Consider the following 449488-nt stretch of genomic DNA (forward strand, 5'->3'; position numbering starts at 1 on the left):
CGGGGAGGTGCCCGCGCCGCACCTCAACCTCGCGGTGCGGCTGGGGGTGCCGGGCGGGCATGGCACCGAATATGGCTGGGGCAGCTTCTTCACCCTGACCGCGACCACGCCGCGCGCGGCGCATGTCGCGATGCGCACCGCGCTCGCCTATCGCCCCGACGTCGTCAAGGTGTTCGCCGACGGCTGGCGCTATGGCCGCTCGCCCGATCTGGCGAGCATGAACGTGGGGACGCTGTCCGCCATCGTTGCCGACGCCCATGCGGCGGGGGTGCCGGTCATCACCCATACGGTGACGCTGGCGGGGGCGAAGATCGCCGCCGCCGCCGGGGTCGATGCGCTGGGGCACGGCATCGGCGATGCGCCGGTGGACGAGGAACTGATCGCGCTGATGCGGGCGAAGGGCGTCGCCTATATCCCGACGCTGGTCGTCTATGAGCCGCAGCAGGACCGGACCTTCCTGCCGCTCGAAACCGCGCATCAGGCGTTGGCGGAGCAGGCGGTCGAGGCGTCGCGGCGACCCGCCCCGATCCCGCAGGCGGAGGCGCGGCGCTGGGCCATCCTGCAGGCGAACGTCCGCGCGCTGCATGCGGCGGGCATCCGCATCGGGGTCGGCACCGATGCCGGGATCGGCGGCGTCTATCACGGGTCGAGCGCGGTGCGCGAGACGCGCTGGCTCGCGCGGCTGGGGCTGACCCCGGCGGAGGCGCTGGTCGCGGCGACGAGCGGTGCGGCAGCGATCCTGCGGCAATCGGATCATGGCCGCATCGCAGCGGGGCAACGCGCCGACCTGATCCTCACCGGGGGGCGGCCCGACATCGCCATCGACGACCTGCACGACCTGCGCCGCGTGTTCGTGGCCGGGCGCGAGGTCGCACTGGACGCGTTGCGCCGGCGGGTCGATTCGCCGGAGATGACGCCGTGGCCGGTACGGGTGATGCCCGGCCCGATCGACACCGGCGCGCGCGGCGACGGGCGCACCGATCTCGACACGCTGCCGGTGGAAAGCACCGAGCCGGGGACCGATCACAGTCGTCTCGACATGGTCCGCCCCGGCCCCCGCCTGTTCGCGGTCGCGCGGCTGGGCGCGGCGGAGCGGCCCTATGCCGCGATCGTGCTGCCGCTGACGCAAGGGGCGATCACCCTTGCCGACGCGCGCGACTTCACCGGCATCGCCTTCGACGCGCGCGGGGCGGGGGACTATGGCGTCACGCTCGACAGCTACGGGTTGCAGGGCGGGCAGGCGTTCCGCGCGCGCTTCGCCGCCGGGGCGACCCCCGCCGAAGTCCGCCTGCCCTTCAGCGCCTTTGCCAGCAGCGATCCCGACGCGCGGCTCGCGCTCGACCGGTTGCGCAGCGTCAGCGTGCGGCTGACGGGGGAGCCGGGGGGGCGGGCGTGGCTGGAACTGGCGCGGGTGCGCTTCTATCGCTGAGATAGGCGGCACGGTCGAAGCCGCCTTCCTGCCGCGCAACCGTCAGCGCCACCGCAAGGTTCGCGCTGGCCGAGGGCACCGTGCGCGTCATGTCGAGCAGCCGGTCGAACGGCAGCACCAGCCCCACGACCAGCGCGGTCCCCTCCGCGGGCACCCCCACCGCCGACAGCACGGCGGCAAGCATGAACAGCGAGGCGGAGGGCACCGGCGCGGTCCCGAATGCGGCCAGCGCACCGGTCAGCAGCACGGTCGCCAGCACCGGCAGCGTCAGCGCGACGCCGAACGCCTGGAGCGCGAAGATGGCGAGCAGCCCGACATACATCGCCGTCCCGTCCTTGCCGATGCTGGCGCCCAGCGGCAGCACCGTCGAATAGATCGGCCGCGCGATCCCCAGCTTCTCGCCCGCGATCCGCATCGCCACCGGCAGCGTGGCGGAGGAGGAGGCGGTGGAGAAGGCGACGAGCAGCGCCTCGCCGATCTTCGCGTAGAAATGGCGCACCGGCACGCGCGCCACGAAGCGCAGCAGCAGCGCATGAACCAGTCCCAGCTGCACCAGCGAGCCGAGCAGCACCGCCAGCGCCAGCCAGCCGACATGGACGAACACCGCCGCCCCGCCGCTCGCCACCGCATTGGCGATCAGCGCGAACACGCCGAACGGCGTCGCCTCCATCACCAGCGCGACGATTCGCAGCAGCACCGCCGACAGCGATTGCAGCAGCGTGGCGAACGGGCGGCCCGCCTCAACCGACAGCACCGTGCCGACCCCGGTCAGGATCGCGACGAAGATGAGGGCGAGCATGTCGCCCCTGGCCAGGGCATCGACGATGTTGAGCGGCACGATGCCGACCAGTTGCTGATACGGCGTGACGCCCGCCCCCAGCGCATGCGGCACCGCGCCGTCCAAGCCGATGCCGACGCCGGGCCGTACCAGCAGCGCGACCGCGATCCCCACCGACACCGCGACGAAGGTGGTCAGCGCGAACAGCGCGATCGTCCGCCCGCCGAGACTCCCCAGCCGTTTCGGATCGGCCAGCGAGGTGATGCCCGCGGCGATCGTCACCAGCACGATCGGGGCGACCAGCATGCGGATCGCGCGGACGAACAACTCGCCCAGCACCGCGACCGCCGGTGCCGCCTGCGGCCAGAGGAGTCCCAGCAGCAGCCCCAGCACCAGCCCGCCCAGCACCCGCCGCCACAGCGGGATCGCGAACCAGCGGCTCACCGACATCCGCCAGTGGGCGCATGCGGCAGGGCGCGCCCGGCGGCGACGCCGGTCGCGCGCCCGTCCGCCACCGCGACGCGCCCGTTGACCAGCACCGCGCGCACGCCGCTCGCCAGCCGGGTCGGTGCGCTGTAGGTCGCCTGCGCCGCATAGGTCGCGGGATCGAACACCACGACATCGGCATAGCGCCCGACGCCGATCCGCCCGCGATCAGTCAGGCCGAAGGTGTCGGCGGCGAGCGTCGCGCTGCGATCGACGAACTGGCGGAGCGTCAGCACATGATCGGCGCGGACGTATCTGGCGTATTTCCGCGCGAAGCTGCCATAGACGCGCGGATGGCCGGGCGAGGCGTCGGAACCGGTCATCACCCAGGGCTGGGCCATGAAGGTGGCGATATCGTCGGCACGCTGGTTGAACGACGCGACTGCCGGGTCCGCCACGCGGATCACCGCGATCGCGGCGGCGACCGGATCGCCGCCTCCCGCGACGGCGGCGAGCGTGCGGTCCTTGTGCGGCCCCTCCGTTATCAGCAGCTTGTCCGCGCCGCCGCGCTTGCGCAGGTTCTCGGCCATGTCGGCATGCAGCCGCGCCGCCAGCGCCGGATCGGCGAACCGCGCGAGCAATGCCTGCCGCCCGCCGTCCTGCGCCCAGAGCGGTACGAGCGACGCGACGAGGCTGGTGCCCGATGCGTCCCATGGATACTGGTCCGCCGTCACCCGCTGTCCCGCGGCGCGGGCGGCGGCGACCTTTGCGACGATCGCCGGGGCCTGTCCCTGCACATCGACGCCCAGCGCCTTGATATGGCTGATCTGCACCGGCACCCGCGCCTGCCGCCCGATCGCCAGCGCCTCGTCGATCGCCGCCGACAGCCCGACCGTATAGGAGGATTCGTCGCGGATATGGCTGTCGTAATGGCCGCCGCGCGTCCCCGCCTCGCGCGCCAGCGCCACCACCTCGTCGGTCGTGGCGAAGCTCTGCGGGGCGTAGAACAGCCCGGTCGACAGACCCAGCGCGCCCTCGCACATCGCGCGCGCGACGATCGCCCGCATCCGCGCCAGTTCGTCCGGGGTCGGCGCACGCCGCGCCATGCCGATCACCTGCTGCCGCACCGCGCCGAAGCCGACATAGGCGGCATAGTTGATCCCGACCGGACGCGCCCGCGCGCTGCCGAGTACCTTGCCCACCTCCGGATCGCCGCCGCCGTCGTTGCCGATGAACGTCGTCGTCACCCCCTGCATCAGGAACGGCAGCACGAGGCGGGCCTGCGCATCCGCGCCGGTCAGCATGTCGCCGACATGGGCGTGCGGATCGATGAAGCCGGGGGCGACGATCATGCCCTTCGCCTCGATCGTCCGCGCCGCGCGCATCCTGAGGCGGGGGCCGACCGCGACGATCCGGTCGCCGCGTATCGCGACATCGCCGGTGAACGGCTTCGCGCCGCCGGGATAGACGATGCCGCCCCGGATCAGCACGTCGACCGGCGCGGGCGCGGCCCCCAGCAGCAGCAATGCGGCGAGTGCGCCCAGTCTCATCCCCAGAACCCCCTGTCCGGCGCGCGCAGCCACCCGCCCTCGTCGCGCACGCCCCCGGCGCGATCCTGCGCCAGCCAGAGCGGCCCGTCGAGATCGACGAAATCGCTCAGCCCGGCGATGCGCAGCGCCGGGGCGATGCCGAGCGACGAGGCGACCATGCACCCGGTCATCACCCCCAGCCCCCGTGCCCGCGCCGCCGCCACGAGGCCGAGCGCGGCGGTGAGGCCGCCCGCCTTGTCGAGCTTCACGTTGACCACGGCATAGCGCCCGACGACCCGGTCGAGGTCGCCCGCGACATGCACCGATTCGTCCGCGCACAGCGGCACCCCGGCGTCGAACCCGGCAAGCGCGGCATCGTCGGTGGCGGGCAGCGGCTGTTCGATCAGCGCCACCCGCTGTTCCACCAGCACGTCGCGCATATGGCTAAGCAGGTCGAGGCTCCACCCCTCGTTCGGATCGACGATCAGCGCGGGCGAAGGCGCGGCGGCGCGCACCGCCGCGATCTGCGCTGCGGGATCGGTCGCGTCGACCTTGACCTTGAGCAGCGGGACATGGGCATGGGCCCGCGCGGCGGCGTGCATCGCCTGCGCCGTGTCGAGGACGACGGTGATCGCGCTCGCGACCTTCGCCGGTGCGGGCGGTGCCCCGGCCAAATCCCACAGCGCGCAGTCGATCGCGTTGCGCGCCGCGCCCGGCGGCAACAGGTCCTGCAGGGCATCGCGGTCGGCGCCCGCGTCGATCGCACCGGCGACCCCGGCGATCTGCGCCAATACGCTCTCGACGCTTTCGCCATAGCGGGCATAGGGCACGGCCTCGCCGCGTCCGATGCGTGTCCCCTCGGCGATCGTCGCGACCACCACGTCGGCGGCGGTCTTGACCCCGCGCGAGATGCGGAACGGGGTGTGCAGCGGCAGCCGCTCGTGCGCGGCGGACAAGCGGCGCATCACAGCATGTCGACGATCGTCGCCACCCCGAAGCGGAACGGATCGGTGCACGGCAGCCCCAGCTCCGCCGCGGTCTCCTCGCACAGCCGCCGCGCCGCGCCCTCGTCCAGCGCCGAGGTGTTGAGGCAGATGCCGACGCCGCGCACGTCCGGGCTGGTCAGCCGCGCCAGTTGCAGGTTCAGCGCCAGCGTCTCGGCAAGGCCCGGCACGCGCTGTCCGGGCAGGCCGCGCATGTGCGTGCGGCCCGGTTCGTGGCACAGCACGATCGCTCCCGGCTGGCTCCCGTGCAGCAGCCCCAGCGAGACCCCTGCGAAACTGGGATGGAGCAGCGATCCCTGCCCCTCGATCACGTCCCAGCCGGTGTCGCGCGGCGGGGTGAGCATCTCGATCGCGCCCGAGATGAAGTCGGCGACCACCGCGTCGACGGCCACGCCGCCGCCCGCGATCAGGATGCCGGTCTGGCCGGTCGCGCGGAAATCGGCGGCGACCCCGCGCGCCTGCAATTCGCGGGTGATCGCCAGCGTCGCATACATCTTGCCGACCGAACAGTCGGTGCCGACGGTCAGCAACCGGTTGCCCGGGCGGGGCCTGCCGTTGCCGACGACGAGGCGCGCGGGCGGATCGCGCACGTCGAACAGCTGCACCCCCGCCGCCCGTGCCGCCGCGACGAGGCGCGGTTCGTCGCGCAGCCGCTGGTGCAACCCCGATGCGACATGCATGCCGCAGGCGATGGCGGCCAGCGCATCCTCGACCAGTGCCTCCTCCAGCACGCCGCCCGCATTGGCGATGCCGAGCACCAGCGTCCTCGCGCCGCGTGCCGCGCCCTCGGCCATGGTCAGCCGCTCCAGCCCCAGCGTCAGCACGCAATCGTCATGCGCGAACTCGCCGACGCACGCCTCGGGGCGGAACACGGCGAGCCCGCGCGAGGTCTTGATCCCGATGCGGTCGTTGCAATGGCCGAGGTAGAGCAGGAACGGCGACGGGATCATGCGGGCCTCGTGGATGGCGTGTGTCGGCGCGATGCTATGCCGCCGCCGCGCCCGACGCCACCCTTGCCATGCGCAGCGCGAAGCCGAGCACCACCGCGAACGCCAGCGCCGGGATCAGCATCGCATGCCGGACGTCGATCAGCCCCATCAGCGGCGGGAATACCGCGCCGCCGATGATCGCCATCACGATCAGCGGCGCGCCCAGCGTCGCGCGCGGCCCCAGATCGCGCACCCCCAGCGAAAAGATCGTCGGGAACATGATCGACATGAACAGGCCGGTGAGCAGCAACGCCCCGATCGCAAGGGTCCCTCCGGCAAAGGCGGCGATCACCGTCAGCGCGACATTGGCGGCGGCGAAGGCCGCCAGCAGCCGCGTCGCCGCGATCCGCTGCATCAGCGCCGCGCCCGCCAGCCGCCCGAGCATGAACAGCAGCAGGCTGACCGACAGCAGATAGGCCGCCTGCCGCTCCGGCGTCGCCGGGCTCGCCGCCTTCACATAATCGACGAAGAAGCTCCACACGCCGACCTGCGCCCCGACATAGAAGAACTGCGCGACCACCGCGCCGCGTAGCGTCGCCACCCGCCAGACCGAGGCGATGCCGCCGCCCGCCCCCTCCGGCGCGGCATGCGGCACGGCGGGCAGGCGCACCGCCATGACGACGATCGCGATCACCGTGACCAGCGCGGCGAGCGCGAGATAGGGCAGTTGCACCATCTGCGCCTCGCTCACGCGATAGGCGTCGAGCGCGGCGGGGGTCATGGCGTCGAGCGTGGCGCGATCATGCTCGACGCCGGAGAAGATGAACAGCGCGCCGAGGCTGGGGGCGAGCGATCCGCCGAGGCCGTTGAACGCCTGTGCCAGGTTCAGCCGCTGCTCGGCACGCGCCGGATCGCCGAACGCGACGATATAGGGGTTGGCGGCGGTTTCGAGGAACGCCGCACCGGTCGCGATGACGAACAACGCGCCGAGGAACGCGCCATAGACGCGGGTCTCCGCCGCCGGATAGAACAGCAGCGCCCCCACCGCATAGCAGCCGAGCCCCGCGAGGATTCCCGCGCGATAGCCATGGCGCCGCATCACCAGCCCGGCGGGCAGCGCCATGACGAAATAGCCGAGGTAGAAGACGAACTGGACGAACCCGGCCTCCGCCCGGCTGAGCGCCAGCGCCTTCTGAAACTGGCGGATCAATATGTCGTTGAAGTTGTTGGCGATCGCCCAGAGGAAGAACAGGCTGACCACCACCGCGAACCCGGTCGCATAGCCCGGCGTGATGAACGGCGCGCGCCGGTCGCGCGGGCCGGGCGGCGGTGGAGCGGCGGTGATGGTCCGAATCGGCATGGCATCCTCTCGACCCGGCGGTGTCCGGGTTCCTGTCTGTCATCGCTGCGGCGCGCCGTCGATCCCGCCACGGGCCGTTCCCGCCCGGCGCATCGGGCGGGGCGGGGTGCGATCAAGCGTGGTCGGCGAGGGTGAAGACGGGGGTCATCGGCGTCCAGCGGCTGCCCGCCGGTGCCTGCGGCAGTGCGCGCTGGAACTCTCCCATCCGCGCCTCCCATGCGACGACCGCCGGATCGGCGGCATCGGCGGCGGCCTTGGCGGCGGGATCGAAGCCGGGTGCCGTCTCGATCAGCATCACCAGCCGGTTGCCGGTCCGGTGGATTTCCATCGCGGTGATCCCCGCCGCCCGGATCGACGCCAGCACCGGCGGCGGCACGTTGCCGGGGGCGTGCCAGCGTTCATATTCGGCGATCGCCGCCGCATCGTCGACCAGATCGAGCGTCAGCAGCGCCCGCGTCATGCGTTGGACCAGCCGCCGTCGATCACATGCACCGCGCCGGTGGTGTAGGACGACGCGTCCGACGCGAGATACAGCGCCAGTTCGGCGATCTCCTCCGCGCGGCCCAGCCGCCCCATCGGCTGGCGCGCGGTGAAGGACGCACGGGCGGCCTCGGCATCGCCGGTCGCGGCCATGCGTTCCTCCAGCGACGGCGACTGCACCGTGCCGGGGCAGATCGCGTTGCAGCGGATGCCCTGCGCCACATGGTCGACCGCCACCGCCTTGGTCAGGCCGATCACCGCTGCCTTGGACGCGGTGTAGACGAAGCGGTTGGGCACCGCGATCACATGGCTGGCGACCGACGACATGTTGACGATCGACCCGCCGCCCTGCGCGATCATCGCGGGCAGCAGCGCGCGGATCAGCCGGTATTGCGCGCGGACGTTGAGGTCGAACGAGAAGTCCCAGTCGGCTTCCCCGGTCGTCAGGATCGTGCCCGCATGGACGAAGCCCGCGCAGTTGAACAGGATGTCGACCGCGCCGACCCTGTCCGCGAACGCGCGGATCGCCTGCGCGTCGAGCAGGTCGACGACATGCCCCTCGCATCCCGCCAGCGTCGCCAGCGCGTCGGCATTGATGTCGACCGCCAGCACCCGCGCGCCTTCGCGGGCGAACAGTTCGGCGGCGGCGCGGCCGATCCCCTGACCCGCGGCGGTAACGATGGCGGTCTTGTTCGCAAGGCGGGTCATGGCTGCTCCCCGTCGGGAAGACGGCGGGCGTCCTGCACCGGCCCATGGCGGGATCCTAGCTTCAGCAGCGTCATGCGCCTTCCTCTCCCCGCTTATATCCGCAAAGAAAATTCACCTGTCAAAAGGGAAGTGCGGATCAGAGCGGACAGGTGGCGCACAGCTTGTTCCCCGCCGGATCGCGCAGATAGGCGAGGTAGAGGGTGCGCCCGCCGGTTGCATTGCGCGGGCCGGGCGGATCCTCGATCGCGGTGCCGCCGTGCGCGACGCCCGCCGCCGCCCACGCCGCCACCGCGTCGGGTGACGGCGCGAGGAAGCCGATCGTGCCGCCGTTGGCGCCATGCGCGGGCGCGCCGTCGATCGGGACGACCACGCCGAACCGCCCGCCGCGATGCTGGTAGAACAGCCGCCCGCGCTCGTCGATCCGCCCCTGCGCAATGCCGAGCGTGCCCAGCACCGCATCGTAGAAGCGCTTGGCAACCGCGATGTCGTCGGTGCCGACCACGACATGGCTGAACATCAGTACACGACAACCGACCGGATGCTCTCGCCCGCGTGCATCAGGTCGAAGCCCTTGTTGATCTCGTCGAGCGAGAGGACATGGGTGATCATCGGGTCGATCTCGATCTTGCCGTTCATGTACCAGTCGACGATCTTGGGCACGTCGGTCCGCCCCTTGGCCCCGCCGAACGCGGTGCCGCGCCAGTTGCGCCCCGTCACCAGCTGGAACGGGCGGGTCGTGATCTCCTTGCCCGCCTCCGCCACGCCGATGATGATGCTGGTGCCCCAGCCGCGATGGCATGCCTCCAGCGCCTGGCGCATGACGTGGGTGTTGCCGGTGCAGTCGAAGGTATAGTCCGCCCCGCCGTCGGTCAGGGCGACGAGGTGCTGGACGAGGTCGCCGTCGACGTCCTTCGGGTTGACGAAATGGGTCATGCCGAAGCGGCGGCCCCATTCCTCGCGCGCGGGATTGATGTCGACGCCGACGATCATGTTCGCGCCCGCCATCTTCGCGCCCTGCAGCACGTTGAGGCCGATGCCGCCGAGGCCGAACACGATGATATTGTCGCCGGGGGCCACCTTGGCGGTGTTCACCACGGCACCCACGCCGGTGGTGACGCCGCAGCCGACATAGCAGCTCGTCTGGAACGGCGCGTCCTCGCGGATCTTCGCCACCGCGATCTCCGGCAGGACGGTGAAGTTCGAGAAGGTCGAGCAGCCCATATAGTGATAGATCGGCTGGCCCTTGTAGCTGAAGCGGGTGGTGCCGTCGGGCATCAGCCCCTTGCCCTGGGTCGCGCGGATCGCGGTGCACAGGTTGGTCTTGCCCGACAGGCACGATTTGCACTGGCGGCATTCGGGGGTGTAGAGCGGGATGACGTGATCGCCGACGGCGACGCTGGTCACGCCCGCGCCGACCTCGCGCACGATCCCTGCGCCCTCGTGGCCGAGCACGCTGGGGAACAGCCCCTCGCTGTCGAGTCCGTCGAGCGTATAGGCATCGGTATGGCAGATGCCGGTGGCCATGATCTCGACGAGCACCTCGCCGGGCTTCGGCCCTTCCAGGTCGAGTTCGACGATTTCGAGCGGGCGCTTCGCTTCAAATGCCACGGCGGCACGGGTCTTCATGGGGCTTCTCCTTGGTTGGCGCATGGCGTAGCGGTGACGGGCGGGGATCGGCAAGCGGAATGCAATCGATTAGGGTGTGGCCCATGTTCTCGCGTATCCTGTCCGCCGTTCCCGCGCTGCTGCTCGCCGCCTGTGCCGGGGGTTCCTATCGCCCGGTCGGCGACGATGTGGTGAAGATCGGCGCGCCCTATGTCGTGCGGGGGCAGGCCTATGTGCCTGCCGCCGATCCGACCTATGACATGCTGGGGCTGGCGAGCTGGTACGGGCACGAGTCGGGGAAGCGCACCGCCAACGGCGAACGCTTCCGCGCGAAATGGGTGACGGCGGCGCATGCCACCCTGCCGCTGCCGAGCTATGTCGAGGTGACCGCGCTCGACACCGGGCGGCGGATCGTCGTGCGGGTCAACGATCGCGGGCCGTTCACGGGCAAGGGGCGCATCCTCGACCTGTCGCGCGGCGCGGCCGAGGCGCTGGGCGCGCGCGGCGCGGGGGTGGTACCGGTGCGCGTGCGGATCGTGTCGCCGGACGAGCGCGACCGCGCGCGGCTGCGCAAGGGCAAGGCCGCGCGGGAACTGCCGCCGGTGGACGCGGCGACGCGCGCGAACCTGCGGGCGCAGTTGCGGGCGGCGGGGTGGTAGCCGGGAGGCAAAGTTTACAAACTTTACACTCGTGACGTTGTTGTTGCGCAGCGTTCGCAACAGCGGCGTTGGCTGGAAAGGGGGCGGACGGGGTCAAGAAGCTGGCGGGCGCGGGGCCGCCGGATCGGGAGCATGACGGATCGTTTGCGTGTAGGACACCGGTTTCGGCGGGGTGCGGATACGAAAAGGGCGGCCCCGGATGGGACCGCCCTTTTGCTGTTCCTGCCAGCGCCGCGGACGAAGCCCGCGTCGTCGGTCGGGGCTTTTCGCCCCGCCGGCCGGTCGCGCTGAGGCTTTGCCTCGGTCCGGCTTCGCCGGACCTTGGCCCGGCGCGACTTAGCGCGAGTAGAACTCGACCACGAGGTTCGGTTCCATCTTCACCGGATAGGGCACTTCGTCCAGCGTCGGCACGCGGGTGAAGGTCACCTTGGTGCCCTCGGCGCCGATGTATTCCGGAATGTCGCGCTCGGCGAGCTGCTGCGCCTCGAGGACCAGCGCCATTTCCTGCGCCTTGGTGCCCAGCGAAATCTCGTCGCCGACATAGCAGCGGCGCGACGCGATGTTGCACTTCACGCCGTTGACGCGGACGTGGCCGTGGCTGACCAGCTGGCGCGCGGCCCACACGGTCGGCGCGAACTTCGCGCGGTACACGATCATGTCGAGGCGCTGTTCGAGCAGGCCGATCAGGTTCTGGCCGGTGTCGCCCTTCATGCGCGCCGCTTCCTCATAGGTGCGCTTGAACTGCTTCTCGGTCACGTCGCCGTAATAGCCCTTGAGCTTCTGCTTGGCGCGCAGCTGGATGCCGAAGTCCGACATCTTGCCCTTGCGGCGCTGGCCGTGCTGGCCGGGGCCGTATTCGCGCTTGTTGACCGGGCTCTTGGGGCGACCCCAGATATTCTCGCCAAGGCGGCGATCGAGCTTGTACTTGGCGCTGGAGCGCTTCGACATCGTAGTTCCAATGCAATTGCGTGTGACGTTTGACCGTCCCGAAAGGGGCGATCGCGATTCCCGGTCTTCGCGGCCGATTGCTCGGGGCCACCGCTTCACCGGGGTGCGGGGCCGAATTGCGAAGCGGCGCGCCTAGCCCGGGCACACGCAGGAGTCAAGCTGGACAAGCCGCGCCGTCCGCGCCACAGGACGCGGCCATGACGATCCTTTCCGGCCCCGATTGCACCACCATGGCGGAGGTCCGCGCGGGCGTCGACAGCCTCGACCGCGAGCTGGTGGCGCTGCTCGCCCGCCGCTTCGCCTATATGGACGCCGCCGCGCGCATCAAGCCGGATCGCGCCGCGGTGCGCGACGAATGGCGCAAGGCGCAGGTGATCGCCAACGCGCGGGCGGCGGCGGTGGAAGCGGGGGTGCCGGACGCGGTGGTCGCGGATATCTGGGAGACGCTGGTCGAGGGATCGATCGCCTATGAACTGGCGCGGTTCGACGCGACGCGGGGGTAGTACCGCGCATCTCCGTTCGGTTCGAGCAGCTTCGAGCCTGTCGAGAAGCGTCTGTCGAGAACGCCCGCCGGGGGAGCCGCCTTCTCGACTGCGGGTCTCGACAAGCTCGACCCTGCGCTCGAAGCGAACGGAATGTACGAAGGCAGGGGAGCGCTCTCAGCGCCGCCGCTTCGCCCCGTCCAGCGCCGAGAGCACCCCGCGCATCGTCCGCACCTCCTGCGAGGTCCAGCCCGCCTTGGTCAGCAGCGTGCGCAGCGTGCGCCGCGAGGTGGCGGCGCGTTCCGGCGGGAAGAAGAAGCGCGCGGCCTCCAGCATGTCGTCCAGCTGGCCGATCATGCCCTCCAGTTCCTCCTGCGGCGCGGCCTCGCCCAGATCGACGGTCGGCGGGCTGGCCAGCCCCTCGCCCTTCGACCATTCGTAGGCGACGAGGATCACCGCCTGCGCGAGGTTGAGCGAGCCGAATTCGGGATTGATCGGCACGGTCAGGATGGTGCGGGCGAGCGCCACGTCGTCGGTTTCCAGCCCCGAGCGTTCCGGCCCGAACAGAATGGCCGAACGGCCCGGTTCGTTGCGGATGTGGCGCGCGGCGATCTCGGGCGTCACCACCGGCTTGGTGATGCCGCGCTTGCGCACCGTGGTCGCATAGACATGGGTGCAGTCGGCCACCGCCTCGGCGACCGTGTCGTACAGCCTGGCGTCGCGCAGGACGCTGTCGGCACCGCTGGCCGCCGGGCCTGCCTCCGGGTTGGGCCAGCCGTCGCGCGGGGCGACGAGGCGCATCTCGGTCAGGCCGAAGTTCAGCATGGCACGCGCCGCCTTGCCGATGTTCTGGCCGAGCTGGGGGCGGACGAGGACGATGACGGGTTGGTTGCCGCTCTCGCGGTCGGTTCGGGCAGCATCGAGCCTGTCGTTCACGTCATCCATCCCGTTCGTCCTGAGTAGGGGCTGAGCCTGTCGAAGCCCCGTATCAAAGGACTTGCGCGCATGGGCGCTGATGGCTGCCCAATCGCCTGCGATCAACGCTTCCTTCTTGGCGCGCGACCAACCCTTGATCTGCTGTTCCGCCGCGATGGCTTCCTCGCGGGTCGGGAAGGTTTCGTTCCAGGCCAGTACGACCGGGCGGCGGGTCTGGGTGAAGCCGGGGATCTCACCGGCCTGATGCAGGGCGATGCGGCGATCGAGGTCGTCGGTGTGGCCGACGTAATATCTGCCGTCGGCGCAACGGAGCAGGTAGGTCGCCAAACTCAAGGCCGGTCCTTCGATACGCGTCTTCGACTTCGCTCAGCCGCTACTCAGGACGAACGGGGGTGGGCGTTACCGCTGTCCTACTGCTCGAACCGAACGGGGGGAAGGGGGCGTGCGGGTTCTCGACGGGCGTATCTCGACAGGCTCGATACTGCTCGAGCCGAACGGATGGCAGGCGAAGGTTACCAAGGTTACACCCAACCGCTATCCCTTGGCGGCGTCGCCTACCGTCCCGGCGAATTCCTCGAAGTCCTTTGCTTCCCGGAAATCCTTATAAACGCTGGCAAATCTGATGTACGCTACCGGGTCGAGCGCCTGCAGCCCCTCCATCACCAGCTCGCCGATGCGGCCCGACGTCACCTCGCTCTCGCCGGTCGTCTCGAGCTGGCGCTGGATGCCGGAGACGAGGCGTTCGACCTGCGCCGCCACGATCGGGCGCTTGCGGCAGGCGGTCGCGACCGAGCGCAGCAGCTTCTCGCGGTCGAACGGCTGGCGGCGGTCGCCCGACTTGACCACGGTCAGGTCGCGCAGCTGGATACGCTCGAAGGTGGTGAAGCGCGCGCCGCAGCCGGTGCATTGCCTGCGCCTGCGGATCGCCGCGCCGTCGTCGCTGGGGCGGCTGTCCTTCACCTGGCTGTCGTCATGGGCGCAAAAGGGGCAGCGCATCCGGTTTCCTGCAAAGACCTGTCCGGCGCCGCCATAGCCGATCGCGCGAACTTGCGCGACCGGCGATGCGCGAGGGTCAGTAGCGCGGCTGCTTCTTCGCCTTGAAATAGGCGTAGCCCGCACCCGCCGCCGCGCCGATCAGCGGGCCGACGAAGGGCACCGGAATGGCGACGACCGCGCCCAGCGCGCCCCACTTCGCCATGCTCTTGCCGACCGACTTGTCCTTGACCATGTGTCTACTCCTGTACGAACCGGAGCGACAACGCCCGCGCCGCCGCCGGGGTCCGTGGCGGCGCGTCATCCATCGTTACAGCCCCGGATAGATCGGGAAGCGCTCGCACAGGCTGCGGACGCGGGCCTTTACGTCGGCCTCGACTTGGCGGTCGCCCGCCTCGCCCCTGGCGCGCAGGCCGTCGAGCACGTCGGCAACCATGTGGCCGATCTCGGCGAACTCGGCCTTGCCGAAGCCGCGAGTCGTGCCCGCGGGCGAGCCGACGCGGATGCCGCTGGTCTTGACCGGGGGGAGCGGATCGAACGGGATGCCGTTCTTGTTGCAGGTGATGGCGGCACGCTCCAGCGCCTCGTCGGCGTCCTTGCCGGTGACGCCCAGCGGCGTCAGGTCGATCAGCGCCAGATGGGTGTCGGTGCCGCCCGCGACGACATTGGCACCGCGGTCCTTGAGCGTGGCGGCGAGCACCTGCGCATTCTCGACCACCGCCTCGATATAGGTCCTGAACTCGGGGCGCAGCGCCTCGCCGAAGGCCACCGCCTTGGCGGCGACGACGTGCATCAGCGGGCCGCCCTGAAGCCCCGGGAACACCGCCGAGTTGATCTTCCTGGCGATGGCTTCGTCGTCGGTCATCACCATGCCGCCGCGCGGCCCACGCAGCGTCTTGTGGGTGGTGGTGGTGACGACATGGGCGTGGCCGAACGGGGTGGGGTGCAGGCCCGCCGCGACGATCCCGGCGAAATGCGCCATGTCGACCATGAACTTCGCACCCACCTCGTCGGCGATCGCGCGGAAGCGGGCGAAGTCGATGTGGCGCGGATAGGCCGAGCCGCCCGCGATGATGAGCGTCGGCCGGTGCTCCTTCGCCAGCGCCTCGACCGCGTCATAGTCGATCAGATGCGTCTCGCGGTCGACGCCGTATTGCACCGCGTTGAACCACTTGCCCGACATCGCCGCCTTGGCGCCGTGCGTCAGGTGGCCGCCCGCGTCGAGGCTCATGCCCATGATCGTGTCGCCGGGCCTGGTCAGCGCCAGCATCACCGCTCCGTTGGCCTGCGCGCCCGAATGCGGCTGGACGTTGGCGAAGCCGCAGCCGAAGAGCTGCTTCGCGCGATCGATCGCGAGTTGCTCGACCACGTCGGAGGGGTGGCAGCCCTGGTAATAGCGCTTGCCGGGATAGCCCTCGGCATATTTGTTGGTGAAGACCGAGCCCTGTGCCTCCAGCACCGCCTTCGACACGATGTTCTCGCTGGCGATCAGCTCGACCTGATAGCGTTCGCGGTCGAGTTCCTGCGCGACTCCGGCGAAGATTGCGGGATCGGCATCGGCGAGGCCGGTTTCAAAGAAACCGTCGGGGCGGATCTGGTCGGTCATGGGGCAGCGGCTCCGGGGAAGTGTTGCGCGGGGCCTTAGTCCTGCCGTCATCGAAATGCCACCCGTGGCGTGGGGTATCGATCGGGATTTGGGTTCACGCGAAGGCGCGAAGACGCGGAGGAAAGAAGAAGATGGTTTTCGCGCAGAGGCGCAGAGGCGCAGAGAGGTTGAGCGCTGGGAAAGCGATCGCATAGCGATCCGTCGAATCCCAGATTGATACCGGGTAAGCGAGTCTCGCTGGCGCGAGACGGTACCAAACGCGAACCCGCTCTGCGCCTCCGCGTCTCTGCGCGATAACAATCTTCTTCGCGTCTTCGCGCCTTCGCGTGAAACCGATTCTGCTCAGGCAGGCGGGTTGCCGAGCTTGTCCACCCGCCGCCGGTGGCGGTCCCCGCCGAAGGGGGTGGCGAGGAACGCCGACAGGCACGCCTTGGCCAGTTCGCTGCCGATGATCCGCGCGCCCATCGCGATGACGTTGGCGTCGTTGTGCTCGCGCGCCAGTGCCGCCGAGAGCGGTTCGGACACCAGCGCGCAGCGGCATGCCGCCACGCGGTTGACCGCGATCGAGATGCCGATCCCCGATCCGCACAGCGCCACGCCATAGTCCGCCGCGCCGCCCGCGATCGCGCCGGCCAGCGCATAGCCATAGTCGGGATAGTCGACGCTCGCCGCCTCGTGCGGGCCGAGATCGGATACCTCGTGCCCGGCGTCGTGCAACCAACGGGCGAGTTCTGCCTTGAGCGCAAGGGCGGCGTGGTCGGATGCGAGTGCGATACGGGCCATGGGCGCGTTCCTAGCGGGGTTGCATCGCCTGCGCTAGGCATGGATCGGATGGGCGACAAGGGAGCGACGGGCGATGCGGATGGTGGTGGCGGCGATGCTGGCGGCGACGCTGGGCGCATGCGGCGCGAACGAACGGCGCAGCGAGGGTGCCGCGACGCAGGCGGCGATCGAGAACAGCGCGGAGGCGAACCTGCCCTCGCCGCGCGCGCCCAAATCTACACCGACCCCGACTCCCACGCCCACCCCCACGCCGAGCGCTGCGGCGACGGCGGATGCCGCGCGCTATCTGGGGCGCTGGACCGGGGTGGAGGGCCTGTATCTCGTCGTGCGCAGCGGCGCGCCGGAAAGCGACGTGACGCTGGAGATGCAGTACGACCTCGACAACAAGGGGCAGTATCCCGGCACGGTCACGCCCGAGGGCATCCGCTTCCAGCGCGGCGATTCGACGCTGCTGCTGCGCCCGACCGACGGCGATGCGACCGGGCTGAAATGGCTGGCGGGCAGGAAGAACTGCCTGACCGTGCAGGAAGGCGAGGGATACTGCCGTGACTGATCCGGTGGCTACCACCCGTCCGCCGGCGTCGGCGCTGCTGCTCGGCTATGCCGGACTGCTGCCGCCCATGATCGCCGTCGTATGGCGGCTGGTCGATCCGGCAGGGGGCGCGATGCTGCTGGCGCTGTCGCTGCTGTACTGCGCGCTGATCCTGAGTTTTCTGGGCGGCATGTGGTGGGGCGTGGCGGTTGCCCGTGTCGGCGGCGCGGCGCTGGGGCTGTGGCTCGGAATCGCGGTGCTGCCGAGCCTGATCGCGCTGGCGGCAGGCGCGGTGCTGTTCGCATCGGTCGTGTCGGCGGCGGCGATCGTCGCGGCGGGGCTGCTCGGGTCGCTGCTGGTCGATATGGCGCTGGTGCGCGCGGGGCATGTGCCTGTGTGGTGGATGAAGCTGCGCGTGCCGCTGTCGGTCGGGCTGGCGGTGCTGACGCTGGTCGCGGGGCTGCTGGCGGCGGGGCGGTAGGAAGAAATTCGGTTCACGCGGAGGCGCGGAGGCGCGGAGGAATCGCGCGGACGGCAGCGTCTTGCGTCAGCAAGACCTCCAGCACTTTCCGCAGCGGAAGATGACGTAGATCGCTGCGCGATCCGCTTCTACCCGCGCAACGCCTCCGCGTCTCCGCGCCTTCGCGTGAAAACGACCTTCTCTACGCCGCCTTGCGCAGTTCCAGTCGGCCCCAGATCTCGACCAGCGCGGCGGTGAGGTCCGCCATCATCGCGCCGTCGTGCGCCGGACCCGGCGTGAAGCGCAACCGTTCGGTGCCGCGCGGGACGGTCGGATAGTTGATCGGCTGGACGTACACGCCGTATTCGCGCAGCAATATGTCGCTGATCCGCTTGGCCTTCACCGGATCGCCGACCATCAGCGGCACGATGTGGGTGGTGGTGTCCATCACCGGCAGCCCGGCCTCGGCGAACATCGCCTTGAGCTGCGCCGCTGCTGCCTGCTGCCCCTCGCGCTCGGTCGAGGAGGCCTTCAGGTGGCGCACGCTGGCAAGGGCACCCGCGACCAGCACCGGCGAGAGCGAGGTCGTGAAGATGAAGCCGGGCGCATAGCTGCGGATCACGTCGATCACGGTGCGGTCGGCGGCGATATAGCCGCCCATCACCCCGAACGCCTTGCCCAGCGTCCCCTCGACGATGGTCAGCCGGTGCGCCACGTCGTCACGCTCCGAAATGCCGCCGCCGCGCCGTCCGTACATGCCGACCGCGTGCACCTCGTCGAGATAGGTCAGTGCGTTGTACTTGTCCGCCAGGTCGCAGATCGCGTGGATCGGGGCCACGTCGCCGTCCATCGAATAGACGCTCTCGAACGCGATCAGCTTGGGCACCGCCGGGTCTTCGGCGGCGAGCAGTTCCTCGAGGTGATGGAGGTCGTTGTGGCGGAACACCCGCTTCTCGCACCCCGAATGGCGGATGCCGGCGATCATCGAGGCGTGGTTGAGTTCGTCCGAGAAGATCACGCAGCCGGGCAGCACGCGGGCGAGCGTGGAGAGCGTCGCCTCGTTCGAGACATAGCCCGAGGTGAACAGCAGCGCCGCTTCCTTGCCGTGCAGGTCGGCGAGCTCATGCTCGAGATCGATGTGATAATGGGTGTTGCCGCCGATGTTGCGCGTGCCGCCCGATCCTGCACCGACGTCGTGGAGCGCCTCCTCCATCGCGGCGATGACCGCGGGGTGCTGGCCCATCGCGAGATAGTCGTTCGAGCACCAGACGGTGATCGGCTTCGGCCCGTTATGCCCGGCGAAGCAGCGCGCGTTGGGGAATTGCCCCTTGTTGCGCAATATGTCGATGAAGACGCGGTAGCGGCCTTCCTCATGCAGGCGGTCGATCGCCTGGGCGAATACGCGGTTGTAGTCGACCGAGCGGGCCGGACTTGCGTCGATGCTCATGGGGCGCGGGTGTACGCCTTTGGGCGGGGGCTTGCCAGCGGATAAAAGCGGTTATGGTGATCGGCGGGCTTGGACATTTTGTCCCAGCTTCGGGGGGTAGGGATTCGGTTTCACGCGAAGGCGCGGAGGCGCGGAGCGTTTCCCGTGCGGCGCCGTCTCGCGTCAGCGAGACAGTTCGTCGAAGTCGCAGCCGGCGATGCAGGGATTGCTGCGCAATCGGCTTCGCGAAGCGTTTCTCCCTGCGCCTTCGCGCCTCCGCGTGAACCGAATCCTACAGCGCCTCGACCGAATCGAACCCCCACGAACGCAGCGCCGCGCCCAGTGCCGCCTCGCGCTCGCCGAGTCGGGTGAAGACCAGCCGTCCGGGCGCGGCTTCGGCGGGAAACGCCTGCCCCTCGGTCAGTACGGCAATGCGCCGGGCGATGCCGGGGCCGCCGTCGACGAAGGCGACGTGCGGCGCGACCGCCTGCATCGCGTCCACCAGCAGCGGGAAATGGGTGCAGGCGTTGACGATCACGTCGATCCGCTGCCCGCCCGGCTGGTCGAACAGCCCGGCGAGTTCGGCGGCGACGGCGTCACGCGGCGGCGGCGTGCCCGCCAGCGCCGCCTCCGCCAGTTCGACCAGCGCCGCCGATCCGTGGCGCAGCACGGTGCAGTCGGCGGCGAAGCGGGCGGTCAGATCGTCGACATAGGGCTGGCGCACCGTCGCACGGGTGCCGAGCACGCCGATCGTGCGGGTGGTGCTCAGCAACGCGGCGGGCCGGATCGCGGGCACGGTGCCGACCACGGGCACGTCGAGCGCCGCGCGCACCGCCGCCAGCGCGATCGTCGAGGCGGTGTTGCACGCGATGACGACGAGGCGCGGGCGATAGCGCTCGACCAGCCGCCCGAGCAGCGCGGGCACGCGCGCCGCGATCTCGCCCTCGCTGCGGGTGCCATAGGGAAAGCCCGCCGAGTCGGCGGCATAGACGATCGGCGCGGTCGGCAGCAGCGCCCGCGCGGGCGCCACGACCGACAGCCCGCCGACGCCCGAATCGAAGAACAGGATCGGTCGTTGCGCATCCGTCATGATCGCGTCCGTACCCTTTCGCGGGGTGTGCGTTGCAAGGAATCGGCGAACCCCTTACCCTGCCCTTCGTGGACGGCAAGCGTTAGGGGGCTCCTCTGCCGAGCGAAATCATCTGGTGGCCGCCGGTCGCGGCGCTGCTGATCGGCTATCTGCTGGGGTCGATCCCGTGGGGCATATTGCTCACCCGCATCGCCGGGGCGGGCGACCTGCGCAGCATCGGTTCGGGCAATATCGGCGCGACCAACGTGCTGCGCACCGGGCGCAAGGGGCTGGCGGCGGCGACGCTGCTGCTCGACCTGCTGAAGGGCGCGGCGGCGGTGTGGATCGTCGCGAGGCTGCTTCCGGGCGAGGAACTGGTGGCAGGCGCGGCGGCGTTTATCGGCCATTGCTATCCGCTGTGGCTGCGCTTTCGCGGGGGCAAGGGCGTGGCGACGATGATGGGCGTCGTGGTGGCGCTCAGCCCGTTGAGCGGCCTCGTCTATGCCGTGCTGTGGCTGGGATTGCTGGCCGTCGTGCGCATCTCGTCGGTTGCGGGCATGGTGGCGGCGGTCGGCGCGCCGCTGGCGGCGGCGTGGCTCGGGCGGTTCGACCTCGTGCTGCTGTTCCTCGGCCTCGCCGCGATCGTGCTGTGGAAGCACCGCGCCAATATCGAGCGGCTGGTGGCGGGCACCGAGCCGAGGATCGGCCGCAAGCGTGACTGACACTCTTCCGGCAACGGTACCGGCCCGCTCCCCCTCCCGGCCACCCACGCAAGTATCCTGATGGGTGGCCGGGAGGGGGAGCGGGCCGGTACCGTGGAACAGCACGCCCGGCGCTTCGCGGCGCTGCGGCTGATCCGGTCGGCCAATATCGGGCCGGTGACGTTCCGCGCGCTGATCGAGCGCTATGGCGATGCGGTGGCGGCGATCGCCGCGATCCCCGGTCTGGCCGAGCGTGGCGGCGGGCGTGCCCCGGCGCTGGCCGACGAGGGCGCGGTCCGGCGCGAGATCGCCCGCGTGAAGGCGCTGGGCGGGCGATACCTGCTGCTCGGCGATTCCGATTATCCGCCGCTCCTGGCCGAGACGGAGACGGCACCCCCGGCGCTGATCGTGCGCGGCGATGCGGGCCTGCTGGCGCGGCCCTGCGTCGCGCTGGTGGGGGCGCGCAACGCCTCGGCGGCGGCGGTGCGGTTCGCACGGGGGCTGGCCGGGGAACTGGGTTCGGCGGGCTATGTCGTCGTCTCGGGCCTTGCGCGCGGGATCGATACCGCCGCGCACGGCGGGTCGATCGGGCACGGCACCATCGGGGTCATCGCCAGCGGCATCGACGTGGTGTTCCCGCCGGAGAATGCCGCCTTGCAGGAAGCGGTGGCGACCCGCGGGCTGCTGGTCGCCGAACAGCCGCCGGGCACGCAGCCGCTGGCGCGGCATTTCCCGTCGCGCAACCGGATCATCGCCGGGTTGTCGCTGGGCACGGTGGTCGTGGAGGCCGCGCCGAAATCGGGCTCGCTCATCACCGCAAGGCTTGCCGGGGAGGCGGGGCGCGAGGTGATGGCGGTGCCCGGATCGCCGCTCGATCCGCGCGCGCAGGGGTGCAACCTGCTGATCCGCGAGGGCGCGACGCTGGTGCAGTCGGCGGCGGACGTGGCGGAGATGCTGCGCCCGATCGACCCGCGCAGCGTCCGTGCGCCGCGCGGGCGGTTCGTGGGCGAGGCCGCGCCGGGCGAGGCGAGCGACGCCGACCGCGCGCGGATCACCGCACTGCTCGGGCCGGTGCCGGTCGCGGTCGACGAACTGGTGCGCCAGTCGGGCGCGGGCACGGCGGCGGTGCAGACGGTGCTGCTGGAACTGGAACTCGCCGGGCGGCTGGCGCGGCACGCCGGGGGGCGGGTGAGCTGGGGGTGAACGAAGGGGTGGGCGGGACGGCGACGGCGGTACGACCGGCCAGACCTGTACCCGAACCCTCGCTGGGAGGATTGCTCTGCGAAAGTCCTTTCCCGTACCCCCGCGCAGGCGGGGGTCCAGGAGCCACGGACGCAAGCCGTCATTTACTTGGCTCTGGACCCCCGCCTGCGCGGGGGCACGGCAGGCTCAAGCGCTGACCTTGGACTTCCGCAAAGGAATGCTTCACCGGGGAGGCGAGAAGCGACCGGAGATCATCCCGGCGCGGCTGCCGATCCGGCAAGCAGGCCGCCGTCGATGCTGATCTCGGTGCCGGTGACATAGGTCGCCTCGTCCGAGGCGAGCATCGCCGCGACCGCCGCGACTTCCTCGACCAGCCCGAAGCGTCGGAGCGGGGTGTCGGCGACCAGCGCCGCCATCCGCGCTTCGCGATCGGGGCCGTCGCCCAGCATCGCCTCCCACATCGGCGTCAGGATCGCCGCGGGGTGGAGCGAGTTGCAGCGGATGCGCCACCCCTGCTGCGCGCAATAGAGCGCGACCGACTTGCTGTGGTTGCGGACCGCAGCCTTGGACGAGGCATAGGCGGCGGCTCCGGGAATGCCGACCAGCCCGGAGCGTGACGACAGGTTGATGATCGATCCGGTGCCCTTCGCCTTCATCGCACCGATCGCATAGCGGCAGCCGAGGAACGTCCCGTCGAGATTGACCCGGTGGACCGCATGCCAGTCGGCCAGCGACGCATGTTCGGGATCGTGCGCGACGATGCCGCCCTCGAACCCGGTGATACCGGCGTTGTTGACGACCGCATCGGCGGTGGGGACGGCTTCGGCGAGGCGCGCCCACTGCGCCTCGTCGCCCACGTCGAGTTCGAGGAAGCGGCAGCCGATCGCTTCGGCGGTGGCGGTACCGCCCGCGCGGTCGATATCGGTGGCGATGACGGTCGCCCCCTCGGCATGGAAGCGTTCGGCGATGGCGCGGCCGATGCCGCGGCCCGCGCCGGTGACGACGCAGATCTTGTCTTGCAGACGTTGCATATTCGAGTGAGTCCCGATCCGACAGGGTCGTTCGACGGGCGAGGCCCGTCGGCGATGCTGGGGTCCGCTGGTCAGCGGTCGCGCTGGATCATTTCGTCTGCTCCCGAAGTGCGCGAAGGATAGCAGGACCGGGGGTGACGGGCAATCGCACGCCGTCAAAGGGTGACAGGCGGAAGCGATGGAGGCTCGCCCCGACTTGACGCCGCCCCCCGCCGCTCCCCACTCTCGCGTACGTACGCACAAGGACCGACCGTCACATCATGCAGCTCGTCATCGTCGAATCGCCTGCCAAGGCCAAGACCATCGAACAATATCTGGGGTCCGACTACCGCGTCCTCGCCTCCTACGGCCATGTCCGCGACCTGCCGCCCAAGGACGGGTCGGTAAAGCCCGACGAGGGCTTTGCGATGGATTGGGAGACATACGCCGACAAGACCAGGCAGCTGAAGGCGATCACCGATCTGGCGAAGCAGGCCGACCGCCTGATCCTCGCGACCGACCCCGACCGCGAGGGCGAGGCGATCAGCTGGCATGTGCAGGAGGTGCTGAAGAAGCGCCGCGCGCTGCCGAGGGAGGTCGAGCGCGTCACCTTCAACGCGATCACCAAGCCCGCGATCCTTGCCGCGATGAAGGCGCCGCGCGACCTCGATACCGACCTGATCGATGCGTATCGGGCGCGACGGGCGCTCGACTATCTGGTCGGTTTCACCCTGTCGCCGGTGCTGTGGCGCAAGCTGCCCGGTGCCAAGTCGGCAGGCCGGGTGCAGTCGGTGGCGCTCAGGCTGCTGGTCGAGCGCGAGCGCGAGATCGAGCAGTTCGTCGCGCAGGAATACTGGTCGGTCATCGCGAAGATGGAGGCCGACGGCACGCCGTTCGACGCGCGGCTGGTGAAGCTCAAGGGCGAGAAGCTCGACCGCCTGTCGCTGGGCGATGCCGGTTCGGCGGAGGTCGCGAAGGCGGCGGTGCAGGACGGGCGCTTTACGGTCGTGCAGGTCGAGACCAAGCCCGCCACGCGCAACCCGCCGCCGCCGTTCACCACCTCGACGTTGCAGCAGGAAGCGGCGCGCAAGCTCGGCTTCTCGGCCAGCCACACGATGCGGATCGCGCAGAGCCTCTACGAGGACGGCGCGATCACCTATATGCGCACCGACGGCGTGCAGATGGACGGATCGGCGATCGATGCCGCGCGCGGGGCGATCGCCAGGCGCTATGACGGGTCGTACGTCCCCGACAAACCGCGCCAGTATCAGACCAAGGCCAAGAACGCGCAGGAAGCGCATGAGGCGATCCGCCCGACCGACTTTACCAAGGACCGCGCCGGATCGGGCGACCACGCGCGCCTCTACGAGCTGATCTGGAAGCGGGCGCTCGCCAGCCAGATGGCGTCGGCGCGGCTCGAGCGCACCGCCGCGGTGCTGGAGGACCAGACCGGGCAGACCGCGCTGCGCGCGACCGGGCAGGTGGTGCTCTTCCCCGGCTATCTGGCGCTCTATGAGGAAGGCCGCGACGATGCGGCGGACGAGGATTCTCGCCGCCTGCCGCTGCTGCGCGAGGGCGACGCCCCGGCCAAGAAGGACGTCGTCGCCGAACAGCATTTCACCCAGCCGCCGCCGCGATTCTCCGAGGCGTCGCTGGTCAAGCGGCTGGAGGAACTGGGCATCGGGCGTCCGTCGACCTATGCCTCGATCATCCAGGTGCTGAAGGATCGCGGATACGTCCGCGTCGAGAAGAACCGCTTCTTCGCCGAGGAGACGGGGCGGCTGCTCACCGCCTTCCTCGAACGCTTCTTCGAGAAATATGTCGGCTACGACTTCACCGCCGGGCTGGAGGAGGAGCTGGACGACGTGTCGGGCGGGCGCGCCGAATGGCAGGCGGTGCTGGAAGCCTTCTGGCGCGACTTCAAGCCGCGCACCTCCGAGGTGATGGAGCAGCAGCCGAGCGCGATCACCGCCGAACTGGACCAGTTTCTGGGCAGCTATCTGTTTCCCGAGAAGGCCGACGGGTCCGATCCGCGGCTGTGCCCGAATTGCGGCGAGGGTCGGCTGGCGCTGCGCGGCGGCAAGTTCGGGGCGTTCGTCGCCTGCTCGAACTATCCCGAGTGCAAATACACCCGCCGCTTCGCCCAGCCGGGCGGCGACGACGGCGGCGATGCCGGGCCGGAGGGGCTGGGCAAGGACCCGGCGACGGGGCTGGAGGTCGAGCGCAAGTCGGGGCGCTTCGGCCCGTATATCCAGCTGGGCGAGGGCAAGGACGCGAGGCGCGCGTCGATCCCCAAGGATATCGGCGAGCTGACGCTGGAATGGGCGCTCAAGCTGCTGAGCCTGCCGCGCGTGATCGGCAACCACCCGGAGACGGGCGAGCCGATCGAGGCGGCGATCGGACGCTATGGCCCGTATCTGAAGCATGCGGGCAAATATGCCCGGCTGCAATCGACGGCGGACGTGTTCGAGACGGGCATGAACGCGGCGGTGGTCAAGCTGGCCGAGGCGGCGGCGGGCGGCGGACGCGCGGCGCGCGGTGCCGCGAAGGAGCCGCTCAAGGTGCTCGGCAAGCATCCGCGCACCGAGGCGGAACTGAGGCTGATGGAGGGGCGCTACGGCCCGTACGTCACCGACGGCACGACCAACGCGACGCTGCCCAAGTCGATCGCGCCGGACGCGCTGACACTGGAGGAAGCCGCGCAACTGATCGACGACCGCGCGGCGGCGGCGCCTGCCAAGGGGAAGAAGAAGGCCCCGGCGAAGAAGGCGGCGCCCAAGAAGGCGGATGCGGCGGCGAAGAAGGCGCCTGCCAAGAAGGCTGCGGCGAAGAAGGCGGCGAAGGCGAAGGCCGAGTAGCGGTAATGCAGCGGAACCGTTCGTGCTGAGTAGGGACTGAGCCCGTCGAAGGCCCGTATCGAAGCACCTGCCGCAGGTCCTTCGATACGCCGCTTCGACAAGCTCAGCGGCTACTCAGGACGAACGGTAGCGGGGTTCGAATCCCCCTCCCCCGGCAGCAGCGCGCGGATCTCCGCCACGAAGCGCACCACCGAGATCGGCTTGGTCACATAGGCGTCGGCCCCGGCGGCGCGCACCCGTTCCTCGTCGTCGCGGCCCGAATAGGCGGTGACGGCCATGATCGGCACGTGGCGCAGCCGGGGATCGGCCTTCAGCTGCGCGATCAGTTCGATGCCGGTCATGTGCGGCAGCTGGATGTCGCTGACGATCAGGTCGGGCAGGAAGGCGCGCGCCCGGCCCACCGCCTCGCGCCCGTCGCGCACCTGTTCGGTCGCAAAGCCATGGGCGCGCAGCAGGTCGCAGAACAGCTTCAGGTTGAGTTCGTTGTCCTCGACAACGAGTACCCTTTTTGCCACGCGCTTGGTTCCCCACGGTTTGAGCGAGGTTTTTCCTAGGCGATGCGCGCACGAGAGACAAACGAAGACGCCGCCACGCTGGCGCTGGGCGCGCTGTCATGGACGCTGGGGGACGAGCGCCGGGCCGAGCGGTTCCTGGCGCTGACCGGCATCGATCCCGCCGACCTGCGTGCGCGGGCGGGCGATCCGGCGCTGCTGGCGCAGGTGCTGGGGTTCATCGAGGGGCATGAGCCCGACCTGATCGCCTGCGCCGACGCGCTCGGCACCAGCCCGCAGGCGCTGGTCGCCGCGCATCGGGAGCTGGAGGCATGAAGCCGCTGCTCATCACCGACTGCGACGAGGTGCTGCTGCACATGGTCCGTCATTTCGGGACATGGCTGGGCGAGACGCAGGACATCACCTTCCGCATGCAGGGCGGCAGCTTCGCCGATTCGATGACCCGCGCCGACGGCAGCGTGCTCGAGCCGATCGAGATGTGGGCGAAGCTCGACGGTTTCTTTCCCGCCGAGATGGCGCGCCAGACGCTGGTGCCGCATGCGCGCGAGGCGCTGGCGGCGCTCGCGACCCGGGCGGACATCGTGGTGCTGACCAACCTGCAGGACCATTGCCGCAGCCACCGCATCGACCAGCTGGCCGGGCACGGCATCGTCCACCGGGTGGAATGCAACCAGGGCGGCAAGGGGCCGCCGGTGGCGAGGCTGGTCGCGGAATATGGCGCCAGCGTCACCGTGTTCGTCGACGATCTGGCGGTGCATCACCAGTCGGTCGCGGAGACCGCCCCGGCGGTCCACCGACTGCACATGGTGTCCGAACCCGACCTTGCGGTGCATGTCCCGCCCGCACCCCATGCCCATGCCCGGATCGACGACTGGCAGGACGCGCGGGCGTGGATCGAGGCGCGCTTCGCCGCCGGGTTGCCCGCCGCCGCTTGACCCGACACCGATATTTCACGAGGAACCGACCCCATGGCATATGACATTCCTGCAAAGCTGGCCGAGCGCGGCCTGACCCTTCCCGTCGCGGCGGCCCCCGTCGCGGCCTATGTCCCCGCGGTCGAGGCGGGCGGGCTGCTCCACCTGTCCGGGCAGCTGCCGTTCGACGACGGCGCGCTGATGACCGGCCGCGCGGGCGACGACCGCGACCTCGCCTATGCCACCCGCGCCGCCGAGCGTTGCGCGCTGATGGTGCTGGCGCAGGCCGAAAAGGCGCTGGGCAGCCTCGACCGCATCGAGCGGGTCGTGAAGCTGGGCGTGTTCGTCAATTCGGCGGCGACCTTCACCGACCAGCCCAAGGTCGCCAACGGCGCGTCGGAACTGATGGTCGCGCTGTTCGGCGACGCGGGCACGCATGCGCGCAGCGCGGTGGGCGTGCCCGTCCTGCCGCTGGGCGCCGTCGTGGAGATCGACGCGATCCTCGCCGTGCGCGCCTGATCGCCCGCATTCCCGCCGCATGACCGACGCCCGCTGTTGCGACCGCGCAACAGCGGGCGTTTCTGTGTCGGCTTCCAAGCAATTATGATTGTGCGTCGCGGCATTTCGCGACATGTTCCGCGCATCGACGGACAGACCGCACGGACCGACAAGGTCCACCCACATCGCGGCGCCCGTCAACGCAGGAGAATCACCCCGTAACCAGAAAGGGTTTACGATGCGATTCTCGACCTTCCTCCCGGCGGCCATCCTGGCAGCCACCATCGCGGCTCCGGCCATGGCGCAGGAAACCGCGCCGCCCGAGCCGATCACCGTCAGCGGCAGCGTGGCCGTGGCGTCCGACTATCGCTTCCGCGGCGTGTCGCAGTCCGACAAGAACGTGGCGATCCAGGGCGGCATCACCATCGCGCACGAGAGCGGCGTCTATATCGGCACCTGGGGTTCCAACCTCGCGGGCTGGGGCACGTTCGGCGGCGCGAACATCGAACTCGACCTGATCGCGGGCTACAAGCACACTTTCGACACCGCGACCGTCGATGCGGGCGTCACCTGGTACACCTATCCGGGCGGCGCGGACGAGACCGACGTGGTCGAATTCTACGGCAAGCTGTCGGGCACCGCCGGTCCCGCCACGCTGACCGCGGGCGTGGCCTATGCGCCCAAGCAGACCTCGCTCGGCCTGTTCACCCGCTCGCTCACCCCCTTCGTGCCGGGCCCCGGCACCCGCGAGGACAATCTCTATCTGTCGGGCGACGCGGCGGCGGGCATTCCGGAGACGCCGGTGACGCTCAAGGCGCATATCGGCTATTCGGACGGCAACCCCGGCCTCGGCCCGAACGGCACCAGCCTCGCCCCGACCGGCAAATACTGGGACTGGTCGCTGGGTACCGACTTCACCTGGAAGAATCTGACGCTGGGCGTCGCCTATGTCGATACCGACATCTCGGAATCGGAAGCGGCCTATATCACGCCGAACTTCAGCAAGACGACCAACGGCAGCCCGATCGCGGCGAGCACGGTGGTGGTGTCGCTGACCGCGGCGTTCTGATCCGGCGCTGATCCCGATCGGTCGGGCGCGGTCCGGCCATGCGCTCCACCGGCGACGGTGGGGGCATGGCCGGACTTTCGCGTTGGGCCGCAACGATTTCCGGTAGGCGCGGCCCCCGCTTTGCCCGATGAGGGCGGGACCATAGGGGGAACCGATGTCCGCGCCCGATTTCTCGCTGCTCGCCAAGCGCCGCTACGGCCCGTTGTTCGTCGTCCAGTTCCTGGGGGCGATGAACGACAATCTGCTGAAGTTCGCGCTGCTGTTCCTCGCCAACTTCACCCTCTATCGCGCGGACCCGACGCGGGCCGCATCGCTCGCGACGATCGCGACGGGGCTGTTCATCCTGCCCTATTTCCTGTTCTCGGGCCTTGCCGGGCAATTGGCGGACGCGCGGGACAAGGCGCTGCTGATGCGCTGGGTCAAGGGTGCGGAGATCGCGATCATGGCCGTCGCCGTGGCGGGATTCCATTTCCGTTCGGTGGAGGTGCTGCTCGGCTGCCTGTTCGCGATGGGAATGCACAGCTGCGTGTTCGGCCCGGCCAAATACGCGATCCTGCCGCAGCATCTGCACGGCCACGAACTGATGGGCGGCACCGGGCTGGTCGAGGCGGGAACGTTCGTCGCGATCCTCGTCGGGCAGTTGCTGGGCGGCGTCGTCGCGCCGCTCACCGGTGGCGTGATGGCGCTGGGGTTCGCGGTGGCGGGCTTTGCCGCGTCGCTGGCGATCCCGCCCGCGCCGCCCGCCGCACCGGGGCTGCGGATCGATTTCAACCCGTTGCGCAGTACCGCCGCGATCCTGCGCGCGGCGCACGGGCCGCGCGGCATCTGGGTCGCGATCCTCGGCATCAGCTGGTTCTTTGCGGTCGGCGCGGTCGTGCTGTCGCAGTTCGCGCCGCTGGTATCGGGGACGTTGCACGCCGGGCCGGGGCTGGTGACGCTGTTCCTCGCGCTGTTCAGCCTGTGCGTCGCGGCGGGATCGCTGCTGGTCAACCGGCTGCTGAAGGGAGAGGTGTCGGCGCGCACCGTGCCGCTCTCCACCGCCGGGTTGGGGCTGTGCCTGATCGATCTGTGGTGGACGACGTCGCATCACGCGCCGGTCGCGGCGAATGTCGGCGTCGCGGCGTTCGCCGCCGATCCGCGCAACTGGCACCTGCTGGCGGGGCTGGGCGGCATCGCATTGTTCGGCGGCATGTTCGTGGTGCCGCTCTATGCCATCCTCCAGACGCGCAGCCCGCCCGACAAGCGGTCGCAGGTGATCGCCGCGAACAATATCGTCAACGGGCTGGTGACGGTGATGCTGGTCGTCGCGGTAGGGGCGATCCTCGGGACGGGCATGGGCATCCCCGCCACCTTCGCGCTGATGGGGGTGGCGACGCTGCCGGTGGCATGGGTGCTCGACCGGCTGAACGCGCCGGGGTGAGGCGAACCGGCCCGGTCCTATTCGTGGCGCAGCGCGTCGATCGGGTTGAGCGAGGCGGCGCGGCGCGCGGGGAAATAGCCGAACACCACCCCGATCAGCGCCGATACCCCGAAGGCGAGCAGATTGACCTGCGGCACGAACAGGAACGGCAGTTCGGTGAGGCGCGACAGCACCACGATCGCCACCTGCGCCACCGCCAGCCCGATCAGCCCGCCGAGGCACGACAGCGCCACCGCCTCGACGAGGAACTGCATCAGCACTTCCGAGGCGACCGCGCCGATCGCGAGGCGGATGCCGATCTCGCGGGTGCGTTCCGTCACCGACACGAGCATGATGTTCATGATGCCGATCCCGCCGACCAGCAGGCTGATCCCCGCCACCGCCGACACGATCGTCGCGAGCAGGGTGGTGGTGCTGGTGACGGTCGCGGTGATCTGCGCGGTGTCGAAGATGTTGAAATCATCCTCCTTGCCCCCGGAGATGTTGCGCCGTTCGCGCAGCAGCTGGCTCAGCGACGCCTGCACCGCCGCGCCGTCATAGGTCGGATTGACCCCCACCAGCATCAGGCGGATGTCGCGGTTGCCGGTGAAGCGGCGCTGCACCGTCTTGATCGGCATGATGACCACATCGTCCTGATCGCCGCCGAACCCGGCCTGCCCGCGCGTGGAGAGCGTGCCGACCACGTCGCAGCTGACGTTGCCGATGCGGAAGCGCGACCCTACTGCTTCGCCGCCGGCGAACAGGTTGGTGCGCACGGTATTGCCGATGATGCACACCGCCTTGCCCGCCGCTTCCTCGGCCGGGGTGAAGGTGCGCCCCGATACCAGCGGCCATGGCTGGACCTGGAAATAGGCGTTGGTGGTGCCGTTGATCGTCGTCGACCAGTTCGCCCCGTTGTAGATGGCGGTCGCGGCTGCCTGTGCCTGCGGGGCGACGGCGGTGACGCCCGCGATCTGGTCGCGGATCGCGTCCACGTCCGCTTCCTTGAAATCGGGCGGGCGCGGGCCGCCGCCGCCGCGCCCGAAGCCCTGGCCGGGGCGGATCTGAAGGATGTTGCTGCCGAGGCTGGCGATGTTCGACTGCACCGCGCTGGTCGTCGCCTGTCCCAGCGTCGAGATGGTCACGACCGCCGCCACGCCGATGATGATGCCGAGCGTGGTCAGGAACGAGCGCAGCTTGTGGCGCAGGATCGAGCGGATCGCGAGGAGGAAGGTGGTGCCTAGCATGGGATGCTGCTTCCCTCACATCCGTTCGGTTCGAGCCTGTCGAGAACGGGGTTCCGCGGGGGCGCGTTCTCGATACGCGCTCTCGACTGCGCTCGATCGCTACTCGAACCGAACGGTTGATGTTTGGGGTGGGGGAGGAGCGGGAAGCTCATGCCACCGCCTCGCCCTGCGCATGGTGCCGTTCGATCCGTTCGACCAGCCCGTCCTTGAAATGCACCACCGTCCGGGCGAACGCCGCCATTTCGGGTTCGTGCGTCACCATCAGCACGGTGATGCCGCTGGTGCGGTTGAGGTCGGTCAGCAACCGCATGATCTCGACCGAGCGTTCGGAATCGAGGTTGCCGGTCGGCTCGTCGGCGAGCAGCACGTCGGGGTTGGTCACGATCGCGCGGGCGATCGCCACCCGCTGCTGCTGCCCGCCGGACAGTTCGGCGGGGGTATGGTCCCACCAGCGATCGAGCCCGACCTTCTCCAGCGCGGCCATCGACGCGCGCCGCCGCTCGGCCTTGGCATCGCCGCGATAGAGCAGGGGGAGTTCGACATTTTCCAGCGCGGTCGTGCGGCTGAGCAGGTTGAACCCCTGAAACACGAAGCCGAGATAGTTGCGCCGGAGCAGCGCGCGCTGGTCGCGGTCGAGCCGTTCGACATGATGGCCGCGGAACAGGAAGGTGCCGCCCGAGGGTACGTCGAGGCAGCCGAGGATGTTCATCGTGGTCGACTTGCCCGACCCCGACGGGCCCATGACGGCGACGAAATCCCCGGCGGCGATGTCGAGGTCGATCCCCTTCAGCGCCTGGAACTGGGTCGCGCCCTCGCCATAGGTCTTGGTGACGCCGCGCAGCTGGATGAGGGCAGGGTCAGTTGCCACGCTGGCCGCCCCCGCCGCCCCTGGGTGCACCGCCCTTGCTCGCGCCGCGCTTGCTGTTCTCATCGGCGAGCTGGGCGGTGATGACCTTCATGCCGGGCTTGAGGCCGCCGCCGGTTACTTCGGTCATCGCGCCGTTGGTGTTGCCGGTGGTGATCGTCACCGGCTGCGGCTTGCCGTCGTCGCCGACGATATAGACGGTCTGCTGCGATCCGCGGCCGATGCTCGCCGCCTTGTCCGCGCCGCCGCCGCGCCGCCGCCGGGGCGGGCCGAACGCGCTCGCCAGGCCGCCGCCGCCCTGCGACGCGCTCGCGTCCTGCGGACGGAAACGTAGCGCGGCATTGGGGATCAGCAGCGCGCGGGCGCGTTCCAGCGTCACGATCTCGGCAGTGGCGGTCATGCCGGGGCGCAGCTTGAGGTTGGGGTTCGCGACCGAAAGCGTCGCGGCATAGGACACGACCTGCCCGGTGGTGCTGGCGGCACTGGTCGTCGTCGTGCTGGACGCCGCCTGCGCCGACAGGTTGGAGCCGAGGTCGACCCGCGTAATCTTCGCCGGGAAGGTTTCGCCCGGAAAGGCATCGACGGTGAAGTCGGCGCGCTGGCCGTTCTGCACCTGGCCCACATCGGCCTCGTCGATCGCGACCTCCAGCTTCATGGCGGACAGATCCTCGGCGATGACGAACAGCGTCGGGGTGTTGAACGAGGCGGCGACCGTCTGCCCCGGCTCGACCTGCCGCGCCAGCACCACGCCGTTGACCGGCGAGCGGATGATCGCGCGATAGCGCTGTGTCTGGCTGCTGTTCAGCTGGGCGCGCGACGCCTCGACGGTCGCCTGCGCCGCCCGCACCCCCGCGACCGCGCGCTGGACGGCGGCCTGCTGCGTCTGGAGTTCGGTGGCCGAGGGTACGCGCCCGCCCGACAGGCGGCGCACGTCCTCCAGCCGCTGCAACTGCGCGCGCGCTTCGGACAGCGTCGCCTGCGCGGTGGCGACCTGCGCCAGATTGGCGTTCACCTGCGCCTGACCCTGACGGATCGCATCGTCGAGCTGTTCGGGATCGATCAGCGCCAGCGGCTGGCCCTTGACCACCTTGTCGTTCACATCGGCCACGACCTGCGTGACGAGGCCGGAGAGCTGCGAGCCGACCTCGACCTGATTGGTGGGTGCCAGCTTGCCGGTGGCGGAGACGGTGACGGTCAGCGGTGCCTGCCGCACTTCCTCCGACACATATTGCGGATCGCCGCTGCCCTTCACGCAGCTGCGCACGGCAAGGGCGAGCAGCACGACGCCCAGCACGATCAGCGCCCATTTCAGCCATTTGCGCCAGCGGGGCTGCTGCTTCACGCGCAGGAACTGGTCGAGATCGGGTTGCGTCGGCTCGGCCATCAGCGGTCCTTGGTATATGGGGCGCGGTCGGGGGTAGGCAGCGCGGCGGGGCCGGGGAGGCTGTCCTCGCTCCACCCGCCGCCCAGCGCGGTCATCAGCTGGACGAGCGCGCTCGCCCGGTCGGCGCGGGCCTGCACCACGCCGTTCTGCGCCGACAGCAGCGCGGATTCCGCCTGTGCCAGCGTGGTGAAGTCGGTCAGGCCCGAGCGGTATTGCAGCCGCGACAGCAGCGCGAAGTTGCGCGCGGCATCGGCGGCGACGGTGAACTCGCGCTCGCGTGTCGTCGCGGTGTCGAGCGCGACGATCGCGTTCTCGACATCCTCGAGCGCGGTCAGCACCGTCTGCTTGTACGCAAGGAAGGCGGCGTCGGCGGCGGCGCGCTGGCCCCGCACCTGCGCGCGCAGCCGTCCGCCGTCGAAGATGGTCTGCGCGATCGAGGCGAACAGCCGTCCGTTGACGATGTCGGTCAGCGCGGTGAACGAGGTGGCGTTGGTGTCGATCGACCCGCCGAGGTTGAGCGCCGGGTAGAGCTGCGCGGTCGCCACGCCGATCTGCGCCACGGCGGCGGCGAGGTTGCGTTCGGCGGCGCGCACGTCGGGGCGCAGCCGCAGCGTGTCGGCGGGAATGCCGGTGCCGATCCGCGCGTCGCCGGTCGGGATCGGGGCGGGGGCGGCAAGCTGCTGGCGGAGCGCACCGGGGGCCTGGCCGGTCAGCACGCCCAGCCGGGCGACGGCGGCGGCATAGCTCGCCTCGATCGTCGGCAGCTGCGCGGCGGTCTGCGCACGGGCGGTGCGCGCCTGTTCGGCATCGAGCGAGGAGACTAGGCCCGCCTGCACGCGGAAGCCCGCGATCTCCAGATTGTCGTCCTGCAACGCGATCGAGGCGCGGGCGTTGGCCAGCTGCGCCTGCGCCAGCCGCGCGGTCAGGTAATTGCGCGCGATCTCCGACTGGACCGACAGCAGCACGGTCGCGACGTCGAACCGGCTGGCGTCGAGCTGCGCGCGCGAGGCGGCGATGCCGCTGGCGATGCCGCCGAACAGGTCCGCCTGATAGCGGGCATCCCCGCCGACCGAGAAGCTGTCCGATGCGCCGACGTTGCGCTGGACGATGGTGCCGTCGGGCAGGGTGGTGGTGCCGCCGCCGCCGCGCAGCACCTCGAGCCGGGAATAGCTGCCCGAGGCGGAGAGTTGCGGAAACAGCGACGAGCGGCTGACGACCAACTGCTCGCGCGCCTGCGCCAGCCGGGCGAGCGCCTGCCCCACGTCGAGATTGGTCGTCGCCGCCGATTCGACGAGGCGCACGAGCAGCGGATCGTCGAACCGTTGCCACCAGCGGGTCAGGTCGGTCCGCGGCGTCGGCGGTGCCACCGAAAAGGCGGGCGGCACCCCCAAGGCGGCCCCTTCGGGCGTGCGATACGCCGGGCCGGTGGTGCAGGCGGTGGCCGACAGGACGGCCCCAAGCAGGACGGATCGACGGAGCATCGATAAACGATATGTCGACCGATGCCTGCCGTCCAGCGGGAAACTGTCGCAGAATGTCGCGGGCGTGCCGTCCGGTCGCTTGGCGGCGGGGGCCGGAGCGGATAGGCTGCCCGCCGGGCAGGGGGAAGATGATGCAACGAAACTATATGCGCGGGCTGGTGCTGGCGGCGGCGGGCGTGTCGGCCGTGGGGGGCGCGCAGCCCGTGACGCCCCTCGATCCGGCAAAGGCATTCGGCGCGCGCGAGCGGATCGGCGACGTCGCGCTGTCGCCGGACGGGGAGCGGGTGGCGATGGTGATGGCCGCGGGCACCCGCGCGCAGGTCGTCAGCGTGTTCGACGTCGCGGGCAATACGCAGAAGCTGATACTGCGCAGCGACGGCACCACCGACCGCATCGCCGGTTGCCACTGGTCGGCGGTGCGGCGGCTGGTCTGCACGCTGGTGCTGCAATCCGATCCCGGCAGCGGATCGATGACCTTCACCCGCATGGTCGCGGTCGATGCCGACGGCGGCAACGTCAAGCTGCTGAGCGCGCGCAGCAGCGCCAATGCGCTCGGCACGATGCAGGACGGCGGGGTGGTGATCGACTGGCTCGCGGACCCGGCGGGCGACACCGCCGGCGGCAATGTGCTGATGACCCGGCAGATCGTGCCGGAAAAGACCACCGGCACGCATCTCGCCGAGACCCGGTCGGGGCTGGGGGTCGAACGGGTCGATACGATCACGCTGAAGCGCGTGCTGGTCGAACAGCCGCGCGCGCAGGCCAGCGAGTATATCACCGACGGGCACGGCACGGTGCGCGTGTCCGGCATGCAGCCGCGCGGCGGGACCGGATACAATGCCGACCGCATCGTCTATTCCTATCGCAAGGCGGACAGCCGCGAATGGCTGCCGCTGTCCACGTTGACGCTGAACGCGGGCGGGGCGAGCGGTTTCAATCCCTATGCCGTCGATCGCGACCTGAACGTCGTCTATGGCTTCGACCAGCAGGACGGGCGGCAGGCGCTGTTCCGCATCGCGCTCGACGGGTCGCTGCGGCGCGAACTGGTGCATGCCGATCCCCGCGTCGATGTCGACGGGCTGGTCCGCATCGGCCGCCAGAACCGCGTCGTCGGCGTCAGCTTCGCCACCGACCGGCGGCAGACGGTGTTCTTCGATCCCGAACTGCGCAAGCTCGGCCAGTCGCTGGCGAAGGCGCTGCCCAAATTGCCGCTCATCAGCTTCGTCGATGCGAGCACCGACGAGCGCAAGCTGGTGCTGTTCGCCGGGTCGGACGTCGATCCGGGGCGCTATTACCTGTACGACAAGGACAGCCGCAAGCTGAGCGAGCTCCTGCCGCTGCGCCCCGAACTGGCGGATGTCGCGCTCGCGCCGGTGCGGGCGATCACCTATCCCGCGAAGGACGGGACGCAGGTGCCCGGCTATCTGACGCTGCCGCCGGGGAGCGACGGCAAGGGGCTGCCTGCGATCGTCATGCCGCACGGCGGGCCTGGCGCGCGCGACGAATGGGGGTTCGACTGGCTGGCGCAATATTTCGCGCATCGCGGCTATGCCGTGCTGCAACCCAATTTCCGCGGCTCGACCGGCTATGGCGATGCTTGGTTCCAGAAGAACGGGTTCCAGTCGTGGACCACGGCGGTCGGCGACGTGAACGACGGCGGGCGCTGGCTGGCGGCGCAGGGCATCGCCGCCAGCGGCAAGCTGGCGATCTTCGGCTGGTCCTACGGCGGCTATGCCGCGCTGCAATCGCCGGTGCTCGATCCCGACCTGTTCAAGGCGATCGTCGCGGTGGCGCCCGTGACCGACCTCGAGACGCTGCGCGAGGAGCATCGCGATTTCGTTGATTTCCCGCAGGTCGACGCCTTCATCGGACGCGGCCCCCATGTCCGCGCCGGATCGCCCGCGCAGAACGTCGCCGCGATCCGCGCGCCGGTGCTGATGTTCCACGGCGACCGCGACACCAATGTCGGCGTCGGCGAATCGCGGCTGATGGCATCGCGGCTGCGCGCGGCGGGCAAGCCGGTGGAATATGTCGAACTGCGCGGGCTCGACCACCAGTTGCGCGACGATGCGGTGCGCGCGGACATGCTGGCGAAGTCCGACACGTTCCTGCGCCGCGCGCTGGGGCTGTAGCGGCTCAGGCCGCGGCGGCGGCGCGGAGGTCCTCGACGAAGCGCGCGAACTCGACCTCCGCCGCCGCCGGGTCGGGCAGGCGCAGCAGGTAGCTGGGGTGCACGGTGATCCAGCCCCTGCCGCCGTCGGGCAGGTCGATCGCCTTCGATCGTGCCTCGCCGATCTTTATGGGCTTGCCGAGCAGCGATCGGGCGGCGGTCGCGCCCATCGCGATCGTCATCCGCGGGCGGACGATGGCGCGTTCCTGTTCGATCCACCAGCGGCAGGCGTCGATCTCGCCCACGCCCGGCTTGGCATGGATGCGCCGCTTGCCTCTTGCCTCGAACTTGAAATGCTTGACTGCGTTGGTGAGGTAGACGCGGGCGCGGTCGATCCCCGCCGCCGCCATCGCCCGGTCGAACAGCTGCCCGGCGGGGCCGACGAAGGGATGCCCGGCCAGATCCTCCTGATCGCCCGGCTGTTCGCCGACGATCATCAGCCCGGCATCGACCGGCCCCTCGCCGAACACCGTCTGAGTCGCGGGCTGCCACAACGGGCAGCGGCGGCAGGCGGCGGCCTCGTCGCGCAGGGCCTCCCATGCGGGCAGGCTGTTGCCCGTGGGGGCGGAGCGGGCGGTTTCGATCATGGCGGCTTCCCGTGCCTGCGCGCCCGCGATCAGCGCCGGGACCAGCGCGGTTTCGGGCATGTTCTTCCAGTATTTGCGCGGCATCTCCTTCAGCATCGCGCCGGTCTTCAGCCGGGCGGGATTGAAGATCGATGCGTAATAGGTCTTCCACACTTCCTCGACCGGATCGCCGTCGGGGGCGTCGGCCTTCGTCGCCGCCGGGCCTTCGCGTAACGTCTCCCCGTCCCAGTGCAGCGACAGTTCGGGCGTCAAAATCGACCAGCGCATCGCGGCGAAGCGGTCGAGGAAGAAGCGGGCGTTGTGGCGGACGATGTGATGTTCCGGCTCGAACCATGCGACGAAGCGGGGGCCGTCGTCATCAGCGACTTCGCGGAAACGCAGGAAGGCGCGCATCTTGTGGATGTCGCGCCGCACCGCCTTGGCCATTTCCTCCAGCCGCCGGAGCGCGGGGTCGGCACGGTCGTCGATCAGGCGCGGCTCGGCGATCAGGCGCAGCAGCATCGCATGAAGGAGGGCGAACCGCTCCGGATCGGCATGGAGGATGGCGGTCTTCGCCAGATCGATGAAGGATCGCGGCACGCGGAACGCGGCAGGTTCGGCGAGGATCGCCTCGTCGCCGAACAGGTCGGTCGGCGTGTCGCCCACCTGCCACACGACCTCCGACGGCGGCACCCGCTCGGTCACGAGGCGACGGGCGGCATCGCGCCACCCGTCGAAATCGTCCGCACCGGCCAGCGCCGCGATCCGCATCAGTCGCGCCGCCTCATTCGCGGTCGTCGCCTGCTTCCGCGTGTCCGGCCATTTCCTTCTCGATCGGCTTGCGCTCCTCGAACACCCGGGCGATGCGCGCCTCCTCCGCGTCGTCCAGCTCCTTGGCAGCGGCGGGGAACATCTCTTCCTCTTCCTCGTCGATGTGATGCTCGTAGCGATGGCGCATCTCGGCGAAGCGCTCGTTCCAGGCGTTGCTCGCCGGATCGAGCTTGGCGATCTCGCCCAGATAGTCGTCGATCTCCTTGTGCTCGGACACCGAATGGCGGGCCTCGTCGCGAAGGTCCGGGTTGGCGAGCATCGTGGCGTAGAGCGCCTCCTCCTCGGCGGCGGCATGGGCGGTCACTTCCACCCGGAACGCCTCGAACAGTTCGGCGCGTTCGTCGCCGGATGCCTTGTCGATACGGGCCAGCAGGTCGCGGTGGCGGTCGTGATCGGCCTTGAGATCGGCGTAGATGCGGGCGTCGGCCATGGCACGGTCCTTTGTCGGTCGGGAGAGCAGGGCCAACGGGCGGGCGGGGGCGAGGTTTCTCTTGCGAGGAATTTGCAGGATTTCGTCACCCCGGGCGAAGGCCGGGATCCATGGTCACGGGCGGTATCGATGGCGCCGTGACGGCCCGTATCCATGGATTCCGGCCTTCGCCGGAATGGCGGGCCGGGCAGGGTTACCCCCCGAACAGCTCCAGCTGCTCGCGCTTCGGGGCCACGACCGGGCGCAGTTCGGCGCGGTCCGACAGCACCACCGGGCGCCAGTCGTCGGTGACGATGAACGGGCGCAGCTTCGTCACCGATACGGTCAGCCGCGCGACATCGGCCAGCGCGAGGCGCCGCCAGCGCCGCGCCGACAGGATCGACGCCACCGCCTTCACCCCCAGCCCCGGCACGCGCAGCAGCATCTCGCGCGGTGCGCGGTTCACGTCGACCGGGAAGCGATCGCGGAACTTCAGCGCCCATGCGAGCTTGGGATCGATATCGAGCGGCAGCATCCCCGTCGCATCGTCCGCCGCCGCACGCACCTCGTCGGGGCGATAGTCGTAGAAGCGCATCAGCCAGTCGGACTGGTACAGCCGGTGCTCGCGCATCAGCGGCGGGCGTTGCAGCGGCAGCACCGCCGACGCCTGCGGGATCGGGCTGAACGCCGAATAATAGACGCGGCGCAGGGCGAAGCGGTCGTACAACGTCGACGCCCTCGTCACGATATCGCGGTCGGTCGCGGCATCGGCGCCGACGATCATCTGCGTCGACTGACCTGCCGGGGCCATTTTCGGCGCGGAGCGATAGCGTTTGCGCGCGTCGCGCCCGTCCTCGATCTGGTGGGCGACATGGCCCATCGCCGCCTCGATCCGCTCGCCGGATTTCTCGGGGGCAAGGCGCTTCAGCCCGCCCGCCGTCGGCAGTTCGACGTTGATCGACACCCGGTCGGCATGAACCCCGGCGAGGCGCACCAGCTCGGGGTCGGCGTCGGGAATCGTCTTGAGGTGGATATAGCCGCGGAAGTCGTGATCCTCGCGCAGCGACCGCGCGACCTCGACGATCTGCTCCATCGTATAGTTCGACGATCCGATGATCCCCGACGACAGGAACAGCCCCTCGATATAGTTGCGGCGATAGAAGCTGAGCGTCAGCGCGACGACTTCCTGCGCGGTGAAGCGCGCGCGGCGGACGTTCGACGACTTGCGGTTGATGCAGTAATGGCAGTCGAAGATGCAGCTGTTGGTCAGCAGAATCTTGAGCAGCGAGATGCAGCGCCCGTCGGGGGCATAGGCATGGCAGATGCCCATCCCCTCGGTCGAACCGATCCCCTTGCCGTCGCGCGAATGGCGCTTGGCGGTGCCCGACGACGCGCAGGACGCATCATATTTGGCGGCGTCGGCCAGGATCGCCAGTTTCTCGCGGGTGTCGAGTTGCGCCATCCGTTCGATATATGTTCGCGCGGGGCGTGGGGCAACCGCCGGTTATTCCACCTGATCGAGATAGGCGCCGTAGCCCTCGGCCTCCATCGCATCGCGAGGGACGAAGCGCAGCGCCGCCGAATTGATGCAGTAGCGCAGGCCGCCGCGGTCGCGCGGCCCGTCGGGAAAGACATGGCCCAAGTGGCTGTCGCCGCCTGCCGAGCGGACCTCGGTACGGACCATGCCGTGGCTGACGTCGCGCAGTTCGGCGACGTTGGCAGGCTCGATCGGCTTGGTGAAGCTCGGCCAGCCGCAATGCGAATCGAACTTGTCGGCAGAGGCGAACAGCGGTTCGCCCGACACGATGTCGACATAGATGCCGGGGCGCTTCTCGTGCAGATATTCGCCTGTGCCGGGGCGTTCGGTGCCGCTCTGCTGCGTGACGTAATATTGCTCGGGCGTCAGCTTCGCGATCGCCTCGTCGGTCTTGCGATAGTCGGTCATGGGTGCTCCATCGGCGGATTGCGCCCGATATGGGAACGGCCCCGGATCGCTCCAAGGCCGTATCCCCGCACGGTCACGCCAGCGTCAGGCCGACATCGACGTTGCCGCGCGTCGCGTTGGAATAGGGGCAGATGGTGTGCGCGGTATCGACCAGCCGCTGCGCGTCGTCGCGATCGACACCGGGCAGGGCGACCGTCAGATCGGCGGTGATGCCGAAGCCGCCCGCCGCGCGCGGACCGATGCCGACCGTCGCCGTCACCTGCACATCGTCGGGCACTTTCACCTTCAGCTGCTGTCCGGCGACCTTCAGCGCACCGATGAAGCAGGCGGAATAGCCCGCCGCGAACAGCTGTTCGGGATTGGTGCCGTCACCGCCCGCACCGCCCAGTTCGCGCGGCGTCGAGAGCTTCGCCGAGAACCGACCGTCCTCGCTGGCGGCGGACCCTTCGCGCCCGCCGGTCGCGGTGGCGGTAGTGCGATATTTGACGTCGACGGACATGCCATTACCTTTCGCAACAATGATTATCGCGATATATATAATCGCGGCGAGATGTCCAGTGCAGTTGGGCCGCCCGCCCCGACCGTGTAGGATCGTGCCATGACCGACGCCGTGCCCCTCGACGCCCAGCTCTGCTTCTCGCTCTATGGTGCGTCGATGGCGATGACGCGGCTGTACAAGCCGATGCTGGACGCGATGGGGATCACCTATCCGCAATATCTGGTACTCAGCACGCTGTGGGAACGCGACGGGCTGAGCATCGGCGCGATCGCCGAGCGGCTGGCGCTCGAATCGAGCACGGTGACGCCGCTGGTCAAGCGGCTGGCAGGGGCCGGGCTGGTGACGCGCGAACGGGCGCCCGACGACGAGCGGCAGGTGCATGTGCGGCTGACCGATGCGGGCCGCGCGTTGCAGGCCCGGTCGCTCTGCCTCGCCGAGGCGGTATTCGCGCGGACCGGCATGTCGCACGACGCGCTGGCCGCGCTGGCACGGGACGTGCAGGCGCTGCGCCGCGCGCTGGCGGGCGAGGATCAGGACGGAGCGAGGTTCGGCACCACGACTGACCTATCGGCTCCCTGAACGGAATCCGCTGCGAAAGTCGCGCGCCTGGCCCGAACCTGTCCGTACCCCGGCGAAGGCCGGGGTCCAGTCGGAAAAGGCTTTTCCGTACCATGCCGACGTCCCCCAACTGGGCCCCGGCCTTCGCCGGGGTACGACAGGGGGCTCTTTCGCAGAGGAATCCTGGAAGGGAGGGGAGCAGGTCACTCTCCCCCCAAACGCGAAACCGCCGCCCGGTTGCCCGGACGGCGGTTTCTGTCACGTCACGCGGACCCGAACGATCAGTCGTTCAGATACTCGCCCGCATCGGCATCGGTGCCGGTGCCCGAAGGGACGACATCGGCCAGCGGATCCTTCGCACCCTGACCGTCGCGGGCCGAGCGGGCCAGTTCGGCGGCATGTTCTTCCTCCGCCGAATTGGGCGCGACGAACCCGGCCAGCGCGCGCTGCTGCGCCCGCAGTGCCGCGTCGCGCGACGAGGCCGCCACGCGCAGGCGGTTCATGCCCGCACCCGTGCCCGCCGGGATGAGCCGCCCGACGATGACGTTCTCCTTCAGGCCGTTCAGGCTGTCGATCTTGCCCTGTACCGATGCCTCGGTGAGGACGCGGGTCGTTTCCTGGAACGATGCGGCCGAGATGAACGAGCGCGTCTGGAGCGAGGCCTTGGTGATGCCGAGCAGCACCGGCTTGCCCTGTGCGGGCTGCTGGCCCGGCTCCAGCTTGGCGTTGGCCTCGTCCATCTCGTCGCGGTCGAGCTGTTCGCCGGCCAGCAGCGTGGTGTCGCCGCCGTCGGTGATCTCGACCTTCTGCAGCATCTGACGGACGATCGTCTCGATGTGCTTGTCGTTGATCTTCACGCCCTGGAGTCGATAGACGCCCTGGATTTCGCTGACGAGATATTCGGCCAGCGGCTCGATGCCGAGCGTTTCCAGAATGTCGTGCGGGTTGGGCGAGCCGCCGATCAGGTTGTCGCCACGCTTGACGTAGTCGCCTTCCTGAACGTCGATCACCTTCGACTTGGGGATCAGATACTCGACGACCTCGCCGCCGTCCTCGGGCTGGATGCCGATCTTGCGCTTCGCCTTGTAATCCTTGCCGAACACGACGCGGCCCGAGACCTTGGCGATGATCGCCGCCTCCTTCGGGATGCGCGCCTCGAACAGCTCGGCGACGCGCGGCAGACCGCCGGTGATGTCGCGGGTCTTGGCCGATTCGCGGGCGACACGGGCGAGCACGTCGCCCGCCTGCACCTGCGCCCCGTCCTCGACCGAGAGCACCGCGCCCGGCGCCAGCATGTAGCGCGCGGCCTCGCCCGAGTTCGCATCGAGCAGGGTCATGCGCGGACGCAGATCCTCCTTCGACTTGGACGTCGCGCGATATTCGATGATCTCGCGCTGGGCGATGCCGGTCGCCTCGTCGACGCGCTCGGTAACGGTCTTGTTCTCGATCAGGTCGATGAACTTCACCGTACCGCCGGTTTCGGTGATGACCGGCGCGGTGAACGGGTCCCACTCCGCCATGCGGTCGCCCTGCGAAACGATGTGGCCATCGTCGAACAGCACATACGCACCATAGGGGATGCGGTGGACCGACAGGTCGCGCCCGTCCATGTCGACGATCGCGATCTCGCCCGAACGGCTGAGCACCACGCGGCGGCCGCGCTGGTCCTCGATCAGGCGCAGGTCGCGGAACTCGACGGTGCCGTCGACCGGCGCCTCGAGGTTCGACTGCTCGTTCAGCTGCGCCGCGCCGCCGATGTGGAAGGTACGCATCGTCAGCTGCGTCCCCGGCTCGCCGATCGACTGCGCCGCGATGACGCCGACCGCCTCGCCGATGTTCACCGGCGTACCGCGCGCAAGGTCACGGCCATAGCAGGTGCCGCAGACGCCGACCTTGGCTTCGCAGACCAGCGGGCTGCGGATCTTCATCGCCTGAAGCCCCAGCCCCTCGATCCGCGCGACCATCGCCTCGTCGAGCAGCGTGCCCGTCGGGAACACGACCTCGCCGGTCTTGGGATCGACCACGTCCTCGGCAGTGGTGCGGCCGAGGATGCGCTCGCCCAGCGACGCGATCGTCGCGCCGCCTTCGATGATCGACCGCATCTCCAGCGCGCGCTGGGTGCCGCAGTCGTCCATGATGACCACGCAGTCCTGCGACACGTCGACCAGACGGCGGGTCAGGTATCCCGAGTTCGCCGTCTTGAGCGCGGTGTCGGCCAGACCCTTGCGGGCGCCGTGGGTCGAGTTGAAGTACTCAAGGACGGTCAGGCCTTCCTTGAAGTTCGAGATGATCGGCGTCTCGATGATCTCGCCCGACGGCTTGGCCATGAGGCCGCGCATGCCCGCCAGCTGCTTGATCTGCGCCTGCGAACCACGGGCACCCGAGTGCGCCATCATGTAGATCGAGTTGATCGGCTTCTCGCGACCCTTCATCGGGCCGTCCTCGAAGCGGCGGACCGCCTTGATCTCGTCCATCATGCTGGTCGCCACCTGGTCGCCGCACCGGCTCCAGGCGTCGATCACCTTGTTGTACTTCTCCTGCTGGGTAATCAGGCCGTCCTGATACTGCTGCTCGAAGTCCTTCACCTGATCGCGCGTCTCGTCGACCAGCTTGTCCTTGTCCGGCGCGATCAGCATGTCGTCCTTGCCGAACGAGATGCCCGCGCGGAAGGCGTGCCGGAAGCCGAGCGCCATGATCGCGTCGGCGAACAGCACGGTCTCCTTCTGACCGGTGTGGCGATACACCTCGTCGATGACGTCGCCGACGTCCTTCTTGGTCAGCAGGCGGTTGACTGTCTCGAACGGCACCTTGTGGCTCTTGGGCAGCGTTTCGCCCAGCAGCATGCGGCCCGGGGTCGTCTCATAGCGCTTGAGATACTGGTTCCCGTTCTCGTCGGTCTGCGGCACGCGGCTGACGATCCTGGTGTGCAGCGTCACCGCCCCGGCGTGGAGCGCCTGATGCACCTCGGCCATGTCGCCCAGCAGCATGCCTTCGCCCGGCTCGCCGGTCTTTTCCATCGAGAGATAGTAGAGACCCAGCACCATGTCCTGCGACGGCACGATGATCGGCTTGCCGTTGGCGGGCGACAGGATGTTGTTCGTCGACATCATCAGGACGCGCGCTTCCAGCTGCGCTTCGAGCGACAGCGGAACGTGGACGGCCATCTGGTCGCCGTCGAAGTCGGCGTTGAACGCCGAGCAGACCAGCGGGTGGAGCTGGATCGCCTTGCCCTCGATCAGCACCGGCTCGAACGCCTGGATGCCGAGGCGGTGGAGCGTCGGCGCGCGGTTCAGCATGACCGGGTGCTCGCGAATGACTTCGTCGAGGATGTCCCAGACTTCCTTGCGCTCCTTCTCGACCCACTTCTTGGCCTGTTTGAGGGTCATCGACAGACCCTTGGCGTCGAGGCGCGCGTAGATGAACGGCTTGAACAGCTCGAGCGCCATCTTCTTCGGCAGGCCGCACTGGTGCAGCTTGAGTTCCGGACCGGTCACGATGACCGAACGACCCGAATAGTCGACGCGCTTGCCGAGCAGGTTCTGACGGAAGCGGCCCTGCTTGCCCTTGAGCATGTCGGACAGCGACTTCAGCGGACGCTTGTTGGCGCCGGTGATCGTGCGGCCGCGGCGACCGTTGTCGAACAGCGCGTCGACCGCTTCCTGCAGCATGCGCTTTTCGTTGCGGACGATGATGTCCGGCGCGCGCAGTTCCATCAGCCGCTTCAGGCGGTTGTTGCGGTTGATGACGCGGCGATACAGGTCGTTGAGGTCCGACGTCGCGAAGCGGCCGCCGTCCAGCGGCACCAGCGGACGCAGTTCGGGCGGAATGACCGGCACGACGTCGAGGATCATCCATTCGGGACGGTTGCCCGACTCAAGGAACGATTCGACGACCTTCAGCCGCTTGATGATCTTCTTGGGCTTCAGTTCCGACTTGGTGACGGCCAGCTCTTCCAAGAGGTCGCGCTTCTCGCCCTCGAGGTCGAGGTCGATCAGCATCTGCTTGACCGCTTCCGCGCCGATGCCCGCCGAGAAGGCGTCCTCGCCATACTGGTCCTGCGCGTCGAGCAGCTCGTCCTCGGTGAGGAGCTGATACTTCTCGAGCGCGGTCAGGCCCGGCTCGATCACGATATAGCTCTCGAAATACAGCACGCGCTCGAGCTGCTTGAGCTGCATGTCGAGCAGCAGGCCGATGCGGCTGGGCAGCGACTTCAGGAACCAGATGTGCGCGACCGGGGCGGCCAGTTCGATATGGCCCATCCGCTCACGGCGGACCTTCGACACCGTGACCTCGACACCGCACTTTTCGCAGACGATGCCCTTGTACTTCATGCGCTTGTACTTGCCGCACAGGCACTCGTAATCCTTGATCGGACCGAAGATGCGCGCGCAGAACAGGCCGTCACGTTCCGGCTTGAACGTGCGATAGTTGATCGTCTCGGGCTTCTTGATCTCGCCGAACGACCATGAGCGGATACGCTCCGGCGAGGCGATGCCGATCTGGATCTGGTCGAAGGTCTCCGGCTTGGCCACCGGGTTCGCGAAATTGGTCAGTTCGTTCATGATCTTACCTCATAGCCCTCTCCCCTTCAGGGGAGAGGGTTGGGAGAGGGGAAGTGCGGAGAGGGCCGTGGGACTGCCCCTCTCCCCGACCCTCTCCCCTGAAGGGGAGAGGGAGTAGAAGTCTTACTCCGCCGCCTCGGCCAGGCCGTCGCTGTCCTCCAGGCTGCTCAACTCGATGTTGAGGCCCAGCGAGCGCATTTCCTTGACCAGCACGTTGAAGCTCTCGGGGATGCCCGCCTCGAAGGTGTCGTCGCCCTTGACGATCGCCTCATAGACCTTGGTGCGGCCGACCACGTCGTCGGACTTCACCGTCAGCATTTCCTGGAGCGTATAGGCGGCGCCGTACGCTTGGAGCGCCCACACTTCCATTTCCCCGAAGCGCTGGCCACCGAACTGCGCCTTGCCGCCCAGCGGCTGCTGGGTGACGAGGCTGTACGGCCCGATCGAACGCGCGTGGATCTTGTCGTCGACCAGGTGGTGGAGCTTGAGCATGTAGATGATGCCCACCGTCACCTTGCGGTCGAACGCATCGCCGGTGCGCCCGTCGAACAGCACTGACTGGCCCGAGGTGTCGAGCCCCGCAAGCTCCAGCATCGCCGACACGTCGCTCTCGCGCGCGCCGTCGAACACCGGGGTGCCCATCGGCACGCCCGTGCTGATGTTCTGGATCAGCTCGGCCACCTGCTCGTTCGAGCGGGCGTCGATGTCGTCGGCATAGTGATCGCCGTAGATCTCCTTGAGGCGATCCTTGACCGCCGCGGGCATCTCGCCCGCGACCGCATCGGGGTTCGCCTCGCGCCAGTCGCGCAGCGACCGGGCGACCTGCATGCCGAGGTTGCGCGCGGCCCACCCCAGATGCGTCTCGAAGATCTGCCCGACGTTCATGCGCGACGGCACGCCCAGCGGGTTGAGCACCAGATCCACCGGAGTCCCGTCCTCGAGGAACGGCATGTCCTCCTGCGGCAGGATGCGCGAGATGACGCCCTTGTTGCCGTGACGGCCCGCCATCTTGTCACCCGGTTGCAGCTTGCGCTTCACCGCGACGAAGACCTTGACCATCTTGAGCACGCCCGGCGGCAACTCGTCGCCGCGCTCCAGCTTCTCGCGGCGGTCGTGGAACTTGTCGGTGATGCGCTTCACCGCCTCGTCATACTGCGCCTTGATCGCTTCGAGGTTCGACTGCGCGGTGTCGTCGGCGACGGCGAAGCGCCACCATTCGTGCTTGTCGATCTGGTCGAGCAGGTCGCGGTCGATGACCACGCCCTTCTTGACGCCCTTGGGCGCGGCGGTAGCGGTCTGCCCCTCGAGCATCTCGCGCAGGCGCGACCAGGTGGCACGGTTGAGAATGCCGCGCTCGTCGTCCGAGTCCTTCTTCAGGCGCTCGATCTCCTCGCGCTCGATCGCCATCGCGCGCTCGTCCTTGTCGATGCCGTGACGGTTGAAGACGCGCACGTCGACGACCGTCCCCGACACGCCCGGCGGCAGGCGCAGCGAGGTGTCGCGCACGTCGCTCGCCTTTTCGCCAAAGATCGCGCGCAGGAGCTTTTCCTCCGGCGTCATCGGCGATTCGCCCTTGGGCGTGATCTTGCCCGCGAGGATGTCGCCCGGTTCGACCTCGGCACCGATGTAGACGATGCCCGCCTCGTCGAGGTTGCGCAGCGCCTCTTCACCCACGTTCGGAATGTCGCGGGTGATGTCCTCCGGCCCGAGCTTGGTGTCGCGGGCCATCACCTCGAACTCGTCGATGTGGATCGACGTGAACACGTCGTCCTTCACGATGCGTTCGGAGATGAGGATCGAATCCTCGTAGTTGTAGCCGTTCCACGGCATGAACGCGACGAGCGCGTTGCGGCCCAGCGCCAGCTCGCCGAATTCGGTCGAGGGACCGTCGGCGATCACCTCGCCCGCCTTCACCACGTCGCCCACCTTCACCAGCGGACGCTGGTTGATGCAGGTCGACTGGTTCGAGCGCTGGAACTTCATGAGGGTGTAGATGTCGACGCCGCTCTCGGCGGCATCGACGTCACCCGTCGCGCGGATCACGATGCGCGCGGCATCGACCTGATCCACCACGCCCGCGCGCTTGGCCGAGATCGCCGCGCCCGAATCGCGCGCGACCGTCTCTTCCATGCCGGTGCCGACGAACGGCGCTTCCGCCTTCACCAGCGGCACCGCCTGGCGCTGCATGTTCGAGCCCATCAGCGCGCGGTTGGCGTCGTCGTTCTCGAGGAACGGAATGAGCGACGCCGCGACCGAGACGAGCTGCTTGGGGCTGACGTCCATCAGCGTGACGTTCTCGGGCAGCGCCATCAGGAACTCGCCCGCCTGCCGCGCCGACACCAGCTCCTCGGCGAAGCTGCCGTCCGGATTCAGCTCGGCCGACGCCTGCGCGACGGTGTGCTTCTGCTCCTCCATCGCCGAGAGGTACACGACCTCGTCCGACACCTTGCCGTCGATGATGCGGCGATAGGGCGTCTCGATGAAGCCGTACTTGTTCACCCGGCTGAACGTCGCCAGCGAGTTGATGAGGCCGATGTTCGGGCCTTCCGGCGTCTCGATCGGGCAGATGCGGCCATAGTGCGTCGGGTGGACGTCGCGGACCTCGAAGCCCGCGCGCTCGCGGGTCAGACCGCCCGGCCCGAGCGCCGAGACACGGCGCTTGTGCGTCACTTCGGACAGCGGGTTGGTCTGGTCCATGAACTGCGACAGCTGCGACGAGCCGAAGAACTCGCGCACCGCGGCGACCGCGGGCTTCGCGTTGATGAGGTCGTTCGGCATCACGGTCGAGACGTCGACCGACGACATGCGCTCCTTGACCGCGCGCTCCATGCGCAGCAGCCCGACGCGATACTGGTTCTCCAGCAGCTCGCCGACCGAACGGACGCGGCGGTTGCCGAGGTTGTCGATATCGTCGACCTCGCCCTTGCCGTCCTTCAGGTCGACCAGCGTCTTGACCACGGCGAGGATATCCTCGCTGCGCAGCGTCGTCACCGTGTCCGGCGTGTCGAGGTCGAGGCGCATGTTGAGCTTCACGCGGCCCACCGCCGACAGGTCGTAGCGCTCGGGATCGAAGAACAGCCCGGCGAACAGCGATTCGGCGGTTTCCAGCGTCGGCGGCTCGCCCGGGCGCATCACGCGGTAGATGTCGGCCAGCGCCTGCTCGCGCTCCTCGGCCTTGTCGACGTTCAGCGTGTTGCGGATCCACGGGCCGGTCGACACGTGATCGATGTCGAGCAGCTCGATCCGCTCGATCCCCGCCTTGTCGAGCAGTTCGAGGTTGTCGGCGGTGACTTCGTCGCCCGCCTCGATATAGATCTGGCCGGTGTCCTCGTTGATGAGGTCATAGGCGCTGTAGCGGCCGAAGATTTCCTCGGTCGGGATCAGCAGGTCGGTCAGGCCGTCCTTGCCCGCCTTGTTGGCGAGGCGCGGCGAAATCTTGGTGCCCGCCGGGAACACGACCTCGCCGGTGTTGGCGTCGACGATGTCGAACGACGGCTTCTGCCCGCGCCAGTTCTCGGGCGCATAGGGGATGCGCCAGCCGCCCTCGCCGCGGACGAAGGTCACGCGGTTGTAGAAGTGGTTGAGGATGTCCTCGCCGGTCATGCCCAGCGCATAGAGCAGCGACGTCACCGGCAGCTTGCGCTTGCGGTCGATGCGGACGTTGACGATGTCCTTCGCGTCGAACTCGAAATCGAGCCACGAGCCGCGATAGGGGATGACGCGCGCCGCGAAGAGATACTTGCCCGACGCATGCGTCTTGCCGCGGTCATGGTCGAACAGGACGCCCGGCGAACGGTGCATCTGCGACACGATCACGCGCTCGGTGCCGTTGATGAAGAAGGTGCCGTTCTCGGTCATGAGCGGCATGTCGCCCATGTACACGTCCTGCTCCTTGATATCGAGCACGCTGCGCGCCTCGGTATCCTGGTCCACCTCGAACACGATCAGGCGCAGGGTGACGCGCATCGGCGCGGCATAGGTGATGCCGCGCTGACGGCATTCCTCGACGTCGAACTTGGGGTCTTCCAGCTCGTAGGTCACGAAGTCGAGCTCGGCGGTGCCCGCGAAGTCGCGGATCGGGAACACCGACCGCAGCGTCTTCTCGAGGCCCGAGACATAGCCGATCGACGGGTCCGAACGCAGGAACTGTTCGTAGCTCTCGCGCTGCACCTCGATCAGGTTCGGCATCTGCACCACTTCGTGGATGTCGCCGAACACCTTGCGGATGCGGCGCTTGTGCGTGCCGCTCGTGCTTGCCTTGGTCGCCATGGAGTCGTTGGCCTCGTACTGTTAATTTCGGTGCCCGGTGCCGGCCGGGCAGGCGTGCGAAACGGACGACGAAAGCCGCGTCACCCCGCATGGGGCCGCAGCTTTTCGGGCGTCCTGCAATGGCTTATGGGTCCATACCTGCAATGCGCCCGCGCGACGACGCATTCTTTCCCGGACCTGAAGCAGGGCACGCATATAGAAGCGGCGTCGCGGGCTGTCAACGCGGAGCGCCGTGCGCCCGGTTCGTCGCTTGCGCGGCTCGCTTCGTCGCAAGCAGGCGCGCGGGAGGATGCGCCGGGGGCAAAACCCCGGTTGAGGACGCGGCATGAATCCTGCCCCCTCGATCCTCGCCCCCGCGATCCTCGGCATCGCCCTGTTGTCCGCCACCGGTGCGGCGGCGCAGACGCAGACCCCGCCCGCCGGCGGGGACATCCCGATCTATGACATCACCCCGCCGGTCGTGGCGACGCCGAGCCCGGTGCAGACCCCGCGCGCAAGCGCCACGCCGCGCGCCGTGGAGACGCCCGCACCGCGCGCCACGGCGACGCCGCGCCCCACGCCGCGCGCGACTCCGGCACCGGAACCCACGCCGACTCCGCGCGCCGCAGCCGCGCCGGTCGCCCGGCCCGAACCCGAGCCCGAACCGGCACCCGAACCGGCACCGACCACGATCGCCGAACCGGCCGCGGCACCTGCGCCGACCCCGGTCCTGACACCGGATGCGAACGTGCCCGCCCCCGCGCCCGACACGCTGACCCCGGCCGACGGCGGCACGCTGCCGTGGTGGCTGTGGTTCCTGGCGGGCGTCGCGCTGGCGGCGGGCATCGGCTGGGTGGTCGGCCGCGTCCGGCGCGGGCGGGCGGTGGTCGAGGCCGAGCCGCAGGCCCCGGTCACGCTGCCGCCGGTGCCCGGTGCGCCGCCCCCGCCGCCGGTGCCCGCCCCCGTTCCGGCTGCGCCCCGTCCCGCCCCCGTGCCTGCCGCGCCCGTGCCGCCCCTGCCGCCGGTGGTGCCCGCGTCGCCGCCCGCGCCGCGCTTCCTCGAATTCCAGCTCGCCCCGCTGCGCGTCGGGACCGATGCCGACAATGCGCTGCTCGATTTCGACCTGACGATCGGCAATCCGAGTTCGGTGGCGGCGGAGGAGGTGCGGATCGCCACGTTGCTGCTGACCGCCAATCCGCGGCAGGAGGAACAGCTGGCGGCGTTCTTCGCCAATCCGGCGCAGCGCGGGCTGGACCCGTTCGCGCTGCCCGGCGGCCAGCGGCGGCATCTGGAGGCGATGATGTCGCTGCCGCGCCACGTGCTGCACGTCGTGACGCGCGACCGGCCGTTCTTCGTGCCGATGATGGCGATCGACGCGCGCTATCGCTGGGCTGACGGGCGGGAGTCGCGCACCACCGCCGCCTTCCTGATCGGACAGGCGCAGCCGGGCGGCAAGATCGCGCCGGTGTTCCTCGACGAAGGCGACCGGATGATCGACCGGCTGGAGGCGCGCCTGCACGGCGAGGTGCGGCGGACCTGAAACCCTTGCCGGTAATCGATGCGCCCTCTAGCATCGCACCACGCTCGGGGGGAGACACGATGGCACGGCGCGATCGGATATTGCGGTTCACCATCGTCCTGCTGCGCCTGTTGCTCGCCCTCAACATCGTGTTCGCAGGCGTCTTTTTGCTGGGCGCGGTCGCCAGCGTGCCGCTGCACGACCTGCTCGCCGAGCGAATCGTCGCCAAATATCCCGCTGCCGATGTGGCGCGGGTGGTGAGCGGGGTCCGCCTGCTGCTGCTGCTGGGCGTCGTCGCGGCGGTGCCTGCGCATGTCATCTTCTCGCGCCTGTCCGCCGTCATCGGCACGGTGCGGATCGGCGAGACCTTCGCCGCGCCGAACGCGCGCCGGGTGCGGCAGGTCGGCTGGGCGCTGCTCGCGATCCAGCTGCTCGATTTCCCGCTGATGCTGATCGTGCGCCGCTTCGACGGGCTGGGCATCGATACCGCCGGATCGTCGGTGTCGATCGGCGGCTGGCTGTCGGTGCTGGTCGCCTTCGTCCTCGCCCGCGTGTTCGCCGAAGGGGCGGCGCTGCGCGAAGACCTTGAGGGCACGGTCTGATGGCGGTGCTCGTCCGCCTCGACGAAGTGCTGCTGGCGCGGCGGATGACGCTGACCGAACTGGCGCAGGCGGTGGACATCACCCTCGCCAATCTCTCGATCCTCAAGACCGGCAAGGCGCGCGCGATCCGCTTCACCACGCTGGATGCGATCTGCCGCGTGCTCGACTGCCAGCCGGGCGACATCCTCGTCCACGATGCCGGGGCGGCATCGGCGGAGGAAGACCACGACTGAACCACCACAGGGGGGATGACATGAAGCGAACGATCAAGGCGGCGTTGCTGGGGGCGGCACTTGCGCTGCCCATGGCGGGGGCGGCGGCACAGGGCGCGGCACCGGCGAAGGCCGCCCCGGCGCGGCTCGCGATCGACATGCGCTATCTGACGCTGCCCAACGGCCTCAAGGTCGTGCTGTCGCGCGATACGCTGGCCCCGACGGTCACGGTCGGCGTCTATTACGGCATCGGCTTCCGCGTCGAACCGCGCGAGCGCACCGGCTTCGCGCACCTGTTCGAGCATCTGATGTTCCAGGGGTCGCAGAACGCGCCCAAGGGCGTGTTCATCAACACCATCAGCAACGCGGGCGGCGTGCTGAACGGATCGACCCGGTTCGACTTCACCAATTATTTCGAGATCGCGCCGTCGAACGCGCTGGAGCGCATCCTGTGGCTGGAGGCCGACCGCATGGCCCGCCCTGTCATCAACGACACGGTGCTGAAGAACCAGCAGGGCGTCGTCGGCAACGAGGTGAAGGTCAACGTCCTCAACCAGCCCTATGGCAGCTGGCCGTGGATCGACCTGCCGATGCTGGCCAACGTCAACTGGCACAACAGCCACAATTTCTACGGCGACCTGAAGGAGATCGAGGCGGCGACCGTCGCCGATGCGACGCAGTTCTTCAGCAGCTATTACCGCCCGAACAACGCCGTGCTCGTGGTCGCGGGCGACATCGACTATGCACAGGCCGAGGCGATGGTGCGCAAATATTTCGGCCCGTTGCAGCGCGGCGCGCCGGTGGTGCTGCCCGACCTGACCGAACTGCGCCAGACGGCGGAGAAGACCCGCAGCCGCGTCGATGCGCTGGCGCCGAAGCCGGGCTTCGCGGTCGGCTATCACATGCCGCCGCGCGGAACGCCCGAATGGTATGCCATGGGGCTGATCGACCAGATTCTGCTGCAGGGCGACGACAGCCGCCTCGCGCGCAAGCTGAAGGCGGAGACGGGGATCACCGGCGATCTGGGCGGCGGGATCAACGCCTATCTCGGCAACATGTACAATTATAACGGGCCGATGCTGTGGGCGTTCAACTTCACCCATGACCCGCAGTACGGCGATGCGCAGATCCGCGCCGCGATCGATCCGGTGATCGAGAACCTGCGTACGACCCCGGTCAGCGCCGCCGAACTCGACCGGGCGCGCACCAAGCTGCGCTCCGATCTCTATTCCTCGGTCGACGGCGGTGCGCGCATCGGGCTGATCGACCTGCTCGCGGTCTATGCCTTGTTCGACAATGATCCGCAGGCGGTGAACCGCATCGAGGAAGGGTTCGCCAGGGTCACGCCCGCGCTGATCCGGAAGACCGCGCAGGAATATCTGCGCCCGACCAACCGCTCGATCTACACCATCGTCGCCGGTGCCGGTGCCGCACAGGGAGCCAAGTGAGATGAAGCCGCTGTTCCTCCTCGCCGCCGCGACCCTCGCCGCGCCGCTGGCCGCCCAGACGCTCACGCCGCCGCCGGCGCTCCCCGCGCCGCCGATCGGTGCGCCTAAGGCGTACAAGGTGCCCGCCAGCGAAACCTATACGCTGGCGAACGGCATGCAGGTGACGCTGGTCCCGTACGGCAATGTGCCCAAGGTCGCGGTGTCGCTGCGCGTCTATGCGGGCAATCTGAACGAAGGGCGCGATCCGTGGCTCGCCGATCTGGCGGGCGACATGCTGAAGGAAGGGGCGGGCAGCCGCGATTCCGCCGCGCTCGCCACCGCCGCCGCCGCGATGGGCGGCAATCTGGGCGTCGGCGTGTCGAACAGCGGCACGTCGATCAACATGAGCGCGCTCAGCGACTTCGCCCCCGATGCGGTCGCGCTGGTCGGCGACGTCGCCCGCCGCCCGACCTTTCCCGAGAGCGAGTTCGCGCGGGTGAAGGCGAATATGGGCCGCACCCTCGCCCAGTCGTTCGCGCAGCCCGGCATGGTCGCCGACTATGCACTGGCCCGCGCGACCTATGGCGACCATCCCTATGCCCGCATCCTGCCGACCCCGGCGCAGCTGAACGGCTATACGCTGGCGCAGGCGAAGGGCTTCTACGCCGCCAATTTCGGCGCGCGCCGGGCGCATCTCTATGTCGCCGGGCGGTTCGATGCGGCGGCGGTCAAGGCGGCGGTGGCGAAGGCGTTCGGCGACTGGGCGCCGGGGCCGCAGCGGCTGTCGCTGGTGCCGACCCAGACCGGCGGGCCGCGCGTGGTGCTGGTCGACCGGCCCGGCGCGCCGCAGTCGACCATCCGCCTCGCATGGCCGGTGCCGGTGGCGGGCAGCGCGAACGACATTCCGCTCCAGGTCAGCAACGCGCTGCTCGGCGGCAGCTTCTCGTCGCGGATCACCCGCAACATCCGCGAGGACAAGGGCTATACCTATTCGCCCGGCTCCTCGACGGTCCAGCGTCCGGGCGACTCCCAATGGAGCTTCGATGCCGATGTGACCACGGCGGTCACCGGCGCGTCGCTCAAGGAAGTGTTCAAGGAAATCCGCACGCTCCAGACGACGCCGCCCAGCCCGGAAGAGGCGGCGGGGATGCGCAGCTACAATGCCGGGCTGTTCGTGCTGCGCAATTCGGACAGCGCCTCGCTGATCGGACAGCTGGCGACGCGCGACACGCTGGGCCTGCCCGCCGACTGGCTCGACCGCTATGTGCCCGCGACGATGGCGGTCAGCGACGCGCAGTTCAGCAGCGTGGCGGCGAGCGCGTTCCCGCTCGACAAGTTCACGCTGGTCGTGGTCGGCGATCTGGCGAGCGTGAAGCCGCAGCTCGACACCGTGCCAGAGCTGAAGGGCGTGCCGGTGGAGACGGTGACGGTGCCGTGAGGTGAGGGAGCCAGGGCCAGGGTGCTCCGGTCTTCCTGTTCGGTGCGACCACCCCGTTCGTCCCGAGCGAAGTCCAGGGACGGGCCGCTGGCGGTTCGCACTGTGTCTCGACTGCGCTCGACACGAACGGGGGGCGGGGCGGCAAGGGTAACAAAAAAGGGGGCGTACCGCGAAGGTACGCCCCCTTTTTTCGACCAGGCCGTCATGGGAGCAAGTCCCATGACGTCGGACGGGCCGTTCGGCCCGCCGGCCGGCCTTGTGGGAGGTGGCGGAGCCTTGGCTCCGCCGCCCCCACTGCGGCTTACTTGACTTCGACGGTCGCGCCGGCGGCTTCGAGCTGCGCCTTGATCTTGGCGGCTTCGTCCTTCGACACGCCTTCCTTGACGGCCTTCGGCGCGCCTTCGACCAGCGCCTTGGCTTCGGTCAGGCCGAGCGAGGTGATCGCGCGGACTTCCTTGATGACGTTGATCTTCTTGCCGCCGTCGCCGGTCAGGATGACGTCGAATTCGGTCTGCTCTTCGGCAGCCGGGGCAGCGGCGCCACCGCCGGCGGCGGGAGCGGCGGCAACGGCAGCGGCGGCCGAGACGCCCCACTTCTCTTCGAGCAGCTTCGAGAGCTCGGCGGCTTCGAGGACGGTCAGCTCGCTCAGCTGGTCGACGATCGCGTTCAGGTCAGCCATGATATTCTCCGTAAATCAGAATGGTTTGTGTGTGGGGACGGGCGTGGATTACGCCGCGTCCTTCTCCGCATAAGCCGACAGGACCCGGGCGATCTGTGCCGCGGGAGCCTGGGTGATGGTCGCCAGCTTCGTTGCCGGGGCAACGATGAGGCCGACGATCTTGGCGCGCAGTTCGTCGAGCGAGGGCAGCGAGGCGAGCGCCTTGATGCCTTCCGCGTCGAGGAGCTGGCCGCCCATCGCGCCGCCGACGATCTCGATCTTGTCGTTGGTCTTGGCGAAGTCGTTGATGACCCGCGCCGCGGCAACGGGATCGGTCGACGTGGCCAGCGCCGTCGGGCCGGTCAGCAGGTCGGCGATCACCGCGTACGGCGTGCCTTCGGCTGCGATCCGGGCAAGACGGTTCTTCGAGACCTTGTAGCTCGCGCCGGCGTCGCGCATCTTGTTGCGCAGGCCCGTCGATTGCGCGACGGTCATGCCGAGGTTGCGGGTGACGACCACCACGCCGACCTCGTTGAAGGTGCGGTTCAGCTCGGCGACGGCTTCACTCTTCTGAGTGCGATCCATGCCGTTCTCCTTGCATTGGGGCGTGCCCACGAATGGGATGCGCCCGCGAACGATCCGCCCGCCGCGGATGCGACGAACGGGGCGAAAGTCCGTGAAGGGGCATGGTCGCCACGGCACGAATGCCATAGGGCTGACCCGCGCGGAGGCCGCGCAGGTATTGGAAACACATTCCCCGCCTCGGCAGGACATTAAGCGGGCAATCCCGCACCTGCTGTCTCGGACGGACGACGCGACCGGACGAATCCGGATGTGTCGCTTGGGGGCGCCGCATAGGCCGGGGCGGCACGCGAGTCAAGGCGACGGCGGGGGGTTGACCTGCGCCCCAACCGCTTCATTAGTCATACAAACGGATGGGCGAGGGGCCGGTGGCGACCATATTGGAAATCTGCGTCGATACGCTCGGCGGATGCGAGGCGGCGATCGCGGGGGGCGCGCGGCGGATCGAGTTGTGTTCGGCGCTGTCGGTCGGGGGGCTGACCCCTTCTTCGGGCCTGACGCGGGAAGTGGTGGCGCGCGCCCATGCCGCCGGGGTGCGGGTGCATGCGATGGTCCGGCCGCGCGCGGGCGACTTCGCCTATGGTGCCGCCGACGTGGCCATGGCCCATGCCGAGAGCGCGGCGCTGATCGCGGACGGCATCGACGGGCTGGTGTTCGGCGCGGTGCGTGACAGCGCGCTCGACCATGAGGTGCTGCGCGACTGGACGGCGGCGATGCGGTGGCAGCGCCAGGACATCGACCTGACGCTGCACCGCGCGGTCGACCTGCTCGACGATCCGGTCGCGGCGGTCGAACCGGCGATCGCGCTGGGGTTCGATCGCATTCTCACCTCGGGCGGCGCGGTGCGTGCGGCGGACGGGGCAGGCGTGATCGCGGCGATGGTGCGCGCGGCGGCGGGGCGGATCGCGGTGATGCCGGGGTCGGGCGTCCGCCCGGCCAACGCCGCCCGGTTGCTCGCCACCACCGGCGCACAGGAAATCCATGCTTCGGCCAGTGTGCCGGTCGCGACGGCCGGGGGTCGCGTGCGCGCGCTGGGGTTCGACGGACCGGCGCGGGGCGAAACCGACCGGGCAACCGTCCGCGCGCTGGCCGAGGCGGTGACACGATATGACAGGGGAGAGGGCGCATGACCTTGATGAACCGCCGCACGCTGCTGACCGGTACGGCGGGCACGATCGCCGGGATGAGCCTGCCGCTGCCCGCGCCCGCCGCGCCCCGGGCGACGACCGGCCTGCCGCACGGCCTTGCCCCGGTGGCGGGGGTGCCCGGCCGCCTGCCGGTGGTCGATCCGTCGCGGGTGCTGCTGAACCGCGGCTGGCTGTTCCACGACGGGGATATCCCCACCCCGCCGCCGACCGATCACGAAGGCACCTATCTCAACGCCAAGGCGGGCAATGCGCGCGGCGCGGCGGCGATGGAATATGACGACAGCGAATGGGCGGCCGTCACCCTGCCGCACGACTGGGCGTCGGCGCAGCCGTTCGTCGAGAGCGCCAATGTCTCGCAAGGGTATCGCCCGCGCGGGATCGGCTGGTACCGCCGCACGCTCCGCCTCGATCCCGCCGACCGGGGCAAGAAACTCGAACTGCACTTCGGCGCGATCGCCACGGCGTCCACGATCTGGGTCAACGGCAGCGTCGCGGCGCGCAACTTCTCCGGATACAATGCGGTCGGCGTCGATCTCACGCCCTTCGCCCGGTTCGGCGACGAGCTGAACGTCATCGTCGTGCGCGTCGACGCCACGCAGATGGAAGGCTGGTGGTACGAAGGGGCGGGCATCTACCGCGACGTCTGGCTGGCGAAGCGGTCGCCGGTGTCGATCGCGACCGATGGCGTGCACTGCGACCCCCGCAAAGGCGAGGGCGGCTGGCAGGTGCCGGTGGCGGTGACGCTGGAGAGCATCGCCCGCGAGGCCGCCGCCGCCACCGTCACCGCCGACCTGATCGATCCGGCAGGCCGCGTCGTCACCTCCGCGCGGGGCCAGGCGCAGGTGCCGCCGCTCGGCACCGCAGCGGTCGCGCTGTCGCTGCCGATCGCCGATCCCAAGCGCTGGTCGATCGAGTCGCCGACGCTCTACACCGTCCGCGTGCGCAGCAGCGCGCCGGGCGGCGATGACGAACGGCGCGTGCCGGTGGGTTTCCGCACCATCCGCTTCGATGCGAACGAGGGCTTCTTCCTCAACGACACGCCGGTCAAGCTGAAGGGCGTCTGCCTGCATCAGGATCATGCCGGGGTCGGCGTGGCGGTGCCCGAGGCGCTGCTGGCGTGGCGGCTCCGGCGGATGAAGGACACCGGGGTCAACGCCATCCGCTGTTCGCACAACGCACAGGCCGATGCCTTCTACCATCTGTGCGACCGGATGGGCTTCGTCGTGATGGACGAGAACCGGGTCTTCAACCCCGCGCCCGAGAATATGGGCCAGCTCGAATGGCTGGTGCGCGCGCATCGCAACCATCCCAGCATCATCCTGTGGTCGGTGTTCAACGAGGAACCGATGCAGGGCACCGAGGCGGGGGTCGAGATGGTGCGGCGGATGGCGGCGCGCGTCCATGCGCTGGACGGCAGCCGTCCGGTGACGGCGGCGATGAACGGGTCGTTCTATGACCCGCAGAACGTCTCCAGCGTCGTCGACGTCATGGGGTTCAATTATTATCAGGCCGATTACGACAAGTTCCACGCGCTGAACCCGGCCAGGCCCAGCACCTCGTCCGAGGATACCAGCGCGTTCATGACGCGCGGCGCCTATGCGACCGACAGGGCGCGCCACGTGATGTCGTCGATGGATACCGAGGCCGCGCCATGGGGCGCGACGCATCGGGGCGCGTGGGCGGAAATCGCCAAGCGACGCTTCGTCGCGGGCGGGTTCGTGTGGACCGGCTTCGACTATCATGGCGAGCCGACGCCGTTCACCTGGCCGACGATCGCCAGCTTCTTCGGCATCCTCGACCTGTGCGGCTTTCCCAAGACGGCGTACGACATCCACCGCGCGCACTGGATCGACGATGCGGCCGTCGTCGGCATCGCCCCGCACTGGACCTGGCCGGGACGCGAGGGGCAGCCGATCGAACTGCTGGTCACGAGCAATGCCGAGGCAGTGCGGGTGGTGCGGAACGGCCGGACGATCGGCGAGCAGCGCGTCGACCGGATCATGGGCAACGCCTTCACCGTCCCCTATGCGCCGGGGCGGCTCGAGGCGATCGCGCTGCGCGGCGGACGCGAGGTGGCGCGTGCGGTGCACGAGACGGCAGGCCCGGCGGTGGCGCTGCGCCTGACGCCCGCACGCACGACGATGCTGGGCGACGGCGAGGATGTCGTGCCGGTCACGATCGATGCGGTCGATGCCAAGGGACGGCACGTCCCGACCGAGAACCGGATGACGCGCTTCACCGTGACCGGGGCGACGCTGATCGGCGTCGGCAACGGCGATCCCAACAGCCACGAGAGCGAGAAGGCGCCCGAGCGGTCGCTGTTCAACGGCCTTGCGCAGCTGCTGGTGCAGGCACTCGAGGGGCGCGGGCAGGTGACGATCACCGCCGGCGCGGAAGGACTGCGGCCCGCGCGGCTGACGCTCGACCGGATCGCCGCCGAACCGCGGCCTCAGGTGGCGGTGACGCCGGGCGGCGCGTTCATCACCGGCTGGCGCCGCTCGCCCCCCTTGCCGCAGGAGCCCGCACCCACGCTGGCGCCGGGCAGCGACGACAACAACAGCTGGGCGTTCAGTCGCAGCGGCGTCGCCACCTCGCCCGAACCGGCGCACAACTTCCGCCTCTATCGCGCGGCCATCCCGGTGCGGCGCAAGGTCGCGGCGGAGGGCGGCACCATCGCCTTCGCCCGGATCACCGGGCGGGCCAGGGTCTATGTCGACGACCGGCTGGTGGCGACCAAGGGCGATGCGCTGGTCGGCCCCGTCACCGCGCCGATCCCGCCCGGCGCGAAGACGGTCGCGGTGCTGGTGGAGGCGGGCGCGAACGAGCGCTCGGGGATCACCGGGCTGGTCCGGTTGCTGGCGCGGGAGTAGTGCGTAATATCTCCTCGACCCACGCGGGCACCAGCACGCCCGCCGGGCCGAGACGGCTCTCGTCGAACCGGTCCGACCCGGCCGAGCGTTCGAGGTTCAGCTCCAGCGTCGCCGCCCCCGCATGGTTCGCCAGTTCGACGAACCCGGCGGCGGGATAGACCGCGCCCGACGTGCCGATCGACACGAACAGGTCGGCGGACAGGATCGCCTGCTCGATCCGCTCCATCTGATAGGGCATCTCGCCGAAGAACACGATGTCGGGACGCAGCTTCGGCGCGCCGCACGCCGGGCAGGCGCTGCCGGGCGGCAGGTCGTGCTCGTGCGGCCCCCGCACGCCGCAGCGGGCGCACAGATACGACTTCAGCTCGCCGTGCATGTGCAGCAGCCGCTGCGCCCCTGCGCGCTCGTGCAGGTCGTCGACATTCTGGGTGACGATCAGCAGTTCCCCCGGCCACTCCCGGTCGAGCCGCGCCAGCGCGTCATGCGCCGGGTTGGGCACGACCCCGGCCAGCGCGGCGCGGCGCAGGTCGTAGAAGCGGTGGACGAGATCGGGGTCGGCACGCAGCGCCTGCGGGGTGCAGACGTCCTCGACGCGGTGCCCCTCCCACAACCCGCCGGGGCCGCGGAAGGTGGCGATGCCCGATTCGGCGGAGATGCCCGCGCCGGTGAGGATGACGATGTTGCGGATGGTCACACCGCCCGATCCGACAGCGCCTCGGGCGGCACCTCCATCCGCACCAGCTTCCAGCCGAACAGGCCGCGACGCTCGAACACGAAGGTCGGCCCGCGTCCCGGTCCGCTGTTCTTCGCCGTCACCGTCACCGCGAAGCGATCGGTGCCGCGATAGGCATAGTCATAATCGATGTCGGCGCGCGCCGGTGTGTCCCCCGATGCGCCGCGGCGTTCGAGGCGGCCGTTGCGGGCGATCGCGGCGATGCCGTCGGGGGTGACGAAGCCGCCGACCGCGCGATCGACGATCGTCGGCAGCAGCATCATGCCGAGCCCGGCGAAGGGATTGTTCCGCATCTCGGGATCGTTCCGCAGCTTCTCGGTCAGCGCGACGTTCAGCTGCGCCTTCAGGCTTTCGCGCACCGCCGGGAAATCGACCGTCGCCTCCAGCCCGTCGGTATCCCCCGCCACCGCCGCTGCGCGGAACCGGTGCGCCGCCCAGAAGGGCGAGGCGAAATAGGCCGCTCCGAATGCCAGTACGACGATGGCGATCGCGACGCCGATCCTGCTGCGCATATGCCGTCTCCCCCTTGCCCGTCACGGATGGTGACAAGGTTCCGCATTGACCGCAATGCGCAGGGTGGCTCAGCCCGCCGCGCCGCGCAGATAGCCGTCGAAATACTCGACCGTGCGCCGCAACCCCTCGCGCAGCGGCACCGCCGGTTCCCAGCCGAGCGTGCTGCGCGCCCTGGTGATGTCGGGCAGGCGCTGGCGCGGATCGTCCTGCGGCAGCGGCTCGAAGCGCAGCGTCGATTGCGAGCCGGTGATCGCCAGCACTTCCTCGGCGAGTTCGAGCATCGTCGATTCGACCGGCGTGCCGATGTTGATCGGGCCGCTCACCTCCGGCGGGGTGTTCATCATCAGGTGCATGCCGCGGATCAGGTCGTCGACATAGCAGAAGGAGCGGGTCTGCTCGCCGCTGCCGTAGATGGTGATGTCCTCACCCCGCAGCGCCTGCACGATGAAGTTGGAGACGACGCGCCCGTCGTTCGGCGCCATGCGCGGGCCATAGGTGTTGAAGATGCGCACCACCTTCACCCCCAGCCGGTGCTGGCGCTGATAGTCGAAGAACAGCGTCTCGGCGCAGCGCTTGCCCTCGTCATAGCAGGAGCGCGGGCCGTTGGGGTTGACGTTGCCCCAATATTCCTCGGGCTGCGGGTGGACGGTGGGGTCGCCGTAGACCTCGCTGGTCGATGCCTGGAGCACGGTCGCCTTCACCCGCTTGGCGAGGCCCAGCATGTTGATCGCGCCGATCACGCTGGTCTTGGTCGTCTGCACCGGATCGAACTGGTAATGCACCGGCGAGGCGGGGCAGGCGAGGTTGTAGATCTGGTCCACCTCGACATAGAGCGGGAAGGTGATGTCGTGGCGCATCAGCTCGAAGCGCGGATGCTGGAGCAGATGGGCGATGTTGCGCCGTTCGCCGGTGAAGAAATTGTCGACGCACAGGACCTCGTCCCCCGCCGCCAGCAGCGTCTCGCACAGATGCGAGCCGAGGAACCCGGCCCCGCCGGTCACGAGAACCCGGCGACCGGCGCGGGGGGATGCTTTGGGCGAAAGGGTCATCGGACGGCCTGACAGCTAGGGGGTTGGGCGCGCATCATGCGCCGGAACGCTCGCCCTGCACCATGGCGCGCAGGCGCCAGCGCAGGCCGGTCGGGAAATAGCGGAAGTACAGGAACGCGAACAGTTGCTTGGGCGTGGGGCTGCCGTGCGCATAGGCGGCGCGGCGGAGCGGCCCGAACGCCTCGCGCGCGCCGAAGGTCGCCGCCATCTGCGCGACCACCGTCAGGCAGAAGCCGGAAAAGGCGCGCTTCGTCAGCACGTCGCCCATGCCCTCCGCCCACAGGATCGACTGCCGCCAGGTATAGCTGCGGCTGAGCGAATTGCGGTTCTCGGGCACGTAATAGATCACCAGCGGATCGGGCGGGGTGACGAGGGCATAGCCGTGCTGCTTCACCGCACGGATGACCAGCTCCCATTCCTCATGCTGCTTGGTGTCGGTGAACTTCAGCACGTCGAACAGCGCGCGCGGCATCATCAGCGACGATGTCTGGAGGAAGGCGTCGCCGCCGCGGGTCCAGCTGTGCCGGTCGAACAGCCATTCGTCGATCGGCACCCGCCCGTCATAGGGCGTGGCCGGGCGGATGAAGGTGCCGTAGCGGCTGACGACGCGCGACAGGGCCATCACCACCGCGCGTCCGTCGGCAGGCACGGCGGCAAGCTGGCGTTCGAGCTTTTCGGGCAGCCATTCGTCGTCGTCGTCGAGGAAGGCGACCCAGTCGCCCGCCGCCGCTTCCGCGCCGGTGTCGCGCGCCTGGCCCGCGCCGCGTTTGCCGTCATGGCTGATCCAGCGCAGCCGGGGATCGCCGATCGTTCCCAGCGCCTCGCGCGTCGCGGGATCGTCGCCGTCGATCACGACGATGATCTCGTGATCGGCCATCGTCTGGGCCAGCACGCTGCGCACCGCGCGGCAGACGAGCTGCGGTCGCCCGAAGGTGGGAATGACGACAGTCACGGATGGCATTGCAGCGTTTCCCCCCGGTATCGCTCCTTCCTGCCGTAATCGGGCAGGACGGCGCGAGTCAATCGCATGGGACCGCCCTCGACAGCGCTTTGCCCGTGCGCGACAGGGAGGCATGGCCCGCCTGCTCCTGCTCAACAAACCCTATGGCACGCTGTCGCAGTTCACCGACCGGGGCACCGGGGGCGCGCGCGCCACCCTGTCCGATCATGTCGCGGTGGCCGGTGTGTATCCCGCCGGACGGCTCGACCGCGACAGCGAGGGGCTGCTGCTGCTGACCGACGACGGGCGCTTGCAGGCGCGGATCGCCGATCCCCGGTTCAAGCTGCCCAAGACCTACCTCGTGCAGGTGGAGGGTGCGCCCGATGCGGCGGCGCAGGCGCTGCTGGCGCAGGGGGTGGTGCTGAACGACGGGCCGACCCGCCCGGCGATCGTCCGCGCGATCGATCCGCCGGACCTGTGGGAACGGGTGCCGCCGGTGCGTTTCCGCAAGAGCGTGCCCGATCACTGGCTGTCGATCACCATCCGCGAAGGCCGCAACCGGCAGGTGCGGCGGATGACGGCGGCGGTGGGGCTGCCGACGCTGCGGCTGGTGCGCTGGTCGGTGGGGGAGTGGGACGTGGCGGGGTTGCAGCCGGGCGAGTGGCGCGAGGCGGCGGGTTAGCGGCCTAGCCAATGTGCCTGTCGTCACTCCCGCGAAGGCGGGAGTCCATACACGCTGTGGTTTCGATCCTGCACAGTCGTCGGCGTTTATGGATTCCCGCCTTCGCGGGAATGACGAACGTTCGGCGGGAATAGCGCTGGCACCCGTGCGCTCCACCCCTCACGCCGCGTTCTGGTCGATCCCCAGTTCGCCGAGTTTCCGGTACAGCGTCGAGCGGCCGATCCCCAGCCGCCGCGCGACCTCGGTCATGCGGCCGCGATAATGGCCGATGGCGAGGCGGATGACATCGGCCTCGATCTCCTCCAGCGCGCGCAGGTTGCCGTCGGGGCGGAACAGCGTGACCCCCCCGGCATCGCCGCCGCGCGGGCGGACGCCCATCAGCGCAGGCTCATGCCCGTCGGCGATCTGCGCGATCTGCGGGAAATCGGCGCGGGTCAGCGCATCGCCGTCGCACAGCACCGCCGCGCGGAACAGCGCGTTCTGCAACTGGCGGACGTTGCCCGGCCAGCCGTAGCCCGACAGCAGCGCGATCGCATCGTCGGTGATGCCCATCGGCCGCAGCCCCGGCTGCTCGGCGATGCGCGCCAGCAGGTGGCGGGCGAGCGCGGGGATATCGCCGCCGCGCTCGCGCAAGGGGGGGATCGTCACCTGCACCACGTTCAGCCGGTAATAGAGATCCTCGCGGAACCGCCCGGCCTCGACCTCGGCGGCGAGCGTCTTGTTGGTGGCGGCGATGACGCGCACGTCCACCTCGCGAGGGCTGCGCGCGCCCACCGCATGGACCTCGCCCGATTGCAGCACGCGCAGCAGCTTGACCTGCGCATCGAACGGCATCTCGCCCACCTCGTCGAGGAACAGCGTGCCGCCGTCCGCCTCCTGGAACCGCCCGGACTTGCGCTCGAACGCGCCGGTGAACGCGCCCTTCTCGTGGCCGAACAGCTCGCTTTCGACGAGGTTGGCGGGGATCGCCCCGCAATTGACCCGGACGAACGGCTTGCGCGCGCGGGGGGATGCGGCGTGGATCGCATCGGCGACCACCTCCTTGCCGACGCCGCTCTCCCCCTCGATCAGCACCGGTACGCGCGCGCGCGCCGCCTTGGCCGCGATCGCCAGCGCGGCACGGAAGCGGGGGGCGGAGCCGACGATCTCCTCGAAGCCCAGCGGCGCGGACAGTTTCTCGGTCAGCGGGCGCAGCTCGCCACGCGCCTGCGCGCCGACCGCGCCGTCGAGCGCCGCGAGCAGCCGTTCCGGCCCCAGCGGCTTGACGAGGAAGTCGCTCGCCCCGGCGCGCATCGCCGCGACGGCGGCGGCGACCGATCCGTTGGCGGTGAGCATCAGCACCGGCAGCGCCGGGCGATGCGCACGCAGCGCCGCGATCAGCGTGCCCGCATCGGCTTCGGGCGACCAGTGATCGACCAGCACCGCGTCCAGCGCCATCCCGTCGGGCGTGTCGAGCATCGCGACCGCCGACGGCGCATCGGCGGCGAACAGCGTGCGCCACCCGCGCCGCGCGGCGATGGCGGCGACGAGGCGGCGCTGCGCCGGTTCGTCGTCGATGACCATCAGCACCCGCTGTCCGCCTCGCAACATCGCCCGTTTTTCCCATCAGAATCGTGTCGTTGAGGGACGGATGGTGGCACGCCGGCGTAAAGCTGGCCTTAACGCCGAGCGTATCCGGATTGCACTTGGCGACGTGCGACCAACACGTTAAACGCCGGTGCAGAGAAGAATAAGCGAGAGAGGGCGGAAGATGGCAGGCGACGGCCGACCCCCCGCACATGCGGGCACCTACGACAGCTTCATCCGCTGGTTCACCTGGGGCACGGCGATATGCGTGCTGCTCGCCGCGTTCGTCGTCTGGCTGATCGCGTCCTGAGATGCGGATCGCGGTCCTTGCCGAACAGGCCCCCGATGAACGCCGCGTCGCCGCCACCCCCGAAACCGTCCGCAAGCTGATCCAGCTTGGCGCGACGCTGGCCGTGGAGGCGGGGGCGGGCGCAGGCGCGTCGATCGATGACGCGGCCTATGCCGCCGCGGGCGCTACCGTCGCCGACCGGGCGGCGGTGCTGGCCGATGCTGATGTCGTGCTCGGCGTGCAGGGGCCGTCCCCCGACAGCCTGTCCGGCGTGAAGCCCGGCGCATGGCTGGTCGCCGCGCTCAACCCCTCGGGCGAGCGGGCACGGGTCGACGGTTATGCGGCGCTGGGTCTGGAGGCGCTGGCGATGGAGTGGATGCCGCGCGTCACCCGCGCGCAATCGATGGACATCCTGTCGTCGCAGGCGAACCTTGCCGGATACAAGGCGGTGCTCGACGCCGCCGCCGAATATGGCCGGGCGTTCCCGATGATGATGACCGCCGCGGGCACGGTCAGCGCCGCGCGCGTCTTCGTCATGGGCGTGGGCGTGGCGGGGTTGCAGGCGATCGCGACCGCGCGGCGGCTGGGTGCGCAGGTCAGCGCCACCGACGTGCGCTCGGCGACCAGGGAACAGATTCAGTCGCTCGGCGCCAAGCCGATCTTCGTCGAGAAGGTGGCCGGGATCGAGGGCGAGGGCGCGGGCGGCTATGCGGGCGAGATGAGCGCCGAATACCAGGCGGCGCAGGCCGAACTGGTATCGGGGCATATCGCCAGGCAGGACATCGTCATCACCACCGCGCTGATCCCCGGTCGCCCCGCGCCGCGCCTCATCAGCGATGCGCAGGTCGCCAGCATGCGGCCAGGCAGCGTCATCGTCGACCTCGCGGTCGAACAGGGCGGCAACGTCGAGGGTAGTGTCGCGGGCGAGGTGGTGACGCGCCACGGCGTGACGATCGTCGGCCATCGCAACGTGCCGAGCCGCCTTGCCGCCGATGCCTCGGCGCTGTTCGCGCGCAACCTCTACAATTTCCTCGCCGCCTATTGGGACAAGGACGCCGCCCGCCCGGTGCTGCCGCCCGAGGACGAGGTGACGCAGGCGATCGTGCTGACGCGCGGCGGACAGGTGGTGAACCAGCGCCTGACCGCATGACGCGGCGGGCGGCATAAGGAGCGTGGAAGATGGGCCTGTTCAGCAGCCATGAGGTCGATCCGGCGGAAATCCGCGAGAAATACGGCCATGCGCTGATCGCGGGCGAGGAAGTGCTCGCCGCCTTCCGTTCGATCCGCGACACGGCGTTCCTGACCAATTTCCGCTTCGTGCTGGTCGACGTGCAGGGGATCACCGGGTCGAAGGTGTCGTTCCGCAGCATCCCCTATCGCTCGATCACCGGCTTCGCAGTCGAGAGCGCGGGCAGCTTCGACCTCGACAGCGACCTGAACCTGTGGGTCACGGGACAGGCGACGCCGCTGACGCTGAAGGTCAGCCGCAACGCCGATCCCGCGGCGATCCAGCGGCTGCTGGCGGAACAGGTGCTGGCCAAGCGGTGAGGGATGAGGATGCCTCTGCCGATCCTCCCCATGCGCAGCATGGGGAGGGGGACCGTCCGCAGGACGGTGGAGGGGCATCGACCGTTGCCCGCGCGCGACGCCTGCGTCGTGCCATGAGCCTGCCCGAAGTGCTGCTGTGGCAGCGGCTGCGGCGGGAGCCGAACGGATTGAAATTTCGCCGCCAGCATCCGGTCGAACCTTATGTCCTAGATTTCTACTGCGCGCGGTCGAGGCTGGCGGTCGAGATCGACGGCGAGGCGCACGACCGCAGTGACCGCCCGGCGCGTGATGCGACGCGGGACTCCGTGCTGGCGGAACGCGGCCTGACCGTCTTGCGCGTTACGGCGCGCGATGTGCTGGCCGATCCGGATGCCGCCGCCGAAGCGATCGTCGCTGCCGCACTGCCCCTCCACCCCCGGCTGCGCCGGCGGTCCCCCTCCCCAAGCGCGCTTGGGGAGGATCGGGTGGCGCTTCCCCCTCCCCGTGCCGGGGAAGATTTGAACGCCGTGGCTCCGTCGCGGCGGTCCCCCTCCCCAGGCATGCCTGGAGAGGATCAGAAGGACTAACCCCATGGACTTCCTCTCGATCCTGTCGATCTTCGTGCTGGCGTGCTTCGTCGGCTATTATGTCGTGTGGTCGGTGACGCCCGCGTTGCACACGCCGCTGATGGCGGTCACCAACGCCATCTCCTCGGTCATCATCGTCGGCGCGCTGATCGCCGCCGCCGCGGCGGGCGTGCCCGGCGCGAAATGGCTCGGGCTGCTGGGCGTCGTGCTGGCCAGCATCAACATCTTCGGCGGGTTCGCCGTCACCGAACGCATGCTCGCCATGTACAAGAAGAAGGGCTGAGGGGATGCACGCGGCAGCACCGGTCAATCCATGGGTCGCCTTCGCCTATCTGGTGGCGGGCGTCTGCTTCATCCTCGCGCTGCGCGGGCTGTCGTCGCCCGCGACCAGCCGCCGGGGCAACCGGCTCGGCATGATCGGCATGGGGATCGCGGTGCTGACCACGATCTTCACCCATCTGCCGCTGGAGGAAGTCACCGTCGTCGGCGCGACGCCCACCTATGACTATTGGGGGCAGTTCACCGCGCTGGACGGCGTCACCTTCGCCGAAATCCTCGCCGCCATCGGCATCGGCGCGGTCATCGGCCTGACCACCGCCAAACGCATCGCGATGACCGCGATGCCGCAGCTGGTCGCCGCGTTCCACTCGCTGGTGGGCTTGGCCGCCGTGCTGGTCGGGATCGCGGCCTATCTCAATCCGGGGGCGTTCGGCATTTCCTCGGTCGTCGTGCCGATGATCGGGGAGCCGTTCGCGGTCATCAATCCGGTCAGCAAGGTCGAGATGGGGCTGGGCGTCGCGATCGGCGCGATCACCTTCTCGGGATCGGTCATCGCCTTCCTGAAGCTGAACGGCAGCATGTCGGGCAAGCCGATCCTGCTGCCCGGCCGCCATGTCATCAACCTGGGTACGCTGGCGGCGATCCTGTTCCTCGTCGCGCAGTTCGCGCATACCCAGGCGGGCTGGCCGTTCTGGGCGGTGGTGGTGCTGTCGTTCGCGATCGGCTTCCTGCTCATCATTCCGATCGGCGGGGCGGACATGCCGGTCGTCGTCAGCATGCTCAACAGCTATTCGGGCTGGGCGGCGGCGGCGATGGGCTTCACGCTGGGCAACACCGCGATGATCATCACCGGCGCGCTGGTCGGATCGTCGGGCGCGATCCTCAGCTACATCATGTGCCGCGCGATGAACCGCAGCTTCATCAGCGTGATCGCGGGCGGCTTCGGCGCGACCGACAGCGGCGCCGCAGGCGGCGGCGCGGCGATCGACCGCCCATGGAAGCGCGGCAGCGCCGAGGACGCCGCCTTCCTGATGCAACAGGCCGAACAGGTCATCATCGTGCCCGGCTACGGCATGGCGGTGGCGCAGGCGCAGCACGCGCTGCGCGAGATGGGGGACAAGCTGAAGGAACACGGTGTCCGCGTGAAATATGCGATCCACCCGGTCGCCGGGCGGATGCCGGGGCATATGAACGTGCTGCTGGCCGAGGCGAACGTGCCCTATGACGACGTGTTCGAGCTGGAGGACATCAACGCCGAATTCGCGCAGACCGACGTCGCCTTCGTCATCGGCGCCAACGACGTGACCAACCCGGCGGCCAAGACCGACAAGTCGTCGCCGATCTACGGCATGCCGGTGCTCGACGTGGAAAAGGCCAAGACGGTGCTGTTCATCAAGCGGTCGATGGGCGGCGTCGGCTATGCCGGGGTCGACAACGAAGTCTTCTACCGCGACAACACCATGATGCTGCTGGCCGATGCCAAGAAGATGGTCGAGGAGATCGTGAAGGCGATCGAATAGCGCCCAAGGCTGGCGTACCCCCCGCTTTCGCGCCATAGCGGATCGGATACCGTTTTCCCGTCGAACGGCGGGCAGGCGGCAGGGTTTCGGCAACAGGGGGGCGGTACGCTTGGGCATGGGGTTCGACGGGTTCGTCAGCGAGGCGGAAGGACAGCCGCGCACGATCGTGGTCGCGGTGGATGCCGCGGCGGCGGCACCGGCGGCGGAGGCGGCGCGCCACGCGGGCGTCGCGGTGGTCGCCACGCTCGGCTTCGCCGGGCTGGCGGACGGGCTTGCCGACATCGCCCATGCCGACCTGCTGCTGGTCGAGGCGGAGGGCGTGGACGGTGCGGCACTCGACGCGGCGCTGCCGCTGCTCGCCGCGCGGGCGACGGCGGACCGGGCGCGGCTGGTCGTGGCCTTCGTCGCGGAGCAGCTCGACGCGGTGACGCTGCACCTGCTCGGCACGCCGGCGGAACTGTTGTGCGATGCGCGGATCGACGAACGGGTCGCCGCCATCGCGCTGGGCGGCGTGATCGGCGACCGGTTCCACGCGTCGGAGCGCGATGCGGAACGGCTGCGGCGGCTGAATGCCGAGGTGGCGCGCATCGCCGAGGTGCTCGCCCGGCTGGCGCGCGACGAAACCGCGCCGGGCGACAGCGCGCGCGACCGCACCAATGAATTCGTCCCCCCGCCGGGCGCGGTCGAGCCGGTGCTGTCGGCGGCGAAGGTACGCGACGTGATCCGCGCCCGGCGGCTGCGCGGGCGCTTCTTCGATCCGGCGCTGTTCGCCGATCCGGCGTGGGACATGCTGCTCGACCTGTTCGCCGCGCATCTGGAGGACCGGCGGGTATCGGTCTCCAGCCTGTGCATCGCCTCCGCCGTGCCGCCGACGACCGCGCTGCGCTGGATCACGACGCTGGTCGATGCGGGCCTGTTCGAGCGGCGCGACGACCCGACCGACCGTCGTCGCGCCTTCCTGACGCTGACCGCGCGCGGCGCGAACGGCATGACCGGCTATGCCCGGGCGGTGGCGCAGGCCGGGCTCGGCTGGGCCTGAAGCGGGAATAAGGGGGTTGCAGTCCGCCGCGCGGGCGCTATTCGGACGACCTCCCTTATGGGGGCGCTTAGCTCAGTTGGTAGAGCATCTCGTTTACACCGAGAGGGTCGGCGGTTCGAGCCCGTCAGCGCCCACCATCGCCCGCCGGTTCGGCGGGCAGCGGCAGGTCGTCGCGCGGCGCGACCACGCGGCGCGGGCGGAACAGGGTGCGGCCCCATGCCAGCGCCGGTGCCTCGACATAGCGATAGCACAGGAACGACGCGGGCAGCGTCGCCGCCATGGCGATCGCGGTCCAGCCGACCAGGGCACGCTGGCCGAGGTCGGGATCGAGCGCGATCCGCCCGCCGACCACGATCGCGAACACCGGAATGTGACAGAGATAGGTGGAATAGGAGACACGCCCGACCGCCACCGCCGCCGGATTATGCGCCACCGCCCATGCGAGCCGCGCGAACAGCGGCGAGCGGATGCGCACCACCTCCACCTCGACCGCGGCGATCAGGAAGAACAGCCCGCCCGCGACGGCGAGCGTCAGGCATTGCAGGATCACCAGCGGCGGATCGTCGCGCCGCGCGACCGCATAGACCAGCAGCCCGATGCCCGACACCAGCATCGCCTGCCACGGCAGCGGCTCACCCGCATGGCGCGCGCCGAACACCAGCCGCAACGTCATGCCGATCAGGAAGAACGGCGTCATCAGCGGCAGGAACGAATCGACCTGCCAGTGACCGATCGCCCCGGAGAAGGCGAGCGGGGTCAGCGCGAGGATCGCCAGCGTCGCCGCGATCGCCCCGGCCGACCGCCGGGTCAGCAGCAACAGCAGCAGCGGCGCGACGATATAGAATTGCCATTCGAGCGAGATGCTCCATGCCGGGGCGAGGAAGCTCAGATTGGCGTAGCGCAGGATCTCGCCCGGCAGCGCGCCGTGCAGCATGGTCAGGTGCGCGATCAGGTGCGCGGGCCATGCGGCGGCCTCCGACTGAAACCGCAGCGCGGCGGCCGCGCGTTCCGCGGCGAAGGGATTGTCGATGAAGGCCAGCGCATAGAGCGGCCGGACGAGCGCGGCCAGCGCCAGCATCACGACCATCAGCGGCAACAGCCGCCAGCCGCGGCGCAGCAGATACGGGCCATATCCCTCGCGCGCGCCGAGCAGCAGATGGGCGATCACGAAGCCGCTGACCACCATGAATACATTGACCGCCAGCCCGCCCGCGGGCAGCAGCTTGAGCGGATAGCCCGCGAACAGCGCGCCGGTGCCGCTCAGATGGATCGCATGGCCGAGCACGACCCACCATGCCATCCAGCCGCGCAGACTTTCGATCGCGACGAATTTCTTCATGGCTGCCCCCCGGTTCGCAACGCCGCCTTTGCCCGATATGTACCAAGCTATCCAGCGGAAGTCGCTCGATATTCGAGGTTGACGGGGGGATCGGCATCGCGGGGACAGGCATGAACGGCATCGCACCGCTGCTGGTGGCGCTCGGCTATGCCGCGATGCTGTTCGCGGTCGCGTGGATCGCGCGGACGCGGGCGGTGCGCGGCACGCTGCGACGGACGGTCTATACGCTGGGCCTTGCGGTCTATTGCAGCAGCTGGACCTTCTACGGCGCGGTCGGCAGCGCGGTGGTCGACGGCTGGGCCTATCTGCCGATCTATCTGGGGCCGATGCTGGTGTTCGCGCTGGCGCCGCGCCTGCTCGCACGGCTGGTCGCGGCGGTGCAGGCGGACGGGGCGACCTCGATCGCCGACTTCATCGGATCGCGCTTCTCGCGCAGCCGGGGCGTGGCGGCGCTGGTGACGCTGCTCGCGCTGCTCGGCACCGTGCCCTATGTCGCACTCCAGCTGCGGTCGGTCGGTACCACCTATGCCGCGCTGACCGGGATCGACGACGCGACCCGGCCGATGATCGTCACCGCGCTGGTGCTGGGGCTGTTCGCGATCCGCTTCGGGACGCGCGCCGACGGGCGGGGGCGGGCCGATGCGGGGCTGCTGGCGGCGGTATCGGTCGAATCGCTGGTGAAGCTGACCGCGTTCGTCGCGGTGGCGGCGTTCGCGGGCGTGCTGGTGCTGCGCGCCCCCGCCGGGGCGCAGGCCGCCGGGCTGGCGAAGCTGGCGGCCGGGTTCGCCGGGGGGCCGCGACCGCTCGACTTCCTCGTCACCACCCTGCTCGCCGCCGCCGCCGTGCTGTGCCTGCCGCGCCAGTTCCATGTCGCGGTGATCGCCGCCGAGACGCCCGCCGATCCGGTGCGCGCGCGCTGGCCGTTCGTCGCCTATCTGGCGCTGACCGCGCTCTGCGTGCTGCCGATCACGCTGGCGGGGCAGGTCTTGGGCGTCGGCGGGCGCGGCGACCTGCTGGTGATCGGCCTGCCGCTCGGGACCGGTGCGCCGGGGCTGGCGCTGGCGGGCTTCGTCGGCGGCTTTTCGGCGGCGACCGCGATGGTGGTGGTGGAGACGGTGGCGCTGGCGACGATGGTGTCGAACGACCTGATCGCGCCGCTGCTGCTGCGCCGTCGCCGCTGGGCGGCGGGGGCCAATGTGGGGCAGGTGCTGCTGTGGGTCCGGCGCGGCGTGATCGCGGGCATGCTCGCGGTGGCGCTCGGCTATGCGCTGGTGCTGCCCGCGTCGCAGGGGCTGGCGGCGATCGGCATCACCGCCTTTGCCGCGATGGTGCAGTTCGCGCCCGCGCTGCTGCTGGCGGTGGCGCGGGGCGGGCGCGATCCATGGGCGGCGATCGCGGGACTGGGCACCGGGCTGGTCGCGTGGGGCGCGCTGCTGTTCGTGCCGACGCTGGTCGGCCATGCGCTGCTGCCGCTGTCGGGCGGGGTGCTGCTGAGCCTCGCCGCCAATCTGGCGGTCCACCTGATGGTCGCGCAGTCGCGCGCGCCGCAGGTCGGCACCGAGCCGCCGGTCGCGGTCGCGGCGGTGCGCGACCTGCCCGCGCTGGTCGCGCTGGTCGCGCGCTTCGTCGGGCCGGAGCGCGCGGCCACGGCGCTGGGGGCGGGCACCCATGTCGATGCCCGCGCGGCGCGGATCGCCGAGCGGCTGATGGCGCAGGTCGTCGGCGTATCCTCGGCACGGCGGCTGGTGGCCTCGGCGCTGTCGGGCGAAGGGCTGGGGGTGGACGAGGTCGGCCGCATCCTCGGGGAAAGCGCGCAGAGCCTGCAATTCTCGCAAGGGCTGCTCGCCGCCACGCTGGAGCATATCGATCCGGGCGTCAGCGTGGTCGATGCCGACCTCAACCTCGTCGCGTGGAACCAGCGCTATATCGACCTGTTCGGCTTTCCGCCGGGCATGATCCGGGTCGGCGCGCCCGTCGCCGACGCGATCGCGTTCAACGCGCTGCGCGGCGATTGCGGCCCCGGCGAGGTCGAGGGCCATGTCGCGCGGCGGCTGGCGCATATGCGGCGCGGCACGCGGCACAGTTTCGAGCGGGTGCGGAGCGACGGGCGGGTGCTCAAGACGGTCGGCGGGCCGATGCCGGGCGGCGGCTATGTCATGTGCTTCTCCGACATCACCGCCGAGGCGCAGGCGCTGCGCGCGGTGGAGACGGCGCGCGCCGACCTCGAACGGCGGGTGGCGGCGCGTACCGCCGCGCTGTCGGAAGCGAACGCGGCGCTGGCGCGGGCGACCGCCGACAAGACGCGGTTCCTCGCGGCGGCCAGCCACGACCTGCTCCAGCCGCTCCATGCCGCGCGGCTGTTCACCGCCGCGCTGGCGCGCGGTGCCGACGCGCGGCAGCAGCCGCTGGTGACGCGGATCGACCAGTCGATCGCCGCCGCCGACCAGCTGCTGCGCGCGCTGCTCGACATATCGAAGCTCGACGCAGGCGGGATCGTGCCGGTGCCGACACGCTTTGCGGTGCGCGCGCTGCTGGCCGAGCTGATCGACAGCTTCGCCGATCAGGCGCGGGCGAAGGGGCTGCGGCTGCGCCTCGCGCCCGGCGATGCGCTGGTGGCGACCGACCGGGTGCTGCTGCGCTCGATCGTGCAGAACCTGCTGGGCAATGCGGTGCGCTATACCGCGCGCGGCGGCGTGGTGATCGGGGTGCGGCGGCGCGGGGGGCTGGCGCGGATCGAGGTGGTCGACACCGGCCCCGGCATCCCGGCGAAGGCGCAGGACCGGGTGTTCCGCGAGTTCGAGCGGCTCGCGACCGCCGAGGATGCCGGGCTGGGCCTCGGCCTCGCCATCGTTGCGCGAACGGGAGCGTTGCTGGGGGCGGCGGTGACGCTCGACAGCCGGGTCGGGCGGGGGAGTCGATTCGCGGTGGCGCTGCCGATCGCCGACGGTGCCGTCGCCGCCGCACCGGTGCGCGTGGCGGTACGGCCGGTGCGGCCGATGTCCTGTCTCGTCGTCGATGACGATGCGGGCGTACGCCACGCGATGGCGGCGCTGGCGGAGAGCCGCGGGCATGGCGTACGGTTGGCGGCGACTCCCGACGCGGCGTTGCGCCAAGTCGCCGGAGTCGCGGTGGCGTTCGTCGATCACGACCTCGGCGGGGCGATCGACGGGCTGACGCTGATCGGACGCCTGCGCACGGCGGCACCGGGGCTGCGCGCCGCGCTGGTCACGGCGGATGCCAGCCGCACGCTGGCCGAAGCGGCGCAGGCGGCGGGGGTGGCGGTGCTGCTCAAGCCGCTGTCCGGCGAGGCGTTCGACCGCTGGCTGGCGGAGGGGTGAACCGAAGTCGGCTTCCGCCAAGCGGCGATATCATCAGGAGAAAATGGTGCTGCCGGTGAGGATTGAACTCACGACCTCAGCCTTACCAAGGATGCGCTCTACCACTGAGCTACGGCAGCACTGCAAGCCGGAGAGGAACCCCCCGGCTGCGGGAGGGGCCTATGTGCAGGCATTGGCGGGGAAGTCAAGCGCGGCGTTGCCCGCGGCCCCAAGAAAAGCATAGAAAGCGCCGATGGACGATGATGAACGCAAGGCGCGGCTGGCGCAGGCGCTGCGCCAGAACCTCCGCCGCCGCAAGGCGCAGGCCCGCGGCGAGGATGCGCCGCCGGTTTCGCCCGAACCGCACCGGGCGGGCGAATGACGGTGCTCGCCCATTGACAGCGTGGGACCGAGGCGACACCCCTGCGCCCCGTTCGGTTTCCCAAGGGAGTGTGCGATGCGTCGCTGGTGGCTGCTGCTGGTCGTGATGGTGCTGGGGCAGGGGGCATGCGCGCACAACGGTGCCCCCGCGGGCACGCCGGTGGCGCTGCACGGCCGGCTGGCGGTGAAGGGCAACCGCGTGGTCGATGCGAAGGGCAAGCCCTATGCGGTGCACGGCATGTCGCTGTTCTGGAGCCAGTGGCAGCCGCGCTACTACGATCCGGCGACCGTCGCATGGCTGGTGCGCGACTGGAAGGTCGATGCGGTGCGCGCGGCGATCGGTGCCGAGCCGGGCGGATACGATACCCAGCCCGATGCGGAGACGGCGCGCGCGATCGCGGTGATCGACGCGGCGATCGCACAGGGCATCTATGTCGTGGTCGACTGGCACGCGCACCAGCCGCGCGCCGATAATGCGGTCAAGTTCTTCACCACCATCGCCACGCGCTATCGCGGCGTGCCGAACCTGATCTACGAGACGTACAACGAACCGCTGCCCGACCAGTCGTGGGCGGGGGTGCTGAAACCCTATCATGTCAAGGTGATCGGGGCGATCCGGGCGATCGATCCGAACGCCTTCGTGGTGGCGGGCACGCGCAGCTGGTCGCAGGACGTGGACGAGGCGGCGGCCGATCCGCTGCCCTTCGCCAACGTCGCATATACGCTGCATTTCTATGCCGCGACCCACAAGGCGGAGCTGCGCGCAAAGGCGGATGCGGCGCTGAAGCGCGGTGCGGCGCTGTTCGTCACCGAATATGGCACCACCGCCGCCAACGGCGACGCGCCGATCGACGCGGCGGAGACGCGGACATGGTGGGCGTGGTGCGCCCGCAACGGCGTCAGCTATCTCAACTGGTCGGTCGCCAACAAGGCGGAGGCGTCGGCGATCCTGAAGCCGCAGGTGCAGGCGATCGAGGGCTGGAGCGAGGACGACCTGACCGAGTCGGGCAAGCTGGTGCGGGGGCATCTGCGGTCGTTGCGGTAATGAGGTTTTCACGCGAAGGCGCGGAGACGCGGAGGTAGAAAGGTTTTTCGCGCAGAGGCGCAGAGGCGCAGAGGCGCAGGGGACGCAGAGGTGTTGCGTTCGCGGCGCAGCCGCTCTTTCGTCTCAAGAATGCACAGAGCCGCTATCGTGGCGGAGGAACCTTCTCCGCGCCCTCTGCGCCTCTGCGCGAAAAATCCTTCCTCGCGGCCTTCGCGCCTTCGCGTGAATCCGAATCCTTCCTGCCCGGCGCGCACCGTGGCATGGGGCACCCATGACCGACTCCCGCCCGCTCGCCTATCGCCATACCCCCGGTACCGGACCCACCATCGTTTTCCTGCCCGGCTACGCCTCCGACATGACCGGCACCAAGGCGCTGGCGATGGAGGCCTGGGCCAAGGCGCGGGGCCGGGCGTTCCTGCGCTTCGACTATGCCGGGTGCGGCGACAGCCCCGGCGATTTCGAGGAACAGACGTTGGCCGGGTGGCGCGACGATGCGCTGGCGATGATCGACTTGTGCGTAGAGGGGCCGGTGGTGCTCGTCGGATCGTCGATGGGCGGATGGATCGCGCTGCTGGCGGCTCGCGCCCGGCCCGAGCGGATCGCGGGGCTGGTCGGCATCGCGCCTGCGCCCGACTTCACCGACTGGGGCTTTACCCAGGCGGAGAAGATGACGCTGTTGACGCAGGGGCGGCTGGAGCGGCCCTCGCCCTATGCGCCCGAGCCGACCGTGTTCACCCGCGGCTTCTGGGCATCGGGCGAGGCGAACCGGCTGATGCACGGCCCGGTGCCGATCGACGTGCCGGTGCGGCTGGTGCAGGGGCAGCGCGACGCCGACGTGCCGTGGGAGCGCACCGTCCACCTCGCGTCGCTGCTGCGTTCAGCGCAGGTGCAGACATGGCTGGTCAAGGACGGGGACCACCGCCTGTCGCGCGATCAGGATATCGCCCTGATCCTGCGCGCCATCGAGGACGTGCTTTGACCCCGTTGCTGCTGTCGCTCGCCCTGCAAGCCGCCGGTCCCCCGGCCCCGACCCCGGAAGCGCGCTACGACCAGTGCGTCGATGCCGCGACGGGCGATCCGGCGGCGGGCGAGCGGATCGCCGGGCAATGGCGGCTGGCGGGCGGCGGGTTCCTCGCGCGGCAGTGCCTCGGCATGAGCTATGCCACGCGCGGGCGCTGGGCGGCGGCGGCGGATGCGTTCGAGCAGGCCGCCCGCGAGGCGGAGGTGGCGAAGGATGCCCGCGCCGCCAATTACTGGGCGCAGGCGGGCAATGCCCGGCTGGCCGAGGGCAATCTGACCGCGGCGGCAGGGGCGCTCGACGCGGCGCTGGCGGGGGCGACGCTCACCGGGCTGGCGCGCGGCGAGGTGCAGCTCGACCGGGCGCGGGTGCGGGTGGCGGCGAACGATCTGGCGGGCGCGCGCGGCGACATCGACCGCGCGCTGAAGGACGCGCCCGCCGATCCGCTGGCATGGCTGTTGTCGGCCACGCTCGCCCGGCGGATGAACGACCTGCCCCGCGCGCGCACCGACATCGCCGAGGCGCTGCGCCGCTCCGCCGACGATCCCTCGGTACAGCTCGAGGCAGGCAATATCGCGGGCCTCTCGGGCGATATGGCGGGGGCGCGTGCGGCGTTCGAGGCGGTCGGACGGCTCAGCCCCGGCAGCCCGCAGGCACAGGCGGCGGAAACCGCGCTCGCCACGCTGCCCACGGGGTGAGTTGCGGCGGGCCGCGCCCGACCCGATATGGCGCGCAACCGTTGGGAGCCGTGCCATGACCACCCGTTATCTCCACACCATGATCCGCGTCACCGATCCGGACGCGACCATCGCCTTCTTCCGCCTGCTGGGGCTGGAGGAGGTGCGCCGCATGGACAGCGAGAAGGGGCGCTTTACCCTGATCTTCCTCGCCGCGCCGGGGCAGGAGGGCGTTGCCGAGGTCGAGCTGACCCATAACTGGGACCCGGAGGACTATGCGGGCGGGCGCAATTTCGGGCATCTCGCCTTCCGCGTCGACGACATCTACGCTACCTGCCGGGCGCTGGCGGATGCGGGGGTGACGATCAACCGCCCGCCGCGCGACGGGCACATGGCGTTCGTGAAGACGCCCGACGGCATCTCGATCGAGCTGTTGCAGGCCGGATCGCTGCCGCCCGCCGAACCCTGGGCCTCGATGCCGAACACGGGGACGTGGTGATGGAGATCGTGCGGGTACCGGTGCTCGCCGACAATTATGCGTGGCTGCTGCACGATCCGCATAGCGGCGAGACGGTGGCGATCGATCCGGGCGAGGCACAGCCGCTGCTCGATGCGGCGGCGGCGCGGGGCTGGACGATCACCGGCATCTGGAACACGCACTGGCATCCGGACCATAGCGGCGGCAATGCGGTGCTGAAGGCGGCGACGGGTGCCTGCGTCACCGGGCCGGAGGCGGAGTGCGCGAAGATCGCCGACCTCGATAACGGTGTCGGCGAAGGCGCGATGGTGCACGTCGGGGATGCGACCGCACAGGTGTGGGAGGTGCCGGGGCATACCGCCGGGCACATCGCGTTCCACTTCGCGGACGAGGGCGTGATCTTCACCGGCGACACGCTGTTCGCCATGGGCTGCGGGCGGCTGTTCGAGGGCACGGCGGCGGAGATGTTCGCCAACATGCGCCGTTATGCCGGACTGCCCGACGACACGCGGGTCTGTTGCGGGCACGAATATACGCTGTCGAACGCCCGCTATGCCGCCCATGCCGAGCCGGACAATACCGCCATCGCCGAGCGGCTGGCAGCGGTGGCGGCGATGCGCGAGCGTGGCGAGGCGACGGTGCCGACGACGATCGGCGCGGAGCGGGCGACCAATCCGTTCCTGCGCGCGGCCACGGCAGACGAACTGGCGCGGCACCGTTCGGCCAAGGATGCGTTTAGAGGCTGATCCACTTGCGTGGAGGGGGCCGGTACCGCCCTGATCCGGGGGTGCCGGATCAGGCTCTGGACGACAGTCACTTGTGGGAGAGGCGACATGAAGCGACTGGCATGGACGGCGGCGGCGTTGATGGTCGGGGCATGCGCCACCCCGCAGCAACAGGCGCAGAGCGAGGCGCGGCGCGACCGCGAACTGGCGAAGGTACTGGCCGGGCGGACGGCAGGGGAGCCGCAGAACTGCATCCCCATCGGCTTCATCGACGGGCCGCAGGTGGTGGGCGATTCGCTCATCTATCGCCAGAACGGCAGGCGGCTGTGGCGGACGCAGGTGCGCGACCGCTGCCCGTTCCTGCGCGACGACCAGATCGTGGTGTCGATCCTGTACGGCACGCAGGTGTGCCGCAACGACCGGTTCCGGCTGATCGACCGGGGGTCGCGGATTCCGTCGGGCGACTGCACCTTCGGGGAGTTCGTGCCGTACGACAAGGCGGGGTGAGGAGCGCCGCCCGTTCGGTTCGAGCCGCGCCTTCCGTTCGGTTGGAGCTTGTCGAGAACGGGGTTCCGCCGGGCGGCGCGTTCTCGACGGGCGCTTCTCGACTGCGCTCGAAGCTGCTCGAACCGAACGGGGGTAAGTCGTCCGTTCGGTTCGAGCTTGTCGAGAACCCGCCCGGTTACAGCACGTACCGGCTCAGATCCGTATTCCGCGCGATCCCGGCCAGCTGCCGCTCGACATAGGCGGCGTCGATCGTCACCGCATGCCCCTTGCGGTCCTCGGCGTCGAAGCTGACTTCCTCCAGCAGCTTCTCCATCACCGTCTGCAACCGCCTCGCGCCGATGTTCTCGACCTCGGCGTTCACCTCCGCGGCGATGCGGGCGACGGCGGCGATGCCGTCGTCGGTGAAGGACACCTCCACCCCCTCGGTGCCGAGCAGCGCGCGATATTGCGCGGGCAGCGACGCCTTGGTGTCGGACAGGATCGCGATGAAATCGGCCTCGCTCAGCCCCTTCAGCTCGACCCGGATGGGGAGACGCCCCTGCAACTCCGGCAGCAGGTCGCTGGGCTTGGCGACATGGAACGCGCCGGAGGCGATGAAGAGGACATGGTCGGTCTTCATCGGGCCGTATTTGGTGGCGACGGTCGTCCCCTCGATCAGCGGCAGCAGGTCGCGCTGCACGCCCTCGCGGCTGACCGAACCGCCGCGCACGTCGCTGACCGCGATCTTGTCGATCTCGTCGAGGAAGACGATGCCGTTCGATTCGGCGTCGGCCAGCGCGGCGCGGCTGACCTCGTCCTGGTCGAGGCGCTTGTCGGCTTCCTCCTCGACCAGCTTGTCCCATGCCGCGCGGACGGTCAGCTTGCGGCGCTTCTGCTGGCCGCCGCCGAACGCCTTGCCCATCATCGCCGACAGGTCGATCATCTGCGGCGCGGCACCGGGGATGTCGAACGGCATCTGCGGCGCGGCATCGAGTTCGATCTCGACCTCCTTGTCGTCCATGTGCCCGTCGCGGAAGCGCTGGCGGAACGCCTCGCGCGTCGCCTCGCTCGCGCCCTTGCCGGTCAGCGCGTCGAGCAGGCGGGCCATCGCCGCTTCCTCGGCCTTGTCCTTGACCGCGCTGCGGCGACGTTCGCGCTCCAGCCGGATCGCCTCTTCCACCAGGTCGCGGGCGATCTGCTCGACGTCGCGGCCGACATAGCCGACCTCGGTGAACTTGGTCGCCTCCACCTTCACGAACGGCGCGTCGGCGAGGCGGGCGAGGCGACGGCTGATCTCGGTCTTGCCGCAACCGGTGGGGCCGATCATCAGGATGTTCTTCGGGGACACCTCGTCGCGCAGGTCGGGCGCGAGCTGCTGGCGGCGCCAGCGGTTGCGCAGCGCCACCGCGACCGCGCGCTTGGCGTCCTGCTGGCCGATGATATGCGCGTCCAATGCGGCGACGATCGCCTTGGGGGTGAGCTGTTCGTTCATGGGGGGTCCGGTCAGTTCGCGCTGTCGAGCGCTTCGAGGGTGACGCGATCGTTGGTGTAGACGCACAGTTCGGCGGCGATGGCCAGGGCCTTGCGCGCGACCTTTTCCGCATCGCCTTCATAATCGGACAGCGCGCGGGCGGCGGCCAATGCGAAATTGCCGCCCGAACCGATCGCGGCGATGCCGCCCTCGGGCTCCAGCACGTCGCCGTTGCCGGTGACGACCAGCGTCACGTCCTTGTCGGCGACGATCAGCATCGCTTCGAGGTTGCGCAGGAACTTGTCGGTGCGCCAGTCCTTGGCAAGCTCGACGGCGGCGCGCAGCAGCTGGCCCTGATGCCGCTCCAGCTTGGCCTCGAGCCGCTCGAACAGGGTGAAGGCGTCGGCGGTGGCCCCGGCGAAGCCGGCGATGACCTTGCCGTCCCCCAGCGGGCGGACCTTGCGCGCATTGGGTTTCATGACCGTCTGCCCGGCCGAAACCTGCCCATCCCCCGCGATCACCACGCGACCGCCGCGACGCACGGATACAATCGTGGTGCCGTGCCACACCGTCTCTTTGCTCATGGGCGCGGATATGGGGTGGGGGTTTCGCGGTGCAAGCTCCTCTCCGGCACGGGGAGGGGGACCAGCCGCAGGCTGGTGGAGGGGGGTGCCCGCATACGCCGCCGTTGCGTATGGGGAAGCCCCCCTCCACCATCGCCTTCGGCGACGGTCCCCCTCCCCGCGGAGCGGGGAGGAGCTATTTCTCCACGCCCCTGGCCTTCCCCCATGCCCGCGCCGCCGTGTAGCCGAGATAGCCGGTGCCGAAGAGCGCGTAGAGTTCCTCCGGGATGCCGCGCAGATAGGCGGTCATGCCCTTCGCGATCGCCTCGGCGAGGTTGGGCTGGATCGCCGAGAGCAGTCCCATCGGGATCGCCCACAGCAGCAGCGCATACATGACATAGAGGAACCCCGGCCTTGCGCGCGAGGTCCATGGGTCGGCGGACTGCGCCTCCGCGACGATCGCCGCGAGTTGTGCACGGGTGGCGTCCAGTTCGGCGGTCGATTCGAGGCGGAGCAGTTCGAGCTTGGCGGCATCGCGTGCCTTGGGGTCGGGGATCAGCCTGTCGAGCAGCCCCGCGATCGGGGCGATGAGGTTGGCGAGCATCTGGGTGGTTCCCTTCTGGCAAGTTGGCGAAGGTTGCGCGGAATCAGGCGACGCGCTGCGCCAGCCAGCCGTAGAGAAACGCCTCGTTCGCCGGGCGCGTCTCGGCGAGGCGCAGGTAGCGCTCGCCCTGCAAGGCGTTGATCGCCTTGATCAAAACCGCCTCCGCCGCCGGGCCGCGCGTGGCGAGCAGCGCGTCGAGCGCCGCCAGCGTCTGCGCGCCGATGTTGGCGTCGACGGCGAGGTCGGCCCAGTCGCGCTGCTGGCGGTTGAGCGCGTTGAGCACCCGCTGGAGAAAGCCGATGGCCACGCCCGGCCCCATGTTGACGCCGGTGTCGAACAGTTCGGCCGCGAGCAGCGGTGCGCGCGCGGCGACGAAATCGAAGCGCGGACGCTCCCAGTAGAGGCGGCGGTAGATGCGCACCGCCTCGGCGCGGGGAAGCTGGCGGATCGCGCCGGTGTATCCCTCGGCGCGAGCGACGGCCTGCGTGATGCCGTAGCGGGTGGGGCCGCCGCGATCGGCGGGATGGTCGACATAGCCGCCTTCGCGGTCGATCACGTCGTCGATGAGCTGGTCGATGTCCATTTCGTCCTCCTGTTGTGCGGAGAACGTAACCAGAACGGTTCGCTGTAGGAAAGTGGGCGCAACCTTGGATCGTGATACGGACCCGTTGCCGCAATCGTCGTACCCCCGCGCAGGCGGGGGTACGAGCGAAGTTATGCCGATGCGCCGATCAGCGCAGGTCGAGCATCACCACCGACCTGGGCGGGAGCGTCACGGTCAGCGTGCCGCCCTGTACCTGTGCGCCGGTGAACGCGACCGGGGTCACGGTGTTCGGTGCGTCGAAGCTGTTGTGCGCGGTGATCGTCGGCGCGGTCAGCACGCGGCCGGTGACGCTGGTGCCGGTCAGGCCGGTCAGCGCCGCCTGCACCGTGGTCGGCCGGTTGGGATCGGCGTTGCTCATCGCGACATGGACGATGCCGTCCTTGCCCCGCACCGCCGATGCCGACACCGCCGGGATCGACCAGCGGTCGCGCGAATAATAGGGGCTGTCGACGGTGATCGGCAGCACCGTGCCGTCCATGAACGGCTTGTACATCTCGAACACGTGATAGGTCGGGGTCAGGACCATCTTCGGCCCGTCGGTCAGGATCATCGCCTGCAGCACGTTCACCATCTGGGCGATGGCGGTCATCTTCACGCGATCGGCATGCTTGGCGAAGATGTCGAGGTTGATCGCGGCGACCAGCGCATCGCGCATCGTGTTCTGCTGGCGCAGGAAGCCCGGATGCGTACCGGGATCCTGCGCGTACCACGTGCCCCATTCGTCCACCGCCAGCCACACGCGCTTCTGCGGATCATATTTGTCCATCATCGCGGAATGCTTGCTGACCAGCTCGTCCATCTTCCACGTCAGCGCCAGCGTTTCCGCCCATGCCGATTCGTCGAACACCGTCGGCGAGGCGCGCGGGCTCCAGCCGCCGGGCACCGTGTAATAATGCAGCGAGACGGCATCGATCTGGCCGATCGCCTCGCGCATCATCACCTCGGTCCAGTTATAGTCGTCGTTGTTCGCGCCCGATGCGATCTTGAGGATGCGGCTGCCGCGCGGCGATTTGATGAAGGTCGCGAAGCGGCGCGTCTCGTCCGCCGCATATTCGGGGCGCATGTTGCCGCCGCAGCCCCACAGTTCGTTGCCGATGCCGAAATAGGGCACCTTCCACGGGGCCTTGCGCCCGTTCCGCGCACGCTCGTCGGCGAGGGTGCCCGCCTCCTGCGTCATATATTCGACCCACTCGGCCATTTCGCGGGGACTGCCGTTGCCGACGTTGCCCGAGATATAGGCTTCGGCGCCGACCTGTTCGGTCAGGTCCATGAATTCGTGCGTGCCCACCGCATTGTCCTCGGTCACGCCGCCCCAGTGGGTGTTGATCTTGACCGGGCGCTTGGCCTTCGGCCCGATCCCCTCGCGCCAGTGATATTCGTCCGCGAAGCAGCCGCCGGGCCAGCGGATCACCGGCACGCCCAGCCGCTTCAGCGCCGCGACCACGTCGTTGCGGAAGCCGCGGGTGTTGGGGATCGAGCGGTCGTTGCCGACCCACAGCCCGCCGTAGATGCCGTTGCCGAGATGCTCGGCGAACTGGGTGAAGATGCGCCGGTCGTAGGTCGGCCCGGCCTGATCGCCGCGGATCGTGACCCTGGCCGGTTCGCCCGGCTGCGGTGCGGGCGGCGTCTGGGCGGATGCGCTGGCGGCGGCGAGCAGCCCCGCCGTACCGAGGAACAGGGTGCGGCCAAGACGGCGCGCAAGGCTGGGTCGGGCGGTAGGCATGGGACTCCCCTGATTGTTTTACTTGTCTGACTAATGGATAGCCGATGCCCCCCGGCGGGGCAAGCGGGGATCGCAGGGGGTCGCACTTTGCGTACCGACCGGGCGCAGCGTATAGGGTGGCGTTTTCCCCCTGTCCGAAAGCGAGTCCTGCCTTTGTCCCCTTCCCAGTCGTGCGGCCTTGTCGCGGTCCTCGGTGCGCCCAATGCGGGCAAGTCGACGCTGGTCAATGCACTGGTCGGGCAGAAGGTGGCGATCACCAGCCCGAAGGCGCAGACGACGCGCACCCGGCTGATGGGCATCGCGATCGAGGGGGATACGCAACTGCTGCTGGTCGATACGCCGGGCATCTTCGAGCCGAAGCGGCGGCTCGACCGGGCGATGGTGTCGGCGGCGTGGGAGGGCACGCAGGGCGCGGACGCGATCGCGGTGGTGGTCGACGGCAAGGGCGGCATCGGGCCGAAGGTGCGCGCGATCGTCGAGCCGCTGGCCGCCCGCAAGGAGCCGAAGCTGCTGATCCTGAACAAGATCGACATCGCCGACAAGCCGCGGCTGCTGGACCATGCCGCGCGGCTGCACGAGATGGCGGCGTTCGAGGAGACGTTCTTCGTCAGCGCCACGACCGGCGACGGACTGCCGCAGATGAAGGTGGCGCTGGCGAAGCGCATGCCCGAGGGGCCGTGGCACTTCCCCGAGGACCAGGTGAGCGACGCGACCGACCGGATGCTGGCGGCGGAAGTGACGCGCGAGCAGCTGTACCACCAGCTGCACGAGGAACTGCCGTACGCGAGCGCGATCGACACCGAACGCTATCTCGAGCGCGAGGACGGATCGGTCGAGATCCACCAGCAGATCTATGTCGCGCGCGAGACGCAGCGTGCGATCGTGCTGGGCAAGGGCGGGCAGCGGATCAAGGAGATCGGGGCCACCGCGCGCAAGGAATTGCAGGAGCTGCTGGGGGTGCGGGTGCACCTGTACCTGCATGTGAAGGTCAAGCCCAACTGGGAAGAGGACCGGTCGGTCTATCGCGACATCGGGCTCGACTGGGTGGAGTGAGGTCGGCCCGAGCCCGATCGGGTGACTTGATTGTTCGTCATTCCCGCGCAGGCGGGAATCCATAGCCGCTGACGCTGCTGCCGGAATCACGATGGTGGCGTGTATGGACTCCCGCCTTCGCGGGAGTGACGAAGGGCGGACAGGGTTGGCGTGACCCGGGGGCGGCTACCGCCGCCGCTCGCGCAGCAGCACCATCGCGGCGATGCAGCCGGTGAACAGCGCGCCTTCCAGCGCGGCGGTGGCGATGCGGGTGACGGGACCGAAGCCACTCTCGCCGAACCATAGCCCCAGCGTGTCGATCCGCAGGCGCGAGGCGGGAAAGGCCGTCGCCAGCGCCGACAGGCTGCCGCCGAGCAGCCGCCCGCCGAGCAGGACGATGATCGCGCCGGTGAGGCCGCCGATCGCGGCGGCGGCGGCGATGCCGGTCTGCGGGCGGTCGCGCTCCGCCAGCGCGCGTGCCGTCAGCAGGCCCGCGCCGGTCGCGGCCCCCAGCGCCAGCCCCTCGGGCGCGCCGGTGATGGGGCCGGGGCCGTGGCCGAACAGCAGCGCGAACAGATCGCCGCCGATCAGCTTGACGATCGCGCCGGTGACGCACCCGCCCGCAGCACCGCCTGCGATCAGGGCGGCGGGTGCGGCGGCGCGCCGCGTCGCTAGCGCCATGCCGATCCCGACCCCGCCCGCGCCGAGCGTCGCGAGGATGAGCGTGACGGTGAGCAGCACCAGCACCACCGCGCTCGCCCCGGTCCCCGGCAGCAGCGGCTGCGCGGCCCCGGCGAAGCCATAGGTCAGGCCGCCGATCAGCCCGGCGAGCGCGCCCCCCGCAGTCGTGGCGAGCGCGGTTTCCCACCAGAGCGCGCCCTCGTTCGTATCGGGCGCGGTCGAGATACCATCGGCAGCGCCGGTCGCCCGTCCCTCGACTTTGCTCGGGACGAACGGGGGGATGGTAGGGATAGCATCGGGCTGCGCGGCATCGACCCGCTCGACCGGCGCGATGAAGCGATAGCCGTGGCGCGGCACCGTCTCGATATAGTGCGGGGCCTGTGCGGTATCGCCGAGCGTCCGGCGCAGGGTGCGGATGCACTGGGTCAGCGCCTCGTCGGTGACGGGGATGCCGTGCCACACCGTTTCCATGAACCGGTCCTTCGACACCAGCCGCCCGGCCTGACCCGCCAGCAGGATCAGCGCGTCGAGATAGCGGGCGTTGAGCTCCACCGCCGCCCCCCCGGCGCGGAGCGTCCGCTCGTGCGGATCGAGCGTGAAGCGACCGAAGCGCATGGGGCCGGGTTCCATGCGCGCGCTTGTCGGGGATCGCGGGCGGGTTGGCAAGGGTGGGGGGGGCGACACTCGGCCCGTTCTTGTCGGGCGCAGTCGAGACACGGTGCGCGGCGTTCGCGGCACGTCCCTCGACTTCGCTCGGGACGAACGGGGGAGGGGGGCGGTATCGCTTCCCCCACCCCCGCGTGGACCAGCCCCTACCGGAACGCGCCGATCTCCGCGACGGCGATCGCGGGCGCGGGGACGGCGGGTTCGGGGAAGGCGAAGCGCAGGTAACGTGCCGCGCGCGGGGCGGGGAAGGGCAGGCGCTGCGTCGCGCGGGCGTAGTTGATGTTCTGGAACTCGCCCGTGCCGCCCGGCGTCCATGTTCGCCTGTCGAGGCTCGTCTCGACCGTATAGCGCATCGGCGGTGCCGCCTGTGGATCGACATGGCGGGTGGGGGTGAGGGTGAAGCCCTTGACCGTTTCGCTCTTCCCCATGTCGATGGTGAGCGACGCGGGCGCGGGGCTGACCCATGCGGTGCGCGGGGACGCATCGAGCAGCGCCTCACCCCCGGGGGCACTGGCGGCGGCGACCTTCCAGCCGGTGCGATCGACGATGCTCGGATCGTCGTTGCGCGCCGGGGGCAGCGTGGCAGGGGCCACCGAGCGGAACAGCGCGAATTCGCGCAGCGCCGGGCCTGCCTCCGCCGCGACGGTGCGGAAGCGGACGCGGCGCGGGGCGATGGGCGCAGGCAGCCGGATCAGGCGCTGCGGGCCGACCATGTCCTTCTCTGCGACCGTCCGCCACACGTCGCCGCCGTCGGACACGTCGATCGCGAAGCGGGTGACGCGCAGGCCCAGCGGCAGCCATTCCTGCAACCGGATCGTATCGAAGCTGCGCCCCGGCGGCAGATCGAGCGTCAGCGTCGCGTCGCGCGCCTCGGGCGGGGCGAGCCAGAAGGTATCGAGCCGCCCGTCGTTGACGTTCTTCGCCGACGCACCGAACCAGTCGGCGCTGGCGGTCGCCACCGCGCCCGCCGCCAGATCGGTCGCGAAGGTCGCGCGGATCGCATCGCCGAACGCGGTCAGGCTGGCGACGTCGCGGTCGGCGATGCGCCCGCGCCGATCGGGCGGCAGGTTCAGGTGGAAGGTCGTGCCGTGCCCGACCGACTGGTCGTACATCTCCATGATCTTCTGCGGCGTCTTGACCTGCGCATCCTCGTCGGCGTGGTAGAACCAGCCGGGCCGGATCGAGACGTTGGTCTCGGCGGGCCACCACAGGGGCGCGCCGCGCACGCCGGTATTGCCCTCGGCCTGGTCATAGGGCTTGTTCGGCATCGTCGGCCAGCACGGGTCGGCGGCATGGCCGTCCTCGTTGCCGACCCAGCGGATGTCGGCGCCCAGCGGATCGAAGGTGCAGGCGTCGGGCTGGAGGTCGTGCACCAGCTTCACGATCGACGGCCAGTCGTAATAGGCGGGCGCATCGATCCGCCGCGTCTCGCGCGCGCCGCCGTAATAGCCGTCGCCGCCGTTCGCGCCGTCGAACCACACCTCGAACAGCTCGCCGTAGCGGGTGCACAGCTCGGTCAGCTGCGCGCGGTAATAGGTGATGTAGCCGGGCGTGCCGTAGTCGGCGCGGTTGCGATCCCATGGGCTGAGGTACACGCCGAAGGCGATGCCGCCGCGCCGGCACGCCGCCGCCAGTTCGCCGACGATATCGCCCTTGCCGCCCTTGTAGGGCGAATTGCGGATGCAATGCTCGGTCAGCAGCGTCGGCCACAGGCAGAAGCCGTCATGATGCTTGGCGGTCAGGATCAGGCCGGTCAGCGCCCCGGCCTTCGCCGCCGCGACGATCTGGTCGGGGTCGAAGTCGGTGGGGTCGAAAAGGGCCGGATCCTCGTCGCCATAGCCCCATTCCTTGTCGGTGAAGGTGTTGATCGAGAAATGGACGAAGCCGTACTGGCGGCGGTCGTGCCACTTCCGCTGGCGATCCGACGGGGTCGCCCCCCATGCGGGCGGCAGCACGCGGTGGCCGCCACCCCCGGCGGCGACCACCGGGGCCATGCGCGGCGCACAGGCGGCGGCTCCGGCGATCAGGCTGCTGCCCATCAGCATGCGGCGATTGAGGATCATGGGACTGCTCCGGTAAGCGGTTCGGGGATAAGCCAGGTCTGCGCGATCTGATGCCCGCGCCCGCCGCCGCCGATACCGGGCGGACGGTGCCATTCGAGCGTCAGCGTGCCGTCGGCGGTGAGCGCCTGCGGGATCGCGGTTTCCACCGTCTCGCGCTCGCCGGTGCGCGCGCGATAGGGGTGGAGTTCCACCCCGTCGCCGGTCAGCCGCATCGGCAGCGCATAGCCCTCACCCGCCCAGCGCGCGATCAGGCGGTAGCGGCGGTTCGGCTCGAGGGCGGTGTAGCGCAGGCGGACCGGCGTTTCGTACAGCCCCTCGGCATAGCTGAGGTCGGCCATGCGCCAGCCTTCGTTCGGCGTATGATCGGCCACGCCGTCGATCGCGCTCTCCAGCGATTGCGGGTCGGCGGCGAAGCCTGCCCCGCGCACCAGATGCGGTTCGGCGGCGGGATCGCCGAGATCGTCGTACAGCGCCATGTCGCGGGTGCGCCACGGATCGCCGATCCCGGCGAGGCGGCGGGCGGCGTCGGGCTGTGCCAGGGCGGCGGCGATGTCGGCCTCCACCGCGACCCGGTCGTTCAGGTCGATGTCGGCGCGGTCGAGGTTCGCGCCGCGTTCCCAATGGGACGCGCCGTGGCGGGGGACCGACAGCTGCATCCGCGCGCGCCGCCACAGCCGGTCGGCGATGGCGGTCAGTTCGGCGCGCAGCGGCGCGACGATCGCCGGTTCGGGCCGGGCATAGGCGAAGCGCGCGGCGGCGGCGGCAGGCTCGGCTCCGGTGGCAGGGGCCTGGCGCAGCGTCCAGCGCGCCTCGCCTTCGCGCGCACGCGCGGCGATCAGGCGGTGGCGGACCAGCGCGTCATAGACGGCGCGGTAGCGGTAGAGATCGATCCGCCAGTCGGCCCAGCCTGCGGGGCGGATGCCCTCGACCAGCGTCAGCGTCGCGTCGATCCCGGCGTTGGCGGCGGGATCGCCGCGCCAGTCGGCCTCCAGCGCATCGGGCACGGCGGCGAACGCCGGATCGCCCACGAACATGCGGGCATAGTCGGCGGCGATGGCGTCGGCGGGCGTCGCCGGGTTCCAGCCGAGGCGGAACCACTGGGTCACGTTCCAGTCGTCGTTGACGCCCTCGCTATAGGTCACGAAGCCGCGCGTGCCCGGTGCGAGATAATCGAAGATGCGGGCGGTTGCGGCGGGTCGCGGGTTCACCGGCTCGCGCCCCTGCGTCAGCGCGAAGGCGGGGTGCCAGTCGGGGATGGGGAATTGCGCGTGCATCGTGTGCGCGGTGTCGGGATAGGTCTCGATGGGGTAGGCACCGGCGATGCGGGCGCGGTGGGCGGCGATGCTGTCGCGGGTCTGCGGGCCGACGAAGACGGCGGTGAGCCAATGGGGGCGCCTCGCCAGTTGCGCGTGGAAGGCGTCCAGCCCGGCGGCGTCGAACCCCTGGGTCGAGAGCAGCACCTCCGCCCTGGGAAAGCGCGCGCGCAGGGCGGCGGCGAGGCGTTCGACCATCGGAAAGAGCAGGTCGGGCGCGGTATGCCCCGGATCGCCGCCGGGGATGTAGAGCGCGTCGAGCGCGGGCAGCTTGGCTGCCAGCGCGGCGAAATCGGCGGCTTCGGCGTCGGTGCTGCCGGGCTTCGCATAGTCGCGCAGCAGCGGGTAGAAGAGTGCGACGTCGATGCCCAGCCGACGGGTCGCGGCGGCGACGGCGATCAGCGTCTCGGTCGGCGGCAGCGGCGACAGGGGCGAGGTGGCGGCATCGTCGGACACGGGAGCGACGAACTGGATGCGGTTGCCCCCCAGCAGCGCGAAGTCCTCGATCCGGCGCCTGAGCATGGGGACGGTCCATGCGTCGTAGCTGTTGTTCTTGGCGCGATAGCCGATCTGGGTGCCGCGCACCGCCATCGCGGGGGCTTGCGCGACATGGGTCGGGGCGGTGAGGGTCAGCCCGTCGAGATGCGCGAGCAGCCAGCCCGCCGCATAGACGCGCGCGCGGGTGGTCGCGGCGCGGATCGTGATCCGGTCGGCACGGGTGTCGATGGTAAAGGCTTCGGAGGCGAGGTTCGCGCGGGCGAAGCGGATCGTTACCCGCCTCACTCCGTCATTCCGGCGGAGGCCGGAATCCATTGTGTCGGGTGCTGGCGACTCCTGTGCCGACGTGGCCGTGTCCATGGATTCCGGCCTGCGCCGGAATGACGAGCAGGTGGCACCCCGCTCCCCCAGCCGCGTGCGCAGCAGGTCCGCCGCCGGGTCCTGGCCGGTCACGCACGCCGCGCCAAGCGGCACCGTGACCGACGCGGCGGCAAGGAGCAGCGCGGCGATCACCGGCCCGGTCGATCCCCGGGCGCGCGGCCGAACGCCTTGTTCGGGGTCGCGGCCATCTCGAACGCCAGCGTGCCGCCTTTGACAAGATCGGCGTGCGCGATCCAGCTTCTGGTCCACGGGCGTCCGTTCCACGTGACGCGCCGGACATAGGGGCGGTCGGGCGCGTTGCCGCGTGCCTCGACCACCAGCCGCTTGCCCTGCCCGACCTGCACCACCGCGCGGTCGAACAACGGGCTGCCGAGTACATAGGTCGCGCTGACCGGATCGACCGGATAGAAGCCCAGCGCCGAAAGCAGATACCATGCGCTCATCTGCCCGCAGTCGTCGTTGCCGATGATGCCGTCGGGGCGGTCGTGGTACATTTCGGTCAGGAGCCGGCGGACCATCGCCTGCGTCTTCCACGGCGCGCCGCAGTAGGCATACAGGTATGCGACGTGATGGCTCGGTTCGTTGCCGTGCGCGTACTGGCCGACCAGCCCGGAGATGTCGGGCGGGGCGTCGGCGGGCAGTTCGGACGAGGCGCTGAACAGGCCGTCGAGCTTCGCCTCGAACGCGGCATCGCCGCCCATCGCCGCGATCAGCCCCGGAATGTCGTGCTGGTTGAGGAAGGTCGCCTGCCAGCCGTTGCTCTCGGTGAAATCGCGCCACTTCTTCGAGTGGCCGAGCGCATTGGGGACATAGGGTTCGGCCCATTGCCCGTTCGCCAGCCGCCCGCGCGCGAAGCCGATCCGCGCGTCGAACACGTTGCGCCAGTTGCCCGAGCGTTTGCGCAGCCGCGCCGCCCCCGCCGCATCGCCCGCCGCATCGGCGATGTGCGCGCCCGCATAATCGTCATAGGCGAATTCGAGCGTCTTCGACACGCTCTCGAAGATGCGGTCGGCGGGCGCATAGCCGAGTTCGTCATAGGCCTGCACCCCGATGCTGTTGTCGAGGTTGGGGGTCGACCAGTCGAACGCGCGTTTCTTCACCCCGGCCCAGGCGGCGGCATAGTCGCCGGGCACGCCCTTGGCGCGCGCCTCCGCGAGGACGGGGACGGCGTGCCAGCCGATCATCGTGCCGGTCTCCACGCCCTGCAGCGGCCAGACCGGCGGGCCGAACGGGCTCTGCTGCGTCTGGCGGATCAGGTCGCCGACCATCCGCCGGGTCAGTTCGGGGCGGATCAGCGTCTGCAAGGGATGGAAGGCGCGATAGGTGTCCCACAGCGAATAGGCGCTGTACGCCGCCTCGCCCTGTGGCACGCGATGCACCTGCCGGTCGAGCCCGACATAGCGCCCGTCGACATCCGAGAAGAGGGTCGGGCCGATCGAGGCGTGGTAGAGCGCGGAGGCGGCGACGGTGCGCTGTTGCGGCGTGCCGCCCTCGAAGCGCATCCGATCGAGTTCCTTCGCCCATGCCGTGGTCGCAGCGCGGACATAGCGATCGAAGTCCCAGTACCGCGCCTCAGCGGCGAGATTGGCCTTCGCCCCGGCGAGATCGACCGCCGAGATGCCGGTGCGGATCACGATCGGCGCTGCCCCGGCGTCCTTATAGTGGAGCACCGCCTTGACGCGCTTGCCCTTCACCCCGCCGTTCCCGGCGGGCGCGTCCCCGTCGCCGAAGAACTCGATCCGGTCGGGCTTGCGCGACAGCTGCATCGCGAAGAAGATCCGCCGCCCCTTGGCCCAGCGGAAGACGCGGCGGGTGCCGGTGATGCTGCCGTCCGGCTCCAGCGTCAGCGCGGCGTCGTCGATATAGGGCGACTGGTTCGGCCCCTCCATCACCAGATGCGACAGGTCGATCAGGATATGCGCGGGTCCGGCGGGGAAGCGGTGGCGCTGGATGCCGGTGCGCTCCGTCACGGTCAGTTCGGACCGCACCCCGCTTTCCAGCGTGACGGCGTAATAGCCCGGTTCGGCGACATCGTCGCGGAACCGCTGGCGATATCCCTTGTCGGGGTCGCCCAGCGGGCCGCCGTCGAGCAGCACCTGCCCGCGCGTCGGGACGACCAGCACGTCGAGCATGTCGCCGATGCCGGTGCCCGACAGGTGCGTGTGGCTGAACCCGAGGATCGAGCCGTCCCCTTGGTGATAGCCCGAACAGGTCGCCCAGCGCGCGGTGTCGGTATCGGGCGACAGTTGCACCATGCCGAACGGCATCGTCGCGCCCGGAAAGGTGTGGCCGTCGCCGCCGGTGCCGATGAACAGATCGGGCCGGTCGGGCGGGGTGATCGTCACCGCAGGCAATGCGCCTGCCACCGCCAGCCCCGCGCTGCCGCCGAGCAGGGTCCGCCGGGAGAGCATCGTCATTTGGGCAGCTCCTGCGTACCGGTGATGGTGAAGGCGATCTCCTGTCCCGGCGTGGTGCCCGGCTGGCCGCCGCCGAGGAACAGGCGATAGGCGCCGGGGCGCACCGCGCGGGTGCCGTCGAGCGCGACGGTGCTGAGCAGCCGCGGATCGAGGGTGAAGGTCACGGTCTTCGCCTCGCCCGGTTTCAGCGCGACGCGCCGGAAGTCGACGAGGCTGTGGCGCAGCACCGGATCGTTCCACTGGCCGATGCGGTTGAGGCTGTCGGGCGCGATCAGATAGGCCTGTGCGACTTCCTCGCCCGCGCGGGTGCCGGTATTGGCGACGCGGGCGGTGACGGTGAGCGGCTGGCCCGCCGCGAGCGTCGCCGGTCCCTTCCCATCGGCATAGGCGTAGGTCGTGTAGCTCCGCCCCGCGCCGAAGCTCCACAGCGGCTGGCCGTCGAAATAGCGGTAGGTGCGCCCCTTCATATTGTAATCGACGAAGGCTGGCAGGTCGCCGGTCCTCGCATAGAAGGTGACGGGCAGGCGGCCCGAAGGGTTGGTCGTGCCGTCGAGCACGTCGGCGATGGCGGTGCCGCCGACCTCGCCCGGATACCAGCCGACCAGCACCGCATCGGCATGGTCCTTCGCCCATTGCATCGCGACCGCGCTGCCCGACAGCAGCACGACGATCAGCGGCTTGCCCGTCGCCTTCACCGCTTCGAGCAGGTGCTGCTGCGTGGCGGGCAGCGCGATGTCGGTGCGGTCGCCGCCCGAGAAGCCGGGGACTTCGAGGCGCAGCGCCTCGCCCTCCACGGCGGGGGAGAGGCCGACGAAGGCGACGACGGCATCGGCGCTGCGCGCGGCGGCGACGGCCTCAGCCCGTTGCGGATCGGCAGGCGCGATCCACGTCAGGCGGATGCTGTCGTCGGTCCCGGCATGCATCAGGTCGAGGCGGAAGGGCTTCGGGCCGGTGTCGGCGAAGTCGAGCGTCGCCTCCATCCGTTCGGACTTGTCGTCGTTCGCCGCGCCGGTGGCGGCAGCGGTACCGGTGGCGGCCAGCAGCTCGCGACCGCCCACCCACAGCCGTACCGCGTCACGCCCGCTGCATTTGTCCCAGCAGCGGTTGATGTCGATGCGCAGCGTGTAGCGCCCCGGCCCCGGCGGGGTCAGCATGCCGCTCCAGCGCACGCCGTAGCGATCGACCGGCAGCCCCGCGACCGGCGCCGTGCGCCGCCAGTTGAAGTCGATCGTGCGGTCGGTGCGCGTCGCTACCGGCGCACCGGCCATCGCGGGGTCGGCGAAAAATTCGGCCTTCAGCCCCGCCCCGAACGCGGTCTGCGGCACCGGCAGCGGCACGCCGTCGGCCAGCGTCGCCCCCTGCGCATAGGCAACGGCGAAGCGGTCCGACAGGCCCGCCAGCGGCGTCACCGGATCGGCGGCGGTGCCGTTGTAGTTCGCCTCCAGCACGTCGAGGCTGTCGGCATTGGGGCCGATCACCGCGATCCGGCTCCCACGCTTCAGCGGCAGGACGCCGTTGTTCTCCAGCAGCACGATCGACTTGCGCGCCGCCTCCAGCGCCAGCGCGCGGTTGGCCGGGGTGTGCAGCGCCGACGCGGGGATCGCGTCCCAGCGGCTCTTCGCGCCGAACGCATCGCCCAGCCGCTTGCGCGCCTCGAACGTACGGGTCAGCGCGCGGTCGATCACGGCCTGCGTGGTCAGGCCGCGTTCCAGTGCTTTCGGCAGCGCGGCATAGGCGCTGCCGCAGTTCACATCCATGCCCGCATTGATCGCGGCGGCGGACCCGGCGGCGTTGTCGGGGGCGTAGCGCTGGTAATGGGCGATATTGCCGATCGCGTCGCAGTCGGACACGACCAGCCCGGTGAACCCCCAGTCGCGCCGCACCCGCCCGTTCAGCAGCCAGTCGGCGGCGCACACCGGCACGCCGTGCACGCCGTTATAGGCGCACATCACCGACTGCGCCTTCCCCTCGGTAATCGCGCGGCGGAAGGCGGGGAGGTAGGTCGCCTCCATGTCATAGGGCGCGGTCTGCACGCTGAAGGCATCGCGCCCCGCCTCCGGCCCGCTGTGCGCGACGAGGTGCTTGGGGGTAGCGATGACGCGCGGTTGCAGCGGGTCCGGCCCCTGCAATCCCCGGACATAGCCGACCGCGAGTCTGCCGGTCAGCACCGGATCCTCGCCATAGGTTTCCATGCCCCGGCCCCAGCGCGGATCGCGGAAGATGTTGATGTTGGGCGACCAGATCGTCAGCCCCTCGTACCGGCGGCGCGCCTTGCCTGGCAGCGCATTGTACTTGGCGCGCGCCTCGGTCGATACCACGGTGCCGATCCGCTCCATCAGCGGCGCGTCCCAGGTGGCGGCGAGGCCGATCGCCTGCGGAAACACCGTCGCCACGCCGTTGCGGGCGAGCCCGTGCAGCGCCTCGTTCCAATAGTCGTAGGCGGGGAGCATGTCGCCCTGCGCGGGGGCGCTGCTTTGCAGTTGCGCGGCCTTTTCCGCCGGAGTCATCGCGGCGATGGTCGCGGCGATCTGCGGGTCCGGTTCGGCGGCTCCGGCCAAGAAGGCGAGGAACAGGCTCATTTCGCGGCCCCCAGCGTTTGCAGCCTGAGCGCGCGTTTCAGCGTCGCCGCCGACGCCTTGCTGTCGATCGTCACCGTCACGCTCTCACCGGGCAGCAGGTCGAGGAAATTGTCCGATGCCTGCGCATCGAGCGTGCCGAACCCGATCCACAGCGCGCGGGCGAGGCGTTTCGGCGTCAGGGTCAGTGCGGGCTTGCCGTCCACGCTCGACCAGCGCACCGCGATCTCCGGATCGGGCAGCGCCATCGTCTTTTCGGGCAGCGCCGACACGAGGCTGCGCGAGACGGTGCGCCCGTCGACCACCAGTTCGGCGACCGCCACGCTGCGCGTGCGGTCGGCGGCGGCGAACAGGTCGGCGTCGCTGAACGTCCCGACCTGCGTCGCGGTGAGCGGGGCGAGCGTCACCGCTTGCTCGCGCCGGGCCAGTTCGCGCCCGTCGACATCGATCGTCCTGAGCGTCCAGCGCGCCGCGACGGCCTGCGTCGCGTCGGAGATCAGCGAGACGGTGGTGACGCCGTTGTCCCTGCGCGCGGCGGCGATGGCGAGCGGCGCGAAGAACCGCCGCGCGGCATAGTGCAGCGCCTTCCACCGGCCGTAATAGTCGATGCTCGACCATGACGCGCCGGGCCACACGTCGTTCAGCTGCCAGTAGAGCGATCCGGTGGTGACGGGGCGACAGGCGCGGTGGTGCAGCGCGCCCAGCTGGATGCCGTCGGCCTGCATCACCTGGCTCAGATAGACGAAATCGGCGAAGTCGCGGGGTTCGCGGTAGCGCATGCGGATATAGTCGAGCAGGCGGCCCTGCCCCTCGCCCTTCAGGAACTTCTGGTGCGCCTTCATCACCGGGGATTCGATGGCATAGTCCCCTGGGCTGGCGAACTTAGCGATCGTCGCCATGACGGGCATCGCCTGCAGCCCATATTCCGACATGAAGCGCGGGCAGCTGTCGAGATAGGCGGTGGCGGGCTTCTTGCCGCCCCACACGTCCCAATAGTGCCGGTCGCCGTCGCCGTCCTGATCGGGCTTGCCCTCGTAGTTGCTGCTGGGGGAGCCGGGCCAATAGGGCACGTCGGCGTCGCGCCGCTCCGCCGCGTCGCGCAGCACCCGGTCGAACAGGATCGCCATGCCGACGCCGACGCGCTCCTGTTCGTCCGGGCCGACGCGCTTCTTGAAGGCGGTGCGGTCGCTCCACGTCTCCCAGCCCGACAGCACCTCGTTGTTGCCCGACCACAGCACGATCGAGGGGTGCGCCTGTACCCGGTCGACCTGTTCCTCCGCCTCGATCCGCACGGTCTCGCGGAAGTCACGGTCATAGGGCGTGACGGCGCCCCCGAACATGAAGTCGGACCACAGCATCAGCCCCAGGGCGTCGGCGGCATCGAAGAAGCTGTCGGGCAGGTACATGCCGCCGCCCCAGATGCGGATCATGTTCATGTTCGCCGCCTTCGCATCGGCGAGGATGGCGCGCATCCGTTCGTCGGTCACGCGCGGGCCGAAGCTGTCGAACGGGATCAGGTTCGCGCCCTTGGCGAACACGGGCAAGCCGTTGACCTTGAGCAGGAAGCCGCGCCCCTGCGCGTCCTTTTCGCGGACCAGTTCGACGGTGCGGATGCCGGTCGAGCGTTCGGCGCGGTCGATGCGTTCGCCGTCCAGCGTCACGTCGGCGGCGACGGTGTAGAGCGGCTGCGCGCCATATCCGGCGGGATACCAGAGTTGCGGGTCGGCCACGGTCAGCGGCACGGCGACGCGGTTCTCGCCGGGCACGACGGCCACGGTGCGGCTGGCGCGAACGGGCGTGCCGTCGGGGGCAGTGACGGTGGCGGCGACCTGTACCGTCGCGGCACGGTCGGCGACGATCACCACCTCGGCGGTCAGGCGCGCCTCGGCGGGCGTCACCGCTTCCTGCTGCACGCGCAGCGTCTCGATCCGGGCGTCGTCCCATGCATCGACACGCACCGCGCCGTTGGGGCCGATATTGAGGATGCGCGGACCCCAGTCCCAGCCGTAATGATACTTCGGCTTGCGGATATAGGGCGAGGTCTGCCGCCCCTCCGGCTCATCGCCCGCCGTCGAATCATATTCGCCGGGCAGCGGGTTGGCGATGTTCGCCACCACCGGCTTCAGCACGCCGAGCGGCGAGCGGAAGGCAATGCGAATCTCGTTCGCGCCGGGCTTCAGCAGCGGCTTTGCATCCGCGCGCCAGCGGCGATGGGCATTGTCGGCGGCCAGCAGCCTGGTGCCGTTGACAGATACCTCGGCAAAGGTGTCCAGCCCGTCGAACACGAGGTCGACATGGCCGCGCGCCAGCAGCCGGGGCGTGGCGGTGAGCTGCCCGCGATAGTCCCAGTCGCTGCGCCCGACCCATTGGATCGTCGCCTCGTTCAGGCCGACGAACGGATCGGGGGTCAGCTTCGCCGCGATCAGATCGGTCTGGACATAGCCGGGCACACGGGCGGGCAGCCAGCGCGCGGCCTTGGGATGGTCCTTCGCCGCGGCGTCGCCGGGGGCGAGGCGGAGCTGCCAGCCCTTGTCCAGCACCACCGTCTCGCGCGGGGCGGCAGAGAGGACGGCGGGCACGGTGGCGAGCAGCAGGGCGATGCCGCGAAGGCGCAGGTGGGACACGGCGGACACTCTCCGATCACCCGGCCCGATTCGACCGGCACGACGCGATGTAATATGAAAACGGCCCCGGCGTCGCCGGGGCCGCAGGGTTCCGGCAGCCCCGAAGGGCCGCCGGGACCGGACGCCCCGTTTACATGCGGAACGTGGCGTTGAGCGAGAACACGCGGCCGTTCTTGTACACCGAGGTCGGCGCGCTGGGCGTGCTGCTGTACTGGTAGTAGGTCTCGTCGAGCAGGTTCGAGGCCTGGGCGGTGATCGACACGCCTTCGGTCAGCGCATAGCTGATCTGCGCGTCGAGCTGGCGATAGGCGTCGGTATAGTCCTGCGACGACTGGCGGCCGAAGCGGTAGAAATACTTCGAGCGACGGTTGTAGCTGACCCGCGCCTGGAACGCGCCGTTCTCGTAATAGGGCGAGAGCTGGAGCGTGTGGCGCGACAGGTACGGCAGGCCGGTGGCCAGCGACGCCTCCGCATCGGCGAAGGTGTAGCTGCCCTGGAAGCCGAAGCCCCAGAACAGGCTGGTGTTGCCCGACAGCGAGAAGCCGGTGACCTGCGCGTTGCCGCCGTTGACCGGGCGGGCGATCGCATAGGTCGCGTTCTGGGCGAGGCGCACGTTGAACTGCGTCTCGTTGTTGGTCTGGCTGACGGTGTAGTTGCTGATGTCGCGGTAGAAGACTTCACCGGCGAGGAAGCTGGCGGGGGCGAAATACCATTCCGCCGACAGCCCGTAGTTGGTGGCTTCGTACGGCTTGAGGAACGGGTTGCCGCCGCTGCCGGTGAACTGGTCGTCGTTGAGCGAGAGCGAACCGGCGAGGTCGCTGTAGCGCTGGCGGGCCAGCACCTTCGCCGCCGAGGCGCGCAGCACCACGTCCTCGCCCGCCTGGTAGATCAGGTTGGCCGAGGGCAGCAGGCGGTTATAGTCGTTCTTGACCGGCGTGAAGGTGTAGGTCGGGAACAGCTGCCCCGAACGGTTGCTGGCGGTGTAGAACATCGCCTCGTCGGCGGTGTGGGCGAAGCGGACGCCCACGTTGCCGCGCAGCTTGCCCAGCTCGAAATTCGCCTGGACATAGGCCGCCGCGATCTTTTCGTTCACGCCGAAATATTCGTTGAACGAGAAGCCGCGGTCGATCTGCTTGTTGCCGTACTTCGCCAGTGTCGCGATGATGCCGTCGCGGTCGAGCGTGGCATAGGGCGCGCCGTTGCCGCTGACGCCGAGGCCGTTGTACAGCCCGGTCGGCAGGACGTAATAGGGCAGGTCCGCCATCGTGAAGTTCTGGTTGGTGAAGACGGCGTTGCTGTAGGTCGTCTGGCTGTTGTCATGATTGACGTAGCGGCCGCCGAACAGGATTTCCGTCACCGGGCCGAGGCTGACCGGGTGCTTGAAGTTCGCTTCGGCGAACACTTCCTTGTCGAGCGTGAAGCCCGACTTCAGCGGAACGCCGCCGATCTGGCGACCGAAGAACTGCACGCCGCCGTTGCGCGCCAGATCCTGCGCGCCGAGGTTCGCGCCGCCCGAGGCGGTGAAGTTGCTCAGCCACATCGTCGGGTCGCTGGCGGGCTTCGCCCAGTTGACGACGGTGTCGCGGCCGTTGGCCCCGGCGGTGAAGCCCTGCTGCGTGCGGAAGTCGAGCAGATATTCGGGGTCCTTGCCGCCCGACGCCTTGGTCGCGCCGACGTTGCCGGTGATCGTCCAGTCGCCCGGCGTCCAGTCGACCAGCAGCGTGACCGAGTCGTTCTTCAGGCGGGTACGGCGATAGTTGGTGTCGAGCTGGCCGGTCGCGCCGGTCTGGCCCGCGGGGATGCCGGTGAAGGTCGCCGAGGTGACGATGCCGTTCGACGACTGCGCCGACACCAGCCGCGAGCCCTCGAAGCCGTAGGTATAGGCCGAGTTCGACACGTTGTCGTAGTTGCCGCGGATGAACAGGCCGGTTGCGGTGACGGTCATGTTGTCGGTCGGCCGCGCTTGGATCGCGCCCGAGAAGCCGATGCGCTCGCGCTCCTGCTTGAAGAATTCGCGGGCGAGGAACGAGGCGAAGCGCGCGCTGCTGAAGGTGGCGCGTTCGGCGGCGGTCAGCGCGGTGATGTTCTTGCCGTTGATCGTCGCGGTGGTCGGCGCATTGGCGAGCAGCGCGTCGCCGGTGCGGTACCAGTAGACCGCCGACCCGGCGCGGCTGAGCTGTTCCTTGTCGTAGCTGACCGAGCCGAGGAAGCCGATCGTGTCGTCGTCGTTGTGCCAGCTGTAGAGCGCCGAGCCGCGGAAGCTGCCGCGCTTCGCCCGGTCGTTGTACTCGCCGCCCGCGGTCGCGGCGATCGTGCCCGACTTCAGGTCGAGCGGCTTGCGGGTGACGACGTCGACGCTGGCGCCGATCGCGCCTTCCTGCAACCGGGCTTCCGGCGTCTTGTAGACGACCGCCTGGCTGATGATCGTGGGCGAGAGCAGCGAATAGTTGAAGGTGCGGCTGGAGCGGTCCGACGGGTTGCCGCCCCAGTCGGCCGAGGCGACGGAGTGGCCGTCGACGGTCAGACGGTTCAGCGCAGGCTCGACGCCCGCGATCGAGAGCTGCTCGCCCTCGCCGAACTGGCGGTCGACGGTGACGCCGGGCAGACGGGCGAGCGAGTCGGCGACGTTCGCGTCGGGGAACTTGCCCACGTCCTCCGCCGAGATGACGTCGACGATCGAGCCTGCCTTGCGCTTGGTATCGATCGAGTCGGCGATCGACTTGCGGATGCCGGTGACGGTGATCGTGTCATCCTCTGCGGCGGGCACCGACGCGGGTGCCGCGTCCTGCGCGACCGCGGGCGAGGCGAGCGCGACGAGCGCCGTGGATGCAAGATATGCGAAACGCGAAAAAGCCATAGACCCGATCCCCTAAATGCTCGGGCGCGGGATGCGCCCCCCCGATATCGTCGCCGCGAACGGCGGCGTGCAGTCCTGTGCGACAAGCGGCCCGGCTTCTGGTACTGTATTGGTACCATTTGGGCTCATTCTGGTCAGGTGGAGTGTGACCAATTCCAATCATAAAATCTACATAAAAATGAAAAGGAACTGCATAGGTGAGAATATTGCGATTTCTCCGACGCATAATGGGCCACCGGCGCGCCAACGGGTGCAATAATTGCAACTAAATTGCTATAAGATGGAATATAATTCCAAAAAATGCCGGATCGCCGCAGGGTCGGCTACCGTATACGAGTCGGGCGGGTAGAACTTACTACACAGTCCAATTCGTCCTTTGGGATGAGTGGGAGCGCCTCACCACGCGGGAATCCGACAGAAACGCCGTGAATCCCCGCTACGAAAACACACTTGTATAATACCAAAAACGGACCTATCCTGCGCATTGTGATTATCCAGCCCACCCCCTACGCTGACCTGCTGCGGACATCGAAGGGTCAGGGCATGGATTTCTACGAACGGGTCGGGCGGTTGCCGACCGACGGGCATGCCCCGTTGTACCTGCAGCTCCAGCAGCTCGTGCGCGGCGCGATCGAGCGCAAGGTGCTGGTGCAGGACGACGTGATCCCGCCGGAACGCGAGCTGGCCGCCGAATATGACGTGTCGCGCATCACCGTGCGCAAGGCGATCGAGGGGCTGGCGAACGAGGGGCTGGTGGTCCGCAGGCGCGGGGCGGGTACCTTCGTCGCGGCGCGGGTGGACAAGAGCTTTTCCAAGCTGTCGTCCTTTTCGGAGGACATGACGGCGCGCGGGCGCACCCCGCGCAGCGAATGGGTGTCGAAGTCCGCCGGGCTGGTCAGCCCGGAGGAATCGCTGTCGCTGGGGCTGTCGCCCGGCACGCCGGTCTATCGCTTCCAGCGGATGCGCTATGCCGACGACGTGCCGATGGCGGTCGAATATGCGACGATCGTCGGGCGCTGCCTGCCCGGTGTCGATGCGGTGGGCGATTCGCTCTATGCCGCGCTGGAGGCGACCGGGTGCCGCCCGGTGCGCGCGCTCCAGCGGCTGCGCGCGCTGGCCTTTCCCGCCGAACAGGCGCGGCGGCTGGGCGTGGAGACGGGCCATGCCGGGCTGTTCATCGAACGGCGCGGCTTCCTGCCCGACGGCGAGACGGTGGAGTTCACCCAATCCTATTACCGCGGCGACGCATACGACGTCGTCGCCGAACTGAACGCGAACTGATCCGGCGCATAGGGGCGGCGGATGCACAAGGGGGGTATATGACGTCCATTGCCGAGGCCGATCCGGCCCCGCACGCCGCCGCCGCCGATCGGACCGCGATGTTCCGCGAGGCGGCCGAGGGCGGCGCGACCGTCGCCCGCTTCCTCGCGCGCAATCGTGACGCGCTGGTGCAGCTGGGGGCGATGCTGCGCGCCGATCCGCCCGCGCTGGTCGTGACCTGTGCGCGCGGATCGTCGGACCATGCCGCGACCTATGGCAAATATCTGATCGAGACGCTGTGCGGCGTGCCGGTGGCGAGCGCCGCGCCGTCGGTCGCATCGGTCTATGCGACGCAGATGGAGCGCACCCATGCGGTGGTGATCGCGGTGTCGCAGTCGGGCCGGAGCCCCGACCTGCTGCGCACCGTCGAGAGCTACAAGGCGGCGGGCGCGCGCGTCGTGGCGCTGGTGAACGTCGAGGATTCGCCGCTGGCGGCGCTGGCCGATGTCGTGCTGCCGCTGTCGGCCGGGCCGGAGACGTCGGTGGCGGCGACCAAGTCGTTCATCGCGTCGCTGGCCGCGCTGGCGGCGGTCGCGGCATACTGGAGCGAGGACCGGGCGCTGATCGACGCGCTCGACGCTGCGCCCGCACAACTGGAGGCGGCGTTCGACCTCGACTGGCGCGCGGTCGCCGACACGCTGGTCGCGGCGCGCAACCTGTTCGTGATCGGGCGCGGCTACAGCTTCGGCGTGGCGCAGGAGGCGGCGCTGAAGATGAAGGAGACCTCGGCGCTGCATGCCGAGGCGTTCAGCAGCGCCGAGGTGCGCCACGGGCCGATGGCGATCATCGACAACGGCTTTCCGCTGCTCGCCTTCGCCACGTCGGACGAGGCGGGCGATGATGTGCGCGCGGCGGCGAAGGAATTCGCGACGCGCGGCGCGGCGGTGCATCTGGCCGATGCCGCGGACGGCGGCAGCCATCCGGGCGCGATCCGCAGCCATGCCGCGATCGAGCCGATCCTGATGATCCAGAGCTTCTATCGCATGATTGAAAGCGTGTCGCGCCGCCGCGGCCTCGACCCCGACGCGCCGCCGCACCTGCGCAAGGTCACGGAAACGCGATGAGCGGCTTCGTCTTTCGCGGCGGGCGGGTGCTCGCCGAGGCGTGCGGCGGCGACGGCTGCGCGTTTCGCGTCGAGGCCGGGCGGATCGCCGATTTCCATGCGGGCGACGATGCCGAGGTGTTCGACCTCGACGGCGGCTGGCTGGTGCCGGGGTTCGTCGATACGCAGGTCAACGGCGGCGGCGGGGTGCTGTTCAACGACACGCCGACCGTGGCGGGCATCGCCGCGATCGGCGCGGCGCATGCGCGATACGGCACCACCGCCTATCTGCCGACGCTCATCAGCGACCGGCTCGACGTGGTGGCGGCGGCGCTGGATGCGGTGGACGCGGCGATCGCGGCGGGCGTGCCCGGCGTCGTCGGCATCCATGTCGAGGGGCCGTTCCTGAACCCGGCGCGCAAGGGCATCCACGACGCGAACCATTTCCGCGCGCTGGACGATGCGGCGATCGACCTGCTCACCCGGCCCCGCCGGGGCGTGGTGATGGTGACGCTGGCGCCCGAACGCAACGGTGCCGACGCGATCGGGCGGCTGGTCGCGGCGGGCGTGATCGTCAGCATCGGCCACAGCGACGCGACCTATGAACAGGCACGCGCCGCGATCGACGCGGGCGCACGCGGCGTGACGCACCTCTACAACGCCATGTCGCCGCTCCGGCACCGCGATCCGGGCGTGGTCGGCGCGGTGCTGGACGATGCGGGCATCTATGCCGGGCTGATCGTCGACGGGGCTCATCTGCACCCTGCCGCGATCCGCATCGCGCTGAAGGCCCGGCCGCACGACCGCTTCATGCTCGTGACCGATGCGATGCCGACCGTCGGCGCCACCGACAAGACGTTCGTGCTGAACGGCCTGCCCATCCATGTCGAGAACGGCGTGTGCGTCGGCCCCGACGGGACGCTGGCGGGATGCGACCTCGACATGGCGAGCGCGGTGCGCAACCTCCATGCGCTGGGCGTCGGCTTCGAGGACGCGGTGGCGATGGCGTCGGCCAATCCCGCCGCCTTCCTGCGGCTGTCGCACCGCATCGGCAGCCTCCATGTCGGCGCACAGGCCGATTTCGTCTGGCTCGCCCCCGACCTGACCGTGCGCGGTACATGGATCGGCGGCAAGCGCATCGTCTGAACACATTCGCGACGCCCGCCATGGGGCGTCGCCTTGCCGGGGGGCATCGATGACCGCCATCCTTCTGACCGCGCCGATCGAGGGTTGGGCCTGTCCGCTCGACGACGTGCCCGACGCGGTGTTCGCCGGGCGGATGCTGGGCGACGGCATGGCGATCGATCCCACGGGCGATACGCTGCATGCGCCGTGCGACGGCGTGGTGCTGACGCTGCATGCGGGCGGCCATGCGATCACGCTGCGCAGCGACGACGGGGTCGAGCTGCTGATGCATATCGGCATCGATACGGTACAGCTGGGCGGCGTGCCGTTCACCGCGCTGGTGCAGCCGGGCGACCGGGTGGCGCGCGGGGCGCCGCTGATCCGCTACGACCTCGACGCGATCGTGTGCAGTGCGCCTGCGGTCGTCACGCCGCTGATCGTCACCAACGGCGATGCGTTCCGGATCGTCGCGCGCGAGGGCGGGCGGAGGTTGGCGGTGGGCGATCCGCTGCTGACGCTGGAGCCGGTGGCGCAACAGTCGGTTGTGATCGCGCCGGCCGGGGAACGGGTGGTCGCGACGGTGCGGGTGCCGATGGCGCACGGCCTGCACGCCCGCCCGGCGGCGCGGATCGGCGAGGTCGCGCGCGGCTTCGCGGCGGACAGCTGGCTGGCGAAGGGCGAGGCGCAGGCATCGACGCGCGGCGCGGTGGGGCTGCTGGGGCTCGGCATCGGCTTCGGCGACACGATCGAGGTGCGCGCGAGCGGGCCGGATGCGGCGACGGCGGTGGCCGCGCTGGTCGCGCTGATCGAGGGCGGGATGGGCGAGGGGCAGGCGACGTCCGCGCCCGCCGCCGCCCCGACGCCCGCCCCGGTCGCGCTGGGTGAGGGGCAGCTGGCGGGCACCACCGCCGCGCCGGGACAGGCGATCGGCGTCGCGCACCGGCTGCGCATCGCCGAGATCGCGGTGCCCGAGGACGGGCAGGGCGTGGCGCACGAGGCGCAGCGGCTGGAGACGGCGCTGGCGGCGGTGCGCGACGCGCTGGGCGCAGGCGGCGAAGGTGCGGGCGCGGCGATCCGGGCGGCGCATCTGGCGTTCCTCGATGACCCCGACCTGGTCGATGCCGCACAGGCGGCGATCCGCGACGGGCGCGACGCGGGCCATGCGTGGCGCAGCGCGACCCGGGCGCAGGCGCAGGTGCTCAAAGGGCTGGGCGATGCGCGGCTGGCCGAGCGGGCCGACGATCTGCTCGACCTCGAACGGCAGGTGCTCGGCGTGCTGACCGGCGCGGAGGCGGAGGCGATGCGCTATCCGCCGGGCACGATCCTCGTCGCCGACGACCTGCTGCCGTCGCAGGTGATGGCGCTCGACCCCGCCGAGGTGGTGGGCCTTGCGGTCGAGCGCGGCGGGCCGACCTCGCATGTCGCGATCCTTGCCGCGACGATGGGGCTGCCCGCGCTGGTCGCGATCGGCGCGCCGCTGGGGCAGGTGGCGGACGGAGCCACGCTGATCCTCGATGCCGATGCCGGGGTGCTGCACGTCGATCCCGATGCGGATACGCTGGCCGCGGCGCGCGACGCGGTCGCGCGGCGGGCCGACGAGCGTGCGGCGGCGCTGGCAGCGGCGGCGGATGCCTGCGTGACCGCCGACGGCGTGCGGATCGAGGCGTTCGCGAACCTCGGGTCGCGTGAGGATGCGGTGGTCGCGATGGCGAACGGCGCGGAAGGATCGGGGCTGCTGCGCACCGAATTCCTGTTCCTCGACCGCGACACCGCGCCCGATGTCGCGGAACAGGCCGCGCTCTATGGCGATATCGCCGCGACGCTTCAGGGACGCCCGCTGATCGTCCGCCTGCTCGACGTCGGCGGTGACAAGCCCGCGCCCTATCTGCCGATCGCGCCGGAGGAGAATCCGGCGCTGGGCCTGCGCGGCATCCGCGTCGCGCTGGCGATGCCGGAGATACTGGAGGCGCAGTTGCGCGCGATCCTGTCGGTCCGCCCGGTCGGGCAGTGCCGGATCATGATCCCGATGGTCGCGAGCGTCGCCGAGATCGTGGCGGTGCGCGGCGAGGTCGACCGGCTGCGCGCCGAGCTGGGCATCGCCGAACGGATCGAGGTCGGCATCATGGTCGAGACGCCCGCCGCCGCCGTCACCGCTGCCACGCTTGGCGCCCATGCCGATTTCCTGTCGATCGGCACCAACGACCTGACGCAATATGCGCTGGCGATGGATCGCGGCAATCCGGCGGTCGCGGGCGGCATCGACGGGCTGCACCCCGCCGTGCTGCAACTGATCGCACATACGACGGCGGGGGCGGCGCGCCACGGCCGCTGGGTCGGGGTGTGCGGTGGCCTCGCCTCCGACCGGCTGGCGGTGCCGCTGCTGATCGGGCTGGGCGTCACCGAATTGTCGGCCTCGCCGCGGTTCGTGCCCGAATTGAAGGCGCTGGTGCGGCGGTTGCGCGTGCCCGATTGCGCCGCGCTGGCCGGGGCCGCGCTGGCGGTGGAGGGGCCGCAGGCGGTGCGCGCGCTGGTCCGCGATTTCCTGAAGGAGCATGCAGCATGAAGTCGGCGATCGAGATGCTCCAGCCGATCGGTCGCGCGCTGATGCTGCCGATCGCGGTCCTGCCGGTCGCGGGGCTGCTGCTGCGGCTGGGCCAGCCCGACCTGCTCGACATCGGCCTGCTGGCGGCGGCGGGCGATGCGCTGTTCGCCAATCTGGGGCTGTTGTTCGCGATCGGCGTCGCCTGCGGTATCGCGCGCGACGGCAACGGCGCGGCGTGCCTTGCCGGGGTGGTCTGCTACCTCGTCGTGAAGAACGGCGGGCCGGTGTTCCTGACCGTGCCTGCCGAGGTGACGCAGGGCTTCGTCGATTCCGTAGCCGCGACCCTGTCGGCGGCGTGGAAGGCCAAGGCCTTCGCCAAGCTCGACGTGCCGATCGGCATCGTCGCCGGGCTGATCGGCGGCGGCTTCTACAACCGGTTCGCGACGATCAAGGTGCCGGAATATCTCGCCTTCTTCGGCGGGCGGCGGTTCGTGCCGATCGTCAGCGGCCTCATGGGCATCGCCATCGCCGCACTGGTGGGGCTGAGCTTCGGCGGGATCACCGCCGCGCTGGATGCGACCAGCCAGGGGCTGGTGGCGTCGGGCAGCGTCGGGCTGTTCGGCTTCGGCCTGCTCAACCGGCTGCTGCTGGTGACGGGGCTGCACCATATCCTCAACAACGTCGCATGGTTCGTGCTGGGCGACTTCAACGGGACGACGGGCGACCTGCGCCGCTTCTTCGCGGGTGATCCGGGCGCGGGGGCGTTCATGGCCGGATATTTCCCGGTGATGATGTTCGGCCTGCCCGCCGCGTGCCTTGCGATGTACCGCTCGGCGCTGCCCGAACGGCGCAAGGCGGTGGGCGGCATGCTGCTCAGCCTCGCGCTCACCAGCTTCCTGACCGGCGTGACCGAGCCGATCGAATTCTCGTTCATGTTCCTCGCGCCCGCGCTCTATGCGATCCATGCGGTGCTGACCGGGCTGGCGATGGTCGTCATGGACTGGCTGGGAGTGAAGCTCGGCTTCGGCTTCTCGGCGGGGCTGTTCGACTATGTGCTGAACTATGGCAAGGCGACGAAGCCGTTGCTGCTGATCCCGGTCGGGCTGGCCTATTTCGCGCTCTATTATGGGGTGTTCCGCCTATTCATCGTCCGTTTCGACCTCAAGACGCCGGGGCGCGATGCGGCGGCGGTCGCGGCACCCGGTACGGCGGGTGAGGGTACGCGGGGCGCCGCGTTCCTCGCCGCGCTGGGCGGGATGGGCAATCTCGCCAGCATCGGGGCGTGCACGACCCGGCTGCGGTTGATGGTCGCGGACCAGGCGCTGGTGGACGAGGCGGCGCTGAAGGCGCTGGGCGCGATGGGCGTGCTGCGCCCGTCGGCACGCGCGGTGCAGGTGATCGTCGGTCCGATCGCCGATCAGGTCGCCGAGGAAATCCGTGCGGCGGGCGCGGGCAGCGGCGGCGTTGCGCTCCCGGTCGCGGCGGATGCCCCCGCGCCCGAAGCGCCGGTCGCGCTGGACGCACGGGTCGTGGCGGCGCTCGGCGGGGCCGCGGCGATCCGGCAGGCGGCGGCGCTGGCCGGTCGCGTGCGGATCGAGCTGCACGCGCCGGTCGATCCGGCGGTGCTGGCGACCTTGCCCGGCGTACGTGCGGCGGTGGCGGTGGCGCCCACGGTGGTGCACCTGCTGCCCTGACCGGCGGCGTGCGCGGTGCGTCAGGCCGCGCGCAGGCTCTGCGATTGCAGGACGGCGCTGCCGATCGCATAGGTGAAGCCCGGCAGCAGCGCGAACGCGCCGACCTGCCCCCGTGCATCCATCGCGAGGAAGCCGACCTGTACCCCGTCGAGCGCGCTGCCGCGCAGCCGGGCGATATGCTCCACCGCCTCGCGGCAGGCGGCCATCGGCGACAGCCCCGCGCGCAGCGACGACACGACGCGCGCGGTGCCCGCGATGCGGGTCACTTCCTCGCCGAGGCCGGTGGCGGTGGCGGCGCCCACACCCGCCTCGACGAACAGCCCGCTGCCGACCTGCGGCGAATCGCCGACCCGCCCGTGCAGCTTGAACGCCATGCCCGAGGTGGTGCAGGCCCCGGCGAGCGACCCGTCGGGCGCGCGCGCGATCATGCCGATCGTGTCATGGTCGAGCGCGCCGCCCGGCGGCGTGCGGCGGTTCTCGCTGTTGGCGGCGGGCGCGTATTTCGAAGTCCTGAGCCAGTTGCGCCATTCGGCCTCCGCCTCGGGCGTCAGCAGCTTTTCGGGCGTGAAGCCGTTGGCGAGCGCGAACCGGCGTGCGCCGTCGCCGACGAGGAAGGTGTGCGGCGTGCGCTCCATCACCGCGCGCGCGACCGAGATGGGGTGGGCGATATCCTCCAGCGCCGCGACGGCGCCGACATGGCCCTTGTCGTCCATGATGACCGCATCCAGCGTGACGATGCCGTCGCGGTCGGGATAGCCGCCCTTGCCGACCGAATGATTGGCGAGATCCGCCTCGGGCACCTTCGCGCCCGCCTCCAGCGCGTCGATCAGGCTGCCCCCGGCGCGGAAGCGGGCGATGGCCGCTTCGTTGGCCGCTGCGCCGAAATCCCAGGTCGAGGCGATGCGCAGGCTCTGCGACACGCGCGGCTGGGCGGGCAGGGCGGCAGCGGTGGTCGCGGCGGCAAGGCCCGCAATGGCGTGGCGGCGGGTCAGGTTCGGCACGTCGGTCCCCTCATGCTGTCCGTGCGGTTGTGCGGGGGCGGGGTCGGGCGCGCAAGATATCGGAAGCGAGGGAGGTCGTTTTCACGCGGAGGCGCGGAGACGCGGAGGGGTTGCGGCCCCGATCCGATGCGCGACAGCGAAACCGTCACTCCTGCTGAAGTCAGGAACAGGAAGGCCGCTTTCGCGGCGGGACGCGGCAGCGCGTGCCCCTCCGTGCCCTGGCGTGCGAACGACCTTCCGGCTACACCGCGACCTCGCGCAGCACGGCGTCGAGCACCGGGATACCCGCCGCCGTCAGCGCCAGCCGGTCGCCGTCCAGCCGCACCAGCCCTTGTCCGGCCAGCAGCGCCACCTTGTCACGCCGCACCACCCCGTCGATCGTGCGCTCGCCCAGCCGGGCGATGCGGGCGAGATCGACCCCCTCCGCCATGCGCAGGCCCATCACCAGCGCCTCCGTCACCCGCTCCTGCGGAGTCAGCGCATCCTCCTGCTCGATGCCATGGCCGTTGCGCGCCACGGCGGCGATCCAGTTCTCGGGCTTGCGGCGGCGTTGCGTCGCCATGCCGCCGCGCCGCCCGTGCGCGCCGGGGCCGACCCCGGCATAGTCGCGGTAGCGCCAGTAGGTCAGGTTGTGGCGGCTCTCCGCGCCGGGGCGGGCATGGTTCGACACCTCGTAGAGCGGCAGCCCGGCGGCGGCGGTCATCGCCTGCGTCGTCTCGAACAGGTCGGCGGCGCGATCGGCGTCGGGAATCGTCAGTTCGCCTTTCGCGAACAACGTGGCGAAGCGCGTCCCTGGCTCGATCGTCAACTGGTAGAGCGAGAGATGCTCGGTCCCGAACGACAGCGCGCGCGCCAGTTCCGCCTCCCATGCCTTCAGCGACTGGTCGGGGCGGGCATAGATCAGGTCGAAGCTGACCCGCGCGAAATGGCGCTGCGCGACCTCGAGCGCGGCCAGCGCCTCGCCCACGTCATGCGCGCGTTCGAGGAAGGCGAGCGCCCGGTCGTCGAGCGCCTGTACCCCCAGCGACACGCGGTTGACCCCGGCGGCGGCGATCGCCGCGAATCGCGCCGCCTCGACCGACGACGGATTGGCCTCCAGCGTGATCTCGATATCGTCGTCGGCGGTCCAGTGGCGACGGGCGGCATCGATCACCGCCGCCACCGTATCGGGCGGCATCAGCGACGGCGTGCCGCCCCCGAAGAAGATCGAGCCCAGCCGCCGTCCGGGCAGCAGGGCCGCCTCATGCGCGAGGTCGGCGAGCAGCGCCGCCTTCCATGCTGCCTGGTCCACCTGTTCACGGACGTGACTGTTGAAATCGCAATAGGGACACTTGCGTACACAGAAGGGCCAATGGACGTAAAGAGCGAGGGGCGATTGGACGGTAGTCATTTCTATGCTATTAAGGTCCAAGGAGAAAAATATAATCAGGCGGGTAGAATGCGGGGCGTATCCATAGTGCTTTCAGCGCTGTTTTTCTTGGAATGCTCGGCGGTTCCGGCAGCGGCACCACCCACCCATTCCGAGCCGCGGCCATTCGGGGGGGAAGCGCCGAGGGGCGTGACATTGTTTCAGCGGGCCATGTTGCAGGGGCATAACGCCGCGCGTGCCGAAGCGGGGCTGCCGCCTTTGGCATGGGATCCGGGGTTGGCGCTACAGGCAAAACGCTATGCCAATGTGCTGGCGGCCACCGGGCAGTTCGAGCATTCCGCACAGCCGCGCGGCGAACCGGACGAGGGCGAGAATCTGTGGACCGGCACGCGCGGTGCCTATCTCTACGAAGAGATGATCAAGCATTGGGTCGATGAGAAGCACGATTACGTGCCGCGGGCGATCCCCGATGTATCGCGCACCGGGGATTTCGGCGATGTCGGCCATTATACCCAGATCATGTGGCACAGCACGCGCCGCATGGGCTGCGCCGAATCGAGCAATCGCGAGGACGACTATCTGGTCTGCCGCTATGTCCCGGCCGGCAATGTCGAGGGCGAGCGGGCGTTCTGACACGCCCGCCGCGCGCCGGTTCAGGCGCGGGCACCCGCGATCATCTTCGACGCGATATGGCGCACGGCCTCGTCGTCCTTGTCCGGGCCATGGGCAGGGTCGCCCAGCTTGTCGAGGCTGATCTCGAGCGAGTCGAGCAGGCCGGGCAGGCGGCGCTCGACATAGCGCATCGTCCAGAACAGCAGATGCTCCACCGCGATCTCGCGGTGGCGTGTCTTGATCGTCGCGTCCGACATCCGGCAGCCTCTCCTATCTACAGGAAAGGGAATGCGTGGATGCCGGACACGTTCCCTTCAGAACACCGCCGCGACGAGTTGCCGGAACGCATCGGCGCGGTGGCTGATCGCATGCTTGTGGTCGGGATCGATCTCGCCGTAGCTCCGGTCCATGCCGTCCTGAACGAACATCGGGTCATAGCCGAACCCCCGGTCGCCGCGCGGCGGCCAGACCAGCGTGCCGTCGACGCGGCCCTCGAACCATTCGACATGGCCGTCGGGCCATGCCAGCGCCAGCGCGCAGACGAAATGCGCCGCCCGGCTGTGGTCCGGCCCGGTCGCCTGCATCCGATCCTCGACCAGCCGCATCGCCGCCGAGAAGTCCTTCGACGGCCCGGCCCAGCGCGCGGAGAAGATGCCGGGATCGCCGTTCAGCGCCTCGACGCACAGCCCGCTGTCGTCGGCCAGCGCGGGCAGGCCCGAGAGGTCGGCGGCCTGCAACGCCTTCAGGTCGGCATTGGCGACGAAGGTGGTGCCGGTCTCCTCCGGTTCGGGCAGATCGAGCTCGCCCGCCGAGATCGGCGCCATGCCATAGGGGCCGAGCAGCGCCGCGATCTCGCGGATCTTGCCGGGGTTGTGGCTGGCGATGACGAGCTTGCCGGGGGCGAGCTTGCGGATCGCCTGCGGCTCCTTGCCCTCGCCGCTCATCGCCCGGTCGCCCGCAGCTGTTCGGCGAAAATCCGTCCGCAGCCGATGCGGGCGAGGCGCAGCAGGCGCAGCAGCGCTTCCTCGTCATAGCAGGCGCCCTCGGCGGTGGCCTGTACCTCGGCGATGTTGTTGTCGCTGGTCAGCACGAAATTGGCGTCGGCGTCGGCGGCGGAGTCCTCGACGTAATCGAGGTCGAGTACCGGCGTGCCCTGATGGATGCCGCAGCTGACCGCCGCGACCTGCCGGCTGATCGGATCGACCTCCAGCTTGCCCTCGCGCAGCAGCCCGTCGACCGCGAGCCGCAGCGCGACCCACGCGCCCGAGATGGACGCGGTGCGGGTGCCGCCGTCGGCCTGGATCACGTCGCAGTCGAGCGTGATCTGGCGTTCGCCCAGCGCCTTGAGGTCGACCACGGCGCGCAGCGAACGTCCGATCAGCCGCTGGATCTCCTGCGTCCGGCCCGACTGCTTGCCCTTGGCCGCCTCGCGGCTGCCGCGGGTGTGGGTGGCGCGGGGCAGCATGCCGTATTCGGCGGTGATCCAGCCCTCGCCCTTGCCGCGCAGCCACGGCGGCAGCCGCTCCTCGATCGAGGCGGTGACGAGCACCTTCGTGTCGCCGAAGCCGATCAGGCACGACCCCTCGGCATGGCGGGTATAGCCGGTCTGGATCGTGATCGCGCGCATTTCATCGGGGGTGCGGCCGGAGGGGCGCATGGGATTCTCCTGAAAATCTGTCCCCGCCCTAGCGGTCCGTTCATCCCCGCGCCAGTCGGTGCGGGGTATCGCACCCGTAACGACAACGGGAGGACGGACATGAGGATCATCGCACCGGCACTGGTGCCGCTGCTGGGCGGATGCGTGATGGCGGTCGGCAACGTCGATCGGGGCGGCACCCCCGTCGCGATCGAGCGCGAGACGATTTCCTACGAGACGGCACCGTGCTTCGGCACCTGCCCGGTCTATGCGGTGACGGTGCAGCCGGACGGCAGCGGCGTGTTCGAGGGCAAGCGCTTTACAGCGGTCGGCGGGACGCGCAGTTTCAAGGCCAGCCCGGCGCAATATCGCGCCTTCGCCGCGAAACTGCAGCCCTATCGCCCGATGCAGGGCGACCGGCTGCTGCAACCGGGCCAGCCGGGCTGCGAGAACGCCGCGACCGACATGCCCTCTGTCGAGGTGCGCTGGAACGAGGCGAGCGGCGCGGCGCAGAAGCTGACCTATTACTACGGTTGCGGCATGGCGGACGGCGGCAGGACGGGCGAGGCGTTGCGCGCGGCGATCCGGGAGCTGCCGATCGCGGATTACATCAAGGCGAACTGATCCTCCCCGACACGGGCAGGGGGACCGCCCGCGCCAGCGGGTGGTGGAGGGGGGTGTCCGCAGACGCTGCGGTTGCATGTGGGGCGATCCCCCTCCACCAGCTTCGCTGGTCCCCCTCCCCGTGCCGGGGAGGATCGGGGTTCCGTGTGCGGCGGGACCGGCATATATTCCGCCCCATGACCCCGCCGTTCCACGAACTGACCGACCGTGCGCGCGACGTGTTCCGGATCGTGGTCGACAGCTATCTGGCGACCGGCGCGCCGGTGGGATCGCGGACCATCGCGCAACTGTCCGGCCTGAACCTCTCGCCCGCATCGATCCGGGGGGTGATGCAGGACCTCGAGGAAGCGGGGCTGCTTGCCGCGCCGCATGTCAGCGCCGGGCGGATGCCGACCGAATCGGGCCTGCGCCTGTTCGTTGACGGCATGATGCATGCGATGGCCCCCTCCGCGCAGGAGCGCGCCGCGATCGAGGCGCAGGCCGACAGCAACGGCCCGGTCGAGGAGGCGCTGGCCGGTACCGCCGCCGCGCTGTCCGGCCTGTCGTCCAGCGCGGGCCTCGTCCTCGTGCCCAAGCGCGAGCCGGTGCTGAAGCAGATATCGTTCGTGCCGCTGTCCGCCGACCGCGCGCTGGCGATCCTCGTCGGGGCGGACGGATCGGTCGAGAACCGCGTGATCGAACTGCCGCCGGGCACCGGCGGCATCGCGCTGGTCGAGGCGGGCAATTACCTGACCGCGCGCCTCTCCGGCCTGACGCTTGCGCAAGCGCGCGCGCGCATCCTGCGCGAGATCGGGCAGGAGCGCGCCGAGCTGGACGCGACGGCGCGCGCGCTGGTCGAGCGCGGGCTGGTGCTGTGGAGCGAGGACGGCGGCAACCGCCCGGTGCTGATCGTGCGCGGCCAGGCGCGGCTGATCGACGAGGCGGCGTCGGGCGACCTCGACCGGGTGCGGCAGCTGCTCGACGAGCTGGAAGGCAAGGAGGAGATCGCCCGGCTGCTCGAATCGGCGCAGGGGTCGGACGCCGCGCGCATCTTCATCGGTTCGGAGAACAAGCTGTTCGCATTGACCGGATCGTCGGTCATCGCCAAGCCGGTGCGCGCGCTCGACGGGCGCGTGGTCGGCGTGGTCGGGGTGATCGGCCCTGTCCGGTTGAACTATGCGCGCGTCGTGCCCATGGTGGATTTCACCGCCGCGACCCTCTCGCGGCTGCTTGGCTGAAGACGAGAAGAGACGCATGACCGATACGCCCGCCAACGACGATACCGCCGACCTGCGCGAAGCCACCGCCGAGGCCGCGCCCGAAGTCGCCGAAGCGGACCGCGCCGCCGACCTCGAAGCGAAGCTGGCCGATGCGCAGGCCGAGGTGCTCTATGCCCGCGCCGACCTCCAGAACGTGCGCCGCCGCGCCGAAAAGGAAGTGGCGGATGCCCGCGCCTATGCCGCGACCGCCTTTTCGCGCGACATCCTGTCGGTCGCCGACAATCTGTCGCGCGCGCTGTCGGCGATCCCCGACGAGCTGCGCGGCGACGACAAGATGAAGGGCCTCGTCACCGGTCTGGAAGCGACCGGCCGCGAGCTGGAGAGCGTGTTCGCCCGCCACGGCATCACGAAGATGGTGTCGGTCGGCGAGACGCTGGACCCCAACCGGCATCAGGCGATGTTCGAGGTGCCGTCGAACGACGCCGCGCCCGGCACCGTCGTGCAGGAGATCCAGAGCGGCTACATGATCCGCGACCGGCTGTTGCGTCCGGCGCTGGTCGGCGTGGCGAAGGCACCGGAGGGCGGCGCCTGAACCTGCCCGTCCAGCCCGATCTGGCGACCCCGCCCCGGTTCGAGCGCATCCCCCGGCCCGAAGCGATCGCCGACCGCCATGCGCTGGCGGCGGCGCTCGCCGCCTTGCCCGACAGTTCCGACCGTGCGGCGCTGCGCCGCGCGGCGACCGCCGTGCTGCGCGACGCGCTGTCGCGCGGGCGCGCCGAGATCGAGCGGCGCTTTCGCGAGCGTCCGGGGCATGGGCTGGAGGCGGCGGCGGCCTATGCGTGGCTGACCGACGTGATCCTCGTCGCGCTGGCGCAGGTGATCGTCGAACGCATCCACCCCAATCCCAACCCGACCGCCGCCGAGCGGATGACGCTGATCGCCGTCGGCGGCTATGGGCGCGGCGAGATGGCGCCGCATTCCGACGTGGATATCGGCGTGCTGACCCCGTGGAAGCAGACCGCGTGGTCCGAACAGGTCATCGAGTCGCTGCTCTATGCGCTGTGGGACCTCGGGCTGAAGGTCGGCCACTCCTCCCGTTCGCTCGACGAGATGGTGCGCCAGGCGAAGGGCGACGTGACGGTGCGTACCGCGCTGGTCGAGGCGCGCTATGTCTGGGGCGACACCGCGCTCTATGCCGAGGCGGCGGCGCGGTTCAAGGCGGAGGTGCAGGAGGGCACCGCGCGCACCTTCATCGCCGAGAAGCTGGCCGAGCGCGATGCGCGGCACAAGCGGATGGGCGACACCCGCTATGTCGTCGAACCCAATGTCAAGGAGGGCAAGGGCGGGCTGCGCGACCTGCACGCGCTCTTCTGGATCGGGAAATACGCCTATAACGTGCGCCGTGCCGCCGATCTGGTGCAGGCCGGGCTGCTGAGCGCGCCCGAGCTGCGCAAGTTCAACCGGGCCGAGGATTTCCTGTGGGCGGTGCGCTGTCACCTCCACCTCATCACCGGCCGCGCCGAGGAGCGGCTGACCTTCGACGTGCAGACCGAGATCGCGACGCGGATGCGCTACAGCGACCGCGTGGGCAAGTCGCGGGTCGAACGCTTCATGCAGTTCTACTTCCTCCAGGCCAAGCGCGTCGGCGACCTGACCGGCATGTTCCTCAGCCATCTCGACGAGACCTATGCCGCGCGCGGCGGGCGGTTCGGGCTGCCGCGCCTGCGGCGGCGTCCGCGGCGGCTGCACGGCTTCGTGCTCGATCGCGGGCGGCTCGCGCTGCCGCGCGACGATTTCTTCGCGCAGGACCCGGTGCGGCTGATCGAGATGTTCGCGCTGGCCGACCTGCACGGCCTCGAAATCCATCCGCTGGCGATGCGCGCCGCGTCGCGCGATGCGCGGCTCGCGGTGCAGGTCCGCTCGCACCCGCGCGCCAACCAGCTGTTCCTCGACGTGCTGACCTCCCCGCGCGATCCCGAGCTGGTGCTGCGCTGGATGAACGAATGCGGCGTGTTCGGGCGGTTCATTCCCGATTTCGGGCGCATCGTCGCGCAGATGCAGTTCGACATGTACCACCATTATACGGTGGACGAGCATACCATCCGCATGATCGGGCTGTTGTCGCAGGTCGAGCGCGGCATCTGTCGCGAGGAGCATCCGCTGGCCACCGCGCTGTTCGGCGGGATCGTGCAGCGGCGCGCGCTGTTCGTCGCGGTGCTGTGCCATGACATCGCCAAGGGGCGCGGCGGCGACCATTCGATCCTGGGGGCGGAGGTTGCCGAGCGGCTGTGCCCGCGCCTTGGCCTCACCCCTGCCGAAACCGAGACGGTCGCATGGCTGGTGCGCCACCACCTGCTGATGTCCGCCACCGCGTTCAAGCGCGACCTGAGCGACTTCAAGACGATCCTCGACTTCACCGGCGTGGTCCAGTCGCCGCAGCGGCTGCGCATGCTGCTGGTGCTGACCGTGGTCGATATCCGCGCGGTGGGGCCGGGGACGTGGAACGGGTGGAAGCGCCAGCTGCTCACCACCCTGTTCGAGACGGCGGAGGAGGTGTTGCGCCTCGGCCACAAGCAGCGCGGGCGTGACGAGCGTATCGCCGAGAAGCAGGAGACGCTGCGCCGGTCGCTTGGGTGGGACAAGGAGACGCTGGCCGCCTATGTCCGGCACCTGCCGCCCGCCTATTGGATCGCCGAGCCCGACGACGTGATCGCCGCCAACGCGCGGATGGTCGACCAGTCGCGCGACGCACGGCTGACGATCGAGACGAGCGTCGACGAGGATCGCGGCGCGACGCTGGTGACGGTCCATGCCGCCGACCATCCGGGGCTGTTCTATCGCATCGCGGGGGCGATCCATGCGGCGGGCGGCAACATCATCGACGCGCGCATCCACACCACGCGCACCGGCATGGCGCTCGACAATTTCCTCGTGCAGAATCCGCTGGGCGGGCCGTTCGACGATGCCGGGCAGCTCGAACGGCTGAAGCGGGCGATCGGCGATGCGCTGGCCAACCGGATGAAGCTGACCGACCGGCTGGCGGCCAAGCCGCTGTCGCGCCCGCGTGCCGAGGCGTTCCCGATCGAGCCGAACGTGCTGATCGACAATGCCGCCTCCAACCGCTTCACCGTGATCGAGGTGAACGCGCGCGACCGGCCCGCGCTGCTCCATCATCTGGCGCAGGCGCTGTTCCAGTCGAAGGTCACGCTGCATTCGGCGCATGTCGCGACCTATGGCGAACGCGCGGTCGATACCTTCTATGTCACCGACCTGACCGGCGACCGGATCACCGGGCAGTTGCGGCTGAAGTCGCTCGAACGGCGGATGCTGGATGCGGCGGCGGGCAAGGAATTCGCCGGGTTCGTTTAATCCCTTGCGGTTCAGTGGGGATTAAGGCAGGATCGCGGGCATGGACCTGCCGTTCCTGCTGCTGATCGCAGTCATCGCCGTGGTGCTGGCCACCGCCTTCATCGCATCGTGGTTCCATCGCGACCGCCCGCGTCGCGCCGCCGCGGGCAGCGACGGTGGCGACTGGTTCGTCGCCGGCGGCGGCTGGAGCGACGGCGGCCATGCCGGATCGTCCGACTGCGGCGGCAGCGACGGCGGGGGCTGCGGCGGCGGCGGCGACTGATCCGCCCTATCGGCGTATCGCCCGCACGCACCCATGAAAAAACCGCCATGCCCCCATGGGACATGACGGTCTTCCATCGCGCGAACAGCGGGCCGACGCTTACTTGGGTGCGAGCACCATCAGCATCTGGCGGCCTTCCATGCGGGGATAGGCCTCGACCTTGGCGATTTCCTGCGTCGCTTCGGCAACGCGCTGCAACACCGCCATGCCGAGCTGCCCGTGGCTGAGTTCGCGACCGCGGAAGCGCATGGTGATCTTCACCTTGTCGCCCTCCTCAATGAACTCGTGGACCTTCTTCATCTTCGTATCATAATCATGATCGTCGATGTTCGGACGCATCTTGATCTCCTTGATCTCCTGCGTCTTCTGGGTCTTGCGGGCGAGGTTCGCCTTTTTCTGCGCCTCGTACTTGAACTTGCCGACGTCGAGGAACTTGGCCACCGGCGGATCGGCGTTGGGCGATACTTCGACGAGATCCAGCCCGACTTCCGCCGCCGCCTCGATCGCCGCGCGCGTGAACATCACACCCAGATTCTCGCCCTCATGGTCGATCACGCGGACCTTGGGCGACTGGATGAATTCGTTGAATCGGGGGCCGTTCATCGGCGGCGGCGCATTCGGGCGACGCATCATGGGCGGACGGATAGGTGCTGCTCCTGTAGTTGACCAAAGTCCTATATAATCAATTCGGTCCGGTTACGAAAGGTTCCGTGCGAGATCGGGCGCCAAAGACTCTTCCCGCAGCATCGCGACCAGATCGTCGAGCGCGATCACCTGCTGCCCCTGGCTGCCTAGACGGCGCAGCGCGACGGTGCGTTCCTCCGCCTCGCGCTTGCCGACGACGACCAGCGCGGGAACCTTCGCCAGCGAATGTTCGCGCACCTTGTAGTTGATCTTTTCGTTGCGCAGGTCGGTTTCGACGCGGATTCCCGCTGATTTCAGCGCGGCGGCGACCTCGTTCGCATAATCGTCGGCGTCGGACACGATCGTCGCGACCACCGCCTGCACCGGCGACAGCCACATCGGCATGCGGCCCGCATGATGCTCGATCAGGATGCCGAGGAACCGCTCGAACGTGCCGAGGATCGCGCGGTGGAGCATCACCGGGCGGTGGCGGTTGCCGTCCTCGCCGACATAGGTCGCATCGAGTCGCTCAGGGAGCACCCGATCGGACTGGATCGTGCCGACCTGCCACGTCCGCCCGATTGCGTCGGTCAGGTGGAATTCGAGCTTGGGGGCGTAGAAGGCGCCTTCGCCGGGCAGTTCCTCGAACTTCGCCTTGATGTCCTCCGACAGGTTCGACGACAGCACCGCCTCGCGCAGCTCCGCCTCGGCCTTGTCCCACATCTCGTCGGAGCCGAAGCGCTTGTCGGGGCGCAGCGCCAGCTTCACCGCATAGTCGGTGAAGCCGAGATCCTGATAGACCGAGTCGAGCAGCTCGCAGAAGTCGCGGACTTCCTCGATCAGCTGGTCCTCGCGACAGAAGATGTGCGCGTCGTCCTGCGTGAACTGGCGGACGCGCATGATGCCGTGCAGCGCGCCGTGCGGCTCGTTGCGGTGGCAGCAGCCGAACTCGGCCATGCGGATCGGCAGGTCGCGGTATGACTTGATCCCCTGACGAAAGATCAGGACGTGGGCCGGGCAGTTCATCGGCTTCAGCGCCATCATGTCGGCATCGGCGCTGACGATCGCCCCCTCGTCCTCGGTGTTCGGGATCTCGTCGGGCACCACGAACATGTTCTCGCGATACTTGCCCCAGTGGCCCGACTGTTCCCATTGCCGCGCGTCCATCAGCTGCGGCGTCTTCACTTCCTGATAGGCATGCGCGTCGAGGCGGCGGCGCATATACGCCTCCAGCTGCCGCCACATCATATAGCCCTTGGGGTGCCAGAACACCGAACCCTGCGCTTCGGACTGGAGGTGGAACAGGTCCATTTCCGCGCCCAGCTTGCGATGATCGCGCTTCGCCGCTTCCTCCAGCCGGGTGAGATGGGCATCGAGCTGCTTCTTGCTGAGCCAGCCGGTGCCGTAGATGCGGCTGAGCATCGCGTTCTTCTGGTCGCCGCGCCAGTATGCGCCCGACACGCGGGTCAGCTTGAACGCAGCCGGATCGAGCTTGGCGGTCGATTCGAGGTGCGGGCCGCGGCACATGTCGAGCCATTCGCCCTGCCGATAGATCGTCAGTTCCTCGCCCTCGGGGAGTTCTGCGGCCCATTCGGCCTTGAACGTCTCGCCCTGCGCGGTCCAGCGGTCGATCAACTGCTGGCGGGTGACGACCTCGCGCTCGAACTTCTCGCCCTTCGCGATGATCCGGCGCATTTCCGCCTCGATCAGCGGGAGATCCTCGTCGGTGAACATGCCCCGGCCGGGGGCGGGGGCGAAGTCGTAGTAGAAGCCGTCGTCGGTCGCCGGGCCGAAGGTGATCTGCGTGCCGGGATAGAGCGTCTGCACCGCTTCGGCGAGGACGTGCGCGAAATCGTGGCGGTGGAGTTCGAGCGCGTCGGCCTCGTCCTTCGCGGTCACGAGCGCGAGCGATGCGTCGCCGTCGAACGGGCGGTTCAGGTCGCGCACCTGCCCGTCGACCCGGGCGGCGATCGCCGCCTTGCGTAAGGACGGCGAGATGGCGGCGGCGATGTCCGCAGGGGTAGTGCCCGGCGTCACCTCGCGGACGGCACCGTCGGGGAGGGTGATGCGGAACATTGTGGACATGGGAACCCTGAACTGTCGGAGGATAAACGTCGCGTGGACTAGCGGCTGGGGGCGGGGAGGGCAAGGATGGGTGCACCGCACCGCCGCGCCACCTGCCCGTCATCCCGGCGCAGGCCGGAATCCATTGTGTCGGGTGCCCGCGACTCCATCGATACCGTCCGCGTCCATGGATTCCGGCCTGCGCCGGAATGACGATGGGCGCCTTACTCCACCGCCGCGCCCTTGTCGGTATAGGTGATGCGGATGCGGACCCACACGCCGATCTGCGGGCGGCCGCCGATGCGCGGGGGCAGGATGCGGAACTGCCACGCCGCCTGCCGTACCGCACCCGCAAGGCCGGAGCCGCGCGCCGACTGGCCGATCTCGCGACAGTCGGTCACCTGATTGTTCGGGATGGTGCGGCAGGCGATCTCGCCCCAGCCGGGCTGGGCATTGCGGGGAAGATAGGTCGCCAGTTCGGTATGCGTCGGGCGGCGATACCAGTCGGCGGCGTAGAGCCGCTCGCCGCCGCCGCTGCCGCCGCCCGCATCGGCCACCGCGTCGCCGTCGCCGCTGTCGCCGTCGGCCTTGCCGCTGCCCGCACCGTTGGCGGCGGTGCGGGTACCGGGCGCGATCGCCGCGCGGGAGAATTCACGGCCCGACATCGGAATGATCTGCGACCACACGTCGTCGGACCGGTCGGCGGGAACGGGCGGCGGCGGCGGCGTCTCGGGTGGCGGGGTGGTGCGATCGACCGGGGTGGCGGTGGCGGCGCTGCCCGATGCCGCCTTGCGCGCGGCCTGACGTGCGGGTTGCGCCGCCGGGGCGACCCGGTCGGCGGGGAGCATGTCGACGACCAGCGGCGACTCTTGCCCCGGCGGCGGCGACATGACGACGGGGGCGAGGCGCAGCAGCAACCACAGGATCGCGCCATGGATCGCGACCACCAGCGCGAGCGTGCCCAGCCGCCGACGCAGCGGGACCGGCGCCTTCGCCGAAAAACCGCCTGTCCTGAACTGCGTCGCCACCGTCGCGTGCCGTTCCCGTAATCAGCGCCTGTCGCCCGGCATCGCGGTCACGATGCCGGGGCACATACCGTCCCGCACGGGACGGCGGTCCGCGACCGCGTTACGGCGTGGTGGTGCGCGCGGCCTGTCCGTCGCCCGGCGGGGCGGCGACGATGTCGCGGGTGGTCGCGCCCTTGTCGACGACGTTGGTCGAGGGGTCGGCCACGCCGGAGCGGATGCCCTGATCGGCCTGCACCTCGCCCGCCTGTTGCAGCGTCAGTCGCTCGGTGGCGCTGCGCGGGGCGGGGCCGCCGAACAGCGCCTGCATCGCCTGGGTCGAGGCGGAGGTGTCCTGCGGACGCGGTGCGCCCGGCTGCGGGGGAACGAGCGAATAGTCGGGCGGGATCACCAGCGGGGCCTGACGCGCCACGGCGAACTCGTCGGGACGGGCGCGGTTCAGCCCGCCGCCCTGGCAGCCCGCGAGGAGCAGGCCGAGGCTGCCGACGACGATAAGGTTACGCATTGGCCTTCTCCACAGGAACATCGGTCTTCGCATCCCGGGCGAACAGCGCCCGCACGAGGAGGATGACGACACCGATCGTAATCGCCGCATCGGCGATGTTGAATACCAGAAACGGGCTGAACCCGCCGAAATGCAGGTCGGCATAGTCGACGACATAGCCGAAGCGTACCCGGTCGACGATATTGCCGAGCGCACCGCCGAGCACCAGCCCCAGCGCGGCCAGTTCGGCGCGCCCCGTCTCGCGGCGAATCCACACTGCGACGCCGGTCGCGATCGCGGCGGTCATCGCCACCAGCGCCCAGCGCGCGGTCTCGCTGCCCGCCTGTAGCAGCCCGAGCGACACGCCGAAATTCTGGACGAAGCGCAGCGTGAAGATCGGTAGAACGTCATGGGACGCGCCGGGGTAGGAAATGCCCATCGGCCCGGTCACGAGATATTTGACGAGCTGGTCCAGCGCGAACACCGCCACCGCCAGCCCGATTGCCGCCTTCCGCATCACGCCACCACCTTTGCGCAACGATCGCACAATGCCCCGTCCGCCGCCACCTCGGGCAGGTGCCGCCAGCAGCGTCCGCACTTGGCATAGTCGGTCCGGGCGACCGTCACCTCGCCATCGGCCTGCGTGACTTTCGCCACGATGAACAGCTCGGCCAGTTCTTGCGGATCGAGCGGCAGGTCGGGCACGGTCACTTCCGCTTCTAGGCTGGAGCGCACCGTCTTGGCGCGGCGCAGCGGCTCGATCGCCTCCGTCACCTGTTGCCGGAGCGCGCGCAGGGTCGCCCATTCGGTGCCGAGCGGCATATCGGCGGGAAGGTGCGGCAGTTCGGGCCATTCGAGCAGGTGGACCGACCCGTCCTCGCTGGGGAAGCGCGCCTGCCACACTTCCTCGGCGGTGAAGGCGAGGATCGGGGCGGCATAGCGCACCAGCGCGTGGAACAGCGTGTCGAGCACGGTGCGGTACGCGCGGCGCTTGGGATCGTCCGCCGCGTCGCAATAGAGCGAGTCCTTGCGGATATCGAAGAAGAAGGCCGACAGGTCCTCGTTCGCGAAATCGATCAGCGCGCGGGCATAGCGGTTGAACTCATAGGCTTCCGCCGCCGCCTTCAACTCGGCGTCGAGGGTGCCGAGCAGGTGCAGGACATAGCGCTCCAGCCCCGGCATGTCGGCGACCGGCACCCGCTCCGCCTCGTCGAACCCGTCCAATGCGCCGAGCAGATAGCGGAAGGTATTGCGCAGCTTGCGATAGGCGTCGCCGGTCCCGGCCAGCACTTCCTTGCCGATGCGCACATCCTCGAAATAATCGGTCTGCGCGACCCACAGCCGCAGGATGTCCGCGCCCGATTCGCCGATCACCTTGAGCGGATCGACGACGTTGCCGAGGCTCTTCGACATCTTGCGCCCGTTGCCGTCGAGCGCGAAGCCGTGGGTCAGTACCGCCTTGTACGGCGCGCGACCGCGCGTGCCGCACCCTTCCAGCAGCGACGACTGGAACCAGCCGCGATGCTGGTCCGACCCTTCGAGATACAGGTCGGCGCGGGTGCCCTCGCCGAAGCGCGCCTCGAGCGTGAACACATGGGTGCAGCCCGAATCGAACCATACGTCGAGGATGTCGGTGACGACCTCATAATCGGCGAGGTCATAGTCGGGCCCGAGCAGCGCCTGATGATCGGCGGCATACCATGCGTCCGCCCCCGATTCGCGGAAGGCGGCGAGGATACGTTCGTTCACCGCTGCGTCGCGCAGATACTCGCCGGTCTGGCGATGGACATAGAGCGCGATCGGCACGCCCCATGCGCGCTGGCGGCTGATGACCCAGTCGGGACGGCCCGACACCATCGCGGCGATGCGGTTGCGGCCCTTCTCCGGCACGAAGCGCGTGTGGTCGATCGCGTCGAGCGCGATCTCGCGGAGCGTCGGGCCGTTCGACCCCCTCTCCCCTTCAGGGGAGAGGGCCGGGGTGAGGGGGCTTGGCGAGAGGTTGGTGATCCCAAGCAGCGGATCGCCAACCCCCTCTCCCAACCCTCTCCCCATTTGGGGAGAGGGCTTGTCCATCGGGATGAACCATTGCGGGGTCGCGCGGAAGATCACCTTCGCCTTGGAGCGCCAGCTGTGCGGATAGCTGTGCGCGAAGTCGTCCGACGCCGCCAGCAACGCGCCCGCTTCGCGCAGGTCCGAACAGATCGGGCCGTCGCTGGCGGTGAACTTCTTGTTGATGACGCTGCCCTGCCCGCCGAGCCATGCCCAGTCGGCGCGGTAGCTGCCATCGCCCTGCACCGCGAACACGGGGTCGATGCCGTTCGCCTTGCACAACTCGAAATCGTCCTCGCCATGGTCGGGGGCCATATGGACGAGGCCGGTGCCCGCGTCGGTGGTGACGAACTCGCCGGGCAGGAACGGGCGGGGCTTGGCGAAGAAGCCGCCCAGCGCGTGCATCGGGTGGCGTGCGGTGGCGCCAGCCAGTTGGGTGCCTTGGATGAACTGTCCGTGTTCTTCGATGTAAGCGTCGAAGAACTCGGTTACGTCAGCGAAACCCAATCCTGCCCGGTCAGAGAACTGCTGCGCAAGTCGTTGTGCCACTAAGTATCGTTTGCCGTTCGATGGCAAGACGACATACTCGTTATCAGACCCGTACGCCAACGCCTGGTTCACCGGGATCGTCCACGGCGTCGTCGTCCAGATCACCGCATGCGCGCCGACCAGCTCCGGCGCGTTCGGCGCATCCACGATCTCGAACGCCACGTCGATCTGGGTCGAGACGATGTCCTCATATTCGACCTCCGCCTCGGCCAGCGCGGTCTTTTCGACCGGGGACCACATCACCGGCTTGGCCCCGCGATAGAGCTGGCCCGACATGGCGAACTTGAGCAACTCCTCGGCGATCGTCGCCTCGGCGTCGAACTTCATCGTCAGATAGGGATCGGCCCAGTCGCCCATCACGCCCAGCCGCTGGAACTGGCCCTTCTGCACATCGACCCATTTGGCGGCATAGGCGCGGCATTCGGCGCGGAACTCGGACGGGGGAACCTCGTCCTTGTTCCGCTTTTTGGCGCGGTACGCCTCCTCGATCTTCCATTCGATCGGCAGGCCGTGGCAGTCCCAGCCGGGGATGTAGGGCGCGTCCTTGCCGAGCAGCGACTGGGTGCGGACGACGATGTCCTTCAGCACCTTGTTCATCGCATGGCCCATATGGATGTCGCCATTGGCATAGGGCGGGCCGTCGTGGAGCAGGAAGCGTTCCCGCCCGGCACGCTCGGCGCGGAGGCGATCGTACAGGCCGATCTTTTCCCAGCGCGCGAGAATCGCCGGTTCCTTGGCGGCGAGGCCCGCCTTCATCGGGAAGTCGGTCTTCGGCAGGAAGACGGTATCGCGCCAGTCGCGCGTCGTGTCGGGCGTGTCGGTCATAGGAATGTGCGCGATTAGCCGATGCGGGGGCGCAAGCCTAGGACGGAATCGGTGTGGTCCCGTTCGTCATTCCGGCGCAGTCCGGAATCCATGGATACGGGCCGGTACGACGGGGCCGCGACGTTGCCTGTCCGTGGATCCCGGCCTGCGCCGGGATGACGGACGTCAGCCGACGAACCGCGCCGTCACCGCATCGGGCACGCGGAGCAGCCGTCCGCTCGCGCGGTCGATCAGCGCCCAGGTGGTGCGCGCCTCCACCTTCACCCGCCCGTCCCCGCCGGTGAAGCGCATCAGCCGGTCGAAGCGCGCGCCACGCGGGCCTTCGGGTGCGATCCACGTCTCCGCACTTACCGTCTCGCCCGCCGCGACATTGCCGCGATAGTCGATCTCGTGCCGGGTCACGACCCAGACATAGGCTTCCTGCTGTTCCCGCGTCGCCACCGCCATCCAGTGCGCCACCGCCACGTCCTGAATCCAGCGGACCCAGACCGCATTGTTCACATGGCCCAGCTCGTCGATGTCGGCGGCAGTGGCGGTGATCGTGGCGGTGTGGCGGGGGGCGGGGGTGGTCACTGGCCGGGGGTATCGGCGGCGAGGCGGGGTTTCAAGCCGCTGTCGGAGATGCGCCACGACCGCTGCTCCGCCGTCGCCCCATCGATATCGCCGGTGCGGTGCAGCGTCACCATGCCCTCCAGCCGGGCGGGACGGCCGTCGCGCAGGCGTGCGTCGACCGTGACCGGTATCTCGATATAGCGCTGGCCCGCCCCGGCATCGATCCGCCCCGGCGTGCCGATCGTCGCGCGATAGGCGGCGTATTTGGCGAAGCTGTCGGCAAAGGCCTGCGCGCTCATCCCCGCCGCCTGCCCGCGCCCCTGCCACAGGCGATAGGCATCGCCGTAGCGCCGGTCCGCGATCGCGGCAAAATAGGCACGCAGTACCGCCACGGCGGCGTCCGCTCCTGCCTCCGCCGCGACGGATGGCGAAGGATCGGGGACCGGTACGGGCGGATCGAGCGGCGGCGGGGCGGAAACGCCGGGGATACCCTCCCCGGCGGGCAGCGTCGTCGCGGGCGTGACCGGCGTCGGCGCACCTGCGCTCGGCACCGGTTCGGGCGCGGCGGCGGTGGTCGCGCTGTCGTTCCGCGCGGCGTCGTCGCCGCCGCCACCGCACGCGGCCAGCAGCAGCGCACCCGCGACGGCGGCGCGGCTCCTCACGGTTCGATCGCGTCGCGATCGGCGTCGTCGAGGTCGTCGTCCCCGGCGAGATTGTCGTCGTCGAAATCTTCCTGGAGTTCGTCCTCTTGCCTGTCGCCCTGGCCGGTGACGGTCACGTCCTCGTCCTCTTCGGCGAGGTCGTCGTCCTCCATCGCCAGCTCGTCCTCGTCCGCGTCGTCCGACATGCCGAGGTCGGGTTCGAGGTCGGTCAGGATCGTGCCGTCGCTGGGGCCGTCGCGGGTCGCCTCGAGGATTTCGGCGCGCTGGCTCTCGTCATAGCCGTCCTCGTCGTATCCGTCGTCGCCGGTGCCGGTGCCGTTCACCTGATGTCCGCCCATCGTGCTCACTCCGTCATGGGGATCGTGCGGCATCAAACCCGCCGGGCAGGGGAGGGGTTCCTACCCCCTTCGGAACAGGCGGCCGTGTTCGGTGCGGAACACGACGAACAATGCGATGAGGCCGAGCACGAGGAACCCGCCGTAGAGCGGCACCGTCGTCCCGTCGAACGCCTGCCCGATCAGCGCGCCGAGCACCGCGCCGCCCAGCGTCGAGACGAACCCCTGGAGCGACGAGGCGGTGCCCGCGATCCGCCCCATATTCTCCATCGCCATCGCCGAGAAGTTGGAGGTGGCGAGCCCGAAACACGCCATCATCAGCGCCTGGAGGATGATGAAGCTGACCAGCGATTCGAGGCCCGCCAGCGTGATCGCCAGATGCAGCGCGGCGACGACGATCAGCCCGGTGAGCGCCGCGTGGCTGATCAGCCGGGTGCCGAAGCGCATCACGATCTGCGAATTGAAGAAGGATGCCGCCGCCATCGTGCTGGCGACGCAGGCGAAGACGATGGTCAGCAGCTTCGGCCGGTCGAACGTCACGTCCATGATCTGCTGGATCGATCCGACGAAGCCGAACAGCCCGCCCTGCAGCAGCGCGGCGGCGAGCGTATAGCCCACCGCATAGCGATCGCGCAGCACGATGCCATAGCCTTGCGCGATGCGGCGCGGGTCGAGCGACTGGCGTTCGGATGCGGGCAGCGTCTCGGGCATGCGCGCCACGAACCATGCGAGGATCGCCACGGTCACGATCGCGATCCCGCCGAAGATCCAGCGCCACGACCCGAACATCAGCACGACTTCGCCGAAGGTGGGGGCGAGGATCGGGGCGGCCATGAAGAAGATGAAGGCGAGGCTCATCACCCGCGCCATCGCCCGCCCCGCATAGCAGTCGCGCACCAGCGCCACCGTCACTACCCGCGACGCCGCCACCGCCGCGCCCGAGGCGAAGCGCGCGGCGAGCAGCAGCACGAAGCTGCCCGCGATCGCCGCGATCAGGTTGGTGATCGCGGTGGCCACCAGCGCGAAGATCAGCACCGGGCGGCGGCCGTAGCGGTCGGCGAGCGGGCCGTAGACGAGCTGCGCGATCGAGAAGCCGAGCAGGAAGGCGGTGATGACGAACTGGCGGCTGTTCGGTTCGGCCACGTCCAGCGCGCTGCCGATCGCCGGGAGCGCGGGCAGCATCGAGTCGATGCCGAGCGCGGTCAGCGCCATCAACGCGGCGATCAGCGTGACGAATTCGCCGAAGGGCAGGGGCGAACGGTCCTGCGCCCCGGCGGGTTCGGGTTCGGGTGCGGGCGCGGCGGCGCCGTCGGCGCGGGCCGAAGGCGGGGTTTCGGGTCGGTCGAGCATTTGCGTATCCCCATGACGCAAAAGGACGCCGCCGTCACCCACAGCTTGCCCCTGTTCGTCGCGGGCCGGGCGCTCTATCTTGGTCATTTGGTGTTCCGGAGTGTTGGGAAGGTTTATGGTCGACACGGTACTTGCCGAGGTTCCGCTCGTCTCGATGGCGCAGGCGAAGGACGATCCGGACGGGTTCGCACAGGCGTTCGGACGGTCGTTCCAACGCTTCGGTTTCGCGATGGTATCCGACCATGGCGTCGACCAGCGGGTGATCGACCGCGCATGGGCAATGACCAAGGCGTTCTTCGATTTGCCCGAGGAAGAGAAGCGCGGCTATTTCGTCGCGGGCGGCGGCGGCGCGCGCGGCTATACCCCGTTCAAGACCGAGATCGCCAAGGGCGCGCAATATGTCGACTTGAAGGAATTCTGGCACGTCGGGCGCGAACTGGCCGCCGGGCACCGCTATGGCGAGGTGATGCCCGCCAACATCTGGCCCGCGCGACCGGAAGGGTTCCGCGAGGCGTTCCTCGACCTGTTCGCCGCGCTGGATGCGGCGGGCGACCGGTTGTTGTCCGCGATCGCGCGCTATCTGGGCCTTGCGCCCGACTGGTTCGATCCGGCGGTGAAGGACGGCAATTCGGTGCTGCGCCTGCTCCACTATCCCCCGGTCGCCGCCGATGCGCCCGAGGTGCGGGCGGGCGCGCATGAGGACATCAACCTCATCACCCTGCTGCTGGGTGCGGAAGAGGCGGGACTCGAACTGCTCGACCGCGACGGACGCTGGCTGCCGGTCGCGCCGCCGCCCGGTGCGATGGTGGTGAACGTGGGGGACATGCTCCAGCGGCTGACCAACCATGTCCTGCCCTCCACCACCCACCGCGTGGTCAACCCGCCGCCCGAACGCCGCGGCCATTCGCGCTATTCGATGCCGTTCTTCCTGCATCCCGCGCCCGATTTCCTGATCGAGACGCTGCCGGGCTGCGTGTCGGACGAACGCCCGGATCGCTATCCGACGCCGATCACCGCGCACGACTATCTGTACGAGCGGCTGGTGGAGATCGGGCTGATCAAGAAGTAGGGCCGCTGCCGGTCGGTTCGAGCCGTTCCTCCCCGTTCGGTTCGAGCTTGTCGAGAACGGGTGCCGGCGGGCAAGGCGTTCTCGACGGGCGCTTCTCGGCTACGCTCGAAGCTCCTCGAACCGAACGGTCAGGGTGGGTCGAACACCCTTCCCCTGCCGCACCCCAGCGACTAGAGACACGAAACCGGCCGGGGCGATGCTCCGGCCGCAATTTTGTTACGTCTGCAACCAGAGGAAGATATGACCGAACCGCTCCGCGTCGCCATCGCCGGCCTTGGAACCGTGGGCGCGGGCGTCATTCGGCTGATCGAGACCAACGGCGAACTCATCGCAAGGCGGGCAGGCCGCCCGATCGAGATCGTCGCGGTATCGGCGCGCGACCGTGCCCGCGACCGCGGCGTCGACCTGTCGCGCTACCACTGGGTCGATGACACCGCCGCGCTGGTCCACACCGGCGAGGCGCATGTCGTGGTCGAGCTGATCGGCGGATCGGACGGCCCCGCCCTTACGCTGGCGCGCGCGACGCTGGGCGCGGGCAAGAGCTTCGTCACCGCCAACAAGGCGATGATCGCGCACCACGGCCTCGAACTCGCGACTGCCGCCGAGGATCGCGGCGTCGCGCTGAAGTTCGAGGCGGCGGTCGCGGGCGGCGTGCCGGTCATCAAGGGCCTGCGCGAAGGGGCGGCGGCCAACGAGATCTCGCAGGTCTACGGCATCCTCAACGGCACCTGCAATTTCATCCTGTCGAAGATGGAGGCCGAGGGCCGCGACTTCGCCGAGGTGCTGGCGGAGGCACAGGCGCTGGGCTTTGCCGAGGCCGATCCCAGCTTCGACATCGACGGGGTCGATGCCGCGCACAAGCTGTCGATCCTCGCCAGCATCGCCTTCGGCACGCGTCCGGCGTTCGGCGAGGTGGCGGTGACCGGCATCCGCCATGTGCTGGCCGCCGATATCGCCGAAGCCGCGGCGCTCGGCTATCGCATCCGGCTGGTGGGTGTGGGCGAGGCGGGGCCGCGCGGGCTGTTCCAGCGGGTGCATCCGCATCTGGTGCCGCTCGACCATCCGCTGGCGCATGTCACCGGATCGCTCAACGCCGTGGTGGCGGAGGGCAATTTCGTCGGGCGGCTGTTCTTCCAGGGGCGCGGCGCGGGCGACGGGCCGACCGCCAGCGCGGTGGTCGCCGACCTGATCGACATCGCCCGCGGCGAATATGGCCCGCCTTATGCGATGCCCGCCGCCTCGCTCAGCGCGCCTGCCGCCGAGGCATCGGGCGAGCGGCGCGGGCGGGCCTATGTCCGCCTGACCGTCGCCGACAAGGTGGGCGTGCTGGCCGAGATCGCGGCGGCGATGCGTGACGCGGGCGTCTCGATCGAAAGCCTGATGCAGCGCGGCGCGAATGCGGACGGCAGCGTGCTGGTGGCGATCGTGACGCACGAGGGGCCGGAGCGCTGCGTGGCGCAGGCGCTGGAGAAGCTCGGCGGATCGGCCAGCGTGCTCGGCCAGCCGATGTGGATGCACGTGCTGTAGGACGCGCGCCGCCGCGCTATCCCGCGAGATAGCGCGGCAGTTCGTCCTTCGTCACATAGCGCGCCGAGTTGTAATATGCCTTGAGCTGCGCCGCGGTGTTCTGCGCCGGGTCGGTCAGCCAGCGGGTGTGCCACGTCATGAACCACAGCCAGTCGGCCTGTGGCCCCAGCGTCGCCGGATCGGGGATCGGCCCGTTCTCGTGCAGGCAGATCGGCACGCTGTCGCCGACGATCGCCTTCGTCGCGGCGAACATCGGTGCCAGATTGCCATGGTCCTCGACATAGATGTCGGACCCGGCGACATCGACATAGGCGCGCCCCGGATACCAGTGCGGATCGACATTCTGCCCCGCCCAGCCGAGCACCCAGATCAGATTGTCGAGGCGGCGTTCGTGGACGTAATAGTCGTACATCGTCCGCCACAGCGCCTTGAACGCATCCGGGCCGTGCTTGCCCCACCAGAACCAGTCGCCGCTGAATTCGTGGAACGGCCGCCACAGGATCGGCAGCTGTTGGTCGCGCAGCGCCTGTAGCAGGTCGCCGGTTTCCGCCATCTGCGCATGCATCGCGCGGTGCTGCGGCGTGCCCGGCGTCAGCGCGGCGGCGACGTCGAAGTCCTTCTTTGAGTTCTCATAGCCGGTGCCGATGTCGGGTGCGCCCCAGTGCCAGCAGATGGTGGCGATCCCGCCCGATGCGATCCACGCTGCCGCGCGGCGGTTCACGTTCGCATTGTCGCGCGGGTCGATATAGTCGAGACCGAGCAGCGCGGGCAGCTTGCCCGTCACCCGCTCGATATGACGCAGTTCGGCATCCGGCCCGCCGGTCGCGGCGAAGCCCTCCTGCTGGCCGGTCAGCGTCCGCCTGCCGTATCGCGACCAGAGATAGGCGTAGAGCGCGCGCGCCTGGCGCGATGCGGCGGGATTGCTCAGCCGCCCCCGGCGCGGTGCGGCGGCACCGGCGGGTAGGGCGAGGCCGAGTGCGCCTGCCCCCAGCAGCGTTTCGCGTCGGGTCAGCCGCATGCTCGTCTCCGCCGGACAGAAAAAGGGCGGGCGGTCTCTGTCGGAACCACCCGCCCGGTCAAGAGGTCAGAGCGTCAGGCGGACCGAGAGCGAGAAGCGCCGGTCGTTGATGAACGCCGCGCGCTTGGCCCGGACGACTTCCCCGTCCTCGTCGGCATAGAGGCCGAAGCTGGTCCGGGTGATCTCGTTCAGCATGTTCTGGACCTGCACGCCGATCTTGAACTGATCGTTGACGGTGTAGAACAGCGACCCGTCGAGCTGCCCGGTCGGTTCCGAGAACACCGGCAGGAACGGGAAGCAGCAGTCGCGCACCGAGATCAGGTACGACGAACGCCAGCTGTAGGCGAGACGGGCATAGAGGCCGTACTTGTCGTAGAAGCCCGCCACGTTGACGTTGTGCTTCGAGAGCTGCTGGAGCGGCAGCGCGCCGTACAGGCCGTCGACCTGGCCCGGCGGACGGTTGCCGTCGGCGGCATTGTTCGCCGGGGTCGGGTTCGGGAAGCTGCCGGTATCGACGAAGGTATAGGTCGCCTGCATGCCGAGACCCGACAGCGCGCCCGGCAGGAAGTCGTAGGTCTGCTGGTACGAGATTTCGGCGCCCTTGATCGTCGCCGAGCCGTCGACGTTGGCCGGACCCTGCACCAGAATCGGGAAGGTCGCGCCGTTGTTGGTGAGGTTCAGCACCGACTGGCTGTTGTCGTCGATCAGGTTGGTCAGCCGCTTCCAGAACACCGCACCCGTCAGCGAGCCGACGCGGTTGAAATACCATTCGGCGGTCAGGTCGGCCTGGGTCGCCTCGACCGGTTCGAGGAACGGGTTCTGCGATCGGGCGCTGAACACCAGCTGGCCGGTGCGGTTCGTGTCGGGATTGACGCCGATGAACGCGCGCAGGTTGCCGAAGTTCGGCCGCGAGAGCGCCCGCGATCCGGCAAGGCGGAACTGGAGCTTCTCGGTCGGCTTGAAGCGCAGGTTGATGCTCGGCAGCCAGTGATCGAAGCGGTTGCGCCCGGTGTAGGGCGTCGACGCACCGTTGGCGAAGGCGATCGCCCGCTGCTGGTCGGCCGCCGGCAACTGGCAGATGCCTGCGCGCTGCTGCCCCGGTTCCGGCGCACGGGCGCAGAATTCGGCGAGCGTGTAGGGACGACCGGTGTCGGGGTTGGTCGTCGGATTGAACACCGCATTGGCGAGCGGCGCAGTCACCGCACCGAACGAGCGTTCGAGCGTGTTGACGTAGCGGACGCCGATATTGCCGTCGAACGCCGATGTCCCGCCCAGGTCAGCCGCGAAGTCGAGGCGCGCATAGCCCGCGATCGTGGTTTCCGAATTGTCGAACACCTCGTTCGGGCAGAAGAAGCGGTTCACCTTCGCCGCATTGTTCTGGCAGGTCCGGTCCTCGAGCGGGGTGTAGCTGCCCTGACCGGCCCGGTTGATCTGGCGCAGCAGGTTCTGCGACCGGTCATAGTCGAGCAGGATGTCCGGGTTCAGATAGTTCGCGTTGGGCGGCGCGAGCGCTTCCCCGCGGAAGAAGTTCGGGAAGCCGTAGACGCCGTACAGGCTGCGATCGATCGACGCGAAGGTCTGCGCGCCGCCGCCGGTCCAGGTTTCCGAAGGCGCGCCCCAGTTGTTGTAGCCGTTGTTGCGCACGACCTGGTCACGGTCGGCATAGCGGCCGCCGACGCGGATGCGGCGCAGGAAGCCGCTGTCCGACAGGTCGTATTCGCCGTCGGCGCGGAAGGCCCATTCCTCGCCGTTGTTGTCGTTGATGTCGCTGAACGCATCGCGGAAATAGATGCTGTTCGGGTTGCTGAAATATTCGGCGGCGCTGGGGGTGCGGCCGTTATAGGCGGGCACGTCGCCGATCGAGAAGGCGACCTGCGGGATCTTGCCCGACGTGTCGAGGAAGATGTTCGACCAGGTGCCGGTATCGATGATGACGTCGGTCGCGTTCAGCTTCGACTTGACGTACTGGCCGTCGAAGTTGAAGCGCAGCCGGTCGCTCGGCGTCACCTTGAAGTTCAGCGAGTAATCGTCGGTCTGCGCCTCGTTCGACAGCGCACGGTTCGAGAAGGTGGTGAAGATGCCGCCCGACTGGAAGTTGGTGAGGCGGCCATATTGCCCGTTCGAGCCGGGGATGAAGCCTTCCTTGAAGCTGCCCGGACGGCGGATGTTGCCGCTGACGAACACGCGGTCGTCGTCGAAGGTGTAGCTGGTGCCCGGTGCCGGGAAGGTCGCGTTGACGTCCGCATACCACACGTTCGGCTCGATCGTGCGCTCGACCCAGGTGTTCTTGCCGTTGGTGCGCAGGAACTGCGCGGTGGCGATCAGCTCGTCGCCTGCGGTCGCGAACTGCGCGGCGGCCGAGATGCCGTAGCGGCGACGGTCGAAGTCCTGCGTGCGCACGCCCGCGCCGGTCGGCGCGTAGCAGCTGGTCAGTCCGTTGCCGCAGTTGAACGTGTCGGTGACGGTCGAGGCATAGGGCGTGCCCGCGTTGAAGGTGCGCGTGCCGTTGAAACGCTCGAACGGCGAGGAGACGAACGCCGAATGCGCCTGCGAATACAGCTGCGAATAGGTGCCCGACACCAGCAGGCCGACGCGCGAGCCGTTCGACAGCTCCCACTGGTTGGAGAACAGGCCGGTGAAGGTCGGCGCCGACTTCTCGATCAGGTCGGCGTAGTTCATTTCCGCCGAGAGATAGACGAGCCGCTTCTTGGAATCGAACGGCTTGCGGGTGTTGATGTTGACCGTGCCCGCGATGCCGCCCTCGATCAGGTCCGAGGTCAGGTTCTTGAACACCTCGACCGAACCGACGAGTTCGGGGGCCACGTCGTTGAAGCCGATCTCGCGCCCGCCCGAGGTCGAGAAGGTGTCGCGACCGTTGAATTCGCCGCGGACGAAGGTGAGGCCGCGGATGACGACGCCCGAACCTTCGACCGAGAAGTGGGCCGAATCGCCCGCCGCCGCGAAGCGGGTGATGGCGACGCCGGGCACGCGCTGGAGCGCTTCGTTGACCGAACGGTCGGGCAGCGCGCCGATATCCTCGGCGGTGATCGCGTCGACGACGGTCGCGCTGTCACGCTTGATGTCCTGCGCCTTGGCGAGCGAGGCGCGGATGCCGGTGACGACGATCTCGTCGCCTGCGGGCGCATCGTCCTTGGCGGGCGAGGGCTGGTCGGACGGATTGGCGGGGGCGCCGGTCGGCGTCTCGGTCGCGGTCGAGGTCTGCGATTCGGGCGCGACCGTGTCCTGCGCCTGCGCACCCTGTGCCAGGAGCGCCAGCGCCAGCGCCGAGGCGCCACCGGCCGACTTCAGAAAATGCATGTAAGACAAGCGCATGCGCTTGGTAGCCATCGACTTCCTCCCCTGCACGCCGGTCTTAGTGCCGGCTGCCACCCTGTCGCGAGCCGTCATCACAGCGCCGCGTGGTGTCTGCTTATGCTTTCTGACAGCGTGGGACAATCACGAAAGCAAAATGGATTTCGTTATTACGGATGATTGTTGTCAGCGTTGTCTTTTTGCCACAACCCGGTTCAGGAGAGGGGCGTGGAACGGGTGCCGGTCGAAGTCGTGATCGTGGGCGGTGGCACCGCCGGATGGATGGTGGCCGCGGCGCTAGCGCGTCATCTGGGCCGGTCGGCGCGCGTCCGGCTGATCGAATCGGCGGAGATCGGGATCGTCGGCGTCGGCGAGGCGACGCTGCCGCATATCCGCCAGTTCGTCACCGCGCTGGGCATCGACGAGGCGGCGTTCATGGCCGCGACCGACGCCACCTACAAGCTGGGCATCGCGTTCGAGGATTTCGGCGCGATCGGCGAGCGCTACATCCACCCCTTCGGCACCTTCGGGCGCGAACTGGCCGGGGTCGGCTTCCATCATTTCTGGCTGCGCGCGGCGGCGGGGGGGCATGCGGCACCGATCGGCGCCTATTCGCTGGGGGTGCAGGCCGCGGAAGCGCGGCGCTTCGCGATTCCGCGCGACGACGATCTCTCGCTCGCCGCCAGCTACGGCTATGCCTATCAGTTCGACGCCACGAAGTTCGGCCCGTTCCTGCGTGCCTTCGCCGAGCCGCTGGGCGTGCGCCGCACCGAGGCGAAGGTCGTGTCGGTCGAGCGCGATCCCGCCGGCGGCGATGTCGCCGCGCTGCTGCTCGACAGCGGCGAGCGGGTGACGGGCGACCTGTTCGTCGACTGTTCGGGGTTCCGCAGCCTGTTGCTGGGGCAGGCGATGGGCGAGCGTTGGGAGGACTGGTCGCGCTGGCTGCCGTGCGACCGCGCGGTCGCGGTGCCGTGCGCCTCGCCCGGGGGGGAGATCGAGCCCTATACCCGCGCGACCGCGATGGCGGCGGGGTGGCGCTGGCGCATTCCGCTGACCAGCCGGGTCGGCAACGGCTATGTCTTCTCCTCCGCGCATCTGGACGAGGACGCCGCGACGCAGGCGCTGCTGGCGGCGATCGAGGGGCGGCCGCTCGCCGATCCGCGCGTCCTGCGGTTCAGGGCGGGGCGGCGGGCGCGGAGCTGGGTCGGCAATGTCGTCGCGGTGGGGCTGGCATCGGGGTTCCTCGAACCGCTCGAATCGACCTCCATCTATCTGGTGCAGATGGCGATCGCCCGGCTGATCGAGCTGTTCCCGCTGAACGGCGTCGAGGATGCCGACCGGGCCGAATTCAACCGGCTGGTCGACATGGAATATGACCGCATCCGCGATTTCCTGATCCTCCATTACCACGCCACGCGCCGCGACGATTCGTCGTTCTGGCGCCATGTCCGCACGATGGCCGTGCCCGATACGCTGGCGGGCAAGATGGACCTGTGGCGCGCGACCGGGCGGGTCGAGCGGTACGGCGAGGGGCTGTTCCTCGAGCCGAGCTGGATCGCGGTCTATCTGGGGCAGGGGGTGGTGCCCGAGGGTTACGACCCGCGCGCCGACATTCCCGCCGACGCCGCGCTGGCGAAGGCGCTGGGCGACCTGCGCGACGAGATCGGGGCGCAGGTCGCGGCGATGCCGCCCCACGCCCGTGCGTTGGGGCGGGCGGCGTGAACGCGCGCGCGCCGCTCGGCACGATCGCGGTGGTGGGCGGCGGGCAGGTCGCGCTGCTCGCCGCCTGCGCGCTGGCCCGCACGCTGCCGGGCGCGCGGGTGCGCTTGCTGCCGGTAGCGGTGCCGCCGCATGCCATGGCCGATGCGGCGCATGGCAGCCTGCCGATGCTGGCGCGGCTGCACGCACGGATCGGGATCGAGGAGGCGGGTCTGATCCGCCGCGCCGGGGCGAGTCACCGGCTGGCGACGTGCCACAGCGGCGGCTGGCGCGCGGACGGGCGCGACTGGTGGATCGGGCACGGCGCGGTCGCCGATCCGGTCGCGCACGGCTTTGCGGGCAACTGGAGCGGACGTGCCGAACCCGCGGCGAGCGCGCCGACCGGCCCCGCCGTCGCGCTGGCGATGGCCGGGCGCTTCGCCGAGGCTGCCGACGATCCCGCATCGCCGCTGAGCGATATCGACCACGGCCTGCGCTGGTCCCCCGATGCCTGTCGCCGGTATCTGGCGGCGCTCGCCCGGCATCTGGGCGTCGCGATCGAGCCGCCGGGCGATAGCCGCCCCGCCGGTGTCGATGCCGATCTGGTGGTCGATGCGTCGGGGGTGGCGGGCAGCGACTGGATCGACTGGTCCGACGAACTGGCCGTCGACCGGGTGGCGATCGATCATGCCGCGCCGGTGCTGTCGGTGGTCGACCGCGTCGAACTGCGGGATGACCGGATCGAGCTGTTCTCGCCGGGGCGCGACGCGCTGCGGCGGGTGACGATGCGCCGGGGCGGTGACGGCACCCGCTTGCGCAGCGGGCGGCGGCGCGCGGCGTGGACCGGGCGGGTGGTGGCGCTGGGCGATGCCGCCGCGCTGCTGCCGCCGCTGGGGCAGGCGAACCTCGCGCTCGCGGCGCAGGCGATCGAACTGCTGGTCGAGCTGTTGCCCGGGCGGGACATTCATCCGCTGGAGCGCGACGAATATAATCGCCGCGCGGCGCTGGCGGCGGATGCGATGCGCGATTTCGTGGCGGCGCATCTGGTGGCGTTGCCCGCAGGGCATCCGCTGCGGGCGCGCCCGTCGCCGATGCTGGCGCTGCGCCTGTCGGAGTTCGCGCGCCGGTCGCGCCTGCCCCATGTCGAGGAAGACCCGATCCCGCGCGACCTGTGGACGCAGCTGCTCGGCGGGATCGGCATCGTGGCCGGTGTGCCCGCACACCGCGCCGCCGACGATCCGCACGCCGTCGCCGCCGCGCGGGCGGCACAGGACCGCCGCAATGCGCAGGCGGTGGCGCTGGCCGAACCCTATGCGACATGGATGGGCCGGATGACGGGGGAGCGGATATGAGCCGGGCGGCAGCGCCGATCGAATCGGTGGTGATCGTCGGCGGCGGCACGGCGGGCTGGATGGCGGCGGCGGCGGCCTCGCGCTATCTCGACGACGGGCGGCGGACGATCACGCTGGTCGAATCCGATGCGATCGGCACCGTAGGGGTGGGCGAGGCGACGATCCCGCCGATCCTGCAGTTCAACCGCCTGCTCGGCATCGACGAGGCGGAGTTCGTCGCGAAGACCGGCGCGACCTTCAAGCTCGGCATCGAATTCGCCGACTGGGGCGCCGTGGGCGAGCGCTATATCCACCCCTTCGGCACGATCGGGCGCGATTTCGAGGGGGTGGCGTTCCACCAGCACTGGCTGAAGCACCGCCGCGCGCACGGCATGGCCGATTTCGAGCGATTCTCGATGTCGGCGCAGGCCGCCGCCGCGCATCGCTTCGCGCCGCCGGTGGCCGATGCGCGCAGCCCGGCGTCGCAACTGGCCCATGCCTATCATTTCGATGCCGCCCTGTATGCGAAGTTCCTGCGCGAACGGGCGGAGGCACAGGGCGTGCGCCGGGTCGAGGGACGGATCGCGTCCGTCGAGCGGAACGGCGAAAGCGGGCATGTGACGGCAGTCGTGCTGGACGACGGCCGCCGGGTGGCGGGCGCGTTCTTCATCGACTGTTCGGGGTTCCGCTCGCTGCTGCTGGGGGAGGCGCTGGGGGTCGGCTATCGCCACTGGTCGCACTGGCTGCCGTGCGACCGGGCGATCGCGGTGCCCTCCGAGCGGGTCGGGCCGCTGCTGCCCTATACCCGCGCAACCGCGCGCGAGGGCGGCTGGCAATGGCGCATCCCGCTCCAGCACCGCACGGGCAACGGCCATGTCTATGCCAGCGGCTTCACCGACGACGCGCGCGCGCAGGAGGTGCTGCTCGCCAACCTCGACGGGGCGCCGACCGCCGAGCCGCGCAGCCTTCGCTTCACCGCCGGGGTGCGCGAGCGGTTGTGGGAGAAGAACGTCGTCGCGCTGGGCCTGTCGGGCGGGTTCCTCGAACCGCTCGAATCGACCTCGATCCACCTGATCCAGACCGGCATCTCCAAGCTGTTCTGGCTGTTCCCCGACAGCGGCCATGCCGCGGTCGAGCGGCGCGAATACAACCGGCTGATGGGCGAGCAGTTCGACTACATCCGCGACTTCATCATCCTGCACTACAAGGCGACGCGGCGGGACGACACGCCGTTCTGGCGCTACGTCCGCGATATGCCGATCCCCGACACGCTGGCGCACAAGATCGAACTGTTCCGCGAGAAGGGCCGCATCCTGCGCTACGACCATGACCTGTTCGAGGTGCCGAGCTGGGTGTCGGTGATGTTCGGGCAGGGCATCTGGCCGGTCGGCCACGACGTGGTGGCCGATTCGCTGGACGAGGCGCGGGTGGCCGACGCGATGACGCGCCTTGCCGCCGCCTATGCCGACATGGCGCAGCGCATGCCCGACCATGCCGCCTATGTCGCGCGCACCGCGCCGATGCGGGGGTAGCGGGGCGACCGTCGGGTCGAGCACCGGCGAACCATGCGATGCGCGTTCGGCACGTCCCTCGACTTCGCCCGGGACGAACGGGAGGGGGCGGGAAGCGCTATCCCAGCGCGCGGCGCAGATAGGCGCGCATCGCCTGTTCGCGCCCGGGCGAGGGCGGTCCCGCCACCCCTTGCGCATGCGGCGGCAGATGGTCGGCGCTGTGCGCGGCATCCGCGCGGAACACATATTGCTCGAACCACACCGCCCAAGCCGCGCGCTCGGGCGCGGGCAGGTCGCGGATCGAAAGCATCGCATGGAGCAGCGCGGCGAAGGGCGAACCGGCGGGCGGCTGGTTGTACCAGTAGTTGACGAGGATGTTGACCGGATCGAGCGCCTCGACCGCATGCCACCACAAGGTCGGCACGAAGATCGCGTCGCCCGGTTCGAGCACGACGCTCATCGCCTGGTCCATCGCGGCGGCGAAGCGGGGGAAGCGGGCGAGGTCGGGTGCGGCGAGGTCGACCATGCTCACCGGCTGCCCGGCGATCGTGACGTCCAAGGGACCGACATAGAGGTCGGGCGTGGCGGCAGGCGGGAACAGGGTGAAGCGCCGCCGCCCCATCGCGACCACCGCGACATTGTCCGACACGTCGTAATGTGCCGCGACCCGCGTCCGGTTGCCGACCCAGATGCGCGGCGGCACGTCCGGGTGGGCGAGCGGCATCGGATGCGCCTCGGCAAAGCCTGGCAGGTGCTGCGCGGTCGGGGCCGATCCGGCGTAGAGGCCGGGCGGGGCGGCGTCGTCCGCGCGCGCGATCAGTTCGGCCATCAGCGTGGAAAGCGGCGCGCGTTCGACCTTGAAGTTGAAGCCGCGCATCGCGTCGTCATAGAAGAACCGCCCGCCGATCTCGGGTGGTCCCCGCATCACATGGGTCGGATCGCCCCGGTCGTAGCGCGCGAGGCAGTCGGCCGCCGCCCGTGCGCCGTTCGCCCCGGCCTGCACCAGCGGCCAGTCGGCGACGAGGCCGCGCAGGACGACGGGTTGATAGGCGCTGCCGTGCGTCGCGGCGAAGTCCGCCGCATCGCTTGCCGGTACCGTCGGTACCGTCCGCTCCGGGATCCAGGTCATGGCCACGCTATCGCCGCTCGGGCAAGGGTATGGCAAGCGGGATCGGGCGGCATGCCTTGGCAGCGCGCCGCGTACCTCCCATGTCCTTTCCATGAGCCTTGCCCGCTGGATCGCGCCGCAGCCCGGCGGCATCTACCTGCCCGCGATCGATGCGTGGATCGATCCGTCGCAACCGGTTGCGCGCGCGCTGGTGACGCATGGCCATGCCGATCACGCGCGCGGCGGGCACGGGCAGGTCTGGGCTACCCCCGAGACGCTGGCGATCATGGCGGCGCGCTACGGGCCGCAGAACGGCGTGCCCGTGGCCTATGGCGAGAGCGTGACGCTGGGGCCGGTCGAGGTCGGCTTCGTGCCCGCGGGCCATGTGCTGGGGTCGGCGCAGATCGTGCTCGACCATGCGGACGAGCGGGTGGTGGTGTCGGGCGACTACAAGCGGCGGGCGGACCCGACCTGCGCGCCGTTCGTGCCGGTGCCCTGCGACGTGTTCGTGACCGAGGCGACCTTCGGCCTGCCGGTGTTCCGCCATCCCGATACGCCGGGCGAGATGGCCAAGCTGCTCCACGCGCTGGCGACCGAGCCGGAGCGCTGCGTGCTGGTCGGCGCCTATGCGCTGGGCAAGGCGCAGCGGGTGATCGCCGAGGTGCGCGCGCTGGGGCATGACGCGCCGATCTATCTCCACGGCGCGTTGCAGCGGCTGTGCGACCTGTACCGCGAATGGGGCGTCGAGCTGGGCGATCTGCGGCCCGTCGCGGGGGCGGGCAAGGCGGAGATGCAGGGGCGGATCGTGATGGCCCCGCCCTCGGCGCTGGGCGATCGCTGGTCACGGCGGCTGCCCGATCCGATCACCGCGATGGCCAGCGGCTGGATGCGGGTGCGCCAGCGTGCGCGACAGCGCGGCGTCGAGCTGCCGCTGATCCTGTCCGACCATGCCGACTGGGACGAACTGACCACCACGCTGCTGGAGATCGCGCCCAAGGAGGTGTGGGTGACGCATGGCCGCGAGGACGCGCTGGTCCATTGGTGCATGACCCGCCAGATCAAGGCGCGCGCGCTCGACCTCGTGGGGTTCGAGGACGAGGATGACTGAAGCGTCGGGCAGGCCGGGATCTCCACCGTTCGTGTCGAGCACAGTCGAGACACCGTGTGCAGCGCTCGCGGTACGTCCCCCGACTTCGCTCGGGACGAACGGGGGGCATGGCCCCTACCGCGCCGCCACGCGGTAGCTGCCGCCGGTCACGTCGCTCGACGCGATCAGGATCTGCGGATCGACCGCCAGCTTCGGCGGCTGGCCCGCCTGCCACGCCGCCAGATCGGTGCGATAGGCGTCATAGGCGCGATAGAAATCGACGAACGGCTGGTCGAGCGAGGCGAGCCCGGCATTGGCGAAGCCGTCGAGGCCGCCCGGCGGCAGGTCCGCCACCTGCGCCAGCATCGGCATCGCGGTCGCGCAGAACTGCGCGCGCACCGGCGGCTGGGCGAAATAGTTGTAGACCCGCGTCATCGCATCGTCGAACCGGTCCTGCCAGTCGCCGCCGCCGCGGCGGTATTCCGCCTCCAGCGCGTGGTGCGCGGCGGCGAGGCGGGCGGCATGGACCTTGATGAGGCGGTTGTACTGCGCGACCCCGTTCGGATCGGCGACATCGCATTGCAGCGCGGCGACGTTCAGCGCCGAGCGCAGGTGCCACAGCGTCGCATCGGTCGACAGCGCGCGATTGGGGGTCGCATAGCCGCCGTCCGGCATCGCGGCGGGAATGGTCAGGTTGGCGGCGGCCCCCTGCGGCGGCTTGGGCATGGGGCGTGCCACCACCGGCGGCGGGCCGGGCTGGGGCACGGCGGCTACCTCGGGCAGCTTCCTGGAACACCCGCCGAGCAGCGCGACGCCACCCAGGAACAGCAGAGTCAGACGTGTACGCATCGAACCGATTCCCGACTTACCCCGGTGGGCAAGCACTATCCGCATCAATGCCTTAGGGTTGGTTAACGGCTGGAGTTCGATCCATTTGCGTGGAAGCGGTACCGGCCATCAGACCCTATCGCTTCAGCAGGAACACCGCATGTTCGGCGCGGAAGTTCGCCGCCGCCGCGGTGGTCCGCTTGCCGCCCGACAGGAACCAGGCGTCGACCACCGTGATCCCGCGCTTGGCGACGAAGGCGCGGAAATCGTCGATCGTCACATGGTGGATGTTCGGCGTCTCATACCATTCCATCGGCAGCAGCTTCGTCACCGGCATCCGCCCGCCCCAGAGCAGCGACGCGCGCACCCGCCAGTGCGCGAAATTGGGGAAGGACACGAACGCCTGCGCGCCGATCCGCAGCAGATGGTCGAGCACGACATGCGGGCGCATCGCGGTCTGCAGCGTCTGGCTGAGGATCGCGTAATCGAAGCTGGCGTCGGGATAGTCGGCAAGGTCGCGGTCGGCATCGCCCTGCATCACCGACAGCCCGCGCGCCATCGCGTCGGCGACGTTGCGCGGGTCGATCTCCAGCCCCCGCGCATCGACGCCGCGTTCGTCGCGCAGTGCGGCCATCAACTGCCCGTCGCCGCAGCCGACGTCGAGCACGCGGGCACCCGGCGCGACATGCGCGGCGATGATCGCGAGGTCGGGGCGCAGCGCCGCAATCGTCGTCATGGCATCGCCTTCAGCATCGCCGCCGCTTCCGCCGACAGCCGTTCCATATAGCGCTCGGGCCGCAGCAACGGATGAAAGCCGAGCGGTGCATAGACCCCATGGGCATCGGCGGTGACGAGGCCGATGCGGCGGATGCCCGCGAGGTCGGGATGATCGACCAGCCACCGCACCATCGCCCGCCCGATCCCCTGTCCGCGCGCAGCGTCGTCGACGAACACGTCGGCGATCCACGCGAAGGTCGCCCGGTCGGTGATCGCCCGCGCGAACCCCACCTGCACCCCGTCGCGGTACGCACCGATCGGCTGCGACCCGGCGATGGCGCGCGCCACCAGATCGCGTGCGATGCCCGGCGACCAGTAGCTGGCGGCGAGCCATGCATGGATACGATCGATGTCGAGCCGGTCGCGATCGTCGGACAGCGCGATCGTCATGCCCCCGTCCCCAGAAAGCCCGCCATCACCCGGTCGAGATCGGGGGATTCGAGCAGGAACGCATCATGGCCGAACGGCGAGGACAGCTCGACGAAGCTGGCCGGTGCCCCGGCTGCGTTGAGCGCGTGCACGATGTTGCGCGATTCGCTGGTGGGATAGAGCCAGTCGGTATCGTAGCTGACGATGCAGAACCGCGCCTTCGTCGCGCGGAAGGCGTTGGCCAGCACCCCGCCATGTTCCTCCGCCAGATCGAAATAGTCGAGCGCACGGGTGATGTAGAGATAGGAATTGGCGTCGAACCGGTCGGTGAAGGCGAGGCCCTGATGCCGCAGGTAGCTCTCCACCTGAAAATCCGCGTCGAAGCCGAAGGTCTTGGTGCCTGCCTGCCCGTCGGGCCGCGCCTGGAGCTTGCGCCCGAACTTGGCGGTCAGGCCCGCTTCGGAGAGATAGGTGATGTGCGCCGCCATCCGCGCGACCGACAGTCCGGCCGAGGGCGGCGCGCCGTCGGCGTAATAGTCGCCGCCGCGCCAGTTGGGATCGGCCATGATCGCCTGTCGCCCCACTTCGTGGAACGCGATGTTCTGCGCCGAATGCCGCGCGGTGGAGGCGATCACCACCACTGCTTCCACCCGGTCGGGCAGGGTCGCGGCCCATGACAGCGCCTGCATGCCGCCCATCGATCCGCCGACCACCGCACGCAGCCGGGGGATGGCGAGATGGTCGAGCAGCATGCCTTGCGCCCGCACCATGTCGCGGATCGTCAGCACCGGGAAGCGCATGGCATAGGGGGTGCCGGTCGCCGGATCGATGCTCGCCGGGCCGCTCGATCCCATGCAACTGCCCAGCACGTTCGAGCAGATCACGAATTGCCTGTTCAGGTCGATCGGCTTGCCCGGCCCCACCATGCGCGACCACCAGCCGGGCTTGCCGGTGCGCGGATGCGCGGATGCGACATGCTGGTCGCCGGTCAGCGCGTGGCAGATCAGCACCGCATTGTCGCGCGCCGCATTGAGCGTGCCATAGGTTTCATAGGCGATGTCGATCCGGTCCAGCACCGCCCCGCCGTCGAGCGCGAGCGGGCTGGACAAAGTGACGCGCCGGTCGGGACCGAAACGGGAATCCATGGCCGCCCCGCTAGACCCCACGGGCACCCGGTTCAAGCCGCGTCGGGCGCGATCCGCCGCCCGAGCAGCGATGCCGCCGCCAGCCGCCCGGTCTGCGCCGCGCCGTTCATATATCCGGGATAGGCATCGGACAGATGCTCGCCCGCGAACACGATCCGGCCCGCGCGCGCCACCTGCGTCGCGCGGCCGTCCGCCTCTTCCAGCCACAGCAGCGAGGCGAAGTCGGTCAGCATCCCCGGCGGATAGTTTACATAGGCCCCGCCGATCAGCGGATCGCCGCCCCAGTCGCTGCGGTCGAAGCCGAAATCCTGCGCCCGCGCCGTACTGAGCGGCGGCAGCGCGGGGGCGAACAGCGCGTCGAGCGTCGGCGGGGCGGGCAGCCAGCGGTCGGACGCGAACTGCCCGGCCTGCGCGCCGCCGAAGAACCAGTTCCACACCGGCCGCTCCGCCCCGCCGCGCACCGTCGCGTCCCACCCCTGCGCAGCAGGTGCGTGGCGATCGGCGGACCACAGCTCGCCGCCTTCACCGATCGCGCCGCGCCACGGCGTCGCCGCCATCGCCCATTGCAGCTTCTCGTTGCGGCCCAGCTCCATGACGTCGAGGAACCGCCGCCAGCGCCGGGGCAGCGGAGCGGTGATCTCGATCCGCCGGGCGATGCGCGCCGGGACCGCCAGCACCACATGGTCGCACGCGACGCGCGACAGGTCGCGGAACACCACCCCCGCGCCGCGCCGGTCGGCCTCGATCCGGATCGCCTCGCGGCCTGTCACGATCCGGTCGGCATGGGCGGCGGCAAGCGCATCGATCAGCGTCGCGCTGCCGCCCGAAAGGACATAGCGTTCGTCGCTGCCGCCGAGCACCTCGACCCGCTCGCCGTCCACCACCGGCAGGTTGAACAGCAGGCCGATCGCCGAGACCTGCGCGGGCTCGACGCCATATTCGGTGCGCGCGGTCTGTTCGAGCAGGTGACGGACCCATGGGGCGGGGATCAGCGCGGCATGGGCATCGAGATACGCCGCCATCGACAGCCGGTCGAGCGCGCGGGCGGTGGCGGTGAAATCCGCCGCCAGCCGCTGCGCATCGAGGTCGATCCGCCGGGCGATCGGGCGCAGCGCCGCCGCCAGCCGCGCATCGGCGAGCGCCGCGCCGTCGCTGACCACCACGGTGCGATGCGGCGCGGCCTTGCGATCGACCAGCGCGATGCCGAAGCGGCGGGCGAGCGCGTGCATGTCGGCATGGTCGGTGTTGACCAGCTGCCCGCCGCGCTCGAACGCGGTGCCGTCCTCGCGCCGGATCGTATGCACCCGCCCGCCGAGCCGTCCGCCCGCCTCGTACAGCCGCGCATCGATCCCGGCGCGGCGCAGGTGGTGCAGCGCGCTCAGCCCGGCAAGGCCGCCGCCGATGATCGCGACCCGCCCGGCCGCCTGCGGCAGCGCGGGCAGCGGCCCCGCCGCCCCGGCCAGTCCGGTCGCCGCCAGCCCTTTCAGCAGCGTGCGGCGCGTGGCCGCGCGGCTGCCGGGCACCGGGGGATGCGCGCCGTCGTCGAGCAGGTTGGCACGCCGTGCCCCCTGCATCGCCCGCCAGAACCCGTCGCCCGCCCGCATCGTCGCCCCTGTGCCGCCCCCATGCACGAAGTTTCCCCATAGCAGGCGATGGTTGATGCGCCATAGCCAAGCGGGGGCAAGCCTTGCGTTCGCCGGACGATTGGCGCAGGTGGCGGCGCCATGAGCGCACCCGTTCCCAAGCCGTGGATCCTCGGCATCGCCCCCTATGTCCCCGGCCGGTCGAAGACCGACGACGGGCGGCAGGTGGCCAAGCTGTCGTCGAACGAGAATCCGCTGGGCACCTCGCCCCATGCCCGCGCCGCCTTCGCGACCGCCGATCGCAGCCTCGAGCGGTACCCGGACGCCGCCGCCGTCGACCTGCGGCAGGCGATCGCCGATGCGCACGGCCTCGATCCGGCGCGGGTGATCTATGGCACCGGGTCGGACGAGGTGCTGCATCTTGCCGCCGGGGCCTATGCCGGGCCGGGCGACGAGGTGATCTTCGTGCGCTACGGCTTTTCGGTCTATGAGATCGCGGCGCGGCGGGTGGGGGCGACGCCGGTGGTGGCACCCGACCGGGATCATGCGACCGATGTCAATGCGATCCTCGCCTGCGTCACCGATCGCACGCGGGTGGTGTTCGTCGCCAATCCGAACAATCCGACCGGCACCTTCGCCCCGCGCGAGGAGATCGCGCGATTGCACGCGGGGCTGCGCGGCGACATCCTGCTGGTGCTCGATCAGGCCTATGCCGAATATCTCGACGCGGCGGACGACGACCATGGTCTCGACCTCGCCCGGAGCCAGCCCAACGTGCTGGTGACGCGGACCTTCTCCAAGATCCACGGCCTTGCCGCCGAGCGGATCGGCTGGGGCTATGGCCCGGCGGAGGCGATCGATGCGATGCACCGCATCCGCGCGCCGTTCAACGTCACTACCGCGGGACAGCAGGCGGCGATCGCCGCGATCCGCGACACGGGCTTCGTCGCGGCCAGCCGCGCCCACAATCTTCAGTGGCGGACGTGGTTCGAGGGCGAGATCGCCGCGCTCGGCAATGCGGGACTGCGCGCGGTGCCGTCGAGGGCCAATTTCGTGCTGGTGCTGTTCGAGGGGCCGGTATCGGCAGGCGACGCCTATCAGGCGCTGATGGAGCGGGGCTTCATCGTCCGCTGGCTGCCGGGGCAGGGGCTGGCCAACGGCCTGCGCATCTCGATCGGGACCGAGGCAGAGGTGCGCGGGGTCGCCGCCGCGCTGCGCGAGATCGTGGGCGGCTGATGCTTCCCTTCGCGCGCGTCACGATCATCGGGCTGGGGCTGATCGGATCGTCGATCGCCCGTGCGGTGCGCGCCGACATGCCCGGCGTCCGGCTGACCGGGCATGACGCTGACCCGGCGGCGCGCGAGGCGGTGCGCGCACTCGGCATCGTCGACGACGTGACCGATACGGCGGGCGCGGCGGTGATCGATGCCGATCTCGTGATCCTGTGCGTGCCGGTCGGCGCGATCGGCGCGGTCGCCGCCGAGATCGCAGCGGACCTGCCGCCGGGCGTCGTCGTCAGCGACGTGGGGTCGAGCAAGGCGGGCATCGCCGCCGCGCTGGCGCAGGCGCTGCCGGGCGTCGCGATCGTCCCCGCGCATCCGGTGGCGGGCACCGAGCGCAGCGGGCCGGAGGCGGGGTTCGCCACGCTGTTCAAGGGCCGCTGGTGCATCCTGACCCCCGCCGCCGACGCCGATCCGCTGGCCGTCGAGCGGGTCGCCGAATTCTGGCGGCGGATCGGCGCGGAGATCGAGGTGATGGAGGCGGGGCACCATGACCTGGTGCTGGCGATCACCAGCCACCTGCCGCACCTGATCGCCTATACCATCGTCGGCACCGCCAGCGATCTGGAGGCGGTGACGCAGAGCGAGGTCATCAAATATTCCGCGGGGGGCTTCCGCGATTTCACCCGCATCGCCGCGTCCGACCCGACGATGTGGCGCGACGTGTTCCTCGCCAACAAGGATGCGGTGCTGGCGATGCTCCAGCGCTTCTCGGAGGATCTGTCGGCGCTGCAACGCGCGATCCGCTGGGACAAGGGCGACGAACTATTCGAGCTGTTCAGCCGCACCCGCGCGATCCGCCGCTCGATCGTGGAACAGGGACAGGACGACGCGCGCGAGGATTTCGGGCGGCGGCACGGATAGGGCGCGACCTTCGGCCTACACCGTTCGTGCCGAGCGAAGTCGGGGGACGTGCCGCAGGCGTTGCGCCGGGTGTCTCGACTGCGCGCGACACGAACGGGTAGGCCAAGGCCCGCCCGTCACACGCAGCGCGGATCGCGCTCCGGTGGGCCGTTCCCGCGCGTCGCCCATTCGCCGCCCGGCGTCTTGTACTTCTCGCCCGGCTTGGTCTGCTGGATCAGGTTGCAGCCCGAGACGAAGGCGAACTGCTCGACGGTCGCGCCCGACTGTGCGCCGCGGGTATAGGCGGCCTTGCGCTGGATGTTGATGTTGGCGACCAGCGCGCGGATGTCCGCCGAGGCGTTGCCTACGACGCCCAGATAGCCGTCGGGCTGCTCGCCCACCTGCCCCGCGGCGCGCGCCGCCTGGTACGCAGGGTCGCGCTGCGCCCATGCGGTGCCCGCAATGCCGCCGATCGCCACCAGCGCCGCTGCGGCAAGGCCGTACTTCACGAAAACATGCATGGTCAGAAAATCCCCGGCTGGCTCTGGATCAGCGATTTCGCTTCGCCGTCCAGACGATACACCACTTCCTGCGTGATGTTGATGTTGAGATTGATGACGATCGGCTTGTCGGGGGCGGACACGTTGACGCATCCCCCCGCCGCCAGCAGCGCGGCACCGATTGCCACAGATCGCATCGTCCTCACCGTCTCGCTCATGGCACAGTCTCGCTTTCGGATGGCTGAATGGTGGTGTCGAGCGCGGCAGGCGGCAAGCCCGCCTCGCGGCGGCGCTGTTCGGCCTGGAGTGCGGGCAAGTTGCGTTCGATCAGCCGCTTGGGGTCGTAATAATTCTGCACCGAATCGATCAGCTGGCGGAAGGGCGCCTTGATCCGCACGTTGAACACGAACGGCAGTCGCGCGAGGCGGCGGATCAGGAAGTTGCTGTAGGTGCCCTCGCCCTGGCTGACGCCCGAGAAGCGGATCGCCGTCACCATCTCGCCCGCGATCGGCCCGTCCATCTCGACGGTGAGACCGCGATAGTTCATCGATTTCAGCGCCTGGAACGCGAGATTGCCCCAGAAGCCGACATCCTTCCGGGTCACTTCGCCGACATAGGACAGGTTGCCCGGCCCGCGCGATTGCAGCCGCCCGCCCTCGATCCGCCCGCCGTTCGCATCGAAGATCATCGGCAGCACCCCGTCGAACACGCCCGAGGCATTGATGTTGTCGAACTGGAACTGTTGCAGGAACAGCCCGGCATCGACGCCGGTCACGCGGAAGGTCAGCCGCCGCTCCCGGTCCTCGGCGAAGTCGAGGATGGTGGGTTCCAGCACCATCTCGCCGCCGCCCATCGGCCAGCGTCCGCCCGCGATCTGCACCCGCTGCCCCTCGATCAGGCGATAGCGGACGACGCCGTCGGTGACGGCGATGCCGGGATTGACCTCGGCGATGGTCGCGACCTGACCGGGCGCGCTGACGAGGCCCAAGAGGTCGGTGAAGCGGATCTCGCCCGACAGGCCGGTGACGGGGCCGAAGGCGGCGGCGAGATCGGTGCCTGCGGTGCGGAAGGTGCCGGTGCTGGTGACACCCGCCGGGCTCCACGCGATGTCGCCGCGACCCGCGATGCTGCCCTTCACATCGGCGATGACGCCGAAGGTCAGCCGGGTCAGCTCGTTCGGCTGGAACTTCTCGTCGAAGGCGATGCCGGGTACGTCCAGCACCGCATTGCCGCGTCCGGTCGCGAGGTCGTGGACGATCGTCACGTCGGTGACCTTCACCCCCTTGGCCGGATGCTTCAGCGTGCCCCCGGCGCGGATCGCATTGCCCGCCAGCGTCAGCGTGAAGTCGTCGCTGCCGAGCGGCTCGAACCGCGGCGCGGCATCGGCATCGCGCACGCCGACCGCGCCGTTCAGCGTCAGCACGCCGCCCGCCAGCCGCCAGTCGCCCGCCGCCTCGCGAATCAGCAAGGGCACGTTGCCGATCTGCCCCTCGCCCCCGGCGAAGCGGCCTGCGACGGCACCGTTCGCGACCCGCCCGGTGAGCGTCGCGACATCGAGGACGCTCACCCGGTCGGGACTGCCCAGCCGGGTGCGCACCGTGCCCAGCGAGAAGCCGAGATCGGCGAGGCCGAAGCGCGCCGATGCGGCGGCGAGGGTGACGGGGGAGCCGCCGAGCGTGCCGCGCAAGGCGAGCGGTCCGCTCGCGATGCCGCCGCCGATCCGCCCGTTCGCAAGGGCGAACATGCCGCCGTCGCTCGCGCACAGCCGCAGCCGCGTCGGGTCCAGCGTCAGCGCCGACACGCGCAGCCGGTCGAACGTGACGGGCACGCAGCCGGTGTTCACGACCAGCCGCCCCGCACCGTCCCAGCGCGCGTCGACCGGCAGCGTCAGGCCGTCGACCCGCCCGCCGCTGAACGGGCCGGACAGGGTCGCGCGCGTCTCGATCCGGGTGGTGCCGCCGCCGCCGGTGCGGAAGGTGACGGGGGTCAGCGCCAGCCGGGCTTCGCCCGCCGCATAGGGCTGCACGATCGCGGTGCCGGTGAGGGGTGCGCCCGGTCCGGCATGCGCCAGCGTGACCCGCGCGGCGGGCAGGCCGCCGCCGACGAGCGCCAGCGTGCCGTTCAGCGTGACCCCCTTGCCCGACACCCAGCGTACCGGGCCGTCGCGCAGGCTCGCCCGTACCCCGCTGGCGCTGGTGAAGGCGAGGCGTTCGACCTCGGCGGCGAGCGGGCGGGCGGCGAGATCGGCGGTCACGTCGAACCGGCCCGCCGCGCGGACGGCGGCAAGCGTGGCGGCACGCGCGAGCGGGGCGAGCGGCGATCCGCCAGCGCCGTCGGCGGCGCGGGCGATGGCGGCGCGGGTCGCACCCGGCAGCGCGGCGCCGGCGGCGGATACCCGCCCCTCGAACGCGGGCACGCCGCCCAGCGCATAGCGTCCGGCGACGGCGAGCCGCGCGCCGGTCAGGTCGGGGACCGCAAAGGCGCCGGAGCGCAGGTCGATCGTACCGCGCGTGCCCTTCGCGCTGCCGTCGAAGCCGATCGTCCCGGCGAGCGAGGCGACACGGGTCTTTGGTGCCGAGATTGCGCCGGTGGCGACTCCCGCCCGCCCGCGCCAGCGATCGAACGCCTCCGACAGCAGCAGGTCGAGATCGAGCACCGGTGCGGCGACCGCCACGTCGCCGCAGCCGACCGCCGCCGCGCGGACCGGGCCGGTCACTTGCGGGCGACCGGCGGCGATCCGCACCGCGAGCAGCGTCGCCAGCCGGTCGATACGGCAGCCGTTCAGCGCGAGTCGCTCCGACACCGCCGCCAGCCGCCCGGTGAAGCCGTCGCTGAGCCGCCCCTTGCCCGTGACCTTCGCGCCGACCACACCGTACGGCGTGGTGAGGCGGATGCGCCCGTCGTTCACCGCAACGTCGAAATCGGGCAGTGCGAACGGCTTGCCCGAGGGCGGGGGCAGCAGCCGGTCGATCTGCCCGAACGAAACCGTGCCGTCGCCGCGCAGCGTCGCGCGCAGCCGGGCGTGGCCGACACGCGCGCCGGTGACGGACGCGCCGGACAGGCCGACCCGGGTGTCGACCTCGATCCAGTCGGCGATCAGGTCGGGGGCCTTCGGATCGCCGAGCACGACATCGACCAGCCGTTGCCGCCCGAAGCCGATCTCCGCAACGCGGTAGCGCGCGGCGACCCCGCGCCGTTCGAGTTCGCGGCGGACCACCTGGTCCGCGATCGGCTTGCGCTGCGTCCACAGCAGCGCGGCGAGCGCGAGGACGATCAGGCAGACGACCAGCAGCACCCGCGCGAACCGGCGGCGGATGCGGCGCGGGGGGCGCGCTGCGGTGTCGCTCGTCTCCGGGTCGCCAGCGCTCAGACCACGCACTCCACTGCCTTGCCCCGTTCGTCGCCGCTGCGCCTGCCCGGGTCAAGCGCGGCAGACCCCGGGCGGTTCCGCTATCGCAACGAAAACTTGTCCGCTCGCCTAAAGGACGGCAATCCGCTACCCCTTGCCACATGAACGCGCCCGAAACCGACGGCACCGGCCATCGCGCCCGATTGCGCGGGCGGTTGCTGGACCATGGCGGCGACGGGCTGCTCGACCATGAGCTGATCGAATATCTGCTGGCGCTGGCGATTCCCCGGCGCGACACCAAGCCGTTGGCCAAGATGCTGCTGCACGAATTCGGCGGGATCGGCGGGCTGCTCGCCGCCGAACCGCCCGCGCTGGCCAAGGTGGCGGGCATGGGCGAGGCATCGGTCGCGGCGATCCGCATCGTGCAGGCGGCGGCGACGCGGATGCTCCAGGCGCAGGTGATCGCGCGTCCGGTGCTGTCGAACTGGCAGGCGCTGCTCGACTATCTCCATGCCGACATGGCGCATCTGGCGATCGAGCGCATCCGGGTGCTGCACCTCAATTCGCGCAACCTGCTGATCCGCGACGAACTGGTGGCGGAGGGCACGATCGACGAGGCGCCGATCTATACCCGCGAGGTGATCCGCCGCGCGCTCGATCTGGGGTCGGCGGCGCTGATCCTCGTGCACAACCATCCGAGCGGCGACCACAGCCCCAGCCGTGCCGACATCGACCTGACCCGCACCATCGCCGCGGCGGGCAAGCCGCTCGGGATCACGGTGCACGACCACCTCATCATCGGTGCGAAGGGCCATACCAGCCTGCGCGCGAAGGGCATGATTTGACGACCGAAAAGCAGAAGATGATCGCGGGCGGACTGTACGACGCGAGCGACCCCGAGCTGGTCGGCGACATCGGTCGCGCGGGCGCGTGGATGGACCGGTACAATGCGACGCTGGCATGGGCTCCGGCGGACCGGCTGGCGCTGCTGCGCGAGGGGCTGGCGTCGGTCGGGCAGGGGGTCAACGTCCGCCCGCCGTTCCATATCGACTATGGCTACAATATCACGCTCGGCGACGCGGTGTTCATCAACTTCGGCTGCGTGATCCTCGACGTGTGCGCGGTGACGATCGGGGCGAAGACGCAGATCGGGCCGGGCGTGCAGATCCTCGCCGCCGACCATCCGCGCGATCCGGCGGTGCGCGCGCGGATGGTGGAGTTCGGGCGGCCGGTGACGATCGGCGCGAACGTGTGGATCGGCGGCGGCGCGATCCTGCTGCCCGGCGTCACGATCGGCGACGATGCGCTGATCGGCGCGGGCGCGGTGGTGACGCGCGACGTGCCGGCGGGGGCGACCGTGGTGGGGAATCCCGCGCGGGTGTTGTAGCAACGGCCACCCGTTCGTCCCGAGCGAAGTCGAGGGACGTGCCGTGGGCGGTACGCACGGTGTCTCGACTGCGCTCGACACGAACGGGCGGGGGCTGGAAGCCCACAAAGAAACCGCCGGGATCGCTCCCGGCGGCAGGTTCGACATCAACGGGGACTTGCGAAGTGATCAGGCGCTCTGGCTGAGGAAGCTGGTCAACTCGGCCTTGGACACCGCCTTCGACTTGTCCTTGTCGGCCTGGGCGAACGCCTGCTTGACCCATGCCTTCACCTCGGGCTTGTCGGCGGAGGCACCCGGTTCGCTCGCCGAACGCAGCGCGACCATCCATTCGCCGAACTGCGCCTCGGTCAGCTGGCCCTTGCCGTCCTTGTCGTACTTGGGAAACTCCGCCTCGACGATCTGCGCGATCTGGTCGCCGCTCGCGGGCTGACCCGCCTCGGCGGTGGTCTGTGCGGTCTGCGTCGCAGGGTCGGGCTGCGCAGTCGTCGCCGGATCGGCCGCAGTCGTCGGCGCACCCTGCGGTGCAGTCTGTGCCGTCGGGGCAGTCGTCTGCGCAGGGGCGGTCTGCTGCGCAAATGCAGTACCCGACATCAGCATGGCGCCAGCGAGAAAAGCGGTCTTCATCATCGAATTACTCCTTGCGGATTGGTTCGCATCTTCAACGCACCGTTCCGAAATGCTGTGGAACGTCTTTGCGATGACCCAACCGATCTAGTTCGTTTCGGTTTCGGTGAAACCCCCTTTCGTCACAATTCTGTCGCACGACAGGCTCGATTCACCCGCGACTTGTTGCTAGGGCGCGGCCAACCGTTCGACGCTTCGGAAAGGCCCATCGATGATCCCGCGCTACTCCCGCCCCGAAATGACCGCCCTGTGGCAACCGCAGGCGCGGTTCCGCATCTGGTTCGAGATCGAGGCGCACGCCACCGACGCGCTCGCCGAACTGGGCGTGGTGCCGAAGGAGGCCGCCGACAAGATCTGGGCGATGAACGACGCCGATTTCGATGTCGAGCGGATCGACGCGATCGAGGCGGAGACGAAGCACGACGTCATCGCCTTTCTGACGCATGTCTCGGAGCGTACCGGGCCGGAGGCGCGCTTCCTGCACCAGGGGATGACCAGCTCCGACGTGCTCGACACCTGTCTGGCGGTGCAGCTGGCGCGGGCGTCGGACATATTGCTCGCCGATCTCGACAAGCTGCTCGACGTGATCGAGCGCCGCGCGCGCGAGCACAGGCTGACCCCCACGATCGGGCGCAGCCACGGCATCCATGCCGAACCCGTCACCTTCGGGCTGAAGCTGGCGCAGGCCTATGCCGAGTTCGACCGGTGCCGCACGCGCCTGAAGAAAGCGCGCGCGGAAGTGGCGACCTGTGCGATCTCGGGCGCGGTCGGCACCTTCGCCAACATCGATCCGCGCGTCGAGGAACATGTCGCGCAGAAGATGGGCCTGACCGTCGAGCCGGTATCGACCCAGGTCATCCCGCGCGATCGCCATGCGATGTATTTCGCGACGCTGGGCGTGATCGCCGGATCGATCGAGCGGCTGGCGACCGAGATCCGCCACCTGCAGCGCACCGAGGTACTGGAGGCGGAGGAATATTTCTCGCCGGGGCAGAAGGGGTCGTCGGCGATGCCGCACAAGCGCAACCCGGTGCTGACCGAGAACCTGACCGGCCTTGCCCGCATGGTGCGCGGTTACGTGACCCCGGCGCTGGAGAATGTCGCGCTATGGCATGAGCGCGACATCTCGCACTCGTCGGTCGAGCGCTACATCGGGCCGGACGCCACGATCACCCTCGACTTCGCGCTCGCCCGGCTGACCGGGGTGGTCGACAAGCTGGTCGTCTATCCGGCGCGGATGGAGAAGAACCTCAACAAGATGGGCGGGCTCGTCCATTCGCAGCGGGTGCTGCTGGCGCTCACCCAGGCCGGGGTGAGCCGCGAGGATTCGTACCGCTGGGTCCAGCGCAACGCGATGAAGGTGTGGGAATCGGACGGCGAACTGTCGCTGCTCGAACTGCTCAAGGCCGATCCCGACGTGTCGGCGGCGCTGAGTGCCGGGGAGATCGAGGCGCGCTTCGACCTCGGCTATCACTACAAGCATGTCGACACGATCTTCGCGCGGGTGTTCGGACAGGCGTAAGGCGCGTGCCGCCGTGGCGCATCGGCCACGGCGGCACGCCCCCGGCTGATCCGTTCGTCCCGAGCGCAGTCGAGGGACGTGCCACGGGCGTTGCGCCCGGTGTCTCGACGATGCCCGACACGAACGGCTGCGTGGCAGCGGGCGCCGCTACTTCGCCGCCACCACCGGCAGCCATACGGCGCTCGGCGTATTGCCGCCGCGTTCGATCGTCACCGTCGCCTTCTTGTAGGCGTCCTTGGGTGCGGTGAAGATGTTGGGGACATAGGTCTGCGGGTTGCGGTCGTAGAGCGGGAACAGCGACGACTGCACCTGCACCATGATGCGGTGGCCCGGCTGGAACACATGGTTCACCGTCGGCAGGCGGAAGCGATAGCGCTGCGTCCTGTTCGCCGGGATCGGCGAGGGCTTGGAGAAGCTGTCGCGGTAACGCCCGCGGAAGATGTCGAGCGCGATGGGCAGCTGGTAGCCGCCCTTGGCCGGTTCGCCGGGCACCACATCGGGGTAGACGTCGATCACCTTCACCACGAAGTCGCCGTCGGTGCCGGTGGTCTTCGCAAACAGGTCGGCGATCGGCGCGCCCGATACCCGGACGGCTTCCGTCAGCACCGGCGTCTGATAGGTCATCACGTCGGTCCGCCCGTCGACATGGCGCTGGTCGCTGACCAGCCATGCCCGCCACCGGCCGTCGTCGAAATTGACCGGGCGCGACAGATGCGGCACCGGCTTGGCCGGATCGGAGACATAGCTGTCGCCCCCGGCCTGCGCCGCGGTGAAGCCGAGGCCGCCGTCCGCCCCCAGATAGATGGGCTTCAGCGGCGCGGCACAGCCCGTCTCGCACGCCAGCGGCCATTGCGGCAGCTCGTCCCAATGGTTCTCGCCGGTGTTGTAGATCAGCGCCTGCGGCGGGGTGAACGCCGGGCGACCATCGCGTAGGTACTGGTCGAAGAAGGGGAAGAGATAATTCTGCCGCCATTGCAGCGCGGTGTCGCCGTTGAACTTCAGGTCGCCCAGCGACGACCCGTCATAGTTCGCCCCGCTGTGCCGCCACGGCCCCATGACGAGGAAGTTGTTGCCGCCCTTGCCCTTGGCCTTCAGCGCCTCCCATGCGGTGATCGCGCCGTACATGTCCTCCTGGTCCCACAGCCCCTGTTCCCACATGGTGGGCACGTTGGAGGGATTGGCGGCGATCAGCTTGTCGAGCGCCTGCCCCTGCCAATAGGCGTCATAGGCGGGGTGCGCGACGAAGCGCTGCCAGAAGGGCAGTTGCGCATAGCCCGACGCCTTGGCCCAGTCGTTGGCCGAGCCGATGTTCCGGAACTGGTCGTAATCGTCATAGGTGGTCGACGGCGGCGCGGCGCCCGGCCCCTTGTACCCCGTCTGGCTGCCGATCCAGCCGATGTTCGCGAGGCGGAACGCGCCATAGTGGAACCAGTCGTCGCCCATCCAGCCGTCGATCATCGGGCTTTCGGGTGCGGCGACCTTCAGCGCCGGGTGCGGGTTCAGCAGCGCCATGACGACGGTGAACCCCTCGTACGACGATCCCAGCATGCCGACGCGGCCGTTGCTTTCGGGCAGGTTCGCCTTGTTCACCAGCCAGTCGATCGTGTCGTATGCATCGGTGACGTGATCGGTGCTGGTCGGGTTGAGGGGGCCGCGCACCGGGCGGGTGACGACATAGTCGCCCTCCGACCCGTACTTCCCGCGAATGTCCTGGAACACGCGGATATAGCCCGCGCGGGTGAACACCTCGTCGCCCTGCGGAAGTGCCGCGACATAGTCGGTGCTGTCGCTGCGCGCGACCCGGCCCGAGGCGTTGTAGGGGGTGCGGGTCAGCAGGATCGGCGCGTTCGCCGCGCCCTTGGGAATCATGATGACGGTGTGCAGCTTCACCCCGTCGCGCATCGGGATCATCACCTCGCGCTTGATGTAGTTGTACTTGTCGGTCGGCGGCACGAACTTCGCCGGAATGTCGCCGTTCCGTGGCCAGATGTCGGGGCCGGGCGCGGTCTGGGCGGTCAGCGCCGGAGCGGCGAGCGCGAGGGTGCAGGCGAGGAGGAGGGGGCGTAGACGCATCGGGACAGGCTCCACAGGGCGAGCGATGGGATGATGTCACATCGTCCGGCGCGGGTCGGTGCTTGTCAAGCGGGGCGTATGGATCGGCATGACACGAAAACGGCGCCGCACCCATGGGGTACGACGCCGCGTTCCGCGCCGGAAGTCGGCGAAGGTTACGCGCCCTGCGGCGTCGGCGACCCGAACGGCCCGCGCGGACGGCGGGTCTTGGGGATCGAGGTGCCGCCCGCCGACAACGGGGTGCTGGGCGTGTCGATGTCGCGCCCGATGTCCTCGCCCGCGATCAGCCGCTTGATCTCGTCGCCCGACAGCGTCTCATATTCGAGCAGCGCACCGGCGAGCAGGTGGAGCTGATCGACATGGTCGGTCAGCAGCTGGCGCGCGCGCGACAGGCCGCCCTCGACGATACGCTTGATCTCGCTGTCGATCAGCTCAGCGGTCTTGTTCGACATGCGTGCCGGGGCGGACGAGGAATAGCCGAGGAAGCTCTCGCCCTGCGGCTCGGCATATTCGACCGGGCCGACCGCGTCGGACATGCCCCAGCGCGTCACCATGTCGCGTGCCAGACCGGTCGCCTGCTGGATGTCGCCCGAGGCGCCCGAGGATACCTTGTCATAGCCGAAGATGATCTCCTCGGCCACGCGACCGCCCATTGCGACCGACAGGTTCGCGTACATCTTGTCGCGGTGATAGCTGTACGAATCCCGCTCCGGCAGGCGCATGACCATCCCGAGCGCGCGACCGCGCGGGATGATCGTCGCCTTGTGGATCGGGTCCGACGCGGGTTCGTGGAGCGACACGATGGCATGGCCCGCCTCGTGATAGGCGGTCATCCGCTTCTCGTCGTCGGTCATCACCATCGAGCGCCGCTCGGCACCCATCATCACCTTGTCCTTCGCTTCCTCGAACTCCTGGTTCGCGACGAGGCGCTTGCCCTTGCGCGCGGCGGTCAGCGCCGCTTCGTTGACGAGGTTGGCGAGGTCCGCGCCCGAGAAGCCCGGCGTGCCGCGCGCGATGACGCGGGCGTCGACGTCGGGGGCCAGCGGCACCTTCTTCATATGGACCTGGAGGATCTTGATCCGGCCCTCGATATCGGGGCGCGGCACCACGACCTGCCGGTCGAAGCGGCCCGGACGCAGCAGCGCGGGATCGAGCACGTCCGGCCGGTTGGTCGCGGCGACGATGATGATGCCCTCGTTCGCCTCGAACCCGTCCATCTCGACCAGCAGCTGGTTCAGCGTCTGCTCGCGCTCGTCATTGCCGTTGCCGAGCCCGGCGCCGCGGTGGCGACCGACCGCGTCGATCTCGTCGATGAAGACGATGCAGGGGGCCGACTTCTTCGCCTGCTCGAACATGTCACGTACGCGGCTGGCGCCGACGCCGACGAACATCTCGACGAAGTCCGAACCCGAGATGGTGAAGAACGGGACGCCCGCTTCCCCCGCGATCGCGCGGGCGAGCAACGTCTTGCCGGTGCCGGGCGAGCCGACCAGCAGCGCGCCCTTCGGGATCTTGCCGCCCAGACGCGCGAACTTGGTCGGGTCCTTCAGGAAGTCGACGATCTCGGTCAGCTCGGCACGCGCCTCGTCGATGCCCGCCACGTCGTCGAACGTGACCTTGCCTTCCTTCTGGGTCAGCATGCGGGCGCGCGACTTGCCGAAGCCCATCGCGCCGCCGCCGCCGCCGCCCTTCTGCATCTGGCGCAGCACGAAGAAGGCGACGCCGAGGAACAGCAGGAACGGCAGCGACTGGACGAGGATCGCCATCCAGATGCTCGGCGCCTCTTCGGCGCGGGCGTTCATCGTGACGTTCTTCGCGCGCAGCCGCTCGATCAGGTTGGGATCGTTCAGCGCGTTGGTGCGGAACTTCTCGTCATTGGTGTAGATGCCGGTGATCGTGTTCTGCGCGATGTTGACCTCGCGCACCGAACCCTCGTCCACCTTGTCGAGGAAGGTGGAATAGGGGACGACCTGCCCCTGCGTCGTGGTCGAGGGACCGTTGAACAGCGTGACGAACATGGCGAGCGATACGAGGATGCCGACCCAGATCAGCAGGCTCTTCATCCACGGGTTGCTGCCGCCGCCGCCGTTGTCGGGGCCGTTCTGCTTGTCGTTGTCGTTCATGCCGAAGTGTCACCTCTCAGTGTGACACAAGATAGGCGCATGGCGATCAATGGCAATGGAACAAAGCCGATCAGCGTGATCGACGCGGCGGGGCGGGGCGAAAGTGCCAGCGAGCGCCCTCGGCGCTGACCAATACGCCCGCCTGCGTGGCCTGGCCGCCGGCATCGAGGGCGTCGAGCAGCGATTCGACATTGGCCGAATCGGACCAGCCGCCCTCCAGCGGATGCGCCCGGCGGACCGCGCCGATCGCACGGCGGACGAGGCGGCGGCGCAGCTCGCGCGGCAGGTCGCTCATGTCGATGCGGTCGCCGGGCTGGCGGCGGGTGCGCCACAGCCAGTCGACCGTTTCGGTGAGCGCGGCATCGACCTCGCGGCAATGGGCGGCGGCGGCGGCGAGCGCCTGCGGGTCCAGATACCCCCGCGCCAGCAGCGTGCGGGCGGCGGTGCGATCGTGGCGGGGGTCGGTATTGGACGGGTCGTCGATGAAGGGCAGGGCGGCGGCGAGGGTGCGCAGTTCGGTGCGGCGCCACGTGAGCAGCGGGCGGACGACAGGGAGGGGGCAGGGCCGGTCGTACCCCCGCGAAGGCGGGGGGCCAGGGCGGATTACGCTGACGTTCGGTCTGCCGGAATCTGGACCCCCGCCTGCGCGGGGGTACGGTGGGGGCAGAGCCTGAGCCGTCCAGCGATCGGGGTCGAACGCCCAGCATGGCCGGATACCCGCCAGCCCCGCCGGTCCCGATCCGCGCGCGGCGCGCATGAGGAAGGTTTCGGCCTGATCGTCGGCATGATGGGCGGTGGCGAGTGCCCCCGCGCCCGCCGCCAGCGCCCAGTCGCCGAGCAGCGCGTAGCGGATATGACGCGCCTGTGCCTGGATGCTGGCCCCGGCGGGCGGCGTATCGGGCGCGAGCGTGGCGTGGGGGATGCCGTGGTCGCGGCACCAGCCGCCGACCATCGCGGCTTCGTCGGCGGACGCGGTGCGCAGCCGGTGATCGACGGTCGCCGCGATCACGCTTCCCGGAAAGGCGGCGGCGGCGAGCGCCAGCATCGCCATGGAGTCGGGGCCGCCCGATACCGCCAGCGCCAGCGGCCGGTCGGGGCCGGGTACCGCGACCAGCGCGGTCAGGTCGCGCGCGAAGCGTTCGACCGCGTCAGGCGGCACATCTGGCCGTGGTGCGGCCCTTTGCGATGTCCGCCTTCATCTGCGCCGAGATCCTGTCGCCATAGACATCGCTCAACTCGCCATAGACGTCGCAGGCTTCCTTGGTCTTCTTCAGCTTGATGAGCGCGTCGGCGAGGTAGAACAGGCTGTCGGGCGCGCGTTCGCCGTCGGGCATCTTCTTGTAATTGTCGTAGAAGGCGATCGAGGCGAGCGAGGGTTTGCCGTCGTCGAGATAGGAACGGCCGATCAGGTTCTGGGCATAGCTGGCACGGCGGTGCTGCGGGTATTTGTCGACCACCGGCTTCAGCGCGGCGATCGCTTCGGGATAGAGTTTCGCGCTCCACAGGCGGAAGCCGTAGAGATAGCCGTCCTCCGCCGCATCGCCCGAGGCGGGCTTCTCGATCGCGGCGATGCGCGCGGCGCGGGCGGGATCGGCGGCGGGCGTCGTCGCGGCGGGTGCCGGGCGCGGGCTGCCGAGGGTGCCGCCGCCGTTGCCCGGACCGCGCGTGGCGGGCGGCGGGGCGGTGCTGGTGTCGCCCGAGGCGGCGACGGCGCCGGGCGAGGCGGGGGTGACGCCGGCCCCGTTATTCTCCAGCGCGGTCAGCCGCTGGTCGGTCGCGCGGCGATAGGCGATGAACTGTTCTTCCAGCTGGCGCTGCTTGTACTGCGCCTGCTCGATCTGGTTGGTCAGCGTCTGCTGCTGCGATTCGAGGGCGCTCAGCCGCGCCTCCAGCGTGGCGATCGGGCCGCTGGCGGGCGTGCCAGGGATGTCGGTCGGCTGGGTCGGGGCGGTGATCTGCGGCTCGACCTGGTTGGGCGCGCCGCCGGGGAAGACCTTGCGCTGCACCGCGCGCATCTCGCGCTCCAGCTTGTTCACCCGCGCGTCGATCTGCGTCTGCTGCGCGGCGGCGGGCAGCGCGATGACAAGGGCCAGGAGCGGCAGGGCGGACAGACGACGCATGAGAACACCCCCCGGTGCAAGTGATTGGGCCATTGGCATAGGATGACGCCCCCCGCCTGTCACCAGCCTTAACCGGCCGGGGCCGGGGTGGGCGTCGCACCGCTGCCGCGCGCGCGGAGCGCATCGGCGCTGATGCCGGTGGTGATGGCGCGTTCGGCCGTGCCCAGGGGGGGGATGTTCGAGCCGTTGAGCGTGACGGTCAGCAGGTCGGGGCGGCCGGTGCGGATCTGCGGGTTCTTCGCGGTCATCGGCACGTCGAAGCGTTCGCCCGCCTTCAGTTCGCGATTGGCAAGGGTGCCGGTGTCGTCGAAGATGCGGACCCAGACCGGGCCGGTCGCGGTCAGCGTCACCTGTCCGCCGCTGCCCGCCGGGGCGCTTGCGGGGGCGGCGGGCGATGCGCCGGGCGTAGGGGTGGGCGGCAACATGCCGAGATCGGCGGCGACCGTCGCGGCGGGTGCCGTCACCGGTTCGTCGCGGCGGAACAGCGAGGTGCCGAAATAGACGCCGACGATCAGCAGCAGCACGATCGCCACCGCCGCGCCGATCGCGGTCACGCCCATCGAGGGGCCGCGCCGCACGTCGATCGGTTCGAGGTCCTGCAAGGGTTCGGGCCGCTGGTAGCTGGTGGCCAGTTCGGCGCGCAGCGCGCGGGCGACCTCGGTCTCGTCCACGCCGACCGCGCGGGCATAGGAACGCCCGAAGCCCATCGCGTACGTGACCGAAGGCAGCGCCTGGAACTTCCCGTCCTCGACCGCTTCGAGATGGCGCAGCGGAATGCGCGTGCGCTGCGCGACGTCGGACAGGGTCAGCCCCTGCGCCTCGCGCGCCTGCCGCAGCATCATGCCCGCCGTGCGCGGCGTACCCGTGCCGCTCTCGCCGTCCGTCATCGAAACTCCTTCCAACCCGGCATCGTCGCCCTGTCGATCCGTCACGCGGTTTCGGATAGGCGGCGGCGGGTGTCAACGCCGCAGCGCAGCGGACCGTCGCGCGGTCAGTTCAATTCGACACCCTGTTCGCGGCCCCATGCCTCCAGATCGGCGCGCAGCGACCGTGCGGGCCGGGCCAGCAGCGACTCGAGATGCGCGGTCGCCGCCGCGCGGTCGAGCGAGCGGATCATCGCCTTGACCGGGCCGACCGCGGCGGGCGTGATCGACAGGCGATCGATGCCGAGCGCGATCAGCGCCATGGCTTCCAGCGGACGCCCGCCCATCTCGCCGCACACCGCCACCGGCTTGCCCGCCGCCTGCGCCTCGCGCGTGACCCGGCGCAGGAAGCGCAGGATGGCAGGCGAGAGCCAGTCGTAGCGGACCGCGAGCCGGGGATCGGCGCGGTCGGCGGCGAAGAGGAACTGCGTCAGGTCGTTGGTGCCGATCGAGAGGAAGTCGAGGTTCGGCCACAGGAAATCGAGCACGTCGGCAAGTGCGGGCACCTCCAGCATCGCGCCGTAGCGGATGTCGGTCGGCGGCGTGCGGCCCCGTTCGCGCAGCCAGTCGCGCTGCGCCTCGAAGATGCCGCGCGCCTCCTCGAACTCCCAGGGTTCGGACACCATCGGGAACATGACGTTGAGCGTGCGGCCCGACGCCGCCTCGATCAGCGCGCGCGCCTGCGCCTTCATCAGGCCTTCGCGGGCGAGGGCGAGGCGCAGCGCGCGCCAGCCCATCGCCGGGTTTTCCTCGTCATGCCCCTCGGCATGGTCGAGATAGGGCAGCGCCTTGTCACCGCCGATGTCGACGGTGCGGAACACGACCGGGCGATCGCCCGCCACCTCCAGCACGTCGCGGTAGAGCCGCTGCTGGCGTTCGCGCTGCGGCAGGGTGGCGGAGACGAGAAACTGGAATTCGGTGCGGAACAGCCCGATGCCGTCCGCGCCGGTCAGGTCGAGCGCGGCCACATCGTCGCGCAGCCCGGCGTTGACCATCATCGTGATGCGGTGGCCGTCCTTCGTCACCGGCGGCTGGCCCTTCATCGCGGCGAAGGCGGCGCGGCGCTTCTGGGTCAGCGCCAGCTTCGCCTCGAACGCTTCCTCCATCGCCGGGGTCGGGCGGATGACCAGCAGGTCCTCGACCGAGTTGAGCAGCAGCCGGTCGCCTTCGGCGATGAGCCGCCGGATATCGCGCACGCGGCCGAGCACCGGCACCCCCATCGCGCGGGCGACGATCACGACATGGGCGGTGAGCGATCCCTCCTCCAGCACCACGCCCTTCAGGCGGCGGCGGTCGTATTCGAGCAGTTCGGCGGGGCCGAGGTTGCGCGCGAGCAGGATCGTGTCCTGCCGCAGGCCCATCTGCGCGGCGGTGCCGAGCTGGCCCGAGACGATGCGCAGCAGCCGGTTCGACAGATCCTCCAGATCGTGCATCCGGTCGGCGAGCAGCGGGTCCTTGATCTCGCGCATCCGCATCCGGGTGCGCTGCTGCACCCGCTCGATCGCGGCCTCGGCGGTCAGGCCGCTGTCGATCGCCTCGTTAATGCGCCGTGCCCAGCCTTCGTCATAGGCGAACATCTTGTAGGTCGCGAGCACCTCGTCATGCTCGCCGCCGACGCCGAATTCGGCCTGGTTCGACATGCGTTCGATCTGGTCGCGCATCTTGTCGAACGCGGCATAGACGCGGTGGCGCTCCGCCTCGGTATCCTCCGCCACGGTATGTTCGATGACGATGCGCGGCTGGTGGAAGACGGCGACGCCCGCCGCCATCCCTTCGACCAGCTTGAACCCGTCCACCCGCATCGCGCCGGTCGCCTGCGGGCGGATGGCGGTGCCGCCGGTGGCGTCGATCAGGTCGGCGTTGGCGATCAGTTCGGACAGCACCATCGCGACGGTCTGCAGCGCCTCGATCTCGACATCGGCATAGCGGCGCGGTTCGGCGTGCTGCACGGCGAGGACGCCGACCGCGCGTTCGCGGCGGATGATCGGGACGCCCGCGAAGCTGTGATATTCGTCCTCCCCCGTTTCGGGGCGATAGGCGAAGTCGGGATGGGTCGCCGCCTCCGCGAGGTTCAGCGTCTCGACATTGGCGACGATCGTGCCGACGAGGCCCTCGCCGGGCGCGAGCTTGGTGACGTGCACCGCTTCCTGCGCGAGGCCGACCGTCGCGAAGAGTTCGAGCAACCCCTCGCGCAGCAGGTAGATCGAGCAGACCTCGCTGTCCAGCGCGTCGGCGATGATGCGGACGACCGAGTTGAGTTTGGCCTGCGCCGGACTTCGCGACGCCATCACGTCGTGAAGGTTGGTCAGTATTTCGCGGGCGGAGGCGACGGCCGAGACGGGCATGATGCGTGGCTATCACGCCTGAACCGGGGCGTCACGACGCTTCCGCCGCCGAATCACAGCTTTCGCACCAGTTGTTCGGCGACCGCCAGCCATGGCGGCGGGGGCAGATGGGCGAGGCCCGCGCCGCCGATCGGCAGGAAGGTCAGGGCGTCGGGATCGATTCCGAGGAGCCGTCCGAAGCGGAAACTGCCCGCGGGGCCGGGGAGCAGCACGTCGCGGTTGCGCGCCGCCGCGAACTGGGCGGGGGCGAGGCGGCGGCACCACAGCGTGTCGCCCGCGCGATAGTCGCCGGTCGAGGTGTCGACGACGACCGCCACCAGATCGCCGTCGGGGCGCGGCGGCACGACGGTGGCGGCACGGCGCGGCGCGGCGATCCCGGCGGCGTCGAGGATCGCGGCGACGGCGATGTCGGCGCGGTCGGGCAGGCGGACGAGATCGGCGGCCTCCACCTCCAGCGCCAGTGCGATGCGGTTGAGCCAGCCGACCGAGACGGTGCGCGTCCCCGTCTCCAGCCGCCCGATCGTCTGGGCGGTGGTGGGTGGCACGCAGCGCAGCGCGACTTCCTCCAGCGTCAGCCGCTTGGCGCGGCGGACCTCGCGGATCGCGGTAATCATGGCGCGGCCTCTCCCCGGTATAACCTATCTGGCACTTCCGCTTTCCTACAGCCGTGCGTCCGTGGCAACCCCCCCGCGCGAGACCAAGCGGGAGAGCGGAGATGCGCGAACTGGTGGAACGGCGGCTGGACGGGGGCCGGGTGGTCGATGCGCCGGGCGGGCGGCGGGTGCAGGTGAACCTGCGCGAATCGCCGCTCGGCTGGCTGAAGGCGCGCGGGCTGGTCGACGCGCGGCAATATGACGCGGGAGAGCGGCTGCGCGAAACCTATGAAGCGACGATGCTGGGGCCGCGCGTGACAATGCGCTGGGACGCCGCGCCGCGCGGGGCGAAGGGCGGGGCGCCCGCCGATCCCTCGGGCGGGCAGCTGGCGGCGAAGGCGCGGTTCGACGCGGCGATCGCCGCGGTCGGGCCGGGGCTGTCGGATATCCTGTGGCGGACGGTGTGCGCGGGCGAGGGGCTGCCCGCCGCCGAAAAGGCGCTGGGCTGGCCCGCGCGGGCCGGGCGACTGGTGCTCACCCTCGCGCTGGATCGGCTGGCGGCGCACTATCGCCTGCCGTGACGAAGCGGCGATAGCCCCAGCCGATCGCGATGAGCGCAAGGCCGAGGCCGAGGAAGGAGAGGATGCGCCACACTCCGCCGAGCGCCGCCGCGTCGATCAGGAACACCTTGAGCGTGGCGAGGGTGAGCAGCGACAGGCCGAAGCGGCGCAGGTCGCGCGCGTCAAGGCGGGTGCCGCGCCACAGCCAGACGATGGCGAGCGCGAGCATCGCCGCCGAATAGCTCCAGTTCTCAGGGGTGCCGAGCGATCCGGTCAGCAGCGTGCCGTGCGCCCATTGCCGGAGGGTGGCGAGGACGGCGAGCAGGGTGAGCAGGGCGGCGACCAGGCTGCGGCGCGGCAGGCCGGGCAGCCGCCACGTCACGGCGGCGAACAGCACGAGGTGGAAGGTGGCGGCGTTGAGCAGCGGGAGCGGGCCGACCGCTTGCTCGACCCACAACGGGTTGAGGCCGAACAGGTCGAACCAGACCAGCCGGGCGAAGGCGAGCGCGACGAGCGCGCGGGCGATGGCGGGGCGGTGCCGCCACAGCGCCCAGCCCGCCAGCAACACAAGGTCGGTCAGCACCGCGCGTTCGGCAAAGCCCAGCGCCACGAATCGCGGCAGGGTGGCGATCGCCAGCACCTGCTTGAGCAGCACATAGCCGCCGAGGATCGCGAGCGTCGCGGCGATGGCCAGCGTCGCGCGGCGTGCGGGAGCGAACAGCCCGCCCCGCCATTCCGCGGCGGCGAGGATCGCGAGCGCGGGCAGCAGCAGGTGGCGGAGCGCGTCGCCCAGCGGGGGCAGGGCGTTGTAGGGCAGCGCCTCGAACAGCATCGCCTCCGCCAGCGCGCCGCCGAGGGGTTCCAGCGTCGGCAGGGCGAGGGCCAGCGCGACCGCTGCGGGGAGCAGTGCGAGGCGGGCGAGCGCAACGGGGTCGAGGCGGTGGGCGGCGGCGACCGCCGCCAGCGCGGCGAGCGGGGCGAGGGCGGCGAACGGCGGCGGCAGGAGCGTGCCCGGCACCAGCGCGATGCCGAGTGCGGCGGCGGCGATGCCGCCGACCAGCCCGATGTCGCCCTGCCCCTGCCGGTCCAGATGCCGCCGGGCGAGCGCGGCCCCGGCCAGTGCCAGCGCGAGGTCGATCGCTGCCCAGACGGCGGCGGCGAACTGGTCGGGGGCCAGCGCCTGTGCCGCGAGCAGCGGGCCGATGGTGCCGGTGAGCGCCACGACCGGCCAGCCGGTTGCCCGGCGCGAGAAGGCACCGCCTGCGCCGCCGAACAGCAGCAGCGCGACCGGCCAGGCGGTGGCGGTGGCGTTGTCGCCCTGCACGAGTCCGGCGGCCACCAGCAGCGTCACCAGCGCGGCGGCGGCGATCGCGCCGGGCAGCAGCCGCGCGTCGCGGTGCCCGAGGAACAGCGCGGCGGCGGACAGGGTGAGGTAGAAGCTCCACGCCAGCCGCGAGAAATCGAGCGCGGGGGCGAGCGCCAGCATCTGCACCAGCGCGACCAGCAGCGGCGCGAGGCGCAGCGCCGGGCGCGCCACCGACGTGCGGGGCAGCGCGAGCGTGCCGCCGACGCCCAGCGCGAGGACGAACGCGCCGACGCCGCCCAGCGTATCGGCGGGGAGCAGCGCGATCAGCAGTCCGCTCCAGCCGAAGGCGGCGGCGAGGGTGGTGAGCGCGAGCCACGCCCAGCCGCGCACGCTCGCCAGCGCGAGCAGCGCGGCGACGAACAGCGCGAGATAGGCGAGCAGCGGCGCGATCCCCGCCGCATCATAGCCCGCGACCAGCGGCGCGGCGAACCCGCCGACCAGTGCCATCACCGCGGTCGGCGGGCCATGCCGCAGCGCGAGGAACAGGCCGAGCGCGGTGACGGCCAGCATCAGCGCGAAGCCGGTCGGCGGGTTCACCAGATGATAGAGCGCGGCGGCGAGATAGAGGGTGGCATAGGCCGAGGCGATGCCCGCGCCCGCCAGCACCTGTCCCACGCGGCGGTCGTCGCGGGTGGCGGGCAGGCGGCGCGCGGCCTCGCTCGCCCCCAGCAGCGCGAGTGCGAAGGCGGCGGCGAGCAGCGTGCGGATCGCCGGGGTCAGCCACCCCGCCTCGATCGACAGGCGCACGAGGAAGATGCCCGCGACCACCAGCGCCAGCCCGCCGATCCAGATCGGCAGCCGCGCGCCGACCAGCTGCTCGAGATCGAGCTTCGGTCGGTCGGGCAGGCGGGCGGGCATCGGTGCCGCTTCCGGCGGTGACGTCGGTATCGGTTCGGGAACGGGTTCGGGTGGCGCTTCGGCCGGTGCGAACCGGGGAGCGGTCAGGTCCGCCAGCCGGGCTTCGAGCGCCTGCACCCGCCGCGCGACGCGGAACAGCGCGATCCCCATCGCGATCACCAGCAGGAAGAGCAGCGCGGTCACCGTCGCGCTTGTGCCATAGCCGGGCGCGCGGTGTCGCCTATATTTGACCGGGTGCCTTTCCCAGACGGGCCGCGGCACGATATGGCGCGGCGGCGTCGCCTTCGGCACGGGATTTCAATAATGCAGTTCGTATTTAAAAAGGTACATGGGAGCGGCAACGACTTCCCCCTCGTCGATGCGCGGGGGCTGGTGCTGGACGATGCGCAATGGGCGCGGGTGGCGCGGGCGATGGCGGACCGGGCGGGCGACATCGGCGGCGACGGGCTCTTGCTGCTGACCCATTCGGATGAAGCCAATATCTTCGGCATGCGGATGTTCAATCCCGACGGGTCGGAGGCGGAGACGTGCCTGAACGGGCTGCGCTGCACCGCGCGGCTGGGGTTCGAGGTGACGGGCACGCGGGCCGGGCAGGTGCGGCTGAAGACCAGCACGGCGCAGGCGCGGGTCGTGGCGGAGATCGCGCCGGGCGTCGCCACGATCGAGACGCGGGTCGGGCCGGTGTCGCTCGGCCCCGGGGACGTGGGGCTGACCGTCGGCGATGCGCCCTATGTCGATGCGGTCATCCCCGGCCTGCCGAGCGGGCGGCGCTTCACCGCCGTGGCGATGCCGAACCCGCATCTGGTCGCGTTCGTCGACGCGGTGGACGACGACGAGCTGGTCGCGCTGGGCGACTGGTGCGAGGGCGGGCCGGCGCTGATCCCGGCGCGGGCCAATGTCAGCTTCGTCGAGCTGCGCGAGGTGGGGCATGCGCCCGCGCTGTTCGTGCGGACCTATGAGCGCGGCGTCGGGCTGACCAACAGCTGCGGCAGCGCGATGGCGGCATCGACCCATGCCGCCGCGCGGACGGCGCGGATCGGCTGGGGGGTCAGCACCCGCGTCTTCAATCGCGGCGGCATGGTGCGGGCGCAGGCCGATGCCGACGGCGTGGTGACGATCGCGGGCAATGCGACCGTGCTGTGGGACGGCACGGTCGAGCTGGACCCGGACACCGGCGCGATGGGCGCGGTGACGATCACCGCGCGGCACGACGACGAGATCGCCGCGTGGGACGCGATGCTGGCGGGGCTGTAGAGCGTGTTCAGGCTGGGTAGAGGCATCGTGACGGAGCCGATCTTGGTTCAGGGCAAGCAGCGAGGAGCGGAGCGATGCTATGGCATCGTGACCGACGAGCGACGCCGCGCTGGGCCAAGATCGGCCTGTCGCTTCGCGGTTGCCCTGTCGCGCCCGCCGGCTGCGTCGGGGTGCCCCGCAAAGTATTACTTTGCGGGGGCCCGGCCGCGCGCCTTGCAGGTAGCGCCGCTACCTGCTGCACCACGCTCCTTGCCGGACGAACACGACAGGGCAATCACGATGCCTCTACCAGCCTGAACACGCTCTGGTCGCCCCGGTCAGTCGCGCGGGAGCGTCAGCGCCGCCTCGCACGCCGCCAGCCCTTCCGGGCTGGCGATGGCGAGGTCGAGCGGGCGGCCGCCGAGATCGTCGTCATGGCCGTTGAGGAACGCCATCGCCCGGTCGCGGTCGCCGAAATGGCGGAAAGCCCCGGTCGCGATGCGGCCCTGGCGGTCGGCCTGTTCGGGGGTGAGGCGTACGCTCTGGAACTTGCGGGTGAACTGCATCGAGCGCGGGCGCGGCGCGGGGGCGTCGCTCATGCGAGCACCATCGCGCCCGACGCGCCGAGCAGGTCGCGCAATTCGCTGATTCGCCGCGCATAGCACGCCGCCAGCGCACGTTGCGCGGCGGCCAGTTCGGGCAGGGGGGCATGGTCGGCGCGCATCCGCGCGACCTGGTGATCGTGTAGCAAGGCGTTGAGGTCCATGCGGCGACGCTCCGGCAGCGTAAGCGGAAGCACGAGGCGTCTCCCGGTCACAGGCGCCTACGGGACCATTGCCTGTGATGGGTCCAAGATGGGGTTGCGGCATGCGTTTCGCAAGGGCAACGATCGAGCGAACCAAATGGGAACAATCCGCTTGACAGCGCGACGCTGTTGTGGCACAAAACAGGAACGATGAGGAATTGCGGGTCGGGGCCGGGCGCGGGGGCGCTTTCCGGCCCCGACGCGCGTCTGGGGGGTGGAGATGGCGGGGGATATGAAAATCGTCGTGGCGCGGAACCGGCCGCTCCAGCGTCGGATCAAGACGCATGGCTGGACCGAGGCGCGGCGCAAGGCAATGCTGGAGGAGCTGGCCGCAAGCTGCAATGTCGAGGCATCGTGCCGGGCGATCGGCATGAGCAAGGGCAGCTTCTACAAGTTGCGGGCGCGCGACGCGGACTATTCCGAGCAATGCCGCCAGGCGATGCTGGCCGGGTATGAGCGGCTGGAAACCGAGCTGCTGCGCAAGGCGATCGCCACGGTCGAGGACGAACCGGGCGACGATGCGCCGGGCGGGGTGCTGGTCGGGCAGATGACCGTGGAGCAGGCGATGCGTCTGCTGGAACGGTTCCAGTACAATCGCAACAAGGACGCCACGCCCCGGCGTCAGGGCTGGTCCCGCGCCACGCAGGCGGAAACCGATGCGATGCTGGCGCAGCAGATCAAGGCGCTGAAGAAGCGGCACGAGAACAAGGCGTGAGCGCGCTCGATCCGGTAGTCGCCGATCTGATCGGCCTGTCCGACGCGGAGATCGACCGCGTGCTGTTGAACATCAAGCCCAGTCGCCGTCGGGAACTGGCGATGCGATGGGCATTGTGGGCGCATGAAGGGCAGACGGTGGCCGACAATGACTGGACGGTGTGGCTGATCCAGGCGGGGCGGGGCTTCGGCAAGACGCGGGCCGGTGCGGAATGGGTGTGCGCCCGCGCGGCGGAGAACGGCGACCTGCGGATCGCGCTGGTGGGTGCGACGCGGCATGATGTCGAGCGGGTGATGGTGCGCGGTACCAGCGGCCTGCTGGCGGTAGGGCGGCGCTATGACAATGTGCGCTGGCATGCGACGCGCGGCGTGGTGGCGTTCGGATCGGGGGCGGAAGCGCATGTCTATGCCGCCGAGACGCCTGATGCCCTGCGTGGGCCCGAGCATCATATCGCATGGTGCGACGAACTGGCGAAATGGCGGCGGGCGGATGCCACCTGGGACAATCTGCTGCTCGGCCTGCGCAAGGGCGACCATCCGCAGGTGCTGGTGACGACGACGCCGCGCGCGATCCCGCTGCTGCGTCGTATCCGCGCCACCAAGGGCGTGCGGATCACCACCGGGCGGACGCAGGACAATGTGCATCTGCCCGAGCGCTATGTCGCGCAGATCGAGGCGAGCTATGCGGGCACGCGGCTGGGGCGCCAGGAGATGGACGGCGAGCTGATCGAGGAGGTCGCGGGGGCGCTGTGGTCGCGCGACCTGATCGAGCGGCAGCGCTGCGAGACCCCGCCCGCCTTCGCGCGGATCGTGATCGGGGTCGATCCGCCTGCCGGGATCGGCGGCGATGCCTGCGGGATCGTCGCGGTGGCGCTGGGCGAGGACGCGCGCGCCTATGTGATCGAGGATGCGAGCGTGGTCGGCGCCTCGCCCGAAGGCTGGGCGCGGGCGGTCGCGGCCTGCGCCGCGCGCCACGGCGCGGACCGGGTGGTGGCGGAGGCGAACCAGGGCGGGGCGATGGTGGAAAGCGTGCTGCGCGCCGCCGACGCCGTGCTGCCGCTGCGCCTCGTCCATGCCTCGCGCGGCAAGGCGGCGCGGGCCGAGCCGGTGGCGCTGCTGTATCAGGGCGGACGGGCGTTCCACGCCGGGCGCTTTCCCGCGCTGGAGGACGAGCTGTGCGGGCTGATCGGCGGCGGTGGCTATGAGGGGCCGGGCCGCTCGCCCGACCGGGCGGACGCGCTGGTATGGGCGATGAGCGAGGTGATGCTGGGGGCACGGGGGCAGGCGAGCGTGCGGGTGTTGTGAGGGGCGTTGCATCGGTCGCGACGTCACGACATGACGAAGGTCATGTATGTATCGCTTCTCGAGCCGGGCCGAGGCGTTTCGGTCAACGTGTTGCGGAGCGACGACGAGTTCATCGTGCAGGTACCGATAGGCTTCGACGACGCAGCCCGTCGCGTCTACTCGCTGTTCGTGGCCATGGCGCCGCTGATGGGTTGTGCCGATATACCGGGGTACGAACTGACCTTCGAGGTGGTCGATGCGTCGATCGACAAGACGGACGTTATCGCCCATTACGACGGCACGGCGACGCGAAAGTTCCTTGCCGACCCGGAGGATCGCGCCCGGGTCCGCAACCTGCTGCTCCGCGCGACGGAGCTGTTGATTGACGAGGCGCAGCCCAATCAAGTACAGATGATGACGCACTCAGCACATCTGCCGCCGAAGGCATTGGTGAAGTTTGGCGAACTATGTGCCCTTTTTGGCAGCAAGGGCTTCATTGCCGGTAAAGCCGACTCGTACCATGGTCGTCATATCTGGATGATGACCCGATGACGAAACCAGGGCTTCCCCCGATCGTTCGAGGGGAAGCTGCAAGTGAGAAGAAGATATGAAACCGCCCCTGACCCGCGAACAGCAGATCGACCTGATGCTCGGTGCCGAAGAACGGCACAAGGCGCGGTTCGCGGCGTGGATGCAGGTGCGTGAAATCCGCGAACTCGTCTGCCGTCCCGCGCCGGGGCAGAGCGACAGTGCGGGATATGCGCATGGCGAGCGCCGGATCGCCTGTTGCTGACGATCCGCACGACATAGCGACCCTTTGACAAGGCCCCGCCATCCGCGGGGCCTTTTTCGTTTCGGGAGACAGGCATGAGATGGTTCGGACGCAAATCCGGGCGCGACGGGTCGCGTCCGGCGCTGGCGCGTGGGGGCGCGGTGGTGTGGCGCGAGGGGGGCGGGGCGTGCGGCGGCTGGGCGCAGGATTATGTCGGGCAGCTGCGGGCGGCCTATCTCGACAATCCGGTGGCGCAGCGGGCGGTCAAGACCGTGGCGGAAGGTGTGGCCGGTGCGCCGCTGTCCGGCGTGGAAGGCGCGGTGCGGCTGGTGCAGGCGCGCTCCGCCGGGCAGGAACTGCTGGAGACGGTGGCGGCGCATCTGCTGCTGCACGGCAATGCCTATGTCCAGCTGATCGAGGACGGGGCGGGCGGCATCGGCGAACTCTATGCGCTGCGCCCCGAGCGGGTGACGATCGAGGCGGACGCCAACGGCTGGCCGCTCGCCTATCGCTACCGGGTGGGGGAGCGGGTGACGGCGATCCCCGCCGAGACGGCGAACGGGCGGCCGCAGCTGGTGCATGTCCGCGCATTCCATCCGGGCGACGATCATTACGGGCTGGGGTGCCTCGGCGCGGCGGCGGGCGCGGTGGCGGTGCACAATGCCGCCGCGAAGTGGAACAAGGCGCTGCTCGACAATGCGGCGCGGCCGTCGGGGGCGCTGGTCTATGATCCGGGCGACGGGGCGGCGCTGTCGGGCGATCAGTTCGCCAAGCTGCGCGCGGAGATCGACGCGGCGTTCGCGGGGGCGGGCAATGCCGGGCGACCGATGCTGCTCGACGGCGGCCTCAAGTGGCAGGCGATGAGCCTGTCCCCCGCGGACATGGATTTCGCCGGGCTGAAGGCGCAGGCGGCGCGCGAGATCGCGCTGGCGTTCGGGGTGCCGCCGATGCTGCTCGGGCTGCCGGGTGATACCGGCTATGCCAATTACCGCGAGGCGAACCGCGCGCTGTGGCGGCAGACGATCGTGCCGATGGGCAACCGCATCCTCGGCGCGCTGGCGCAGGGGCTGGGGCCCTGGATCGGCGAGGCGGACATGGCGATCGACCTGAACCGGGTGACCGCGCTTGCCGAGGAGCGCGAGCGGCTGTGGCGGCACGTGGCGGCGGCGGCGTTCCTCAGCGATGCCGAGAAGCGGGCGATGCTGGGGGTGTAGCGACGCATTGCGGCGCGGCACCGGCCCACTCCCCCACCCGGCCACCCATCAAGGATACGCTGTGGGTGGCCGGGTGGGGGAGTGGGCCGGTGCCGCCGCACAAGCGAGCGTCGATCGGTCGAACGCCATGCCGCGTTCGGCGCAGCGATCCGCCTTCAGGATCGGCAGCGCGAACAGGAAGGCGAGGAGCGCCGCCACGAAGGCGGCGGCGACGATGCGCAGGCGGGATCGCATGGGCGCTGCGACTATCCGAGGGGGCTGAGGGAGACAAGCGATGGGCGAGGACATGCTGCTCGCGCGGTTGATGGAGCAGGCGGCGGACGAGGGCGCCGACCTCCAGACGCTGCGCGCGATCGCGGAGGCGGCGGGCGAACTGGCGGCGGGGCGGGCGATGGCCCGGATCGGGCTGTCGGATGCGGGCGCGGAGGGCGATGTGAAGGAACTGCGCGAGCTGCTGGCGGCGTGGCGCGATGCCAAGAAGTCGGCGGTGCGCGCGGTGCTGGGCTGGGTGATGCGGATGCTGCTGGCGCTGGTGCTGGTGGGGATCGCGGTCAGGACGGGGTGGGGCGAATGGGCGCGGTGAGCTTTGCGGGCTATGCCGCGATCTTCCACCATGCCGACCGCGGCGGCGACGTGGTGCTGCCCGGTGCGCTGGCCGCGGCGGGTGCGGTGCCGTTGCTGTGGCAGCATCGCGGGCGGGCGATCGGAACGGTCGAGGCGCTGGACGAGGATGCGCGGGGCCTGAGGGTCACGGGGCGGATCGCGGATGCGCGGGCGGCGGAACTGGTGCGGTCGGGCGCGCTGACCGGGCTGTCGTTCGGCTACCGTGCGCGCCGCGTGCGGCAGGGGGCGCGGCGGGTGATCGTCGCGGCGGACCTCCTCGAGATCAGCCTCGTCGCGCAGCCGATGCAGCCCTGGGCGCGGATCGATGCCGTCGCCGACGGATAGAGTCCCGGTTCGATCCGCTCACGCGGATGCGGTGCCAGCCCTGATCCGGCACTCCCGGATCAGCGAGCAACATCAACATCCACTTTTTCCAAGGGGGCCGGTCGGTCCCCTTTTTTCATGGGGAACGGACATATGACGAGCGATACGCTGGCGGTGCGGTTTTCGGGGGTGGCGCCGGGCAACCGGCCGCTGCTGGGACAGGCGGCGGGCGACGGCGGCTTCGGCGGCTTCGTGCGGCAGGGGACGGTGATCGAGACCAAGGCGGTGAGCGGCGCGACCGATGCGAGCGGCGGCACCGCCGTCCCGCGCGAGATCGATGCGATGATCGCATCGACGCTGAAGGCCGCCAGCCCGATCCGGTCGATCGCGCAGGTGGTGCAGGTGGGGAGCGCGGGATACCGCAAGCTCGTGACCAACGGCGGCACGCCCGCAGGCTGGGCGAGCGAGACGGCGCCGCGCCCCGAGACGGCGACGCCGACCTTCAACGAAATCGCGCCGCCGATGGGCGAGCTGTACGCCAATCCGGCGGCGAGCCAGGCGATGCTCGACGATGCCGCCTTCGATGTCGAGGGGTGGCTGGCAGGCGAGATCGCGACCGAGTTCGCCCGTGCCGAGGGGCAGGCGTTCGTCAGCGGCAACGGCATCGGGCGGCCCAAGGGGTTCCTGAGCTATGCCGCCACCAGTGCGGGCGATGCCACGCGGCCGTTCGGGACGCTCCAGTACCTGCCGAGCGGGGCGGCGGGCGATTTCGGCAGCGAGCCGGAGAACCGGCTGATCGACCTGGTGCACAGCCTGCGTCGTCCGTACCGGCAGGGCGCGGCATGGGTGATGAACGCGCAGACCGCCGCGCGCATCCGCAAGTTCAAGACGGCGGACGGCGCGTTCCTGTGGGTGCCGGGGCTGATCGCAGGGCAGCCCGACACGCTGCTCGGCTATCCGGTGGTGGAAGCCGAGGACATGCCCGACGTGGCGGCGGGCAACCATGCCATCGCCTTCGGCAATTTCCAGGCGGGGTACCTGATCGCCGAGCGGTCGGAGACGCAGGTGCTGCGCGATCCCTACTCGAACAAGCCGTTCGTGCATTTCTATGCCACGCGGCGCGTCGGCGGGGCGGTGATGAACAGCGAGGCGATCAAGCTGCTCAAGATCGCGGCGGCGTAGCGTCGTGATCCGCTGACGCGGATGCGGCACCGGCCCACACCCCCACCCGACCACCCACAGCATATCGTCGATGGCTGGTCGGGTGGGGGTGTGGGTCGGCACCGCGCCGGATCGGATACCGGGGCGGGCGACCCCCGCCCCTTTTCAATCGGGGGAGATGGACATGGCGGCAGCGCCCTTTCCGGCGGCGGTGGTCGCCGAGGCGTGCGCGGAGGTGCGCGCGCGGTTGCGCATGGTGGGAACGGGGGAGGATGCGCTGGTCGCGCGGGCGGTGCAGGGCGCGCTGGGACTGGCGGAGGCCTATACGCGCCAAGCGCTGGTCGTGCGCGAGCATGTGGCGGTGATGACGGCGGCCAGCGAATGGCGGGCGCTGCCGGTGGTGCCGGTGCGATCGATCGCGGGCGGGGCAGCGGTGGCGGCGATCGACATCGACGGCGACGGCACCGGATGGGTGCGGATGGCGACCAGCGGCGAGGTGCGCTTCGCGGCGGGGCTGGCGGAAGGGTGGGGCGACCTGCCGCCCGCCGTCGCGCAAGGCGTGGTGCTGCTGGCGGCGCATCTGTTCGAGACGCGCGGCGGCGAGGGCGTGCCCCCGGCGGCGGTGGGCGCGCTGTGGCGGCCGTGGCGGCGGATGCGGATCGGGAGCGCGCGGCGATGCGGCGGCTGATCGCGCGGGGGCAGGCGATCGGCGCGGCGCGTGCCGAGGCGGTGCGGGACCGGGTGGCGGCGGCGGCACGGGGCGTGCCGGGCGTATCGGCCAGCGTCGCGGGCGAGCGCGTGGTGCTGGCGGGGCGCGGACTGGTGCGGCGGACGCTGACCGATCCGGCGCTGGCCGACATGGCGGAGTGGGGCCGATGATCGCGGGCGAGGCGTTGCAGGCGATGCTGGTCGCCGAGCTGGCGGCGGCACTGGACGGGGTGGCGGTGTTCGACGCGCCGCCGGTGCGCGGCGCGCGGCCCCATGCGCTGATCGACATGCCGGTGCTGACCGACTGGGGCACCAAGGATGCCGCCGGGCGCGAGGGGCGGGTGGTGGTGCAGCTGTTCGACAGTGGCGAGCGTCCGGTGCGGCTGCGTGGGCTCGCGGCGGCGGCGGAGGCGGCGGTGCTGGCCGCGCCGGGCGCGGTGGCGGGGTGGCGGATCGTGTCGCTGGTGTTCCTGCGCAGCCGGTTGCTGCGCGAGGGCGACGGGCGGTGGATGGCGGGGATCGAGTTCCGGGTGCGGATGCTGGCGGTGGGGTGAGGGGGCGGGCGGCAGGCGGCCCGGATCGTCATTCCCGCGCAGGCGGGAATCCATAGCCGCTGCCGTTCCGGCACCTGCCCGACCGTCGGAGGTTATGGCTTCCCGCCTGCGCGGGAATGACGAAGGTGGCGAGGCGGGTCTGGGCCCAATGAGGGGGCTGCATGTGTGGCCCGTCCCTCGACTTCGCTCGGGACGAACGGGGGCGGTGGTTCGGGACGAACGGGGTGGTCCGGGCGGGCCGTGATGGGCCGCGCCTGTCCGCGTGCCCGGCCACCAGCCGACAATTTCAATCAGGAGACAGACGATGGCGGCGGAGAAGGGGAGTGCGTTCCTGCTCAAGATCGGGAACGGGGCGCAGCCGGTGGCATGGGCCACGGTGGCGGGGCTGCGCACGACGCAGCTGAGCGTCAACGGCGAGGCGGTGGCGATCACCACCAAGGATTCGGGCGGCTGGCGCGAGCTGCTGTCGGGGGCGGGGGTGCGGTCGGTCAGCGTCAGCGGCGCGGGGGTGTTCACCGGTTCGGCGGCGGAGGTGCGGATGCGCGGCAATGCCCTGTCCGGCATCATCGACGATTACCGGCTGAGCTTCGAGAGCGGCGAGACGATGACCGGGCGGTTCCTCGTCACCCGGCTGGACTATGCCGGGGATTACAACGGCGAGCGCAGCTATACCGTCGCGCTGGAATCGTCCGGTCCGGTGGTGTCGGCATGAGCGCGCCTGCGAACCCTGCGCGCGGCGAGGCGAGCGTGCGGGTCAACGGCGAGACGCTGGTGCTCAGGCCCAGCTTCGCCGCGCTGGTGGCGGCGGAGGGCGAGGTCGGGCCGTTGTTCGCGCTGGTCGAGCGGGCGGCGGCGGGGCGGCTGGCGATGGCTGAGCTGGTCGCGCTGCTGTGGCATTGCCTGCGCGATACGCCGCCCATGTCGCGCGAGGCGTTCGCCGAAGGGGTGGCGGCGGGCGGGCTGGTGGCGGTGACGCCCGCGCTCAAATCGCTGATCGCGCAGATCCTGGGCGGGCGGTGAGCTTCGCCGACCATGCCGCGCGGGCGGCGGGGCTGGCGGGGGTGGCGTTCGGGTGGACGCCCGATGCCTTCTGGCGCGCGACCCCGGCGGAACTGGCGGCGCTGGTGCGGGCGATGACCGGCGACGACGTGGCCCCGTGCGACGCGACGACGATCGAACGGCTGAAGGAGCAATTCCCCGATGGATGAGGAAATCGAACGGCTGATCGTGCGGGTGCGCGCCGATACCGCCGCCTTTGCCGGAGACGTGGCGACGATGCAGCAGGCGCTGGACGGACCGTTCGCGGGCGGGATCGAGCGGGCGGGACGCGCGGTCGAGACCACGCTCGCGCGGGCGATCCGTACCGGCAAGCTGGGGTTCGACGACCTGCGCGACATGGCGCTGAAGGTGCTGGGCGAGATCGCGGCGGCGGCGGTGCTGCCCGCGATCGGCGGCGGCGGCGGCGGGGGCGCGGGCGGGCTGCTGGGGTTGCTCGGCGGGCTGATCGGGCTGCCCGGGCGGGCGACCGGCGGGCCGGTCAGTCCGGGGCGGGCCTATCGGGTCGGCGAGCGCGGGCCGGAACTGTTCGTGCCGACCAGCAGCGGACAGGTGGTGGCGACGCCCGGCGCATCGGGGCCACGCGAGCTGCGGGTGGCGATCACGATCAACACGGGCGGCGGCGACCGGCCGGAGGCGCTGCGCCAGTCGGGGCGGCAGGTGGCGCGGGCGGTGCGCGCCGCGTTGATGGAGGCGTGACATGGGGCATTGGCTGGCGGGCGGGCGGACCGTGCAGGACGCGGGCGTCCTGACACGGTTCGATCCCATGTACTGGACGGTCGATTTCCCGCGCCCGATGATGGCGGCGGTAGTGACGACGGCGGCGGATGCGCTGCGGGTCGAGTGTGTCTTCTACCGGCATGACGACCTGGCGGGGCTGATCTGGGCGTCGGAAGACCGGCACGACCATGTGCTGCTGCGCTATGCGACGGCGCGGGACTATCGCGACTGCCGCCTGCGGTTCCGCTGGCGATCGGGCGGGGTGCGGGCGCTGGATGCGGTGCACGGGCCGGTGCTGACGATCGAGGGGCGCGATGCGTCCGGCAACCCGCGCGCATGGTATGTGCGGTTGTGGAACTATGCGAGCGGCACGTCCGAGGATGCCGAGGTGGTGCTCGACTTCGCCGCGCTCGACGGCGGGTTCCTGCTGCCGGGCGAGGCCGATCCGGTCTGGGCGGGCGATGTCGACCGGATGTTCGTGTCGCTGGTGCCGCCCGGCTATGACGGGACGGATGCGCTGCTGGATGCGCCTGCCGAGGGGTGGGTCGAGCTGTCGGACCTGCGCTGCGACGGGCCGGGGGCGGTGCTGGCGGTGGGCGACGTGGTGGTGCCCGAGCATGGGCTGCGGATGTGCGGCGGCTATGACGACAGCTATCACCTGACGCCCGCGCGGTTGCTGCACAATGCGCTGCGGCTCGGGTATCGCGGGCCGTTCGTGCAGTATGTCGGGATGAGCCATTATTTCCGGCTCGAGCGGCAGGGCGACGGGCTGTTGGTGTCGCTCGGCGGGGGGGTGCTGAACGGGCCTTGTGCGGCGTGGCATCGCGACTTTGCGGCGCGTGCCAAGGCGATGGGGTTCGAGATCGTCTGGTCGCTCAGCTACGAGCTGTTCGACCAGCATTGTTGGGGCGACTGGAAGCAGCGGGCGGCGGACGGATCGCCTGCGCTCACCGGGTGGGTGCCGCTCTCCACGCTGCTGTCGCCTGCGCATGCCGGGGCGATGGGCTATCTGCAAGCGGTGGCGCGGGCGTTCGTCGCGATCGGGGTGGCGGCGGGCGGGCCGGTGCGCTTCCAGGTGGGCGAGCCGTGGTGGTGGGTGATGCCCGACCATCGCATCTGCCTGTACGACGATGCGGCGCGCGCGGCGCTGGGTGGTGATCCGGTGGTGATCGACGATGTGCGCGGGAGCCTCGATGCGGCGAGGCGCGACCTGCTCGACCGGGCGGGGGCGCTGCTGGCGGCGTCGACGGCGGCGCTGGCCGGGGCGGCGCGGGACGCGGGGGCGGATGAGGTGCTGCTGCTCGCCTATCTGCCCGCGATCCTCGATGCCGCCAGCCCCGAGGTGAAGCGGGCGAACCTGCCGGTCGGCTGGGCACGGCCCGCGTTCGATGTGCTGCAACTGGAGGATTACGACTGGGCGGCGACCGGCAATGTCGGTGCGACCGCGCGCGGGCTGGCGGCGGCGACGCAGCGGCTGGGCTATCCGGTGGCCGAACAGCAGTATTTCGCGGGGTTCGTGCTCCGGCCCGAGGATCGCCACCAATGGGCGGCGATCGTGGCGGCGGCGGCGGCGGCGCGGGTGCGGGGGACGGCGGAGACGTTCGTCTGGGCGCTGCCGCAGGTGCTGCGCGACGGGCTGGTCTATTGGGACGGGGAGGGGGAGATGGAGGCGTTCGACGACGTGCGCTTTCCGCTGGCGCTGGGCGCGCAGGCGGAGGTGTGTCCGGAGACGATGACCGCGATCGCGGGGGCTGCCGGCGGGGCGGAGGTGCGCAACATCGGCTGGTCGGCGCCGCGCACCCGCTATGACGTGGGGCCGGGGGTGCGATCGGCGGCGGATGTGGGCGAACTGCTCGCCTTCTTCCGCGCAAGGCTGGGACCGGCGCGGGGGTTCCGGTTGCAGGACCCGTTCGATCACGCGACCGGCGATCCGGTGGGGGCGGGCGACGTGCTGCTGGGCACGGGCGACGGGATCACGACCCGCTTCGCGCTGGTCAAACGCTATGGCGAGACGGTGCGGCGGATCACCCGGCCGGTGGCGGGCAGCGTGCGCGTGAGCGTGGGCGGTACCGAGACGCAGGGCTTCGCGGTGGAGGCGGGCGGGTGGGTGTCGCTCGATGTCGCTCCGGCGGCGGGGGTGGCGGTGCGCGCAGGCTTCGCGTTCGACGTGCCCGTGCGCTTCGCCGAGGATCGGTTGCAGGTGGCGCGCACCACCCACGGCGCAGGCGAGGCGACCAGCGTGCCGCTGATCGAGGTGCGCGAGGCATGAGCGGCGATGCGGTGGTGACGCTGGCATGGTGCTGGCGGATCGAGCGGTGCGACGGGGTGGCGATCGGCCTGACCGCACATGACCGCGATCTGACGATTGACGGCATGGTCTATCGCGCCGCGCCGGGGATGACCCCCTCGGCGATCGAGCGCGACGACAGCCTCGATCCGCCCGCGCTGGAGGTGGGCGGGGCGCTGAGCCATGCCGCGATCGGCGAAGCGGACCTGCTGGCCGGGCGGTACGACGGGGCGCGGGTGGTGGTGTTCGCATGGGACTGGAGCGCAGACGGCCCTGCGGTGCCGCTGGCCGAGGGGCGGATCGGCACGATCGAGACGGCGGACGGCAGCTTTCGTGCCGAACTGCTGGGGCCGGAAGCGCGGCTGGAGGCGGCGGTGGTCGAGGCGACCTCGCCCGCGTGCCGCGCGACGCTGGGCGATGCGCGGTGCCGCGTGGTGATGGCGGGCAGGCGGCGGATCGTGCGGGTGGCGGCGGAGGACGGCGCGCGGCTGGTGCTGCCGGGCGGGGGCGCGGGGTGCGCCGCCGGGCGGGTGCGCTGGCTGACCGGCGGCAACAGCGGCCTGAGCGACATGGTGGCGGCGGGCGACGCCGACGGGGTGACGCTGGCGCAGCCGCCGCGCTTCGCCGGGGCGGGCGCGCTGGTGGAGGTGACCGAGGGGTGCGACGGGACGCTGGCGACCTGTCGCGACCGGTTCGGCAACGTCGCCAATTTCCGGGGCGAGCCGTATCTGCCGGGAATCGACCTGCTCACCCGCTATCCCGTGGCATGAGCGCGATCGTCGCGCGGGCGCGCGGGGCGATCGGGTGCCGCTTCCGGGTGCAGGGGCGGGATCCGACCAGCGGATTCGACTGCGTGGGGCTGGTCGGCTGGGCGTGTCGGGCGGCGGTGCCGGGGGATTATCCCGCGCGCTGCGGCGATGCGGCGCGGGCGGCGGGGGTGCTGCGCGCGGCGGGGTTCGTGCCGGTTGCGCAGGCGCGCGCGGGCGACGTGCTGGTGCTGCTGAGCGCGCCGGGACAGCTGCATCTGGGCCTGTGGAGCGGAACGGGACTGATCCACGCCGATGCGGCGGCACGGGCGGTGGTCGAGCGGCCGGGGGTGCCGCCATGGCCGGTGCTGGCGGTGTGGCGGCGTGAGGCGTGATCCGGCGATGCCGGATCGGCGCGGTACCGGCCCGCTCCCCCACCCGGCCACCCATCAGGATACTTGCGTGGGTGGCCGGGTGGGGGAGTGGGCCGGTACCGGCTCGACATGGATGGAGAAGCGACATGGCGACGGTGGTGCTGACGACGCTGGGGCGGGCGGTGGGCGGGCCGGTGGGATCGGCGATCGGCGGACTCGTCGGGCGGACGATCGATGGGGCGGTATTCGGCAGCCGCACGCGGCAGGGGCCGCGGCTGCGCGAACTGCAGGTGCAGACGTCGAGCTATGGCAGCGCGATCCCCAGGCTGTTCGGGACGATGCGCGTCGCGGGCACGGTGATCTGGGCGACCGACCTGCGCGAACATGCCACTACGAGCGGATCGAAGGCGACCGGGCGGACGGTGAACTACAGCTATTCCGCATCGTTCGCGGTGGCGCTGTCGGCACGGCCGATCCGCGCGGTGCGGCGCATCTGGGCCGAGGGCAAGCTGCTACGTGGGAGCGCGGGCGACTGGAAGACGCGGACCGGATTTCGGCTGTACCCGGGCGATGAGGCGCAGCTGCCCGATCCGCTGATCGCCAGCATCGTCGGGATCGACCGCGCGCCCGCGCATCGCGGGATCGCCTATGCGGTGTTCGAGGATCTGGCGCTGGCCGATTTCGGCAACCGCATCCCCTCGCTGACCTTCGAGGTGGAGGCGGATGCGGCGCCGCTGCCGGTGGGGGCGGTGGTGCGCGCGCTGGGCGACGGGGCGATCGGTGCCGCCGAGGCCGGGCCGTTGCTGGGTGGCTATGCGGCGGAGGGCGAGAGCGTGCGCGCGGCGATCGAGACGCTGGTCGCGCCGCTGGGCGGATGGTTCGCGCCCGCAGGCGACGGGCTTGCGCTGCGGCTGGGCGAGGGGGCGGCGGAACCGCTGCCGCCGCCGGTCGACGGCGGGGCGTGGAAGCGCCCGCCGGTCGCGCCTGCCGACGTGACGATCGCCTATCACGATGCGGCGCGCGACTATCAGACCGGGGTGCAGCAGCAGCGCCAAGCCGGTGCCCGGATCGTCGAGCGGATCGAACTGCCCGCCGTGCTGGATGGGGCGGTGGCGGCGGGGATCGTCGCCGATGCGGCGCGGCGGCGGGGGCTGGCGGGGAGCGTGCGGACGCTGCGGCTCGACTGGCGGGCGGTGGGCGTGATGCCGGGCGCGCGCGTGACGCTGGCGGATGCGCCGGGGCGATGGCGGGTGCGGCGCATGGCGATCGGGCAGGACGGCGTGACCGTCGAGTTGTTGCCGATCGCGCCCGCGACGCTGCCGGTCGCGGCGGCGGCGGGGGAAGCGCAGCTTGCCGCCGACCTGCTGCCGGGGGCGACGCGGCTGCTGCTGGTCGAGCTGCCGGGCGATGCGGCGGGCGGCGATGCCGTGCCGCGCATCGCGGCGGTGGCGGCGGGTACCGGGGCGGGATGGCGGCGCGCGGCGCTGCTGACCGGCGACGGTCCGACCGGCCTGCGCGACCATGGCACGACCGCCGCGCCGGGGACGATCGGGCGAACGGTGACGCTGCTGGCAGGCGGGCCGACGACGATCGTCGATGCGGATGCCAGCGTCGAGGTGGCGCTGGTCCATGATGCGATGACGCTGGCCGGGGCGGATGCGGCGGCGATCGATCGCGGGGCCAATGCCGCGCTGATCGGCGACGAGATCGTGCAGTTCGCCGCCGCGCAGCGGATTGCACCGGCGCGGTGGCGGCTGTCCGGGCTGTGGCGCGGGCGGCGCGGGACCGAATGGGCGGTGGACGGCCACCAGGTCGGCGACCCGTTCGTGCTGCTCGATCCGGCGACGTTGCAGCCGATCGACGATCCGGTGCCCGCGATCGGGCGGGAGATGCTGGCGAGTGCGGTCGGCATCGCCCCCGACGATGTGGCGACGGCGACGATCGTGCCCGACGGGCGCGGGATCGTGCCGCCCGCCCCGGTCCATGGGCAGATCGCGATCGAGGGCGGGCAGATGACGCTGCGCTGGGTGCGGCGCGGTCGCGGCGATGCCGGGTGGCGCGACGGGGTGGACGTGGCGCTGGGCGAGGAGCGCGAGGCGTGGACGATCACGCTGACCGCGCCAGACGACGATGTGCAGGTGTTCGACAGTGATGTCGCGCAACTGACGATTCCTTGCCCGCTGCACCCCGTTGCGATCGCGATCCGCCAGATCGGCACGCACGGCGCGTCGCGGCCGCTCATCCTGTTCCTTCCATCGGAGAATCCGGCATGACCGACCTGACCGCGCGGCTCGCGCTGCCGCTGCTGCACGTCTCGCAGGCGCAAAAGGAAATGACGCACAATGAAGCACTGACGCGGATCGACGCCCTGTTGCACGGCGGCGTCGAGCGCGTCGGCGAGGACACGCCCCCCGCCGGCGCGACCCCCGGACAATGCTGGATCCTGGGCGAAGCACCCACCGGTGTATGGGCGGGACGGGCGCGGCAGGTGGCGGTGATGACGGCGGGCGGATGGCGCTTCGTCGCCCCGTGCGAGGGGATGACGCTCTGGTGGATCGGCGGCGAAACGACCGCGCAGTTCCGCGGCGGTCAGTGGACGACCGGCGAGGTGCGGGCGAGCGCCCTCTACGTCGGCGGCGTGCGGGTGGTCGGCGCAAGGCAGGCGGCGATCGCTGCCCCGACCGGCGGGGAAACGCACGATTCCGAGGCACGGTCGGCACTGGCGGCGGTGCTGGAGGTGCTGCGCGAACACGGACTGATCGCGCGTTAGTTCCGTGCCTTTTGTGCAACACCGAGATTTTTGTGCGCTTGCGCGGAAACTATCGTTTCGGTACTTGGTTTGCGCTGTCCGTAGGACAACTGTGAAAGGGGACTAGAATGCGGAAGCTTGCCGTCACTTTGGCGCTCGCGACCACTGCGCTCGCAACTCCCGCCCTCGCCCGCGACAATGCGTGGTATGTGGGCGTGGAAGGCGGCGCGATGATCGTCGAAGACATCGACTATGATCTGACCGCGCCGGCCGGTGGTGTCACCACCGTCGACAGCGACTATGGCTATGACGTCGGTGGTACCGTCGGTTACGATTTCGGCGCGCTGCGCGTCGAAGCGGAAGTCGCGTACAAGAGCGCGACCGTCGATGAGATCCGGACCACCGGCACCATCGCGACCGGCCCGACCACGGCGGTTCCGGCCGGCACCTACAACGGCGGTGGCCGTACCTCGGCGCTGTCGTTCATGGTCAACGCCATGCTCGACTTCGGTGACGACGACGCCATCAGCGGCTTCGTCGGCGGCGGTGCCGGTGTCGCGCGCGTCAAGGCGCACGACTATCGCGTGAGCAACAGCTTCGCGGCGCTGGACGATTCGGACACGGTGTTCGCATGGCAGGCGATTGCGGGCATCCGCGCGCCGCTGAGCGAGAACGTCGACGTTTCGCTGAAGTATCGTTTCTTCAACGCCGACGACGTTCGCCTCGTGAACGTCCGTGGCGTGGGCTACGATGGTCGCTTCCGTTCGCACAGCCTGCTGGGCGGTCTGACCTTCAACTTCGGCGCGCCGACCCCGCCGCCGCCGCCGCCGCCGCCGGTCGAAACGCCGCCGCCGCCGCCGCCGCCGGTCGAAACGCCGCCGCCGCCGCCGGTGGTCTGCACCCCGGGGCCGTACATCGTGTTCTTCGAGTGGGACAAGTCGGACATCACGCCGGAAGCGGCCGGGATTCTCGACAACGCCATCTCGAACTACCAGCAGTGCGGCAATGCGCGCGTCATGCTCGCCGGCCACGCCGACCGTTCGGGTTCGGCCTCGTACAACGTCGGCCTGTCGCAGCGTCGTGCGGACTCGGTCCGTGCGTACATGGAAGGCCGCGGCGTGTCGGGTGGCAACATCTCGACCGAAGCGTTCGGCGAAGGCCGTCCGCGCGTCGAGACTGCCGATGGCGTCCGCGAGCTCCAGAACCGTCGTGTGGAAATCACCTACGGTCCGGGCATGTAATTCGACCTGCCGCAAGGCAAGTGGAGTTGGAGAAGGGAGGTCGGGCAACCGGCCTCCCTTTTTCGTCGTCCGGGCTACAAGGACGGGGGCGTGGTGCGCCCGCCCGGCTGGAGCGGCAATGGACGAACGCGAGACGGGCTGTGCACCGCCGACGGTGCCGGATGCGCTGGCGGGACTGGTCGCGGGCTATCGCTGGTCGCGCAATCTGGTCGGCGAAGCGGGCGGTGCGGTGTACCGGCTGCACGGCGCGGCGGGACGGACCGACCTGTATCTGAAGCACGGGCAGGGCGATATCGCCGACGATGTGCTGGCCGAAGTTGCGCGGCTGCGCTGGTTCGCCGGGCGGGTAGCGGTTCCGGCGATCACGGGATTTGTGTGGCAGGCGGACGACGCATGGCTCCTGACCGCCGCCTTGCCCGGCGAGACGGCGCGACAGCGACTGGTCGCCGCGCCCCGGCAGGCCGGAGCGATCGCCGATGCGCTGGCGGTGTTCCTTGCGCAGTTGCACGCACTGCCGGTGGAGGATTGTCCGTTCGTCGCCGACCATCTGCATCGCATGGTCGAGGCGCGGCGGCGGATCGATGCCGGGCTGGTCGATACCGACGACTTCGACCACGCCCGTGCCGGGTGGAGCGCCGAGGCGGTATGGGACGCGATGCAGGCGCTGCTGCCGCTGACGCCCGACCGGCTGGTGACGCACGGCGACTTTTCGCTCGACAATATCCTGATCGACGGCGAGCGGGTGGTCGGCTGTATCGACGTCGGTCGCGCCGGAGTGGCCGACCGCTATCAGGACCTTGCGATCCTCGCTGGTTCGCTGGAGGAATATGGCGCGGCGCTGCCTGCGCGGATGTTCGCCCGCTACGGTATCGCCATGCCGGACCCGCGTCGGCTGGCATTCCATGCGCTGCTGGACGAACTGTTCTGAGCGTCGCGTCAGGCGACCGGTGAGGCCAGCGCCGCGACTAGGGCTTGTTCAGGCTGGGTAGAGGCATCGTGATTGCCCTGTCGTGTTCGTCCGGCAAGGAGCGTGGTGCAGCAGGTAGCGGCGCTACCTGCAAGGCGCGCGGCCGGGCCCCCGCAAAGTAATACTTTGCGGGGCACCCCGACGCAGCCGGCGGGCGCGACAGGGCAACCGCGAAGCGGCGGGCCGATTTTGGCCCAGGGCGGCGTCGCTCGTCGGTCACGATGCCATAGCATCGCTCCGCTCCTCGCTTCTTGCCCTGAACCAAAATCGGCTCCGTCACGATGCCTCTACCCAGCCTGAACAAGCCCTAGCCACGCCGGGCGGAGCGCGTCGCCCAGATCGTCGACGCGGCGATGCTCGACCGCAAGGCCGAGATCGGCGTGGAGGCAGCGGGTGCGGGGCCCTGCCTCGCGCGCGGGGACGACCACCAGCCGCCGGTTCACCGTCGAGCGATAGTGCATCCGCGCGGTATTCTCCTGCCCGACATAGCAGCCCTTGGTGAAGCTCACCCCGTGCAGCTCGGCGGCGTTGCACTCCAGCCACAGCGTCTGGCCGTCGCCCAGTTCCGCGCGCCCTTCCGCCACGCCGAGCAGGAGGCGATGTTCGCGCCAGCCGGTGGCGGCTTCGCCCGGCGCGCCCAGCCAGCGGCGCCCGAGATCGGCGAGGCGGGGATCGGCGACGCCCTGCACGCCCCCGGGCGACCAATGGACGCCGAGTTCCGTCCGCTCGATCGTGACCGCGCGGCGCAGGCGGTAGAGCGTCAGCCGCTTTACCAGCGCATCGGCGGCATCGCCCTCGCAATCCACCAGCACGTCGCTGCCGTCGGCCCACAGGATGAAGTCGAACAGCGCCTTGCCCTGCGCGGTCAGCAGCGCGGCCCAGCGCGGCGCGCCGGGCGTGACGGCGGCGATGTCCTGCGTCACCAGTCCCTGCAGGAAATCGCGCGCATCGGCCCCGCCGATCCGCAGCACCGCGCGATCGGCAAGCCAGGTTCCGGGGGTGGTCATGGTCATGCGGTGGAGGTAGGACGGCGCACCCCCCGGCTACAAGAGGCGGCACGATGGCGACCTTCGATACCAAGCTCATCGGTGGCACGGTCCACCTTCCCGGCGGCCCCGCCCAAATCGACCTCGGCATCCGCGACGGCAGGATCGCTGGAATCGGCATCGCGGGCGACGCGGGCGAGACGATCGACTGCACCGGGCTCGATATCCTGCCCGGCGTGATCGACACGCAGGTCCATTTCCGCGAGCCCGGCCTCGAGCACAAGGAAGACCTCGCCACCGGATCGGTCGCCGCGGTGATGGGCGGGGTGACGGCGGTGTTCGAGATGCCGAACACCAAGCCCGCGACCGACACCGAGGAAGCGATCGCCGACAAGCTGGCGCGCGCGCGCGGGCGGATGTGGTGCGACCACGCCTTCTATGTCGGGGCGACCGCGCGCAACGCCGACCATCTGGCCGAGCTCGAGCGGCTGCCCGGCACGGCGGGGGTCAAGATCTTCATGGGAAGCTCGACCGGCGACCTGCTGGTGTCGGAGGACCCGGACCTGCTGCGCGTGCTGCGCCACGGCACGCGGCGCTGCGCGATCCATGCCGAGGACGAGATGCGGATGATCGCGCGCGAGGGCGAGCGGGTGGCGGGCGACCCGGCATCGCACCCCATATGGCGCGACGACGAGAGCGCGCTGATCGCGACGCGCCGCATCCTGCGGCTGGCGCGCGAGGCGGGGCGGCGGGTGCATGTGCTGCACGTCACGACGCCTGCCGAACTGGAACTGCTCGGCGCGAACAAGGACATCGCCTCGTGCGAGGTCACGCCGCAGCATCTGACGCTGGCGGGCGAAGAGGCCTATCCGCGCCTTGGCACCTATGCGCAGATGAACCCGCCGATCCGATCGGGCGCGCATCGCGACGGGCTGTGGCACTGGCTGACCCAGGGTGTGCCGGACGTGATCGGATCGGACCATGCGCCGCACACGATCGAGGAAAAGGCCAGGCGCTATCCCGCGACGCCGAGCGGCATGCCGGGCGTGCAGACGCTGCTGCCGCTGCTGCTGAACCATGTGGCGGAGGGACGGCTGACGCTCGCGCGGCTGATCGACCTGACCAGTGCCGGGGCGCAGCGCATCTTCGGGCTGGCGGGCAAGGGGCGGATCGCGTTCGGCTATGACGCCGACCTGACCGTCGTCGACCTGAAGGCGCGCTGGACGGTCGAGGAATCGTGGCTGGCGTCGCGCGCGGGCTGGTCGCCGTTCACCGGCGATACGCTGACCGGCAAGCCGGTGGGCACGATCATCCGCGGGCGGACCGCGATGTGGGAGGCGCAGCTGGTCGGCGAACCGCAGGGCGCGCCGGTGCGGTTCGAGTCGACGGCGTTTTAGGGGGTCGGATCCGGCCAGCGCCGCGGGCGAAGCCCGCGGCGTCGGTCGGGCGTTGCCCGCCGGCCGGGCTGGCGCGAGTCAGGCAGGTGCCTGCCGCGCTGCGCCCTAGAACGGCAGCCAGCGCTGCTTTTCGCTGAACCGCATATAGCCGACGTTCGCCCCCAGCCGCCAGCCGACGCCCAGCCGTACCGGGATCAGCACCACGTCGCCGCGCCGCAGATAGCTGGCCGAGAAGCCGCCGACGAAATAGGCGCGCCCCTCGGCGGCGGGGAAGCGGCGGTAGAGTTCCTGCGAGTCGTACAGGTTGTAGACCAGCACGAACACCTTGGTCGCATCGCCGCCGACGTCGAAGCCCACCGACGGCCCGGTCCAATAGACCTGTCGCTGGCCCTCGACCTTGTGGTTCATGATGCCCGAGCCGTAGCGCAGGCCGACGACGAAGGCGCCCGCCGCCTCGCGCCCGGCGATATAGGCGTTGGGCTTGCCCTGGTCCTTCAGGATATTCTCGATGATCCCGGCCAGCCCTTCCGCGCCGCGCCCGAACACCCCCTCCGCCGCGCCGATCAGGTCGTCGCGCTCGAACGTCTCGTTCGCTGCCGTGGTCGCGGTCGTGCTGGGCGAGGTGGTCGGCGTGGACTGGGGCGGGGCGGGGGGAAGCTGCTCCTGCATATAGGCGGGCGGGACGTCGCGCTGCGGCGTCGGGCCGGGCCGCGGGGCGGGCGCGAGGTCGCGATCGATCGCGTCGTTCGGATCGATCGTGCGCACCTGCCCTTGCGCAGGTGCGGCCAACAGCAGACACGGCAACAGCCAACCCATCGATACGCGCATCACTCGCCCCTTCCCCACGCCGGACCTTCCGTGCCGCACGATAGGCGGCAAGCGGCTGACCATGCAATGAACGCGCGGTGGGCGGCGCGCGATTTACGATCAACGTTGTGGTTGATCCGTGCCCCGTCCCTCGCTATACGCGCGCTCTCCGGGACGGAAACGCTCCCCGGGAGACGTGGGTGAGTGGCTGAAACCAGCGGTTTGCTAAACCGCCGTAGGGGGATTACTCCTACCGAGGGTTCGAATCCCTCCGTCTCCGCCAGCCATTTTTGCAAGCTGCTCCAATGGCTGGGATTTTTTGACGATCGTAGCAAACAGCCAACATATTACCCCACACCGAGCAGCCCTGTCGTAGGCTTGCGCAGTGATCCCTGTGCTGCTTCGATGCGCAAAAGAGGATTATTGTTTGAACGCGCCGCTGTCACTGATCAGGTGGGCGCCTGCCAAATTCACCCGGCGCAACATGCGCGTTGCAGGCCGGTACGGGCCGCCGCCGGGGCTTCGGCACGTCCGGCCAGGAACCGGTCGATCGCCACGTCCAGCGATAACAGGCCCGCGACGCGCGTGCTCGCCAGCGCGACATGGGCCGGACGATCCGCCTTCAACTCGAGCGCACGCCCCGGAACCGCGTCGATCATCGACGGGTCATGCCCGGTAGCTACAGCCAGACGGCGGGCGAAGGCTGCCCAGCTTACCGCATCGCTGCCCGCCAGATGGACGATCCCCTCCATTCCGTCGATCAGCAGGTCGAGTGCGGTATCAACCAGCGCGGGGACATAGGTCGGGCTGACCACCTGATCCGCCGCCGCCCGAAACGGCCGGCCCGCCGCCAGTGCATCAGTCACCGCGACCGCGAAGTTATAGCGGTCATCGGGCGAAAAGAACGCGGCGGTCCGCGCGATCAGCACCCCGGGTAAACCCGCGCAGCCGCGCTCCATCGCCGCCTTGCTGCGGCCATAGGCGTTGCGTGGGGCGGGCCGATCGCTTTCGACATAGGGTCGTTGCGCCCTCCCGTCGAACACGAGGTCGCTGGAGAAATGCAGGCTGGGCATTGCGCGCTCGGCACAAGCCTGCGCCAGGGCGATCGTACCGGTCGCGTTGACCGCGAAACAGGCGGCTTCGTCGTCCTCCGCATCGTCGACCCGGACCCGGCCGGTGGCGTTGATGACGGCCCATGGCCGCAAGTGATCGAGCGTTGCGGCGATCGTCGCCGGGCGTTCGAGGTCGATCGTGTCCCGTCCGGTGCCGATCCACGCAATGCCCCGCCGATCGCACGCCCGTGCAAAGGCCCGGCCCAGCGTCCCGCCGGCACCGCAGATCAACAACGGCGGACCTGACGGATGATGCTCCGAGGCCGGGCGCGGGGCGGGGTGCGACAGCGGCGGGTACAACAGCCGGTCGGGTCGAAGCCACCAACCGGGAAGCTTCGCCACCGGATGGCGGTCGCACCCTGTGGGCAGACCCCGCCAGAGCCGGGCCAGGGCGGTCGGGCGGGGCGTTCCGGCCGAAACGTCGAAAATTCCCGGTTCGTAGCTGCCCGGCGCGGTCAGCAGCGTGTCCCATCCGTGGCTGCCCAACAGCGACCATGCGGTCACCGCGCGGATATCGATCCCTTGCCCACGCAGCGCGACGCAATCGTCCCACGCGCCGGCGGCCCAGCGAAGCTGTTCCTCCCGCGTACAGCCATTATGCACCTCGGTCACCGCCAGCGGCGTGCCGTAGCGTTGCCATGCCTCGCGCAACGCGCCCGTCAGCCCGGCGGGCGGCGGATCGAGGACGCGGATCGCCTCGACATCGGCGAAAGCGATGCGGCCGTTGCCGCCATGGGTGGAGGGCGGATAGCGGTCGGTCCGGTGATCCAGAAACCGGTCGCTGGTCAGATAGTGGTTCACGCCGAGGACGTCCGGCGGGCAGGGATCGTCGGCGATCCGGGCGATCCGGTCCTCGAGGCCGAACCGGACGATACGCCGCCACAGCGGATGGTGCCGCGTCACCCGCCCGAACAGCAAATCCCATCCCGCCCAGCGCCGAAGATTGTCGAACGCAGCCTGTTCGGCCAGCGGCACGGTGGCATAGGTCCGCCCGAGATCGTCGGTCTGGATCAGCCTTGCCATGGGGTTCACCCGACGGATCGCGCGCATGGCGAGGCGCGTGCCGTCGACCTGGTTGACCAAGGCCCGCCAGAACGCGCCTTCGTCACGAGCATGCGGATACCAATGGCCGTATAGCGCGGAGAAGCGTGCGGTGGTCAGCGGTTCGTTGACCGGGGTCCAGTCGTCGATCCAGGGATAGCGTTCGGCGACTTGTCCGGCATAGTCGCCCAGACCGATCGCGAACCCGTCATCGAGCAGGTCGACATGCGGGGGACCGCTGCCATGATGGACGAGCCCCGCGATCGGTCGGATGCCAAGGGACCGCAACCGGTCGAGACGTGCATCGGTCCATGACCAGTCGGGTTCACCCGATCCGGTCATCGCCCGTTCCCACAAGACGGGATAGCGGATCGCCGTGAAACCCAGTTCGGCGAACAGGTCGAGATCGCCGATCCGATCGTGGTGGCCACTCGATCGTATCTGGTCGCGATAGCCGGTGCGGGTCCGGTTGACCGTGCATTCCACACCGCCCCAGCGTTGCAAGGTCTCCATCCGATCCTCCCGTACCGGGTAACGGGCGCCGGGAGGCATCGTTCCGGGAATGTTACTAATATATGTTTGTTTTCAACAATTTATGGGAACGACCGGACCGCGCGCTTTGTTTCCGATTTGTGAACAAGGTGCAGAGGAGCGTCTGTGACAGTGCAATCGTCGAACGTCGCCAGTTCCGCCGATTTTCGGGCGGGGGGGCATCACCGAGCCACCATCCTCTGCTTCAGTCACCTGCGATGGGCCTTCGTCTTCCAGCGCCCCCAGCATTTGATGACCCGTTTCGCCGAAACGCACGATATCCTGTTCTGGGAAGAGCCGGAGTATCGAGCGGGACCGTCGGAACTGGCCCGCCGGGTCTGTCCGGACAGCGGGGTTGTCATCCTGACCCCGGAGATCGACCCGGCACTACGCGGACAGGAAGATCAAGCGCTCCGCGCGTTGCTGGACGCCGCGCTGGTTGCCGTCGGCGGACCGGTGATCCGCTGGTACTACACCCCGATGATGCTGCCTTTTTCGGCGGACGTCCCGGCTGCGTGCGTCGTCTACGACTGCATGGACGAGTTGTCGGCGTTCAAGGGCGCGCCGCCGCAATTGCTCCTGCGCGAACAGGCGCTGATCGGGTGCGCCGATCTGGTCTTTACCGGCGGTACCAGCCTGTATGAAGCGAAGCGGGACCGGCATCGCAGCGTCCATGCCTTTCCCTCGAGCATCGATGCCGCGCATTTCGGCCGTGCCCGGACGGCGCCGCCCGAACCCGGGGATCAGGCCGCCCTTCCGGCACCGCGACTGGGCTTTGCCGGAGTGATCGACGAACGCATGGACCTGTCGCTGGTGGCGGCGCTGGCCGATGCGCATCCCGACTGGTCGCTGGTGATGATCGGCCCGGTGGTGAAGATCGACGAGGGTGATCTGCCGCGCCGGCCGAACATTCATTACCTCGGCGGGCGAACCTATGCCGCGCTGCCCGACTATATGGCCGGCTGGGACGTGGCGCTGATGCCGTTCGCGCTGAACGAGGCCACCCGCTTCATCAGCCCGACCAAGACGCCGGAATATCTCGCGGCGGGCCTTCCGGTCGTGTCCACCCCGATCATCGATGTGGTGCGCCACTACGGCGACCTGGAGGGGGTATTGATCGCGGAGACACCGGACGCGTTTGTCGCCGCCTGCGAAGCGGCGATGGCGCTTCGGGCGGGCGGCGCAGGCTGGCGTGATGCGGCCGATGCGCAGCTGTCGGGCGGATCGTGGGACCGCACCGCCTCGGCAATGCTGGCGCTGGTCGAGGCGCGGATCATGACGCGCACCCGGCACGAACCGATCGTATCGCCGATCCTCTGGCCGCCGGCGGACAACCGGTATGACGTGATGGTTGTCGGTGCGGGCTTTGCCGGGGCGGTCATGGCCGAACGCCTTGCCGTCGACGGAGGCAAGCGGGTGTTGGTCGTCGACCGCCGTCCGCATATCGCCGGCAACGCCTTCGACCGGCACGACGCTGCGGGGATACTGATCCACCAATATGGCCCGCATATCTTCCACACCAACTCGCGCGACATCTTCGACTATCTGTCGCGCTTCACCGAATGGCGCGCGTACGAACACCGCGTGCTGGCCGATGTCGATGGCCGCCTCGTGCCCATGCCGATCAACCGGACGACGCTGAACACGCTCTACGACCTGAATCTGTCGAGCGATGCAGCGGTCGAGGCGTTTCTGGCGGCGCGTGCCGAGCCGGTCGATCCGATCCGTACCTCGGCCGATGTCGTGGTGTCGAAGGTCGGGCGCGAACTCTACGAAACCTTCTTCCGTGGCTATACCCGCAAACAATGGGGCATGGACCCGTCGGAACTCGACAAATCGGTGACGGCGCGCGTGCCGACCCGAACCGACACGGACGACCGCTATTTCGGCGACAGCTATCAGGCGATGCCCGCCGATGGCTATACGCGGATGTTCGAGGCGATGCTGGATCATCCGAACATCGATGTGTTGCTGGACGTCGACTATGCCGATGTCCGCGATGCCTATCCCCACGACCATCTGGTGTTCACCGGACCGATCGACGAATATTACGGCTATCGCTACGGGCGGCTGCCCTATCGTTCGCTGCGGTTCGAGCATCGTACGCTCGATACGCCGCAGCATCAGCCCGCGGCGGTGGTCAACTACCCGAACGAGGACGTGCCCTACACCCGGGTCACCGAATACAAGCATCTGACCGGGCAGGTCGCGGCGCGGACCAGCGTCACCTACGAATATCCGAGCGCGACGGGTGATCCCTATTACCCGATCCCGCGCGACGAGAACCAGTCGCTCTTCAAACGCTATGAGGCATTGGCGCTCGACGAGCCGAACGTCACCTTTGTCGGGCGACTGGCGACGTATCGCTACTACAATATGGACCAGGTCGTCGGACAGGCACTGGCGACCTATCGCCGGCTCAAGCCGGTGCTGGATGCGGAGCGGGCGACGCTGGATCCGACGCTCGGGAGGGGGCGTAACGCCGCGTGACCGACGGGCAGACGATTCGATCGTCCGGTCACGTCGTTGTGATCGGCGACGAAGCATCCTTCGCCGGCGGTTATATCGCGGCAGTGCTGCGGGACCATGCGCTGTCGGTGATCGGTCCGATCAGTGCGTTGCCGCACGCCATCGAACTGGTGAAGGCACCGGAAACCCGTGTCGTGGTCTTCATAGAAGACGTCGCGGCAAACGCGGTGCCCGACCTCCTCTCCGCGTTGGCGGATCGTGGCTTGCCGTGCCTCACGCTGACGGCGGCGGGCACGCCGCCGTCAGCCAGGCGGCATGGGCCGATCCTGCCCCAACCCTTCGCCGCGTTCCAGGTCGCCCGGTGGGTGCTCGAACAATTGCCACGCTAAGGTTTCTTGCGCGGTCCCCGGCCGGAAGGCTCAGCTATTGGACCAGGCGGCGCAGGCAGCCCCTGTGCCGCCGATCGGACACGACGAACGTGCCGGGCGCGTTCAGGACTTGGTGCCGATCCAGGATCAACCTTGCCGAACGGACCGATCAGTGTCCGGTATTCGGCCTCAGGCCGTCCGTAGCCGTCGCCGGCCAGTTCCTCGCGCTCGTACCGATCGAGAATGCGAACGCGACCGCCCGCCGAGCGGCGCAACCCGCTCGCGCCGGTCGTCGACGCGCTGATGACGAATGCGATCAAGCACGCCGTTGAGGCGGTGTCGGGCAGCGGAAAGCGGCGTGCGAATGGCCGGGATGGGGTCATCGCTACCACCCTGAGCCCTTGGTATGGTGTCAAATCCTACGCAAGTATCGCACGCAGCGGCGTAGTCAGAAATTCGTGGATATCGTCGCCGTCGCCCACCACGATCCGGGCGGCGACGCGCTGTGCGGCGATCAGGCTGTCATCGGGCCATGCGATCGTGATTGCCGTCGCCAGCGCATCGGCAAGCGCGGCGCTGCCCGCAATGACGCTGACCGAACGTACGTCGTTGGCGGCGGGGCGGCCGGTACGCGGGTCGATCGAGTGGCGGCCCCGGCGATAGTCGCCCGAGGTCGCCACCGCGCACTGGTGCAACGCCACCCGGATCGGGGCGGTGGCGAGGCCGGGTGGGTTCTCCAGTTCGACCCACCATGGGTCGCCATCCGGACGTATTCCACGCCCGACGAGTTCACCGCCGATCTCGACCAGGCAATGCCTGATCCCGTGGTTGCCGAGCAGGTCGGCGACGGCATCGACGGCATACCCCTTGGCCACCCCCGACAGGTCGAGCGCCAGTCCGCCCGGCTGGACGAGGCGTCGCCCGCCGGCATCGCGTCGCAGGCGTCGCCATCCCGATATCGCGCGTACCGCCGCGATCGCCGCGTCGTCAGGGAGCGGCTGCGGTCCGGGCGGTCCGAAGCCCCACAGGTCGACCAAGCGGCCGATCGCGGGATCGAAGGCGCCACCGCTGGCATGGGCGATCCGCAACGACAGGTCGATCACTGCCGCGAAATCGTCGGGCAGATCGGCGACCGCACCGGCGGGCAACGCGTTGAAGCGCCACAACGCCGATGCCGCGTCCCAGTGGCTCATCTGCGCGACCAGATCACCGAGACGGGTATCGATCGCATGCCGCAACCGGTCCGGGTCGATGCCCGCCGGCAGCGCACAGCGTACGCTCCAGCCCGTACCCATGGTCCGGCCGGCCAGTGCGGCAACCGGCGCGGCGGGGTCGTGCGTCGCCAGCAGCGCCGCGTCCGGCGCGACCGGCAGTGCAATGCGCGGCATCCTCAGGGCGTCATCACCTCCAGCGTCGTGACATAGCCCATGCGCCGCGCCGTCGCGCGCGGTGCCGTGGGCTTCGCATCCTCGTGCGTCGCGCTCAGCCAGTACATGCCCGCCTGCGGCCAATCGACCGTCAGGACCCCGTCCGCGCCGGTGGTGAGTTCACGCGCACCCTCGGCATTGCGATAGCGCTTGCCGCCGGGCACGACCGTCACCTTCAGCCCCGGCGCGGGGCGGCCGTCGACCAGGAAGCGCAGGCGTGCCGTCTCGCCCGCGACCAGTTCGTCGGGATGGGTCACGTAATCGACCTCCAGCCCCTTGCCCACGGGCTTCAGCACGGTGCGGGTCGGTTCGCCGGCGGTCACGAAAATCTCGTTGCGGCTGCTGGTTTCGGTCAGCTTCACCTCGGTCGCATCGGCGGGGATGTCGGCGACCGTCAGCGGCGGCCGGCGTACGCCATCGGGCCCGGGCGGGCCGCCACGGCCGCCGACGCGCCGTTCCTCGCCGTTTACCTTGAAGCTGCCCATCAGCCCGGACATCTCGGTCCCGATCTTCCACGTGCCGGGCTTGTCGAGCTTTACGTCGAACACCGAACGATAGCGGCCGGTCGCGCCATTCTGTACCTGACCGGCGCTGCCGTCCGGCTGCCACACCTTGACGCCATCGATCCGGCCGGGCTGGTGATCGGCGTAGAACAGGTCGTTCGACGCCGCGAAATCGACCGTGACCCAGCTGTCGGTGCCCGAGAAGACCGTTCCCGACGGCAGCAGCCACAGGCGATGCGCGGATACGCCGGCGGGGATCGACAGGAGAACGGCGGCGGCGAGCAGGCGCCGGGCGAAACGGGGCATCGGCAATTCCTTTTGCAAGAGGTCAGCGGGCGGCGATGGTGACGGCGCCGAGTTCGTGCGATCCGCTCGCGCGGGCCGCCTTGGCGGGAACGGTCAGCGGCACCTGCACCAGTTCGCGACCGCCGGTTTCGCGCGCGGCCTCGACGTTCAGTACATAGGCGCCGGGACGCAGGTCGGCGGGCAGCGGAATGGTGTGCGTACCCGGCGCACGGGTCGCGCCGCTGACGCCATCGGCGGGCAGGCGCAGGCTGCGCCCACCCTTGCGCCACCATGCGCGCAGATCGGCGAGCCATTTGGTGCCGGGTTCCGCGCCGCTCTTGCGCACGTCGTACCACAGCGCGAGCGTGCGCGCCGCGCCGCCGCCTGCCGGTTCGATCCACACCGCCACATAAGGACGGTGATATTCGGCGACCGACAGGCGCGGGATGGTAATGGAGACGGTGCCTGCGCTCGGCGCGGGCGCGGCGGCGACGGTCGCACCACCGAGGACCGCCAGGGAAAGGATACGCATCGGAGAAATCCCCCTTGTCAATGGATCAGGAAGGCGGCGAGCACCACCGGCAGCACGATGCCGGTGACGACTAACGGCCAGGTCGACGGACGCCGCTTGGCATGGAGTTGCAGCAACAGCAGGCCCGTGATGGAAAACAGCACGCAGGCGACGGCGACGATATCGATGAACCAGAACCAGGCCGTCCCGGTGTTGCGCCCCTTGTGCAGGTCGTTGAGGTAGCTGATCCATCCCCGGTCGGTCGTCTCGGCGCGGATCGCTCCGCTCGCCCGGTCGATGCTGACCCAGCCGTCGCCGCCGGGGCGGGGCAGGGCGATATAGGCCTCGCCCTCGGACCATTCGACCGGGCGGCCTTCGACATCCAGTCCGACCTTCGTTTCCACCATCGCGGCGACCGATGGCGGCAAGCTTCCCCCGGCGCGGGCGGCGGGTTCAAGCGCGGCGGTGAGGCCGGCGGGCAGGGTCGCCGTGCGTTCCGCGACCACGGGTTCGGCGGAAATCGATCCGGCGTGGTTCAGCGTGATGCCGGTCACCGCGAACAACAGCATCGCCGCCAGCGCGACCCCGGCGCTGATCCAGTGCCATGCGATGATCTGCTTGGCCCACCACGAACGCCAGTTGCGCGGGCGCTTGCGTGCTGCCCGCCGCTTCTGCGTGTCCGATTCGGTTTGTAAACTGACGTCCGCCATCTGCCCCTCTGCCTGCTCGAATAATGCGATCCATTATCATTAGCAAGCTCGAAGCGGGGCGTGCGTGTCCGAGGCGGATTGTCACCCGGCAATGTGAAACAATGTTGCCCGCCCGTTACGTTTTTTGATCTGCCGGCAATATGGTTGGCATTCTCGCCATCCTTCCGCCAATTGCGTCGCAAATGCTAATCAGTCGCAATAGTAAGGGGGTTGGAATGACGGGACGATATCGCGCCATCGGGGCCGGGATGGGAATGGTTTGCGCGCTGGCACTGGCACCCGCCGCTGCCCAGACGCAGGCAGGAACCAGCGATACCGATACCGTCGACGCCGATATCGTCGTGACCGCTTCCGGGTACGAGCAACGCATCGTCGAGGCGCCGGCGAGCATCTCGGTGCTCGACCGTGCGAACCTCGAGGAAAAGCGCTTCGGCAGCCTGGCGGAGGCGTTGCAGGACGTGCAGGGTATCGATGTCGGCGGCGAAGCCGGCAAGACCGGCGGACTGAACATCTCGATCCGCGGCATGCCCGGCGACTATACCCTCGTCCTGCTCGACGGCCGCCGTCAGAACGCCCCGGGCGGGGTCACGCCCAACGGCTTCGGCGAAACCTCGACCAGCTTCCTGCCGCCCTTCTCGGCCATCGACCGGATCGAGGTCGTGCGCGGGCCGATGTCGACGCTGTACGGATCGGACGCGATGGGCGGGGTCATCAACATCATCACGCGCAAGGTCGGCGACCGCTGGGTCGGTACGGCGACCGCCGAAAGCACGATCCAGGGCGACGACCGGTTCGGCAACATCCAGTCGGTCAATGGTTTCGCACAGGGGCCGGTGGTGCGCGACCTGCTGGGCCTGACGCTGCGCGGCAGCCTGTTCCACCGGGAGGGATCGGACATTCCCATTCCCGGCGATCCCGCGCTCACGCTCGGCCGCAATCCGGTCCGGTCGGACGTCTACAATTATGGCGGACGCCTGTCGCTGACGCCGCACGCCGATCACGACCTGTGGATCGAGTTCGATCGCAACACCCAGTCCTACGACAACAGCGATGGCCAGCTCGGCACGCTGGGGTCGGGGGGCTATGCCCCGGAACAACGCTTCAACCGCAGCAACTATGTCGTCGCGCACAGCTGGCGCACGGCGCTCGGCACGCTTGATACGACGGTGACCCGCAACGATACCGAGACGATCGGCCGCCTCATCCCCAACGGTACGCCGGGCAAGGTGCCGGGCAGTCCGCGCACGCTGGAGGCGCGCAACGACATCGTCGATTCGCGCTTCGCCGGTCGACGAGGCCCGGTCGCCTTCACCCTCGGCGGGCAATATTGGCGGGCGCGAATGGTCGAGGGCGTCGCCCCCGAGCCGTTTGCCTTCACCCAATGGGCGGGCTTCGCCGAAGCCACGCTTACCGTGGCCGATGGGTTCAATCTTACCGGCGGGGTGCGCTACGACGATCATTCGACCTTCGGCAGCAAATGGTCGCCGCGTGCCTATGCCGTGTGGAACGTCAGCGATGCGCTGACCGTGAAAGGCGGCGTCAGTCGCGGGTTCAAGACGCCGCGCGTCGAACAGATCGCGGAAGGGATCATCGGTTTCGGCGGCCAGGGGCGCATACCGCTGCTCGGCACGCCGAACCTCGTCCCCGAAACCGGCACGAGCTACGAAGCCGGCATCTATTTCGACGGAAAAGGCATCTTCAGCGGCAACGTCACGCTGTTCAACAACGACTTCACCGACAAGATCGCCGCCGGGCCGGGCATTCCCAACTGCCGCTTCGCCGGCAATCCGAACCGGCCGAACTGCCTCGACGTCGGGCCGTTCCCCGCGGTCGACCTGTTCAGCCAGTCGATCAACATCGACAAGGCCCGTACGCGCGGGATCGAGGCCGCCGGTCGGCTGGCATTGGCGAAGGGCGTCTCGTTGGTGACGAACTATACCTATACCGAAACCGAGCAACTGAGCGGCGCCGAGCGGGGCCGCCCGCTGGTCGGCATCCCCCGGCATATGGTGAACGGCAATCTGCGCTGGACGCTATCGGAGCGGGCGAACCTGTGGGGCCGTGCCGAAGTCCGCTCGAGCCGGTATCGCGGCAACAACGATCAGCAACGCGCGCTGGGCGATTTCCGCGCGTACGAACTGTTCCATATCGGCGGGTCGTATCAGGTGACGTCCGCATTCCGCCTTTCGGCCGCGGTCTACAACATCCTCGATACCGACTACGCGATCTACGAACCCTATCGCAGCGGCGCGAACACGGTCTTTACCCCTGCGTACGCGATCAATCAGGAAGGACGGCGACTGTGGCTCTCGGCCAACGTCGACTTTTGAAAGCCGATAGTCGGCTGTACCATTCCCAATTCCATCTGATGAATAGCAAATGAATAGCAAGAGGCATTCCGTATCGGAGCCACTCGAAGATCATTCGTCGGTACCGAGCGGGTCGCGCGCCGCGGTCTGCAACAGTTCCGCGACCGTCGGATGATGCCACGGCTGATCGGCGAAGTCGGCAACGCTCATCCCGCGTTCGATCGCCAGCGTGACCAGATGCCCCGAATGGTCGCCATCGGAAGCGACGATCGAAGCGCCGAGGAGCTTGCCGCCGCGATCGGCTCGCCGACGTGCAGCATGACGCGCAGCCCTGCCGCCTGTGCCGCGCGGACCTTGGCTGCAACGAGCGCGACGTCCACGCCCGGCGCGGCGGGCTGTCCGGCGACCGTCGCCATGCATCTTCCCGTTGCCGATCAGCAGGCGCCGCTTCATCGCGGCGGGCCGAGCGTCCGGGCGACCGCGTCGCGCCATCCGGCGACCAGCGGCGCGCGGGTCGCGGGGGCGATGTTCGGCTCGAAGCAATGTTCGCGCGACCACAGCCGCTCCAGCGCGTCGAGGCCGGACCATACCCCCGTCGCCAGCCCGGCATGGAACGCCGCACCGCGCGCCGTCGTCTCGAGGTCGGCGGGGCGTTCGACCGGCGTGTCGATCAGGTCGGCAAGGAAGCGGCACAGCCAGTCGTTCGCGGCCATGCCGCCGTCGACGCGCAGGATCGCCGGGCCGTGTCCGGCATCGGCCTGCATCGCTTCGGCGAGGTCCATCGTCTGATAGGCGACCGATTCGAGCGCCGCCCGCGCCAGATGCGCCGCCGTCGTACCCAGCGTCAGGCCATAGATCGCGCCGCGCGCGTCCGGATCCCAATAGGGTGCGCCCATGCCGACGAAGGCGGGCACCATGTACACGCCGTGGCTGTCGGGCACGCGGGTCGCCATGTCGTTGGTCTGGCCGGCATAGGTGATGACGCCCAGCCCGTCGCGCAGCCACTTCACCGCCGCGCCCGCGACGAAGATCGATCCTTCGAGCGCATAGGTCGTCCTGCCGTTCAGGCGATAGGCGGGGGTGGTCAGCAGCCGGTGCTGCGACGCGACCGCATCCGTGCCGGTGTTCAGCAGCAGGAAACAGCCGGTGCCATAGGTCGACTTGGCCATGCCGGGGCGGAAACACGCCTGACCGAACAGCGCCGCCTGTTGATCGCCCACCATCCCCGCGATCGGGATCGCCGCGCCGAACAGGTCGGGCGCGGTGGTACCATAGACATGGGCGTTGCCCTGCACCGCGGGCAGCAGCGCCATCGGCACGCGCAGCAGGCGGCACAACTCCGCGTCCCATTCGCCGCGATGGATGTCGAACAGCATCGTGCGACCGGCGTTGGTCACGTCGGTCGCATGCACCGCGCCGCCGGTCAGCCGCCACAACAGGAAGCAGTCGATCGTCCCGAACGCCAGCTCGCCGCGCTCGGCCCGCGCCCGCGCACCATCGACATGGTCGAGCAGCCACGCGAGCTTGGTCGCGGAGAAATAGGGATCGATCAGCAGGCCGGTGCGCGCGCGCACCAGATCCTCGACCCCGTCGGCTTTCAACTGTCGGCACATGTCGCTGCCGCGCCGGTCCTGCCACACGATCGCGCGGTGGACCGGTTCGCCGGTGGCGCGGTCCCACACGACGACGGTCTCGCGCTGGTTGGCGATGCCGATCGCGGCGATCGCCGAAGGGGCGACGCCGCTCTGCCCGATCGCCTGTCGCGCGGTGGCCAGCGTATCGCGCCAGATATCCTCCGGATCATGTTCGACCCAGCCGGGGGCGGGATAATGCTGCGGAAACTCGGCCTGGGCGATCGCCACCCGACGGGCTGCGTCGTCGAACATGATGCTGCGCGTCGAGGTCGTACCCTGATCGATCACCAGAATGTGCGACGCCACCGCAAACTCCCCTGTTTTCGCTATCGAGCTTAAATGCTTTCGTACGAGCGTCAACGATTTCGGTTTTCCGAAACATCGTGTACCGAAGTCTCATGCGGACCGGGGACGGCATCATCGCCGAGCAGGCAGTGGAACAGGTCGACCTGCTGATCGTGGGCGGCGGCATCAACGGCGCGGGCATCGCGCGCGATGCCGCCGGGCGCGGGCTGTCGGTGCTGCTCGTCGAGCAGGACGATCTGGCCGGACATACCTCGTCCGCCTCGACCAAGCTGATCCATGGCGGGCTGCGCTACCTCGAATATGGCGAATTCCGCCTGGTGCGCGAGGCGCTGGTCGAGCGGGAGCGGCTGCTCGGCATGGCGCCGCACATTATCTGGCCGCTGTCGTTCGTCCTGCCGCAGAACCGGTCGCCGCGCCCGGCGTGGATGGTGCGGCTCGGCCTGTTCCTCTACGACCATTTGGGCGGGCGACGGACGCTGCCGGGCACGCGCACCGTGTCGCTGGCGCGCTCGCCGCTCGGCGACGGGCTTTCGCCGCGAAAGGGGCGGGCGTTCGTCTACTCGGACTGCTGGGTCGAGGACAGCCGCCTCGTCGTGCTCAACGCGATCGACGCGGCGGAGCGGGGCGCACAGATCCGGACGCGCACCCGGCTGGTCGATGCGCGGCGCGACGGCGGCGGCTGGATCGCGACGATCGAGGATGCGGCGGGCATGCAGCGCGTGCGCGCACGGGTGCTGGTCAACGCCGCCGGGCCATGGGTCGGCGACGTCATCGGGCGCGTCGGCGGCAGCAGCGCCGACCGCGGCGTGCGGTTGGTGAAGGGCAGCCATATCGTCGTGCCGAAACTCTACGCGGGCGACCATGCCTTCATGCTCCAGAACGACGACCGCCGGATCGTCTTCGCCATTCCCTATGAACGCGATTTCACGCTGGTCGGCACCACCGACGAACCCTGGACCGACGCACCGGGCCGGGCGACGATCGGTCCCGCCGAGACGCGCTACCTGCTGGAGACGATCGCGCGCTATTTCGCGAAGCCCGTCGGCGAGGCGGACATCGCGTGGAGCTATGCGGGCATCCGGCCGCTGTATGACGACAAGTCGGCCGATGCCTCGGCGGTGACGCGCGACTATGTGCTCGACGTCGATACGGCGGGCGGGGAGGGGGCGCCGGTGCTCAACATCTTCGGCGGCAAGATCACGACCTATCGCAAGCTCGCCGAGCATGCGATGCGCGAACTCGCACCCTTTTTCCCCGAAGCCGGAGCGGCGTGGACGGCGGGTGCCGTGTTGCCGGGCGGCGACATCGCCGATGCCGATTTCGACGGGTTCGTAGGCGCGCTTCAGGGCGAGTACCCCGCGATGCCGCCCGTGTTGCTGCGGCGGCTGGCGCGCGCCTATGGCACGCGCGCGCGCGTGCTGCTGGGCGATGCGGCGACGCCCGCCGATCTGGGCGAGGATCTGGGCGGCGGGCTGACCGTCGCGGAAGTCGAATATCTCGTCGCCGTCGAATGGGCGCGGACGTCGGAGGATATCCTCTATCGCCGCAGCAAGCTCGGGCTGCATGTGCCCGAGGGGACGCGCGACCGGATCGATCGCTATCTCGCCGACCGGGCGGCACGGGCGGCGTGAAGCCCGCCGCCCCGGATATCGTCGCGGCGCGCCATGCCGAGATCCTCGCGATCGCGCGGCGTACCGGCAGCGTGAGCGTGGACGGACTGGCCGGGCGGCTGGCGGTCACGCCGCAGACGATCCGCAAGGACCTGAACCTCCTCGCCCGGCAATCGATGCTGGCGCGGGTCCATGGCGGTGCGGTGGTCACGTCGGGCACCGGCAATCTCGCCTATCCCGAACGCCGCGCCGTCGCCGCGCCGGTCAAGGCGGCGATCGGTACCGCCGCCGCCCAACTGGTGCCCAACGGGGCCAGCCTGTTCATCAACATCGGCACCACGACCGAGGCGATCGCCCGTGCGCTGGCCGATCACCGCGACCTGATGGTCATCACCAACAATCTCAACGTGGTCGACATTCTTGGCGGACGCCCGTCGATCGAGGTGATCGCGGCGGGCGGGCGGGTGCGCGCCAGCGACCGTGCGGTCGTCGGCGCGCTCGCCACCGACTTCATCCGCGGGTTCAAGGTCGACATGGCGCTGATCGGTGCCTCCGCGCTCGACCCCGACGGCACGTTTCTCGACTTCGACGTGGACGAGGTGCGCGTGTCGCAGACGATCATCCGCCACGCCCGGCGGGTGCTGCTCGCCGCCGACGGATCGAAGATCGGCCGCGCCGCGCCGGTGCGGATCGGCGACATGACCGACGTCGACTATCTCGTCACCGATGCCGGGCATGCGGGCCTCGTCGCCGCCTGCGCGGCGGCAGGCACGGCGATGATCCGGCCCGCATAGCGGGTCCGGGCGAGTAGCATCCTGTCTGGACAATCTTTCATATGGATCGTAAACCTGTCTTACCAATAATGGAGAGGTAGGAATGAAGATCGTTGCAGCGAAGGTGATCGTCACCTCGCCGGGGCGCAATTTCGTGACGTTGAAGATCGTCACGGATCAGGGCATCCACGGCATCGGCGACGCGACGCTGAACGGTCGCGAGAAATCGGTCGTCGCCTATCTCGAGGATCATGTCTGCCCGCTGCTGATCGGACGCGACGCGCGCCGGATCGAGGACATCTGGCAGCTGCTGTATCGCGGTGCCTATTGGCGGCGCGGCCCCGTGACCATGCGCGCGATCGCCGCCGTCGACGTGGCGCTATGGGATATCAAGGGCAAGGCGCTGGGCACGCCGCTCTACAATCTGCTCGGCGGGCGCAGCCGCGACCGGCTGATGGTCTATGGCCACGCCAACGGGGCCGATATCGCGGAGACGGTCGATGCGGTCGGGCGCTACATCGACCAAGGCTACAAGGCGATCCGGGCGCAGACCGGCCTGCCCGGCGTCGAGAACGTCTATGGCGTGTCGCGCGACACCGCCTTCTACGAACCCGCCGATGCCGCGCTGGCGAAAGTGACCGGGTGGGACACGCGCAAGGCGCTGAACTACATCCCCAAACTGTTCGACAAGCTGCGCGAAACCTATGGCTTCGAGCCGCATCTGCTGCACGATGCGCACCATCGCTATACCCCGCAGGAAGCGGCGAACCTCGGCAAGATGCTTGAGCCGTACCAGCTGTTCTGGCTGGAGGATGCGACCCCGGCGGAAAATCAGGAGGCGTTCCGGCTGATCCGCCAGCACACCGTCACGCCGCTGGCGGTGGGCGAGATCTTCAACACGATCTGGGATGCGAAGGATCTGATCCAGAACCAGCTGATCGACTATATCCGCACCACCATCGTCGGCGCGGGCGGGGTGACGCACCTGCGCCGGATCGCCGATCTCGCCGCGCTGTACCAGATCCGCACCGGCTGCCACGGGGCGACCGACCTGTCGCCCGTCACCATGGGCACCGCGCTGCATTTCGATAGCTGGGTGCCCAATTTCGGCATTCAGGAATATATGCGCCACACGCCGGAGACCGACGCGGTGTTCCCGCACGACTATCGCTTCGCCGACGGCCATCTCTATTGCGGCGAGGCACCGGGCCATGGGGTGGACATCGACGAGGCACTGGCCGCGAAATATCCGTACGACCCCCGCCAGTTGCCGATCGCGCGGCTGGCCGACGGCACCCTGTGGAACTGGTAGCGCGGCGCCGGGCGCCTGTCTGACAGCATCGGTGCGATGGTGCTTGACCTGTCGGGTGTCACGCAGCCTATTGGCGGCATGACCATGCCGACGCCCAATTCGGATCGCCTGTACCGCGAACTGGCGCGCATACTCCTGGGGGAGTTGCGCGACGGCCTGTATCCGATCGGCACCCGCATGCCCGCCGAACGCGAGCTGGCGCAGCGTTTCGACGTCAGCCGACCGGTGGTGCGCGAGGCGCTGATCGCGCTGGAGGTGCAGGGCTTCATCGAGGTGCGGATCGGATCGGGCGCGCATGTCGTGGCGCTGCCGGGCAACGACGCGGAACCCAGTTTCAGCGTGTCGGCGCTGGAGGTGGCGGAGGCGCGGCTGATCTTCGAGGCCGAGGCGGCGGCGCTGGCCGCGCAGCAGATCACCGACGCCGAACTGGCCGAGCTTGCCGAGCTGGTCGATGCGATCGAGACGGAGAATGCGACCGTCGGCGGCAGGCACCGTGCCGACCGTGCCTTCCACACCGTGATCGCCCGCGCCACGCGCAACAACGCGATCCTCGAGACGATCGACCGGCTGTGGGAACAGCGCGAGCGATCGGCGGAGAGCGCGCTGCTCGATGCGAAGGTGCGCGCGTTCGACGTGCGCCCGATCGTCGAGCATCACGCCGCGATCCTCGACACGCTGCGCGCCCGCGATCCGCTGGCGGCGCGGGCGGCGATGCGGCGGCACCTGACCGCCGCGCTGGAAGGCCTGCTGGTCGCGAGCGAGGAACAGGCCGTCGCCGAACTGCGCCGCAGCCTGCGCGCCAAGCGCCAGCGCACCGCGCATCTCGACGTCTGAGGGTCCGGCCGGGGCCGATACCGGCGTTCCGCCCGGGGTCACGGAGATGGCGCTTCCAACCTTCGCGCGTTCCTCCGCCGGGGGGAAGATGCTGCGGGCCGGCGATCAGGTAGGATACCGACAGGCAGGCGAAGATCGGGGCGAAGCCGAAGCGGTCGGTCGCCTGCCCGATCGCCAGCGTTGATACCACGCCGCCGACCCGGCCGATCGGTCCCACGAACCCTACTGCCGTGCCGACGTCGCGCCGCGAGATGCCGGAATTCTGCGGCGGCCCGGCGGGACGCACCATGAGCGACGGCGAGACCACCGTCATGGCGGTCCGCCGCATGCGGGGTCGCGACCGACACGATCGCACCCGCGCCGCAAGGTACCCGATCGAAGACGCGCAATGCGTCGATCGTCAGAAGCTGAACCCCGCGCGCACCATGAACTGGCGCGGTGCGCCCGGCATCACCCACAGCCGCGAATAGCCGCCGGGGAAATAGGGTTCGTCGAACAGGTTGGTGACTTCGCCCTGCAACCTGACATGCCCGGTCGGCTCGATCGAGGCCATCACCCGGGTGAGGGTATAGGACGGCAGCAGGAAGAACGACCCGTCGGGGAAGCGATAGCCGGTCTCGCCCAGCCGCTCCCCGACGTAGTTGACACCGACGCCCAGCGACGCGGGCAGCGTGCCGAGCGTGAAGTCGTTGAACAGCAGCACGCTGGCGGCATGTTTCGCGATGCCGAGCAGCGGATCGCCCTCGCGCAGCGCGAAGCCGAAATTGGGATCGATCGCGTCCTGCCCGACCTCGGCATCGATATGGGCATAGTTGGCCTGGAGCCGGAAGCCGTGCGGCAGCTTGCCCGACAGTTCGGCTTCGACGCCCCGGCTGCGCGCCTTGCCGACCGCCAGCGAGAAACCCGAATTGACCGGATCGGCCGACAGCACGTTGGTCTTGTCGGCCCGGAACAGCGCGATCGTGCCGGTCAGCCGACCGTTCAGCGCGGCGAGCTTCGCACCGACCTCGTACGACGTGGTGCGTTCCGGCGTGAAGGCCTGGTTCCGGAAATCGACGCCGGTGTTGGGGCGGAAGCCGCGCCCGTAACTGGCATAGAGCGACACCGCGTCCGAAACGACATAGGCCGCGCCGACCGACGGGCTGAACGCGGTCCTGGTCTGTCCGGTGCGCATGCCGTCGATGCGGTTGTCGACGACCTGCTCGAAATCGTCGAAGCGGCCACCGAACCGGACCTTCAGCGCGCCGGTCACATCGACCTGGTCCTGGAAATAGACGCCGTAGGAGAATTGCCGCTCGCGCAGATCCTGGAACGGCCCGACCGCCGCGAGCCGGCCATATACCGGCGCGAAGATGTCGATCCGGTTGCCCGACGCGAGATTGCCCGCCGCCTGACTGGCGACCGTGGGCGGGCGATAGCGGTTCTGGCGCGTGTGCAGTTCATACTGGTTCCAGTCGGCCCCGACCAGCAGGTGGTGGGTCAGCCCGAAGGTCGCGAATTCGCCGCTCAGCTCGCCGCGGACGGTGAGATCGGTGGTGCCATAGTCGCGGTAGCGGCGCTGGCGCGACAGGGTGGTGCGGTCGATAGGGAGCCGCTGCCGCCCGGCGGCCAGTTCCGCCTCGGTCGAATAGCCCCTGAACGAGGTGTCGCGATAGCCGACGCCCAGCACCAGCGACCAGTCGGGGTCGAAGTCGTGCTGCAACTGCGCCTGATGGCCCAGCGCCGCGACCGTGACCGGCCCGTCGCCCGGTTCGCCGAGGAAGCGCGTGACCGGGATCGTGCGCAGATTGCCGTCGACCGTGGCGATGCCGCGATCGAACGGTACCGCCTGACGGATATATTCCAGTTCGTAGCTGATCGAGCTGTCGTCGCCCAGCCGGGCGAGGAACGACGGGGTGACGGTGTATTTGCTGTAGTCCAGCCCGCGGAAGCTGCCGCCCTTCTCCGCCGCGCCGGTCACGCGCATCGCTATCAACCCGCTGAGGGGCAGGTTGACATCGGCCTCGCTGCGCACCGTGCCGAAACTGCCGTAGGAGAGGACGCCCGCGACGTGGCGGGTGAACCCCGGCTTCTTGCTGATGATGTTGACGGTGCAGCCCGGCTCCCCGCGCCCGAAGATCGCCGAATTGGGGCCCTTGAGCACCTCGATCCGGTCGACGTTCGACGTGTCGCGCGCCCCGCCATAGCCGCGCGCCGCGTTGAAGCCGTTGACCAGATAGTTGCTCGCGGTGTTCTCGTCGCCTGCCAGGCCGCGGCAGGCGAAACCGTCCGACAGCCCGCCGAAGTTGTTCTGCCGCGCGATCCCCGCCGCAAAGTCGAGCGCGTTGTCCAGCCGGGTGATGCCCGCCCGCGCCAGCGTCTCGCCCGACAGGACCTGGATGCTCTGCGGCACCTCGATCGTCGGGACGAGGCTGACGTACTGGCGGCGCTGGCCGGTGACGACGACCTCGACCCCGTCTGCCTCATCGGCGGTGTTGCCCTCGGGCACGGCGGTGGCGGCAACCTGCGCCTGGACGGGTGCGGCAAGGGCGACGCCGGTCGCGGCGGCGATCAGGAGCAGGTGTCGATATGGCATGCGCATTCCCCCGGAACTGTGGTGACGGTCGCCGTCCTGCTGCCGTCCGTGCCGCGCGACATGGCGTCGGCCATCCTTTCCGGAGGCGGCGCGGTTGCGATGGGCCGGTCGCGGCAGCAGGAACGTCATGCGCCTTCGTGCGGCGCGACGACGGTCTCGGCGTGGTTGATGATGCGGCGGCGGCATCCCGCGCGGGAAATGCCGCGGCGCCCGCGGAACCCTATTCGCGCGGCAGCAGCTGCCGGGCGAGCGCGTCGAACCATGCGACGCCGATCGGCAGCAGCGCTTCGTTGAAATCGTAACGCGGCTGGTGCAGCGCGGCGGTGTGATCGTCGTCGCGCTGGCCGAGCCACAGATACGCACCGGGGCGCGCGGCGAGCATGAAGGCGAAATCCTCCGAGGCGAACGACGGATCGCCCGCCACGCCCACATCGTCGCACACCGCGCGCGCCGCCTCCAGCGCGAGGTCGGCGCAATCGGCGTCGTTGACCGTGGCGGGGTAGTAGCGGTCGTATTCCACCGCGACCTGCGTCTCGCTCGACAGCGCGACGCCTGCCGCCATCGCGCGGATCGACGCCTCGATCCGGTCCTGCACCGCGCCCGAGAAGGTGCGGACGGTGCCGACGATCTCCACGCTCGCGGGCAGGACGTTGTGGGCAAGGCCGCCATGGACCTGCGTGACCGACAGCACCGCCGATTCATGCGCGGGGACGCGGCGGGCGACGATGGTGTTGAGCTGCTGCACCAGCTCGGCGGCGGCGAGGATCGCGTCGGGCGTCTGGTGCGGCAGCGCGGCATGTCCGCCGATGCCGGTCACGGTGATGCGGAACTTGTCGGCGGAGGCCATGATCGGTCCGGGGCGCGTGCGCGCGCTGCCCAGCGGCAGGTCGGGCCAGTTGTGCAAGGCGAACACCCGGTCGCACGGGAAACGATCGAACAGCCCGTCCGCGATCATCGCGCGCGCGCCGCCCTGACCCTCTTCGGCGGGCTGGAAGATGAAGTGGATCGTGCCGGAGAAATCGCGCGTCGCCGCCAGATGCCGCGCCGCGCCGATCAGCGTCGCGGTATGTCCGTCATGGCCGCAGCCGTGGAACACGCCGGGGACGGTGCTGGCATAGGACGCGCCGGTTTCCTCCGCGAAGGGCAGCGCGTCCATATCGGCGCGAAAGCCGAGCGACGCATTGCCGCCGCCGTTGCGCAGCGTGCCGACCACCCCGGTCCCGCCGATCCCGGTCGCGACCTCCAGCCCTGCGGCACGCAGCGCATCGGCGACGATCGCCGCGGTGCGATGCTCCGCGAAGCCCAGTTCGGGATGGGCATGGATATCGCGGCGGATCGCGACCAGATCGGCGAGGAAGGCGGGATCGCGGTACATGGGTGGTTTCTCCGATGGCAGGAGCGGTGTGTGGAGGCCGCATACGCCCGCCCGTCGAACGGTGTCTCGATCGGTCACGCCGCGCGCGATGTCCTGGCGGTGACGATCCTGCGGGACCGCTGCGGCGAAGGTCGCCGGCATGTCGCCCGGCGTACCGCGCGCGCCAAGGGCGCGAATCCTGAAATCGAGGCGGTCGGGCCAGGTGCCGATGGTGCAAGCATGAGACTTTGTATCACGATTATCGGAAATCGCCAGCCCTCGTCGCCGCCGGATCGACATTGGCGGCGTGGCAGGAGATATCCGGCCACCGGCACGGCGAAGGGCGGATGCGATGCGACGGGAAACAGGACGACGGACGCCGACGCGCTATGGCGACTGGGCGCTGGTGACGGGCGCATCGGACGGCATCGGGCAGGCAGTGGCGGAGCGGCTGGCCGCCGACGGCGTCAACCTCGTGCTCGTCGCCCGCCGCGCCGACGTGCTGGATGCGTCGGCGGCGGCATGGCGCGCGCGCCATGGCGTGACCGTGCGGCCGATCGCACTCGACCTGTCGGCGCCGGACGGGGCGGATCGGCTGCTGGCGGCGACCGCGGACCTCGACATCGGCCTTGCCGTACTCGCCGCGGGGTTCGGCGGGTCGGGGGCGTTCATCGATTCGCCGATCGCGCGCGAACTGGACATGCTAAACCTCAACTGCCGGGCGGTGCTGGTGCTGACCCACGGTTTCGCGCAGCGGCTGGTCGCGCGCGGGGGCGGGGGGCTGGTGCTGTTCGGGTCGGTGCTGGGGTGGCAGGGGGTGCCGTATTCGGCGCATTATGCCGCGACCAAGGCCTATGTGCAGTCGCTGGCCGAGGGGCTGCGCCACGAACTGGCCCCGCGCGGCGTGGACGTGCTGGCGGTGGCGCCCGGCCCGGTCCACACCGGCTTCGCCGCGCGCGCGACGATGCGGATGGACGCGGCGGACACGCCCGATCGGGTCGCGGCGGCGATCCATCATGCGCTGGGGCGGTCGGGTACGGTGGTCCCCGGTCGCGTGGGCAAGGCGCTGACCTGGCCGCTGGCGCTGCTGCCCCGTGTCGCGCGGACCCGGATCGTCGGGCGGGCGATGCGGCGGATGATCGCGGAGTGAACCGGTGCGCCCCCTCCCAACCGGCGGGAAACAGCGCTACCTGACGCGCATGCTCCCGATCCATGCCGTCCTGCCCGACCTGCTCGATACGCTCCGCGCACGCAGTTCGGCGGTGCTGGTGGCTCCGCCCGGCGCGGGCAAGACCACCGCGGTCGCCCCGGCGCTGCTGAGCGAGCCATGGGTCGACGGCGAGATCCTGCTGCTCTCGCCGCGCCGCATCGCCGCGCGTGCCGCCGCCGAACGCATGGCCGCGACCGCGGGCGAGGCGGTCGGCAAGACCTTCGGCTATGCCACGCGCATGGACAGCAAACGCTCGGCGGCGACGCGGGTGACGGTGATGACCGAGGGTATCTTCGTCGCGCGCATCCAGGGCGACCCCGAACTGGCGGGGGTATCGGCGGTGCTGTTCGACGAGGTGCACGAACGCAGCCTCGACAGCGATTTCGGCCTCGCCCTCGCGCTCGATGCACAGGCGGCGCTGCGGCCCGACCTGCGCATCCTCGCCATGTCCGCCACGCTCGACGGCGAGCGGTTCGCGGCGTTGATGGACGACGCGCCGGTGATCGAGAGCGAGGGGCGCTCCTTCCCGCTCGACCTGCGCCACATCGGCCGCAATGCCGAAGCGCGGATCGAGGATGCGGTCGCCGCCGCGATCCACCGCGCGCTGGGCGAAGCCGAAGGCGGCATCCTCGCCTTCCTGCCCGGCGTCGCCGAGATCGAGCGTACCGCCGAACGGCTGCGCGTGCCCGACGGGGCGGTGCTGCACCGGCTGCACGGGACGTTGCAGCCGCACGAACAGCGTGCCGCGATCGCGCCGGACCCGGAAGGGCGGCGCAAGATCGTGCTGGCGACGAGCATCGCCGAAACCTCGCTGACGCTCGACGGCATCCGCATCGTCGTCGATTCGGGGCTGGCGCGCCGTCCGCGCTATGACCGGGCGGCGGGGATGACGCGGCTGACCACCGAGCGGGCGAGTCAGGCCGCCGTCACCCAGCGCGCGGGCCGTGCCGCGCGGCAGGGGCCGGGCGTCGCCTATCGCCTGTGGGAAACCGCCGCCACCGCCGGGCTGCCGCGCTTCGACCCGCCCGAGATACTGGAGGCGGACCTGTCGGCGCTGGTGCTCGAATGCGGCAAATGGGGGGTGGGCGATCCGACGACCCTGCGCTGGCTCGATCCGCCCAGCGACGCGGCGGTGCAGGAGGCGCGGGGGCGGCTCGCGACGATCGAGGCGATCGACGGCGACGGTCGCCCGACGCCGCACGGCCTCGCCATCGCCGCGCTGCCGCTCGCGCCGCGGCTGGCGCATATGCTGATCCGTGCGGGCGAACAGGGGCATGCCCGCGCCGCCGCCGAGGTCGCGGTGCTGCTCGGCGAACGCGGGCTGGGGGGCAGCGATGTCGATCTCGACCAGCGTCGCCGCCGCTGGCGGGCGGAGCGGGGGCAGCGGGCCGATGCCGCCCGCCGCCTTGCCGATCGCTGGTGCCGGATGGTGCCGGGCCGCGACGATCCGCCCGCCGACGCGCTCGCCCGCAGCGTCGCGCTGGCCTTCCCCGATCGCATCGCGAAGCGGCGCGACGCTGCGGGCGAGCGCTGGGCCTCGGTCGGCGGGCGCGGCTTCCGGCTGGAGGGGGCGGGGTTCGCCTCGACCGAATGGCTGGCGGTAGCCGAGACCCAGGGGCAGGCGGCGGGCGCGCGCATCCTGTCCGCCGTCGCGATCGATGTGGCGACCGTCGAGGAACTGTTCGGCGACCGGATCGAGACGCGCCGCACCGTGACCTTCGACCCCGCGACCGGCGGCATCACCGCGCTACGCGAACGGCGGCTGGGCGCGGTGCGGTTGTCGTCGGGGCCGGATGCCGCCGCCTCGCGCGAGGAGATCGCCGCCGCGCTGCTGGAGGGGGTGCGCCGCGACCTGTCGCTGCTGCCATGGCGGGAGGGGGCGGACGCGCTGCGCCGTCGTTCCGCCTATGTCGCGGCGATGCTGGGGAAGGACGATCCGCTGGGCGATGCGGCGCTGCTGGCGGCGCTCGACGACTGGTTGCCGCCGCTGCTGGCGGGCAAGCGGCGGCTCGATGCGATCGAGCCGGGCGCGCTGCACGATGCGCTGGAGGGACAGGCCGGGTGGGACTGGATGCAGCAGGTCCGTGCCCGCGCCCCCGCCCGGTTCGAGAGTCCGGCGGGATCGAGCCATGCGATCGACTATGCCGCCGAAGGGGGGCCGCGCGTCGAACTGCGGGTACAGGCGCTGTTCGGGCTGGCGGTGCACCCGACCGTCGCGGGCGTGCCGCTGACGCTCAGCCTCACCTCGCCCGCCGGACGCCCGATCCAGACGACGCGCGACCTGCCGGGCTTCTGGGCCGGGTCATGGCGCGACGTGTCGAAGGAGATGCGCGGGCGCTATCCGCGCCATCCATGGCCCGACGATCCGGCGGCGGCGTCGGCGACGCTCAGGACGAAGAAGGCGGATGCGCGGCGGGGGTAAGCCCCGTCCTTTGCCGTTTGGTTCGAGCAGCTTCGAGCCTGTCGAGAAGCGTCCGTCGAGAACGTGGCGTGCGGGGCGGGGCCTTCTCGACAGCGGTTCTCGACTTCGCTCGAACCTGCGCTCGAAGCAAACGGGGTAGGTAGGGTGCGGCGCGGGCCTTACCCCTCGCCATGCCCCGCAGCCAGATATTCCTCCGAGCGCATTTCCTCCAGCCGGCTGATCGTGCGGTCGAACTCGAACCGTCCGTCGCCGGTGGGGTAGAGGTCGCCCGGCTGCGCATCCGCCGCCGCCAGCAGCTTCACGCGATATTCGTACAGCGCATCGATCAGCGTCACGAACCGCGCCGCCTCGTTGCGGTTCTCCGGCCCGAGGATGGGGATGCCGACGAGGATCACCGTGTGGAACGTCCGCGCCACCGCCAGATAGTCGGGCGCGCCGCGCGCCTCGCGGCACAGGCGGGAAAAGCTTAACACGCCGACGCCCTTCAGCGCCTTGGGCACGTGCAGCGTGCGCCCGCCGCCGACGTCGAGGTCCAGCGACGGCACGCGCGCGCGATCCTCGACCGAACAGTCGGTCAGGCGGAAGAAGGCGGCGGACAGCGCCTTGGTCGCCTCCGGCCCGTTGGGCACCAGCCAGGTATCGACCGCGCCCAGCCGGTCGCGGCGATAATCGACCGGACCGTTCAGCGGCAGCACGTCGAGGTTCTGTTCCAGCAGTGCGATGAACGGCAGGAAGCTGGCGCGCTGCAACCCGTCCTTGTAGAGATCGACCGGCGGGCGGTTGGAGGTGGCGACGACGGTGACGCCGTGGGTCATCATCTCGGTGAACAGCCGCGACAGCACCATCGCGTCGGCGGTGTTGTTGATGACCATCTCGTCGAAGGCCAGCAGCTTCAGGTCCTTCGCCAGCGCCTCGGCGACCGGGGGCACCGGATTGCCGACCTCCTTGGCGCGCTCTGCCGCGAGGCGGGCGTGGACCTCGAGCATGAAGGCATGGAAATGGACGCGGCGCTTGGCGGGTTCGGCGACGCAGTCGTAGAACAGGTCCATCAGCATCGACTTGCCGCGCCCGACCCCGCCCCAGAGATAGACGCCGCGCGGCGAAGCGGCGTCACGCCCGGTCAGGCGTGCGAACAGCCCGCGCTTCGGCGGCGCGTCCAGTTCGGCGGCGAGGCGCGAGAGGCGCTGCGCGGCGGCGCGCTGTTCGGGGTCGGGGCGCACTTCGCCTGCGGCAACGAGGCTGTCGTAACGGGCGAGGACGGTCATGGAAGCAGCAAATCCGTTTGGTTCGAGCCTGTCGAGAACCGGGGGGTGTCACCCCGTTCTCGACGGACGCTTCTCGACTTCGCTCGAAGCTGCTCGAACCAAACGGGTATACGTAGCGCCGATCAGATCGCGCGTTCGACTTCCAGCTTCTTGATCTCGGCGATCGCCTTGGCCGGGTTCAGCCCCTTGGGGCACACGTTGGCGCAGTTCATGATCGTGTGGCAGCGATAGAGGCGGAAGGGGTCTTCCAGCTCGTCCAGCCGCTCGCCGGTCATCTCGTCGCGGCTGTCGGCCAGCCAGCGATAGGCCTGGAGCAGGATCGCGGGGCCGAGGAACTTGTCGCTGTTCCACCAGTAGCTGGGGCACGAGGTCGAGCAGCAGGCGCACAGGATGCACTCGTACAGCCCGTCGAGCTTCGCGCGGTCCTCGGGCGACTGGAGCCGCTCCTTGCCCGCGGGTTCGGGCGTCACCGTCTGGAGCCACGGCTTGATCGAGGCATATTGCGCATAGAAATGGGTGAAGTCGGGAACGAGGTCCTTGATGACTTCCATGTGCGGCAGCGGCGTGATGCGGATCTCGCCCTTGATGTCCTCGATCGCGGTGGTGCAGGCGAGGCCGTTGCGGCCGTCGATGTTCATCGCGCACGACCCGCAGATGCCCTCGCGGCACGAACGGCGGAAGGTGAGCGTCGAATCCTGTTCCGACTTCATCTTGATGAGCGCGTCGAGCACCATCGGGCCGCATTCGTCGAGATCGATCTCGAAATCGTCGTAGCGCGGGTTCTTCCCCGAATCGGGGTCGTAGCGATATACCTTGAAACGCTTGATCCGGCCCCCGGTCGGCGACTTGTGGGTCGTGCCCTTCTGGACGACGCTGTTCTTGGGCAAACGGATTTCGGCCATGATGCTCGCTCGGTCAGCTTGGGGGCGGCACGCCCGCCCGGTCTGCGGGTCAGATACATGACAGCCGGGGTTGCCGCAAATGCGAACAGGGGCTTTTGCGCAAATCCTCCCCGGCACGGGGAGGAGCTTATATCGTCGGCAACCCCTCCAGCAGCTTGTCGAGCGTCGCGGGATAGTCACGCACGCGGACCCCGGTGGCATTGTAGATCGCGTTGGTCACGGCGGCACCCGCCCCGCCGATGCCCAGTTCGCCGATGCCCTTGCCGTGCAGCGGGTTGGCGTGGACGTCGCGTTCGTCGAGGAACACGATGTCCATCGGCGGAATGTCGGCATGGACCGGCACATGATATTCGGCGAGATCGTGGTTCACGTTGCGCCCGTCGCGGTCGTCATGGACCAGTTCCTCGGTCAGCGCCGCGCCGATGCCGAACACGATGCCGCCGATGCACTGCGACCGCGCGGTCTGTTCGTTGAGGATGCGCCCGGCGGCGAAGGTCGCGTGCCAGCGGGTCACGCGCACCTCGCCGGTGACGGCATGGACCTTCACCTCGCAGAAATGCGCGCCGTAGCTTGCCTGCGTCGTCAGCTTCTCCTGCTTGCCCGGCTCGATCGATCCCTTGGCGGTGATGCCGTCCCCGACCAGATCGGCGATCGGCACCTGCCGGTTGCCCGCGATCGCCTGTCCGTCCTTCAGCGTCAGCTCGGCGGGATCGGCATCCATTGCCTTGGCCAGTTTCTTGCGCAGCGCCTCGCAGGCGAGATAGACCGACGAGCCGCTGCTCTGCGCGCCCCATGATCCGCCCGAACCGGCGCCCGGCGGCGACTTCGTATCGCCCAGATGCACGTCGATCCGCGCGAGGGGCAGGCCCAGCATCTCGCCCGCGATCTGCGCGAGGATGGTATAGGTGCCGGTGCCGATATCGGTCATGTCGGTTTCGACCAGCGCCCGCCCGTCGGGACCGATCGACACCGCCGCTTCGCTGGGCTGCAGCATATTGCTGCGCGCAGTCGACGCCATGCCGTGCCCGATCAGCCAGTCGCCGTCGCGCCGCGACCCCGGCACCATGTTGCGCTCCGCCCAGCCGAACGCCTTCGCCCCTTCGTCGAGGCAGCGGGTGAGTGCGCGCGACGAATAGGGAATGTCCTGCTGCGGATCGCGGTCGGGATCGTTGCGGCGGCGCAGCTCGACCGGATCGATGCCGACCTTCTCGGCCAGCTCGTCCATCGCGTTTTCCAGCGCCAGCAGCCCGACCGCCTCGCCCGGCGCGCGCATCGACCCAGACAGCGTGCGGTTCAGTTCGACCAGATCATGGGTGATGACCCGGTGCTTGCCGCCGTACAGGAACGAGGTCGCCTGTCCGGCAGGCTCGAAATAGCCCTCGCCCGGCAGGTTGGAGCACAGCGTCTCGTGACCGATGCCGTGGAGTACCCCCGACGCATCGGCGGCGAGGCGGAAGCGCTGCTGCGTGTTCGACCGGCGCACCGTGGCGTCGAACACCTGCTGGCGGGTCATCACCGTCTTGACCGGCCGCCCGACCGCCCTGGCGGCGATCGCGGTCGCGACGGTATCGGGCGAGATGCCGAGCTTCGAGCCGAAGCCGCCGCCGATATAGCGCGCGACGATGCGCACCTTCGACTGGCGCTCGCCCAGCGACCTGGCCAGTTGCTGCTTGTCCGACGACGGCATCTGGAGCGATCCGTAGAGCGTCAGCCCGTCATCGTCCCACACCGCGATCGAGGCGTGCGGCTCCATCGCCGCCGAATTCTGCGACGGGGTGCGCCACACATTGTCGATCACATGCGCGGCCTCGGCCATCGCGCGGTCGAGATCGCCCTGCTGGTGATAGGGCGGCATCGACCCCTGCGGCGGCTTGGCGGCGGTGCCGAGATGATCCTCGAAGGTGAAGGTGCCGTCGCCCGGTTCGTGGCGCACCACCACCAGCTGCGCCGCGTCGCGCGCGATCTCGTAGCTTTCGGCGACCACGATCGCGACCGGCTCGCCGAAATAGGCGACGTCGCGCACGCCTTGCGTCGGCGCGCTCGTCTCGCCGCCCTGTTGCGCGTTGCGGATGAAGGTCTTGAGGTCGACCACCACGTCGATCACGCCGGGCAGCGCCTTCGCCCCCTCGGCATCGATCGCGGTGATCCGCCCGACGGCAAAGGCCGCGCGGACGAGGAAGCCATAGGTGAGGTCCGGAATGTCGTATTCGGCGGTGTAGGTCGCCTTGCCCGAAACCTTCAGCGGGCCGTCGATGCGCGGCAGCCCCTTGCCGATCACCCCCTGTACGCCGTCGTCGAGCAGCGAATGTTCGACGGGCTTGTCCATGCGGAGCGCGTTGGTGCTCATGCGGTCAGCTCCTTGAGCGTCGCGATCAGCGTGCGGCGCGTGAGGGGAATCTTGAAGTCGTTGCTGCCGAAGCCGCGCGCGTCGCACAGCAGCAGGTCGGCCGCCTCGGCGAACAGTTCGTCCGACGGTGCCTTGCCGACCAGCGCCGCCTCTACGGCGGAGTCGCGCCACGGCATCGGGCCGAGCCCGCCGAAGGCGAGGCGGGCGCCGGCGATCCTGCCGTCCTCGACCGCGACGATGCCTGCGACCGACACCAGTGCGAAGGCATAGGAGGCGCGGTCACGTACCTTGCGGTACGTCTGTCGCCCTTCGGGTGCGGGTGGCAGTTCGATATGGGTGATGAGTTCGCCGGGTGTCAGCACGTTCTCGATATCGGGCCGGTCGCCGGGCAGGCGGTAGAAGTCGCCGATCGGAATCCGCCGCCGCTCGCCGTCATGGCCGAGCGTCACGATCACCGCGTCGAGCGCGCGCATCGCCACCGCCATGTCGCTCGGGTGGGTGGCGATGCAGTGGTCGGACGTGCCGAGCACGGCGAGGATGCGGTTGAACCCCTCGCGCGCGTCGCAGCCCGATCCGGGCACGCGCTTGTTGCAGCGCGCCGCCGTCTCGTAGAAATAATAGCAGCGCGTGCGTTGCAGCAGGTTGCCGCCGGTCGACGCCTTGTTGCGGAGCTGCCCCGACGCCCCGGCCAGCAGCGCGCGGCTGAGCACTTCGTAGCGTTCGCGCACCCTGGGATCGGCGGCGAGGTCGGCGTTCGGCACCAGCGCGCCGATGCGCAGGCCGCCGTCGTCCGTCTCCTCGATATCGGACAGCGGCAGGCGGCTGATGTCGACCAGCCGCGCGGGCGTCTCGACCTGCAATTTCATCAGGTCGAGCAGGTTGGTGCCCCCGGCGATGAAGCGGGTGTCGGGCTGCGCGGCTTCCTTGACGGCGGTCTCGGCGGTGTCGGCCCTGGCATAGTCGAAGATTTTCATTCCGCTGCCTCCGCCTGCTTCGCATCGGCGACTTCGCGGATCGCATCGACGATATTGGGATAGGCCGAGCAGCGGCACAGATTGCCGCTCATCCGTTCGCGGATTTCCTCGTCGGTGAAATCGGGGTCGGTCAGCGACGCGCTGACATGGCTCGGCCAGCCCTTGGCCACCTCGTCCAGCATGCCGACCGCCGAACAGATCTGCCCCGGCGTGCAATAGCCGCACTGGAAGCCGTCGTGCCGCACGAACGCGCTTTGCAGCGGATGGAGGTCGCCGGGCGTGCCCAATCCCTCGATCGTCACGATCTCGTCATCCTGATGCATCACGGCGAGCGTCAGGCAGGCGTTGATGCGGCGTCCGTTCACCAGCACGGTGCAGGCACCGCATTGGCCATGGTCGCACCCCTTCTTGCTGCCGGTGAGCGAGAGGTGTTCGCGCAGCAGGTCGAGGAGGGTGGTGCGGATGTCCACCTCCGCCTGGTGCGGCTGGCCGTTGATGGTGAAGTGCATGGGGCTGCTCCGTTGGTCGAACGGGCTAACGCCGCAGTTCCAAAGGGTTTCCTCTTGCGAAGGGATCGCAGATGATAGGCGCGGTACTGGCGATGGCGATGACGGGAGCGAGTGGCATGATCGAGGAACGTCCGTTGTCGTCGCCGCCGATCGTCATCGCGCATCGGGGGGCAAGCGGCGAGCGGCCCGAGCATACGCTGGCGTCGTACCGGCTCGCGATCGAACAGGGCGCGGACTTCATCGAACCCGATCTGGTGCTGACCAGGGACGATGTGTTCGTGGCGCGGCACGAGAACGAGATTTCGGGCACCACGGACGTCGCCGACCATCCCGAGTTCGCCGGACGCCGCACGACCAAGACGATCGACGGGCGGCAGGTGAGCGGCTGGTTCACCGAGGATTTTACCCTTGCCGAACTGCGGACGCTGCGCGCGAAGGAGCGGTTGCCGCAACTGCGCCCCGCCAACACCGCCCATGACGGGCGCGAGGTCATCCCGACGCTGGACGAGGTGATCGCGCTGGCCAAACGGGCGACGCGGGAGACGGGGCGGACGATCGGCATCTATCCCGAAACCAAGCATCCGAGCTATTTCGCGGGCATCGGCCATCCGATGGAGGCACGGCTGGTGGCGCAACTGCGCAAGGCCGGGTGGGACCGGGCCGACGCGCCGGTGTTCATCCAGTCGTTCGAGGTGAACAACCTCAAGGCATTGAAGGCCCGCACAAAGGTCCGCCTGATCCAGTTGATGGACGCGAGCGGAGGCCCCGCCGACCATGGCGTGGAAAGCTACGCCGACATGGCGACGCCCGCCGGGCTGAAGGCGGTCGCCGCCTATGCCTTCGGGATCGGGCCGAACAAGGCGATGCTGCCGGGCAGCACGCTGGTCCATGACGCGCATGTCGCCGGGCTGCGCGTCCATCCGTGGACCTATCGTGCCGAGAACCTGTTCCTGCCGCCCGCCTATCGCGCGGAGGGCGGGCCGGAAGTCCATGGCCGGGTGGGGCAGGAGATCGCCGATGCGCTGGCCGCCGGTGTCGATGGTTTCTTCACCGATTTCCCGCTAATCGGGGCACGGATACGCGACAAACCTTATTGAGGAACATGGACATGCGGGCGGGGTGGCTGGTGCTGGCGGTATTGCCGCTGAGCGGGGGGTGCGTCAGCACCGTATGGAACGTCGCCACCGCGCCGGTGCGCGCGGGGGCGCAGGTGGTCGACTGGACCACGACCAGCCAGTCGGAGGCGGACCGCAACTACGGTCGCAAGATGCGCAAGAAGGAAGCGCGCGAGGGCCGCGAGATGCGCCGCCGCGAAGCACAGCGCCGCCGCGAGGAAGCGCGCGACCGCGATTATTGACCTGCACGGTCAAAGGTGCCGGAACGACGAATATCCTCCTGTACCCCATTGGCGCATTCGGTTATGACACCGGTAGCATAATGGTGCCCGTCAACGCGATCTTCGACATGGAAGACGCCGGGAGAGGCTGGAATGACGATGCGGATGACATGGCTTGGCGCGGCGCTGATCGTGGCGACGCCGGTGGCGGCGAAGGTCATCGGGACGATGACGACCGCGCAATCGCTCGATGCGAAGCGGATCGCGACGCTGCCGGTTGCCGAGCGGGCGGCATGGACCGCCTATCTCGCACGCTCGGCGGCGCTGATGGCGGCCGACAAGGCGGCGCTCGCCGCCGAGCGGCACGGGCTGGCGCGCGTGCCGGACGGCCCGGCGCACGGCCCCTCGGGCGGGGGCGGGATGCCGATGGACCGCGCGCCCGCATGGTATGCCGGGCCGGAGGCGAAATCGGTCGCCGACACCATCGTCAGTTTCCAGACGCCGGCGGGCGGATGGGGCAAGAACATGGACCGCAGCGGCCCGCCGCGCCTGCGCGGGCAGAGCTGGGTCGTCATCGAGAACCTGCCCGCCAATGCCCGCGAGGATATCAAGGCGGAGGCGGGGTGGCGGTATGTCGGGACGATCGACAATAATGCGACGATCGACGAGATCCGCTTCCTGGCGAAGGTCGGCACCGCGCGGGGGGCGTCGGGCGAGGCGTATCGCGCCGCTGCGCTCAAGGGGCTGCGCTACCTGCTCGCCGCGCAATTTCCCAACGGCGGCTGGCCGCAGGTCTATCCGTTGCAGGGCGGCTATCACGACGCGATCACCTATAACGACGGCGCGGTGTCGCAGGTGGCGACGCTCCTGCTCGACGCGGGGGGAAGGACAGGCGACTTCGCCTTCGTGCCTGCCGGTGTCGCGACGCAGGCCGCCGCCGCCGTCGCGCGCGTCCGCGACCTGATCCTGCGCACGCAGGTGGTGATCGACGGGAGGCGCACCATCTGGGGCCAGCAGCATGACGCGCTGACCCTTGCGCCCGTCGGCGCGCGCAACTTCGAGCCTGCCGCGCTGTCGAGCGGCGAGAGTGCCGACCTGCTCGCCTTCCTGATGCGGCTGCCCGATCCGTCGCCCGCAGTGCGGCAGGCGGTCGGCGACGGGGTGGCATGGATCGCCGCGCACGGCATCCGCGACATGGAATGGACCCGTCCGGCGGGTGCCGACGGACGCCGGCTGGTGGCCAAACCCGGCGCGGGGCCGATCTGGGCGCGCTTCTACGACCTCAGGACGCAGCAGCCGATCTTCGGCGATCGCGACAAGACGATCCATGACGATGTGAACGACCTGATCCCCGAACGGCGCAACGGCTATAGCTGGTTCTCGACCGGACCGGGCAAGGTGGTGCGCGCCTATGCGAAATGGCCCGCCGCCGACGGCAACGCGGCGCGATAGGCGGCAGGCGCGTCCCGTCGCGCCGTCGCCTCCGCCACCGCGCCGACGATCAGCACGGCGGGATCGTCGGCGCTGATCGCCTCGACGAGGAAGGCGAGCGACGCCAGCCGCCCGCGGATGATCCGCTCGTCGGGGAGCGAGGCGTTGACGACCACCAGCACCGGCGTGTCCGCCGTCCGTCCGGCGGCGATCAGTTGCTGCGCGACCGTGGCGGCGGCGGCGCGGCCCATATACACCGCCAGCGTGGTGTCGGCGGCGGCCAGCGCCTGCCAGTCGAGGTCGAGCACCCCGCCCGCCTGTACATGCGCCGTCACCATCGTCAGCCGCCGGGCGCGCCCGCGCAGCGTCAGCCCGGTGCCCGCCGCCGCGACGGCGGCGCTGGCGGCGGTGATGCCGGGGCAGATGCGCACCGGCACCCCGGCGGCGGCGCAGGCGGTCACTTCCTCCGCGGTGCGCCCGAAGATCGCCGGGTCGCCGCCCTTCAGCCGGACGACGCGCCTGCCCGCCAGCGCTGCGGCGACGATCAGCGCGTCGATCGTCCCCTGATCCTTGGAATGTCGGCCCGATCGCTTGCCGACGCTGGCGCGCTCGGTGCCGGGCGGGATCAGGTCGAGCACGCCCGGTCCCACCAGCGCGTCGTGGAACACGATGTCGGCGGCGGCGATCAGCCGCGCGGCCTTGGCGGTCAGCAGGTCGGGATCGCCCGGACCCGCGCCGACCAGCCATACGCTGCCCGCGGGGAAATCGTCATGCGGCATGGGTCTTGTCCTCGTTCAGCAGGCGCGCGAGCGCGGGGCGGCACGAGCCGCAGTTGGTACCGGCACCGATCGCCGCGCCGATCGCGGCGACGTCGGTCAGTTGTTGGTCGCGGATCGCGGCGACGATGGTGGTCAGGCCGATGTCGAAACAGGCGCAGACGATCGGCCCGCGATCCACCTGAACGCCGGGCGCGCGTCCGGCGAGCACGGTGGGTGCCGCGGCATCCGCCTGCAACTGCGCGATCAGCCAGTCGCGCGGCGGCAGTTCGCCGCGTTCGGTGACGAACAGCGCGGCGACCAGCCGCCCGCCCGCCAGCACCGCCACCCGCCGCGTGCCGCGCGCGGCATCGATGGCCTCGATCCGCTCGCCCGGCGGCAGGCATTGCTCCAGCGGCAGCGCATCGCCGTCGCCCGCCAGTTCCCACAGCGCGCCGCCCGGCACCGCCACCCGGGTCGCCCACAGGCAGTCGGGGCGGCGCGGCACCGCGCCGGTCACGATCAGGAAGCCGCGCCACCGTGTCGCGACCGCCGTGATCGCGGCAGGGGTCGCCTTGAACCCCGGCTGGCCCGAGATCGGATCGGCCAGCGGCCGCGGCAGCAGCCCGGTGCGCCCGCCCGAGGACGTATGGTCGGTCCAGTGGATCGGCACGAACAGTTCGCCCGGCCGCTGCGCATCGGTGACGCGCGCGCGGTACAGGCTCTCGCCCTGCGGCGTCGCCACCCGCGCCAGCGCACCGTCGACGATCCCCAGCCGCGCGGCATCGTCCGGGTGGACCTCGACCAGCGGTTCCTCGCGGTGGCGGGCGAGTTTCGGGGCGAGGCCGGTGCGGGTCATGCTGTGCCACTGGTCGCGGTAGCGCCCGGTGTTCAGCGTCAGCGGCCATGCCTTGAGCGGCGCGGCGATCGGCTTCTGCACGACGGGGACCAGCCGGGCACGCCCGTCCGGCGTGGGGAAACGCCCGTCGGCAAAGGGGGTGCCGCCCCAGCGGAACGGGGCCATCGCATCGTACTCGGCATTGCCGCCGCCGCCCCGCCCGGCGAGCGAGAACAGCCGTGCACCGTCGTTCTGATAGGTCGAGAGGCGGACATGCTCGCGCCAGATCTCGGCGGGGCGGTCATAGGCGAAGGCGGTCTTCCACCCCATGCGTCGTGCGACGTCGCTGATGATCCACCAGTCGGGCTTCGCCTCGCCGGGCAGCGGGAAGATCGCGCGCTGGCGGCTGACGGTGCGGTCCGAATTGGTCACGGTCCCGTCCTTTTCGCCCCATGCGGCGGCGGGCAGGCGGACATGGGCGAAGGCGCCGGTATCGGTTTCGGCCATCACGTCGCTGACCACCACGAACGGACAGGCGGCGAGCGCCTCGCGCACGCGGCCCGCATCGGGCATCGACACCGCGGGATTGGTCGCCATCACCCACAGCGCCTTGATTTTCCCCGCGCCCAGTTCGCGGAACAGGTCGACCGCCTTCAGCCCCGGCTTGGCGGCGATCGTCGGCGACGCCCAGAAGCGCTGGACGCGGTTCCGGTTCTCCTCGGCGAAATCCATATGCGCCGCCAGCGTCGAGGCCAGCCCGCCGACCTCGCGCCCGCCCATCGCATTGGGCTGCCCGGTGATCGAGAAGGGCTGCGCGCCCGGCCTGCCGATCCGCCCGGTGGCGAGGTGGACGTTGAGGATCGCATTGACCTGATCGGTGCCCGACAGCGACTGGTTCACCCCCTGGCTGAACAGGGTGACGGTGCGCGGGGTGGCGGCGAACAGCTCGTAGAAGCGCTTGAGCTCGGCGACCGCCACGTCGCAGGTGCGCGCGACCGACCACAGGTCGCTGTCCTGAGCGGTGCGGGTCCAGAAATCCTCGGGCACCGCGACATGACGACCGAGGAAGGCGGCGTCGAGCACGCCCGCCTCGCGGCACCATGTCAGCAGCCCGTTCATCAGCGCCACGTCGCTGCCCGGCCGGATGGCGAGGTGCAGGTCGGCACCTTCCGCCGTCTCGGTCCGGCGGGGGTCGATCACCACCAGCTTCGCGCCGCCCTCGCACGCGCTACGGATACGCTGGTAGACGATCGGATGGCACCATGCGGTGTTCGATCCGACGAGCACGATCAGGTCGGCGGCGTCGATATCGTCATAGCTGGCAGGCACCACGTCCTCGCCGAACGCGCGGGTGTGGCCTGCCACCGCGCTCGACATGCACAGGCGGGAATTGGTGTCGATGTTCGCCGATCCGATGAAGCCCTTCATCAGCTTGTTGGCGACGTAATAATCCTCGGTGAGCAACTGGCCGGAGACGTAGAAGGCGACGCTGCCGGGGCCGTGGCGCGCGATCGTCTCGCGGAAGCGGCGGGCGACGAGGTCGAGCGCCTTGTCCCAGCTCGCCCGGCGGGTGCCGATCATCGGGTGGAGCAGGCGACCCTCCAGCCCGACCGTCTCGCCCAGATGCGTGCCCTTGGAGCACAGGCGGCCGCGGTTGGCGGGGTGGTCGGGATCGCCCTCAATCCGCACCGAACGTTCGCCGGTGACGGTCGCGCGGATGCCGCAGCCGACCCCGCAATAGGCGCAGGTGGTCTTGATCGCCCTCTCCCCTTCAGGGGAGAGGGTTGGGAGAGGGGGAGTCACGAGCACCGCGCCATGCGGATGGCCCCCTCTCCCCGACCCCCTCCCCTGAAGGGGAGAGGGAGTTTGACCCCGCTCACGCCGCCGCCGCCAGCGTCGACGCGCGGCACAGCAGCACGCGCCCGCCGCTGACCTTCACCGGCACGGTCGGGGTGCAACCCTTGTCCTCGCCCAGCGCCTCGCCGGTGCTGAGCGAGATGCGCCAGTTGTGGAGCGGACAGGCGACCGCGCCGCCGTGGACGATGCCCTGCGACAGGCGGCCATGTTTGTGCGGGCAGCGGTCGCGCAGCGCGAACACCGCGCCGTCGCCGGTGCGGAACACGGCGATGTCGTCGCCGCCGTCCACCTGCACCGTGCGGCTGCCGCGCAGCGGAATCTGTTCGACCCAGCCGATGTCGATCCATGCGCCTGCCAGAAGATCGGGGGTCATGCGATTGCTCCTGCGGGTTGGAAGCGCGCCATCGGCGCATGGTGTTCGTGGTCCGCCCCGGCGGCGCGCGCCGCCCAGGGATCGTCCTGCATGAACTGCTGCGAGAAGAAGAACCGCCGGGCCAGCTCGGCGCGGGCGTCGGCGTCGGGCAACAGCCGCGACTGGATATGGGCGAGGCCGACCCGCTCGATCCACGGCGCGGTGCGCTCCAGATAGCGCGCCTCCTCGCGATAAAGCTGGATGAAGGCGGCGCACATCTCAATCGCCTCCGCCTCGGTCGCGACCTTGCACAGCAGGTCGGTGGCGCGGACCTTGATCCCGCCGTTGCCGCCGACATGCAGCTCATAGCCCGAATCGACGCACACGATGCCGAAGTCCTTGATCGTCGCCTCGGCACAGTTGCGCGGACAGCCCGATACCGCGATCTTGAACTTGTGCGGCATCCACGACCCCCAGGTCGCGCGCTCGATCTTCACCCCCAGCCCGGTCGAATCCTGCGTGCCGAAGCGGCACCATTCGGACCCGACGCAGGTCTTCACCGTGCGCAGCGACTTGCCGTACGCATGGCCGCTGACCATCCCCGCCGCATTCAGATCGGCCCAGACGGCGGGCAGATCCTCCTTCCGGATGCCGAAGATGTCGAGCCGCTGCCCACCCGTCACCTTGACCATCGGCGCATTGAACTTCTCGACCACATCGGCGATCGCGCGCAGCTCCTTCGGCGAGGTCAGGCCGCCCCACATGCGCGGCACGACCGAATAGGTGCCGTCCTTCTGGATGTTGGCGTGCATCCGTTCGTTGACGAAGCGGCTCTGCTGGTCGTCGACATATTCGCCGGGCAGCGCGCACAGCAGATAATAGTTGAGCGCCGGGCGGCACGACGAACAGCCGTCGGGCGTCGCCCAGTGCAGCTTGTGCATCACCTCGGGGATCGAGCGCATGGCCTGCGCCACGATCTCGCGCCGCACGTCGTCATGGCCGAAGCTGGTGCATTTGCACATCGTCTTCGGCCCCGCCTCCACCCCGTCGCCGAGGCGCAGCGCCAGCAGGCTCTCGACGATGCCGGTGCATGACCCGCAGCTCGCCGACGCCTTGCACCCGCTGCGCACCGCGTCGAGGCTGGTCGCGCCGCCGTCGATGCAGGCGAGCACCCGGCCCTTGCTGACGCCGTTGCAGCCGCAGATTTCCGCATCGTCGGAAAGCGCCGCAACGGCCGCCCTAGGGTCCGCCTGCCCACCCCCGGAGGCAAAGGCCTGGCCGAAGATCAGCGCGTCGCGGATGTCGGCGATGTCGCTGCCCTGCTTCAGCAGGTCGAAATACCAGTTGCCGTCGGCGGTGTCGCCATAGAGCACCGCGCCGACGATCCGGTCGTCCTTCACCACCACGCGCTTGTAGACGCCGCGCGCGGCATCGCGCAGCACGATATCCTCCGCGCCGTCGCCGCCGGAAAAGTCGCCCGCCGAGAACACGTCCAGCCCGGCGACCTTCAGCTTGGTCGAGGTGGGGGCGGGGCGATAGCCGCTCGGGCGCTCGACCAGTCCGTCGGCCAGCGCGCGGCACATGTCCCACAGCGGCGCGACGAGGCCATAGACCTGCCCGTCATGTTCCACACATTCGCCGACCGCGAGGATCGCGGGGTCGCTCGTCACCATATGGTCGTCGACGCGGATGCCGCGCCCGACGTCCAGCCCCGCGTCCCGCGCCAGCGCCACCGCGGGGCGGATGCCGACCGCCATCACCACCAGATCGGCGGGAATCAGCGTGCCGTCCTTGAGCTGCACCCCCTCGACCCTGCCGTCGCCGAGGATGGCGGCGGTGTCCGCGCCGGTCAGGATCGTCTGCCCGCGCGCCTCCAGCGCGGTCTTGAGCAGCCAGCCCGCCGCCTCGTCCAGCTGCCGTTCCATCAGCGTCGGCATCAGGTGGAGCACCGTCACCTGCATGCCGCGCAGCGACAGGCCGTGCGCCGCCTCCAGCCCGAGCAGCCCGCCGCCGATCACCACCGCACTGCCGCCCCGCTCCGCCGCCGCCAGCATATGCTCGACATCGTGCATGTCGCGGAAGCTGATGACGCCGGGCAGTTCCCTGCCGGGCACCGGGATGATGAACGGATCGCTGCCGGTCGCGATCAGCAGCCGGTCGTACGCCAGCACCAGCCCGCTGCGGCTCGTGACCGTGCGGGCGGCGCGGTCGATCGCGACCACCGGATCGCCGCTCAGCAGGGTGATGCCGTTGTCGGCATACCAGGCGGCATCGTTCAGCACGATCTGGTCGAAGGTCTTTTCGCCCGCCAGCACCGGCGAGAGCATGATGCGGTTGTAGTTCACGCGCGGTTCGGCGCCGAAGATGGTGACGCGGTAGCGGTCGGGATCGCGCGCCAGCAGTTCCTCGACCGCGCGGCATCCGGCCATGCCGTTGCCGATGACGATCAGGTGTTCGCGGGCATCGCCCACGGGGCGGGGGATGGGTTCGTGCTTCATAGGGTCCAGTCCAGTTGGAGCCAGAGTTTGCGGGTGTCGGTCGCGAAGCGGTCCGCGTGAAAGTCGGCGTAGCGCAGCGCGGCGGTGGTCACGCCGATCCGCGCCTGTGCCAGCAGGTCGATCTCGTTGCCGTACCGGCGCGCCAGCCGGTCGCTGTCGAAGCGGTGCCATGCCGCCGAGAGCGCGACCGCCTTCAGCGCGCCGACCTGCTTCCAGCCCCACCCCGCATTGGCGTACAGGTCGCGCAGCCCGTCGGCGGGCTTGGTCGTGAACTTCTCCGCCCAGCCGTTGAACTTGAAATTGGCGGCGAGCGGCGTCTGGAAGCTGGTCAGCGCACGGCCGTCGTCCGCGCCGAACACCTCATAGCCGCCGCCGAGCTTCGGCCCGTTCAGGTCGAGCGTCGCATCGACGCTCCAGTAGCGTGCTGTATAGCGGTTCGGGTTGCGGTGATAGTCGTCCTGCCGGGCGAGGCTGGCGGCATAGGCGAGCTTCGCGCCCGCCAGCGGGCGGACCCCCGCCAGCCGCACGCCGAAGGTGCGGCTCGACAGGCGATAGCCCTGTACCGCCGCCAGATCCTGATCGATCCAGTAGCCGAAGCCGGTCAGCGTGCCGACCGGCGAGGTCCAGGCGAGATTGGCGAGGATCGTGTCGCCGCCGATCACCCCCTGGCGTGCGCCGGTGCCGTCCATGCCCCAGATGGTGTGGACCGCGCGGACATAGCTGACGTCGGCCTTCACACCCCCGACCGGCTGGAACTCGCCCCGCACCGCGTCGAACGTCTGCGCGTTCTGGCGGAAGGGGATGTTGCCGACGAAGCGTTCGTCGTCCAGCGCGATCCGCTGGCGGCCGATCGTCACCGCCTGTCCGTTCGCGGCGTAGCGCAGCTGCGCGCGGTACAGCGCGACATTCTGCGGATCGGCGACCAGCGGGCGGGTCTGCACCCCGTGCAGCCCGTCGTAATAGTCGCCGACGATGGCGAGGTTGCCCTGCGCCTCGGCCAGCGCCGACCATGCGCCGTCGCTCAGCTGCACCCCGGCGCGGACGCGCGCGGTCAGCGCATCGGCATCGGCGGGCAGGCCCTCCTGCTCGGCATGTTCGTAGCGCAGCCGGGCTTCGGCGAGCGGCTTGATACTCTGCGCGGTGGCCGGTGTCGCCGCCACCGCCGCTGCCGCCACCGCCAGGATCGGGGCGGCGCGCATCAGATCCGCACCCCTTGCGCGGTGCCCCAGCGCCGCCGCCAGCCGCCCTTGACCCGGACCAGCCCGGCGAGCGCCGCCAGCGCCAGCGTGGCGAAGATCAGGAAGCCGGGCGCGAAGCTGCCGGTCCACTGCTTGGCGAGGCCGAGCGAGGAGGCGAGGTAGAAGCCGCCGATGCCGCCCGCCATGCCGACGAGGCCGGTCATCACCCCGATCTCGGCGGCGAAGCGTTGCGGCACCAGCTGAAACACCGATCCGTTGCCGACGCCCAGCGCCAGCATGGCGACGACGAACAGCGCGAGGGCGGCGGGCAGGGTGGTGGCCAGCGCCACCCCGGCCAGCGCCGCGGCGGCGAGCGCATAGACCGCCATCAGCGTCTTCACGCCCCCGATCCGGTCGGCCAGCGCGCCGCCCATCGGGCGCACCAGCGATCCGGCGAACACGCAGGCGGCGGTCGCATAGCCCGCCTCGATCGTGGTCAGGCCGAAACGGTCGGTGAAATAGATCGGCAGGCTGGCGGCGAGTCCCACGAACCCGCCGAAGGTGACCGCGTAGAAGCCCATCAGCCACCACGCATCGGCCTGTTTCAGCGGGGTCAGATATTCGGCCAGCCGCTTGGGCGCGGGCGCGTTCGGCGCATCCTTCGCCATGACCATATAGGCGACGAAGACGAGGGTGAGCGGGATGCAGGCGAGGCCCAGCACCGCGTTCCACCCGAACATCCTGGCAAGCGCAGGCGCGAACAGCGCGGCCAGCACCGTGCCCGAATTGCCCATCCCCGCAAGGCCCATCGCCTTGCCCTGATGCTCGGGCGGATACCAGCGGCTGGCGAGCGGCAGCGCGATCGCGAACGACGCGCCCGCAAAGCCGAGCACCACGCCCAGCGCCAGCGTGCCCGCGAAGCTGGTCACGCCCAGCGCCCATGCACTGAACAGCCCGGCGATGACGATGATCTGGCTGATCGCGCCCGAGCGCTTCGGCCCGATCCGGTCGACCAGCAGCCCGTTGACGACGCGCAGCACCGCGCCCGCCAGCGTCGGCACCGCGACCATCAGCCCCTTTTGCGCCGGGGTCAGCGCCAGCGTCTTGGCGATGTCCGGCGCCAGCGGGCCGAGCAGCACCCACACCATGAAGGCGAGGTCGAAATAGAGGAAGGCGGCGGCCAGCGTCGGCGTATGCCCGCTGCTCCAGAAACCGTCGCCGCGTTGCGGTTCGCTGTCGTCCCAATATGCCGTCGTCATCGCCCGTTCCCCTGTCCGGCCGTGCCGGAAATGAAAAAAGCCGCCGGAACGGCGACCCTTTGGGGGTGCGTTCCGGCGGCTTCGTTGCCTCGTCGGATGCCGGTGGTACCGGCGTTTCCGTCAGCGGGAACCTCCCCGGCGCTGGAGAGGCGTGTCGCTGCTATCTCGTGCCCGACGCCATTGCCGGACGATTGCAAGATTGCCTGATTCGCCCGGTGACCGCAAGGGAATTTCGCAGGCGCAGCATGGGCGGGGCGTCGTACCTTCGGGCGATGCTGCTTCTGCCGGTGAGATAGCGCGCGAAACTGCTCCCGTCCCCGGAAGGGAGGGGAGCAGCGGAGACGCACCCGATCGCTACGGCAGGTCCGCCAGATACCCCGCGATATCCTCCGGATCGAACGCGCGCCCGTCGAAGAAGCGGTCGTTGCCCAGCACCAGCCGCCCCTGCGTCGATCCCGCGCCGATCGGTTCGCCGAGCGCCCCTTCGAGCTTGGACGAGGCCCCCGGCAGCACCGCGCCCGATCCGGCGAGCGCCGCGCGGTAGAGGTCGGGGCGGAAGGTCGCCGCCGCCGTCGCCGCATCGGTCGCATCGTATCCGCGCCCGTCCCAGCGGGTCATTTGCGCATAGAGCCATGCCGCCTGGCTGCGCCACGGGAAGTTCGCCGCCTCGCGATGCTGGAACATGAAATCGGGATAATGGATCGGCGTGCCGCCGGGCACCACGCGGATGCGATCGGTGATCGCGCGCAGGATCGCATCGACCGGCGCATCGAGATAGGCGGGGCGGGCGAGGATCGCCGCGCTCTGCTCCGCGGTGTCGGGCGCCACGAAATGCGCGGCGGCGGCATGGAGCGCGCGGATCAGCCGCAGCGTCGCGTCGCTCCGCTCCGCGGCGACGGTGCTGCGCATCGCCAGCACCTTTTCGACGCCGCGCCGCCAGATCTGCGCGGTCGCCAGCGCGATGCGCCCGACCCCGCGATCGACCGCGATCGAGTTCCACGGCTCGCCGACGCAGATGCCGTCGACCTCGCCCGCCGCCAGCGCGTCGGCGGCGAAGGGCGGGCTGGTGACGACGATCTCGACATCGGCGTCGGGGCGGATGCCGACGCCTGCCAGCCAGTAGCGCAGCATGTAGTTGTGGCTGGAATAGCGGTGCACCACCCCGAAGCGCAGCCGCCGTCCGGCATCGCGCCGCCGGCACGCGACCTCGCGCAATGCCGCGCCCAGCGCATGCGGATCGCCCAGCCCCTCGCCCAGCGCACAGGCCTCGCCCAGCGCCATGGAAAAGGTGATGGCATTGCCGTTCAGCCCCAGCACGAACGGCACCGTCATCGCGGTCGCGGGCCGGTCGCGGCCCAGCGCCGTCGCGATGGCGAGCGGGGCGACCATGTGCGCGGCATCGGTATGGCCATAGAGCAGCCGGTCGCGCACCGTCGCCCAGGTCACGTCGCGCACCGGCTCGATCGCCAGCCCCTCGGCCTCGGCAAAGCCCAGTTCGCGCGCGAGGATCGGCAGCGCGGCATCGACCAGCGGCACGAAGCCGATGCGCAGCGTTTCCAGGCTCACGGCAGCTCTCCCATCAGCGCGTCGCTGGTCACGATCGCCTCCGCCACTTCGGCGATGCGGCGGTTGGATCGCATGGCGTGGCCGCGCAGCAGCGCATAGGCGGCGGGTTCGTCCACCCCGCGGCGGCGCATCAATATCGCCTTGGCCTTGTCGATCGTCTGGCGATCGGCCAGCGCCGTGCGTGCCTCGGCCAGTTCGGCCTGCAACCGCGAAAATGCCTCGAACCGGCGGATGGCGACGTCGAGCACCGGCTTGATCCGCTGCTTGGCGAGGCCGTCGACGACATAGGCCGACACGCCCGCATCCACCGCCGCCAGTGCGCTTTCGGCGTCGGACTGGTCGACGAACATCGCGATCGGCCGGTCGAGCGCGCGCGACATGGCGAAGAAATCCTCCAGCAGGTCGCGGCTGGGGTTTTCGAGGTTGATGAGGATCACCTCGGGCGCGCACGCCTCCACCTGCGCGGCGAGCGGCCCTGCGGGGTCGATCACCACCTGATCGTCCAGCCCGGCCTCGCGCAGCCCCTCGGCGATGATCGCCGCGCGGGTGGTGCTGGTATCGATGATCGCGATTCTCACGGGGGTCCGGCCTACAGCGCGAATCGGGGATCGGCCAGAGGCTGTTGGCGGGCGGTTCGCACAGTTTCAGCCGTGCTCCCGCGGAGGGGGGAGCCCAGCGCCACCAACGTCGGCCTCTGCCGCCCTGGATTCCCGCCTTCGCGGGGAAACGGCCCGCATTCCATCCGGGTGGATCGAACCTACAACCGCTTGCGCAGCGACAGGGTGATACTCCGCCCGACGGGATCGAGATAGGCGCGCTGGTAGCTGATCGGGGTCGCGCCGGTGCCGTCGCGCACCTGCGGGCGGGCGTTGAACAGGTTGGTGACGCCCAGCGTCGCGCGCATCCCCTTCAGCCAGTCCGGCGTGGTCGATCCGCCGAAGCGTTCGCCAAGATTGGCGAAGACGCTGGCGTTGACCGTCGCGATCCCGGCGAAGCGCAGGTCGCCCTGCGGACTGCCGGTGCCGCCGATCGTCGTGGCGCCCTGCCAGTTGGCGTCCACCCGCGCGCCGAGGCCGCGCTTGAACACGCCGGTCTGGAACTCGATCGCGTGGCGGCGGCGACCGCCGCGGACATCCACCGCGCCGCCGTCGAGCAGATCGAGCGCGGGCAGACCGTCCCGCAGGGTGATCGAATCCTCCAGATACCAGTTGTGATACAGGCTCAGGAACCACCGGCTGGTCATGTTGGCCGCCATCCGCGCCGATGCGCTGCCCGGCTCGGCGGTCATGACGATCGCGTTCGGATGCGCGCGGCGGGCGTCGGCCTCGCTGGCGTACACCCGGGTCCGCGCGGCCTGCATGCCCGGCGGCACCGGCGCCAGCGGACGGGTGAAGTCCACGCCCCAGCGCAGCTGCCGCTGGCGCGACTGCGCGAAATTGACCGGGCGCGCGTCGATGCGGAACAGCGTTCCCGCCGCATCGCGCCCGAAGCGATCGGGCAGCGCCGCCTCGACCTGCGGCGTCGGGATCGGAAAGGCGGCGATCGGATCGTCGATCCGCGTCGCGACATAATCGATGCTCAGCGTCAGGTCGGTGCGGGGCAGGGGGCGGACGTTCGCGCCCAGCCGCACGACATGGCGGTCGTCGCTGATGAGCGCGGCATTGCCCCCGGTCACGCGGGTCACGTCGACCACCGCGCCGCGTGCCGCATCGAAAAGCCGGACGCCCGGCGTCGCCAGCAACGGCGCGCCCAACTGCTCCAGCGTCGGCGCGCCTTCCTCCTGCGTGACGGAGGCGACGAGCCCCATGCCCTCGACCGGCGACCACACCAGGCCATAGCCGAACGTCCGCAGCGTGCCGATGTCCGACAGCCGCTCGATCGCGCCATTGGCATTGAGCGACAGTTCGCCGAGCGGCGACGCCCGGCCCGCCTTGCGGCCGAGCAGCGGCACCGACAGGTCGAGTTGCGCGACGCCCCGGTTGCGCGACAGCGCGCTCCGCTCGCCGGTGCCGCTGCGTGTCGAGCGACCGGTGAAGTCGCGCAAGTCGCCGCCGCCGCGGATGCTCGCCGACACCGGCCCGGCGGGCAGTTCGGCGAGCGGCCCGGCCAGCAGCAGGTCGGCATTCGCCACGGTATCGGTGAAGCGCGCCACGTCGCGCCGATCGGTGATGTCGGTCAGCACCCGGCTGTCGGTGCGGTCGATATTGCCGGTGGCGCTCCATTGCCAGCGCCCGCTGCGTCCATTGAGCGTCGTGCCGAGATGCGCCACCTCGCGGTCGCTGTCGCGGCGCAGCGGCCCGCGTGCGCCGGGGCCGAGCAGGCTTTCGGCGTGGTTCGTCTCGAACCGGGCGTTCAGCGTGGCGCTGACGTCGGTCGCGAGCGGCAGCGCGACCACGCCGTTCACCACCCCCTGTCCGCTGCGCGGCAGCAGCGTCCGCGTGTCGCCGCGCCCTGCCGTGCCCGGCAATTGCACCAGGTCGCGCTGGCTCTCCAGCAGCGCGGCGGCGCGGGTGTAGGTGATGCCCAGCCCGACGCGGGTGTCGCCGCGCAGCATCAGGGCATCGGCGGCCACGATCCCGCTATCCCGACCGCCCCGGGTCGGCCCCAGGTAGTTGAGCTGCCCGACCCCGGAGCGGAAGTTGGGAAAGGTCACGATGTTCACGACCTTCTGGTCGGCGCGGTAGCCGTATCGGAGCGCCAGTTCCTCGGGAAACACCTCCATCCGCTCGATCGCCTCGGTCGGGATGCGCGCGATCTCGGCGAAGTCCGATACGCGCCGCCCGTTGAGCAGCGTGACCGGGCGACCGTCGCCGCGCCCGCGGTTGCTGGCGGTCTGCGGCGCGATCGCGTCGAGCAGCGCCGCGACCGTGTCCGCGCCATAGGCCCGGATGTCGAGCGGGCCGAAGCTGCGCTCGGGCGGGATCGCGCCGATCACCGCGCCGCGCGGTGGCTGGCCGGTGACGACGATATCGCCGGGGGCACCCGCGCCGCCCGGTGCGGGTCGCCGCACGAGCGGCGGCGGGTTCTTGCGGAATTGCTCCTCCAGTTCGCGCTGGACCTCCGGGGGCAGCGGCTTGCCGTCCGGCCCACGGAATTCGATGCGGGGCGGCGCGGTCGGCGCGGTCGGCGCGGGCGCCTGTTGCGCCTGTACCCCGCCTGCCGCCGCACCCGCCAGCAGCGCCGCGCTCCATCCCCGCCTGCCCATTCCCCATCGCTCCACGCCGTTGATCCGTGGCGGCGTTAGAGCGCGGCGCGGTAGCGGGGCGATGGCGTATCGGTAGCGGCGGGCGATACGCGAATGCTACACGGCTGCGCTATGGACGATCGCATGGAAGCCGCCGCCAGCAGCATGATCCTCGTCGTCGACGACGATGCCAGCATCCGCGACGCGATCGCCGAGTTCCTCGTCGCGCACGGCTATGCGGTGCGCACCGCCGCCAATGCCGCCGCCGCCGACCGCGCGCTGGCGGAGGCGAGCGCCGACCTGATCGTGCTCGACGTGATGATGCCGGGCGAGGACGGGCTGTCGCTGTGCCGACGCCTTGCCCCGGCGGGCGTGCCGATCCTGATGCTGAGCGCGCTCGACGCTGTGACCGACCGGATCGTCGGGCTGGAGGTCGGCGCATGGGATTATCTGACCAAGCCGTTCGCGCCGCGCGAGTTGCTGGCGCGGGTACGTGCGCTGCTGCGGCGGCCCGGCGTGGAGCGGGCCGATCCCGCGCCGCGCGACACCGGCGGGGTGCGGTTCGCGGGCTGGTGGCTCGACATGGACGAGCGTCGCCTGCGCGATCCGGCGGGGCGGCTCCTGTCGCTGAGCGAGGGCGAGCATGCGCTGCTCGCCGCCTTCGTCCGGCGGCCGGGGCGTATCCTCAGCCGCGACGCACTGCTCGACCTGGCGCGCGGGACCGATGCCGCCTCCTATGACCGGGCGATCGACATCGCGGTCAGCCGCCTGCGCCGCAAGCTGGCCGATGCCGACCCCGCCCCGCTGATCGAGACGGTGCGCGGCGTCGGCTATCGCTTCATGCCGCAGGTGCGCCCGGCATGAGGCGCGCGCCGAGCGCCCTCGTCGCGGTCGGCGGCTTCGGGGTGGCGGTGGCGACGCTGAGCGTGGCGACGACCGCCGCGATCGTGCTGCTGGCCCCGCAACCGCCGGTGCAGCGGATCAGCGCCGCCGAGGCGGTGGCGGCGGTGCGCGGCGACGTGCCGGGCTTCGCGCGCCGCATCGCCGCCGCGCCGCCGGAGGGGCGGCGCATGGCGATGCTGGAAGGGCTGATCGCCGCCGAGCTGCGCCGCCCGGCGGGCACCGTCCGGGTGATCTGGCCCGACAGCCCGGCACCGACCCGCGTGTCGGTCCACAAGGCGACGATCGCGGCGGTCAAGGGTAGCGGCCCCGCCCTGCCGCCGTCGTTCGTGCTCGTCGGGCGCGGGCAGGGACAGTTCGAGATGGTCCGCCCGCAATCCACGACCGCCGCGATCCGGGGGGCGCTGATCGGCCTGCCGATGACCGCCTTCGTCACCGCCGTGCGACAGGGCGACGGACGCTGGCTGCTGGTCGAGCCGAGCCGCCCGTTCCTCGGCGGATGGCAGCGCAACATCCTGATCGCGCTGGCGGTCAGCCTGTTGCTGCTGGCCCCGATCGCATGGATCTTCGCGCGGCGGCTGACCCGCCCGTTCCGCGCGCTGGCCCGCGCGATCGACGGTGATGCGGTGCTCCCGCCTGCCGCAGGCCCGCGCGAACTGCGCGAGGCGGCGGCGGCGATCGCGGCGATGCGCCGACGTCTGGGCATCGAGGCGGGCGAACGCGCGCGGATGCTGACCGCGATCGCCCACGACCTGCGCACGCCGCTGACCGGGCTGCGCCTGCGCGTCGAGGCGGTGGCCGAACCGCAGCGCAGCCGGATGGTCGCCGATGTCGAGCGGATGCAGGCGATGATCGGCGAGGTGCTGGCCTTCGCCCGCGACGCCGCCGCGCCCGCCGAGTTGCTCGATGTGCGCCCGTTGCTGGCGGGCATCGTCGCGGGGATGGCGGAGGGCGGCGCACCGCTGCGCCTGCTCGACGGGGACGACGCACGGGTCGCGGTGCCCGGGCCCGCCTTTCGCCGGGTGGTCGAGAATCTGCTGCGCAACGCGCTCGATTATGCCGGGGGCGGCACCGTCATGCTCCGGCGCGACGGGTCGAACGTCGCGATCGCGGTCGCGGACGACGGCCCGGGCATTCCGGCCATGGAGCGCGAGCGGCTGCTCCGTCCCTTCGAGCGCGGCGATACCTCGCGCAACCGTGCGACCGGGGGGGCGGGGCTGGGCCTCAGCATCGTCGGCGATTTCGCGGCGCGGCATCGCGGCAGCTTCACCCTGACCGATGCGCCGGGCGGGGGCACGCTCGCCACCCTGCGCCTGCCCGCCGCCGGATAGGGCAGGGCGGGTGCGGCCTGCATGCCGCAGGTGCGAAGGAATCGGCGGCGACACTGGTCAAGCCCCGGCTTTTCGCGCATGGGCGGACGAACGCGGCCCGGCTGGAGACGATGCGATGAACCCGATTACCCTTTCGCGCTTTTTGATCGAGCAGCAGCGCGCTTCGGAAGCGACCTGTCCCGCCGAACTGCGCCTGCTGATCGAGACGGTCGCCCGCGCGTGCAAGGCGGTCGGTCATGCGATCTCGAAGGGGGCGCTCGGCGATGTGCTCGGTGCGCTCGGCAGCGAGAATGTGCAGGGCGAGGTGCAGAAGAAGCTGGACGTGATCGCCAACGACCTGCTGCTCGACGCCAATGAATGGGGCGGGCATCTGGCGGCGATGGCGTCGGAGGAGATGGAGACGATCCATCGCATCCCCAACCGCTATCCGCGCGGCGAATATCTGTTGCTGTTCGATCCGATCGACGGGTCGAGCAACATCGACGTCGACCTCTCGGTCGGCACGATCTTCTCGGTCCTGCGCGCGCCCGAGGATTGCGCCGGGCGCGAGGTGACCGAGGCCGATTTCCTCCAGCGCGGCAGCGAACAGGTCGCGGCGGGCTATGCCATCTACGGCCCGCAGACGCTGTTGATCCTGACGCTCGGCACCGGGGTGTATGAATTCACCCTCGACCGCGAAGTGGGGTCGTGGCGGCTCACGGATGGCCCGATCCGCATCCCGGCGGGCACGCGCGAATTCGCGGTCAACCTGGCGCGCCGCCGCCAGTGGTCGCCGCACATCGCCGACTATGTCGAACAGCGCGTGCTGGGCAGCGAGGGGCCGCTCGGGCGCGACTACAACATGCGCTGGACCGCATCGATGGTCGCCGACGTGCACCGCATCCTCAAGCGCGGCGGCATCTTCCTCTATCCGGTCGACCACCGTTCGGCGGGCAAGGCACGGCTGCGCCTGCTGTACGAGGCCAATCCGATGGCGTTCCTGATCGAGCAGGCGGGCGGTGCCGCGAGCGACGGGACCACCCGCATCCTCGACATCCCGCCCGCCGGTCTGCACCAGCGCGTCGGCGTGGTGCTGGGCGATGCCGAGGAGGTGGCGCTGGCGAGCGTTGCTGCGGACTGAGCATCGGCATTAGAGCGTGATGACGTGATGTTGCCCCGTCGTGACGGAGCGGAATGTCGTTCGTGGACAGGAGCGAGGAAGGAACGGGGCTTTGCCTCCGTGACGGACGAGCGACGACGCCACGGACGACATTCCGCCCGCCGCGCCGCGGGTTGTCCCGAGCCGCCCGCCGGACGTCGTCGCGCCGCTTGCACGGGCTACCAGCCTGCGCTGCGCGCCGCTCCTCGCCGACGAACGGCTCAGGACAATCACGACGGGTTAACATCACGTCATCACGCTCTAGCGGCAGAAGCGCGTGCCGCTGCCCAGCAACAGGCAGTCGCCCGCCGCCGTCGCCTGAAGCCATTCGCCGTCGATCCCGCGCGGGAAATGGACACGTCCGTCCCGCAGCACGCCGTCATATTGCTCGCTGCCGACCGTCACGCCGTAGCGGTCGCTGCCGGTCGCGGTGACGTGCAGCCGTTGCCCGTCCGCCGCCCGCCAGGCGCCGACGAACGCATCGGGCGCAGCGGCGACCGCTTCGGGGAGCGACGGCGGCGTGGGCGGCGTCAGCAGCGGCTCGGCGATGACGGGAGGTGCTGCGGCGGGCGGCGCGGCCGTCGGGCGGACCGTCACCGAACCGGTCGGTGCCACGACCGGCGTATCCCCGGTCGTGGCGACGAACCATGTGGCGAGGCTGGCCAGCAGCAGGACCGATCCGAGGATCGGCCCGCGCCGACGCCACGGGTTCGCGGCACTCATCCCCCCGAAAGATTCGCGCCGTCCCCGAGGAAATAGCTCGTGTGCGGCGGCTGGTTGTACGCCACGTTCTGCCACGCGACGCCGAGGCGATAGACCGGATCGTGCATCAGCGTCCGCAGCCGGTAGCTGGTCGGATAGGGCGTGGCGTAGATTCGCAACGCGCTGTTGTCGGTGGTCGGCAGGATCAGTTCCTCGCGCCAGTCGCCGAGGATGTCGGCGGTCAGCGACGGATTGGCCTTGGTCCCGTTGACGCTGGTCGTGCCCGACGGGGTCAGCAGCCGCGTCGTCGTGGCCGTCGTCCAGTTCCACTTGTCGATGTTTCCGCGGTCGTGGAGTTCGCGCAGCAGGTCGCCGTCCCACCAGATGCCGAAGTTCGCCGACGGCGGCTTGGTCCCGATCACGCTGCCGGTCGCGCTGTACAGATTGTTGTTGTTCGACGCCCAGGCCTCGGCCCCGGCATGGCGCGGGTCGATGTCCATCGCGACGCCGCGTCCGGTGTCGGCGCTGGCGCTGGTCGTCCAGATGCGCGCGCCGGTCCGCGCATCGAGCATCGCCGAGCCGATTCCGCCGTTCGTCCCCACCGATTCATGCACGCCGAAGCGTTCGAGGCCGGGACGCGACGGGATCAGGTCGGACACATGCATCGCATCGCCGTGCCCCAAGCCGCTGGTCCAGAGCGCAGCCCCGTTGTCGTCGAGCACCATCGCGCCGTAGACGATCTCGTCGCGACCGTCGCCGTCGACATCGGCGACCGACAGATTGTGGTTGCCCTGTCCGCGATACTGGGACCCTGCGCTGTCGCTGTCGAAATACCAGCGCTGCGTCAGCTGGCCGCCCCGCCAGTCGACCGCCCATAGCGTGGTGCGGGTGTAATAGCCCCGCGCGAACACCGCGCTCGGCCGTCGCCCGTCGAGATAGGCGACCGCGCCGAGGAACCGGTCCACCCGGTTGCCATAGCCGTCGCCCCAGACCGTATTGAGTTGCGCCGACGTGGGCGACTGGGTGGTCGGATGGCGCGGCGGATTGTAGTTGATCGTCGCCATCGCCGCGCCGCTCTGCCCGTTGAAGACGGTCAGATATTCGGGACCGGCCAGCACATAGCCGCTGGTGTTGCGATAGTCCGCCGACGCATTGCCGATCGCGACGCCCTGTCCGTCGCGGACGCCGTCGGCGGTCTTCATCATGACCTCCGCCTTGCCGTCGCCGTCGAAGTCGAACACCATGAACTGGGTATAGTGTGCGCCCGCGCGGATGTTGCGCCCGAGGTTGATCCGCCACAGCCGGGTGCCGTTCAGCTTGTAGGCGTCGAGGATGACCGGGCCGGTATAGCCGCTCTGCGAATTGTCCTTGGCGTTGGTCGGCTCCCATTTGAGCACGATCTCATACTGGCCGTCGCCGTCGAGGTCGCCGACGCTCGCGTCGTTGGCGGCGTAGGTATAGCTTGAATCCCCGCTGGTTCCCCCGGCGGGCTGCTGGAGCGGTACCGAGAGATAGCCCGCGCTCCATACCGCCGCCGCCGCCGTGGCCGCGCCGACGCTGCCGTTGACGACGGGACGGATGGTGTAGGTCGATGCGGAGGAGCCGCCGGTATCGACGAAGTTGCTGCGATCGGTGATCGGACTGGGGTTGAGCAGCGTCGCGCCGCGATAGACGTTGAAGCCGGTCGCTGCGGTGTCGTTCGCGGTCACGCGCCAGCTGACGAGGTTGCCGCCGCCGTCGGCGGGCACCACCACCACGCCGCGATCCAGCGTCTCGATCTGGCGCTGTGCCGCCGAGGGTGCCGCAAACAGCGTTGCCGCTGCCGTTCCGGCCAGTGCGAACGCAAGCGTCCGCCTCAGGCTCGTCCACCGATCCCGCATGCTTCTCTCCTATGGTTGCGACATCTTGTGAGTCGCTATGTGGAATGATGATCCATATAGCGGAACGCTACAAGCCATGACGGGCATTGCCGAACGCACCGTCCGGCAACGCACCGTCATGGTTCGCCGCCGCTCCCGGCGGGAAGGCCCGGCGGGATCAGTCCGCCCGGTCGTCGGCGGTGCGCCGGATCGCGCCCTCGCCCCTGGCCGAGACGAGCACGTCGCCCTGTACGGTGAAGTTGTCGGCGGGCAGCGTCGCCACCCGGCGGCCGACCGCCATCGTCACCGCTTCGGCACGTCCGGCGGCGTCGCGGCGGATCTGGCGGATGCGCCCGATCGCGCGGCCCTGCGCATCGCGCACGATGCTGCCCGGTTCGAGCGCAGGGGCCGGAGCGGTGCTGCCTGCGAGCCCGAGCACGGCAGAGGCGCTGCCGCCGCCGTTCCCCGCCGAGCCGCTGCCGCTCGCCGATCCGTTCAGGCTGCCCGCGATACCGCGCGCCCGTTCGCCGGTGGCGGCGGCAGTGCCGGTCGCGCGGTCGCGGACGGTGGCGACACCCTGTCCGATCCGGTCGCGGGTGCCCCGCGCCGTGTCGCGCACCGCGTCCGTACCGATCAGTTGCGCATCGACGCCGCCCGTCGCGCTGCCCGATCCGGCCACGCTCCCGCTGCCCGAACGGCCGGGCAACCCGGCTTCGCCGTCCAGCGCTCCGCCGCCCTGCGCGCGTCCGTCGGCGCGGACCCGGCCCGAGCGCCGGTCGACGCTGCGCTCGATGGCGACATCGTCGCGGGTCCGGCGGGCGGTGGTGGCGGTGCGATCGCGCACGCGCTCGACGGTCGGTCCCATCCGGTCCGTAATCCCGCCGAGATTGCCGCCGAGGCTTCCGCCCAATCCGCCGCCGATGCTCCCGCCAAGCCCGCCGCCGCCGCCGAGCAGCTGCGCCGACGCCGGTCCGGCCAGTCCGGCGGCCACCATCATCCCGATCAGCATCATCTTCATCGCCTGTCTCCTGTTCGTCGCACCCGCGGGTGCTTCGAGACAGGAACGGATGCCGGTTTCGGTTTAATCCCGCCGCCTGCGATTTTTCGCCGCGCTACCGCACCGTCCGGCAGTCACCGCACAGCACGCCGCGTCCGGTGCGCGCGGCCCCGCGCCGCGCCTCGCGGTCGAGCGTGGCGAGGGCCGCCGTCGCGTCGCCGTTGAGCACCGCCGACAGCCGCGCGGCGACCAGCGGCGCGGCGAACGAGGTGCCGCGCACGCCGCGCGGGCGACCGTCGCTGCCGAGCGCCAGCATGTCGGCGCCGGGGGCGGCATAGTCGAGATGGGTCGCGCGGCCCGCCTCGATCAACGCCCGCCCGCGACCGTCCACCCCGGTGACGGCGATCGCCTGCGGATAGCTTGCCGGATAGGCGGGCGGCGCGGCGGGGCCGTCGTTGCCGACCGCCGCGACCACGATCGTGCCATGCGTCCGCGCCGCCGCCACGACGCGGCCGAGCAGCGGGTTGGGCGGTCCCGCAAGGCTGACGACGACCACCGGCACCCGCGCGCGCACCATCCACGCGAGCGCGCGGGCGATGGCGGTGGCGCTGCCGCCCGCCGGATCGCTGCCATAGACGTCGGCGACATGCAGCGCCGCACCGGGCGCGCTCGGGCGGATGCCGCCGCCGCCGGTCAGCAGCGATGCGATGGCGCTCGCATGGTCGCTCGCGCGCGGGGCACCGGCGGCAAAGCCCTGTTGCGCGGCCAGCCCCGGCGTGGCCGGGGCGACGCCGCCGTCGATGATGCCGATCGCGCGGCGGGATGCGGCGGGCGGCGGGGCGGGGGCAGGGGGCATCGCCGCCGACCCGCCCGACCCGCTGGCGACATGCAGCGGATCGCTGCTCACCCGCCCCGCGCCGACGATCCGCGACAGCCGCCGCACCCCGTCCGCCGCCGACAGGCCACCGGGCACGCGCAGCCGCGCGAAGCCCAGCCCCAGTTCGTCGAACCGCTCGCGCTCGAGCACGACGAACCCCGCGCCCTGCGCCAGCGCCAGCGTCGCGGGATCGGGGTCGAGCAGCGTCACCTCGCCGCGCCGCACCGGCTGCCCGCGGTCCAGCTCGATCCGGTCGGGATAGCGCCGCGCCAGATCGCGCGCCCGCGCGGTCGCGTCCTGCGCCAGCCGTTCCGCGCCGCGCAGCGCCGGTTCGACCGGCAGCGCCCGCGTCAGCCGATCGACCGCCCCGCCGACCGGTGCGGGCAGGCCGGGCAGCAGCTGTGCCGCCGCCGCACCGGGCAGTGCGGCGAGCAACATCGCCATCGCGCCATTCCATCGGATCATCGCGTCCCGCCTTTTTTGCCAGCAGTATCTTCCTGCCGGATGAAACGGATGGCCGCATCCGTTTACTGCACGAATGCGAGGGGAAGGACGGGTTGCGCTTCGAGGATGAACTGCTGGCCCATCTGCCCCGGTTGCGGCGGGTGGCGCATGCGCTGGCACACAGCCCGGCGGACGGCGACGACCTGTTGCAGGCCGGGGTCGAGCGGGCGCTGGCGCGGCGCGACCAGTGGCAGCCGGGCACCCGGATCGATGCGTGGGCGATCCGCATCCTGCGCAACCTGTGGATCGACACGGTGCGGGCGGAGACGCGGCGCGGCCAGACCTTCGTGCCGCCCGATGCGGGCGAGGCGATCGGGCAGGACGGCGGACAGGAGGCGCGGGTGGCGATGCACGACGTGGGCGCGGCGCTGGCGAAACTGCCCGCCGAACAGCGGGAGGCGGTGGTGCTGGTGACGATCGAGGGCTTCGCCTACAAGGAGGCTGCCGAGATGCTCGACATCCCGATCGGTACGCTGACCTCGCGGTTGCTGCGCGGGCGCGCGGCGCTGATGACCCTGCTGGGAGAAGCGGCATGACGATCGAACCCGAACTGCTGCTGGCCTATGCCGACGGCGAACTGGATGCGGTGTCGGCGGGGCGGGTCGAACGGGCCATCGCCGCCGATCCGACGCTGGCCGCGGAGGTCGCGGCGCAGCGCGCGCTGACCGCACGATTGCGCGGCGGGTTCGCCGGGCTGGACGCGCAGCCGCTGCCCGCCGGGGTCGTGGCGCTGTTCGGACGCGGCGACAATGTCGTCGCGTTGCCGGTCGCGGCGCGGCGGCGTGCGGCACCGCGCTGGTGGGGCGCGATCGCCGCCAGCCTCGTCGCCGGGGTGCTGCTCGGGCAACTGGTGCCGCGCGGCGGCGGCGACCTCGCGATCGAAAGCGGCACGGCGGTGGCGCAAGGGAGCCTCGCCCACGCGCTCGACACCCAGCTCGCCTCGACGCAGACGGCGGCCGATCCGGTGCGGATCGGCATCAGCTTCCGCCGGGCAGGCGGCGATCTGTGCCGGACCTTCACCCGGGGGGCCACCGACGGCATCGCCTGTGCGGGCAAGGGGTCGTGGCGGATCGAGCGGCTGTACGGCAGCGGCGGCGCGGCCACCACCGCCTATGCCCAGGCCGGATCGAGCGAGATGATGGCCGATGCGCAGGCGATGGCCACGGGCGAACCGCTCGACGCGGCGGCGGAGCGTTCCGCGCTGGCGGCACGGTAGAGGCCGATGACCGACGGGGCTGCCTGAAGCCATCCCGCTCCGGGCTCACCGCCTCATTCGGTCAGCGTGCAGCCGTGCAGGATCGTCGTCCCGCCCAGCGCCGACACCCGCGCGCATGCGACGGCGATGCGCTGTCCCTTCGCCAGCGGGGCCAGCGCCTGGCGATAGCCGTCGGGGAAGTTGACGATGACATAGTTGAACCGGCTGCGCCCCTCCAGCGACAGCGCGGGCGTCGGTCCCGGCGTGACCATCGTCGCGATGGTGCCCGATACGCGCAACGGTCCGTCATAGCGCGCGGCGGCGGAGGCCGGATCGCTGGAGAACGCCGAATCGAGCGACGCGGCGGTCGTCGCCGTGGCGGTGTCGACACCCGAGGGTATGTCGGGCGCGGCCTCCGGTCGCGCGGCGTCGTCCGCAGGCGCCGTGCGTTCCGCCGGTGCCGCCGGGTCGCCCCCGGCGATCGGCCGGGTGCCGTCGCGCTGCGACCATAGCAGGAAGGCGATCACCGCCGCCGCGATCACCACGACGATCGGCAGGATCAGCCGCGCACCGCCATCCCCACCGCCCGTTGCCGGCGGCACCGACGCGGGATCGGCACGGCGCTCCGGCCCGGCGACCGGTGGCGGCGGCGGCGGCGGCGGGGCGTCCGGAGCGGCACCGCCCGCGACGGTTGCGCCGCATGCCGGGCAGAACCGGGCTCCTTCGGGAAGTTGCGCTCCGCAGCTGCTGCAAAAGGCCATCGACGCTCTCCTTGCTCGCGCCGGTTCGACGCACGACCGGGCGGGATCGTTCCCGAACCGGTCCGAACCACGCCCGGTCAACCATCTGACATACCTCCTCAAAATAATTGAGCATCGTTCATTTTACATTAATTGAGCGATGCTTATTTCCTGTGGCGTGGCACCGGACGCCGCGAAAGGCCGCCCCGACGGGGGGTGTGCCGGATCAGGAGAACGACCATGAAGCCCACCAATTTCCTTCTCGGCGCGCTGGCCGCCGTTACCGCCGTCGCCGCGCAGCCCGCCGCGGCCTATCCGATCAAGACCACCGGGCGGACGCTCGCCAGCCCGCGCCTTGCCGCCGACGTGCTGCGGCAGATCGGTGCCTATTCCAAGGCGACCGGCGGCTGCTCGATGGTGTTTTCGGCGGAGATGCAGGTGATGCCGAAGCGCTATGTGCCGCGCCGGCCGACCGTCCCCGCCGTCGCGCGCGGCGGTCATTTCGAGCTGTGGACGGTCAATGTCTGCGCCGCCAGGCAGCGCTTCCAGGTCGCAATGTGGCCTTCGCCGCGCGGCGGCAGCGACTTCGCCGTCACGCCGCTGACCGGTCGCATGCCGCTCCACGCGCGTTGATCCACCCGCGCGCTCGAACGTTACACCCTTGCCACGAACGGGAGAAGAATCATGTCGATCTCGATCAAAGCCGCCGCCGCCCTCGGCCTCGCCACGCTGGCGACGGCCCCCGCCACGGCGGCCCCGCTGTCCAGCTGGTACGGCCGCTATGTCTGGGAAGAGAATGTCGGCCGCCACGGCGGCGATACCCCGCAGGACAGCATCGCGGCGTTCGTCACCCGCACGCTGTCGATCGGGCCGGGCAACGGCGCGACCGGGTGCACGCTGAACGGGCAGGGGTTCCAGACCAACACCCGCATCCTGTGCACCGCGACGCCGCAGGGGGATTCGGTCGTCATCAAATTCTACAAATTCGGTCCCGACAACATGTTCGGCAACTATCGCATCGGATCGACGCTGCTGACGATGACCCGCACGCCCGGCGGCATCGTCACCCGCCTCGCCGCGATGGGGCCGTCGAGCGATGCGACGCCGCGCACGGGCAAGCTGTTCCGCCGCGTCGGAGGATGACCGCCGTCGCGCCCCCGGCCGCGTGCCGGGGGCATCCTTTCCGCCAGGTCGCCGCGCCGCGCCCCCGGAGCGTGACGGCGCGGCAGGAGACGTTCCGATGCCCCCGAACCCCCGCCCGGACACCATCCCCCTCGACCGCTACACCGGCATGGCCCGGCAGTTCGAGCGCACCGGGAACGGCCATGTCTTCCGTCGCGACGGCAGCGGTCCCGCGATCCCGGTCAGCGCCGAGGAACGCCGGGGTTTCCTCCGCGCCGGGCGCTGGTCGGCGGCGCTGCACTGCGCGGCGCTGCTGCTGGTGCTCGCCGCCGCGCTGCTCGGTGCCGAACATCTCCTTCCCGCCGCGCCCGGTGTCGCGCGCGCCGCCTTCGTCGGGCTGGTGACGGCCGGTGTCGGGCTGCTGCTCTATCGATCGCACGGCTGGTATGCCGATGCCCCGGCACGGGCGCTGGCCGGACGGCCCGCCGTCGGCCCCGCCATCGACGTCGACGTCACCCGCTGGCCGACGTACCGCGCCATCGCGGGCGGCACGGTCGTCGTCATGCTGGGGATCGTCCTGCACCACCGCACCACCGCCGCTTCGTCGGTGGGGCTGGGCGTCGCGGCGGCGGTGGTCGGGCTGGCGGTGGCGGCCATGAAATGGTGGTTCGAGCGCGGCTTCACCCCCCGGCAGCAACAGGCGGCGATCGCGCGTCGTCGCGCGGAGCGCGCGGCATCGCCGGGCAGGCGGTTGTCGACAGGGCGCATCCTGCTGCTGATCCTGTTCCTGCTGGTGGAAGGGGTGCTGATGCTGGGTGCGTTCCTGACGGTGATGGTCGGCATCGTCGGCGCGAGCGGCACGAACATGGACGATCCCGCGCCGCTGCCGTTCATCGGCGGCATGATCCTGGGCTTCGTCGCGGCGGGGCTGGTGATGTGGCCGCTGGAGAGGCTGTGCCGCCGCTGGACCGGCACCACGGTCGCCGACGAGTTCGGTTTCCTGTGGGCGTGATCCGCCGCTGGGGCCGGGGCGGGCTGATCGCGGCGGCGGTGGTGCTGTCCGCCGTGATACTGCTGCGCGGGTCGGACGATGCGGTGGCGGACCAGCCGCTCCCCCCCGGTCGCTGGAGCGATGCCGAGCGCGGTGCCTGGGCGTTCCGTACCGACGGTTTCGGTGGGCTGTCGGCGGGGCCGCTCGACACCCATGCCGTCCCGTGGAAGCTGGTCGCCGCCGCGCTGGTGCTCGACGCGCGGCGGCACGATCCGGCGGTCCCGCTGGCGGCGGCGTCGCTGCGACCGATCCTGTCGCGCTACGGATTTCTGTACCCGGCGGCGGTCGGCAACTGGCCCGGCGGATTGCCCGAGCCCGGTGCATCGCCGCTGCCGCTCGGCATGACGCACGGGGTGCTGTCGCCGGTGCGCGGCCTGCCGGTCGCGATCGCGAACCTCGGCTGTGCCGCATGCCATGCGGGCGCGACCTATGATGCGACAGGCCGCGCGATGCCGGAGCGGGCGTGGCTCGGCATGCCGAACAGTTCGCTGAACCTCGAAGGCTATACGGTCGCAGTATATGACGCGCTGCGCCGCGCGCAGGCGGACCGGCCCGGCCTGCTCCGCGCGACGGCGGCGATGTTTCCCGACATGGGGGCGCGCGAACGCCTTGCGCTCGAATGGCTGGTGCTGCCGCGCGTGGCGAAGCGGATCGACGCGCTGGCCGGGGCGGGCCGCCCGCTGCCGTTCCCCAACGGCCTGCCCGGCAGCACCAACGGCGTCGCCGCGCTGAAGATGGCGCTCGGCGTGCCGCTGAGGGACGGCGGGGCGGGCGAAGTCGGTTTCGTCTCGATCCCCGATCTCGGCTATCGCGACTGGCGGCGCAGCCTGCTGGTCGACGGGGCCTATGCGGTGCCCGGCGATGCGCCGGACCGACCGAGCCGCGCGGGCGACCGGACGCCCGCCCACCGCATATCGCAGGCGGCGATCACCACCTTCTTCACCGTGCCGAGCATGGGCGTCCATCCCGACCGGTCGGGCGGCAGCATCGCGGCGGCGCGCGATACGCTGGCCTTCCTGTCCGGCACCCGCGCGCAGCCGTTTCCCGGCCCGGTCGACCGGGCGGCGGCCACGGCGGGCGGCAGGGTCTATGCCGCGCACTGCGCCGCCTGCCACGGGCGCTATGATGCGGGGTTGCCGCCGAGGCTGGTCGCATTTCCCAACTGGATCGGCGATGTCGGCACCGATCCGCTTCGCGCCGAAGTGTTCGGCGACGCGCTGGTCGATGCGGTCCGCGCCTCGCCGTATCGCGACCGTATCGCGCCGCGGCGCAGCGGCGGCTATGCGGCACCCCCGCTCGGCGGAATCTGGGCGAGCGCGCCGTATCTGCACAACGGATCGGTGCCGACGATCGCCGCGCTGCTCGATCCGGCATTGCGCCCGGTGCGGTTCCGGACGGGCGGCCACGCGCTGGACTTCGTCGCGCTCGGGCTGCGGATCGACGCGGATGGGGGCTATCCGGCGGGCGTGCGTCCGTGGTCGCAGCCGGGGTGGATCGACACGCGCCGCCCCGGCCTCGCCAACGGCGGGCATGTGTATGGCGCGGCGCTCAGCGCGACGGAGAAGCGGCAGTTGATCGAATATCTCAAGCTGCTTTGAGGAATTTCAGACGATCAGGCGATCGACCGCGATCCGCGCGCGCGGACAGGCGGCATCGGCGGGCACTGGCCCCACCCGCCACGCGCTGACCAGTTCACGACCGGCGGGCAGGTGCGCGGCGACGCTTGCCGCCGCCGCAGGGTCGTCGGCCAGCGCCGCCATGACCGCGCCGCCCAATCCCGCCGCCGCGATGCGCAGCCACGCGCGGTAGAAGGCGCGACCGCTGTCGAAGCGCGCTTCGCCGTGCGGACGGTGGAACAGCGCGATCGCGGTGGCGCTGCGGATTTTCGCCGCTTCGGCGGTCAGCGGGGCGGCAAGGCCGACCCGGTCGAGCGGGCGGAACAACGGCCCCATCACCAGCCCCGCGCCGACCGCCTCGACCCGCGACATCGCCATGGCATCGGCATTGAGGCCGTCCTTGGCCCAGCGCGGATCGCGTCGCCGCAGCCGCATCCACGACAGCAGTTCGCGCCGGAACGCATCGTCGCGAAAGAAGCGATGGCCTGCGCGATCGACCTCGACGGCGATCCGCGCGATGGCGTCCGGGGCGGAAACGACGGCGAGGTCGTCCGCCGCCAGCGCCGCCGCCGCGCGCCGCTGCGCCTCGTTCGGGGCGGCGAAGGTGCCGCGATGCGACCGGCGGTCCGCGACGTAAGGACCGAGCGGATCGGCCCCGGTCCCCGGTTCGATTCCGAACCGCCGCTGCGGCAGCAGGTCGCCCTCTGGCGCGGGCAGGTCCGTCGCGCCGCGATCGACCAGCCGCCGCCCGCTACGCGACAGCGCGATGGCGAGGCCCTCTGCCGCCGCGCCGAGACTCGTCGCCGCGTCGCGTGCCGTCGGATCCCCGGCGGGCAGGCGGCGCGTCGCGTCCTCGAACAGGATCACGCCGTCGCCCGCAAAGCGCCACCGCGCGGGCTGGACGTTGTGGACGCTGGGGGCCAGCGCCGCCTCCGCCACCAGCGCGTACTGCTCGTCCGGGGTCATGCGAGCACCTTGCGGAACAGGTGCAGCCGGTGCAGCGGGCGCGCGCCCAGCCGCGCCATCTGGCGGAGGCTGGCGGCATTCCGGTCGGCGATCCAGGTGATGCCGAGGTCGCGGTAGCCCGCCGTCCGCAAGGTTTCGACCAGCCGGTGCAACATGCCCCCCATCAGCCCGTGGCCATGCGCGTCGCGCACCACCGAATAGAAGATGATGACCGCCCGCCGCCGTCGCAGCCGGTGGCGCAGGAAGTGGAACGGCGTCCGCCATCCGATCCGCGATCCCGTCGCGGCGAGGAAGCCGTTCAGGTCGGGAATGCACACGATCACCCCGACCGGTCGCCCGTCATGGACGAGGATGCTCGACAGGCGCGGATCGAGGATCGCCGACATCTCGCCCGCCTGGAACGCGAATTCCTCGCGCGTCAGCGGCACGAACATCGGATTGTCGGCAAAGCCGTCGTTCAGCACGGCGCGCGCCTGCTCCATCCGTTCGGGGAAGTCGCGCCGCGTGATCGGCAGGAAGTCATATCCTTCGGGCACCGCGCGCAGTCCCGCGACCTGCGCCCCGGCAAGGTCGAGGGTAAAGGTGGTCATCGGGAAGAAGCGCTCGTATCCGTTTTCTTCCAGCAGGCGCGGCAGATGGGCCGGGCCGACCAGCATGTCGGTATAGGCTTGCGCGCCGAACCCGCCGGTCATCACGCCCGCCTGCTGCATCGCGGTCAGGTTGAAGTTGCCCGCCACCTCGTCGCAGCCGTGTGTCCGCGCGAACGCCTCCACTGCGCCGAGCAGCGCGCGGGCGGCTTGCGGGTCGTCGGCGACGTCGAGGAAGCCGAACTGCATCCGCCGGGTGCCGTGGCGGGCGTTCGACGGGTCGTGCCGCACCGCCACCACCCGCCCGACCGGGCGTCCGTCGCGATGCACCGTCCAGAAGCGATGCGGATTGCCCGCCGACAGCAGCGGGTTGCGCTCCGGATCGAGCATCCGCCGCACATCGCCGCGCATCGGCGAGACATAGCCGACCGACGCATCATAGACCGCGAACGGCACCGCGAAGAATGCGTCGACGTCGCCCTGCCGCAATTCGATCATGCCGCAGCACCTTCCACCATCCGCGATACCGCCGCCAGCTCCGCCGCCAGCGTATCGCCGGTCAGCCCGCCTGCCGCGACCGCGAGGAACCGCGGCGGCGCGGCGGAGAGGCGGACGAGGTGCGTCGCCGCCGTGGCGTCGAGCAGGTCGCGTGCCAGGTCGCCCGCCGCGCGCGTCGCCACCCGGCGCTCGGCAAGCGCGCCGACCAGGCCGGGCGGATAGGGGGCCAGCACCTCGCCGTCGACCGGCCGCCCCGCCGCCAGCAGCGGATGCGCCGACAGGATCGCATCAGCGCCCGCATCGTCGGGCAGCGCGGCGACCGCCGCGACGATCGAGGGATGCGTACGCGCCAGCAGCCGTGCTTCGCCGCGCCGCTGCACGATCAGCGCCAGCGCCGCGACGGCGGCACCGATCGCGGCGACCTGTACCAGCTCGGTGGTCGACGCCGCCCGCCAGATCACGCCTGCGCCCCACGCCAGCAGCGCGGCGGCGACGGCCAGCGTCGCCACGTCGATCGCCACCGCGCGCCAGCGTGCGGTGCCGCCGACGAAGCGCGCGATCACCAGCACCAGCAGCAGCACGCCGAAGGCCCCGCCGCGCACCGGCAGGTCGCTGAACGCGCGGAAATCGCTCACCCCCAGCGGCAGCGCGACCAGCAGCGCGGCAGCGAAGATCGCCGCCTGCGTCGCTTCCGGCGCGCTCACGTCGCGGCGCCCCGCGACCAGCACCGCGACCGCGCACAGCGTCGCGACCACCTGCAACGCGGCGAGCGCCAGCAGCACCGGCCCGTCCCACCACGCCCCCGCGACCAGCGAGGCGAGGGTGAAGCCCAGCCCGCCGATGAGCACCAGCCATTTCATCCACGCCCGCGCATGGCGGCGCACGATCTGTTCGGCGACCAGCAGCACCAGCAGCGGCAGCCAGCTCGCCACCAGCATCAGCGGCACGTTCGCCGCCGCCGTGCCGCTCCACGCGAGCAGCCGCGCCGCCAGCAGCAGGGCAAGGCCCGCGAGCAGCGCCAGCACGCGCCCCGCCGTCGCCGACGCCCGCCATGCCTGCGCCACCGGCACCATCGCCAGCACCGCCGCGACGAGGGCGATGGCATTGACGATCAGGTCCGGCGTCACGCTCACGCCGCCGCCATCATCCGCGCTAGGAAGCGGCGGACCAGCAACCGGCGGACCGCCGCCACCGGGGCGGGTTTGGGCCGCTCGATGCGGGCACGGTGCGGATTGAAGAAATAGCCGCGCGCATCGGTGCCGCCGGGCCGGTTCAGGAGCACCCGCACCGCTTCCTCGGCCATCATCGTGCCCGCCATCGTCACCATCGTCGAAAAGGAGAAGCGCGAACGCTTGCCCGCCGCGACTTCGGCGGCGACCGCCAGGTCGACATGCGCGTGGCTGGAGGAGTGGACGAGGACATATTCGATCTCGCGCACCAGACATTCGGCGCGCATCGCGGCGTCCACCGCGGTCCATTCGACGCCGGGCGTCGGATAGCCCAGCCGTTCCTCGGGACGCGGATCGTGCGGGCGCACCACCGTGACCGAGGGTAGCGGCGAGGCATAGGCATCGATCACCGTCCGCCCCGCCGCCTTTGCCCGGCGATAGAGGTGCACCCCGGCGGCGGCATCGTCCATGCCGTTGACGATCACGTCGGCGCTGGCGGCGATACGGTCGAGTTCGGCGGTCCACTCCGCCCCCAGCACCTCGAACCGTGCCTCCGGGTTGATCCGCGCCGCCGTGTCGCGCGCGGCCTGCGCCTTGTGCACGCCCACCGTATCGAGCGTGCAGAACAGCTGCCGGTTCAGGTTCGACACCTCGAACCCGTCGAGATCGGCGACGATGAAATTGCCGACCCCGGCGCGCAGCAGCGCCATCAGCGCCGCGCCGCCCATGCCGCCGGTGCCGGGGATGAACACGGTGGCGGCGCGCAGCCGCGCCTGTTCCGCCTCCGTCACGAAGCCGCGATTGCGGGTCGTCATCTCGGCATAGCGGAAGCCGCTCATCGCGCGGGCCTGAGCGCGCCGAGCGATCGGTCGGCGGCGAGCCACTGGACGACCGGCGCGACCACCGCCTGCGCCGCCAGCACCGCGACCTGCACCAGCAACTGCGGCAGCGCCGCGCGGGGCACGCTGCGGCGCAGGAAGCGCTGCGCCGTCGCGAAGTTCAGCTGGCCGAGTTGCAGCACATCGTCCCCCCGTACGTAATCGAGCGTGTCGCGGCAGAAGTCGTTGTAGCGCGCGTCGCGGTGCTTCGCCGCCACGTCGAAGCGCTTCTTCAGATTGTCGGACCCGCCGGTATAGGCATCGGTGATGACGCCCCGGTCCGCGTCATACCCCGCGCCTTCGCCGACACCGAAAGCGTCGCGGTGATCGCGCAGGATCTGCCGCGCGAAATAGCGGTGGGCGAAGCTCGGCACCGGTTCGCGACCGCCCGGCCAGACGCGATCGAAGGTTTCGGCGACCATGCCGACCACCGCGGGCACCTGCGTCACGCTGCTGATCCACAAGGGCCGGAAGCGCCCGCGCACGAACAGCAGGAAGCAGGTGAGGCCATAGAGGATCCACGACAGCCCGGCGCTGCGCGCACCGGGATCGACCATGACCAAGCCCAGATGCAGCACATCGACCGTCTCGGCCCCCTGCCGGACGGGGAGGAGCGGCATCGCGTTGAACGCGACCGGCGTGCCCGTGCGCGTGTCGCGCACCAGCGTGACGACCGACCGGTGCCACGCCCGACCGTCCGCCGCGAACAGCCCATAGTCGAGCTGCCGCCCGTCGAGACAGGCGGCGACGACCGTGCGGCAGGCGTGCTGCAGCCCGGCGAGCGACGACGGCGGCATCCACGCCGCAGGGCGAGCGGCGATCTCGACGGTGAACTCGTCGCTTGGTCGGAAGGAAATGTGCAGGTTTTCCCGCCACATCGCCCGCATCGCGGTCAAGCCGAACGCCAAGACCCGTCTCCCATGCCTGCGTCGCGATGATCCTACATAACGCCCGACGTGGCAAGTTTGTCCCCCTATGGCGTCACGACCACGCCGTTGCGCACCACCAGCCGCACCGCGCGGACGGCGGCAAGGTCGGCGGTCGGATCGCCCCGCACCGCGACCAGATCGGCGAGCATGCCGGGCTTCACCGCGCCCAGCCGGTCGCCCAGCCCCATCCACCGCGCATTGCCCGAGGTCGCGGCCAGCAGCACCTGTGCGGGTGGCATCCCCGCCGCCGCCATCAGCTCCATCTCGCGCGCGTTCGTCCCATGGGCATAGACACCCACGTCGCCGCCCATGCAGATCGGCACGCCCGCCGCGCGCGCCATCCGGAAGCTGTCGCGGCTGGTCCGCACGCCGGGCGGCGCGGGTTCCGCTCCGTTCCACCCGCGATAGCGCGCACTGGCATCCGCCGCCGCCAGCGTGGCGCAATAGGCGATGCCCCTGCCAGCCATCGCCGCGAAGATCGCGGGCGTGCCGCCATAGCCGTGCTCGATCGTGTCGACCCCCGCCGCGATCGCCCGGCGCATCCCCTCGGCGGTGGAGGCATGGAGCGCGACCGGACGCCCGGCGTCATGCGCCGCCGCCACCGCCGCCTGTATCTCCGCGAGGCTGAGCGTCGCTCGCGCTTCCTCGCCCGCGCGCCAGCGGTAATCGGCATAGAGCTTGATCCAGTCGGCCCCCGCCGCGATCTGCCGCCGTACCGCCGCGACCATCTGTTCGGTGCCGGACACCTCTTCCGCCCCCTGCGGAATGTCGACGCCGGGCTCGAAGCCCTTGGGGCCATAGGCGCCCAGCGCCACGATCGCCCGCGTCGCGACGTGCAGCCGCGGCCCCGCGACGATCCCCCGGTCGATCGCCTGCTTCAGGCCGACATCGGCATAGCCCGCCCCCTCGGTCCCGAGGTCGCGCAGGGTGGTGAAACCGCTACGCAGCGTCGCGCCCGCCTGCGCCACCGCCCGCGCGGTGCGCAGCGCCAGCGGCTCGTGCAGCACCTGATCGTCCCAGCTCGCCTCGTCATAGGGATGGAGGAACAGGTGGCCGTGCCCCTCGATCATTCCCGGCATCAGCGTGGTCCCCGCCAGCTCGACGACACGGGCGTCGGCGGGCACGGCGAGGTCCGGCCCGACCGCGACGATCCGGTCGCCGCGCACCAGCACCTGCCAGCCCGCATGCACCTTGCCGTCCACCCCGTCGAACACGCCCGACGGCCGGAGCAGCAGGGGCGCGGCCTCGGGCGTCGGCGGTGCCTGTGCGCCGCCGAGCAGGAGCATCGCCGCGATCGTCCACCAGCGCTTGGCCATTGGCGTTTCCCCGTTCTAGACTGGCGTCATGGATAGGCTTCTGCGCCGTGCGCGCAATCCGCTCACCCTCGCGATGCTGTTCGCCACCGCCGCCGCCGCGCCGCCCGGCGACGACGCGCGCTGGCGGGCGCAGGCGGCGCGGGTCACGATCACCCGTGACGACTGGGGCATTCCGCACATCCACGGGCTGAGCGATGCCGACGCGGTGTTCGGCATGTCCTATGCGCAGGCCGAGGACGATTTCGCGCGGGTCGAGGCGAACTACCTCACCGCGCTCGGGCGCACGGCGGAGGCCGAGGGAGAGGCGGCGATCTGGGCCGATCTGCGCCAGCGGCTGTTCGTCGATCCGGACGAACTGCGCGCGCAATATGCCGCCGGTCCGGCTTGGCTGCGCGCGCTGATGGACGCATGGGCCGACGGGCTGAACTTCTATCTGGCAACGCACCCGGAGACGAAGCCGCGCGTGCTCACCCGGTTCGAGCCGTGGATGGCACTGAGCTTCACCGAGGGCAGCATCGGCGGCGATATCGAGCGCATCTCGCTGTCCGACCTCCAGACCTTCTACGGCCGGCCGACCCCGCCGACGCCGGAGGAACGCGGCGTGGTCCCGCGCGAGCCTTCGGGATCGAACGGCATCGCCATCGCGCCGAAACTGACCCGCGACGGGCATGCGCTGCTGCTCATCAACCCCCACACCAGCTTCTACTTCCGTTCCGAGGCGCAGGTGTCGAGCGACGCGGGGTTGAACGCCTATGGCGCCAGCACCTGGGGCCAGTTCTTCGTCTATCAGGGGTTCAACGCCCATGCCGGATGGATGCACACCACCTCGACCGTCGATAACATCGACCAGTTCGCCGAGAAGGTGTCGCGCAGCGGCGAGGGCTGGACCTATCGCTATGGACGGGAACTGCGCCCGGTCACGCGGCGCGAAGTGACGATCCGCGTGCGGCAGGGCGACGGGAGCATGGCCGAGCGGCGCTTCGTCACGTGGCGGACGCATCACGGCCCGATCGTCGCGGCAAGGGACGGGCGCTGGATCGCGACCGCGCTGATGTGGCGGCCGATCCCGGCGCTGGAGCAAAGCTGGCTGCGCACGAAGGCGACCGACCTCGCAGCCTATCTGAAGGTGGCCGAGCGCAAGGCAAATTCGTCGAACGACACGCTGTTCGCCGACGACAAGGGCGAGATCGCGTTCCTGATGCCGCAGTTCATGCCGGTGCGCGACGACCGCTTCGACTATACCCGGCCCGTCGACGGCAGCGATCCCGCGACCGACTGGCGCGGGCTGCATGCCCTGTCCACGCTGCCCAGCGTCGCCAATCCGCGCGTCGGCTGGGTGCACAACACCAACGACTGGCCGTGGAGCGCGGCGGGGCCGGACAGCCCGCGCGCGGCGGACTATCCGCGCTACATGGATCAGGTCGGCGCGAATGCGCGCGGCGAGCATGCCGACCTGCTGCTGACGGGCAAGCGCGGCTGGACGGCGGAGCGGCTGCGCGATGCGGCCTATGATCCCTATCTGCCCGCCTTCGCGCGGCTGCTGCCCGGCCTGGTCGCGGCGTGGCGTGCCCTGCCGATCGCCGATCCGCGGCGGCAGGCGCTGGCCGAACCGGTCGCGACGCTGGCGCGCTGGGACCATCGCTGGGGGTATGACTCGGTTGCGACCAGCCTCGCGGTGTTCTGGGGCGACCAGCTCTGGCGCGAGGTCGGCAGTTTCGCGCAAGCCGAGCGGATGAACGTGCCCGACTATATCGCCGCCCGGGTCGATGCCGCAGCGAAGCTCGCGGCGCTGGACGCGGCGGTCGCCCGTCTGACGCGCGATTTCGGCACGTGGCGTACCCCGTGGCGGGAGATCAACCGCTTCCAGCGGCTCGACGGCGCGATCCGCCCGCAGTTCGACGATGCGCGCACCTCGACGCCGGTCCCCTTCACCTCGGCGCAATGGGGCAGCCTCGCCTCCTTCGGCGCAAGGGCGTGGCCGGGCACGAAGCGCTATTACGGCACCAGCGGCAACAGCTTCGTCGCGGTGGTCGAATTCGGCAAGCGCGTCAGGGCCAGCGCGGTGATGGCGGGCGGGCAGAGCGGCGATCCCGCCTCGCCGCATTTCGCGGACCAGATCGACCGCTATGCCGCCGGTCGGCTGCGTCCGGTCTATTTCCACGCCGATGAACTGCGCGGCCATGTCGAGCGCCGCTATCGCCCCGGCGAATGATCCCCGCGCGACGTCCATGCCGCTCCGCCGAACCGGGCGGCGCGCTGACCATGACGATCATCGACGCCCATATGCATTGCTGGTCGCCCGCGGCGCCGGGCCATGCGTGGCCGACCGCCGAACTGCCCGCGCTGCACCGCGATTTCGGCATCGACGATCTGGCCGTTGCGGCGGGCGAGGCACCGCCGGCGGGCGTGGTGCTGGTTCAGGCGCAGCCGAACGATGCCGGGACCGACTGGCTGCTGGCGCTGGCGGCGCGCGAGGCGCTGGTGCTGGGGGTCGTGGGCTGGGTCGATCTGGCCGATGCCGCCGCCCCGGGGCGGATCGCCGCCCTCGCGAATGACCCGAAGCTGCGCGGGGTGCGCCCGATGTTGCAGGGGATCGCCGATACCGACTGGCTGCTGCGCGACGATCTTGCCCCCGCCATCGCCGCGCTGATCGAGCATGGCCTGCGCCTCGATGCGCTGGTCCAGCCGCGCCACCTGCCGATGCTCGCCCGCTTCGCCGACCGCTGGCCCGAGCTGCCGGTGGTGATCGACCATGCGGCCAAGCCCGGCACGGCGCACGGCGGGCTGGACCCGTGGCGCGCCGAAATCGCCGCGCTCGCCGCGCGCGGCCTGTGGTGCAAGCTGTCGGGCCTGCGCACCGAGCAACCGCCCGGCGAGGATGCGGATGCGCTCGCGCCCTATGTCGATCATCTGGTCGCGACGTTCGGCGAACGGCTGATGTGGGGCAGCGACTGGCCGGTGCTCACCCTGTCGGGGGACGGCTACGGCCAATGGCTGGCGGTGGCGGACCGGCTGGCCGGGCTGGACGGGGCGGCGCGGGCGCGGCTGTTCGCCGGAAGCGCGAGCGAGTTCTACGGCCTGCGCGGGGCGGCATGACCGGTCCCGGCGGGCGCATGGTGATGCCGGTCGCGAACCCGTTGCCCCCGTTTCCCGACTGGTGCGTTGAGGATGCCCATGAAGGAGAGCGCCATGACCGACCCCGTTCGACCCGATCCCGACATCGACTCGCCTGCCGACCTGCCGATCCAGCCGACGGGCAACGGGGTCGTCGATATGGAGATCGCGAAACTGCAGGCCGCTGTGGCGGACGGGATCGAGGATCCGTCGATCGAAACCCCGCTGCCGCACGACGGGTCGGGCGTCACCGGCACCTGAGGCCGGAGCGGCCGTCGAGCGGGCCGACCGTTCGCTGGCCTGCGCGGTCGCCACGGGCGTGACGCGGCGTCGTTCCCGTCCGGCCGGTCGGGCGTGGAGACGCGCCGGTCGCGGCCATCGTCCGACGTCCGCAGCCCCGGCCGGTCGTCGCCGCACGGATCGATCGTGGCGAGGATCTGCCACCGCCCGCCGTCGCGCATGATCCGGCGGCGGCGCATCATTCCTCCCCCGTCGCGCTGGCGGGACGCGCCTTGTCCGGGGTGGTGCCCGCACCCGCGAACGGTGTCAGGCGGAAGGCGACGCGGGTGGGGCCGGTCCCGGTGCGATATTGCGGCAGCGGCTTGCCGAATTCGCTCCACTGGGTGTCGCCGCCGACGCCCCATTGCGCGGCATCGACCAGCAGCGTCACCTGCCCGTGCGGCACGATATCGGTCGATTTCCACGTGCCCGGCGCATGGCGATCGAGATCGGCATAGGGGAAGGCCAGCGCGTTCATCATCAGCGGCGCCGCGCCCTGCACGCGCAGGCCGCGGCCCGCGCCGGAGAGCTCCATCCAGCGCACGTCGACCTTGTTGCCGGTTTCCTGCGGGCGGATGAAGTCGTGGTTCTGATCGGCGATGTGCCCGCGCCACAGGGCGATCGGGGCCGATCCCTTGCGATCGACATAGCTTTCATGCGGCCCGCGACCATACCATTCGACCTCGGTGATGTCGGTCGGCAGCGCGAAGGCCAGCCCGACGCGGAACGGCGGCGGCAGGTCGGCCTTCAGCGGGGTCAGCGTGGCGTCGATCGCGACCGATCCGTCGGAGGCCATCGCATAGCGCGTGTCGAACCGCGCCGCGCCGTCGCCCAGCGCATGGCTGACCGTGACCGTGCCGGTGGCGCTGTCGGCGCGGATCGCGGTGACGGTGCGCGCGTCGCTCATCGCCTTCCACATCGCGAGCTGCCTGTCGGTGCCGATGCCGAGATCGTTGTCGGTCACCGCGCGCCAGAAATGCGGCGCACCGCCGGTCGCGAGGTCGCGGCCCCCGCTCGCATAGCGGCGGACCAGCCCGGTCGTGCGGTCGATCTCCAGCGTCGCCGTCCCGGCGGTCAGGACGAAAGCGTCGCCGCGCTGGCGCAGCGTCGCGACGCCCGCCGGGGCGGCGAGCGGCGCAGGCGTTCCGGCCAGCGCCAACTGCTCGAAGCCGACCAGCGTGCCGCCGGGCACGAGCGGCACCGCGCCGTCCCGCGACCGCACGTTGATCGTCACGAAATATTCCGCGTCCGCCCGGCGCGCGACGGTGGAGAGCGGCAGGGTGATCGTCTCCGCCTGCCGCGCCGCCGTGGTCAGCGGCGGCAGCGCACCGGCAGCCACGGTCACGCCGTTCTCGGTCACTTCCCAGTCGAGCGCGAAGCCCGACAGGTCGCGGAAGTCGTGCCGGTTGCGCACCGTCACCCGCCCGGTCGCGGGATCGAACCCGTCGAACTGCACCGGCGCATAGACCTTGCGCAGCTCATAGAGTTGCGGGTTGGGCGTCCGGTCGGATTGCAACAGCCCGTCGCCGAACTCGATATCGCCGCCCGGATTCGGGCCGTACTCGCCGCCGTCGCCCCAGTAGCGGCGTCCGTCCTTCGTATAGCGGTACATCGACTGATCCACCCAGTCCCATGCGAAGCCGCCTTGCAGCTTGTTCGGCCAGGCGTAGATGGTGTCCCAATATTCCTGCAGGTTGCCGCCCGACTGGCCCATCATATGCGCATATTCGCACTGGATCACCGGCTGCCGGAAATTCCAGTTCTTGGCATAGTCCGCCAGCTTCACCGCCGGATCGTACATCGGCGCATAGATGTCGGCATACCAGTTGGGCCGGTGGTCGTGGATGCCGCCCCATGTGCCCCAGCCGAGATAGCTGATGAGCCGGCCCGGATCGCGCGCCCGGGCGGCGGCGGCGGCGGCCTCGAAATTGGGGCCGATGCCCGCCTCGTTGCCCAGCGACCAGAAGAGGATCGAGGGGTGGTTCTTGTCGCGTTCGACCATGTTGGTCACGCGGCTGACATGCGCCTCGCGCCATGCCGGATCGAAGCCGATCTGCAACCGGGCGCGATCGTCCGGATGCTTGTTGGCATAGTCCATATAGGCGTGGCTCTCGATATTCGCCTCGTCCATGACGTACAGGCCATAGCGGTCGGCGAGTTCGTAGAGATACGGGTCGTTGGGATAGTGCGAGGTGCGGACCGCGTTGATGTTGTTGCGCTTCATCAACCGGATGTCGTTCTCCATCGACGCGCGGCTGACGACGTGGAAGGTCTCCGGATCATGTTCGTGGCGGTTGACGCCGCGGATCGTGATCGGCCTGCCGTTCACCGATACGAGGCCGTTCTTCATTTCGACCGTGCGGAAGCCGATGCGGCTGGCGGTCGATTGCAGCACGGTGCCGCGCGCGTCGGTCAGCTCGACGACCAGCGTGTAGAGATCGGGCGTCTCGGCGGTCCACGGTCGCACGCCCGGCACCGATCCGGTCAGCGTCACCACCCGTTCCGCGGCACCGCCGGGCACGGTCGCGCGGCCTTCGGCGACGGTTTGCGCCCCGTCGCTCAGCACATAGCGCGCGGTCGTCGCCGCCCCCGGCGTCACCGCCAGTTCGAGCGCCAGCTTGCCGTCGCGGTAGGCGGCGTCCAGCCCGGCATGGACGAAGACGTCGCGCACCCGCGTCTTCGGCGCGGCCATCAGATAGACGTCGCGCTCGATCCCCGACACGCGCCAGAAGTCCTGATCCTCCAGATAGCTGCCGTCGGACCAGCGGATGACCTGGATCGCCACCGTGTTGCGCCCTGCTCGCACGAACCGGGTGACGTCGAACTCGCTCGGCAGCTTGGAGTCCTCGGCATAGCCGACCTTCTGTCCGTTGACCCAGACGTAATAGGCCGCGCCTGCCGCGCCGATGTGCAGCACGACGTCCTGCCCGGCCCAGCCCGCGGGCAGCGTCACGTCGCGGCGATAGGAGCCGACCGGGTTGGTCGCATGCGGGATCAGCGGGCGATTGGCGGGAAAGGGATAGGTGATGTTGTTGTAGCGCGCCTGGTCATAGCCCTCGGCCTGCCACATCGCGGGCACCTTGATGCTCTTCCACCCCGACACGTCGTATTCGGGGCGCTCGAACCCGACCGGCACGTCGGTGGTGTTGGGCGAGAAGGCGAACTTCCATTCGCCGTTCAGCGACAGGAACCGGTCGGACTTCGCCCGGTCCCCCGCCAGCGCCCTGGCCCGGCTCTCGAAGGGAAAGCCGGTCGCGCGCGCGGGCAGCCGCCCGACATCGTTGACCGTGGGGTTTTCCCAGTCGGGGCGGCCGGGGTCGACCTGCACCGGATCGACGCGGGGCGCATTACTCTGCGCTGATGCGGTACCGGCGACGGCCATCGCCACGGCGGCGGCGCCGATCCTCAACATGCTACGCATCCGCTTCTTCCCCTTCCTGCGAATAGTATATCGGTCATGAATCTCACGCCCGCCCGATAGCCCCGGCGCACACAGGTGCCGATCCGGAACCGGTCGCGCCGCCCGGTGCGGACGGCATGGAATATCCAATAGCGCGAAACGGGCGACGGGGCGAACGCTTCGCCCCGTCGCCGGTCATCGAGCGCCGCGCCGCTTCCCCGGTCAGGCGGGCGCCAGATCCCAGTAGGTCGCATAGCGTTCGTGCGCGATGCGGTGGTACGGGATCAGGCGGATCGGCGCGCCGTCCGCCGCGGGGATCGTGAATTCGAGCGGCCTGCCCGTCGGTCGGACGCGCTGCGCCAGCGCCGCCGGATCGCCGGACAGGCGCGGAACGGCGAAGGGCGTGTCGTTGTACGTCCCGTACAGCCGTTCGTTGACGACGATGTCCGCGCCGGGGGCCAGCCCCTCGCGCCCGAACGCCCCCGCCAGCACCAGCGGGCCATAGGTGAAGGCGACGATATCGGCGGCTGCCGGCAGCGGTTCCGCCGCGACCGCCATGGCAAGGCGCAACTCCACCCGGTCGCCGTCCTGCCACACCCGCGTGAGATCGAGATACCGCCCCGGCGTGGTCGAGCGGACGACCTCCGCGCCGTTGACGAGGACGGTCGCGGTGCGGCTCCATCCGGGATGGCGCAGCTTGAGCGTCGCCGGGGTCGCGCGCTTCGCCTGCCAGCGCAGCGTCGTCGTCGGTGCATCCGGGAAGCTGGTCGTCTGCGTCACTACCGCGTCCTTCGCCCGCCAGCGCACGCTCGAGGGCACGAACAGGTTCACATACAGCGCGGACGCATCATGGAAATAGATCGAGTCGCGGTATTTGACATGGTTTTCCATGCCCGTGCCGGTGCAGCACCAGAAGCTGTCCTCGGGGGTGTGGTACAGCTTCATGTAGCCGGGCCGTGCCCCCTGGAAATAGGTCGCCATGCCGCTGTCGGGATCCTGCGACGCGAGGATGCCGTTGTAGAGCGTACGCTCGTAATAGTCGGCATAGCCGGCGCGGGGATCGTGCAGGAACAGCGCCCGCGTCAGCTTGAGCATATTGTGCTGGCCGCACGTCTCCGATCCCTTGGCGGAAAACACGTGGTCGCGCACGTCGGCGATCGCGAAGAAATGCTCCGCATCGCCGTGCCCGCCGGTCGCGAACGAGCGGGTCTGCACCACCGTCCGCCAGAAGAACGCCGCCGCGTCGTGATAGGCCGGATCGCCGGTCGCCTCATGCACGCGCTGGAAGCCGACGATCTTGGGCACCTGCGTATTGGCGTGCAGCCCGTCGAGGTGATCGCGCGCGCGCGCCAGCGGCAGCAGCACCGCCTTGTGCGAGAAGCGCTGCGCCAGCGTCCGGTAATCGTCGGTGCCGGTCATCAGATAGAGGTCGGCGTAGACCTCGTTCATGCCGCCGTGTTCGGTCGCCAGCATCGCCTCGAACGCATCGTCCGACAGCGGGCGGCACGCGGCCACGCCCCAGTCCGCCAGCCGCAGCAGCACCGCGCGCGCCGCCTTGCTGTCGGCCAGCAGCGTGGCGTCGCGCAGCCCGGCATAGAGTTTGTGCAGCGTGTACCACGGCACGCCGGTGATCGGTTCGCCGCGCAGATGCGCCGCGATCAGCGCCGCGCCCTTCGGAAATGCGCAGACGAGGCCGCTGTTCGCCGCCGCCTGGCATGCGGCGAGTTCGGCGGCGATGTGATCGATGCGCTGCCGGTAGCGCGCGTCGCCGGTCGCGCGACAGGCCAGCGCACATGCGGACAGATAATGGCCGAGCGTATGGCCGTGGCAGTTGATCTCGTCCCACGTCGCTTCGGATTCCCAGCCGCCATAGACGGGCGCGCGGGGCGGCAGCCCGGCGTTGACGCGGAAATTGTGCAGCATCCGGTCGGGCTGGAGCGTCAGCAGATAGGCTTCGGTCCGGCGCTGCGCGTCGAGGAACGGGCCGTCGCCCAGCGTCACGTCGCCCATGTCGAACGCCTGCAACCGGGCGACCGGGCGCGCCGCCGGTGTCGGGGCGTCGGCGGCCTGTACGGGGCGCGGCATCGCCAGCGCCCACGTCGCGGCAAGCGCACCGGTGGCGAGGATGTCGCGGCGCGAATGGCCCGTGCAGCAGCGGTCATGGGTCAAGGCATCGTCTCCCGTACGCGGCCTGTCGCCGTCGTTGTTGGGGGAGACGCTACCACCGGATCGGCGTGCGGCGCTATCCGATGCAGGGGAGCGGTACGAAAAGGGGCGCGGCGGCCCGGACCCGTGGTCCGGACGCGCCGCGCCCCCTTTGTCCCGGCGGGCGGGATCAGGTCGCCTGGTTGGCCGATACCGGCCGGGCGGTGACGTCGAAGCGGTCGGCGTTCATCACCTTGACCCATGCCTTCACGAAGTCGCGCACGAACTTTTCCTCGTGCCCGTTCTCGGCATAGACCTCGGCGGTCGCGCGCAGCTGCGAGTTGGAGCCGAAGATCAGGTCGGTCCGGGTCGCGCGCCACCGCTCCGTCCGGCCGCCGCGGTCATAGCCGATGAACTTCTCGTCGCTCGACGCATCGACCAGATCCCAGAAGGTATCGTTGTCGAGCAGGTTGACGAAGAAGTCGTTGGTCAGCTGCCCCGGACGATCGGTCAGCACGCCTTCGGGCGCATCGCCGTGGTTCGCGCCCAGCACGCGCAAGCCGCCGACCAGCACGGTCATCTCCGGCGCGGACAGCCCCAGCAGCGACGCACGGTCGAGCAGCAGCTCCTCGGTCTTCACCGGGTTGCGGGTCTTGAGGTAGTTGCGGAAGCCGTCCGCCTGCGGCTCCATCCAGTGGAAGCTCTCGACATCGGTCCAGTCCTGCGTCGCGTCGCCGCGACCGCCGAGGAACGGAACCTCCACGTCGAACCCGGCATCGCGCGCCGCCTTCTCGACCGCCGCCGATCCGGCCAGCACGATCGCGTCGGCGAGCGACATGTCGCCGCGCAACTCGTTCAGCTTGGCGAGCACCTGCCGGAGCTGTTCCGGCTCGTTGACCGCCCAGTCCTTCTGCGGGGCGAGCGCGATGCGCGCGCCGTTGGCGCCGCCGCGATGGTCCGACCGGCGATAGGTCGATGCCGAGGCCCAGGCGGTCTTGACCAGCTGCGCCACGGTCAGCCCGCTTCCCAGCACCGCGTCCTTGAACGCGGCGACCGCGGCGTCCGACGGCGCGGTGCCTTCGGGTACCGGGTCCTGCCAGATCAGCGTCTCCTGCGGCACTTCCGGGCCGAGGTAGCGGATCTTCGGCCCCATGTCGCGATGGGTCAGCTTGAACCATGCGCGGGCGAAGGCATCGTCGAGCGCCGCCTGATCGTCGCGGAAGCGCAGCGCGATCTCGCGGAACTCGGGGTCCATCTTCAGCGCCATGTCGGCGGTGGTCATCATCGTCGGCACGCGCTTGTCGGGATCGCGCGCGTCGGGGGCCATGTCCTCGGGATCGGGGTTGATCGGGGTCCACTGCTTGGCGCCCGCCGGGCTCTGCGTCAGTTCATACTCGTATTTGAACAGCAGGCGCAGATAGTCGCCGGTCCATTTCGTCGGGTTGTTCGACCACGCACCCTCGATACCGGAGGTGGTGATATGGCCCTTGCCGATCTCGTCGCTGTCGGTCAGCCAGCCCAGCCCCTGCTGGTGGATCGCTTCGGCTGCGGGGTTCTTGAAGCCCGTGGGGGGCTTGGCGCCATGCGCCTTGCCGAAGGCGTGGCCGCCCGCGGTCAGCGCCACCGTCTCCTCCGAATTCATCGCCATCCGCTGGAACGTCGCCTTCATGTCGCGCGCGGATTGCAGCGGATCGGGGTTGCCGCCCGGCCCTTCGGGATTGACGTAGATCAGGCCCATCTGGATCGCGGCGAGCGGTCCTTCCAGCTCGGGCAGTTCCTCGGTGATGCGGGTCTGCGCGCCCTCGTCGACCCACAGTTCCTCGGCACCCCAGAAGGTGTCGCCTTCCGACGCATAGACGTCCTTGCGCCCGCCCGCGAAGCCGAACACCGGCCCGCCCATGCTCTCGATCGCGACATTGCCCGCGAGGATGAACAGGTCGGCCCAGCTGATGTGCTTGCCGTATTTCTGCTTGATCGGCCACAACAGGCGACGTGCCTTGTCGAGGTTGCCGTTGTCGGGCCACGAATTGAGCGGCTCGAACCGCTGCTGCCCCGACGACGATCCGCCGCGCCCGTCGGTCACGCGATAGGTGCCCGCGGCATGCCACGCCATGCGGATCATGAACGGGCCGTAATGGCCATAGTCGGCGGGCCACCACGGCTTGCTGTCGGTCATCAGCGCGTGCAGGTCGGCCTTCAGCGCAGCGTAATCGAGCGTCTGGAAAGCCTCGGCATAGTCATAGTCCTGACCCATCGGATCGGGCGAGACGCCGTGCTGGTGCAGCATGTCGACCGGCAGCGCATCGGGCCACCAGTCGCGGTTCGTCCGCCCCAGCAGCGACCGTGCCTTCACCTCGCCGCCGCCGTTGCCCCCCATCGGGCAACCGCCGCTTCTGGGCTGTTCGTAATCGGCCATCTCGGTGTCCTCTTCCAACCGGTGTTTGCTTGGCCTGAGAAGGTGCCGCATCCCAACGAGTTCCGTCCAATCGATTATTCGGGACGAATCGATCATATTATCCGATCACCGGCACCGCGCCGGTCGCCTGCACCCGCCAGCCGCCGCCGAGCGCGCGGAACAGGTCGATCTGCCGGCGGGCGATCTGCGCATCGGCCAGCGCGAGTGCCGCTTCGGTGTCGGCCAGCGTCCGTTCGGCGTCGAGTTGCGCGAGGCTGTCGATCTGCCCCTCGCGTTGCTGCGCACGGGTGATGCGCGCGGCGAGCGCCGCCTGATCGCGCGCGGCCTGAAGCGCGGTGCGGCGATCTAGGGTGCGGGCATAGTCGGACAATGCGACCTCGGTCTCCTCGATCGCGGTCAGGACGGTGCCGTCGAACCCGGCCAGCGCGGCCTGGCTGTCGGCCTCCGCCGCGGCGATCCGTGCGCGCGCCTTCGTCGGGTTTACGTTCCAGTGCAGCAGCGGCCCGAGCAGCCAGTTGAGCGGCCCCGCGCCGAAGATATTGCCGAGCCCGGTGCCGGTCGAACCGATCGAGCCGCCAAGGCTGATCCGGGGATAGAGATCGGCGGTCGCGACCCCGATGCGCGCGGTCGCCGCCGCCAGCCGTCGTTCGGCGGCGCGCACGTCCGGACGGCGGGCGAGCAGCGCGGCACCATCCCCGACCGGGATCGGCTGCGTCAGGCGCAGCGTCTCCGTCCGTGCGGCGGCGATGCCCGGCAGCTCGGCGGGCGTCCGTCCGGTCAGCGTCGCCAGCCGGAACAATGCCGCCTGCCGCTCCGCCGCCAGCGCGGGGACGTCGGCAAGTCGCTGGTTGCGCAGGGCGGCGATCCGCGCGGTATCGAGGCCGGTGGTCAGGCCGACCCTGGCCCGCCCCTGCGTCACCCGCAGCGACCGGTCGAGCAGCGCCACGATCCGCTCGGCGACCGCCAGCCGCTCGGCGGCGGAGGCGGCATCGGCATAGGCGCGGGTGGTGTCGGCGACGACCGCGACGCGCACCGCATCGACATCGGCCTGCGCCGCGCCGACATCGCCCGCCGCCGCCTCGACATTGCGGCCGATCCGCCCGAACAGATCGACCTCATAGGCGACGTCGAGGCCGGTATCGATCGTCCAGTCCTCGCGCTGCACGCCCGGCGGACGCTGGATCGCGGACAACCGGCCATAGGTGGCGCTCGCCCCCGCCGTCGCCTGCGGCTGGCGATCGCCGCGTACCTCGCGGAGCGACGCGCGGGCGCGGGCCAGCCGCGCGACCGCGACGCGGATGTCGGTGTTGGCCGACAGCGCGTCGGCGATCAGGCCGTCCAGCACCGGGTCGTCGTAGAGTTGCCACCAGCGGTCGTCGGCGGTCGGCAGCGTGCTGACGGCGGGCGTCGTGGTCAGGAACTGGCCTGCCGCGCTCGCCGGAGTCGCGGGCGGGCGATAGTCGAGGCCGACGGCACAGGCGGCGAGGCTGAGCGCCGAGGCGGCGGCAAACATCGTGCGGATCATGGCAGGGTTCCTCATTCCGCGGGCTGGATCTGGCGCGGCGCGGCGGCGGGGCGGCGGCGCAACCGGTCGCTCAAGGTCCGGCAGACGACGTAGAAGGTGGGGGTGAAGATCAGGCCGAAGCCGGTGACGCCGAGCATGCCGAAGAACACCGCGGTCCCCAGCGCCTGGCGCAGCTCCGCGCCCGCCCCGGTCGCCACCAGCAGCGGCACCGCGCCCAGCACGAACGCGAAGCTGGTCATCAGGATCGGGCGCAGCCGGTCACCCGCCGCCCGCACCGCCGCCTCGACCGGGCTCAGGCCGTCGATCGCCTCCGCCTGTCGCGCGAACTCGACGACGAGGATCGCGTTCTTGGCGGCGAGCGCGATCAGCACGACGAGGCCGATCTGGGTCAGGACATTGTTGTCCATGCCCCGCAGGTTCACCCCGATCATCGCTGCCAGCAGGCACATCGGCACGATCAGGATGATCGACAGCGGCAGCACGAGACTTTCATACTGCGCCGCCAGCACGAGGAAGACGAACACGACGGCCAGCGCGAAGACGATCGCGGCGGTATTGCCCGCCAGCCGCTGCTGGAACGCGATGTCGGTCCATTCGGTGCTGTATCCGGCGGGCAGCGTCTCGCTTGCCAGCTTCTCCATCGTCACCAACGACTGGCCCGACGAGAAGCCGGGGGCGGTGTTGCCGTCCACCTCGACCGCGGGGAACATGTTGTAGCGCACGACGCGGTACGGGCCGGTCTTGTCCTCGAACGTCGCGACCGATCCGATCGGCACCATGCCGCCCGCGTTCGATCGCGTCTTCAGATTGGCGATATCCGCCTCGGTCGCGCGGAACGGGGCGTCGGCCTGCGCCGTCACGCGATAGGTGCGGCCGAGCAGGTTGAAGTCGTTGACGAAGGCCGAACCGAGATAGACGTTCAGCGCCTCGAACACGCGCTCGGGCGGTACGCCCAGCAGGTCGGCCTTGGCCCGGTCGATATCGGCGAACACGCGCGGGGTGGCGGTGTCGAAGAAGGTATAGGCGCCCGCGAGGCCCGGTGCCTGATTGGCCTTGGCGATCAGGCCATAGGCTTCCTTGCCGAGCGCCTGATAGCCGTGCCCGCCCTTGTCCTGTACCATCATGCGGAACCCGCCCGCAGCACCGATGCCCTGGATGACGGGCGGCGGCACGATCATCAGCCGCGCCTCGGTGATGTCGGCGGTGGCCTTCTGCGCCGCGGCCATCACGTCGTTGACATGGATGCCCTTGCGATCCTTGAAGTCCTTCAGCGGGATATAGGCCGCGGCGGCATTGGGGGCGAGCGTCTGCGACGGGCCGTCGAACCCGGCGAGCATCACCGCCCCCTTCACCCCGTCGAGCGGCAGGATGCGGCCGGCGACCTTGCGCATCACCGCATCGGTCCGCTCGACCGACGCGCCGGAGGGCAGCTGGATCACGGTCAGGAAATAGCCCTGGTCCTGCTGCGGGATGAAGCCGGTCGGCGTCGTCCACAGCATCGCGACCGTCGCGGCGATCAGACCGGCATAGGTCGCCATCACCCGTTTCGGCCGGGTGACGAGCGCCTGGGTCAACCGGCTATAGCGCGCGCTCATCGCATCGAAACCGCGGTTGAACGCATCCCCGGCGGCGCGCAGGCGGCGCATCACCAGCCCCCGGTCGCCGTGATCCTCGGCATGATCCTTCAGCAGGATCGCGGCGAGCGCGGGCGACAGGGTGAGCGAGACGAGCAGCGAGATGACCGTCGCGGTCGAGATGGTCGCGGCGAACTGCTGGTAGAAGGCACCCGAGATGCCGTTCATGAACAGCGTCGGGATGAACACCGCGCACAGCACCGCGACGATCGCGACCAGCGCGCCCGCCACCTCGTCCATCGAGGTGAAGGCGGCCTGCAGCGGCGTCAGCCCGCGCGCGAGGTTGCGCTCGACATTCTCGACCACGACGATCGCGTCGTCGACGACGATGCCGATCGCCAGCACCAGCCCGAACAGCGACAGGTTGTTGAGCGAATAGCCGACCAGCAGCAGCACCGCGAAGGTGCCGATCAGCGACACGGGGATCGCGACCACCGGGATGATCGCCGCGCGCCAGCGTTGCAGGAACACGATGATGACCAGCACGACGAGGACGATCGCCTCGACCAGCGTCTTCATCACCTCGTCGATCGACTGGGCGATGAACTCGGTCGGGTTGTAGATGACGCGATATTCGAGGCCCTTGGGAAAGGTCTTCTGCGCCGCGTCCAACTCGGCGGTGATCGCCTTGGCGGCGGCGAGCGCGTTGGAGCCGGGACGCTGGAACACGCCCAGCAGCACGGTCGGCTCGCCCGAGAGATAGGTGTTGGTCGAATAGTCGGCGGCGCCCAGCTCCACGCGCGCCACGTCGCGCACGCGGACCTGACGGCCGTCGGCATCGGTGCGCACGACGATGTCGGCGAACTGCTGCGGCTCGCTCAGCCGTCCCTGCGTCTCGACGTTCAGCTGGAAGGCGTTGCCCTGCGCATAGGGCGGCTGGCCGAGCGTGCCCGCCGCGACCTGCACGTTCTGCGCGCGCAGCGCCGCGACGATATCCCCCGCCGTCAGCCCCAGCGAGGCGGCGCGGCCCGGATCGATCCACACCCGCATCGCATAGTCGCGCGCACCGAACAGCTGCACGTCGCCGACCCCCTCGATCCGGGCGAGGCGGTCCTTGACCTGCGTCAGCGCATAGTTGGACAGATATTGCGTATCGAGCGAGCGGTCGGGCGAGACGAGGTTCACCACCATCAGGAAGTCGGGCGACGTCTTCTTGGTGACGATGCCCAGCCGCTGGACCTCCTGCGGCAGGCGCGGGGTCGCGATGGCGACGCGGTTCTGGACCAGCACCTGCGCCGCGTCGAGATCGGTGCCGGGCTTGAAGGTCACGGTGATCGTCACCCGCCCGTCGCCGGTCGATTGCGACGACTGGTAGAGCATGCCGTCGACGCCGTTGATCTCCTGCTCGATCGGTGCGGCGACGGTTTCCGCCACCGTCTCGGCGGCGGCACCCGGATAGGTCGCGGCGACCGTCACGGTCGGCGGCACGATGTCGGGATATTGCGAGACGGGCAGGCCCAGATAGGCGAGGCCGCCGACGATCGTGATGACGACCGCGATGACCGCCGCGAAGATCGGGCGGGTGATGAAGAAGCGCGACAGGCGCATGCAAGGCCTCCTCGCCCCAGGGGAGCGATGACGAGAGGAAGTTCGGAAGATGGATCGGCACCCGCCCGCAGACGGGCGCCGTTACCGGGCGCCGTTACCGGGCGCCGTTACCGGGCGAAGGTCGCTTCGCCGATCGTCGCGGCGGGCGGCGGCACGGCGGCGGCGGGCGTTGCGGCGATCGTGGTCGGGCGCACCGCGACCTTGGCCCCCGGCATCGCCAGCTGCGTGCCGCTGACGATGACGCGGTCGGTCGGCGCCACCCCGCTGCGTATGATCCGCAGCCCGTCGACCACCGGGCCGAGCGTCACCGCCCTGGCCGCCACCGTGCCGTCGCGCGCCACGGTCAGCACGGTCTTGCGCGTCTGGTCGGTCTGGATCGCGGCGTCCGGCACCAGCAATGCGCGCACCTGTCCGCCATTGGCGAGGCGCATGTTGCCGAACATGCCGGGCGTCAGGAACAGGTCCGGGTTGGCCAGCACCGCGCGGCCCCGCACCGTGCCCGAGCGCGGATCGAGTCCGTTGTCGGTGAAGTCCAGCCGACCGGTGCGGGTATAGCGTGCCTCGTCCTGCAACCGCACCTCGACCGCCGCCCCTTGCGCACCCGCCCGCTTCGACTTGAGGAACAGCCCCTCGGACGCATCGAACGCGAAATAGATCGGGTCGAGCGCGTTGATCGTGGTCAGCAACGTGCCGCCGGTGTCGCCCGCGCTCACCAGATTGCCCGGATCGATCCGCCGGTCGGAGATGCGCCCGCCGATCGGCGCGCGGACCTGCGTGAACTCGACGTCGAGCGCACGGGCACGGACCCGCGCCTGCGCCGCGACCAGTGCCGCCTGTGCCGCGCGCACCCGCGCGCCGAGTTGGTCGAGGTCGCTGCGCGACACCGCATCCTCGGCGGCGAGGCGGTTGGCGCGATCGAGATTGGCCCGCGCCAGCGCAAGGTCGCTTTCCGCACCGGCCACGCTGGCGCGCGCTTCGGCAAGGCTGGCGGCATAGGGGCGCGGGTCGATGGTGAAGAGGAGCTGGCCCTTGCGGACGATCGCGCCGTCGGTGAAGTGGACGGCGGTGATCGCGCCCGACACGCGCGGGCGCACCTCGACCGACTTCGATGCCTCGAACCGGCCGACATAGTCGTCCCATTCGGTCACGGTGCGGACCAGCGGCTGCGCGACCTCGACGGTCGGGATCGGCATCGCGGCGACCGCAGGGCCGTCGCCGTGGAATAGCGCCCATGCGCTGCCGAGCGCGACGACGGGCAGGGCGATCCAGCCGACCCGTCGCCAGCGGGCCGTGGTGGGGGGCGCCGTGTCCGCCGGAGCGTTCGACGACGCGGTGATCCGGGTAATCATGTTCATGCCCGCGCCCCCCTGTGCGCCTGCGCTGCGGCGATGCTGGTCAGCATCGTTTCATAATGGCCCGCCGAGAAACCGGCGCGGAGGAAGGCTTCGACCTCGCGCGCGGGCACGGTCACGCCGCGACGCCAGCTGAGCACGGCGATGCGGCGCAGCGCCTCCAGCCGCGGATCGGCGAGCCGCGGGTTGCGCCCGCCGACCGCGAACACCTTGCCGAGCGCCGTGGAAAGGCGACCGGGGCTTGCCAGCGACGACAGCCGGTCGCGCCGGGCGAGCGCGACGACCGACCATTCGAGCGGGCTGAACCGGGCGGGGGCAGGTGCGGCAAGCTGCGGCGCGCTCGCCGCTGCCACCACGGCGCGTTCGGGATCACCCGAGAAATCGACATAGGCCATGAGATGTCCTCCCTTCATGGTCGAAGGCACGCAGCATCACCGGCCGCGACGATGCGACCGCTGTGGCCCGTCAGGGCCGCAACGCTGGTGCGGGGGCGCAGGTCGCCGTCGCCCGCGACACGCATGTCGGGCGGGGCGGGTCTGCGAAGGTTCGGGGTACGCTTGGGTCGCGGTCCCGCCGGTTACGGAGCGAGTACCGCGGTCAGAATCCGTTCGCGCATGGCGGCATCCTTGCGAGCGCCGGGACGCCAACGGCGGCGCCCTGTTCTATACTGACTGGTATATTAACGCCGGATCGTTACGTCAACGGCTTTTGTACCGGACGGTAGGAATTTTTACCGGCCCGGCCACATCATCAGGCTGGTGTCGACCACGCGCTCCAGTTCGGCCCGGGTGGCACCCGATCCGGCCTGCACCGCCATCCCCTGAAGGATGGCGTAGAGATAGCCGGTCAGCCCGGCGATATCGATATGGTCGGGCAGGTCGCCGTCGCGCTTGGCCTGCTCGAACCGCGCGACCAGCGCCGCCTGCGACGAGGCGCGGCGCTGGATCACGTCGGCCTTGATCGATTCGGCTTCCGCACCGCAGGCCGTGGCGCTGATGACGCCGAGACATCCCTTGGGATCGCAGCTGCTCATCTGCGCGTCGATCGCGCCGCGCATGAAATGTTCCGCCACCTTGCGCGCGGTCGGCTGTTCGAGCGCGGCGCGGGTATATTCCAGCTTTTCCGACTCATAGAGGTCGAGCGCCTTGTGGAACAGCGCTTCCTTGTTGCCGAAGGCGGCATAGAGGCTGGGCTTGGAGATACCCATCGCCTCGGTCAGATCGGCCATCGACGCGCCTTCATAGCCCTTGGACCAGAAGACGCCGAGCGCCGCCGCCAGCGCACGATCGGGGCAGAACTCACGCGGACGGCCCTTGGTGGCGGGGGTGGCTTCGATTTCCATAACGCGCGGTATGTAATTCTTCCGCCCGCGGCACGCAAGGCTCCGCACGTGCACGCCTTCTGCACATCGGCTCCATGCAAGCTCCTCGCCCGCGGCACCGTCCGCGCATCGCCGCCGTCTACACCCGCTGCTCCCGGTTCAAGGAGCACGACATGCGGTTCAGTTTTCTCCTCAAGGCCGTCGTCGCGGGCGTGCTGGTCGCCGCGTTCGATCGGCTGCGCCTGGCCGGGTCGGGCGGGGCGGTCGTCGGCATCTTCGCGGCGCTGTGGTTGGCCGGGCTCATCGTCGCGCGCCGCGACGTGCGGGGCGACCGGCGGGCTTGGATCGCGCTGGGGGCGGCGACGCTGTTCGTCGCGGCACTGATCGACGACCCCGGCAGGCTGGGGTGGACGCTGTTCTGGGGTGCGCTCTCGCTCGCCGCGCTGCTGCCGCGCACCGCCCGCTTCGACGGCGCATGGCGCTGGGGCGTGCGGCTGGTGCTGCATGCGGTGAGCAGCGGCGTCAAGCCCTTCCGCGACCTGCGGCGGATCGGACGTCCGCGAGCGCAGCGGCGCGGCGTGCGCGCGATGCTGGCGATACTGGCGTTGCCGCTGATCGGCGGGGCCATGTTCCTGACCCTGTTCGCCGCGGCCAATCCGGTCATCGCCGAAGCGCTGGCGGCGATCCGGCTGCCGTCGCTGTGGCAGATCTTCTTCTGGACCACCGTCGCGCTCGGCATCTGGCCCAGCCTGCGCCCGCACGCGAGCGTGCTGCGCGTCGCCGCCCGCCTGCCCGATCCCGAGCCGGTGCTGCCCGGCACCTCGCTGCCGTCGGTGCTGATCGCGCTGGCGCTGTTCAACGCATTGTTCGCGGTGCAGAATGTGCTGGACATCGCGTTGCTGTGGGGCGGCGGGCCGCTGCCGGACGGCATGACGCAGACCGACTATGTCCATCGCGGCGCCTATCCGCTGATCGTGACCGCGCTGATCGCCGGGATCATGGCATTGGCCATGCTCCGGCCCGGCAGCGCCAGCGCGCATCATCCGTGGGCGCGGCGGATGGTGGTGCTGTGGGTCGCGCAGAACCTGATCCTCGTCGCCTCCAGCGCGTGGCGGACGATCGACTATATCGCGGCGTCGATGCTGACCGAGTGGCGGATCGCCGCGCTGGCATGGATGGCGCTGGTCGCCTTCGGGCTGGCGACGATCGGCTGGCGTATCCTGACGGGGCGCAGCGCGCGCTGGCTGGTCAATTGCAACGCGGCGGCGGCGCTGCTGGTGCTGACGCCGTGCGCCTTCGTCGATCTCGGCGCGATCGCCGCGACGTGGAACGTGCGGCACCGCGCTCCGGCGGCGATCGACCTGTGTTACCTGACGGACATCGGCGACGGCGCGCTGCTGCCGCTGATCGAACTGGAGCGCCGGGCGATGGACGCGACGACCCGTGACCGGGTGCAGCATGTCCGCGACGCGCTGCTGGCCAACCTGAGCGTCCGCCAGGGGCGATGGCAGAGCTGGACGCCGCGCGGCGCGCGCCGCCTTGTACAGGCAAGGGCGGCACTGGGACCGGCGTTCCGGCCGACCCGGGGCATCGACGGGCGGGCGTGCGACGGATCGCGCTACCAGCCCTTCCCCGAGACGCAGCCTTGACCGGAGGCTGCCGGACATGATCCTCTGCCCCATGCCGCGTACGATCCTGATCGCCGACGACGATCCGCACATCCGCCAGTTGCTGGTCTTCGCGCTGGCGAAGGCCGGGCTGGACACGATCGAGGCGGGCGACGGCGAGGCGACGCTGGCGGCGGCGCAGGCCCGCGCGCCCGACCTGATCGTGCTCGACATCAACATGCCGCGCATGGATGGCATAGAGGTCTGCCGCCGCCTGCGCGCGAGCAGCGACGTGCCGATCCTGTTCCTGTCGAGCCGCGACGACGAGATCGACCGCGTGCTCGGCATCGAGCTGGGCGCGGACGATTACGTCACCAAGCCCTTTTCCCCGCGCGAGGTGGTGGCGCGGGTGATGGCGATCCTGCGCCGCGTCGCCGCCCGGCCCCCGCTGGTGACGCAGGCCGCCGCCGGGGTACTGCGCCACGGGCAGCTGTCGCTGGAGACCGACGGCTGGCAGGCGCGCTGGGCGGGGGCGGCGGTCACGCTGACCGTCACCGAATTCGGCATCCTGCGCACGCTGGCGACGATGCCGTCCAAGGTGTTCAGCCGCGACGCGATCATCGACCGGCTGCACGGTCCCGGCTTCGCGATCACCGACCGCACGATCGACAGCCATATCCGCAACCTGCGCGCCAAGTTCGCCCGCGTCGGCGCGGAGGATGTGATCGAGACGCGCGCCGGGATCGGCTATCGCCTCGGCAGTTGCGGCGGGGCATGATCGAGCCGTTCAAGCGCGTCGTGCGGCGGCACTGGCCGCGGCTGCGATTGCGGACGATCCTGTTGCTGACCTTCACCTTCGTCGCCGCGCTGCCGGGGGTCGGCGCGCTGTTCCTGCGCGTGTACGAGAATGCGCTGGTGCGTCAGACCGAGGGCGAACTGATCGCGCAAGCCGCGGCACTTTCGGCCGGCGCCGCGCTGGCATGGGGCGGTGGGGTGGCGGTGGTGCCGCCTGCGCCCGCGCCCGCGATCGACCTGCGGCTGACCCCGATCCTGCCACCCCGGCCCGTACCGCATGGCCCCGCCCGCATGCCGGACGTGGCCACCGGCGACTGGCGCCGTCGCGTCGCGCCGACCCTGCGCCTCACCGCCGCGGCGACGGGGGCCGACATCGCGTTGCTCGACCGGCGCGGCATCCGCCTGACGGGCGCGCAGGCGGGTGGCGACGACAGCGGCCTGCCGGAGGTGCGGGCGGCGCTGCGCGGACAGTCGATGACGGCGTTGCGGCGCAACCCCGCGTACCGGCAACCGGGCGGCTGGGAATGGCTGAGCCGCGCCGCCGACCTGCGCATCGACCTCGCCATGCCGATCGTCGTCGATCGCCGGGTCGTCGGCGTGCTCCTGCTGTCGCGTCCGCCGCAGGCGCTGCTCGCCGGGCTGTATGCGGATCGCGGCAAGATCACGCTCGGCATCCTGCTGATCTTCGGCACGCTGGTGGTGCTGAGCGGGCTGCTGTCGCGCGGCATCGTCCGCCCGGTCGAGGCGCTCGGCACCGCCACCCGCGCGGTGGCGGGCGGCGGGGGCAGCGTGCCCGCTGCGCCGACCACCGCGGCGATCGAGATCCAGGCGCTCTATCGCGACTTCGGCAGCATGGCCGCCGCGATCGAGCGGCGATCGCGCTACCTGCGCGACTTCGCCCATGCGGTCAGCCACGAGTTCAAGACGCCGCTCGCCGGGATCGGCGGCGCGGTCGAGCTGTTGCAGGACCATCCCGACATGGCCGCGGCGGATCGCGACCGGTTCCTCGGCAACATCGCGAAGGATGCGGGACGACTGACGCAACTGGTCAGCCGCCTGCTCGACCTTGCCCGCGCCGACATGGAAACGGCGACGGCGGGCGTGACGACCGATCCTGCGCAGGCGGTGCGCCGCGTCGTCGACGCGCACGGCGGCTTCGTCGTCGACCTGCACCTGCCCGACGCCCTGCCACGGGTGGCGGTGCCGCAGGCCGCGCTCGAGGCGATACTGACGAGCCTGATCGAGAACAGCCGCCAGGCGGGGGCCGGTCGTGCGGCAATCACCGGCGCGGACGGCGGCGACGCGGTGGTCCTGACGGTCGCGGACGACGGCCCCGGCATTCCCGCGGGCGACCGGGACCGGGTGTTCGAGCCGTTCTTCACCAGTCGTCGCGCGGAGGGCGGCACCGGCCTCGGCCTGCCGATCGCCCGGTCGCTGCTGGAGGCGCAGGGCGGTAGCATCGTGCTGGTGCCCGACGGGAACGGCGGCGCGACCTTTCGCATCACCTTGCCGCGCGCGACCGGACCCCGGCGCTCGCCAACGGGCGGCATCTTTCCTACGGTAGCACGATGAAAGCCCTGCTCGCCCTCGCCGCCCTGCCGCTCCTCGCCGCTGCGCCTGCACCCGATCCGGTATCCCCCGCCGCGCTGTCCGCCGATGTGAAGGTGCTGGCGAGCGATGCGTTCGGCGGACGCGCGCCGGGGACGGAGGGAGAGGCGAAGACGATCGACTGGCTGGTCGCGCAGTTCAGGGCGGCAGGGCTGCAACCCGGCGGCCCGGACGGCAGCTGGACCCAGGCGGTCCCGCTGGTCCGCACCCGGATCGGGGCGGGCAGCGTCCGCGCCAACGGCGTCGAGTGGACGCCGGGCCGCGACGTCTACCTTTCGACCGTGCGCCCGGTCGCCCGCGCCGCCGTGCAGAACGCGCCGCTGGTGTTCGTCGGCTATGGCGTCGACGCGCCCGAGCGGGGCTGGGACGATTTCAAGGGCGTCGACCTCAAGGGCAAGGTGGCGGTGTTCCTCGTCAACGATCCCGATTTCGAGGCCGCCGCGACCGACGATGCGAAGGGCAGGTTCGGCGACCGGCGCATGACCTATTACGGGCGCTGGACCTACAAGTTCGAGGAGGCGGCACGTCGCGGGGCGGTCGCCGCGCTGATCGTCCACGACACGCCGGGGGCGGGATATGGCTGGGCGACCGTGACGGCGCCTGCGGGCGAGAATTACGACGTCGCCCGCCCGCCTGCGCCGCGCGTGATGCTGCAAGGCTGGATCGAGGGTGGGGCGGCGACGCGGCTGTTCGCCGCTGCGGGACTCGACCTTGCCCGGCTGCGCGCGGCGGCACGGCGCGCGGACTTCCGGCCGGTGACGCTGAAGGGCGAGGGGTTCTCCGCCGACCTGCCGGTCGAGGTGACGCGCGCGACCAGCCGCAACGTGCTGGCGAAACTGCCCGGTCGCAGCCGCCCCGACGAGGTGGTGATGTACGGCGCGCACTGGGATGCGTATGGCGAGGGCGCGCCGGATGCGCAGGGTCGCCGCATCCGCCCCGGCGCCAACGACGATGCGCTGGGAACGGCGGGCGTGCTGGCGATCGCGCGCGCCGCCGCCCGGGCGAAGCCCGCCGCCCGGACCCAGGTCTTCGCGCTGTGGACCGGCGAGGAGCGCGGGCTGCTGGGGTCGGAGACCTATGCCGCCGACCCGGTCTATCCGCTGGCGAAGACGGTCGCGAACCTGACGCTCGACATCCTCCAGACCGCAGGGCCCGCGCGCGACGTGCTGCTGGTCGGGGTGGGGCAGAATACGCTGGAGGATGCGCTGGCCGCCGCCGCCCGGACGCAGAACCGGGTGGTCACGCCCGAGGCGCTGCCCGAGCGCGGGCTGTTCTATCGCGCGGATCATTTCTCGCTGGCGCGGCGCGGCGTGCCGACGCTGCTGCTGATGGCGATCAGCGGCGCGCCCGATCTGGTCGCGGGTGGCCGGGAAGCCGGACAGGCGTGGCTTGACGGCTATATGCGCTGCTATCACCAGACATGCGATGCATGGTCCGCCGACTGGGATCTGCGCGGTGCGGCGGCGGATGTCGATCTGGTGCGGACGATCGGCTTCGGCCTTGCCGACGGCGATGCATGGCCGGTGTGGCGGGAGGGTTCGGAATTCGCCGCGATCCGCGCGAACAGCCGGTCGCGGTGACGGTGGCCGGGCGGTGCTCCCGCATGGCCGCTGCCCTGAAGCGCCGAACCCGGTCGCGGACCATGGTTCGGGGTCCGAGTCGATAGGGCCACCGTCCGTCTGCCTGCCGTGATTGCCGCGCCATGGCGGGGCATGCCGCCCGGTGCAGCGGTCCTGCTGCCGGATGCGCGGGTCGTCGCAGGCGGAACCGCTGCCGTCGCGAGTCGGCAGGTGCCGACGACCGGTATCGGCAACCTGCCGGCGTTCTCCGCAAGTGCGACCGACTTTTACTTATAAAATTACCTGCCACGTATTTCAGATGTTTGATTATTTTATTATTCCGTTTGACAGCGCTAGACAAAATGGTAGCGTTATCAGTGCCGGCAAGGACCGGCGTTGTTGAGAGAGCGGTAACGGCCGCCATCCATCGGGAGAGAATGATGAGGGGATCTTGCCTGTTGCGCAGCCTTGCCCGGTCGTCGTCGACGATCGCCATCGCCGCGCTGTTCGTCGCGCCGGGCGTTGCCGCCGCGCAGACCGCTGATACCGCAACCAATGCCCAGCCGGGCGCGACCGAGGGGACGGCAGGCAGCACCGCGCAGCCGACCGGACAGGACCCGGTGGCCGAAGGCGACGAGATCGTCGTCACCGGCATCCGCGCCAGCCTCAACCGCGCGATCGATATCAAGCGCAACTCGGCGGGCGTGGTCGACGCCATTTCGGCGGAGGATATCGGCAAGTTCCCCGACACCAACCTCGCCGAGTCGCTCCAGCGCATCACCGGCGTGTCGATCAACCGGGTGAACGGCGAAGGCTCGCAGGTGTCGGTGCGCGGTTTCTCGGGCGGGTTCAACCTCGTCACGCTGAACGGCCGCCAGCTCCCCGCCTCGAACGTCGACACCAGCGGCGCGGGCGACTTCGCGCGCGGCACCGGGCGCTCGTTCGATTTCCAGAACCTCGCCTCCGAAGGGGTGTCGGCGCTCGAGGTCTACAAGACCGGGCGGGCGGCGATCCCGTCGGGCGGCATCGGCGCGGCGATCAACGTCGTGACCCGCAAGCCGCTCGACAGCCGCGAGGGCGGGCTGACCGGATCGGTCGGGGCCAAGGCGCTGCACGACGTCACGACCACCAACGGCGAGGGCGCGCGGGTGCTGCCCGAAGTGTCCGGCCTGCTCAGCTGGCGCAACGACGCCCGCAGCTTCGGCCTGTCGGTCTTCGGCAGCTATCAGCGGCGCGACAGCACCTCGGCGCAGAGCGCGCCCAATTATTTCAACGTCGTGCGCAACGCCGATTTCTTCAACACCGCCGGCCCCTACGTCAATCCGCAGACGCAGGTCGAGAACCGCCCGGCGACGCCGTTCGTGCTGGTGCCCAACGACAGCCGCTACCAGTTCTCCGAGAACAAGCGCGAGCGGATCAACGGACAGGCGGTGGCGCAGTTCGCCCCGACCGACCGGCTGACCTTCACCGCCGACGCGCTGTTCGCGCAGAACCGGCTGGAGGAGCAGCGCAGCGAGCAGACCAACTGGTTCAACCGCCCGTTCGGCCGCGTCCGCTTCAACGGCAGCGACGTGATCGCCACCACCGACCTGCTGTCGGAAACGATCAACGGCGTGAAGGACCAGGGCTTCGAGCAGCAGTTCCGCGCGACGAAGACGCAGCTGCAATCCTATGGCCTGAACGGCAAATGGGCGTTCACCGATACGCTGACGCTGAACCTCGACGGCTATCACGCCGTCTCGCGCTCGACGCCCGATGCGCCCAACGGCACCTCGGCGACGCTCGTCTCGCTCGGCGCGCCGGTCGTCACCGGGCAGACGATCGACTACAGCAGCGGCTTTCCGCAGGTGTCGCAGACGATCAACGACGCGCTGCGCGGCAACGGTAACGGCGTGCTCGACCTCGGCGACCTCGGCACGCAGATCGGGCGCACCAACACCGCGACGCAGCGCCAGCGGATCAACGGCGGGCGGGCCGATCTCGGCTGGGATCTGGGCGGGGGCAGCCGGTTCGACGTCGGCGGCAGCTATACCGATTCGGTCATGACCAGCCAGCGGGTGCAGACCCAGCAGCAGCTCGGCGACTGGGGCATCACCGATCCGGGCATCGTCCAGCGGCTGGCGGGCAACGTCGTCAAGACCTTCTGCCTCGCCTGCAAGTTCGACACCTTCGATCCGGGCAATTCGGCGTCGATCCGCACCGCCTTTCGCGGCAACGCCGTCGTGCTGAACGACATCTTCTCGAACTTCTACCGCGCCAATCCGATCAACACGACCGCCAACGACTATGACCGGGTCGGCGAGGAGATCTGGGCGGTGTACGGCCAGTTGACGTGGAAGGGCGAGATCGCCGGGCGCAACGCCAATCTGGTGTTCGGCACCCGCTATGAGGAGACGAAGGTCAATTCGCTGGCGCTGCAGGCGGTGCCTTCGGCGATCAAATGGGATGCGGACAACGACTTCTCGCCGGTCATCTCGTCGTCGGTGCAGTCGGTGACGCAGCGCGGCAGCTATACCAACCTCCTGCCCGCGGTCGATTTCAACATCGAGGTGTTCGACAACTTCATCGCCCGCGCCTCGGCCAGCCGCACGCTGGCGCGCGCGGACTACGGCAACCTGTTCGCATCGGTTTCGGCCGGTGCCCCGCCGCGTCCGACCGCGCTCGGCGGGCGTCCGACCGGCAGTTCGGGCAATGCCGGGCTGCTGCCGCTCGTCTCCGACAATTTCGACGTGTCGGTCGAATGGTATTACAAGCCGTCGAGCTACGTCTCGCTCGGCTTCTTCGACAAGCGGGTGCGCAATTTCATCGGCACCGGCGTGTTCAACCGCAACCTGTTCGACCTGCGCGACCCGTCGTCGGGGGCGGCGGGGACGCGATCGGGGCAGGCGGCGGACCGGCTGCGCGCGCTGTCGGCGGACCTGAGCGACGTGAACCTGTTCACCTATACCGCGCTGCTGGTGCAGAACGGCGGCAACACCGCCCAGGCCGACGCCACCTTCCAGGCGAACCGGACCGCGGGCGGCGCGCTGAACCAGACGTTCGTCGACAGCATCCTCCAGGCGGTCGACATCTACGGCAATGCGCAGGACCCGCTCTACACCTTCGCCGTGTCGCAGCCGGTCAACAACCGCGACGGCCATATCTATGGCTTCGAGATCGCCGGGCAGCATTTCTTCGGCGACACCGGCTTCGGCGTGCAGGCGTCCTACACCAAGGTCTATGGCGACGTGAACGCCGACATCGCCGCCGATCCCAGCGTCAACGTGTTCGCGCTGACCGGCCTTGGCGACAGTGCCAACGGCTCGATCATCTACGACAAAAACGGCCTTTCGGCGCGCGTATCGTACAACTGGCGGGCCAGGTTCCTCGCCGCGACCAACCAGGGCGACAGCCGCAACCCGTTGTTCGTGGCGCCGTTCGGCACGCTGGATTTCAATGTCAGCTACGATCTGAACGATCGCATGGCGCTGTCGATCGAAGGCGTGAACCTGACCAGCGAGCCGCTGGTGCAATATGGCCGCGATCGCAACGCCCTCGTGTTCGCGCAGGAACTGAAGCCGCGCTTCCTCCTTGGCGCGCGCTATCGTTTCTGACGCTACTGGGGCCGCCGGGTTCCGGCGGCCCCCTTTTCTTCGGCCCGGCGTCTTCTATCGTCGGGTGCCCGTCCTGACAGGTTCCGTTCCGATGCCCAACCATGTCGCGCTCGACAACATCGCCCATCACGACCTGACCGTCGCCCCGGTGCACGGCGCGGCATATGGCGACGGCGTGAACCAGGTACTGCTGCTGCCGCCCGAGTTCGAGGCGGCGCAGCGCGACTATCCGATCCTGCTGCGCCGTGCGGTCGGCGGCGATCTCTATGCGGTCGCGCTGCTGGGGTTCGCGCAGGACGACAATCTGTTCCTTTCCGACGGCGGCTGGGACGCATCCTATGTGCCCGCCGTGCGGCGGCGCGGCCCCTTCGCAAGCGGGCCGGACGGGGTGCAGGTCGACCTCGACGATCCGCGGGTCGCGCGCGGCGGGGGCGGCGAGCCGCTGTACCGCGCGCACGGCGGGACCGCCCCCTATCTCGCCCATATCGAGGGGGTGCTGGACGTCGTCGCCACCGGGCGGCGGATCGCGCCGTCGCTCTATGCCGCATGGGATGCGGCGGGACTGCTGCGTCCGACCGCGATCGACGTGGAACTGGGCGACGGCGAGACGATGGTGATCGAGGACGTGCTGATCGTCGCCGAGGACCGGCTGGCCGCGCTGGACGGGCAGGTGCTGGCCGACCTGCATCGCAGCGGCGCGCTGCGCGCCGCCTATATGGTCGCCGCCTCGCTTGACAACATCGCCCGGCTGATCGCGCGGCATCAGCGTCGTACGGCCGCATGACCCCGGTCCGCGAGATCGCGGCGGCGCGGGCGGTCGATCTCGATCTCGCCGCATTGCTGGCCGCCGATCGCCCGCTGATCCTGCGCGGGCTCGCCGTCGACTGGCCGCTGGTCCGCGCGGGCCACGAAGGGGCGGCGGCGGCGATCGCGCTGCTCAAGCGGTTCGACGGCGGACGCCCGGTGGTCTGCTACACCGGCGATCCCGCGATCGGCGGGCGGTTCTTCTACACCGACGACGGCAGCGCGCTGAACTTCACCGGGCAGCGGGTCGCGCTGTCGGCGTGTCTCGACCGGATCGCCGCGCATCTGGACGATCCCGCCGCGCCGTCGCTCTACATCGGCTCGACCGATCTCGACGCCTATCTGCCGGGCCTGCGCGAGGCCAACGACCTGCCGCTCCCACTGCCGGAACCGGGCGAGGCACCGCCGCTCGCCAGCATCTGGATCGGCAACCGCACGACGGCGGCGACGCATTACGACCAGTCGAACAACCTCGCGGTCTGCGCGGTCGGGCGGCGGCGCTTCACGCTGTTTCCGCCGGAGCAGGTGGCGAACCTCTATCCCGGCCCGCTCGAACCGACGCCGGGCGGGCAGGTGGTGAGCATGGTCGACCTGCGCGCGCCCGACCTCGCCCGTTATCCACGGTTCGCCCGGGCGCAGGCGGCGGCGGAGGTCGCCGACCTGCTGCCGGGCGACGTGCTGTTCTATCCCGCGCTGTGGTGGCACAATGTCGAGGCGACGGCACCGTTCAACGTGCTGGTCAATTACTGGTGGAATGCCGCCCCGGCCTTTGCCGACAGCCCGATGACGACGCTGCTCCACGCGATGCTGAGTCTGCGCGAACGCCCGGCGGCGGAGCGGCGGGCATGGGCGGCGATGTTCGACCATTATATCTGGTCGGGCGGGGAGGGGGCGCGCGACCACCTGCCACCGGCGATGCAGGGCGATCTTGCCCCGCTCGACGCGATGGCCGCGCGGCGGCTGCGCGCGAAGCTGCTGCAACGGATGAATCGATGACCCCGCTCAGCATCGTCATCGCCGGGGGCGGGACCGCGGGCTGGCTGGCGGCGGCGCTGCTGACGCGGCAACTGGGGGCGCTCGTCGCGGTCACGCTGGTCGAATCGGCGGAGATCGGCACGGTCGGCGTCGGCGAGGCGACGATCCCGACGATCCGCAGCTTCCATGCGCTGCTGGGGCTGGACGAGCGGGAATGGATGGCGGCGACCGGCGCGACCTTCAAGCTCGGCATCGCGTTCGAGGGCTGGGCGCACGCGCACGACCGCTATGTCCATTCGTTCGGCGAGGTCGGGCGATCGACGTGGATGGGTGATTTCCAGCATTTCTGGCTGGAGGCACGCGCGCAAGGGCTGGCGGGGCCGATCGGCGGCTATTGCCTCGAACACGCGGCGGCGGAGGCCGGACGCTTCGTCGGCGGACCCGACGGGCCGCTCAACTATGCCTATCATTTCGATGCCGGGCGCTATGCAGCCTATCTGCGGCAGCGCGCCGAGCAGCAGGGGCTGGTGCGGATCGAGGGGCGGATCGACCGGGTCGAAACCGCCCTCGACGGCGATATCGCCGCGCTGCACCTGACCGACGGGCGGCGGGTGGCGGGCGACCTGTTCCTCGACTGCACCGGGTTTCGTGGCCTGCTGATCGGCGAGACGCTGGGCGTCGGCTTCGAGGACTGGAGCCATTGGCTGCCGACCGACCGGGCGCTGGCGGTGCAGACGGCGGCGACCGGCCCCGCGCCGCCGCTGACCCGCGCGATCGCGCATGATGCGGGCTGGCGCTGGCGAATCCCCTTGCAGCACCGCGTCGGCAACGGGCTGGTGTACAGTTCGCGTCACCTGTCCGACGATGCGGCGCACGCCCGGCTGCTCGGCGCGGTCGAGGGCGCGGTGCTGACCGAACCCCGCGTGATCGCGTTCCGCACCGGACGAAGGCAGCGGACGTGGGAGCGCAACTGCGTCGCGCTCAGCCTCGCGAGCGGCTTCGTCGAGCCGCTGGAATCGACCGCGCTGCATCTGGTGATGATCGCGCTGACCCGGCTGGTCCAGCAACTGCCCTTCGCCGGTCCGGGCGACGCCGTGCGGCAACGCTTCAACGACCAGTGCCGCCGCGAGATCGAGGCGGTGCGCGACTTCGTGCTGCTCCATTATCATCTGAACGCGCGCGACGAACCCTTCTGGCGCGAACGGCGCGAGACACCGCCGCCCGACAGCCTCGCCGAGCGGATCGCGCTGTTCCGCGAAGCGGCGCAGGCCTATCAGTCGGCGGACGACCTGTTCCGCGTCGGTTCGTGGTTGCAGGTGATGCTGGGGCAGGGGCTGGTGCCCGAGCGGCATCACCCGCTGGCCCGGCTGATGCCGCCCGGCCAGCTGGCGGCGGTGCTGGGCGACCTGCACCGCGGCATCGCGGCGACGGTCGCGCGGCTGCCGACGCATCAGGCGTTCGTCGAACGCTACTGCCCGAGCGCCGGGTAGCATGTGCCCCGTGGCGACATCGACGGACGCGACCGGGCGGGGCAGGATGCGGATATCCGGCGCGCTGGCGGCGGCGGCGCTATGTCTGGCGGTGACCGGCTGTGCGCAGGGCGGGGCGGCCCCGCGCCCCGGTGCCAACCCGATCGTCCGCGACAAGTTCACCGCCGATCCCGCCCCGCTGGTGGTAGGCGACACGCTGTACCTCTATGTCGGTCATGACGAGGCGCAGCGCGACGAAATGTTCAACATGCGCGAATGGCTGGTCTATTCGACCAGGGACATGCACCGCTGGACCGACCATGGGCCGATCCTGCGCGTCGCCGACTTCGCCTGGGCGCAGAAGGACGCATGGGCTTCGCAGGTGATCGCGAAGAACGGTCGATTCTGGTTCTATGCCGCGGTCGAGCACGACGCGACGCATCCGGGCAAGGCGATCGCGGTGGCGGTGGCGGACGCTCCCACCGGCCCGTTCCGCGACGCGAAGGGCGCGGCGCTCGTCACCAACGACATGACGCCGAAGGGCACGCACAGCTGGGAGGACATCGACCCCACCGTCTTCACCGACGACGACGGGACGACGTGGATCGCATGGGGCAACCGGCAATGCTATATCGCGCGGCTGAAGCCCGACATGATCACATTGGACGGGCCGATCACCGAGATCACCCCGCCCTTCTTCGAGGAGGGGCCGTGGCTGCACAAGCGCGGCGCGACCTATTACCTCACCTATGCCTCGCTCGACCGGCGGACGCAGCGCGACGAGCATATCTCCTATGCGACCGCCCCGTCGATCCGGGGGCCGTGGACGCCGCGCGGGTTGCTGACCGGGCCGGGGCGGTACAGCTTCACCATCCATCCCGGCATCGCCGCGTTCCGGGGCCGGTGGTACCTGTTCGCGCACAACGCGGATCTGGCGGTGGGCGACCAGAGCGGGGCGATCGGCCGCCGCGCCGTCACCGTCTATCCGCTCCATTATAATCGGGACGGCACCATGCGACCGGTCGTGCAGACACCGGCGCGCAGGCGTATCCGCTGATCGGGAGAGAAGGACATGCACTGTTGGAGGACGGCGCTCGCCGCCGCGCTGCTGCCGCTGACGGCGGGACCCGCCGCGGCACAGGACGCGCGGATGACCCCGATCGCCACGCCCGCGCAGCCCGATGCGATCCCGCTGGGGACCGGTACGTTGCCCGACGCCGCGATCGCGGAAGGCTGGCACGAACAATATGGCAGCGTGTTCGCCCGCAACGTCCGCGAAGCCACGCTCACCCCGTTCCTGCCCGATCCGGCCAAGGCGACCGGTACGGCGGTGGTGGTGGCCCCCGGCGGCGGGTTCCGCACGCTGTCGATGGAGAATGAGGGCTGGGCCGTCGCGCGTGCGCTCGCCGCGCGGGGGGTGGCGGCGTTCGTGCTGAAGTACCGCCTGCGCCAGACTCCGGCGACGATGCCCGCCTTCGAGCGATCGATGGCCGAGATGTTCTCGGCCACGGCGCGCCCGTCCCGCCAGACGCCGGAGGAGCAGATCGCGGGGCTTGCGCCGCAGATCGCCGATGCGCGCGCGGCCTTCGCGTTGATCCGGCGGCGGGCGGCGGCGTGGCGGGTCGATCCGGATCGCATCGGCATGGTCGGCTTTTCGGCAGGAGCGATGCTGACGATCGCCACGACGCTGGCCGGCGGGGACGCGAAGCCCGCGTTCGTCGCCGACATCTATGGGCCGCTGGCGGCGGTGACGGTCCCGGCGGACGCCCCGCCGCTGTTCGTGGCGCTGGCCGCCGACGATCCGTTCTTCGCCCATTCGGGCTATGGCCTGATCGACAACTGGCGCGCGGCCCGGCGGCCGGTCGAGTTCCACCTGTTCGAGCAGGGCGGCCACGGCTTCGGCATGTATCCCAAGCCGACGACCAGCACCGGCTGGTTCGATGCCTTCGTGCGCTGGCTCGACATGCACGGCTGGACGCGGCGGGCGGGCTGAGCGGAGCGGACGGCCCGGCGACCTACTTCGTCCTATAATCGATGCTGCCGCTATCGTTGGCCGCGACGTCGACCGGCAGGACCCAGCCCCGCGCACCGCGGATCGCCGCCGCTTCCACGCAACTGGATCAGGGTCCAGCAACCGCCTTTGCGTCGCGAAAGCCCGCCCGCGGTACGCCATGGCCGCCGCCGCCGGGCGTCTCGATCACGATACGATCGCCGGGCATCAGTTCGACCTGATCGACGCCGGACAGCGGGCGGATGCCGCCGTCGCCCGTCTCGACCCGCTGCGTGCCGACCGCGCCGTCGCCGCCGCCGTCGAGGCCGAACGGAGCGATCGTGCGGCGCGACGCGACGATGGTGGCGGTCATCGGCTCCAGCGCGGTGATCGCGCGGATCACCCCGTCGCCGCCCGGCCGCGCGCCGGCCCCGCCCGATCCGCGCCGGATCGCGAAGCGGTCGAGCCGCACGGGATAGCGGTGCTCGAGGATTTCGGGGTCGGTGATGCGGGTGTTGGTCATGTGGCTGTGCACGGCGGCGGTGCCCGCGAAACCGGGACCGGCGCCGGTCCCGCCGCAGATCGTCTCGTAATATTGGTAGCGGTCGTTGCCGAACAGGAAGTTGTTCATCGTCCCCTGCGCCGCCGCCGACGCGCCCAATGCGCCCAGCAGCGCATTGCACACCGCCTGGCTGACTTCGGTATTGCCCGCGACGACCGCACGGCCCGGCGGGGGGCACAGGAACGAGCCCTCCGGAATGACGATGGTGAGCGGCACGAGGCAGCCTTCGTTGAGCGGGATATCCTCCCCGACCAGACAGCGGAACGCATAGAGGACGACCGCGCGGGTGACGGCGGGCGGCGCGTTGAAATTGCCGTCGCTCGCCGCCCCGGTGCCGGTGAAGTCGATCGTCGCCGCACGCTTGGTCCGGTCGATCGTCACGCGCACCTTCAGCGGGGTGCCGTCGTCCATCGCATCGTCGAACGCGCCATCCGACAGCCGGGTCAGCACGCGGCGGATGCTTTCCTCGGCATTGGCCATGACATGGCCCATATAGGCCTGCACGACCCCCCAGCCGCCGGCGGCGACCAGCGCGTTCAGCTCGGCGATGCCGGTCGCGTTCGCGGCGAGCTGCGCCTTGATGTCGGCGACGTTGGTGTCGGGGCTGCGCGCCGGATAGCGTGCCTGCGCCAGCAGGTCGCGAAACGCCGTCTCCCGCAAGGTGCCGCCGTCGACCAGCAGGAAGTCGTCGATCACCACGCCTTCCTCCTTGAGGGTGCGCGCGTGCGGCGGGGTCGATCCGGGCGTCAGGCCGCCGATGTCGGCATGGTGGCCGCGATTGGCGACGAAGAAGCGGATGGTGCGGCCGCCTTCGTCGAATACCGGCGCGATCACCGTCACGTCGGGCAGGTGGGTGCCGCCGTTGAACGGGTTGTTCAGCGCGACGACGTCACCGGGCTTCAGCGTCGCCCCCCGGCTGGCGATGATCGTGCGGACGCTCTCGCCCATCGCCCCCAGATGCACCGGCACATGCGGCGCGTTGGCGACCAGCCGTCCCTTCGCGTCGAACAGCGCGCAGGAAAAGTCGAGCCGTTCCTTCATGTTCACGCTGCTGGCGGTATTGCGCAGCACCACGCCCATCCGCTCGGCAATCCCCATGAAGCGGGTGTTGAACAGTTCGAGCCGGACCGGATCGACCGTCATCGGATCGGGCTCGCCCCGTGCGGCGGCATGGTCGTGGCGCAGGACCAGTTCGCCGCCGTCGCCCACCGTCACGCGCCAGCCGGGCTCGACCATCGTCGTGGCGATCGCCTCGCGGATCAGCGCCGGACCGGCGATCCGGTCGCCGGGACGCAGGTCGGCACGGTCGTGCACCGGCGTGCGATGTTCGGCCCCGCCGGTCCAGACGGCGACATGGCCGACCGGTGGCGGAAGGCCACCGCCACGCGGGGGCAGTGGGACCGGCGTAACCGGTTCGCCCGCCACGATCGCCTCCACCACCACGCTTTCGACGACGATCGCACGATCCGGGCTGACGAAGCCGAACCGGGCGCGATGGGCCCCCTCGAACGCGGACCGCATCGCATCGGCATCCGCCCGATCGACGCCGAGCGCGGTATCGGTCCCGTCGTAGCGCAGCCGGACGGTCACGACCTGCCGTGCGCCCGGCCCGACCTCCCGCGCCGCTTCGGCGCCCAGCGCGGCGACGATATCGTCCAGCGGGCTGCCCAGCGGCCGCTCGACCGACTGCTGGCGGATCGCCGCCTTGTCGGCCAGTCCCATGCCGTAAGCCGACAGCACGCCCGCGAACGGGTGGATCAGGACGGTGCGCATCCCCAGCACTTCGGCGACGCGACAGGCGTGCTGCCCGCCCGCGCCGCCGAAACATTGCAGCGCGAAGGTGGCGACATCCTCCCCCTGTTCGAGTGCGACGCGCTTGATCGCCGCGGCCATCTGCGCGACCGCGACGTCGAGGAACCCCTCGGCAACCCGGCGCGGGTCGTCCATGCCGATGGTCGCGGCCAGATCGGTAAAGCCGCGCCGGGCGGCGTCCACGTCGAGCGGTTCGTCGCCGTTCGCGCCGAACACGGCCGGGAAATCGGCGGGCCGGATCTTGCCGACCAGCACATTGGCGTCGGTCACGGTCAGCGGCCCGCCCCGGCGGTAGCAGGTGGGGCCGGGTGCGGCACCGGCGCTGTTGGGGCCGACGCGGAACCGCGACCCGTCATAATGGAGGATTGACCCGCCGCCCGCCGCGACTGTCTCGATCGCCATCATCGGCACGCGCATCTCGACGCCTGCGACCGTCGCGTCGAGCACCCGCTCGAACCGCCCGGCATAGAGCGCGACGTCGGTGGAGGTGCCGCCCATGTCGAACCCGATCACCCGGTCGAAGCCCGCGGAGGCTGCGGTCCGCGCCGCCGCGACCACGCCGCCCGCCGGGCCGGAGAGGATCGCGTCCTTGCCCTGAAACGCGCGGGCATCGGTGAGGCCGCCGCTCGACTGCATGAACTGTAGCGGCACCGGGCCGAGCGCGCCCGCGACCCGGTCGACATAGCGGCGCAGCACCGGCGAGAGATAGGCATCGACCACCGTCGTCCGGCCCCGCGCGACCAGACCGATCAGCGGGCTGACCATGTGGCTGGCCGATACCTGGGCGAAGCCCGCCTGCCGGGCGAGGTCGGCGACCCGCGCCTCGGTCGCGCCGTGCGCCCAGCCGTGGGTGAGCGCGATCGCCACCGCCGCATACCCTTCGGCACGCCGGGCGGCGAGCAGGGCGAGGGTTTCCGCTTCGTCCAGCGGGGTGACTTCCGCACCGTCGCGATCGATCCGTCCGCCGATCTCGATCACGGCGTCGTACAAGGGATCGGGGCGGCGGACCGCGAGGTCGAACAGCCGGGGCCGGGTCTGGTCGCCGATCGCCAGCAGGTCGGCGAAGCCGCGATCGACCACCAGCAGCGTGCGGGCACCCTTGCGCTCCAGCAGCGCGTTGGTGGCGACGGTCGTCCCCATCTTGACCGCATCGATCCGGTCCACCGGCAGGGCGGCGTCGTCGTCGATGCCGAGGATCATGCGAATGCCCGCGATCGCCGCATCGGCATAGCGTTCGGGGTTCTCGCTCAGCAGCTTGGCGGTGTGCAGCGTTCCGTCGGGTGCGCGCGCGACGATATCGGTAAAGGTGCCCCCCCGATCGATCCAGAACGACCAGCCTGCCATGCCCCTGCTCCCCCGATCGACGAATGCGCCCGCCGGATTGACAGATTCGCCCGGCGGCGCAACCCTTCGCCGGTGAAGGGGAACGGGGACATGGCACGGGCGGGCGCATCATCATGTCCCCGGCGCATCCCGCCGTCGCGCCGGTGCCGTCGGGCGGCCCGCGCCGCCGGGACCTTGTAAGGGGAGGGGGCGTCATGCTGGTCCTGTCGGGGATCGCGATCATCATCATCGGCTTCGCACTGGGGGTGAACCCGCTGCTGGTCGTCACCGTCGCCGCGCTGGCCAGCGCCGCGGCGGCGGGGCATGGCCCGGTCGAGGTCGTGGGGATGATCGGCAAGGCGTTCGTCGATGCGCGCTTCCTTGCGGTGCCGTTCCTCGCGCTGCCGACGATCGGGCTGCTCGAACGCGCGGGCCTGCGCGTCAAGGCGCGGACGATCGTCCAGGGGCTGCGCCGGGCGACGACCGGGCGGGTGCTGCTCGGCTATCTCGCGCTGCGGCAGATCACCGCCGCGCTGGGGCTGATCTCGCTCGGCGGCCATGTGCCGATGGTGCGCCCGATCGTCGCGCCGATGGCGGAAGGGGCGGAGGAGCGCGACGAGCATCGCCCGCTCGACCGCGCAACGCGCGACCATATCCGCGCGCACGCCGCCGCCGCCGACAATATCGGGCTGTTCTTCGGCGAGGACGTGTTCATCGCGGTCGGATCGATCCTGCTGATCCGCGCGATCCTCGAACAGGACGGGGTGAGCGTCGCGCCGCTCGAGGTTGCGGTCTGGGCGATCCCGACCGCGCTCACCGCGTTCCTCGTCCATGGTGCGCGGCTGCTGCTGCTCGACCGCCGCCTGAAGCGCCGCGCATGATCGGGCTCGACGCGCTCGGCATCGCGGCGGCGATCCTGCCCGCGGCGGTCGCGCTCCACCATGCGCGCGACCGGGCCGAGCCGACGCGGTGGCGCAACACCGGCTTCTGGGGCGTGTTCGCGGCGCTGCTCGGGGCCGGGCCGTGGCTGCCCGACCTGCTGAACGGGTGCCTGGTACTGGTCATGGTCGGCCTCGCGACCCGGGGGCTGCGCCCGTCGTTGCCCCCCGGCAGCGCGCCGCAGGCACAGGCCGCGCAGGCATCGCGCCTCGGCAAATGGCTGTTCGTGCCCGCGCTGGCGATCCCCGCCGTAACGCTGGCGGGTACGCTGTCGATCGGCGACGGGCGCATCGCCGGGGTCGCGGTGATCGATCCGAAGCAGGTGACGCTGGTCGCGCTGGTCGTCGGCGCGGGAATCGCGCTGCTGCTGGCGGTGCGCCTCACCCGCCCGCCGCGATCCGCACCGGTCATGGAGGCGCGGCGGCTGGTCGATGCGATCGGCTGGGCAATGGTGTTGCCGCAGATGCTGGCGGCGCTGGGCGGCGTCTTCGCGCTGGCGGGCGTGGGCAAGGTGGTGGCGGATGCGGTGGTGAGCCTGGTCGCGCTCGACACGCCGGTCTTGGCGACGATCGCCTATTGCGTCGGCATGGCGCTGTTCACGATGGTGATGGGCAATGCCTTTGCCGCCTTTCCGATCATGACCGCCGGGATCGGCCTGCCGATCGTCATCCGCCAGTTCGGCGGCGATCCGGCGATCGTCGCGGCGCTCGGCATGCTCTCGGGCTTCTGTGGTACGCTGATGACGCCGATGGCGGCCAATTTCAACATGGTGCCCACCGCCGTCCTCGAACTGCGCGACCGGTTCGGCGTGATCCGGGTGCAGTGGCCGACCGCCCTCATCCTGCTGGCGTTCAACATCGCGGTGCTGGCGGCATGCGCCTTTCCCGGAGGACTCGTTCGATGACCCCCATGCAGGCCGCAGGCTTCGCGCGCATCGCGCTCGGCCACGTCACCCGCGAATATCCCCACAAGGCGGATCATGTGATGGCGGGCGACGCCGACGCCTATCTGCCGCGCCGGATGCATCCGATCTTCTTCGGCAGCTTCGACTGGCACAGCTGCGTCCACGGCTATTGGCTGCTCGCGCGCATCCGGCGGCGCTTTCCCGATCTGGCCGAAGTCGCGGCGATCGACGCGCTGTTCGCCGATGCCTTCACCGCGGACAAGGTGGCGGCGGAGCGCGCCTATCTCGACCGGCCGCTGTCGCGCGGGTTCGAGCGGCCCTATGGCTGGGCGTGGCTGCTGATGCTGCACAGCGAGCTGGTGGTCGCGGGAAGCGCGCATGCCGCGACGCTGCGCCCGCTCGCCGACGCCTTCGCCGCGCGCTGGCGGGCGCATCTGCCGCTGATGACCTATCCGGTACGGGCGGGCACCCATGCCAACACCGCCTTCGCGCTGGTGCTGGCCGACCGGTACGCGCGGGTCGTGGGCGATGCGGCGTTGCGCGAGCTGATGGCGGAGCGGGCGCGGTGCTGGTTCGGCACCGACCGGTCGGCACCGGCGTGGGAGCCGGGCGGCGAGGATTTCCTGTCGCCCGTGCTGATGGAGGCGATGGCGATGCAGCGCCTGCTGCCCGCCGACGCCTTTGCCCCCTGGTTCGCGGACTTCCTGCCCCGGCTTGCCGAGGGCGAACCTGCCGCGTTGCTGGAACCGGCGCGGGTCAGCGACCGCAGCGACGGGCGGATCGCGCATCTGGACGGCCTGAACCTCAGCCGGGCATGGGCGATGCGGGCGATCGCACCCGCGGTCGGCGCTGCGGCCGGCGAACTGCTCGACGCGACCGCCGACGCGCATCTGGCTGCCGCGCTCGATCAGGTGGCGGGCGACTATATGGGCGAACACTGGCTCGCGAGCTTCGCGCTGCTGGCGATGACCGGCGTCGACTGAACACGCTCTATCCGCCGGTTCGCCGCCCCAGCAGCGTCGGCGCGTCGACCGTGAACTTGAACCCGAACACCAGCGCATCCCCGATGTCCTTCGTGCGGAACGGCGCGCCGGTCTGATCGGGGTGCAGGATGTACTGGATGTTGGGCGAGATGCGGACGGCGGGGGCGAGCTGCGCGCCATAGGCCAGTTCCATCATATACTGGTGGCGGCGGATGTTCCCGTCGCCACCGGCGGAGATGCGCGCCGCGCGCATCCGGTCCATCGCCGGATCGCTGAACCGCTGGTCGTTGACGACGAAGCCGATCGTATCGGCGTCCCGCCCCGCGAAGGTGCCGGTCTGGAGCAGCCCGAGTTCGAGGAAGCGGCTCTCCTCGACGCGGCCCGTCAGGTTGGTCATGGCGACACCGAACAGGGCAAGGCCGCGCTTCGACGCCGGATCGGGCCGGGTCAGCATCTGGTCGAACCGGAAATACAGGCCCGAGCGCCCGTTCAGCGTCGCCGCGGGCCGTCCGGTCAGGATCGCGATCCCGCCCGAGGCATCGCGCAACGGATCGGCATAGTCGCCGCGATCGAACCAGCCGCCGAGAATGTAATGGCCGGGCAGGCGCGTGGCATAGCCGTCGTCGCCGTACCCGGCTTCCCACGGCACGATCACGCCGGTCGCGTTTCGGGTGCTGAAGTTGAAGCCGCTGTCGTTCGGACGTTTGCGATCGGGATTCACCTCATAGACGCCGGTGTGCGCGAACCAGCGCGGCGTGAACTGGAAGCGGGCATGCGCCATCCAGCTCGACGCGGGGAAATAGGTGAAATTGCTGTTCTTGAAGACGAAGGTCGGGTTGCCGCACGCCGAATTCGTCTGGAAATTGCAGTAGAGCGGCGAATTCAGGAAGTGGATGTTCGCCTGGCTGCGCCCCGCCTCGACGGTCAGCCGGTCGTCGAGCAGCTTCTGCTCCCACGTCAGGATGGCGAGGTGGGTATTCTGCGTGCCCCACACCTCCTGGACCGAGGTGTTGTTGCCGATCGCGATGGCGGAGAGGCTTTCGCCGTGCCGGTTGGTGACGGCGAAATGGAGTGCGCCGCCCCCGATCCCCGCGATACGGTCCATGTCGAGATCGGCACCGGCATAGATTTGTCCGGTATAGGCGGCGTCGCGTCGCAGGCCCCCGCTCGCATTGCCCGCCGCCTCGCCGGTGTAGTTGAGCGCCAGCGTGATGCCGTCCCCCGCCAGCGGCTGGAACGGGCGCGCGGTATCGGCCTCGCGGTTCGGCAGGATCGGCGGCGGCGGTGCCGCGGGATCGGTGACGGAACCGTCCTGCGCATGGGCGGCAGGGGCGACGGCACAGGACAAGGCGAGGGCGGCGACGCCTGCGGTGCAGGCGCCCTTGAGCGACAGGAACATGGGTCGGGCTCCTTCGGGCCGGTCGGATCGACCGGGACGGTGGTGGTTCAGGCGATGGCGGCGGCAGCGGCGGGAACGGGCGCCGGGGCGCGGCGGAGCGCACCCACGAGCAGCGCCGTCACCGCCGTTCCCGCCACGATCGCGAGCGCATAGGCCGCAAGATGCGTCACCGCGCCGGGGATCGGCAGCACGAAGATGCCGCCGTGGGGCACCTTCAGTTCGACGCCGAACGCCATCGAGATCGCCCCCGCGACGGCGGAACCTGCCATCAGCGACGGGATCACGCGGAACGGATCGCGCGCCGCGAACGGGATCGCGCCCTCGGTGATGAAGGCGAGGCCCAGCACCCCCGCCGCCGCACCCGCCTCGCGTTCTTCGGCGGTGAAGCGTTGGCGGAACAGGAAGGTCGCCAGCGCGATGCCGAGCGGCGGGGTCATGCCCGCCGCCATCGTCGCCGCCATCGGGGTGTAGACCTGCGACGCGACCAGTCCGACCGAAAAGGCATAGCCCGCCTTGTTCACCGGGCCGCCCATGTCGAACGCCGACATGGTGCCGAGGATCACGCCGAGCAGGATCGCACTCGACCCCTGCATCGAGCGCAGCCATTCGGTGAGGAAGGCGAGCGCGGCGGCGACCGGCCCCCCCACCGCATGATACATCAGCAGCCCGGTCAGCAGCGTGCCGAGCAGCGGCAGGATCAGCACCGGCTTCAACCCGGTCAGGTTCTTCGGCAACCGGATCCAGCGGTTGAGCCGGTCGACGCCGTAGCCCGCGATGAAGCCCGCGACGATCCCGCCCAGAAAGCCTGCGCCGAGCGTGGCGGCGATCATGCCGCCGATCATGCCGGGCGCGATGCCGGGCCGGTCCGCGATCGAATAGGCGATATAGCCCGCGAGCGCGGGCACCATCAGCGCGAAGCCCGCCTTGGCGCCGATCAGGAACAGCGTGTGGGCAAGCGTGCCCGCGGCGGCATCGTCACCGGCGTGGATCCCGCCCAGCGCGAAGGCGAGGGCGATCAGCAGGCCGCCCGCCACCACGAAGGGCAGCATGAACGACACGCCGGTCATCAGATGCTTGTAGGGGCCGGCGCGTTCCGGTGCGCCGGACGGCGCGGGATGCGCCGCCGTCGCGGCGGCGCCCTGTACCGTGGCTTCGGCCAGCGCGCGCTCGATCAGCTTCGCGCCGCCGGTGATCGCGGGCTTGGTGTTGCTCGTGAACACGCGCTTGCCCGCGAAGCGGGCGCGATCGACTTCGCGGTCTGCGGCGATCAGCACGATCTCGGCGTTCGCGATCTCTTCGTCGGTCAGCGGCGTGCCCGCGCCGACCGACCCCTGGGTCTCCACCCGGATCGGATAGCCCAGCTGCTTCGCGCCTTCCGCAAGGCCCTCCGCCGCCATGAAGGTGTGCGCGATGCCGGTCGGGCAGGAGGTGATCGCGACGATCGACGGGATGGGCCGCGCGGCGGCCGGAACGTCGCCGTCCGTATCGCGCAGCGCGCCGACCGGGTCGGTCAGCACCGCGTCGAGGCTCAGGCGCCGGTCGGCCCGCTGGCCGAGCGTGCCGTCGTCGTCGCCGACCAGCAGCAGGGTCGCGCCGTCGTCGGGCGCGACCTCGACCGGCTGCCCGGTACGGCGCACCCTGATCTCCAGCGCGCGGCCCTCGGTCTGCGCGGCCTTGCGCAGGGCTTCCGCCGCCAGGGTGGCCTGGACCTCCCGGTCCCCGGCATCGATCACGGCCAACAGTCTGTTCATCATCCTCCCCTCCTCGCTTTCGCTCAGGCCGCTTCCGGTTCCGAGACCGAGACTTCCGCCGCGAGCGCCTCGACGGCGCCGCGTTCGGGCAGATTGGGCCCGGCCATGCCGAGCTTGCCGCCCGCAAAGGCGGTCGCGAGCCGGGCGAGCCGCTCCGGGTCCGCCCGTTCGTGCAGGGCGGCGGCGATTCCGGCGACCATCGCGTCCCCGGCACCGACGGTGCTGCTGACCGCGCCCAGCACGAGCCGCGTGGCGACAGTCCCCTCCGCCGACAGGAACAGCGCGCCCTCCGCTCCCATCGAGACGACCACCAGCTCGACGCCGCGATCGAGCAGCCGCCGGGCGGTACCGATCAGCTCGGCGCGGTCGGTCAGGGGGTGCCCCGCCCATGCCGCCAGTTCGTCGCGATTGGGCTTGATGACGTGCGGCAGCACATCGGCGGCCAGCGCGCGCTCCAGCGGGATGCCGCTGGTATCGAGCAGGACGCGGCAGCCCGCGTCGCGCAGCCGCGTCACGAGCATGGCATAGATGCCGTGCGAACAGCCGGGCGGCACGCTGCCCGACAGGATCACCAGATCGCCCGGCCGGACCGCCGCGCCGAGCGTCGCCACGACCATGTCGACCCGGCTCTCGTCGACGGCGATGCCGGTCAGGTTGATGTCGGTGGTGCCGGTCCGGTCGACCAGCTTCAGATTGACCCGGGTCGCGCCGACCACGCGGATGAAGCGATCCTCGATCGCCTTCCTCGCGAAGAGCTGGTCGAACGGCGCTGCATTGTCGCTGCCGAGCAGGCCATGGGCGACGACGTCCAGATTCCAGTCGGCGAGGCAGCTGGCGACGTTGACGCCCTTGCCGCCGGGGTTCTGCCGAACGGCATGGGCGCGGTGGACCTCGCCCGGCACCAGCCGGTCGAGCGTGACCGTTTCGTCGATCGCCGGGTTGAGCGTGACGGTGTGGATGCGCATCACTGCGCCTCCCCGTCGAGGGCGCGCACCTCGGCGGCGCCCTCCTGTTCGAGCGCGCGGCGGGCGAGCGTTGCGAGCGCGTCGCGTCCGGAGGCGCGGATGCGCGCCTTCACCGCCGGAATGTCGCGCGGCGTCATCGACAACTCGCTGACGCCCAGACCCACCAGCAGCGCCGCGCCGAACGGATCGCCGGCAAGGCCGCCGCAGACGCCGACCCAGCGGCCATGCGCCTGCGCACCCTCGACCGTCATCGCGATCAGGCGGAGCACGGCGGGATGCAGGCTGTCGGCCTCGCTCGCCAGTTCCGGGTTCTGCCGGTCGATGGCGAGGGCATATTGCGTCAGGTCGTTGGTGCCGATCGAGAAGAAATCGGCATGGGCGGCAAGCGCCTTCGCCTGCACGGCGGCGGCGGGCACCTCGATCATGATGCCGATCGGCACCACCGGGGCGTCCAGTTCCGCGCGGATCGCCTCGCACCGCGCGCGCAGCCGCGCCAGTTCCCATGCCGAGGTAATCATGGGGAACATGATCGATAGGTCGCCCCCCGCCCGTGCCGCGCGGTAGAGCGCGCGCAGTTGCGGATCGAGCAGGTCGGGCCGACGCAGCAGCAGCCGCGCGCCGCGCACCCCGAGGAACGGGTTCTCCTCCCTCGGCAGGTCGAGATGCGGCACCTGCTTGTCGCCGCCGATATCGAGCGCGCGGACGATCAGCGGGCGGTCTCCCAGCGCATCGGTCATCCCGCGATAGATCGCCTCCTGCTCCGCCTCGCCCGGGCTATCCCCGCGTTCGAGGAAGAGGAATTCGGTGCGCATCAGCCCCACGCCCTCGCCACCCTGCGCCAGCGCGAACGCGACCTGGTCGGGCCGGTTGACGTTGGCGGCGATCGCCACCGCATGCCCGTCGCGCGTCACCGCCGGGCGGCTGCGCTCGGTCGCCTCCGCAGCGCGCCGGTCGGCGAGGTCGGCGATCCATGCGCGGGCGGAATCGAGGTCGGCGGCGGCCGGATCGAGCCACAGCCGGCCGGTGTCGCCGTCGACGATGACGGTCGATCCGGTCGGCAGCGCGAGCAGGTCGGCGCCGCCCGCGACGATCGACGGCAGGCCGAGCGTGCGGGCGAGGATCGCGCTGTGCGAGGTCGGTCCGCCGAGCGCGGTGGCGATGCCGACGACCCGGTCGGTGTCGAGCGTGGCGGTATCGGACGGCGACAGGTCGGACGCGATCAGGATCGAGGGTTCGTCCGGCAGATCGGCCAGCGTTCCGACGGCCAGCGCCGGATCGATCGCGGCAAGGACGCGCCGCCCGACATCGTGCAGATCGGCCGCCCGCGCGGCGAGGACCGGATTGCCCAGCGCCGACAACTGCCCGGCGATACGACCTACCGCCTGATCCCATGCCCAGGCGACGCCGTGGCCCTCGACCATCAGCTGGCAGGTCAGGGTGATGAGATCGGTGTCGTCGAGCAGGTCGGCCTGCGCCTTGAAGATCGCCGCGTCCCCGGCGCCGAGCCGCCGCGTGGTATCGTCGATCAGCGCCTTCATCTGCGCGCGCGTGCGGGTCAGCGCATCGTCGAGCGCCGCGCCGCCGGTGACGAGGTCGACCGGTTCGTCCGGCACGACGAGTTCGTGCGCGGCAAGGACATGTACCTTGCCGATGGCGAGGCCGGGGCTTGCCGCCACGCCGACGATCGCCTTCAGCGCGCTCGCCGGTTTCCAGCCGCGCACCGCGACCACGGCCCTGGCGGCTGCGCGTGCGGCATCCTCCTTCTCGCGCGGCGTCAGGCGGCGCACGGCGGTGACGAACGCCTCCAGCGTCGCCCGCGCATCGGGACCGTCCGCCGAGAAGACGACCGTGTCGCCGGCCTTGAGGCCCAGTTGCAGCAGCGCGACGAGGCTGCGCGGATCGGCGGTCTCGCTGCCGTGCCGTACGCGCAGGCGGGCAGGGGCCGCGCGCGCCGCCTCGCCCCATGCCGAGGCAGGGCGGGCATGCAGCCCGGCGGGATAGTCGACCGTCCATTGCGCCGTTTCGGCATAGTCCCCGACCGGCGCGGCCGCGGCCACCGGCGCGGCATCGTCATGGAGGGCGCGGGTGATCGCCCCGGCATCGTCGGTCGCGATGAGCGCCGCGATGCGGGCATCGTCCTGGATCAGGCGGGTCAGGCGTCGCAGGATCGCGATATGGCTGTCGGAATTGGCGGCGATCCCGACGACGAGATGCGCGATCTGCCCGGGGTTCCACTCGACGCCTTCGCGCAGCTGCAGGATGGCGATGCCGTCGCGGCGGACGAGGCCCCGGTCCTCGCCCAGCCCGTGCGGAATGGCGACGCCCGCGCCGAGGAACGTGTTCGCCACGCGCTCGCGGCGGACCATGCTCTCTTCATACCCCGGCCCGACGCAACCTGCGGCGATGAGCAGCTGGCCGACCTGGCGGATCGCATCTTCCTTGTCGACGGCATGGGCGGCGATGCGCACCGGTCCTTCGACGCGGGACAGAGGTTCGGCTGGGGCGAGCATGGTCAGGCGTCTCTCCGCTTATCGTTCGTTCCCCTGAGAAAACGATTTCTCAAAACGCTTGTCAAGAGGGTTGCGGAACAGGAACGATAAGATGCATGATATGCACGCGATAACAGGGCCATGCCCGGTCAGTGGAGAGATCGATTTCTGATGGCGGTGGGTATCAAGGACGTGGCGCGGGTCGCACAGGTGTCGCCCGCCACCGTGTCGCGCGTGCTGGCCGGGCGCGCGGTCGATCCGGTGATGCAGGCGCGGGTCCATGCCGCGGTGAAGTCGACCGGCTATCGGCCCAACCTCGCCGCGCGTCGCCTGCGCTCGCAGCATACCAACACCATCGGCCTGATCGTCGCCGACATCCGCAACCCCTTCTTCACCGCCGTCTCGCGCACGATCGAGCGGGTCGCCGCCGACCGCGGGTTCAGCGTGATCCTGAGCAACACCGACGAGGATCCGGTGCAGGAGGCACGATATCTCGACCTGATGCATCAGGAGCGGGTGGCGGGCGTGATCCTCGCGCCGTCGCGCCAGCGGGTCGAGCGCGCGGGCAGGCTGCCGCTCGACTGCCCGGTGGTGCTGATCGACCGTGCGATGCCGCAGGGGGCGCAGGACTGCGTGCTGCTCGACAACGAGGCCATGGCCGCGTCGCTGGTCGAGCATCTCCACGGCAGGGGCCATCGCCACGTCGCCGGACTGTTCGGTGCCACCAGCAGCACCGGCATCGCGCGGCGGGCCGGGTTCGAGCGCGCGGCCGCCCGGCTCGGCCTGCATGCGGAGGCGATCGCCGTGCCGCATGCGTCGGACGATGCGGAGCGCGCCGTCGCGGCGCTGCTGAACCGCCCGGTGCGGCCCGATGCGCTGGTCGCCAGCAACGGCGTCATGCTGCTGACCGTGCTGCGCGCGCTGCGCACACTCGGGCTCGACATCCCCGGCGACATCGCGCTGGCCGGGTTCGACAACAACGACTGGATGGAATTCGTCGGCGACGGGCTGACCGTCATCGAGCAGCCGGTCGAGGAGATCGGCCGCACCGCGATGACGATGTTGTTCGACCGGTTCGATCATCCCGACGGCCCCGCGCGGCGCGTCGTGCTGAACGGACGCCTGATCGCGCGCGGGTCGAGCGCACCCGCCCGCCCCCTGCCCGCCCTTACCGGAGCGTGAAGCCATGACCAAGCCGCCGATCGGCCGCGATACCAGGCTGTGCATGTCGCTGTCGGCCCGCCCCGGCAACGCCGGTTCGCGCTTCCACAACCGGCTCTACGAGCTGCTCGGCCTCGATTACGTCTATAAATCGTTCAGCACCGCCGACCTGCCCGCCGCGATCGCGGGTATCCGTGCGCTGGGGATTCGCGGCTGCGCGATTTCGATGCCGTTCAAGGAGGAGGTGATCGCCCTTCTCGACGGTCTGGAGGATTCGGCGCGCGCGATCGACAGCGTCAACACCATCGTCAACGACGGGGGCAGGCTCACCGGCTACAACACCGACTATACCGCGGTGCGCCACCTGCTGGCGGCACGCCGGATCGATCCCGCGATGCCGTTCGTCCTGCGCGGCAGCGGCGGCATGGCCAAGGCGGTGACGGCGGCGCTCCGCGACTGCGGGTTCCGGAACGGCAGCATCGTCGCGCGCAACGAAGCGGCGGGGCGACGTCTCGCCGGGCAATATGGCTTCGCGTGGCGCGAACACCTGCCGCCGGAAGGCGCGCCGATGCTGGTCAATGTCACGCCGCTCGGCATGGAGGGTGCGGACGGCGAGGCGCTGGCCTTCCCGGCCGGGCAGATCGCCGCCTGCACGCTGGCGTTCGACGTGGTGGCGCTGCCCGCGGCAACGCCGTTCATCCGCGCGGCGGAGGCGGCGGGCAAGGCGGTGATCTCGGGTGCCGAGGTGATCGTGCTTCAGGCGGTCGATCAGTTCGCGTTATACACCGGCATCCGGCCCGACGCCGCGATGATCGCCGACGCCGCCGCGTTCGCGCACGGACCGGCGACGGCGGATCGCATCCGGGCGCTGTCGTCGGCGAACCCCTGACGATCGGGTCCGCCGCCCGGTCATCGTGCTTCCCCCTGCCGGACCTCCCTGAACTCGGCGGCGGCGCCGGTGTCGCGGATGATCGCCATCCCGACGCGGGACGCGCTACGACAGGGGTCGATCCTCGCGATACTTGAGCTCGAGATATCGTCCCTGCACCGCGATCTCGTCGAAGGTGCTCCGCCCGAGTTCCTCGCCCGCCCTCGCCAGTTCCGAATCGATCAGCCGGAGCCCGTTGACGAGGTGATCGTCGGGCGTGCGGCCATCGGCATGCGGCACGCCGCGCATCGAGATCGGGACACCGCGCCAGCCCTCCACCAGATCGGGCAGTTCGACCGCGACCAGCTTGCGGATCGATGCCGCCGCGGGACTGCGCGGGTCGAGCCGGTCCAGCCGGGGCACCAGGTCGTCCAGCCGGTGGCCCACCGCGTCGGCGAGCCGGAGCGCGGGCGGCGGCAGGCCGCGCCGTTGCGCGGCGATCCACACCGCCGCTTCCCCGGCCAGATCGGGCAGGGCGGCCTCGGCAAGGGCTTCCCGCCCCGGCGCGCGGGGCTCGGCGCGGATGTAGACCAGCGTCGTCAACAGCAGCATCAGCGCCGATGCGGCGGCGAGCGCCACGCCGGGGGCGGCGACCGCCGCGAGCAGCGTCCACGCCAGCAGCGAGGCGATCGCCGCGACGACCAGCCGGATCAGCAGTCGCCGTCGCCGCCGTGCCTTCGCCTCGCGCTCGCGGCGCGCCTGTTCGCGGCCTTCGGGGGACATGCGGCGAAGCAGTTCCTCGGCATGGGTGAGCCCGACGTCGGCAAGCCCCGCCGCGACGTTGCGCGCACGGTGCATCATCGGCTCTGGTTCGCCCGTATCGCGGTTCATCGCGCCAGCATGCCGTGCTTTGCCGATGGGGTCCATCCTTCATCCATGCGGCGATGCGCTCCGGCAGCCGGCCGATGCAGGGCCGCGCCGTGCCGTCAGATGCGCTCGGATTCGCGGATCGCCGCATCGATCATCGCGGACCATGTCGCGGCGTCACCGGCGCCGGACATCGCCTGCGACGGCTCGCGGATCGTTCGCAGCACGGCGTCCGCCTGCACGATATAGGCGCGCCACGTCTCGTCCACGCTGGTCGCGGCCGACGCTTCCGAACCGGCGCCATTCGCGCTGTGATCCAGCCCGGCCAGCGTCCGGGCGATGCGTTCGCTCAAGGTAGTGACGGATATGTCCATGCCCGTGTCTCCGCTTGCTGTTCCCGGCGCCCGTGCGGGTCGGGCGCGTCCATCGATGTGGCCCGCGCGGTCAGAGGAACGCGCGCCCGCCGGTGACGGGGATCGTCGCGCCGGTGATGTAGCTCGCCTCGTCGCTCGCCAGCATCACATAGGGCGGGGCGAGTTCGGCTGGCTGCGCGGCACGGCCGAGCGGGGTGTTCTCCCCGAACGTCCTGACCGCTTCCCCGGGCATGGTCGACGGGATCAGCGGCGTCCACACCGGCCCCGGCGCCACCGCGTTCACCCGGATCTTCCGCCCGGCCAGCATCTGCGCGAGGCCGGAGGTGAAGTTGTTGATCGCGCCCTTGGTCGTTGCATAGGCCAGCAGCGTCGGATTGGGGTCCTGCGCGTTGATCGACGTCGTGTTGATGATCGACGCCCCTTCGCCCATGTGCGCGACCGCCGCCTTCGACAGGTAGAACATCGCATGGATGTTGGTGGCGAACGTCCGTTCCCATTCCGCGTCGGGAATGTCCTCGATCGTGGCGAAGCTGCGCTGATGCGCGGCATTGTTGACCAGCACGTCGATCCGGCCGAACGCTTCGGCGGCCCGGTCGATGACCGCGCGGCAATGCGCCGGGTCGGACAGGTCGCCCGCGACCAGCACCGCCTGCCGCCCCTCCGCCTCGACCAGCCGGCGCGTCGCCTCGGCATCGTCATGCTCGTTCAGATACGCGATCAGCACATCGGCCCCTTCGCGGGCAAAGGCGATCGCGACCGCCCGGCCGATGCCGCTGTCGCCGCCGGTGACGATCGTCTTCTTGCCCGACAGCCGCCCGGAGCCGCGATAGCTGTCCTCGCCATGGTCGGGGCGGGGGTGCATCTCGTCGGTCCGACCGGGGATCGACTGCTGCTGCTCGGGATAGGGCGGGGTGGGGCGGTCGGTCATGGATCGTCTCCGGGCAGGGGGCAGGGGGCAGGGCGCAAACCGGCGGCACCGGCATGCCCGCGGCGGCAGGACGGTTCACCGACCGGCTACCGGCTTGAAAGGGGCAACGGGTCACCGCCGGTGTCGTTCCGACCAAGCGCCGGAAGGCTAACCTGCTTGAATCAAAACAGCCTTCCTGCCGGTGAACTGCCTGCCGACCGGCTGCGCGGATATTCGTCGCGCAACAGCGACGGGCCGTCGGAGGCGGTGCTGTAAATAAGTTACAACTGCACATCCCCTTTCAGCCGAACGGCGACGTCCACACCCGTTTCCGGGGTTAGGGCATGTTTACCCGGCCAAGGCCGACATGTTTTTTACATCCGATCGCAGCCCCGCCCCGACACCCGAAGGAACCGCCATGACCTATCAGGAACAGACCGCCCGCGCCGCCACGCTCCTCCAGCAGCACGGCGACAGCTGGGACGGGATCGACGCCGCCGCCGTCGCGCGGATGCGGTTGCAGAACCGCTTCCGCACCGGGCTCGACATCGCGCGCCATACCGCCGACGTCATGCGCCGCGACATGGCGGCCTATGACGCCGATCCGGCAGCCTATACCCAGTCGCTCGGCTGCTGGCACGGCTTCATCGGCCAGCAGAAGCTGATCGCGATCAAGAAGCATTTCGGCACGACGAGGGGGCGCTACCTCTATCTCTCGGGCTGGATGATCGCCGCGCTGCGCAGCGAATTCGGCCCGTTGCCCGACCAGTCGATGCACGAGAAGACCAGCGTGCCCGCGCTGATCGCGGAACTCTACACCTTCCTGAAACAGGCCGACGCGCGCGAGCTGGGCATGCTGTTCCGCGATCTGGACGCGGCACGGGCGCAAGGCAACGCGCTGGAGGTGCAGCGGCTGACCAACGCGATCGACGGCTACGAAAGCCATGTCGTGCCGATCATCGCCGACATCGACGCGGGCTTCGGCAATGCCGAGGCGACGTATCTGCTGGCGAAGAAGATGATCGAGGCGGGGGCCTGCGCGCTCCAGATCGAGAATCAGGTGAGCGACGAGAAGCAATGCGGCCATCAGGACGGCAAGGTCACGGTGCCGCACGAGGACTTCCTCGCCAAGATCCGCGCCTGCCGCTACGCCTTCCTCGAACTCGGCATCGACAACGGCATCATCGTCGCGCGGACCGATTCGCTGGGGGCGGGGCTGACCAAGCAGATCGCCTATTCCGCCGCGAAGGGCGACATCGGCGACCAGTATAACGCCTTCCTTGATTGCGAACCGGTGCGCGATATTGCCCGGCTGCGCGGCGACGTGGTGATCGAACGCGACGGGCAGTTGATGCGGCCCCGGCGGCTGCCCTCCAACCTGTTCCAGTTCCGCGAGGGCACGGGGGCCGACCGCTGCGTGCTCGACTGCATCACCGCGCTTCGCAACGGGGCCGACCTGCTGTGGATCGAGACCGAGAAGCCGCATATCGAGCAGATCGCGGGCATGGTCGATCGCATCCGCGCGGTCGTGCCCGATGCCAAGCTGGTCTACAACAACTCGCCCAGCTTCAACTGGACGCTCAATTTCCGCCAGCAGGTGTTCGACGCATGGGCGGCGGCGGGGCGCGACCTGTCGGCCTATGACCGGGCGCGGCTGATGCAGGTCGACTATGACGATACCGAGCTGGGGCGCGAGGCCGACGAACGGATCCGCACCTTCCAGCGCGATGCCAGCGCGCGTGCGGGCATCTTCCACCACCTCATCACCCTGCCGACCTATCACACCGCCGCGCTCAGCACCGACAATCTGGCGAAGGAATATTTCGGCGAGGCGGGGATGCTCGGCTATGTCCGCGGCGTGCAGCGGCAGGAGATCCGCCAGGGCATCGCCTGCGTCCGTCACCAGAACATGAGCGGCTCCGACATCGGCGACGATCACAAGGAGTATTTCGCCGGAGACGCGGCGCTGAAGGCGGGCGGCGTCCACAACACGATGCACCAGTTCGCGGCGTAGGCGATCGGGCGAGGCTCGTCTGCGCTGCCCGTACGCCCGTCAGCGGCTGCGCGCGGCGGTCCGTATATCCGGCCCCCGAAGCCGGAATCGATCGGTGGTCATCGTATCGACGATGTCCGATCAAGGCGAATAATCGCTGCGGCAAATCGATCGAAGGACTGTACAGATCGCCGGTCAGCAGGTAGCTTCAAGTCGATATCCGGGGGGATATTTGCCTTGAACCCGTATTTCGCCATGCGTTTCTGCCCGAAACGCATGGCGCACCCGCCCGGAACACCGCGTTGCTTCTATCGGGCCGGAAACGGAGACGCCTGACATGACGACCTACATCGGCACCAGCGGTGACGACAGCTGGACCCTTACGCCCGCGGACGGCTCGTCCACGGTGAACGGCGGGGACGGATTCGATACGCTGACGATCGACTGGTCGTCGAACTCGCCGTCGGCTTCCTTCAGCTACGAGCCGGACGGTTCCGGCTACGGCTCCCGCGCGATCGCCCGCTACGCCGAATATGATCTCGTCAACATCTACGGCATCGAGCAGCTGACCGTGAAGTTCGAGCGCGGCGAAAACCACTTCATGCACACCGTATCCGACAGCAGTGGCCCCGTCACGGTCGCCCATGTCGACGGCGGTGCCGGCATGGATACCTTCACCGGCGATTACGGCCTGTCGAGCGCGGACATCACCTTCGTGCTCGGGGCGGGCGGGGCTACTTCGACCGTCATCGGGATCGGCGACACGCTGACCAATTTCGAGGTGGTGAACATCACCGGGGGCAGCGGCAACGACAGCCTGACCGGCGGGGAAGGCAACGATACCCTGTACGGCGGAGGTGGGACCAACATCCTGAACGGCGGCCCCGGCCGCGGCGGCGATAGGCTCGTGACCACATTCGGTACCGATACGGTAAGCGGCGGCGACGGCGACGACACGATCATCACCTACAACGGCCTCGGCACGGTCGACGGGGGGGACGGGAACGACGTCTGGAATGCCGATTTCTCGCTGGCCACGACCGGCCTCGTCGTGAACAAGACCGCCAGCGGCTACAGCCTGTCGAACGGCATGACCGCGATCAATGTCGAGCGGGTCAGCATCACCGGTACCAGCCACGACGACAGTTTCAACCAGGTCGGGACGGCCTCCGCCAGTTACAACGGCGGTGGCGGCAACGACACGATGACCATCGACTGGTCCTCGCGCACCGGGACCGACTCTTTCCAGTATCAATTCGCCGGCGGCGGCTATGGCGGCGGCCTCTCGATCTCGGGCATGGAGACGCTGAACGTCACCTTCGGAAGCGGCAGCAACCGCTTTTTCCACAAGCTATATACTGCTGGCGATATATCGCGCGCCAATGTCGATGGCGGCGGCGGCGTCGATACCTTTGTCGGCGACTACACCGCGTCGAGCGCTGCGATCAGCTTCGCGCTGAACGCGGGCGGTGCTGCTTCCACGGTCCTCGGCGTCGGCGACACGCTGACCAATTTCGAGCGGGTGGAGATCGCCACCGGCAGCGGCAACGACCGGCTGACCGGCGGTACCGGCGACGACATCCTGTCGGCGGGCAGCGGCAACGATCATGTCGAGGGCGGCGGCGGGAACGACCGGCTCGATGGCGGGGGCGGCATCGACACCCTGTCCTATGCCGGCGCCACGGCGGCCGTGACCGTCACGCTGAACGGCCAGGGCAGTTTCTACACGGTCGCGTCCGGCGGCGGCGGGTCGGACACGGTCGCCAATTTCGAGAATCTGACCGGATCGGCGTTCGACGACACGCTTGCCGGCGATGGCGGCAATAATGTCCTCTCGGGCCTCGACGGCAACGACATCCTCGACGGCGGCGCGGGGGCCGACACGCTGATCGGCGGCGCGGGGAACGACACCTATGTCGTGGACAATAGCGGCGACACCATCGTCGAGGCGAACGGTGCGGGCACCGACACGGTACGCGCCTCGATCAGCTACAGCCTTTCGGGCAAGTTCCTCGAGAACCTGGTCCTGACCGGCACGGCGAACCTGAACGCGACCGGCAACGGCCTCGCCAACGTCATCACCGGCAACAGCGGCAACAACGTGCTGGACGGTCTGGTTGGCGCGGACACGATGGCGGGCGGCCTCGGCAACGACACCTATGTCGTCGACAATGCGGGCGACGTCGTGATCGAGGCGGCGGGCGAAGGCACCGACAGCGTGCAGGCGTCGATCACCTACACGCTGGGCGCCAATGTCGAGAATCTGGTCCTGACCGGCACGGCGGCGATCAGCGCGTTCGGCAATGCGCTGGCCAACAGCCTGACCGGCAATGCCGCGAACAACACGCTCGACGGCGGCGCGGGCGACGACGTGATGGCCGGGGGGCTGGGCGACGACCGCTATTTCGTCGATTCGGTCAGCGACCGCATCGTCGAGGCCAACAACGCCGGGACCGACACGGTGCTGGCCTCAGTCAGCTACAGCCTCGCGGGACAGTTCCTTGAGAACCTCACGCTCACCGGCACCGCCAACCTCAACGCCACGGGCAACGGCCTCGCCAATGTCATCACCGGCAATGCGGGCAACAACGTCATCGACGGCGGTTTCGGCAACGACGTGATGGCCGGTGGGCTCGGCGACGATACCTATTATGTCGACAGCACCGGCGACGTCGTGCAGGAAGCCAATAACGCCGGTACCGACACGGTGCTGGCGTCGGTCAGCTACAGTCTGGCGGGCCAGTTCATCGAAAATCTGACGCTGACCGGCACCGGGAACAGCAACGCCACGGGCAACAGCCTGAACAACGTCCTCACCGGCAATGCCGGGCACAACGTAATCAACGGCGGGCTCGGTGCCGATACGATGATCGGCGGCAACGGCGACGACATCTATTACGTCGACAACAGCGGCGACATCGTCGTCGAAAACGCCAGTCAGGGCACCGATACCGTCATCTCGTCGGTCGGCTTCACCCTGGCGGGTTCGCATATCGAGAATCTGACGCTCACCGGATCGCTCAGCACCTATGCCAACGGCAACGGGCTGGACAATGTGTTGGTCGGCAATGCCGGTGCCAACACCATGAACGCCCGTGGCGGGGCCGATCTGATCGACGGTGGGCTCGGTGCCGACATTCTCACCGGCGAGGCGGGGGCGGACAGCTTCCGCTTCTCCACCGCGCTCGGCAACGGCAATGTCGATACCATCACCGACTTCACCGTGGCCGACGACACGATCCTGCTGGACGATGCCGTCTTCGCCGCGGCGGGCAGCCTCGGCACGCTGGCGGCGGGGGCCTTCCGGATCGGCACCGCCGCACAGGATGCGGACGACCGCATCCTCTACGACTCCGCGACCGGTGCGCTATATTACGACGCCGACGGCAACGGTGCCGGTGCGGCGGTCCAGTTCGCCACCATCGGCACCGGTCTGGCGCTGACCCATGCCGATTTCGTCGTGATCTGACCGGCGACCGTCCACAGCGCCTGTGTACACCGGAACCGCTGCATCGTCGGTGCGGCGGTTCCGCCGTGCGATCATGACGACTTCCAGTACATCGAAATACTTCGGCGAACATGCCGACAATAGATTGTGCGCCTGCAAAAGGAATCGCACAATAACTTACGAAAATCCGCATTAATCGCTGGACGCGCCGCAGCAAAATTGCCATCCATTATCCTGGAATCGAGATCGGTTCGGTGGAGCGGTGGATATGGCCAGCTTGCCCGTCATCGTCAGGTCCGGCAGCGCGGTTCGCGCGGGGCGGGTGATTCCGGGGCTGGCGCTCGCCGCCGCACTGCTCGCGGGATGCAGCGGCGGCAAGGCCGAATCCGCCAAGGCCCCGCCGCTGGTCGTCGCCGAGCGCCCACGGCTGCACCGCTTCGTCGATCGGGTCGAAACCGTGGGCACCGCGCGCGCCGACGAACAGGTGACGATCGCCTCGCCCGTGACCGAGCGGATCGAGCGGCTGTATTTCGACGATGGCGATGTCGTCCGCCGGGGACAGGTGATCGCCGTCCTCGCTCACGGACAGGAACAGGCATCGCTGTCGGCGGCGCGCGCGGCGGAGGACGAGGCGGTGGCGCAGCTTGCCCGGGCGCAGGCGCTGAGCGAACGCGGCTTCGCCACCCGCGCCACGCTCGACCGGCAGAACGCCGCCGCCCGCCGCGCACGCTCCGATGCCGACAGCGCCCGCGCGCAGATCGCCGACCGGGTCATCCGCGCCCCCTTCACCGGTCGCGTCTCGCTGCGCAACATTTCCGCCGGAGCGATCGTGGGCGTGGGCGCGCCGATCGTGACGATCAGCGACAACCGGCGGATCAAGCTCGACTTCGCCGTGCCCGAGACGGCGCTGGCCGCGCTGCATGTCGGCCAGCCGATCCTCGCCACCGCCGCCGCCTTTCCCGATCGTCCGATCCGCGGGCACGTCAGCACGATCGACGCAATGGTCGATCCGCAGACCCGCGCCGTCACCGTCCGCGCCAACCTGCCCAACCCCGGCGACATGCTCAAACCCGGCATGCTGCTGTCGGTCGCGATCGAGGCGGCGGCGCGGCAGGCGCTGGCGGTGCCCGAACTGGCGGTGATCGGCGAGGGCGACCGGCGGTATGTGTTCGTGGTCGGGCCGGGGGACAAGGCGGTGCGCCGCGCGGTGACGACGGGGCTGCGCGACGCCGGGCTGATCGAGGTGCGCGGGCTCGATCCCGGCGCGCGGGTCATCACCGAAGGCGTGGTCAAGGTGGCGGATGGGATGCAGGTGGCGCTGGCCGCGCCGCCGCCCTCCACGCGGCCATGATGCTGTCCGACCTGTCGGTCCGGCGGCCGGTGGTCGCCGCGGTCGGCGCGATCCTGCTGCTGATCCTCGGCGTGGTCGGGCTCCTCAACCTGCCGGTCCGCGAATATCCCGAAACCGATCCGCCGGTCATCTCGGTCTCGACCGTCTATACCGGCGCGGCCTCCGCGATCGTCGAGAGCCGCGTCACCGTGCCGCTGGAACAGCGGCTGGCGGGGATCGAGGGGATCGAGACGATCGTGTCGCGATCGACCGACGGTCGCTCCGACATCTCGATCGAGTTCCGCCCCGGCCGCGACGTCGACGCCGCCGCCAACGACGTGCGTGACCGGGTGGCAGGCGCGGTCAACGACCTGCCCGAGGATGCGCTGCCGTCCGAGGTGCGCAAGGTCGATGCCGATGCCTCGCCGGTCATCTTCTTCGCGGTACAGGCCCCGAGCTGGAGCCGGATGAAGCTGACCGACTATGTCGAGCGCGTGCTGGTCGACCGCTTCTCGACGATCGACGGGGTGGCGCAGGTCAACCTGAGCGGACAGGCGCGCCCGTCGATGCGCATCTGGCTCGACACCGATCGCCTCGCCGCCTTCCGCCTGACCCCGGCGGATGTCGAGCGCGCGCTGCGCGGGCAGAATGTCGAGCTGCCCGCCGGGCGGCTGGAGACGCCGCAGCAGAATCTGTCGCTGCGCGTCAACCGCGGCTATCGCACGCCCGAACAGTTTCGCGCGCTGGTCGTCGGGCGCGGCGGCGACGGCTATCTCGTCAAGCTCGGCGATGTCGCGCGGGTCGAGGAGGGGCCGGAGAACCCCTTCACCAGCCTGCGCGCCAACGGCGAGGTCGGCGTCGGCATGGGCCTCGTCCGCCAGTCGGGCGCGAACACGCTGGCGGTGGCGCAGGCGGCGAAGAAGCTGGCCGCGGAGATCGAGCCGCAGCTGCCGCCGGGCATGACGCTGCAACTGTGTACCGACGTGTCGGTGTTCATCGACCGCGCGATCGAGGGAGTGTGGCACACGCTGGTCGAGGCGGCGGTGCTGGTGGTGCTCGTCATCTTCCTGTTCCTCGGATCGTGGCGGGCGACGCTGATCCCGGCGATCACGGTGCCGATCTGCCTGCTGGCCAGCTTCGCGGTGCTGTGGCTGCTCGGCTATTCGATCAACCTGCTGACGCTGCTGGCGCTGGTGCTGGCGATCGGGCTGGTGGTCGACGATGCGATCGTCGTGCTGGAGAATGTCCACCACCGCATCCGCGACGGCGAGCGGCCGATCGTGGCAGCGTTCCTCGGCGCGCGCCAGGTGGGCTTTGCGGTCGTATCGACCACGCTCGTCGTCTGTGCGGTGTTCGTGCCGGTGCTGTTCATCACCGGGCAGACCGGGCTGCTGTTCCGCGAACTGGCGGTGACGATGATCGCGGCGGTCGGGATATCGGGGGTGCTGGCGCTCAGCCTTGCGCCGATGCTGTGCGTGAAGCTGCTGGGCGATGCGCCGCCGGGCCGCTTCGCCGCCGCGATCGATCGCGTGCTGACCCGGACCGAGGCGGGCTATCGCCGCCTGCTCGACCATGTGCTGGCGCGACCGCTGCCGATGATCGTGGCGACGATCGGCGTGCTGGGCGGCGCGGCATGGCTGTTCACCACGCTCGATACCGAACTGGTCCCGCCCGAGGATACCGGGGTGATCGAGGTCCGCCTCGCCGCGCCGGAGGGGACCGGCTTCGCCCAGCTCGACCAATATGTCCGCCGCGCCGAGGCGCGCGTGCTGCCGATGGTGACGCAGGGCGAGGTGCGCAACCTGACCGCGCGCATCCCCAACCAGTATAATTCCGACGACTACAGCAGCGCTGGCATGACCATCTTCCTGAAGCCCTGGGAGGTACGCGACAAGAGCTCGCAACAGGCCGCGCGCGAGATCACGCGCGCGCTGGCCGAGCTGCCCGCGACGCGCGGCAACGCCACGGTGCGCTCGTCGCTGGGGCGCAGCCGGGGGCAGCCGGTCAATTTCGTGATCGCGGGATCGAACTATACCGACCTCGCCCGCGCGCGCGACCGCATCCTCGCGGCGGCGCGCGCCAATCCGGGCCTCGTCAACCTCGACGCCGACTATGTCGAATCCAAGCCGCATGTGCTGATCGACATCGATACCAAGCGCGCGGGCGACCTCGGCGTATCGGTCGATGCGGTCAGCCAGGCGTTGCAGACGCTGATGGGGTCGCGCCGCGTATCGACCTATACCGAGAACGGCCAGGAATATCGCGTGATGGTGCAGGCCGATCCGCACCAGCGCGACCGTGAATCGCGGCTGTCCTCGGTCTATGTCCGGGCGCGCTCGGGCGATCTCGTGCCGCTCGCCAACCTCGTCCACACCCGCGATACCGCATCGGCGCGCGAGCTGGGACGGTTCAACAAGCTGCGCGCGATCACGTTGCAGGGCGGGCTGGCACCGGGCTATTCGCTGGGCCGCGCCCTTGCGTTCCTCGAAGCGGAGGCGGCGAAATCGCCCGAGATCGTCGCGATCGGCTATCGCGGCGAGAGCCAGGCGCTGAAGCAGGCATCGGGCTCGATCTGGATCGTGTTCGCGCTGACGATCGTCATCGTCTACCTCCTGCTCGCCGCGCAGTTCGAGAGTTTCGTCCACCCCGCCGTGATCCTGACCACCGTGCCGCTGGCGGTGGGGGGCGGGGTGATCGGCCTTGCGCTGACCGGGCAGACGCTGAACCTGTTCAGCCAGATCGGCATCGTCATGCTGGTCGGGCTGGCCGCCAAGAACGGCATCCTGATCGTCGAGTTCGCCAACCAGTTGCGCGACGACGGGCAGCCGCTGCACGACGCGATCGTGCAGGCGGCGACGCGGCGGCTGCGCCCGATCCTGATGACCTCGATCGCGACGGTGCTGGGCGCGGTGCCGCTGTGGCTCAGCCATGGCGCGGGGGCGGGTGCGCGATCGGCCATCGGGGTGGTCGTGGTGTTCGGCCTGTCGATCGCGACGCTGCTGACGCTGTTCGTCGTGCCGCTGGTCTATCGCCGGCTGGCGCGCGGGACCGGATCGCCGCTGGCGATGACGCGCGCGCTCGACGCCGCGCTGGCGCCGCAACCGGAGCCTGCCGAGTGAACGCGATTGTCCCATTTGCTGGGAAAGGGTAGGTTCGGCCATGACCGCTGAACGCCCGAAACCTCCCGCCATCGGCCCCCGGCTGCAGAGCCTGCGCAAGGAGCGCGGCATGACGCTGGACGAGCTGTCGGCGGTGTCCAGCGTGTCGCGATCGATGCTGTCGCAGATCGAGCGCGGGCAGGCCAATCCGACGCTGGCGATCGTCTGGCACCTGTCGCAGGCGCTCGGCGTCGAGCTGTCCGACTTCGTCGGCGGCCACCGGCTGGAGCGGCGCGCGCGGATCGAGCTGACCGCCGCGTCGTTCGTGCCGGAGATCCGCACCAAGGACGGGCTGTGCGTGATGCGCATCCTGAGCGCGGCGAGCGACGTGGGCCGGACCGAGCTGTATCACATGACGATGGAGCCGGGCGGCGAGCTGGTGTCCGATCCGCACGGCCATGGCAGCTTCGAGCATCTCTCGGTGCTGACCGGCACGATGATCGTGACCAGCGCCGATACGACCGCGACGGTCGGCGCAGGGGCGATCGCGCGCTATCCGGTCGACGTGCCGCACGCGATCCGCAATCCGGGCGACCTGCCCGCGACCGCGCTGCTGGTGGTGATGCCATAAGGCGGGATCCACTTGCGTGGGAGCGGGCCGGTACCGCCCTGATCCAGCGCGCTGGATCAGACTCTAAACCGCCTCCGCCGCCGCTACGCCGCCGCCCATCACCTCCGCCGCAAAGCCCCGGTCGTGCAGCGCGTCGAGGATCGCGCGTGCCGGGGCGTGGCCCGCCAGTTCGACCGTGAACACCATCCGCGCCGATCGCGCCGAGGCGCCGCCGAACACGCGGTCGTGCGCCACGTCGAGGATGTTGCCGCCGCGATCGCCGATGATCGTCGCGACGCTGCCGAGCAGCCCGGCATGGTCCGGCGTCGTCACCCGCAGCCGCACGAGCTGTCCGGCGCGCGCCAGATGGCGTTGCAGCATCGCGGTCAGCACGCGCATGTCGATGTTGCCGCCGCACAGCACGAGGCCGACGCGCTTGCCGCGGAAGCGTTCGGGCTCCGCCAGCACCGCGGCCAGTCCCGCGGCACCGGCCCCCTCGCACAGGGTCTTCTCGATCTGGAGCAGCAGCGCGACGGCATCCTCGATCAGCGCCTCGGGCACGACCAGCATGTCGTCGACCAGCGCCCGCGCCGTCGCCAGCGTGCAGCGCCCCGGCGCGGCCACCGCAATCCCCTCCGCGACCGAGGTGCCGCCGATCAGCGGCCGGTCGTGCCGCCCCAGCGCCCGCGCCATCGACGGGTAGAGCTCGCTCTGTACGCCGATGACCTGCGTCGCGGGGGAGCGTGCCTTGAACACGGTCGCGATGCCGCCGATCAGCCCGCCGCCGCCGACCGCGATCACCGCCGCGTCGAGCGGCGGCCCGTCGTCGATCATCTCCAGCGCGACGGTGCCCTGGCCCGCCATCACCACCGGATCGTCGAACGGATGGACGAAGGTCAGCCCCTGCGCGACGAAGCGGGGCACCTCCGCCATCGCCGCGGCGAGGTCCGCGCCCACCAGTTCCACCCGCGCGCCGAAGCCTGCGGTGCGCGCCACCTTCACCGCGGGCGTCCCCTGTGGCATCACGATGGTCGCAGGGATGCCCAGCCGCCGGGCGTGCAGCGCCACCCCCTGCGCATGGTTGCCCGCCGATACCGCCACCACGCCGCGCGCACGGGCGGCGGGATCGAGCGCGAGCAGCCGGTTCAGCGCGCCGCGTTCCTTGAACGATGCGGTGAACTGGAGATTCTCGAACTTCAGCCACAGCTCCGCGCCGGTCAGGTCGGACAGCGTCTGCGAATGGAGGAACGGCGTGCGCGCGACCGCACCGGCGATGCGGGCGGCCGCGCGCTCCACATCGCCCAGGGTGATGACCATCGGGCGGCTCTCCGCTAGAGGATGATAATATGAGGCGCACCCGTTCGTGCCGAGCAGGGGCTGAGCTTGTCGAAGCCTCGTATCGAAGCATCTGCCCCGGGCGGTCCTTCGATACGCCATTTCGACAGGCTCAACGGCTGTTCAGGACGAACGGACAGGCTTGATGTCATCATGCCATAGGCGACAGGATGCGGGGGCTATTGCGGCCTGGTGATGCTCGGCCACTTCACCCCGATCTGGTCGAGATAGCTCCTGTACTTCTTCGCGTCGTAATAGAGCGGGCGCATCCGGTCGCGGAATTCGGCCATGATCTCGGTGTTGAGCTGGATATAGGGCTTCTCGTCGGTCAGCACCGGCTGGTATTTCTGGTCCTTCGTCTGCACCTCGGTGAAATAGCGCTTGGCGTCGGCCAGCAGCTCGGGCCGGGTGAACAGGTCGAGCATGGTCATCGCCATCGCCTTTGCCCCCGCGACCCCGCCCTTGTGCGCGATCGGCGTCGCCATCGCGATCGCGTTCGACCAGTTGTGGCCGGGCAGCTCGGGGATGTTGGAGGGGAAGCGGATGGTGATCGTCGGCCTGGTCCACGACACGTCGCCGATATCGTCCGATCCGCCGCTCCGGGGTTCGGGATCGGGCGGGGTCAGCGGCTTGAGCGCGGTGTCGAGCCCGGTCTGCTTGCCGCCGACCAGCTTCTGCACCGCCTTGGCGAATTCCTGCTCCTGCGGGGTCCAGGTGGGCATGCCGATCTTCTGGATATTGGCATAGGCCGCCTCGGCGATCGGGCGGTTCATGTGCTGCGGGGCGGCGGTGCCGATGATGCGATGCTCGACGCTCGTGTCGCTCATCTGGGCCGCGGCCTCGGCGATCTTCGTGCCGATCGCATAGTTCTTCGCGATATTGTCGAACGTCTGCTCGCGGAAATAATACCATACGGTCGCCTTCGACGGGACCACGTTGGGCTGGTCGCCGCCGTCGGTGATGACATAGTGCGACCGCTGTTCGGGGCGCAGGTGTTCGCGCCGGAAGTTCCAGCCGATGTCCATCAGCTCGACCGCATCCAGCGCGGATCGCCCGCGCCACGGCGCGCCCGCGGCATGGGCGGATTCGCCGGTGAAGGTATAGAGGACCGACACGCCGCCGGTGCCCGACGGCTGGCCCCAGCTGGTCCCGAGGTTGGAGCCGACATGGGTGAAGAGCACCGCGTCGACGTCCTTGAACATGCCGTCGCGCACGAAGAACGCCTTGGCCGCGACCGGTTCCTCCGCCACGCCCGGCCACAGCATCAGCGTGCCGGGGATCTTCTCGCGCAGCATGATCTCCTTGACCGCCAGCGCGGCGGCGACGTTGACCGCCTGTCCGGAATTATGCCCCTCGCCATGCCCCGGCGCGCCCGCGATCATCGGTTCGCGCCATGCGACGCCGGGCTTCTGGTTCGCCTTGGGAATACCGTCGAGGTCGGAGCCGACCGCGATCACCGGACCGCCGGTGCCGTTGGTCCATGTCGCGGTCCATGCGGTCGGCATGCCGGAGACGCCGCGCACCACGGTGAAGCCGTTCTTTTCCAGGATGGCGGTGATGTATTTCGATGTCTCGACCTCCTGCATCGCCAGTTCGCCGAAGCTGAAGATCGAATCGATCATCTCCTGGATCAGCTTCGCCCGCCGGTCGACCCCGGCGGCCGCATCCTCCTTGAGCGCGGCAAGCCTTTCCGGCGCGACCTGTGCCGATGCCTGTCCGCCGAACCCCGCCACCACCAACGCGCTGCCGAGCGCGAGCGACCTGAACGTCATTGCCTGTTCCCTCGATGGATATCCGCTGCCGACCGGCCGCCGCGCCCGCGAACGCGGCGGCCGGAACCCGATCGATCAGACGCCGCCCGGCGTCTTGAAGAGCGCGTCGAAGAACAGCTTGTAGGTGCCGTGCGCCTGCGCCCGGTGCTGCGGGCGGAAGCCGAGCAGCACCACGTCGCCCTTGCCGAGCGAGGCCTGCACCGCCGCGGCCTTCCCCTCGATCAGCTCGGCACCCAGCAGCCAGCCGCTCTGGAGCACGTCCTGATCGGCATAGGTCGCCAGCACCTTCACCCGTTCGTTGTGCATCCGCGGGGTGACTTCATAGGCCTGGCATTCGGCGGTGAAGATCGCCAGCGCCTTGGCGGGCATGCCGTATGCCAGCGGGTCCTGGTTGTCGACGTTCATCCACAGCGTGTTGCCCGGCGACCAGAATTCCTTGGCCGGCTTGCCCGCGACGATGTTGCGCACCGGCAGCTCGAACTTCTGGATCGGCAGGTCGGCCGCCGCGCCGAAGGTGACGATCCGCCCGCCCGCCTCGACGAACGCCTTGAGCGCGGCGACGCCCGCATCGCCGAAGCCGCTGCGATATTCGGGCGGCACGCTCTCGATGCTTTCGCGACCCGCGCCGCCGCCGCGTCCCGCCGCCTCGCCCTTGGGTGCCTCGCCGGTCATGTTGGCGACCGAGTCCGAGGGCAGGACGATCACGTCGTATTTCTTGATGAGGTTGCCCGCCTTGATCTCGGCATCCATGATCGAGGCATAGCCGAAGTCATATTGTTCGAGCAGGAACCGGGTCCAGCCCTCGTCCATGTTGCCGCCGCGATAGCGTTTGAGCATCGCGATGCGCGGCGCGGCGACCGCATAGCCGCTGGCCCCGCCCGCGGGCGTGAAGCTGACGCCGGTCGATGCCGCGACCGACTGCGCCAGTTGCGGCGATCCGGTGACGACGAAATCGCCGACCTTCGCGCTGCCCGAGGGCGCGCTGACCCGCTTCACGCTCGCCCCGCCGCGCAGCAGCAGGTTCACCGCATGGAAGCTGTCGTTCAGCCGCCCGTCGAGCAGATAGGGGCCGCTGCCCTCGACGGTGCCGGGCTTCACCCCGATCCCGGCGACGGGGGCGAGCTGGGTGGTCACCGCCTGGGTCAGCGGATCGCTCTTCACCCCCATGAACTCGGTCATGGTGTCGGTGCCCATGTCATAGGGGCGGATCGGCGTGCCGTCCTTGGTCCGGGCGTAGGTGTCGTCGGGGAAGAAGGTCCGCCCGAGCAGATAGCGCACCAGCCCCTGGTTCGGCTGGTTCATCGGCACGACATAGCTGCCGGGGCCGTAGGCCTTGCCCTCCTGCACGAAGCCCTGCGGCGATTGGTAGACATCGACCTTCTGGAGCAGCAGCGCGTCGATCATCTTGCGCGCGGTCAGCGGGTCGTGCTGGTCGGCGGCGATGACATAGGCCTTCACCTCGGCCTCCGCACCGCGCTGTATCTGGCGCTGCGCCTTCAGATACATGTTCTTGAGCACCATCTCGCGGTTCTTGGCGGCAAGGTCGACCAGCGACCATGACGTGACCTTCTGCCGGTCGACGATGTCGCGCGAACGCCACCAGCCGCCGGTCCACGGATCGGGCATGTTGATCTGCGGACCGTTGTTCGGAACGTTGCGCTGCCCGCCCTGCAACTGGTCCGGATGGACATAGAGCGGCGAGGCGAGGTTCGCGCTCGCGCTTTCGTCGAGCATGCCCGCGATGTTGTGGAACGGCGTGATCCAGTGGAAGCCGAAATGGCCCCAGCCCGAATAGATCGCATCCCCGATCCCGCCCTTCAGCTGGGCCTGGTCGAGGTTGTAGCCCATGTGCGACCCGTACCAGATCATCTCGCGCCACACGAGCGGATCGGCGCCGGGGCGGATCGGATCGGCATAGGGCGGGATCGAGATGCGCGGGGCGTACTGGCCCATCTGGTGATGGTCGATATAGGCCTGCGGGATCCAGTCGCGGTACAGGATCTTCGCGATATGCTGCGATTCCACCATGTTCAGCATGAAGGCGTCGCGGTTGTTGTCGTGGCCGACATATTTCTGGTACAGCCACGGCATCGCGCCGCCCTCGTACGGCGTGCCGACGTACTTCATGTACCATTGCTGCACCATGTCGTGCCCGTCGGGATTGAGCGAGGGCATGATGATCTGGATGACGTTGTTCAGGACGTTCATCGCCTCGGGATCGGTGCGCGTCACCATGTCATAGGTGAATTCCACCGCCGTCAGCGCTGCCGCGATCTCGCTGGAATGCAGGTCGTACGACTGGACGATCACCGCCTTGCCGTTCTTGACGATCGCGTCCAGCTCCGCCTGCGGCACGCCGCGCGGATCGGCGAGCTTCGCGTTCATCTGGCGATATTCCTCCAGCCGCGCCAGATTCTCGGGCGAGGAGACGAACATCACGAGGAACGGCTTGCCCTCGGTCGACTTGCCGATCTCGACGACCTTGATGCGATCGCTGGTCTGGGCGAGCTTCTGGTAATAGGCGACGATCTTGTCGTACGGCTCGAGCTGGCGGTCGGCCCCCATCCGGTGGCCGAACCAGCTTTCGGGCGTGGGCACCGCGCCCTGCGCCCATCCCGCCCCCGGCGCGGCGACCGCGAGGGTACAGGCGGCCAGCCCGATCGAAATGCGGCGCCATGCGCGCCCGCGGCGGGTGTTTCCGGATGCCTTGCGGCCAAGATCGTCACGCATATCCATCCCCCTCGGATCGAAGTGTCGCAGCCCGGTGTGATGATGCGGGCGCATCTGCGGCTGCGCCCGCATCCCGTCAGAACTTCTTGGACAAAGAAGCGAAGAACGTCCGCCCGACGATGTCGTACAGCTGCCCGTCATAGGTCGGGATATTGTCCGAATAGGTCGGCGGCGCGGTGTTGAAGATATTGGCGGAACCCAGCGCGATCGACACGCCCGATGCCTTCAGGTCGAACCCGATGTTCAGGTTGAACAGGCTGTACGCCTTGATCCCCGGCGTCGTCGCGGTCGGGGTGGCGACGGTGTTGCTGTGCTTCATCCTGTCGATGAAGATCCACGTCAGCCCGATGTCGAACCCGTCATTGTCGTAGTTGAAGCCGGTATTCGCCTTCCACCGCGGGTGCGAGACACCGGCATTGGCCTCGATCGAGCGGCCGATCGTGCCTGCGAAGTTGCGGAACGGCTGGCCGGGGCGGTCCTGGATCTTGAACTTGTCGAGATAGGACACGACGCTGCGCACGCTGAACGTGCCCGCACCCTCGCCCAGGCCGATCTCGTCCAGCCGCAACCGCCAGTCGAGCTGCGCATCCACCCCCGCCACCTGGAACTGGCCGAGGTTGAGCAGCGGCTGCGACGCGCCCGCGCCCAGCTCGCCGTTCGCCTGCCGCTGGCCGAGCAGCTGGCAGAAATAGTTGCTGGAAGAGAAGGTCGGGTTGGTGCCGCCGACGTTGAAGCAGGACTGCACGATCTGGGTGATGCCCAGCGTCCCGATCGCGTCGCGGATCTTGATGTCGTAATAATCGACCGACAGCTTCAGGTCGCGCAGCAGCGGGGTATCGAACGGCGACCCCAGGATCACACCGATCGAATAGGTGTCGGCGACTTCCTCGTCGAGATCGGGGTTGCCGCCGGTCAGCGGGAATACCTGCGACGTGGCGGCGAAGCTGTCGTAGGCGGCGGGCGTGATCCCCTGCGCAAGGCACAGCGCGCGGACCTGCGTCGGGTTCTGCAACCGGAACTGCGAGCGCCGGTCGCACGGGTCGCCGGTGATGGCGGTCGCGCCGGCGGTGCCGATGCCGGTGCTGCTGTTCGATACCGGCGCGAACAACTCGCCGGGGCTGGGCGCGCGGATCGCGCGGTTGTAGCCGCCGCGGAAGCGGACCTCGTCCACCACGGCCCAGGCGAAATCGACCTTGTAGGTGTGGGTGCCGCCGATCGAGTCATAATCGGAGAAGCGATAGCCGAGGTCGAGGCTCAGTTCCTGGATCAGCGGGGTGTTGTAGAGGACCGGCACGAACAACTCGCCGAACACCTCCTTCACCTTCACTTCGCCCTGTGACGAGCGCAGCGATGCGAAGCCGATGATGTCGCTGCCGCCGTCGGCGAAATAGCTGGTGCCCTGCGGCTGGTTCAGCGCCTCGTCGGCCTTGTAGGTGAAGGAATTGGAGCGATAGTCGGAGCCGACCGCGAACTTCACCTTGCCCGCCGGCAGCTCGACCAGCGATCCCGCCAGCGTGCCCTGCACCACCGTCTGGCGCAGGTTCGTCGTGTTGAGCGTATCGCGCGTCAGATAGTCGCTGCACCCCTGCGAGATCGGGAAGTCGCCGAAATAGCGGAAGTCGGTACAGGTGCTGACCTGTCCGGTCGGGCTGTTGAACAGCGCCATCAGGCGGCTGGCGCTCAGGCCGCCGGTCTGCCCGTTATAGAAATCGGCGGCGCTGGTGGTGGCATAGGCTTCCCAGCGAAGGTCGCCGATGCCCAGTTCGCCGTCGGCCCCGGTCATGAACTGCCAGACGTTGTACTTGTAGCTCTGCCCCCGGTTGCCGATCGCCTGCCACGACTTGGTCGATGCGAACGATCCGGTGGGGTTGGGGCGCGACGCCAGCACCGCCTTCAGATCGTTCGGGATCAGCACGCTGTTGTAGGGAATCGAGGGCGTGTAGAAGTTGTTCGAGAGCGTCGTGTTGACGATCGAATCCTGCATATAGGTCGTGTAGCTGAACTGGCCGAACACCGAGATCGCGTCGGTGACGTCATAGTCCACCCGGCCCATCGCCATATAGCGTTCCATCTCCGACTGGATGTCGCCACCGCGGAAGCCGAACTTGAACTGCTTGCCCTGCCCGACATAGGGCGAGCCGGATTCGTCGATCAGATAATATTCGTCGGTTTCCACGCCGCGGAAGTTGCGCACCGGCACGCCGTTGGTGGTGAACAGCGTGCCGTCGTTGTTGAAGCCGAATTCCCCGGCATAGGAATTGCGCTGCCCGGTCGTCGCGGTCGACGTCGGGACCAGGGGTGCCGCGCCATAGGTGGCGAGCAGCGCGTTGACCGAGGCGAGCGTCGGCAGGTTGCCGGGGAAATAGGCGACCGCATAGGGGATCGCCTCGTTCGCGCCGCAGCAATATTGCCGCTCGGGATACCACGGCCGCTTGGCCTGTTTGGCGCGGTCGCGCCGCGAATAGTCGAGCGAGACGAACGCGCGGCCGCGGTCGTCGTCGAACTGTCCGCCGCCGGTCGCGGTCACGCGGAAATTGGCGCCGTCGCCGTAGTTGGTGATGCCGGTGAAGGCCCGCAGCGCCAGTCCGCTGAAATCGCGCTTCAGGCGGAAGTTCACCACGCCCGCCGTCGCATCGGACCCATAGGTCGTCGACGCACCGCCGGTGATGACCTCGATGTTCGAGATCAGCGCTTCGGGAATGGTGTTGAGATCGATCGAGCCGTCGGGGTTCGACGGCTGGAGCCGCTTGCCGTCGAGCAGGATCAGCGTGCGCTTCGACCCCAGGCCGCGCAGCGACGCATTGGCCTGTCCGCCGTTCAGCCCGGTACCGGTGGTGGAGGTGTTGGACTGGCCGAGGCCGCCCGCGAACTGCGGCATCTGCGACAGCGCGCGTTCGACCGTGATCTGCCCGGTCGCCGCGATCGCTTCCGCGCCGACCGATACGATCGGGCTGTTCGCCTGATAATCGGGCCGGGCGATCAGCGATCCGGTGACGACGATATCCTCGCCCGGCTCCTCCGCAGGCTGCGCCGTTCCCGCAGCCAGTGCTACCGGCGCTTCCTGTGCCGCGCCGTCGAGCGACGCCAGTTGTTCGGACGCGGCGGCGGCGGCAACGGGTGCCGTGGCGCTCGTCTGGGCAAATGCCGGTCCCGTGCCGGCAATCAGTCCTGCGACGATGCTGGCGGAAGCAAGCAACATTCCGCGGTTGATAACGCACGGATGATTGCGCAAGGCATCACGAAGATAGTGCGGCATGTCATTTTGTCCCCGTCAAAATGCGTGCGATCGCCTCTCCAATTGTATATTATGGTATCGCTGGTTGTTTACGCTACGCCGATACTGTCGGTACTTCCGGTCGCAACTGGCCCCCGCCGAAACCTTGTCAGGTTCAGCTGTGCAACGAACGGCATTCATCAAAAGCGTGTTGAGCGACTATTCGGGCATCGCATTATCGGACTTGCCGACTGCGGCTCTCGTCTGTGTCATCAGAGTGACGCAGATTGTTCCGCGACGCCATAGAAAAATCCACTTAACTGGTCCTTGATAGTGGATTTTTTCATAAGCTAATGATTATATGGATAAATAATTTGTAATCCTTGACATTTTTCCTGTCCGGGACGTGTGCAGGTGCAGCAGAAGGGCAGCGCGATCAGGCGGGCATCAGGTCGAACGCGATCGACAGCCGCGACTCGTTGCCGCCGAACGGTGCCGTGCCGTGCCACATATAGGAGGGGAACAGCGTGATCTGCCCCGCCCGCGCCGGAACCCAGTGTTCGGGGCCGAGGGCAGGGGACGTGGCAATGCCGGGCTGGCCGAACTTCAGCCATCCCCCGCGCATGCCGTCGTCGGCAGGCACCGCGATATGGCAGGCGGACGACAGCCAGCCGTGCGGGTGGATATGGTCGACATGGAAGCCGCCCGGGTGCAGCCGGACCGACCACATGCCCCCCGGCGCCGCCCGCCCGGCGTTGCGTCGGCGCAGCACGTCCGGCCCCGTGCCCAGCCGGTCGAGATAGTCGGCGACGGCCGGTGCGATCGCGTCGCGGAATGCGGCGATCGCCGGGTGGCGGCTGCGGCGCAGGTCGGCACCGGTCTGCGTGCCGTGGCGCAGCGACTGGTCGAGCGGATGGGTGCGCAGCCGATGCAGATCGCCGAGCCCCGCCGCGAGATCCCGCAGATAGTCGTCCAGCCGGGACCAGCCCGGCGGCGGCGCGATCGGCGCGGCCCGGACGAAGGCGGCATAATCGTAGAGCGCGTCGGCGCGCGCATCGCCGGTCAGCCGCCACCCGGTCCATTCGAGCGCGATCAGTTCCTGATCGAGCGGCAGGGCGGTGCGCAGCGGGGCGATCCGCGCCATCGCCTGCCGCGGATCGCCCGCCGCCAGCAGCGCCTCGACCAGACACCGTACGGCGCGGTCGTTCGCCGGCGCCAGCGCCGCCGCGCGGGCCGCATGCGCGACGGCACGCGCCGGATCGAAGCGGGCGGCCAGATGCGCGGCGGTCATCTCCAGCATCGCATCGCCCGTGACGGGGCGGTGCAGGAGACGGGCATAGCCCGCGCGCGGATCGCCCGCATCGGCGAGCAGCCGCGCCGCGATCGCCCGCAGCCGTGCCGCGGACGCACCCTGCACGGCGGGTACCTCCAGCATCGCCAATGCCGCCTGTGCATCGCCGCTGCGCATCCAGTGCAGCTGCGCCAGATCGCGTCGGGCATCGACATAGTCGGGCCGACGGTGGATCGCCGCGCCGAACGCCGCTTCGGCTTCGTCGAACCGGCCGAGCGCCTGGAGCGCGCGGGCCAGCACCAGCCATGTCTCCGGCGCATCGCCCCCGGCGGCGATCGCGGCGCGCGCCGCCGTCTCGGCCCGCTCGGCATCCCCGGCGTCGCCCGCCGCCGCGGCGAGATTGTGCTGCGCCCGGGCATCGGCGGGATTGCGCGCGACGATCCGCGCGCGTTCGGCGACCGCTTCGTCGATCCGGCCCAGCGCCTTGAGCGCACGCGCGCGTTCGACCAGCAGCGGGTCGGGCGCGTCGCCCGCAGCGGCGATCGTATCGGTCGCCGCCAGCGCCTCTGCCGCCCGGCCCAGCGCGAGCAACAGCCGGGCACGATCGGCGGCGATCTCCGCGTCGCGCGGCGCGGCCTGCTGTGCCGCCGCGAGCGCACGCCCGGCCGCCGGACCGTCGCCCAGCCGCATCGCCGCAATGCCGAGGAGATGCTGCACCTTCGCGATATCCGGCATCGCCCTTGCGAGCGGCTCGATCGCGCTGCGCGCCTCGGCGAAGCGCCGCCGTGCCAGCAGGTCCGCCACCTGCCGCAGCCGCAGCGCCGGATCGTCGGCGGTCATGCGCGGCGGTGCGCAGCATGGTGGGGGATGTGCGGGCGCGGCGGCGGGCAGCGCCGATCGCCTTTCGATCGCGGCATGGCACCTCAACGGACGGTCATCGCGCCTGCCGGGGCAGGGCCGGACGCCAAGCTGCCGTCCCTCGCTCCACCGCGCAAGGGGCTTCCGCCGTCCCCGCACCGCCCTTCACGCACAGAACGGCCGCCCGTCGCGGGGCGGCCGAGGATGGCGCAGCGGGGAGAAGTTCTGCGCGGAACGTCAGAAGGCGTAGCGTGCGCCGAGCAGGAACTGTCGTCCGCTGTGCGTGCGGACGTTCAGCCGGTTGCTCTCGTCCACGAACTGGTCGTTGAACGTATCGGTGATGTTGATCGCCTCGAGGCTCAGCTTGAAGGCGTCGGTCACGTCGTACGAGACCTGCGCGTCGAAATTGGTCGTGGCGCTGGTGCCGTTGTAGCTGTTGCCCTCGGTCCCCGGCACCGCCGTCAGGTAGCGCGAGCGATAGGCGACCGAGCCGCGGATCGAGAAGCGCGGCGTCTCGAAATACAGCGTGCCGTTGGCGGCATGCTTCGACAGGCCGATCAGCGGCTGGGTCACGCTGCCGGTGCCGGTCAGGTAGCGGATGTTCGAGTCGACATAGGTATAGTTCGCCAGCACGCCGAAGTTCTGGAGGAGGCCGGGCAGGAAGCTCAGCGGCTGCTGGACGTTGACCTCGAACCCCTTGAGCTTGCCGCCGTCCGAATTGACCGGGCGGCTGACGATGAACACGTCGGTCGGCAGCGCCGAGGTGCCCGCGAGGATCGAGGCGGGCAGGCCCAGTTCGCTGAACGGCACGTCGACGCTCAGCGTCTGGACGAAGGTGCTGATGTCCTTGTGGAAGAAGGACGCGGCATAGAGCGCGCCGCGCGTCGGATACCATTCGATCGCCACGTCGACATTGGTCGATTCGGTGGGTTTGAGATCGGGGTTGCCGCTGGAGAAGCCGCGATTGCCGCCCGAGATCGAGACGTTGCCGCCGGGCGACAGCGATCCGATCCCGGCGCGCGCGATCGTCTTGGCCGCGCCGAGGCGGAACAGCAGGTTGTTCGTGATGTCCCACACGATGTTGCCCGACGGCAGCCAGTTCCCGTAGTCGCGCTCGGCGACCACGAGGTCGAAGGCGGTGCCGCGGCTGGCATAGCCGGTCGAGCGCTGGTCGGTGCGGACATAGCGGACCCCGATGTCGCCGCGCACCGGCAGCCCGGCATCGGCGAGGTTGAACTCGCCCATCGCCCACAGCCCGGTGTCCTGCTCGCGCACCGTCGTATAGGAGCCCCGCGCCGAGGTCGCCTCGACGCCGCCGGTCGCGTAGAGCGGGTTGGAATAGAGGCCGTAGAGCTGCTCGAACGCCGCGAGGTCGGGCACGATCCAGCCGCCCGGCGTACCCGCGGGCACGTTGATCCCCTTGCCGAAGCCGTCGTACAGGCGGGTACCGGCGGCGATCTGCGCCGGGGTCAGCGTCTGCACGACGCTCTCGCCCGAGGTGCGGCGGCGTTCGGTCGAGTCATAGTCGAACCGCCGCCAGTCGGCGCCGACCTTCAGCTTGACCGCATCGGTCGCCTTCCATTCGAGGAAGCCCTTGGCATTGAGGAAGCTGTTGGTGACGGTCTGCGGGCGGATGCGGACCTCGGAGGTGCCGTTGGTGAAGGCGAAGGTCGCCGGGTTGGCGATATCCACGCCCGGCCGGATCGTCGGGAAGCGGGTCGAGAAGTCGTAGAAGAACCCCTGCGTATTCGCCGCGTCGAGCGTGACCGTCGTCTGGATGGGATTGCGGAAGTCGGACAGCGCATAGCCGACGACCCCGCCGACCTTCACCCGATCGCCCAGATCCTGCGCCAGCGTGCCGGTGATCTGATAGAAATCGGTGGTCAGCTTGTCGAAGCGCGCCTGGGTGCGCAGGTCGACATTGTCGAACGTGCCGGAAACGATGTTGTTGTTCTCGTCCACTACGCCCGAACGGATGATCGTCTGCGGCTTGCCGGTGCCCGAGCGGCTGAAGCCGATCGCCTGGAACTGCGCTTCGCTGCGCGTGCCGTCGAGCCGCGAATAGAGGCCGTCGATCGTCAGCAGCGTCGCATCGGTCGGCTGGAACTGCAGCGACAGCGCCGCGCCCAGCCGTTCCTGTTCGATGTCGTAGCTGACGAGGCCGGGGATGCGCGGGTGGAACAGCGCGGTGTCGGGGTTGGCGTCGTTGATCTCGGCGATCGTCTTGCCCGCGATCGTCGAGCGGGGGTCGAAGCCGCCGTTGAACCCGCCATAGGTCCAGCGCGTGATGTTCGCGCCTTCCTCGCGCAGCTTGCGCTGTTCGTACGCGATCGACAGCAGCACGCCGAACCGCCCGTCGGACGTGGTGGTGGTGAGCAATGTCGAGACGCGCGGCGTCACCTTTTCCGCCAGGTCGTTGTAGCTCGCCTGCGCCGAGACGACGGCGGTCGACTTCTTGAAGTCGAACGGGCGGGCGGTCTGGAGATCGACGGTCGCGCCGAGCGAGCCTTCCTCCACATCCGCGGTCGCGGTCTTGCGCACCGCGAGGCTGTTGAACAGGTCGGAGGAGAAGATGTTGAAGTCGAACCCGCGCCCGCGGTTCACGCCGCCCGAATTGTCGGTGCCGCCGGTGGTGCCGATCGCCTCCATCCCGTTGATGCGCACGCGGGTATATTCGGGGCCGAGCCCGCGGACGGAAATGTTGCGGCCTTCGCCGTTCACCCGGCTGATCGCCACGCCGGGGATGCGTTGCAGCGATTCGGCGAGGTTCAGGTCGGGGAATTCGGCGATGTCCTCCGCCTTGATCGCGTCGATCGCCGAGGTGCTGTTGCGCTTGATGTTGATCGCGCTGGTCAGGCTCTCGCGGAAACCGGTGACGACGATCTCGCCGTCGGCGGCGTCGGTCACGTCCGGTTCGACCGGCGCGGCGGGCGACGGCGGCGGGGAGGCGGTGTCGTTCTGCGCGCCGGGCGCTCGGGCCGCCTTCTCGACATTGGTCTCGGGCATGCCCTGCGCCGATGCGATGCCCGGCGCGACCAGGGCGCTGGTGACGACGAGCAGGTGGCGAAACTGTGTGATGCCGGCCATGGATCATCCCCTCTATGGACCGGCGTCTGTGGCCGGCTTGTCTGAGCCTTGCCTATCCGCAGCAAAGCGTCCGACGCCAATTCCGATTCCGCATCGATCATTGCGCGACCCGCACCATCCGCCCCGGCAAGTCCCGTCATCCGGGCGCGATCCAGCCGAAACGTGGCTGGATCATGCGCGTTTTTGACTTGGACCCCGCCCGCGCCTGCCGGTAGCGTCGCTGCCAACGACAAGGGCCGGACCCGCATCCGGCGGACAGGGAGAGCGCGATGACGGTTCAGTCGGTTACGGGCATCGCCGCGGATGGCGCGCGCCCGACGCATGTCCGCTACCGCATCATTGCGCTGATCTTCCTCATCACGTCGATCAACTATGCCGACCGGGCGACCTTCTCGATCGCGGGCAGCGCGGCGTCGGCCGAACTCGGCCTGTCGCCGGTCGCGACCGGATATATATTGTCGGCGTTCGCATGGGCCTATGTCATCGCGCAGGTGCCCGGCGGCGCGCTGCTCGACCGGTTCGGGACGCGGCGGGTCTATGCCGCCGCGATCGCGCTGTGGTCGGTCTTCACCGCGACCCAGGGGTTCGTCGGGCTGGTGCCGGGCGTATCGGCGATCACGATGCTGTTCGGCTTACGCTTCCTCGTCGGGCTGGCGGAGGCGCCGAGCTTTCCCGGCAACGCGCGGCTGGTCGCGGCATGGTTTCCGGGGCGCGAGCGGGGCACCGCCTCGGCGATCTTCAATTCGGCGCAATATTTCTCGCTGGTCGCCTTCGCGCCGTTCATGGGCTGGCTGGTCCACGACTTCGGCTGGCGATCGGTGTTCTTCGCGATGGGGACGATCGGCGTGATCGCGGCGGCCGTGTTCGTCCGCTACATCCACAGCCCGGTGCGCCACCCGGCGATCAACGCCGCCGAGGTCGAACTGATCGAGGCGGGCGGCGGGCTGGTGCGGATGGAGGATGCACAGCCTGGGCGGGTGTCGACCTTCACCTGGGCGAACGTGCGGCAACTGCTCTCCAGCCGGATGATGATCGGCATCTATCTCGGCCAATATTGCATCAACGTGCTGACCTATTTCTTCGTCACCTGGTTCCCGATCTATCTGGTCAAGGAACGCGGGCTGAACATCATGGAGGCGGGGTTCGCCGCCGCTGCCCCGGCGCTGTGCGGCTTTGCGGGCGGCTTGCTCGGCGGGTTCGTCTCCGACCGGTTGCTGGCGCGCACCGGTTCGCTGGACACCGCGCGCAAGCTGCCGCTGCTGGTCGGCATGATCCTCGCCAGTGCGATCATCGGTTGCGTGTTCGTCGAGCAGCAATGGATGGTCGTCGCGCTGATGTCGCTCGCCTTCTTCGGCAAGGGGGTGGCGTCGCTCGGCTGGGCGGTGATGTCCGACGTCGCCCCGCGCGAACTGGCCGGGACTGCCGGCGGCGTGTTCAACATGTTCGGGAACGTCGCGGGCATCGTGACGCCGATCGTCGTCGGCTATATCGTCGCGGCGACCGGATCGTTCGATCTGGCGCTGGTGTTCGTCGGGGCGCACTGCCTGCTGACCATCGTCGCCTTCTACGGCATCGTCGGGCCGATCCGGCGGCTGGAGCTGGCGAAGTGATCGCGCGGCGGGGGTTCCTCGCCGGGGCGGGGGCGAGCCTGCTGCTGCCCGCCGCCGCGCGCGCCGCGACGCCGGTCGTGCGGATCGCCACGCCGATGGCACCGCCGCGCTGGGCGGTGCTGCAACGCGCGTTGCTCGCCGCCAATGCCGCCGCGTGCCGCGCCTATTACGCGAAATATGTCGATGCGCGCGGGTATCTGAAGATATTTCCGCGCTGGGGTGCGAACGACGGGCCGGACGATGCGGCGGAGGCGACCAACGACTGGGAACTGCTCCATGCGCTGGGCGGGGCGGACGACGTGCTCACCATGGCGCGGCGCTTCTGGGAAGGGCATCTGCGGCAATATGCCGCCGCGCGCACGGTCGATGTCGCCATCGCGCGCCGGGGCATGTACCACCGCGAGTTTCCGGTGCAGATGGACTGGCAGCATAATTCGGAGGGGCTGACCGGGTTCAACCGCATGGGGCTGAACACGCCGCAGGACGCGAAGCTGATCGAGCGCACCTGTCGCTTCGCCGATTTCTATACCGGGGCCGATCCGGCCGCGCCCAACTACGACCCGCGCCACCGCATCGTGAAGAGCGCGATGAACGGCAGCCGGGGGCCGATGCTGCATCCCGCCAGCGCGCTCGACTGGGCGGGCGATCCGTTCGACACCCGCCGCTTCCGCATGGAGCATGGCGAGGAGAGTTACGCCCAGACGCTCGGCCATTACGCCGAATATATGGAGGTGGTGGGCGACACCCCGCTCAACACCCATTGCACCATGCTGGGCCTCAACGCCTATGCGCTGGGCGGGGGCGAGCGGTACCGGCGCTGGGTGCTCGACTATCTGGGCGGCTGGGTCGAGCGGGCGCGGGCGAACGACGACATCCTGCCGAGCAATATCGGGCTGGACGGGACGATTGGCGGGTCGGCGGGCGGGCGCTGGTGGGGCGGGGTCTATGGCTGGGGCTTTTCGCCGCTGGTCCCGCAGACCGGCGAGCGGGAGAACCGCAACCGGGTGCTGCGTGCCTTGCCCGCGTTCCTCAACGGCACGCTGCTGACCGGCGATAGCGCGTACATCGAGCTGTGGCGGCGGCAGCGCGACCGGATCGAGGCGGCGGGGCGGACGATCGACGGCCAGTGGCATACCCCCACCATGTACGGCGCGAACGGCTGGTACGGGTGGAAGCCGGGGCCGCACCGCACCAACGGGTTCGAGATATGGTATGTGACCCAATCCCCCGCCGACCGCGCGGCGGCGGGCGCGCATCCGTGGATCGGCTTCCTGGAGGGCGGGAACCCCGGCTGGGCCGAGCGCGCGCTGGAGGCGGACCTGACGCGGGTGCGCGAGCGGCTGGCGCTGGTCGAGGGGGACACGACCTTGCCCGACAACCGGCTGGCCGACTGGACGCTCGACAAGAACCCGGCGAGCGTCACCGCGCTGATCCAGCAGACGACCGGCGGGCTGCACATCGCCCGCCCGCCATGGTCGCCGACCTCGCCGCCGCAGGGCGGCGTGCCGCTCCACTGTCGGCTGCGCTGGTTCGACATGGACAAGCGGCGCGCGGGCCTGCCCGACGGGGTGGCGGCGCTGGTCGAGGCGATGGACGACCGCGGCGTGACGGTGGTGCTGGTCAACCTGTCCGACGCCCCGCGCGTGGTGGCGATGCAGGGCGGGGCATGGGGCGAGCACCGGCTGGAACGGCTGACGATCGACGGCCGGTCGCACGACGTGGCTGGACGCGGCGCGACGCTGCGGATCGAGCCGGGATGTGGGGCACGGATCGCGGTGACGATGCGGCGTTATGCGCAGATGCCGCGCCTCGACTTTCCGTGGGACCGGGTGTGAACGAGGCCAAAGTTTACAAAGTTTACACTTATGAAGCCCGTTTTCGGACCTGATCGGCGCGGTCCCGGTTCGCGGGCGATGCGGACAGCATGGCATGGTTCGGGGGGTGTAGGAAAGCCGCCGTCGCGTGGGAGGCTGGCGTCCGCAGCGGCGAGCGTCGTGTTCGCGGCGATCCCCCTCCACCAGCTTCGCTGGTCCCCCTCCCCGTGCCGGGGAGGATGCCGGCTACGCGGGAACGATCGCGTCCGCTCCTAGCCGCCCGGCTTGATATAGGGGGCGACCGCGAACAGCAGGCGTTCGTCGCGGCGGGGGTCGTTCTCGACGCGGGGGTCGCGGTCGAACATCATCGTCGCGCGGGTCGGCAGCGTGAAGCGCGGCCATGCGGGCAGGGTGCCGCCGTTCGGATCGCCCGTCGCGGCGAAGCGGACGAAGGCATCGGCCATCGTCGCCGACAGCGCGCGCGCCGCCGCGCCGTCCCCGCTCGGGGCGTCGGCCACGCCGGTGTTGGCGAACACCAGCGGGATGTCGAGCGTGTGATAGGCCCCCAGCACGCCGCCGCCTTCCGGCGCGGGAAAGTCGAGCTGGTACATCCATGTCGGACCGTCCAGTGCGGCGCGCGCCTCCGCCTGGATCAGATGGCCGGGCCATGATCGCCCGGCGGTGGAGGCGGCGAGCAGGATCTGCCCCGGCGTACGCGCCGGATAGAGCGCGCGGTAGCGTTCGACGACGAACGCCGGGTCCATGTCCTTGACCATCTGCGCCGACAGCCGGTCGGGCAGGTTCGCCCAGTCGGTATCGCCCCGCAGCAGGATGTCGCGCAGCCAGTAGCCGGTTTCGTCCCGCGTGTTGCCGCAGATCAGCGGGATATGCGCCGCCTCGCGCGGGGCGTCGGGATAGAAGGGATGGCGGGTCAGGACGCGGTGGTCGAGCGTCGAGGTGAAGCTGATCTCGCCCTTGCCTTCGATCGGGTCGGGCGTCGCCATCGCCGCGACCAGCCGCTCGACCGGCAGCGTCGCGAGTTCGGCGACGCTGCGCGCGCCCGCGCGCTCCATCCATGCCCGCGCGCGGCGGGCGGCGTTGCGCGGACCGGCGGCGGTGACGTGCTGGCCGCTCATCGTGACCGCGCGGTGGAACAGCGGGCGCGCCTCGGCCATCGCCATCAGCGTCACGACCTTCGCCCCGCCGCCCGACTGGCCGAACAGCATCACCCGTTCGGGATCCCCGCCGAAGCGGGCGATGTTGGCGCGGACCCATTGCAACGCCAGCACGATGTCGAGATTGCCGACATTGCCCGATTCCGCCGGGCCGCCCAGCGCCGCCAGACAGGCATAGCCGAGCCCGGCCAGCCGGTGGTTGAGCGTGACGACCACCACGTCGCCGCGCCGGGCGAGGTTCGCACCGTCGGTCAGCGGATCGCTGCCCGAGCCATGGGCGTGCGCACCGCCGTGGAGATAGACCATCACCGGCCGCCGCGCGGCATCGGCGGCGGGGGTCCAGACGTTGAGGAACAGGCAGTCCTCCGACGTCGGTTCGGTCGCGCGGGTCTGCGGCGCGGCGCGGCCGTAGCGGGTGGCGTCGGCGATGCCCTGCCACGGCGTGGGCGGGATCGCGCGCGCGAAGCGGCGGGATGCGGTGTCGGCGCCGTAGCGCAGCCCGCGGAACACCGCGACGCCGCCGTCGCGCAGGCCGCGCACCCGGCCATGGGTGGTCGTCACGACCGGATCGGCCGGGCTGCCACGCGCCGCGACCGGCACCGCGGCAAGGCCCGCAAGGACGCTGCGCCGGTCGATCACGCGACCACGTCGGCGCACAGCCGCCGCATCGGTTCGAGCGCCGGATTGGCATTGTCGCGCCGCCACGCGAGGTGAAGCTCGACCGGCAGCGGCGGATCGGTGACGAGCGCGCGGAACTGCACGTCGAGCAGGTGCAGGCCCGTCGCCGATTCGGGCACGATCGCGGCGGCGAGACCGGCATGGACCAGCCCCAGCATCGAATGAATCTGCGTCACATGCTGGACGTAGTCGGGGGCCACGCCCGCGCCGTCGAACAGCCCGGCGAGCAGCGCGTGGAAATAGCCGGCACCCTGTCGCGCATACATGATGAGCGGGGTCGCATCGAAATCGGCAAGGCGGAAATCGGCCTGCCCCGCGCGCGGATCGCCCGGCGGCAGCGCGACGACCAGCGGTTCGTGGCGCACCGCCAGCGTCTCGAATTCGTGCCGGTCCACCGGGGGCCGCACGAAGGCGATGTCGATCAGGCCGGTCAGCAGCGCCTCCACCTGATCGGTCGTCACCATCTCGTGCAGTTCGAGGTGGATGTTGGGGAGCGCCATGCGCGCCTGCGCCACCACCTGCGGCACCAGCGTATAGCCCGACACGGCGGTGAAGCCGATCGCGACGCGCCCCTCGTCGCCCTTCGCCACGCGCCTTGCCGCCAGCGCCGCGCTTTCGGACAGGCGCACGATGCGCTTGGCCTCGACGAGGAACAGGCGACCCGCCGGGGTCAGTGCCACGGTGCGGCTGGTGCGCTCGAGCAGCGTCACGTCGAGGATGCGTTCGAGCAGCTGGATCTGGCGGCTGAGCGGCGACTGGGTCATGTTCAGCCGCGCCGCCGCGCGACCGAAATGCAGTTCCTCGGCGGCGGCGACGAAGCAGCGGAGCTGGCTCAGTTCAAACATGGGGACCATGCTAGAACGGCCTCGGGGCGGTGGCCAGCGAGGGCTGCCTGCTTCCCTCCCTCACCCGGATTCCCGTGCGAACGTCGCGCGCCCGACCCGAAACGCCCCGTACCCCGGCCTTCGCCGGGATACGACACGGCTGCCTTCGCGGAGCAATGCCGACCAGAGCGGGGCGAAGCGGCACGCGCCGATCACGCCGCCGCGCGGACGGGGGTGCGGACACCCTCGATCAGCACGCGCAGCTGCGCTTCCTCGTCGCTCGACAGGTCGGTCAGCGGGCTGCGCACCGGCCCCGCATCCTGCCCGACGACGCGCATCCCCGCCTTGACGATCGACACCGCATAGCCCGCACCGCGATTGCGCAGCGCGATATAGGGCAGGACGAAGCGCTTCAGTTCGGCGAGCACCGTCGCATGGTCCTGCGCACGGACGGCTGCGTAGAAGGCCAGCGCCCATTCGGGCAGGAAGTTGAAGATCGCCGAGGAATAGGTGGTGACGCCCATCGTCAGATAGGGGGTGGCGAAGGTCTCCGCGGTCGGCAGGCCGCCGATATAGGTGAGGCGGTCGCCCATCCGGGCATGGATGCGGGTCATCAGCTCGATATCGCCGACCCCGTCCTTGTAGCCGACGAGATTGGGGTTGCGCTCGCACAGCCGCGCCAGCGTCTCGTCGTCGACCACCGCATTGTCGCGGTTGTAGACGATGACGGCGAGGCCGGTCGCGCGGCACACCCGTTCGATATGGTCGGCAAGGCCCGCCTGCTTCGATCCGACGAGATAGGGGGGCAGCAGCAGCAGCCCGTCGGCCCCCGCCGCCTCGGCATCGCGGGCGATGTCGACGGCGATCCCGGTACCATAGCCGCAGCCCGAGATGACCGGCACCTTGCCCGCCGCCGTATCGACCGCCGCGGCGACGACGCGCGCGACCTCCGCCGGGGTGAGCGAGAAGAACTCGCCGGTGCCGCCCGCCGCGAACAGCCCGGTCAGCGGATGGGCGAGCATCGATGCACAATGCGCACGATAGGCGTCCTCGACGAAGCCCCCGTCCCGGTCGAAATGGGTGACGGGAAAGGACAGCAGCCCCCCGCCCATGCGGCGCATCATCGTGGTCGGATCGGTGGTGGCCATCGCTGTTTCCCATGCTCGTTCGCGGACGGCCGACGGGCCTCGCTGTCCCTCGTCGGGTATCAAGCGGGGTCCGGGGCGTCCAAACCAAACAGCGGTTGGATCGATGCGGGATCGGACTGGATGATATCGTTCGACGGATGTGGACGTGCGCGACCCCGCCGCGCCGGGCATCGGCCATTGACGGTGTCGCATTCTTGCCCGAGTCACGCGGGATGATCGCGCCTCGGGAAAATCCGGAGAAACAGGAAGGGCGGCTCGGGACGCTGCAGGAACTCATCGCGTCCTACAGCAAGCCGCTGACCCGGTATTTCCGGCGCCGTACCGCGTCGGACCAGGACGTGCCCGATCTGGTGCAGGAGGTGTTCCTGCGCCTCAGCCGGATCGACGATCCCGGCGGCATCCAGGAGCGCGACAGCTTCATCTTCGTCACCGCCGCCAACGTGCTGCGCGACCGGGCGCGACGCGACAAGGTGCGTCACGAGGATGCGAGCGTCCCGATCGAGACCTGCGACCTGCCCGGTTCGGACTTCGCGCCCGATCGCGTCCTCGAGGGACGACAGGCGGCGGAGCGGTTGCGCGAGGTGCTGGAAGAGTTGCCGGAACGGACCCGCGACGTGTTCGTGTTGCGCATGCTGGAGGGATGCAGGATGACCGAGGTCGCCCGCGCGATGGGCATATCGACCCGCGCGGCGGAGAAGCATCAGGCACGGGCGCTGGCCTATGTCGCCGAGCGACTGGCGGACTATCATGGCGGCTGATCCGCGCATGGTGGCAGCGGCGGAATGGGTCGAGCGGCTGCGCGACGCGGGCCCTGCCGAGCGACGGCGCTTCGCGGCGTGGAAGGCGCACCCCGACAACGACGCGGCGTGGCAGCGGATCGCCGTCGCGCGGACCGCCGTGGCGGACATGGCGGACGATCCGGCGCTGCTGGGGCTGCGCCATGCCGCGGTCGCCCGCAGCGTGCTGAACCGCCGCCCGCGCCGCTGGCCGATCTGGTCGGCGGGGGCGGCGGCGGTCGCCGCGACGCTGGCCGTCCTGACGTTCGCGCCGACGCCATCGATACGTTCCGCACCGGACGCCACGGCACAGGCGCCGTCCGGCCCGGTCTATCGCACCGAACCCGGACAGCGGCTTGCCGTGACGTTGCGCGACGGTTCGCGCCTGATGCTGAACACCGACAGCGTCGTGCGCGTCGCCTATGGCGATGCCGAACGCCGTCTCGTGCTGGAACGCGGCCAGGCGCTGTTCGAGGTGGCGGGGCACCAGCCGCGCCCCTTCGTCGTGGCCGCGGGCGGACGCGAGGTCGTGGCGCATGGCACGCAGTTCGACGTGCGGCTCCGGTCGGACGCGACTGAGGTGGCGCTGATCGAGGGCAGGGTATCGGTGCGCGACGGTGTGCGGCGCGACCGGCCGATCGCGATGGTGCCCGACGACATCCTGACCGTCGACCCGACCGGCGCGGCGATCCGCCACCTGCCGGGGGCGGCACGGGCACTGGCAAGCTGGAGCGAGGGCAGGGTCGAGTTCAGCGACGCGCCGCTGGCGGGCGCGGTGGCGGAGATGAACCGGTATCTGCCGCAGCCGATCACGATCGCGGACGATCGCGCCGCGCGGCTGCGGATCAGCGGCGCGTTCCGTACCGGGGAAAGCGCGCCGTTCCTCGCGGCGCTGACATCGGGTTTCCCGGTCGAGGTCCACCGCCAGCCGGGCGGCGCGATCCGCATTTCGTCGCGCCGCTGAAAAAAAAGTCGCGGCGGCAGGTTCGGGTTTTCCGACCGGCTGCGTCTTGCCCCTCCGAACGATCCCGGACGTGGATCGACGATCAGGAGAGGGTGGAATGAACGGATACCGGGCAGCGATCGCGGGCGGCATGCGCCTGGGCGCGCTGGGGCTCGTGCTGGCGGGGACGACCTACACCGCGTCGGCGCAGGCGGCGGTCAGCGTCAGCATCGAGCGGCAGGATCTGGGGCGCGCGCTGCTGCGCTTCTCGCGGCAGAGCGGGCGGCAGATCCTGTTCGCGCCCGGGCTGGTGCGCGGCAAGAAGGCGCCCGGCGTGCATGCGCGGATGGAGGTCGACGCGGCGCTGGCGGCGTTGCTCAGGGGATCGGGCCTGACCCATCGGCGCACCGACGGGGGCGCCTATCTGATCGTCGCCGTGCCCGTCGCGCCACCCGCGTCGCAGGCCGGCAGCCGGGCGGCGGCGGCACCGCAGGAGCCTCCGGCGACGGCGCAGGCCGAACCGGCCGAGGCGGAACAGGAAATCGTCGTGATCGGCACCGCCGGGGCCGGTACCCGGCGACAGGACGCGGCCTATGCCGTCACCACGATCGACAATGCGCTGGCACAGCGGCTCGGGACCGCCAGCACCGCCGAGGTGCTGCGCGCGGTGCCCGGCGTCAGCACCGAATCCTCGGGCGGCAAGACCGGCGCGAACATCTTCGTGCGCGGCTATCCCTCCGGCGGCGATGCCGAATATGTCACCTTCCAGACGCAGGGCGTGCCGTTCTTCCCGCCGCCCACGCTGTCGTTCCTCGAGAATACGCAGCTGATCCGCATCGACGAGACGGTGCTGCGCGTGGAGGCGGTGCGCGGCGGAACCGGTGCGCTGTTCTCGAACGGGCAGCCGGGGCTGACGATCAACCTCGTCCAGCGCGAAGGGCGGCAACGGCAGGAAGGGCTGGTGAAGCTGTCCGCGACCGATTTCGGCGAGCTTCGCGCGGATGCGTATGTCGCCGGGCCGATCGACGGCGCGACGACCTATATGGTCGGCGGCTATTATTCGGTGTCGCGCGGCCTGCGCGATCCGCAGTTCGAGGCGGAGCGCGGCGGGCAGATCACCGCGAATGTCCGGCGCGACCTCGGCGGACGGGGATCGCTGTTGCTGTTCGGGCGCTATCTCGACGATCGCGGGCAATGGCTGCTGCCGATCCCGGTCGTGCAGGACGGCGACGCGATCGCCGCCTATCCGGGGTTCGCCGCGGGCAGCGGGACGCTGGCAGGCAACGACAACCGCTTCGGCGTGCGCAACGACGGCAGCCGGGTCGACCTGGCCGACGGGCGCGGCGCGCGGATCGGCAATGTCGGCGGCAACCTCGAATATGAACTCGCCGACGGCCTGTCGTTCCGCGACCGGGCCAGCTGGCTGGGGGGCGATGCGGACACCACCGGGCTGGTCCCGGTCGGCGCGCCGGTCACGGCCGCCGCCTATGCCGCGGCGAAGGGCGGCACGATCGCGACGCTGCGCGCGACGGGCGGGGCGGGCGCGCTGTCCGCCGCCACGCCGGTGCTGGAAGCGGGGATGTGGACCGTCGAGAAGGAGCTGGGCGCCTTCGTCAACGACGCCGCGCTCGAATGGAAGGGCGATCGCAACACGTTGACCGGCGGCGTCTATTACACCCGCTATACCTCGCGCGATCGCTGGAACCTCGGCAACAGCCTGCTGCTCGTCGCCGAACCCAATGCGCGGCGGGTCGACATGACGCTGACCAACGGCGCGGTCGTCACCCGCAACGGCGTTGCGGGCGGATCGTTCTTCAAGGTGAACGCCGACTATACCGGGGAGGACATCGCCGGATATGCGGTCGATGAATTCCGGCTGACCGACGCGCTGCGGATCGACGCCGGTGTCCGCTATCAGCACCACCGCGTCGACGGCACGCTCGAGAACCTCGCCCCGGCGCCGGGCGCGGGCGGCCTCGACGGCAATCCGCTGACGCTCTACGACAACGGCGAGGCGCGGCTCGACGGAAGCTTCCGCACCGTCCGCTACCGCGGCGGCGCATGGTCGTGGACGGCGGGCGCCAATTACGAATTCACCCGGCAGGTCGGCATGTTCCTGCGCTACAGCCGGGGGAACAGCTTTCCCTTCTTCGACAATCTGCGCGACGGGATCGACGTCGCGCCGCAGGTCGACAGCTATGAAGGCGGGCTGAAGGTCAGTTCGGGCATCGCCAACCTGTATGCGACGGTGTTCCACAACCGCTTCGACGGCCTTGCGACCACGGTGATCGCGGCGGGCGCCCCGATCGCATCGGTCGGCGGCGCCAAGGCGACCGGCGTCGAGCTGGAAGGGCAGCTCCGCCCGTTCGGGGGCTTTTCGGTCGGCGGGTCGGCGACCTATCTCGACGCGAGCTACCGCGACTTCTTCACCGACGGCGGGCGGACCGACCTGACCGGCAACCGGGTACAGCGGCAGGCGAAATGGCAATGGCGCGTGACCCCTGCCTATGACGTGGCGATCGGCGCGGCGGGCAGGGCCGGGGTCTTCGCGACGATCGGCTATGTCGGCGACCGTTTCTCCGACGTGCAGAACCAGCAGCTGCTGCCGGGCTATTACAAGCTGGACGCGGGCGTCACCATCGACCTGACCCGCCGGATCCAGTTCCAGATCGTGGGCGACAACCTGACCGACGCGATCGGGCTGACCGAGGGCAATCCGCGCACCATCGGCACGCAGGGCAGCGGCACGATTCTCGCCCGTCCGATCCTCGGCCGGTCGCTCCGCTTCGCCGCCGCCTTCCGCTTCTGACGCCTCCCCCCTGCGGCCGTCCGTCGCATGGCGGCGGGCGGCCGCCCCTTTCCTTTTTCCATCAGGGGTTCGCGATGCCGCGCCATTCGATTCCGTTCGCCGTCGCCCTGGCCGCCGCCGCGCCCGCCATGGCGCAGGTGCCGCCCGCCCGGCTGTACGGCCCGATGTTCGTGGCGGTGCAGACCGCCCGCATCTTTCCCGACGGCAAGACCTTTGCCGATGCCGTGCCGCGGCGCGATCCCGCCGCGATCCGCGCCGATTACGAACGCCTGCGCCCGACGGGGGCGGCGCTCCGGGCGTTCGTCCTCGCCAACTTCGTGGTGCGCGGCGAGAACGACCGGGGCGACCTGCGCGGACATGTCCGCCGGTTGTGGCCGCAACTGGTCCGCGAACCGGAGCAGGCGGTGCCGGGCAGTTCGGCGCTGCCGCTGCCCGCGCGCCATGTGGTACCCGGCGGGCGGTTTCAGGAAATCTATTACTGGGACAGCTATTTCACCATGCTGGGGCTGCGCGCCGACGGGCAGGACGCGCTGGTCGAGGCGATGCTCGACAATTTCACCGCGCTGATCGAACGCCACGGCCATATCCCCAACGGGACGCGCACCTATTACCTCGGCCGGTCGCAGCCGCCCTATTACGCCCTGATGCTCGACCTGTCGGCGAACCGCGATCCCGCGACGGCGGCGCGGCGGCTGCGCGCGCTGAAGGCCGAACATGCGTACTGGATGCAGGGGGCGGCGTGCCTCGATGCCGCCGGTGCCTGCGCCCGCGTCGTGCGGATGCCCGACGGCAGCCTGCTCAACCGCTATTACGACGACGTCGACGGGCCGCGCGACGAATCCTATGCCGAGGACGTGGCGACCGCGGCAGCCGCCGCGCCCCGGCCGGTCGCGCAGACCTATCGCGACCTGCGCGCCGGGGCGGAAAGCGGCTGGGATTTTTCCTCGCGCTGGCTGCGCGATCCGGCGCGGCTGGCCAGCATCCACACGACCGACATCGTGCCGGTCGATCTCAACAGCCTGTTGTGGGCGATGGAGCGCGCCGTCGCCCGCCGCGCCGCCGCCGCGGGCGATCGTGCGACGGCGGCACGGTTCGCGACCGCCGCCGCCCGGCGCAAGGCGGCGATCGATCGCTATCTGTGGCTGGCGGACGCGCGGCGCTATGCCGACCGGGACCGCTCCACCGGGCAGCCGACCGACAGCGTGAACGCCGCGATGCTCCATCCCCTGTTCGTCGGCCTCGCGGGCCAGGCGCAGGCCGATGCGGTCGCCGACACCGTCCGCCGATCGCTGCTGGCCGCCGGCGGGTTGCGCGTCACGACGCGGCGGAGCGGACAGCAATGGGACGAACCCAATGGCTGGGCGCCGCTGCAATGGGTCGCGATCGACGGCCTCGCGCGCTATCGCCACGAACCGCTCGCGCGCGAGATCGCCCGCCGCTGGATCGGGACGGTCGCGGCGGCCTATGCCGAGACCGGCCGGATGCTGGAGAAATACAATGTCGAGGCGCGCACGCCCGGCGGCGGCGGCGAATATCCGGTGCAGGACGGCTTCGGATGGACCAACGGAACCGTCAGCGCGATCCTCGAGCGGTGGCCGACGCTCGCGGCGGAGACCGCGCCATGACCCCGCCCACCGTTCTGGCCGCGATCGGCCCCGACAGCGTCGAGTTCGCGTTGCAGCGAAGCGACGGGAGCAATATGTCCGCGACGGAAACCGTGGCCGCGGCCCGCTATCCGACCTTCAGCGACGCCTTGATACGCTATGCCGACCGGCATCGGCTGAACCTCTACGGCACCCGCCTGTGCGTCGCGGTCGCCGGGGCGATCCACGACGATGCGATCCGCGTGACGAACGGCCGGTGGTATGTGTCGCGATCCGGCCTGTTCGCCGTCACCGGACGCGACGTTGCGATCCTGAACGACGTGTCGGCGATCGCCCATGCCACGCTCGACGGCCAGCCGCTGCACCCGTTCGGGACCGGTCGACCGCGCGACGATCCGGACGGCGGTTGCAGCATCGTCGTGTTCGCGGATCGCGGGCTCGGCGCGGCGACCCTCCACCGCGACGGAACGGCGTTCGTCACCGCCAGCGAGGCCGGTCACATACCCTTCACCCCGCAGACCGCCGCCGAAGGCGAGGTCGCGCGGTTCATCCGCTCCGACGGCTGCGTGACCTATGAGGAGATGCTGATCGCCCTGATGCGGATCGGCTTTCTCCTGCGCCCCGCCACGTTCCCGCACCGCGACGACGCGATGCTGGCGACCATCCTCGGTCGCTATTGCGCCATGGTCGCGCTGACGTCCGCCGCGTGGAACGGGGTCTATCTTTGCGGCTCGGCGATCGCGATGCTCGACCGGCCCGCGATGCGCGACGCCTTCTGCGACGCCTTCCGCAGCGGCGGACCGATGCGCAACCGCCTGCGCGAGATGCCGTTCGCGATCGTCGAGCAACGCGGCGCGATCCTGCGCGGCCTCGCCGCCTTCAGCAAGCGATAGACCCGGCACCGCCGGACGATCGTTCGCGGGCGTTCGGGCCGGGGCGTCGGCATCGACCCGGTTGCCGGGAACGGGCCGACGGCGCTGCGCGACGTGCGACGTGCGGCCATGCGCTGCCGGTTCCCCTTCGCGCGGTTCGTCGTGCTCCGGGTTGATACGGTCGCGTGGATTTCCGGGGACGGGCGCAGGCAGTGGACCGTCGTGCCGGCGAAACGGGCAGCGGGTCGTCCGGGCCGGTTGCCGGTTTGGAGACGTTGCGGTTGGCGCGCGGTGTCGTGGGTGGCCATGCCTTTTCGACGACTGCGACGATGCTTCGCCGTGTTGCGGTTGGCGCGCGATCTCTGAGTGGCTATACCCGCCATGGTGTTGGCGAGATTGACGAAGGCGTTGCGGTTGGCGCGCGATCTCTGAGTGGCTATACCCGATCTGATGAAGAAGGCCGCTGCTATCCGTTGCGGTTGGCGCGCGATCTCTGAGTGGCTATACCATTGAGGGCGGTGGCGTCGAAGATGCCCTCGTTGCGGTTGGCGCGCGATTTCTGAGTGGCTATACCACTGCGGGTTCATGATGTCGTCTCGCAGAGGTTGCGGTTGGCGCGCGATTTCTGAGTGGCTATACCCGTCACGCGAATGTCGATATCGCCCGTCTTGTTGCGGTTGGCGCGCGATTTCTGAGTGGCTATACCCTCGCTGCTCCTGATGCGTCTTACCCGTGTGTTGCGGTTGGCGCGCGATTTCTGAGTGGCTATACCCCAATCCCGGTCAAATGGCCCCGCGCAATAGTTGCGGTTGGCGCGCGATTTCTGAGTGGCTATACCGTCGTTAAAAGCTTGGCGCTTGCGACCGCCGTTGCGGTTGGCGCGCGATTTCTGAGTGGCTATACCAGCGGGTGGCAAATGCCGGTGTGTTCCAATGTTGCGGTTGGCGCGCGATTTCTGAGTGGCTATACCATCATCGTCATCATGCAGCGGCTGCATTCTGTTGCGGTTGGCGCGCGATTTCTGAGTGGCTATACCGATATCGACGCGCAGAACCGCGCGCGTCGAGGTTGCGGTTGGCGCGCGATTTCTGAGTGGCTATACCACACGTCCGCAACCGCCTGTTCCTCGATTAGTTGCGGTTGGCGCGCGATTTCTGAGTGGCTATACCTGATGCCGTCTCTGCAAGCAACCGACTGGCTGTTGCGGTTGGCGCGCGATTTCTGAGTGGCTATACCGACGATCATCTGATCCACATTCTCGCCGAAGTTGCGGTTGGCGCGCGATTTCTGAGTGGCTATACCGCGACCAGCACGTCAGTTGCGGGCTCCGTGTTGCGGTTGGCGCGCGATTTCTGAGTGGCTATACCCGGCTTTTGGGTCATCCGAAGCATTTCGCGGTTGCGGTTGGCGCGCGATTTCTGAGTGGCTATACCGCGGCGATCGAAGCGGCGGCGGAAGACGACGTTGCGGTTGGCGCGCGATTTCTGAGTGGCTATACCGGATGTGTTGGTACATCGCTGATATCGTTGGCGAAAACCGGCGCATCCGGAGCCCGTTTCCGGCGCCGGGCATCAGAATAGCGCGAGCTGGTCGGGATTTTTCCGCGGGCGCTTGCGTCGCTGGCTCGAGAATCGGACGATGTTTTCATATTGCCGGTCGGTGAAGGTGAGGATGTGCACCTCGCCCTTCTCGGGCAGGTTGCGCTCGATCCGCGCGAGGTGGGCGTTAAAACTGTCCCTGCCGCTGCAGAAGCGGGCATAGACCGAGAACTGGCTCATCTCGAACCCCTCGTCCAGCAGGAACTGGCGGAACCTGGTCGCGTCGCGCATCTGCTTCCTGGTGCCCACGGGCAGGTCGAACATCACGAAGATCCACATCAGCCGATAGCCGCTCAGGAAGGACGGGTCGCTCATCCGGTCGCGGCGTCCGCCGGATCGATCCGGGCCAGCGCGGACCATGCGGCCGGCGTTGGCGGATCGAAGCAGGCGAGGGCGGGCCGTCCGGTCTCGAACGCGCGCGCGAGCGACTGGGCGAGGCGCACGGCGGCAAGCGATACCGGGGATGCCTCGCCGCCGATCGCGACGTCGAACGCGATCAGCCGGGCGAACTGCCGCTTGTGCGCGGGGGTGAGCGTATCGATCCCGCCGGCCAGCATCGCCACCACCAGCGCATCGACGAGCGGGCGGAACGGCTCGACCAGATCGTCGGCCAGCGCGAAGGCGTTGCCGCGGTTGGCGTGGTTGATGCCGATGGTGGGATGCAGGCCCGCGGCGACGACGGCACGGGCCACGGTCGCCCGCATCACCGCATAGCCATAGTTGAGCAGGGCGTTGGCGCCGGGCGCGTCCCGATCGCGGCGGAAGTCGGGGCCCATGAGCAGCGGCCAGTAGCGGCGCGCCGCCTGCGCCTCCAGATTGTCCGAATCGCCCGATTTGACGCGCCGCGCGATCAGCGCGAAGGCATCGGCACCCGCGACGCCGCGCGCCGCCAGCAACGATCCCTGCATGACGATCTTGGCCGCGACGATGCGGCGCCAGAGTTGCTTGCACAGCGGCTTCGATGCGTTCCATTGCGCCCGGAAGCGCGCATTCTGGGCATGATGGCCCTCGATCGGCAGCGTGACCGCGACCGGGGCATGGTTCGATCCGCAGAAGACGATCGGCGCGCCGCGCTCCACCAGCGCCGCGACGAGGTTGGCGCTCCAGCTGGTGCCATGGGCGTGGACGATCACCGCATGAACATCGTCCAGCGCGATCCGGCCGACCTCCTGCCGCTGCTCCGTGACCAGCAGGAATCCGCGATGCAGCGAGAGGTGACGGCCGTCCGTCGCGATATCGACGATGCGGTCCATGATCGCGCGCCCGCCCGTCGCTACATCCGCGGGCCGGGATCGAAGATGCGGCCGAGCGGATCGACGCGCAGCTGGCGGGCCCTGGCCTTCACGATGCTGCTCCCCGACAGATAGACGTATTTGAAGGGGTCCTGGTCGTTCGGCAGCCGGTCCCGCTCCTGCAGCTTGCCCGCTTCGTTGGCGGGTACGAGCGTGAGGCGGCCCTGCACGTTGAAGCCCGCCACCTTCAGGATCTCGCGCGGTCCGCCGTTGCGCTCGACGGCGATCAGGTCGTTCTGCCGCAGCTTCAGCAGGCGCCGGGCGGCGGGATGCGGGCGATCGTCGGCCCTGGGCTGATGCGCGTCGAACATCGTGACGACGCGGGTCTTGAGACCGCCGTCCGGCAGCCGCCACAGCTCGAACCGGGCGTTGGCATCGCCCTTATAGGCCTTGTACACGCGGCCCGACGCATCACGGATCGGGATCACGTTCAACGCCTCGCGCTTGCGGACGCGGCGGATGCCCCGGAAGACGGGATGCGCTTCCCGGAACCGTCGCAACGCCGCCTCGAACGGCTTGCCGGTCAGATCGCGGGTCCATTGCCGGAGCGCCTCGCGCAGCGCCCGGTCGGGGATACGGTCGGCGACGGTCAGGTCGGCGGGCTTGAGGCTGGCGAACGGCACGCGGTGCACCACGATCGGCGTCCTGCCGTCCGCCGCCACATCGCCGGTCAGGCCATAGGCGGTGTCGTTGTGCAGCCGCCCGCTCGTCACGTCGCGGTGGCGCGAGGGGGCTTTCTTGCGCCCGTGATCCGCCTTGTGGCTGGTGGTGACGCGGTTGATCGCATCGCCCAGCGCGTCGCGGAACCCCTCCCACGGCGGGTCGAGCCCCTCGAACAGGCGGTCGAGGTCCCGTTCCTCCGCCTGCGCCGCGGTGCGGGCGATGCGCTGGAGCAGGCCGCGGTCGGTCACGGCGGTCACCGCCGCGTCGATCGCATGGTGGCGATGGTCCAGCCGGTTCTTCGGCGCGTTGCTGTGCGCGTTCGCGACATAATTATGGTCCCACAACAGGCTGTTCAGCCCCCACAGCCGCCGCAGCATCGCCGTCATCCGCCCCGGGATCACATAGACGCGACCGCCCTCGTCGCGCGCATACAGCGCGCGCAGATATTTGCCCGCCAGCCGCGACAGATACTGGGTGTCGGTCAACTGCCGCGCGAGATAGCCGCCGTCGCGCTCCACGCGCTGCATCGCGTCGGGGCCGAAGCGCCATTGCCTGGACCTGTGCAGCCGCGCGACCTGTTCGGCGATCCGGTCCCAGCGATCGGGGTCATGCCCCCAGCGCTCGTAGGGGGTCTGGTTGCCCTTCTGCCGGTTGCAGTGGCGGTGGGCGACGACCTTGTTCCCGGCGCTGTCGTCGAGCGAGCGGGAATAGGGGATGATATGGTCGATGTCCGCCTCGCCGGAGAACAGCGCGCGCATGCCGATCGGCTCGGCGCAATAGGGGCAGCGCCGGTCGAGCGGGTTGGCCGGGTTCAGTTCCTCCCACAGCTTCAGCAGCGCGCGATTGGCGCCGGTGTTGGCGATGCCCTCCGCTTCCAGCTTGTTGCCGCGCGCGATCGCCGCCTCGGTATCGCGGCGGATACGGGCCTCGTGCTGCTTCTTGTCGTCCTCGCTGAGGTTCAGCTCGCGTGCCAGCTCCACGACGATCTCGTCGGGGCGGCCGTGGACGGCGATGATCGCGTTGACCAGCTTTTCGAGCTGGCGCAGCCCGATATGGACGGTGGGATTGGTGATCTTGCCCCAGCGCCGCTCCAGCGGGTCGGAGATATGCGGCGTTCCCGGCGGGATGTCGCTGGCCAGCAGCTCGCCGTAATAGGGGAGGAAGGGCAGGCCGTCGTCCGCGCGATCGTCGCTGTGATGCCAGCCCGCGGACTGGACGGCCTTGTCATAGGGGATGACGTCCTGCTTCAGCGCCGCGAGGATCGATCGCGTGGCGGTCTCGCCGAGGCGGCCATAGCCCTCGGGCAGCGGCGCCGTGGCGGTCGCGCGGGCCGCCGCCTCGTCCAGGCCGCATTCGCCGGTCAGGAAGGCGTGCAGCCGGTCCGGGTCTTCCTCGTCGAGCAAGCGCTGGATGATGGTCCATTGCTGTTCGGCGGACTTGTGCGCCCATGCGCTGCCGAACCGCTTGCGGTCGGCCAGCGCGGCATGGACCTCGTTGCCGCGCAGCGCCTTGCGCGTCTCGCTCGCCTTGTTGAAGCTCTCGCCGGGCTGGAGCTTCAGCCGCTTGGCCAAGGTCGCGAAGCTGACTTCCTTCTTGCCGCGCAGCTCGAGGATCAGCGCGTCGCGCTGGTCGGGCGTCAGCTTGCGCGGCGCTTCGCCCGGCGTCGTGATCTCCAGATGATTGACCTCCTCGTACAGCCGCCGCTCCTGGAACAGGGGATGGGCCTTGGGCAGCCGGGGTTCGGACGGCACGAAGGTGCAGTTGCCGACCACCGGCGCCTTGAGCGGGCGCTGATAGAACAGGATGCGGTGCAGCGCCGCGCGCGCCGCGTCGGTCAGCAGCGCGGGATGATGCGGTGCCTGCGCCTCCCAGATTCGCGCGAATTCATGCTCGATATGGCGGCGTTGCGGGTAGAAGTCATATTCCTGGCTCTCGCCGTTCAGCCGGACGCGCTTCTCCGCCCGACCGGCGAGGAACTGGCCGAGCGTATCCGCGCCCGCCTCCGCCATCGCATGGCGGAGCGCCTCGGCCCCGCCCGCGATCTTGCCCTCCTTGCCGTCCCTGCTGCGCCGTTCGGCCTTGCGGTTGGACAGGAAGCCGCGCCGCTGGTTCAGATGGAACAGCGCGCGCCCGATGGCATGCGGCTCCAGCCGTTCGTCGAGGGCGCGGGCGCGGAGCTCATAGGGATCGCGCTCGGCGACGAGCTTCGCCTCCTCGGCGTCGGCGGGCATCAGTCCATAACGGACCAACGCATCGAGAAACGCCGAGCGCCGCCTGATATAGCGGTCGCGCCGCCGCCGCATCGCCCGCGCCGTGCGGCGATCGACGGCAAGCGACGTCCCCGACTGCGGATCGCGACCGTCGCCGAAGATCCGGACCCCGATATCGACGATCCCGCTTCCGCGTTCGATCAGGCACCAGCCGATGCTGTTGGTGCCGATATCGAGCCCGAGCCTGCGCATGTTCCACCCTCCGCGCCCGAATTTACCCATTCTCTGTGCCCAAATTTGCGGGGCTTTCAGAGAGGGAGCAAGCGCGCGTCGTGTCGAAAACCGACTAAACTATAGTTTCGTAAGTCATTCTAGGCGATCTAAATGATTGACGTGCGTAAGCAAGGGGATTTATGCATTGTTCATGCGCTATGTGGGCGATAGCGATCCGGGTCCAAACCGAGTCCGTCATCGCCCAACGCTTCGCGAGCGGTGCCAACATAATGCAAAGGGGACGGAAATCCATACCCGTTCCCGGTTTAGAAACCCGCGCATTCCGTTCGGCTGATGCCAAGGCATTCTAGTTGCGGCTGGCCCTTGACAGTCTCTGACGCGCATGGAACCATCGCTGCCTCAGAGATCGCGGCCAGCTGTTAACAAGCAGCTCGACTGCACCAAATAAGGGCGGGGCTACGGCCCCGCCTTTTCCTTGTCGCGATGCGCGCCGATCGTCGCGCCCGCATCCTGTGCGAAGCGGCGGTTCCGCAAGCGCCGGGCCGAACGGTTCGTCCGTTCGAGCAGCGGGATGCCGACCACCATTTCCGGTTTCTGCACCCGCGGGCCGAGGGCGAACCGCTATGCGCGGCGCGCCGTTCGCGTCAGTCGGGCCGGGCGGCGCGCAGCCATGCGACGACCCGCTCCATGACACGGCCGTCGTCTTCTCCGGCCCCGAAACTGCTTGCGAGTTCGTCGGTGCCGAGCGGCTCGAACAGGGCCAGCTGGCTGTCGAGCAGGCTGACCGGCATATAGTGGCCCGGTCGGGAACACATGCGCCGCGCCAGTTCCGCGCGATCGACCGCGAGGTGGACGAAGGCCGTGTCGCAGCCGGTCGCGCCGCGCAGCCGGTCGCGGTAGGTGCGTCGCAGCGCCGAGCAGGCCGCCACGGCGACGCTGCCGCCGCGTGCCGCATCGCCGAGCGCGGCCCCCAGCCGGTCGAGCCACGGCCAGCGATCGGCATCGGTCAGCGCCACCCCGGCGGCCATCTTGGCGATGCTGTCCGCCGAATGGAACGCATCGCCTTCGAGGTACCGGCAATCCAGCACCTGCGACAACGACCGGCCGAGCGTGGTCTTGCCGCTGCCGCTGACGCCCATCACGATGATCGCCAGCGGCTTCGCGGCCGCCCGGTTCGGCACCCGCGGCATCAGAAGCTGACCCGCGCACCCAGGCGGAAGGTGCGGCCCAGCACGTCATAGAGCAGCGGGTTGGCGCCGAAATTGTTCGGTACCGCCTGATGGAAGGGATAGGGGCTCTTGTCGGCGATATTGTCGACCTTGAAATAGGCCTCGATCGCGTCGTTCACCTTGTAGGTGCCGCCGATGTCGAAATAGAGCGCGCCGTTCATCCGGTTGTCGTCGATGGTCGGGTGGTTGACCGTCGGGGCCGGGCAGTTGGTGCGGCATTCGACGTACATGCGGTTGAGCACGCCGTCGCTGAACCAGCGCTCGGTCACGGTGAGCGACGCGCGCTCGCCGGTCCAGCCCTGCGTCGCGAAGATCTTCCAGTGCGGGATCGCGCCGCTGTTGTTGCCCGCCGACTGGATCGGTTCCTGCCCGGCGATGCCGGTGGTGGTGATGAAGTTGCGGGCATGGCTGGCCAGCGCGCGCAGCACGATGCGGCCCGGCAGGTTCAGCCGGTCGAGCCCGAACTGGTAGCTCGTCTCGATATCGAGGCCGTTGGTGTAGATCGACGCGAGGTTGATCGCCTGGATCGTCACGAAACTGGGGTTGCTGCCCGATCCGGTCAGGAAGACGTTGCCGCACAGCGCGGTATTCCCGGCAAAGCACAGGTCGACCGTCTGCTGCGGCGTGATCGTCGAGATGAGGTCGCTCACCCGGATGCGGAAATAGTCGACCGATACGCTGAAGCCCCGCAGCCACGAAGGGTTGCTCAGGACGACGCCGAACTGGTCGGTACGGCCGATTTCGGGCCGCAGATCGGGATTGCCGATCGCCCGGCTCTGCGCGGTGACGGCGGTGCGCGATACGGGATCGTTGACCGTGATGTTGATGATCGTCGGCGGCGCGAACAATTCGCTGAGATTGGGGGCGCGGACGTCCTTCGATATCACCGAGCGCACGCGCAACCCGTCGAGCGGCGTTTCCCACGTACCCCCGACCTTCCACGTGGCGACGAAGCCCGACGTGCTGTACTGCGTCGCGCGGCCCGCGACGTTGAGATTGGCGGTGCCGAGCGCATCGCTGTCGAACAGCGGCGTGTCGAACTCGACGAAACTCTCCCACACATGATAGCGGCCGTTGCCGTTCTTGAAATTGCCCGCGTACCAGTTGTTGCCGAGCGCGCTGTTGAGCAGGGGGTCGGCGGGATAGTCGGGCGTGTTCGGGCTGACCGCCGTCACCCCGGCGCCATAGGCGTCGGCGCGTGCGCGATACGCCTCGCGCCGGTATTCGACGCCCGCGGCGACCGACAGCGGCCCGGCCCACAGGTCGACGGGATTGCCGCTGATGCTGCCGCTGAACGCGGTCTCGGTCTGGCGCACGCGCTGGAACGGGCCGTTCGCCGGCGTGATATAGGCGAGCGTCGCGGCGCTGGGCGCCAGGCCGCCGATGATGTTGAGCGGTACGCAGCCCGACGCCCGCGCCGCTTCCGACCGGCAGACGATCGCACCGCTCGCGTCACGCACCGCATCGATCGCGGCGTTGTAGCGCGGCGTCAGGGTGATGTCCTCGACATCGATCGCGGTCTTGTTGATGCCGTATTGCAGATAGCTGTTGTAGGTCCATTCGGTACCCAGCAGCTCGCCCCGCCCGTCCATGCCGATCACGAAGCGGGACTGTTCGCGCGTCGGGTTCACGCTGATGAATTCCGGCAGCACGGCGTTCGACACGCCATATTGGAAGCTGGTGATGCCCGCGGCGGCGCAGCGTGCCTGGATCGATGCCGGGACGAACGGATTGCCGCACTGGATCGTCAGGTTGGCGTTCTTGAATGCCCCCGGATTGGGCGTGTTGCGCGACGTAACCCGCGAGACGTTGACCGTCGCGAACAGGATGTTGCGGTCGCCCAGGTCGTAGGCGATGCGTCCGTATCCGTTCAGCCGCGCCAGCTTCGCCACCATGCTGGTGCCGTTGCCCACGTTGCCGCTGGTATCGCCGCCGACGCAGAACGGGGTGATGCAGCCGGTGACCGCGCCGGTGCCGGTGGCCAAGCCGTTCGACCCGTACTGGAAGGCGAAGGGCGCGCCGTTGACGTCGAACGCGGTGCCCTGCAACGGGCCCGACGTGATGAGGCCGTATTTGGCGAACTGGAAATCCTGTGCGTTCAGGATGCGGGTGATCTGCGGCGCACCGGCGGGGGTGTTGGCGATGGTGCGCACCTGAAGGCTGGGTGCCCGGAACCAGGTGCGCCCGTTGGGGCCGGGACCGTTGCCGAAGCCGTTGCCGGGGATGCCGCCCTCGTAGCTGTATTCCCCGCTGACGATCACGCGCAGCCGGTCGTCGGCGAAGGCCCGGCCCCACGCGGCCTGCGCGGTCACGGTCTCGTTGTCGCCGTAGGTCGTGATCGACCCCAGGACATTGGCCTTGAACCCCTCGAACTTCGTGTCGGTCACGAAGTTGATGACACCGGCGACCGCGTCCGATCCGTAGGAGGCCGATGCGCCGCCCGTCACCACGTCCACCCGCTGGATCAGCAGCTGCGGCAGCTGGCTGACGTCGGGCACGCCGGTGACGTTCGCCGGAACGATCCGCTGCCCGTCGAGCAGCGTCAGCGTGCGGATGGTGCCGAGGCCGCGCAGGTTGAAGGAGCTCAGGCCGTTCTGGCCGGTGCTGGTATTGTTGGTGCCGACGCTCGCGCCGGTGCTGCCCTGCAACGAAGGCAACTGGGTGATGGCGTTGAAGACGTTGGGCTGGGCGCTGCCCGCCAGTTGCTCGGCGCCCAGCACCGTCGTCGGCGTCGGCGCGGTATAGCCGTCGGCCTTGATCCGCGATCCGGTGACGACGATGTCCGAGACGGCCGCATCGGTTGCCTGCGCGTCGTCCGCGGGCGGGACAGGTGCCTGATCGGATGCGGGGGCCGCCGCTTGCGCCGCCGGTGTCTCGGCGGGGACCGGCCCGGCGGCCTGGGCGCGCGCCGCGGGCGGCACGCTCAGGGCACAGACGGCCCCGGACAGCAAGAGCGCGGATCGCACGACATAAGCCTTCATCATCTCTCCCCTTGTTGCGCGGCTTCGCTATCGCGAAGTCTCTCACGTTTGTCCGACAGGTCGAGCGAATCCGGGGTTCGCCACGTAAATCTGTCTGACTGAATCAGGCGATATTGCGGTCGATACGGCGTGTCAACGGCGATTCCGGTTGCGTCGCGGACCGTATCGGTCCTACAGCTTCCGTCTGACAGATGCGTGAAGCAACGCACAGACGGGAGAGCGTATGACGAGCGGCGACCTGCACCTCATCCTTGCGAGCTGCGCCGGGATCGCGTTGTCGATCTGGTTGATCGCCCGGATCGGCTTCCACCCCTTCTTCGGCCTGTTGTGCGGCGCGCTGGCGATCGGCGTGCTGGCCGGGCTGGGCCCGGCACCCACGGTCGCCGCGATCGAGAAGGGATTCGGCGACATCCTCGGCGGTACCGGCCTCGTCGTGGCGCTGGGGCTGGGCCTCGGGACGATCCTCCAGATATCCGGGGGGGCGCAGGCGCTGGCGGGCGCGATCTTCCGCCGCACCGGCGAGCGCCACGCCGCGCTGGGCGCGCTGGCGGCGGCACTGCTGCTCGGCCTGCCGCTGTTCTTCGAGACCGGGGTCGTCCTGCTCCTGCCGATCATCGCCGCGGGGATCCCGGCGGGCGACGACCGGCGGCGGCTGACGGTGATGCTCTCCGCCCTCGCGGGGCTGTCGGTGCTGCATGCGCTGCTGCCGCCGCATCCCGGGCCGCTGGTCGCCGCGGGCATCCTGCAGGCGCCGGTCGGCGCGATCCTCCCGATCGGGCTGCTCGCCGCGATCCCGACCGCGCTGGTCGCCGGGCCGCTGCTGGCGCGCCTGACGACCCGCCATGTCGGCCCGACCGATCCGCCGATCCTGATCCAGCCCGAATCGGCGCAGGCGTCGGCGGCACGGGCGAGCGTGGCGCTGCTGTTCCCCGTCGTGCTCATCGCGTCCGGCGCGGTCGTGCGTGCGACGATCCCCGGTGGCGGGGACGCCGCGGCGGCGAGCGGCCTTCCCGGCGTGCTGCTGGCGCTGGCCGATCCGGTGACGGCGCTGCTGCTGGCGAACCTGCTGGCGCTGGCGCTGCTGTTTCCCCGGCGCATCGGGGAGAAGGCGCTGCACGAGAATATCTGGGCGGAGGCGGTGCGCCCGGCGGCCGGGATCGTGCTGAGCATCGGCGCGGGCGGCTCGCTCAAGCAGGTGCTGGTGGGGGCGGGGCTGCCGCAGGTGTTCGGCAAGCTAGCCGACACGCAGATCGCATCGCCGCTGGTGATCGCATGGCTGGTCGCCGCCGCGATCCGGGTCGCGACCGGATCGGCGACCGTCGCGACGATCACCGCGGCGGGCATCATGTCGAGCGTCGTCGCGGGGAGCGCGATTCCGGCGTACTGGTTCGTGCTGGCGATCGGCACCGGATCGGTGTTCCTCAGCCATGTCAACGATCCGGGCTTCTGGCTGGTACGCGGCTATCTCGGCACGAGCGTCGCCGACACGCTCAGGCTGTGGTCGACGCTGGAAACGGTGATCGCGGTGTTCGGTTTGCTGATGGTGCTGCTGCTGCACTATGCCTCGACGCTGATCTGACACGGAAAACCGCCACCATGCAGCCGACCCGCCTCGCCGATGACACCTATGCCGCGATCGTCGCGATGATCGAGGACGAGGGGATGCGGGTCGGCCACCGCCTGCCCGCCGAAACCCAGCTTGCCGAGACGATCGGCGTGTCGCGCAGCGTCGTGCGCGAGGCGCTGGCGCGGCTCGCCTCCGACGGGGTGACCGAGTCGCGGCGCGGCGCGGGTTCGTTCGTCGTGCGCCTGCCCTCGCAACTGCTCAAGCGCCATGTCGACGGTGCCAGCCTGTCGGGCACGCTCGGCACCTATGAGGTCCGGTTCGTACTGGAGGCGGAGGCCGCCCGGCTCGCGGCGATCCGCCGGTCCGGCCCGCAGGTCGAGGTGATCGTGCATCGTCTCGACGAGCTGCGCCGTGCGCTCCGCTCCAGCCAGCCCGCCGACGGCGAGGACATGGAACTGCATCGCGCGATCATGGCGGCGACCGGCAACGGGTCGTTCGTCGAAGCCTTCAACGCGCTGGAGCCGGACATCGGCCGGGTGATGAAGGCCGGGGTCGATATCTCCCGCTCGCGTCCGTCCCATGTCATCGATGCGATGATCGACGAGCACGAGCACATCGTCGAGGCGATCCGCCATTCGGACCCCGAACGCGCGGCGCTCGCGATGCGCTGGCATCTGTCGCAGGGAAGACGGCGCCTGATGCCGTGACGACGGCGCCGTCAGGCGACCGCTGCGCGGCGCCTACAGCACCTCGAACAGCCCGGCCGCGCCCATGCCGCCGCCGACGCACATCGTCACGACGACATATCTCGCGCCGCGGCGCCTGCCCTCGATCAGCGCATGGCCGGTCATGCGGGCGCCCGACATGCCATAGGGGTGCCCGATCGAGATCGCGCCGCCGTTCACGTTCAGCAGTTCGTCCGGAATGCCCAGCCGGTCGCGGCAATAGACCACCTGCACCGCGAACGCCTCGTTCAACTCCCACAGGCCGATGTCGTCCATCGTCAGGCCGAAGCGCCGCAGCAGCCTGGGCACTGCGAAGACCGGACCGATGCCCATCTCGTCGGGCGTCGTCCCGGCCACCGCCATGCCGACGTAGCGGCCGAGCGGCGCAAGGCCCCGCCGCGCCGCCAGCCCCGCTTCCATCACCACGCACGCGGACGCGCCGTCCGACAACTGGCTGGCGTTGCCCGCGGTGACGACCCCGCCGTCGACTACCGGCCGCAGCGCGCCGAGGGCGTCGAGGGTCGTGTCGGGACGATTGCCCTCGTCGCGGGTCACGCGAACCTCGCGCAGCGCGGTTTCGCCGGTCGCCTTGTCGGTCACGGACATGACGGCATCGACGGCCAGCATCTCGTCGTCGAAGGCGCCGCGCGCCTGCGCGGCCGCCGTGCGCTGCTGCGACCGGAGGGCATAGGCGTCCTGCACGTCGCGGCCGATGCCGTAGCGCGCGGCCACCGTCTCCGCCGTCTGGAGCATCGGCATGTACATGTCGGGCACCATCGCCCGCAGTTCGGGGTCCTCGGTGATGCGCAGCGCCGGGGTCTGGACCAGCGAGATCGATTCCACGCCGCCTGCGACCACCACGTCCATCCGGTCGTGGACGACCTGCCTGGCGGCGGTCGCGATCGTCATCAGGCCCGATGCGCACTGGCGATCGATCGACATGCCGGAGACGCTGGGCGGCAGACCGGCACGCAGCGCCGCGGTCCGGCCGATCGTCGCCTGATGCCCCTGCTGGAGCGATGCGCCGAGCAGCACATCGTCGATCTCCGCCGGATCGAGCCCGGCGCGTTCGACCACGCCGCGGATCGCATGCGCGGCGAGCGTCGGTGCCGGGGTCGCATTGAACGCCCCGCGATAGGCCCGGCCGATCGGCGTGCGGGCGGTCGCCACGATGACCGCGTCGCGCGCGCTCATGCGGCGGCCTCCGCATTCTCGCGCTGCCCGAGCGCCTGCTGCGCGCTGTGCACCTCGCGTTCGGCCTGGAAGAAGCCGTAGGGCGGGATCATCTCGCCACCCCGGTCGCACACCGCGTCCCAGCGTTCGACCACCGCCGTATCCGCGTCCGTGCCGCCGCCGATATAGGTTCCTTTCGTCAGCGTGACGTTCGCCGCCGCGAAATGCCCGCCGCCCGCGCACAGGATCGCCCGCGTCGGGGCCGCTTCGCCGACCAGCGCCAGCAGGCCGTTGCTGACCAGCGCCGGGTCGAGCCGCGACAGACTGTCGTCGGGCAGCACGCCGTGCGTCATCTGCGTCGCGGCGGTCGGGGCCAGCGCATTGACGCGAATGCCGTATTTCGCGCCCTCGATCGCCAGCGTCTGCATCAGCCCGACCAGCGCCATCTTGGCCGCGCCGTAATTGGCCTGCCCGAAATTGCCGTACAGCCCCGACGACGAGGTGGTCATCACGATCCGGCCATATCGCTGCTCGCGCATCGGCTCCCACACCGCATGCGAACAGATCGCCGCCCCCATCAGGTGCACGTCGATGACGCTGCGGAAATCGGCCATGGTCATCTTGGCGAAGCTCCGGTCGCGCAGGATGCCCGCGTTGTTGACGAGGATGTCGATCCGCCCCCATTCGCCAAGGACAGCGGCGACGCCCGCGCGGACGGCATCCTCGTCCGTCACCGATCCGGCCAGCGCCATCGCCTGTCCGCCCGCATCGCGGATCTCGCGCGCGACGGCTTCGGCATTATCCGCCGACACGTCGTTCACCACGACCCGTGCGCCGTGCCGGGCGAGGAACCGCGCATGGCTCCGGCCAAGGCCGCCACCCGCGCCGGTCACGATCGCGACCCGATCCTGAAGCTGCATCATCTCATCCTTCCTGAAATTCATTGCCCATGCTCGGCACGCAGCCGCAGCTTGTCGATCTTGCCGGTCGCGGCCAGCGGCATCGCGGGCAACCGCACCACCGCATCGGGAATCCACCACGGCGCCACCCGCCCGCGCAGCGCCGCCAGCAGCGCCTCGTCGCGGATATCGGCACCGTCGCGCAGTTCGACGACGAGGACCGGCCGCTCGCCCCATTTCACGTCGCTGCGCCCGATCACCGCCGCCATCGATACCTGCGGCAGCGCGCCGACCACGCCCTCGATCTCCGCCGGGTTGATCCATTCGCCGCCCGACTTGATGAGGTCCTTGGCGCGCCCGGTGATGAACAGGTCGCCGTCGGGACCGATCCGCGCCAGATCGCCGGTCGCGAACCAGCCCGCCGCATCGGTCGCCGGTTCGGCCTGTCCGAAATAGCGTTCGACCACCGCCGCGCCGCGCACCCGCAAATGCCCCTCGACCCCGCGCTGTTCGGGCAGCGCCACGCCGTCGGCATCGGTCAGCAACAGGTCGATGCCGATCGCGGGCCGTCCGGACGATGCCGCCTCGCCCCGGCCCGGCGGGGCGAAGGTGCCGGCCGGCGACAGCTCGGTCATGCCCCAGCTGGTCTGCACCGTCACCCCCAGCCGCCGTTCGAGCCGCGCCATCAGCGCGGGCGGCATCGGCGCGCCGCCGACGATGATCCGCTTCAGGCCGGGCAGGTCGCCGCCGACGGCGTCGAGATGCTCGACCAGCCCCAGCCACACCGTCGGCACGCCGACCGCGATCGTCACGCCCTCCGCCGCGATCAGCCGCGCGAGGCTCGCCCCGTCGGTCGCGCGCCCCGGCAGGACCAGCGTCGCGCCGACCGCAGGCACCGCGAAGGGCAGCCCCCAGGCATTGGCATGGAACATCGGCACCGCCGCCAGCACCCGGTCGTCGGCGGTGATCGCCATCACATCGGCCTGCAGGCTGCGCAGCGTGTGCAGGAAACACGCGCGATGGGTGTAGGTCACGCCCTTGGGCCGCCCGGTCGTGCCCGAGGTGAAGCACAGCCCCGACGGCGTGCGCTCGTCGAAGCCGCCCCATGCCGCCGTCGCACCCGGTTCGACCAGCGTGTCGAGGCCCGCGACCGCCGCCGTCCCGTCGATCGCCAGCACGACGGGCGGCACGTCGAGCAATGCCGCGACCGCCTGCGCCAGCGGGACCAGATCGGCGCTCGCCACCACGATCCTCGCCCGCGATTGCCCGAGCATGTCGGCCAGTTGCGCCGCGGTCAGCCGGGGGTTGAGCGTATGGCACGCCGCACCGATCCCCATGATCGCATACCAGGTCTCGACATGCGCCTGGCTGTTCCATGCCAGCGTCGCGACATGGTCGCCGACGCCGATCCCCTGCGCCAGCAGCGCCGCCGAGATCGCCCGCGCCCGCGCCTCCAGCGCGGCATAGCCGATCCGCCGGGTGCCGCCGTCCGGGGCGGCGGTCACCACCTCTGCCATCGGATGCCATTTGCCCGCATGGGTCAGGAACCGGTCGAGCGTCAGCGGGAAATCCTGCATCGCGCCCGCCATCGTCTCGCGGGTCATCGGCATGCTCCCGCCGGGGCCAGCACCGGGGAGGCGACGCCGACGTTCCAGTTCCACGGCTGATCGCCCGCCGCCCGGCGGCGGCAGGTCGCGGCCTCGTGCAGCGCATAGGTGCCCGGCAGCAGATGGGTGCCCGGGCGCGGCCTGCCCGCGAACGCCATGTAACGGGCACCGTCGCCATAGGCGGGCCATGCCGGGGCGTCCTTGGCGTGCGGCACGCCGGTCTTCGCGAACGACGACCAGTAGCCGATCATCGCCGCCGACAGCGCGCGTTCGCGCGGGGTGTCGGGCACGCTGGGCCAGAGCGGCGGCATGTCGCGCGCCGTGCCGAAGACATAGGGGATTTCCGCCGCATGAAAGGCGTGCAGGCCGTTGTCGTCCGCCGCCGGATAGCCATGGTCGAAATAATAGAGATAGGCATGCTGCCCCGCCGCCGTCTGGCTGCGCGCGAGCCGGGTCGAGGTCCAGCCGTACATCGCGTCGCGGGTCGTCGCGAGCATCGATTCCGCCGTCGTCGCGGGCGGGTACAGCGCGAGGAACGGGCCTGCGAGGTCGCCGTAGCGCGCGCGGATCGTTGCGACATAGGCTGCCGCATCGGCGGGGGCGGGGGGCAGCAGGAACCGCAGCGAGCGGATCTCGCCCGCGTTGAACCCGGTCAGGATCGGCACCTTCGCCTGCTCGCCCCGGTCGAACGTGTCGACCAGCTGCCGCCGCAGCCATATGCCGTCGACGCTGCCCCACGGGATATAGCCCGCCGCCGCCGCCTTCTGCACCAGTGTCGTCGCAGGCATCGCCCGCAGCGCCGCCAGATCGCGCGCGCCGACCGCAGCGGCGACGCGCACGCCCTCCGCCTCCGCCGACGGCGTGCCGTTGGCGGCAGCGTGCAGTTCGGGCGTGGAGATCATATAGGCGCTCTGCGCGATCGCGCGGTGGAACAGGCCGCGCGCGGCGGGCGATGCCATCAGATACAGGGTGCTGAGCGCGCCCGCCGATTCGCCCGCCAGCGTCACCTTGTCCGGATCGCCGCCGAACCCGGCGATGTTGCGCCGGACCCAGCGCAGCGCCGCGACCTGATCCATCAGCCCGTAATTGCCGGAGAGGCGCTGGTCGTTCTCGGCGCTGAGCGCCGGATGGGCAAGATAGCCGAGCGCGCCGAGGCGATAGTTGATCGACACGACCACCAGCCCCTGTTCGGCCAGCCTGCGCCCGTCGAACATCGATTCATGGCCATAGCCCGCGATCAGCGACCCGCCATGGACCCACACCAGCACCGGATAGCGGCCCGGCGTGCGCGGCCGCCAGACGTTGAGCGCAAGGCAGTCCTCGCTCATCCGGCGCGGCGGATCGGCATAGATGCTGCCGGTGCGCGGTGCAGGCTGGACACAGGCATCGGCGAAGTCGGTCGCCTTGCGGGTGTCGCGCCAGTCGGCGGCGGGGAGGGGCGGCTTCCAGCGCAGCTCGCCGATCGGTGCCCGGGCATAGGGGATGCCGCGGAATACGTCGGTTTCGCCGAGGCGAACCCCCTCGACCTTGCCCGCAGGCAGGGTGGCGACCGGGCCGGGGGCGGCGATCGCCTGCCCATAGCCCGCGAGCACGGCCAGCGCCGCGCCGAACGTCCAGGCGCGCGTCATCGTACGTCTCCGGTTTCCCTGGCGATGGCACGGCCGAGCGCGAGGAACAGCAGCACCGCGACCGCGTAGAAGGGCAGCAGCGTGTAGAACGCCATCTGCAACGGACGGGCATGGCCCGCTTCCGCGAACCAGTCGCTCGCCGCCCCCAGATAGGTGGGGCCGAGGCCGAGCCCGATCAGGTTCATCACCAGCAGCAGCAACGCGCCCGCCATCACCCGCTGTGCCGGGGGCACCGATTCCTGCACCAGCGCGACGGCGGGCGAGAGGTAGAAATAGTTGAGCCCCATCGGCAGCACCAGCAGCGCCATCGCCAGCTGCCATCCCGGTGCGGCGATGAAGGCGGCGAAGAACGGCGCGGCGACGATCAGCGCGAAGGCGGGGATGAAGGCATAGGCCCGCCGGTCGCGCGGCACGAAACGGTCGACCATCCGTCCGGCAAGGAAGATGCCGCCGCCCATCGAGACGAGCACCAGCAGCGCGTACCAGACCGCGACCTGGTTCAGCGTCATCCCCTTTTCCTCCATCAGGAACAGGGTGGTGAAATTGGCGGCGGCATAGGTGATGAACTGGTTGGCGCCGGTGGCCAGCGCGGTCAGCAGCAGCACCCGGCGGGTGAAGAACATGCGACAGGTAGGCCAGAACGGCGCGCGCTCGATCGGAGCGCTGTTGGTGGCGACGTCCAGCCCGCCGCGCTTCGGCTCGCGCACCGTCAGGAACACGACGACCGCCGTGGCGACGCCGACGATGCCGAGCGCCATGAACGCATCGCGCCAGCTGTAGGCCGCGGCGATCGATGCGCCGAACGCGACGCCCAGCGCGTTGCCGATCGGCGGCCCCAGATTGTACAGGCCGAGCGCGGTGCCGCGGGTGCCGGGACGGAAATAGTCGGAGAGGATGGCATAGGACGGCGGGACGCCGCCCGCCTCGCCCACGCCGACCGTCATCCGCGCGCCCGCGAGCTGCCCGTAATTGCCCGCAAGGCCGCAGGCCGCGGTCGCGGCGCTCCACAAGGCGCAGGCGAAGGCGACGACCCGCACCCGGTTGCTGCGATCGGCGAACCATGCGACCGGCACCGACAACACGCAGTAGAACAGCGCGAAATACAGCCCGCTGATGAGACCGATCTGGCCGTGCGTCAGCCCCAGCTCGTCGCGGATCGGCTTGGCGAGGATCGCCAGCAGCTGCCGGTCGAGGAAGTTCAGCACATAGACGAAGCACAGGATGGCAAGGACGAACCACGCACGGCGGCTCGCGGGCGGGGCGGCGGTTGCCGCCGGGGCGATCGTCGCCACCGCTCAGATGCCCTTGGCCAGACGGATGCCGATCGTGCGCGGGCGCAGCGTCCCGAACCGGCTGGCGAAGAACGCCTCGGGGTGGATGTAGGTCACCGAATGGTCGTCGGTGACGTTCTCGACATAGAGTTGGGCGAACCAGTCGCCATGGCGCAGCCCGGCGGACAGGTTGAGGTTCACATATTCGTCGGTCTCGCCGAAGGTCGGCAGGCGCGCGCGCGGATTGCCGGGCACGTTCGGAAACGAGCTGTTGTACGATCCGACATATTGCGCGTTGACCGTGAAATTGGCGTTCCAGTCGGGCTTCAGGTCGAAGCCGTAGGTGATCGACGTCGATCCCTGCAACCGCGGCGCCGACAGCCGGTGGCCGAGCACCGCACCCGAAATCGCGGCCTCCGCAGCAGTCAGTTCGGTGATCTTGGCGTCGTTATAGGCGGCGTTCAGCCCGAGGACGAGGCCGGTGGTCGGGATCACCGCCATCTCCACCTCGAACCCCTTGCTGCGCGCCGCGCCGACATTGGTCGCGAACTGCACCGAATCCGAGATGCGGTTGGCCTGGACCTGGATGTTGCTCCAGTCGATGACATAGGCGGCGGCGTTGATCGTCACCCGCCCGTCCAGCCAGCGTCCCTTGGCGCCCACCTCATAGCTCTTCAGGTCGTCCGACGATGCGCCGTCGGGGATCACCAGATCGGCCGGATTGACCGTGCTGACCCGGCCCGCAAAGGCGTTGACCACCGGCCCGCGATAGCCGGTCGCGAAGGTCGCATAGGTCGTGATGTGATCGACCGGCTTGAAGCTCGCGCTCAGCTTGTACGACGGCTTCGATCCGCGCGCCTCGCGGCCCTCGGCGGCCTGATACGGCGTCAGCGTCAGCGGCCCGCGCCGTCCGGTCAGCGCGGCGACGAAATAGTTGCTGTTGTACCCGCCCGCCTCGGTAAAGCCCTGCGCGGTGATCCGGCCGTAGCGCAGCCCGCCGGTCAGCCAGAAGCGCGGCGAGAAGCGATAGGTCAGCTCGCCGAACCCGGCCAGTTCGCGGTTGAACTGGTGGGTGTACTGCTTCTGGTAATATTGGTCGGGCAGCCCGGTGATCCCGCGCGCCTGCAGGAACGGCAGCGACGAGCGGTACAGGAAATCGACGTCGCGCCGCCGGTCGAGATAGAAGCCGCCGACGACGAACTGCAACGGCCCGTCGAACGTGGAGGCGAGGCGGGTTTCCTGCACGAACACCTTGTCAAAGGCATCGGCGTCGAGCCCGAAGGCGATCGCCCCGCCGAAGGTGTTGGCAAGATCGGCATAGAAGCGCTGGTCGAAATCCGAATAGGTGCTCGAACTGGTCAGCCGCGCGAAATCGAAGTCATAGTCGATCGTCGCGTTCAGGATCGTCTGCACGCCGGTGAAGCGGTCGGGCTGGTCCGACACGCGCTTCTCGCGGCCGAGCGACGGGCTGGTGAGCGACGAATCCCTGGGATCGCTGTTCTCGTAACTCGCCAGCAGGCGTACCGACAGCCGGTCGGTCGGCTTGGCGAGCAGGATCGCCCGCCCGCCATAGTTGATGAGCGTGTTCGCGTTCTTCACGCCGGTCCCGACGTTGTCGAGATAGCCTTCCTCGTTGCGGTAGAAGCCGACCGCACGCAGCGCCAGCTTGTCCTCGACGATCGGCAGGTTGACCATCGCATTGTAGCGCTGGCGGAAACTGTCGCGGCCGGTCAGGCCGAGGTCGACGACGCCCGCCATGTCGACGTCGTTCAGGTCGGGGCTCTTGGTGAGGATGCGCATCGCGCCCGACAGCGATCCCGATCCGAACAGCGTGCCCTGCGGCCCGCGCAGGAACTCGACGCGCTCCACGTCGAACAGATTGGGGTCGACGACCGTGGTGTTGCCGATCGTCGACACCGGCAGCTCGTCGATATACACCGCGACGGTGCTTTGCAGGTTCGCGCCATAGCCGTTGGTGGCGATGCCGCGTACGGTGAAGTTGTTGAAATTCTGGGTCGGGCGGTTGAGCACCACGCCCGGCGTCTCGCGCGCGATCCCCTCGAACCCGACGATGCCCTCGCGGGTCAGTTCGCCCTGCTGGAACGCGGTGACGCTGATCGGCACGTCCTGGATGCGTTCGGCGCGGCGGGTGGCGGTGACGACGACCTCGCCGGTGCCGTTGTCGGCATCGGCGGTATCGCGATCGGTGCGGGCGGCCTGTCCCGAGGGGTCGGACGTCTGTTCGGCGGGCGGCGGTGCCACCTGCGCATGGGCCGACGATACCGACATGACCGCAAGCGCGCCGGCACATGCCGACGCATACAGGGAAACCCGCATGCACACTCTCCTGAGCGAGGCCGGCTGTTCGCGCCGGTCCTCGATGGGGGCATCATCGCAGCTTCCGCGGCGATGTCAACATTCACTATCGCGATCGTTAGTATTATTGCGGACGTGACCAAGGGCGGCGTATGGCCCCTTGCTACAGGGGTTTGGGCCCGGCGCAGATCGCCCGGAACCCGGCCGCCATGAAGTGCGCCATGCGCTGCTTGACCGCGACGAAGTCCTCCGACCGGCACAGCCCGCCCGACAATTTGTCGATCCGCCCGGTCCGCGCCAGCGTCAGCATCAGCGCGCCGGTGACGAAGTGATAGCCCCAGAAGATGTCGGTCCGGCTGCATTCGGGCATCGCGCGTTGCAGGATGTCGACCAGCCGCAGCACGACGGGGTCGAAATAATCGTCCATCATCTCCGCCCCCCATTCGGGGGTATTGGCCACCTGCGCACCGAGTGCCGCATAGTTGCGCCAGCCTTCGCCGCCCTGGATATACAGGTCGAGATCGGTGTCGAGGAACGCCTGCAACACGCCCTCCACGGTCGGCTTGTCGCCCGCGGCGCGTTCATACTCGTCGAGCGCGCGCATCCGCGTCTCGCTGGTGACGACCGCGCGGCGGGCGAACACCTGGTCGAACAGTTCCTTCTTGTCGCGGAAATAATAGCTCAGCAGCGTGCGGTGCACGCCGACCTGCTGCGCGACGTCCGCCAGCGTCACGCCATACAGGCCGTGCTTCGAGAACAGCCCCTCGGCCACGTCGAGGATCTGCTCGATCATGTCGGCGCGTTGCTCGGCCTTGCGCGAGGCGCGTCTGGTCGGTTTGGCGGTCGTCACGCGCCGTTCCTGTCAGCAGCGCCGATCCGCCGTCAAGCGCGACGGCGGATCGGCGGACGAAATTCGGGCGCGCGACGGGCGGTCGGTCAGAACCGGACGCTGACGCCCGCCGTAAGGCGACGGTCGGTCAGCCCCTGGAAGCACAGCACCGCGTTGTTGTTCACGCAGAACAGCTTCTGGTCGGACCGGGTCAGGTTGATGCCCTCGACGCCGATGTTGATGTTGTCGGTGATGTCGTAGTTGAGGCTGGCGTTCAGCTGGCCGCGCGCACCGGCGATGATCGGCAGGTTCCAGCGAAAGGCCTGATCGCTCGCGCTCATCGCGTAATGCGAGCGCCACGTATAGCGGACGCGGGCGTTCAGCCCGTATTTGTCGTAGAACAGCGTCGCATTATACGCATATCGGGACAGGTTGGTCAGGGGCACGAGGTTGGACAGCGAACCCCGCGCGAAGCCCAGCCCCGTGTCGGTCCGGCGCCCGACGTCGAGCGCGGCGCGATTGTAGGACTTGGCGCCGCCCACCTGCTGATAGGTGAAATTGCCGATGAAGCCGAACCCGGAGGCGAAGCCGATCGCGTCCTCATAGGCCGAAAGATCGTGCTGGAACGCGATCTCGACACCGGTCTGCGTCGTGGAGCCCGGCACGTTGAAGGTGGACGAAAGGCCCTGGCAGATGCCGTTGCCGGGGGGCGAAGCGGAGAGATTCCGATCCGGCAACGGGTTGTAGATGCCGCCGCCGGGGCAGCTGGGATCGATGGAGAATTGCGGGTTGCCCGCAGCGCTCGTGCCGATCGTGGGCGCGGGCTGCACCGTGTCGGCGAACAGGTTGTTCCGGCTCTTGTGGAAGAAGCCCAGGCTGATCAGGCTGGACGGCGTGAAATAATATTCCCCGGACAGGTCGTAGGACCAGACCGCCTCCGGCACCAGATCGGGGTTCCCGCCCGAGACGACGGCGGTGGCCGCGTTGCTGTAGGAATAGGAGGTCGACAAGGCGTCGAAGTCGGGCCGGCGGATGTCGCGCGCGAAGCCGGCGCGGACGAGCATCCGGTCTGCGGGTTCCAGTACCAGGCTGATTCGCGGCAGCAGGAACGAATAGCTGCTGTTCTTCGTCACGCTCGTGATCGATCCGGCATTCACGATGTTGTTGCCGGTCGAGGTCAGCTTCGTATGTACCCAGCGCAGGCCCGCATTGCCGCGCGCGGGCAGCCCGAACAGATCGGTGTTGCCGTTCATCTGGAAGTAGAGGGCGTTGGTCGTCTCCTTGATCCGGAAGAAGCCGGAGGCCGATTCGGTCGGTGCGGACAGCCGTGCGACCGCCGGATATTGCGGGTTGGCCGCATTGCTGGCCGCGATGGCGTTGTTCAGCGTGGCCAGCACCGCGCTCGGATCGTCGAACGCGCGATTGCCGTCGATGATGAGGAAGTCCGGGAAATACAGGGTGCGGCCGTCGGCGGCGTTGAAGTTGCTCGGCGCCTTGACCAGAAGGTCGGAGAAGCGGTTGCCGCTCGGTCGGTTGAAGCTGTTGTTCGCCAGTCCCGCGCCCGTCGCGTTGCTGTTCAACGTGATGTTGTTGACGACGTCGTTGTTGATGGCGGTGTTCCGGTTCCAGCGATAGCCGAAGTCGAAGGACGTGATGACCGGGGTGAAGCCCGTCGTGTCATAGGTGAGGTCGAGGCGCGCGGCCTTTTCCCTGTTGTCGGCACGATTGGCGCCCTGCTGCACCTGATACAGGCGGTAGTTGGCGGGATCGAGCAGCTGGGCCGTCGTCGGTGCCAGCGGGTTGGCCGTGTCGATGCCGGATTGCAGCCGCCCCCCCGTCAGGTCGAACCGCACCGGGGTCGAATTTCCCAGCGATCCGCGCCCGAACACCGGCTGGACCCCGTTCGGATTGATGAAATCGAGCGTGGTCGAGAAGTTCGGATTGACGGTTCTGGCGGTGGAGAGCGCGGCTTCCGCCCGGGCCCGGAGCTTGCCCGCTTCCCATTCCGCGCCGATGTCGAACACGCGGTTGCGCGTGACGCGCGATCCGGTGTCGCTCGACAGGCGCAGGTTGGGAACGAGGGTCGCGCCGCTAGCGCCCACCGCGCCGATGGTCCCGGCCAGGGTCGTCTGGATGGTGCCCAGATCGACGCGGCCCGTGGGCGTCTCCAGCGAACCCAGATCCACTGTCCCGAACGCGCTATGGTTGGCCGCATCCGCCGCGCCCGACACGCCGGACACCTGCACCCGGTTGCCCGCCTGCGCGCGCTGCTGGTCGTTGACGGTCGCGTCCGCATACAGGCGCAGGTTCGGCGCCGGTTTCCATTCCAGCGTGCCGGTGCCGGTCTTGGTCTCGTAGTTGAAGCGGTTCACTTCCTGCTGAAGGAACTGGACCTGCAGATAGTTGAAGGGCTGGTTGGCGTTGGCACCGGGCAGGTTGGCCGCCGTCGATGCGAAGCGCACGTTGTCGCGGTCGATCCGCGGCGCGAAGTTGGCGACGTCGGTGCGGCTGTAGCTGCCGCTGACGACGATGCCGATCTCCCCGATGCCGGTGTCCCACTTGTTGCCCAGCGTGGCGGAAAGGCGCGGCAGCGTGGTGCGTGCCAGATCGCTGCGCTCATATTGCGCGCGCGCCGCCACGAGCGGCTTGGTGAAACCCAGCGGGCGCAACGTGCGAAGGTTGATCGTGCCGCCGACCGAGCCCTCGATCGTCTTGGCCTCCGACACCTTCGTCACCTCCAGCGAGGCGATGATCGCGGCGGGAATATCCTCGAAGCTGATGCCCGACCGGCCCGCGCCCGAGCCGACGGTCGAGACGCCGTTGATCTCCGTCCGGTTGGCGTCCGTGCCGCGGATCTGGACCGCGGTGCCGACGCCCGCCTGGCGGGTGATCTGTACGCCGGTGACGTTCTCCAGCACCTCCGCCAGATTCTGGTCCGGCAGCTTGCCGATGTCCTGCGCCTGGATCACCTCGACCAGATTGTCCGACAGGCGCTTCTCGCCGAGCGCGCTCTGAAGCGAGGCGCGGATGCCGGTGACGATGATCTCCTCGTCGCCGGGCGCTGCGGCGGGCTGCGCCTGATCCGCGGGTGGCGGGGTCGGTTCCGCCTGTGGCGGCGCGGTCCTCGCATGCGCCGTCCCGGCGATCGTCAACAGGGCGGTTCCCCCCAGCAGCAGGGCGGTCGCCCCGAACCTGCCTGCCATATTCTGCGACTCGCGGATTGCCTCTCGGTGCATGCCTCGCTCCCCCAACATCTATATTTTGGGAGGAGCCTGCGATTGGACTGGGTGCATGTCAACCCATGATGCATGCCGATCATGTCGAATCTGCTGCGGGAACGGTTTACCTATTGCTAGTCCAGTCTTTGGCCAGTCGCTGCGGCGTGCTGGATCGTGACTGAGATTCTGTTCGCCGGATCGAGTCGATACAGGCTGTCCCAAGGGAGATTCGCAGCAGCCGGACCGGGCGGTATGTCCTTTCATACCTTTCTGGCCCATGCTGGTTGACATATTGGTCTGAACATCGTCATTATCAGGTCGTGCGGTGATTACCTGCCTCGAAGGGTGAGGGGTTGCCGGCGGGAGGAAGGCCTGTGCGTTTACCCATCATCGTTCTGGTCACGGCGGCCATGGCACACGCAAGCCCGGTATGGGCGAAGCGGGTGCTGGTGCGAACCATGCCCGAGTTGACCGCCGCGACCGCGAAGCCGGCGCCGGGCGACGTGATCGTCCTGGCGGACGGGGAATGGCGCGATGCCGACATCGTGCTGCGCGGCGAGGGGACGCAGGCGTCGCCGATCACCCTGACGGCCGAACATCCCGGCAAGGTCGTGCTCACGGGCAAATCGCGACTGCGGCTCGGCGGTCGCTTCCTGATCGTCTCCGGCCTGGCCTTCCGTAACGGCCATACGCCCGGCGATGCGGTGATCTCCTTTCGTGCCGACAGCCGCCGGCTGGCCGAAAACAGCCGCGTGACCGGGGTCGTCATCGACCGCTTCAACAATCCGGATCGCCGTGCCGAGGACAATTGGGTCGCGATCTACGGCAGCGACAACCGGATCGACCATTCGCATTTGGAGGGCAAGGCGAATGCCGGTGCGATGCTGATCGTGGTGCGGCGCAAGGGCATGCCGCTCGATAACCGGGCACGGATCGACCATAATTACTTCGGACCGCGTCCGCCGCTCGGCTCGAACGGCGGCGAGACGATCCGCATCGGCACCAGCGAGGAATCGGGCAGCGATTCGCACACGGTCGTCGAGGACAATCTGTTTGAACGGTGCGACGGCGAGGTGGAGATCGTCTCGGTCAAATCGGGCGGCAACACCATCCGGCGCAACCTCTTCCTCGAATCGCAGGGATCGCTGGTGCTGCGCCATGGCAGCGGCAATCTGGTGGAGGACAATGTCTTCCTCGGCCGCGGACAGCCGCATACCGGCGGCATCCGCGTCATCAACGAACGGCAGGTGATCCGGAACAACTATCTGGAAGGGGTCGCGGGCACCGACTTCACCAGTGCGCTGGCGGTGATGAACGGGGTGCCCAACTCGCCGGTCAACCGCTACATGCCGGTGCGCGACGTGACGATCGAGCGGAACAGCTTCGTCGACGTGCGGCAGATCACGATCGGGGCGGGCGCGGATGCGGAACGGTCGCAGCCGCCGCGGGATACCCGCATCACCGGCAACCTGATCACGTCCGCCGCGGCGTCCGGCGAGGTGCTGCGGTTCGATGCCGATGCGGGCGGCGTGGTGTTCGCGGGCAATGTGCTGGGCGGGGGTACCGCGCGCGGGGGGATCGCGGTCCGACCGGTGACGCTGCGCCGCGCGGCCAACGGCCTGCTCTATCCGACCGATCCGGCGCTGGCGGCAACGGGCGCTCCCCGAACGCTGCGACCGGTGCGGCGCGAGGAGGTCGGCGTCGCGTGGTATCCCAGGCCGGCGACGGCGCCTGCCGCTACCACCGCCGCCACGGCGGTCCGTATCGCGCCGGGTACGGTCATCACCCGCCTGCCCGATGCCGGGGTCGTCGAGCTGGCGCGGGGCAACTACGACATCGCCACGCCGCTGCCCGTCACCCGATCGATGACGATCCGCGCCGTGCCCGCGGGCGGCGCGACGCTGCGGATGCGCACGCCGACCCTGTTCGCGCTGGAGGAGGGCGGTTCGCTGACGCTGGAAGGCGTCGCGGTCGACGGCAGCGGCGCAGGGACGGGCGGGGCGGCGGTGATCCGCACCGGCGCGCGGCCGATGCTGACCAACTATCGGCTGCAGCTGTCCGACGTGCAGGTCAGCGACCTGTCGGGCGACGTGGTCGCCACGACCCCCGGCACGCTGGCCGGAGAGATCGGCGTGACCGGCGGCAGCTATCGCAACATCGCGGGCGCGGTGCTGGCGCTCGCTGCGGAACAGGGCGCGCAGGGCTGGTACCCGGCCGAGCAGGTGAACATCAGCGGCGCCCGCTTCGATCATGTCGGGACGGTGGTCGACCTGCTGCGCCGGGGCACCGACGAAAGCACCTTCGGTCCGCGCTTCACGCTGACCGGATCGAGCGTGACCGCCAGCGGACCGGTGCGGCTGTCCGGCGTGCAGGAGACGACCGTCACCGGCAACCGCTTCGTCGACAGCGCCGGGATCGACGTGACGCACAGCGTCGGCAGCCCGCATACGCGGATCGTCGGCAACCGCCTGACCGGCACGCCGCCGCCGCGGGTGCGCGAACTCAGCTACAAGGGACCGGTGCGGGCCGTGCTCGCCGATAACGGGGAAGGAATGTGATGCGGATGCTGTCCTTGTTGCTCGGCGGTACGCTGCTCGCGACGCCGCTGCCCGCGGTTGCGCAGGAGGCGCCTGCGGGCCGGGCCGCCGCGACCGCCGACGGCACGGGGCCGGTGCTGTTCGATGCCGCCGGGCTGCGCGCGATGGCGACGGATGCGACCCGCTATCCCCTGTTCGCCGCCGAGCTGAAGCGCACGCGCAGCGCTGTCGACAAGGCAATCCGCGCCGGGGTCAACGTGCCGGTGCCCAGGGATCCCGGCGGCGGCGCCACGCACGAACAGCACAAGCGCAACTATACCGCACTCTACGGCGCGGGCATGCTGTACCGGATCACCGGCGAGCGGCAGTATCTCGATTTCGCGCGGGAATTGCTGCTGGCCTATGCCAGGCTCTACCCGACGCTGGGGCCGCACCCGGCCAAGGCGAACGAGGCGGCCGGGCGGCTGTTCTGGCAGAGCCTGAACGACAGCGTGTGGCTGGTGTACGGCGTGCAGGGCTATGACGCGATCCGCGATGCGCTGAGCGCCGCCGATCGCCGGACGATCGATGCCGACGTGTTCCGCCGGATGGCGGATTTCCTGTCGGTCGGCAACGCGGCCAGCTTCAACCGCATCCACAACCACGCGACCTGGGCAGCGGCGGGGGTCGGGATGACCGGCTATGTGCTGCGCGATCCCGAACTGGTCGAGCGCGCCTTGAAGGGCACCGACCGGACCGGCAGCTACAACGGCGCGCGCGCGGGGTTCCTGGCGCAGGTGGACGAACTGTTCTCGCCCGACGGCTATTATACCGAAGGGCCCTATTACCAGCGGTACGCGCTGCAACCCTTCGTCGTCTTCGCCGATGCGATCGCGAAGAACCAACCCGCGCTCAACATCTGGCAGCGGCGCGACGGCGTGCTGGTCAAGGCGATCCGCTCGACGATCCAGCTGACCTATGACGGCTATTTCTTTCCGCTGAACGACGCGATGCGCGACAAGAGCCTGCGCACCGCCGAACTCTATGATGCGGTCGCGATCGGCTATGGCGTGACCGGCGATCCGAGCTTCCTGTCGATCGCGCGCGACCAGCAACGGGTGACGCTGACCCCCGGCGGGCTGGCGGTGGCGCGCGACGTGGCGGCGGGCAAGGCGCGCCCGTTCGCCTTCGCCTCGCAGCTGTTCCGCGACGGGCCGAACGGCGATCGCGGCGCGCTGGCGGTGCTGCGATCGGGGCCGGAAGCGGACGCGCAGGTGCTGGTCGCCAAGAACAGCGCCATGGGCATGGGGCACGGCCATTTCGACAAGCTCAACTGGATTCTCTACGATGGCGGACGCCCGATCGTCACCGATTACGGTGCCGCCCGCTTCCTGAACATCGAGAGCAAGGACGGCGGGCGCTACCTGCCCGAAAACGAAAGCTGGGCGAAGCAGACCGTCGCGCACAACACGCTGGTGGTGAACGAAACCTCGAACTTCGCGGGCAAGTGGCGCGTGGGCGAGGGACTGGCCCCCCGGCAGCTGTTCTTCAACGGCGACGGGCCGCTCAAGGCCAGCACGGCGGAAATGGCGGGGGCGTGGCCCGGCGTGACCTTCCGCCGCACGCTGATCCAGCTGTCGCCGGGCAAGGGGGCGCCGCTGGTGATCGACCTGTTGCGCGTCACGGGGGACAGGCCCGCCACCTACGACCTGCCGCTCCATTATGCGGGCCATATCACGGAGGTCGGCTTCCCCCTGCGCTCCAACGTCGTCGAGCGGCCGGTGCTGGGCAAGGCGAACGGATATCAGCATATCTGGGTCGACGGCACCGGCACGCCGGGCGCCGACGATGCGACGCTCACCTGGATCGAGGGGGAGCGTTTCTACACCTATCGCATGGTGCCGCCGCCCGGCGCGCAGGTGATCCTGGGCGAGAGCGGGGCGAACGATCCGCGCTTCAACCTGCGCCGCGAACCGGTGCTGATCGAGCGGGTCACGGGGCAGAAGGACGCGACCTTCGTCGGCCTGCTGGAGCCGCACGGCGCCTATGACGCCGCCGCCGAGACGACGGTGGCCAGCGCCAGCCAGATCAAGGCATTGCGCCACGTCCGCAGCGCGGATGCGGACGTGATCGTCATCACGCCGGTTCGCGGCGCGCCGATCGTGCTGGCGGTCGCCGACGAGGTGGCGGCGGGCAGGCCGCACAGCGCCGACGTGGATGGCCGCACCTATCGCTGGACCGGCCATATCGCGCGCGTGGATCAGGAGCCGGGCAAGTGAGGCGCGGCACGTCGTCCCGTACCGTCAGCGGCCTGCGCTGGTTCATCGTCGGCCTGATCGGGCTGGCAACCGTCATCAACTATATCGACCGCAACGCGCTCGCCGTGATGTGGCCCGCGGTGTCGAAGGACATCGGCGCGGACAAGGCCGACTATGCCCTGCTCGTGACCGTGTTCATGATCGCCTATGCGCTGGGCCAGTCGCTGTTCGGGCGCATCCTCGACGTGATCGGGACGCGGTTGGGATTCGTGGCGTCGATCACGGTATGGTCGCTGTCGATCGCCGCCCATGCGCTGGTGCGGTCGCTGCCGATGCTCGGCTTCCTGCGGGTGACGCTGGGGCTGAGCGAGGCGGGCAACTGGCCGGGCGCGGTCAAGGCCAATGCCACCTGGTTTCCCGCGGGCGAACGGGCGCTGGCGCAGGGCATCTTCAATTCGGGCGCGGCGATCGGTGCGATCATCTCCGCGCCGCTGGTCGCGATCCTGTACGAGGCGATGGGCTGGCGCGCGACCTTCCTGCTGGTGGGCGTGCTCGGCTTCGTCTGGCTGCTGCCGTGGCTCTTCGTCTATCGCGGCGATCCCGACGCGCATCCGTGGCTGTCGGAAGCCGAGCGGGCGCACATCGCGGGGCGGGGCGCGGAGGGAATGGTGCAGCCGGTCGCCGGCTATGCGCCCGGCATGGCGCAGTTGCTGCGGCACCGGGAAAGCTGGAGCATCCTCGTCAGCCGCTTCTTCCTCGACCCGGTCTGGTGGCTGTTCGTCTCGTGGTTGCCGATCTATCTGTCGGAGACGTTCGGCTTCGACGTCAAGCAGATCGGGCTGTTCGCGTGGGTGCCGTTCGTCGGGGCGATGCTGGGCAGCCTGGTGGGCGGGTGGGCCTCGGGCCGCCTGATCCGACGCGGGTGGAGCGCGTTGCGGGCCCGGCAGGCGGCGGTCACGGTCGGCGGCGCCATCATGCTGCCCGCGCTGCTGGCGACCGCGCGCGCCGCCGATCCGCTGGCCGCGGTCCTGCTGATCGCGGTGATCCTGTTCGGCTTTCAGGTCGCGATCAACAATATCCAGACGCTGCCGAGCGACTATTTCGCCGGTGGGGCGGTGGGTTCGCTCGCCGGGATCGGCGGCACGGCGGCGGTGGCGGGGACGCTGGTGACGACCTGGCTCGTCCCCGCGATGACCACCCACGGCTATGCGCCGATCTTCATCCTCGCCGCGGTGATCGTGCCGCTGGGGGTCGCCGCCATCTGGCTGCTGGGCGGTCGCACCGCACCGGTCGCTTCGCCTTCCACCTTCAACCAAGGGGCATGAATCATGCGTTTCGATAACAAGGTCGCCATCGTCACCGGCGGCGGGCGCGACATCGGCAAGTCGATTTCCGAACGGCTGGCGCGCGAAGGCGCACGGGTCGTCATCAACTATCGCAGCGACGCGGCGACGGCACAGGCGACGGCGGACGCCATCACCGCCGCGGGCGGCACGGCGTTGCTGCACCGCGCGGACGTGACCAACCCCGACGACGTCGCCGCGATGGTCGCCGCGACGACGGCGGCGTTCGGCGGGCGCATCGACTATCTGGTCAATTGCGCCGGGGGCATGGTGGCGCGCCGGACGCTGGCGGAAATGGATGCCGCGTTCTTCGACCAGGTGATGGCGCTGAACGTCCGCTCGGCCTTTCTCGTCACCAAGGCGGTGCTGCCGCATCTGGGACGGGGCAGCGCGATCGTGAACCTGTCGTCGCTGGCCGCACGCGACGGCGGCGGGCCGGGCGCGACCGTCTATGCCGCCGCCAAGGGCGCGCTGACCACGCTGACGCGCGGCTGGGCGAAGGAACTCGGGCCGCAGGGAATCCGCGTCAACGCGCTGTGCCCCGGCCTGATCGGCACCAGCTTCCACGACGTGTTCTCCAAGCCAGAGGGCCGCGCCGCCGTCGCGGGCAACACCCCGTTGCGCCGCGAGGGGCATCCGGACGAGGTGGCGGCGACCGTCGCCTATCTCCTGTCGGAGGATGCCGCGTTCCTCGCGGGGGTGAACCTCGACATCAACGGCGGACTGTTCTTCTCGTAAGGAGCCACGCACATGCTGCATCTTGCATCCGCGCTCGCACTGGCGGGCGCGATCGGGTTCGTGCAGGCCGAGCCCGCGCGTCCGCGCACCACCGGCGAGCGACCCAAGGCCCGGACCGACGCACCGCCGATCAAGGCGATCAAGCTGATCCTCGTCGGCGACAGCACGATGGCGCCGGCCAGCGGCTGGGCCTCGATGTTCTGCGCGCTGCACGTGAAGTCTTCGGTGGCGTGCCTGAACATCGGGCGCGGGGGACGCTCGACGCGGAGCTACCGGCAGGAGGGATCATGGGCGATCGCCCAGAACGAGATGAAGGTCGCGGGCTATGCCGCCACCTATGTGCTGATCCAGTTCGGGCATAATGACCAGTCGTCCGCGGCGGAGCGCTGGACGGACATGGCAACCGAATTTCCGGCCAATCTGACGCGGTACGTCGCGGAGGTGAAGGCTGCCGGGGCGATCCCGGTGCTGCTGACGCCGCTGGCGCGGCGCGAGTTCAAGGCGGGGAAGCTCGACAACACGCTCGCGCCATGGGCGGAACAGGTGCGAAAGGTCGCGGCCGCCACCGGCACGGCGCTGGTCGACCTGAATGCCGACAGTGCCCGGCTGATCCAGCAGATCGGCGCGGCGGAGGCGACCAGGCTGGCACAGGCCGAACCGCTGCCCGAGGAACTCGCCGCCGCGAAGGCGGGCACCACGCTGAAGCCCCGGCCCGCCGAGGAGGCGCGGCTGCCCGACCTTCCCACCACGCCCACCGGCCCCCGCGGGCAGCACGCGCGCAAGTTCGACTACACCCATGTCGGCGATGCGGGAGCCCGCGTGTTCGCGAAGCAAGTGGCGGCGGGGCTCGCGCGCGCGGTGCCCGCGCTGCGCAGCCAGCTGGTGCCGTAACCGGGCGTATCGATTGGTATCACGGATTCGGACGACAGCCATGGTCATCCGGATCGGTCAAAAAAGACATATAGGACGGAGGGAACTGAAATGCGGACCGGTGCCATCAGGAAGCGGATGTCGATGCAGGCGGTGCTTGCCGCGAGCGTCGCGCTGGGGTGTCTGGCAGCGGCGGACGGTGCCGCCGCGCAGACCGCCGATACCGCCGCACGCCCGGCGCCCGACGAGGCGGCCCCGGACCAGCCCGAAGCGACATCCGGGAGCGCCGAGGAGATCATCGTTACCGGTATCCGCCAGACGATCGAGACGTCGATCGCGACGAAGCGGCAGGAGAATGCGATCGTCGACGCGCTGAGTTCGGAGGATATCGGCGATCTTCCGGCACTGTCGATCGGCGAGGCGATCCAGACGATCACCGGCGCCACCAGCCATCAGGAAAAGGGCGGCGCGACGGAAATCTCGCTGCGCGGCCTGGGGTCGTTCCTGTCGGCGACGACCTTCAACGGGCGCGAGGCGTCGAACGGCTCGGGCGACCGGGCGGTGAACTTCAACCAGTTCCCCTCCGAGCTGATCAACAGCATCAAGATCTACAAGTCGCAGCAGGCGAGCCTGATCGAGGGCGGCGTCGCGGGCACGATCGAACTCGGAACGCTGCGCCCGCTGGATTACCGGAAGCGGTTGCTTCAGGTCGAGGTGAAGGCCAACTACAACCCCTATCAGGACCGGATTCGCGGACAGGGCGCGTGGGGCTGGCGCGGGACGGCGAGCTATGTCGGCCAGTTCGATCTGGGCGGCCTCGGCGATCTCGGCATCGCGCTCGGTTTCCAGCGGAACCAGGTCAACAACCCCGAAGAAACCTATGCGGCGAGCAGCACCTATTTCGCCTGCAACCCGACCATCGCGACCTCCGGCAATTGTACCGAAGTCACGCGCCAGCAGGGCGCCGCCGGGACGCCGTTCGTGCTGGTGCCGGGTTCCGCCACCTTCCGCCAGATCACGGAAGCGGACAAGCGCGACGCATTCATCGGATCGGTGCAGTGGAAGCCGAGCGACCGGTTCGACATCAACCTCGACCTGCAATATTCAAAACGCGACTATAGCGAGGATCGCCACGACCTGACCCTGGCCGAAACGCGCTACCAGCTGCGCAATATCCAGTATGACGACCAGCACCGCCTGCTGTATGCCACGGGCATCAGCTCGGTCGACGCGATCGGCAACGTCCTCAACCGCAGCGAGGAGTATCTGGGCGGTGGCGGCACGGTCAGCTGGAAGGCGAGCGACCGGCTGACGATCAGCGGCGACGTATCCTATTCCCAGACCAAGCGCGACACGCTTCAGCGCAACGTCAGGCTGCGGACCGATCCGTTCGACATCGACAACGTGCGGACGGCGATCAACAACCAGCGCATTCCCTTCACCTATGATGCGCGCAACGGCTATGCCGTCGGCATCGCGCTCGACCCGCGATTCAACGCCGACAACCATTCGCTGTTCAGCGACGATGCGCGCCTGCGCCGCGACGACGAATATAAGGAAGACCGAATCTTCGCGGCGCGGCTCGACGCCGGCTACGAGTTCGACGGATTGCTGACGCGCATCGACGTGGGCGGCCGCTATTCCCACCGGCGCTACCAGAACATCAACAGCCTGGTGGAGATCACGCAGGACAGCCAGGCCGTCGACCGCCGGGTCAATCTCGCCTGTCGGCAGGCGTTTCCGCAGACGGATTTCCTGCGCGATGCGCCGCAGCAGTCGATCACGAGCTGGGCCACGTTCGACACCTTGTGCCAGTTCCGCGGCTATCTGGGCACCGAAGACCCCGGCGCCCCTGCGGACACCCGCTCGGTCGACAATGCCGACGTGACGGAGAAGGTCTGGGCCGGCTATGTGATGGGAAGCTATCAGGGCGATGTCGGGCGGATTCCCGTGCGCGGCAATTTCGGCGTGCGCGTGGTGCAGACGGACCTCAGCTCGACCGGGCTGCGATCGGCGCTGAACGTCGTCAACAATCCGGACGGGACGATCCGGCTGGTCGCGACGAACAATTTCGACACCCAGACGCTGACCAACAGCTATTTCCGGGCGCTGCCCAGCGTGAACGCCAATTTCGAGCTGTCCACGGACGTGGTCGCCCGTCTGGCATGGTATCGCGGGATGTCGCGGCCCGCACCGAGCGACCTGGCCGCCGGTCGCACGATCCAGCTGGAGGACGGCACCGCCTTCGCCGACGTCGCCGATGCCATCGGGCAGATCGTGGCGGACGGTTCCCCGCAGCTCAAGCCGATCATGTCATGGAACGGCGACGCCGCGCTGGAATGGTATCCGAACAAGGACACGATCGTCGCGGGCACCATCTACTACAAGAGCTTCGGCGGCGGCTTCGTGCCCGTACTGCTCGACGAACAGTTCACGATCGGGGGGCGGAACGTCACCGTGCCCGTGACCGCACGGCAGAACAGCGACGAGAAGAGCCGTCTCTACGGCATCGAACTGACGCTCTCCAACCGCTTCTCGTGGTTGCCCGCGCCGTTCGACGGGCTGGGCGCCAAGCTGAGCTACAACTACGCCAACTCCAATTTCCGCAATTACGACATCCGGCTGGGCGACGTGATCGATCCGGCGACCGGCGGCGTCACGCCCGGAATCATTCCGCCCGCCGACCTGTCGGGATCGTCGGACCATACCGCTTCGGGACAACTCTATTACCAGTTCAAGGGGCTGTCGCTGGAGGCGATCTACACCTATCGTTCGGCCTATTATCAGGACTTCGTCGGCGGCAATACCCAGCTCCGGTTCGTCCGCCCGTCGGAGATCGTGAACCTGCGCGCGTCCTACAACGTCAACCGCAACCTGTCGCTGCGGTTCGAGGCATTGAACGTGACGAACAATCCCAAGATCACCGACATGCCGGTCTATGGCAGCAGCCGGCAGTATCACTTCTACGGCGCCAAGTATTTCGTCGGCGCACGGGTGCGCTTCTGACGACGGTGGACCAGCCGGTCTTGTGTCGCGTCGCAGCGGAGTGGTAAGGCAAAACGGTCGTCGCTCAACAGGAATTGCTAGGCCAATGGCGGATCGTCGTCTCTTTCAGAATGTCGCGGACCAGATCGTCGCGCTGATCGACGAGGGCGCCTTTCCGCCGGGATCGCGCCTGCCGGGCGAGCGCGAACTTTCCGAGCGTTTCGGCGTAAGCCGGGTGACGATCCGCGAGGCGGAGATCGCGTTGCAGGCATTGGGGCGCATTCGCATCAAGACGGGGTCGGGCGTCTATGTCGCCAGCCCGACCGAGACGGCGCCCGCGTCCCGCCTGCCCGAGGTGAGCGCGTTCGAGTTGACCGAGGCGCGCTCGCTGTTCGAATCGGAGGCGGCGGCACTGGCGGCGCCGATCATCTCGGATCACGATATCACGGCATTGCGCGATCTGCTGTCGCAGATGGCACAGGACAATCTGCCCGACGACGAAGTGACCACGATCGACCGGCTCTTCCACCTCACCATCGCGAGCGCTTCGGGCAACAAGGCGATCATCCATGTCGTGGAGAGTCTGTGGCGGTTGCGGACGGAGCTTCCCGAGGTGCGTCGCACCCATGCCTCGGTCTGCCACAGCGATGGCGCCCTGCGGCAGGAGGAACATGGCGCGATCGTCGATGCGCTGGCGCGGCGCGATCCGCAAGGTGCGCGGGTGGCGATGCGCCAGCATTTCAACCGCCTGCTGGAGTCGATGCTCGATGCCACCGAACAGCGGGAGATCGAGGAATTGCAGCGCCGCAATGCCGAAAGCCGGGCGCGTTTCCTGATGAGCGCGCAGCTGGGCTAGAGCGTTACCGGACCAGGTTGAACCATCGTCATCGCCCTGCGGGCGACCGCTGCCGGGTCCCACCGAAGTATTACTTTGGTGGGCGCCCTATAGCGGCGGGGCGCTTTTGACGTGCTGCTGCGTTGTTCGTCGGTCACGATGCGTCGGCATCGCGCCCTCCTCATGCCTTGCATCACCTCAAAATCACCTCCGGGCCGATGATCCAACCTGATCCGGTAACGCTCTAGGGCCAATCGACATTCAGAGCAGGTGCGGAATCTCTCCTCCCTGGAAGAGCTTCAGGCCGGTCATGCCCCCGGCATGACCTAAGCAGTGCGGAGCACTGCTTACCCGAAGCTGGGTCGGGGGTGGGTTGGCCCGCGAGGCAGCGTTATGCCAGCCCCAGACCGACCCACCCCCAGCCCCTCCCTTCTAGAGCGTGATGACGTGGTGTTGACCCGTCGTGACGGAGCGGAATGTCGTTCGTGGACAGGAGCGAGGAAGGAACGGGGCTTTGCCCCCGTGACGGACGAGCGACGACGCCACGGAGGACATTCCGCCCGCCGCGCCGCGGTTGTCCCGAGCCGCCCGCCGGACGTCGTCGCGCCGCTTGCACGGGCTACCAGCCCGCGCTGCGCGCCGCTCCTCGCCGACGAACGGCTCAGGACAATCACGATGGGTCAACATCACGTCATCACGCTCTAGGGAGGGGAGCAATTTCATTCACGATTCTGCTGAATGTCGATCCGCCCTGGGTCCCGGAGGTGCTGTCGGTCTGACGTGAACCGCGCTCCGCACGATGCGGATCCCGCGCTCGGGCGGCAGGTCCGCGACGTTCCCCGCGACGGCGGAACGCGCACGACGCGCTACCGCACGCCGTCGGACGGCACCCGGAAGTCGACCCGGGCCGTCGCGACCTCGCGCCGCCATGCCGCCTCGTCCGGCGTTCGGCCGTCGCGGCTCCACGCGGCGCCGATGTGGTAGACGAACGGTCGGCCGGGCCGCACCCGGATCAGGATCAGGCGGTTGTCGGCATCGGCGCCGATCCGCTCGATCGTCGTGGGATCGACGAGTACCGCTACCCCCATCGCGCCGTGCGAGGCGCTGTCCGGTCCCCACCATGTGAAGCGCCCGGTCGCGGGATCGGCATGGAAGCTTCCGTCGCGGACGGGGTCGGTGGCGCGCCTGGAAATCCCGATGCCGACGATCAGCGGAGCCCCGTCCGGCGACCGGATGGTCGATACGATGCGGGTAAACGGCGTGCCTGCCGCGAGGGTGAAGCGCCGGGTTTCGCGCACCTGTCGTCCGACCCCCACCGGCCACGGATCATATTCGACGGTGAAGTCGGCGACGCGCGGTCCGGCGCTTGCGATCCGGTAGCGCGCGTAGTTGCGGGATACCCAGAGCTTGTTGTCCGCCCAGACGCCGAGGCCGCCCGCGCCGCGCCCGCCGCCGACGTTGTAGAAGTCGACGCCCTCGCCATGGTCGGCATGCTGGTCGCCGGTGCGCAGCTGGCGGTCCATGAACGGCCATGCGACCGACTTGCCCCAGGCGTCGATGCCCGAGCCGGACGGGGGTTCGACCGCTTCGAGTGCCCGGCCGTAGATGCGGTGGGCGGTGCGGTCATTCTCCCACAAGAGGTCGTCATGGCGATAGTCGGCGTGGACAACCGCCGCCCGCGCCTGCCGCTCGACCGCGGTCGCCGGGCGATAGGGTGCCTCCCTGGCGGCAAGCACCAGCGTCGCCGAAGCGAGTGTTGCCACGATCCTAACGGCGGACATGTCGGCAACCACCGCGATGGGGGGCGAGCCCGGCCCGGCGGAACAGCGACGCATCGCCCGGCAGCGCGTGCCCGAGCGCGGCGCCCTCCCGGAACAGGTCGGCAGGCAGATAGCGCTCGCGCAGTTCGTCGTTACTGACGCACGCCGTCATGTCGGGGTGGGTCGCGTAGGCGGTGCGATCGAACATGGTAGCTCCGTCCCTGTTTCCGGTTAACCGGTGTCACAGGAAAAGTTGTATGTCAACTTTCCGGGCGCGTCACCGTGCCACGGCGGATCGGTTTCGACCGGAACAACGCTGCCGGTCGGCGCACGACTTGACCTGCCTTCGGGTCGTCGCCGTGCAACCCGGCCATCCGGTACGCCCGAGGGGCCATCCGGCCACGCTCCGCCCATTGTTGTACGACAACATGTTGACAGTTCGCGATCGGCGATGGAAGATGTCGGCAACCGGTGTCAAACCGGAATGTGGGAGAGGCGGGTGAAGCGCGTGGTAATCACTGCATGGTGCGCGTCGGCCATGGCAGCGGCCGGGACCGCGGCAGCCGTGGCGCAGGGCAGCGTCGCCGATGTCCATCCCGCCCGCTGGCCTGCCGGTCCGGCGTCGCCCGCCGATCCGGCGATCGAGGCGCGCGTAGCCGCGATCCTTGCCCGGATGTCGATCGAACAGAAGGTGGGGCAAACGATCCAGGGCGACATCGCCAGCACGACGCCGGAAGACGTCGCCCGCTACCATCTCGGCTCGGTGCTGAACGGCGGCAGTTCGTCGCCGGGCGGTGACGAGTTCGGCCCGGCGTCGGACTGGGTCGCGCTCGCCGACGCATATTACGCAGCATCGATGCGGCCGCACGGCGATCTGCCGCGCATTCCGGTAATCTGGGGCTCGGACGCGGTCCACGGCCACAACAACATCGTCGGCGCGACGCTCTTCCCCCACAATATCGGGCTGGGCGCCGCGCGCGATCCCGAATTGATGCGGCGGATCGGCGCGGCCACCGCGATCGAGCTTCGCGTCACGGGGCTCGACTGGACCTTCGCGCCGACGGTGGCGGTCGCGCGCGACGATCGCTGGGGGCGCACCTACGAGAGCTTCGGCGAGGACCCGGCGATCGCCGCCGGCTATGCCGGGCCGCTGGTCGAGGGGCTTCAGGGGCGGCGCGGCGCCGCCGACTGGTTGCGTGGGCCGCACGTCATCGCGACCGCCAAGCATTTCCTCGCCGACGGCGGGACCCGTGACGGACGCGACCGCGGCGATGCGCGCCTCACCGAGGCCGAACTGATCCGCCTCCACGCACCCGCCTATGTCGCCGCGCTCGGCTCCGGCGTGCAGGCGGTGATGGCCAGCTTCTCCAGCTGGAACGGCATCAAGATGCACGGCAACGCCGGACTCCTCACCGGGGTGCTCAAGCGGCGCTGGGGGTTCGACGGACTGGTCGTCGGCGATTGGGACGGCCATGCGAAGGTCCCCGGCTGCACGACCGTCGACTGCCCCGCATCGATGGCGGCCGGGCTCGACATGTACATGGCGCCCGCGAGCTGGAAGGGGCTCTATGCCAGCACCCTCGCCGCGGCGCGGGACGGACGGCTGCCGATGGCGCGGCTCGACGACGCGGTGCGGCGCATCCTGCGGGTCAAGCTGCGCGCGGGGCTTCTCGACGCGCCGAAGCCCTCGGCGCGACCCTATGCCGGGCGCTACGAACTGCTCGGCGCGCCCGCGCATCGCGCGGTGGCGCGCGAGGCGGTGGCAAAGTCGCTGGTGCTGCTCAAGAACACCGGCGTGCTGCCCCTGAAGTCCGGCGCACGGCTGCTGGTTGCGGGCGACGCCGCCGACAGCGTCGCGCGTCAGTCGGGCGGATGGACGCTGACGTGGCAGGGAACGGGGACCGGCCCCGGCCATTTCCCCGGCGCGACGACCATCTTCGCCGGGTTGCGCGACGCGGCGAGGGCGACGGGGGGCAGCGCCACGCTGTCACCCGACGGCAGCTTCGCCGCCCGGCCGGACGCGGCGGTCGTGGTGTTCGGCGAGGCGCCTTATGCCGAGTTCCAGGGCGACCGGGCGGACCTTCTGTTCGACAACGACGCCGGTGCCCTTGCGACGCTGAAGCGGCTGCGCGCGGCGGGCGTGCCGACCGTGGCGGTGTTCCTTTCGGGCAGGCCGATGTGGGTCAATACCTATCTCAACGCCGCCGATGCGTTCGTGGCGGCGTGGCTGCCGGGATCGGAGGGCGGCGGGGTCGCCGATGTGCTCTACGGGCGGCGGCCGTTCACGGGCAGGTTGCCGATGTCATGGCCCGGCGACGCGCGCGGCGCGCCGCTCAACGCCGGTGATCCGGGCTACCGGCCGCTCTACCCGCTCGGCTACGGCCTCGACGCCCGGCGCCGCACCGGATGGAAGGCGTTGTCCGAGGATTCCGGTGTCGTCGTCCAGGCATCGACCACCGGCCCGCTGTTCGCCGCAGGCCGCGCCGCATCGGGTCGCTCGCTCCGCATCGATGGCGCCAACGACAGCCCGCAGGCGGTGACCGGCGCCGCCGACAATGGTTCGGTGGCGATCGTCCCGATCGATCGCGACCGGCAGGAAGACGCGCGGCAGGTGACGTGGAGCGGCCGCGCGCGCGGTACGCTGATCCTCGCCAACGACCGCGCGCAGGATCTTTCGCGCGCCGGCCCGCTGGCCATTCGCGTCGCGTGGCGGGTGGAGGCGGCACCGACCGCGGCGGTCGTCGCCGAACTGCGCTGCGGACCCGGCTGCACCGGTCGCCGCGACGTCACCGCGGCGCTTGCCGCGGCGGCGGGGAAGGGGTGGACGACATGGCGGCTGCCGCTTGCCTGCCTGCCGGGTGCCGACCTGTCGCGCGTCACGCAACCGTTGGCGCTGACCACCTCCGGCCGCCTCCGGGTCGCCATCGCCGAGATCGCCCTCGAACCCTCCACGGGAGGAGCCACTGCATGCCCCTGACCCTCATCGCACCGATCATGCTGACCGTCGCCGCGCCCGCCGCCGTGACCATGCCGCAGCCCGCCGCGATCCTCGCCTCGACCCGGCGGGTCGCCGACTGGCAGCTCGCCCATGCCGATCGCTTCGACCTGATGCCCGCCGCGCGCGAGAGCGTGCGCAACCCGCGCGACTGGCAGCAGGCGACCTTCTGGGTGGCGCTGACCGACCTCGCCGACCGCGACCGGCGCTACGCCGCGCCGATCCTTGCGCTCGGTGCCCGGGAAGGGTGGCAGCTGGGCCGCAAACCCTATCACGCCGACGACCAGTTGATCGCGCAGGCGTGGACCTGGGCCGCGGCGCACGGCGGGGGCCGCGCGGCGCTCGCCCCCGCCAAGGCCTATTTCGACACGCTGTTTGCAAACCCGCCCACCGGCAGCCTGGAATTCGTCCCGCGGCGGCCGGGGGGCAACGACAGCGCCTGCACCGACCGCTGGTGCTGGTGCGACGCTTTGTTCATGGCGCCGCCGACGCTGCTCCGGCTCGGACAGGCGCTGGGCGATCCCCGCTATGCACGCTTCGTCCATGCGGAATATCGTGCCACCGCCGACTATCTCTACGATCCGGCGGAGCGCCTGTTCTTTCGCGACAGCCGCTTTTTCGACCGCCGCGACGCAGCCGGGCGCAAGCTGTTCTGGAGCCGCGGCAACGGTTGGGTGATGGCCGGCCTCGTCCGTGTCCTCGAGACGCTGCCGGGGAACGATCCGCATCGTCCCTATTACCTGAAGCTGTTCCGCGACATGGCCGCCCGTCTCGTGACGTTGCAGAAACCCGACGGCTATTGGGCGCCCTCGCTGCTCGCCAACGGTGCCGATACGCCGCCCGAATCGAGCGGCACCGGCTTCTTCACCTATGCCTTCGCATGGGGGGTGCGCACCGGCGTGCTGCCCGCGCAGCCGTACCGCGACGCCGCGATCCGCGGCTGGGGTGCGATGGAGCGGGCGGTGCAGCCCGACGGCATGCTCGGCTGGGTCCAGCAGGTCAGCGACCGCCCGGACGCGGTGGCGGCGCGCGAAACGCAGTTCTACGGCACCGGTGCCTATCTGCTCGCAGGCACCGCCATGTACGATCTGGCCAAGGCAAAACGCTGAAAAATATGCGTCAAATGTTGTAATACAACTATTGACGCGTACTGATGACACCGGTAACATCGGCGGGTCGGCTCTACTGAAAGGAGCGGCACGCAGGGGAGAGAGAACATGGTTGTCCTGAGCATCCGCGCCGCCTTGTTGCTGGGCGTTTCTGCTATCTCGGTACAGGTTGCCGCGCAGCAGACCGCGCCGACCACGCCGCAGGGCCAGACCGGCAGCGTCGCCTCGCCGACCGTTCAGCCCAACCCGGTCAAGCCCGAAGGCGCGCCGACCGACCCCACGCAGACGACGACGCCCGATGCAGCCGCAGCCGCTGCGGGCGACCCGATCGCCCAGGCCGCCGAAGCGGCGGACGCGCAGACCGAGGGCGACATCGTCGTCACGGGTGCTCGCGCCACCCAGCGCACCTCGATCGAACTGAAGCGCAACGCCTCGGTCATCGTGGACGGCCTCGTCTCGGACGAAATCGGCGCCACCCCGGACAATTCGGTCGGCGACACGCTGGAACGGATCACCGGTGTCACCGCCGACCGGTTCAAGGGCAACGCCAATGAGCTGTCGGTGCGCGGCCTGGGGCCGACGCTCAGTTTCTCGACCTTCAACGGTCGCGAGGTATCGACCGCAGGCCCCGACCGCTCGGTCGCGTTCCAGCAATTCCCGTCGGAGCTGGTCAACGGCGTCCTCGTCTACAAGTCGCAGCAGGCCGATTTCCTCGAAGGCGGCGTCGGCGGCATCATCGAACTCCGGTCGCTCAAGCCGCTGGACTATGGCAAGCGCCGCATCTCGGCGGAGATCCGCACGGACTTCCAGCCCAAGGCCGACGACGTCTATCAATCGAGCGGGCTCGGCTATCGCGCCAATATCTCCTACACCGACAAATTCTCCACCGGTATCGGCGATATCGGCATCTCGATCGGCTACCAGCGGCAGGATACGACCGCGCCGGAGGATTACTACAACGCCAACTCCACCTTCCAGCTCTGCAACACCGTCGCCAACAACCCCTCGCTGGTGAGCGGCACCGCGGCGGCGCTGGTCGCGGCGGGGTCGGGTGCCAACTGCACCTTCGCGACCGGGCCGCGCTCGGTCGCCCCCTCCACCGGCGCCACCCCGGTGCTGGTCGGCGAAACCCGCGGCGACTATTACTTCGCCAACTCGTCGCGCAGCTTCCGTGCGCAGCAGACCGCCGAGGTCCGCGACGCGGTGATCGGTGCCGTCCAGTGGAAACCCACGCCCGAGTTCGAGATCGCCGTCGACGGCCAGTATTCAAACCGCGCCAGTCTGGAAAAGCGCAACGTCCTCGCCATCGCCGAGGGGCTGCGCGGCGTCCAGCCGCTCGTCATCGGCAACGGCACGAACGGCTACAGCGCGGGCGCACTGATAAGCTATCGCGGCAACTCCAACATCGAGACCCAGCTCGAGCGGCGCAACCGCGTCGAGGAGTATCTCGGCGGCGGCCTGACCCTGTCATGGCGGCCGGACAACTGGGTGTTCACCGCCGATGCCAGCTATTCGGGATCGCGCCGCACCGAAACGCAGAAGCAGACGCGGCTGCGCTCGACCACGCGGGTGCCGTACCAGCTGACCTACGAGGACGACAACCTCGTCCCCACCGTCACCTTCGGCAACGGCTTCGACGTCACCAACCCCGCGAGCTTTCTCGCCACCTCGAATACCGCGGTGTACGCGCGCAACCGCTTCGTCACCGACCGCAAGGACGAGATCATCGCCGGGCGGATCGATGTCGAGCGGTTCTTCGACGGCGGATTGCTGACGTCGTTCAAGTTCGGCGGGCGCTATTCGGAACACAGCCGCACCAACGACAACGCCCGCAACAACGACCTCAACACGATCCCCGGCACGCCTGCGCAGGTCGCCGCGCTCGTCACCTCGGCCAACCAGAACTGCCGTGCACCCTTCACGACGCGATCGTACATGGCGGGGCTCGGCACGAACGTCAGCCAGTGGGCGACCTTCGACAACGACTGCGTGTTCCGCACGCTGGCGGGCGGCGACGACGCGCTGCCCTATCCGGCGGACGGCCGCGACCCGAGCGACATCGACGTCACCGAGAAGATCTACACCGCCTATGGCATGGCGAGCTTCCGGTCGGACCTCGGGCAGGTGCCGGTGTCGGGAAACGTCGGCCTGCGCTGGATCGACACGCGGATCACCTCGATCGGCTTTCGTCAGGCCTATCTCATCACCATCGATCCGGGCAGCGACACCTACACCGTCGCGGTCGACCCCGCCGGCGCGCTCACGACCCAGACCCGCGGCGGCCATTACAGCTACCTGTTGCCGAGCACCAATATCGCCTTCGATCTGTCGGACCAGGTCAAGCTGCGTCTCGCGGGCTACCGCGCGATCGCCCGCTCGGGGATCGAGAGCTTCGGGGCGGGGATCAACCTCAACCCGTCCACCGGCACCGGGGGGCTGGGCAACATCATCTTCAACGCCACCACCGGCAACCCGAACCTGAAGCCGCTGCGCTCGTGGAACGCGGATGCATCGCTGGAACTCTACGCCTCGAAAGACACGCTGTTCGCGCTTGCCGGCTACTACAAGTGGGTCGTCGGCACGGTGATCGGCCGCAACGAAACGGTGCCGGTGCCGATCACCGTCACCACTGTCACGCTGACCCCGACCGGGCCGGGACCGCGTTCGACCGCCGACCTCATCATCAATCCGGTGGTCGCCGCGAACGACACCGAGACGCGCAACCTCTACGGCATCGAATTCACCGGCAACCACGCCTTCACCTGGGCGCCGTCCCCGTTCGACGGGTTCGGCGTGCAAGGCTCGGTCAACCGCGCCTTCGCCAATTTCGAATATCCCGACACGTCGGGCAACGCGATCTCGCAGTATGTCGCGCCGAACAACCTTATCGGCCTGTCCAAATGGACCGCCAGCGGCTCGGTCTATTTCGAGAAGTGGGGTCTGTCGCTGCGCGCCAACTATCGTTACCGGTCGAGCTACTACAAGCCCAACGGCGGCACCAACCGCGAGGTGCGCGGCGCCGATTATGTCAACCTCTCCGCGCAGTACAATCTCACCCGTAACGTACAGCTCAAGGCACAGGTGCTCAACCTGACCGGGCAGGAGGACGTGTTCTACAAGGGCGGCAGCTACGACAACATCGCCGAGGTCTCGAACAGCGGCACGCAGTATTTCTTCGGCGCGCGGGTGCGCCTGTGATCCCCGGCGGGAGCGCCCGTTCCTGCGCTCTTGCCTCCTGTGCCGCCGCCGCTCCGGCGGCGGCGGCACCTTCCTCGCCCGCGTGCCCGCCGCCGCTGCTCGCCGCGGGCGTCGATCCCTACGCATGACGGAACAGGGCCGCGACCGCCGGCCGCAGGCAAATGACGGGAGTTGCACTTGAGCGTTACCGGAGAACAGGCCATTGCGGCGCGCTTCGTCGCGGCGCGCCGTGCGGGGGAAGGCTTTGACGACTACCCCGGCGAGCCGCCCGCCTCGCTCGCCGACGCCTACGCGATCCAGGCGCATGCCGCGGCGTTGCGCGGCGGCGCGATCGGCGGCTGGAAGATCGGGCGCATCGCCGATGCCGCCGCGGCGACGTTCGGGGCGAACCGCCTGGCGGGGCCGATCTTCGCCGACACCATCGTCGACAACGGCGGCGAGGATACGCCGATGGCGGTGATCGGCGACGGCTTCGCCGCGGCCGAGGCGGAGTTCCTGCTCCGCCTCGGCGCGCTGCCCGACCCTCTGCCCGCCTGCTGGTCCATCGACGATGCGCGCGCCGTCGTGTCGGACGTCGCGATCGGTATCGAGATCGCCAGTTCGCCGCTGCGCGCGATCAACGATCTCGGGCCTGCGGTCACCGTGTCCGATTTCGGGAACAACAACGGGCTGCTGGTGGGGGCGGCGATCCCGCCCGACCGCGCGCACAAGCTCGATGCGATCCCGGTGTCGCTCGCGATCGACGGCAGGACGGCGGGGGCGGGCGACACCTCGACGATGCTCGACGGCCCGTACGGCGCGGTCCGGTTCCTGCTCGAACTCGCCGGGCGGCAGGGGTTGACGGTGCGTGAAGGCCAGTGGGTGTCGACCGGCGCGGTCACCGGCGTCCACCGCGTCGCGCCGGGCGCGCGCGTCGTCGCCACCTTCGGCGAGCTGACGCTCGCCGCGACGATCGTCGACCAGGCGGTTGCGAGCGGAGGCGCGATCGATGCAACAGCCTGACCCCTCGATCGTCGGTGCGGCGGAACGCGCAGGGCGGTACCGCTGGCTGATCTGCGGGCTGCTGTTCGCCGCCACCGCGATCAACTATATCGATCGCCAGATGATCGGCGTGCTCAAGCCGACCATTTCGGCCGAACTCGGCTGGTCGGAGACGACCTATGCCGACATCGTCTTCTGGTTCCAGGCCGCCTATGCGATCGGCTATCTCAGCTTCGGTCGCATCGTCGACCTGCTGGGCGCGAGGATCGGCTATTCGATCGCGTTCGTGGTGTGGACGATCGGCCATACCCTGAGCGGCTTCGTCACCACCGCCTTCCAGTTCTCGGCCGCCCGCTTCATCCTCGGCATCGGCGAGAGCGGGAACTTCCCGTCCGGCATCAAGGCGGTGTCCGAATGGTTCCCCGCGCGCGAGCGGGCACTGGCGACGGGCGTGTTCAACGCCGGTGCCAACGTCGGTGCGGTGCTGACCCCGCTGATCGTACCGGCGATCACGGTGGCCTATGGCTGGCGCATGGCCTTCATCGCGACCGGCGCGGTCAGCCTGTTGTGGCTGGTGGCGTGGATCGGCATCTACCGCCGCCCGCGCGAGGTCGCGCGGCTCAAGCCGTCCGAACTGGCGCTGATCGAGAGCGATCCCGCCGACCCGGTCGAGAAGATCGGCTGGAAGCGGATCCTCGGGCGCCGTGAAACCTGGGCGTTCGCGATCGGCAAGCTGCTGACCGATCCGATCTGGTGGCTGTTCCTGTTCTGGACGCCCGACTATCTGTCGAAGGCGTACGGGCTGAACCTGCTCACCTTCGGCCCGCCGCTGGTCGCGATCTACCTCATTTCCGACGTCGGCAGCGTGATCGGCGGCTGGTGCTCGTCCCGGATGATGCAGCGGGGGGCGTCGGCGAACCGGGCGCGCAAGCTCACGATGCTGGGCTGCGCGATCCTGGTCACGCCGATCTTCTTTGCGCAATACGTCACCAGCCTGTGGGTCGCGGTATTGATCCTGGGACTTGCCACCGCCGCCCACCAGGCATGGTCCGCCAACCTCTACACCATCCCCTCCGACCTGTTTCCGCGCGCGGCGGTCGGGTCGGTGGTCGGAATCGGCGGCACGGCGGGGGCGATCGGCGGGATGGTGATGGCAAAGCTGGTCGGCGCGGTGCTGGAATCCACCGGCAGCTACGCGCTGATCTTCGCGGTGGCGGCAGGCACCTACCTCGTCGCGCTGGCCGCGATCCACCTTCTCACCCCGCGCCTAGCACCGGTGACGGTGTGACCCTCGCGCCGTCATCACGCTCTAGGACCAGCCCCGCCATGAACGCCTGCCGCATCGCCATCCTGCATCTCGCCGCCGCATCCTGCGCGCTGGCCCCTGTCGCGGCGGGCGCCGCCGCGCCCGCGCCGTTCCGCGGCGGCACCGTCGCGATGAACACGATCGTCACGGGCCGCATCCAGCCGCAGGCGGAACGACTGCTCGTCGGACTCGCAAAGGAGGGGCGCGGCTACCGCATCGACGGCGTTGCGGTGTTCAACGGCAGCGACAAGTTTCTCCCCGGCAAGATCGCGCTCGGCCTCGTCGACTTCATCGCGGCGTTGCCGAAGGACGACCCACGGCTGCCCGGCTACCTCGCCGATTTCCGCAAGATCGCCAGGTTGACCGTCGACGATGCCAACGACAGCTGGGGCATCTATTACTACCTGACCGCGATCGACCGGCTGCGCGAACGCGGTCTCCTCGAACAGGCGTTCGATCGCCTTACGCTCGCGAAGCTCCGTGTCCGCCTCGACTGGCGCAGCTTCGTCGATACCCGGAACTATGCCCTGATCGACCATCCCAACAACTATTACTGCGTCGCCTTCGCCATCGCCCGGCTGCGTGCGCAGCAGGGCTGGGAGACGCGGGAAGGCGCGGACCGGCTCTATGCGGCGATGGTGACGCATTATCGGGAATATTCCGGCCCGTTCGGCTTCGCCGACGAGACCGAGGGCGCGGGGCGGTTCGACCGCTACAGCGTGCTGCTCGCCGGCGAGATCGCGCAGCGTTTCCTCCAGACCGGCGAGAAACCGCCGGCCGAGGTGCTCGGCTGGCTGCGCAAGTCCGCCGACGTCATGCTGCAACGGGTCAACCTGAAGGGGCACGGCTTCGAATACGGCCGCAGCCTGGGGCCATATGGCGAGACGTCGATCGTCGAGGTGCTGACCGCCGCGGCAGCGACCGGGGTGCTGACGAAACCGGAGCTGGAGCTTGCCTACGCCTATTCCTCCAGCGCCGCGCAGCATTATGTCGAATTCTGGACCGATGCGAAGACCGGGTCGGTGAACCTGTGGGACGGCGGACGACGCACCGACGCCTATCGCGGCAAATTCCGCATCCTCGGCGAGAACCTCTCGCTCGCGCACCAGTTCGTCTACACCAACGACTGGTGGAACCGGCTCGGCTATCGCGACAAGGCGCCGACCCCCGACTTCGACCGCCTGGCCGCCGCCCTGCCGGATCGGACCACGACATGGTTCGCAAAGGGCGGGTACGACCGGCTGCTCGTGACGATGCGCGACCGCGGGCGGCTGGTCAGCCTGCCGGTCATCAACGGCGCGGAGTCGCAGCACGACCACAACCCCTATTTCCCGATTCCCTTCTCGCCGGGAATGCTGGAGGGCGTTGCGGACGGATCGGCACCGCTGATGGTGCCGCAGCTCAAGCTGGCGGACGGCACCACGCTGATGCCGCTCGCCTATTTCCGGAACGCGAAGGTGCAGACGCGCGGCAAGCGGACGATCGTCACCTTCGATCAGGCCGAGCTCGACCGCATGGGGGATCGCGCACCGGTGCCCGACAGGCGGATCGCGGTCGCCACCCGATACGAGTTCGCACCCGGCCTGATCCGCCGCACCGACACCTTCACCCCCGCTGCGCCGGTGGCGCTTGCGGGGATGACGCTGGCGTTCGGCACGTTCTCGGGCATGCCGTCGGGCAGCGGCACGGCAGTGACCTTCGGCGAGGGCGACGTGCGCGCCTTCCGCACCACCGGCCTTTCGGGATGCGAGGCGTCGCCGGTCGGCGACGATCCCGAATACCGCGCGGCGATCGGCGCGATGCGGACCAGGGTCGTGTGCCGGTCGGGGGCGCAGCGCGCGGACAGGCCGTTCACGATCGGCTGGGAGTTGCGGTACCAATGAGCGGACGGGAGCGGGGGTGGCCAGCATGCCGGGCCTTGGGGCATAGCCGTTGACCCGACAAACGAACGGCTACAGGATTGAAGCCATGGCATCGACGAAGGCGGTATCGCTGGCAGGCAGCTTGGTAGCCGAGTTCGCCGCCCTGATCGAACGTGGCGACCTGCCGCCGGGCGGGCGCTATCCGACCGAGCGCGAGATTACCGAGCGCTTCGGGGTCAGCCGGACTGTCACCCGCGAGGCGTTCGCGCGCCTCGCGGCGCAGGGCCTGCTCGAATCCCGTCGCGGGTCGGGTGCCTATGTCCCGACCGCCGTCCACTACCGCGCCTTCCAGGTTACGCCCGACGACCTCGCCGAACTGGAAGACGTGCTCGCCCTGCTCGAGATGCGGGCGGCGGTGGAGGCCGATATGGCGGCGCTCGCGGCAAGACGCCGTACCAAGGCAGACCTCGACGTGATCCGGGGGCATCTTGCCGCCATGGAAAGCGCGGAGGACGAGGACGTGGCGACCGCCGCCGATCGCCGCTTCCACGCCGCAATCGCTGCCGCCACCGGCAACGCCTATTATGTGCGCTTTGCCGACTTCCTCGGTCTCAGGCTGATACCGGCGCGGCGTACCATCCTCGACCGGGAAAGCGACGTCAGTCGAACCGAGTATGCGCGGATGATCGAAGCGGAGCACCGTGCGATCGTCGACGCCATCGCAGCGGGCGACGAGGCGGCAGCGAGCGCCGCCGCCCGCGCCCATATGCAATCGAGCTACAGGCGCCATGCCGAGTTGCGTGATCGGGTCCGCAGCTAGCCGTGGCGCAATCTGCGGTACCGGCGGTCACGCGACGCGAAGCGCTGCGGCGCGCCGCCGTGCTGACGGTCGCGATCGCGTTTGCCGACCGCGCCGCGGCGGTCGCCCCGCGCGCATCCGACGGCCGCTGGCCGTCCGATGCCGATCGCAGGCGTCTTGTCGCCGATGCCGATCGCTACCTGACGGTGCGCCCGCGCACGACGACCTCCGCGATCGCGCCACGCAGTCCCGGCGGCCCCAAGGACTATTACTCCGAGGCCGATTACTGGTGGCCCGATCCCGCAAATCCCGCCGGGCCGTATGTCCGTCGCGACGGCCTGTCGAACCCGGACAAGTTCGATGCGCACCGCGATGCGATGATCGAACTCAGCCTCGCCGTGCCCGCGCTCGTCGCGGCATGGAGGCTTACCGGGGACCGGCGCTATGCCCGGCATGCGGAGACGTTCCTCGATGCATGGTTCGTCGATCCTGCCACCGCGATGAACCCGAACCTGCAATATGCGCAGGCGATCATCGGTGTGAACACCGGCCGCGGCATCGGCGTCATCGACACGCTGCACCTCGTCGAGGTCGCGCAGGCCGTCATGGTGCTGGAGGGGGCGGGTGGCGTGGCGGTCCCGGCGCGTTTCGGGCTGACGCACGACCGCGCGATCCGCGACTGGTTCGCGGCCTATCTGCAATGGCTCACGACGTCGAGCAACGGGACGGAGGAGCGTGACGAGCGCAACAACCATGGTACCTGCTGGGCCTTGCAGGCGGCGGCGTTCGCGCGGCTGACGGGCGATACCGCCGTCATAGCCTTTTGTGCCGATCGGTTCCGGGAGCGGCTGATCCCCGACCAGATCGCACCCGACGGATCGCAGCCGCTCGAGCTCGCCCGGACCAAGCCGTTCGGCTATGCGCTGTTCAACCTCGACGCGCTCGCCGCGCTCGCGCGGATCGCCTCGACCCCGGGCGACGACCTGTGGCGGTTCGCGACCCCCGACGGCCGGTCCCTGGCCGGGGCGCTGGCGTTCCTGTATCCGTTCCTGCGCGACAAGCGGACATGGCCCTATCCCCATGACGTCGAATATTTCGATCAATGGCCGATCCGGCATGTCAGCCTGCTGTTCGGCGCGGAGGCGCTGCATCAGCATCGCTATCGACGGCTTTGGCGCGAATTGCCGCCGCTACCCCCCGTACGCGAGGTGATCCGCAACGTGCCCCTGCGCCAACCCACGCTCTGGATGTGAGGGCGGCAGGATTCGTCGCGCTGTCGCTGGCGACGGCCACGCCGGCGGTCGCGGCGAGCGTGCATGTCGAACCGTTCGGGCGGACCGCAGGCGGCGTCGCGGTGTCCCGCATCGTCATGACCAACGACCGTGGGATGCGCGTCGCGATCATCGATCGCGGTGCGACGCTGACGATGATGGAGGTTCCCGATCGCCGGGGGCGCCGTCGCAACGTCGTCCTCGCGCTGCCCGATGTCGCCGCCTATGAACGGACGCAGCGGCGGTGGGGCGGTATCATCGGTCGCTATGCGGGGCGCATCGCCGATGCGCGGTTCGTTCTCGACGGGCGGACCCATATGCTGACGCCCGGGCGCAACGGCGTGACGCTGCATGGCGGTCCCGATGGCTATGACAGTCGCATGTGGCACGCCGAAATGCGCCGTGATGCGACGTCGTCGCAAGCGATCTTCCGCCTTGTCAGCCCGGCCGGGGACCAGGGCTTTCCGGGTCGATTGACGTTGCAGGTCACCTATCGCCTGATGGACGGGACCAACGAACTCCGCATCGAATACCGGGCGACGACGACCGCGGAGACGGTGTTCAATCCCACCAATCACATGTTCCTGAACCTTGGCGGCGCGGATAGCGGTACGATCGACGCGCACCGCCTGCGTCTGTTCGCCGACCGGTATGCGGAAAGCGACGCGCGCAGGATTCCGACCGGGCAACTGGTATCGGTGCGCGGCACGCCGCTCGATTTCCGGCGGTGGCGGGCGGTGGCGGCGAGCCGGGCGGCGACACATCCGCTGCTCGCGGCATCGGGCGGCTACGATCATGCCTATGTCCTGCGACACGGCCCCGCGTCCCGCCCGCTGCCGGTCGCCGTGGTCGAGGATCCGCAGTCGGGGCGTCGACTGGCGATCGACAGCACCGAACCGGCCGTCGTTTTCAACGGCGGCAACGGTTTCGACGGCACCGAAACCGGCGCAGAGGGGGTCGCCTATGCCAGATACGCCGGGTTGGCGCTGGAAACCCAGCATCTGCCCGACGCACCGAACCGTTCCGCTTTCGCGTCCACCGTCCTGCGACCGGGACAGGAGTTTCGCTCGACCACCGTCTACCGCTTCTCGACCGTGCCGCAACGCAAGATGTAACAAATCTTGCGGTGCGCGTCGCGATCCGGGCCGGGTTTCATCGCTGGAGCAAGGGGTGATCGGGGTCGAGCGTCACCCGGACCCGGATCAGCGATCAAAGGTGAGCGCGGTGAAGCGGACCTCGCACGCACCCGCCGATTGCAGGTAGCAACCCGCCTTGAAGTAGGTGCGCTTGCCCGCCTGTGTCCAGAAGGCGAAGTTCTCGTCCAGCCGCACGGTCGAATCGAGCCCGCTCGACAACAGCTCGATCGCGCCGCCGATATTGTACCTGATCCTGATCCGCCCGGTTTCGTCGGGTGTCGGGGCGGCGCCGAGGTCGGTGAAGCTCGTGTTATCGTCGCCCAGCCCGCGCCGATATGCCGCCCAGAGGTGGTTGGCCTGCCCCTCCCGGCTGGACGAGAAGAAGACGCGCAGGATCGGTGCGCCGTCCGTATCGCCGAACACCTGCGCGATCGTGAAGCTGCCCGACCGGTTCGGAATGACCGGCAGCCGGAAGCTGGCATCCAGCACCTTGTCGGCCGCCGCTGCGTCGAAGTTCGCGCCGCGCAGTTCCATGCGGGTCGTGACGGACGCATTACTGTCGTTGACCCCGTTCGCGAACGAGAAGACCAGCCGCCCCGCGTCGTCGCGATAGAAATTGTCCGGATCGATCGCGAAGGCCTGCAACGCGGCGGTGTTCATGCAGGCGTTGACGCTCACCGGCCATTGCAGCGTCAGCGCGTTGTCGAGCACGCGCCGGAACGCCGGATCCGAGTAGGGCGAAAGACTCGTCGGATCGGCAGTTACCGGCTGGCAGGTCGGCACGGCGGCCGTAGGCGTCGGCGTATCGGTCGGTGCCGGCGACGGACCCGGCGACGGGTTCGGCGGCACGGTCACCGTGCCGGGTTCGGTGCGGCCGTCGCCGCACGACGATGTTCCCAACAGCATCAGAGCCGTTCCGATCAGCCGACCGTGCATCACGCTGCCCCCTCGATTCCAACCATGCAGATGTATGACAACGCCTAGGTTGTAATACAACCTTGGAATGCGACCGGCTGGAGGCCATGGGCGAAGACGCAGGCGATCGCGGCTTCGGTTAAAGGTGTAATACAACTTCGTTGACACCGGTTCGCATGTGGGCATAGTTGTGTGACAACAAAGCCGAACGGCTCGATCGGGAGGGGGGCATGATGCGGCACAGGCCGGTCCACGACATGACGCGCCCGCGCTCCGCAAGCAGCCTTGCGGCACCGGCATTCGCGCATCCCGCCGATGCGCGGACCGGCAGGGGCCAGCCCTTTCCGGCAAACCGCGCATCGCCCGCCGGGATCGGCGTCCGGCGAGCGTACCGCCCCAAGGTTTCAAGCGAAGAGGAGAGGAACATGAACAGCGTCAGGAACTTGCTGCGACCGGCAGCGGTACTGCTCTTGATCGGCAGCGCTACCGCGGCCTTCGCCTATACGACCGACGTCGACGCGGGTGGTCGCATCGACAACATCAGCGGCGGCAAGCGCTTCACGGTGCAGCAGCGCACCGACACGGTCCCCGGTCGCGCGGAACTGCGCGGCGCGTCCAGTACCACGGGCGTCTCGGCGCGAGGGCGATTCCGGCTCGTCAGCGGCGGCAAGTATCTGAGCGTCATGCAGGTGCTGAACGTCGCGGCGGCGGGGCAGACCTCCGGCCCGTCCGAGCCGATCACCCAGTTGGCGACCCGCCCGAAATCGGGCACGTCGCGCTACGAATTCTACATCGTGCAAGGCGGCCAACTGTGCTCCGGCGCGCCCGAGATCACGATCGGCACCTTCTACGACATCAGCGTGACGGTCAGCACCGGCCAGAGCCCGGAGTATCGCATCAACGGCGTCGCCTGCCGCAAGTCGAATCCGGACGGCGATCGCGCCGGGACCATCTACGACAACGGCCTGAAGAGCGGCCGACACTTCTACGCGAAGATGGGCGCCTATCACACGTCGAGCAACCAGACGAACCGTGGCGGGTCGTCGGTGGCCGAATGGACCGAAATCAACATCTGAGAAGTCGCGGCGGGGCGGTTTCGTCGACGGAACCGCCCTCCGCCTGCGTTGCAGGGTGAACCGCATCGGATTTGCCGCGGGCCGCCGCCTGCGGTTGCTCGAAGAAATCGCTGCGAACCACGGGAACAAAACCGCCCACGGATATTGATCGAAATTAGTTTTCGCACGTGCCGGACGGTGGGGAACGCAAGCGGCGCTGCGTCGTCCAGCAGGAGATTCCGCTGGATGAGGCCGCATGACGCAACCGACGTTGGTATTTCTGCACGCACTGGGCGCGAGCGGCCGGGAATGGGATCTGGTCCGTGCGCATCTGCCCGACCATCGCTGTATCGCACTCGACCTCGCGGGCTTCGGTGCGCGTGCCGATGCGGGCTATGCCGATGTCGCGACGATGGCCGACAGCCTTGCCGACCAGATCCGGGCGCGGGAACTGGCCGCGTGCGTACTGGTCGGGCACAGCATGGGCGGCAAGATCGTCACGCTCGTCGCCGCACGCGCGGCGAGCGGCGAGCAGGGGCTGGCCGGGATCCTCGGCGTGGTGCTGGTCGCGGCATCGCCGCCCGCACCCGAACCGATCGCGGACGACCGCCGGGCGCGGATGATCGGCTGGGTCGCCACGGGCCCGGTCGCGCGCGCCGATGCCGAAACCTTCGTCGATGCCAATTGTGCCGCGCGCCTGCCCGACCCTGTACGCGAACGGGCGATCGCCGACGTCGAGCGATCGAACCGCGAGGCATGGCTGGGCTGGCTCGAGCGCGGCAGCCGCGAGGACTGGACGGCGCGGGTGGGCACGGTCGCGATTCCGGCGCTGATCCTTGCCGGGGCCGAGGACGGCGATCTGGGCGAAGCGGCGCAGCGCGCGCTGAACCTGCCGCACTATCCGCACGGCACGGTAGCGGCGATCGACGGCGCGGCGCATCTGATCCCGTATGAACAGCCCGAAGCGCTGGCGAAGGCGATCGCCGGGCATGGCGCTGCCGTGGCGTCGGCGTCGCTGCCGACGGGGTTCGCCCGGCTGCTCGACTCGGATCGCGTCGGTCGCCGGACGCGCGCCGCGATGCTCGATCGGACCCGGCCGGTCCCGCGCGAAGCAGCGGGCTGGTCGGACACGCAATTGCACCTCGTCGCCGCGCTGGTGGCACAGGTCTTGCCCGACCAGGGCGCCGATCAGGGTCTTGCACTGCGGGTAGGCGTGGCGGTGCGGGGGCCGGGCGACGGCTGGCGCTTCGCCGACCTGCCGCCCGACCCGATCGCATGGGCGCGGGGCCTTGCGACGCTGGACAGGCTGGCCGGGGGTTTTGCCGCGCTTGACCATGACGCGCAGCGCGACTGGCTGATGCGGATCGACGCCGGGGAAGCGGGTATCGCCGACGATCCCGACCACCTCTCGCCCGCGCAGATGGCGCTGTGGTTCGCCGACCTGCGTGCCGAGATCGTCCGCCAGTGGATGGCAACCCCCGCCGCGATGGCTGCGATCGGCTATGACGGATTTGCGGTGGGCGGCGATGGTCCGCGCAAGCAGGGCTATATCCGCATCGCCGCCGACGACATCGAACGGTGGCAGCACGCCGCGGAGACGACCGCATGAGCCGTGCCCCCTTCGCCACCGGCGAGATCGTCGATGCCGTGGTCGTCGGCACCGGTGCGGGCGGCGCGCCGCTGCTGGCACGCCTCGCGAAGGCCGGGCTGTCGGTCGTCGCGCTGGAGGCAGGACGCGCCGTTCGACCGCACGAACATGTCGCCGACGAACTGGCCGCCGACATCTACTGGATGGAGGAGCGGTTGAGCGGCGGCACGGACCCGACCGCGTTCGGATCGAACAACTCGGGCATGGGCGTCGGCGGATCGACGCTGCACTGGGGCGCCTTCTGCCCCCGGCCCGATCCGCGCGACCTGCGGCTGCGGACGCTGACCGGACAGGGGGCCGACTGGCCGATCGACCCTGCCGAACTGACCGGCTATATCGAGCAGGTCGAGGATTTTACCGGCGTGTCCGGCCCGGCGCGCTATCCGTGGGACGAACGCCGCCGCTACGCCTATCCCGCGGTACCGCGCAATGCTCCGGCGGAGGCGATGGCGCGCGGCTGTTCGGCGGTCGGGATCACCGCCACCGATGCGCCCGCCGCGTTGGTATCGCGCGACCGCGACCAGCCCGACTGGGGCCAGCGGCAGGCGTGCGTCAACTGCGGCACCTGCCACCAGGGGTGCCGCAATGCCGCCAAGACCAGCATGGATACCAGCTACCTCCCCCATGCGGTCGCGCACGGTGCCGAGGTGCGGGCCGAGGCGCGGGTGCTCTCGTTCGAGTTCGATGCCGACGGCCGGATCGGCGGCGTCGTCTATCGCCGGCAGGGCAAGGACCATCGCCAACGCTGCCGCGCGGTGTTCCTGTGCGCGGGCGGCGTGGAGACGCCGCGCCTGCTGCTGAACCTCGGCATCGCCAATTCGAGCGGGCAGGTCGGGCGCAACTTCATGGCGCATGTCGCGACGCAGGTCTGGGGCCGTTTCGATGCCGAAATGCGGATGAATCGCGGCTATCCCTCGTCGCTCGTCACCGAAGACCTGATGCGGCCCGCCGATGCCGATTTCGTCGGCGGCTATCTGATCCAGAGCCTGGGCGTGCTGCCCGTCAACCTTGCGGGCGGCCTGGCGCGGGGTGCGGGGCTGTGGGGGGAACGGCTGGTCTCTCTGCTGCGCAACTACAACCGCATGGCGGGGATCGGGATCAACGGCGAGTGCCTGCCGCACCCCGACAACCGGCTGACCCTGTCGGACGAAACCGATGCGTTCGGCCAGCGCAAGGCGCGGATCGATTTCAGCTACCAGCCGAACGAACGCGCGATCGACCGGCACGCGCGTCGCACGATGACCGCGATCTGGGAAGCGGCGGGCGCGCGCGACATCTTCGCGGTCGACCGGTCGGCACATACCATCGGTACCTGTCGGATGGGTATCGACGGCGACGAAGCCGTGGTCGACGCCGACGGGCGCAGCTTCGACATTCCCAACCTCCTCATCTGCGACAATTCGGTATTCCCGAGCGCGCTTGCCGCCAATCCTGCGCTGACGATCATGGCGTTGTCGCTGCGCACGGCGGACCGCTACCTTGCGGCGGCGCGGTAACGGAAGGTCGGGGGCCGCGACCTGCACGGACGACTCCATGGATTTCCCTGAACAAGGCTATTGCCGGTCTTGCCGCCGGGAGCGTCCCGCCTGTTCCCGGAACCACCGCCTTACCCCGTATGTGCCGCACCGATCTGCCGGCGTGTTTTCGCGAGAAGCATGCGGTTCCGGCAGATCGACCGACGTAGCCGTAGACGGCGCGGCGAGGCGCTGTCATCATCGCTGCCGCAATGTCGGGGGGCAAGCCATGCGAATTGGTGCGTTTGCGGCAGGAATTGCGTTGCCGGCGGCGCTGGCGGCACAGACCGCCGGTGGCGGGCTTACCAACTTTCCACTGCAACCCAGCGCCGAGCCGTTCCGCGAGACGGTGTTCGGCGTCGCGATCGACGATCCGTATCGCTGGATGGAAGATCCCGCACGCAAGACCGAGCTGGCGCAGTGGATGACGGCGTCCAGCAGGCACACGCGGGACCAGCTGGCCGCGCTGCCCGGCTATCCTCGACTGCTTGCCGACATTACCGCCGCGTCGAGATCGGCACCGGTGGTCGGCGAGGTGAAGGCGGCGGGCGGTCGGCTGTTCTACGAGCGGCTCGATACGGGGCAGGACCATCCGGTGCTGATGGTACGCGAGGCGAGCGGTGCCACGCGCGTGCTGCTCGACCCGGTCAAGGGCCGCGCCAGGCCTGTCGCGATCGGTACGTACCAGCCCTCCGCCGACGGCAGGTTGGTCGCGGTGCAACTGTCGGAAGGGGGTGCCGAAGTCGGTGCGACGTACATCCTCGACGTGGCGTCGGGACGCCGGCTCCCCGATGTCCTGACCCCGACGTGGAGCGACACGCCCTATTGGGTCGATGCAAGGACGTTGGTCTATGCCCGGCTCGCCGCGACGGAAGGAAAGAAGAGCAGCGAGGACGTGACGATCTACCGGCACATTCTGGGCCGGCCGACGACCGCCGACGAGCCGTTGCTGGGCAGCCTGGCGACCGGATCCGCTGTGCCCGTGACGCCGCAGGAAGCCGCCTTTCCGGCTGCCAACGCCGCGGGGGGCTGGGTCGTCGCCCAAATCGGTCAGGCGCGTGCCGATACGCGCATCGTCGTGGCGCCGACGGCAACGGTCCTTGCGGGGAAGCCGCAATGGACCGCGCTGGTCGATTATCCCGACCAGGTCGCCCGGGGCACGGTCCACGGCGGCACGCTCTATTATGTGACCAGCAAGACGCTGCCGGACGGCGAAGTCCGCGCCGTCTCCCTCACCTCGCCGACGCTGGCGGCAAGCCGGCGCATCTACGGGGGCAGGGGTGTCGTCATCCGCGAGCTCGTCGCCGCCGACGACGGCCTGTACTTCACGACGGTGCGGCCCGACGGATCGTCGCGCCTGATGTATCAGCGCCACGACGCTACCATTCCGACCGAGGTCGGTTTGCCCTTCGCAGGCGCGCTCGCAAATCTCGTCGCGGGCGAGGGGGGCGCACCGACAGTGGTCTCGGCCACCGGCTGGCTCCACAATACGCAGTTCTTTGCGCTCCGGAACGGCCGGGCCACGTCGCTGAACCTCGGCAATCCCGGGGATCCGAAGATCACGGGCGGCGCGCGCGTCATCGAGGAAGTCGCGACGAGCCGTGACGGCACGAAGATACCGATCACGATCCTTGCGCCGCCCGCCAGCGTCACCGGCCCGCGTCCGACGATCCTCGAGGCGTACAGCTCATATGGCGCGATCGCGTCACCGTTCTACGGTCCGGTGACGCTGACCTGGGTCCGGCGCGGCGGCATCTATGCCGCCTGTCACGCACGCGGTGGCGGCGAACAGGGACGCGCCTGGCACGAGGCCGGGCGCGAGACAAACAAGCCGCGTGGCCAGGAGGATGTGATCGCCTGTGGTGAACGCCTGGTCGCGCTGGGCCTCGCCAGCCCGCGGACGCTCGGCGCATGGGGCACCAGCGCCGGTGGTACGATCGTTCCGCCGGCGGCGCTCGCTCGCCCCGATCTCTTCCGCGCGGTGACGGCCTCGGTCAGCATGCTCAATTCCACGGCGTTGGCGCGTGGCGAGAACGGCGCGATGCAGTTCGCCGAGTTCGGCGATCCCAACACGGCCGCCGGCTTCAGCGCGCTCACGGCGCAGGACTCGACCTTGCTGCTGCGCAAGGCGAAGGGGGGACCGGACTTCCTGTTCACCGTCGGCCTGAACGATCACCGGGTACCTTTCTGGCATTCCGCAAAGCTCGCTGCGGCGATGCGCGCTCGCTGGGGTGACCGGCACCTGGCGCTCCTGCGGGTCGACGAGGACGCCGGACATGGAATGGGTTCGGGGCGCGAACAGACGCTTGCGCTTCGCGCAGACATGTTCGCCTTCTTCCTCAATCGTTTCGAGGCGCCGGGTTTCGTCAGATAGCGCACGCACCGGGCCGTCGATCTGCCGTTCGGCCAACAGCAGGGACCGCGATCAACGCGGCGATGCGCCTGCCAAGCCGCTACGCAACGCGCGCATCGCCGCTCACAAACGCAACCGTGATGCTAATCCTCGCCGTCTGGCATCCGGTTGTCGGCGATGCCATAGGTCGGCGCGGATTTCCCCCTTGCGCTCGCCGCAGCCGCGGCGATCGTCGCGGCACCCTCCTGCCGGTCGGTCTTCCCGATGCGGATCGGCGACGGTATCTGCCGGATCGCGATCGCCTGCAACGGCTGGCCACGGCGTTGGACCAGTTGCGTACGCGCGCTGCGCCGGCGCTCCTCCGCCTCGCTCCGCGCGTCGGCCCTGGCCTTGATCTTCGCCCATTTAAGCATGATGTCGCGCAGCGCGGCACGCAACTGCACCTCGTAGACCGGCTGGTAGATTTTCGCATGGCCCAGACGGTTGGGATGGACGATGCCGAAGAAGTCGCCCTGCACCAGGAGCGAATCGTGGAGCCAGTTGTTGAAATAGGGCGTCTCGCCGTCGCAGATGCCGTGATGGCGCGACGCCTGCATCGTGCCGCCGACATAGCTGAACCCGGGCATGTCGGCGATGGTCGTGCGGATGGCGGTGTTCAGCGGCTGGAGGAACGCGGCGTACATCGCGCTGGTTTCCGCATCGCAGAACTGGCCCGTCCTGCCCCGCATCGGATCGGGATATTCGGACACCAGCACCCGGTCGTAGGCGAAGTTCTGGTCGAACGCCTGCCCAAGGCTGCGATAGAGCTGCGGCACGTCGTTGTTGATGACGGTGCGCAGCGCGTGGAATTCGGGCGTGTCGGCCTTGAACTCATTGGGCCACACCAGATATTTTTCGACGAACAGGCCGAAATCCACGTCGTTGCCGCCACCCGAAACCATCGCGACGTTCAATTCCGCATAGCCGTTGTCCGCCATCCAGTCGCGAACCTGGGCCAGCTGAGGCGAAACGACCGCCCGGGATTCGTCGGACTCGCCGAACCAGGTCTTCTTGCGTTGCGACAGCAGGATGCCGTTGGCGATCTGCGCGCCCGAACAGGCGACGTTCTTGAACGCGATGGCAAGGCCGGGGTTCTCCTGCTTGATCGTGGCGACGGCACGGGCCTGACCGGAATTGCCGCTGCGATGGCACAGGTCGTGGTCCCATTTGTCGTCCCCGACATAGGGCGCACCCTCGCCGCTCGAATAGCTGTCGCCGAAATTGGCGATGGTCAGCTTGTCGGGCATGACGAAGCTGACGACCGGCGAGGCGACGACCGTCGCGCCGCGCTTCTTGACCAGCTTGTAGAACACCGTCCGGCCCGATCCGATCGGTTCGGCGTTGCTGTCGTTCATGTTCGGCCGACGATTGTCGCTGTGCGGGAAGATGAAGGTGCCGGACGCCACGCCCTCGCCGTTCACCGACTCCAGCCGTACCTGCCCCCGCCATGCATCGCCGCCCAGCGGCGCACCCGCCACCTGCGCACGATCGCGGCCATAGACGACCCACAGCTCGGTATTCGTGTTGCTCTCGCCGCCGGTCAGCCGGATCGACAGCTTCATGGATCGATCGCCGGGACCGAAGGGGGCGTTCTCATAGGAAACGAAGGTTTCCGGCGGGGTCTGGGCCAGCGATGCAGGTACGGCGGCGCACAGCAGCGCCGCGCCGCATAACAGTCGAACGGCATGGAACGGCGGCATGGGGATTCCTTTCTGATCGGGGGAAGCTCAGCCGTGGACCGTCGGCGCGATCATACCGGCGAGGGTCGGGTTCGACATCATTCCGCTGAGCACCGCGACCGCGATCGTCGGGTGGCTGATGCAGATTTCGCCGTCCGCGAAGACACCGGGGTCGAACCGGTCGAGATAGCTCAGCTGGAACGAGATCGAGCTGGCATAGCGCAGCAGGATCGCGAGGAAGCAGACGATCCCGATGAGCGCCGGCACCACGCCCGCAGGCAGGGCGGCGATCGCCGCAGCAACGCCCGCGGCGACGGGAATCTGGGTCGCGGCGGCGAACTGCGGCACCAGCGCCGCCAGCACCGTGAGAAGCGAACTGAAGGCACTTATCATCTCGCCCGCGACGTTCTGGATGAACAGCGTGCGTGCACAGGTCGCCGTGATGCAGACGCGCAGGCCATAGGGAATGCCGACGCCGGGCACGAACGGAATCCCGGCCTGCTCGATGCTCCACTTGCCCTCGACCAGGCATTTGGCATGCGGGCCGAGGAACGCGAACAGATCGTTCCAGTTCTTCTTCAGGAAATCGAGCGCCGCCCCCATTTCCTTGTTGCTCGGCACGGCGTTCTTGAGTTCAAAATCGGGCAGGCGGATGCCGGGCAGATCCCATTTGTTCGGGATCAGGCCGGCGAGCGGCGCGGCGCAGGTGATGACGTCGCGTACCGTCTCGGTGATCACCTCATCGAGAATGGTGATCAGTCCGACGGCGACTTCGGCAAAGCCCTTGGCGGTGCAGTACGCCGCGGCGCAGACCCCCGCGAGCGGGCCGCACTTGCCGGTCTTGACCGCATCGTCATAGCATTCGGCGTAACGTTCCGCGGCGGTCTGCACGACCTCGATGGTCCGCTCGACCACCGTCACCACCGTTTCGGTGACGCGCGTCACCGTGCACACCGCCGCATTGCCGAGTTCTTCGAGGATGGCGTCGCGCGTCGCCGCGACGCCCTTTGCCGGGGCGGTGTTGGCCACGACCGCCAGCGCGGTGAACGACGTCACCATGCTCGAGCGCATCTGCATCGCCGCGCTCAGCGCCTTGCGGTCCTGCTTCAGCGCGGACTTCAGCGCAGCGATGCCGTTCTTGTCCCATGGATATGGCTTGCCGCCGTCCAGCTCGATGCCCGCAGGCGTCAGCCGTATCTCCTTCGCACCGCCCAGCCGCACGAACGGCATGCGTCCGCTATAGTCGAACACGCCCAGCTTGTTGGCGGACTGGATGAAATACGGCACCAGCCCTTCGGGCAGGCGCGCCGCGCGCACTTCCCCCCACGGCCCGATCATGCCTGCGCCGTTCGCGCTGGGGGTATAGAGATTGCCGAACGGCCTTCCGCTCCACTTCTCCTGCCGGGCGCCCAGCGGCGCGGTGGCGAACAGGCCGGCGAGGCCGAGCGACGTACCGGCGCCGAGGATGGCGCGGCGGTCGAGGTGGGCTGGAACCATGGGAATCTCCTCTTTGAACAGGGGCGGCGCGCCGCAGGGCGGCTGCCCGATCGCCGGAACCGGGCCGGAACCGGACCGATCGTGCGACCGGATCGACACCCGGGATGCTAGCGCGGGCGAGACGGGGATGCCGTGTCGCAACTTGTCGCTTGTTGCGGGAAATGATGCTGTCCCGCCGATGCGACGCATCGCGCCGCGGCGTGGCACGTTCGCGATGTCGCCCGCGCGCCCGGCGGGTGGCTTGGCCGGCGGGGCGCGGGGCATGTGCAACAACTTGCCACGCTGTACGACAGCTTGTGCCCTTGGCCCGCGCGACCCGTCCGCCCACCGTGCCGGGCATCGCAATCCATCGGGGACGGGCAGGGCATGGCAGGGGCAGATATCGTCAGGATCGGCATGATCGCCGTGGCATTGGCGAGCGGTGCGACACCGGCGCTCGCCCGGAAGAAGGACGCCGATCCCGCCGTCCTGTCGTCCGACGTACTGCGCGACCGGGGGGCTGCGATGCTGATCGCACGGCAGGGCGACCGGGCGTTGCCGATGCTGTCGGAACTGGTTGCGCGCCAGCCGCGCGACGGTGCCGCGCAGACGCTGCTGGCGCTGGCGTGGCATCAGGCGGGGGCAAGCCGGGGGGACGCCATCGACCTCGCGCTGGCGGGCTATGACCTGGCGGCGCGCGCCGATCCGGGGGGCAGCTGGCCCGCCGCGCTGTCGGGGCGGGCCACGTTCGACCAGGGCCGCTACGCAGAGGCGAGCGAGCATTTCGCGCGCGCCGTGGCGTTGCGGCCCGACGACGCGCGACTGCTCGGCAGCCTGGGCGCCGCCGCCTATATGGCGGGCGACGCCATGCTGGCGGGGATCGCGAGCGCGCGCGCCGTCGCGGTCGACGGCGGTCGCAACCCCGATCTGCTGCGCCTCGCCGCGCTGGCCGCGGCAGCGGGGGGCGACGGCGGGACGGCACGCCGCTATGCCACGCGGCTGGAGGTGGTCGCGCCGGTCCTCGCCGCCGCGACGCATGCGCGTATCGCCCAGATCGAACAGACGGCCGCGATCGACCGGCCGGTGCCGCTCGACGCGCCGCCGCAGGGACCGGGATCGACCGATCAGGTGTCGGTCGATGTCGCCATCGTGCTGTCGCAGAACACCCGGCGCGAACGCAGCGGGATCAACCTGCTCGACGGCCTCAGCCTGCAATATGGCCTGGGCCGCAACAGCACGCGGACGGTCCGCGACGACGGCGGCAGCGGCGGCGCGAACGACTACCAGCGCGTGCTGACCAGCGCGATCACCGTCCCGCAGCTCAATTACAACCTCAACCTGTTCAGCCGCGGCGGGCAATATTATTCGGTCGTCGCCCGCCCGCAGCTGACCGCGTATCGCGGCGAGCCGAGCGAGTTCTTCGTCGGCCGTTCGCTGAAGGTCGCGGTGAACGGCATCCAGTCCGGCTCGCTCGAGCAGATCGACATCGGCGTCGAGCTGAAGGTGACGCCGGTCGAGATCACCGCCACCGGCACGCGCGTGAAGATCGAGGCGAGCCGCAGTTTCGTCACCGCCGATCCCGCGGGCAGCTTTGCCGAGGCACTGACGACCTTCCGCCAGAAGGTCGCCGCCACCGCCGAGATCCGCTTCGGCGAAACGCTGCTGCTGTCGGGCCTGAACGAGACGGTCGACGACATGACCTTTTCCAAGACCCCGGTCCTGGGCGACCTGCCGGTCGTCGGCAATCTGTTCCACGAGCGCGGCAAGACCCAGCGCCGCGATGCGGTTATCGTGCTGGTCACGCCGTCGCGCCCGACCGGGCTGGCCGGTCGCCCGTTCGCACGGGGCGAACATGCCGCGCGCCTGACGAGGCTGTGGACGCAGGTGGTCGATCCGATGAGCGATGCGGCGGCGACCGCCATGCGCCTGTCGCAGATGCGGATGTTCTCCCGCATGACGCGCGGCGACGTCACGCTGGCGTTTCCCGACGCGGCGACCGCGGCGGGCGAGATGTTGGAGGAGATCCTCCTGCCGCGATCGCGATGACGCAGCCCCTTGGCGACGAAGGACTCCCGCTGCATGGCGAGGGACTGTCGCCGACGTCCCCCGGCGATGTGGCGCGGGAGGTGATGGTGCAGATCGAGCATATCTACGACGCCGCCTTCGATCGGGCCCGGTTTGCCGGGCTGATCGAGCAGTTGGTGCGCGCATTCGACGCGCAGTCGGGCTTCCTGGCATTCAGCGGGCCGGGCACGCTGGGCTTTCAGGCGCAATATGGCAACGAGCCCGTCTGGCTCGAACGCTATATGACGACCTATGCCGGGCACGACGTGCTGCGGCCGATGCTGACGGCCCTGCCGGAGGGCGTGTGCAGCACCGCCGCGCCGCTTCTGGCGCGGCCGGAGGTGCGCGACAGCATCTTCTACCGCGAATATCTCGCGCCGCAGGGGATTGTCGACAATCTGGCGGTGAACCTGATCGTGCAGCCCGGGTTGAGCGCGCATCTGGCGTTGATCCGCCGCGATCCTGCCCCGCTGTTCGATGCGGCGGACGAGACGCGGCTGACGCTGCTGACCCCGCATCTCCGCCGCGCCGTCTATATCCAGAGCCGCCTGATCCGCGCGGCCGATCACCTTGCCGCGATCCGTTCGCTGATCGGCGATGCCGACGGCGCCCTGCTGATGCTGGACGCGCAGGCGCGGGTGGTCGATTTCGATCCGGCCGTCGCCGCCATGCTGGCGGTGCGCCTCGGCGAGACGCTGGGCGAGACGGTCGCGGGGCGCGGCATCGCCGTCGCGATGCAGTCCGGCCAGCCGCTTGCCGTCGAAACGACCGCGCCGGACGGATCGCCGGTTTCGCTGCTGTTGCAGGCGCGTGCGCTCGATCGCGGCCGGTTCGGCGAACTGGGCGACGTGGCCGGTACGGCATGGGTCGTGCATCTCACGCGAATCGACCGGCCGCGCCCGATCGCGATGGCCGCGATCGGCGCGTTCTATGGCCTGACGCCCACCGAATTGCGGGTGCTGGGCGACGCCATCACCCATGGCGACCTGGCCGGGATCGGCGGGCGACTGGGCATGGCGCGGGCGACGGCGCGGACCCATCTCCACCGCATCTACGAAAAGACCGGGACCGGCGGCTTTGCCGCGCTCTCCAGCCTGGTCCACCGCTTTGCCCGCGTGACCCCCGCACCATCGGAGAATTCGCCAGCCTAAACAGATGATGGACGCTACCGCGGCGCGATGCGGGTAAACGGTTGTGCAGGGCGCGCGATGTCCGGCGCGCGGGCTGTGGGTAAGTCATGGGCGTCTTCACCGTCAAGATGGACGCAGTGCGTCCTGCCGATCCCGTTCGGGGTCCGTCCGGCATTCGCCCGGCGGAGCGGCTGGACGGGTGGAAGGCCATCGCGGCCTATTTCGGTCGCGACCGCACGACCGTGATCCGCTGGGCGCGCGAGCGCGGCCTGCCGGTCCATCGCATTCCCGGCGGACGAACCGGGACGGTCTATGCGATGCGCGCGGAACTGGAACGCTGGGCGGGAGTGCCCGGTGCGACCGGCGAAATCCAGCCGCCACCGGCCGCGCAACCGCCGGTGGCCGCCGCGCCTGCGCGGATCGACACGCGCCGGCGTCTGATGGTTGTCGGCGTCGTGATCGCCGGTATCGCCGCGACCTATCGGATGGCCGACCGGGCCTTGCCCGCCGCGCTCCCCGCCGCGATCGCGCTCCCCGCCGATCCGGCTGTCGCGACGCAATTCATCGCCGCGCGCGACCTGGTTGCCGAACGCAGCAGCCCGTCGATCGAGCGCGGCATAGCCATGCTGGAGCAGGTCACCGCCGCCGCGCCCGACTTCGCCGAAGGCCATGCCGCACTGGCCGAGGCGTTGCTGCTGTCGCGCGAATTCGGCGGTCGGAGCGACGAGGCCGCCTTTGCCCGCGCCCGCGCATCGGCGGGCATCGCGGTGCGGCTCGCCCCCGGTCAGGCGAGCGGATATCGGTTGCTCGGCTTCATCGCTTACTGGGCCGATCGCGATTTCGGCGAGGCACAGGCGCAGTTCCGCCACGCGACCGCACTGGCGCCGGGGGAGGTTCAGAATCATTTCTGGCTCGGCAACATCCTGTCGCATCACGGGGAACACGCCGCCGCGCTGGCCGAGCTGAAGCGCGCACGACTGATGCAGCCCGGGTCGGTCGCCATTCGCACCGACCATGCCTGGGCGATGTGGGCGGCAGGCCGGGAGGCGGAGGCGATCGCGGCGTTGCACGACATCGCACGACGCTATCCCGATTTCGCGGTGGTGCAGGATTGTCTGTCGACCATCGCGCTGGTGCGCGGCGACGACGACGCGCACGCCCGGCATTTCACTGCCTTCGCGCGGGCGCGGGGCGAACCGGCGCTGCTCGCCCGTGCCGCAGCGATCGCCGCGGCGCGGGCGGCCGGGCCGGACGCGCTGGCAGGCGAGATCGCGGATCAGGCGCGCAGGGAACTGCGGCGACCACATGTGTTCGAGCGCGCGCTGGCTGCACTCGTCCTGACGCACGCCGGCGCCGGGGACGAAGTGTTGGCCTGGGCGAGGCAGCCCGAAGGCCGCGACCCCAATTGGGGATCGGCAGGGATGCTTGCGCGCCTGCGCATTGCGTGGCGGGATCGACCACCGTTGCTGGCGCTGTTGCAGGACGGCGTGCAGCGCACGGCGTAGCGGCCATGGAAGCATGACCCGGTCGGCGGCATCGCGCCCTCCCCCCCGCCTTGCATCGCGTCGAAATGACCTCCGTGCCGATGATCCGACCTGATCCGGTAGTGCTTTAGAGCGTGATGACGTGATGTTGACCCGTCGTGACGGAGCGGAATGTCGTTCGTGGATAGAAGCGAGGAAGGAACGGGGCTTTGCCCCCGTGACGGACGAGCGACGACGCCACGGACGACATTCCGCCCGCCGCGCCGCGGTTGTCCTGAGCCGCCCGCCGGACGTCGTAGCGCCGCTTGCACGGGCTACCAGCCCGCGCTGCGCGCCGCTCCTCGCCGACGAACGGCTCAGGACAATCACGACGGGTCAACATCACGTCATCACGCCCTAGAGACGGATCCCCAGCCCGACGCCGAACACGAGCGGGTCGAGACCCAGTTCGACCTGCTGGGTGCCCGCTGCCGCGGTATCGAGCCGCACGCGCGTGTCGATGTCGATGTACTTGACGTCGAGGTTCAGGAAGACCCTGGGCGTGATGTCCACGTCGATGCCCGCCTGTGCCGCCCAGCCGAAGCTGTCCTTCATGTGGACGCGGGTCTGCCCGACCGCGGCCTGCAGGCCATCGGAGGCCGTTTCGTTCCAGAATAGGGTGTAGTTGATCCCTGCGCCGATATAGGGACGCACATGGCGGGCGGGCATGAAATGATATTGCGCGGTCAGCGTGGGCGGCAACACCCAGGTCGTCGCCAGCTTGCCGATCCCGCCGGTCGTGCCGCTCGTCCCCCGGGCGGTGTGCCTGGTGGTCGATGCGATCAGTTCGAAGCCGATATGGTCGGTCGCCATATAGGTCACGTCGACCTCCGGCATGACCGCGTTTCCGACGGCGAGCGTTTCGGTCGGAAAGGCGGGGGTGATGCCGCCCGAATCCTCGTTCGGTACGACGGCGATCGCACGCGCGCGCAGCAGCACGTCCCCGGCGGCGATGCCGACACGGGGCTCGGCGCCCGTCGCGTCGACGCTCTGTGCCGCTGCCGGGACCGCGATCGCCGCCGCCGACATCGCAATCAGGGTTTTCGCGGCGTTCCTGACGATATTCATCCCCAAACCTCCTTGTCACAACCGGGTGCAGGGAGGCTTTAGTCCCGTGGTCCGCGGGCCGACTTGACCGTGGACAAGCCCGGATTTGACCGCGATCAATTGTGCGGCGCGGCGCGCGGGCGGGGGACAAGTCCGTCCGGCTCTGCTACGCTCGGGGTCATGATCGAGACGAACATTTGCGCCGATTGTGCCGTCCGCGATCGGGCGCTGTGCGGCAGCCTTGACGACCGCGAACTGCGGGCGCTCCATGCTCTGGGCCAGCGTCGCCGTGTCGCGGCCGGACAGGCGATAGCCTGGAGCGGCGACGAGGCGGTGATGTGCGGCAACGTCCTGTCGGGCGTCCTGAAACTGGTCGCCGGCACCGCGAACGGTCGCGAGCAGATCGTGGGCCTGCTGTACCAGGCGGACTTCTTCGGCCAGCCCCATGCCGGGATTACGGATTTTACGACCGTGGCGCTGAGCGATGTCGAGCTGTGCATGTTTTCCCGCGCGGCGTTCGCGCGCGTGCTGGAGGAGCATCCGTGCATGGAGCATCTGCTGCTGCAACGCACCTTCGCCTCGCTGAACGAAGCGCGGGGGCGGATGCTGGTGCTGGCGCGGCAGTCGGCGAGCGAGAAGCTGGCGGGTTTCCTCGTCGACATGGCGGCGCGTATGGGCGAGACGGCCGCCGACGCGCGTCCCAACGCGCCGGTGCGCTTCGAGCTGCCGCTGACGCGCGGCCAGATCGCCGACGTACTGGGGATGACGATCGAAACGGTCAGCCGCCAGCTGACCCGGCTGAAGCTGGCCGGGGTCATCGCGCTGCCCGGCGGTCGTGCGATCACGATCATCGACGGCGCGTTGCTGGCCGCGCGGGCCGAGGCGGCTTGAGCCTCAAGGCGACAGGGGGACGGAGCGGCGTGCGGCGCGGAACCGCAGGCTGTCGAGCAAGGCTTCCCGCGCCGTGCGGGTCAGCCGGTGTCGCGCGAGCGCGAGGATCGCCAGTTCCTCGCAGTCCATCGCCTGGCGGCAGCCGTTGAAGAAACACCGCAACATATAGCCGAGCGTGTCGGGCGAGACCCGCTGTTCCCCGTCGGGGGCCGCGTCCAGCGCATCGGCGAGATCCTGGGCATGCGTCACGTCGGTCGCGTGGCGCGCGCCGATGTCGATCAGCTCGGCCAGGGTGGGATAAGGTGGCCGATCGTCCCCGCCGGGCTGCGCCAGCGTGGCCAGCGCCTTGCGAAGATGGGCGGTCGTCGCCGGGGACGGCCATGTCGGCAGGTCGTCGGCACAGCGTTCGAGCAGGTCGCAGAGCGCTGCCAGCCGGCGGTGATCGGCAATCAGCCTCACTACGTCGACCTCGTGGATGACGTGCCACTGGTTTACCAGCGGCACGACGTTGCCGCGTCTCGATCTTGAAACCAACGGTCCCTCCCTTCCTGCGGGGAACGACCGTCGCACGGGATGCCCGCCCGTCCATTGACCGCCGTCAAAGCGTCACCGGCATGGGCCGCTATCCACCGTGCCATGGAATGCGACGTGATCGTGGTCGGCGCCGGGCCGGCGGGACTGGCGTTCGCAAGGGCGCTGCGCGGCAGCGGCCTGCGGGTGACGCTGGTGGAGGGACAGTCGCGGGACGGGCTGGCCCACCCCATGGACGACGGCCGCGAAATCGCGCTGACGCATCGCTCCGTCGCGACGTTGCGTGCCCTCGGCGCGTGGGACGGGATCGATCCGGCCAGCATAGCGCCGTTGCGGCAGGCATGCGTGCTGGATGGCAGATCGCCCTTCGCATTGTCGTTCGCCCCGCCCGAAGGCGGTGGCGAGGCGGATGGTCTGGGCTATCTCGTGTCCAATCATCGCATACGGCGCGCCCTGTTCGCCGCCGTGGAAGGGCAGGGGGGAATGACGCTCCTTCCGGATGCCCGGGTGACGACCGCCGTGACCGGCGACGCCGGTGCGCGCGTCGTCCTGCATGATGGCCGGACGATCCGGGGGCGGTTGCTGGTCGCGGCCGATTCGCGCTTTTCGGCAGTACGGACGCAGCTCGGCATCCCGGCGCGTATCGAGCATATGGGTGCGTCGATGCTGGTCGCGCGGGTGACTCATGCCGAGGATCATGGCGGCGTCGCGACGGAATGGTTCGGCCATGGCCAGACGATCGCGTTGCTGCCGCTCACCGGGCGGCGCGCGTCGGTGGTGCTGACGCTGCCCGGGGATGCGGCGGCGCGACTCGCCGTCGCGGACCACGAAGCCCTGTCCCGCGAGCTGACGCGGCGGTCGGCGGGTCGGCTCGGCGCGATGCGGGTGCAGGGCGACGCCCGCCTCTATCCGCTGGCCACCGTCTGGAGCCGGCATTTCGCCGCCACGCGGGCGGCACTGATCGGCGATGCGGCGGTCGGGATGCATCCGGTGACCGCGCACGGTTTCAACCTGGGACTGCGCGGCGCGTCGTCGCTCGCGGCGCTGATCCGGGTGGCGGCGCGGCGCGGGCGGGACATCGGCGGGAGCGCGGCGTTGCGCCGTTACGAGGCCGAACACCGCCTCGCCGCCGGACCGTTGTTCACCGCGACCGGGACGATCGTCCGGCTGTTCACCGACGATTCGCCGCTGTCGCGTCTGGCGAGGCCGGCCGTCCTGCGCATCGCCGCGCACTCCCCGGTGCGGCGCGTCGCCACGCATCTGCTCATGTCGCATTGAGGGAAGACGACGACGGCGCCGTCGCCCCGATCCGTCCCGGCGAGACGGTCGCGACCGGCGGCTTCACCGGCTCGGGCCGTCCCGAGGCCGTGCCGCAGGCGGCGGCGCGGCGGATGGCGCCTGCCGCATCGGACCCGGTCGTGGTCCGCGCAGTCGGCACGAACATCGTTCGGGATCATGGCCGTGGGTATGGCAGGGCAATGATCTCCCGTCGCCGGGCCGGTCGTCCGGTCCCGTCAGTGCGGCGGCGACACATCCTCTTCCCGCGGGAGGTGGAATTCATGCCACATGCCGTTGAGGATGCCGAAGGCGATGGCGAGGCCGAGGCCGAGAACCCACGAGAAATACCACATCGGATCGATCCTTTCTCAGTAGAAATCGGGGTTGGTGCGTACCGCCTCGGCCGTCACGCGGCCGAACATCACCCGATATGCCCAGGCGGTGTAGGCGAGCACGATCGGCAGGAAGACGATGGTGACGAACAGCATGATGCCAAGCGTCTTCTGCGTGGACGAGGCGTTCCACACCGTCAGGCTGCTGTGCGGGTCGATGCTGGAGGGCAGGATGAAGGGGAACATCGAACCACCGACCGTGGCGATGATGCCCGTGGCGGCGAGGGACGAGCCGGTGAAGGCCAGGGTTTCGCGTCCACCCCGGATGCCGACGAGCGCGAGCGCGGCGCCGATAAAACCGGTGACGGGCAGCGCGATCATCCACGGATAGGTGGCATAATTGGCCAGCCATGCGCCGCCCGCCGGTTCCGCCGTCGTCCGCAGCGGGTTGGACGGCCCGAGCGGATCGACCGCGCCGACGATCCGGTAGCCCATGTCGCCGAGCGCGACGAAGGCGAACCCGCCCGCGAAGAGCAGGATCGCGGCGATCGCCGCCACCGTACCGAAGGCGCGTGCCCGGTCATGCACCGGGCCATGCTCGACCTTGATCGACAGCCACGCCGCGCCGTGCAGCACCAGCATCGCCACCGACAACAGGCCGCACAGCAGGGTGAAGGGGGTGAACAGCCCGATCAGCGTGCCGTCGTAGAAGGCGCGCAGATCGCCGTCGAGGCGGAAGGGCGCGCCGAGCAGGACGTTGCCGACCGCCACGCCGAAGACGAGCGCGGGCACCAGTCCCCCGACGAACAGCGCCCAGTCCCAGCGGGTACGCCAGGCCGGGTCGGGCTTCTTCGAGCGATATTTGAATCCCACCGGCCGCAGGATCAGCGCGGAGAGGACCAGGAACATCGCGAGGTAGAAGCCGGAAAAGCTGACCGCATAGACGAACGGCCACGCGGCGAAGATCGCACCGCCGCCCAGGATGAACCACACCTGGTTGCCCTCCCACGTCGGCCCGACCGAGTTGATGACCATCCGCCGCTCGACATCGGTCCGCGCGACGAAGGGAAGGAGGGCCGCGACCCCGAGGTCGAACCCGTCGGTCAGTGCGAAGCCGATCAGCAGCACGCCCAGCAGCGCCCACCAGATCAGGCGCAATATCTCATAATCGAACATGTCCCGGTCCTTGTCTTCAGGCGGTGGCGGGAATGGCGGCGGGGATGGGGCGGCGGGCGGGCCGGTCGTCCCGTTCCTCCGGGCCATGGGCGATCGCGGCGAGGATCAGCCGCACCTCGATCACCGCCAGCACACCATAGAGCGCGGTGAAGCCCGCCAGCGTGGTCCACAGCGCCCCGCGGCTCAGCGAACTGGTCGCGAGGAAGGTCGGCAGCACGCCCTCGATCGCCCAGGGCTGACGCCCCAGTTCGGCGACCAGCCATCCCAGCTCGGCGGCGACCCACGGCAACGGCAGCGCAGCCACCGCGAGGCGGAGGAACCAGCGCGCATGCAGGTGCATCCTGAGCGAGCACAGGATGAAGGCGGTGGCGAACAGCGCGATCATCGCAAAGCCGATCCCGGCCATGATGCGGAAACTCCAGAACAGCAGACCGACATCGGGCACCGTGTCCCACGCCGCCGCCTCGACCTGCTCGGGGCTGGCGGCGCGCGGATCGGCCATCTGCCGCTTGAGCAGCAGAGCATAGCCGAGGTCGCGCTTGTGTGCCTCGAACCGGGCACGCTGCGCGACGTCATCCGGGTTCGCCTTCAGGCGCTGGATCGCGTCATAGGCGATGATGCCCGAGGCGATCCGCTCCTGCGCCTTCAGCACCAGCTCGGACATGCCGGTGACGGTGCCGTCGAGGCTGCGCGTCGCGATCAGGCCGAGAACCCACGGAATTTCGACCTTGTAGCGTGTCTCGCGCGCCACCGTGTCGGGCAGGCCGAACAGCGTCAGTCCCGCCGGTCCGGACTCGGTGTGCCACACCGCCTCGATCGCGGCGAGCTTCATCTTCTGGTTGTCGGTCAGGGCATAGCCGCTCTCGTCGCCGAGCACGACGACCGACAGCGAGGAGGCGAGGCCGAACGCCGCCGCCACCGTCATCGACCGGCGCGCGACGGGCAGGAAACGGCCCTTGAGCAGCCAGAAGGCCGAAACCCCCAGCACCACGACCGCGGCGCAGACATAGCCCGCGCTGACGGTATGGACGAACTTGGCCTGCGCGACCGGATTGAACAGCACCGCGCCGAAGTCGGCGACCTCCATGCGCATCGTGTCGGGATTGAAGGTCGCACCGACCGGATTCTGCATCCAGCCGTTGGCGACCAGAATCCACAACGCCGACAAGTTGGTGCCCAGCGCCACCATGAAGGTGACGATCAGATGCCCCAGCTTCGACAGCCGGTCCCAGCCGAAGAACATCAGCCCGACGAACGTCGCCTCGAGGAAGAAGGCCATCAGCCCCTCGATCGCCAGCGGCGCGCCGAAGATGTCGCCGACATAATGCGAGAAGTACGACCAGTTGGTGCCGAACTGGAACTCCATCGTCAGCCCCGTGGCGACGCCCAGCACGAAGTTGATGCCGAAGACCTTGCCCCAGAAGCGCGTGGTCACGCGCCATTCGGGGCGATTGGTCATCACATAGACCGATTCCATGACGACCAGCATCATCGACAGGCCCAGCGTCAGCGGCACGAACAGGAAATGGTACAAGGCGGTGGCCGCGAATTGCAGCCGCGACAGGTCGACGACCCCGGGGTCCATAGCATGTCTCCATAACAGGAGCCGCCCCCGGCCCCTTGCCGGTCGATTCGCTAGGCTCGCGGGCCGGTACCGACATTGACCGCGGTCAAAGACGGGGCGGTCGGTAGAGGCGACGGTCGGGTCATGACGACGATCGCCCATGACGCCTCGACCACCCGGATGCGGCACCGCTGGCTGAAGGACGCTTCCGGCGGCCGTGACGGAACGGTGGGCCTGTTGCTCCTCGATACGCTGGCCGCGATCGGCTTTGCGGGCGGGGTCGCAGGGGCGGTGGCGGCGGTGGCGGGGCAGGCGACGCCATGGCCCTGGGCGCTGCTGATGATCGGCATGGGGGCCTTGCGCGGCCTGTTCGCGATGCTGGCCGTGCGGCGGGGTGCCGCGCGGGCGGGAACGGTCAAGCGGGCGCAGCGGCGGCGGGTCGTCGCCGCCACGCTCCATCGACAGGCGGGCGCGCCGATCGACGGCGGCCTGCTGGCGACGCAGGCGGTGGACGCGGTCGAGGCGCTGGACGGCTATGTCGCCCGCTTCCTGCCCGCGCGCCGGGCCGCCGCCATCGCGCCGTTGCTGGTCCTGGCGGCCACGGCCTGCGCCAGTTGGGTCGCCGCCGTCATCCTCGCAGGCACGCTGCTGCCCTTCGTGGCGGCAATGATCCTGGCGGGGGGCGCGGCGGCGGACGAATCGCGGCGGCAATTCACCGCCCTGCATCGCCTGTCGGCCCGTTTCGCCGACCGGGTACGCGCGCTACCCGTCGTGCTGGCGTTCCGCGCCGAGGCGCGCGAGATCGGGGCGATCGGCGCGGCGGCCGAGGAACTGGCGGAGCGGACGATGCGTGTCCTGCGGGTCGCCTTCCTGTCCTCCGCCGCGCTGGAGTTCTTCGCGGCGCTGTCGGTCGCGCTGGTCGCGGTCTATTGCGGCTTTTCGCTGCTCGGCCTGCTGCCCTTCGCCGCGCCCGAGACGCTGACGCTGGCGCGGGCCTTTTTCGTGCTGGCGCTCGCGCCCGAATTCTACGCACCGATGCGCCGCCTCGCCGCCGCCTATCATGATAGACAATGCGCCGAGACGGCCGCCGACACGCTGATGCCGCTGGCCGAGCCGGTGCCGGGCGGTGCGGTCGTGGCGGCGGCCCCCCTGACCTTGCGCGATGTGACGATCCGGTATTCGGGCAGCGACGCGCCCGCCGTTTCCCGTCTGTCCTTCCATGTCGAGGCGGGCGAGACGGTGGCGCTGCTGGGTCCGTCGGGCAGCGGCAAGACCAGCGTGCTGCATCTGCTGCTGGGCCTCGCGCCGCTATCGGCGGGAAGGGTCGAGGCGGGCGGTGTCCCGCTCACCTCGCTGGCGGGTCAGGCGAGCTGGGTCGGCCAGCATCCCCTGCTGATCGCAGGCACGATCCGCGAGAACCTGCTGCTGGCCTGTCCCCGGGCGGATGATCTGGCGATCCGGCGCGTGGTCGCGGCGGCGGGGCTGGGCCGGATGCTGGCGTCCCGACCCGGCGGGCTGGACGCGCCGCTGGATGCGCGGGGGAGCGGCCTGTCGGGAGGCGAGCGGCGGCGGATCGCGCTGGCCCGCGCCCTCCTCAACCCCGCGTCGTTCCTGTTGCTCGACGAGCCGACCGCGCATCTCGACACCGTTGCCGAAACCGCGCTGATCGCGACCATCGCGCGCGCGGCGCAAGGGCGCACGACGCTGATCGCCACCCACAGCCCTGCGCTCGCCGCCGTCGCGACGCGCGTCATTCATCTGGGACACGCCGCATGACCCTGCGCACGCTGATCGCCGCCGAACGCCGGAGGGAGCGTCGCCGTTTGCGGCTGGCAGGAGCGTGCGCCGCGCTGGTCGCCGCCGCCTCGGTGCTGCTGCTCGCACTGTCGGGCTGGTTCCTGAGCGCCGCCGCGCTGGCGGGCGGCGCGGGGATCGTGGCGGCGCAGGCATTCAACTACATGCTCCCCTCCGCCGCGATCCGCCTGCTGGCGATCGTGCGGACCGGGGCGCGCTATGGCGAGCGGCTGGCGAGCCATGGTGCGGCCTTTGGCGCGCTCGCCCGGCTGCGGCCCGCGCTGTACCGCGCGATCACCGCCGCGCCGCCCCCGGTCGCGCTGGCGCTCGGGCGGGGCGAGGCGACGGCGCGGCTGATCGGCGATGTCGATGCGGTGGAATGGCGCTTCGTTCGCCTGTCGGGACCGTGGGGTGCGGTGGCGGCGGTGACGTCCGGCGCGGTGTTGACGCTGTTCGGCGGCTGGCTGGCGACGGTGGCGACCTTGGACTGTGCCGCGGGGATATGGGCGCTGGCGCGCGCTGGTGCGCACCGGTTGGAGCAGCCGGGCCGCGCGGTACAACGGGCGACCGGTGCCCTGCGCGAGGAAGTAGCCATGCTCGGCGGCGCGGCGGCGGAGCTGCGCTGCTTCGCGCTGGAGGATTGGGCGGCCGCGCGCGTCGCGGCGGCGGGCGACCGCCTGTCCGGGGCACAGGTCCGGCAGGCGGCGGTCGCCGCATGGTTCGAGGCGTTGCACGCGATCGGCGTGGCGCTGGCGGCGGCCGCTGCCCTGACGCTGTCGTCGGACGCCGGGGCACCGATCGCCGCGCTCGCGGCGCTGGCCGCGGCGATGACCGTCGACGGCATCGCACCCGTCCTGCGCGCGTCGACCGAGCGCGGGCGCGTTCGCGAGGCGGAAGCGCGGCTGGACGAAATATTCGACGCGGCTGGGGATGCGCCTCCGGCCATCGGCCCCCGCGGGCCGTCGATCCGCGTCATCGATGGCGAGCGGTTCGTGCCGGGCAGCCGGATCGCGCTGACCGGACCCTCGGGCTGCGGCAAGACGACGCTGGTGGAAGGCTTGCTGGGGCTGCGTCCGCTGCAGCCAGGCCGGATCGGGGTCGATGGTCGGGATGCCGCCGATCTCGCGCCTGCGACCTTGCGCGCGACCTTTGCCTGGGCGCCGCAGGATGCCGCGCTGATGGCGGGGACGGTTCGCGACAATCTGCATATCGCCGACCCCCAAGCGAGCGAGGATCGGCTGTGGGACGCGCTGGGCGACGCGGCGCTGGAGGCGGTGGTGCGGGCCTTGCCGAACGGGCTCGACACATGGCTGGGTGAGGATGGAGCGCGGCTGTCGGGCGGCGAGCGTCGGCGGCTGTCGCTGGCCCGCGCGTATCTGGGCGAGGCGCCCTGGCTGCTGCTCGACGAACCGGGCGAGGGGCTGGATGCCGATGTCGCGGCCGAGGTCGCCCGCCGCCTCGACGCCCGGCTGCGGCGGACGGGACAGGGGATGATCCTCGTCAGCCATCGCCCCGTGCTCACCGCGCTGTGCGAGCGGCGATGGGCGGCGGACGAAGCATCCCGCCGATCCGCCGCCTGAGCACGCCTGCGACCCGGCCGGCGCAATGGCTCAACGGTCCGGCCGAACGCCCGTCCGGCCCGACCCGCGACCGATATGACGAAGCGCCACGAGGTTCGCTCCGTTCAGGCCATCGCACAATGCCATGCCCCGCGCGGGGCAGGCGGCACGGCGCGGCGGAAGGTCAGACGGCATGGCTGAAGCGCATATCCTCCTCGGTGCGCCAGGCGTCGAAGGCGGCGGCGATGCTGCGGGCATAGGGCAGCGCATCTGCCGCCAGTCGCAGGCGATGCCCTTCCCATGCGATCAGACCGACCCGCTCGAAGCGGCGGAGCCGGGCGCGAACGACATCGCGCTCCGGCAGTCGGTCCGTATCCGCGACCCCGTGACACAACAGCGCCGCTATCGCCTCGCCGCGTCGCCGGTCGAGTGGCGTGCGATGGATGCCGCGTGCGGTCGCGAACCGCCCTTCGCCGATCGCCCGGTGCCAGTCGCCCGCCCGTTTGGCGTTCTGGAGCAACCGGTCGGGAAATCCGCTGATCGCGCTGGCGCCCAGACCGATCAGGACATCGGCAGGATCGTCGGTGAACCCCTGGAAATTGCGGCGCAGCGTACCGTTCGCCGCCGCCTGCGCCAGCGGATCGCGGGGACGCGCGAAGTGATCGAACCCGACCGCCCGATAGCCCGCCGCCGTCAGTCGCGCATGCGCCAGCGCCGCCTGTGCGAAGCGTGCCGCCGCGCCGGGAAGTGCTGCGCCGTCGATCCGCCGCTGGCGTGGGATCAGCCGGGGTACATGGGCATAGCCGAACACCGCCAGCCGCTCGGGCGCGAGCGCGATGGTTTCCTGCAAGGTTGCTTCAAGTGCCGCATCGTCCTGACCGGGCAGGCCGTACATCAGGTCGAAGTTGATCGATCCGACCCCGGCGGCGCGCAGCAGCGCGACGGCGCGGACGATGTCCTCGCGCGGTTGCACCCGACCGATCGCCGCCTGCACGACCGGGTCGAAGGTCTGCACCCCCAGGCTGACCCGCGCGACACCGGCGTCCGCGATGGCCGCCGCCCAGTCCGCGCCGAAGCCGCGCGGATCGATCTCCAGCGACAGGGTGGCACCGTCGCCGGCCATGGCGGCGCGCAGGTGGGCGACCAGCCCGGCGAAGGCGGCGGGCGGGATCGCATTGGGACTTCCGCCGCCAAAGGCGATCCGTCCGATCCGTCCGCGGCCCGCCAGCCGTGCGGCCACCAGATCGATCTCGCCATGCAACCGCGCGATATAGCCGTCGAGCCGCGCGGTCCGGTTCGCCGCGCCGGTATTGCATCCGCAATACCAGCAGATCGCCCGGCAATAGGGGATATGCACATACAGCGACACGGCGGTTCCCGCATCGACCGCGTCGAGCGCCGCCGCCATGTCGGCCGGACCCACATGGTCGCCGAACTCGGCGGCGGTGGGATAGCTGGTGTAACGCGGCACGGGCCGGGCGAGCAGTTCGGGATGATAGGGCCACATGACGGATGCCGTGCCGAGCGGGGGCTTGTGGCGCCTTGACCGCGGTCAAACCGGCGTTCGTTTTCGGCAAATCGGGCGGGATAGCGGGTGATGAGCGGAGCCGGGCCGAACGACCCGAAGGTCGCCGGGGCATTGATCCGGGGGTGACCTGCTGCCCTTTTTCTGGACCGCTTTAGGCTGGAAAATTTCAGTTATGAGGGAGGGTCAGGGAAACGGAGTGAGCGATGAAGAGGTCGAAATTTTCGGAGGCGCAAATTGCCTTCATGTTGAAGCAGGCCGAGGATGGCACGAGCGTGGGCGAGGTGTGCCGGAAGACCGGGATCAGCGAGGCGACGTTCTACGCATGGCGCGAGAAACATGCGGGGCTGATGCCGTCGGAGGTGCGACGTCTGGGCCAGCTCGAGGAAGAGAATGCCAAGCTGAAACGGTTGGTCGCTGACCTCAGCCTCGACAAGGCGATGTTGCAGGATGAGGCCGTTTGACGATCAATCCGGGGAATTGATCGTAGGCCGGATGGGTCGCGAAAGCTTTGAGGCCTGACCGGCGCCGGCAGCTCGTCGATGATGTTCGCAGCACATGGCAGGTCAGCATCAGGCGGGCCTGCGGGATGCTCCGGGCGGAGCGGTCGAGCTACCATTATCGTGGGCGCCGCGCCGATCAGGCCGACCTGAAGAAAAGGATGAAGGAGATTGCCGAGACGCGGGTGCGTCACGGCTATCGCCGTATCCATGTGCTGCTCCGGCGGGAGGGCTGGGACGTGAAGGCGAAACGGGTATACCAGCTTTACAAGGAGATGGGGCTGCAACTGCGGCACAAACCGCTGAAGCGCCGGGTGAAGGCGAAGCTGAGAGGAGGCCGCTGCGCGGCGTCTTGTTCGAATGAGGTATGGGCCATGGACTTCGTTCATGACCAGCTCGCGACGGGGCCGAAGCTGCGTATCCTGACGGTGGTAGACACCTTCAACCGGTTCTCGCCGGCCATCGTGCCGCGGTTCCGCTTTCGGGCGCCGGACGTCGTAGAGGTGCTCGAACGGGTGTGCGGCGAGCTGGGCTATCCGGCGTCGATCCGCGTCGACCAGGGCAGCGAGTTCATCTCGCGCGACCTGGATCCGTGGGCGTACATCGGCGGCGTCACGCTCGACTTCAGCCGACCCGGCAAGCCGACGGACAATGCGTTCATCGAGTCCCTCAACAGCCTGCCCCGGCGAAGGCCGGGGGCAAGTTCCGGGCGGAGTGCCTGAACCGGCACTGGTGCATGAGACTCGACGACGCGGTGCGAAAATGCGAGGCTTGGCGCAGAGACTGTAACGAGGTGAGACCGCATAGCGCCATCGGCAACAAGACGCTGATTTCGCTGGCGAAACGGTTGGCGGCACATGGCCCGCCGCTGCCGGCAGATGCTGGATGACACCCAACAGGGTGGTCCAAGAACGGGTAGCAGCTCAAACACCGGTCAGTCTCTGGTTGCCGATGGATGAAAGACCGGGGTCACGTCAACATCCACTAAGTATACGATAACGAATGATTTTTTCAGTTTTTGGCGGAGCGGGAGGAATCTTGATTCCTCACCTAAAGAGTTGCAAAAAGACGATAATCTTTGATGAATGGATAGATTGCCCCACATTTCTCCCCACACTCCGTATGAGATCATGTGGAGCGATGAGAGCTTTTCGCCGATACGATGAAGCGCGATGGGGTGGGAAGGGCTCAATGCCCAATAGCCGCTTTCTGCATGCCGGGGAACACTGTGGCGATCACGTCGCGCCGATCGCACGAGCCATTAGTCCTGCGCGGAGAGCGCAGATAGGTGAACAGGCCGGTCACGGTGGACCCGTCAGGCGGCGTCTTCCCAAGGATTGGCCAGCGGGACGCCGGTTGAAAGGAAGTCGGCGGTGTTGCGGGTAACGACGGTGAGACCGTGAACGAGAGCGGTGGCGGCGATCATCGCGTCGCGCTCGGGCCGCGGATCGGGCACGTGCAGCGCGGCGCAACGGCGCGCGACAGGAATGTCGACCGGCAGGATGCGATCGGCAAAATCGGCCATCACGCGATCGTCCATCCACGCGCGCAACATAGCGGCCTGGCCGGGATCGCGGCGATTCAAAAGCAGGATGCCGCGTTCGATTTCAAACACAATGATTGTAGAGAGAAAGAATTCGGCCAGATTGATCCGGGCGGCCCAGGCGAGGACATTCGGATTCCCGTGGTTCGGACGGCGCAGCGCAGAGATCGCGTTGGTGTCGAGCAGGAACATCAGTCGAATTCGGCCGGACGCGATACGAAATCCATCTTCGGCGGATCGAAATCGAAATCGCCCCCGTTCCAATCTGCCAGCGCATCGGCCAGCGTTCGGCCCTTGCCGGTCAACCGCTGATACTCCTCGATCGACAGCAGGACATGCGCGGGGCGACCGCGATCGGTGATGAAGACGGGGCCACTCAGCGCCGCTTTCTTGGCGCGAGCGGCGTCCTGATTGAACTCTCGGCTAGTAACGCTGGTGATGCCCATGACGCCCTCCTAGCGTTTGACGATATGTTGCTACATCGGTGGCAGGGCAGATAAAGTCAAGCTGCGTAGAGCCGCCAGCAGGTCTGGAAGGCGACCGCAATCTTCCACGCGCCGATGCAAAGAGCGTTTCGAACTGGTCCAATCCACGCGGTTAGCCGACTCATCGCGCTCGCCCGAACCCCGCTGGTCGTTCAACTTTGCCAGCGAGCCCTTGTTCAGCGAGGTTTGGCACTTTTCTGCCATTGGCGTGCGACATGTCGAACGGCAGCTCTGGCCGGAAGGCGAGATCAACCTTCGCTCGACCTACATTGCACAGCTACTGAAGATAGGCTGGTATCCGTATCGCCTTCCATGCTTGCGCGGCGCTCAGCGAATGCGAATCGCGGATCAGTGCGAAGAGTTCAGCCATCGCGATCAGACCCTGACCCGGGCATAACCGCGGCCCAAGACATACCCATCATCGAGGCAACCGCGTCGCGTCAGCCCCGCGCCCGTCCCGTTAGACCAGCCCGAGGCATCAGGCCGAAAGCGAAGGAAAGAGGGCCAGCTCGACGGGGTCGGCTTGTTCGTTACGATGTGGACAAGACGCTTGCGCCCGTCGCGGATGTCGGAAACGGGCTCGACAGTAAACCGCTCGCCCCATTCGTCCGATCGGTCGAGTGCCGCGTGCGTGCGCGTGTGCGGCGTGGCTGGTCGACGCGGCGCCGCGTCCGCCGCCGCGACTGCAACCTGGTTGCGGCCCTCCCATGCACCGAAATAGATGTTGCCCGCGCAATTGAGATATTGGTGCTCGTTGAGCGCCGCGACGTCGGAGAAGCGCTGGACGTCCACGAAATGACCTTTGTGGGTGACCGAGTAAACCGCCCCATCATAGAACAAGGCGAACAAGGAGGGAGTCAGCGGCAGGAAGAATAACGCGCCCGCTGTCTCCACACCGAACGCGCGTTTGCCGGGGGTGGGGCGCTGGTAATGCAGACGATTGGTGAGTACGGCGGGATTGTCAGATGTGACGAACGGCAGGTCGGTCGCATTGCGGACGATGCACATCTTGAGATCATCGACGATGCCCATCGCCTTGGCGTAGTGCAGCATCGCTTGTTCGGTGGCGATCTTCACCGCCTCCCCGAACGTCGGGACCGGGAAATCCGAGCCGGGAAGGTCGGTCATGGCCAACATCATCGCCGCAGAGGCCTGCGCCGCAGCCTCAGTGCGCAAAAACTGGTGATACACGTAGCGCCGCAACACGATGTCCACCCCGGGTTGTACCGGACCGCCATCGACAAGGTGTCGCACGGCCTTGCCATAATGCCCCTCTACGAACTGGATCGCTCTCTCCAGTTTCGGCTCCTGCCCGTAGAAATAATCCTTCGAACACTGGTTCTTCGCGGGCGCGTTCGGGATCGCCTTGATCCCCTTCATATTCAAGAGGTTGATCGCCAAGCCTTCGCCATTCAACGTGAACGGCTTGAGATGCGTGCGCGGCACGAAATGCTGGTTCTTGTTGTCCGCCATCGCCGCTTCGCCACACGAGATCGGCACCCCTTCCCCGGGTCGCCGCAACGTGCGAGATATAGCGGAACGAAAGGAAAACAACAAGGCGCGCCCCGGGCGTTCGCCAAGGTGAATTGGGGCGCGCGATGATCGGCGAAGACGAATATCTGGAGCGCATTGTTGCCGGCATCCATGCCGTCACGACCAGCGATGCCGACGTCAGCTGGAACGAAGTCATTAATGGACGACAATTCGATGTCGTCGTGCGCTTCGCGCTGGGTACGCTTCGCTACCTCGTGCTGATCGAGGTGAAGAACAAGACACGCCGCGCCTCAGCGCAAGATCTTGATGCCTTCGTCACCAAGGCGCGAGACCAGAATTCGAACAAAGCGGTGTTCGTGAGCGCGGCCGGCTTTCAGGCGGGTGCGATCGAGGTCGGCAAACGACACGGCGTCGACATGTTCCAGGTGTCGTTCGATGAAGAACAACTCGAACTCTCCACAACCTCGGGCTATGTCGCGATCCGTCGCTCCGATATGCCGATCCTGCCAGGGACAGTGCCGACATTGTCGATCGGCGACCCCGAACCGGCTCTTTCAATCGACAGCGTCAGCCTCTTATTCACGGGAGGTCGGCGGTACGCGCTACCCAACGAGCAGTCGCAATTGACCTATTATGTTGGCAAGACGCGGTTCCACGACGGCCGCGTCCTCAGAGACGCGATGGATCACCATCCTTTCGGCCCCGTCGAGCTCAACAAGACCCGTAAGGAAGTGATCAAGCTGCGACCGCCGCGAAATGTAACGCCTCCCGATACCTATTACTTCCCCGCCGGCAAGCTACAGGCGATCGAGTGCTTCGTTACGCTGCGCCAGGCGCGGCACGTCAGCGGGAATGTGCGGATAGATCCCGGCGCGTTCCGGCCGCCGGTCATCTATACCAACGTCGTGACCGGGACGTTCGACCGGTTCGCGCTCGACCAGCTCCCCCTCGGCACCGGGCCGGTGAACCCTGGTAACTTCTATTTCCTGCTGCACCCGTTGCGCTATTATCACTGCGCCGACGTGCACGGCGGGCTGGTCACCTGGGAACTGATCGAGAGCTTCCAGAGTGGTGAAAAGATGTCGGGAGCCTATACCCAATCGACCGACTATGCACCGCACTATATCCCGGTCACCGACAAGGCGATCATCAAGCGTCTCGAATGGCGTCTCGCCGATTTTCAGGCGTTACGGAGCGGCGGAGTTCGCCCAGTCGCCGAGCCGCCTCGGCTGGGCCGGTGGCCATGGCAATTGCCGTGGCGCCGTTCGGATCCCCGGAGTTGAACAATCGCCGCTAGGAGAGAAGTGCAGACGGACCGGTCATGGCAGAATTGTAAGTTTACTTGGACCTGAGTGGGAGCATCGACGCATGATTTCGAGGCGTACTGGTACTGCGTTGATGCTCGTCGGCGCAGGCGCATCCCTTGACTACGGCGCGCCCTCTACCCGCACCCTGACAAGACAAATCCGCAATGCAGTGCTGTCGGATCACTGGATGCGGCTGTCGGGTGGGGGCGAGGCGTATGCCGAGATCTCGGCCACGCTAGCCGACTACTACCACGGCGGGGAAGACGCGGTGAACTTCGAGCAGATCTACCACTGCGCCCATGAGCTGATCTACGCGCGACCGCCATCTGCCGGAGCGGTTGACACGTTCCGGCCTGCGCTCAGCCCCTTCGTCGCAGCGAAGGTCGATCTCGGTGAGCGCGCTCTCGTCAGCCTGATCGGGTTCATGGAGGACACCATCTTCGAAACGATGACGTCGGCCTCCGCCCGCCCGACCGCCAGTCTCGTGCCTCTCGCGAGGTTCATTGCGAACATCCGAGCGGACTGGGTCACCCGGATCTACACGACCAACTACGACGACTTCATCCTGCAATCGTCCCCAGACCTTTTTACCGGGTTTCCGGAAGGAGGGGCGAGACAGCCCAGGCGCTTCGATGGCCGCTGCTTCTGGGCCGGGGAACGACGCGATTGCGTGTTTCACCTTCACGGGGGCGTGCACATGGGCTTCCATAACGGGGATGCCAACAGCCGCATCGGCGACCTGTTCTGGTATGATGACCGCGAGGAGGCCCAGCTAAACGCCTCCTACATGGGATCGGGCCACCGACGTCTGGATGGCAGCCAAGTGCACCGCTCGGCGATCGTCACTGGCCTCGACAAGCTCTCGCGGCTCCAGAATGCGCCGATGTCATACTACTACACGTCCTTCGCGCGTGACGCGCTCGCGGCCGATGTGATTTACATAGTAGGATATGGGCTCGGCGACGTGCACCTCAACAACTGGTTGCACCAAGCGCGTGCCGGATCGCCGCGGCCGCCGCTCGTTTTCATCGACTATTGGCGCGAGGGTTTCGCCCGGAGCTCGGCGTTCAACGAGAACGACCATCGGCTGCTTGAGATGTGGCACGAGTTGCGCATGCCGCTCGGCTACCAGCCGGGTCAGGACGATCATTCACACGACGGGTGGACGCTCGACGGTGGCGCGACCTGCGCGGTCTGGGACCGGGGCCTAAGGGCATTCCTCGAGGATCCCGACCGTCACGCCCCGGTGCTGGCACGCCTCGGCGTGAAGCCGTGAGCGGTTTGCCGATCGACGGCTTGAATCGGCCAGAGTCGCAGCTTTCGTCGGGATCGGACGTTCATCGGCGCGGAGGTGCGCGGCAGGCTTTGGGCCGTCTTCCGCCTGTCAGCATTCAGGCGGAGCGCTTCGAAAAGCTGACATTTGATAGAGCCGTCGCCGGGCCAGCAGTCACTGGGATACCGACCCTTCCAAGTTTCAGCATTCCCGATGGTTGCAGATCATTCACGCGTCCGCGATGGCTCCCCAGTTTGAAACGGGAAGCAGGCGATCAACATCAAGCGCCCATGCGATGAATGTAGAAGGCCATCGGCACCATCGGCAGGTGATGCTCAGAACTCGACATAAGCAGCAGGCGATTAATCGTATTGTCCTGGATGCCTGTCGGCGCGAAAACGCAGGAGATTCTGCCGTCATTTCCGACGTCTCCCCGCTTGCGAAGCGCGTTCTGGGCGGCTGTATGCGTGCTGACGAACCGCGAGGCGAGCCCTGCCTCGAAATTCGGCCGGGGACCGCGATCTTCGACAGCGGCGAGATACCGGAACATGTCGCCGAACAGCGTGGGATAGCCCGACAATATGCCCTCCCGTGCCAACTGGATGATACGATCCGGGTTGTCAGGAAACAGAAAGGCGGCGTCGGCGAGATTTCCGGCGAGCTGTCTGAGACGAGCCGGCGGCGCTCCCGCCCTCGGTCGCGCCGCGCGGAGAATCTCACGCCAGCGGAAGGCGCTGTCGGTCACGATCGAGGCCCCGGTCACCTGCGCCAGATACATGGCAATTTCGAAATTCGGCCCCATCTGCATCAGGCGCATTTGGCCGCCCTCCTTGCCGCCGTCGAAGATGCCATCCTGTAGCGCCGTCAGCGGGTCTTCCTCCTTCAGCCGCTCCAGCTCGGACCATATGCCAGCAACCTCGGTCGCATCGAGGCCGGGAAAATTCTCCCTCAGCCGGGCCTCCTGCGCGTCCTGGGGCCACATAAGCGTATCGCGCATGAAGTCGGCGCGCATCAATTCTTCCAGCCGCGGTTCTCCGCGGAGACTGATGTCGATGCCCGCGGCGCGCTGCTTGGCCATCGCCATGGTTTCGCGGCGGAGATGATAGTCGAAGGTCCATGGGTCCGGGATGAGGTTGATCAGTCCGGCGTCCACAAGTGGCATGACGTTGAGGAAGAAGGCCACGGCCTTCAGAAATTCGAGATGATAGCTGCGCGGATGCACGGTCGGCCGGAACTTCTCGGCGATGGTGCCGGCGTGGACGAACGGGGTCTCGACGATCAGCTCGCCGAAATAGAGCGACGCACCCAGCGCGAATTCGACGATGGACTGCGGATGGAGCGATCCGGTGTAGACCGCGCGCGGACGCCCGTCGGGCTTGGGCAGTAGCGCGAGCAGGTCGGTCTCGAGCGGCCAGAGCGCCTCGTAGAGAAAGTAGACCTCTTTAATCTGGTCATCGGTCAACTCGCGCCTGACCGCTGTCCAGTCCTTGCCCGCGTCGAGACCCAGGATCGACAGGATGCCGCGATGAAGGACCAGATTGCGCTCGCGAATGCTACGCTCTGTCCAGCTTGGCCGCAGCGCAGGTGACCTTGTCTTGCAACAGATGCGGTAGGGACGTCCCGACCCGCAGCCGCAGGGGGCGCTCGGAGCCAGTTTCTTTGCCGGTGGGACCTTCTTGAGGGCTTCCCGCTCCTTCTCAGTCCGGCCGTAGGCATCCTGGTAGCGGACGCTGCCGTCTTCGAACCCCACATAGGTTTCGCCGCCGTAATGCCAAAGCTCGTCACGCGGCGGGAGCAGAGTTGCGGCAAGGTCGGCCCATGATCCGCTCGCGTGCTGTTCGGGATAGAGCCATTCGCGCTTGCCGGCGGCTATATGGCGCTGAGCCCGCGCTTTAAGCACATGGTTGACGCGTGCCACCTCGATGTCGGTGAGCCGCCGCGTGCGTATCATCTTGTCCGTGCGCACCATCGACTGGCGGAAGTTGCGCGCGAAGATTCGCTTCTCCAGCGGTGGTACCGACGGATTTTCGGCATATTCGAGGTTCGTCAGGATGAGACAGTGGTCACGGCTCATCGGGAACAGGGTCTGCGATGCTTTCAGTGCGATCCCCGGATCATGGGGAAAGGCGCACTGCGGCGCTTCGGGTGGTAGGGCGTGATTGTAGATCGTCACCGGATGGTCGGTCAGGAGAAACTTCACCCCGGCATCCTCAGCGGAGACGATCTCCCGCACGCACTCGGTCCAGATCGTGGCGTGGAGCATGCGGATGCCCTGCATCTCCATCATCAACTCATTCTGGTGAAGCGCAGGATAGTGTGCCCGCAACCACGCCAGGCCCTTCGGCGTGCGCAGCTTCTGGATGTCGATATATTCGAAGAATGTACCGAAATGCTCGTGCCAAGCGGCGATGTCAGTTCCCGCGAAGGCCCTGACCGCCTGCGATCCTCGCGTGTCGATATCGCCGAACAGCTTCCGCTCGATCTCGTCATTCACCTCTGTCAGGAAGAAGGTCGAGTATAGGTCGGTTTGGAAGAAGCAGCGCTTTGTCGGCGCATCGAACAGCGATCGTTCGTGAATGACGCTCCCGTCGGCAAGAAGCTTGGTGGGCGGTTTTAGGTCGAGATAGGCCAAGGTCGAGCGACCTGGTTCGAGGAAGCCCCTTTGATGCCATTGGGGAACGAAGTGATTGTCTCTCGTGATCACCATTTGCGATCGCGATCATATAGTCCGGGCGGCAAGCGGACAACGTCGCGCCGCCGTTTCTGATGGATGATCGACGATGGCGCGTGCATGGCTGCGCCGTTGCCGTTTCCCTTTCGTTCCGCTACGTTTCCACCCCATTTGAGACAGTGGGAATCGGTTGATGGGTTCGTTGCAATCCGTGCTTGAAGAGCAACTGGCAACCATGCCGCGGATCATCGCGACGGAGCTAGTACGAGACAAGCTCAAGGTAGCCGGGCATGCCGAGAATGAAAAACTGGTCGAGCAGATAGTTGATCAACTGCTTGGTGCCGGCTCTGACAAAGAGGATGGCGACGACGGAGATGTCCTCGAATTCGAGACCGACGAGGAGATCGTGCTCGAATTTACCGACGCTGACATCGCCCGCGCGCAGGAATATGTCGACAAGATCAGTGAAACGATACCTGAGTTGATCCACGGCGCGGCTGAGGCCGCGGCGGTCACGATGTTGCGCCAATACGAACGCGACTGGGCGGCTTGGCGCGAGGCGACGGACATCCAGATGGATCAGTTTCGGTTCAACCTTCAGGCGCGCTGGGGAAAAGGCTTCGACGCGCTTCGCATGCTGATTGAGCTGTCGCGCGACATCGGCACCGATTTTTATCGTCGGGCCAGTCGCTCGCGATCGCGCCGTCGCGCGCATCTCAACAAAGCGCTCTCCCACCTTCATGTCCGCGCCATCCAGATCGCGTCCGAGATCATGGTGCTGATGGAGAATGGCTATGCCGACGGCGCCATGGCGCGGTGGCGCACGCTGCACGAGGTCGCCTGCGTCGCGATGGTGCTGGGCGATGGCGGCGAAGCCTTGGCCGAACGCTATCTCGCCCACGAGATCGTCGAGGCAAAAAAGGGGCTCGGGCAATATCAGCAATGCCATCCGAAGCTCGGCTATGCGCCGTTCTCGATCCGCGCGGCCGCGCGGATCGAGCGCGACTATGCCGATGCGATCAGCCGTTACGGCAAGGATTTCGGCGGCGACTATGGCTGGGTCGCGGCGCATCTGGGCAACCCGAGACCTAATTTCAGCAATATCGAGGATGCCGCCGGCCGGGCGATGATGCGATCGCACTACAAAATGGCGAGCCATAATGTGCATGCGAGCACCAAGGGCATCGCCTATCGACTTGGCTCGCTCGACCGCCAATATGCCGTAATCGCGGGCGCCAGCAATGTAGGGTTTGTCGAGCCTGGCCAGAATCTGGCCTTGAGCCTCATGCACATCACGATGCTGTTGCTGCCGACGTCGTGGACGCTCGACAAGATCGCGCAATTGATGGCGCTCAACAAGCTGCATGACCGCATCCCGCGCGCGCTGGCTCAGTCCGAGCGGGCGATCGCCAAAGACGAGAAGGCGATCCGCGAGGCCGCGGTCGCTCGTCGCGCAAACCGCTCGCGCGCAAAACCCAGATCGCGGTCGCCGCGCCGCGACCGATCCTGCGCCACTGCCACGATATAGATGAAGATGGAGAATGGTCCTGCCCGTGCGCCTGATGCGACGCTTGACTGTCCTGACTATGCGATTGTCGCCATGGTCCAGGGCAGTTTGGGCGAGCCGAGCGTCACGTTGGGCACGAAGGGGCGTTGCCGGTTCTGCGGAGAGACCGCCCCCCGTGCGTTTCGCAACGTCGCTCATACGCTGCCCGAGGCGTTCGGCAATAAATGGGTGACGTCGCTCGACGAATGCGATGCCTGCAACGCGCGGTTCGGCGCATTCGACGACGCGCTGGTCAAGAGCATGGGCGCGATCCTCACGGTCGGCGGCACACAGGGCAAGGGCAACAAGGTGCGCCAAACCGGACGCACCGACGGCCCCGCATCGATCCGCCACCAGATCGTCGATGGCCAGCGGTCGATCTCTATGCGCGCCAACGGCACGCCGTTCAGCGACCATTTCGGCGTGAACTTCAAGACTGGCGAACTTGTCTTCCGTATCTCTGGCGGGACCGAGCGCTTCGTTCCGGCCAAGGCTTACAAGGCGCTGGTCAAAATGGCGGTGGCGCTGCTGCCGGACGACGAACTGCCGAACTTCACGAAGATCATCGCCTGGCTTGGCTCACCCGACGACGATCTGCTGCCGCACATGGTCGTCGGAATCTCCTTCTCGATTATCGGTAATTCTCCGCCGCTGCTTGCCGCAGCGCTATTGCGACGGGCATCCGTCAGCCGGGACACCCCCTATATGCTGTTCGTCACCACCATGGGTTCGGTTTGCCTGCAGATCGTGCTCAAGGCCAACGCATTGGACGGGGCGTGGCCGTCGCGCCTGCGCACCCGCCCCAACATCCGCTGGACCAACTTACTAGCGCCGCCAGGCGAGGAGCCGCTTGCGCTCGCCTATGACGCGCCTGTCCATCTCGACTGGGGACGCGCGGGGTTGGAACCGCCTGTGATCGAGGCGATCGTCACCGCCGTCCATCCGCAAACTGCCCAAGGGCGGATGACCGCCGTACTTCGGCAAAGCGCGCTCGCCTCGCCGCCATGAGCACGGCGTTCTGATCAGGGCGCGCGCTTGGTCGGAAAGCCGACCCGCCGGTTTGCGCGACCCGAATGCCGGATTTCAGCAAAAGCCGACGCTCACATCAACGACGTTGAGGGTCTTGAGGTGGTCGACAAGTGCCGCAAGCGGGAAGACCCAATCCCGGCCATTCACGCCGCCCTCTGCAATTCCCAACTTCCGCCGTTCGTTCAGTTCCCGATCGTTGGCTCAACCTGGCGGCGGCTGACAGGCAGGTGTTTTGTAGCCGATCGAGCCTGCTACTTCATCGAACTTCCTTAGACGGTTTCCGCGCGTGCGGCCAGCACGTCGCGTTCGAGAAGCCCGATGCGGTAGGTGATTACGCGCGTGGTGAACTCTGTCGGTTCGCCATTCCCCATGCGTGCGAATTCCGTCGAGAGCCGCTCCGCCGGGTCGCCATCGAGCTCGCCTCGGACGCGGTCGAGCACCTCCTGTATCAGCAAGCAGGCTGCGCCGATATCGTCATCATATTCAGTGTCACGCAGCCTCTCGAGCAATCCCAGCCGAGCGCTGACGCTGTCGACGAGCTCCTGCGCATACCCTAGCTCCTCCTCATTGAGGTCCCGGTCCGCGTTCGCGAACACCGCCGAGATCTGAAGTAGCACGTTGAACGCCTCCGCAAGCGCCGCCGCCGCGCGCTCCTCCAAGATCGGAAGCGGTAGATGCCCCGACCATTTCGTGGCGAAGTCGACCATTGGAAGAAAGGTCGAATAGAACACGCCCGCAAGCGCTGCGACCACTAGCCCCTCGCGGACCGGCACGATGCTGACACGATGGGTGTCGGGGAACTGGCCGACGACTTCCGTAAAAGTGTCGGCAAGGGTCATATAGTCAATGAGATGTTCGACCGGCAGCAGGATCGCATAGTCGACGCGCGGCCAATAGGGTGCGTCCGGCTCGTCCATCGGCCGCGACACCACGAGAGCGTCGATATCGTTCGCGGCAAGCACGGCGCGGATTTGCGCGGTCATCGCTTCCGCCGCGTGCCGCGCGCGATCCCTCGCGTCGGCCGCGAACCGTATTCGGGCCCGACGACTGCGGCTGGTGCGCTCCGCCAACAGCCGCGAGCGCCGGAATGCCTCGGCATTTACATGGGCATCGCCGAGAATCGCATCGATGTCATGGAGGGTTGCGGACAGGCTCTGCAGCGCATCCATCGGCGGAGCTTCGACCCATCGCCAGTTGCTCGCCGACAGCAATGCTTCGGCATTCGCATGCAGCTTCGCGGCATTCACGGACACGAGGATCGGCCGCTCAATCGTTCCCCCCAATTCCTGGGCGAGCTGCGTAACCGATGCCACAAAGTCGTATGTCTGGTCGGCCGTTGAATACTCGCCCTGGTCGCGGGCAGAGTGTGTGGTCGAACCGACTGAGGGTGGCTGGATAAACGAATTCAGCAATGAGCGGACAGCCAACAAGGTGGTGAAGCGTTGATCCGCCGCTATCCCCCGGCAATACAGGTCGGCCGCGTCCGCGAGCATCGTTGCGAGTTCCGTAATGGCGCTGGCAAGAGCATTCGCACGGCCGCTTTCCGTGGTTGGTCCGGAGCAGCTCTGGATCGCCCGCAACGCCGCCCTGTTCCAGGCGACACGCACCGGCGTGGGTAGGTTATCGCGGGGGATGTGTTTGGTCGTCAGTGGGTGACCCTGGAATCCGGCCGGGTTACCGTCCCATCCAAGCATCGAGGAAGCGGCAATGTCGGCTGTCGGGACGGCGGCGAACAGCCGCGCACATTGCTCGACCACGGTATCATTCGCATCTGGATGGATCGGCTCCCCCTGGAAGCGGACGTTCGAGGTTACCACCCGCAATCCGTTTTCTTCCTCGATGGTCGGGCGTGTCACCCAGGCGACTTCTTGATGGATTCTCGACAGCAAATGATCGCTCCCTCCGAAGCGTTTCACGAGTTGCTGCGCCGGTGCGGCTCCAAATTCGCGTATCGTCGCCGCGACCGCGAGTCCCTGCTCGAGCGGCACATCGGACCAGTCGCCCGCTGGCAAGGCGGTGAAACTGGGAGCGGGCGCCATCGTCACCATCGGCGCCAACGCAGCGGCAAGCTCGTGATAATCCTCCAGGTCTGCATCAATCTCGGCAGGCAAGCCGGACAGGCGTTCCAGCAGCGCCGCGCGCAGATCGCGCTGGCCGACCTCGGGCAGCCGCGCAATCACGGCGTTGATCTTCGCGAATTGGGGGAGATCGAGCTGCGATCCCGCCAGAGCGAACGAGAAGGCTAGGCCGGCGTGCCTCACCTCGAGCTCTTCCTCCTCGACGATCGCGATCCAGCGCTCAGCGACCCGATCGCACGCGGCAAGTCCGAGCCCGTGGAATATCGCGGCCAGTTCAGGGACCGAGAGTGCCGCGGCACGTCCAGCCAGTGCGTCCAGAACCGCGTCATCGGCTTCGGGCAGCGCGGCGAGAAGCTGCGGGAGGACAATTGAGAAATCGTGGCTACGCAGGACGGCCGCCATTTCCTCCAGCTCGATGTCGAGGCCGCGAGGCAATTGCTGCTCAAGCGCGGCGTATAGTCCCGCCGATCGAATTTGGTGCAGTCCGCCGAGGCTGCCATCGTCCCTGACGCGTATCGCATGTTCGTCGACCAGCCGCGCCAAGGCGCGCGCGAAGTCACCTTGGCTCAATCCCACACGGCCGCGGAGCCGTTCGGAGTCGGCCGCGCCGCCGAAGCGCGCGGCAGGAACGACCGCCTGAAGGATAGCAAGCTCATCGTCGCGCCCTTCGAGCATGCGGCGGCGGACCTGCGCGTCCAGCGTATCCTGCAGCCGCTGTCCGCTTGTCAGCAGGTGCCCATATTCGAGCAGCAGCCCTTCGCTACGTTCGAAGGGCTCCCGCCAGTGGAGGAAAGCCAGCTCGCGCTCTTCCCGCAACGCCAACCAGATCCTTTCGGCAAGCTCGGCGTCGAGGGCCGGGCGCGCGAGGGCGGTCGAGGCGAGGCTGCCAATGAGGAAGAGGTCCTCCTCGCGTATGGTGCCAAGCAACAGCACTCCGAGCGCGTGGCCGAGTTCGTCTGCCAGCGCTTCCCAAATCCCGCCAAGGTCGCGACCGACATCGTCGAGCACAAATCCCACGGGACGCTCAGGCGATGCTTCCAGGCTGCGGGCCAATTGGACCAGCAGATGGGCCTGATCGGCAGTTGCGCGTCGCAGCCGAAACCAGCGGATGGCATGCCGGTTTTGGTAGGCGAACAGCCAAGCCGCTGCGGATTTGCCGCTTCCTGACGGCCCCGTGATCAACGCGCGCCGCTGCCGCTGGAGGCCGGACGCTACCTCAGCCATAAGCTCCGGGCGCTCCAGCACGAGCCCTGCGGCGACATGGCCGGGCGCGACATCGACGCCCTCATAGAAATACGGATCCTCCAAGGGCGCAAAGGTGACCGGCTCGCAAAGACCACCAGCGATGGCCGGAAACAGTCCAGCGCGGTCGACAAGGGCAAGGACATCTGCGGCCAACGCTTCGACGTCGGTTGCGTCAACCACGGCCGGCTGGTCTGCGGGCGCGCGATAATTGTGATCGGCTTGCTCGCCGACAAGGTGGCGAAGCCGGTGCGCTATTAGACGCCCGACGGCGTCGGCAGTATCGCGGCGGGCGGCAAATAGGATGACGCTCTCATCCAGCGGATTGGCGATGCTCACTACGGCGGAAACCCTAAGAAGCTCATCGAGCGTCAGGCCTTTCGACTCCGTAAAATCCGCAAGATGGGAAGCCAAAAGTGCGGCATTACTCGCTTCGTCGGTGAGGTTGCCGTCCCAGCCAGTTTCGACGAGTTCCTCAGCCGGTCGCTCCAGCAAAAGTACGATCCTGCACGATCGGGACCGCAGCTTCTCCACATCAATGGTGCCGGCCGATTTCACGAGGATCGCCGCGAGTTCTGCGGTCGTGAAGCACCCCCGCGGATCGTGGCGCGACTTCGCTTGGATTCGAATCTCTGCGGACCCACCGTGGAGCGTCAGGTCATCCACGCCCTCGGGCACAAGCACCGTCTGACGTGACCCCCTGGTTTCCACCAGCGCGGATTAGAGCCCGGCAGCTTTGTTGCGCATGAGCGCGGGTTGAGCAATGGCCTGCGCAGCGGAGCCCGTAGGGCGTAGCGAAGCAGAACATTGC

Annotated in this window: 352 protein-coding genes, 3 tRNA genes, 1 pseudogene and 1 CRISPR repeat array (1 of these 357 running past the window's edge); of the genes and pseudogenes, 174 read left to right on the plus strand and 182 right to left on the minus strand. The window is 69.5% G+C overall.

Annotated features, from left to right (window positions below; genetic code table 11):
• Nucleotides 1-1429, plus strand: the 3' portion of a protein-coding gene (locus ABLE43_RS00240; protein ID WP_348976459.1) for an amidohydrolase family protein. It extends 416 nt beyond the left edge of the window; only the last 1429 of its 1845 coding nucleotides appear in the window; its start codon lies beyond the left edge, outside the window; it ends in the stop codon at nt 1427-1429.
• On the opposite strand, the gene ABLE43_RS00245 is transcribed toward ABLE43_RS00240, so the two are convergent.
• From ABLE43_RS00245 to ABLE43_RS00285, 9 genes are all read right to left on the minus strand, one after another.
• A complete protein-coding gene (locus tag ABLE43_RS00245) occupies nt 1356-2651 on the minus strand; it encodes a dicarboxylate/amino acid:cation symporter (protein ID WP_425475215.1) in 1296 nt (431 codons plus the stop codon). The two genes, ABLE43_RS00240 and ABLE43_RS00245, sit on opposite strands and share 74 nt — an antisense overlap.
• Nucleotides 2648-4183 (minus strand): N-acyl-D-amino-acid deacylase family protein, encoded by a 1536-nt coding sequence (locus ABLE43_RS00250; protein WP_348976461.1) that lies wholly within the window; start codon nt 4181-4183, stop codon nt 2648-2650. The genes ABLE43_RS00245 and ABLE43_RS00250 overlap by 4 nt, the downstream gene beginning before the upstream one ends.
• Nucleotides 4180-5130, minus strand: a complete 951-nt coding sequence (dgcA, locus tag ABLE43_RS00255) for an N-acetyl-D-Glu racemase DgcA (protein WP_348976462.1) — start codon at nt 5128-5130, stop codon at nt 4180-4182. Before dgcA ends, ABLE43_RS00250 begins: the two co-directional genes overlap by 4 nt.
• Entirely contained in the window at nt 5127-6116 is a 990-nt protein-coding gene (gene dgcN / locus ABLE43_RS00260) for an N-acetyltransferase DgcN (protein WP_348976463.1), read from the minus strand. The genes dgcA and dgcN overlap by 4 nt, the downstream gene beginning before the upstream one ends.
• 34 nt (nt 6117-6150) lie before the next feature.
• The gene (gene fucP / locus ABLE43_RS00265; protein ID WP_348976464.1) at nt 6151-7455 is read right to left on the minus strand and encodes an L-fucose:H+ symporter permease; all 1305 of its coding nucleotides are present in this window, start codon (nt 7453-7455) and stop codon (nt 6151-6153) included.
• A 112-nt stretch (nt 7456-7567) separates the two neighbouring features.
• On the minus strand, nt 7568-7915 hold the full coding sequence (locus tag ABLE43_RS00270) for an L-rhamnose mutarotase (RefSeq protein WP_348976465.1): 348 nt from the start codon (nt 7913-7915) through the stop codon (nt 7568-7570).
• Entirely contained in the window at nt 7912-8643 is a 732-nt protein-coding gene (locus ABLE43_RS00275) for an SDR family oxidoreductase (RefSeq protein WP_348976466.1), read from the minus strand. The genes ABLE43_RS00270 and ABLE43_RS00275 overlap by 4 nt, the downstream gene beginning before the upstream one ends.
• Before the next feature lie 136 nt (nt 8644-8779).
• Nucleotides 8780-9160 (minus strand): VOC family protein, encoded by a 381-nt coding sequence (locus ABLE43_RS00280; RefSeq protein WP_348976467.1) that lies wholly within the window; start codon nt 9158-9160, stop codon nt 8780-8782.
• A complete protein-coding gene (locus tag ABLE43_RS00285; RefSeq protein WP_348976468.1) occupies nt 9160-10269 on the minus strand; it encodes an S-(hydroxymethyl)glutathione dehydrogenase/class III alcohol dehydrogenase in 1110 nt (369 codons plus the stop codon). Before ABLE43_RS00285 ends, ABLE43_RS00280 begins: the two co-directional genes overlap by 1 nt.
• 59 nt (nt 10270-10328) lie before the next feature.
• Here ABLE43_RS00285 and ABLE43_RS00290 point away from each other — a divergent pair, with 59 nt between their 5' ends.
• On the plus strand, nt 10329-10907 hold the full coding sequence (locus tag ABLE43_RS00290; protein WP_425475216.1) for a septal ring lytic transglycosylase RlpA family protein: 579 nt from the start codon (nt 10329-10331) through the stop codon (nt 10905-10907).
• A 336-nt stretch (nt 10908-11243) separates the two neighbouring features.
• Here ABLE43_RS00290 and rpsD read toward each other — a convergent pair whose 3' ends face one another.
• Nucleotides 11244-11855, minus strand: a complete 612-nt coding sequence (gene rpsD / locus ABLE43_RS00295; protein ID WP_348976470.1) for a 30S ribosomal protein S4 — start codon at nt 11853-11855, stop codon at nt 11244-11246.
• Nucleotides 11856-12052: 197 nt separating this feature from the next.
• Here rpsD and ABLE43_RS00300 point away from each other — a divergent pair, with 197 nt between their 5' ends.
• A complete protein-coding gene (locus tag ABLE43_RS00300) occupies nt 12053-12358 on the plus strand; it encodes a chorismate mutase (RefSeq protein WP_348976471.1) in 306 nt (101 codons plus the stop codon).
• Between the two features lie 156 nt (nt 12359-12514).
• Here ABLE43_RS00300 and ABLE43_RS00305 read toward each other — a convergent pair whose 3' ends face one another.
• The 5 genes from ABLE43_RS00305 to rpiB all read right to left on the minus strand — a co-directional run bounded on the left by ABLE43_RS00305 (nt 12515) and on the right by rpiB (nt 16655).
• Entirely contained in the window at nt 12515-13606 is a 1092-nt protein-coding gene (locus ABLE43_RS00305; protein WP_348976472.1) for a TrmH family RNA methyltransferase, read from the minus strand.
• Between the two features lie 201 nt (nt 13607-13807).
• Nucleotides 13808-14269, minus strand: coding sequence for a transcriptional regulator NrdR (gene nrdR, locus ABLE43_RS00310; protein ID WP_348976473.1), 462 nt, complete (start codon nt 14267-14269; stop codon nt 13808-13810).
• Nucleotides 14270-14345: 76 nt separating this feature from the next.
• On the minus strand, nt 14346-14501 hold the full coding sequence (locus ABLE43_RS00315; RefSeq protein WP_348976474.1) for a hypothetical protein: 156 nt from the start codon (nt 14499-14501) through the stop codon (nt 14346-14348).
• Between the two features lie 75 nt (nt 14502-14576).
• Nucleotides 14577-15872: a serine hydroxymethyltransferase gene (gene glyA / locus ABLE43_RS00320; protein ID WP_348976475.1), complete on the minus strand. Its 1296-nt coding sequence runs from the start codon at nt 15870-15872 to the stop codon at nt 14577-14579.
• A gap of 342 nt (nt 15873-16214) precedes the next feature.
• Nucleotides 16215-16655 (minus strand): ribose 5-phosphate isomerase B, encoded by a 441-nt coding sequence (rpiB, locus tag ABLE43_RS00325; RefSeq protein WP_348976476.1) that lies wholly within the window; start codon nt 16653-16655, stop codon nt 16215-16217.
• 73 nt (nt 16656-16728) lie between these two features.
• Here rpiB and ABLE43_RS00330 point away from each other — a divergent pair, with 73 nt between their 5' ends.
• The gene (locus ABLE43_RS00330; protein WP_348976477.1) at nt 16729-17208 is read left to right on the plus strand and encodes a hypothetical protein; all 480 of its coding nucleotides are present in this window, start codon (nt 16729-16731) and stop codon (nt 17206-17208) included.
• On the plus strand, nt 17201-17668 hold the full coding sequence (locus ABLE43_RS00335; RefSeq protein WP_348976478.1) for a DUF3429 domain-containing protein: 468 nt from the start codon (nt 17201-17203) through the stop codon (nt 17666-17668). The genes ABLE43_RS00330 and ABLE43_RS00335 overlap by 8 nt, the downstream gene beginning before the upstream one ends.
• Nucleotides 17669-17849: 181 nt before the next feature.
• Here ABLE43_RS00335 and hemA read toward each other — a convergent pair whose 3' ends face one another.
• On the minus strand, nt 17850-19094 hold the full coding sequence (gene hemA, locus ABLE43_RS00340; RefSeq protein WP_348976479.1) for a 5-aminolevulinate synthase: 1245 nt from the start codon (nt 19092-19094) through the stop codon (nt 17850-17852).
• 271 nt (nt 19095-19365) lie between these two features.
• Entirely contained in the window at nt 19366-20163 is a 798-nt protein-coding gene (gene murI / locus ABLE43_RS00345; protein ID WP_348976480.1) for a glutamate racemase, read from the minus strand.
• 95 nt (nt 20164-20258) lie between these two features.
• Between murI and plsY the strand changes: the two genes are divergently transcribed.
• Nucleotides 20259-20864, plus strand: a complete 606-nt coding sequence (gene plsY / locus ABLE43_RS00350) for a glycerol-3-phosphate 1-O-acyltransferase PlsY (protein ID WP_348976797.1) — start codon at nt 20259-20261, stop codon at nt 20862-20864.
• A 93-nt stretch (nt 20865-20957) separates the two neighbouring features.
• The gene (gene dprA, locus ABLE43_RS00355) at nt 20958-22046 is read left to right on the plus strand and encodes a DNA-processing protein DprA (protein WP_348976481.1); all 1089 of its coding nucleotides are present in this window, start codon (nt 20958-20960) and stop codon (nt 22044-22046) included.
• A 251-nt stretch (nt 22047-22297) separates the two neighbouring features.
• On the opposite strand, the gene ABLE43_RS00360 is transcribed toward dprA, so the two are convergent.
• Nucleotides 22298-23077: an SDR family oxidoreductase gene (locus tag ABLE43_RS00360; RefSeq protein ID WP_348976482.1), complete on the minus strand. Its 780-nt coding sequence runs from the start codon at nt 23075-23077 to the stop codon at nt 22298-22300.
• Nucleotides 23078-23337: 260 nt separating this feature from the next.
• Between ABLE43_RS00360 and topA the strand changes: the two genes are divergently transcribed.
• A complete protein-coding gene (gene topA / locus ABLE43_RS00365; protein WP_348976483.1) occupies nt 23338-25914 on the plus strand; it encodes a type I DNA topoisomerase in 2577 nt (858 codons plus the stop codon).
• A gap of 110 nt (nt 25915-26024) precedes the next feature.
• Here topA and ABLE43_RS00370 read toward each other — a convergent pair whose 3' ends face one another.
• Nucleotides 26025-26429: a response regulator gene (locus tag ABLE43_RS00370; RefSeq protein WP_348976484.1), complete on the minus strand. Its 405-nt coding sequence runs from the start codon at nt 26427-26429 to the stop codon at nt 26025-26027.
• 42 nt (nt 26430-26471) lie between these two features.
• Between ABLE43_RS00370 and ABLE43_RS00375 the strand changes: the two genes are divergently transcribed.
• The 5 genes from ABLE43_RS00375 to ABLE43_RS00395 all read left to right on the plus strand — a co-directional run bounded on the left by ABLE43_RS00375 (nt 26472) and on the right by ABLE43_RS00395 (nt 30327).
• Entirely contained in the window at nt 26472-26741 is a 270-nt protein-coding gene (locus ABLE43_RS00375) for a DUF3572 domain-containing protein (RefSeq protein ID WP_348976485.1), read from the plus strand.
• Nucleotides 26738-27361, plus strand: a complete 624-nt coding sequence (locus ABLE43_RS00380) for an HAD family hydrolase (protein WP_348976486.1) — start codon at nt 26738-26740, stop codon at nt 27359-27361. Before ABLE43_RS00375 ends, ABLE43_RS00380 begins: the two co-directional genes overlap by 4 nt.
• A gap of 33 nt (nt 27362-27394) precedes the next feature.
• Nucleotides 27395-27859: a RidA family protein gene (locus tag ABLE43_RS00385; protein ID WP_348976487.1), complete on the plus strand. Its 465-nt coding sequence runs from the start codon at nt 27395-27397 to the stop codon at nt 27857-27859.
• A gap of 217 nt (nt 27860-28076) precedes the next feature.
• Nucleotides 28077-28907: a TorF family putative porin gene (locus ABLE43_RS00390; protein WP_348976488.1), complete on the plus strand. Its 831-nt coding sequence runs from the start codon at nt 28077-28079 to the stop codon at nt 28905-28907.
• Nucleotides 28908-29061: 154 nt separating this feature from the next.
• Nucleotides 29062-30327 carry an MFS transporter gene (locus tag ABLE43_RS00395; RefSeq protein WP_348976489.1) on the plus strand — a complete coding sequence of 422 codons (1266 nt, stop codon included), beginning with the start codon at nt 29062-29064 and terminating at the stop codon, nt 30325-30327.
• Between the two features lie 17 nt (nt 30328-30344).
• Here ABLE43_RS00395 and ABLE43_RS00400 read toward each other — a convergent pair whose 3' ends face one another.
• From ABLE43_RS00400 to ABLE43_RS00415, 4 genes are all read right to left on the minus strand, one after another.
• On the minus strand, nt 30345-31553 hold the full coding sequence (locus ABLE43_RS00400; RefSeq protein ID WP_348976490.1) for an ABC transporter permease: 1209 nt from the start codon (nt 31551-31553) through the stop codon (nt 30345-30347).
• 148 nt (nt 31554-31701) lie between these two features.
• Nucleotides 31702-32421 (minus strand): ABC transporter ATP-binding protein, encoded by a 720-nt coding sequence (locus ABLE43_RS00405; RefSeq protein WP_348976491.1) that lies wholly within the window; start codon nt 32419-32421, stop codon nt 31702-31704.
• A complete protein-coding gene (locus ABLE43_RS00410; RefSeq protein WP_348976492.1) occupies nt 32411-33802 on the minus strand; it encodes an efflux RND transporter periplasmic adaptor subunit in 1392 nt (463 codons plus the stop codon). Before ABLE43_RS00410 ends, ABLE43_RS00405 begins: the two co-directional genes overlap by 11 nt.
• On the minus strand, nt 33802-35283 hold the full coding sequence (locus ABLE43_RS00415; protein ID WP_348976493.1) for an efflux transporter outer membrane subunit: 1482 nt from the start codon (nt 35281-35283) through the stop codon (nt 33802-33804). The genes ABLE43_RS00410 and ABLE43_RS00415 overlap by 1 nt, the downstream gene beginning before the upstream one ends.
• A 131-nt stretch (nt 35284-35414) precedes the next feature.
• Here ABLE43_RS00415 and ABLE43_RS00420 point away from each other — a divergent pair, with 131 nt between their 5' ends.
• Nucleotides 35415-37415, plus strand: coding sequence for an alpha/beta hydrolase family protein (locus tag ABLE43_RS00420; RefSeq protein ID WP_348976494.1), 2001 nt, complete (start codon nt 35415-35417; stop codon nt 37413-37415).
• A 4-nt stretch (nt 37416-37419) separates the two neighbouring features.
• On the opposite strand, the gene ABLE43_RS00425 is transcribed toward ABLE43_RS00420, so the two are convergent.
• The 5 genes from ABLE43_RS00425 to ABLE43_RS00445 form a co-directional block, all read right to left on the minus strand.
• Nucleotides 37420-38790, minus strand: a complete 1371-nt coding sequence (locus tag ABLE43_RS00425; protein WP_348976495.1) for a UdgX family uracil-DNA binding protein — start codon at nt 38788-38790, stop codon at nt 37420-37422.
• A 13-nt stretch (nt 38791-38803) separates the two neighbouring features.
• Nucleotides 38804-39280: a hemerythrin domain-containing protein gene (locus tag ABLE43_RS00430; RefSeq protein WP_348976496.1), complete on the minus strand. Its 477-nt coding sequence runs from the start codon at nt 39278-39280 to the stop codon at nt 38804-38806.
• A 193-nt stretch (nt 39281-39473) separates the two neighbouring features.
• Nucleotides 39474-40721 (minus strand): putative DNA modification/repair radical SAM protein, encoded by a 1248-nt coding sequence (locus ABLE43_RS00435; RefSeq protein ID WP_348976497.1) that lies wholly within the window; start codon nt 40719-40721, stop codon nt 39474-39476.
• Between the two features lie 42 nt (nt 40722-40763).
• Nucleotides 40764-41204, minus strand: coding sequence for a peptide-methionine (R)-S-oxide reductase MsrB (gene msrB / locus ABLE43_RS00440; RefSeq protein WP_348976498.1), 441 nt, complete (start codon nt 41202-41204; stop codon nt 40764-40766).
• 73 nt (nt 41205-41277) lie between these two features.
• A complete protein-coding gene (locus ABLE43_RS00445) occupies nt 41278-41703 on the minus strand; it encodes an organic hydroperoxide resistance protein (protein WP_348976499.1) in 426 nt (141 codons plus the stop codon).
• Between the two features lie 99 nt (nt 41704-41802).
• Between ABLE43_RS00445 and ABLE43_RS00450 the strand changes: the two genes are divergently transcribed.
• Entirely contained in the window at nt 41803-42282 is a 480-nt protein-coding gene (locus ABLE43_RS00450; RefSeq protein WP_348976500.1) for a MarR family winged helix-turn-helix transcriptional regulator, read from the plus strand.
• Nucleotides 42283-42542: 260 nt separating this feature from the next.
• On the opposite strand, the gene rpoC is transcribed toward ABLE43_RS00450, so the two are convergent.
• Together rpoC and rpoB are read right to left on the minus strand one after the other, a co-directional pair.
• Nucleotides 42543-46823: a DNA-directed RNA polymerase subunit beta' gene (gene rpoC / locus ABLE43_RS00455; protein WP_348976501.1), complete on the minus strand. Its 4281-nt coding sequence runs from the start codon at nt 46821-46823 to the stop codon at nt 42543-42545.
• Between the two features lie 123 nt (nt 46824-46946).
• Nucleotides 46947-51092 carry a DNA-directed RNA polymerase subunit beta gene (gene rpoB, locus ABLE43_RS00460; protein ID WP_348976502.1) on the minus strand — a complete coding sequence of 1382 codons (4146 nt, stop codon included), beginning with the start codon at nt 51090-51092 and terminating at the stop codon, nt 46947-46949.
• Between the two features lie 325 nt (nt 51093-51417).
• Between rpoB and ABLE43_RS00465 the strand changes: the two genes are divergently transcribed.
• From ABLE43_RS00465 to ABLE43_RS00485, 5 genes are read left to right on the plus strand one after another with little or no spacing between them, the layout of a single operon-like run.
• Nucleotides 51418-52611: a cytochrome c-type biogenesis protein gene (locus tag ABLE43_RS00465; RefSeq protein ID WP_348976503.1), complete on the plus strand. Its 1194-nt coding sequence runs from the start codon at nt 51418-51420 to the stop codon at nt 52609-52611.
• Between the two features lie 59 nt (nt 52612-52670).
• Nucleotides 52671-53192 carry a DUF2975 domain-containing protein gene (locus ABLE43_RS00470; protein WP_348976504.1) on the plus strand — a complete coding sequence of 174 codons (522 nt, stop codon included), beginning with the start codon at nt 52671-52673 and terminating at the stop codon, nt 53190-53192.
• The gene (locus tag ABLE43_RS00475; protein WP_348976505.1) at nt 53192-53425 is read left to right on the plus strand and encodes a helix-turn-helix domain-containing protein; all 234 of its coding nucleotides are present in this window, start codon (nt 53192-53194) and stop codon (nt 53423-53425) included. The genes ABLE43_RS00470 and ABLE43_RS00475 overlap by 1 nt, the downstream gene beginning before the upstream one ends.
• A 20-nt stretch (nt 53426-53445) precedes the next feature.
• On the plus strand, nt 53446-54852 hold the full coding sequence (locus tag ABLE43_RS00480; protein ID WP_348976506.1) for a M16 family metallopeptidase: 1407 nt from the start codon (nt 53446-53448) through the stop codon (nt 54850-54852).
• A 1-nt stretch (nt 54853) separates the two neighbouring features.
• Nucleotides 54854-56269: a M16 family metallopeptidase gene (locus ABLE43_RS00485; RefSeq protein ID WP_348976507.1), complete on the plus strand. Its 1416-nt coding sequence runs from the start codon at nt 54854-54856 to the stop codon at nt 56267-56269.
• 301 nt (nt 56270-56570) lie between these two features.
• Here ABLE43_RS00485 and rplL read toward each other — a convergent pair whose 3' ends face one another.
• Together rplL and rplJ are read right to left on the minus strand one after the other, a co-directional pair.
• Nucleotides 56571-56948: a 50S ribosomal protein L7/L12 gene (rplL, locus tag ABLE43_RS00490; protein ID WP_348976508.1), complete on the minus strand. Its 378-nt coding sequence runs from the start codon at nt 56946-56948 to the stop codon at nt 56571-56573.
• 48 nt (nt 56949-56996) lie between these two features.
• The gene (rplJ, locus tag ABLE43_RS00495) at nt 56997-57512 is read right to left on the minus strand and encodes a 50S ribosomal protein L10 (protein WP_055761025.1); all 516 of its coding nucleotides are present in this window, start codon (nt 57510-57512) and stop codon (nt 56997-56999) included.
• A gap of 365 nt (nt 57513-57877) precedes the next feature.
• On the opposite strand from rplJ, the gene ABLE43_RS00500 reads away from it, so the two are divergent.
• Together ABLE43_RS00500 and galA are read left to right on the plus strand one after the other, a co-directional pair.
• Nucleotides 57878-58639, plus strand: coding sequence for a copper homeostasis protein CutC (locus ABLE43_RS00500; protein ID WP_348976509.1), 762 nt, complete (start codon nt 57878-57880; stop codon nt 58637-58639).
• Nucleotides 58636-61527: a beta-galactosidase GalA gene (galA, locus tag ABLE43_RS00505; protein WP_348976510.1), complete on the plus strand. Its 2892-nt coding sequence runs from the start codon at nt 58636-58638 to the stop codon at nt 61525-61527. The genes ABLE43_RS00500 and galA overlap by 4 nt, the downstream gene beginning before the upstream one ends.
• Here the strand turns inward: galA and ABLE43_RS00510 are convergent.
• The 4 genes from ABLE43_RS00510 to ABLE43_RS00525 all read right to left on the minus strand — a co-directional run bounded on the left by ABLE43_RS00510 (nt 61493) and on the right by ABLE43_RS00525 (nt 64783).
• Entirely contained in the window at nt 61493-62221 is a 729-nt protein-coding gene (locus tag ABLE43_RS00510; protein ID WP_348976511.1) for an NAD-dependent deacylase, read from the minus strand. The two genes, galA and ABLE43_RS00510, sit on opposite strands and share 35 nt — an antisense overlap.
• The gene (locus ABLE43_RS00515) at nt 62218-62772 is read right to left on the minus strand and encodes a DUF2939 domain-containing protein (RefSeq protein WP_348976512.1); all 555 of its coding nucleotides are present in this window, start codon (nt 62770-62772) and stop codon (nt 62218-62220) included. The genes ABLE43_RS00510 and ABLE43_RS00515 overlap by 4 nt, the downstream gene beginning before the upstream one ends.
• 69 nt (nt 62773-62841) lie before the next feature.
• Nucleotides 62842-63822, minus strand: a complete 981-nt coding sequence (locus ABLE43_RS00520) for a UDP-glucuronic acid decarboxylase family protein (protein WP_348976513.1) — start codon at nt 63820-63822, stop codon at nt 62842-62844.
• 34 nt (nt 63823-63856) lie between these two features.
• A complete protein-coding gene (locus ABLE43_RS00525) occupies nt 63857-64783 on the minus strand; it encodes a glycosyltransferase family 2 protein (RefSeq protein ID WP_348976514.1) in 927 nt (308 codons plus the stop codon).
• Between the two features lie 112 nt (nt 64784-64895).
• On the opposite strand from ABLE43_RS00525, the gene ABLE43_RS00530 reads away from it, so the two are divergent.
• Nucleotides 64896-65444 carry a pseudouridine synthase gene (locus tag ABLE43_RS00530; RefSeq protein WP_348976515.1) on the plus strand — a complete coding sequence of 183 codons (549 nt, stop codon included), beginning with the start codon at nt 64896-64898 and terminating at the stop codon, nt 65442-65444.
• A 159-nt stretch (nt 65445-65603) separates the two neighbouring features.
• Here the strand turns inward: ABLE43_RS00530 and ABLE43_RS00535 are convergent, their stop codons facing one another.
• Nucleotides 65604-67034 carry a sigma-54-dependent transcriptional regulator gene (locus ABLE43_RS00535; protein WP_348976516.1) on the minus strand — a complete coding sequence of 477 codons (1431 nt, stop codon included), beginning with the start codon at nt 67032-67034 and terminating at the stop codon, nt 65604-65606.
• A gap of 160 nt (nt 67035-67194) precedes the next feature.
• On the opposite strand from ABLE43_RS00535, the gene ABLE43_RS00540 reads away from it, so the two are divergent.
• From ABLE43_RS00540 to ABLE43_RS00575, 8 genes are all read left to right on the plus strand, one after another.
• Nucleotides 67195-67320 (plus strand): aa3-type cytochrome c oxidase subunit IV, encoded by a 126-nt coding sequence (locus ABLE43_RS00540; RefSeq protein ID WP_348976517.1) that lies wholly within the window; start codon nt 67195-67197, stop codon nt 67318-67320.
• A gap of 1 nt (nt 67321) precedes the next feature.
• Complete coding sequence (locus tag ABLE43_RS00545) at nt 67322-68449, plus strand: Re/Si-specific NAD(P)(+) transhydrogenase subunit alpha (RefSeq protein WP_348976518.1); 1128 nt, start codon at nt 67322-67324, stop codon at nt 68447-68449.
• 29 nt (nt 68450-68478) lie between these two features.
• Entirely contained in the window at nt 68479-68847 is a 369-nt protein-coding gene (locus ABLE43_RS00550) for a PH domain-containing protein (RefSeq protein ID WP_348976519.1), read from the plus strand.
• Between the two features lie 113 nt (nt 68848-68960).
• Nucleotides 68961-69413 (plus strand): endonuclease domain-containing protein, encoded by a 453-nt coding sequence (locus ABLE43_RS00555; RefSeq protein WP_348976520.1) that lies wholly within the window; start codon nt 68961-68963, stop codon nt 69411-69413.
• Nucleotides 69414-69417: 4 nt separating this feature from the next.
• Nucleotides 69418-69696: an NAD(P) transhydrogenase subunit alpha part 2 gene (locus ABLE43_RS00560; RefSeq protein WP_055757824.1), complete on the plus strand. Its 279-nt coding sequence runs from the start codon at nt 69418-69420 to the stop codon at nt 69694-69696.
• Between the two features lie 4 nt (nt 69697-69700).
• Nucleotides 69701-71212 carry an NAD(P)(+) transhydrogenase (Re/Si-specific) subunit beta gene (locus ABLE43_RS00565; protein WP_348976521.1) on the plus strand — a complete coding sequence of 504 codons (1512 nt, stop codon included), beginning with the start codon at nt 69701-69703 and terminating at the stop codon, nt 71210-71212.
• A 115-nt stretch (nt 71213-71327) separates the two neighbouring features.
• Entirely contained in the window at nt 71328-72251 is a 924-nt protein-coding gene (locus tag ABLE43_RS00570) for a winged helix DNA-binding protein (protein ID WP_348976798.1), read from the plus strand.
• Nucleotides 72252-72312: 61 nt separating this feature from the next.
• A tRNA-Val gene (locus ABLE43_RS00575) sits at nt 72313-72388 on the plus strand.
• Here ABLE43_RS00575 and ABLE43_RS00580 read toward each other — a convergent pair.
• The gene (locus ABLE43_RS00580; RefSeq protein ID WP_348976522.1) at nt 72376-73590 is read right to left on the minus strand and encodes an acyltransferase family protein; all 1215 of its coding nucleotides are present in this window, start codon (nt 73588-73590) and stop codon (nt 72376-72378) included. The genes ABLE43_RS00575 and ABLE43_RS00580 overlap by 13 nt on opposite strands.
• Nucleotides 73591-73700: 110 nt before the next feature.
• Here ABLE43_RS00580 and ABLE43_RS00585 point away from each other — a divergent pair, with 110 nt between their 5' ends.
• The gene (locus ABLE43_RS00585) at nt 73701-76928 is read left to right on the plus strand and encodes a PAS-domain containing protein (RefSeq protein WP_348976523.1); all 3228 of its coding nucleotides are present in this window, start codon (nt 73701-73703) and stop codon (nt 76926-76928) included.
• Nucleotides 76929-76972: 44 nt separating this feature from the next.
• Here the strand turns inward: ABLE43_RS00585 and ABLE43_RS00590 are convergent.
• Nucleotides 76973-77047, minus strand: a tRNA-Thr gene (locus ABLE43_RS00590).
• A 113-nt stretch (nt 77048-77160) separates the two neighbouring features.
• Here ABLE43_RS00590 and ABLE43_RS00595 point away from each other — a divergent pair.
• From ABLE43_RS00595 to ABLE43_RS00625, 7 genes are all read left to right on the plus strand, one after another.
• On the plus strand, nt 77161-77289 hold the full coding sequence (locus tag ABLE43_RS00595; RefSeq protein WP_348976524.1) for a hypothetical protein: 129 nt from the start codon (nt 77161-77163) through the stop codon (nt 77287-77289).
• Nucleotides 77290-77364: 75 nt separating this feature from the next.
• Nucleotides 77365-78333, plus strand: a complete 969-nt coding sequence (locus ABLE43_RS00600; protein ID WP_348976525.1) for a glycoside hydrolase family 5 protein — start codon at nt 77365-77367, stop codon at nt 78331-78333.
• A gap of 271 nt (nt 78334-78604) precedes the next feature.
• Nucleotides 78605-79312, plus strand: coding sequence for an alpha/beta hydrolase (locus ABLE43_RS00605; protein WP_348976526.1), 708 nt, complete (start codon nt 78605-78607; stop codon nt 79310-79312).
• The gene (locus tag ABLE43_RS00610) at nt 79309-80049 is read left to right on the plus strand and encodes a tetratricopeptide repeat protein (protein ID WP_348976527.1); all 741 of its coding nucleotides are present in this window, start codon (nt 79309-79311) and stop codon (nt 80047-80049) included. Before ABLE43_RS00605 ends, ABLE43_RS00610 begins: the two co-directional genes overlap by 4 nt.
• Before the next feature lie 55 nt (nt 80050-80104).
• The gene (locus tag ABLE43_RS00615; RefSeq protein ID WP_348976528.1) at nt 80105-80527 is read left to right on the plus strand and encodes a VOC family protein; all 423 of its coding nucleotides are present in this window, start codon (nt 80105-80107) and stop codon (nt 80525-80527) included.
• Nucleotides 80527-81252 (plus strand): hydroxyacylglutathione hydrolase, encoded by a 726-nt coding sequence (gene gloB / locus ABLE43_RS00620; protein ID WP_425475220.1) that lies wholly within the window; start codon nt 80527-80529, stop codon nt 81250-81252. The genes ABLE43_RS00615 and gloB overlap by 1 nt, the downstream gene beginning before the upstream one ends.
• An 87-nt stretch (nt 81253-81339) precedes the next feature.
• Nucleotides 81340-81738 (plus strand): hypothetical protein, encoded by a 399-nt coding sequence (locus ABLE43_RS00625; protein ID WP_348976530.1) that lies wholly within the window; start codon nt 81340-81342, stop codon nt 81736-81738.
• A 175-nt stretch (nt 81739-81913) separates the two neighbouring features.
• Here the strand turns inward: ABLE43_RS00625 and hslU are convergent, their stop codons facing one another.
• The 5 genes from hslU to ABLE43_RS00650 all read right to left on the minus strand — a co-directional run bounded on the left by hslU (nt 81914) and on the right by ABLE43_RS00650 (nt 86682).
• Nucleotides 81914-83209, minus strand: a complete 1296-nt coding sequence (hslU, locus tag ABLE43_RS00630) for an ATP-dependent protease ATPase subunit HslU (RefSeq protein ID WP_348976531.1) — start codon at nt 83207-83209, stop codon at nt 81914-81916.
• 11 nt (nt 83210-83220) lie between these two features.
• On the minus strand, nt 83221-83772 hold the full coding sequence (gene hslV, locus ABLE43_RS00635) for an ATP-dependent protease subunit HslV (RefSeq protein ID WP_055787203.1): 552 nt from the start codon (nt 83770-83772) through the stop codon (nt 83221-83223).
• A gap of 175 nt (nt 83773-83947) precedes the next feature.
• A complete protein-coding gene (locus ABLE43_RS00640; RefSeq protein ID WP_348976532.1) occupies nt 83948-84355 on the minus strand; it encodes a holin family protein in 408 nt (135 codons plus the stop codon).
• 43 nt (nt 84356-84398) lie between these two features.
• Nucleotides 84399-84938: a glycoside hydrolase family 108 protein gene (locus tag ABLE43_RS00645; RefSeq protein WP_348976533.1), complete on the minus strand. Its 540-nt coding sequence runs from the start codon at nt 84936-84938 to the stop codon at nt 84399-84401.
• Nucleotides 84939-85086: 148 nt separating this feature from the next.
• Nucleotides 85087-86682, minus strand: a complete 1596-nt coding sequence (locus ABLE43_RS00650; RefSeq protein ID WP_348976534.1) for an alpha-N-arabinofuranosidase — start codon at nt 86680-86682, stop codon at nt 85087-85089.
• 147 nt (nt 86683-86829) lie between these two features.
• Here ABLE43_RS00650 and era point away from each other — a divergent pair, with 147 nt between their 5' ends.
• Nucleotides 86830-87735 (plus strand): GTPase Era, encoded by a 906-nt coding sequence (gene era, locus ABLE43_RS00655; protein WP_348976799.1) that lies wholly within the window; start codon nt 86830-86832, stop codon nt 87733-87735.
• A 165-nt stretch (nt 87736-87900) separates the two neighbouring features.
• Here the strand turns inward: era and ABLE43_RS00660 are convergent, their stop codons facing one another.
• From ABLE43_RS00660 to ABLE43_RS00690, 7 genes are all read right to left on the minus strand, one after another.
• The gene (locus ABLE43_RS00660) at nt 87901-89010 is read right to left on the minus strand and encodes a winged helix-turn-helix domain-containing protein (RefSeq protein WP_348976535.1); all 1110 of its coding nucleotides are present in this window, start codon (nt 89008-89010) and stop codon (nt 87901-87903) included.
• Nucleotides 89011-89207: 197 nt separating this feature from the next.
• Entirely contained in the window at nt 89208-91124 is a 1917-nt protein-coding gene (locus ABLE43_RS00665; protein ID WP_348976536.1) for an alpha-L-fucosidase, read from the minus strand.
• Nucleotides 91121-93448 (minus strand): hypothetical protein, encoded by a 2328-nt coding sequence (locus tag ABLE43_RS00670; RefSeq protein WP_348976537.1) that lies wholly within the window; start codon nt 93446-93448, stop codon nt 91121-91123. Before ABLE43_RS00670 ends, ABLE43_RS00665 begins: the two co-directional genes overlap by 4 nt.
• Nucleotides 93445-95733 carry a GH92 family glycosyl hydrolase gene (locus ABLE43_RS00675; RefSeq protein ID WP_348976538.1) on the minus strand — a complete coding sequence of 763 codons (2289 nt, stop codon included), beginning with the start codon at nt 95731-95733 and terminating at the stop codon, nt 93445-93447. The genes ABLE43_RS00670 and ABLE43_RS00675 overlap by 4 nt, the downstream gene beginning before the upstream one ends.
• Nucleotides 95730-98312 carry a glycoside hydrolase family 3 C-terminal domain-containing protein gene (locus ABLE43_RS00680; RefSeq protein ID WP_348976539.1) on the minus strand — a complete coding sequence of 861 codons (2583 nt, stop codon included), beginning with the start codon at nt 98310-98312 and terminating at the stop codon, nt 95730-95732. Before ABLE43_RS00680 ends, ABLE43_RS00675 begins: the two co-directional genes overlap by 4 nt.
• Nucleotides 98309-100933, minus strand: coding sequence for a beta-mannosidase (locus ABLE43_RS00685; RefSeq protein WP_348976540.1), 2625 nt, complete (start codon nt 100931-100933; stop codon nt 98309-98311). The genes ABLE43_RS00680 and ABLE43_RS00685 overlap by 4 nt, the downstream gene beginning before the upstream one ends.
• 130 nt (nt 100934-101063) lie before the next feature.
• Entirely contained in the window at nt 101064-103790 is a 2727-nt protein-coding gene (locus tag ABLE43_RS00690; RefSeq protein WP_348976541.1) for a TonB-dependent receptor, read from the minus strand.
• A gap of 543 nt (nt 103791-104333) precedes the next feature.
• Between ABLE43_RS00690 and ABLE43_RS00695 the strand changes: the two genes are divergently transcribed.
• The 5 genes from ABLE43_RS00695 to nagE are packed head-to-tail and all read left to right on the plus strand — an operon-like array spanning nt 104334 to nt 111513.
• Nucleotides 104334-105071: a GntR family transcriptional regulator gene (locus ABLE43_RS00695; RefSeq protein WP_348976542.1), complete on the plus strand. Its 738-nt coding sequence runs from the start codon at nt 104334-104336 to the stop codon at nt 105069-105071.
• Between the two features lie 38 nt (nt 105072-105109).
• Nucleotides 105110-106174: an SIS domain-containing protein gene (locus ABLE43_RS00700; RefSeq protein WP_425475217.1), complete on the plus strand. Its 1065-nt coding sequence runs from the start codon at nt 105110-105112 to the stop codon at nt 106172-106174.
• Nucleotides 106171-107298 carry an N-acetylglucosamine-6-phosphate deacetylase gene (nagA, locus tag ABLE43_RS00705; protein WP_348976543.1) on the plus strand — a complete coding sequence of 376 codons (1128 nt, stop codon included), beginning with the start codon at nt 106171-106173 and terminating at the stop codon, nt 107296-107298. The genes ABLE43_RS00700 and nagA overlap by 4 nt, the downstream gene beginning before the upstream one ends.
• Nucleotides 107299-107347: 49 nt before the next feature.
• A complete protein-coding gene (ptsP, locus tag ABLE43_RS00710) occupies nt 107348-109840 on the plus strand; it encodes a phosphoenolpyruvate--protein phosphotransferase (protein ID WP_348976544.1) in 2493 nt (830 codons plus the stop codon).
• On the plus strand, nt 109837-111513 hold the full coding sequence (gene nagE / locus ABLE43_RS00715; RefSeq protein ID WP_348976545.1) for an N-acetylglucosamine-specific PTS transporter subunit IIBC: 1677 nt from the start codon (nt 109837-109839) through the stop codon (nt 111511-111513). The genes ptsP (ABLE43_RS00710) and nagE overlap by 4 nt, the downstream gene beginning before the upstream one ends.
• 20 nt (nt 111514-111533) lie before the next feature.
• Here nagE and ABLE43_RS00720 read toward each other — a convergent pair whose 3' ends face one another.
• Both ABLE43_RS00720 and hemW read right to left on the minus strand, forming a co-directional pair.
• Nucleotides 111534-112514 (minus strand): glycosylasparaginase, encoded by a 981-nt coding sequence (locus tag ABLE43_RS00720; RefSeq protein WP_348976546.1) that lies wholly within the window; start codon nt 112512-112514, stop codon nt 111534-111536.
• 241 nt (nt 112515-112755) lie between these two features.
• Nucleotides 112756-113904 carry a radical SAM family heme chaperone HemW gene (gene hemW / locus ABLE43_RS00725; RefSeq protein ID WP_348976547.1) on the minus strand — a complete coding sequence of 383 codons (1149 nt, stop codon included), beginning with the start codon at nt 113902-113904 and terminating at the stop codon, nt 112756-112758.
• Between the two features lie 168 nt (nt 113905-114072).
• Here hemW and ABLE43_RS00730 point away from each other — a divergent pair, with 168 nt between their 5' ends.
• The gene (locus ABLE43_RS00730; RefSeq protein ID WP_348976548.1) at nt 114073-114516 is read left to right on the plus strand and encodes a CAP domain-containing protein; all 444 of its coding nucleotides are present in this window, start codon (nt 114073-114075) and stop codon (nt 114514-114516) included.
• A gap of 20 nt (nt 114517-114536) precedes the next feature.
• Here ABLE43_RS00730 and ABLE43_RS00735 read toward each other — a convergent pair whose 3' ends face one another.
• From ABLE43_RS00735 to rph, 3 genes are read right to left on the minus strand one after another with little or no spacing between them, the layout of a single operon-like run.
• Nucleotides 114537-114752, minus strand: a complete 216-nt coding sequence (locus ABLE43_RS00735; RefSeq protein ID WP_348976549.1) for a hypothetical protein — start codon at nt 114750-114752, stop codon at nt 114537-114539.
• A 57-nt stretch (nt 114753-114809) separates the two neighbouring features.
• Nucleotides 114810-115439: an RdgB/HAM1 family non-canonical purine NTP pyrophosphatase gene (gene rdgB, locus ABLE43_RS00740; protein ID WP_348976550.1), complete on the minus strand. Its 630-nt coding sequence runs from the start codon at nt 115437-115439 to the stop codon at nt 114810-114812.
• On the minus strand, nt 115436-116152 hold the full coding sequence (gene rph, locus ABLE43_RS00745; RefSeq protein ID WP_348976551.1) for a ribonuclease PH: 717 nt from the start codon (nt 116150-116152) through the stop codon (nt 115436-115438). Before rph ends, rdgB begins: the two co-directional genes overlap by 4 nt.
• 99 nt (nt 116153-116251) lie before the next feature.
• On the opposite strand from rph, the gene ABLE43_RS00750 reads away from it, so the two are divergent.
• From ABLE43_RS00750 to ABLE43_RS00770, 5 genes are all read left to right on the plus strand, one after another.
• The gene (locus ABLE43_RS00750) at nt 116252-116755 is read left to right on the plus strand and encodes a DUF6438 domain-containing protein (RefSeq protein ID WP_348976552.1); all 504 of its coding nucleotides are present in this window, start codon (nt 116252-116254) and stop codon (nt 116753-116755) included.
• Between the two features lie 176 nt (nt 116756-116931).
• Nucleotides 116932-117972 carry a heat-inducible transcriptional repressor HrcA gene (gene hrcA / locus ABLE43_RS00755; protein WP_348976553.1) on the plus strand — a complete coding sequence of 347 codons (1041 nt, stop codon included), beginning with the start codon at nt 116932-116934 and terminating at the stop codon, nt 117970-117972.
• 16 nt (nt 117973-117988) lie between these two features.
• Nucleotides 117989-118546 carry a nucleotide exchange factor GrpE gene (locus ABLE43_RS00760; RefSeq protein WP_348976554.1) on the plus strand — a complete coding sequence of 186 codons (558 nt, stop codon included), beginning with the start codon at nt 117989-117991 and terminating at the stop codon, nt 118544-118546.
• Nucleotides 118547-118566: 20 nt separating this feature from the next.
• Complete coding sequence (locus tag ABLE43_RS00765) at nt 118567-121323, plus strand: [protein-PII] uridylyltransferase (RefSeq protein WP_348976801.1); 2757 nt, start codon at nt 118567-118569, stop codon at nt 121321-121323.
• Between the two features lie 40 nt (nt 121324-121363).
• Nucleotides 121364-121585, plus strand: coding sequence for a hypothetical protein (locus tag ABLE43_RS00770; RefSeq protein WP_348976555.1), 222 nt, complete (start codon nt 121364-121366; stop codon nt 121583-121585).
• 99 nt (nt 121586-121684) lie between these two features.
• Here ABLE43_RS00770 and infC read toward each other — a convergent pair whose 3' ends face one another.
• The 10 genes from infC to ABLE43_RS00820 form a co-directional block, all read right to left on the minus strand.
• Nucleotides 121685-122218, minus strand: coding sequence for a translation initiation factor IF-3 (gene infC, locus ABLE43_RS00775; protein ID WP_348976556.1), 534 nt, complete (start codon nt 122216-122218; stop codon nt 121685-121687).
• Nucleotides 122219-122281: 63 nt separating this feature from the next.
• Nucleotides 122282-124294, minus strand: a complete 2013-nt coding sequence (gene thrS, locus ABLE43_RS00780; RefSeq protein ID WP_348976557.1) for a threonine--tRNA ligase — start codon at nt 124292-124294, stop codon at nt 122282-122284.
• A gap of 203 nt (nt 124295-124497) precedes the next feature.
• Nucleotides 124498-125301, minus strand: coding sequence for a hypothetical protein (locus ABLE43_RS00785; RefSeq protein WP_348976558.1), 804 nt, complete (start codon nt 125299-125301; stop codon nt 124498-124500).
• A 100-nt stretch (nt 125302-125401) separates the two neighbouring features.
• Complete coding sequence (locus ABLE43_RS00790; RefSeq protein WP_348976559.1) at nt 125402-125803, minus strand: DUF3035 domain-containing protein; 402 nt, start codon at nt 125801-125803, stop codon at nt 125402-125404.
• A complete protein-coding gene (lspA, locus tag ABLE43_RS00795; RefSeq protein WP_348976560.1) occupies nt 125796-126299 on the minus strand; it encodes a signal peptidase II in 504 nt (167 codons plus the stop codon). Before lspA ends, ABLE43_RS00790 begins: the two co-directional genes overlap by 8 nt.
• A complete protein-coding gene (gene ileS / locus ABLE43_RS00800; protein ID WP_348976561.1) occupies nt 126299-129205 on the minus strand; it encodes an isoleucine--tRNA ligase in 2907 nt (968 codons plus the stop codon). Before ileS ends, lspA begins: the two co-directional genes overlap by 1 nt.
• Before the next feature lie 165 nt (nt 129206-129370).
• Nucleotides 129371-129778, minus strand: a complete 408-nt coding sequence (locus ABLE43_RS00805) for an acyl-CoA thioesterase (protein WP_348976562.1) — start codon at nt 129776-129778, stop codon at nt 129371-129373.
• On the minus strand, nt 129775-130419 hold the full coding sequence (locus tag ABLE43_RS00810; protein WP_348976563.1) for a hypothetical protein: 645 nt from the start codon (nt 130417-130419) through the stop codon (nt 129775-129777). The genes ABLE43_RS00805 and ABLE43_RS00810 overlap by 4 nt, the downstream gene beginning before the upstream one ends.
• Complete coding sequence (locus ABLE43_RS00815; RefSeq protein WP_348976564.1) at nt 130416-130757, minus strand: DNA primase; 342 nt, start codon at nt 130755-130757, stop codon at nt 130416-130418. The genes ABLE43_RS00810 and ABLE43_RS00815 overlap by 4 nt, the downstream gene beginning before the upstream one ends.
• Nucleotides 130758-130817: 60 nt before the next feature.
• On the minus strand, nt 130818-132104 hold the full coding sequence (locus ABLE43_RS00820; protein WP_348976565.1) for a multidrug effflux MFS transporter: 1287 nt from the start codon (nt 132102-132104) through the stop codon (nt 130818-130820).
• 115 nt (nt 132105-132219) lie between these two features.
• Between ABLE43_RS00820 and ABLE43_RS00825 the strand changes: the two genes are divergently transcribed.
• Both ABLE43_RS00825 and ABLE43_RS00830 read left to right on the plus strand, forming a co-directional pair.
• Nucleotides 132220-133173, plus strand: a complete 954-nt coding sequence (locus ABLE43_RS00825) for an isopenicillin N synthase family dioxygenase (protein ID WP_348976566.1) — start codon at nt 132220-132222, stop codon at nt 133171-133173.
• Nucleotides 133174-133413: 240 nt separating this feature from the next.
• Nucleotides 133414-134700 carry a homoserine dehydrogenase gene (locus ABLE43_RS00830; protein WP_348976567.1) on the plus strand — a complete coding sequence of 429 codons (1287 nt, stop codon included), beginning with the start codon at nt 133414-133416 and terminating at the stop codon, nt 134698-134700.
• Nucleotides 134701-134716: 16 nt separating this feature from the next.
• On the opposite strand, the gene ABLE43_RS00835 is transcribed toward ABLE43_RS00830, so the two are convergent.
• Together ABLE43_RS00835 and ABLE43_RS00840 are read right to left on the minus strand one after the other, a co-directional pair.
• Nucleotides 134717-135718, minus strand: coding sequence for a glycosyl hydrolase (locus ABLE43_RS00835; RefSeq protein WP_348976568.1), 1002 nt, complete (start codon nt 135716-135718; stop codon nt 134717-134719).
• Nucleotides 135719-135784: 66 nt separating this feature from the next.
• Nucleotides 135785-139051 carry a TonB-dependent receptor gene (locus ABLE43_RS00840; protein WP_348976569.1) on the minus strand — a complete coding sequence of 1089 codons (3267 nt, stop codon included), beginning with the start codon at nt 139049-139051 and terminating at the stop codon, nt 135785-135787.
• A 207-nt stretch (nt 139052-139258) separates the two neighbouring features.
• Between ABLE43_RS00840 and ABLE43_RS00845 the strand changes: the two genes are divergently transcribed.
• The 3 genes from ABLE43_RS00845 to ABLE43_RS00855 are packed head-to-tail and all read left to right on the plus strand — an operon-like array spanning nt 139259 to nt 143591.
• Nucleotides 139259-140752: a tryptophan halogenase family protein gene (locus ABLE43_RS00845; RefSeq protein WP_348976570.1), complete on the plus strand. Its 1494-nt coding sequence runs from the start codon at nt 139259-139261 to the stop codon at nt 140750-140752.
• Complete coding sequence (locus ABLE43_RS00850) at nt 140749-142080, plus strand: tryptophan 7-halogenase (protein WP_348976571.1); 1332 nt, start codon at nt 140749-140751, stop codon at nt 142078-142080. The genes ABLE43_RS00845 and ABLE43_RS00850 overlap by 4 nt, the downstream gene beginning before the upstream one ends.
• Nucleotides 142077-143591, plus strand: a complete 1515-nt coding sequence (locus ABLE43_RS00855) for a tryptophan halogenase family protein (RefSeq protein ID WP_348976572.1) — start codon at nt 142077-142079, stop codon at nt 143589-143591. The genes ABLE43_RS00850 and ABLE43_RS00855 overlap by 4 nt, the downstream gene beginning before the upstream one ends.
• A gap of 97 nt (nt 143592-143688) precedes the next feature.
• Here ABLE43_RS00855 and ABLE43_RS00860 read toward each other — a convergent pair whose 3' ends face one another.
• The gene (locus ABLE43_RS00860; protein WP_348976573.1) at nt 143689-144699 is read right to left on the minus strand and encodes a cupin-like domain-containing protein; all 1011 of its coding nucleotides are present in this window, start codon (nt 144697-144699) and stop codon (nt 143689-143691) included.
• 91 nt (nt 144700-144790) lie between these two features.
• Between ABLE43_RS00860 and ABLE43_RS00865 the strand changes: the two genes are divergently transcribed.
• A complete protein-coding gene (locus tag ABLE43_RS00865; protein WP_348976802.1) occupies nt 144791-145786 on the plus strand; it encodes a ligase-associated DNA damage response exonuclease in 996 nt (331 codons plus the stop codon).
• 114 nt (nt 145787-145900) lie between these two features.
• On the opposite strand, the gene ABLE43_RS00870 is transcribed toward ABLE43_RS00865, so the two are convergent.
• The 5 genes from ABLE43_RS00870 to ABLE43_RS00890 form a co-directional block, all read right to left on the minus strand.
• On the minus strand, nt 145901-146614 hold the full coding sequence (locus ABLE43_RS00870) for a hypothetical protein (protein WP_348976574.1): 714 nt from the start codon (nt 146612-146614) through the stop codon (nt 145901-145903).
• Between the two features lie 115 nt (nt 146615-146729).
• Nucleotides 146730-147329, minus strand: coding sequence for a methionine biosynthesis protein MetW (gene metW / locus ABLE43_RS00875; protein WP_348976575.1), 600 nt, complete (start codon nt 147327-147329; stop codon nt 146730-146732).
• Nucleotides 147326-147760 (minus strand): GNAT family N-acetyltransferase, encoded by a 435-nt coding sequence (locus tag ABLE43_RS00880; RefSeq protein ID WP_348976576.1) that lies wholly within the window; start codon nt 147758-147760, stop codon nt 147326-147328. The genes metW and ABLE43_RS00880 overlap by 4 nt, the downstream gene beginning before the upstream one ends.
• Nucleotides 147757-148884, minus strand: a complete 1128-nt coding sequence (metX, locus tag ABLE43_RS00885; protein ID WP_348976577.1) for a homoserine O-acetyltransferase MetX — start codon at nt 148882-148884, stop codon at nt 147757-147759. The genes ABLE43_RS00880 and metX overlap by 4 nt, the downstream gene beginning before the upstream one ends.
• 32 nt (nt 148885-148916) lie before the next feature.
• Nucleotides 148917-150488 carry a flavin monoamine oxidase family protein gene (locus ABLE43_RS00890; protein ID WP_348976578.1) on the minus strand — a complete coding sequence of 524 codons (1572 nt, stop codon included), beginning with the start codon at nt 150486-150488 and terminating at the stop codon, nt 148917-148919.
• Nucleotides 150489-150608: 120 nt separating this feature from the next.
• Between ABLE43_RS00890 and hisC the strand changes: the two genes are divergently transcribed.
• Both hisC and ABLE43_RS00900 read left to right on the plus strand, forming a co-directional pair.
• Nucleotides 150609-151703, plus strand: a complete 1095-nt coding sequence (hisC, locus tag ABLE43_RS00895; protein WP_348976579.1) for a histidinol-phosphate transaminase — start codon at nt 150609-150611, stop codon at nt 151701-151703.
• Entirely contained in the window at nt 151703-152611 is a 909-nt protein-coding gene (locus ABLE43_RS00900) for a prephenate/arogenate dehydrogenase family protein (protein WP_348976580.1), read from the plus strand. Before hisC ends, ABLE43_RS00900 begins: the two co-directional genes overlap by 1 nt.
• 116 nt (nt 152612-152727) lie before the next feature.
• Here ABLE43_RS00900 and ABLE43_RS00905 read toward each other — a convergent pair whose 3' ends face one another.
• From ABLE43_RS00905 to ABLE43_RS00915, 3 genes are read right to left on the minus strand one after another with little or no spacing between them, the layout of a single operon-like run.
• Nucleotides 152728-153111, minus strand: a complete 384-nt coding sequence (locus ABLE43_RS00905) for a YdbL family probable chaperone protein (RefSeq protein WP_348976581.1) — start codon at nt 153109-153111, stop codon at nt 152728-152730.
• 2 nt (nt 153112-153113) lie between these two features.
• Nucleotides 153114-153287, minus strand: coding sequence for a YnbE family lipoprotein (locus ABLE43_RS00910; protein ID WP_348976582.1), 174 nt, complete (start codon nt 153285-153287; stop codon nt 153114-153116).
• Nucleotides 153288-153304: 17 nt separating this feature from the next.
• Complete coding sequence (locus ABLE43_RS00915; protein WP_348976583.1) at nt 153305-156469, minus strand: intermembrane phospholipid transport YdbH family protein; 3165 nt, start codon at nt 156467-156469, stop codon at nt 153305-153307.
• Between the two features lie 131 nt (nt 156470-156600).
• Here ABLE43_RS00915 and radC point away from each other — a divergent pair, with 131 nt between their 5' ends.
• Both radC and ABLE43_RS00925 read left to right on the plus strand, forming a co-directional pair.
• Nucleotides 156601-157284: a RadC family protein gene (radC, locus tag ABLE43_RS00920; RefSeq protein ID WP_348976584.1), complete on the plus strand. Its 684-nt coding sequence runs from the start codon at nt 156601-156603 to the stop codon at nt 157282-157284.
• Nucleotides 157281-157826: a sugar O-acetyltransferase gene (locus ABLE43_RS00925; protein ID WP_348976585.1), complete on the plus strand. Its 546-nt coding sequence runs from the start codon at nt 157281-157283 to the stop codon at nt 157824-157826. Before radC ends, ABLE43_RS00925 begins: the two co-directional genes overlap by 4 nt.
• Nucleotides 157827-157994: 168 nt before the next feature.
• Here the strand turns inward: ABLE43_RS00925 and ABLE43_RS00930 are convergent, their stop codons facing one another.
• The gene (locus tag ABLE43_RS00930; protein WP_348976586.1) at nt 157995-158453 is read right to left on the minus strand and encodes an EF-hand domain-containing protein; all 459 of its coding nucleotides are present in this window, start codon (nt 158451-158453) and stop codon (nt 157995-157997) included.
• Nucleotides 158454-158661: 208 nt separating this feature from the next.
• Here ABLE43_RS00930 and purB point away from each other — a divergent pair, with 208 nt between their 5' ends.
• A complete protein-coding gene (gene purB, locus ABLE43_RS00935) occupies nt 158662-159972 on the plus strand; it encodes an adenylosuccinate lyase (RefSeq protein WP_348976587.1) in 1311 nt (436 codons plus the stop codon).
• Nucleotides 159973-160119: 147 nt separating this feature from the next.
• On the opposite strand, the gene ABLE43_RS00940 is transcribed toward purB, so the two are convergent.
• From ABLE43_RS00940 to ABLE43_RS00970, 7 genes are all read right to left on the minus strand, one after another.
• Nucleotides 160120-162045: a CocE/NonD family hydrolase gene (locus tag ABLE43_RS00940; protein WP_348976588.1), complete on the minus strand. Its 1926-nt coding sequence runs from the start codon at nt 162043-162045 to the stop codon at nt 160120-160122.
• Between the two features lie 155 nt (nt 162046-162200).
• Entirely contained in the window at nt 162201-164168 is a 1968-nt protein-coding gene (gene ftsH / locus ABLE43_RS00945; RefSeq protein ID WP_348976589.1) for an ATP-dependent zinc metalloprotease FtsH, read from the minus strand.
• Nucleotides 164169-164238: 70 nt separating this feature from the next.
• Nucleotides 164239-165327 (minus strand): tRNA lysidine(34) synthetase TilS, encoded by a 1089-nt coding sequence (tilS, locus tag ABLE43_RS00950; protein ID WP_348976590.1) that lies wholly within the window; start codon nt 165325-165327, stop codon nt 164239-164241.
• Entirely contained in the window at nt 165317-166288 is a 972-nt protein-coding gene (locus ABLE43_RS00955) for a tetratricopeptide repeat protein (protein WP_348976591.1), read from the minus strand. The genes tilS and ABLE43_RS00955 overlap by 11 nt, the downstream gene beginning before the upstream one ends.
• 68 nt (nt 166289-166356) lie before the next feature.
• Entirely contained in the window at nt 166357-167175 is an 819-nt protein-coding gene (locus tag ABLE43_RS00960) for a helix-turn-helix domain-containing protein (RefSeq protein WP_348976592.1), read from the minus strand.
• Nucleotides 167176-167279: 104 nt separating this feature from the next.
• Nucleotides 167280-169556, minus strand: a complete 2277-nt coding sequence (gene ptsP, locus ABLE43_RS00965; RefSeq protein WP_348976593.1) for a phosphoenolpyruvate--protein phosphotransferase — start codon at nt 169554-169556, stop codon at nt 167280-167282.
• A gap of 53 nt (nt 169557-169609) precedes the next feature.
• Entirely contained in the window at nt 169610-170170 is a 561-nt protein-coding gene (locus ABLE43_RS00970; protein WP_348976594.1) for a helix-turn-helix domain-containing protein, read from the minus strand.
• Nucleotides 170171-170271: 101 nt separating this feature from the next.
• On the opposite strand from ABLE43_RS00970, the gene ABLE43_RS00975 reads away from it, so the two are divergent.
• Entirely contained in the window at nt 170272-170730 is a 459-nt protein-coding gene (locus tag ABLE43_RS00975) for a DUF6456 domain-containing protein (protein ID WP_348976595.1), read from the plus strand.
• On the opposite strand, the gene ABLE43_RS00980 is transcribed toward ABLE43_RS00975, so the two are convergent.
• Complete coding sequence (locus ABLE43_RS00980; protein ID WP_348976596.1) at nt 170684-173116, minus strand: DUF2339 domain-containing protein; 2433 nt, start codon at nt 173114-173116, stop codon at nt 170684-170686. The genes ABLE43_RS00975 and ABLE43_RS00980 overlap by 47 nt on opposite strands.
• Before the next feature lie 120 nt (nt 173117-173236).
• Here ABLE43_RS00980 and dapF point away from each other — a divergent pair, with 120 nt between their 5' ends.
• A complete protein-coding gene (gene dapF / locus ABLE43_RS00985) occupies nt 173237-174187 on the plus strand; it encodes a diaminopimelate epimerase (protein WP_348976597.1) in 951 nt (316 codons plus the stop codon).
• 317 nt (nt 174188-174504) lie between these two features.
• On the opposite strand, the gene ABLE43_RS00990 is transcribed toward dapF, so the two are convergent.
• Together ABLE43_RS00990 and ABLE43_RS00995 are read right to left on the minus strand one after the other, a co-directional pair.
• Nucleotides 174505-174765: an RNA-binding protein gene (locus ABLE43_RS00990; protein WP_348976598.1), complete on the minus strand. Its 261-nt coding sequence runs from the start codon at nt 174763-174765 to the stop codon at nt 174505-174507.
• Nucleotides 174762-174965: a hypothetical protein gene (locus tag ABLE43_RS00995; RefSeq protein WP_348976599.1), complete on the minus strand. Its 204-nt coding sequence runs from the start codon at nt 174963-174965 to the stop codon at nt 174762-174764. Before ABLE43_RS00995 ends, ABLE43_RS00990 begins: the two co-directional genes overlap by 4 nt.
• Before the next feature lie 238 nt (nt 174966-175203).
• Here ABLE43_RS00995 and ABLE43_RS01000 point away from each other — a divergent pair, with 238 nt between their 5' ends.
• The 5 genes from ABLE43_RS01000 (at nt 175204) to ABLE43_RS01020 (ending at nt 178955) form a co-directional block, all read left to right on the plus strand.
• Nucleotides 175204-175686, plus strand: a complete 483-nt coding sequence (locus ABLE43_RS01000; RefSeq protein WP_348976600.1) for a hypothetical protein — start codon at nt 175204-175206, stop codon at nt 175684-175686.
• Nucleotides 175683-176990, plus strand: coding sequence for a DNA-packaging protein (locus ABLE43_RS01005; protein ID WP_425475218.1), 1308 nt, complete (start codon nt 175683-175685; stop codon nt 176988-176990). The genes ABLE43_RS01000 and ABLE43_RS01005 overlap by 4 nt, the downstream gene beginning before the upstream one ends.
• A gap of 30 nt (nt 176991-177020) precedes the next feature.
• Entirely contained in the window at nt 177021-177521 is a 501-nt protein-coding gene (locus ABLE43_RS01010) for a hypothetical protein (RefSeq protein ID WP_348976601.1), read from the plus strand.
• A 55-nt stretch (nt 177522-177576) separates the two neighbouring features.
• Nucleotides 177577-177762, plus strand: coding sequence for a hypothetical protein (locus ABLE43_RS01015; protein ID WP_348976602.1), 186 nt, complete (start codon nt 177577-177579; stop codon nt 177760-177762).
• Nucleotides 177763-177836: 74 nt separating this feature from the next.
• Nucleotides 177837-178955, plus strand: a complete 1119-nt coding sequence (locus ABLE43_RS01020) for a phage portal protein (protein ID WP_348976603.1) — start codon at nt 177837-177839, stop codon at nt 178953-178955.
• A gap of 48 nt (nt 178956-179003) precedes the next feature.
• On the opposite strand, the gene ABLE43_RS01025 is transcribed toward ABLE43_RS01020, so the two are convergent.
• Nucleotides 179004-179189 (minus strand): hypothetical protein, encoded by a 186-nt coding sequence (locus ABLE43_RS01025; protein ID WP_348976604.1) that lies wholly within the window; start codon nt 179187-179189, stop codon nt 179004-179006.
• A gap of 40 nt (nt 179190-179229) precedes the next feature.
• Between ABLE43_RS01025 and ABLE43_RS01030 the strand changes: the two genes are divergently transcribed.
• The 17 genes from ABLE43_RS01030 (at nt 179230) to ABLE43_RS01110 (ending at nt 192406) form a co-directional block, all read left to right on the plus strand.
• On the plus strand, nt 179230-179538 hold the full coding sequence (locus ABLE43_RS01030; protein WP_348976605.1) for a DUF6127 family protein: 309 nt from the start codon (nt 179230-179232) through the stop codon (nt 179536-179538).
• Nucleotides 179526-179903 (plus strand): HK97 family phage prohead protease, encoded by a 378-nt coding sequence (locus tag ABLE43_RS01035; RefSeq protein ID WP_348976606.1) that lies wholly within the window; start codon nt 179526-179528, stop codon nt 179901-179903. Before ABLE43_RS01030 ends, ABLE43_RS01035 begins: the two co-directional genes overlap by 13 nt.
• Before the next feature lie 132 nt (nt 179904-180035).
• Nucleotides 180036-181064, plus strand: a complete 1029-nt coding sequence (locus ABLE43_RS01040) for a phage major capsid protein (RefSeq protein ID WP_348976607.1) — start codon at nt 180036-180038, stop codon at nt 181062-181064.
• A 163-nt stretch (nt 181065-181227) separates the two neighbouring features.
• Nucleotides 181228-181731, plus strand: coding sequence for a head-tail connector protein (locus tag ABLE43_RS01045; RefSeq protein ID WP_348976608.1), 504 nt, complete (start codon nt 181228-181230; stop codon nt 181729-181731).
• Nucleotides 181719-181922, plus strand: a complete 204-nt coding sequence (locus ABLE43_RS01050; protein ID WP_348976609.1) for a hypothetical protein — start codon at nt 181719-181721, stop codon at nt 181920-181922. The genes ABLE43_RS01045 and ABLE43_RS01050 overlap by 13 nt, the downstream gene beginning before the upstream one ends.
• Nucleotides 181919-182305 carry a tail completion protein gp17 gene (gene gp17, locus ABLE43_RS01055; RefSeq protein WP_348976610.1) on the plus strand — a complete coding sequence of 129 codons (387 nt, stop codon included), beginning with the start codon at nt 181919-181921 and terminating at the stop codon, nt 182303-182305. Before ABLE43_RS01050 ends, gp17 begins: the two co-directional genes overlap by 4 nt.
• Nucleotides 182306-182609: 304 nt before the next feature.
• Nucleotides 182610-183017: a phage major tail protein, TP901-1 family gene (locus tag ABLE43_RS01060; RefSeq protein ID WP_348976611.1), complete on the plus strand. Its 408-nt coding sequence runs from the start codon at nt 182610-182612 to the stop codon at nt 183015-183017.
• On the plus strand, nt 183014-183325 hold the full coding sequence (locus tag ABLE43_RS01065) for a gene transfer agent family protein (RefSeq protein WP_348976612.1): 312 nt from the start codon (nt 183014-183016) through the stop codon (nt 183323-183325). Before ABLE43_RS01060 ends, ABLE43_RS01065 begins: the two co-directional genes overlap by 4 nt.
• Complete coding sequence (locus ABLE43_RS01070) at nt 183322-183513, plus strand: phage tail assembly chaperone (RefSeq protein ID WP_348976613.1); 192 nt, start codon at nt 183322-183324, stop codon at nt 183511-183513. The genes ABLE43_RS01065 and ABLE43_RS01070 overlap by 4 nt, the downstream gene beginning before the upstream one ends.
• Nucleotides 183506-184060, plus strand: a complete 555-nt coding sequence (locus ABLE43_RS01075) for a tail tape measure protein (RefSeq protein WP_348976614.1) — start codon at nt 183506-183508, stop codon at nt 184058-184060. Before ABLE43_RS01070 ends, ABLE43_RS01075 begins: the two co-directional genes overlap by 8 nt.
• Before the next feature lies 1 nt (nt 184061).
• Entirely contained in the window at nt 184062-186350 is a 2289-nt protein-coding gene (locus ABLE43_RS01080) for a DUF2460 domain-containing protein (RefSeq protein WP_348976615.1), read from the plus strand.
• Entirely contained in the window at nt 186347-187138 is a 792-nt protein-coding gene (locus tag ABLE43_RS01085; RefSeq protein ID WP_348976616.1) for a DUF2163 domain-containing protein, read from the plus strand. Before ABLE43_RS01080 ends, ABLE43_RS01085 begins: the two co-directional genes overlap by 4 nt.
• Entirely contained in the window at nt 187135-187509 is a 375-nt protein-coding gene (locus ABLE43_RS01090) for an NlpC/P60 family protein (RefSeq protein ID WP_348976617.1), read from the plus strand. The genes ABLE43_RS01085 and ABLE43_RS01090 overlap by 4 nt, the downstream gene beginning before the upstream one ends.
• Nucleotides 187510-187634: 125 nt before the next feature.
• Nucleotides 187635-189761: a GTA baseplate fiber-binding domain-containing protein gene (locus tag ABLE43_RS01095; RefSeq protein WP_348976618.1), complete on the plus strand. Its 2127-nt coding sequence runs from the start codon at nt 187635-187637 to the stop codon at nt 189759-189761.
• The gene (locus ABLE43_RS01100; RefSeq protein WP_348976619.1) at nt 189758-190258 is read left to right on the plus strand and encodes a DUF2793 domain-containing protein; all 501 of its coding nucleotides are present in this window, start codon (nt 189758-189760) and stop codon (nt 190256-190258) included. The genes ABLE43_RS01095 and ABLE43_RS01100 overlap by 4 nt, the downstream gene beginning before the upstream one ends.
• Nucleotides 190259-190365: 107 nt before the next feature.
• Entirely contained in the window at nt 190366-191478 is a 1113-nt protein-coding gene (locus ABLE43_RS01105; RefSeq protein WP_348976620.1) for an OmpA family protein, read from the plus strand.
• A gap of 118 nt (nt 191479-191596) precedes the next feature.
• Entirely contained in the window at nt 191597-192406 is an 810-nt protein-coding gene (locus ABLE43_RS01110) for an APH(3') family aminoglycoside O-phosphotransferase (protein WP_348976621.1), read from the plus strand.
• A 326-nt stretch (nt 192407-192732) separates the two neighbouring features.
• Here ABLE43_RS01110 and ygfZ read toward each other — a convergent pair whose 3' ends face one another.
• A complete protein-coding gene (gene ygfZ, locus ABLE43_RS01115) occupies nt 192733-193458 on the minus strand; it encodes a CAF17-like 4Fe-4S cluster assembly/insertion protein YgfZ (RefSeq protein WP_348976622.1) in 726 nt (241 codons plus the stop codon).
• A gap of 47 nt (nt 193459-193505) precedes the next feature.
• Here ygfZ and ABLE43_RS01120 point away from each other — a divergent pair, with 47 nt between their 5' ends.
• Nucleotides 193506-194828 (plus strand): dihydroorotase, encoded by a 1323-nt coding sequence (locus tag ABLE43_RS01120; RefSeq protein ID WP_348976623.1) that lies wholly within the window; start codon nt 193506-193508, stop codon nt 194826-194828.
• A 105-nt stretch (nt 194829-194933) separates the two neighbouring features.
• Here ABLE43_RS01120 and ABLE43_RS01125 read toward each other — a convergent pair whose 3' ends face one another.
• Nucleotides 194934-195656, minus strand: coding sequence for a DUF1134 domain-containing protein (locus tag ABLE43_RS01125; protein WP_348976624.1), 723 nt, complete (start codon nt 195654-195656; stop codon nt 194934-194936).
• Between the two features lie 169 nt (nt 195657-195825).
• Between ABLE43_RS01125 and ABLE43_RS01130 the strand changes: the two genes are divergently transcribed.
• Nucleotides 195826-195918: transfer RNA gene (locus ABLE43_RS01130), tRNA-Ser, on the plus strand.
• A gap of 187 nt (nt 195919-196105) precedes the next feature.
• Here ABLE43_RS01130 and ABLE43_RS01135 read toward each other — a convergent pair.
• Nucleotides 196106-198301: a sugar nucleotide-binding protein gene (locus ABLE43_RS01135; RefSeq protein WP_348976625.1), complete on the minus strand. Its 2196-nt coding sequence runs from the start codon at nt 198299-198301 to the stop codon at nt 196106-196108.
• A 270-nt stretch (nt 198302-198571) separates the two neighbouring features.
• On the opposite strand from ABLE43_RS01135, the gene glf reads away from it, so the two are divergent.
• On the plus strand, nt 198572-200809 hold the full coding sequence (glf, locus tag ABLE43_RS01140) for a UDP-galactopyranose mutase (protein ID WP_348976626.1): 2238 nt from the start codon (nt 198572-198574) through the stop codon (nt 200807-200809).
• A complete protein-coding gene (locus tag ABLE43_RS01145) occupies nt 200806-201177 on the plus strand; it encodes a hypothetical protein (RefSeq protein ID WP_348976627.1) in 372 nt (123 codons plus the stop codon). Before glf ends, ABLE43_RS01145 begins: the two co-directional genes overlap by 4 nt.
• 398 nt (nt 201178-201575) lie before the next feature.
• Here the strand turns inward: ABLE43_RS01145 and ABLE43_RS01150 are convergent, their stop codons facing one another.
• The 4 genes from ABLE43_RS01150 to ABLE43_RS01165 are packed head-to-tail and all read right to left on the minus strand — an operon-like array spanning nt 201576 to nt 204592.
• Complete coding sequence (locus tag ABLE43_RS01150; RefSeq protein WP_348976628.1) at nt 201576-202544, minus strand: FAD:protein FMN transferase; 969 nt, start codon at nt 202542-202544, stop codon at nt 201576-201578.
• A 2-nt stretch (nt 202545-202546) separates the two neighbouring features.
• Nucleotides 202547-203392, minus strand: coding sequence for a DUF4198 domain-containing protein (locus ABLE43_RS01155; RefSeq protein WP_348976629.1), 846 nt, complete (start codon nt 203390-203392; stop codon nt 202547-202549).
• A 22-nt stretch (nt 203393-203414) separates the two neighbouring features.
• On the minus strand, nt 203415-203903 hold the full coding sequence (locus ABLE43_RS01160; RefSeq protein ID WP_348976630.1) for a DUF2271 domain-containing protein: 489 nt from the start codon (nt 203901-203903) through the stop codon (nt 203415-203417).
• A gap of 17 nt (nt 203904-203920) precedes the next feature.
• A complete protein-coding gene (locus tag ABLE43_RS01165) occupies nt 203921-204592 on the minus strand; it encodes a PepSY-associated TM helix domain-containing protein (RefSeq protein ID WP_348976631.1) in 672 nt (223 codons plus the stop codon).
• Between the two features lie 215 nt (nt 204593-204807).
• On the opposite strand from ABLE43_RS01165, the gene ABLE43_RS01170 reads away from it, so the two are divergent.
• On the plus strand, nt 204808-206922 hold the full coding sequence (locus ABLE43_RS01170; protein ID WP_348976632.1) for a TonB-dependent receptor domain-containing protein: 2115 nt from the start codon (nt 204808-204810) through the stop codon (nt 206920-206922).
• Nucleotides 206923-207012: 90 nt separating this feature from the next.
• On the opposite strand, the gene ABLE43_RS01175 is transcribed toward ABLE43_RS01170, so the two are convergent.
• Genes ABLE43_RS01175 through glpK form a run of 3 tightly spaced genes read right to left on the minus strand, consistent with a single transcriptional unit; the run spans nt 207013 to nt 208787 of the window.
• Nucleotides 207013-207171: a hypothetical protein gene (locus ABLE43_RS01175; protein ID WP_348976804.1), complete on the minus strand. Its 159-nt coding sequence runs from the start codon at nt 207169-207171 to the stop codon at nt 207013-207015.
• Nucleotides 207108-207317 carry a hypothetical protein gene (locus ABLE43_RS01180; RefSeq protein WP_348976810.1) on the minus strand — a complete coding sequence of 70 codons (210 nt, stop codon included), beginning with the start codon at nt 207315-207317 and terminating at the stop codon, nt 207108-207110. The genes ABLE43_RS01175 and ABLE43_RS01180 overlap by 64 nt, the downstream gene beginning before the upstream one ends.
• A gap of 33 nt (nt 207318-207350) precedes the next feature.
• On the minus strand, nt 207351-208787 hold the full coding sequence (gene glpK / locus ABLE43_RS01185) for a glycerol kinase GlpK (protein WP_425475221.1): 1437 nt from the start codon (nt 208785-208787) through the stop codon (nt 207351-207353).
• A gap of 146 nt (nt 208788-208933) precedes the next feature.
• On the opposite strand from glpK, the gene ABLE43_RS01190 reads away from it, so the two are divergent.
• The 4 genes from ABLE43_RS01190 to ABLE43_RS01205 all read left to right on the plus strand — a co-directional run bounded on the left by ABLE43_RS01190 (nt 208934) and on the right by ABLE43_RS01205 (nt 213370).
• The gene (locus ABLE43_RS01190; protein WP_348976634.1) at nt 208934-210472 is read left to right on the plus strand and encodes a glycerol-3-phosphate dehydrogenase; all 1539 of its coding nucleotides are present in this window, start codon (nt 208934-208936) and stop codon (nt 210470-210472) included.
• Nucleotides 210469-211245, plus strand: coding sequence for a DeoR/GlpR family DNA-binding transcription regulator (locus ABLE43_RS01195; RefSeq protein WP_348976635.1), 777 nt, complete (start codon nt 210469-210471; stop codon nt 211243-211245). The genes ABLE43_RS01190 and ABLE43_RS01195 overlap by 4 nt, the downstream gene beginning before the upstream one ends.
• An 82-nt stretch (nt 211246-211327) precedes the next feature.
• Nucleotides 211328-212536 carry a D-mannonate dehydratase ManD gene (manD, locus tag ABLE43_RS01200; RefSeq protein WP_348976636.1) on the plus strand — a complete coding sequence of 403 codons (1209 nt, stop codon included), beginning with the start codon at nt 211328-211330 and terminating at the stop codon, nt 212534-212536.
• 36 nt (nt 212537-212572) lie between these two features.
• On the plus strand, nt 212573-213370 hold the full coding sequence (locus ABLE43_RS01205) for a FadR/GntR family transcriptional regulator (RefSeq protein ID WP_348976637.1): 798 nt from the start codon (nt 212573-212575) through the stop codon (nt 213368-213370).
• 400 nt (nt 213371-213770) lie between these two features.
• On the opposite strand, the gene ABLE43_RS01210 is transcribed toward ABLE43_RS01205, so the two are convergent.
• Together ABLE43_RS01210 and ABLE43_RS01215 are read right to left on the minus strand one after the other, a co-directional pair.
• Nucleotides 213771-215945, minus strand: coding sequence for a TonB-dependent siderophore receptor (locus ABLE43_RS01210; protein ID WP_348976638.1), 2175 nt, complete (start codon nt 215943-215945; stop codon nt 213771-213773).
• A 220-nt stretch (nt 215946-216165) separates the two neighbouring features.
• Nucleotides 216166-217320, minus strand: a complete 1155-nt coding sequence (locus tag ABLE43_RS01215) for a M20 aminoacylase family protein (protein WP_348976639.1) — start codon at nt 217318-217320, stop codon at nt 216166-216168.
• Between the two features lie 331 nt (nt 217321-217651).
• On the opposite strand from ABLE43_RS01215, the gene ABLE43_RS01220 reads away from it, so the two are divergent.
• Nucleotides 217652-218449: an SDR family NAD(P)-dependent oxidoreductase gene (locus ABLE43_RS01220; protein ID WP_348976640.1), complete on the plus strand. Its 798-nt coding sequence runs from the start codon at nt 217652-217654 to the stop codon at nt 218447-218449.
• A 49-nt stretch (nt 218450-218498) separates the two neighbouring features.
• Entirely contained in the window at nt 218499-220931 is a 2433-nt protein-coding gene (gene hrpB / locus ABLE43_RS01225; protein ID WP_348976805.1) for an ATP-dependent helicase HrpB, read from the plus strand.
• Between the two features lie 158 nt (nt 220932-221089).
• Here the strand turns inward: hrpB and zapE are convergent, their stop codons facing one another.
• The 5 genes from zapE to ABLE43_RS01250 all read right to left on the minus strand — a co-directional run bounded on the left by zapE (nt 221090) and on the right by ABLE43_RS01250 (nt 226928).
• Nucleotides 221090-222196: a cell division protein ZapE gene (zapE, locus tag ABLE43_RS01230; protein ID WP_348976641.1), complete on the minus strand. Its 1107-nt coding sequence runs from the start codon at nt 222194-222196 to the stop codon at nt 221090-221092.
• A 122-nt stretch (nt 222197-222318) separates the two neighbouring features.
• The gene (locus ABLE43_RS01235; RefSeq protein WP_348976642.1) at nt 222319-223098 is read right to left on the minus strand and encodes a succinate dehydrogenase iron-sulfur subunit; all 780 of its coding nucleotides are present in this window, start codon (nt 223096-223098) and stop codon (nt 222319-222321) included.
• A 127-nt stretch (nt 223099-223225) separates the two neighbouring features.
• Nucleotides 223226-225445 (minus strand): molybdopterin cofactor-binding domain-containing protein, encoded by a 2220-nt coding sequence (locus ABLE43_RS01240; protein ID WP_348976643.1) that lies wholly within the window; start codon nt 225443-225445, stop codon nt 223226-223228.
• Nucleotides 225442-226419: an FAD binding domain-containing protein gene (locus ABLE43_RS01245; RefSeq protein WP_348976644.1), complete on the minus strand. Its 978-nt coding sequence runs from the start codon at nt 226417-226419 to the stop codon at nt 225442-225444. Before ABLE43_RS01245 ends, ABLE43_RS01240 begins: the two co-directional genes overlap by 4 nt.
• The gene (locus ABLE43_RS01250; protein WP_348976645.1) at nt 226416-226928 is read right to left on the minus strand and encodes a 2Fe-2S iron-sulfur cluster-binding protein; all 513 of its coding nucleotides are present in this window, start codon (nt 226926-226928) and stop codon (nt 226416-226418) included. The genes ABLE43_RS01245 and ABLE43_RS01250 overlap by 4 nt, the downstream gene beginning before the upstream one ends.
• 92 nt (nt 226929-227020) lie before the next feature.
• Here ABLE43_RS01250 and ABLE43_RS01255 point away from each other — a divergent pair, with 92 nt between their 5' ends.
• The 3 genes from ABLE43_RS01255 (at nt 227021) to pelA (ending at nt 229716) form a co-directional block, all read left to right on the plus strand.
• A complete protein-coding gene (locus ABLE43_RS01255) occupies nt 227021-228025 on the plus strand; it encodes a glycerophosphodiester phosphodiesterase (RefSeq protein WP_348976806.1) in 1005 nt (334 codons plus the stop codon).
• An 11-nt stretch (nt 228026-228036) separates the two neighbouring features.
• The gene (locus ABLE43_RS01260; RefSeq protein ID WP_348976646.1) at nt 228037-228285 is read left to right on the plus strand and encodes a hypothetical protein; all 249 of its coding nucleotides are present in this window, start codon (nt 228037-228039) and stop codon (nt 228283-228285) included.
• 132 nt (nt 228286-228417) lie between these two features.
• Nucleotides 228418-229716, plus strand: coding sequence for a pectate lyase (pelA, locus tag ABLE43_RS01265; protein ID WP_348976647.1), 1299 nt, complete (start codon nt 228418-228420; stop codon nt 229714-229716).
• Here pelA and cobA read toward each other — a convergent pair.
• The 9 genes from cobA to ABLE43_RS01310 all read right to left on the minus strand — a co-directional run bounded on the left by cobA (nt 229674) and on the right by ABLE43_RS01310 (nt 243218).
• The gene (gene cobA / locus ABLE43_RS01270) at nt 229674-230474 is read right to left on the minus strand and encodes a uroporphyrinogen-III C-methyltransferase (RefSeq protein ID WP_348976648.1); all 801 of its coding nucleotides are present in this window, start codon (nt 230472-230474) and stop codon (nt 229674-229676) included. The genes pelA and cobA overlap by 43 nt on opposite strands.
• Entirely contained in the window at nt 230464-233091 is a 2628-nt protein-coding gene (locus ABLE43_RS01275) for a molybdopterin-dependent oxidoreductase (RefSeq protein WP_348976649.1), read from the minus strand. The genes cobA and ABLE43_RS01275 overlap by 11 nt, the downstream gene beginning before the upstream one ends.
• 73 nt (nt 233092-233164) lie before the next feature.
• Nucleotides 233165-233518 (minus strand): nitrite reductase small subunit NirD, encoded by a 354-nt coding sequence (gene nirD, locus ABLE43_RS01280; protein ID WP_348976650.1) that lies wholly within the window; start codon nt 233516-233518, stop codon nt 233165-233167.
• Nucleotides 233515-235995, minus strand: a complete 2481-nt coding sequence (nirB, locus tag ABLE43_RS01285; RefSeq protein ID WP_348976651.1) for a nitrite reductase large subunit NirB — start codon at nt 235993-235995, stop codon at nt 233515-233517. Before nirB ends, nirD begins: the two co-directional genes overlap by 4 nt.
• The gene (locus ABLE43_RS01290) at nt 235992-237194 is read right to left on the minus strand and encodes a hypothetical protein (protein WP_348976652.1); all 1203 of its coding nucleotides are present in this window, start codon (nt 237192-237194) and stop codon (nt 235992-235994) included. The genes nirB and ABLE43_RS01290 overlap by 4 nt, the downstream gene beginning before the upstream one ends.
• Nucleotides 237194-238432: a nitrate/nitrite transporter gene (locus tag ABLE43_RS01295; protein WP_348976653.1), complete on the minus strand. Its 1239-nt coding sequence runs from the start codon at nt 238430-238432 to the stop codon at nt 237194-237196. The genes ABLE43_RS01290 and ABLE43_RS01295 overlap by 1 nt, the downstream gene beginning before the upstream one ends.
• A 354-nt stretch (nt 238433-238786) precedes the next feature.
• On the minus strand, nt 238787-239998 hold the full coding sequence (locus ABLE43_RS01300) for an ABC transporter substrate-binding protein (RefSeq protein WP_348976654.1): 1212 nt from the start codon (nt 239996-239998) through the stop codon (nt 238787-238789).
• A complete protein-coding gene (locus ABLE43_RS01305; RefSeq protein ID WP_348976655.1) occupies nt 239995-240576 on the minus strand; it encodes an ANTAR domain-containing response regulator in 582 nt (193 codons plus the stop codon). The genes ABLE43_RS01300 and ABLE43_RS01305 overlap by 4 nt, the downstream gene beginning before the upstream one ends.
• A 179-nt stretch (nt 240577-240755) precedes the next feature.
• Nucleotides 240756-243218 (minus strand): TonB-dependent receptor, encoded by a 2463-nt coding sequence (locus ABLE43_RS01310; RefSeq protein WP_348976656.1) that lies wholly within the window; start codon nt 243216-243218, stop codon nt 240756-240758.
• Nucleotides 243219-243326: 108 nt separating this feature from the next.
• On the opposite strand from ABLE43_RS01310, the gene ABLE43_RS01315 reads away from it, so the two are divergent.
• The 3 genes from ABLE43_RS01315 to ABLE43_RS01325 all read left to right on the plus strand — a co-directional run bounded on the left by ABLE43_RS01315 (nt 243327) and on the right by ABLE43_RS01325 (nt 246533).
• Nucleotides 243327-244046 (plus strand): response regulator, encoded by a 720-nt coding sequence (locus ABLE43_RS01315; protein WP_348976657.1) that lies wholly within the window; start codon nt 243327-243329, stop codon nt 244044-244046.
• Nucleotides 244043-245413, plus strand: coding sequence for a sensor histidine kinase (locus tag ABLE43_RS01320; RefSeq protein ID WP_348976658.1), 1371 nt, complete (start codon nt 244043-244045; stop codon nt 245411-245413). The genes ABLE43_RS01315 and ABLE43_RS01320 overlap by 4 nt, the downstream gene beginning before the upstream one ends.
• 115 nt (nt 245414-245528) lie before the next feature.
• Nucleotides 245529-246533: a class 1 fructose-bisphosphatase gene (locus tag ABLE43_RS01325; RefSeq protein ID WP_348976659.1), complete on the plus strand. Its 1005-nt coding sequence runs from the start codon at nt 245529-245531 to the stop codon at nt 246531-246533.
• A 279-nt stretch (nt 246534-246812) separates the two neighbouring features.
• Here the strand turns inward: ABLE43_RS01325 and ABLE43_RS01330 are convergent, their stop codons facing one another.
• The 4 genes from ABLE43_RS01330 to ABLE43_RS01345 form a co-directional block, all read right to left on the minus strand.
• On the minus strand, nt 246813-247274 hold the full coding sequence (locus ABLE43_RS01330) for a hypothetical protein (RefSeq protein WP_348976660.1): 462 nt from the start codon (nt 247272-247274) through the stop codon (nt 246813-246815).
• Nucleotides 247271-249133 carry a rhamnogalacturonan lyase gene (locus ABLE43_RS01335; protein WP_348976661.1) on the minus strand — a complete coding sequence of 621 codons (1863 nt, stop codon included), beginning with the start codon at nt 249131-249133 and terminating at the stop codon, nt 247271-247273. The genes ABLE43_RS01330 and ABLE43_RS01335 overlap by 4 nt, the downstream gene beginning before the upstream one ends.
• A gap of 157 nt (nt 249134-249290) precedes the next feature.
• Nucleotides 249291-250130, minus strand: coding sequence for a hypothetical protein (locus tag ABLE43_RS01340; RefSeq protein ID WP_348976662.1), 840 nt, complete (start codon nt 250128-250130; stop codon nt 249291-249293).
• Nucleotides 250131-250224: 94 nt separating this feature from the next.
• A complete protein-coding gene (locus ABLE43_RS01345; protein WP_348976663.1) occupies nt 250225-251451 on the minus strand; it encodes a S8 family serine peptidase in 1227 nt (408 codons plus the stop codon).
• A gap of 92 nt (nt 251452-251543) precedes the next feature.
• On the opposite strand from ABLE43_RS01345, the gene ABLE43_RS01350 reads away from it, so the two are divergent.
• Entirely contained in the window at nt 251544-252026 is a 483-nt protein-coding gene (locus ABLE43_RS01350) for an RNA polymerase sigma factor (protein WP_348976664.1), read from the plus strand.
• Complete coding sequence (locus tag ABLE43_RS01355; RefSeq protein WP_348976665.1) at nt 252023-252706, plus strand: anti-sigma factor family protein; 684 nt, start codon at nt 252023-252025, stop codon at nt 252704-252706. Before ABLE43_RS01350 ends, ABLE43_RS01355 begins: the two co-directional genes overlap by 4 nt.
• 53 nt (nt 252707-252759) lie before the next feature.
• Here ABLE43_RS01355 and ABLE43_RS01360 read toward each other — a convergent pair whose 3' ends face one another.
• Nucleotides 252760-253446, minus strand: a complete 687-nt coding sequence (locus tag ABLE43_RS01360; protein ID WP_348976666.1) for a zinc ribbon domain-containing protein — start codon at nt 253444-253446, stop codon at nt 252760-252762.
• 219 nt (nt 253447-253665) lie between these two features.
• On the opposite strand from ABLE43_RS01360, the gene ABLE43_RS01365 reads away from it, so the two are divergent.
• The 4 genes from ABLE43_RS01365 (at nt 253666) to ABLE43_RS01380 (ending at nt 257196) form a co-directional block, all read left to right on the plus strand.
• Nucleotides 253666-254058, plus strand: coding sequence for a hypothetical protein (locus tag ABLE43_RS01365; RefSeq protein ID WP_348976667.1), 393 nt, complete (start codon nt 253666-253668; stop codon nt 254056-254058).
• Between the two features lie 51 nt (nt 254059-254109).
• Nucleotides 254110-254568, plus strand: a complete 459-nt coding sequence (locus ABLE43_RS01370) for a DUF5991 domain-containing protein (protein ID WP_348976668.1) — start codon at nt 254110-254112, stop codon at nt 254566-254568.
• A 97-nt stretch (nt 254569-254665) separates the two neighbouring features.
• On the plus strand, nt 254666-255559 hold the full coding sequence (locus ABLE43_RS01375) for a hypothetical protein (protein ID WP_348976669.1): 894 nt from the start codon (nt 254666-254668) through the stop codon (nt 255557-255559).
• Nucleotides 255550-257196: a c-type cytochrome gene (locus tag ABLE43_RS01380; RefSeq protein ID WP_348976670.1), complete on the plus strand. Its 1647-nt coding sequence runs from the start codon at nt 255550-255552 to the stop codon at nt 257194-257196. The genes ABLE43_RS01375 and ABLE43_RS01380 overlap by 10 nt, the downstream gene beginning before the upstream one ends.
• A gap of 6 nt (nt 257197-257202) precedes the next feature.
• On the opposite strand, the gene ABLE43_RS01385 is transcribed toward ABLE43_RS01380, so the two are convergent.
• From ABLE43_RS01385 to ABLE43_RS01410, 6 genes are all read right to left on the minus strand, one after another.
• Nucleotides 257203-258180: a nitroreductase family protein gene (locus tag ABLE43_RS01385; protein ID WP_348976671.1), complete on the minus strand. Its 978-nt coding sequence runs from the start codon at nt 258178-258180 to the stop codon at nt 257203-257205.
• Complete coding sequence (locus tag ABLE43_RS01390; RefSeq protein WP_348976672.1) at nt 258177-259265, minus strand: GNAT family N-acetyltransferase; 1089 nt, start codon at nt 259263-259265, stop codon at nt 258177-258179. The genes ABLE43_RS01385 and ABLE43_RS01390 overlap by 4 nt, the downstream gene beginning before the upstream one ends.
• Complete coding sequence (locus ABLE43_RS01395) at nt 259262-260398, minus strand: hypothetical protein (protein WP_348976673.1); 1137 nt, start codon at nt 260396-260398, stop codon at nt 259262-259264. The genes ABLE43_RS01390 and ABLE43_RS01395 overlap by 4 nt, the downstream gene beginning before the upstream one ends.
• On the minus strand, nt 260395-261273 hold the full coding sequence (locus ABLE43_RS01400) for a HesA/MoeB/ThiF family protein (RefSeq protein ID WP_348976674.1): 879 nt from the start codon (nt 261271-261273) through the stop codon (nt 260395-260397). The genes ABLE43_RS01395 and ABLE43_RS01400 overlap by 4 nt, the downstream gene beginning before the upstream one ends.
• Nucleotides 261270-262220 (minus strand): hypothetical protein, encoded by a 951-nt coding sequence (locus ABLE43_RS01405; protein ID WP_348976675.1) that lies wholly within the window; start codon nt 262218-262220, stop codon nt 261270-261272. Before ABLE43_RS01405 ends, ABLE43_RS01400 begins: the two co-directional genes overlap by 4 nt.
• Before the next feature lie 65 nt (nt 262221-262285).
• Nucleotides 262286-263557, minus strand: coding sequence for a metal-dependent hydrolase family protein (locus tag ABLE43_RS01410; RefSeq protein WP_348976676.1), 1272 nt, complete (start codon nt 263555-263557; stop codon nt 262286-262288).
• A gap of 28 nt (nt 263558-263585) precedes the next feature.
• On the opposite strand from ABLE43_RS01410, the gene ABLE43_RS01415 reads away from it, so the two are divergent.
• The 3 genes from ABLE43_RS01415 (at nt 263586) to ABLE43_RS01425 (ending at nt 266932) form a co-directional block, all read left to right on the plus strand.
• Entirely contained in the window at nt 263586-265769 is a 2184-nt protein-coding gene (locus tag ABLE43_RS01415) for a penicillin acylase family protein (RefSeq protein WP_348976677.1), read from the plus strand.
• Between the two features lie 50 nt (nt 265770-265819).
• Nucleotides 265820-266653 carry an amidohydrolase family protein gene (locus ABLE43_RS01420; protein ID WP_348976678.1) on the plus strand — a complete coding sequence of 278 codons (834 nt, stop codon included), beginning with the start codon at nt 265820-265822 and terminating at the stop codon, nt 266651-266653.
• Between the two features lie 93 nt (nt 266654-266746).
• The gene (locus tag ABLE43_RS01425) at nt 266747-266932 is read left to right on the plus strand and encodes a hypothetical protein (RefSeq protein ID WP_348976679.1); all 186 of its coding nucleotides are present in this window, start codon (nt 266747-266749) and stop codon (nt 266930-266932) included.
• 217 nt (nt 266933-267149) lie between these two features.
• Here the strand turns inward: ABLE43_RS01425 and ABLE43_RS01430 are convergent, their stop codons facing one another.
• From ABLE43_RS01430 to ABLE43_RS01465, 8 genes are all read right to left on the minus strand, one after another.
• Nucleotides 267150-270371, minus strand: coding sequence for a glycoside hydrolase family 2 TIM barrel-domain containing protein (locus tag ABLE43_RS01430; RefSeq protein WP_348976680.1), 3222 nt, complete (start codon nt 270369-270371; stop codon nt 267150-267152).
• A gap of 201 nt (nt 270372-270572) precedes the next feature.
• Entirely contained in the window at nt 270573-272435 is a 1863-nt protein-coding gene (locus tag ABLE43_RS01435) for a beta-L-arabinofuranosidase domain-containing protein (RefSeq protein WP_348976807.1), read from the minus strand.
• Nucleotides 272436-272685: 250 nt separating this feature from the next.
• Nucleotides 272686-274911, minus strand: coding sequence for a catalase/peroxidase HPI (gene katG, locus ABLE43_RS01440; protein ID WP_348976808.1), 2226 nt, complete (start codon nt 274909-274911; stop codon nt 272686-272688).
• Between the two features lie 97 nt (nt 274912-275008).
• On the minus strand, nt 275009-276436 hold the full coding sequence (locus ABLE43_RS01445; protein WP_348976681.1) for an efflux transporter outer membrane subunit: 1428 nt from the start codon (nt 276434-276436) through the stop codon (nt 275009-275011).
• 11 nt (nt 276437-276447) lie between these two features.
• Nucleotides 276448-279618 carry an efflux RND transporter permease subunit gene (locus ABLE43_RS01450; protein WP_348976682.1) on the minus strand — a complete coding sequence of 1057 codons (3171 nt, stop codon included), beginning with the start codon at nt 279616-279618 and terminating at the stop codon, nt 276448-276450.
• Between the two features lie 107 nt (nt 279619-279725).
• Entirely contained in the window at nt 279726-280973 is a 1248-nt protein-coding gene (locus ABLE43_RS01455; protein ID WP_348976683.1) for an efflux RND transporter periplasmic adaptor subunit, read from the minus strand.
• The gene (locus ABLE43_RS01460; protein ID WP_348976684.1) at nt 280970-281365 is read right to left on the minus strand and encodes a hypothetical protein; all 396 of its coding nucleotides are present in this window, start codon (nt 281363-281365) and stop codon (nt 280970-280972) included. Before ABLE43_RS01460 ends, ABLE43_RS01455 begins: the two co-directional genes overlap by 4 nt.
• Nucleotides 281366-281700: 335 nt before the next feature.
• Nucleotides 281701-282312, minus strand: coding sequence for a TetR/AcrR family transcriptional regulator (locus ABLE43_RS01465; protein WP_348976685.1), 612 nt, complete (start codon nt 282310-282312; stop codon nt 281701-281703).
• Between the two features lie 152 nt (nt 282313-282464).
• On the opposite strand from ABLE43_RS01465, the gene ABLE43_RS01470 reads away from it, so the two are divergent.
• The 10 genes from ABLE43_RS01470 (at nt 282465) to ABLE43_RS01515 (ending at nt 296694) form a co-directional block, all read left to right on the plus strand.
• Complete coding sequence (locus ABLE43_RS01470; RefSeq protein ID WP_348976686.1) at nt 282465-283940, plus strand: DUF4153 domain-containing protein; 1476 nt, start codon at nt 282465-282467, stop codon at nt 283938-283940.
• Nucleotides 283941-283956: 16 nt separating this feature from the next.
• The gene (locus ABLE43_RS01475) at nt 283957-284676 is read left to right on the plus strand and encodes a response regulator (RefSeq protein WP_348976687.1); all 720 of its coding nucleotides are present in this window, start codon (nt 283957-283959) and stop codon (nt 284674-284676) included.
• Nucleotides 284673-286265 carry a sensor histidine kinase gene (locus ABLE43_RS01480; RefSeq protein WP_348976688.1) on the plus strand — a complete coding sequence of 531 codons (1593 nt, stop codon included), beginning with the start codon at nt 284673-284675 and terminating at the stop codon, nt 286263-286265. The genes ABLE43_RS01475 and ABLE43_RS01480 overlap by 4 nt, the downstream gene beginning before the upstream one ends.
• Nucleotides 286262-287881, plus strand: a complete 1620-nt coding sequence (locus ABLE43_RS01485) for a M28 family peptidase (protein ID WP_348976689.1) — start codon at nt 286262-286264, stop codon at nt 287879-287881. The genes ABLE43_RS01480 and ABLE43_RS01485 overlap by 4 nt, the downstream gene beginning before the upstream one ends.
• A gap of 419 nt (nt 287882-288300) precedes the next feature.
• A complete protein-coding gene (locus ABLE43_RS01490) occupies nt 288301-291453 on the plus strand; it encodes a TonB-dependent receptor (protein WP_348976690.1) in 3153 nt (1050 codons plus the stop codon).
• A 91-nt stretch (nt 291454-291544) separates the two neighbouring features.
• The gene (locus ABLE43_RS01495; RefSeq protein ID WP_348976691.1) at nt 291545-292237 is read left to right on the plus strand and encodes a SapC family protein; all 693 of its coding nucleotides are present in this window, start codon (nt 291545-291547) and stop codon (nt 292235-292237) included.
• The gene (locus tag ABLE43_RS01500) at nt 292234-293253 is read left to right on the plus strand and encodes a cupin-like domain-containing protein (protein WP_348976692.1); all 1020 of its coding nucleotides are present in this window, start codon (nt 292234-292236) and stop codon (nt 293251-293253) included. Before ABLE43_RS01495 ends, ABLE43_RS01500 begins: the two co-directional genes overlap by 4 nt.
• Nucleotides 293250-294722: a tryptophan halogenase family protein gene (locus ABLE43_RS01505; protein WP_348976693.1), complete on the plus strand. Its 1473-nt coding sequence runs from the start codon at nt 293250-293252 to the stop codon at nt 294720-294722. The genes ABLE43_RS01500 and ABLE43_RS01505 overlap by 4 nt, the downstream gene beginning before the upstream one ends.
• Before the next feature lie 10 nt (nt 294723-294732).
• The gene (locus tag ABLE43_RS01510) at nt 294733-295758 is read left to right on the plus strand and encodes a glycoside hydrolase family 43 protein (protein WP_348976694.1); all 1026 of its coding nucleotides are present in this window, start codon (nt 294733-294735) and stop codon (nt 295756-295758) included.
• A 15-nt stretch (nt 295759-295773) separates the two neighbouring features.
• Nucleotides 295774-296694 (plus strand): alpha/beta hydrolase, encoded by a 921-nt coding sequence (locus ABLE43_RS01515; RefSeq protein ID WP_348976695.1) that lies wholly within the window; start codon nt 295774-295776, stop codon nt 296692-296694.
• Nucleotides 296695-296821: 127 nt separating this feature from the next.
• Here the strand turns inward: ABLE43_RS01515 and ABLE43_RS01520 are convergent, their stop codons facing one another.
• The gene (locus ABLE43_RS01520; protein ID WP_348976696.1) at nt 296822-300409 is read right to left on the minus strand and encodes a hydantoinase B/oxoprolinase family protein; all 3588 of its coding nucleotides are present in this window, start codon (nt 300407-300409) and stop codon (nt 296822-296824) included.
• Between the two features lie 194 nt (nt 300410-300603).
• On the opposite strand from ABLE43_RS01520, the gene ABLE43_RS01525 reads away from it, so the two are divergent.
• From ABLE43_RS01525 to ABLE43_RS01535, 3 genes are read left to right on the plus strand one after another with little or no spacing between them, the layout of a single operon-like run.
• Nucleotides 300604-301269, plus strand: a complete 666-nt coding sequence (locus ABLE43_RS01525) for a 5-oxoproline transporter, DUF969 family subunit (protein WP_348976697.1) — start codon at nt 300604-300606, stop codon at nt 301267-301269.
• Nucleotides 301266-302231: a DUF979 domain-containing protein gene (locus ABLE43_RS01530; protein WP_348976698.1), complete on the plus strand. Its 966-nt coding sequence runs from the start codon at nt 301266-301268 to the stop codon at nt 302229-302231. Before ABLE43_RS01525 ends, ABLE43_RS01530 begins: the two co-directional genes overlap by 4 nt.
• Nucleotides 302228-303214 carry a DUF2891 domain-containing protein gene (locus ABLE43_RS01535; protein WP_348976699.1) on the plus strand — a complete coding sequence of 329 codons (987 nt, stop codon included), beginning with the start codon at nt 302228-302230 and terminating at the stop codon, nt 303212-303214. The genes ABLE43_RS01530 and ABLE43_RS01535 overlap by 4 nt, the downstream gene beginning before the upstream one ends.
• 7 nt (nt 303215-303221) lie before the next feature.
• Here ABLE43_RS01535 and ABLE43_RS01540 read toward each other — a convergent pair whose 3' ends face one another.
• From ABLE43_RS01540 to ptsP (ABLE43_RS01555), 4 genes are read right to left on the minus strand one after another with little or no spacing between them, the layout of a single operon-like run.
• Nucleotides 303222-304613 carry a carbohydrate porin gene (locus ABLE43_RS01540; RefSeq protein WP_348976700.1) on the minus strand — a complete coding sequence of 464 codons (1392 nt, stop codon included), beginning with the start codon at nt 304611-304613 and terminating at the stop codon, nt 303222-303224.
• A gap of 47 nt (nt 304614-304660) precedes the next feature.
• Complete coding sequence (locus tag ABLE43_RS01545; protein WP_348976701.1) at nt 304661-306364, minus strand: PTS fructose transporter subunit IIC; 1704 nt, start codon at nt 306362-306364, stop codon at nt 304661-304663.
• 23 nt (nt 306365-306387) lie between these two features.
• On the minus strand, nt 306388-307329 hold the full coding sequence (gene pfkB / locus ABLE43_RS01550) for a 1-phosphofructokinase (protein WP_348976702.1): 942 nt from the start codon (nt 307327-307329) through the stop codon (nt 306388-306390).
• Nucleotides 307329-309839 (minus strand): phosphoenolpyruvate--protein phosphotransferase, encoded by a 2511-nt coding sequence (gene ptsP / locus ABLE43_RS01555; RefSeq protein ID WP_348976703.1) that lies wholly within the window; start codon nt 309837-309839, stop codon nt 307329-307331. The genes pfkB and ptsP (ABLE43_RS01555) overlap by 1 nt, the downstream gene beginning before the upstream one ends.
• Before the next feature lie 150 nt (nt 309840-309989).
• Between ptsP (ABLE43_RS01555) and ABLE43_RS01560 the strand changes: the two genes are divergently transcribed.
• Nucleotides 309990-311000: a LacI family DNA-binding transcriptional regulator gene (locus ABLE43_RS01560; RefSeq protein WP_348976704.1), complete on the plus strand. Its 1011-nt coding sequence runs from the start codon at nt 309990-309992 to the stop codon at nt 310998-311000.
• A 4-nt stretch (nt 311001-311004) separates the two neighbouring features.
• Nucleotides 311005-311868: a shikimate 5-dehydrogenase gene (locus ABLE43_RS01565; protein ID WP_348976705.1), complete on the plus strand. Its 864-nt coding sequence runs from the start codon at nt 311005-311007 to the stop codon at nt 311866-311868.
• Nucleotides 311869-311973: 105 nt separating this feature from the next.
• Here the strand turns inward: ABLE43_RS01565 and ABLE43_RS01570 are convergent, their stop codons facing one another.
• The 3 genes from ABLE43_RS01570 to ABLE43_RS01580 form a co-directional block, all read right to left on the minus strand.
• Nucleotides 311974-312738, minus strand: a complete 765-nt coding sequence (locus ABLE43_RS01570; RefSeq protein ID WP_348976706.1) for a hypothetical protein — start codon at nt 312736-312738, stop codon at nt 311974-311976.
• A 95-nt stretch (nt 312739-312833) separates the two neighbouring features.
• Nucleotides 312834-313088: a hypothetical protein gene (locus ABLE43_RS01575; RefSeq protein WP_348976707.1), complete on the minus strand. Its 255-nt coding sequence runs from the start codon at nt 313086-313088 to the stop codon at nt 312834-312836.
• 70 nt (nt 313089-313158) lie between these two features.
• Nucleotides 313159-314016, minus strand: coding sequence for an SDR family oxidoreductase (locus tag ABLE43_RS01580; protein ID WP_348976708.1), 858 nt, complete (start codon nt 314014-314016; stop codon nt 313159-313161).
• Between the two features lie 397 nt (nt 314017-314413).
• On the opposite strand from ABLE43_RS01580, the gene ABLE43_RS01585 reads away from it, so the two are divergent.
• The 5 genes from ABLE43_RS01585 (at nt 314414) to ABLE43_RS01605 (ending at nt 324495) form a co-directional block, all read left to right on the plus strand.
• Entirely contained in the window at nt 314414-316009 is a 1596-nt protein-coding gene (locus tag ABLE43_RS01585) for an isocitrate lyase (protein WP_348976709.1), read from the plus strand.
• Nucleotides 316010-316325: 316 nt separating this feature from the next.
• Entirely contained in the window at nt 316326-319457 is a 3132-nt protein-coding gene (locus tag ABLE43_RS01590) for a beta strand repeat-containing protein (RefSeq protein WP_348976710.1), read from the plus strand.
• Between the two features lie 247 nt (nt 319458-319704).
• Nucleotides 319705-320787, plus strand: a complete 1083-nt coding sequence (locus ABLE43_RS01595) for an efflux RND transporter periplasmic adaptor subunit (protein ID WP_348976711.1) — start codon at nt 319705-319707, stop codon at nt 320785-320787.
• A complete protein-coding gene (locus tag ABLE43_RS01600; protein ID WP_348976712.1) occupies nt 320784-323885 on the plus strand; it encodes an efflux RND transporter permease subunit in 3102 nt (1033 codons plus the stop codon). The genes ABLE43_RS01595 and ABLE43_RS01600 overlap by 4 nt, the downstream gene beginning before the upstream one ends.
• A 40-nt stretch (nt 323886-323925) precedes the next feature.
• Nucleotides 323926-324495, plus strand: coding sequence for a helix-turn-helix domain-containing protein (locus ABLE43_RS01605; protein ID WP_348976713.1), 570 nt, complete (start codon nt 323926-323928; stop codon nt 324493-324495).
• Between the two features lie 63 nt (nt 324496-324558).
• Here the strand turns inward: ABLE43_RS01605 and ABLE43_RS01610 are convergent, their stop codons facing one another.
• From ABLE43_RS01610 to ABLE43_RS01635, 6 genes are all read right to left on the minus strand, one after another.
• Complete coding sequence (locus ABLE43_RS01610; protein WP_348976714.1) at nt 324559-325791, minus strand: threonine ammonia-lyase; 1233 nt, start codon at nt 325789-325791, stop codon at nt 324559-324561.
• A gap of 197 nt (nt 325792-325988) precedes the next feature.
• Entirely contained in the window at nt 325989-327581 is a 1593-nt protein-coding gene (locus ABLE43_RS01615) for an amidohydrolase (RefSeq protein ID WP_348976715.1), read from the minus strand.
• 75 nt (nt 327582-327656) lie between these two features.
• Nucleotides 327657-330311, minus strand: a complete 2655-nt coding sequence (locus ABLE43_RS01620; protein ID WP_348976716.1) for a M14 family metallopeptidase — start codon at nt 330309-330311, stop codon at nt 327657-327659.
• Between the two features lie 76 nt (nt 330312-330387).
• Nucleotides 330388-333510, minus strand: coding sequence for a TonB-dependent receptor domain-containing protein (locus tag ABLE43_RS01625; RefSeq protein ID WP_348976717.1), 3123 nt, complete (start codon nt 333508-333510; stop codon nt 330388-330390).
• 451 nt (nt 333511-333961) lie between these two features.
• Complete coding sequence (locus tag ABLE43_RS01630; protein WP_348976718.1) at nt 333962-335656, minus strand: putative 2OG-Fe(II) oxygenase; 1695 nt, start codon at nt 335654-335656, stop codon at nt 333962-333964.
• A gap of 255 nt (nt 335657-335911) precedes the next feature.
• On the minus strand, nt 335912-338761 hold the full coding sequence (locus tag ABLE43_RS01635; RefSeq protein WP_348976719.1) for a TonB-dependent receptor: 2850 nt from the start codon (nt 338759-338761) through the stop codon (nt 335912-335914).
• A 14-nt stretch (nt 338762-338775) separates the two neighbouring features.
• On the opposite strand from ABLE43_RS01635, the gene ABLE43_RS01640 reads away from it, so the two are divergent.
• Genes ABLE43_RS01640 through ABLE43_RS01650 form a run of 3 tightly spaced genes read left to right on the plus strand, consistent with a single transcriptional unit; the run spans nt 338776 to nt 342206 of the window.
• Nucleotides 338776-338976 carry a hypothetical protein gene (locus ABLE43_RS01640; protein ID WP_348976720.1) on the plus strand — a complete coding sequence of 67 codons (201 nt, stop codon included), beginning with the start codon at nt 338776-338778 and terminating at the stop codon, nt 338974-338976.
• Between the two features lie 54 nt (nt 338977-339030).
• Nucleotides 339031-340371 carry an MFS transporter gene (locus ABLE43_RS01645; protein ID WP_348976721.1) on the plus strand — a complete coding sequence of 447 codons (1341 nt, stop codon included), beginning with the start codon at nt 339031-339033 and terminating at the stop codon, nt 340369-340371.
• On the plus strand, nt 340368-342206 hold the full coding sequence (locus ABLE43_RS01650) for a DUF8034 domain-containing protein (protein ID WP_348976722.1): 1839 nt from the start codon (nt 340368-340370) through the stop codon (nt 342204-342206). The genes ABLE43_RS01645 and ABLE43_RS01650 overlap by 4 nt, the downstream gene beginning before the upstream one ends.
• 251 nt (nt 342207-342457) lie before the next feature.
• Here the strand turns inward: ABLE43_RS01650 and ABLE43_RS01655 are convergent, their stop codons facing one another.
• The 3 genes from ABLE43_RS01655 to kdgD all read right to left on the minus strand — a co-directional run bounded on the left by ABLE43_RS01655 (nt 342458) and on the right by kdgD (nt 346010).
• Entirely contained in the window at nt 342458-344017 is a 1560-nt protein-coding gene (locus ABLE43_RS01655; protein ID WP_348976723.1) for a carboxylesterase/lipase family protein, read from the minus strand.
• Entirely contained in the window at nt 343996-344883 is an 888-nt protein-coding gene (locus ABLE43_RS01660; RefSeq protein WP_348976724.1) for a LysR substrate-binding domain-containing protein, read from the minus strand. The genes ABLE43_RS01655 and ABLE43_RS01660 overlap by 22 nt, the downstream gene beginning before the upstream one ends.
• A gap of 191 nt (nt 344884-345074) precedes the next feature.
• Nucleotides 345075-346010, minus strand: coding sequence for a 5-dehydro-4-deoxyglucarate dehydratase (gene kdgD / locus ABLE43_RS01665; RefSeq protein WP_348976725.1), 936 nt, complete (start codon nt 346008-346010; stop codon nt 345075-345077).
• A gap of 212 nt (nt 346011-346222) precedes the next feature.
• Between kdgD and ABLE43_RS01670 the strand changes: the two genes are divergently transcribed.
• From ABLE43_RS01670 to ABLE43_RS01690, 5 genes are all read left to right on the plus strand, one after another.
• On the plus strand, nt 346223-346768 hold the full coding sequence (locus tag ABLE43_RS01670) for an RNA polymerase sigma factor (protein ID WP_348976726.1): 546 nt from the start codon (nt 346223-346225) through the stop codon (nt 346766-346768).
• Complete coding sequence (locus tag ABLE43_RS01675; RefSeq protein ID WP_348976727.1) at nt 346758-347750, plus strand: FecR family protein; 993 nt, start codon at nt 346758-346760, stop codon at nt 347748-347750. Before ABLE43_RS01670 ends, ABLE43_RS01675 begins: the two co-directional genes overlap by 11 nt.
• A 97-nt stretch (nt 347751-347847) precedes the next feature.
• Complete coding sequence (locus ABLE43_RS01680) at nt 347848-350538, plus strand: TonB-dependent receptor (RefSeq protein WP_348976728.1); 2691 nt, start codon at nt 347848-347850, stop codon at nt 350536-350538.
• Nucleotides 350539-350612: 74 nt separating this feature from the next.
• The gene (gene treF / locus ABLE43_RS01685; RefSeq protein WP_348976729.1) at nt 350613-352163 is read left to right on the plus strand and encodes an alpha,alpha-trehalase TreF; all 1551 of its coding nucleotides are present in this window, start codon (nt 350613-350615) and stop codon (nt 352161-352163) included.
• A complete protein-coding gene (locus ABLE43_RS01690) occupies nt 352160-353035 on the plus strand; it encodes a glucokinase (RefSeq protein ID WP_348976730.1) in 876 nt (291 codons plus the stop codon). Before treF ends, ABLE43_RS01690 begins: the two co-directional genes overlap by 4 nt.
• Nucleotides 353036-353355: 320 nt before the next feature.
• Nucleotides 353356-354513: direct repeats of the CRISPR family, unit length 36 nt; unit sequence GTTGCGGTTGGCGCGCGATTTCTGAGTGGCTATACC.
• Nucleotides 354514-354585: 72 nt separating this feature from the next.
• On the opposite strand, the gene cas2 is transcribed toward ABLE43_RS01690, so the two are convergent.
• The 6 genes from cas2 to ABLE43_RS01720 form a co-directional block, all read right to left on the minus strand.
• Entirely contained in the window at nt 354586-354927 is a 342-nt protein-coding gene (cas2, locus tag ABLE43_RS01695; protein ID WP_348976731.1) for a CRISPR-associated endonuclease Cas2, read from the minus strand.
• Nucleotides 354924-355865 carry a type II CRISPR-associated endonuclease Cas1 gene (cas1, locus tag ABLE43_RS01700; protein ID WP_348976732.1) on the minus strand — a complete coding sequence of 314 codons (942 nt, stop codon included), beginning with the start codon at nt 355863-355865 and terminating at the stop codon, nt 354924-354926. The genes cas2 and cas1 overlap by 4 nt, the downstream gene beginning before the upstream one ends.
• A 20-nt stretch (nt 355866-355885) precedes the next feature.
• Complete coding sequence (cas9, locus tag ABLE43_RS01705; RefSeq protein ID WP_348976733.1) at nt 355886-359029, minus strand: type II CRISPR RNA-guided endonuclease Cas9; 3144 nt, start codon at nt 359027-359029, stop codon at nt 355886-355888.
• A gap of 438 nt (nt 359030-359467) precedes the next feature.
• Entirely contained in the window at nt 359468-359596 is a 129-nt protein-coding gene (locus tag ABLE43_RS01710) for a hypothetical protein (RefSeq protein ID WP_348976734.1), read from the minus strand.
• A 59-nt stretch (nt 359597-359655) separates the two neighbouring features.
• Nucleotides 359656-360201, minus strand: a complete 546-nt coding sequence (locus tag ABLE43_RS01715) for a gluconokinase (protein ID WP_348976735.1) — start codon at nt 360199-360201, stop codon at nt 359656-359658.
• A complete protein-coding gene (locus ABLE43_RS01720) occupies nt 360201-363221 on the minus strand; it encodes a TonB-dependent receptor plug domain-containing protein (protein ID WP_348976736.1) in 3021 nt (1006 codons plus the stop codon). The genes ABLE43_RS01715 and ABLE43_RS01720 overlap by 1 nt, the downstream gene beginning before the upstream one ends.
• Before the next feature lie 223 nt (nt 363222-363444).
• On the opposite strand from ABLE43_RS01720, the gene ABLE43_RS01725 reads away from it, so the two are divergent.
• Both ABLE43_RS01725 and ABLE43_RS01730 read left to right on the plus strand, forming a co-directional pair.
• Nucleotides 363445-364800 (plus strand): GntP family permease, encoded by a 1356-nt coding sequence (locus ABLE43_RS01725; RefSeq protein ID WP_348976737.1) that lies wholly within the window; start codon nt 363445-363447, stop codon nt 364798-364800.
• Between the two features lie 17 nt (nt 364801-364817).
• Complete coding sequence (locus tag ABLE43_RS01730) at nt 364818-365495, plus strand: FadR/GntR family transcriptional regulator (protein WP_348976738.1); 678 nt, start codon at nt 364818-364820, stop codon at nt 365493-365495.
• Nucleotides 365496-365528: 33 nt separating this feature from the next.
• Here ABLE43_RS01730 and ABLE43_RS01735 read toward each other — a convergent pair whose 3' ends face one another.
• The 8 genes from ABLE43_RS01735 to ABLE43_RS01770 form a co-directional block, all read right to left on the minus strand.
• Nucleotides 365529-366707, minus strand: a complete 1179-nt coding sequence (locus ABLE43_RS01735; RefSeq protein WP_348976739.1) for an acetyl-CoA C-acyltransferase — start codon at nt 366705-366707, stop codon at nt 365529-365531.
• Nucleotides 366704-367606 (minus strand): SDR family NAD(P)-dependent oxidoreductase, encoded by a 903-nt coding sequence (locus tag ABLE43_RS01740; protein WP_348976809.1) that lies wholly within the window; start codon nt 367604-367606, stop codon nt 366704-366706. The genes ABLE43_RS01735 and ABLE43_RS01740 overlap by 4 nt, the downstream gene beginning before the upstream one ends.
• 20 nt (nt 367607-367626) lie before the next feature.
• Nucleotides 367627-369189, minus strand: coding sequence for an AMP-binding protein (locus ABLE43_RS01745; protein ID WP_348976740.1), 1563 nt, complete (start codon nt 369187-369189; stop codon nt 367627-367629).
• Nucleotides 369186-370820 carry a carboxylesterase/lipase family protein gene (locus tag ABLE43_RS01750; RefSeq protein ID WP_348976741.1) on the minus strand — a complete coding sequence of 545 codons (1635 nt, stop codon included), beginning with the start codon at nt 370818-370820 and terminating at the stop codon, nt 369186-369188. The genes ABLE43_RS01745 and ABLE43_RS01750 overlap by 4 nt, the downstream gene beginning before the upstream one ends.
• A complete protein-coding gene (locus ABLE43_RS01755) occupies nt 370817-372112 on the minus strand; it encodes a spinster family MFS transporter (RefSeq protein WP_348976742.1) in 1296 nt (431 codons plus the stop codon). Before ABLE43_RS01755 ends, ABLE43_RS01750 begins: the two co-directional genes overlap by 4 nt.
• 3 nt (nt 372113-372115) lie before the next feature.
• Complete coding sequence (locus tag ABLE43_RS01760) at nt 372116-374428, minus strand: TonB-dependent receptor (RefSeq protein WP_348976743.1); 2313 nt, start codon at nt 374426-374428, stop codon at nt 372116-372118.
• A 142-nt stretch (nt 374429-374570) separates the two neighbouring features.
• The gene (locus ABLE43_RS01765) at nt 374571-375200 is read right to left on the minus strand and encodes a TetR/AcrR family transcriptional regulator (protein ID WP_425475222.1); all 630 of its coding nucleotides are present in this window, start codon (nt 375198-375200) and stop codon (nt 374571-374573) included.
• A gap of 143 nt (nt 375201-375343) precedes the next feature.
• Nucleotides 375344-378439: a TonB-dependent receptor gene (locus ABLE43_RS01770; protein WP_348976745.1), complete on the minus strand. Its 3096-nt coding sequence runs from the start codon at nt 378437-378439 to the stop codon at nt 375344-375346.
• 425 nt (nt 378440-378864) lie between these two features.
• Between ABLE43_RS01770 and ABLE43_RS01775 the strand changes: the two genes are divergently transcribed.
• The 7 genes from ABLE43_RS01775 (at nt 378865) to ABLE43_RS01805 (ending at nt 390020) form a co-directional block, all read left to right on the plus strand.
• A complete protein-coding gene (locus ABLE43_RS01775; protein WP_348976746.1) occupies nt 378865-381012 on the plus strand; it encodes a polysaccharide lyase 6 family protein in 2148 nt (715 codons plus the stop codon).
• Entirely contained in the window at nt 381012-383249 is a 2238-nt protein-coding gene (locus ABLE43_RS01780; RefSeq protein ID WP_348976747.1) for an alginate lyase family protein, read from the plus strand. The genes ABLE43_RS01775 and ABLE43_RS01780 overlap by 1 nt, the downstream gene beginning before the upstream one ends.
• Nucleotides 383246-384553, plus strand: coding sequence for an MFS transporter (locus ABLE43_RS01785; RefSeq protein WP_348976748.1), 1308 nt, complete (start codon nt 383246-383248; stop codon nt 384551-384553). Before ABLE43_RS01780 ends, ABLE43_RS01785 begins: the two co-directional genes overlap by 4 nt.
• Nucleotides 384554-384556: 3 nt before the next feature.
• Complete coding sequence (locus ABLE43_RS01790; protein ID WP_348976749.1) at nt 384557-385309, plus strand: SDR family NAD(P)-dependent oxidoreductase; 753 nt, start codon at nt 384557-384559, stop codon at nt 385307-385309.
• 12 nt (nt 385310-385321) lie between these two features.
• Nucleotides 385322-386200 carry a rhamnogalacturonan acetylesterase gene (locus ABLE43_RS01795; RefSeq protein WP_348976750.1) on the plus strand — a complete coding sequence of 293 codons (879 nt, stop codon included), beginning with the start codon at nt 385322-385324 and terminating at the stop codon, nt 386198-386200.
• Between the two features lie 90 nt (nt 386201-386290).
• Complete coding sequence (locus ABLE43_RS01800) at nt 386291-389185, plus strand: TonB-dependent receptor (protein WP_348976751.1); 2895 nt, start codon at nt 386291-386293, stop codon at nt 389183-389185.
• An 85-nt stretch (nt 389186-389270) separates the two neighbouring features.
• Nucleotides 389271-390020, plus strand: a complete 750-nt coding sequence (locus tag ABLE43_RS01805; protein ID WP_348976752.1) for a FadR/GntR family transcriptional regulator — start codon at nt 389271-389273, stop codon at nt 390018-390020.
• 845 nt (nt 390021-390865) lie between these two features.
• Here ABLE43_RS01805 and ABLE43_RS01810 read toward each other — a convergent pair.
• Both ABLE43_RS01810 and ABLE43_RS01815 read right to left on the minus strand, forming a co-directional pair.
• Nucleotides 390866-391762: a DUF4861 family protein gene (locus ABLE43_RS01810; protein ID WP_348976753.1), complete on the minus strand. Its 897-nt coding sequence runs from the start codon at nt 391760-391762 to the stop codon at nt 390866-390868.
• 4 nt (nt 391763-391766) lie between these two features.
• Nucleotides 391767-391967, minus strand: a complete 201-nt coding sequence (locus ABLE43_RS01815; protein WP_348976754.1) for a hypothetical protein — start codon at nt 391965-391967, stop codon at nt 391767-391769.
• A 330-nt stretch (nt 391968-392297) separates the two neighbouring features.
• Here ABLE43_RS01815 and ABLE43_RS01820 point away from each other — a divergent pair, with 330 nt between their 5' ends.
• The 9 genes from ABLE43_RS01820 to ABLE43_RS01860 all read left to right on the plus strand — a co-directional run bounded on the left by ABLE43_RS01820 (nt 392298) and on the right by ABLE43_RS01860 (nt 406395).
• Complete coding sequence (locus ABLE43_RS01820) at nt 392298-394736, plus strand: glycoside hydrolase family 3 protein (protein WP_348976755.1); 2439 nt, start codon at nt 392298-392300, stop codon at nt 394734-394736.
• Nucleotides 394727-395863 (plus strand): glycoside hydrolase family 88/105 protein, encoded by a 1137-nt coding sequence (locus ABLE43_RS01825; RefSeq protein WP_348976756.1) that lies wholly within the window; start codon nt 394727-394729, stop codon nt 395861-395863. The genes ABLE43_RS01820 and ABLE43_RS01825 overlap by 10 nt, the downstream gene beginning before the upstream one ends.
• 108 nt (nt 395864-395971) lie before the next feature.
• Nucleotides 395972-399061 (plus strand): TonB-dependent receptor, encoded by a 3090-nt coding sequence (locus tag ABLE43_RS01830; protein ID WP_348976757.1) that lies wholly within the window; start codon nt 395972-395974, stop codon nt 399059-399061.
• A 177-nt stretch (nt 399062-399238) separates the two neighbouring features.
• On the plus strand, nt 399239-400063 hold the full coding sequence (locus tag ABLE43_RS01835) for a 2-keto-4-pentenoate hydratase (RefSeq protein WP_348976758.1): 825 nt from the start codon (nt 399239-399241) through the stop codon (nt 400061-400063).
• Complete coding sequence (locus ABLE43_RS01840) at nt 400050-401330, plus strand: MFS transporter (RefSeq protein ID WP_348976759.1); 1281 nt, start codon at nt 400050-400052, stop codon at nt 401328-401330. The genes ABLE43_RS01835 and ABLE43_RS01840 overlap by 14 nt, the downstream gene beginning before the upstream one ends.
• A 38-nt stretch (nt 401331-401368) precedes the next feature.
• Complete coding sequence (locus ABLE43_RS01845) at nt 401369-403231, plus strand: hypothetical protein (RefSeq protein WP_348976760.1); 1863 nt, start codon at nt 401369-401371, stop codon at nt 403229-403231.
• Between the two features lie 85 nt (nt 403232-403316).
• On the plus strand, nt 403317-404030 hold the full coding sequence (locus ABLE43_RS01850) for a FadR/GntR family transcriptional regulator (protein ID WP_348976761.1): 714 nt from the start codon (nt 403317-403319) through the stop codon (nt 404028-404030).
• A gap of 2 nt (nt 404031-404032) precedes the next feature.
• Complete coding sequence (locus ABLE43_RS01855) at nt 404033-405262, plus strand: alginate lyase family protein (protein WP_348976762.1); 1230 nt, start codon at nt 404033-404035, stop codon at nt 405260-405262.
• The gene (locus ABLE43_RS01860) at nt 405259-406395 is read left to right on the plus strand and encodes an aldose epimerase family protein (RefSeq protein ID WP_348976763.1); all 1137 of its coding nucleotides are present in this window, start codon (nt 405259-405261) and stop codon (nt 406393-406395) included. The genes ABLE43_RS01855 and ABLE43_RS01860 overlap by 4 nt, the downstream gene beginning before the upstream one ends.
• Nucleotides 406396-406482: 87 nt before the next feature.
• Here the strand turns inward: ABLE43_RS01860 and ABLE43_RS01865 are convergent, their stop codons facing one another.
• The gene (locus ABLE43_RS01865) at nt 406483-407322 is read right to left on the minus strand and encodes a polysaccharide lyase family 7 protein (protein ID WP_348976764.1); all 840 of its coding nucleotides are present in this window, start codon (nt 407320-407322) and stop codon (nt 406483-406485) included.
• A gap of 434 nt (nt 407323-407756) precedes the next feature.
• Here ABLE43_RS01865 and ABLE43_RS01870 point away from each other — a divergent pair, with 434 nt between their 5' ends.
• The 4 genes from ABLE43_RS01870 to ABLE43_RS01885 all read left to right on the plus strand — a co-directional run bounded on the left by ABLE43_RS01870 (nt 407757) and on the right by ABLE43_RS01885 (nt 413922).
• On the plus strand, nt 407757-408407 hold the full coding sequence (locus ABLE43_RS01870) for a hypothetical protein (RefSeq protein ID WP_348976765.1): 651 nt from the start codon (nt 407757-407759) through the stop codon (nt 408405-408407).
• Nucleotides 408408-408642: 235 nt separating this feature from the next.
• Nucleotides 408643-409995, plus strand: a complete 1353-nt coding sequence (locus ABLE43_RS01875) for an alpha/beta hydrolase (protein ID WP_348976766.1) — start codon at nt 408643-408645, stop codon at nt 409993-409995.
• On the plus strand, nt 409992-411530 hold the full coding sequence (locus ABLE43_RS01880) for a GMC family oxidoreductase (RefSeq protein ID WP_348976767.1): 1539 nt from the start codon (nt 409992-409994) through the stop codon (nt 411528-411530). The genes ABLE43_RS01875 and ABLE43_RS01880 overlap by 4 nt, the downstream gene beginning before the upstream one ends.
• A 280-nt stretch (nt 411531-411810) precedes the next feature.
• Nucleotides 411811-413922, plus strand: a complete 2112-nt coding sequence (locus tag ABLE43_RS01885) for a prolyl oligopeptidase family serine peptidase (RefSeq protein WP_348976768.1) — start codon at nt 411811-411813, stop codon at nt 413920-413922.
• 122 nt (nt 413923-414044) lie between these two features.
• Here ABLE43_RS01885 and ABLE43_RS01890 read toward each other — a convergent pair whose 3' ends face one another.
• Complete coding sequence (locus ABLE43_RS01890) at nt 414045-415640, minus strand: SGNH/GDSL hydrolase family protein (protein WP_348976769.1); 1596 nt, start codon at nt 415638-415640, stop codon at nt 414045-414047.
• Nucleotides 415641-415667: 27 nt separating this feature from the next.
• On the minus strand, nt 415668-417116 hold the full coding sequence (locus ABLE43_RS01895; protein ID WP_348976770.1) for a hypothetical protein: 1449 nt from the start codon (nt 417114-417116) through the stop codon (nt 415668-415670).
• A gap of 366 nt (nt 417117-417482) precedes the next feature.
• Between ABLE43_RS01895 and ABLE43_RS01900 the strand changes: the two genes are divergently transcribed.
• The 3 genes from ABLE43_RS01900 to ABLE43_RS01910 all read left to right on the plus strand — a co-directional run bounded on the left by ABLE43_RS01900 (nt 417483) and on the right by ABLE43_RS01910 (nt 421794).
• Nucleotides 417483-419141, plus strand: a complete 1659-nt coding sequence (locus ABLE43_RS01900) for a tetratricopeptide repeat protein (protein ID WP_348976771.1) — start codon at nt 417483-417485, stop codon at nt 419139-419141.
• Nucleotides 419138-420310: a helix-turn-helix transcriptional regulator gene (locus ABLE43_RS01905; RefSeq protein ID WP_348976772.1), complete on the plus strand. Its 1173-nt coding sequence runs from the start codon at nt 419138-419140 to the stop codon at nt 420308-420310. The genes ABLE43_RS01900 and ABLE43_RS01905 overlap by 4 nt, the downstream gene beginning before the upstream one ends.
• Nucleotides 420311-420396: 86 nt before the next feature.
• Nucleotides 420397-421794 (plus strand): tetratricopeptide repeat protein, encoded by a 1398-nt coding sequence (locus ABLE43_RS01910; protein ID WP_348976773.1) that lies wholly within the window; start codon nt 420397-420399, stop codon nt 421792-421794.
• 375 nt (nt 421795-422169) lie between these two features.
• Here ABLE43_RS01910 and ABLE43_RS01915 read toward each other — a convergent pair whose 3' ends face one another.
• Nucleotides 422170-422880 (minus strand): OmpW/AlkL family protein, encoded by a 711-nt coding sequence (locus ABLE43_RS01915; RefSeq protein WP_348976774.1) that lies wholly within the window; start codon nt 422878-422880, stop codon nt 422170-422172.
• Nucleotides 422881-423039: 159 nt separating this feature from the next.
• On the opposite strand from ABLE43_RS01915, the gene ABLE43_RS01920 reads away from it, so the two are divergent.
• Nucleotides 423040-423750, plus strand: a complete 711-nt coding sequence (locus ABLE43_RS01920) for a Crp/Fnr family transcriptional regulator (protein ID WP_348976775.1) — start codon at nt 423040-423042, stop codon at nt 423748-423750.
• Between the two features lie 3 nt (nt 423751-423753).
• On the opposite strand, the gene ABLE43_RS01925 is transcribed toward ABLE43_RS01920, so the two are convergent.
• Nucleotides 423754-424284, minus strand: coding sequence for a hypothetical protein (locus ABLE43_RS01925; RefSeq protein WP_348976776.1), 531 nt, complete (start codon nt 424282-424284; stop codon nt 423754-423756).
• A 114-nt stretch (nt 424285-424398) separates the two neighbouring features.
• Between ABLE43_RS01925 and ubiM the strand changes: the two genes are divergently transcribed.
• On the plus strand, nt 424399-425559 hold the full coding sequence (gene ubiM / locus ABLE43_RS01930; protein ID WP_348976777.1) for a 5-demethoxyubiquinol-8 5-hydroxylase UbiM: 1161 nt from the start codon (nt 424399-424401) through the stop codon (nt 425557-425559).
• On the opposite strand, the gene ABLE43_RS01935 is transcribed toward ubiM, so the two are convergent.
• From ABLE43_RS01935 to ABLE43_RS01950, 4 genes are all read right to left on the minus strand, one after another.
• On the minus strand, nt 425546-425725 hold the full coding sequence (locus tag ABLE43_RS01935; RefSeq protein ID WP_348976778.1) for a hypothetical protein: 180 nt from the start codon (nt 425723-425725) through the stop codon (nt 425546-425548). The two genes, ubiM and ABLE43_RS01935, sit on opposite strands and share 14 nt — an antisense overlap.
• Before the next feature lie 70 nt (nt 425726-425795).
• Nucleotides 425796-425912, minus strand: a complete 117-nt coding sequence (cydX, locus tag ABLE43_RS01940; RefSeq protein WP_348976779.1) for a cytochrome bd-I oxidase subunit CydX — start codon at nt 425910-425912, stop codon at nt 425796-425798.
• A 15-nt stretch (nt 425913-425927) separates the two neighbouring features.
• Nucleotides 425928-427067: a cytochrome d ubiquinol oxidase subunit II gene (gene cydB, locus ABLE43_RS01945; RefSeq protein WP_348976780.1), complete on the minus strand. Its 1140-nt coding sequence runs from the start codon at nt 427065-427067 to the stop codon at nt 425928-425930.
• A 16-nt stretch (nt 427068-427083) separates the two neighbouring features.
• A complete protein-coding gene (locus ABLE43_RS01950) occupies nt 427084-428652 on the minus strand; it encodes a cytochrome ubiquinol oxidase subunit I (RefSeq protein ID WP_348976781.1) in 1569 nt (522 codons plus the stop codon).
• A gap of 123 nt (nt 428653-428775) precedes the next feature.
• On the opposite strand from ABLE43_RS01950, the gene cydD reads away from it, so the two are divergent.
• Entirely contained in the window at nt 428776-430407 is a 1632-nt protein-coding gene (cydD, locus tag ABLE43_RS01955; protein WP_348976782.1) for a thiol reductant ABC exporter subunit CydD, read from the plus strand.
• Nucleotides 430404-432005 carry an amino acid ABC transporter ATP-binding/permease protein gene (locus ABLE43_RS01960; RefSeq protein WP_348976783.1) on the plus strand — a complete coding sequence of 534 codons (1602 nt, stop codon included), beginning with the start codon at nt 430404-430406 and terminating at the stop codon, nt 432003-432005. The genes cydD and ABLE43_RS01960 overlap by 4 nt, the downstream gene beginning before the upstream one ends.
• 163 nt (nt 432006-432168) lie before the next feature.
• Here ABLE43_RS01960 and hemN read toward each other — a convergent pair whose 3' ends face one another.
• Nucleotides 432169-433491, minus strand: coding sequence for an oxygen-independent coproporphyrinogen III oxidase (hemN, locus tag ABLE43_RS01965; RefSeq protein ID WP_348976784.1), 1323 nt, complete (start codon nt 433489-433491; stop codon nt 432169-432171).
• 224 nt (nt 433492-433715) lie between these two features.
• Between hemN and ABLE43_RS01970 the strand changes: the two are divergent.
• A pseudogene (locus tag ABLE43_RS01970) lies at nt 433716-434898 on the plus strand (IS3 family transposase).
• A gap of 426 nt (nt 434899-435324) precedes the next feature.
• Here ABLE43_RS01970 and ABLE43_RS01975 read toward each other — a convergent pair.
• The 3 genes from ABLE43_RS01975 to ABLE43_RS01985 form a co-directional block, all read right to left on the minus strand.
• Nucleotides 435325-435744 carry a type II toxin-antitoxin system VapC family toxin gene (locus tag ABLE43_RS01975; RefSeq protein ID WP_348976785.1) on the minus strand — a complete coding sequence of 140 codons (420 nt, stop codon included), beginning with the start codon at nt 435742-435744 and terminating at the stop codon, nt 435325-435327.
• Entirely contained in the window at nt 435744-435998 is a 255-nt protein-coding gene (locus ABLE43_RS01980) for a type II toxin-antitoxin system Phd/YefM family antitoxin (protein ID WP_348976786.1), read from the minus strand. Before ABLE43_RS01980 ends, ABLE43_RS01975 begins: the two co-directional genes overlap by 1 nt.
• A gap of 414 nt (nt 435999-436412) precedes the next feature.
• Nucleotides 436413-437510 carry a DUF4238 domain-containing protein gene (locus ABLE43_RS01985; protein WP_348976787.1) on the minus strand — a complete coding sequence of 366 codons (1098 nt, stop codon included), beginning with the start codon at nt 437508-437510 and terminating at the stop codon, nt 436413-436415.
• A gap of 125 nt (nt 437511-437635) precedes the next feature.
• Between ABLE43_RS01985 and ABLE43_RS01990 the strand changes: the two genes are divergently transcribed.
• On the plus strand, nt 437636-438814 hold the full coding sequence (locus tag ABLE43_RS01990; protein WP_348976788.1) for a restriction endonuclease: 1179 nt from the start codon (nt 437636-437638) through the stop codon (nt 438812-438814).
• 115 nt (nt 438815-438929) lie between these two features.
• A complete protein-coding gene (locus ABLE43_RS01995) occupies nt 438930-440114 on the plus strand; it encodes an SIR2 family protein (protein ID WP_348976789.1) in 1185 nt (394 codons plus the stop codon).
• Nucleotides 440115-440391: 277 nt separating this feature from the next.
• Here the strand turns inward: ABLE43_RS01995 and ABLE43_RS02000 are convergent, their stop codons facing one another.
• On the minus strand, nt 440392-442743 hold the full coding sequence (locus ABLE43_RS02000; protein WP_425475219.1) for a DUF4238 domain-containing protein: 2352 nt from the start codon (nt 442741-442743) through the stop codon (nt 440392-440394).
• 232 nt (nt 442744-442975) lie between these two features.
• Between ABLE43_RS02000 and ABLE43_RS02005 the strand changes: the two genes are divergently transcribed.
• Together ABLE43_RS02005 and ABLE43_RS02010 are read left to right on the plus strand one after the other, a co-directional pair.
• On the plus strand, nt 442976-444310 hold the full coding sequence (locus tag ABLE43_RS02005; protein WP_348976791.1) for a DUF5677 domain-containing protein: 1335 nt from the start codon (nt 442976-442978) through the stop codon (nt 444308-444310).
• Nucleotides 444311-445336 (plus strand): HNH endonuclease, encoded by a 1026-nt coding sequence (locus tag ABLE43_RS02010; protein ID WP_348976792.1) that lies wholly within the window; start codon nt 444311-444313, stop codon nt 445334-445336.
• A gap of 290 nt (nt 445337-445626) precedes the next feature.
• On the opposite strand, the gene ABLE43_RS02015 is transcribed toward ABLE43_RS02010, so the two are convergent.
• Nucleotides 445627-449343 carry a hypothetical protein gene (locus ABLE43_RS02015; protein ID WP_348976793.1) on the minus strand — a complete coding sequence of 1239 codons (3717 nt, stop codon included), beginning with the start codon at nt 449341-449343 and terminating at the stop codon, nt 445627-445629.
• Between the last annotated feature and the right edge of the window lie 145 nt (nt 449344-449488).

The organism is Sphingomonas silueang (genome assembly GCF_040049155.1).
GTDB lineage: Bacteria > Pseudomonadota > Alphaproteobacteria > Sphingomonadales > Sphingomonadaceae > Sphingomonas > Sphingomonas silueang.

Excerpts from the sequence above, each read along its gene's own strand:
- ABLE43_RS01035 (WP_348976606.1), top strand. The coding sequence starts at position 179,526 with ATGGGCGCGGTGAGCTTTGCGGGCTATGCCGCGATCTTCCACCATGCC.
- ABLE43_RS01960 (WP_348976783.1), top strand. The coding sequence starts at position 430,404 with ATGACCCTGCGCACGCTGATCGCCGCCGAACGCCGGAGGGAGCGTCGC.
- ABLE43_RS01620 (WP_348976716.1), bottom strand. The coding sequence starts at position 330,311 with ATGCGTGACGATCTTGGCCGCAAGGCATCCGGAAACACCCGCCGCGGG.
- ABLE43_RS00760 (WP_348976554.1), top strand. The coding sequence starts at position 117,989 with ATGACCGATACGCCCGCCAACGACGATACCGCCGACCTGCGCGAAGCC.
- ABLE43_RS00530 (WP_348976515.1), top strand. The coding sequence starts at position 64,896 with ATGGCCCGCCTGCTCCTGCTCAACAAACCCTATGGCACGCTGTCGCAG.
- nrdR (WP_348976473.1), bottom strand. The coding sequence starts at position 14,269 with ATGCGCTGCCCCTTTTGCGCCCATGACGACAGCCAGGTGAAGGACAGC.
- ABLE43_RS00475 (WP_348976505.1), top strand. The coding sequence starts at position 53,192 with ATGGCGGTGCTCGTCCGCCTCGACGAAGTGCTGCTGGCGCGGCGGATG.
- kdgD (WP_348976725.1), bottom strand. The coding sequence starts at position 346,010 with ATGGCCACCACCGATCCGACCACGATGATGCGCCGCATGGGCGGGGGG.
- ABLE43_RS01680 (WP_348976728.1), top strand. The coding sequence starts at position 347,848 with ATGAACGGATACCGGGCAGCGATCGCGGGCGGCATGCGCCTGGGCGCG.
- ABLE43_RS01635 (WP_348976719.1), bottom strand. The coding sequence starts at position 338,761 with ATGGCCGGCATCACACAGTTTCGCCACCTGCTCGTCGTCACCAGCGCC.
- ABLE43_RS00270 (WP_348976465.1), bottom strand. The coding sequence starts at position 7,915 with ATGACGCGGGCGCTGCTGACGCTCGATCTGGTCGACGATGCGGCGGCG.
- ABLE43_RS01745 (WP_348976740.1), bottom strand. The coding sequence starts at position 369,189 with ATGACCCGCGAGACGATGGCGGGCGCGATGCAGGATTTCCCGCTGACG.
- ABLE43_RS01575 (WP_348976707.1), bottom strand. The coding sequence starts at position 313,088 with ATGGACATATCCGTCACTACCTTGAGCGAACGCATCGCCCGGACGCTG.
- ABLE43_RS00820 (WP_348976565.1), bottom strand. The coding sequence starts at position 132,104 with ATGCTCGACCGACCCGAAACCCCGCCTTCGGCCCGCGCCGACGGCGCC.
- ABLE43_RS00360 (WP_348976482.1), bottom strand. The coding sequence starts at position 23,077 with ATGCAACGTCTGCAAGACAAGATCTGCGTCGTCACCGGCGCGGGCCGC.
- ABLE43_RS00560 (WP_055757824.1), top strand. The coding sequence starts at position 69,418 with ATGGACTTCCTCTCGATCCTGTCGATCTTCGTGCTGGCGTGCTTCGTC.
- ABLE43_RS00870 (WP_348976574.1), bottom strand. The coding sequence starts at position 146,614 with ATGCGTACACGTCTGACTCTGCTGTTCCTGGGTGGCGTCGCGCTGCTC.
- galA (WP_348976510.1), top strand. The coding sequence starts at position 58,636 with ATGACCTTGATGAACCGCCGCACGCTGCTGACCGGTACGGCGGGCACG.
- ABLE43_RS01220 (WP_348976640.1), top strand. The coding sequence starts at position 217,652 with ATGCGACGGGAAACAGGACGACGGACGCCGACGCGCTATGGCGACTGG.
- lspA (WP_348976560.1), bottom strand. The coding sequence starts at position 126,299 with ATGCGGAAGGCGGCAATCGGGCTGGCGGTGGCGGTGTTCGCGCTGGAC.
- ABLE43_RS01430 (WP_348976680.1), bottom strand. The coding sequence starts at position 270,371 with ATGCGTAGCATGTTGAGGATCGGCGCCGCCGCCGTGGCGATGGCCGTC.
- ABLE43_RS01600 (WP_348976712.1), top strand. The coding sequence starts at position 320,784 with ATGATGCTGTCCGACCTGTCGGTCCGGCGGCCGGTGGTCGCCGCGGTC.
- ABLE43_RS01525 (WP_348976697.1), top strand. The coding sequence starts at position 300,604 with ATGCTGGTCCTGTCGGGGATCGCGATCATCATCATCGGCTTCGCACTG.
- nirB (WP_348976651.1), bottom strand. The coding sequence starts at position 235,995 with ATGAAGCACGAACCCATCCCCCGCCCCGTGGGCGATGCCCGCGAACAC.
- ABLE43_RS01875 (WP_348976766.1), top strand. The coding sequence starts at position 408,643 with ATGACGCAACCGACGTTGGTATTTCTGCACGCACTGGGCGCGAGCGGC.
- fucP (WP_348976464.1), bottom strand. The coding sequence starts at position 7,455 with ATGCCGATTCGGACCATCACCGCCGCTCCACCGCCGCCCGGCCCGCGC.
- ABLE43_RS00855 (WP_348976572.1), top strand. The coding sequence starts at position 142,077 with ATGAGCCGGGCGGCAGCGCCGATCGAATCGGTGGTGATCGTCGGCGGC.
- ABLE43_RS01915 (WP_348976774.1), bottom strand. The coding sequence starts at position 422,880 with ATGAATATCGTCAGGAACGCCGCGAAAACCCTGATTGCGATGTCGGCG.
- ftsH (WP_348976589.1), bottom strand. The coding sequence starts at position 164,168 with ATGAACGACAACGACAAGCAGAACGGCCCCGACAACGGCGGCGGCGGC.
- hemN (WP_348976784.1), bottom strand. The coding sequence starts at position 433,491 with ATGTGGCCCTATCATCCCGAACTGCTCGCCCGGCCCGTGCCGCGTTAC.
- ABLE43_RS00750 (WP_348976552.1), top strand. The coding sequence starts at position 116,252 with ATGAGGATCATCGCACCGGCACTGGTGCCGCTGCTGGGCGGATGCGTG.
- ABLE43_RS00570 (WP_348976798.1), top strand. The coding sequence starts at position 71,328 with ATGGGGTTCGACGGGTTCGTCAGCGAGGCGGAAGGACAGCCGCGCACG.
- ABLE43_RS00605 (WP_348976526.1), top strand. The coding sequence starts at position 78,605 with ATGACCGACTCCCGCCCGCTCGCCTATCGCCATACCCCCGGTACCGGA.
- rpoC (WP_348976501.1), bottom strand. The coding sequence starts at position 46,823 with ATGAACGAACTGACCAATTTCGCGAACCCGGTGGCCAAGCCGGAGACC.
- ABLE43_RS01770 (WP_348976745.1), bottom strand. The coding sequence starts at position 378,439 with ATGGCAGGCAGGTTCGGGGCGACCGCCCTGCTGCTGGGGGGAACCGCC.
- ABLE43_RS01205 (WP_348976637.1), top strand. The coding sequence starts at position 212,573 with ATGGTGCTTGACCTGTCGGGTGTCACGCAGCCTATTGGCGGCATGACC.
- ABLE43_RS01690 (WP_348976730.1), top strand. The coding sequence starts at position 352,160 with ATGACCCCGCCCACCGTTCTGGCCGCGATCGGCCCCGACAGCGTCGAG.
- ABLE43_RS00385 (WP_348976487.1), top strand. The coding sequence starts at position 27,395 with ATGGCATATGACATTCCTGCAAAGCTGGCCGAGCGCGGCCTGACCCTT.
- ABLE43_RS00290 (WP_425475216.1), top strand. The coding sequence starts at position 10,329 with ATGCAATCGATTAGGGTGTGGCCCATGTTCTCGCGTATCCTGTCCGCC.
- ABLE43_RS00840 (WP_348976569.1), bottom strand. The coding sequence starts at position 139,051 with ATGCGCTTGTCTTACATGCATTTTCTGAAGTCGGCCGGTGGCGCCTCG.
- ABLE43_RS00520 (WP_348976513.1), bottom strand. The coding sequence starts at position 63,822 with ATGACCCTTTCGCCCAAAGCATCCCCCCGCGCCGGTCGCCGGGTTCTC.
- ABLE43_RS00250 (WP_348976461.1), bottom strand. The coding sequence starts at position 4,183 with ATGAGACTGGGCGCACTCGCCGCATTGCTGCTGCTGGGGGCCGCGCCC.
- metX (WP_348976577.1), bottom strand. The coding sequence starts at position 148,884 with ATGGATTCCCGTTTCGGTCCCGACCGGCGCGTCACTTTGTCCAGCCCG.
- ABLE43_RS01150 (WP_348976628.1), bottom strand. The coding sequence starts at position 202,544 with ATGCCGCGCATTGCACTGCCGGTCGCGCCGGACGCGGCGCTGCTGGCG.
- ABLE43_RS01485 (WP_348976689.1), top strand. The coding sequence starts at position 286,262 with ATGAAAGCCCTGCTCGCCCTCGCCGCCCTGCCGCTCCTCGCCGCTGCG.
- ABLE43_RS00645 (WP_348976533.1), bottom strand. The coding sequence starts at position 84,938 with ATGGACATCGACCAGCTCATCGACGACGTGATCGACCGCGAAGGCGGC.
- ABLE43_RS01360 (WP_348976666.1), bottom strand. The coding sequence starts at position 253,446 with ATGGCCTTTTGCAGCAGCTGCGGAGCGCAACTTCCCGAAGGAGCCCGG.
- ABLE43_RS01900 (WP_348976771.1), top strand. The coding sequence starts at position 417,483 with ATGGCAGGGGCAGATATCGTCAGGATCGGCATGATCGCCGTGGCATTG.
- ABLE43_RS01210 (WP_348976638.1), bottom strand. The coding sequence starts at position 215,945 with ATGCCATATCGACACCTGCTCCTGATCGCCGCCGCGACCGGCGTCGCC.
- ABLE43_RS02005 (WP_348976791.1), top strand. The coding sequence starts at position 442,976 with ATGGGTTCGTTGCAATCCGTGCTTGAAGAGCAACTGGCAACCATGCCG.
- ABLE43_RS00880 (WP_348976576.1), bottom strand. The coding sequence starts at position 147,760 with ATGACGATCGCGCTGTCCGACGATCGCGACCGGCTCGACATCGATCGT.
- ABLE43_RS01715 (WP_348976735.1), bottom strand. The coding sequence starts at position 360,201 with ATGCCGCGGGTGCCGAACCGGGCGGCCGCGAAGCCGCTGGCGATCATC.
- ABLE43_RS01295 (WP_348976653.1), bottom strand. The coding sequence starts at position 238,432 with ATGACGACGGCATATTGGGACGACAGCGAACCGCAACGCGGCGACGGT.
- ABLE43_RS01675 (WP_348976727.1), top strand. The coding sequence starts at position 346,758 with ATGGCGGCTGATCCGCGCATGGTGGCAGCGGCGGAATGGGTCGAGCGG.
- ABLE43_RS01315 (WP_348976657.1), top strand. The coding sequence starts at position 243,327 with ATGGAAGCCGCCGCCAGCAGCATGATCCTCGTCGTCGACGACGATGCC.
- ABLE43_RS00540 (WP_348976517.1), top strand. The coding sequence starts at position 67,195 with ATGGCAGGCGACGGCCGACCCCCCGCACATGCGGGCACCTACGACAGC.
- ABLE43_RS00380 (WP_348976486.1), top strand. The coding sequence starts at position 26,738 with ATGAAGCCGCTGCTCATCACCGACTGCGACGAGGTGCTGCTGCACATG.
- ABLE43_RS01345 (WP_348976663.1), bottom strand. The coding sequence starts at position 251,451 with ATGATCCGATGGAATGGCGCGATGGCGATGTTGCTCGCCGCACTGCCC.
- ABLE43_RS01505 (WP_348976693.1), top strand. The coding sequence starts at position 293,250 with ATGACCCCGCTCAGCATCGTCATCGCCGGGGGCGGGACCGCGGGCTGG.
- ABLE43_RS01420 (WP_348976678.1), top strand. The coding sequence starts at position 265,820 with ATGACGATCATCGACGCCCATATGCATTGCTGGTCGCCCGCGGCGCCG.
- ABLE43_RS01640 (WP_348976720.1), top strand. The coding sequence starts at position 338,776 with ATGGACCGGCGTCTGTGGCCGGCTTGTCTGAGCCTTGCCTATCCGCAG.
- ABLE43_RS01165 (WP_348976631.1), bottom strand. The coding sequence starts at position 204,592 with ATGGCGGACGTCAGTTTACAAACCGAATCGGACACGCAGAAGCGGCGG.
- ABLE43_RS01585 (WP_348976709.1), top strand. The coding sequence starts at position 314,414 with ATGACCTATCAGGAACAGACCGCCCGCGCCGCCACGCTCCTCCAGCAG.
- ABLE43_RS01710 (WP_348976734.1), bottom strand. The coding sequence starts at position 359,596 with ATGGTGGTCGGCATCCCGCTGCTCGAACGGACGAACCGTTCGGCCCGG.
- ABLE43_RS00930 (WP_348976586.1), bottom strand. The coding sequence starts at position 158,453 with ATGATGAAGACCGCTTTTCTCGCTGGCGCCATGCTGATGTCGGGTACT.
- ptsP (WP_348976703.1), bottom strand. The coding sequence starts at position 309,839 with ATGCTCGCCCCAGCCGAACCTCTGTCCCGCGTCGAAGGACCGGTGCGC.
- ABLE43_RS01155 (WP_348976629.1), bottom strand. The coding sequence starts at position 203,392 with ATGCCCCGTTTCGCCCGGCGCCTGCTCGCCGCCGCCGTTCTCCTGTCG.
- ABLE43_RS01995 (WP_348976789.1), top strand. The coding sequence starts at position 438,930 with ATGCTCGTCGGCGCAGGCGCATCCCTTGACTACGGCGCGCCCTCTACC.
- ABLE43_RS01100 (WP_348976619.1), top strand. The coding sequence starts at position 189,758 with ATGACCGACCTGACCGCGCGGCTCGCGCTGCCGCTGCTGCACGTCTCG.
- rpsD (WP_348976470.1), bottom strand. The coding sequence starts at position 11,855 with ATGTCGAAGCGCTCCAGCGCCAAGTACAAGCTCGATCGCCGCCTTGGC.
- ABLE43_RS01095 (WP_348976618.1), top strand. The coding sequence starts at position 187,635 with ATGGCGACGGTGGTGCTGACGACGCTGGGGCGGGCGGTGGGCGGGCCG.
- ABLE43_RS01435 (WP_348976807.1), bottom strand. The coding sequence starts at position 272,435 with ATGCCGCGCCCCGTACAGGCCGCCGACGCCCCGACACCGGCGGCGCGC.
- dgcN (WP_348976463.1), bottom strand. The coding sequence starts at position 6,116 with ATGATCCCGTCGCCGTTCCTGCTCTACCTCGGCCATTGCAACGACCGC.
- ABLE43_RS01255 (WP_348976806.1), top strand. The coding sequence starts at position 227,021 with ATGGCGATGACGGGAGCGAGTGGCATGATCGAGGAACGTCCGTTGTCG.
- ABLE43_RS00960 (WP_348976592.1), bottom strand. The coding sequence starts at position 167,175 with ATGACGGACGGCGAGAGCGGCACGGGTACGCCGCGCACGGCGGGCATG.
- pfkB (WP_348976702.1), bottom strand. The coding sequence starts at position 307,329 with ATGCGCATCCACACCGTCACGCTCAACCCGGCGATCGACGAAACGGTC.
- ABLE43_RS01180 (WP_348976810.1), bottom strand. The coding sequence starts at position 207,317 with ATGGCGACGGTCGCCGGACAGCCCGCCGCGCCGGGCGTGGACGTCGCG.
- ABLE43_RS00525 (WP_348976514.1), bottom strand. The coding sequence starts at position 64,783 with ATGCCATCCGTGACTGTCGTCATTCCCACCTTCGGGCGACCGCAGCTC.
- ABLE43_RS00600 (WP_348976525.1), top strand. The coding sequence starts at position 77,365 with ATGCGTCGCTGGTGGCTGCTGCTGGTCGTGATGGTGCTGGGGCAGGGG.
- ABLE43_RS00690 (WP_348976541.1), bottom strand. The coding sequence starts at position 103,790 with ATGGCTTTTTCGCGTTTCGCATATCTTGCATCCACGGCGCTCGTCGCG.
- gp17 (WP_348976610.1), top strand. The coding sequence starts at position 181,919 with ATGATCGCGGGCGAGGCGTTGCAGGCGATGCTGGTCGCCGAGCTGGCG.
- ABLE43_RS01615 (WP_348976715.1), bottom strand. The coding sequence starts at position 327,581 with ATGACGTTCAGGTCGCTCGCGCTCGGCAGCGCGTTGGTGGTGGCGGGG.
- ABLE43_RS01735 (WP_348976739.1), bottom strand. The coding sequence starts at position 366,707 with ATGAGCGCGCGCGACGCGGTCATCGTGGCGACCGCCCGCACGCCGATC.
- ABLE43_RS00515 (WP_348976512.1), bottom strand. The coding sequence starts at position 62,772 with ATGCGCAGCAGGATCGGCGTCGCGATCGCCATCGTCGTACTGGCATTC.
- ABLE43_RS00430 (WP_348976496.1), bottom strand. The coding sequence starts at position 39,280 with ATGGCCGACGCCCGCATCTACGCCGATCTCAAGGCCGATCACGACCGC.
- ABLE43_RS01040 (WP_348976607.1), top strand. The coding sequence starts at position 180,036 with ATGACGAGCGATACGCTGGCGGTGCGGTTTTCGGGGGTGGCGCCGGGC.
- ABLE43_RS00640 (WP_348976532.1), bottom strand. The coding sequence starts at position 84,355 with ATGCTCGCCAACCTCATCGCCCCGATCGCGGGGCTGCTCGACAGGCTG.
- ABLE43_RS01515 (WP_348976695.1), top strand. The coding sequence starts at position 295,774 with ATGCACTGTTGGAGGACGGCGCTCGCCGCCGCGCTGCTGCCGCTGACG.
- thrS (WP_348976557.1), bottom strand. The coding sequence starts at position 124,294 with ATGTCCACAATGTTCCGCATCACCCTCCCCGACGGTGCCGTCCGCGAG.
- ABLE43_RS01980 (WP_348976786.1), bottom strand. The coding sequence starts at position 435,998 with ATGGGCATCACCAGCGTTACTAGCCGAGAGTTCAATCAGGACGCCGCT.
- ABLE43_RS00565 (WP_348976521.1), top strand. The coding sequence starts at position 69,701 with ATGCACGCGGCAGCACCGGTCAATCCATGGGTCGCCTTCGCCTATCTG.
- pelA (WP_348976647.1), top strand. The coding sequence starts at position 228,418 with ATGACGATGCGGATGACATGGCTTGGCGCGGCGCTGATCGTGGCGACG.
- katG (WP_348976808.1), bottom strand. The coding sequence starts at position 274,911 with ATGGCCGATTACGAACAGCCCAGAAGCGGCGGTTGCCCGATGGGGGGC.
- ABLE43_RS01780 (WP_348976747.1), top strand. The coding sequence starts at position 381,012 with ATGCGGATGCTGTCCTTGTTGCTCGGCGGTACGCTGCTCGCGACGCCG.
- ABLE43_RS00890 (WP_348976578.1), bottom strand. The coding sequence starts at position 150,488 with ATGCGGGCGGGCGACGGGTTCTGGCGGGCGATGCAGGGGGCACGGCGT.
- ABLE43_RS00900 (WP_348976580.1), top strand. The coding sequence starts at position 151,703 with ATGCTTCCCTTCGCGCGCGTCACGATCATCGGGCTGGGGCTGATCGGA.
- manD (WP_348976636.1), top strand. The coding sequence starts at position 211,328 with ATGAAGATCGTTGCAGCGAAGGTGATCGTCACCTCGCCGGGGCGCAAT.
- topA (WP_348976483.1), top strand. The coding sequence starts at position 23,338 with ATGCAGCTCGTCATCGTCGAATCGCCTGCCAAGGCCAAGACCATCGAA.
- ABLE43_RS01290 (WP_348976652.1), bottom strand. The coding sequence starts at position 237,194 with ATGCGCGCCGCCCCGATCCTGGCGGTGGCGGCAGCGGCGGTGGCGGCG.
- ABLE43_RS01830 (WP_348976757.1), top strand. The coding sequence starts at position 395,972 with ATGGTTGTCCTGAGCATCCGCGCCGCCTTGTTGCTGGGCGTTTCTGCT.
- glf (WP_348976626.1), top strand. The coding sequence starts at position 198,572 with ATGACCCGTTTCGCCGAAACGCACGATATCCTGTTCTGGGAAGAGCCG.
- ABLE43_RS01475 (WP_348976687.1), top strand. The coding sequence starts at position 283,957 with ATGATCCTCTGCCCCATGCCGCGTACGATCCTGATCGCCGACGACGAT.
- ygfZ (WP_348976622.1), bottom strand. The coding sequence starts at position 193,458 with ATGACCATGACCACCCCCGGAACCTGGCTTGCCGATCGCGCGGTGCTG.
- hrcA (WP_348976553.1), top strand. The coding sequence starts at position 116,932 with ATGACCCCGCCGTTCCACGAACTGACCGACCGTGCGCGCGACGTGTTC.
- ABLE43_RS01245 (WP_348976644.1), bottom strand. The coding sequence starts at position 226,419 with ATGAAAATCTTCGACTATGCCAGGGCCGACACCGCCGAGACCGCCGTC.
- ABLE43_RS00580 (WP_348976522.1), bottom strand. The coding sequence starts at position 73,590 with ATGAAGAAATTCGTCGCGATCGAAAGTCTGCGCGGCTGGATGGCATGG.
- ABLE43_RS00485 (WP_348976507.1), top strand. The coding sequence starts at position 54,854 with ATGAAGCCGCTGTTCCTCCTCGCCGCCGCGACCCTCGCCGCGCCGCTG.
- ABLE43_RS01400 (WP_348976674.1), bottom strand. The coding sequence starts at position 261,273 with ATGAGCGGCTTCCGCTATGCCGAGATGACGACCCGCAATCGCGGCTTC.
- ABLE43_RS00330 (WP_348976477.1), top strand. The coding sequence starts at position 16,729 with ATGCGGATGGTGGTGGCGGCGATGCTGGCGGCGACGCTGGGCGCATGC.
- ABLE43_RS00315 (WP_348976474.1), bottom strand. The coding sequence starts at position 14,501 with ATGGTCAAGGACAAGTCGGTCGGCAAGAGCATGGCGAAGTGGGGCGCG.
- gloB (WP_425475220.1), top strand. The coding sequence starts at position 80,527 with ATGGAGATCGTGCGGGTACCGGTGCTCGCCGACAATTATGCGTGGCTG.
- ABLE43_RS01110 (WP_348976621.1), top strand. The coding sequence starts at position 191,597 with ATGGACGAACGCGAGACGGGCTGTGCACCGCCGACGGTGCCGGATGCG.
- ABLE43_RS01135 (WP_348976625.1), bottom strand. The coding sequence starts at position 198,301 with ATGGAGACCTTGCAACGCTGGGGCGGTGTGGAATGCACGGTCAACCGG.
- ABLE43_RS01445 (WP_348976681.1), bottom strand. The coding sequence starts at position 276,436 with ATGATCCGCACGATGTTTGCCGCCGCCTCGGCGCTCAGCCTCGCCGCC.
- ABLE43_RS00275 (WP_348976466.1), bottom strand. The coding sequence starts at position 8,643 with ATGACCCGCCTTGCGAACAAGACCGCCATCGTTACCGCCGCGGGTCAG.
- ABLE43_RS00535 (WP_348976516.1), bottom strand. The coding sequence starts at position 67,034 with ATGTTGCGAGGCGGACAGCGGGTGCTGATGGTCATCGACGACGAACCG.
- msrB (WP_348976498.1), bottom strand. The coding sequence starts at position 41,204 with ATGACCGACTATCGCAAGACCGACGAGGCGATCGCGAAGCTGACGCCC.
- ABLE43_RS00545 (WP_348976518.1), top strand. The coding sequence starts at position 67,322 with ATGCGGATCGCGGTCCTTGCCGAACAGGCCCCCGATGAACGCCGCGTC.
- ABLE43_RS00835 (WP_348976568.1), bottom strand. The coding sequence starts at position 135,718 with ATGCGGCTGACCCGACGCGAAACGCTGCTGGGGGCAGGCGCACTCGGC.
- ABLE43_RS01320 (WP_348976658.1), top strand. The coding sequence starts at position 244,043 with ATGAGGCGCGCGCCGAGCGCCCTCGTCGCGGTCGGCGGCTTCGGGGTG.
- ABLE43_RS01540 (WP_348976700.1), bottom strand. The coding sequence starts at position 304,613 with ATGTTCCTGTCGCTCAAGGGCGCCTGCACCGCAGGCGTCGCCGCCCTC.
- ABLE43_RS01610 (WP_348976714.1), bottom strand. The coding sequence starts at position 325,791 with ATGGTCATCACCCTGGGCGATGTGGAGCGCGCGGCCGCCCGCATCGCC.
- ABLE43_RS01340 (WP_348976662.1), bottom strand. The coding sequence starts at position 250,130 with ATGAAGATGATGCTGATCGGGATGATGGTGGCCGCCGGACTGGCCGGA.
- ABLE43_RS01865 (WP_348976764.1), bottom strand. The coding sequence starts at position 407,322 with ATGCTGTTGGGAACATCGTCGTGCGGCGACGGCCGCACCGAACCCGGC.
- ABLE43_RS01030 (WP_348976605.1), top strand. The coding sequence starts at position 179,230 with ATGGGCGAGGACATGCTGCTCGCGCGGTTGATGGAGCAGGCGGCGGAC.
- ABLE43_RS01730 (WP_348976738.1), top strand. The coding sequence starts at position 364,818 with ATGCAGCCGACCCGCCTCGCCGATGACACCTATGCCGCGATCGTCGCG.
- ABLE43_RS01455 (WP_348976683.1), bottom strand. The coding sequence starts at position 280,973 with ATGAACATGATTACCCGGATCACCGCGTCGTCGAACGCTCCGGCGGAC.
- ABLE43_RS01325 (WP_348976659.1), top strand. The coding sequence starts at position 245,529 with ATGAACCCGATTACCCTTTCGCGCTTTTTGATCGAGCAGCAGCGCGCT.
- ABLE43_RS01920 (WP_348976775.1), top strand. The coding sequence starts at position 423,040 with ATGATCGAGACGAACATTTGCGCCGATTGTGCCGTCCGCGATCGGGCG.
- ABLE43_RS01805 (WP_348976752.1), top strand. The coding sequence starts at position 389,271 with ATGGCGGATCGTCGTCTCTTTCAGAATGTCGCGGACCAGATCGTCGCG.
- ABLE43_RS00830 (WP_348976567.1), top strand. The coding sequence starts at position 133,414 with ATGACCGAACCGCTCCGCGTCGCCATCGCCGGCCTTGGAACCGTGGGC.
- ABLE43_RS01950 (WP_348976781.1), bottom strand. The coding sequence starts at position 428,652 with ATGGACCCCGGGGTCGTCGACCTGTCGCGGCTGCAATTCGCGGCCACC.
- ABLE43_RS00410 (WP_348976492.1), bottom strand. The coding sequence starts at position 33,802 with ATGGCCGAGCCGACGCAACCCGATCTCGACCAGTTCCTGCGCGTGAAG.
- ABLE43_RS01565 (WP_348976705.1), top strand. The coding sequence starts at position 311,005 with ATGACCAAGCCGCCGATCGGCCGCGATACCAGGCTGTGCATGTCGCTG.
- ABLE43_RS00280 (WP_348976467.1), bottom strand. The coding sequence starts at position 9,160 with ATGTTCAGCCATGTCGTGGTCGGCACCGACGACATCGCGGTTGCCAAG.
- ABLE43_RS01170 (WP_348976632.1), top strand. The coding sequence starts at position 204,808 with ATGACGGGACGATATCGCGCCATCGGGGCCGGGATGGGAATGGTTTGC.
- ABLE43_RS01750 (WP_348976741.1), bottom strand. The coding sequence starts at position 370,820 with ATGACGCGCGCCTGGACGTTCGGCGCGGCGCTGGCCGTGCTCGCGGGC.
- ABLE43_RS01880 (WP_348976767.1), top strand. The coding sequence starts at position 409,992 with ATGAGCCGTGCCCCCTTCGCCACCGGCGAGATCGTCGATGCCGTGGTC.
- ABLE43_RS00660 (WP_348976535.1), bottom strand. The coding sequence starts at position 89,010 with ATGCGCTTCGGTCGCTTCACGCTCGATCCGCACGAGCGGACGCTCCGC.
- ABLE43_RS00415 (WP_348976493.1), bottom strand. The coding sequence starts at position 35,283 with ATGCTCCGTCGATCCGTCCTGCTTGGGGCCGTCCTGTCGGCCACCGCC.
- rplL (WP_348976508.1), bottom strand. The coding sequence starts at position 56,948 with ATGGCTGACCTGAACGCGATCGTCGACCAGCTGAGCGAGCTGACCGTC.
- cas1 (WP_348976732.1), bottom strand. The coding sequence starts at position 355,865 with ATGGACCGCATCGTCGATATCGCGACGGACGGCCGTCACCTCTCGCTG.
- cydX (WP_348976779.1), bottom strand. The coding sequence starts at position 425,912 with ATGTGGTATTTCTCGTGGGTTCTCGGCCTCGGCCTCGCCATCGCCTTC.
- ABLE43_RS01330 (WP_348976660.1), bottom strand. The coding sequence starts at position 247,274 with ATGAGTGCCGCGAACCCGTGGCGTCGGCGCGGGCCGATCCTCGGATCG.
- ABLE43_RS00680 (WP_348976539.1), bottom strand. The coding sequence starts at position 98,312 with ATGAGCCTGTTCCTCGCCTTCTTGGCCGGAGCCGCCGAACCGGACCCG.
- ABLE43_RS00420 (WP_348976494.1), top strand. The coding sequence starts at position 35,415 with ATGCAACGAAACTATATGCGCGGGCTGGTGCTGGCGGCGGCGGGCGTG.
- metW (WP_348976575.1), bottom strand. The coding sequence starts at position 147,329 with ATGACGACGATTGCGGCGCTGCGCCCCGACCTCGCGATCATCGCCGCG.
- ABLE43_RS00650 (WP_348976534.1), bottom strand. The coding sequence starts at position 86,682 with ATGCCTACCGCCCGACCCAGCCTTGCGCGCCGTCTTGGCCGCACCCTG.
- ABLE43_RS01235 (WP_348976642.1), bottom strand. The coding sequence starts at position 223,098 with ATGGCCGAAATCCGTTTGCCCAAGAACAGCGTCGTCCAGAAGGGCACG.
- ABLE43_RS01500 (WP_348976692.1), top strand. The coding sequence starts at position 292,234 with ATGACCCCGGTCCGCGAGATCGCGGCGGCGCGGGCGGTCGATCTCGAT.
- ABLE43_RS01570 (WP_348976706.1), bottom strand. The coding sequence starts at position 312,738 with ATGAACCGCGATACGGGCGAACCAGAGCCGATGATGCACCGTGCGCGC.
- ABLE43_RS01480 (WP_348976688.1), top strand. The coding sequence starts at position 284,673 with ATGATCGAGCCGTTCAAGCGCGTCGTGCGGCGGCACTGGCCGCGGCTG.
- ABLE43_RS00735 (WP_348976549.1), bottom strand. The coding sequence starts at position 114,752 with ATGTCGGACGCGACGATCAAGACACGCCACCGCGAGATCGCGGTGGAG.
- glyA (WP_348976475.1), bottom strand. The coding sequence starts at position 15,872 with ATGACCGACCAGATCCGCCCCGACGGTTTCTTTGAAACCGGCCTCGCC.
- ABLE43_RS01020 (WP_348976603.1), top strand. The coding sequence starts at position 177,837 with ATGAGATGGTTCGGACGCAAATCCGGGCGCGACGGGTCGCGTCCGGCG.
- ABLE43_RS01120 (WP_348976623.1), top strand. The coding sequence starts at position 193,506 with ATGGCGACCTTCGATACCAAGCTCATCGGTGGCACGGTCCACCTTCCC.
- cas9 (WP_348976733.1), bottom strand. The coding sequence starts at position 359,029 with ATGCGCAGGCTCGGGCTCGATATCGGCACCAACAGCATCGGCTGGTGC.
- ABLE43_RS01935 (WP_348976778.1), bottom strand. The coding sequence starts at position 425,725 with ATGTTCGTGCCGACTGCGCGGACCACGACCGGGTCCGATGCGGCAGGC.
- ABLE43_RS01775 (WP_348976746.1), top strand. The coding sequence starts at position 378,865 with ATGGCACACGCAAGCCCGGTATGGGCGAAGCGGGTGCTGGTGCGAACC.
- hemA (WP_348976479.1), bottom strand. The coding sequence starts at position 19,094 with ATGAGCATCGACGCAAGTCCGGCCCGCTCGGTCGACTACAACCGCGTA.
- radC (WP_348976584.1), top strand. The coding sequence starts at position 156,601 with ATGAACGCGCCCGAAACCGACGGCACCGGCCATCGCGCCCGATTGCGC.
- ABLE43_RS00555 (WP_348976520.1), top strand. The coding sequence starts at position 68,961 with ATGAGCCTGCCCGAAGTGCTGCTGTGGCAGCGGCTGCGGCGGGAGCCG.
- ABLE43_RS00550 (WP_348976519.1), top strand. The coding sequence starts at position 68,479 with ATGGGCCTGTTCAGCAGCCATGAGGTCGATCCGGCGGAAATCCGCGAG.
- ABLE43_RS01415 (WP_348976677.1), top strand. The coding sequence starts at position 263,586 with ATGGATAGGCTTCTGCGCCGTGCGCGCAATCCGCTCACCCTCGCGATG.
- ABLE43_RS01625 (WP_348976717.1), bottom strand. The coding sequence starts at position 333,510 with ATGTTGCTTGCTTCCGCCAGCATCGTCGCAGGACTGATTGCCGGCACG.
- ABLE43_RS01845 (WP_348976760.1), top strand. The coding sequence starts at position 401,369 with ATGAACGCCTGCCGCATCGCCATCCTGCATCTCGCCGCCGCATCCTGC.
- ABLE43_RS01045 (WP_348976608.1), top strand. The coding sequence starts at position 181,228 with ATGGCGGCAGCGCCCTTTCCGGCGGCGGTGGTCGCCGAGGCGTGCGCG.
- ABLE43_RS01365 (WP_348976667.1), top strand. The coding sequence starts at position 253,666 with ATGAAGCCCACCAATTTCCTTCTCGGCGCGCTGGCCGCCGTTACCGCC.
- nagA (WP_348976543.1), top strand. The coding sequence starts at position 106,171 with ATGAGCGGCTTCGTCTTTCGCGGCGGGCGGGTGCTCGCCGAGGCGTGC.
- ABLE43_RS01530 (WP_348976698.1), top strand. The coding sequence starts at position 301,266 with ATGATCGGGCTCGACGCGCTCGGCATCGCGGCGGCGATCCTGCCCGCG.
- ABLE43_RS00865 (WP_348976802.1), top strand. The coding sequence starts at position 144,791 with ATGAGCCTTGCCCGCTGGATCGCGCCGCAGCCCGGCGGCATCTACCTG.
- ABLE43_RS00595 (WP_348976524.1), top strand. The coding sequence starts at position 77,161 with ATGGACGATGATGAACGCAAGGCGCGGCTGGCGCAGGCGCTGCGCCAG.
- ABLE43_RS01470 (WP_348976686.1), top strand. The coding sequence starts at position 282,465 with ATGCGGTTCAGTTTTCTCCTCAAGGCCGTCGTCGCGGGCGTGCTGGTC.
- ABLE43_RS01765 (WP_425475222.1), bottom strand. The coding sequence starts at position 375,200 with ATGATCGAGCAGATCCTCGACGTGGCCGAGGGGCTGTTCTCGAAGCAC.
- ABLE43_RS01725 (WP_348976737.1), top strand. The coding sequence starts at position 363,445 with ATGACGAGCGGCGACCTGCACCTCATCCTTGCGAGCTGCGCCGGGATC.
- rpiB (WP_348976476.1), bottom strand. The coding sequence starts at position 16,655 with ATGGCCCGTATCGCACTCGCATCCGACCACGCCGCCCTTGCGCTCAAG.
- ABLE43_RS00665 (WP_348976536.1), bottom strand. The coding sequence starts at position 91,124 with ATGATCCTCAATCGCCGCATGCTGATGGGCAGCAGCCTGATCGCCGGA.
- ABLE43_RS01545 (WP_348976701.1), bottom strand. The coding sequence starts at position 306,364 with ATGAACAGACTGTTGGCCGTGATCGATGCCGGGGACCGGGAGGTCCAG.
- ABLE43_RS00450 (WP_348976500.1), top strand. The coding sequence starts at position 41,803 with ATGACCGACGCCGTGCCCCTCGACGCCCAGCTCTGCTTCTCGCTCTAT.
- ABLE43_RS01495 (WP_348976691.1), top strand. The coding sequence starts at position 291,545 with ATGCCCAACCATGTCGCGCTCGACAACATCGCCCATCACGACCTGACC.
- ABLE43_RS00825 (WP_348976566.1), top strand. The coding sequence starts at position 132,220 with ATGGTCGACACGGTACTTGCCGAGGTTCCGCTCGTCTCGATGGCGCAG.
- ABLE43_RS00970 (WP_348976594.1), bottom strand. The coding sequence starts at position 170,170 with ATGATTACCGCGATCCGCGAGGTCCGCCGCGCCAAGCGGCTGACGCTG.
- ABLE43_RS01050 (WP_348976609.1), top strand. The coding sequence starts at position 181,719 with ATGCGGCGGCTGATCGCGCGGGGGCAGGCGATCGGCGCGGCGCGTGCC.
- ABLE43_RS01465 (WP_348976685.1), bottom strand. The coding sequence starts at position 282,312 with ATGGAAATCGAAGCCACCCCCGCCACCAAGGGCCGTCCGCGTGAGTTC.
- nirD (WP_348976650.1), bottom strand. The coding sequence starts at position 233,518 with ATGACCCCCGATCTTCTGGCAGGCGCATGGATCGACATCGGCTGGGTC.
- ABLE43_RS00585 (WP_348976523.1), top strand. The coding sequence starts at position 73,701 with ATGAACGGCATCGCACCGCTGCTGGTGGCGCTCGGCTATGCCGCGATG.
- ABLE43_RS01985 (WP_348976787.1), bottom strand. The coding sequence starts at position 437,510 with ATGGCGGACAACAAGAACCAGCATTTCGTGCCGCGCACGCATCTCAAG.
- ptsP (WP_348976593.1), bottom strand. The coding sequence starts at position 169,556 with ATGCCCGTCTCGGCCGTCGCCTCCGCCCGCGAAATACTGACCAACCTT.
- ABLE43_RS01190 (WP_348976634.1), top strand. The coding sequence starts at position 208,934 with ATGCGGACCGGGGACGGCATCATCGCCGAGCAGGCAGTGGAACAGGTC.
- ABLE43_RS01240 (WP_348976643.1), bottom strand. The coding sequence starts at position 225,445 with ATGAGCACCAACGCGCTCCGCATGGACAAGCCCGTCGAACATTCGCTG.
- ptsP (WP_348976544.1), top strand. The coding sequence starts at position 107,348 with ATGACCGCCATCCTTCTGACCGCGCCGATCGAGGGTTGGGCCTGTCCG.
- ABLE43_RS01895 (WP_348976770.1), bottom strand. The coding sequence starts at position 417,116 with ATGGTTCCAGCCCACCTCGACCGCCGCGCCATCCTCGGCGCCGGTACG.
- ABLE43_RS01065 (WP_348976612.1), top strand. The coding sequence starts at position 183,014 with ATGAGCGCGCCTGCGAACCCTGCGCGCGGCGAGGCGAGCGTGCGGGTC.
- ABLE43_RS00300 (WP_348976471.1), top strand. The coding sequence starts at position 12,053 with ATGACGATCCTTTCCGGCCCCGATTGCACCACCATGGCGGAGGTCCGC.
- ABLE43_RS01870 (WP_348976765.1), top strand. The coding sequence starts at position 407,757 with ATGAACAGCGTCAGGAACTTGCTGCGACCGGCAGCGGTACTGCTCTTG.
- ABLE43_RS01085 (WP_348976616.1), top strand. The coding sequence starts at position 186,347 with ATGAGCGGCGATGCGGTGGTGACGCTGGCATGGTGCTGGCGGATCGAG.
- ABLE43_RS01080 (WP_348976615.1), top strand. The coding sequence starts at position 184,062 with ATGGGGCATTGGCTGGCGGGCGGGCGGACCGTGCAGGACGCGGGCGTC.
- ABLE43_RS01490 (WP_348976690.1), top strand. The coding sequence starts at position 288,301 with ATGAGGGGATCTTGCCTGTTGCGCAGCCTTGCCCGGTCGTCGTCGACG.
- ABLE43_RS01010 (WP_348976601.1), top strand. The coding sequence starts at position 177,021 with ATGACGAAGGTCATGTATGTATCGCTTCTCGAGCCGGGCCGAGGCGTT.
- ABLE43_RS00675 (WP_348976538.1), bottom strand. The coding sequence starts at position 95,733 with ATGACGATGCTCTCCCGGCGGACCCTGCTCGGCGGCAGCGCGGGGCTG.
- ABLE43_RS00395 (WP_348976489.1), top strand. The coding sequence starts at position 29,062 with ATGTCCGCGCCCGATTTCTCGCTGCTCGCCAAGCGCCGCTACGGCCCG.
- murI (WP_348976480.1), bottom strand. The coding sequence starts at position 20,163 with ATGACGGATGCGCAACGACCGATCCTGTTCTTCGATTCGGGCGTCGGC.
- ABLE43_RS00910 (WP_348976582.1), bottom strand. The coding sequence starts at position 153,287 with ATGCGATCTGTGGCAATCGGTGCCGCGCTGCTGGCGGCGGGGGGATGC.
- ABLE43_RS01975 (WP_348976785.1), bottom strand. The coding sequence starts at position 435,744 with ATGTTCCTGCTCGACACCAACGCGATCTCTGCGCTGCGCCGTCCGAAC.
- ABLE43_RS00425 (WP_348976495.1), bottom strand. The coding sequence starts at position 38,790 with ATGCGGATCGCGGCGCTGGCCGGTGCGGACGATTTCGACGGGTGGCGC.
- ABLE43_RS01375 (WP_348976669.1), top strand. The coding sequence starts at position 254,666 with ATGCCCCCGAACCCCCGCCCGGACACCATCCCCCTCGACCGCTACACC.
- rpoB (WP_348976502.1), bottom strand. The coding sequence starts at position 51,092 with ATGGCGACCAAGGCAAGCACGAGCGGCACGCACAAGCGCCGCATCCGC.
- ABLE43_RS01060 (WP_348976611.1), top strand. The coding sequence starts at position 182,610 with ATGGCGGCGGAGAAGGGGAGTGCGTTCCTGCTCAAGATCGGGAACGGG.
- ABLE43_RS00695 (WP_348976542.1), top strand. The coding sequence starts at position 104,334 with ATGGATTTCTACGAACGGGTCGGGCGGTTGCCGACCGACGGGCATGCC.
- ABLE43_RS00860 (WP_348976573.1), bottom strand. The coding sequence starts at position 144,699 with ATGACCTGGATCCCGGAGCGGACGGTACCGACGGTACCGGCAAGCGAT.
- rdgB (WP_348976550.1), bottom strand. The coding sequence starts at position 115,439 with ATGAGCGGCGAGGGCAAGGAGCCGCAGGCGATCCGCAAGCTCGCCCCC.
- ABLE43_RS01905 (WP_348976772.1), top strand. The coding sequence starts at position 419,138 with ATGACGCAGCCCCTTGGCGACGAAGGACTCCCGCTGCATGGCGAGGGA.
- infC (WP_348976556.1), bottom strand. The coding sequence starts at position 122,218 with ATGATGCGTCGCCCGAATGCGCCGCCGCCGATGAACGGCCCCCGATTC.
- ABLE43_RS01800 (WP_348976751.1), top strand. The coding sequence starts at position 386,291 with ATGCGGACCGGTGCCATCAGGAAGCGGATGTCGATGCAGGCGGTGCTT.
- ABLE43_RS00465 (WP_348976503.1), top strand. The coding sequence starts at position 51,418 with ATGAATCCTGCCCCCTCGATCCTCGCCCCCGCGATCCTCGGCATCGCC.
- cobA (WP_348976648.1), bottom strand. The coding sequence starts at position 230,474 with ATGCCGCATGACGATTTCCCCGCGGGCAGCGTATGGCTGGTCGGCGCG.
- ABLE43_RS01990 (WP_348976788.1), top strand. The coding sequence starts at position 437,636 with ATGATCGGCGAAGACGAATATCTGGAGCGCATTGTTGCCGGCATCCAT.
- ABLE43_RS01815 (WP_348976754.1), bottom strand. The coding sequence starts at position 391,967 with ATGTTCGATCGCACCGCCTACGCGACCCACCCCGACATGACGGCGTGC.
- ABLE43_RS01660 (WP_348976724.1), bottom strand. The coding sequence starts at position 344,883 with ATGTTTGAACTGAGCCAGCTCCGCTGCTTCGTCGCCGCCGCCGAGGAA.
- nagE (WP_348976545.1), top strand. The coding sequence starts at position 109,837 with ATGAAGTCGGCGATCGAGATGCTCCAGCCGATCGGTCGCGCGCTGATG.
- ABLE43_RS00815 (WP_348976564.1), bottom strand. The coding sequence starts at position 130,757 with ATGGGCGGACATCAGGTGAACGGCACCGGCACCGGCGACGACGGATAC.
- ABLE43_RS01595 (WP_348976711.1), top strand. The coding sequence starts at position 319,705 with ATGGCCAGCTTGCCCGTCATCGTCAGGTCCGGCAGCGCGGTTCGCGCG.
- ABLE43_RS01820 (WP_348976755.1), top strand. The coding sequence starts at position 392,298 with ATGGCAGCGGCCGGGACCGCGGCAGCCGTGGCGCAGGGCAGCGTCGCC.
- ABLE43_RS01795 (WP_348976750.1), top strand. The coding sequence starts at position 385,322 with ATGCTGCATCTTGCATCCGCGCTCGCACTGGCGGGCGCGATCGGGTTC.
- ABLE43_RS01825 (WP_348976756.1), top strand. The coding sequence starts at position 394,727 with ATGCCCCTGACCCTCATCGCACCGATCATGCTGACCGTCGCCGCGCCC.
- ABLE43_RS01215 (WP_348976639.1), bottom strand. The coding sequence starts at position 217,320 with ATGTACCGCGATCCCGCCTTCCTCGCCGATCTGGTCGCGATCCGCCGC.
- cas2 (WP_348976731.1), bottom strand. The coding sequence starts at position 354,927 with ATGAGCGACCCGTCCTTCCTGAGCGGCTATCGGCTGATGTGGATCTTC.
- ABLE43_RS02010 (WP_348976792.1), top strand. The coding sequence starts at position 444,311 with ATGAAGATGGAGAATGGTCCTGCCCGTGCGCCTGATGCGACGCTTGAC.
- ABLE43_RS00955 (WP_348976591.1), bottom strand. The coding sequence starts at position 166,288 with ATGCGTCGTCTGTCCGCCCTGCCGCTCCTGGCCCTTGTCATCGCGCTG.
- zapE (WP_348976641.1), bottom strand. The coding sequence starts at position 222,196 with ATGACCGTCCTCGCCCGTTACGACAGCCTCGTTGCCGCAGGCGAAGTG.
- ABLE43_RS01125 (WP_348976624.1), bottom strand. The coding sequence starts at position 195,656 with ATGCGCGTATCGATGGGTTGGCTGTTGCCGTGTCTGCTGTTGGCCGCA.
- ABLE43_RS01105 (WP_348976620.1), top strand. The coding sequence starts at position 190,366 with ATGCGGAAGCTTGCCGTCACTTTGGCGCTCGCGACCACTGCGCTCGCA.
- ABLE43_RS01385 (WP_348976671.1), bottom strand. The coding sequence starts at position 258,180 with ATGACCCCGGACGAGCAGTACGCGCTGGTGGCGGAGGCGGCGCTGGCC.
- ABLE43_RS01390 (WP_348976672.1), bottom strand. The coding sequence starts at position 259,265 with ATGATCGAATTGCGGCAGGGCGACGTCGACGCATTCTTCGCGGTGCCG.
- ABLE43_RS01355 (WP_348976665.1), top strand. The coding sequence starts at position 252,023 with ATGACGATCGAACCCGAACTGCTGCTGGCCTATGCCGACGGCGAACTG.
- ABLE43_RS01450 (WP_348976682.1), bottom strand. The coding sequence starts at position 279,618 with ATGCGCCTGTCGCGCTTCTTCATCACCCGCCCGATCTTCGCGGCGGTC.
- purB (WP_348976587.1), top strand. The coding sequence starts at position 158,662 with ATGATCCCGCGCTACTCCCGCCCCGAAATGACCGCCCTGTGGCAACCG.
- ABLE43_RS00790 (WP_348976559.1), bottom strand. The coding sequence starts at position 125,803 with ATGCGTAACCTTATCGTCGTCGGCAGCCTCGGCCTGCTCCTCGCGGGC.
- ABLE43_RS00470 (WP_348976504.1), top strand. The coding sequence starts at position 52,671 with ATGGCACGGCGCGATCGGATATTGCGGTTCACCATCGTCCTGCTGCGC.
- ABLE43_RS01850 (WP_348976761.1), top strand. The coding sequence starts at position 403,317 with ATGGCATCGACGAAGGCGGTATCGCTGGCAGGCAGCTTGGTAGCCGAG.
- ABLE43_RS01025 (WP_348976604.1), bottom strand. The coding sequence starts at position 179,189 with ATGCGATCCCGCCTGCGCATCGTCGCCGCCGCCTTCGTGGCGGCGCTC.
- rph (WP_348976551.1), bottom strand. The coding sequence starts at position 116,152 with ATGCGCCCCTCCGGCCGCACCCCCGATGAAATGCGCGCGATCACGATC.
- glpK (WP_425475221.1), bottom strand. The coding sequence starts at position 208,787 with ATGTTCGACGACGCAGCCCGTCGGGTGGCGATCGCCCAGGCCGAGTTT.
- ABLE43_RS01605 (WP_348976713.1), top strand. The coding sequence starts at position 323,926 with ATGACCGCTGAACGCCCGAAACCTCCCGCCATCGGCCCCCGGCTGCAG.
- ABLE43_RS00375 (WP_348976485.1), top strand. The coding sequence starts at position 26,472 with ATGCGCGCACGAGAGACAAACGAAGACGCCGCCACGCTGGCGCTGGGC.
- ABLE43_RS01090 (WP_348976617.1), top strand. The coding sequence starts at position 187,135 with ATGAGCGCGATCGTCGCGCGGGCGCGCGGGGCGATCGGGTGCCGCTTC.
- ABLE43_RS01520 (WP_348976696.1), bottom strand. The coding sequence starts at position 300,409 with ATGGCAGGCTGGTCGTTCTGGATCGATCGGGGGGGCACCTTTACCGAT.
- ABLE43_RS00400 (WP_348976490.1), bottom strand. The coding sequence starts at position 31,553 with ATGCTAGGCACCACCTTCCTCCTCGCGATCCGCTCGATCCTGCGCCAC.
- ABLE43_RS01560 (WP_348976704.1), top strand. The coding sequence starts at position 309,990 with ATGGCGGTGGGTATCAAGGACGTGGCGCGGGTCGCACAGGTGTCGCCC.
- ABLE43_RS00445 (WP_348976499.1), bottom strand. The coding sequence starts at position 41,703 with ATGTCCGTCGACGTCAAATATCGCACTACCGCCACCGCGACCGGCGGG.
- dapF (WP_348976597.1), top strand. The coding sequence starts at position 173,237 with ATGCAGTTCGTATTTAAAAAGGTACATGGGAGCGGCAACGACTTCCCC.
- ABLE43_RS01000 (WP_348976600.1), top strand. The coding sequence starts at position 175,204 with ATGAAAATCGTCGTGGCGCGGAACCGGCCGCTCCAGCGTCGGATCAAG.
- ABLE43_RS00625 (WP_348976530.1), top strand. The coding sequence starts at position 81,340 with ATGAAGCGACTGGCATGGACGGCGGCGGCGTTGATGGTCGGGGCATGC.
- ABLE43_RS01160 (WP_348976630.1), bottom strand. The coding sequence starts at position 203,903 with ATGCGTATCCTTTCCCTGGCGGTCCTCGGTGGTGCGACCGTCGCCGCC.
- ABLE43_RS01580 (WP_348976708.1), bottom strand. The coding sequence starts at position 314,016 with ATGACCGACCGCCCCACCCCGCCCTATCCCGAGCAGCAGCAGTCGATC.
- ABLE43_RS00975 (WP_348976595.1), top strand. The coding sequence starts at position 170,272 with ATGCGCGAACTGGTGGAACGGCGGCTGGACGGGGGCCGGGTGGTCGAT.
- ABLE43_RS01910 (WP_348976773.1), top strand. The coding sequence starts at position 420,397 with ATGGGCGTCTTCACCGTCAAGATGGACGCAGTGCGTCCTGCCGATCCC.
- ABLE43_RS01015 (WP_348976602.1), top strand. The coding sequence starts at position 177,577 with ATGAAACCGCCCCTGACCCGCGAACAGCAGATCGACCTGATGCTCGGT.
- ABLE43_RS01370 (WP_348976668.1), top strand. The coding sequence starts at position 254,110 with ATGTCGATCTCGATCAAAGCCGCCGCCGCCCTCGGCCTCGCCACGCTG.
- hisC (WP_348976579.1), top strand. The coding sequence starts at position 150,609 with ATGAGCGCACCCGTTCCCAAGCCGTGGATCCTCGGCATCGCCCCCTAT.
- cydB (WP_348976780.1), bottom strand. The coding sequence starts at position 427,067 with ATGTTCGATTATGAGATATTGCGCCTGATCTGGTGGGCGCTGCTGGGC.
- ABLE43_RS01410 (WP_348976676.1), bottom strand. The coding sequence starts at position 263,557 with ATGGCCAAGCGCTGGTGGACGATCGCGGCGATGCTCCTGCTCGGCGGC.
- ABLE43_RS00615 (WP_348976528.1), top strand. The coding sequence starts at position 80,105 with ATGACCACCCGTTATCTCCACACCATGATCCGCGTCACCGATCCGGAC.
- ABLE43_RS01590 (WP_348976710.1), top strand. The coding sequence starts at position 316,326 with ATGACGACCTACATCGGCACCAGCGGTGACGACAGCTGGACCCTTACG.
- hslU (WP_348976531.1), bottom strand. The coding sequence starts at position 83,209 with ATGAACGAACAGCTCACCCCCAAGGCGATCGTCGCCGCATTGGACGCG.
- hslV (WP_055787203.1), bottom strand. The coding sequence starts at position 83,772 with ATGAGCAAAGAGACGGTGTGGCACGGCACCACGATTGTATCCGTGCGT.
- ABLE43_RS01890 (WP_348976769.1), bottom strand. The coding sequence starts at position 415,640 with ATGCCGCCGTTCCATGCCGTTCGACTGTTATGCGGCGCGGCGCTGCTG.
- ABLE43_RS01260 (WP_348976646.1), top strand. The coding sequence starts at position 228,037 with ATGCGGGCGGGGTGGCTGGTGCTGGCGGTATTGCCGCTGAGCGGGGGG.
- ABLE43_RS01790 (WP_348976749.1), top strand. The coding sequence starts at position 384,557 with ATGCGTTTCGATAACAAGGTCGCCATCGTCACCGGCGGCGGGCGCGAC.
- ABLE43_RS00285 (WP_348976468.1), bottom strand. The coding sequence starts at position 10,269 with ATGAAGACCCGTGCCGCCGTGGCATTTGAAGCGAAGCGCCCGCTCGAA.
- ABLE43_RS01645 (WP_348976721.1), top strand. The coding sequence starts at position 339,031 with ATGACGGTTCAGTCGGTTACGGGCATCGCCGCGGATGGCGCGCGCCCG.
- rplJ (WP_055761025.1), bottom strand. The coding sequence starts at position 57,512 with ATGGATCGCACTCAGAAGAGTGAAGCCGTCGCCGAGCTGAACCGCACC.
- cydD (WP_348976782.1), top strand. The coding sequence starts at position 428,776 with ATGACGACGATCGCCCATGACGCCTCGACCACCCGGATGCGGCACCGC.
- ABLE43_RS00770 (WP_348976555.1), top strand. The coding sequence starts at position 121,364 with ATGGACCTGCCGTTCCTGCTGCTGATCGCAGTCATCGCCGTGGTGCTG.
- ABLE43_RS00940 (WP_348976588.1), bottom strand. The coding sequence starts at position 162,045 with ATGCGTCTACGCCCCCTCCTCCTCGCCTGCACCCTCGCGCTCGCCGCT.
- ABLE43_RS01250 (WP_348976645.1), bottom strand. The coding sequence starts at position 226,928 with ATGCACTTCACCATCAACGGCCAGCCGCACCAGGCGGAGGTGGACATC.
- ABLE43_RS00390 (WP_348976488.1), top strand. The coding sequence starts at position 28,077 with ATGCGATTCTCGACCTTCCTCCCGGCGGCCATCCTGGCAGCCACCATC.
- ABLE43_RS00700 (WP_425475217.1), top strand. The coding sequence starts at position 105,110 with ATGACGTCCATTGCCGAGGCCGATCCGGCCCCGCACGCCGCCGCCGCC.
- ABLE43_RS01720 (WP_348976736.1), bottom strand. The coding sequence starts at position 363,221 with ATGAAGGCTTATGTCGTGCGATCCGCGCTCTTGCTGTCCGGGGCCGTC.
- ileS (WP_348976561.1), bottom strand. The coding sequence starts at position 129,205 with ATGACCGACACGCCCGACACGACGCGCGACTGGCGCGATACCGTCTTC.
- hemW (WP_348976547.1), bottom strand. The coding sequence starts at position 113,904 with ATGACTACCGTCCAATCGCCCCTCGCTCTTTACGTCCATTGGCCCTTC.
- ABLE43_RS01760 (WP_348976743.1), bottom strand. The coding sequence starts at position 374,428 with ATGCGGGTTTCCCTGTATGCGTCGGCATGTGCCGGCGCGCTTGCGGTC.
- ABLE43_RS00480 (WP_348976506.1), top strand. The coding sequence starts at position 53,446 with ATGAAGCGAACGATCAAGGCGGCGTTGCTGGGGGCGGCACTTGCGCTG.
- ABLE43_RS01460 (WP_348976684.1), bottom strand. The coding sequence starts at position 281,365 with ATGGCCTATGTCGATTTCTCGGGTGATCCCGAACGCGCCGTGGTGGCA.
- ABLE43_RS01075 (WP_348976614.1), top strand. The coding sequence starts at position 183,506 with ATGGATGAGGAAATCGAACGGCTGATCGTGCGGGTGCGCGCCGATACC.
- ABLE43_RS01630 (WP_348976718.1), bottom strand. The coding sequence starts at position 335,656 with ATGACCGCCGACGATCCGGCGCTGCGGCTGCGGCAGGTGGCGGACCTG.
- treF (WP_348976729.1), top strand. The coding sequence starts at position 350,613 with ATGCCGCGCCATTCGATTCCGTTCGCCGTCGCCCTGGCCGCCGCCGCG.
- ABLE43_RS01740 (WP_348976809.1), bottom strand. The coding sequence starts at position 367,606 with ATGCAGCTTCAGGATCGGGTCGCGATCGTGACCGGCGCGGGTGGCGGC.
- ABLE43_RS00990 (WP_348976598.1), bottom strand. The coding sequence starts at position 174,765 with ATGAGCGACGCCCCCGCGCCGCGCCCGCGCTCGATGCAGTTCACCCGC.
- ABLE43_RS01335 (WP_348976661.1), bottom strand. The coding sequence starts at position 249,133 with ATGCGGGATCGGTGGACGAGCCTGAGGCGGACGCTTGCGTTCGCACTG.
- ABLE43_RS01670 (WP_348976726.1), top strand. The coding sequence starts at position 346,223 with ATGATCGCGCCTCGGGAAAATCCGGAGAAACAGGAAGGGCGGCTCGGG.
- hrpB (WP_348976805.1), top strand. The coding sequence starts at position 218,499 with ATGCTCCCGATCCATGCCGTCCTGCCCGACCTGCTCGATACGCTCCGC.
- ABLE43_RS00905 (WP_348976581.1), bottom strand. The coding sequence starts at position 153,111 with ATGCATGTTTTCGTGAAGTACGGCCTTGCCGCAGCGGCGCTGGTGGCG.
- ABLE43_RS01840 (WP_348976759.1), top strand. The coding sequence starts at position 400,050 with ATGCAACAGCCTGACCCCTCGATCGTCGGTGCGGCGGAACGCGCAGGG.
- ABLE43_RS01535 (WP_348976699.1), top strand. The coding sequence starts at position 302,228 with ATGACCCCCATGCAGGCCGCAGGCTTCGCGCGCATCGCGCTCGGCCAC.
- ABLE43_RS01425 (WP_348976679.1), top strand. The coding sequence starts at position 266,747 with ATGACCGACCCCGTTCGACCCGATCCCGACATCGACTCGCCTGCCGAC.
- ABLE43_RS00435 (WP_348976497.1), bottom strand. The coding sequence starts at position 40,721 with ATGGCGCAACTCGACACCCGCGAGAAACTGGCGATCCTGGCCGACGCC.